Origin of the sequence: Nostoc sp. C057, from assembly GCF_013393925.1 — a bacterium.
Classification (GTDB): domain Bacteria; phylum Cyanobacteriota; class Cyanobacteriia; order Cyanobacteriales; family Nostocaceae; genus Nostoc; species Nostoc muscorum_A.
Window position 1 is genome coordinate 4,226,745 of record NZ_CP040281.1, and the last position, 461,373, is coordinate 4,688,117.

The following is a 461,373-nucleotide window of genomic DNA, read 5'->3' on the forward strand; positions in this document are numbered from 1 at the left end:
GACTGTGGCAGAGGCCCTTGCAAGTGGTTCCAAGGTAATACTTGTTCTGTAGACCAATCAGCGTGGACGTAGAAATCTAAGTCAGGGATTTGTCCTTTAAGTTGTTTGAAAGCACGTTTGTAGCTACCCAAGGAGTCGCCAAAGTCACGAGTCAGCTGAAGAAGTTGGGATAGTCTGCGATCGCCTCTTGATAACAAAGCTTGTATAATCGACCAATTATAGCTTTCTGGGCGAAACTCTATTCCCTGCGGTTTTAGCTGTTTTTGCAAAAACTGCAACCGCTTTTCTGCTTGACGATTTACCCCAAACCATTGAAATGGCGTGTGCGCTTTGGGTACAAAGGTGCTGCATCCAAATGTTAGGCGTAATCCTGGTGCAGCTTTTTTGATATTACGCATCATCGTCACTGTTTGGTCTAAATCCTCTGCTTCTTCACCAGGAATTCCTGCCATTCCGTAGAGTTTCAAGCTTTTTAATCCGCCAGCTTTGGCATTTATCGCCGCTTGGATAATTTCGTCGTTATGCAGCTTTTTGTTGACGATTTGCCGAATTTTCTCAGAACCACTTTCTACTGCAATGGTAAGCGATCGCGTGTCTCGTTTTGCCAAAGTTTCTGCTAACTGGACTGTTACAGTATTAGTTCGCACTGAGGCAATACTGAGACGGACATCATCATACTTTGGCTGACTTATATAATCTAGCAAAGCTTCAAACTCTGGATGCTGAGTTACAGAAGCCCCCAATAATCCTAGCCGATTTGTGACTTCTAAGCCTTTTGCGATCGCAGGAATTAAGGAATCTTCCAGACTGGCTGTTCTAAAAGGCAGTGTGAGATAACTCGCCAAACAAAAGCGGCACATTTCTGGACAACTTCTCACCACTTCCACCATGTAAATATTTTCCCATGCAGCTTTTTCGGTGACTACAGTCGAAGCCGATAGAGTATTTCCTCGATAAGTCTGCTTTTGCACCACTGCGGGAATTTCTGGAGAAATTGGTTTAATTGACTTTATTGCACCATCTTTTGTGTGGTATTCGACTTCATACAAACTGGGAATATAAATTCCTGGGATTTGTGCAAGTCTTTTGAGTTGAGTTTGTCTAGAAGCATTTCTTACTTCTTTGTACGCCTCAATGAAATTTCCCAGTAAATTTTCGCCATCTCCCAGTAAAATTACATCAAAAAAATCTGCAAAAGGTTCTGGGTTAGCTGTGAGAACGGGGCCACCACCAAAAATTATCGGATGAGAATCATCACGAGAATTTGCTTGAATAGGAATTTCTAAAGATTCCAGCAAATTTAAAATATTCACATAATCCAGTTCCCAGGAAATCGAAAATCCCACAATTTCTGGCGTTCTGGGGAGTTGTTCGTGACTATCTGTAAACAGGCGACTCACCTGCACATCATCACGCATTGCCAAGGTTGCCCAAACTACCTGATAGCCAAGGCTAGTGATACCTACGCTATATTCATTGGGAAAGGCGAAGATTATGGGGATAGCGTTGGTGTCTGGGGTAGTGGGGGTGAAAAGGAGGCGTTCAGAGTCAAATACAGATGATGTCACAGGCGTTTTTTAGGGGGTTTGAATAATGCAGTCTCATAGAATTCACGCCTACAGAAGCAAAACTCAGCTTTATGGGTTTCATTTGAGTCCGCACAGGCTGACGAGAGTTTGTGTAAGTAGGTTGGCGCAATTAAGGCTAACTGGCAAGGGCTGTCATTTGTCCTTTGTCATTTGTCCTTTGTCATTGGTCATTAGTAAGGACTTTAAGACTATTTACGTTTCATAACATAATTTGGTTTATTTCTACCAACTTACTTATCTAGGGGTTCTTTATCTATATTTAATTTTAAGCCATAGAATTATCAAGTTAAAAAGCAATGTCACGCTATTAGCAAGAATAATTGGTAAAGATTGTAGATATATTCCATAAATTAACCACAAAAAAATACCAGTTATGAATGTAATCAGCGTTAAAAAAGAAACATCTTTTGCTGATTTTGTTTGCCATGTTTTAAACATCTGTGGCAAAAAAGAAATTGTGGTTATTGTGGCAGCCGCTAATCCTAGAATTGTCAAAAAATCCATTGCGATACAAACCTATAAATTGAAGAATTCAGAAGTCAGAAGTCAGAAGTCAGAATGAAGACGCTTGATGACTCGCTTGCCGTCGTATCCACCAGTCGCACAAAATTCATTCTGTAGCTTGCTTCCCTGAAAGGGTATTCTGACTCCTGAATTCTGTTTCGATAAAGTTTTTAGTGTTTGAAAAATTTAGAAGCTGATTTTTGTAATTTTGTTGCATAGGTTATGTAGCAATCCGATTTGATTTTTGTTCGCACAGCGTGGCTTAATTGCCTGGGAAGGCAAGAGGCAAGAGGAAAGAAGGGTCTTTGAGCTATACTGAATTTTTTCAAGAATCAAATATGAGTCCTATATCCTTTTCTTAGATAACCCTAGTGTATGATCGATAAGGTTATTCGGTTCTGGTGGGGAGCAGCTACCAGAGGTAACGGGGAAAGTTCGGTGCAAATCCGGCGCTGTCCCGCAACTGTAAACCAATTTGAGATGTAATCTAAAATCTCAAATTGAGTGAGTCAGGATGCCCGCCGAAATAGATTTACTAGTTCCACATATCTGCGAGGTACAGATGACTACTACTGTGAATATTTCCCCAGCGAATCCCTTGGGAGTTGCTGACCATACTTTATTTGTTTGCAAAACTTGTGCTAGCGTTTGGCAAGAGGGAAAACGCTTAGGTGAAAGTGGTGGTGAAAAACTTCTACACCAACTTCAGCAACTTGCACAAGATTGGGAGTTACGAGATGAATTCCCAATTCAAGAAGTTGAATGCATGAGTGCTTGTAATCGTTCCTGTGTGGTTGCCTTTGCTGCCAAAGGTAAATTAACATATTTGTTTGGTGATTTAGCCATTGATAATAGTGCATCTGCGATACTAGAATGTGCTAGTCAATACTATGTCAAAGCAGATGGTTTGCTGCCTTGGTCAGAGCGTCCAGAAGCCCTGAAGAAGGGCATTTTAGCAAAGATTCCACCTTTATCTCACTAATGCGCGTTTTGATTCTGGGTGGTACAGGAGATGCCGCAGAACTAGCTGCTAGAGTCGCGACTATCCAAGGGGTAGATGCAATCACGTCTTTAGCCGGTCGTACCCGTGAACCATCAGTTCCGTTGGGCGATTTACGGGTTGGAGGCTTTGGTGGTGTGGCTGGATTGGCTAGCTATCTCCGAGCAATGCAAATCGACTTATTAATTGATGCAACCCATCCTTTTGCTAGTCAAATTTCTTTCAATGCGGCAAATGCTGCAAATGAAGTCGGAGTACCCCGTCTGATGTTAATACGCCCACCTTGGGAAAAAGGAAGTGGCGATCGCTGGATGGAAGTTGATAGCGTTGAAGCCGCCGCCGCATCTCTAGCAAACCAAGCACATCGGGTATTTTTGACGGTTGGCAGACAAGAACTCGCCGCCTTTGCTCACTTAGAGGAAATTTGGTTCTTGATGCGGATGATTGACCCTCCTGTTGATGATGCCTTAGTGCCACCGGGGATGGTATTGTGCGATCGCGGGCCCTTTACCCTCAATAATGAAAGGCAAATCCTGATTGATCACAAGATTGATACCATAGTGAGTAAAAATAGCGGTGGCGATGCCACAAAGCCCAAGATTATTGCAGCGCGAGAACTGGGCGTGAAAGTAGTGATGGTAAATCGTCCAGCCATACCGCCAGGAGAGCAAGTTAGTAATGTTGAAGGTGCTTTGGTATGGCTACTTGACAAATTACATGATTAGTAAATAATACCAATTTTCTATATAAGGGACTTCCAAATAAAAAACTGGCGAAAAAACTCTCTCCTCCTCATTCCTCCGTGTTCTCTGTGCCTCTGTGGTTCGTTTATTTGAGTAATTTATTTCTTTGAAGTCCCTAATACAAAAGAATTTTGTAGAAGAAACGCGATCGCATCAAGAAAACCCACCAAAATAATCCGCCCCAAAGAGAGAAATTATTTAAACTTTGGCATATTACAAAGGGAGCGATCGCCCTCTTCCACTGCGGTGTTAGTTTTCAAATAATCCTGCACCAGAGTGCAACCATAATTTAGTACATCTAGATTAAGAATTCGCTGTAAATTCCACAAAATGAGCGTGTTGTCATCACCCCCTGAAACAAGCAAAGTTCCATCAGGGCTGATCGCAACCACCCTAATCCCTGCGGTATGTCCAGTGAGGGTCGTTACTTCAGTACCATCTAGCTTCCAGAGTTTGATGCTAGCATCGACGCTGCCAGAAGCAACAATTTTTCCATCAGGAGTAAAGGCAATTCCCCAAATCCCAGCTTTATGACCTTTGAGTGTATTCAATAACTTGCCGTCTAACGTCCACAGCTTAACGGTGTTGTCGCCACTTCCAGTCGCTAGCATTTTACTATCTTGGCTAAAAACAACTCTCCATACTGCCGCCGAGTGTCCTACAAGGGTTCTAAACAAATTGCCGTCAAGCGTCCACAACTTAGCAGTAGTGTCACCGCTAGCTGAACCAACGAGCCGACTGTCTGGACTAAATACGACGTGCCAAACTTCCGCCTGATGTCCTTTGAGGATCTGCAAAGTCGCGGCGCGATGGGCTACGCCCTGCCAGAGGCGATCGCGTCTTGATATCTGAATATTTTTGTCAACACCTGCCATTGCAATTGTTTGCCCATCAGGACTCAACACCCCTGATGTCACTTTGCTGTGAACATTTTTGTAACTAGCAATTAAAGTGCCATCTCGCTTCTTGATTTTTACCTTATCATCGGAAGTGAAAAGCGCGATTAACTTGTCATCGCCACTGAATGAAACCTCGGAGACTTCACCCTTGGATTCAGTGATAGTTTTGAGCAATTTGCCTTGACGACTCCAAAATTTCACCATATTTTCGTGGCTGGTTGTAGCGATGGTTGAACTGTCAGATGCGATCGCTATTGACCAAATCCCCGCCTTATGAGCAATGATAGACTTTTGAAATGGATTTTGGCTTTGCCAGAGCCTAACCATGTTTTCTGCACCTGCTGAAGCAATAAAACTACCATCAGGACTAAAAGTTACACCCCAAACTGATGCACTGTGCCCTCTAAGCGTCCTCAGTTCTGTACCATCAATATTCCAAAGTTTAATTGTTTTGTCGAGACTCGCACTGGCAATAGTCTGACCATCGGGACTAAATGCTACTCCCGAAATTCCGGCATCATGCCCTTGCAGAGTTTTATCAAGGCGGTAGCTTTTACTTATGCTGTCTCGCCGCCAAAGTTTAACAGTTCTGTCTTCACTTGCTGAAACAATAATCTGTCCGTCAGGGCTGAAAGCTATTCCTACAACCCAAGCAGTGTGACCTTGGAGAGTTTGTACAGGCTTGGCGTTTTGCCAGCCTGAATCATCTCGTTTCCAGAGTTTTACTGTCCTGTCTAGACTGGTGGCAGCAATAGTCTGGCCATCAGGGCTAAAAGCGACTCCCCAAAACGCACCTTTAGAACCTTGGAATGTCTTGAGCAAAGTACCATCTCGCTTCCAGAGTTTCACTGTTGCATCCCAACTAGCAGAGGCGAGAAACTGGCCATCAGGACTAAATGCTACTCCCCAGACTGAAGCAGTGTGACCTTTAAAAGTTTTGAGTAGAGTACCATCTAGCTTCCAGAGTTTAATAGTGCCATCTTCACCTGCCGAGGCCAGTATTTGACCGTCAGAACTAAAATCTACTGCCCTAACTGCTCCCTTATGACCTTTGAGAGTTGCAACTTCCGTACCATCACGTCGCCAAAGCTTAACTGTATTATCTATACTGGCTGAGGCAATTAAAGAACTATCAGGACTAACATCTACCGCCATAACACTTGCTGTATGGTCGGAAAAACGATTGTATTCATCTGCTCCATAAACTGCTTGCCTGAGTGCATTTTCAACTTGAGGTGCAAGATTTGAGTTAGCTGTTCCTAGCTTATGCAGTCTGTCTTTGGCTTTGATTGCTTCTACAAGCGCATCCAATCTCCGTTGGGAGGCAAACAGTCCAACAGAAGAAGATACAAGCGCTCGAATTTCGCTGCTCTTAGCTTGACTTTCGCTTTTTTTGGTTTGACGATACATAATGAAACTTCCCACCCCCAAAATGCTAGAGACGAGCAAACCAATACACACTGCAACTAGCAAAAACCTTTGAAATTTAGCAGTTTTTTGTTCTTGTGCTAGTCGTGCTTCTACCTCTTTTGCCCGTGCTGCCTCCAATACTGTTTGCACTTCGCGCTGTTCGCATTCTTGACTTGCAGCTAAAAATTGATAATCCCAATTGCTTAGACTTTTGCCCTGTATCCAATTTTGAGTATCTTTGAGAGCCTGTCCTCGCAATAAACGCGATTCATCTTTATACCCTGATGCTACCCAAGCATTAAATGTCTGCGAATAAGGGCGGAGATTGTCTAATTGTTTTAACACCCATTCGGCATTGAAAACACTCCGATAGATGGGATTTTTAATTTTGAGATAGCCGTTGTGTTTCTCTACCAAACCAGATAACAAAAGTTCTGTTTGTTCTCGACTATCATCAATCGGAACAGGAAGATGAGGCAAAGTGAAAAACTCTTCTCCCCTACTCGATGACATTTCCTTCTCGGGAAAGCCTCCACTACTAGACTGCTCCTCTGCTTGCAACACCTTCTGATAAATACCTAATAACCGCCCTGCTCGTTGGTCGTTGAATAATAGGCGATCTCTTATAGTACGTAGATGTTCTGGTTCGTCTTGTGATTGCCAATTTTGAATAATATGCGTTTTCACTAATTGCTCAATCCAAAATGCTTCTGTACCTGGAATGAGGCTAATCATTCCTGTAGCATTTTCAGCAGCAAGTTGAATAACTAAGTTACAAAGTTTTTGTGTGAGAAACGGTTGTCCCTCTGTCCAATAAATAATTTCTTGCAGTATTGCTTGTGGTTGACTGACTACTCCCTTTACTCCTTGAAGCAGAGGAGTAGCTTCATGCAGTTGAAAGCCATGTAACTCAATAGCTTTACCAAGATTAAAGGGTGTGCGGCCTTTATCAGCGATGAGGTCGGAAGGACTAGCTACACCAAATAGTGCAAATCCCAAACGATTAAAGTTTGAATTCTCTGGTCGCTGGTTATAGCATTGACGAATCCAAGCAAAAAAGTCGTTAATTGGGAAACTTAAACTAAGCAGGCTATCAATCTCATCAATAAAGATGAAAATGCGTTCGGCTTTGGCGTTTGGTAGTAAAACTTCTTCAACAAAAGAGTGTAGTTTTTGTACTGAGGAAATACCTTTTTGCGTCTCCCACCAACGTTTAAAGTTGATCTGTTCTGCTAAATTTAAGCTGTAGAACAAGCTGATAATGATGCCTTTGTACCATTGTTCTGGTGTAGTATCCTCAATACCTAAGATGGTCATATCCAAATAAACACAGCTATAGCCTTCTTCTCTAAGACGATAACTGGTGCGCTGTAGTAAGGATGACTTACCCATCTGGCGAGAGTTGAAAACGTAACAAAAATCCCCAGCTTTCAGGCTAGTATAAAGTTTTTCGTCTGCGTCACGGATAACATACGTGGGATCGTCACTGCGGAGACTACCTCCTACTTGGTATCTCATATTGAAGTGTAATTATCAAATACAGAGCTTACGTAAACAATAGCCGAAAAGAAAGATTTTCAGGTAGGGGCAATTCATGAATTGTGCCTACATTTCGTGTATATCTTTGCCAGGTTAGGATTTTTTTACAGCTTGATCAAGCATTGCCATAAATGATAGTCACAGATGCCAACGTAGCGGGAGTTGGGAGGATATAAAAGCGTCTGGGATAACTCTACAAGACTCGTGTATAAGCCATCACTTACTAGGATAGAGGAATATAAGCGAGGTTTTCCAAATTCAATCAAAAGGAAATTTGTTTTATTCTCTGCATAAATTAATTAAAATGGGATGAAAGATAATTAAGCTGCTCGTGGAAGATAAGCACTCCACAAAACAAAAAATTTATCAGCCTCATTATGATTATGGGGTACGAGGTAATTAAGTATGATTCATCACATATCTATTTCTGTTAAAAACCCCCAGCACGTTGCCGAGGTTTTAGCTGAAGTCTTGAATGGCCAAGCTTTTCCCTTTTTCCCTCACCCAGGCAGCTATATGGTTTTTCCACTTGACGAATATGGAACAGGGATTGAAGTTTACCCGTTAAAAACTCAGCTAATGCCTGGTGAAGGAGATAAGCAGTGTACATTTGCAGAAAATCCTACTTCTTCTGGGTTCACAGCTACTCATGCAGCAATTTCAGTTTCTTCTAGTCAAGAAAAAATTGAGTTGATTGCGAAACGTGAAGGTTGGAGAGTGTTACGTTGTAACCGCGATTCTTTTTTTGATGTTATTGAGTTCTGGTTGGAAAATACAGTCATGATAGAACTACTCACACCGGAAATGTCGGCTCAATATTTGGCAGTAACGCAGCCAGAAAATTTGAAGAAAGCTTTTAATTCATAACTCTGCTACTGCTAATTTAATAAAACTATTAAGTAGGTTGGCGCTAAAGCTAACTAGCAAGGGCTGTCATTTGTCCTTTGTCATTGGTCATTAGTAAGGACTTTAAGACTATTTACGTTTCATAACATAATTTTGTTTATTTCTACCAACTTACTTAACTAATTTAAAACTGTTCGCGCAGCCTCTACTAGAGAGTTTCAGACTTTTATTTAGGGACATTCCAACAAAAAAACATCCCATTATAGGGGCAATTGGGCAATTCATCTAGACGCAAAGCGGCTACTCTACAAGTTCTCCAACGGAGTAGCCAGAAGGTATTCTCCCTATAGACATCTCCAGAAATTAAATATGCGTTAACCAGAACCCTTGTAGAGACGTAGCACTGCTACGTCTCTACATTCTTTTTCGGAGATGTCTTATGTAAATAAGGAATAATTGACGAGTAGATTCTCTGTAGAGACGGCAATTTATCGCATTTCTCTAACGTATCACTCTTTTAGACGCGATTTATCGCGTCTCTACATGAGGGCTTTCTGGCTTATTCGAAAGTCACAGAAAAACACTTTTCAAACAACCACTAACATCTCAGTAATTTTTTGGGTTTTTACTTGAGTGAATAGCTTTATTCAAATCTTGGAGCAAGTCTTCTTCCGCATCCCGCTCTTGCTTGAGTTCTCTAATCATTTCCTGACTAGAACCAATTAGCAAACCAGCAACTGCACCTACAAGGACGTATTTTTGCTCCAAATCTTGATACATTTGACTTGTGTAGGGGCAAGGAAGTAAATTAGCAGCAATAAAACCAATTCCTGCGCCCAAAAATACCGTCACAAAGCCAGAGAAAGCGATCAGTTTAGCATTCATTTGCTTTGCTCCAATGCTTATAACTTTGCTAAATTACTAGAAGATACTCTATATTGTCTTCGCAGTTGCCAAAGTTGCTACTTAATCTTTACCTCTTGTAATAGTAGACAGAGTGGGGGGATGAGTGAGATGAAAAGAATAACTCCCAACTCCTAACTTTTTACTCTTAACTTTCTATAGCGGTTTGCGATCGCACTGATCATAGATAATTCGTATGGTAGTATCTGAACTTATCTTATGATTGCCGTTTCTCTATAAGACGCTAGGTCAACGCTAACTGTAAAATTGCTTACTATAGTTTCCTCTGGGGAATTGACCCTTCAACTCCCTCAACATACCAATCCATCGCCAATTGTCCTCGATCTTCCAACACCTTACCATTTGGTACTCGCACTACCCCTTTTTGGTCTTTCACCGGGCCATCAAAAGGATGTGCAATACCCTGAATAAACTCATCGCGCTTCGCATTCACTAGTTGTTGTACCTCTACCGGAATCGCCTGATTCATCGGCGAAATATCCACTATTCCTTGACCAATGCCATCCCAAACGTTTTGAGATTTCCAAGTATTACTCATTACAGCCAAGGCTTTATCTGTATAGAACTTGCCCCATTTGTTAATAATTGATGTCAGGTGGGCTTTTTGAGCAAACTTGCTCATATCACTGTTGTAGCCAAAAGCATAAATGCCTTTTTCCTCAGCTAATTGGACAACAGCGCCAGAGTCGGTATGCTGGGTCAGTACATCTGCACCGGAATTGACCAAAGCAATAGCTGCTTCTCTTTCTTTAGCTGGATCGTACCAACTTTGTACCCAAAGTACCTTAACTTTTGCTTGGGGATTTGTTAAGCGCATTCCTTGTGTGAATGCACTGATTCCCCGAATTACTTCTGGAATTGGGTATGCGCCAATAAAACCAACTACATTTGATTTTGTCATTTTGCCAGCAATCATGCCGGTTAAGTAACGCGGTTCTTCAAAACGTCCTAGATAAGTGCCGACATTGGCAGCACGTTTGTATCCTGCACAGTGTTCAAAGATAACATCACCAAATTCTTTAGCGACTTTAATTGTTGGGTTCATGTACCCAAAGGAAGTGGTAAAAATTAACTTATTACCATCTAATGCTAGTTGGCGAATTATCCTTTCAGCGTCAGCACCTTCATTGACATTTTCAACAAAGGTAGTTTTTACTTTATCGTTAAGATTGGCTTCCATATCTCTGCGACCTAAATCATGGGCATAAGTCCAACCAAAATTACCCACAGGCCCCACATAAACAAATCCCACCTTGAGAGGTTCATTTACCGCCACAGGTGACGCTGAGGGAGACACCTCACCCGGTAATTTGGAATTTTTGCCTTGAACACAACTCGTTAAAGCAAAACTAGATCCTGCTAAAGTGACATACTTTAGAAAATTCCGACGATCCATATTTTATTGATGGGGTTTAGTTGCTGAAAAATATTTTTCTGATTACTAGTAACGACAGATACACTCTTGACTTAATTTTAGCTCTTGTTTTTTGCCGTTAACTTACTACCAAAAGAAATCAAATAATGGTTGATATTATACAAAAGCACAATACTTTTTAATAAAAATAAGGGAATGAGGTAGAAGCATTAATAACCAATGTCCAATGCCCAATTTTACTAATCTGGAGGTTTTTAATGAACTTATTTGAGCTTTTAGCAGGGGAAGATAATCATTCAGCCCTCGTTACACCTGGGGGGCGATCGCTAACCTATCAGCAATTGCGCGAGAATGTTGTTGAACTGGTATCCCAACTCAACAGCTTTGGATTGACACGGGGAGAACGTATAGCCATTGTCATGACTAACGGTTCACCAATGGCTATTACCTTTTTGGCTGCTGCTCTGTGTGGCACGGCTGCACCCTTAAATCCCAAATACAAAGAAGACGAATTTGCCTTTTACTACGAAGATACTCAAGCAAATGCACTGATTACCTTGTCTGAGGAACCAGAAGCAGCGATCGCCGCCGTCACACCCAATATGATGCTGATTAATGCCAAGGTAAACACTGACGGCACATTGAGCTTTGAATTAGTCAAAACAGGCTCAAAACCAAGAGAATCATTGAATCCCGCAGCCCCCAACGCCGACGATCTGGCGATGATTCTCCACACTAGCGGCACTACCAGCCGTCCGAAACGTGTGCCGATTCGTCATCGCAACTTAATCGCCTCAGCCAACAACATCATTGGTGCTTACTCACTCACAGCAGATGATACTACACTTTGCTTAATGCCCCTATTCCACGTTCACGGATTGGTGGGTTGTTTGCTGTCAACTTTAGCATCGGGCGGCACACTAATTTGTCCTAATGGTTTTAATGCCTTAGAGTTTTGGAAACTGGTAGATACCTACAAACCTACTTGGTACTCCGCAGCGCCAACTATGCACCAGACAATTTTGGCCCGCGCTAGCCGTAACACAGAAATTGTCAAGGCTAACCCCTTTCGTTTCATTCGCTCTAGTAGCGCCTCCTTGCCCCCAATTATTATTGAACAGTTGGAGGCAACTCTCAATGCTCCCGTGGTGGAATCTTACAGCATGACTGAAGCATCTCATTTAATGACCACCAATCCCTTACCGCCAAAAGTGCGGAAACCAGGTAGTGTAGGTTATGGCTTTGGTGTGGATGTCGGCATTATGGATTCTGAAGGCAACCTATCATCTCAGGGAAGCTTGGGTGAGGTGGTGGTAAAAGCACCTAATGTCATTGATGGTTACGAAAACAACCCAGAAGCCAACGCCACAGCTTTTGTCAACGGTTGGTTCCGTACAGGAGATCAGGGTACTGTGGATGCAGACGGCTATCTCCACTTAACTGGACGCATTAAAGAATTGATTAATCGGGGTGGGGAAAAAATTTCTCCCTTAGAAGTGGATGATGTTTTGCTTCGCCATCCCGCCGTCGCCGAAGCCTTAGCTTTTGCTGTCCCCCACAAATCTTTAGGTGAAGATATCCACGCTGCTGTTGTCCTCAAGGGAGAAGCTAGCGAAAAAGAACTTTTAGCTCACTGTTCAACAATGTTGGCAGACTTCAAAGTTCCGAAGCAAATTCACATTTTGGAACAACTACCTCGTGGTGCTACCGGGAAACTGCAACGGTTAGCTATGGCGAAATTGCTTAACATAAGCTAAATCAGCGATACACTAAGAAAAATTCCTTGAGGAAGCGTCAATGGCACGGTCAAACGGGGTTCAAACTGAAATGTCTGCACAGGAATTGCCTACAATCTCAGATGAAGATACAGTGACAGTTGAAGATTTACCGGAACAAGTAGAGGATGTGCAGGATATTGACGACATCTTGAACTCACTCAAAACCTTGCTGAGTAGCCTAGAAAAGCTCCAAAAAGTCCGGCAGGAAGTGGGCGACATCAAACCGTTAATTGGACGGATGCTGGATGGCGAATTAGTTGCTGGTGAAGAACTTGAGCAACTCAAGGCAGGTGTGAGCAGTCTTTCTCGCCTTGTGCGGGCTTATAATGACCATCAAATAGCGTTGGCTAAAGCCCAACCTGCAAGAAATTTGCTAGATCAAGTCCTCAAAGAGCGGAAAGCGAATTGAAACAAGAAGCGATCGCATTTTTTAATTTCAGGAAATGCGATCGCCTTCAGAACGCAGCAAAGCAAAAATTGATTCAGAAGAGTGTCATATTGTGTGTAGATATGCAGAATGTCGTGTTATGTGGGGAAGACAACATCACACGGTTAGGATCTGTACGAAAAGAACCAGCCAAAAATAGCGATCGCTTCCAACCATCTCAAACTACTCAAGCAGCAGAAGCTTCTCAACCAAAACTTTCTGCCCACGGTGAAAATGAGAACAGTCTAACTTAGTTTTCAGCCGGAAGTTCAACAAATCATAGCGAGGTTCACCATCTGGATGACTTGCCCTTGGTGGGATATCGAATGCTTCGATTGGACAACCGCCAATTGTGGAATCTGGAGTTACCTTAAAACTCAAGCCCGGTAACTCAAGCTTCTTAACTATAATGTTCCGCAAACGACGAGAATGCTGAATAACAAGCTCCACCTCAACTTCAATAGAAATTAGCAATTCCATTCTTTATTGTTTGAAAATTTTCAATAACTTTTAAAATGTGGTTCTTTAGTACTTAGTATGCTAAACTAACAAACAAAATGCTAACTTAATAGGCATCTAACTCGGAAATTATCAAAACTTCTAAATCCATAACCAGAACGCTTAATCAATTTAAGCTTGTTATTAAATTATGTTGACTATTATGTTTAAATAAATTGTGCTTCTACTAGAGCAGTATTAATCTAATGGAAGCTTTACCCGATAACTGGGCAGATATCCAACCTGATATTGCATATTTTTCTCCCACTGGTCTGCTAGTTTCATTTGCAGAGTCACAGATAAAGCTGGGATTAAAATATGATCATAAGGGCAAACATTTAAAAGCCATTGAGAAAGGGCAAGTTTAATCTCGCGGTAATGTTGGATTGGTGGCTTCCCAGGAATCCGGCTACGATTTGAAATCTAAAGTCTTAGGTAAAGGTGGCGACCGCCGATTTCATGCAAAATTCATTGATGGTGTCTTACATTTCCCTGGTTTGGTAACAGAACATTAAACCCACATAACTATGACAAGACTCAAGTTAAAAAATCATCAAGTTTGGCGAGATTTAACTGAAATATTAGAAAATTTAGATGCCAACATTCTTGTTCAAGAACATCTTAACCAATGTGATTATAAAGTATGCGGTTACTGGGATGAACAAGATGAATATTATGAAACAATTACGTTGCCTCGTCCCCTAGAAGCGGAATTAGTTAGCAGTTCTATTGGTGTTACTCATACTGAACGTTTTTTACAACTAAAGTTTTCACTTATAGCTGATGGTGCTGATGTTACACAAGCGCAAAGTAATCATACTCAAAAGATTGGTGAGTTAGTTCTTGTTTACAATGAAAGCTTGGAATTTATTGATGAAAATTGGCTTTTAGATATCGATAGTTTTAGTAAGTCAGGAACTGATTGAATTTTAGTTCTTTAATATTCCCCTCAAAAGATTTGAGCATACATATCTCAATCTGTGGTTTCATTTGAAGGATATCGAATTTTGCAAGATATCTACTTATGATCATGAACGTTGCACCCGCCATTGTAATACTAGGTCAAAATAGCGTGACAGTAGCACGCAAAATAATCAGCGTTCTACCAGGAGCGACGCTATACGGTCTAGCGGGTCGCACATCAGGAGTTGATGTCAGCTTTACTAACTTTGGCGACACGTTACGCGAGTTATTTGCTCAGGGAACGCCGCTAATTGGCATTTGTGCCGCCGGAATTTTAATTAGGACGCTAGCTCCCATACTCTCGGATAAACAACAGGAACCACCTGTGTTAGCTGTGGCTGAAGATGGTAGTGCTGTTGTCCCCCTCTTGGGCGGACTTGGTGGGGTAAACGATTTGGCCCGCCTTATTGCCGAAGCGCTTGATGTTAAACCTGCAATTACAACTACAGGTGATTTACGTTTGGGTACAACGCTGTTATCTCCTCCCCCCGGATACCATTTAGCAAACCCAGAGGATGCTAAGAAATTTATCTCAGATGTGCTAGCTGGGGCAGAAGTCAGACTAGAAGGCATAGCACCTTGGTTGAGCGATAGTAAATTACCCATAAATCCCAATGGAGATTTGACCATCCAAGTTACGGAACGTTTGGTAACTCCTACAGCCAACTGTCTTGTGTATCACCCAAAAACTATAGCGATCGCAATTAGTGCCCCCATTGATGATGCAATAGCTTTAGTAGAGCAGCTACTAGCTGATGCCAAACTAGAAAAAACATCAGTCGCCGGGATATTTGCACCCATCGCTGCCGCAGCCGATCCCGCAATCCGCGCTGTAGCTAGCGCCTTGGGAGTACCTGCCCGCTTTTTTACCCCAAATCAGCTAGAAAGTCTGTTATCACAAGGTTATAGCCCTGCCCAAGCAGCTGCGATCGCAGCCACAGGCACATCTCCATTATCTTCTTCATTTTCTGATGTTGCGATCGCCATTGCCCCCCAACCAATTGACCCCAATACCATCGGTCAACCACGCGGACGGTTAGCGATTATTGGCACGGGTCCTGGTGGATCGCAATGGATGTCTCCCGAAGTGAAAGAGATACTCAAGTCGGCAACTGACCTCGTGGGTTATAAAACTTATTTAGATTTAATCGGTTCTCTGGCTGACGGCAAGCAACGGCATGAGTCTGACAACCGTGAAGAAGAAGCACGGGCAAAAATGGCCCTTGATTTGGCAGCATCTGGGCGATATGTCGCTGTTGTTTCATCTGGCGACCCTGGTATCTATGCAATGGCAACAGCAGTTTTTGAAGTGTGCGATCGCTATGCTAAATCCGAATGGGATAGTATCGACATTCATGTAGCACCAGGTATTTCAGCTATGCAGGCAGCAGCAGCAGCCATTGGTGCGCCCCTTGGACATGACTTCTGTGCTATTTCCCTATCTGATATCTTGAAGCCTTGGTCTGCCATCGAACAACGAATTGCTGCTGCTGCCGAGGCTGATTTCGTAATCGCTTTCTACAATCCTGTTTCCAAAGAGCGTACTTGGCAACTAGCAGAAGCGAGAAATATTTTGCTGCGACATCGAACACCGGATACCCCAGTAGTATTGGCGCGGAATCTCGGCAGACCAGGACAGACGGTGAAAGTGATCGCACTTGACCAGTTAACACCAGCAAGCGCTGATATGCGAACAATTATTCTCGTTGGTTCCACAAAAACCCGAACCATCAAACGCAGCGATGGTAATCTCTGGGTTTATACGCCGCGCCGCTATACGGAATAATAAGCATGATAAGCGCTGTACAAACAAAGCAAACTTCTCCTTTGTTAGGGTTAAATCCATTTTTCTGTGCGATCGCATAATAAAACCCCAGGACTGGGAATTCACTCCTGGGGCTGTTATACCTGACCACCTTTACCTTTTTAATCTAAAAACCTTGTAAATATTTCACTTTCAAAAGACATATATATCTGTATTTTGTCCAAATATACTTTTATAATTAAGTCAATTTGTGTTATTATAAATTTGTTTTTTAGGACAATAAAATAAGAAAAAATTCATTTTATACAATTAGATATTTAATTATCTTGAGTACTTGTAAAAAGATATAATTCCAGTAAATATGTCCATTGTTTTAGCTGAAATATCTTGATTTTTTTTGGTCGATCATTAACAATAAAAGCATCATGATTCATACATGATTGTAGCCGAAAAAGTGACAGAAGCCCTTATTTAAGTCCGCGAAAGCGGACTTTTTTGTATCTATTGATTGCTATGTTTATAACCCAATACGGTTCATTTAAGGGCTACTGGCAAAAATTTTGGGGTTTTGAGACGCGATAAATCGCCGTCTCTACAAGTGTTTATTTCTAAATCACTATTAACAACCGATAAAAATTCAAATTTTTTGGAGATACTCAGGTGGTACACGATCCACTAACCAAACACCATTATCAGAACAATAGAAGATGTAACCCGCCTGATGCATTGCGGCAGCAGATATAGCAAAAACCACTGGTTTTCCATGTCTTGCACCAACAGTTTGTGCTGTTGCAATATCCTTGGATAAATGGACGTGATGCCGTGACATCTTGCAAAGTCCTGTTTCCATAATTGAATCTACAGATTTGTGTCCCGTGCCGTGATAAAGCTCATCTGGAGGAACAACAGGTTCTAATTGTAAATCGACTTCTACACTATGTCCTTGGTTAGCCCGAATCAAAGTACCTGTCGAATCAAAAGAAAAACGTTGTTTCTCGCTAGATTCTACTACTGCTTCTAATTCTTGACGGGTAATTGGAAACTTATTTTTAGCACAAGCGGTAATTAATTCATCAACAGCAATCCAACCACCAGGAGCAAGTTTAATTCCAATCGCATCCGGTGTGTGTCGCAGATATTTGCTGAGATATTTGCTGATTTTGACGAGGCGAGAATCACTCATTTGCTTGTAATTGATAGATTGATACTACAGTTATATATTTGTATGTTACATCACGATTTTCATTGATGATTTTACAAAAATTTTAAGCAAGCCAAAAATAGGTAAGCATCAAAGTGATAGCAGTTAGCGGTAGCCCAAATCGCAAATGTTCCCCAAAAGTGAGTCGATATCCCTGTTTGGCAACAGCCTCCGCGACAATCAAGTTTGCCACCGAACCCAGCAGGGTGAGATTTCCTGCCAGTGTTGAAGCCGCCGCGAGTAGTAGCCAAGTGCGGTTATCGGGGTGGGGAATTAAGTGATGTAGTAGCAGTACAGCCGGTACATTCGACACTAAATTTGATAGCAACGCTGTTATCCCTAAAATGCTCAAGGGATTGTCAACAAAACGAGAAAGCCATTCTAAAGAACCAAGTTTTTGCACACCCTCAGTAAGGATGAACAGTCCACAAAACATTAATAGCAAATCCCAGTCTACCTTTTGTAAAATTCGCTCAGGCTTGAGGCGGCGCGTTACTAGTAATAGTGCGGCGGCAATTAAGGTAACTTCAGCAGTAGGAATTCCGATTAAAAATGCTACTAGTAATCCGGTGGTAATCAATAGACTTTTAATTAACAGTGGCTTGAAGATGTGATAACGCGGAGGTTTTACTTTTAAGTAAGGACGAAGCGATCGCACCTCTGGATATAACCACCACAATAAACCTACCTGAATTGTCAAACAAATCAACGCAAGTGGTGTTAAGGCTTTCGCAAAATCTAGATAACTAATGCCAGAAAAGGAACCGATCAAGATATTTTGAGGATTACCGCTCAAGGTGGCAACAGAACCGAGATTAGTTGCACCTGCTAGCGCCAGCAAATAGGGGATAGGTTTAAGCTTGAGCAATTGGGTAATACCAACTACTAAAGGTGTCAAAATTAGAGCAATCGTATCATTGAGAAAAAGTGCTGAGAGGATGCCACTGCCAAAAGTTAACACCACCAGTAACCCAAATGGGCTGTGGATGCGGCGGATTGTATAATCAAGGGCAAGCTGAAAAAAACCAGAGGCGGCGAGATTGGCGCTGATTATCATCATGCCAAATAGAAAAATTAGTGTTTTGTAGTCGATCGCACCCCACGCCGCAGGCAAATCTAGCACTCCCAATGCCATTAAGAAGGCAGCACCAACAATGGCGATCGTCGCCCGATTCATCCGCAGTCCGGGCAAGTATCCTAATCCTAGCCCGATGTAGGTGATAAGAATCACAAGATATCGCAAAACTATCATTGCTCTATTCCCTAAACGTAGCAAGCCCCGATTTAGAGCTTACCGGATAGGCTGTAGATTTAGTTTCGCGCATGAAAAGCAGAAGAAAATTAAGGCAAGAGTTGCGATCGCAGCCATAGTCAAAAAGCTAGCGTTGTAATGATGGGATAGTAACGGTGGCAATTGAACTGATGGACATTAACACAGCAGCAATAATAATTAGCGATCGCTTCTGGGCTATGCAACTTTAAGTGCAAAAAGCGTACCAATTCAAAGGATCAATACTGGAAAAATGTTTAGCAATTTTTTGCTTCACATTTCACTGTTTGAGGTTTTTTAGGGGCGCATATCTGTACGCCCTTACCACGTAGTATCATCATCAATAGTTGAGAATAAGTGATCGCTCACCAAGACTTAAAACCACTTTTCTTTTTCCAGGTGTTTAGTTACTTACGCCGAACCTCTTCTAGAAAAGCAACTTGGTGTGACACATCGCTTAACTTTTGGAACGCCTTGCAAATAACATATGTTAGATTTATTTATCTCTACTTACTTAATTTTTGTAAAACCAGATACATTAAATGGTAGTTTAGTAGCAAAGGAATCGAAGAGCATGGCCATTAGTAGCCCTGAAGTAATCCGTCATATCTTGATCGGGCTGGGATATTTAGCACCTGAGATTGATCCGAAGCCGGATCTCACTAAATTCGCTCCCTGGAAGCGCAATAACAATTCATTGACAGACGATCTTACTGAAGAAGCAATTAAAAAGTTTCAGAAGCAGTACTCAAAAAAACTTGTGGAAAATGGTAACGCTGATGCTGAGACTCGAACTGTAATGGAAGAGACAGTCAAAGGGCTTCAAAATAGATTGAAGTTTCACGGTTTTGCAACCCCTGCCGAAATTCCTCCAGACAAGCCTTTTTATGGGCCAGCCACTTATACAGCAGTTAAGAAATTTCAGAAATCTCAAGGTTTAACTGAAAATGGCATTGCCACTTTTGAACAGCGTCAAATTCTACAGCAGCCTAACCTAACAGATAAGCCTCCAACCCCGCCACAATCACAACTCAAGCTGATAGATTTGTGCTTCCAATTCAAAAAGAATCCTCAAAATACTTCTTACATTGCAGCGTTAAATAACTTACAACAAAACCTACCCAAGGACGTTTTACACAAAGTTACTAACAAATGGAGAGGGACAAACGACCAAAATCCTGAGATTGTCAAGCTGACAAATTTGTTCACTTATTATGACGACAACAATCAAAACCATCGTGATGCACTAAATCACTTACAAAGTCAGATTACCCCAGCTATCTCTCAAGCATTTTTAAGTCTCTGGAATAAAAAGTAAACCAAGCGATCGCTCTTGGACAACTTCCAAAGCCCCTTACCCATATTCTCAATTTCAGGTCAAAATCTTACCCTCACATTGCTTGCAATGTAAGGTTTCAGAACGGATTTTGGTTTATGGTTATAATTTATACTAATCAACCAACCCTAAACCATTAACTAGAAAACATCAACTTAAAAACCAGATTTTTTACTTTGCTGAGTAAGAAACCTGGTTTTTTAATCGTCTTCTTTTTTCGTATCTCTAAGGAGACGGAAGGTATGAGGAAAACTATCCTCTGCCTCCTGCCTTCATTGATAGAATGATTTCTCCACCTAGCTTTGCCGCGATCGCGCCCTAGATTTAGACGCTGTTAATGCCTGGAGACAACATTTATTTTCCTTAAACAGTCGATAATGTAAATAAATGTAAAAAATTCTCAGGCAGGATAGAAGCATCTATGCGTGTAATTTTAATGACTGGTAAAGGCGGCGTGGGCAAAACTTCCGTCGCTGCTGCAACTGGACTCCGTTGTGCAGAACTAGGCTATCAGACATTGGTTTTAAGTACAGATCCGGCTCATTCCCTAGCTGATAGTTTTGACATAGAACTAGGACACGCACCCCAAAAAATTCGCCCAAATCTGTGGGGTGCAGAACTAGATGCGCTGCAAGAACTAGAGGGAAACTGGGGTGCTGTAAAACGCTACATTACCCAAGTTTTACAAGCCAGGGGTTTAGACGGCGTACAGGCGGAAGAATTGGCGATTTTGCCAGGGATGGATGAGATTTTTGGTTTGGTAAGGATGAAACGCCATTACGATGAAGGTGAGTTTGATGTATTAATTATCGACTCAGCTCCCACTGGTACTGCACTGCGCTTGCTGAGTCTACCTGAAGTTGGTGGTTGGTATATGCGCCGTTTTTACAAACCATTTCAAAACATCTCGGTAGCACTTCGCCCTCTGGTTGAACCTTTTTTTAGACCAATTGCTGGTTTTTCGCTACCCGATAAAGAGGTGATGGATGCACCCTATGAGTTTTATGAACAAATTGAAGCTCTAGAAAAAGTATTAACAGACAATACCCAAACCTCAGTGCGTCTAGTGACAAATCCTGAGAAGATGGTGATTAAAGAGTCTCTGCGTGCCCATGCTTATCTAAGTTTGTATAATGTTGCAACAGATTTAGTAGTGGCTAATCGGATTATTCCAAGCGTTGTCCAAGATCCCTTTTTCCAACGTTGGAAGGAAAGTCAGGAACAATATCGCCAGGAAATTCATGATAATTTCCACCCTCTACCAGTGAAAGAAGTTCCCTTATTTTCTGAAGAAATGTGTGGATTAGCTGCATTGGAACGCCTCAAGGAAACTCTTTATAAAGATGAAGATCCGACTCAGGTTTATTACAAAGAAACTACTCTTAGAGTCGTCCAAGAGGAAAACCAATACAGCTTAGAAATTTATCTACCTGGTATTCCTAAAGACCAAGTTCAACTAAGTAAAACTGGAGACGAATTAAATATTACTATTGGCAACCATCGTCGTAACTTAGTTTTGCCACAAGCCTTAGCAGCACTACAACCAGGAGGGGCAAAGATGGAAGATGACTATCTAAAAATCCGCTTTGCTGACAACACAAGAGTTTAATTTTGTTGAATATTTCTCTGTCAACAAAAAGTTGTAACTAACAAGCAAGAACTCTATCTTAATAGCTAGTACAGACGCAATTTTTTAGCGTCTTTTTTCATAATCTTTTGATGAATTTTTCCAAAAGCTAAATAAATATTTTCACTACTAATTAGACCGTAGTTTTACTGAAGACAAATTGATGAAATAAATTTCACAATGTTTTTAGATTTAATAATTTCAGTTTGCAAACTACTAATTGATTTTTCTATAAGCGATGACCTCCCATCCTGAACCAAATTTGCCTTTATATAGCCAGGAAGAAAGTTTACTACGCCGGATTACAAACCGTATCCGCCGAAGCTTGGAGTTAGAAGAAATTATCACAGTGACAACGGCAGAGGTGCGATCGCTATTAAAAACTGACCGAGTGATGATTTACAAATTTCATGCCGATGGTAGCGGTCAGGTCATTGCTGAGTCAATTTACAATAATCGTTTACCGTCATTACTGGGGCTGAATTTCCCGGCAGACGATATTCCCCTCAGCGCCCGTGAGCTATTTCTCAAATTACGGGTGCGTTCTGTTGTGAATGTTGATACTCAAGAAATTGGTCAAATTCACTTACGTGACTTGGATAATGGAGAAACTGTCTCAGAGGAGATCCGTTACCGCTCTGTAGACTCCTGCCATATTGAATATTTGACGGCAATGGGGGTAAAATCCTCTGTGGTAGCGCCTATTCTCTATCAAGATCAACTCTGGGGGCTACTGGTTTCTCATAATTCGGAAGCGCGTTTGATTTCAGAATATGAACTAGAAGCAGTGCAGATGGTGGTAGAACAACTCTCTGTAGCGATCGCTCAAAGTAGTCTGCTTACTCAAGTCCGCAAAACAGCCGAAAAAGAAACTATCATTAACCGCATTGCTACCCTGCTTCATTCACTACCGACCATTGTGTTACAACCAGCTTTAGAAGCGGCTGTTACTGCCTTTAATGGTGTTGGTGGCAGGCTTTGCATTAGAAATGAAGCTTTTGATTTCAACAATGGCAACATGACTAGCTTAACAGAATGCTTAATACCAGGAAATAATTGTATCAAGCTTTTTATCTGTGGACAGCAACCTGTGATGCCAGAACAAACTATATATCCACTAATAGAGCAGTATGGTATCTGGCAAGAACACTATAAGTCTGGTAACTACGATGTTTGGGCAATTTCAGATATATATAGTAGTCCTGAGTTGCGAAGTTTACAAGTTGCTTTTCAACCAACTAAAATTCGCGGCATATTAACAATCCCACTCCAGTATCGTCAGCAATTGCTGGGCTACTTAAGTATTTTCCGCAATGAAGTAGATACAGAGACTTTATGGGCAGGACAGTATGACAGCGATCAAAGGCAACTGTACCCCCGGCGATCGTTTGAAGTTTGGCGCGAATCTAAAAAAGCACAAGCTCAAAAATGGACGAATGAAGAGATTGAACTAGCTAGAAATCTAGGTAAACACTTTGCTTCAGCAATTCAGCAATATGAATTACAGCAACAAGTACAAGTCTTCAATGAAAATTTAGAAAAGCAAGTTAAAAGACGCACAGTTGAGTTAAAACGGTCATCGGAACAAGAACAGGCTGTGTTTAAGGTTATTGCCGAGATTCGAGAATCTCTGGACACAAATACTATTTTTCAAACCACTACTAAAGAAGTTTGTCAATTAATCAAAGCGGATCGCGTTTCTGTTTATCGTTTCGATGCTAATTGGGGTGGTGAATTTGTCGGTGATTTCGAGGCTGCTAGTCCATATTGGTCGAATGAGTCAGAACTAGGTATTAATACGGTTTGGAATGACACCTACTTACAAGATACACAGGGAGGACGCTACCGCAACAATGAAACATTTGCAGTCGATGACATCCACAAGATGGGATTTGCTAAGTGTCATATTGACAACCTAGAACAATTTCAAATTCACGCTTTTGTGCTTGCTCCGATCTTTGTTGGGCAAAAACTTTGGGGTTTGCTGGCAACTTATCAACACACTGGCCCCCGACAATGGAAAGCCTCTGAAGTTAACTTTCTCATTCAGATTGCTGCCCAAATGGGTGTAGCACTCCAGCAAGCTGAATTACTCACTCAGACACGACAACAGACGTTAAATTTGCAACAAGCAGCAGAACAACAACGGGTATTGTTTGAAGTTGTCGCCAAAGTTAGGGAATCTCTCGATCTAGATGCGATTTTTCAGACAACCACCCAAGAAATCTGTAAATCACTACAAGCGGATCGAGTTGCAGTTTACCGCTTCCAAGCTGATTGGAGTGGTGAATATATTGCCGAGTTTGTGAGCGATCGCTGGGTAAAACTAGTAGGTTATGATACTAAGACAGTTTGGCAAGATAGCTATTTGCAGGAAACCCAAGGTGGCCGATATCGTCACAATGAAACCTTTGCAGTGGATGATATTTATCAAGTTGGACATTCTCAATGCCATATTTCAGTTCTAGAGCAAATTCAAGCAAGAGCTTATGCGATCGCACCTATATTTATCGGGCAGCAGCTATGGGGCTTGTTAGCAGCTTATCAGAACTCTGCACCCCGCCATTGGGAACCCTCGGAAATTAAGTTTATCACTCAAATTGCCAATCAGCTTGGGGTTGCACTCAAACAAGCCCAATTACATAATCAAACCAAAGAGCAGACAGAAAAGCTGACTCAAGCTCTGCATGATTTAAAGCAAACTCAAACCCAACTGATCCAAACTGAGAAAATGTCCTCATTAGGTCAACTGGTAGCTGGTGTTGCTCACGAAATTAATAACCCCGTCAATTTCATTTATGGCAACATCAATCATGTCAACGATTACGCCCAAGATTTACTGAGTATACTAGACCTCTATTTACAAAATACCCCTAACCCCAGCCCTGAGATTCGCGATCGCACCTTCGAGATAGACTTAGAATTTCTCATCGAGGATTTGCCGAAAACTCTATCTTCCATGAAAATTGGGGTTGATCGCATCCGTCAGATTGTCTTGGGTTTACGGAATTTCTCTCGCCTTGATGAGGCAGAAATGAAACCGGTTGATATTCACGAGGGCATTGATAGCACTTTGCTAATTTTGCAACATCGTTTGAAAGCAAAACCAGAAAGCCCGGCTATTACATTAGTCAAAGAATACAGTGAGCTTCCCTTAGTAGAATGCTATGCCGGGCCACTGAATCAAGTATTTATGAATGTTTTAAGCAATGCGATCGATGCTCTTGAAGATTACAGGGAATCTCCATCAAAACTTCATAGCGGTCAAATTACTATTCGTACTGCTATCGGAGAGCTTGAAGGCAATATCAAAAGCGTAATAATTCGCATTGCAGATAATGGCTCAGGAATACCCGAAGCTTTGAAAGCAAGAATCTGTGACCCATTTTTCACTACTAAACCAGTGGGAAAAGGCACTGGTTTGGGGTTATCAATAAGTTATCAAATTGTCGTGGATAAACACGGTGGTGTGTTGAAATGTGATTCTCAGCCGGGGTTAGGTACAGAATTTTGGATTGAAATTCCGGTGAACCAAATTACCAAATCTTAGAGAAAATTAACTTCCATAGTAAAGCTGAAATCAGGTGAACGAACCAGAAGAAATCATTCTTTGATGAGAAATACAGCAGTACTGTAGGGGCAATTCATGTAGACACAAAGCGGCTACTCTTACGAGAATGCTTTCAGCGAACCCGCAGGGTATTGCCCCTACCGCGTGTAGTTTTGCGTAAGTCCGAAAAAAGCAACTTTTAATTTATTACCCCTGAAAGTGGGTGTAATATTGTTAAATGAAAACTATGCCTAGTTTCAACTTTCAAATACCGTTCTTGTAAGGGTTGCCACTGCTGCCACGACTGATAACGATTTTCAGTTAACAAACTAGCAAGGGTAGGCAACTCAGTTTTAATTTCTGATTTAAATACCTTGCCAAGCCAGTCTGTTAAGACCGCACTATCTTGCATCGTACCCAAAATTTCTTGGATATTTTTCACTTCTGTCATATAAGCTCCGTAAGACTCACCATATAAGTCTGTAAATAACTCCATCTGGTAGCGTATACGTTTAGCTTCTTTTCGCAAACTATGCAGAATTTCGCCTTGTGTTGTTAATTGTTTTTCTATCTTTTCTGGTTCCCAGTTCTTCTGAATTTTTATCTCTGCTTCTACAAGTTGAGTGCCAATTAGCCAACCTGCATGTAGTAAGAAGTTACTCACTTCTGGCAGAAGTAAATCTGGTAGTACTTGTTGGATAGTAATAGATGCTAATGGTTGATAACTTGGTTTATCTAACCACTTATCTAATGCCTCTTTTAAAGACTTGTAAGATTCATCTTTTAACGTTTTATGTACACTTGATAGTACATCTTCACGTTGTTTAGCTAAAGCGTTGAAAGCTGTTTGTAAAGATTCTTGTTCTTTGTGGGGTAAGTTTGGTTTGTAATTGGTTTCTAAACTTTCTTTAAGTACGTCTAAATCTCGCAGATTACCAAGACGACGGGCTATTTTACCAATATTTTTATCGCTGATTGGTTTTGGTACATCTATTGCTAGTCCAAACCTAGTTACAGCCGTGCGTAAACGACGCATTCCTACTCGCATTTGATGAAGCGCTTCTGGATCTTCATCTTTCTTTACTGATTTTTCCCACTTCAAGGTTTTCTTAAAGTGTTTTTGAATCGCTTGGTAGGCGTAGTCCCCTAGAGTTTTTACCGTGGTTTGTGTGGCTAATTTCATAATTGAGCTTAATTACTACCTCATGAGGTTATTGCATAATAACATTAGTTAAAAATTTATATCTAGTTTTAATATATTTTTTATTCAATGAAGTTGTTACGCTTTTTATTACTATTGATAGTTGCATAATATTAATAGTAATATACGCTATCTACCAAAGGTCTAAAAAGCCGATTCACTTTTGCGATTTAATATGAAGATAGCTTCTAAAAAATTTTATATGGTAATTTATTATGATAACACGATTAATCTTTTTGCAATCATCGGGATGATTTAGAATGTCAAACTCCCATTTACTGAATCAAGTTATCTTGACTTTTATAGATAATTTTAAAGAACATAGAGAAGATTTATCAGCATTGTTGCTAACACATCAGAAATATTTATGGTTAGGATCAGATGAAACTTCAACTATTGAGCGTCTGTCTTTAGTTGATACTGATAAATTTACAGACCATCAACAATTTCGGGTAGCAGAATTTATCAACCTACCAGCACCAGAAAATGAAGAAATAGATATCGAGGGACTTGCTTACACTGATGATTATCTATGGTTTGTTGGTTCTCATAGCTACAAACGTAAAAAGCCTAAACCTGATAAGACTGATGCACAAAACTTGAAACGGCTGGCAAAAATCGAATCAGAGCCTAACCGTTACGTCTTAGGAAAGATTCCTTTAATAAACGGTAGTTTATTCTCATCTTGTCCACATCCCCAAAATCCAGATGTGCAGTTGAATGCTGCTAAACTAGAGGTAACGGAACAGGGTAATTTGCTGATGACAGGTTTGGCAGACGACCCTCATTTAGGCTTGTTTATCAAGGCATCAATTCCAGGAAAAGATAATGGCTTTGATATTGAAGGAATAGGCGTTTATCAAAACCGGATTTTTTTGGGTTTGCGTGGCCCTGTATTGCGGGGTTGGGCTATGGTGCTAGAAATTGAGTTAGAAGATTCTAGCGCTGGAATTCTGAAACTGCGGCAAATTGGGGAAGCAAAGGAATTATATAAAAAGCATTTTGTCTGGTTGAATGGTTTAGGAATTCGGGATTTGTGTGTAGATGGCAAAGATTTGTTGATTTTAGCTGGCCCAACGATGGATTTAGATGGGCCTGTGCAAATTTATCGTTGGGTAAATGGCGTGAATCTGCGAGAAAATATCTTTAGCAATCCAGATTTTGTCCAGGATATTCCTTATGGAAATCGGGAAGATCATGCTGAGGGAATGGCGCTGTTTCAGGATGTGGCTGGTATACCTTCGCTATTAGTAGTTTATGACTCTCCAGCAAAAAGTAGGCTAGTGGGTGATGGTAGTGTAATAGCGGATGTGTTTAAGATGGAATAAAGATGAATTCAGAAGTCAGAAGTCAGAATTCAGGAGTCAGAATCAAGACGCTCGTTCCTCTCTACGAGACGCTGCGCTATCCGCTTTATCGAACAGAATTCATTCTGTTAGCGGATAGCTAAGGTTTAGCCCATTCTGACTCATGACTCCTGAATTCTGTTCGATAAAGATGAATTTTGGTTTTTGGATTGTTAAAGGTTAGTGGAGATTGCTTGTACGGGACAAGTGGGGATACATTGTTCGCAGACGATGCAACGCGATCGCGTGAATGTCAGTTTGTATGTCTCTGGGTGGAGAGTGAGGGCTTCGGTAGGACAAACCCCAGTACACAAGCCACAATGGACACAGACATCCTCATCGATCGCAATTTCGCCTAAAGTATAAGAAACGTTAACATGGCGCGATCGCATCCACTCGATGGCAGCATCTAGTTGATCGATATCCCCCGCTAGTTCCACTACTAGTTTGCCAATTTGATTTGGGGCAACTTGGGCACGGATAATATTAGCAGCGACGTTGAATTCTTTGGCCAGTACATAAGTGACTGGCATTTGCACGGCGCGTTTCGGGAAGGTTAGTGTTACTCGTTTTTTCACAGGTTTAGCAGAGGGTTTTTTCTGTTGTAGCGTATTGGAAGTTTTATGACTCGAAAGATTTAGACGATGTAGGTAGTAGGGAATGATGTGGTTTAATTATTTAAAAAGCACCATAAGAAGGAGTCAGAAGACAGAATTCAGAATTCAGAATATCCCAGCAGTCAAGTCAGGAGTTTCAGCAAGGAAAGAATTTTTTCTTCTCCACGATAGCGACGCGGAAAGCGAGTCTTGCCTATGGCACGCTCCGCGAACGATCGTCTTAAAATCGGGGGTTTTAAACCTCGATTCTCCATCCAGTCGTACAGAATACATTCTGGATTCTGGCTCCTGAATTCTGAATTCTTCTTCGATAATTTTTTCCCAATTTAAGTTGATTAGTTGTTATTTGTTGTATCCATTTTAACTTGGAAAGCTTTTAACATGAAAATATTAGTTGTAGAAGATGATGAGTTAAATGCACATACACTGACCAACCTTTTGACCAACCAAAACTATGCGGTTGAAGTTGCCACTGATGGCGATGCTGCTTGGGATTTTATTCAAACTTACGATTATGATTTAATTCTCCTGGATGTAGTTTTGCCCAAGCTGGATGGCATTAGTCTTTGTCGTAAAATCCGGTCTAATGGTCTGCAAATGCCGATCTTGTTGATGACAGGGCGCGATAGTAGTCATGAGAAAGCGATCGGCTTAGATGCAGGTGCAGACGATTATTTAGTTAAACCTTTTGATATAGAAGAGTTAGTTGCTCGTGTGAGGGCGCTGTTGCGTCGCCCAGCCGTAACCTCGCAACCTGTTCTGGTGTCTGGGAAGTTGCGGCTAGACCCTAGTAGCTGTGAAGCGATTTATGCTGGAAATCTGCTCCCGCTTACCCCAAAAGAGTTTGCTCTGTTAGAACTATTCTTGCGAAATAGTCGTCGGGTGTTTAGCTGTGGCATGATTTTAGAACATCTTTGGTCTTATGAAGATACTCCCCAAGAAGAAGCTGTTCGCACTCATATCAAAGGGTTACGACACAAACTTAAAGCTGTAGGAGCGCCCGGTGATTTGGTTGAAACAGTTTATGGTATTGGCTATCGTCTGAAACCACTGGAAGAGGATAAGCACAAGGATATAGGGGCAGAGGAGCAGGGGAGCAGGGGAGCAGAGGGGCAGGGGAGCAGGGGGGCAGAGGAGCAGGGGAGCAGAGGGGAAGTAGATAGGGTAAAATCGCCGGTACCCAATCTCAAATCACAGCAGCAAGCGCTAATGGCAGTTGCAGAAATTTGGCAACGATTTCAAGGGCGGGTGGAGCAGCAGGTGAGGGTGCTAGAGCAAGCGATCGCAACTTTAAATCAAAATAGTAGTTTAAATCCCGAATTGCTCTCCCTTGCAGTCAAAGAAGCCCATACTTTGGCAGGGTCTTTAGGGACTTTTGGCTTGCCTCTTGGCTCAAAATTGGCCCGCAATATCGAACTGCTGCTGAGTTCTGGCCAAACCTTGAATAAATCTGAGATTGGCAACCTCCAAAGTTGGGTAAATTTATTGCGTCGAGAAATAGAGGGAAACGATGCAGGGGGAATATCTGTATCACCAATCCCGCAATTAGAAACAGTGACGCAACCACTGCAAAATCATCCCGATGCAGAAACTAAAATATTGGTTGTGGACGACGATCCGCAAATTCAGGCATTGTTGCAAACCTTACTTAGCCCTTGGGGACTCAGAGCGATCGCTCTTGAAAATCCGCTTCAGTTTTGGGAAACTTTAGAAGCAGTTGCCCCAGATATGCTGATTTTAGATGTGGAATTGCCTTATATCAATGGGATAGAGCTTTGTCGATTGGTACGCAACGATTCACACTGGAGTGAGTTACCCATCTTATTCCTCACTGTTCATAGCGATGCCGAGATGGTAAATCAGGTGTTTAGCGTTGGTGCTGATGACTTTGTAAGCAAGCCCATTGTCGGGCCAGAACTTGTAACTAGGATCGTCAATCGCTTAGAACGAATGAAATTACGGCAGCGTGTGACGCAGGGGGGTAGAAGGGCAGGGGAGCAGGGGAGCAGGGGGGCAGGGGGAGCAGGGGGAGCAGGGGGAGCAGGGGGAGTAAATTTACCCTCATCTTTGCCATCTTCCTCTCACCAAGCTATCAATGAATTAGAGTTGAGGGTAGCAGAACGAACCGCCGAGTTAATAAGTGTGAATCAGCAGTTGCAGTCACAACTTGATGAACGTCAGCGAACGCAGGAAGAATTACGGTTTTCTCAAGCCCGATTTGCCCGAATTTTAGATATTGCTGATGATGCAATTATTTCTATCAACGGGTTTCACAGTATCACCTTGTTTAATCAAGGAGCAGAGAAGATTTTTGGTTACTCTGCCCAGGAAGTGATTGGCCAAGGTCTTGATTTACTCTTACCGCAGCGCTTTTTCCAAGCACATCGTCAACACGTAGCTGACTTTGGACAATCTCCCAATGTTGCCCGGCGGATGGGAGAACGTCGTGAAATTTATGGTCGCCGAAAGGATGGAAGTGAGTTTCCAGCAGAAGCTTCTATCTCTAAAATAGATATGGGTAATGAAATATTTTATACGGTCATCTTACGAGATGTCACAGAGCGCAAGCAAATCGAACGGATGAAGGATGAGTTTGTCTCTGTTGTGAGTCATGAACTCCGCACACCTTTAACTTCGATTTACGGCTCTCTCGGAATGCTAGCCAGTGGTTTGCTGCCGACAGACTCAGAGCAGGGAAAACGTCTGTTGCAAATTGCTGCTGATAGCACCGAACGCCTAGTACGTTTAATCAACGACATCCTAGACATTGAGCGGATTGAGTCGGGTAAGGCGAAAATGGAATCAGAAATCTGCAATATCGTTGATTTGATTACTCAAACGGTAAATGTTATCCAGCCTTTGGCTGACAAAGCCGGAGTGACACTATCCATTTCTGCTCTATCCGCTCAAGTATTGGCAGATTGCGATCGCATTGTCCAAACCTTAACTAACCTACTGAGTAACGCCATTAAATTTTCATCTGCTGGATCTACGGTTTGGTTGGGGGTGCAACAAGAAGGCGATGAAGTTTTGTTGACAGTCAAAGACACCGGACGCGGCATCCCAACTGACAAACTTGAGAGTATATTTGAGCGCTTTCAACAAGTTGACTCTTCAGATTCACGTAATCATGATGGTACTGGTTTAGGTTTGGCAATTTGTAAAAGCATTATGCAACAGCACGGCGGACGCATCTGGGCTGAAAGTACATTGGGGGAAGGTAGCACTTTTTACGTAGCTCTGCCGTTGTTTGGGACTTTACGACCCGTGAAGCGTAAAGCCCCCGTCATTCATGCGGGGGATATAAGCGAATAGCTGAATTTATTCAGCCGTCAAGAAAAGATACAAGATTTTCAACATCTCTAATATCTTATACCAGTCGTGATAGTATAAGACAGGAGGTAAAGAGATGCTAGTTTTTGAGTTCAAAGCTTATGGAAAGTCAGCGCAACTAGTCGCAATAGATGATGCAATGCGGACTGCAAAGTTCATCCGTAATAGTTGTATTCGGCTATGGATGGACGTTAAAGGCACTCTTAAAAACGACTTGCAAAAATATTGTGCTGTACTTGCAGCTAATTTTCCCTTTGCTAATGAACTTAATTCAATGGCTAGACAGGCTAGTGCTGAAAGGGCATGGTCTTCTATCTCTCGGTTTTATGAAAACTGCAAGAAAGGTATTCCAGATTTAAAGGGGTATCCCCAGTTCCAAAAAGATTGTCGCTCTGTTGAGTACAAATCATCAGGATGGAAGCTTGCAGATAATCGAAAATCAATAACTTTCACTGACAAAAAAGGTATTGGAAAGTTAAAACTCAAAGGTACTCGTGATTTGCACTTCTACCAAATTAACCAGATTAAACGGGTGAGATTGGTAAAACGCGCAGATGGCGTATATGCTCAATTTTGCATTGATGTAGAACGTTCTGAAAACATAGAACCAACTGGTAACACAGTTGGTTTAGACGTTGGACTTAAGGAATACTACACCGATTCAGATGGAACAATGGTTGAAAACCCAAAGTTTCTGCTAAGGAGTGAAAAAGTTCTCAAGCGTTCACAACGTCGAGTCTCCAGAAAAGTAAAAGGTTCAAAAAATAGAGGCAAGGCAAGACAGATTTTAGGCAAACGCCACCTCAAAATAAGTAGGCAACGTAAAGACCATGCTGTGAAGTTAGCACGGTGCGTAGTTCAGTCTAACGACTTGATAGCCTATGAAAATTTGAGTATTAAAAACATGGTGAAAAATCACTGTTTAGCCAAGTCTATTAATGACGCATCTTGGTATCAGTTTCGTGTCTGGATTGAGTACTTTGGAAAGGTATTTAAACGTGTCACGGTTGCGGTTAATCCGCAATATACAAGCCTTGAATGCTCTAGCTGCGGTGAAGTTGTCAAGAAAACACTATCTACTAGAACGCACGTTTGTAGGTGTGGTTGTGTGATGGATCGTGATGAAAATGCAGCTAGAAATATCCTTAGTCGAGGATTGGGTACGGTAGGGCATATCGGAACCTCTGCGCTAGACGCAGGCAACGCTTGCGGAGATGAAACCTCTACTCTTGTTGGTGAAAACCTGCAAGAGCAAGTTATGTCTTAGATTCAAGAATCCCCGTCGATTTATCGCGGGGAGTGTCAAAAAACTCTTCCAATATCCCTGTAATTTATCGAACAGAATTCAAGAGTCAGGAGTCAGAATTCAGAATGAATTCTGTACGACTGGCGGATGAATAATCGGCGTTTTTGCACCCTCACCAAATTGAAAATTTGGTGGGCAACAAGAGGATAGCAATGATGACAAAAAAGCAAATTCTAGTGATTGATAACGAGCAGTATATTCAAGAAGTTGCCAAGATTTGCTTGGAAACGGTTGCAGGCTGGAAAGTTGAAATAGCGAGTTCAGGTGAAGAGGGGATAATGAAAGCTGAGACTTACCAACCAGATGCGATTTTACTAGATGTAATGATGCCAGAGATGGATGGGATTGCCACCTTTGAAAAGTTACAAGCTAATCCGGTAACTAAAAAGATTCCCGTAATTTTGTTAACTGCCAAAATCCAGGCTTCCGATCGCCATCGTTATAATCAGATGGGAATGATTGGTGCGATCGCTAAACCATTTAATCCGCTAGAATTAGCTGCTGAGGTAGCTGAAGCACTGGGTTGGAGTCTGGAAAAGTAAGCTGAAGTGAAAATGGTAGAATGCGCCCAAATAACTAATTGATGCTGCGTTAACTTAACCTGATTGCCGCCAATCTGTCGGTGCTTCTATATAATCAGGTAGGCGAGTAGTGCGATCGCCAAGTGCCTTTCTAATCTGATGCAACTCTAAGTTTTTAGCCCCTGTTAAAATTGTCCCTTCCAGTTTGACATCACTGAGGTCAGCTTCTAAAAAGTTAGCTCCCATCAGGTTTGCCTGAGTCAGGTTAGCTTGATAAAAGGTTGCTCTATGCAGATTGGCTCCAATCAGGTTTGCCTGATGCAGGTCAGCTTCCGTTAAACTGGCTTCTGAGAGATTGGCAAAATAGACTTCTGTTTGGTGGAGTTTGGCTGCATTCAAGTTAGCCCCTGAAAGATTAGCTCCATTCAGGTTAGCCCCTGAAAGGTTAGCACCAATCAAACCCGTTAGATTTAGGTTGGCTTTACCTAGTTTTGCACCTTGCAAGTTAGCTAAAAACAGCTTTGCTCCAGATAGATTGGCGACTTTCAAAGTTGCTTGTTGCAAGTTGGCTTTATAGAGGTTTGCTCCTTGGAGATTCGCTACACGCAGACTTGCTCCAGAAAGGTTGGCTGAACGCAGGTTAGCCCCTGAGAGATTAGCACGATTAAGATTAGCCCAACATAGATTAGCTCCACAGAGGCTGGCTTTTAGTAATTTGGTTTCATAGAGAATAGACCTAATGAGTTTAGCGCCGTTTAAGTCAGCCTCACTCAAGTCTGCTCCACGCAGGTCAGACCCACTCAGGTCAGAACCACGTAAATCTGCTTGTTGCAGGTTAACTCCTAGCAGGTCTGCTCGTCTGATGTCGATATGACGTAAATCAAGTTTCTGATCTTTTGGGTCTTCGAGTGAATTACGCCTGCCGATAACAGTTAGGGCTGCTTGAATATCAGTGCGGATTGTTGGAAATTCTTCATGGAGGTTTTGCTCTAACTGCTGTGTCGGACGCGGCCCACCTCTACGCCTACCTGAATAAGCATCTGGTGAATATTCCGGCTTTTGTTGCTCAACCTTCACCTGCTGGATAGGTGCATTTTCTCGCACAAAGGCAGTGAGGATTTCCATGATTGTCCAGTGTTCTTTAGGAAAATCCTGAGCAACTCTTTCTAAGGCATAAATTGCACCTGTTCGGGTTTCAACTTTATCATGACCAAGCTGGGCAATTGCCCCCATAAACCGTTCTGAAATCAATCTATCTTGATTGAGTTTGGCATTTTGAAGGCCAATTTCTAGGTTTTTCTCAGCTGCGATCGCATTTTTCTGCATCGCTTGGGCCCGCTTTGCTGCGTAATAGGTATTAAACATTGCCGCCGATGCCAGAAAAACTATTGCAGTAGTTGTTAAAGCTTGGTTTCTATACTGAATTTTTTCCTGAATTGACAATTCTTTAATACTGGACAAAGCAAAGAAAATTACAATCAATGAGCAGCCAAATATAACTGTTATAGTTATCAACCAATTCAACAGAGTGTCTGTCTTTTTAGAAGACATGGTAAAGATTTTCCTTACAACCTAGAATTATTACTTAGATGCTTGGAAAAAATAGTATAGCATTTAGCAGAAAATTATAATAGGTGTCAGAAGGACTCTTTAACTAAGTAATAATATCGAATATATTAGTAGATTAGGGTGAAAATAGAACAATTACTGAAAATTGGTGAAAATCCTACCCTATAAACTTTTTAATTTTAACTTTCACCTTGCAGGACTGGTGTTTTACTCAGAAAATTTAGCTTCTCTAAGGTTTGCCCCATCAAGTATGGCATCATTGAGAATTGCTCCATGTAAATCAGCTAGATATAAGCTTGCACAATGCAGGTTAGCCCCTTTTAAGTTAGCTCCTTTTAGGTTTGCTGCACTAAGAATTGCCCCTTCTAAGTTAGCTAAATATAAGTTAGCACCTTCGAGGTTAGCCGCACTGAGAATTGCTCCTGCAAGATTAGCCTCTGTGAGGTTTGCCCCAGCAAGATTAGCTTGATAAAGGTTTGTCTGTTGTAGATTCGCCTTATTCAGGTTTGCTCCTCTCATATCGATATAACTCAAATCAAGCTGCTCATTTTCTGGGTCTTTATTTATATCTCTTTTAGCGATAACGGTAAGGGCTGCTTGAATATCTAGACGAATTTTTTCTAACAGATTAATTGTTACTTCTTCTTGAGGTAGATAAAGAGTATTTTTTCGGATAAAAGTAGTAAGAATGTTCATAATTATCCAGTGGTACTGTGGATGATTTTTGGCAATTTGCTCTAAATCATTAATTACAGCTAAACTGTTTTCTCTTGTGTTATTTTCTAGTTGTTCAATTGCGATTCTTAAATGCTCTTTTGGGGACTTATGCTGAGTTTGGTTAATTTTTTCTTGGAAAACCTGTATCCCCAGATATATTTTTGCTAATTGACTGTTATTGATTGATGAAATATCTTTTACGGCGTGAAAATAATTAATGATTACTGTCAACATACTATGGTTAAAAACTTAGTGCTAATTGGTGGCGGTCACAGCCATGCAATTGCCCTGAAAATGTTTGGAATAAAGCCGTTACCCGGAGTGCATTTGACGTTGATTACTGCAAATCAAAAGACAGCCTACTCTGGAATGTTACCAGGACACATTGCTGGATTTTACACCCATGATGAATGTCATATTGATTTGAAACCATTGGCTAACTTTGCTCAAGCAAATTTGTATATTGACAGAGTAGTTGCCCTAGACTTGGAAAACAACAAAGTTCTCTGTGCTAACGGATTGGCGGTAGATTTTGATGTGCTGTCTATTGATATTGGCAGCACTCCGGCCAGAGTGTCTGTATCAGGAGCAGCAGAATATACGATCGCAGCTAAACCAGTATCTCAGCTATTGAAACATTGGTATGAACTAATTGCCGCCGTAGGTAAAAATCCTCAAGAACCAATTCGGATCGCGATCGCAGGTGGAGGTGCTGGCGGTGTAGAATTGGCGTTGGCGATGCAATCTCATTTACATCAGATTTTCCATCAAAATCAACAACCAATTCAAAATCTGGAAATTCATTTATTTCAGCGTAACATACAACTGATGCCCAATTATCATCAATCAGTACGGCATCAACTTCAGCAAATTCTCACCGAGCGAGGTATTAAGCTACATCTTGGAGAAAATGTGTGTAATATCGCACCTAAAAACTCCGAGGGAACTAGAGAAACATTTGAGATTAAGTGCGACTCTGGTTTGAGAGTAGAGTGTAATAAAATTTTTTGGGTAACACAAGCTTCAGCACCCGAATGGTTAAAAATTGCGGGATTAGGAACTGATGAGCAAGGTTTTATTCTGGTAGAAGACACGTTACAATCTCAAACGCACCCGCAGGTATTTGCATCTGGTGACATCGCCACAATGGTAAATTATCCGCGCCCAAAAGCTGGGGTATTTGCTGTTAGACAAGGTAAACCTTTATTTAATAATTTGCAGCGAATTATATTAGGTAAGTCACTCAAACCCTATAAGCCGCAGAAACAATATTTAAGTCTAATTGGTACAGGAGATAGAAGAGCAATCGCAACCAAAGGCATTTTTACTTTACCACCTCATAAACTCTTGTGGCATTACAAAGATTGTATTGACCGCCGCTTCATGGAACGCTTTTACTTTGAATAAATAAGGCAGTAGGGAGTTAGGAGTTAGGAGAATTCTTTCCCCAATTCCCAATTCCCAATGCCCAATTCCCAATACCTTTATTGAAGCTGTTCAATTAGCTCTATAATTTGTTGATAATACTGAACATTTCCCTCTTGGTAATACAAATCTGCGGATTTCTGGAAATCCGCAATTGCTCCTTGAGAATCACCCAGATTTTGGTAGACATCTGCTCGCAGGATGTAAGCTGAAGCCCAATGAGGCTGAAGCTGTAAGGCTTGGTTTAAGTCTGTGAGCGCTCCCTGTAAATCTCCCAATAGAGAACGGCTACGACCCCGATTGTACCAGTCTTCAGCAAAGCTGGAGTCGATCGCGATCGCCCGACTGTAATCTTCGATTGCTCCTTGATAATCTTCTAGAGCATAGCGGGCATTAGCGCGATCGCTGTAAAATGCAGCAGATTGAGGATTTATTTGTAAAGCTTGGGTGTAATCTGCGATCGCATTTTCATAAGCTTCTAAAGCGTAATGCGTCGAACCGCGATTGTAATATGCTTCAATTAAATCAGGATTAATTTTTAATGCTTGATTATAATCTGCGATCGCTCCTTGTTCATCCCCCAAAAGACGACGAGTATTTCCTCGATTACAATACGCGTGCGAAAATTCAGGAACCAACTCTATCGCTTGGGTATTATCATCAATTGCTCCCTGTAAATCTTGCAGAGCTTCACGGGCAATCCCCCGACCATAATAAGCTGCGGCTAATTTATCATTAATCTGTAATGCCCGATCGTAATCTTTAATTGCTCCTTTATGATCTCCTAAAGAACGACGAGCCGCCGCGCGATCGCAATATCCTTCAGCTAAACTAGGATTAAGTTGTAATAAGCGATTGCTATCTTCAATTGCACCTTGATAGTCTCCCAGTCGACGGAGAGCATTCGCCCGAAAGCCATAGACTAAAGCTAGAGTCGGATTTTCTTGTAAGGCTTGGTCATAATCTGCGATCGCACCCTCATAATCCCCAAGGGTACTACGGACAAGACCCCGTTCACAATAAGCTTGCACATCATCAGGATTGAACTTTAGCGCTTGATTAAAATCCTCAATTGCTCGGTGATATTCTTTGAGATGAGCTAGAACCAAACCCCGGTTGTAATATGCTCCAGCAAACCTGGGATTGATTTCTAAAGCGCGGTTGTAATCTGCGATCGCACTTTGATAATTTTCTAAAGAGTAGTGGGCATTACCTCGATTATGATAAGCCTCCGCTAACTTTGGATCTAATTGTAATGCTCGGTCATGATCGGCGATCGCTTCCTTGAAATTTCCTAAGATATGGTGAATATTACCCCGATTGCTGTATGCTGCGGCAAAATTGGGATACCACTGTAAAGCTTGTTGAAAATCTGCGATTGCTCCTTGATGATCGCCCTGTTCAAAACAAACTACACCCCGATTATGATAAGCATTAGCAATATCAATATTGATATTATCAGCTAACTGGGTGCTAGTTTCTATTGTTTGGATATAGTCAGCGATCGCTTTGTCGTATTTTTCTAAGGCAAAGTAAGCATTACCCCGGCTGTGGTAAGATTGGGCGAGATTTGGATCGATTTCTAATGCTTGGTTATAATCTGCGATCGCTTCTTGATAATCGCCTAAAGAGTAACGTGCATTACCCCGGTGATAGTAGGCTGTAGCAAAATTGGGATTGATTTCTATAGCCTGGTTAAAATCTGCGATCGCACCACGATAATCTTTGAGTTGACCAGTGAGAATAATCCCTCGATTATGATAAGCTTCGGCAAAGTTAGGGTTGAGCTTGATTGCTTGGGTGTAAGCTGCAATCGCTTCTTGATAATCGCCTTGCAAACTGTGGTTCAGTCCTTGGCTTAAAAATTCTTCAGCATTCATATAATAATTTTCTTGGATTTCAACATTCCCTAGCTTAAAGGCAATGGGATTCTTAGCTATATATTTTGATAATCATTCTAGTTTAAGATCCCTCCAACCCCCTTAAAAAGAAGGAGGGCAATAATCTCTCAAAGTCCTCCTTTTTAAGGATGATTTAGGGAGGATCTACAACATTTTGGTTTTGTAGAGGATGTGTGTACACCGTAGCTCTACTTTGCAGAGGGACAGGTTTTGGGTAGTAAAACCAGGGAGAGGTCTTTTATGGACAAAAGCGAGAAACTTTTTTAGCTTTCCCCCAATTCTTCACAATAAATTATTGTGGAAATTCTATACAAAAATAATGTATGTATGCTGTAAACAAATCAGCTTTTTGAAGTTTGGCAAGCAAAGTTTAGACCCTAGTGTTCCTACTTGTAAAAAAAAATTGAAGCCAGATGATAAATATTATTCTATATACCCTATAATCTCTAATACGGTATCTGCTTAGAAATACCGTAGATTTAGGGGTGAATTCTGATGAGCGAGTCGCAACAAACGACACATTTCAGTAAATTGCTAACTGAGAGAATGCAGTCTTATGTCATGAAAGCATTACAGACCATACAACTCTCATATAAGGACACAATTAGAAATTGGTTAAATAGACACACCGTGCAAAGCTTTGTGAGTCTGTTTCTAGTAGGTGCTTTTTTGAGTATAACAGTTGCCTCCTGCTCTGGAAGCAGTTCAGCTAGCAAAAATGATGTCAAATTGAAACTCGTTTCTTTCTCTGTCACCAAAGCGGCTCATGACCAGATAATCCCCAAATTTGTCGAAAAATGGAAGCAAGAACATAACCAAAGCGTTACATTTGAGCAAAGTTATGGTGGTTCTGTAGCTCAAGCGGCGGCTGTGATTGCTGGTTCCCAAGAAGCAGATATAGTACATTTAGCACTTCCTTTGGATGTCAGCAAAATTCAGCAAGCAGGTTTGATAAAATCAGGTTGGGAAACCAAAGCTCCCAGAAGTGGTATTGTTAGCAGATCGGTTGCTGCGATCGTTACCCGTGAAGGTAATCCCAAAGGTATAAATACTTGGGCAGACTTAGCAAAAGATGGCGTGAAAGTGATTGCGGCTAACCCAAAAACTTCTGGTATTGCTATCTGGGAATTCTTAGCTTTTTGGGGTTCGGTAACTCTAAACGGAGGTGACGAAGCCACAGCATTAGATTTCGTCACTAAAGTTTATAAAAATACTCCCATTTTGACGAAAGATGCCCGTGAAGCTAGCGATTTATTTTTTCAAAAAAATCAGGGTGATGTCTTAATCAACTACGAGAATGAGGTAATTTTAGCAGGTAAAAATGGAAATAAGTTGCCTTATATTGTACCCAAAGTCAATATTTCCATTGATAATCCTGTAGCCATAGTTGATAAAAACGTTGAGAAACACGGTACAAGAGAAGTTGCACAAGCATTTGTTGATTTTCTTTACTCTACAGAAGCTCAACGAGAATTTGCTAAATTACAATATCGTCCTGTTAACCCCACTGTCACGCAAGAAGTAGCATCTCAATATCAGCCAATTGAAACTTTATTTACATCTCAGGATTTAGGCGGTTGGGATATTATCCAGAAAAAGTTTTTTGGCGATGGGGCAATTTTTGACAAAGTTCAAGCTGCCAGCAAAGCATAATATCTATATTTTTCTAGCAGCTAGCCAAATATAAATAATTCTCAATCACTTTACCTCAATTGATAATTTATGAGTTTTCATAGCCGATTGAAAGATGGCTTTTCACTCACCTTTTTAATGCTGATTATCAGCAGTATCACTGCTTGTAATAGCGGACAGGAATTAAAAAGTCAAGTGAGTATTGATGGTGCGGCTGTAGGTTTCCCTGTTTCTTTAGCGGTTGCAGAAGAATACGGCAAAGTTAAACCTGAAGCGAAAGTTAGCGTTGCTTCAAGTGGAACTGGTGGTGGTTTCAGTAAATTTTGTAATGGTGATATTGATATTGCCGGTGCTTCTCGTACCATTCGAGATGAAGAAATCAAAAAATGCAAAAGTAAGAATATTGATTTCGTCGAGTTGCCTATAGGTTTAGATGGCATAGCTGTGATTGCTAACCGTAAAAATAATTTCGCCAAATGTCTAACTATTAAAGAACTAGGCAAGATTTGGGGTGCTAAATCAGACGGTAAAATCTTAACGTGGAATCAAGTTAATCCCAAATTTCCTAACCAAAAGCTGAAGTTATATGCTCCAGCTTCCGATACTGGAACCTTTGATTATATGACTCAAGCTGTTACTGGCAAAGCCAAGAATGGCCGTACAGATTATACTCCCAGCCACAATCAAAACCTTTTAGTACAAGGAGTATCCGGGGATGTATCATCATTGGGTTATGTCGGGATATCTTACTACATTCAAAACCAAGAAAAACTCAATCTGGTTGCTGTAGAAAGTCCTACTGGAAAGTGCGAAAAACCAGTGCCAGTAGATAATGTCATCAAGAATATCTACACACCTTTATCTCGTCCCCTGTTTATCTATGTCAGCAAAAAGTCTTTAGATACCAAGCCAGCAGTCAAAGAATTTGTAGACTTTTATCTAGAAAATTCTTGGAAGTGGGTAGATAGTGTTGGTTATGTGGCACTACCTGATGAAGCTTATGTCAAAGTTAAACAAAAATTTGCTACGGGTGAAACTGGGACAAAGTTTAAAAAAGCAAAACCAGGTGAACCAATCACAAACTTTATCTAAATAAAGTCTTGTTTCTTGTAGTCTAATTGTAGTCAAAAATTAACTTTTTATGCAGAATACCAATTCTCAAGATGATCCTTATTTACTATCTAGACAGTCACTGGATAAAAACCCATCTGAAGATATCTCTGAAAAGATTGTTGCAGTAATTTTATTTGCTTGTGCTTTAGTTTCTGTTTTGACTACCTTTGGTATTGTCGTAATTATCTTTCAAGAGACATTTGGTTTTTTCCAAGAAGTTTCCTTTGCCGAATTTTTTCTTGATACTAAATGGACACCTCTATTTGCAGATAGACATTTTGGCGTTTGGCCCTTGATTAATGGCACTTTTTTGACTACAGCTATTGCAATGGCAGTTGCTATTCCTTTGGGTTTATCTTCGGCCATTTATTTAAGTGAATATGCTCAACCCAAAGTAGCAGCAGTTTTACGTCCAGCAGTAGAACTTTTAGCAGGAATACCGACAGTAGTCTATGGTTACTTTGCGCTGTTGTTTATCACACCATTGTTGCGGAATATTATCCCTCTGGAAATATTCAATGCTTTGAGTGCAGGGTTAATGATGGGCGTGATGATTACCCCGACTGTTGGTTCTATCAGCTTAGATGCTATTAAAGCAGTTCCCCGCTCTTTGCGAGAAGGATCTTATGCTTTAGGTATCACTAAACTAGAAACCATTTTTAAAGTAGTTCTACCAGCCGCGCTTTCTGGAATCATCGCTTCAATTATATTGGGTATTTCTCGCGCTGTGGGTGAAACAATGACTGTCCTAATCGCAGCTGGACTACAGCCAAAGCTGACTGTTAATTTTGCGGAATCAATAGAAACAATGACAGCTTACATGGCACAAATTTCTGGTGGAGATAGCCCACGTGGTAGTCTCAATTTTAAGACGTTATATGCTGTAGGTGCTGTTCTGTTTATAATTACCCTAGCTTTGAATATTGTTAGTTACTGGGTTGCAAATCGCTTTAAAGAAAAATACGATTAACTAAGTATGGCTACAAGTTACCAACAAGATGATTCTCTAGATTCGACGGCAGACTTTACCGATAATGTTGAAAGTAGGGAGACATTAGGTAAAGTATTTGAAGTACTTTTTTTGTTAGGATTGCTAATTGGTTTATTTGTCCTAGCATTGCTACTTTTTGATATTTTTAAAGACGGATTAGGCAGATTTTTAACACCCGGTTTTCTCACAGAAACTCCTTCTCGTTTTCCTGACCAAGGTGGTATTCGTCCTGCAATTATCAGCAGCGTTCTTTTAGGAACTGTTGTAATTTTGGTGACTGTACCAATTGGTGTAGGAGCAGCTTTATATCTAGAAGAGTATGCACCGAAAGCTTGGTGGACAGCAATTATTGAGATTAATATCAGTAATCTGGCGGGAGTGCCTTCTATTGTCTATGGATTGCTGGGTTTAGGAGTTTTCAATTATTTGCTTGGGTTTGGCCCCGCTTTGATTTCTGGTGCATTGACTTTATCTTTGTTGTCTTTACCAGTAATTATTGTCACCTCTAGAGAAGCAATTCGCGCTGTCCCAGATTCCCTGAGAAATGCTTCTTATGGATTAGGTGTTACAAAATGGCGCACTATCAGCAGTCATGTTTTACCTTATGCTATTCCCGGTATTTTGACAGGGGTGATTATCTCTGTATCCCGCGCTATTGGTGATGCAGCCTCTCTAATTGTTGTCGGTGCTGTGGGTTTTCTCACTTTTGATCCCGGTTTGTTTCAGAGATTTATGGCATTACCCATTCAAATTTACAGTTACATCACTCGTCCTGAACCGGGTTTTGCTGATGCAGCAGCAGCAACAATTATTGCGTTGTTACTCTTGATTTTAGTTTTAAATGGTGTGGCAATTTATATTAGACAACGCTTTTCAATACGTTAGGTAATTAAATATCTAATTGGATACATTCACGAATATTAGGAGAATCGAAAAATGACTTATAGCAATAATAGTAGAAGTCAATCAGATAGTGCCACCCTTGACTATGAAAAGAGCGTCTTCAATGTTGAAGGTGTGAAGGTTTTTTATGGGGGATTTCTGGCACTTTTAGATGTCTATCTCAAGATTCCTGAAAAACAAATTATTGCTTTTATTGGGCCTTCAGGATGTGGTAAAAGTACTTTACTGCGTTGCTTCAACCGGATGAATGATTTAATCCCTGGAGCTAGGGTTGAGGGTAGACTGAATTATCGCGATCGCAATATTTACGATCCTAAGATCAATTCTGTCAAATTACGCCGCCAAGTCGGAATGGTTTTTCAAAGACCAAATCCTTTCCCCAAGTCAATATACGAAAATATTTCTTTTGGGCCGCGTTCTAACGGTTACAAAGGTAACATTGATGAATTAGTGGAAGATTCTCTCAGACGCGCTGCTATCTGGGATGAAGTCAAAGATAAACTCAAAGAGAAGGGTACTGCATTATCTGGCGGACAACAGCAACGACTTTGCATAGCCCGTGCGATCGCTATGAAGCCAGATGTATTATTGATGGATGAACCATGTTCTGCTCTCGACCCGATTTCTAGCCGCCAAGTAGAAGAACTCTGCTTAGAACTGAAGCAGCAATACACCATCATCATGGTGACACACAATATGCAGCAAGCTTCCAGAGTGGCAGATTTCACGGCTTTCTTCAATACAGAAATTGACGAGTATGGCAAACGTCGCGGAAAATTAGTTGAGTTTAATCCAACAGCCCAGATGTTCAGTTCTCCTCAAACTAAAGAAGCTGAAGACTATATCAGTGGACGCTTCGGTTAAAAAGACATGACAACGCAAGGGGAAAGGCAAAAGCCAAGTTCAGTTGTGAGAGACTATAATTCCTTTACTCTTTAACCCTTTCCCTTTCATCTAAATCTAGTCAGCTCAACGCCCTGTTAAAAAATCCTTCTGTCTACTGAAATTTATATCGGTAAAACAATCTCCCAACTTTTGTAGTCGCTATTTTCGTACAAATTCCCGCTCCACTACAAGCCGAGACTAGGTAATATATATACATATATAACTATGAATAAAAGGCATACAGTGGAAATTCAAGAATTAAAAGCATTGATTAAAGAAACTATGCGTGAAGTTCTGCAAGAAGAAAGACTTCGCCTTTGCCAAATTTTGATTCCTTACATAAGTGATAATGAGCAACGCGAACTTGAAGCCGAATTTGGTGTACCTTCAGATGATACTGAGGATGAAGTAATTGATATGACCGATTGGGTAAGATATGGCAATAAAATTTCGCAAAAAAGCGATTAAATTTTTAGAAAAAGCAAATCCCGAAGATGTCGAAAATATTCGGGAGCAAATAAACCAAATTGTTATTGCTGTCGAAAACCAAGGCATTATCCCGTTTACAGAACTAGATATCAAAAAAATGAAAGGTGATTGGGAGGGATTTTAAAGACTACGTATAGGTAAAAACAGAATTATTTTTACAGTAGATATTGATTCCAAAGACATCGAGATTTACGCCATTGGTGCAAGAGGAGATGTTTATAATAAATAATTCGTAATTACTAATTTAATAACTGGAAATTAGCAAAGTAATTCTGCAAAATATACTGAGGCTTGACAGGACTAAACTGAAGTAATATTTCAGTTTAGTAGTTATACTGTGTATTATGTTTAAGCCTCTGTCATTTGCTTTAGTTGCAGCTACCGTTTTAGTAGCATCAATCAATAATCCCAGTGCTACCTTAGCTAAAACTTGTGCTTCTAAGTGTGGGTCGCATCCAATTCAGTTTACACCTGGGCAACACATCCGAGTTGAAGTGATAAATAGCACGCCTAACATCATCAAAATCCAAAAACCCTCTGGGACTGATGCAATTACCTTGAGTCCAGGGCAGAAACTAAGTTTAGAACAAATAGAAGGTACAGAGCCAAATACATCTCTGATATTTTGGAGCGAAAAGGGTTTATCACTACAAGCAATTGTCTCGAAACCTAACTTTGGCACATTGCGGCTCGAACTCCGTCCGACTTGGCGCTCTCCGGGCGATCGCTCTTTGTATATTATGGATGATGGTAGAATAAACGTGTTTTAGATAGCAAATTAATGTTATTAGTTATGAGTTAAGAAACAACTTTCAATTCAACACTCATAACTAAGTAAATTCTAACTTGTATTGTGCTAGACCGACCTGTATCTGAATTCTCAAAACCTACCAGGCGCTTACCGAATCAGCGCTGGCAAATTTATCCACAAAAACCAGAATTTGCCCAAAAACTGGCGGTTTTGATCAATGTTTCACCCATTATTAGCCAGTTGTTGATTAATCGGGGTATGGAAACACCAGAACAAGCACAAGCATTTTTAAATCCAGAGTCTTTAGTCTTACCTTCGCCGTTAGAAGATTTCCCCGATTTGGCAATTAGTTTGGAGTTGTTGCAAAATGCGATCGCTTCTCAAACAAAAATTGCTATTTGTGGTGACTACGATGCTGATGGAATGACCAGCACGGCTCTACTTTTGCGTAGTCTCCGCACTTTAGGCGCACAAGTAGATTATGCTATTCCCAGCCGGATGCACGAAGGCTACGGTATTAATAAACGCATAGTTGAAGAATTTCACAGCGAAGGTGTAGGGTTAATTTTGACTGTAGATAATGGTATCTCTGCATTTGAACCAGTTGCTAGAGCTAGAGAACTTGGTGTTGCAGTAATTATCACCGATCACCATGATATACCCCAAAAATTACCGCCAGCTAACGCTATCCTCAACCCTAAACTAATAGCCGAATCGTCACCTTATCGGGGTGTTGCTGGTGTTGGTGTTGCCTATATTTTGGCAGTGTCTTTAGCACAACAGTTAGGAGAGGCGAAGGGATTGATCCAGCCGATGCTAGCACTATTTACACTGGGAACGATCGCAGATTTAGCTCCCTTAACTGGCGTAAATCGCCGTTGGGTGAAACGTGGTTTACAGCATTTACCCAAATCCAACTTAGCTGGGGTACAGGCGTTGATTCAGGTAGGTGGCGTGCAAGCGAGGGGAGAGGAGAGAGCAGGGGAGCAGGGGAGCAGGGGAGCAGGGGAGGAGATTTCTAATCCAAAATCCAAAGTCCAAAATCCAAAATCGCTCAAGCCTGAAGATATCGGGTTTCGCCTGGGGCCGCGAATTAATGCTATCGGTCGGATTGGTAATCCCCAGACTGTGATTGAATTGCTAACTACAGATGATATGGGGGTGGCGCTGGAAAGAGCAATGCAGTGCGAACAAATCAACGCTTCTCGCCAGGAAATGTGTCAGCAAATTGAACAAGAAGCGATCGCTTATGTAGAAGCAGAATTTGTTACATCTCTACAACAAGACCGTGTATTAATTGTTGTTCAACCTAATTGGCATCATGGCGTTATTGGCATCGTCGCCTCTCGCTTGGTAGAACGCTACGGTGTTCCTGTATTTATCGGTACTTATGAGGATGGGGAACATATACGCGGTTCTGCACGCTCAATTCCAGAATTTAATGTGTTTGAAGCTTTGGAATATTCTCATGATTTACTAGGGAAATATGGCGGACACAAAGCCGCCGGGGGATTTTCTTTACCAGCAGAAAATTTACAGATGCTGCGATCGCGTTTGATTGAGTTTGCTAACCAGTGTCTTGAACCCCAGCATCTCAAGCCTCTGCTCAAAATTGATGCCGAGGTTAACCTCGATCAGATCAATCAGCAGCTTTACCAACAGCTTAATGCTCTACATCCCTGCGGTATGGACAACCCCGATCCAGTTTTTTGGACAGCTAATGTTCAAGTGGTTGAGCAAAAAATCGTTGGGAAGGGTCACATCAAACTAACAATTGCCCAAACTATTGATAATCAGGATTATAGAATTAAAGCGATCGCTTGGCGTTGGGGCGACTACTTCCGCTTACCGCCGCGAGTGGATGTAGCTTACAAACTGCGAGAAAATTATTTTAACGGTAACACCACTATCGAGCTAGAGTTAGTCGGTGCCAGACTGCCAATTCAGATTCAACAATTTTTTGCTTCTTCACCTATCCAGTCAAGCACCACCTTTGAGTTCAACCAGCGACAATATACTTGTGGTTTCTATAAAAACGGTATTGAAGCAGAATTAAGAATTAAAAATTCTGAAGGCAAAGTCTTGGCCATGCAGCCAGGACATATAATCGGTTTACTTGGTACTAATCGTCAAAACGCTAAAGAAGTTGATATTTCTCAGCCACAGTATGACAGTATTATTCAAGCTGCACTTCAAGCGTTGTCAGTTAAGAGTTAGAAGTTCTTTATTCACTTATTGCTTCTGACTGTGATACTGTGAGTGCTGATTTATGAGTTATGAGTTATGAGTTGAGAATAAAATTTAATTTCTCACTCCTAACTCCTCACCCCTAACTCTTAATCAGCACTCATAAATCTTATAGGTTGCCGTTGCGAAATGCCAACAAAAAGATTACTACTGGGCCAGCAATCACAATTAGCGCCACGGACAGCAATTGGAAAATAACTTCCCAATTGATACTGGTAAAAGCGTTAAACAAGTCAGATACAGCGTCAAACATTTTTCCCTTTCTCCTCCCAATTGTCTTAAAAAATTCAATAACTTAATTACAAAACCCGCAATCGATCATATCTGTCTATGGCCTGTTGGATTTAATTTACTTAACAAAATTATAAGAAAAGACATAAAAACGTAAAATAGGTGGATTGGGCAGAAGAGGCAGAGGGGCAGGGGGAAGGGAGTAGGGGGACAGGGAGGACAAGGGGATAATTAATTATTCAAGCTTCTCCCTTGTCTCCCCCCTCTTCCTTGTCTCCAATGCCCAATTCCCCATTCCCCATTCCCCACTCCCTAATTCAAAATGGCAACTTGGCAATGTGTAAAACAATGTGGAGCCTGCTGTAATCTTGATCCAGCAGATCGTCCCGATTTGGATGAGTATCTCTCTCCACCAGAACTAGAACTCTACCTCAGCATGGTAGGCGAAGGCGGTTGGTGCGTTAATTTTGACCATACCACGCGCGAATGTCGCATCTACTCGGATCGTCCTCGTTTCTGCCGCGTGGAATCAGAAGTTTTTCAAGATATGTATGGGGTCGAACCTGAAGAAGTCAACGATTTTGCTATAGACTGCTGTCGCCAGCAAATAGAAGGAGTATACGGCGATCGCAGCTTAGAAATACTACGCTTCGATAAAGCTATTGGGCTGTAAGGAGGATCTAAGGACACAAAAACACCCCATAATTTTTTTGTCTCCATTTATGTAGTTGCAATTTATTACAACAATCTGAGAATATGATAGAAATATGAAAATAATCTAGCAACCAAAACTACTGCTTGTGAAACTTGACTCTGCACCTTTGGAGATTTCTGGCATAGCTCAGACTGAGATCGAGCTAGAACTGAAAGACAGCACTGATTTTAACTTAACTCCTGCGATCGCCCAGCGAGTTCAGCCTGTAGTTGCCGATAGTCCTCCAAAGCAGCAATCAGTGTTAGTAGTTTTTGGCACAACTTTTGTAACCATTTTTCTAGCAGAAATTGGAGATAAGACTCAGCTATCCACCCTATTAATGAGTGCAGAATCTCATTCGCCTTGGGTGGTATTTATCGGATCGGCAGCGGCGCTGATAACCACCAGCTTATTAGGTGTACTTTTAGGTAGTTTCATGGCTAGCCGACTCAGCCCGAAAACTATAGAAAAATCAGCAGGTGTGATGTTGTTGGTAATTTCCCTAATGCTTTTTTGGGATGTATTTATTGGTCATTAGTCATTTGTCATTAGTCATTAGAAAAACTCCCCAATTCCCCATTCCCCATTCCCCATTCCCCATTCCCCATTCCCCTTAATAATATGGATTGGCATCTTTTAGGACTGAGCTTTATTACAGTTTTTTTATCAGAATTGGGTGACAAAAGTCAGCTAGCTGCGATCGCACTTTCAGGGCGTTCTAACTCTCCACGCGCGGTATTTTTTGGTGCAGCAGGCGCATTGCTGTTGACTAGCCTGTTGGGGGCATTAGCAGGGGGAGCAGTAGCCGAATTATTACCTACACGTTTGTTAAAAGCGATCGCTGCGATCGGATTTGCCATCCTTGCTGCACGCCTGCTGTTCTTTAACAACGAACCATCGGCGGATTCTGAAGAAACACCTTAGAGAAGAATTCAGAATTCAGAATCCAGGAATCAGAATTTATTCTTTGTGGGCTATTGGAACCCGCCAAAGCTTTAAGCTATATCACTCAGTACTTCTCTACGAGACGCTGACCGTAGCTTGCCTACGGCACGTTCGCGGAGCGTGCCGTAGGCAAGTGGTACGACAAACTCAGTAACCATCGTACTCCTGAATTCTGACTCCTGAATTCTGAATTCTTCTTTACAAAAGTTCCCAAGCTGTTCCTTTGTAGCCGTATTGGAAAATTTCGGGATGCAAAATTTCAGCCAAAATTTCGAGAGAATCTACCAGTCGTGGCCCTGGGCGATTAAAGTAAGAATTGCCATCAGTGATGTAAACCCTACCAGCTTGCGTAGCGTGTAGTTTTTCCCACTCTGGACGTTTAGTTAACAATTTTGCTTCTTGGCGAGTGCGATTTAAATCAAAGCCACAAGGCATAAAAACAATGACATCTGGATTAGTTGTTAATAGTGTTTCCCACGGCAAGATAGGAGAAGGCTGACCTGTATAACAAAATAGAGACTGTCCTCCTGCCAAGTTAACTAATTCAGGAATCCAATTGGCGGCAACCATTAAAGGATCAGTCCACTCAATACAGGCAACAGTAGGCTGTTCATTTAAAGAAAGTCCTTGGATTCTTTGCTGACAAATTTTGACGCGAGCTTCTAAATTTTCTAAGACTTTTACCGAATCTACCTCGAAGGCGTTACCGACTCGCTCAATATCAGCCCAAATATCTTGGAGAATATTGGGTTGTAAAGAAATAATCTGCGGTTTACTGTCAATGAGTGTGGCAACTGCCTTTTCAACTTCGTTTAAGCTGACAGCGCAAACATCACACTGGTTTTGAGTGAGAATGTGAGTAGGCTGCAACTGCTCTAAAACATCAGTTTTGATTTCATAAATACTGAGAGCAGATTGTAATAAATCGTTCACCTCATCGTTAATTTGGCTGCTGGAGGCATTGGAGTCTAAGCGTGCTTGGGTACAAATGGGGCGATCGAGGATTTCTGGAGGGTAATCGCATTCGTGCGATCGCCCCACAATAGCATTAACCAATCCTAGTGCCGCTAAAATCTCTGTTCCACCGGGAATTAGGGAAACAATTCTCACATTACTAACCGTCATAGCTCCACCTCCATAAAAGCTCGCATTACCTTAATATTCTCAAAATTTTAGTCATTAAGTATCTTTCTCTAGGGGAATCAACTGTGTTTTGGTAATCATATCGATTATCTGTGAAGTTGCTCCAGAACTTAGGGCTTATGCCCATTGCCTCAGCAAGCTTGATTTTGTACAGTTCCAAAAAAATGAATTAACATTAACACTAACCAACAAATTGGCTTACAGCCCTTTTCAAGTAATTAAACTACACCACTTCCTACTTCCCAAATCAAAACACTATACTACTTAATATTTGAGTGAAATTACTTGATAGTAGAATTCCTGTAAATGCTAATTATCCCCTGGCAAAAATTACTGGCATGAAGTAATAAAAGTGATTAGCAAAATATAGTTTGGAACTCGTTATCCAGAATCAGAAAAATTTGATTATAAAAAATATACTTTCCGGTTATGAAAAAGCATACCAAGTAATTGTAGTTATACAAAGACGGTTCTACTTTTTGCGTAGAACTGGAAAGCAAAATTATTTCTTCTTGAGGTCAAGTAATGCAGGTGGTGTCAGCTAGAGATATTACAGAGCAAAATCAGTCCCAAGAGGCTTTACAAATCAGAGAAAATAGTCGTCGAAAACAAAGTCAGACATTAGTACAACTGGCAAGAAGCAAGACATTTCAACAAGGCAATCTTAATGCAGTATTGAGAGAGATCACAGAAACTGCTGCTCAGACGCTCTTAGTCAAGCGAGTTGGGGTGTGGTTATATAATGAAGAACGCTCAAAAATTGAATGCATCGATTTATATGATGTAAAGACTAAAGAGCATAGCTTTGGTAACTCACTTTCACAAGAAAATTATCCAGCTTATTTCCAGGCATTAGAAGAAGAACGTACCATTGCCGCAAATGATGCCAGAAATGATATAAGAACCCAAGAATTATCCGAGCCTTATCTTTGTATTTTAGGCATCACATCCCTATTGGATGCACCCATTTGGCTAGAGGGTCGTTTGGTAGGCGTAGTATGCCACGAACATATAGGTGAACTTCGCCAATGGACTTTAGAAGAAGAAACTTTTGCTGGCTCGATTGCAGATTTCGTGACTTTGGCTATAGAAGCAAGCGAGCGAAACATGGTACAGGAAGCACTGCGACAGAGTGAGGCGAAATTTCGGGCAATTTTTGAACGTTCTTCTATTGGTATTGGACTTATAGATATGAAAGCGCAGATAGTCGATACTAATCCGGTACTGTGCGAGATTTTAGGATACAGCCAAGAAGAACTATACGGTAAGCGCTTTACAGATTACATTTCCACGCAAAAGGGGGATTTAAAACTTTACAAACAACTGGTGTCAGAAATTGGCAAAAACTCAGGGAAAACTTCAAGGTTCGGCTTCCAAGTCTCCGAACTTGAGGAACAGGCTGTCGATAAACATCGCATTGAGGTGGAAAGACGCTGCTTACATAAAGATGGTAGCCTAGTTTGGACTCATATCTCTGTTTCTGTTATACCAGACAGCAATGGTGAACCTGAGTTTTTTCTAGCGATGATTGAGGATATTACTGAACGCAAGGAAACAGAATTGAAACTACGTGCCTCTCAAGAAGCAGCAGAAGCTGCTAGTCGGGCAAAAAGTGAATTTTTAGCAACCATGAGCCACGAGTTGCGAACACCTCTTAATGCGATTATGGGCTTATCGCAGTTGCTGCAACAAGAAGTAGTTGGCTCTCTCAATGAAAAGCAGAACGAATATGTAAGTTGTATATATAGTAGTGGTGAGCATTTGCTGGCACTGATTAACGATATTCTTGATTTATCGAAGGTAGAAGCAGGCAAAGAAGAACTGTTACTGTCACCTTTACCAGTATCTGATTTATGTAATTATGCCATCTGGACAGTGCGCGATCGCGCCTCAGAAAAGGGGTTAAAACTCACCTACAAAATTGACCTACAAGAGGATATTTGTATTGCTGATGAGCGGCGCATCAAGCAAATGCTACTCAATCTGCTCACCAATGCCATTAAATTTACCCCAGCCGGTGATGTATCGCTGGTAGTGAAAAAAGTACCTCAAGGAATAACCTTTACAGTTTCAGATACTGGAATTGGTATAGACCCAAATCAGTTTCAATTTCTATTTGAACCATTTAAACAGCTTGATAGCCAATTAAATCGGCAGTATGAAGGCACTGGTTTAGGTTTAGCTTTAACACGCAAACTAGCACGTTTGCATGGTGGAGATTTAACTGTTACATCGACTTTAGGAGAAGGCAGTCAGTTCACTTTGTTTTTACCAAATCCAGTAATTTCGAAAGCAGTCGAGAATGAAAAGCATGAGGAAGATCAGGGAGATGAGGGAGAAGAGTTTACTTTATCCTCCTCCCCAGACATCTCCAAAAATAAAACTATTTTACTTATAGAAGAAGAGGAAAAAACTGCAACAGTTTTGCAAGACTATCTTCATTCAATTGGCTATAAAGTCAAGTGGATAGATAATGAAAACGATTTTTTGAACCAGGTGCAAAGCCTCCAAGCAGATTTAGTTTTTTTTGATTTACAGCTAACTAGAAAAACTAGGATCTTAAATTTGCTAAATCTTCTTAGACAAAAGCCTTCTTGGAAAGATACACCGATTGTAATAATGACTTTGAGCGAACCGATAGAAAAAGAAATTAACAAGTTACCAGGTAGTGCTAATGACTATCTTGTTAAGCCAATCCGCACAGTCCAGCTAGAGTCATTACTAATGCGATATTTGAGCTAATTTTACTATGAAATTTCTTGTTTATTGGTTAGGAAATTTCGTATTTAAAATCATTGTCAACTGCTGTGATTACCAGTTATTAAAATAAGCAGATTATTTAGACTATGAGATGTTTTTTCTCATTGTTACATGGCGAATGCTTGCTTCTTCAAATATTTCTCCCTCTTCTATAAAATCCAGTTTTTTGTATAAATTTATCACATATTCTTGAGCGTGAATCACAACTTGTGTAATATTTTTGTTAGCTATAATCTGTAGTGCCTTTTCCATAATTTTTGTACCAATACCCTGTCCTCTAGCTGTAGATAAAACTGCAAGCCTTTCTATCTTGGCAGTTTTATCTTCCAAGTATCTAATTCTGGCAGTACCAACAGCTTTTTCATTTAAATAAGCAATCAAATGCTCAGATATTGCATCTTTGCCATCAAATTCTAAAGCAGGATCTACATTTTGTTCATCCTGAAAAACTACTTGTCTAATTGCTTTAATTGTAGGAAAATCTTTAGACATTTCAGCAATTTTTATAGATAAATTACTCATCAAACTCTTTATGTTGTTAGATTATAAAATAATTAGGATATATGGCAATATGCTTAGAATAGTGATATTCCGCCTCAGAATCTCACCCGAACCCGCTTATAAAAAACAGGGTTATTTTTTCTATTATAGGATCATAATTTCAGGACTAATTTTAGCTTATTCGTAGCCAAATCAAGGCATTTATCTACTTTTTATGGGAAAATTTGAATTGAATTTTAGGGGTCTAAATGTAGATTTTACATCACTTGTCTCTGAAAAATCATGTTGGTTCTATATACTCAAAATTTTGCCATATCTCAATTTAATTGTAAACTCGCTTTACTCACCTTGATGACCCAAGTTGTTTTGGCAGAATCCTTATTTCTGTGGTTCTGATTAAATTCATTATTGAGACTTAATTGCAATCAATTTGGAATTAACAATTTCGAAAAAAGCCTTAACCTAAATTTGTACTAACTTTAACTCAATCTTTGCCTACGCTGTATGCCTTAGTAAGAAGATTGTGTAGTAACTCTGGTAAAATCCTGTATTTCTATCGGGTTTTAGATGTATTGCTACCATTAACCCAGAGCTAGAAGTCAAGGTGGAGGTTCTTAGGAGTTGCTGTTTACTGCATTTAAGGATTGGAGATTCATGAAACTGCAACTGATCCAATTACATATACTCTGAACCAAATTCACTGGAGCGTAGACCCATGATAAGCACAAATGCTGTTTGCACGGAGGAAACCAGGTGTCTACGCCGACAGCATGACATTTGCATATTTTCTGTGGAGTTTTCTTAACTATTCTTGAGGAGTACAAATGCTTGAGGCTATCGCTGTTGCTTGGTTATTACTGTTTTTTGGTGATTTTCTATCTACATTTATTTACCACGTACCCGAGCATGTTTTTGGTAGCCTTCATTTAAAAACGCACCACTCCTGGAAAAAAGATTTCCGCCACTACGCTATTCTGACTTTTAATCCTCAAGTTCTTTTAGATGGTATCTTAGGAGCTTTGCCTTATGTACTCATAGCAGTAGTCTTGTGGTCTTTCTCTCCCATTGGCGTTATTTCGGGATTACTGCTTGGTCAGTTTCATGTATGGTGGAGACACATAAGTGTACTTGGTTGGCAAACTCCAAAGCCTATAAATATTTTATGCCAAATTTTATTTGTTACTACTCCTGAGAGACACTGGTTACATCATCACAAAACTAATTTAGGTTTCGGTGATATTTTTACATTCTTTGAACAACCTGCACAAATGTGGTTACGCTGGCTTCGGTTACTCAGACTTCGCTTTCGCTACTCGCGGATCTAACTGAAGCTACTACTTATCTCAATACTTTTTAAACGTACCAAAAGAAGTTGCGATCGCAGCTTCTTTTGGTACGCTATTTATCTTTTCAGAAAAATATATTATCAGGTAGTGGCAATTCATGAATTGCCACTACTGTATGTGGCTTTGTGTAAGCCCTAAAAATAAGCGAGTTACACAAACAGAAGTATACCTTTGTAACGAAGTATAAAGGTATTTGCTAATGTTCAACTTCACTGTTATATCGCCAATATTTTTGGGAAAACTAGTCTTAATTAGTAAATTATTATATCTCTAGATTTTTATGATAATTTCTCTCTTTTCTAGAGAGGGCTGTTTTCCTTCTACCCTTCGGGTATCTCCTAAGCCCTTCGGGCACGCTTTGCGAACGGAGACGTTACGCGAACGCAGTCGCTCATGGGGAAAACCCCCAAGACCGACCTGTCTCACTTCTTGCCCTGTATTTCCTGTCTTCATTGATAAGATTAATCACCCAATTTGCTTGAATGGGGTTAATTTGCAACTTGCTGCTTATGAGGTGTTTTATGTCCCCAGTTAGCCTCAGAAAGATTCTCAACAAAAAAGAATTGCCATCTCTCCTTCATAATTTAGTCTACCAACTCAACATTGCGATTGATGTTGAACTCGTAGACGGCACAAAACTACTTAGCATTGGGGAGCAAACTACCGAAAACCGATATCCAATCGAGATGTCAGGAGAAATCATCGGTTGGGTTGTGGGAGGAGAACAGGCAACTCTAGTTGCAAATTTGCTCTCATTGTTGGCAAAGCAAGAAGCTGAGAAGAAAGTACTGGCCATAGAATTGCTAGAGCGATACCAAGAAATTGATTTGTTTGACGATATCTCGACTCAACTCGCAACAAGTTTGGATACGCGACAGATTGCTCAACTCGTGCTTCAAGAATTAAGTCGATTAATTGAATCGTCTGCGGGGATGATTCTGCTTTTGAGTCCAGATGCAACTGCATTTGAAATCATTGCCGAATTTGGAGATTTTTTTGACGATAGCCACCCGGAACCAGGTAAGGGGATTATTGGCAACATTGTGCAATCCAACCGGGCAGAACTGATCAATGATGTGCAAACCGATCTTCGATTACAGCTGAAAAAAAACGTTAGCGCCATGATTTGTGTACCGTTACGAGCCAAAGAGCGGGTACTGGGAGCGATCGCGATTGGGGCATCCAAAACCGATTCATACAAAGCCGAACACCTGAAACTTGTGAGTATCTTTGCCTCTCAAACAGCGATCGCCATTGACAAAGCTTTGCTTTACGAGCAAAGCACTCAAGCAGCAGTTCAGGCACAAGCTCAGACAAAAAAGCTTCAGCAAGCTCTTCATGAGCTGCAATTGGCCCAAACTCAGTTAATCCAAAGCGAAAAAATGTCCAGTCTCGGACAACTTATTGCCGGAGTTGCCCACGAAATCAACAACCCGCTTAACTTTATTTGCGGCAATTTAAAGTATGTTGCCGAATACGCCCAAAACTTATTACACCTATTGGAAAACTATCAGAAATTCCTACCTGTTATCCCTCCAGAGTTGGAATCAGAGTTAGACAATATAGACCTGGAATTTATCATGCAGGATTTCCCCAAACTGCTAGATTCGATGAAACTGGGCACCGGTCGCATCGTCGAAATTGTCCAATCGCTGAAAAACTTCTCCCGCCACGACGAAGCAGAAATGAAAGCCGTCAATATCCATGATGGTATCGACGGAACGCTAATGATTCTTCACCATCGCCTGAAAGCAGATGTTCACCGTCCGGCAATTGAAATCATCAAAGACTATGCAAAACTTCCCCTCATTGAATGCTATCCCGGACAGTTGAATCAGGTGTTTATGAACATCCTGGCAAATGCCATTGATGCTTTGGAGGAGACAATGAGTAATGGGGAATGGAAAAATTCTCATTCACCCCATCTCCTTGTCCCGCCATCTCCTCACTCTCCACTCCCCACTCCCCAAATCACTATTCGTACCAAAGTTCTCGATCGCCAGTGGGCTGTGATTCTGATTGCCGACAATGGCCCAGGCATGAAGGAGGACGTTATCCACCGCATTTACGATCCCTTTTTCACCACAAAAGATATTGGTAAGGGAACCGGGTTAGGTATGGCAATCAGCTATCAAATTGTTGTAGACAAACATGGAGGAATGCTCAAGTGTCGTTCTCAACCAGGTGAAGGCACAGAATTCTGGATTCAGATTCCCTTAAATTGTGCAGTGGTTGCCCCTACTGAAGAAGAGAATTACACCTCTGCCTCGCCAACTGTCACAACGATATTACCCCATATACCCGATGCCGACGGCTTCATTCCATCAACAATTCCAATGCTCAAACCGACGGATTTACTGACCCGCCATACTCACTTGATCCAGCGACTTTCACAGCAAAATCCAGGTGTGGAAACTGCATCACCCGATGAAATTTACCAGATGTTCCAACGCCACCCAATTTCATTAAAGCTTTACGCCACTTTGTTGTCTTGGTTCTGTTGTTCTAACCCTACTTAAAATACGCCACTAGAGAAACCTTAACCATGTTTAAGCAACTTGATGATTACAATAGTCAGCTATTTGAAAAATGTCCTGTTGGCCTAGCATTGTGCCGAACAGATGGGACGCTAATTAATACTAACCTTGCCTATGCTGCTATTTTGGGGCGCACTGTTCCAGAAACCCTGAATCTCAGCTATTGGCAAATTACTCCTGAAAGCTATGCTGCCTCTGACCGAGCTACCCTAGAAAACCTAGAACAAACTGGTCGCTATGGGCCTTACGAGAAGGAGCTAATTCACAAAGATGGGCATCTAGTCCCGGTCAGAATCTCCGGGCTGATAATTGAGAAAGATGGCGAACGAATGATTTGGTCTAGTGTGGAGGATATCAGCGATCTTCGACTCGCCCAGCAGGAACGCCAACATACTGAACAAATCTTGAAACAGAGTGAAGCTCGATATCGCTCTCTAGTAACCGCTACGACACAAATTGTTTGGGTAAGCACACCAGAAGGAATTTGCATTGAACTAGCAAGCTGGATAGCTTATACAGGTCAAAGTCTAGCGGAAGCGGCAAATGGAGGTTGGATTGATGCCGTTCATCCTGACGATCGCGATCGCACAGCCCAAGTCTGGTATACAGCCGTGGCCAGGTGCAGCATTTATGAAACAGAATACCGAATTCGTGGCAAAGACGGCAGCTATCGCCACTTTTCTGTCTGTGGTGCCCCAGTCTTAGAAGCAGACGGCGACGTTCGAGAGTGGGTTGGCACCTGCACAGATATTCACGATCGCAAACTAGGAGAACAAACTCTCCAACAAAACGAACAACGGTTTCGCTCTTTGGTGACAGCTAGCTCACAAATTGTCTGGGTGGCTACGCCTGAAGGACTGGCGGTAAGCCATGAAATGCCTACCTGGTTAGCGTACACAGGTCAGAGTGCAGATGAGGTTGAGGGTTTGGGCTGGCTCGATCCGATTCACCCCGATGACCGTAACCGCACAGCCTTAGCCTGGAGTGCTGCTGTGGCAAATAAGAGTCTCTTTCAAACCGAATATCGATTTCGTGCCAAAGACGGCAACTATCGGCACTTTTTTGTCTGTGGTGCCCCCGTCTTAGAAAAAGATGGCAGCGTTCGAGAATGGATTGGTACTTGCACCGATATTCACGATCGCAAACAAGCAGAAGCCGAAAATCAACGTTTGATGGATATGTTAAATCATTCCAGTGATGCCATCATTGTCCGTGACATGAGCGACAAAATCTCTCACTGGAATCAGGGTGCCGAGAGACTCTACGGTTGGACGCGTGAAGAAGTAAAAGGCCAATGTATTCAAGCATTTCTCAAAAAAATCTTTCCAAAACCAAAAGAAGAAATCATCGCAGAGTTATTAGAGCAAGGTAATTGGGAAGGAGAAGTCCAACACCTCACCCATTTTGGCAAATTGATTATTGTCCAGAGCCGATGGACATTGCAACGAGACATCGACGGTCAGCCCTGCGCGGTGCTAGAAATTAATACCGATATCACTGCACGCAAACAAGCAGAAATCGCTCTACGGCAATTGAATCAAGAACTGGAAGCCAGAGTTGCAGAGCGGACAGCTGCCCTGCAAAATACCTTAGCAGAAGCACACGGATTAAATGCCATTTTAGATAATTTAGCAGATGGTTTGTTAGTAGCAGACACAGCAGGACAAATTACCCACTTCAATCCTGCCTTTTTAGCTATGTATGAATTGACAGATACCGTCGTCAAGGGTCACTACCGAGAACTGCCGATATCTGGTTTAGCAGAACTGGTTGCCCGAACTCAATCTCATCCCGGAGAGGTGTTTTCTGCTGAAGTTGCGCTGACGAAAGAACGCATTGGTCAGGCAGTGGCAACCGCTATTTTCAAAAAGACGGTGGAGCAAGAACCCCCTACCTGCTTCGGTTCTGCACTGCTGATTCGGGATATAACAGCAGAAAAAGAGATTGACAAGATGAAGACCGACTTTATCTCAACGGTTTCCCACGAACTGCGAACACCACTAACCTCTGTTCTCGGTTTTGCATCGATTATTAAAGAAAAGCTAGAAACTGATGTGTTTCCAATAATTTCTACTGAAGACCGCAAGCTTCAAAAAACCATTAAGCGGGTGGCGGATAATCTCAACATTATTGTGTCGGAAGCAGAACGGCTCACGTCTTTGATTAACGATGTCTTAGACATCGCCAAGATGGAAGCAGGTAAGGTGGAATGGCAGATGCAGCCGCTCGATCCCAGCGAATTACTGGATTGGGCAACCAATTCTACCGCCGGGTTGTTTGAAACCAATGGCTTGCAGTTGGTCAGCGAGATTGAACCTGGACTGCCTCAGATAGTAGGCGATCGCAACCGTTTGCTGCAAGTTTTAATTAATCTGATTTCTAATGCCGTTAAATTTACCGAATCTGGTTGTGTTACCTGCCGCGTCAAACAAGGAGACGACGGTGTTTGCATCAGCGTCATCGACACAGGCATTGGAATTGCACCAGAAGATCAGCCAAAAGTGTTCGAGAAATTCCGCCAAGTTGGTGACACCCTCACCGACAAACCCAAAGGCACAGGGTTAGGGCTACCCATCTGTAAACAAATCATCGATCATCATGGCGGTAGAATATGGGTTGAAAGTGAACCAGGGAATGGCAGTATATTCTCATTTATCATTCCCACCTACACCAGCGATCAAAAAACCACTACTAATCTGAATCTGGATACGCTAGTCAAACAACTTAAAGAACACGTCATTACCACAAACCCAGTGGTGAACAAAAACCGTAAAACCATTTTAGTTGTGGATGATGACGCTAACATTCGGGAACTGCTTCGTCAACAACTAGAAAATGAAGGCTACAACGTTCAGGAAGGAAAGGACGGCGTGGATGCAATTCATCAAATTAAAATAGCCCGTCCCGATCTGATTCTCTTGGACGTGATGATGCCCCAAATCAACGGTTTTGATGTGGCAGCTGTTCTCAAGAATGATCCTCAGACCGCAGACATTCCGATCATTATTTTGTCAATTATTGAAAACAAAGAACGGGGCTACCATATTGGTATTGATCGCTATCTCACCAAGCCCATTAATACAGAGAAACTCCTCAACGAAATTGGCTCACTGCTTTACCAGGGTACTTCTAGTAAAAAGGTATTAGTTGTAGATAAAAATGCATCAGCTTTAAAAACCTTATCCGATGTACTACAAGCTCAGGGATACAACGTGATTGAAGCCTCTAATCCGCAAGAATGCATCAATAAAGCTCTGTCAGCCAAACCTGACATGATCATCATCGATTCTATCTTCTCTCAAGAAGGTGATTTGGTGAAAACCCTACGGTTTGAGAAAGAGTTAGAAAATGTATTTTTTATTATGCTGTCTGAGCAGTAATCGCTCCTACTGGGGAATGAGGAAGAGGCAAGGGAGAAACGAGCAGGGGGCAAGGGGGAGAATAAAAAATTATCTCTTTCTCCTCTGCTCCCTGCTCCTCTGTCTCTTCCCAATGCCAATTCCCAGTGCCCAATGCCCAATTCCCAATCCCTAATTACTATGACTCATAAAATTCTGATTGTTGACGATGAACCCAATATCTTGATTTTGATGGAACAAGCCTTAGAAGCATTAGAAGATGAGGGCGTAGAACTTCTAACTGCTAGAAATGGAGAAGAAGCTCTTGAAACTATTAAAACTGAAAAACCAAATCTAGTTTTTCTCGATGTGATGATGCCTAAAATGAACGGTTTGCAAGTCTGCCACATTGTTAAACATGATTTGGAAATGACTGACATCTACATTGTCATATTGACAGCTAAAGGACAGGAATTTGATAAACAAAAAGGGATTGAGGTTGGTGCAGATTTATATCTAACTAAACCATTTCGCCCCAAAGAAGTACTTGAAAAATCAAGGCAGGTGTTGGGATTTTGAGTAAAATTATGAACAATATTAAAGCTTACGTATTAACAAGAAATACCAAGTATAGATGATTTGAAAACCGTCTTCTTTCAGATGAAGAATCGTTGATACATACTCAAACACACATGGGCGGCACTAACAATATAATTTCTAACTCAGCCACTGCCTTATGGCTGAGTTAGAAGCACTTTCAATTGGCAATATTTACATGTAATAGCCCTTACGTGTAAATATTGGCTACGTGTGCTGTGATTGAAAGTAAAAAATAGTTTAGTAATTATAAATAATAATACTGTAAATTTTCGAAGTTTTTCCAGTTAAATATATCTAATATTCAATCTTTGTTTGTATAAACTTATATAAGCTTTATCGGCTATTGCATAACATAGATTTACACGCAATCAATGCAAGAATATGAAAAAATTCCTGGGTGTTTTAATGGTTTCTAGTCTATTAGGACTAGGAGCATTCTCTACCGTTAACAAAGCTCAAGCCGCATCCCTGACAATCGATCCTACAGACACCTTTTTGAGAACCTACGCTGACACAACTTATTACCAAGGTGTGAGTACTGTTGCTGGTAACACTAAAGCCATATCCCTAGCAGATTTGGGTTTGAAAGGTGGCGACTCCATCAGCCTGAATATTTCTGGTAAATTTAACACGAGTGTTTGGAGTCCAGGTCAAAGGAGCGACATGATAGGGGTATTCAGTACCTCAGATCAGCTCCTTAATACATCCTTTAAACAACGTGTGGTTGATGCTGTAGCCCTCAATCAGCAAGATGCCAATCAATATGACTACACTCAGAACACGTGGACTTCTAACACTTTGTTTGATTCTACCGCCTCCCCAGGCTCTACCTTTGACCCTGGCAAAAATGCTTATATGTGCAGTGATACAACCCTGAGTGACCCTAACAGAATGTGCGGTCAACAAACATTATTTGATAGTGTTTTTGGTATTTTCGGTGAGACAACACTTACAATTCCCACCACAGCGACTTTTTTGTTTCTAGCTGTGAACGATGTTTTCTATAGTGACAATACTGGAAGTATATTGATAGACATTGGCAAAACAGGAACTGTGGATAATCAGCTTTCAGTCCCAGAACCTAATACTGTTCTTGGTGTGCTGGCAACGATCGCACTAGCATTGAAAATGAAACGCAAGCAACAAATTGCTAAATAACCCTTTTCTGTCACTCTCCGAAAACTTTTGCCATACTGAAAAACCATATATGTCGTAGGGGCAATACCCAACGGTAAGCCGCTTTGCGTCTACATAAATTGCCCCTACAGCGCAGGTCTATTTACCATCCAAGAATGATTAATAAAAACCTGAAATGACATACTTACCTTGATTCACAACATAATTATTTTGTGTAGTCCTAGCTTTTCACCTGCGTAGGCGTAGCCCATCGTAGACATCGCACTAATGGGAACAATCGGCACAAATCTGGTTACATTTCGTTAATGGATCAACGGTTAACAGTACTCATGTCAGGGTAGCGCTCACCTGCTGCTACACCTTTTGGTGCAACTGCTTCCAGTCGATTCAACTCTTCTTCAGTCAGGGTAATATCGGTAGCTGCAACATTCTCCTCTAAATAGGTACGGCGTTTTGTACCAGGAATTGGCACAATATCTTCTCCTTGAGCCAATAGCCATGCTAGTGCAAGTTGACTAGCGGTTACTCCTTTTTCGGTGGCAATTGCCTTCACTTGCTCAACTAATTTCAAGTTCTTATCAAAATTCTCACCTTGAAAGCGAGGAGCATTTCTGCGATAGTCATCAGGTGCTAGATCGTCAAGTTTAGCGATCGCACCTGATAAAAACCCTCTTCCTAATGGGCTATAGGCAACAAACCCAATTCCTAATTCCCGCACGGTAGGTAAAATTTCATCCTCTGGCTCTCGACTCCAAAGCGAGTATTCTGTTTGGAGTGCCGCAATGGGGTGAACTGTCACAGCCCGCCGAATCGTGGCCGGAGCAGCCTCTGAAAGCCCTAAATAACGCACTTTTCCCAGCTTTACTAACTCCGCCATTGCTCCTACAGTATCCTCAATGGGTACGGTTGTATCTACCCGATGTTGATAATAGAGGTCAATCACTTCTACTCCTAGACGTTTGAGTGAAGCATCACAAGCTTGATGGACATATTCGGGTTTGCCATTAACTCCTTTAAAACCACCATCTTCAGTGCGGACATTACCAAATTTGGTTGCTAATACTACTCGATCGCGGCGATCTTTAATTGCTTTGCTTACTAATTGCTCATTAGTGAAAGGCCCATACATATCAGCAGTATCAAGAAAATTAACTCCAAGTTCTAATGCTCGATGAATTGTAGCGATCGCCTCATTTTCATCACGACCACTATAAAACTCAGACATTCCCATACAACCAAGTCCGATAGTTGAAACTTCTAACCCAAGTTTCCCTAGTTTTCTAGTTTTCATCACATAATCTCCTAGTCAGTAATTGGTGAGAGAAAATCAACTCCTTCAGCATTATCCCTTTCTCTCTCCCCCAGTCATCTACACTTAGAAGTATTTACCTTAGTGGTGCAGAAAAGTCCTGAAGGCTTGATATATGGGGAATTTTACTAAGACAAGGGTGACAGAGAGGGGGAAGACATGGGATGCTCAAGTTTCCACACAAAAACTACTCCATGTCAGTCCCCCATCTTTATCGTCAACTGCAAGTTCAACTAAGTCAATGGATTTGTCCCCAAGATCAACGACATCTGCAAGTCTTTTGTGAGAATGTCGCCGCCATTTTGCAAGCTCAAAGCGCCTGTCTGAGCCACTGGTTGCCCTATCTGAGTCATAGGGAGTGCAAAGCTCGCAGCCACATGGAGCGCTTAAACTACTTTGTCCATAATCCCAAAATCACTGCCGAAACCTTCTATTTTCCTATGTTGCAGCAGTTCTTGAACTCCTGGGAGGGCATGGCGATGACACTAACACTTGATACCAGTATGTTATGGGATCAATATTGCTTAATTGAGATCTGTTTAGTTTGGGGTGGACGCTCTATTCCACTTGGTCAAACGGTATTGGAGCATGGCAGTGCCACCGTGGGCTTTGAGGACTACTGCCCCGTGTTAGAAACGACGTTAAGGCTGCTGCTTAGGCAGAATGTCATGTGACGTTGTTAGCGGATCGAGGATTTGAACATGGTGCGTTGATCCGGTGGTTACGGGAGCATCAATGGTCGTGGTCTATTCGGGCGAAATCGGACTTGAACATTACCCTCTCCAATGGTCAAACGGCTGCGGTTGCAAACTTGCTTCCCCAAGAGGGCGAAGCTTATCTGTTTCGAAAAGTCAAAGTTTTGCAGGACATTGAGTGTCATCTCGCCACCGCTCATTTAGCTCTGGCAAGTGAGGCTTGGGCTGTCCTCTCCGATGTGCCGCCGTCCTTGCAGACTTTTGAGGTTTATGGTCAGCGATTTGGCGGCATTGAGCCACATTTTAAGGATTATAAGTCCGCCGCTTTTGAACTCATCCGCTCCCACTTGCGCGACCCTCAAGCGCTGAATTGTTTGTTGATGTTGCTAGCGCCTGCCACCTTAATTGCTATTGCTGTTGCGGTGGTGGTGGTCGGTGAAGGTCGGCGCAAAATGCTGGATTGGCACAGCCAGAGGGGATTGAGTTTCTTACAATTAGGATTACGCGAAATTGAACGGTTGTGTTATCAACGCCTCCCAATTCCTCTATTAGCTACCTTACCTCGGAAGAGTCCCCCATCTGCCACTGCTTCACTTAAAAAACGAACGCAGATAGAGCAACAAATTGAGTTCTCCCGTGTCACTGTGTTCTCAACTTGAGACTTCGGAAAGTTTTCTGCACCACTAAGCCTAACATTCTGTCGCCTGTTTCCAGAGCAATTAGGGAGTCGGGTGGCTGGCTTAATTCTTGTGGATACTACTTACACCAATCCGGTTAAAACTTGCATCTTTAGCAATCTGGTACGGAAATTGCAGAAACCGCTACTTGAACCTTTGTTATACCTGACTATCGTGCTGTGGCCGATTTTTTGGTTGATGACTTGGCTTTCGTATTTCAATGGTTCGCTGTACATCAGCGTAGAACTATCTGGATTTACGGGTACTGAAACACGCGGTCAACTAAATTTTGCCGCTTTCCTATCAGCATTGGGTTCGCCTGGTGTTCTGGCTCGTGGCACACTGGCAATGTTCAAGTTTGACGAAGCACAAACACTCGCAACTATTAACGTGCCTGTATTGGTCATGTGTGGGGCTTCAGATATAGCGACTAAACCTGTGGCCAGCGATCGCATGAAAGCAGAATTACCTTACTCTGAAAGAGTCACCCTCAAACCAGGTGGACACATGGCATTGATGGAACAAAACCAGCAGTTTGCTGAAGCAGTCAGTACGTTTAGCGCTGACTGTTCGCTCCGAAACAGTCATCTTAATTAGTGCTTTTTACTTCAACTCGGTAGATAATAGAACTCAGTATGAGCAACAATACAGAACTCATATTTAGGGAGCTTTAATGACTCGACGTATTACCAGTGCTGTAAATTCAGTAGTAGCAAACTTATCACGACGCAATGCACTTTTGTGGCTTGGAGGTAGCGGGATAACTACCGCCTTTATGGTGGGAACCCAAAAGGAAGTGGGGGCTCAAGAAAATAAAGATTTAAAATTGGTGAACCCACCAACATTATATGATGCAACCCGAAATGGCTATAGTCATATAGCTGTTACGCCACCAAGGACTAGAACCGTCTATATTTCTGGTCAATTTGGTTCCGACTTACAAGGAAATCTTGTCTCCGATGACTTTGAAAAGCAGTTAGTACAGGCTTTTAAAAACCTCCGTTTTGCCTTACAAGCGGTTGGTGCCCAACCAAAAGATGTAGCAAAAACTACTATTCTTATAGCAGATTACAACCAAAGTAAATTGATCCCATTAGGACGTGAAATTAGTAATTTGTGGGGATATAAGCCACCAGCAAATACTCTTATTCCCGTTCCCAGGCTTGCACTTGATGGGATGTTGTTTGAAATTGATGCTTATGCGGTAATTCCAGAAAAAGGGAATTGAGGGCTGGTTCCAACATAACCCTCTTTAAATATCAGATGATATAACTTTTTTCAATAACAGCAGGCGGGGTAACAAATTCCCGCTCCTGCTGATCAATCATAGTGGTCTGTTCCATTAATTTTGCTGGGTTGGATAAATACTTCAATTTCCCTTCTTGCTACGCTGCGCTAACGCGATTCGTTCTCTTCTCTCTCAAATTTAATCGGACACACCACTAGTCAGACTATGAAACTGTAATCTTTAGCAATTAACCTTAGTGTAACGTTACTAATTTGGGAACAATAAACTGAGAAATCACTATGATTTAGCAGTATGTTCAGCACTCAGGTTAGTATTCCCAAATATCAAGTCATTGGAGAAATCTACAATGGTTCGAGAACCATTGTTTATCGTGGGTATCGAGAAAGTGACTCATTACCTGTAGCGATCAAACTGCTGAAAAATTCATATCCCACCTTTAATGAACTGGTACAGTTTCGCAATCAGTACACCATTGGCAAAAATCTCAACTCATCCTTAATTGTCCAAACTTACAGCCTGGAAGCATATCAAAATGGCTATGTGTTGGTGATGGAAGATTTTGGTGGCATTTCTCTAAAAGATTATTTTACTCATAACCAGACGCGAAACTTGGGGTCTTTGCAAGAGTTTTTACAAATAGCGATCGCACTGTGTAATACCTTAGAGATACTCTATACTGAGCGCATCATTCATAAAGACATCAAACCGAGCAATATTTTAATTAATCCTCATTCCAAAGAAGTTAAATTAATTGACTTTAGTATTGCCTCTCTATTACCAAGGGAAACACTAACCCTAATTAGTCCCAATGTATTAGAAGGAACCCTAGCTTATATTTCTCCAGAACAAACAGGGAGAATGAATCGAGGCATTGACTACCGAACGGATTTTTATTCACTCGGTGTAACTTTCTACGAGTTACTCACAGGTGAGTTACCTTTTCAATCAAATGACCCAATGGAATTGGTGCATTCTCATATTGCTAAAATAGCCTCTTCAATACATAAAATTGACTTACAAATTCCGGCTGTCATCTCGGAGATAGTTAGCAAGTTGATGGCAAAAAATGCTGAAGACCGCTATCAAAGCGTATTAGGATTAAAGTATGATTTAGAAACGAGTTTGGCTCAACTCAATAAAACAGGTAAAATTGAAAGTTTCACAATTGCTCAAAGGGATGTGTGCGATAGATTTATTATCCCTGATAAACTCTATGGACGGGAATTAGAAATAAAAACCCTACTAAAAGCATTTGAAAATGTCAGCCTGGGTGCAACAGAAATAACATTGGTAGCTGGTTTTTCTGGAATTGGTAAAACTGCGGCTGTTAACGAAGTCCATAAACCTATTGTTCGTCAACGTGGTTATTTTATAAAAGGCAAATTTGACCAATTTAATCGGAATATTCCTTTCTCGGCATTTGTTCAAGCTTTCCGTAATTTTATGGAGCAGTTACTAGCAGAAAGCAGTATTAAAATACAAGAATGGAAAAATAAAATTGTTCAAGCATTAGGTGAAGATGGTCAAGTAATTATTGAAGTAATTCCTGAATTAGAAAGAATTATTGGCAAACAGCCCCCTGCACCAGAGTTATCAGGTAATGCTGCCCAAAACCGATTTAATTTATTATTTCAGAAATTTCTCCAAGTATTTACAACTAAAGACCATCCTTTAGTAATATTTTTAGATGACTTACAGTGGGTAGATTCAGCTTCATTAAAACTAATACAATTATTAACGAATGAAGCTAATCAGGGATATTTGTTGTTAATTGGTGCGTATCGATACAATGAAGTATTTCCAGCACATCCGTTGATAGTGATGTTGGATGAAATTCGCAAAACAAGTGTAACTGTAAATAGCCTTACCCTAAAACCACTAAACCAATTACAATTGAATCAACTTGTAGCAGATACGTTAAATTGTGCAGAGAATGTGGCATTATCTCTTTCGCAATTGGTCGATCGTAAAGCTCAAGGGAATCCATTTTTTGCAACTCAGATTCTCAAATCATTGCATCAAGACCGACTAATTCAATTCAATTTTTTAGAGGGATGCTGGCAATGCGATATTTCCCAAATAAATCAGCAAACTTTAGCAGATGATGTTGTTGAGTTTATGGTCTTCCAATTACGAAGACTACCAGAAGAAACTCAACAACAATTGAAGCTAGCTGCTTGTATTGGGAATCAATTCGATTTAAAAACATTAGCGATTGTTTCCAAACAATCGGAGGTAGAAACCGCAGATTGTTTGTGGAAGGCTTTGCAAGAAGGGTTGATTTTGCCGCAAAGTGAGGTTTATAAGTTTTTTGTTGGTTCAGAAAATCAAGCAGCTACTCAAGAACATTCTGAGATGGTTGTATATAAATTTTTACACGATCGCGTCCAGCAAGCTGCTTATTCACTTATTCCAGAAGCACAAAAACAGTCAACACACCTGCAAATTGGGCAATTGTTGTTGGAAAATACACCTTTGCATCAGCAAGAAGAAGGGATTTTTGCGATCGTTAACCAATTCAATTACGGATTGGAGTTGTTGGAAGAACCTGGCGAACGAGAACATCTGGCCCGGTTAAATCTAATAGCTGGTTGTAAAGCCAAAAACTCGACTGCTTATGCAACAGCAGTCGAATATTTAAAAGTTGCGATGCTTCTATTGCCGATAGATGCTTGGCAAAGTAACTACGATTTGGCCCTTGCTGTTTACGAATCTGCGGCTGAAGCAGAATATCTGAATACAAACTTTGAGTCATCAAAATCATTAGTAGAGATTATCCTTAAAAACGCCAAATCTCCATTAGAAAAAGTTCGTACTTATGAGATTCAAATCCAGTCTTATACGGCGCAAAATAAATTCATTGAAGCAATAGCCACAGGTAGAGAAGCACTCCAATTACTAGATTTGACCTTACCTGAAGACGGTAATACTCAAATGATTTTTGATGAATATGACCAGTTGCAACAAATGTTGGTTCATCAATCAATTGCAGCATTGGCAGATATGCCAGAAATAAACGATCCCAAAAAATTAGTTGGACTTCGCATTTTATCGGGTTTATTTGCCCCGGTTTATATAGCCAAACCGATGTTGCTGCCACTCAAGATTTTTACAATGATCAAAATTTGTATTCAATCTGGCAACTCACCACAGGCTGCTGTAGCTTACAGTCTCTATGGATTATTTTTGTGCAGTATTGGTGCAATTGAAGATGGATATAGCTTTGGTAAACTGGCAATACAACTTTTAGATAATTTTCAAACTAAAGAACTTAAAAGTAGAGTTTACCTCACATTCAGCCTATTTATTAAACACTGGAAAGATTCAATTAAATCTACATTAGGTTTATTTTTAGATGGTTTGCAAAGTGGGTTAGAAACTGGAAATTTAGAATATGTTGGTTATTGTGCTAATTGCTATAGTCAGTTTCTCTTTTGGAGTGGAGAAAATTTAGAAAATGCGGTGCTGGAGGCAGATAAATATTGCGATCTAATGCAGCAACTTAAACAAGAAGTATCTCTAGTTTGGGGAAATATCTGGCGGCAGACAGTTTTAAATTTACAAGGAGAAGCGGTTAATTCCTGCTGTTTAATTGGTAAACATTTTCACGAAGAAGAGATGTTACCAACTTTGATTGCAACTAACAATATTAATGGTATTTGTTATGTCTATCTAGCAAAAACTCTCCTAGCTTATCTTTTTGGAGAATATGAGTCTGCTTGGGAATATTCCCAAAAATTTGAGCAATATGAGCAGGGAGCAGCAGGCTTATTAATTGTTCCTTTGCGAAATTTCTATCAATCTTTGAGTTTGTTAGCTCTTTGTTCTCAGGCAAATGAAGCACAGCAACAGCTTTATCTCCAGAAAGTAGCTGAAAACCAAGCAAAAATGCAAGAATGGGCAAATCATGCGCCAGTCAATTATCAGCATAAGTACAATTTAGTTTTGGCTGAACAAGCTCGTGTAACTGGCGATCGCGTACAAGCCGCAGATTATTATGAAATCGCTATCCAAGAAGCGATCGCCAATGACTATGTTCAGGAAACAGCGATCGCTAACGAGCTTGCTGCCAAATTTTACCTAGAATGGGGTAAAGAAAAAGCCGCAGAAGGATATCTGCAACAGGCATATTACTGCTATGCCCGTTGGGGAGCAAAAGCCAAAACTGATGACTTGGAAAAACGCTATCCCAAATTACTCAAACCCATTTTGCAACAGCAAGAATTCAACTTTAATCCCTTAGAAAGCATAGCCACTATTGGCAGTATATCTACTTACGCTACCAGCAGTACTAATATTTCTGATACTCTAGATTTGACCTGCATTCTCAAAGCCGCTCAAACTATCTCTAGTTGTATCGAATTAGACGTACTAATCAGCAGCCTCACCCGCATTATCCTAGAAAATTCAGGTGCAAAAACATCTGTATTAATTCTTCCTCAAGAAGATATTTGGCAAGTGCGGGCAATTACCTTTATCGATCAACAGTCAAATTCTCAGATTGATGTCAAAACCATTCTTGATTCACAACTACTAGACGCTTGTCAAGAGATTCCGATAAAACTGATCAATTACGTTAAAAATACTCAAGAAACCGTCATCATAGATAATTGCAAAACAAATATTCCCGGTGTCATTGGGGAATATATGCTCCTACATCAACCTCAAAGTGTATTATGTACACCTATTATTAACCAAGGTCATTTGGTGGGGATTCTCTACCTAGAAAATCAACTGAATCAAGGGGTATTTACTACTAATCGGCTACAGGTGATTAACCTACTATCTTCCCAAGCAGCAATTGCCTTAGAAAATGCCCAACTTTATCAGCAAGCCGGCCAAGCTTTACAAGATTTGCAACAAGCTCAATTACAAATTGTCCAAAGCGAAAAAATGTCTGCATTGGGTAACTTAGTGGCTGGGGTGGCTCACGAAATGAATAATCCTTTAGGCTTTATTGCTGCCAGTCTCAAACAAGCAAAACCCATCTTTATTGATATTTATGAACACTTAAAACTGTATCAAGAAAAGTTTTCCGAGCCGGGTGAAGAAATCATCAACCATGCTGAAGAAATTGATTTGGATTATACATTAGAAGACTTACCCAAAATAATTGATTCGATGACTATGGCCTGTGAGAGGCTAGAAAATATTAGTACGAGCCTCCGAACTTTTTCTCGTGCCGATAGAGATTACAAAGTTCCATTTAACATTCATGAAGGGATTGATAGTACAATTCTAATTTTAAAACATCGTCTTAAAGCTAATGATAACCGTCCAGCAATTGAGGTAGTGACTAACTACAGTAACTTGCCGCCAGTTGAATGCTTTCCAGGACAATTAAATCAAGTATTTATGAATATCCTAGCGAATTCTATTGATGCTTTAGATGAATCAAATACAGGTCGGTCATTTGAGGATATTAAAGCTAATCCGAATCGAATTACAATTACCACCTCCTTAAAATCTCAACAGGTCGAAGTAAAGATTGCTGATAATGGGGTGGGGATGAGCGAGTCAGTCAAAGAAAAAATATTTGACCATCTGTTCACGACTAAAGGTGTTGGGAAAGGAACGGGATTAGGATTAGCGATCGCTCATTCTATTGTTGTAGAAAAACACAGTGGCACTCTAAATGTAAATTCTACCCCAGGTGAAGGAACAGAATTTGTCATTAGCTTACCAATTTTGGCTCAAACTCAAAGTTAACTTGTTGGAGATATGAACCAAGACGCTTTAGTTAAGCATAAAAACCTTAACCTGCGTAGAGGCAGGGTAAGCAAGTAATAGTATATGTTCAGCCATTATTTTCTCCCCCTGCCTCAACCAAGAAATTATTTACCACCATTATTAATTTGTGCTGCTATTACTCAAAACTGAAAAAAACTCACCATAATATTACACAGCTACCCAAATTGCTCAATTCATTTTGGGAAAACTAGACACAAGATAAATAATTACAAATTTGGCTGATGAAAATAACTTTTGCTAACTTAAGCTTAATTGGTGCAATCTACATATCTGCTATTGGTAACAGCAATGTTCAAGCGCAGATCACGCCTGATGGTACTCTCAACACCACTGTGTCTGGCAGTAATAGTTACAACATTACTGGCGGTACTGTTGTTAGCAATAATTTATTTCACAGCTTTAGCCAATTCTCTATTCCTACAGGTGGTTCTGCAACTTTCAGTCATAATTCCAACATTCAAAATATTTTTAGTCGCGTCACTGGTAATAGTATTTCTTATATTAATGGTTCTATCAACACTAATAGCGGTGTTAACCTTTTCTTACTCAACCCGGCGGGGATTATATTTGGTGCAAATGCTAGCTTAAACGTTGGTGGTTCTTTTGTCGGCACAACCGCTAATAGCATCCAATTTGCTGATGGCAACGAGTTTAGCACCAACATAACTAAATCCCCATTGTTAACTATGAGTGTACCTGTAGGGTTACAACTTGGGGGCAATCCGGGAACTATTTCCGTGCAAGGAGTGGGAAATAATAGTAGATTGAACCCCACAACTTCTGTTTCTGGATTAACTAGTACAAATGGCTTGCAGGTTTTACCTGAAAAAACACTAGCTTTGATAGGTGGTGATCTCGTTCTCGATAGTAGCTTTCTTTCTGCACCAGGAGGACGAATCGAACTTGGCAGCATTACCCAAGGCAGTGCAAATATCCATCTCACGCCGCAAGCATTAACGTTTAGCTATCCAAGTATTGGCTCTAGCTTTGGTAATATCCAAATGAGTCAACGTGCTGTTGCATCTGTACGCGGAACCAGCCCCGGTTCGATTCAACTTCAGGGTAAACAGATCGATCTTCGGGATGGTTCTTTGCTGGTAGTACAAAATTTAGGCAACAGTAAAGCAGGTGATATTACTGTTAATGCTACAGAATCGCTACAAGTAGTTGGTAGATCCTCAGATTTTCGCAGTTCCAGTGGCATAGTCAATGAAGCTTTACTATCAGGAACCGCAGGAAATATTGTGATTACAACTCCAACATTGACCATTGATCGCGGGGCAATTGTTATGGATCGTAGCTATAATTCGGCCCGTGGTGGTAACATCACAATCAATGCCAATGCAGTGTCTGTGGGTGGGGTCGATCCTAAAGATCCATCTACTGTTCCGATCTTTGGTGTGCTTGTTGCTGCTGCTTTTGGAACTAAGCAAGGTGGAGATTTATCGATTTCTACTGATAGCCTTTCAATTTTGGGCGGTGCTAATGTTGGTACTAGGAGCTTTTCTAGCGGTCAGGGTGGCAATGTTAAAGTTACTGCTGATAGTGTGAATGTCTCAAGTCTGGATTCTCCTCCTGGATCGCTTTTTATCAGCTTGCTATCAGCGAATACTTTTGGCCCAGGAGATGCAGGAGACTTACATTTAGATACCCGGAAATTGTCAATACAAGATGGGGGTTTAGTCTCAGTTTCGAGTGTGAGTAGTGGGAATGCTGGCAATCTTACCATTAATGCCACTGAGTCAATTGATGTTAGGGGCATGAAAGACGCAGACAATCCTAGTTATATTGGGGCGATTGCCCGTTTATTTCTAGTGAGAACTTCTACAAACATTAGTAACAATAGTACCTCCAAGGCAAATGCAGGCAGTGTCACAATTAATACTCCTAACTTAACCATTCGTGATGGGGCAAGAGTTTTTGTCGAAAATGAAGTTCAAGGTGATGCAGGTACCTTAAACGTTAATGCCAATACCTTATATCTCAACAATGGTAGTCTTTCCGCATCTACAAAAGCTGGTCAAGGAGGCAATATAAATCTCCAACTCCGCGATTATTTGCTCATACGTAATGGTAGCTTCATTAATGCTGAAGCTGGTGCTGCTGGCAATGGTGGTAACATTACTATTAATTCACCTATCATTCTCGGCTGGGAAAACAGCGATATCATTGCCAATGCTTTCCAAGGTAAAGGCGGAAATATTGAAATTACAACTCAGGGGATTTTTGGTTTAGAATATCGTCCGCAACTAACATTAGAAAATGATATCACCGCCAGTTCACAATTTGGAGTGAATGGTACAGTTAACGTTAATATTATTGGTTTTGACCCCAATTCTGGTCTAGTGGAATTACCTGTAAATGTTAGTGATCCTTCCCAAAAAATCGCTACAGGATGTGCAAATAACAGTGGTAGTACTTTTGTGGCCACAGGTAGAGGTGGGATACCGCAAAATCCGACACAGGAAATTAGCAGCGATCGCACTTGGTCAGACATCCGCGACATCTCTGCATTTCACACAACACAACTAGTCAAAGTACAAATACATAAATCCCCAGAAATACTTGTTCAAGCTACATCTTGGCGACGTAATGCCCAAGGTAAAATTGAATTAATTACAAATCAATCTCCAAATCAGGTACAAACAGCATTAACCTGTGCGGCTACACCTCAAAATTAATTAACCCCAAAGTAGAGGTCGCTTAATTCTTCCAAAGAAACATCAGTCTGCGATTCTGGATTACGAAAGTAGAGATGGATGGGCAGGAGTTCAGCGCGATCGCGGGTTTCCGGTAAAGACAGAATCTGCTCAAGCAAAGTCAGGTAGTTTTCAGCAGTAGATTCCCAACTGTACGTCTTCAGCACCCGTTGCTGACCAGCTTGGGCAAAATAGTCCCACTCTTGAGCATCACATAGCACCCGCTCCAAGCCTCGTGCAATATCAGCAGGATCTTCTGGGTCTACGAGTATGCCATATTCCTTATTTCCCTGTCGCAAGCTTTCGCTAGGGCCACCGTTCTTGGTTGCTATCACTGGTAAACCTGCAACTGCTGCTTCTAAAGGAGCAAGTCCAAAGGGTTCGTAAAGTGCTGTCAGCGCAAATACCGAGCGGCGTTTAACCATAAACCGATAGGCTGCTGCCAGTGACTCTTGAGACTGATCTGACAAGCCAAATGCACTAATCTTGCCCCATAAGTCGTTTTCCTTGACCACCTCTCGAATGGGGGCTAATACCTCTTCAGCTATGCTGTCACTAGCCTCTTCTCGTAAGGGATCGTCCAGTCCCCCTGTAAGTAACATCAAGTTAGCTCGTTCCTGAAGTGTTGGACTGATTGCGAATGCTTGCACTAGCCCTAATATGTTTTTTTTAAGCTCTAATCGACTGGATGCTACGATAACGGGTAAATCTCGACGGGCTTCTGCAATGTCCCGTGCCAATCGCTCCTGAATGAATTCTTCAGTTGCTTTCTCATTTTCGGAACGTGCCTTTGCACCGAAAATCGAGAAATCTGCTCCCGGTGGAATCACTGCAAAGCAGTTGTCGTTGTCTACATCCACTGCACTCGTATAGACTTGATGAGAATATTGTTGAAAGCGTTCTTGTCGTGTACTGGTGATATTAACGACCGAGCGATTCATGCTCAAGCGTTCGGCTAGGATGCGATATTTAAAATGGAATTGCTCATCTATTTCTAACAAGTTCTCTGAAGTGACTTCCAGCTTGTCCATCTTTTGGGCACCGAGAGAATGAGCAGTAAAGGTAAAAGGTATGCCTGTATCCTCTTCAATTAAAACGCCACACAGCCCTCCATCGGCGTAGTGAGCAGTCATAGCATCGGGTAAGCCACCTTGCTGTTGATAAAATTTCAAGATGTTGGGTACCCAATCACTAATCAGATGAGTCCATAACAACTCTTTGGGAAGAAATTCTTTTGGCCCAGCTGGTAAGCGGATAATGCGGATGTTATCGATTCCTGGATAAGTGTCAAACGCTTCGGCAAATTCTGGCCATTCCGGATCAATAATTTGACGGGTGAGAATATCTACTTTGTGTCCCTTTTCGGCTATCGCTATAGCGACTTGCTTAACGTAGATCAGTTGACCCCCAAAATCTGGGTGTTTGCTTATGTGACTATTGTTTGAATCAAAATTGCCTTGAGGGTTGAGAAATCCAATGTGCATCGCCCACTTCCTAATACAGGTTGATTTCTACTAGAGATTTTGCCTGAACACGGCAGCATAACAACTTAGTGAGCTTGTTAAAAACTCCCAAGGCTGAAAAACGCAGGCAGTGAGACTTTACGTAAATACCATTGCTCAAAAAGTAAGCCAAAGGGCTTTTATTGATTCCCTTTAGCTTAAACCCAGCCAATTCGCGCATTTTCCTAATATTTAAGTTAATCGCTATTGCGCTTCACGCACATATACCGAATGGCATAAATGGTAAGGTGATATTTCTCTTTAAAATTCAACGTATTCTTGCTTTTATCCCGTAGTTTAACTTTTATCTGTATCTTTTATCGCCAAAAATACATAAGCACACTTAGTAAATAGTAAATTTATTTCTTCCACAACAACGCATTAGCTAAAGGAAATCCATATTTATTGGGCAATTCTATCACTCAAGATGATGCTTGCTATCAGATAAAAATATTACAACAATAAGTAAAGTGCAAAAATCTATATGATGGTCTCATAAAAGATATTTTAAGTAAATCTACACGCTGATATAAATAGATTTATTCATTTTGATAGATGTCGGTATTTGCTATTTTTTGTAAATTTATAAAACTGAAAATATTTGCAAAAAAACTTGTTAGCATATTTTATGACTTCAAAAGTAACAAGGATGTTGCCAATATTATCAATTAACGATGAAAAATTCTATTTCCAAATGTAAATAGATCCTTGCCATCATCAGATTTTAAGACTTTTTAAGGATAGTAATTGCAATAAGATAGTAATTTTTGGTTAATTTAAACTTATTAAGTTTAACCTTAATATTAACTTGTATTAATTACTATTAAACACATCTACAAAGTTTTTATTAACAGTAAAATTAGTTCTTGGTAATTCGCTTATGTATGTAGCTGTATGGCCTGGGAATGTATATCCCTTGGGTGCTAGTTGGGATGGAAAAGGTACGAATTTTGCTTTGTTTTCGGAAAATGCAACAGGTGTAGAACTTTGTTTATTTGATGCTGATAATCATGAAAATCGCTTGCCTTTAACAGAAAAAAATAATTTTGTTTGGCACGCTTATCTACCAGGAGTAGGGCCTGGGCAACGCTATGGATTTAGAGTACATGGCCCTTGGGCCCCAGAACTTGGTCATCGCTTTAACCCTAATAAACTATTAATTGATCCTTATGCCAAGGCAATTGATGGGGAAATTAGCGATACCGCAGCCATTTTTGGCTACTCTTTAGATGCGCCAGAACAAGACCTAGCTTTTTCCGATTTAGATAATGCCGAAACTATGCCGAAGTGTATTGTTGTCGATCAGTCTTTTGATTGGGGAGATGACAAACTACTTTCTATACCGTGGCACGAAACTATTATTTATGAAACTCACGTTAGAGGTTTTACTAAACTACACCCAGAAATTCCAGAAGAATTACGTGGTACTTATGCAGGGCTGGCACATCCAGTTGCAATTCAATATCTCCAACAACTAGGAATCACATCTGTGGAATTGATGCCTGTGCATCACTTTTTATCTTCTCCAGGATTTCTGGTAAATAAAGGACTCAAAAACTATTGGGGTTACGATTCCATTAATTATTTCACCCCCTATTCCGGTTACAGTGCTAGTGGCTCAGTCGGACAACAAGTGACCGAGTTTAAGCAGATGGTCAAGGACTTACACTCTGCTGGCATTGAAGTAATTTTAGATGTAGTTTATAACCACACTGGCGAAGGCAATCATTTAGGGCCAACATTATCGCTACGAGGCATCGATAATGCTGTGTACTACCGCTTGGTCAAAGATAATTCCCGTTACTACATGGACTTCACAGGCTGCGGCAACTCCCTAAATGTGCGTCATGCCCAAGTTCTGAAGTTAATCATGGATAGTCTGCGCTATTGGGTAACAGAAATGCATATTGATGGCTTTCGCTTTGATTTAGCCTCAGCATTAGCGCGAGAACTATATGAAGTAGATAATCTCGCAGCTTTTTTTGATATTATTCATCAAGATCCAGTTCTGGCAGATGTAAAGCTGATTGCTGAACCTTGGAATTTAGGAGAAGGCGGTTATCAAGTTGGCAATTTTCCTTTACGTTGGTCTGAATGGAATGGCAGATATCGTGATACTGTGCGGGATTTTTGGCGTGGTGAGGATGATAGCCTCGGACAATTTGCTTATTGTTTTACTGGCAGCCCTGACCTTTACCAAGCAAACGGGCGTAATCCCAGTGCCAGTATTAATTTCGTCACTGCTCATGATGGCTTCACGCTCAATGATTTGGTCAGCTACAACGAAAAGCATAATCAGGCCAATGGTGAAGATAGTCGGGATGGGGAAAGCCATAATCGGTCTTGGAATTGCGGTGTAGAAGGAGAAACCAATGACCCAGATGTAATCCGCTTACGGCAACGTCAGCGACGCAACTTTTTAGCAACTCTAATGCTGTCTCAAGGCATACCCATGCTATTAGGAGGAGATGAAATTGGTTGCACTCAGAAGGGTAACAACAATGTATACTGCCAAGATAATGAAATTGCCTGGCGCGATTGGAGTTTACAAAAGTCTAATTCCGAACTACTAGATTTTGCCCGCGAACTGATTTATTTTCGTCATCAGCATCCAGTATTTCGGCGGCGTAAGTGGTTTCAAGGCCGTCCTATTCACGGTTTTGGGATCAGTGATATTGGTTGGTTTAATGACGATGGCAGCGAAATGACTGAAAAGCAGTGGCTAGTTAGTTATGCCAAAGCTATGGAAATTTTCTTGAATGGTGAGGGCATTGTTACTCCTGGCCGCCGTGGTGAACGGATTATTGATGAAAGCTTTCTGCTATTTTTTAATGCTCACTACGAGACGATTGAGTTTGCTTTACCCAATGTTTTCAAAGACAGGGAATGGGAAATAGTTATTGACACCAATGAATCTCGCTTCCTTAGCCCAGGAAAGTTGGTTATGGGTGAGCAAACTGTGCCAGTTACAGACCGCTCTCTCATGGTGTTACGTCGTCTTGCTTCATAAGACAAAAATCTTATGAGCGATCGCGCCTATGACAAAATAAAAAATTGAGTGATATAGGGTGAAGTGCGATCAGGAAAGCGATCGCACTTCACAACGGTCATTTGATTGAAGAAGAATTCAGAAGTCAGAATGGGCTAAACGCCCCGCTACCGCTAACAGGAGTCAGAATCAAGACGCGACGCTCGAATACTCGCTACCGCTCCGCTATCAGTCGGGGATTCAGTCCCACGACTTTCTTGTTGACCACCAAATCGTAGATTTGTTGGGGGTATTAAACCCGATTATTCAGACGCTCGCAGACTCGCTAACGCTGCGCTATCCGCCACTCATACAGAATTCATTCTGAATTCTGACTCCTGACTCCTGAATTCTATTTGATAAAGTAAACTCCGTTAAAACCTACTAACTATTTGAGGGAACCAATGTAGTTATTCAGCGTATTGATATTATTATCGTAGGCAGAGTAATCACCCAATGAAACACGTTGATTTTGCACAAAGAACTTGAATGGTAGCTCTCGTTCGCCAAAGAAATTAACAAATCCGTCTGGCTCACTGGTATCTCCATTGAGACCAATTGCCCACTTCCGGTCTTTGTATTCCTCTAGTTCAGCGATCTTATATTCGCAAGCATCGCTCTCTTGATCGATTACATCTGCGATGTAGCGATTTAGGGTTTTGATATTCTCATCGTAAGCCGAGTATTCACCCAATCCAACTCGATTTTGCAAATAAAACTTAAATGAGAGCTTTCGCTGGTTGAAGAAGGTGAGAAATCCGTCCGGCTCAACGGTATCTCCGTTTAGACCAATTGCCCAGTTCTTCTGCTTGTAATTCTGAAGTTCATTGATTATGCCTTGAGCCACTTCGATCTCTTTTTTAGGGACTCCGCGAAATTCTATATGGCGACTGGGTTCGGGAGCAAGCGACTTGAGGAAACTCATACAAGGGGTAAAGAAAAATTCTCCGCCTTTCATAGTTACCCAATGGCTAAAGTCGGCTTCAGTCTGCTCTTCATCACCCCATTTAGTTGGCCAACTGTATGTCTCCGTGACGGCTATGTTGTCGTCTCCTTTCTTTTCTACACCAATAACTACATCTGTTCCCACATCTCGCTTGATAAAGTTCCTTTCTTTAGCCCATGCCTTCTGCATGAAGTTGAACTGGTTCATTAAACTGGCTTGAAAGCTCATAAACAGCAGTCCAGCATCGTTTTCTGGCTCTTTGCTGGGGAGAGTGCCATAGTTAATTGCACGACGGGCAATCCGATGCATCTTCTCCTCTTCTAGAGGGATTGATACAAGGGCTAATGTATCCCCACGGGGATTGACCTTGCGAGTGTGGGCATGGAAGGGACACTTGAAACCTTGCGGATCATCTTGATAATTAAAGTTGTTAGTTTCAGGCTTTTTATCCTCGCTTGGTGCCTGAGCGATCGCTACTGGTGTTCCATTCTGGAAGCGTCCCATAGTGTATGCTCCTGCTAAAGGTGCATTTACTTCTCCTGAACCTTTCAGCTTCTCGGCCAGGTTTTTGACAACATCTTGATTCCAGGCTTTAACGTTCTGCTCCAGTTTACGGAACACCAAGAAGCTACCGTAACTTTCCTGTTTTTTACCCAAGGGATCTTTGAACAAAACCAAGCTTAGGGGTGCGCGGGGGTCCCATTTGGTAAAGTCGCTATGTTCTTTTTCTTTGTCAACATCGCGCTTCAGAAACAACGGTTGACTGACTCCATCTCGAAATCCGAAGTGTTCGATCTCTTCTCCAGAATTTTCATCTCTGAGGACATAACCTATTTGCTCGTGGACAATAGAGGCGATCGCATCCAACTCTCCTTTTATTGCCTCTACTTTGTATTTCAAGAGAGCAGGTTGCTGACACAGCTTACTCTGATCCCTCCGCTCCTCAAGCTTTGCTTCTTCGGTTCTGGGGCCAACTATCTTATCAGCTGCAAGCAAAACGAGAGCATGAATTTCATTATTTTTAAACCCATCCTCCCATTGATTGGAATCATCGCCGAGTTCATTCTGCATATTAGGATCTTTCATCCCTTGCCGAAATGCGTCTTCATTGGGCAGATTCTGGTAGCCATACCCTAAGTGCATATAACCAGCCCTTGTCAAGAAGAAGTTGGCAAATAGTTTACCTGGTACATCTTTCTTCTGGCGATACAGCTTTCCCTGCTCGGCTTGCTCCAGCGCTGAGGTGACATACCTGTGAGTAAAACTGCCAATCCATTGCTTGGCGGCTTCAATATCGTTCTCGAATTTTAAGAACAAATAAACAGCATGGTTTCGTCCGTGTGACTTGAGGATGTTGCCCTGTATCTCATCCAATAATGCTTCATGTTCAAAATCATCAAAAGGGGTAGCAATTTCGACGATTTTACTGATGTCAATTTCCTTGATTTCGCTTGTCATAAATAACTCCTGACTTCAGATTTATCTAAACTTGTCTGGTTGAGAGCCGGACTGGGAGATATTTGATAAGTAGTCAGTCTAAAAAACTACTACAAATATCTCCCTTCTGGAAGAATTAATGAGGAGAAAATTAGCTATTTACTAATTGCACAATCTTGGCGTGAGAAGGCTTTCCGGCACTATTGATGTAGAACAGCATGTAGTAGCCAGGTGGAGTAAAGTGGTCGTTGGTGGGAGCGGTGAAGGGAATGCTAGCGTTGTATTTCAAGCCACCTAGTTGTTGCTCTTGTGCGCTCAAGTATTTAATCTGTTTTTTGTCGATCTGGATATCTACCAATCGTTGACCATTGTCAAAGGAGTGGGTGACAGATCCCAATTTTACAAGCACTATAGAACCTGGTTGATCTGTAGAGGCATTGCTCACAGAGATAGTTTGAGACGCACCGTATTGGAGTTTTTCAGGAGCGATCGCAATTTCTGGGCGATCGCTCTCTCCGAAGAGATAGGGTGGGTAAAAGATGGCATGTTGCCATATTTCACCGCTATTGCCATCAGTGCCTTTATTAACAAAGGCAAAATCGTTCTTGGTATCCAGACGAACTGTTCCATCTTTATCAAATCTGGCAGCACGAGAGTTATTACCACCCATGACTAACACCCGTGCATCTGGCAACAGCAAAGCGGTATTGTGATAAAGTCTGGGTTCAACATCCGGGTTCATCAGCTTGGTACGGAAGCCTTGGTGTCCGGTTTTAGTCGCATCGGGAATCAACAGGGTGGGGTTGTAAGCCGGACGAGTTTCGGCGTAGTTACCTCCATTGACCACCAAAATTTCTTTGGTGGGTAGAATAACCGCCTGTTCCATAGCTCGTTTGCCATAGCGACCCAATTTTGAAGACTGTTTCACATACTTATAATTCAGTGGGAATTTCTTCACCTTGCCATCGACAATATCCTCAGTATTCAGCAGAATGTCTTCATCGATTTTGGCCAAGAAGTCATTATCGATCTCCCATGAACCTTTAGTACTAGCGTCTTGTGGTGCTTTCCAACGCTCTAGGCTAGCAGTGATGCTTGCTCCCTTGATAACATCTTTTCCAGGGCCAATGCCAATGTTATTGGTACCCATGATGCCACCCAATAACAAAACATCCCCGTTAGGAGAACTAGGGTCGAGAACAGCAGTGCCATAGACTTTGTTGATTGCTAGTCTATCGGGGCCTGGCTCGAAGCTAATGGAATACTTTCCATCCTGATCTTTATTGAACGTTACAAAATAGCTGTGGGTACTTGCGTGTGCAATCTTCGGTTCATTTTTACCACCGCCATCACCAGTGATGATGAATCGGTTTTTCTGTTTGGTGGGTAGTATGCGGGCATAGAGGTCTATGATGTCAGAGCCGAAGCTCTCGTCATTCATTTGAGTTAGAAACGGATTGTTGGGAAGATTCTTGACATCGATAGATTGCCAAGTCTTCAAGTTAGGATCGTAGATTTCTACCAGAGTGCTAACAATCTGAGAGGGATCGGCTGTGAATCCTGAGAAAGAAGCGATCGCTCCGTCCGCTAGAGGAATGAGGGTAGGATACCAGTGACCATCCTTGGTTAAACCCAGGTTTTCCCACCTCTTTATATTTTGGTCTTGTTTTTGCCAATCTTTTTCTTGCCAGTGATAAATATTGGCTTGTTTTGACCCGGCGAAGCGTACACCTGGGTAATATACTCGACTACCACCGATAAATAGTACATCTCCGTTGGGCAGCTGTAAATGACCGGAACAGAAAGGGTCATTGCTTTCACCGTTTATCTCTGCTAGGGGTGAGTCAATGCGCTGGAAAGGAGAGATGTTGAAATCTAGCTTTGCATTCTCGATTAACAAATCGGAAAGGGAGGGATCGAAGATAGAGGTATTATTGACGACATCATAATTTTTAGTATTAACACCGTCTTCGATCTTGCCTTCTGTTGTGACACGGTTGCGGTTGCTGCTGCCGTTGACAATAAGAACTTTATTGTTGGGTAATAGCGCTGCGTGAACAGCTTGCATCCGATCGCTTTCGTTTTTGGCCATCGGTAGCATATACCAAGCGCCCATTTCTTGCGGACAACCTTCGTATGTGAGCAGTTTATTGCCCAGTTTGCCTCGCAAGTTCTTTTCTAAAGTACTAGTTTCTGCACAGATAATTGAGGCATTGGGTGGCGGTTCATCAGCGATCGCATAACGACCCCCATAAAAGGTAACTGCCACTGCCAAAACAAAGATCGCCAAGATTTTCAGGAGTTTGTTCCGCGTCGTCATTGTCAATTGTTCTTGAGTCATAAATCCTTGTAACAGTGGTCTGAAGGTACAACAAAGACAGCAGAATTCTTTATCCCCAGATATCTCAAAAAATGGGTACTTGACCCACCAACACAGACTTTGGAGATTCGGTTACTCGACAGAATGAAGAATAACCTCTTGTTGGAAAAGGCTTTGAAGTGCAGTTAGGTAAGTTTTGGTTAAATCCCAAAACCAACAAATTGGTGCATTAGTACTTATTAGTTAATACCAATTCTGTTAATTCAAGAGGGTCGTCACCGCTTTTAGCTGTCAACTAACCATATTAAAGCTAGTTACTTGCTTAATGGATCAGTATTTTTACTGAAAAATACGTAATTACACATTACTTTATAAAGTATGGTGCGCTTTTTTGATGAAAAGCCAGAAAAACAAGTATAAACTCAATATTTTATCGATAAATATACTACTAGTAAAAATACTTAAACCCGACTTTACATAAGTTCGTAGCGAATTGACAAGGGAAAATTCTTGAGGGTAAGGCTGGAGATAGAAACATCTATCTAATGCGTGAGTGCTGCATTTGTGCCTCACTTACTTGCAAGTAAGCTGTTACGTATACAACTTGCATTATCAGGGCGGGCAAAATGCCCACCCCACAATCATATTGAAAAAATATTAGTGCAAATTAAAGGCGCAACAGCTTATCTTGTGACCCAAGGTGTAATAAAGTTGACTGGTTAATCTATCTGATTTTTCACGGTAAGTTCTCAAACAACCTGGCTTTTACACAGGCTGATTCTCAACAACTATAGATTAATGAAAATACCTAACCTAAAATCAGGGTTAGAGAAAAATGATTGACTTCATCAGCACTTCTTTTTGTATTTCTTTATGTCCAACAAAAAGAAGTACTGAATGTGGGTAGTAACATTAAAAAATTCTCGGTAAGTGTCACTCAATCTACAGGTTTTTAGATGATGAAACAGAGACAGGCAAGCATATACAAATGCACTCAGCTACTTTGGAGTGTTTTGTTAGTGTTAGTAATTTGGAATCAACCCCAATACGCTCTAGCAGATGTCAACCCACAGGAGATAAATGCAATTATTCGCACACGGGATATTGCCCTGCAAGCCCTAAACACGCGCGATTTTGCCAAAATACAGCCTTATTTACACCCAAATTTCACAATCACAACAGTTGATAACCAGATTTTTCACAAAGTTCCTGAGTTTGAAAAGTACTGGAATCAGCAGTTTTCCAGTTCCATTAAAGATATCCAAATGCAATTGAAGGGAGATACTCTTAGAACATTTCTTACTCCAGATATAGATGTTGCCTCTGGAGAAGCGATCGCATCCTTTTATTTCAAAGATGGCAAAGCGGCTGATATGGCGTTGCGATGGACAGCAGTGCTGCAAAAACTCCAAGATAAATGGACGATTCAATCGCTGCATTTTTCCTCAAATCTGCTGAATAACCCAGTGTTGAACGCTGCTCAACAATTGGGGCGTATTCTAGCAGTTGCAGCCGGCGTAGGTGGTTTCCTTCTAGGAGCAGTGACGATGCTATTATTACGTCGCAGGACTAAGCCACGAACTGAAAGGATATAGCAAATAAAGTGGGAAGAAGCATTTATCAACCCAATAAAAATATTAGCTTTCATCGCCGTCTCAAAGCAACCATAATAGTTTTGTTAGTCTGGGGTGGCGTGAGTTTGCTGCACTGGCTACCAGAAACACAATGGTTGATGCTGGGATTAACGGCAATCCTGACTGTGCAAACGTTACGGATGCTGTTAGCAAAACCAGTAGCGGCGGTGATGGAGAGTGAGATTTATTTACCGCCAGTCTCGATTTTAGTTCCAGCTAAAAATGAAAGTTTAGTCTTGGCTAATCTAGTTTACAGCTTATGCCAATTGAATTATCCCAGCGATTCGCTAGATATCTGGGTTGTTGATGACGGTAGTACCGATGAAACCCCCCAGAGTTTGAGGGAATTACAAACTCAATTTCCATCTTTACAAGTTCATCGACGGGAATCAAAAGGTGGTAAATCAGGGGCTTTGAATGCGGTGTTTCCCTTTACCCAAGGAGAGATTATCCTAGTCTGTGATGCAGATGCTCAGTTACCTGCCAATTTTCTCCGGCAAACTGTACCTCTATTTGAGAAGCAAACGATCGGTGCAGTGCAAGTACGAAAAGCGATTTCTAATGCTAATACCAATTTCTTAACCCGTTGCCAGCAGATGGAAATGAACTGTGATAGCTTTCTACAAACCCATCGCATTGCTATTGGTGGTATGTCTGAACTGCGGGGTAATGGGATGTTAGTTCGTCGGGAATTGTTAAAAAAGTGTCAAGGTTGGAATGAGAACACTGTCACCGATGATTTGGATCTTTGCTTCAAACTCTATTTAGCAGGTGCAGAAATTGAGTTTGTTACAGTTCCATCAATTCAGGAAGAAGGTGTAACTACTTGGGAAAAACTTTGGAATCAACGCTGTCGTTGGGCTGAAGGTGGCTATCAGCGTTACCTAGATTATTTTCCGCAAATTCTGACTTTAGGTTGGGCGAAAGAAATTGATTTACTATTATTTTTTATATTGCAATTTCTTCTACCAATTGGACTAATACCAGATTTACTTTGGACAATATTTTATAGCCATCATCCAGTTCTGTTTCCACTCCAGACACTACTCAGCATCATTTTGACAATTGCCTTTATTGCTGGACTTTACCAATTTCAAAATTTACGAGGATGGTCTTTGCTTTGGGCAACAATTCAAGGCTCATTCTACATGGTGCATTGGATTCCTGTGATGATTGTGACGACTTTAAAAATGTGTGTACAAAGGGAGCGATCGCACTGGGTTAAAACTGAGCATTGGAATCACGGTAGTTAACTGAATTACTGGTAAGCTAGTAGTTCAGATACGACTAATCAAGTAATAATTCTAAGTATCAGATCAAATATTGATTGCCAAAAACTCTATTGTAGATGTTCGCAGTGGGCAGAAATCTACTGTTAGAGTATGCTGGATAAAATTTAGTTATATATGAAGAAGATGGCACAGTACGCAATTGCATTTGATTTATACACTGCGGGGATGAAAAATGATGGGTTTACTAAATCTCAAATTACAAATGTTTATCAGGTGGAAATTCCCGCAGCTCTAGCTAAATGTGGATTCACAGCCCATCCACAAGGTTCTCTCTATCACACCGAAACAGAAAAAGACCCAATATCTGCTCTAATGCAACTTCAGGGTGCGCTGAAAACAAATGCGCCCACTTTCTGCCAATATGTTCGCAGAGTTCACGTATTTCGTATGGAAGAATGGAGCGACGTGACTCCATTAATTGCGGAACGCCCATCTGCTGGTCGTCCAACAGCAGAAGAAGAGGTGGAGGAGCAAGAAGTGCTTGAAGAGCTTCCGATAGCTGGCTAACACTTTATTAGAGAAGACAGCAAGTTTGAGCTTTGTCTCAAGTTTATAGCATTTGCTAAACAACTAAGGTAAACTCAATTTTTTTTGCAAGTTTAGTAGCTTTGAAAACGTAATTTACCAGGTCGGGAAACAATATATGAGCCATTGCTAACTTTTGTCCTTCGCTCTCACTCTGGCATCGGTTAATCTCCAAACTTCAAACAAAATATGTGGCCTGAAGATTTTTTTACATTTGCATTTGTCCCAGATATGTATGCTAGTCTTCAAAATCTAGCAAGAGATGCTGAAGCAGAAGATTGGGATTATCAAAATACATCTGCGGATCACCCTCTTCCAGTTCTTTACAATTACATTCGTTACACTTACCGAAAGGTTGCTGAAGAGGGAAAGATTGCCCTTTCTGAAGATGGTCAGTACAGTTGTTTTAACACAGGTCTTGTCACACCTAGCCAAGAAGCAATTTATGCTTCGTTTGAAGTTAATCGCAAAACAGATGTACAACCTTGGTTTTTTAAGAGTTGGTTTCGTCGGGGACGTTGGGAGTCAAATAGCTTTCCTGAACTTCCTGATATAGCCCATTATTTTGACGATCCAGCCTCACTTATCTTTGACACGCGAAGAGATTTAAGGGTAAATGTAGAACATATTATTGCAGAAAATAAAGAACGTTTTCCAGAGCCGTACCAATCTATGAATGATTACGATCTTCAAAATTTATTAAACGGAGCAATAGAAAACGCAAAACAAAGAGTTCGCAGGAATTACAAGACAGCTATTCCCCAATACTACAGAGGACAGATTCAATTACTTCTGCCTTTATCCTTTGGAAACCCTCCGCGAGCAGTTCTGGCTTTAGTTGCCGAGAGACATTCAAACTTTTACCGAGTCTCAACTTGTCTTACTCTTGATATGGCATACAACAATGCTCGTCAAATCACAAAACCAGATCGTGACTGGTTACAGCCGTGAGAGCTAACTGAGCCGTTAACTCTGGAGTATTTAGTTTGTATGTACTTGGGCAGTTATCGGCAAGTTGACTCAATCACAAGCGATCGCCATTTCCAATAAATTCCCAGCCTATAATTACCCTAAACAGATCCAATAACAACCAAAAGGCAACAAAGAATCATGTTGGATTTGCTGATTCAAAACGGATTAATTTTTGATGGCTTAGGCTCTCTGCCTGTTCGCGGAGATATTGGCATTCAAAACGGACAGATTGTCACCCTTGCACCCTCATTAACTACCCCAGCGCGTGAAGTGGTTGATGCTTCTGGGTTATGGGTAACACCTGGATTTATAGATATTCATACTCATTACGATTTAGAGTTAGAAATTGCACCAGGATTGAGTGAATCAGTTCGTCATGGTGTTACTAGCGTGGTTATTGGTAACTGTAGCTTGTCTGTTGCGATCGCAGAACCCCAAATCCTGGCTGATATTTTTCAGAGGGTAGAGACACTTTCCCATCGGCTGATTGCAAAATGGCTACAAAAGTCGGTTTCCTGGCAGACACCAGCAGAATATTTACAGCATTTGCAACAGTTACCCCTTGGCCCCAATGTTGCCCCAATGTTTGGACACAGTGCCTTACGCGCTCATGTGATGGGATTAGAACGTAGTTTAACCGTTCAGCCTACTAAATTTGAACTAAATCTTATGCAGCGCATAGCCAGAGATGCAATAGATGCTGGCTTTATTGGCATTTCTATTGATATGTTTCCCTGGCATCGGATGAGTGGAAAATGGCAAGGCTGTACAATTCCCTCTCAACACGCGAAATTTCAAGAATATGCAATGTTGTCAGATTTGTGTCGTCGGTGCGATCGCGTTTTTCAAGTCACACCCAATTTACAACGGCTCGCTTCCTTTGTAGATATTCTGCGGATGGGTTCAGGAATTGGACAAAAACCACTGCGGCTAACTGTCCTCTCAGCCTTAGATGCCGTACACGATCGCAAACTATGGCGAATATTTTCCCCCCTACTATTTATTTGGAATCGGCTTCTCAATGGTAATGTCCGCTTTCAAACCTTAACCGAACCCTTCACCATTTACTCTGATGGATCTGTGACTCCCTTATTTGAAGAATTCTCCACAGGCGCACAACTTAATGGCTGTCAGTCACGAGAAGAAAGACAACAACTATGGGCATCGGAAATATTTCGTCGTCAGTTTCGCCAAGAATGGCTGAGTAAACGGCGTAAATCATTCCATCGTCGATTAGATTTGATGGAAGTTATTCACTGTCCCGAAGCAAGTTGGCAAGGGTTAAGTTTTGCCCAAATTGCTCGTCAAAAGCAACAAGAACCAGTGGATTTATTTATCCACGCATTACAAAAGTACGATACAGATTTACGCTGGGTGGCAACAGGAGCAAACGATCGCCTAAAACCCCGTTTAGCGATGATGCAGCATCCTCATATTTTGCCTGGTTTTACCGATGCTGGCGCTCACGTGCGTAACCTGGGCTACTATGATGGAGCTTTATCTTTGCTCAAACAAGCAGTTGCAACGAAGTTTCTTTCACCTGAAGCTGCGATTTGCCGCGTTACCGGAGAACCTGCTGGTTGGTTTCGTCTGGATACGGGAGTTCTGAAAGTTGGTGCGAAAGCAGATATAGTTTTACTCGATCCCAATGCTTTAAATCAGCCAATTAGCCCGCAGATGCAGATATCAGATCCCGTTTTAGATGGTGAACCTCGGATGGTTAAGCGTGGTTCGGATGAGATTGTGCAAGCTGTTTATATTAATGGGGTTCAGGTTGTTTGTCGGGGGAAAGTGAGCGATCGCTTGGGGCGTGAAAAGTTGGGAAGTGTTTTGTTTTCTGTTTGAATTATCTCACGCAGAGACGCAAAGAGAAGTTTGAGAGTTTAGCATAGAATTGCTTTTACCCCACATCAGCAATCACCTGCCCAATATCTTGAGGAGTTGCACCTGTTGCTAACATTGCCCGAATCAACAATTCAATTGATACTGAAGCATCACCATTTTCAGCTTTAGCAATCCGAGGTTGGCTGGAACTAATCTTAGCAGCGAGTTCACTTTGAGTCATCAGTTTTTGCCGACGCTCCTTCAAGTTTTGGCTGAGAGCTAGCTTAATTTCAACAAACATAGTTTCTTCAGGTGTTAACTCCAAAAAATCTGAAACTGTGCCAATTTTCCAGCCTTTAGATTCCAAACGTTCTCTCTTTGCTTGATCCATCACATTACTCCTGCTGATCGGTATCATATTTGCTCAGACGCTTTTTGCAAACCTCAATTATCTTTTTGGATGTTGTCCTCGTTGTTTTATTAAAGACTTCAACAATCAAGATTGCATCGTCATCAATTCGATAAATGATTCTCCAGTTTTTATCTGCATCTCGAATACGTAATTCATGACAGTGAATTCCTATACTTGGCATAGGGCGTGAATGTGGCAACCCAAGGGATTCACCTTCCTGTAATTGTCTGAGCAGAACACCTGCTTCTATGCGTGCTTCTTGAGTGAAAGGTGGGGTTTTAACTTCACCATGTAACCAAACTAAAGGTTTACTTTGATCTCCCATACTGTATTTATATCATATCTGATATATTGATATAATATACCCATGAAAGGGAACTTTATCTGTAGAGCGATGTCTACAGCGATCGCACTCTTCTCACTAAATAGATATAGTTCTACTTGATACCAATGCTTTAAATCAGTCAATTAGCCCGCAATGTATCTATGAATTCAGCTTCAATACAATCACCTAAAATTCCAGTTCTTGGTCCTTATGAAGCACAATGCTTTTCAAAATACTTTAAGGGTATAGACTCACTCCTAGCAAAGAGGTTTTTATTTGGTTTTCTACCGAATGAAGAACATATAACTTCAATTTTATGTGAATTACTTGATGAACGTGGCTCACAGTTACATCAACTTCCTTATAGTCTGTTGGATTTGAATAATGATCTTAAGAAAAATGGGGGTCTTTTACATGCTGATGTTTCTATATCAACAACTGATTACAATAAGCGCCAGGAGCATGATCTAACTCAGTCAGATATTGGTATTGTTGTCGAGTATAGAGACAATATTGAACCTAATAATAGTTTTAGTAATGGTATCTTGCTTCAAGCTAAGAAATTATTTCCAGCTAGTAACTCTGACTATAATCTAACTTCAGCTTATAAGTCTTTCGATCGAGTACAGCATAATCGCCTTGAGGATTTGAATAAGTTATATATAGACAAAGGATGTGGCGATGAGTGCATAAAATACTTAATGTATAACCCCTCCCTAGAAGCAATTCCAAAGCATGAACAGCAAAAAATATTATACCGACAGATTAAGTTAGATGCAAAGTCAATCTTTGACTTTACTATTGGTTTGCAAAGATATAGAGAGCTTATTGAGGGAGAGCAATCTTCAATCCTTAATTTGGGATGTCTTTTTACGTCTATAGAGAATATACATGGGCTTGCTACAAAAGCAGCTAAAGCTAGTAGGACAGAGCAAACTCTGCATGAGTTCACGTTAGGCTCACTCGTTGATTCTATAAATGTTTATAAGAGTTCGCTGTCTTACTTCTTCGTCTTTGATCTCATGATGAGGGGAGTGGGTTGCTCATGTGAAGAGTTTATCAAATTCGTTTATTCTGGTACAAAAACAGACATTATAAATAAAATAAATGAACTAGAAGTTGCGCCACCGAAGTATTCGATAAAACTAAAGATTACTGCTGCTGGTGAACAGTAATTTTCACGCATTGCGCGATATAAAGCGCTAGTAGGTTGGGTTACGCAAAGCCTCCACCCAACCTTGTATCTTAGAAAGAGTAGTAGACCGTCCCAACCTTGGTCAAGAAAGACCGCTTTGTAGCATGGGTCACTACAATAATCTCTTTGACAGAACTCGAACAGTCGCCAGGGGCAAAAATTTAAATACTGATGTTTAGATTATACAGTCCGTATCGTGCAAGGATGAGTGTAATCAAGGGGATAAGAATCAACTATAACAAACACAATCCGTGAGAGTGAAATATGGAAAATATTGCTCAATGGGTAGGTATTGATGTGAGTAAAGCCACATTAGATGTTTATATCCGTCCTCTGGGTAAAGCTATGATTGTGGCAAATACAGAATCAGAAATATCAAATCTAGTGGAGCTACTCTTATCCTATAGTTTAAATCTGATTGTACTAGAAGCAACCGGAGGATTAGAAACTGAACTAGTAATCCAATTGCAAGCTGCACTTTTACCAGTAGCATTAATTAATCCCCGTCAAGGACGAGATTTTGCGAAAGCTACGGGTAAGCTTTGGCCAAAACTGATGCCATTGATGCACAAATATTGGCACATTTTGGCGAAGCGATGAAACCCCAAGTTTTAGCCATTCAATCCGAAATGGCGCGTCAATTATCGGAATTAATTAGTCGCAGACGACAATTAGTGGAGATGCAGACAGCCGAAAAGAATCGCCGCTCACGCACTCGTGGTCAAGCCTTGGCAGATATTGAGGCTCATATTGAATACCTGGAAGAACACCTCAAACAACTCAATCAAAAAATTGCCGAATTGACGCAAAACAATCTTCAATGGATTGATAAAGTTAATTTACTTAAAAGTACTCCTGGTATTGGTCAAGTAATTTCGACAACTCTGGTTTCGGATTTACCAGAACTGGGTCAACTCACTGCCAAACAAATTTCTCGCTTAGTTGGTGTTGCACCAATTAATCATGATAGTGGTCAACACAAAGGTAAGCGCATGATTAATGGCGGTCGCGCTCATGTTCGTGCCATTCTTTATATGGGTGCTGTTGTTGCTATGCGTCATAATCCGGTTATAAAGGCCTTTTATGAGCGCCTCGTCGAACGTGGTAAATCGAAAAAATTAGCTCTCACTGCTTGCGTTCATAAAATGTTAGTCATTCTAAATGCAATGGTTCGAGATAATTTGCCTTGGCGTGTAACTGACAACTTACAACCCATTGCCAACGCTTAATCACAACTCAACGTTTTTATACTTTGGAATAGTCCCCCCGATGATCCCATTGCGGCATTTGGGTCAACTTTTTATGCTCTTTTTTATCTCCACGGGAAATCCAGCAACTGGGGAAGATTCTGCGGCGAAGCGGAGTGGCTGGTGCGGGCTGCTACCATCTTAACCAAGAGCCACAAGTCTTTTTGCCCGTACCAGCCACCGCAGAATCTAGCGCTGCGTTCCCCAGTTGCGTCAATGTTAAGAGTCCCGGTTTTTTGTTAACGTTCGCTTGACTTTTAAGACAGTCGCTACAATACATTTTTTTGCAACATTTTAGCCTTGCTATGCCACTACGGCGGGTGGAGCGATCGCTTTATTCAGGACAGGTATGACTTTGCTATATTAGATAATGTCTAACCAATAATCATTCCTAAATAAATTGTAAAATTTAAACAGCAAAAAATCTCTCCATTCTTATGAGTGAAAAACTTCAGACGGAAAAAGACAAGCTACAGGCAAGCACTAGTATAGAAATAAATCAAGAAACAGAAAACGAAAAAGTTTTATGTTCTCATTGCCAGCGTACTGCTACAAACGGTATTAAATGTAAAGGTATTTGTGTGGCTGATAATGACTATTAAAGTACAACTTATATTGATTTATCATACACTCTATTATGATTAATATCAATTCTAATCCTAAACAAAGACTAAGAAATAGAATTAATAGTCAAATTACAGATCATCCTTTTACAGACTATTGGGATATTTTTCTTCTTAAACATCAACATCCAATTAATATTATTCTACACATTCTAGGAATATTCTTTTTTTACAGTTTACTCTTTTATACTTGGAAGTTGCAAAACTTTTGGTTGCTATTGGGCTTACCGTTAACTCAATTATTGGGATTAACCGGACATTTTTTATTTGAGCGTAGCCATATTGATTTACAAGATGCTGTATTTTCTTGGCGGGCTTCTTATTGTTTAGGTAAAATGTTATTTAGAATTTTGACGGGTAAATATCGAGATGATATTCGCCAACGACAAGAAATATTAAATAATTATCTATCAAACAATTATGCAAATATTCAATAATTGGAATGTAATTGCTCAGGGTTGGTATATTGCCTGTCCTAGTGATGAAATCCCTAAAAAAACAGCAAAATCTGTAGAAGTATGCGGTCATAAAATTGCCCTTTTTAGAGGTGAAGATGGTCAAGTACGGGCTTTGGATGCTTACTGCCCTCATTTGGGGACAGATTTAGGAATTGGGAAGGTTGATGGTAATTGGATTCGTTGTGCATTTCATCATTGGGCATTTGATGAAACAGGGCTTTGTCAAAATATTCCCTGTCAATCAGAAATTCCTAGTCAAGCTAAATTGCAAGTTTATGCAACAGAGGAAAAGTATGGATTCATCTGGATTTATCCAGATGCTAAAGCACCAGAGGGAGTGGCTGATTTTGATGAATTGAAGGGAAAAGAAATTGTTGCACAAGCTGATATTGCATTTGCAAGAAGTTGCCATCATCATATTTGTATGATGAATGGGATTGATGCTCAACATTTAAAAACAATTCATCATTTAGATATCAAAATGGATTTGTCGCTACATCGCAGCGAATTAGGGACGCAAATTGACTTTACAATGCGGGGACAATTCCCCAAAACTACATTTCGAGAAAAGTTAGGTCAAAGATTTCTTGGTTCTACATATCAATATTCAATGCGTTATGCTCATGGTTGCCTTGGCTTGTTAACAATGATGAAGGATGTTAGGCTTTTTCCGCCACTGTATATGATATATGCTTATACTCCAATTGCGCCTGAAAGAACGATAATTCAACCGATTTATGTAACTGAAAAACGTAAAGGTATTCTAGGGTATCTGCTTAGTCAGTTTTTGCTATTCTCTACTCGCTTGGCTTACTATATGCTCAGGGATGAAGATGGCAAAATTTACGACAATATTCGCTTTAATCCAAAATTACTGCTTAGTATCGATCGTCCATTAGCTGAATATATGGAGTATGTAAATCAGCTAAAACCGTCTCGATGGTCAAAAAATAGGGGTGTAGAATAGTAGATTGGATTAGCGATCGCGTAACCCAACAAAAGCTTTGGTAATGTTGCGTTTTGTTTCTCAATCTAAATACATCTTAATTATTTTGTGGAATAGGCGATTTCCATCAACCCTTATTGAGAAGGTGCAAGATGTGAATACGGAATTGTAGCCTAAATAACCATTCTGGAATCTGTCACATTACACCGTAAATTTACCATAATGGTCGATAAAGTTTTAATTAAATATAATACAAATCGAGTTTAGGTAATTTCCGCGCAATGAAGAGTTTGCTGATTCCTGTTGAAAATTTGCAACAAAGCGATCGCACCGCCATGTATGCGTTGCTGCAAAATCACTTCCAAGGCATAACCTGGGATGGGTTTCTAGCTGATTTAGAGCGCAAAAACTGGGCTTTGTTGTTGAGAGATGAGACATCCAACGCACTCAAAGGATTTTCAACTCTGATGTTATGCCAAACAACTTTTTTGGGAGAAAAAATTAGTGTGGTGTATTCTGGCGACACTATCGTTGATCCTAGTGCTTGGTCGAGTACAACACTACCACGTAGTTGGATTGCCGCTATCAATTTTCTGCGTCAACACTATGCAGAAAATAAACTTTACTGGCTGCTAATTTGCTCTGGTTTTCGCACTTATCGTTTTCTCCCTACTTTTTGGCAAGATTTCTACCCGCGTTATGATGTTACAACACCTGCGGATGTAACAAATCTGATGGCGAGTTTAGCACGGGAATACTATGCTAATTTATACCAAGAATCAACTGGTATAGTCAATTTTCCGCATCCCCAAATTCTCTGTGAGGCGTTAATTGAAATCCCCACAGGAAGACAGACTAACCCCCATATCCAGTTTTTTGAAGAAAAAAACCCCGGCTATCGATTAGGGGATGAATTGGTTTGTTTAACTGAAATTAACTATGGCAATCTCACTCGTGCTGGAAAACGGATGTGGAAATCAGAATCATCGTTACAACTTGTGCAAGATTGTGTTTTAATTTAACTTTTATGGCATCTACAAATCCACAATCAAACTTTAACAATCCGACACAATTTATAGAGGGATGGTACTGGACATTACCATCAAAAAAATTAAAAATTGGCAAGGTAAAAGCTATAACCTTGCTAGGTAGGAATCTGGCAATTTATCGGGGAGTTAGTGGTCAGGTAGTAGCTGTAGATGCTTATTGTCCACACATGGGCGCTCATTTAGCAGAAGGTAAGGTAGAAGGTGATGGAATTCGCTGCTTTTTTCATAATTGGAAGTATGACAGTCGCGGAATTTGTGTAGATATTCCTTCTTTAGGAAAACCGCTACCTGTGTGTATTAAAACTTGGCATACAGCAGAAAAATACGGCATGATTTGGGTTTGGGTGGGAGAAGAAAAGCCAAGTTCGCTGCTCTTTGTACCAGAATTAGAACAGGTAGATTGTGATTATATATTGGGAACTCACTTTGTCAAAAATTGCCATCCCAATGTCTTACTAATTAATGCGATTGATGCTCACCATTTCAATACAGTACACAATTTACCTTTAGAGATTATATTTGATTCTCAAAACCTCAACCCTAACGCTATTACCTTCAGCAACACTACACGGGGAGGGGATGATTCTTGGTTAATTCGCCTGATTCGTCCTCTATATCGCAACGAAGTTACTTATAGTATGTGTTACTGGTATGGCAGTACTGGCAGTGTGACGCTAGGGCCGGATTTTCTGCACTTCTACATTATATTTACACTGCGAATGATAGAAGGTGGTAAAACTGAAGGGCAAACAATTCTTGTGACTCCCAAGCGTCCGGGATTTTGGGGATGGGTTTTAAATCGTGGTTTGTTATGGTTAACCCAGCAAGTTGGTAATTACTTTGCAAAAGGGGATACACAGGTATTTCAGACAATTCAGTTTGATTTAAAGACTCCTACTAAAGCAGATCAATCTATTCTGGAATTTATTCAGCACGTTAATCACCAGAAAGCTTTAACTTGGGCAACTTGGGACACTGTTAATTATCCAAATATTCAAACCCTATCAACACCTAGCCCTGAACATGGATTCAAAATATAACATTGTCGGTTTTGACCTACCACACACAGATTGTAATGACCGTTTACTACGGATATTAACAGCAGCATTACCTAATCAGAATAATTATGCTAATTGCCCACAATTAAATTATTGGGATGCTGAATTTTTTAAATTACATCAAGTCAAAATTTTTCAACAATCTAATATTACTGAACAATCTGCTATTCTGGAACATGCCAACCACAGCCTGTTAGAAGAATCATATTTCATTGAGAAAGCAGGGGTTGGCTACATGGCAAAAATGGTACTGTTAGCCGAAACAGTTGAAGAACGAATGCTTTATGGATTGTTTACGGCTGATGAAGCTACCCACCTTCACAAAATTAGCCATTTTTTACCAGAAATGGAAGTAACTAATACGAACGATCCGTTTTTGCGCTTACTATCAGAAGTGGTTGAAAGTACAGATAAAATAGTTTTGTTGTTTGTGCTGCAAGTCGTTTTAGAAGGATGGGGTTTAAGCCATTATCGGCGTTTAGCGAAGGAATGCGGCTATCCAGTTTTAGCAGAACTTTTTGCCAGTTTTTTACAATCTGAATCCCGTCATCACGCTACAGGAACCACCTTATTTAATCAAATTACTGTTTCAGCATTCAGTCAAACAACAATTCTCGATGTATTGGCACAGTTTTTGTTTATGGTACAGGTGGGGCCACAAAGCGTAGTAGCAGCAGTTGAACAAGTCAAAGGACATCTGACGCGATCGCAAAAAATCCAAATCTTAGAAGAACTAGATACAGAGACTCATAGCGGAACGCGATTACAAATATTGCGATCGCTCATGGGAGGAAAATCAGCCCAGTCTATCCTGCAAAATTTAGAAGAACGCGGTGCCTTTGAACCACTCCCCGCCCATCAATGTGTGTAATAAATATTAATCTTATCTCTGCGTCAAATAAAAACGGATATGGAAAAAACTATTCATCGCAAATTACAAATTAACCACACCCGCAACAAACAGCAAGATCATACTGCTTTAATGGATGAAGCTGTCGGCAAGTTTCGCTATGAAGATTGTCAAAACGAGTATTGGAACCCAGAGGAGTTTTCCCTGCTATATGGCACACCTTTATGGGAACAGTCCAGCCAACATCAGCGTATAATTTTGAACCAACTTTACTGGGTAGCTTACTACTCACAAATTGTTTCTGCTGAAATTGCAACTATCTTTTTCAATCAAACCAGTGCAGCCGGACTTTATGCCCAAGAAGATTTTCGCTTAATCTGCGATACCTTAGACTTGGAATCCGCCCAAGAGCGATCGCACATTAACGCCTTCCGCACGATTGCCAAACAGGTTGAACAAGCGTTGTTTGGGGAACTTATTTTTACCTACCCCATGCGCGGCCCCTTTACAGAAACAATGGTTTATGCTGACACCAATGCTCTAAAAACTTGGTGGAAAAGAATTCAACTTCAATACTTTGGGCTAATTTCTGCGAATAATACTTTTTTAGCTTGTCAGTATTTTACAGTCCGGGGAGTGCGGACACTAAACGGCAAGTTAGTACAGCACAAACTCAGCAGTTATTATCAAAAACATCTCCATCCTGAAGCTGCTCCAATTCCTGCTAAAGTCTCCTATTATCACTTCATGGATGAAAGCTTTCACTTCAATAGTTCGACAATTATATCTCACGATGTTATTACCTGCCTTAAGCCACCGACTGCTTTTGAGCGACTGGTTGCTAATTTAGGATTGCTGGGATGTCAGCGCGATCATTTTCATTTTTCTGCGGCGATTAACGGGATATTCTGGTACGATCCGGCGCTATATAGCAATATTTATCGGGTGTTGCGATCGCCGATTTTTGAGATGAGTGATATGGATGCTAAAGAAATGATGCGGCGTTGCTTTACGCAGGAGTCGGAAGGATTGCAGCGCAGTTTTTTAACTCATCAGGAGGCAATGAAATCTTATCAAGTGTATGTTGAAAAGCTCGATTATCTTTGGCAACGTAATCGGGATATGTCACTGATGGCTACTAATTCAATTCCTCGATATTTGGCAACTCAAAAAAGGGCTTTTCAAGGTTTTGAAGATCAAGAGGATTTGTTTTTATCTCACGCAGAGACACAGAGGTGCAGAGAGGAATGGAAGAGTGTTGTTTAGGTAAAATTATTGCGTATTATGGCTGACTTCTGTAAGATATTGTTTCCAGAAAGTGATTTTGTTGCTATAACTCTGGAATGTCATCAAAGTTTGTCTGAACATCTCACGATTCAGAATTCACCTGTTTTATTTGGTTGTCGGACTGGTATTTGTGGCACTTGTTTGGTTGAGGTTATTGGTGATATTCCTCCACCTCAAGCTGATGAACAGGAAATGTTAGAAACATTAGCAGCTAATTATCCTCATGCACGGTTAGCTTGTCAGCTTGATGTTACAGGTAATGTTGAAATTCGTAGGCTGGAAGGTGAATTTGGTTAAACTTAGTTTAAAGACTTAGTTAAATAAAATCATGGAAACTGTAAATATCCATCAAGCTGAAACGAATCTCTCACAGCTTTTGTTGCGGGTAGAGCATGGAGAAGAAATCATTATTTCTAACAGAGGTATTCCTGTTGCCAAGTTGGTTCCGTTTCGCACCTCATCAAATCGCCGCGATAGTTTAGGACAGGATAAAGGGCGTTTTGTAGTGCCAGAGGACTTTAACGCCCCTTTACCAGATGAGATGTTGACAGCTTTTGAGGGCGGTGAGAAGTGAAACTTTTGCTAGATACGCAGTCTTGGTTATAGTGGATTTACTTGCCTCAACTCAACCTACTTGCTTTTTACAACAACCAATTAAATACTGTTTGGACGTGCATGGCGTTGTGTTCCATCCAGAATGACCTTAAATTTTCCGTCACACCTCTCAAATAACTTATTTCGCCATTCTACTCCCTCCCATTTTGCATCTTGATTTACAGGTAATCCAAAAAGATAACGCTCATTGTTGTAGATAACACCAAAAGATTTGGCTGAACCTTCGCGGTAAAAACCAACAAGTTGTGGAGAGCCACAACTTCTGCGATCTTCTCCACTTTTTAGAGCGTCGCAAAAAGCACTGAAGACATTGCGGCTTGTATTCCCTATCTCACTTCGATTCCACTTTTCATAAAATGTGTTTATAGTTTTCTGCCCTGATCCCAATGCTTGAACAAGACCAGATCGGATGGGAAGTGTTAACAAATTCGTATTCCATTTACCTGTTTTCCAAGTCAGATTCCATACATAAACTACTTGCTGTTTAAAGAAGTTTTGACGGGTACAGTAAATAATCGAGACTGTATCAGATGACAGGATGGGATACCCCAAAAAGGATTGTTTGATGATAGATAAAATATTCTGGAATTTGGCTAGGGGTGTATCATCAGGGTTAAAAAGAAGACCCGAATCAATATGTTCTATGACTTGCATCAAAATCTGAGAGGGAAATAATACATCACCGCAATAGCCTAGTATATCTGGATAGTTTTTTGAGGCAAATAATTTGCGTCCACAATCCCATACCAATGGAGTTGAGTTTCCACCCCAAGAAATACGGCTATCACTAGCAAGATAGAAGGAATTAAAACCACTCGTACCTATACCAATCCAAGCAATTAGAGATGTCATAGCTAGATATCTTCTGCTATAATTTGTTAGATTCGTCAAGTTTAGCGTTCAGAGTCAACCTGAACGACACAGCGCGATTCCCCTATCCTCCATCACTTCAAGGGGGATAAGTGTCTAGTGACCTACCCTCAAATGCGGCCGCATATTCTGAGGGTGGAGGGCAGGGCGAACGCACGGGATTTCTGAAACCCTTGCTGGGCAAGGATCTTGATGAAAAAATAGGCTAAATTAAAAAACGCCAAAACCCTTGCTATTAAAGGATTCTTATACTTTAGATGCGTTTGCCCTGGGGTGGAGGGGTCTTAAAATTACATCCCATAATTTCCACTTCTTCATAAAATAATTGCTATACAGCAGTTAGAGGGTATGATTTTACAAAATTTTGAACCGCATATACGTATCGTATTTTTGTACTTTTCCAATCCCTTTTTCAATCTCAATACTTTCCACCACACCATGCAATTTGCAGATTTCTGGTATATTGTCGCACTCAGCCAACAGTTACAACCTAACAAGGTATTACCACGCACCGTTTTAGGAGAATGGTTAGCGATATTTCGTGGTGAAGATGGACAACCCGTAGCTTTGCGCGATCGCTGTTTACACCGCAATAGCCGTCTATCATCAGGTAAAATCTGTAACGGTGCTTTACAATGTCCCTATCATGGTTGGGTATATGACGCGGTTGGTAATGTGATTGCTGTTCCAGCCGAAGGAGATGACTTCAAACCTTCCCCACAGCGTCGAGCCAAGTGTTACGCTACCAAAGAACAAGATGGCTATGTTTATGTGCAGTTAGCTGATACCCCAAAGGTTGATTTTGAACCCTTTTCTATGCCTCACTACGGACAGACAGGATGGGAGACGGTGCGGGTAATTAACCGTTTTGCTAATAATGTTACTAATTGTGCGGAGAACTTTATTGATATTCCCCATACGGCTTTTGTTCATCCTGGTGTTTTCCGTACTTCTCGCCAACAAAAGTTAGAGATGACTGTTGAACGTTGTCATGGTTCGGTTTTGGTGGAGTATCGCAACGAAAACAATAATTTGGGATGGTATAGCCGTTTTCTGAATTTGCAGGGTGCAGAGATTAAACATAGCGATCGCTTTTATATGCCAAACATTACCTCTGTAGAGTATAAGATGGCACATAATCGCCATTTGTTCATTACCAGTCAATCTATTCCAGAAACCGATAATTCAACTCTGGTTTACACCGATGTCACCTATAACTATGGTATTTGGAATAAATTAGCACGTCCTTTTGTGTGGTGGACTGCTCAACACATTATCCGCCAAGACGTGAAAATTTTGTGTATTCAGGGAGAAGCGATCGCTAAATACGGGACACAATTTTATAATACGCCTGCGGACACAATCCATATATTTGTAGAGTCAATTATGGCAGCTATATCTTGTGGAGAAGATCCGCGTTTATTGCCAAATCAATCAGTAAAAGTTACATTTTGGGTTTAAGAGGTTGTTTGAAAAGTATTTAGCTGTGATTTTAGGCATTTGTTGATCCCCCCTAACCCCCCTTAAAAAAGGGGGAAACTGGAATTAAAGTCCCCCTTTTTAAGGGGGATTTAGGGGGATCTAAAACGTTTTTCTACTAAGAAAAGGACTTTTTAAACATCCTCTAAGAATAATTCGTAATTAATCCAAATCACCGTGAGCAATCAAAAGTGGAAATACAAAACTTTTCACAACTACTAATTTTTGGCTCTTTTATCGGATTAGTTGGTTGGACTATTACCAATCAGGTTGGACGAACTCAATTTAAAGTGAAAAGTCGTGAAGATTGGCTAATAGATAGTACAGGGTTAACAATTCAAGGAATTTTGATTCCCTTACTACAAGCTACTTTAGTTTATTGGCTTTATCAATATTTACTACCCACTCAACAAGGATATTTAAAAGTATCAGTAGTTGCGGCTTTTCTTATCAGTTTTGTTGTAGTTGATTATTTATATTATTGGAATCATCGTTTATTACATACTAAATTGTTGTGGAAGGTTCATCAAGTCCATCATACTGTTACTCAGATGGATGTATTAGGAACTTCTCGCAACACACTTTGGACAAGTTTGTTAATTATTTATTTATGGATACACACTTTGTTTTTGTATCTGTTAACCGATCCTACAGGTTATTTACTTGGAATAAGTCTAACTTCTGCCTTAGATTTATGGCGACATAGCAGTTTGATAATTACTGAAAATAGCTGGTTTCATCAACTTTTATCTTCTTGGTTAATCTTACCACAGGATCATGCTTGGCATCATTGCCGCGAATTCCAAAATTATAACTACGGGGCTAATCTGAAAATTTGGGATAAGTTACATGGAACATATTATGAAAGCGAAAATTTGCCATCTATAATCGGAATTCCTAGCTCATTAAACTTGTTCCAAAAACTTTTCTTCCCATTTTAATGACAGTTCTAAGTAAAATTCTTTCGTTTTTTCCCACCTTTATATTATTGCTAACTGGGGCAGCAATAATCTACCTCGCCTATTCACCCAACATCTTCAGCATTCTGGCGGTGTTCCTCTCTATTTATGGGCTACCAGTGCTAGTTTACCGCTTGCATGAATGGGTTTATCCTGTGCGGGAGGGTGTTAGTTATCTACAAGGTAAAGAATATAGTCCCTGGTGGGGTAGTCATCAAATCCAGGTAATTTATATTGCAATTCCGGTATTGGAAGCGGTGCTGCGACTGATTCCGGGGGTATTTTCGTGTTGGTTGCGATTGTGGGGTGCTAAAGTGGGGCGAGATGTATACTGGACAACAAGATTGGAGATTGCCGATCGCAGTTTGTTAGAAATTGGCGATCGCGTTGTTATCGGGCATGGTATCGGTATTTATTCTCACATCATTAAACCCCGCAAGCAAAATTTAATGCTGTATGTCAAAAAAGTCAAGATTGGCAGCAATGTCTTTGTCGGTGCTGGATCTAATCTTGCTGCTGGTGTAGTCATTGCTGATGGTTCTTATGTACCAGCAGTCAGTAACCTTTATCCTAATCAAAAGGTGCAATAATGCGTCCGATTATTAAGCTTTTTGGGCAAATCCTCGCACCAACTGCGAGGCGATTTCATCAAGCTTTGGATAACCCAGAGTTAATGCAGACATCTGTACAGAAGGAAATTTGCGATCGCCTAATCAAAAGTGAGTATGGTAAAACTTTGGGGATTCATTCTGTAGATGATTGGCAGCGTGTGCCAATTGTAGATTATGATGCACTCGAATCCTACTTAAATCAAAAACAGCTGCAAATTTCCCTCACATCAGAACCCATTTTGTTCTACGAAAAAACCTCTGGTAGCAGTGGAGCAGTAAAATGGATTCCTTATACTCAATCTTTGCGGCGATCGTTTAATAAAATGTTCTGTGTATGGGCGCATGATTTGATTGTAAATGGCCCGAAATTTAATACAGGAAAAATTTATGCTTGTATCTCGCCGCAATTAAATGTAGCTGATAGCCAAGCTTTACAGGATGATTTAGATTATTTAGATGGCTGGTTGCGTTGGTTTTTACGTCCTTGGTTGGTGATGCCAAATAAACTTAATCGGCTGCATGACGCGAATTTGTTTAAACATCAACTGGCTTTGGCATTATTAGAGGCTGAAAAACTAGAAATTATTTCTATTTGGAGTCCTAGTTTTCTACAAGTACATTTAAAATATATTCAAGAAAATCAAGATTTATTGCGAAAAGAATTACACAATCTAATTTCACATCATCGCCTGCAACTTCTCAGCGAAAGTAATATTCCCTGGATGCAACTCTGGCCAAATTTAAAGCTAATTTCTTGCTGGGATAGCGCCAATGCAGCAGATCAAGCTCAGGGATTAAGATTAAAATTTCCAGGTGTATTAATTCAAGGTAAAGGACTACTAGCAACGGAAGCCCCAATGACGATTCCGTTGATTGTAGCTGGGGGATGTGTGCCAGTTCTGGATGAAGTTTTTTTCGAGTTCGAGGATGATGCTGGTTCACTGCATGGTTTACATGAACTCAACATTGGCAAGGAATACACGATTATTTTATCCCAGAAAGGCGGATTGTATCGTTATCGAATTGGCGATCGCATCCGGGTTACTCATTACTATCGCCACACTCCCTGTTTAGAGTTTCTCGGACGACATCAAGCTATTAGCGATTTGGTGGGCGAAAAGTTGCAAGAAACCTTTGTAAACAATGCTCTGACTCTGTTGAACTTGCAAGAAACTAATTTTAAAAGCTTGATGCCTATTGCCGATCCTCCACACTATATTCTACTACTAGATTCAGCCAAAGAAACCCCAGAAATTATTGCTGAAAAACTGGATCTGGCTCTATCAGAATCATATCATTACCAAAGAGCTAGAACCATCGGTCAACTTGCACCACCACAGGTTTTAATCTCTAATGAAATTCCTGAAGTGTTAGTTTCCCATCGTATCCGCACTGGAAGTATTTGGGGAGGTATTAAGCATCCAATTCTGGCAACTTCACCCATTAGCACTGAATTTTTACAAGAGTTGAAGTTGGAAATTGATCAGAAATAGCTAACCTCTGGATTTTGATGATTTCCCAATAGTCATCATCTGCGATTGCCTCTGTGGTAAGTTTATTTGGATAATTTATTTCTAGGAAATACTTAAGTCTTAAAAAGCACATTTATATTGACACACAGATGTGCATACCGGAGATAGAATATTTTTTACTATCAATAAATTAATCTAATTTCGTTCTGTAGATTTTGAAAAATGTAGAAGAATACTACAAGCAGTTCAATATTAAAGACGCGAAATGGCATTGGGCTGTACTTCGTCCTACAACGCTAACGCATCTCTAAGGGGATTATTGCGATAAGGCGATCGCTAGATGCCATATTGATATACACGGAGACAAAAAAGTGCAAATTACTAAGCGCAACGTTGAGTTAAGAGTCGATGGCAGTTTAATGCGTGTTTATGTTGCGGCTCCTAAAGCAGCAGGAAAATACCCTGGTATTGTCTTCTACAGTGATATTTATCAGCTAGGCGATGCAATGATTCGTCTAGCGAACTACTTAGCAGGATATGGCTATGTAGTAGCAGCACCAGAAATTTTTCACCGAATAGAGCCAGTTGGTTTAGTAATAGAGCCAGACGATCTGGGAAGGATGCGGGGTAATGACGATGCGCGTCGAACCTCCGTAGCTGATTATGATGCCGATTGCCTTGCTGTGATTGAATTTCTAAAAGGAGAGAGTGCAGTTTCTCCAAATCAAATAGGCACTCTCGGCTTTTGTATTGGTGGACATTTAGCATTCCGCGCAGCATTTCAAAGCGAAATTCGGGCTTGTGTCTGCTGTTACCCGACTGGTATTCCCAGTGGTAAGCTGGGTAAAGAGGTAGCCGATACAATCCAGAGAGTAAGTGAAATCAAAGGCGAGATGCTAATGGTGTTCGGTACTCTTGACCCTCATATACCAGATAGCGATCGCCAAATCATAATCAAAGCAATTGAGAATGCTAACATACCTCACCAAGTTTTCTTATATGAAGCAGAACATACATTCATGCGCGACGACGGTTATCGTTATGATTCTAGTGCTACCACCGCAGCTTGGTCTGAAATAGTAACTTTCTTGGGGCGCATATTTGCAAACTGAAAACTTCTATTATTGCTTTCTTCGCGTCAATTTTGAGTTGTCTGCAAAGCTAATAAACCAGCACCGTAAGCAGGCTCGTACCTCGGAAAAATTACCTTTACATTAGGAAACTTCTTAAGAAGAGACGCTGCAAATCTTTCATGGATATTGCATCTACCGCGCCACACGCTTCCCGTTGTGACTACTTCTAAAACTGAGTCAGCACTAAAAATCGCATCAATTACTGTAGATGTAGCTTTTACTAACTCTTTTACAGCATCATCAATTATGATATTTGCTACTATATCACCTGACGCTGCTGCAAAATCTACAACTGGTGCTAAAGCAGCTATCTGTTTGACTCCCCATTCTCGGCGATATACTACTTCTATTAAATCTTCTATACTTTCTAAATCAAGATGCTGTTTGAAACCCTCTATCAAACTCGTTGATATTTCTCGCCCATCATAAGATTTTAATGCTGCATTCATGCCTGCGATCGCAATTTTATAGGCGCTACCTTCATCTCCTAAAATATAACCCCAGCCACCGACCCGTTTCGTATGTCCTTCATGATTTCGTCCGAAAACTATCGAACCAGTACCTACTGCAACCACAATTCCTACAGGCTGGCCAATTCCACCAACTAAAGCAATTAAAGCATCATTACAAATTACAATATTCTCTGGTTGTAATGCCCAAATTACAGGCAGAGATTTGTGATTTTGTAACTCTTCAACTAAACCTTTTACTACTTCAATATCTGCTGCACGACCGACACCCGCTAAACCCAGACATATCGCGTCAATCTTCAGGGTATTTGTAATTTTTGCTGCCTCGACAGCATTCTTAATTGCTGATTTGATAGATTCTAAAGTTGCTTCAATACCTATACTTTGATAATTAGATGGGCCTGCTTCACCGCAGCCTAGTACTTGACGCAAATCATCCATCAAGACACAAACAGTCTTGCTACCACCGCCATCTATCCCCAAAACATAAGTCATATAGCAGTCCTAAATCATCTTGTAAAATCCCCATTTCTTATCTCTCTGTGTTCTCTGCGCCTCTGTGGTTCGATTAAAATTCTATTTTAGATTTGTAATAATGTTAATTATTTTGACGCTTCAATTCTTCCTTTAAAGGAATAAAAAAGATGGCAATCATCCCAGGAATAGTAAACAAACAAACCAAGAGAAAAAATAATGGATAGCCAAAAGACTTTTGGAGATAACCGCTAACTAATCCAGGTAGCATCATTCCTAAAGCCATAATGCCAGTGGATATGGCAAAATGAGAAGTTTTATATTCGCCTTGGGAAATATACATTAGATAAACACTAAAAGCCGTAAATCCAAAACCATAGCCAAATTGTTCTAATGAAACCAAAGGATATATTAATTTTAACGAAGGTTTAGCATAAGCCATATATACATAAAATATATCAGGCAAGTTTAATGCCAAAGCCATAGGAAATAGACACTTTTTTAATCCATATTTTGAAATTAGCAAGCCTCCTAAAATTCCTCCACAAATCAGGGATATTACCCCAAAAGTACCGTATACTAGCCCGACATCTGACGTTGAAAGCCCTAAGCCTCCTACTTCTGGTTTGTCCAATAAAAACAAAGAGGCTATCTTGACAAGCATCGCTTCGCCAAATCTGTAGAGCAAGATAAAGGCTAAAATACTGATAATTTTATCTTGAGCAAAATATGAGCTAATAATTGACCAAAATGGTATATTTTCTTTAACTTGTATTTGCCGTTGATTATCTGATTCGGGTAATGGTAAAAATAGCCGATGGGAAATAAACAGGATTGCTAAAATTAAAGCTGAGAACCCAATAGCAATAGTCCAGCTTAAAGGAATGTTGTTGAGAGATACTTCAAGCTGACCCGCTAAGACTACTAATATTCCAGAACCGAAGATAACAGCCATTCTATAAGATAGTGAGCGAATGCCGACAAAGAAGGCTTGTTGTTCTGGAGATAAGGCGAGGAGGTAGAAACCATCTGTGGCAATGTCATAAGTTGCAGAAATAAATGCTCCTATTGCTAATGTTGCGAGGGAGATGAAAAAGAAATTTGGCAGTTGTAAGGAGAAGGCTATCAAACCCAAGCAGCAGAACATGGCAAATTGGGTATAAAGTATCCATTTACGTTTGCTAGAGTAAGTATCAACAATTGGGCCCCAAAACATTTTGATGACCCAAGGTAGATAGAGGAAGCTTGTCCAAAGGGCAATTTGAGTGTTATCTATGCCGAGTTTTTTGTAAAAGATTACGGAAACAGTGTTGATGATAATGTAAGGGATGCCGGAGGTGAAATATAGGGTGGGGATGAATGTCCAAGGGGAGGTTGTTTGGTGTTTCATGGGTTTGGAGAACGAACCGCAGAGGCGCAGAGGGCGCAGAGAGATTAAGAGAGGATAATGCGTTTGATGCCGTCTTTGAGGAGGGGGACGTTAAAGTTGATGAGAAGGGCTAAGGGGTAATTAGTCATTTTAAGGTATGAGAGGACTTGAGCTTCGTGGATTGGGGCTAAATTTTGAACAGCTTTTAATTCCACAATTAAACAATTGGCAACCAGAAAATCTAATCTACCCTTGCCTACTTCATGTCCCTTGTAATTTACTGTTACCGACTTCTCAAGCAGATGGGGTATCCCGCACCTGAAAAATTCTATAATCAACGCTTCCTTATACACCTCCTCTAAAAACCCTGGCCCCAACACCCTATGCACCTCAATCGCCGCCCCAATCACCTCGCCCGTAAGCCGATTCATTTCCTCTCCTAACTCTCTTCCCTCCGCGTTCTCTGCGCCTCTGCGGTTCGTTTCCATCAATCCCTCTCCAACCCTGTGGCAAAATTTATTAGAGTCCTTCCTTAGTTTTCCCGCATGACCGCAACCATTCCCAATCTCCCCAGTCTCTACGACCCCTTTTCCACTGAAGCCAAGTGGCAAAAATTCTGGGAAGACAACCAAGTTTACAAAGCTGACCCCAACCAAGGCGGCGAACCCTACTGCATCGTCATTCCCCCCCCAAATGTCACCGGCAGCTTACACATGGGTCACGCCTTTGAAAGTGCCTTAATTGATACCCTCGTGCGCTACCACCGGATGCAGGGACGCAATACCCTATGGCTACCCGGAACTGACCACGCCAGCATTGCTGTGCATAGTATGCTGGAAAAGCAACTCAAAAAAGAGGGTAAGACTCGCTACGAATTGGGGCGCGAAAAATTCCTAGAACGCGCTTGGCAATGGAAGGCGGAGTCTGAGGGAACGATTCTGAATCAGCTACGACGCTTGGGTGTCTCGGTGGACTGGTCACGGGAAAGGTTTACCCTGGATGAGGGTTTATCTAAAGCTGTTGTCGAGGCGTTTACTCGCCTCTACGAAGAAGGCTTAATTTATCGTGGTGAATATTTAGTTAACTGGTGTCCCGCTTCTCAGTCGGCAGTGTCTGACGTGGAAGTAGAAAATCAAGAGGTGAATGGAAATCTCTGGCACTTCCGCTATCCCCTCACCGATGGTTCCGGTTTTGTAGAGGTGGCGACAACTCGACCAGAAACGATGCTGGGTGATACGGCTGTAGCAGTTAATCCCAATGACGATCGCTACAAACATCTCATTGGCAAAACTCTAACTCTGCCAATTCTACAACGAGAAATTCCCATCATTGGCGATGAATTTGTTGACCCGACTTTCGGCACGGGTTGCGTGAAGGTAACTCCCGCCCATGACCCGAACGATTTTGACATGGGTAAGCGTCACAATCTGCCGTTAATCAATATTATGAACAAAGACGGCACTCTCAACGCCAATGCTGGGGAGTTTCAAGGACAAGACCGCTTTGTTGCTAGAAAAAATGTGGTTTCTCGCCTAGAAGCAGATGGCTTTTTGGTGAAGATAGAAGATTATAAGCATACCGTTCCCTACAGCGATCGCGGTAAAGTACCTATTGAACCCCTCCTCTCAACTCAGTGGTTCGTCAAAATTCGCCCCCTAGCTGACAATACTCTCGAATTCCTCGACCAGCAAACTTCTCCAGAGTTTGTCCCCCAACGCTGGACTAAGGTCTATCGTGATTGGCTAGTAAAACTCAAAGATTGGTGTATTTCTCGCCAATTATGGTGGGGACACCAAATTCCGGCTTGGTACGCTATCAGTGAAACGGGTGGGCAAATTACTGATAATACGCCCTTTGTGGTAGCAAAATCGGAAGCTGAAGCTTGGGACAAAGCTAAATCACAATTTGGCGAAAATGTCAAGTTAGAACAAGACCCAGATGTATTAGATACTTGGTTTTCTTCTGGACTCTGGCCGTTTTCGACTTTGGGCTGGCCAGAACAAACTCAAGATTTAGCGACTTACTACCCGACTACTACTTTGGTGACAGGCTTTGACATCATCTTTTTCTGGGTGGCCAGAATGACCATGATGGCTGGGCATTTTACGCAGCAAATGCCTTTCCAAACGGTTTACATCCACGGCTTGGTGCTGGATGAAAAAGGTCAGAAGATGTCAAAGACCAAAGGTAATGGTATTGACCCATTGTTATTAATTGACAAATATGGTACTGATGCCCTGCGCTATACCTTAATTAGAGAAGTGGCTGGTGCTGGTCAAGATATCCGCTTAGAATACGATCGCAAAAAGGATGAATCGGCATCGGTTGAGGCATCGCGCAACTTTGCAAATAAGTTGTGGAATGCTGCCCGCTTTGTGATGATGAATTTGGATGGACAGACACCGCAACAATTGGGGAACCCAGTAGCCACAGAATTGAGCGATCGCTGGATTATCTCGCGGTATCATCAAGTTGTTAAACAAACCAGCAATTACATCGATAATTACGGGTTAGGGGAAGCAGCAAAAGGACTCTATGAGTTTATTTGGGGTGATTTCTGCGATCAGTATATTGAACTGGTGAAATCCAGATTGCAAGCAGATGCCGATCCAATATCGCGGCGGGTAGCACAGCAAACCCTCGGCTACATATTAGAAGGAATTTTAAAACTGCTTCATCCGTTGATGCCTCATATTACCGAAGAAATTTGGCAAACTCTCACCCAACAACCAGCAGATTCCCCGCAAACTTTACCATTGCAAATCTATCCCAAGGTAGATGCAAACTTGATTGATCCAGCTTTAGAAGAGCAATTTGAATTACTGATTGCTACTATCCGCACAATTCGGAATCTGCGCGCAGAAGCGGATATTAAGCCAGGGGTAAAAGTGACAGCGAATTTGCAAACTGAAAGCGAGAAGGAGCGGGAAATTCTCACTGCTGGACAGTCTTATATTAAAGATTTGGCGAAGGTTGAGACTTTAACCATTACCGACAAGGAAAAAAGCCAAACTGTTGCTGCTAAGAAGAAACCTCAGAGGGGTTTGAAGATAATTGGCTTAACTCTTGTGGCCATTGTCTTTGGTAGATTGGGTTTAGCTGCGGGAAATGCCATTGATGACATTCCCATCGTCGGAACTTTCTTTGAATTGGTTGGTTTTGGTTACACAGCTTGGTTTGTTAGCCAAAATTTACTCACTGCTCAAGCGAGAGTTAGGTTATGGGGACGCTTTTTCCCGCAGAGAGAATTAGAACAACCACAAGAACCAGAAAATGCGATCGCAGGTGTAATTGGTACAATACAAGTGCTAATTCCTCTAAGCGGTGTGGTAGATATTGAAGTTGTACGTGCCAAGCTAGAAAAAAGCTTGAGTAAAGCTGAAGCCGAAGTTCAATCCCTGAGTACCAGATTAAACAATCCTAGTTTCGTAGATAGAGCTAGACCTGACGTGGTACAAGGGGCGCGGGAAGCCTTAGCAGAAGCACAAAAGCAAGCTGAAATTTTGCGCGTACGCCTGAAGGCGTTGCCTTAAGGGGTTAATGTAGGCATAGCCTGCGTGGTCTAGGATAACTGTAATGGGTAATGGGAGTGTTAATAATTCCAATTACCCATTACCAATTAACAAGATCCAAATATCAATTCTGGGACTTATTATTTTATTAAATTTTTTTAATTTTTAATTTTTAATTTTTAATTGGAGCGAAGCGACCCTCATGCTATATCTAGCCCAGGTGCGTAAAAACGATTTTTTAGACCAGCACCAGTTACGCTTGTTGGCGCGTCAAGAAGCTGATAACTTGTGGGCGATAATTCCAGAAGAGGCTTTCATTCTGCTAGGGAAGGGAAAGAACATGAGTGAAAACTTGCTTGTTTTAGTAGAACTTTCCTCAACAGGCGACATTGAAAGAATAGAAGACGCTACCAACTGGGTACTCCATTTGGTACAAAACTACCTCACTATTGGCATTACCCCAGAGTTTTTGCAGCACGAAGCCGAGCGAGCAGAACATTGGCGACAATCCTTGACGTTGCAAAACCAAGATTTAGCGAGGCGTTCCTTAGAATTGGAAGCTCGTCGCGAACAAATTCAAGCCTTAGAAGAAAGCCTCAAACGCGAGAAAAACGGTTATCCCCAACAGGAAAGTTAAAAGCAATGCTTTGGGGAGCCTCCATACCCGGACAAATTATCCTCCGGGTAATATTGAACAAAAATTGAGAGATTCTTTCCTCAAAGGCAACTTGATAATTTCATTCACGGGTATTGGATTTAAGTCAATGTCAACATAAAAATTTTTACTTATGTGGCATAGGTGAATAAAGCGCAACATCATACAGAATTAGTACAAGTATGCTGTATTCTTAACTTCACCGATAAATTGCTTTTCTAATAAATGCTTAATTTTATTTCCTATTTGCTTTTGGCTCAAGCAGCACCTTCTCCAGCATCTGAACCCCAGGAAATCTTCATTCCGCAACAAACAAGACCTTTACCTGGCCATCTTGATGCAATACCAGTATTTAACAGTAATAACCCAGAAGTAGTTCAGAGTGAAGGTATTCTGCTGTCTACATTTCCTCCTCAAGGCAAAAAAGTGCCAAGCGCACACCTGAACTTTTTATGGAAGGGACGCTTTGATTTGTTTTCTCATCATATTGCTCGAGCCATTGAGACTCCAAATGATTTGCGGACTCTTTATTTGGGGGTGATTGTTTACAATCCAAGCGATCGCCCTGCAACTATAAACATATTGCAAGCAGCCAGTTATGTTAGTCAACCTGATGCACCTTTTCTCAAACTTCCCCCCATACAGTCAAATAATTCGGGAAACATTTATGCTGGCCCTGGCGATCGCGTCATGAATGATATGCTACGAGGAAAACGGCAGTCAGGATGGCCAGCCCAGTTGGTAATTCCACCAAAACAAAGCCGGATGTTAATGAATCATCCAATTCCTGTGCGTCCTTTAAAACCGCCATTAAATGGACGTTCTACTTTGTTGCGTTTGTACAGTGATAGTCCAGTTTATATGGCAAACCTAGCTATGTTTGCCAAACCCAATCCAGATGCTACTGAACGAGCGCCCACTTTAAAAGAATGGGAAAACTTGTTGGAAAATGGTGATTTTGCAGGGCCGCGTGAACCTGCCCCTAGTCCTCCAAATAATCTTACAGCGACAGCAGAAATTTACGGTCGGGTAGCAGCGGTAGCTGTCGGCTCTCGTTGGCAAGCACAAGTTACCGACTCCAATAGTTCATACCTGACAATTCCTGCTTCAGGACAAGCTTTTTCATACGGTTTAAGTACCCTTTTAGCAGGCAAAATGGGTACTGGACAAAACCAAACTGCCAAACTCGCGGTGCGTTATCCTGGTACTGCTTACGAAGCTCATGGCAATTACGGCATTGAATATAACATCTCGCTACCATTAATCAACAATACCGCTAAACCACAAACTGTAAATGTGCTTTTTCAAACACCTATTAAAGAAGACGACTTAAGTAAACCTGGACTTCGCTTTTTTTCACCACCCCAAGCATCCGTCTTTTTTCGTGGCACAGTTCGTATTCGCTACAATGACGATAATGGCTTACCCAGAACCCAATATTGGCATTTAGTTCAACAACGGGGACAGATGGGAGAACCGCTTGCTCAATTAAAAATGTCTCCAGGCCAGCTGCGAATGGTAAAAGTAGATTTTCTCTACCCACCAGATGCTACACCCCCTCAAATGCTGACAATTCAAACTGTAGACCAAAAATAAGGCAAACCAAAGAAAGCAGGACTTGCATTCCTTCCAATCCATCTTTATCAAAGTAGTCTACTCAACCTATGTTGTTGCTTTCTTCAAGCAGCGTGTATCCTTACCAGCCTCTTTGCAGTCTTCAAAAACGATTTTTTTATTAACAATTTCTTGCTTTGCATTCAATACCTTTTGCTTAATTGCTTCCGGTATGATTTCTCCAAATTTCCCTAAAAATAATATATCTGGTCTTTCTAAACCAATTGTATATATTTGTCCTTTGATTTGTTTTTGCTTGGCTAATTCTGCTATATAAGCTATGGCTAAATCTAAGCGTTTGACAGCACTGGTTAAAACAGCTTTTGGTGCAACGTCTAATTGATCCTTGGTGTTACCAAAAGCATATACTCCTTTTTCACCTGCTGTTTGTAAAACTGCGGCTGAAGCATTATCTAACCATTGATAGATGACATCAGCCCCAGAAGAAATTAATGCCAGAGTTGCTTCCTTCGCTTTAGAAACATCATCCCAATCACCTGTAAAAGTAGAGGTAATTTGGATATTTGGTTTAACAGACTTTGCTCCTAATTCAAATCCCCGCAGTTCTCCCTCGGTAGCAGGAAACTTCTCTCCAGCAATATAAGCTAGTTTATTAGATTTAGTGACATAAGCAGCGATAATGCCACACAAATAACTAGCTTGTAGATGATCTATTCGTAAAGAAGCAATATTCTCACCCTTGAGATTACCATTTATTCCCACAAAAAATGTGTTGGGGAACTGTGAGGCGACTTGTTCAATTGCGGCATCAAATTGTCCGCCATGCGCGAAGATGAGATTGTAGCCTTTACGAGCAAAATCTGTTAATACTTCTGTCTGATCTGCCTGTGCTACTTTTTCTACATAGGCGGTTTCTGCACCTAGCTTTTGTTTTGCTAGATTGATTCCTTCATAACCAGATTGATTCCAGCCTTTGTCAGTAATCATCCCAGGGAGAGCGATCGCTATTTTAAACCCTTCAGTATCACCTGTTGTTGTCGCTGTTGGTGTCGTTGGCTTATTACTGCAAGCTTGTACCACTAAGCTGGTAGCAAACGCGGCTGAACCAAACAAGATAAATTCACGCCGACTAAAGTTTGTTGTCATACCTCGCCTTCAGATAAATAGTTATTTGAGTTATTTCAACACTCTAAAGTCGTAGGTGGTATTTTGGAAACAATTTCTCCCAGATTTCTAAATTCAGCAAAATCATAGCATTACCTTGACTGTTTGAAGACAGCAGTAATTTATACAATAAATTGCTTTTTTCTGTTGCGTGCCGCTAATCCTCGCTGTAATTTAGTTATGCTAGTTACTTGTACAATATCTCTTGATAACACCATACGTTTCAGTTAAGCATTTCTTTATTCTCTTTGCGTCTTTCTCTAACGAGACGCTGCGCTTACCTTGCTTCGACCTAGGAGTATGCGGTTTGTTAAAAAATTGACTTTGGCAAATAGTTTTAGCCTTAACTGAACTGTATTGCTCGATAACAGGTAATTGACACAGTATTTTATTATTTACAAGACCACCAGCCAATCGTAAATAACTCATTTACAGCCATGAAGAGCCGGGATTACCATTCTGATTGATTGGCTGATAATCAGCGCGGAGAAGAATTTTTAGAATTCATTATCCGTAAAGGGAACTATGGATGGTAAAAACTTTTGAAGAGATGGAGAAAATTCCAATCTTGCTGCATAATCATCTGTTTGTGATACTTCTAATTCAATTGTTTGCTGATTCTCTTCATCAAAGAGTAATTGAATTTGATAATTTGTCCAGAATTTTTCGCCTAGTTCATCTTCTAAATCGATAAGGAGTTGTTCATCATCACTCCATATATTCGACCAAAGTACTATCCTATTAGCCCGAAAATGATTTTGACCTGTTGTATCTCCAATTACAAAATATGCTTCGACACTTAAATTAAATTCTAAGTCATCTACTTCTGCTTCTGTGATCTTACAGTTAACTATTATTAAAGTATCTGGGTTAACGTTTACTAGCTCCTCTTGGCGTTTTAATAATTCTTGAAATACGAAATTCGGCAACAATTGGGAACTCTCTTCAAGTGCTTGCTTTTGAATTTCTGGTGAATAACGAGTTGTTAATTCTTGTGTGATTATATTTAAAATATCTTTACTTGCTAAATTGATAACTATCTTTTTATTTGCAGGATTAAGGAAGCATCCTTGATTAAGCTCAATGCGCTTTTTTATTGTCATAGCTCTCTAAAGTACTTTTACTGCGATCGTATCATCTATAAATCAAACTAAAATTTGGTCGCATCATTTTAGCCTTAAGCTACGCCAACACAATCAAATGCGAACAAGCCTTTTTGATATACCCCAAAGACTTGACACACCCACTAAATATTAAAAGCGATCAAATTCGAGTCCGCAGCCTCACATTTTCCCTAGATGATAATCTCGATCGCACAGGTCAAACCTTCTTAAAAAAACTTTTTCTCTTAATCCCTCAGAACTCACACCGATAATTAATAAAGGGGATAGATGACATTCGCTTGTGGCGAAGCACCCATCCCCGAATAGCTGCCCAGATCATTAACCTGGAATCTATAGTCCGGTATCTAATCATCCCAGTATGGTCTGAGATATGTCGATTGTCACTGGGATAGATACTGATTTAGAAGATATCTACGAAAAGATAGTTACACATTAATCTTTTTCACGCCTTCCATACCCAACAGCGCCGTTCCGTAAGCAGCTTCTGTATACACTGACGGTACTACAGGAATCTGTAAATAACGCGCTCTAATCGTAGTCCAAGTATCATTAGCCGCACCACCGCCAGCAGTATAAACACGGCTTAACTTGTCTGCTCCCATTTGCTGTAATAATTCGTACCCTCGTGCTTCTATGCGGGTAATATTTTCTAACAACCCATGCAAAAATTCCACTGGGTTATCTGGGCGTGGTGACAAACGTGGGGCTAAATTGGGATCATTAATTGGAAAGCGATCGCCTACCTTCAACAACGGATAATAATCTAACTCGCTGGCAATTGATGGATCAATCTCGCGGCTAAGGCTTTCTAACTCAGCGTTGGTGAAAAATTGCTTAAGTACTGCACCTCCAGTATTAGAAGCACCCCCAGTCAGCCATAAATCACCCAACCGATGGCTGTAAATTCCATATCTGGCATCTTCTATACGGGTACGACTTAATAACTTTAGTACCAATGTTGAACCCAAGGAAGTCACGGCTTCACCAGGTAATTTTGCACCACTGGCGAGAAAAGCCGCGATACTATCAGTCGTACCAGCACATACCAGACAATCACGGCTAAAACCAAACTTATCCACAATTTCAGGACGTAATTCGGCAATGGGAGTACCAGGAGTTAAAACGTGGGGTAGCTGAATCGGTATTTGCAGTTTTTCTAGCCATTCTGCGTATTTCAACTCTTCCACGTCATAACCCAGCTTTAAAGCATTATGGTAATCGCTAATTCCCAACTGTCCATGTAGGAGAAACCCCAGCCAATCTGCCTGATGCAGAAAATATCTAGCTTCACTAAAAGAGGGTAATTGCCTCATCCACAAAAGTTTGGCTAGGCTGGAGGTGGCACTCAACACGGTATGATTGGGGGGTACTATACTCCTCAAATGCTCTAGCAGCAATGATCCCCGCGCATCGTTATACATCAGTGGTGCGTCTGTTGGATTGCCAGCAGCATCAACAAGCAAGACGGTCGAAGAAGTACCATTAATGGCGATCGCTTTAATTTTTCGCCGCAATTGGTCAGGTATTTGTTCCAGCAGTACAAACAAAGCCTCCTGCCAAATTCTTGGCGTAACGGTGGCTGTTGAGTCTTGGAAGGGATATCTCACCTCAGCCTGAATACAATAGGCTTCCTCGTCAATTACCACGCCGCGTGCGCCAGATGTACCGAAGTCGATACCCAAATACAAATTCATAATTTTTATAAATTTTTTTAATAGAGAATAAATAAGGACTACTGACTAATAACTGCTTTTGTTGCATCTTGTAACAAGATATTCCACAATTCTGGCAAAACAAGGAAAAGTAGTAAACGAACTGTTCAAAATCTATTCAGGTTAGGAGGTTTTCAGCCATGCCTATCTTAGATACTCTGTACATCGCTCAGATATCTTCCATCTCAGACACTCAAGTCTACATCGCTCTAGTTGTAGCGCTGATTCCAGGAGTTCTAGCTTGGCGATTAGCCACAGAACTTTACAAATAAGGCTACGATGTGACACAGTTGAAAAGCTAATAATCCTGGCAGTACGGGGTGCAATTTCCTTTCTTCTTTTGGCGTTATGCCATCAGTAGCGAAGAAACTAGCACTTACGTAAGCCAGGTTATTTTTTAACTGGTGCAACACTTGTAGCTATTTCAAAAAAATGAAGTAATATGACAGCTAAATCAAGCAGTAATTATCGCCAGAGGGCTTTTACAGTGCTTCCCTTCACTAAGCGAGGTTATCTTTTAGCATCATGAACGCGATTCAACCCTCCAGACCACCGTTACAACCTATACAAAAACGCCGGGTCATTCCTCGACCAAAGCGGCATCTTCGTCAACGTTCTTACCAGGTGATGGCACTAGAAAGCACAGCCAAGATAGCGGTTAATCTTGTAGTTACAGCCGTAGCAGCATCTGCTTTAGCACAACTTTTGCCCCATCATTGGTTACAGCAAGAAAAGTTGCGAGAAATTAATACTGAAGTCAAGTTGATGGAAGTACATGTCGATGGTTTACAGGTGGAATTTAGCCGTAACTTCGATCCTCAGCAAACTAGAAGAATTATGCAACAACAAGGATTCCGATTTGCTCCTAATCAGCGTCGGGTCGTGTTGATGAATAAGGATCTTAGAGAAGATGAACAAACAGAGTCATCACCTTAAGCTAAATGGCGAATTTGGCATTATTTAGGTTTCTTGTGATTTTGGCTACGTAAAAACCGGGTGCTAATTTATATTATTGCTAATAAATAATGGTTAATAGCTGATGTTTGAATAGCTATGTAATTATCATCTATTAGTAAAATCCTATTCAAAATTTAATCAATTATTTTGAATTTTGAATTCCCAGTAAGTCGGTCGGCGTAAATAATCATCCTTGAAATCAGGTAGGGGACAAGGAGCAGTAAAAAAAGGGCTTGAGCCTTGTTTACTTTTCTTCACGCAATTTGGTTTTATTGTGCCGACTTACTTAAGAATTAATCTACCAAATAGGCAGTAGGATGCTCAGGAGATAACAAATCGTTTAGCCAATTTTCGATTTGTAAACGCAAGTGAGAACCAGTAAAGTCCCTAGTTGTTTCGAGAGCAGGCAGTTGGGTGAGGGCACGACGATAATCAGCGATCGCACAATTCCAGTCACCCCAAAGATGGTAAGTTCTGCCGCGTTCAGCCCAGATATGACCTTCTAGTTGACCGAAAAGCTGTGCTAACTCAAAATTCTCAATTGCCTCCTCGTATCGCCCCAATTCACGCCAGGTAATGCCTCGGTTAATCCAAGCCCGAACATAGCCAGGATTCAAATCAATGGCTTGATCGTAGTCGGCAAGTGCTGTTGCTAATTCGCCACAAGCTGCATAGTAATTTGCCCGGTTATTATAAGCACTAGCCAAATGGGGATTAAGTTTCAGGGCGGTGTTATAGTCGTAAAGCGCTTTTTGCCTTTCACCACTTTGGAAATAAATTAGTCCCCGGTTGTTGTAATCAACGGCATTGTGCGGACGGCGGTAAATTAGTTGGCTTAAAAGTGCGATCGCCTCAGCATAGTCACCTTCTTGAGCCGACTTCAAAGCAAAAGAGCGTAAGTAGTTATTCCCTAAAGTAGATGCGCTGCGATCGTTTTTCCTGTCTTCTTGGACTTTACTTGTATTATTTAAAACACATTTATATTGCTTTCTTTGCTGGTCATCGTCAGCTAAAAATGAGTGAATATTCATCTTTCCCTGCCTGAAATCCCTGCTTTGTAAAATTAAATTCTAGTTTTTGCTCGGTAGTGCTTTTACCACTGTGTCTATTTGTAAGGTATTTAGGGTTACAAAAAAGCCATCTAAAGAGAGAACTTTACCTAGCCGCACAAGAAAAATATACGATACGTCCTAAATAAACAATTGCTCCTCAAACCTAATGATGGATACTTGATCCCAGAGGTCAATTCCAGAAATAGCAGATGTCAATCTCAAAGACTAGTCAGGTAGTGAGAGCGACAAATTGGTAGAATGCCAACAAGCCGTTCTTTTAGAGATGAGAAAGAGGGGAGAGGGGGACAAGGGAGATGAGGGAGCAGGGGAAGCAGGGGAAGCAGGGGGAGAAAGAATAAATAACTAATGCCCAATGCCCAATGCCCCATGCCCCATGCCCCATGCCCAATGCCCCAGCATCTAGATTTAATTTTTAAGTTTTGAGAAATTTTCTGATGACAACTGCAATTTCCTATCCCAATGCCCCTGATTTAGCAACCGATGACTACATTGTTCTCGGCTTGGCAACCTGCTTCGTCAAAGAAGATGGAGAAGTTTATCAAATCGAAGTCATAGAACCGATTCCTTCTGCGGCTTTGGAAGCGCTTTTAAAAGGCATTCCTACCTCCTATAAGCTGGCTCATGCAACGACTTTGGCATCTGTCTTGGATGGCGATTCACAATTCCTGCCGGATGGCTTCCCAGAGTCGGCTCAGTTTGGAGAGGAATTTGTGCCGCGAGTATTTGCAGCAGCTCGTACATACAAGCGCCGTGAATCTGCAAAATCCCTAATTCCATTAGGCACAAACTACAGTGAATTTAAGTATTCAATTGAGCGCAAACGGGTGCTAAATGCCGCTAGGGTTGTAACAAAAGAAGATAACGTTAAACAGCATTCTCACACTCACAAAGTTCTTTAAGTAATTATGCTCAAACTTTACGGTGGCGCTCGTAGTCGAGCCTCAATTGTTCAATGGTATTTAGAGGAAATACAAGTTCCTTACGAATTCGTCAAACTCGATATGCAGGCGGGTGAACACCTCAAGCCTGAATATTTGGCAATTAACCCAGTTGGTAAAGTTCCAGCAATTGTTGATGGGGATTTTCAGCTTTGGGAATCTGGGGCAATTTTGCTGTATCTTGCCGAGAAGTACAGTAAAAGTCCACTTTCATTAGAGGAACGTGCTGTATTTTCCCAGTGGGTGTTGTTTGGCAATTCTACCCTAGCTACAGGGATTTTTGTAGAAGCAAATCGGGAGCGAGAAATGCCTCGCTTGTTGAATGCGTTAAATGAAATTTTCAGTAAGCAGCCTTTTTTGCTGGGTAATGAGTTCACTGTTGCTGATGTGGGAGTGGGTTCTATTCTGAGTTATATTCCCATCATGCTGAAGCTAGACCTCAGCCCTTACCCAGAGGTGTTGAACTATATCAAGCAGTTATCTGAGCGTCCGGCATTTCAAAAAAGTATTGGCGGACAGGGTTAGAATAATTCGTAATTCGTAATTAAGAATGAAATTACGAATTACGAATCTTTTAACGATAATTTGTAAATTGCAAAGCAACTGGGTAGTCTTCTTGTTTCAGGCGCTGCATTACTACTTGTAAGTCATCTTTAGATTTGGCAGAAACCCGCACAGCATCACCTTGGATTGAGGCTTGTACTTTTTTGAATTCGTCTCGAATCAATTTGGAAATTTGTTTGGCGATTTCTTGACTTATGCCTTTTTTGAGTTTGATTTCTTGACGCACGCGATTACCGCTAGCTGATTCAACTTTGCCAAAATCAAAGATTTTCTGGGAGAGGTTACGCTTGGCGGCTTTTTCTCGCAGGATGGTATGTACAGAATCTAACGTAAACTCGCTGTCAGTACTAACGTTAATGCTTTCTTCGACCAACTCGACAGTAGTTTGAGTGTCTTTGAGGTCGTAACGACCTTTGATATCTCGTATCACTTGATCGACGGCGTTAACCAACTCTTGTCGGTCAAAGTCGCTAACAATGTCAAAGGAAAATGTAGAAGCCATAAAACATTTTAGATTTTAGATTTTGGATTTTGGATTGGATTTTGGAAAAATTTTTCCCATTCCCCATTCCCCATTCCCCGCTTAATTAGTAGCTTGGATAATACTCAAGAAGATGAGAGTGGTAGAGCCAAGCATACCAATGGCAAACATGAGCGATCGCAAAAGGGGTATATTCAAAATATAAAAAATCGAGTATAGGAAACGAGCCACCACAAAGGCGATCGCAGCCACTTGTGCTGTAGAGGAATTTACACCAGTTACATAAGCCATCAATGCGGCTGCGGCAAATACCATAAAGGCTTCAAAGGTATTCTGATGTGCCCAAGTAGCTCGTTGGGCATAAGGCGGCAATTTATCCAACATGGCGCGAGGAGTAGCAAGCATTTCCTTGCCAATACGCACACGGGCATAAGCTACTACCAAAAATGGCAGGTAAATCAGAACGACAGCAGCAGCAATCGAGTACAAAAAAATTATCATTACTTAATTGTTGTTGGTTATTAGTCATCAGTCATCAGTCATTGGTCATGAGTCAAATACAAATGACAAAAGACAAATGACAAATGACTAATCAAAGTAGAAAAGCGTTACCACTTTTCTTTGTTCTTCTGCATCTTGACAAGTTTGCAACAGGGTGCGGCTGTCGTGAAACGCAAAACAGATTAGTTGCTGGCAACGGGAGACAATCTCCTTGTTACACAGGTAACTAGCTTCAGCAAGGGACAGATTATCATTACTGGGATTTTCCACTAAATGCATTACCTGTTCTAGTTGCTGGCGCGATTCCAAAGGCTGGCGTTCCAGGCTTTGAGGTAAAATCACTGTCAACAAATTTGCATCAGCCCGCATTGCTCCCTTGATGGCCGCTGAGTTTGTACCTGTAGCACCAGAAGTAATGATGCGATTACCCGATAAAACTAGGGCATAAGTCATCATTTCAATAAGATTCTGGTGCGTAATCGGAACGTGACGAGAACCCAACAAGGCGATTCTTTTAGAACCCGTTTGCTGGATGGTCGCCAGTTCTTGCGCTAATGTGTCTAGGTTAATAAGGTCTGTTGATTGGCTCAAAGATAGACATAATCCGATTAAACGACCCAGATATTTTACCAAACAGCGTGTAGATGCGAGGAAAACTTGAGTTAGACATTGCTACAATTTTTCGACTGTTTGGTTCAATAATCGCTTGTGGATTTGGAGCGTTTTGCCAGAAATCCAGCTTATGCACATTTAAAAGCTTGGCAAAGGTTTAATCGAGCCATTGGTACTGATGGTAGTGTTGGTATTTGGCACGAAACTTATTTAATCGAGCCGGGAAGATATGAAGCGATTTACGGAAATATGCCTGTTTTTGGATTAGCTGCTGCAACTAAGCACGTCCCAGCTATGGGGCGGAGGAAAACAGCCCGTCGTCGCCTGGGAGGTGACAACGAGCCGGTTATGCCTTTACCAGTACTACAGCCTCCTAACTGATAACTGAGCATTGATGATCTCAATTATTTGAGTTGATGACGCTAAGACAATGCTGCTGCGGGAGTTAAACCCAGTTTCGATAACAAGCGGTCAATGTCAAAATGCTCAGACATTAACTGGCGAACACACTGAACCTTAATTGGCTCGTGGAGACGGACTTGCCCAAAAGTACGGTTAACAATTTCTACAGTGGTGAGAGTGTCTAAGTCAACAGATAAAATGGGGATTTCTAGTTCTTCAGCACGACTGAGAATGAATGGCGGCGGTGGTAGTTGCCCGGTGAGAATTAAACATTGGGTAGAAGTTTCCAAAGCGGCTTGCTGAATTTCTACGCGATCGCCTCCTGTCACCACTGCCATATTTCGGCGTTTACGGAAATACTTGACAGCAGAGTTGACATTCATTGCTCCAATTGCCAGACTTTCAACCAACAAATCCATGCGATCGTTGCGACAAAGAACATCAGCCTTTAACTGCTTCACCAGTTCGCCAACACTAATACTGCGGAGCAAATCGCTACTCGGCAGCATAGCTAACACGGGAATCCCTTGCTGTTCCAAAAACGGACGCAAGAGAGTGTTAACCGCTTCTAGTTGGGTGACAGGGATATCATTGATCACAACTCCCATCAAGCGATCGCCCACACGCCCTTTAGCAGCCAATAGCGCCTCAACCGAAAGCAACGATTTATAGCGGCTTACTAACAGCAGGCCAGCATCTAATACTTCAGCCATTTGCAGCAAAGACAAGTCAAACAAATTGCCTTCGGAAAAATCACCAGGCCCCTCCAGTAATACCAAATCTCCTTGGGACATTTGTAAATATTGCTGTATTAGGGACTGCTGATAATCGGTTTTGTCTTCCCCTCGTAAGCGCTTTTGCACATTGAGTTCATCCAAAGCCAGCATTGTAGGTGCAACACGGTTTTCCGGCAAATTGAGGCTAAGAGCGATGAATTGGACATCTTCCTCAATTACGGTTCCACTAGACGAATTTAGACACGTACCAAGCGGTTTACCGTAGGTAATATCCAGTCCTTTTTGCTGTAGCTGATGAGACAAACCCAGAACAGTTGCAGATTTACCGCTGTAAGTCTCGGTTGATCCAATCAGCAAATATTTAGGGGATTTTGGCACACATGCACTCCTAATTTCAAAATTCAGAAGAACCCAGCTAGGTGTTTCCTAATTCTAGTTCCTTCTGGCAAAAGCCTTTCGCTCTCACAAATTAAGGTTTCCCAGAATTAGCTTCTGAATAAGCAGGGGAGCCTTTTATGGGTAGGTTTTTCAGATTAGGGACTTGCGTAAAAATAAAGTACCAGTAAACCGAGTTTCGACTGCGCTCAACTCTCGATGGCTGAGGGTTGAGCGCAGTCGAAACCCGTCTAGTTGGGATACTATTAACCCGCAGATCCCTTAGACCAATTTTTTGGGTTTTAGAACCAAAAAGATTGTCTGAAACCTTAAAACTACGTTAAATATCTTCTAGGTTTCTAGCTGTTCCAGTTCCCGACTGTGGGAACTGGCGATGTGCTGTGCTACTAAATGGTGGCTTATCCCAAACGCTATGCTTTAAGTCGTTACGTTAAATTGATTGATTTACAGTAGTTTTTATTTACTAAAATTACGCTACAGATATCCATGCAAACCAAAAACAGTAATAAAAATCACCCATAATTAACGTAGAAAGTTTTTCTTTGCTAAGTAATATCTAGTTTAAAAAAAGTATTGACATGAACACCAACTTAGAAGAGTTTTCATATCTATGGAAGAATGGCTTGGGTTCTGATTGGGCACTCTTAAAATTCAATACTTCACTTTCAGAAAAAGAACCAAGATATTTAATTGTAAACACGAAAACTAAACAGGGTTTGCTAGTTCATGATGATGCAATCTATCAGCATCTAAAAGAAACTATGCGTGAAAAAGGAGTTCGTATTATTTCAAGTTTATGATGTGTGTATATATTTTTTTAAGTAAATACTCTTAGTGGTGCAGAAAACTTTCCGAAGTCTCAAGTTGAGAACACAGTGACACGGGAGAACTCAATTTGTTGCTCTATCTGCGTTCGTTTTTTAAGTGAAGCAGTGGCAGATGGGGGACTCTTCCGAGGTAAGGTAGCTAATAGAGGAATTGGGAGGCGTTGATAACACAACCGTTCAATTTCGCGTAATCCTAATTGTAAGAAACTCAATCCCCTCTGGCTGTGCCAATCCAGCATTTTGCGCCGACCTTCACCGACCACCACCACCGCAACAGCAATAGCAATTAAGGTGGCAGGCGCTAGCAACATCAACAAACAATTCAGCGCTTGAGGGTCGCGCAAGTGGGAGCGGATGAGTTCAAAAGCGGCGGACTTATAATCCTTAAAATGTGGCTCAATGCCGCCAAATCGCTGACCATAAACCTCAAAAGTCTGCAAGGACGGCGGCACATCGGAGAGGACAGCCCAAGCCTCACTTGCCAGAGCTAAATGAGCGGTGGCGAGATGACACTCAATGTCCTGCAAAACTTTGACTTTTCGAAACAGATAAGCTTCGCCCTCTTGGGGAAGCAAGTTTGCAACCGCAGCCGTTTGACCATTGGAGAGGGTAATGTTCAAGTCCGATTTCGCCCGAATAGACCACGACCATTGATGCTCCCGTAACCACCGGATCAACGCACCATGTTCAAATCCTCGATCCGCTAACAACGTCACATGACATTCTCTTAACAGCAGCCTTAACGTCGTTTCTAACACGGGGCAGTAGTCCTCAAAGCCCACGGTGGCACTGCCATGCTCCAATACCGTTTGACCAAGTGGAATAGAGCGTCCACCCCAAACTAAACAGATCTCAATTAAGCAATATTGATCCCATAACATACTGGTATCAAGTGTTAGTGTCATCGCCATGCCCTCCCAGGAGTTCAAGAACTGCTGCAACATAGGAAAATAGAAGGTTTCGGCAGTGATTTTGGGATTATGGACAAAGTAGTTTAAGCGCTCCATGTGGCTGCGAGCTTTGCACTCCCTATGACTCAGATAGGGCAACCAGTGGCTCAGACAGGCGCTTTGAGCTTGCAAAATGGCGGCGACATTCTCACAAAAGACTTGCAGATGTCGTTGATCTTGGGGACAAATCCATTGACTTAGTTGAACTTGCAGTTGACGATAAAGATGGGGGACTGACATGGAGTAGTTTTTGTGTGGAAACTTGAGCATCCCATGTCTTCCCCCTCTCTGTCACCCTTGTCTTAGTAAAATTCCCCATATATCAAGCCTTCAGGACTTTTCTGCACCACTAAGGAATGTTAGGTTAATCATCCCACCCATACTGTGCCCTAGCAGGATAACAGGTTTATTCCCTGCTATAGCAACAACAGCTTCTAAGTCACGGGCATATTTTTCTATAGAGTGGTCGTTATTTTTCGGTTTTGAGGATTTTCCTAACCCTGGTAGATCCCAAACAATTACTCGGAAGCGATCGCTTAATTGTCGTTTGGCATAATACCATATAGTACTATTTGGCCCCCAACCATGTGACAAGATAATTGGTTGACCATCTTCAGGGCCAAAAAACTCAACTTGTAACACGCTCCCATCAGGACGTGGCAACCGTTGCACGGTTTTACTACGCATAAACTTGGGTTCCTGATTTCCAGGACGACGCAGCAGTGGCAAACTGATAAAACGGCCGCCAAAAGTCCACAGAACCATTACTAGTCCAGCTACTAAATAAGAAGTTCCTATAAGTTCTTGTTCGCACCACTCATAGAGAATGTAGATTCCCCCACCAAGTATCCCAACGGATAGCAGTTGAAACAGCAATATAAGCAGAAAATTATGAGGCATGAATATCATGAGCCTAAACCTTGGGATACGTTGTTAACTGCATTGTCTTTTAGGTTCATACCATAGTTAGAATCATCCAACTTTCACTCCTAGGAATGATTTATACAGTGTTGTCAGGATGATAAAAATACTGAGTTAATAACTACTAAGTAACAATCGTAATGATGCTTAGAACAGATTAATTGTGAAGATAAAATATTTACTATAGAAATTCGTTTTGATTTTTGTTCGCGTAGCGTGGCGTAGCCATACTTACTTGCCTGGGAAGACAATAGGCAATAGGAAAGAAAGCTTTTTGAGTTGTACGCAGTTTTTTCACGCAAGTAAGCCGCGCTAGTAGGTTGGGTGAAGCGGAGCGCAACCCAACATATATCAGAATGTTGGGTTACGCAAAGCCTCCACCCAACCTACAAATTTTTTGCAACATTTTAGCCTTGCTGCTCCAATACGGTTTTTTTTACGCAAGTAAGTATGAGTCCTATATCATGCTATTTAAGAGAGTAATTGTAATCCCTTAGTCTGTAATTGCTGCTCGATATACTGCATTTGTTCGATAGTTTCTCCAGTAACGATCGCATAAAGTTCAGTGTAGATTTTTCCGTATTTAGCCTTCTCTAAAGCCGATAAAATAATCAAGTCTTTGCGATCTAATTCTGGTTTCAAGGTTATGAGAATTGATTCTAATGTCCCCTCCATTCGGTAGCTACTGGAGTATTTAGCTACTTCTTTTCCCAGTCGCAATAGAGTATGACGCTGCAAGCACAACGGAGTAGAACCATTAACTCGGAAATTGGCATCGATCGCGTAAAATTGTCCGTCTTGATTTTCCAGCACATCAAAGCCAATCACACCGAAATACCCCTGTTTGTGGGCATAATCACCAACGTTGGCAATCATTTCAAAGAACTTGCTCATGTCAGTTTTGCCGTAGTCAATAATTCCTCCTAAATAGTTGCCTTCTGGAGTGACGAGTTGTCCGGTAGTGCCAATGAGAGTTATCTCCCCGGCTTTGTTGATATAGAACTGTACGCAGTAATTCTGCACTTCATTCTTGACGAACTCTGAGACAATAATCGTATCAAGCAACTTAATATCAAGATATTTCTTAATTTCTTCAAGGCAGTAGTTTAGATCGCTGGGACTTTTGATGATATAAGTGCCTTCTCCTGAGAGTCCGTGGGACGTTTTAATTAAGTAGGGAAATTGTGGTAACTGAATGTCTGCGATATTGACTTGTTGCAGATTGTAGCTCTTATATTTTGGACATTGCACCCCTAGTTCTTCTAGCGTTACTTTGCTCAGTAAACGGTAATGGGTGTCTGAAGCAACAGCGTGTTTTTCAGGTTTTAGACAATCAAAAGGAAATAGAGTGATGAGTTTATCAAAGCGTTCGCCCTTGGCGTTGGCGCAGCCATCACTGTGGCTGAGATCGTCCAGATAAGTCGAGCAATCCATCATCTCAATATTGGAGTGCTTGAATCCCAAATGTTCTTGCCAGTATTCAAGCAGGGGCTTTGGTGGCGGAATAATCACAATTCCGGGAATGCGATCGCCTAAGACAGCCAGATTTTTCCAAGGTTCTTTCTGACAAATCTTGTCGAAGGAGGTTTTGCTGGCTTCACTACTACCATCTTGAATAAAATATTGTTTCCGGTTGGGATAAGCAGCCCAACTCGCAGTTGCAGGGTAATTTAAGATAAATCCATAAGATCCATCTGTGATATCTTGAGTAAACAAATCAGAAAGAGAACTGCCTTGAAAGTATTCAAAGTCGTGTTTTGAGTTCATCCACTCCTCCGATAAACCACATTTATAAAGGGATGCAGTTGTTTATAAAAAATGAGTCTCCTGCATTTCCAAGTAACACTAACTTGGAAAAATAAGCCTATATATTCAAACTTGAAAACTCAGATTGAATTTGGTTTTATTAAGTACGCATAAACTTAGCGTAGTGGGGCATAGACTATTACGAATTGGTATGAGTTATTTCTTGGTAAATGCAGCCACCTTGTCTTGTCCTGCCGTCATATAAGCACAAGCCATGTGTGATGAGTTATACGCCCAGCCAACACGTCCTTGACGGTCTATGAGGATGCACCCAGCTTCACCTTTAACCTTAGAAACCAGAGCGTCGATTGCCATCTGTGCTGCTTCATCTGGGTGTCTGTCTCCAGTCAAAAAATTGATCGCAGTTTTAGCCAAAACCACTGGGATAATCGACTCGCCATCACCTGTTGTTGAGCAACCGCCGAATTTATTATCAGCGTACAGGCCACAGCCAACGATCGCAGTGTCACCGACGCGACCTTGTTGCTGCTTCGTAGTGCCGCCAGTTGAAGTACCAGCAGCCAAGATACCGCTAGTATCCAAAGCTACGCAACCTATGGTGTTGGGGCGATCAATCACTTCTTGATCTTCCTTCCACTGCTGCCATTGCTCCTCAGCTATTAAGTCTTCTTTTTTACACATTTCGGCACCGCAATCTCTAGCGAAGCGTTCTCCACCCCGCGCTACTAGCAGCCTGGGTTTTTCATCCATAATTTTTCGGGCAACCGAGATTGGATGACGTACACCCTGAACTGCTGCGATCGCTCCCCAACTTAAAGAGCCTTCCATAATCGCCGCGTCTAACTCCACTTCTCCGTCACTGTTGAGAGTTGCGCCAAGACCAGCGTTAAATGTCGGGTCAGCTTCCAAAACACGGGTAGCTGCTTCAACAGCTTCTACGGCAGTACCTCCACTGATTAGCACTGCCCAACCAGCTTCTACTGCTGCTGTACAGCCTGCATTGTTAGCTGCAACTTTGTCGTCTGTGATGGTTTTTGCTCCACCGTGGACAATGATGGTCGGTGTCATATAATTTCTTCCTGTTAGTATGAATTTTGTGGGACTGCAATCGCCTTCACGGGTTCGTCAATTAGTTGCAGCGATCGCAGGTGGTTCTGATTTAACTTGAGTAGCAACACAACGGATTCCCTGAACATTGCCATAAACTTTTTCCATAAAACTAACAATTTACAGTTTAGTTTTCAGATATCTATATTGTTATTTTTGTATTTTTTAATTTTGATTGAATCTACCAAGAGAAATAAGCAACTTAGCTAGATAATTATCTCAAAAGGAAGCTTTTCTAAAATGATTTATAGACCAATGAAGTATCAACCATGAAATTCTAAACATATAATGTTGCGCTGTGTGACGTAAAGCGTCTTGCCGCAGACGTATAGAGAACGCAGAGAGAAGGAAAAAATAAAAATTGCTTAAGTGAACTGTATGGCTTTATAGAGCAAAGATGATGCAGTGAACTAAATAGCCTTTACGATAAAAAACGTAATATTCCATATTCTTCGTTTCACAAATAGGAAATAAACAGTGTTACCAAAAAAGACCACCGCTAGCAATCAAACTCAACGCTGGACATTTGCTCAACTTTTTGGACTGGTAAAACGTAATCCCCTGATGATTTCGCAGTGGGTGATCCTCTGGGTAGCTGTAGGTACAGCTGGTGGTCTATTCGCTGCATTTTACTGGAATGTTTTAGAATTTTTAACTCACCATCTGCAACGATTTGAAGGTTTTAGCCTCCTGATAGTGATGCCATTCGCCGGTTTAATTATCGGGCTGGTGATTCATTTTCTGGGAAATCCCGGTGAAATCGCCGTGATTGTTGATAATATTCATTTTCGTGGCGGACGTTTAGATGTTCGCAAAAATCCTTCAATGATTCTTGCTTCTTTAATCAGCATATCGGCAGGCGGTAGTGCTGGACCAGAAGCGCCACTAGTACAAGTAACAGGTTCTTTTGGTACTTGGGTTGCCGATCGCTTAAAACTCCAGGGTGAAGACCTCAGAACTTTGAGTTTAGCGGCGATGGCGGCTGGCTTCACAGCTTTGTTTGGCGCACCTCTTGGCGGTGCAATGTTCGCGTTGGAGATTTTGCACCATGAACATATTGTGGAATATTACGAAGCTTTGATGCCAGCCATTGTTTCAAGTTGCGCGAGTTATCTGGTATTTGCAGCAATTACACATTTGGGAATTGCACCCACTTGGCATTTTCCCCAGTACCACCTAGAAAAAATTGATGATTTTGCGATCGCGATCGTATTCGGAATCATTGGGGCGGTGGCGGGATGGATTTTTATGAGCATTTTTCGGGGCTGCGATTACTTGTTTGCTAGAATTCCAGGCCCCATTTATGTACGCACAACATTAGCAGGATTTGGGCTTGGCACTTTAGCAGCTTTATTACCCCTAACCCGTTATTTTGGACATGAAGAATTAGAGCCAGTCCTCACTACAAGCTTTGGTGCTATTTTTCTCTTAACTCTTGCTCTTGGTAAAATGGCAGCCATTAGCATTACGGTAACAGGTGGGTGGCGCGGTGGATTCATCATCCCCCTGTTTTTCACCGGTGCTTGTATTGGTAAAGCAGTAGCAGTGTTAATTCCGGGGCTTAATCCCGCCCTTGCCATGATTTGTACAATGGCGGCAGTCAATGCAGCCGTAACGCGTACACCTATAAGTACAACTCTGCTGCTGTCAAAACTGACTAACTTAAGTCCTTTTACACCAATCCTTTTTGCCAGTTTAATTGGATTTTTTCTCTCGCCCAAAGTTCCTCTGATTGCATCTCAACTGAAGTCCCGGAGAGAAGCTACTGAATGAAGGGCTAGCTAGGGTACTGTGTTAATTTACCAGCAAAAGTGCGATCGCCTTTTGATTTTCAGGAGAGCGATCGCTTCTTGCGTGTAACTTCGACTCTTTTGTTTACCAAAACGGTATTACTGATCCAGGAGTAATTTAGCCTAGTTTATACCTATTCCTCTTGCCATTATTGCTGCTAATAAAGGAATTAGGGTAAAACCAACCAATTCAATTCTAATGAGCCAGATGAGACGATTTAGTTTTAGTAATTCTAGCTTGGGTGCTTGCCCCTGTTGGAGACTTTTCACCCAACCAATGAAAGAAATAGTGGGATAGAGAGATAGTAAACCCACCACAATGAAAACCACAACTTTGGCGTAAAAAACTGGGTTGCTTAAATAGTAAACCGTACCTTTACCAAAGTAGATAACACGCAAAATGCCTGTGACAAGAACGACAGTTGCTGATATGCCATATACTGCATCAGCTATGACAATCTTCCAAGCCTCATTTAAACTCAATTCTTTTTTTAAATTCAATGCTTCTGATACCAGAGCGCCAAAACACAACATGAAGCTTAAATAATGTAAGTACGCAACTATGGCACTTATCCACATATTATTTTTAGTTTTTGCTAGTTTACTGTTTTGATATTGCTTTTGATGCGAAAACTTTCATCATCAAGCTCAAATTAGCACTAAGACAACTAGCTAAAAAGTGACCAATAATTCAGATTTTCATTGACTACGAACCCACAATCATTAACAGGGGTTGTTACTGCATTCCCTGGTGATTCCAGCTTTGACTTGCAAAAATTGGCTGGCATCGGCTTTGTTGTGGCCAACGTTAAAAAGTTTGATGGTGTAGATGAATATAGGAATAATCGAGTCTTACTGTAACGGGTTTTTAGAAATTGTACCAGAGAGCGATTATTGGCAGATTGTAGCTATACACATCAATGGCCACGCCTACTGCCCTACTCCTCGGCTTTATCGTTCAGAAAAAGTGGCGTTAGCAAAAGCTGCACAAATTTATGATTGGCTAGCTGATCGCGAAGGAGAAATTAGTGATGGGGCTTGTAATTGTTCTGAGTTGAAACTCATCTTGTGGAAGCAAACGAAAGTATCTTAATTACCCTTGCGATCCAGAATTTCACTTTACAGCAGTTTTGATGTATTTGAACCACATCCATCGTAGCGCAAGGCCTTGCGCCCCTAGCGTATGGTCTATTTACCTGAAAATTTCTGTAAATTAGTCTGGGTGGCGATTTTCTCCAAAGTAGGGAGTACCTAAAGCTTTAGGAGGTGTAGATTTTCCCGCTAATCCCACTAATGCCAATAAAGCGATCGCATAAGGTAGCATTACTAAAAATTGGTAAGGGATATTCGCCCCTAATGCCTGAATTCGCAGTTGTAAAGCTTCTGTAGCCCCAAACAGCAAACAAGCCAAAGCACTACCTACAGGATGCCATCTGCCAAAAATTAATGCTGCGATCGCAATAAATCCCTTACCAGCACTCATCCCTTCGGCAAAAAATCTTACTTGTACCAGAGTTAAATAAGCACCTCCTAAACTTGCAAGACAGCCACTAATCACCACAGCGATATAACGGATATTTCGTACCGAAATTCCAGCCGTGTCAGCAGCTTTCGGAGATTCACCCACTGCCCGCAATGTCAATCCAAAGCTAGTTTTAAATAAAAGGTATGTAGTTAAAATAACTAAGATAAATAATAGATATACTAAAAAATCTGATTGAAATAGTAGCGGCCCGATCAGGGGAATATTGGCTAAACCAGGAATAATAATTGTCCCAATTCCAGGTAACTGCTGTGTACTACTGTCACTAAACACTAACCGGGCTAAAAACGATGTTAATCCAGCTGCGACAAGATTAATTGCTAGCCCAGATACCAATTGATCGACACGCAAAGTTACACACAAAACAGCATGAAGTAGTCCGACTAATCCCCCAGCAATTAAGGATGCAAGGATACCTAGCCAGGGATTGCCTGTGTAGAAAGTAGCCGCAGCACTAGTAAAAGCACCAGTAAGCAACATTCCTTCTAAGGCGATATTTAACACGCCTGACCGTTCCGAGTACAATCCTCCAAGGGCTGCAAATGCTAGGGGTACGGCTAGACGTAAGGTAGCTATTAAGTAATCAGAGAAGAAGTTGAGATTATTCATGGAGTTATTTTTTAACGCAGAGGTTCGCAGAGGGAAGCGCAAAGTATCGCAGAGTTTTCTGAGTTAAACTTTTGCGTCCCTTTGCGTTTTTACTCTTATTTCTCTTTCGACTGCGAAACTGATAGCAATAAATAACACCATAAACCCCTGAATCGCGTAAACCACAGTTATCGGCACGCCTGCACTACGCTGCATCACATTTGCACCACTGCGAAGGGCTGCAAAAAACAAAGAAGTTAATACTACACCGACAACACTACCACGACTTAAAAAAGCGATCGCAATGGCATCAAATCCATAACCTGGGGAAACTTGTTCAAATAGCCGATATTTCAACCCCATCACCTCACAACTCCCAGCTAACCCAGCTAAACCACCCGCAGCAGCCATCACCAGCATAATGGTACGTTCAACAGAGATGTGAGCATAACGGGCGGCAATCGGGTTAAATCCTACTGCCGTAATTTGATAACCTAGAGGCGATCGCACTAACAATATCCATAAAATACCTGCGGCAATTAAACCGAATAAAATCCCAGCATGGGCAAGGCTTTGCGGTAATATAATCGGCAAGCGGGCTGTTTTGGCAATTAATGGCGAATAAGGGCTAGGCGCACCTGCTGCCATTAATGGATTTTGTACGAGGTAGCTAACTAAATTCACGGCGATATAGTTGAGCAACAATGTAGTAATTACCTCATTCACTCCGCGTATAGCTTTGAGATAACCAGGAATCCAACCCCAAACTGCACCAAAAACAAATCCTGCTAAAAGTGCTAAAGGGATATGAATCACCGCAGGTAATCCTTGCACGTATAACCCAATTAAAGTACTTCCCAACGCACCCAGATAAATTTGTCCTTCCCCACCGATATTAAATTGCCCAGCCCGCAACGCTACTAATACGCCTAAACTAGCGAACAATAACGGTGTCATTTTGGTGAGGGTGTTACCAAATCCAAAGTAGGTAGAGAGAGATTCTTGAAATAAAATGCTGTATGCAGTGATGGGATTTGCCCCAGCAATTAGTATGAGGATAGCACCGACGATAAGGGCGGAGGCAATGGCAATTAGCGGTGATAGGATTGGTAACAGGAATTTCATGCGATTAGTTGCGATCATTCATTAACCCCACCAGCCATCAACAAACCAATATCTTCCACCTTCGCCGTAGCTGCATCCAAAATAGCCACAAACTCACCTCTGTAGATTACGGCAATGCGATCGCTCATTGCCATCACTTCTTCTAACTCAGTAGAAATATACAAAATTGCCGCACCGCGATCGCGTTCTGTTAAGATTCGAGACTGGACGGCTACTGTCGCCCCGACATCTAACCCCCTGGTGGGTTGCATAGCGATAATTAAAGCTGGTGTTTGCGCCAGTTCTCGCGCTAACACCACTTTTTGTTGATTTCCTCCCGAAAGCTGACTTACCTTGATATCAATCCCATTCGCCCGAATGTCAAACTCTTGCATTGCAGCTTGGGCACGATTAGCGATCGCTTCTGGTTGTAACAAAAAACGGCGACAAAATGGCAGATATTTAAAAGCTTTTAAAATCAAGTTTTGGGCGATGCTAAATTGCAACACCAATCCCATTGTCTGCCTATCTTCTGGGATGTAGGCCACTGAGGAATGCTTGGGCGTAAACTCAATTTTACCCTGCTTAATAGTCCGCACAAGAGCGATGGCATCAGCTAATTCTCGCTGTCCATTGCCATCGACACCAGCAATTCCTAAAATTTCTCCCGCCCGCAGTTCAAAAGATACATTATTTACAGCAAGAATATTTCTTTCATCAGCAACTTGCAAATTTTGCACCGATAGAATGATTTCTCCTGATAATGTAGGACTTTTATTTAACTGTAAAGCTACTTCCCGTCCTACCATTAATGTTGCCAACTGCTGAGATGTCACCGCTTTAGTTGATGTTGTTGCTACTACCTTTCCCTGGCGCAAAACTGTTACTGAATCACAGAGATTCATTACCTCTTCTAATTTATGACTGATAAAAATGATTGTGTTGCCTGCGGCTGCCAATTGGCGCAGGATAGCAATTAGTGATTTTACTTCTGGCGGTGTCAAAACTGCTGTAGGTTCATCAAGAATCAACAACTTTGCTCGACGGTAGAGAACTTTGAGAATTTCTACCCGTTGTTGTGCCCCAACAGATAAATTTTCAACTTTGGCAGTTGGGTCAATTTCTAATCCATAAGTTTGGGATAAGGCGGCGATTTCTTGCTGTTTATCTTGAAGATTTAACCGCCAATTTTTCTCCATCCCTAAGATGATATTTTCTGTGACAGTAAGTTTCGGTACAAGCATGAAGTGTTGGTAAATCATGCCAATGCCTAATTTAATTGCCTCATTTGGTGAGGTAATTTTTATTGGTTGTTCTTGGAGATAAATTTCACCAGCATCAGGTTGATAAAGTCCACTAATAATATTCATTAAAGTACTCTTGCCTGCACCGTTTTCGCCGAGTATTGCATGAATAGTTCCAGATGCAACAGAGAGATTGATATTGTCGTTAGCAATAAAAGACCCAAAGCGTTTGGTAATATTTTGTAAGCGTAAATAGTTCATATTCGCAAAGCTGATAGCTTGTAGTGAGGACTTTAGTAGACCTGCCTTGAAAATAAAACGGTTGGTAGTGGTTAGGACAATGGCGCAATGTTTAGTCCTCTGTCGATCTTAATTCCAGGAGTCATGCAGCAGGCAACTACTGTTTTCTTGTGGACATCTAATCCCGCACAGTGAGTGTAGGTGACTTCCATCTTTCACCTCCATTAATGTTGTCACAGATGGCGTGATGTCCTTTCAAAAATGATTCTGCCTTACGTGTTTCCCACTCAGATTTGGGATATCACATTTCCTTGTGCCACTGGACATCTCGGTCTGTCTCTTGCTCAGGCTCGCAGCACTACTGTCATTCCGACCTTTGTACCAACTACTTGAGCAAAATCTATCACATTTTCATTGTTTCTTGTGAGCGCAGCTCATGGAGTCTATTGCAAAAGTTTTTTGTGATACAATCAGAAATTTACCAATTTGCGATTAAGACTTTAATTAGCAGTGAAATTTTGGAGAGCCAAATGACGAAAGTTACACTCTATATTGCAGCTAGTTTGGATGGTTATATTGCTCGCAGCGATGGCGGAATTGATTGGCTATCAATCCTTGATATAGAGGGAGAAGACTACGGTTATGCTGCTTTCTACGAATCCATTGATGCTATTGTTTTAGGCAGCAATACTTATGAAGTAGGGCTGGGTTTTGATGAATGGCCTTATCCGGGGAAGAAATCATTTGTTTTCACCAAACGCCATCTCCAATCTGACCGAGAGGACGTTGTGTTTGTTTCTGATACAGTCAAGAACGCCTTGGCAAATATAGAGGCTCAAGGTTTTAAAAATATCTGGCTAGTTGGTGGCGGAGCATTAATCAATTCATTTCTTCAGCACAGCTTGATTGATGAATATATTATTTCAACTATTCCAACTATCTTAGGTAGCGGTATACAGCTTTTCCCACCGCCAACCCCTGAAGAAAAATTGGAACTGATTAACTCAAAACAATATTCTAGTGGTTTACTGCAATCACATTATAGGCGAAAAGGGAAGCTTTAAAAATGTATAATTCATAATTATGCTTCAAGTGGTGATAAGGCCGATACTCAAAACTTCGGGAAATTTAAACACCACCTGAAGCGTCAATACCGTTATTAAATATCCGGTAAAAAGCCTTGTTAATTACGAATTAAGTTTAAACAACCTCAAGAAGCTTCTGAACAGCTTCGCTAAACTGCTCGTAAGGAGAAACTCCCACAATGGTTTCTGCTAAAATGCCATCTTTGAAAATTAAAACTGCTGGAATACTGCGAAGACCGAATTTTTTGAAAATCGGCTTATTCCTATCAACGTCTACCTTAACGACTTTGGCGCGGCCTTTGTATTCTTCAGCAAGTTGCTCCATCAAAGGACTGACCAGCCGACAGGGGCCACACCAAGTAGCAGTAAAATCAACAACAACAACTTTCTCTTCACTTCCATTTAAAACAACATCAAATTCACTTTCTTCAAGATAAGCAACTATCTGAGTATCAGCAGACATTTTTTAATTCCTTAGTATCAAACTAAAATTGCAGCAAAAATCTCACTATACAAACTATACCTTCTTCTGTCCGTTAGGTTCACCAGCCACCTGTATTGGCACCCTGCTACTGAGCAAAAGTCAGTGGCAGGGATTTAATAATCTTACATTTGGTGCGTAGGCGTAGCCCGTCGTAGAAATCGCACCTACCAACCTACCTAATCCAAAAACCTCACACCTTCAGGATGTAGAAGATGTAGAAGCATCATCTCGATCAAACAGTTCTAACAACCCAATGGTGCCTACAAAAAAAGTATAAGTGGCATATTGTATTGGCATCTTTTTTCTTGAAGGTGCATAAAAAGCTGCTATAATAGCTTCGATAAAATGGCACGTCATGGCAAAACGCTCAATCCAAAAAATTGGATTAAGGCTGCTGGGAATATTACTATTAGTTATTAATGCATAAATATGCCATGATTCTAATCCAATTGCGCTGGATATAAGAACTGTAGATATAATTTTTACCATTGCAAAAATTTTTCTTTTTATAAGTTTTAAGTTCATGCCATTCACAAAAAAATCGTTGAAAATTCTCTACAAGACTCAATGAAGTAACAGATAAGTTTATCTGTGATAACCTCCGCAAAAAATATCTCAAACTCTTATTTCTCAGTGTTCTCTGTGCCTAGCTTTTCTGTTACTCATGCATAAATCTTATGTGTGTCATCTAAAATTCACCTTAAGTCAACCAATCTCATATCATGATTTACATTTTTGTAAAAGCCCCTAAAAAAATGGACATGGTGTATTAAGTCTGCCATACCCATAAACACTATGAGTAATGAAAATTAATTTACCAGATATTTAAAAAATGATAAAAGTGTGGAATAATGCATTGGTGATAAATTTAGTCGAAATAAGAGTCATAAGTCAGGAGCCAGAATGGGCTAAACGTCTCCGCCTTGACTTCTGAATTCTTCTTCAATCCCCCTCTAGCTATTGATAAAAAATGTAAACCTATGATTGCTCAACATTACAACTCAATTCATGTTGAAAACGACTTGCTTCAACAAATCCAAATTAAAGAAAATCAGTTAAGAATTGCCCAAGAATCTAATATGAACCATGTAGTAGAAGCACTACAGAGTCAGTTATTAAAGTTGCAGTGTCAATTATCAGAGCCGCAAGACGTTGAAGTTCAAGCATTGATGAGTTTGCTAGACGATTAAAATTGTACCTTTTTGTTACAAAGTTTATTTGAAACACAAAAACTCTGTTTATGGAAAGCATAGCCTAGTTATTGTGATGCCTGAAAGTGCGATTTATGTGCTATGGCTCAAAGCTATCTAAGGTATCAGTATCATAAAATCACAATACTTCCGACTTAGATAACATACAGAACTCAGATTTGATTTTTACGAAGCTAGGTAGAACTCAAAGAAGCCTTTTTTCTGTTGCCTATTGCCTCTTGCCTACCCACGCCGTGCGAATAGAAATCAAAGCTGAATGCTATATTAGGGTTTTTGCTGCGTAGGTGGTCTTTTAATCTGCTGTACTGACTCAATCTTTAGAACAGGTTTAATTGAGCGCAGTTGCCTTTGCCTAAGAATTTGAATTTCTCTCTCAATCGAATCTTTTCCTTGTCTAAAAAAGTCTTGAGAATTATATGGAACTAAGTCACGGGATAAACTTTGAGCTTGTGCAGGAGTCAAACTAGGAAGGGGTTGTTCAGCATTGGCAGAAGTTTGTACAGCCAGCAAAAAAGCTGCTGAAATCAGCAAGAGTTGGCTTTTTATACATCTGGTTAATATTAGGTTTAACATGATTGATACATCTGTTGTGTAACTGCTACTTCAAACCATCTTCTGTTGGTCTTACTATAAGCAAGCTACACTTATTGGCTTGTTAATTACCTCCCGCAAATGGGTGAATTAATCAGTTAAACTACCTTATTAAATATCTGGAACTAGCTGATATAAGAATATACTTTAATTTTTATTCGCGCAGCGTGGTGTAGCTATACTTACTTGCGTGGCTAGGTAAGAGGCAATAGGAAAGAAGGCTTTTTGAGTTGTACGGAGTTTTTTCAAAAATCAAATATGAGTTCTATATCATCCAAGGTACTAAATAGGAAACAGTTCTGTTAGGTTGGGTCGCACTCTTGGGAATAATACTACTTGGGGGATAGTCTCAATATATCTCAGTGAGAGTACTGTATTATATACTTCTTTTCTGTAACAGCTAATACTAAATCATGAAATTGTATTTTATACAGGTATTGTTAGTCAAATTTAGACAATTATCAACTGAGATATTGGCTGGAACATAGTTATTCTAGGTTTTGTGCTTGCTAATCGTTAAATTATATAAATATAATTTACACTAAAACATATCAGTATTTTAACTGTTGTCTTACCTGTTAATACTTACTTAATATGTAGCACAATCTTTTTAATTATCTTAGCCATTGTGAAATCTCTTCTACAGACTTACTTAGAACAAGAAATTTGGATATTAGTACGAGAGAAGTGGTATTTCGCCACAATTATTGGAGTTTGGGATGATTTGTTGTGGTTTAAACATAGAACTTACAACAAAGATACAGAAGAGGATACTCTCTGGGAAATGGTTGTAAAAATAAGTGAAGTAGTTGCTATTGATAAAGTTAGGTCTGTTATTAGTAGAAAACCAGACGTGCTGATTTCACGGCTACTAGAAACTGAGCAAGGTACAAACGATCATCATCAAGATCATGAACATTAATTAGCTTAATAGTAAAAATACTTGCTTGTCTCCTAACATTAACTGATAAAACTTGAGACAAGCGGTATAAATAAGTAAGCTAAGAGAATAAAGATATTCGCACAACGGATCTTTAATAATAATCTGATAGACTATCTTAAATTTGAAATTATAAAAGCTGGTAGCTCAGGGCTGATAACTAAATATGAGTGAAGCCTTATTCTGTATCGAAAATCTGCGAGTTGCCTATCCTCAACGGAGTGGAGAAGAGGCAAGCTGGGCGGTTGATGATGTATCTTTCACCTTGCAACCAGGTGAAAGAATGGGATTGGTGGGAGAGTCAGGTTGTGGTAAGTCAACTATCGGGCGGGCAGTAATGCGTTTACTACCAGCCTCTAGTTGTGTTGAAGGAAAGGTGACATTTCAAGGACAGTCGGTGCTTGACTTGATGCCTAACCAGTTGCGGAAATTTCGAGGAGAGGCGATCGCATTAATTTTTCAAGATCCTATGACACGCCTCGATCCGTTGATGACGATTGGTAAGCATTGTATCGAAACCCTTCAGGCGCACTCACCAGAATTATCAACGCGGGAAGCCAAAGAAAAAGCACTTGCTACTTTGGCGAAGGTGAATATTCCCGCTAGTCGCTGGAATCAGTATCCCCACGAATTTAGCGGTGGAATGCGCCAACGGGTTGCGATCGCTTTAGCTTTACTTCTCAACCCCAAGTTAATTGTTGCCGATGAACCCACCACCAGTTTAGATGTCACCGTCTCCGCGCAGATATTGAAAGAATTAACTCGCCTGTGCGGTGAAGAAAACATGGGATTGTTGCTGATTTCTCACGATTTAGCAATGGTGGCTGAGTATTGCGATCGCATTGGCGTGATGTACCAGGGCAAAATGGTCGAAATGGGTTCTACAGAAACCGTCTTTAGACAACCTCAACATGAATACACGCGATCGCTCTTAAAAGCAGCTTTACACATTCAAGCAGTAAATGATGATGGAGAATTGATAATTGCCAACGACTCAGAAAAGCAATTACCGATTATTAATAAGCAATCTCCAATTTTGAGTATTACAGAACTCAAGCAATACTACACCATAGAACCTAACTTTATCGAACGACTGTTTAACACACAAGCGCAGACAATTAAAGCAGTAGATGGTATCAATCTGGATATTTATCCAGGAGAAATTCTCGGCTTAGTCGGTGAATCAGGTTGCGGTAAAAGCACACTATCACGAACAATCCTGCAACTAATTCGTCCCACCAGTGGCAAAGTTCAATTTTTAGGACAAGATTTAACTACACTGTCACCTCAAGAAATTCGCTCCTCACGGCGACAAATCCAAATGGTTTTTCAAGATCCCCATGCTTGTCTCAATCCAGCGATGACTGTGGGACAAAGTATCGCCGATCCTTTATTTATCCACAATTTAGCCAATCCTGTTAAGGCAAAAGAACAGGTTTTGTGGATGCTAGAGAAAGTTGGGTTAACACCCTCAGAATTATACTATGAGCGCTATCCATCAGATTTATCTGGGGGGCAACAGCAAAGAGTTGCGATCGCTCGTGCTTTGATTACTCATCCTAAACTTTTGATTTGCGATGAACCTGTGAGTATGTTAGATGCTAGCGTGCAGTCGCAAGTCCTAGATTTGATGCTGCAATTAAAGGAAGAATTTGAGTTAACTTATCTATTCATCACTCACGATCTCTGGTTAGCTAGATTTTTGTGCGATCGGATTGCCGTGATGAATGGTGGCAAAATTGTCGAACTCGGTCTGACAAAAACTATTTTTGCCAATCCTCAGCACCCTTATACCAAAACACTACTAGCTGCTGCACCTTTACTAGCACGCGCCTAACTCAACAAAGTGAGGAGTTATGAATTACTAACTCCCCACTACTAACTAATGTACAGACGCGATTAATCGCATCTCTCCTAACTCTCTTCACTACCCTTAAGTAATTTAGTTGCTTCTCCACTCGAAGCATATAGTTCAACGAATCTTTTAAATAGCAATGCAGTCTCGTGATTTGAAGCTCTGTTTAAGTGGAATAAACGCCCTATATTTTTATCCGCTAAAGCTCTTAAATAGGGCAAATCTTCAAATAGTGTCAAACAAGAAGCAAAATGCAATATTATTTGTAATAATGGCTTTGGCCACTCTAGGTCACTATATATATCTATAAAGAACTGATGTTCTGAGTCATTTAACGGAAAAGCATTAAATAAAACAATTATCTTTTTGTTATTGTAAACTGGAATACTCAATTCAACGGTATATGGAGTATGTAATATTAAATCTACCTCCACAATCGGTTGTCGCCAAATTCTCAAAGGATTCGCTGGCGAGTCTAATATTGTTTGGAATTTGATTATTCCACCAGTACTAGTGGGCTGAAAGTGGCTAATTTGAAAAATTTTCAGGTTATTAAGGCTAAAATTATGAACTGTTTCTAAATGCTTTAAGTTCAATAAATGATAAATTTGACAAAGATAAGGAAACGGTAAAATATACTCCTGGCTAATCATGTGGAGCTTTTTTACTTGAAGCTTATTAGCTTGAGTACGAGCAAGATATTCTTGATATTGGCTGGGGCCTAAATCGTTACTATTAAAGCTTTCGTTAGGTTTGAGATATAGCCAACTCACAAAGAAGAAAGAAGCTGTAAATAGCTGGAATATTTCTATATAAGATAAATAGCCATCAGCAAATGCAGCTATACTTCTATCGGTTATTCCAAAAAGCCAAGATGGAATACCAAATATCCAGATATTACTTTTAATTTGATCTATAAAAAGTGCTATTTCAACATTGTTTGAGGCATTTTTATCTTGATTTACACTTAATTTATCATTATTTTTTAGACAATTAGTAAACATAATATTTCTAATTCACTAATCCTATTAATCTATAAAATCTATTTATATTAATCTTAAATACCAATCCACAACTGTAACCTCTATCTTTAGCTGTATATACAAGTTGTATTTATTTCTATCCATTTAAAAGAAGTTCTTATGAGTATGGTTAAAAAATTCAATCCCTGATTAGATGTAATACTAAATTCTACGTATATCCAAATTCCTTGTAATTCTTGCTCTTAAAGGATTTAATGTTATATTCTCGAATTTATGTATAAATTACAAGGAACAAATTTGCCAAAATCTTTCTACTAGCTGAGTACAAAAAATTAAATTATCTCACTTTTTCAAAAGTGGTATACATATAGATAAAAAAGTTTTCTTTTCCTGACATGAGAAACTTATTTAAGTAGTGCAGTGTGAAAAATCAAACTATTTAAATATAAATAAATAGGATTTCTCTATCTATTGAGGTAATAGATATATAGGTACTTGTATATCAAAAGAGTATTTCTAACTAGTCAGAAATACAAAATTATGTAAAAGCCCAGAACTGTGGATCTGACTTTTCACAGTATCTGGAAAAGGTCATTTTCAGGGTTTCCCAAGCCTGATCTTTCCATAGGCTGATTATCAATAGCTCTGAGTTAATGATAATCAAGCTATGGAGAAAGTTACGCTTTTCCGGAGCTTGAGGACTTAGTATGAGAAGTTAGAATGGCAGAACCCCCGTGATATAAAGCAATACAGTTCAGTTAAGCATCTCTTTCTTCTCTCTGCGTTCTCTGCGCCAACTCTTGGAGACGCTGCGCGTTGGCGGAAGCCTCCCGTAGAGAAGGCGGTTCATTAAAAAAACGACTTTGGTAACAGAGTTTTAGCTTTAGCTGAACCGTATTGTGATATAAATCTCTCGCTGTTATGAAAAACCAGGGGATTTAAATGTAACTAGTAGTTAATATTTGATATTGAATTGGGCAAAATGATCTCAGGCTCTTTCTATGACAGTAGATTTGGCCAAATTTCCTAATGATAACTTCTTCACCAGTAAATTCATAGATATGAGCAACTATACCAAAACAAAATCTCTGCATGGCTATCGCATTTTCAAGTTACTTTACTCTGGTAATAGACAAATCAATTCATTGTATTGAGATATGCATAGCTTTCTCAATGTCTAAAACTAAAAAATAGTGAATCAATATGTCTATTGAAGAGTTAAATCAAGAGTTAACCAGATTACGTCAATGCCTTCAGCAACTAACAATAGATAATGCTGAACTAAGTCAGGCAGTTCTAGAATATACTACTCAATTACAGCAACATAAGAGCGAACAGCAAGCTGCACTAGATGAGCGCCAACGGATAGAAGAAGAACTGCAAACTGCTCAACAGTTTCTGTATTCTGTGATTCAAACCATGCCTGTAGCAGTTTTTGTCAAAGATGCGGCTGATCTGCGAATTGTCTTATGTAATCAAGCCGCAGAAAAGTTAGCTGGTGTCAGTGCTGATGAAATTTTAGGCAAGAACGACTACGATCTATTTCCTAAAGAAGAGGCCGATTTTTTTACCCAGCGAGATCACGAAGCACTTAATAGCAAAACATTATTAGAGATTCCTGAAGAAAGAATTCGGAAAAAAAGCGGCGAAACCCGTATTTTACAGATTAAAAAAGCTCCGATTCTTGATTCTCAAGGTCAGCCCAAATATTTACTAGTGGTTCGAGACGACATTACAGAAGATAAACAAGCAGAAGCTCAACTCAAACAGCAAGCAATAGAACTAGAGCAAACTCTCAAAGAATTACAAAGTACTCAAGCTCAACTTATTCAAAGTGAGAAAATGTCGTCTCTGGGTCAATTAGTTGCTGGAGTTGCCCATGAAATCAATAATCCAGTAAATTTTATCTCTGGCAATTTAACTTACGCTAACCAATATATCCAACAACTACTGAATCTACTTCATCTTTACCGCATAAACTATCCCAATCCTGCTCTTGAAATTCAAACGACAATTCAGGAGATGGAATTAGATTTTTTAGTCGAAGATTTGCTAAAATTACTCTCTTCAATGGAAGTCGGTGCTGAACGCATACAGCAAATTGTGCTTTCTCTTCGTACCTTTTCGCGGCTAGATGAAGCCGAGTTAAAAGCAGTGGATATTCATCAGGGTATTGACAGTACACTGAGTATTTTGGAGCATCGTTTGAAAACTAGAGCCAATCATGTCCAAATTCAGGTTCTTAAAGATTATGACAATTTACCTTTAGTTGAGTGCTATGCTGGCCAGCTAAATCAAGTATTTATGAATATTTTGTCCAATGCAATCGATGCTTTAGAAGAGCCATTAATTCAAGGGGAACTCTCGCATAAGCAGCCACAAATTCGCATTTGTACTCAACAACTTAATGCTCAAAAAATAGTTATTCGGATCATCGATAATGGCCCTGGTATTCCCGAACAAGTTAGACAAAAGTTATTTGATCCTTTTTTTACTACCAAAGATGTGGGTAAAGGTACTGGTTTAGGTTTATCGATTAGCTATCAGATTATTACCGAGCGGCATGGTGGTTCGTTAGAGTGTGTTTCTTCTCTTGAAGGGGGAGCAGAACTTATTATTACAATTCCAGTTGCACAACCCAAACAGTAATTTGGATTCAAAATGTGTGATTGCAGGTATCTGGAACATAGCCAGGATTTGGGGGATTGGTCAACTAAAATTCACAATTTGCAATGACCCTCTTTCATCGTTAACGCTGCGAAAATCGCAATTCGCAGTTAAAAAAATATAAAGTTGATAAATCGAATCAGGAATAGGAATTTATTCTGTGTTAGTTGGAACCAGTTTCGCCTGAGAACCTTTAATGCTGAGTATCTAAAAAATAAAATAATTTATCTATTTGATGCCAAGCTATCTGGGGGAATATAACGAAACTCCAGTGAGGTTAAGCAATGGTTAATCAGACATACACAGTTGATGTCTTAGTTGTCGGTGGAGGAACCGGAGGCACTGCGGCTGCTATCCAAGCGGCGCGACGGGGAGCTAAAACGATTTTGGTGAGTGAATTTTCTTGGTTGGGGGGAATGCTAACTTCGGCTGGAGTGTCTGTACCCGATGGCAACGAATTAGAAACCTTTCAAACGGGTTTATGGGGTGCGTTTTTGCAGGAATTGCGGCAACGACAGCCCGGAGGACTAGATAACAGCTGGGTAAGCTTTTTTAGCTACGATCCTCAAATTGGGGCAGAGATTTTTGCAGACTGGGTGCAAGAATTACCAAATCTGCACTGGATTTCTGGACAAGTACCAATAGAGGTATTTCGCCAAGGTGATTCTATTACTGGTGTGCGCTTTGCTGATTTTGCTGTCACAGCCAAAATTATTCTCGACGGTACAGAATTAGGAGATTTATTAGCTTTAGCTGAGATACCTTACCGTTGGGGCTGGGAATTGCAATCTGAGTGGGGAGAACCAAGCGCCCCTGTGGGTTTTAACTCTTTCACCCAGAAATATCCTGTGCAAGCGCCCACTTATGTAGTGATTATGCAAGACTTTGGTGATGCAATTGCACCAGAAATTCCATCTGCCCCTAACTATAATCCATCCCAGTTTACAGATGCTTGGGATGGCTATGGAGCAGAGACATTTTTGAATTATGGACGTTTGCCTGGTAATCGATTCATGATTAATTGGCCAATCTGTGGCAATGACTACGGCCAAGGAGTAGGGCGGCTGATAGAGTCAGATGTGTCCAGAGGTGAATTCATCCAAGAGTCTCGCTGGCATAGCCAAAATTTTGCCCATTTTATCCAAAGTCAGCTTGATCGTCGCTATGGTTTAGCAGAAAAAGTATTTCCTCACGCCCCTACAGCTTTTGCACTGCATCCCTATTACCGGGAAAGCCGCCGCTTATTAGGACTAACTACTGTCCGAGAACAGGATATTTTGCCGATTGCCGGGGGAAGAGTTGCATCTATATTTAATGATGCAATCGCAGTTGGTAACTACGCCAATGACCATCATTATCCTGGTGTTCAATTCCCACTGCAACCAAAATCTATCCGTTGGGGCGGGCGTTGGACTGGGACACCCTTTACAATTCCCTACAGTTCCCTAATTCCAGCCACAACAGATGGTTTCTTGGTTTGTGAAAAGAATATTTCTGTCTCTCACATTGCTAATGGCGCTACCAGATTACAACCTGTAGTTATGGGGATTGGTCAAGCAGCAGGTATGGCGGCGGCGATGTGTGTTGAGTTAAACTGTCAGCCGAGGCATTTACCTGTTAGATCACTGCAAACAGCTTTATTAGAGGATAATCGTTCAAAAACAGCAATTATTCCTTTATTTAATCTTCCACCCAATCGTTCGGATTGGCTGGACTGGCAACTGTATTACTTAAATAACCCACAAGCCTATCCAGTTAGTGGTTATTGCCCTTGCCCATCGGAGAATGAGTACCCTGACTCTGCTTTTGAAAAGGCATTAATTCGGGAAAGTAACTGTTTCAAAGGCATTTTCTCCCGCTTGGAACAGCAGGAATACAGATTTGCTGTCACAGCGCCAACCGCGTATCAAGGGCAAAATTGGCAGCTTGTGACTTTGCGATCGCATATCGACGAGCAATTACGCACTTACCCCCACGAACAATTAGTTACATTGTGGGGCCGTCAGAACCACTTTGGCAATTGGTTATTAGTCGAACATTTAAACGGAGGATAAGAAGAGTTTATTTTCAGTAAAACAGAATACTTTTTGATTAATTGTCCGGATATTAATCAAAAAGCTAAGTATCAGTGAAGTGGAGAGTTCCAAAATAGACATTTGCTATGCGTGCTGCCATTTCACTTTTAGTATCGAGTCTGGTGTTCGGCCCCTTAGCTTCTAACTGCCAAGCAATGGTCAATCACTTATCAACTGGGCTACTTTCCACGCCTACTTCGGAACAGTGGCTCTCGGCAGCATCTGAACAAAATCCAGATGATGCGCCACGTCATCGCGGTAGTGGGCGTAGGGAAGTGACACAAAAATTCAAAAATACCTATGTTGTGGTTTAACCACTGTAGGATAATGCCTGTTCTTCCAAAAGAACCAAAACTAAAGTTCCAGAAAACACGATGTTGTGCCAAAATATTTGACACAGCTTTTGTGACAGAGATATATACAGTTGACACACGAAAATCTTCAGCGATCGCTTAGTATTTCAACTGCAAGCTTTGTATATCATTAGTTGGTCTTTTAATCCTGGCGATCAAAACGCAAATAAAATTAAGTGTCTTGATCAGCAGCATTAACAACTCCCAAAAGCTACATAACTGTTGCTTATATTCGGTGGGAAGCTCTGCGTCTCAATCCTTAACGGCTCTAGAAATAGATGTTATTTAGACTATCAGTTAATCTAAAGCACGTCTAATTCAAACATTTTGCTTGCTAAGGAAATAGTCTTAAGGCAACTTCATTCACTTTATTCCCCAATATCTTTTCTTCTCATACATTGAGTAGCTGGTTTCTATATGAGCAACTAATGGATCTTCACTTCGACGCGTGTTTAGCGTCCTTTACCTAAGCATAAAATCCCTTTCGTTCCATTTGAGCTTATCTAGGACATGAATTCGCACAAGTAGTATAGATTTATTGCATTTGGCAACAAATATTACTATTTATGAGCTACTCTTGCACTCTAGTTTGTTCTCCTCGTAGATGGTGTTCAACGAAATAAATATTAAGAAGAATTTGCTAGATAATCTCACTCATCTTAATTATTCTACACCCAATGACAGATGCAAAATTTTGCATCTGTCCTTTTTAGGTAAAGTTTCCTTAAAGAAAAGGCAATGAAAAGGTATTGTTTCAAGCTGGCTTATGAGCAATGAAATACTTGCTCATAAAATGGGCTTGCATCTCAATATTCTCAAAGCCTACTCTCTGTAAACGCTCTACCAAGTTATCAGTGGTGTAATGCTTGTAATAGGGTTCATGGAAAGTTTCGGGAAAAGAATCCATTATATGTTCCAACTCAGGTGAATCACTCAACTGAATGGAGTCACAGATAATAAAGACTCCGCCTGGTTTTGTTACCCGAAAGCATTGCTCAATAACTGTCTGACGTACAGATGCTGGTAACTCATGAAAGAGAAAAACAGAAGTTACAGCATGAAAATAATCATCTATATAAGGTAACTCTTCGGCATTCCCTTGCAAAAGTTGCGGTAGTTCTCCTGGGATTTGCGATAGTAGTTCATTTGCTTTCCGCAAATAAGCTGGTGACAAATCTGTGCCAAACAGAGATGCTTGAGGCAAGGCTGCCCGAATTAACTTTAAAGTCCGCCCAGTTCCACAAGCTACATCCAAAATACGGACTTGCTTTGGTGCAATGGAATCAAAAGCTTTCAGCCCTTGCTTGAGAGGAGCGAGAATTCGCCGCCGCATCGCATCAGTTGCCCCACCAAAAAGAATTTCTACTTGTAAGTCATATAAATTGGCTGACAAGTCACTTAAATAGCCATCGCTTTGGTGATGAAAGTTCTGCACGTAGTAGCTGGGATAACCATCTGTGTCAATTTCGGGCGAAAAATCTTGATAATTCTGTTGTTTAACCCGCTCCCAGATTTGAGCAGAATCTAGCCACACCAGAGGATAGTAGGAAAAAAAGTCTTGCCAGGGGTTATCAAACAATAGACTTTCCGGGTAGACACCTTTTTGGGCATCTTGCCAGTCTGTTTCCAGCAGATGGTTCAATCTCTGTTGAAGCTTGATTAAAAGCTCATTTGGGATGGGTTTGGTCTTTTGTTCAAGTGTCGGATACACCAGGTTCCTCAACTGTGAACTTAATATCTTATGAGCCAGACCAAAGTAATTTTTGCCCAGCTGAAAGGTTTGATAAGTCAGCTTCGTTAAACTCTCAGGCATAAAAATAGCTTAAGTTTTGATTACTTCTATGTAAATAATTGTAACGAAAAAATTATTTACTGTTGGAAAAGTAAAACCTCCCAGGCAAGACAAACCTGAGTCCAGATGATTTTAGCCATCAGAGATAGATTGAGGAAGATTTTTCGAGCTTTGGGGACAAATGGCTAATATTGTCAGCAAAGCAAAACATAAACTTATATAAAAAGTAGCTTATGCTACAGATTTTTTGTTATATTAGTCTTGTGAGCAAACAAAAATTATATATTCACAAAATAAACAGGAGTATGGTTATGTCTATCGCAGATAAATCTCGTGCGTTGATGGTGCGTGAACATCAGCAAGTCAAGAATCGCCAACAATCAATGCTGATGCGGGCTGCACAAGAACTTGGTCTTCCTGAAGAAGTATCTCACTACTGGAACCCAATTCAAGGCAAGGTAGATGCTAGTAGTCGGATGATTTATGGCCCCAGCCACGCTTCCATGAGCTAAGTTTCAAGAGTTTGAAGCTAGATTTTTTGAGTGAATATCTCAACTGGCAACTCTGGAAAAAAAAAGCCACCCTAGAGTAGAGGGTGGCTAAACTTATTAATTTTAGTTAGATACGATACTTAATTTAATTAATTAAGCATCGTAGTAGAGGTAAAACTCATAGGGATGAGGACGTAGCTGTAACTGCTTGGCTTCGTTAAGCTTGTAGTCAATCCAATTTTCGATAAAGTCTTCCGTGAATACGCCTGATTCTGTCAAGAAAGCGTGATCGTTTTCTAGTGCTTGCAATGCCAGTTCTAAAGAACTTGGAGTTGAGGGAACCTTTGCAAGCTCTTCTGGAGAGAGTTCATAGATATTCTTATCTAAGGGTTCACCAGGATGTATTTTGTTCTTGATGCCATCGATACCAGCACAAAGCATTGCAGCAAATGCCAAGTAGGGGTTAGATGTAGCATCTGGACAACGGAATTCTAAACGCTTGGCTTTGGGGTTTTTACCAGATAGAGGAATACGGATAGAAGCAGAACGGTTCCCTTCGGAATAAGCCAAGTTTACAGGAGCTTCATAACCAGGTACTAGGCGCTTGTATGAGTTGGTGCTGGGGTTGGTAATTGCTAACAGTGCTGGTGCGTGTTTGAGAAGACCACCAATGTAGTACAACGCCATATCACTCAAACCAGCATACTTATCACCTGCAAACAGAGGTTGGCCGTCTCTCCAGATGGACTGGTGACAGTGCATTCCCGAACCGTTATCGCCAAAAATCGGTTTTGGCATGAAGGTGACAGTTTTACCGTATTTATTGGCAACGTTCTTGATGACATATTTGTAAATCATCAACCAGTCAGCCGCTTCGATCAACTTCCCAAACTTGAAACCTAGTTCGCACTGACCACCAGTAGCAACTTCGTGGTGATGCTTTTCAATAGGCACACCTAATTCTGCCATTGTCAACAGCATCTCTGTACGGATATCTTGGAAAGAATCCGTCGGTGCGACTGGGAAGTAACCTTCTTTGAAGCGTGGTTTGTAACCCAAGTTGGGTTTTTCATCTGTACCGGCTTTACCGGAATTCCAAGCACCTTCTTCGGAGTCTAAGAAGTAATAGCCTTCGTTAGCAGTTTGGGCAAACCTAGCACTATCAAAGATAAAGAACTCAGCTTCAGGGCCAAAGAAGGCTGTATCACCAATGCCACTGGCAACCAGGTAATCTATTGCTTTTTGGGCAATAACCCGTGGGCAACGGTTGTATGGTTCGCCCGTGCGGGGGTCTTTAATACTACAAATTATACTTAGTGTTGGCACTTCCATGAATGGGTCGATCCAAGCAGTGTTGGGGTCGAGTACCATCGTCATGTCCGATTCGTTGATCGCTTTCCAACCCCTGATGCTGGAACCGTCAAATGGTACGCCATCAGTGAACGCAGTCTCATCGATTTGGTTTTGGTACAGTGTGAGGTGCTGCCAAGTCCCTACTGTGTCGATGAATTTGAGATCAATCAGTTGAATTTTTTCATCTTGAATTCTCTTCAAGAGTTCTTGTGGTGTAGTCATTGTTACTCCTTCTCTACCAATTTCCTAAAGTCAACCAGAACCTTACATTGCATCCTAACCCTGCTGATCTCAATCAGACCGTGACACACCAGAAATATCTTAAATAGTAGACATTAGCTGATTTTGTAGTTTATGTTACAGATATCTGGATTATCAGGTTATATTAACCTTTCAGCGCTCATCTGTACAAAACTGGAAAGTTCATCATATAGGGGTCAACTTTGGCATAGAATCCTTAAATAGTGGATAGATTGTTTTTGTGCCGAATCTATTTTAAATAGCACAAAAATTTACTGGTGCGTAAGTGCAGCCAAATAAATATCAAACCATAAATAGCAAGGATTGGGAGAAAAAAGAATGCGCGATGCGGTAACAAGTTTAATTAAGAATTATGACTTAGCTGGTCGGTATTTTGACCGGAATGCGATCGATAGCCTAAAGTCTTACTTTGACAGTGGTACAGTTCGAGTCCAAGCGGCGGCAGCGATTAATTCTAATGCGGCTGCACTTGTCAAGCAGGCTGGTTTAAAGTTATATGAAGAACTGCCAGAATTGATTCGCCCTGGTGGAAATTCTTATACCACTCGTCGTTATGCAGCTTGTCTGCGTGATCTAGATTACTACTTGCGCTACGCTACCTATGCGCTAGTTGCTGGGAACACAAATGTATTAGATGAGCGTGTGCTGCAAGGACTGCGGGAAACTTACAATTCTCTAGGCGTGCCTATTGGGCCTACGGTTCGTGGTATCCAGATTCTTAAGGATCTGATTAAGGAGCAAGTAGCAGCAGCAGGTGTGGTTAATACTGCTTTTGTGGATGAACCATTTGATCACATCACACGTGAGTTGAGCGAACAGGATATTTAGCATCTAGCCTTGGTGACTAAAAATCGCGGAACTATACAAACAAAGTTTGTGTAAGCATACTTTACAGACATCGCACTTTGGCTTGATTGGCAAGGTGCGTTTACTTTTCTTAAAGCAAAAAACTATTTGTCGTCTCACAAATTAATTGCATTACAACGAAAGTAAGTACTGGAAATTTTTTATACCTGCTCGTATGATATTTATTATTGATATAAATAATTTTTGGCAACAGTTATATGAGTATTAATGATCTAGAATTTCTGCACGGTGCAGCTTTTCTTCGACTACTGAAAGGAACATCTGATATCTCTATTAGTTATTTATCTTATATTCATTCATCTCTTTATACTATAAAAAGCTTAAATCAAGAATCAGCGATTCTATTTAAAATATCAAAAAAACCGACTTCTTCATGGTCATTTAGCTTCAGTTCACAGGAAGAAAATGCGCTGACAGCATTTCGTGAAAATTATCCTGATGTCAAACTTTTTATAGCATTGATTTGTCATCGGGATGGCGTTTGTTGTCTATCAGAAAAACAACTATGGACAATTATTGATCCTAGTGAGGGTTTAGCCAAGCAGCGTGTTTCTGTAAAAAGAGAAGTAAGAGGGAGTTATTATGTTAAAGGTACGGGGAGAGTTCCCTTAGAACATACAGTCCCTCAAAACAATTGGCCTGACGTAATTTTATCAACATCAAATAACCTATGACACATACTCCTATTGAAATTAATGGCGACTGTATTGATAGATTAATTAAGAGGTTAGAGAAACAAATCGGAGCAAAAGAAGCGAATCAACTAAAAAAAACTGCTATTGAAATTGTCCAAAATTGTGTCAATGTTTATTCAGAAAATTTTGGTATTGGTGATGTAGGGAAAAATAGTACAGGTTTAGTGGGTCAACCTTATAAGGGAACAGACGCTATTCCTAATGGAACAACTGGACTTATTTATGGTCGAGTTCAAAGCGGTAAAACCAATACAACTATTGCAACTTTAGCACTGGCTCATGAAAATAACTTTCGTTGTTTTATTGTCTTAACATCTAACAATACATGGTTAGGCGAACAAACTGCCAACCGTTTTAATAATCAAATCCAAGGAGGTCCAGTTGTTTTTGATTGGAAAGCATGGAAAGACGACCCAGTTGATTTTGCAAAAACTAAATTTACACGCTACATAAAAGATACAGGTGTGGTATTGGTCTCTACAAAAAATGTTCAACACTTGGATAAGTTACTGAAAGTTTTAAAAGCATCTAAGGTTAAAGATGTCCCCACATTAATTTTTGATGATGAAGCAGATAACGCTAGTTTAAATACGAATGAAGCTAAACAAGCTAAACAAGGAAAAGAACAAATTTCTGATAGTACAACTTTTGAAAAGATAGGTAATCTTCGTCAAGAAGTTGCTAATCATATTTATATTCAAATTACAGCAACTCCCCAAAGTTTATTATTACAAAAACTCTCTCATCCTTGTAAACCTCAATTTTGTGCGGCACTACCAGAACCAGGAGATACTTATATGGGAGGAGAATTATTTTTCGCTGAAAAAAGTAACTACTGCTGTATTGTAGATTCTGAAGAAATCGACGAACTCAAGAAAAAAAAAGGTGAAAATCCAGGTAATCAATGGATAATTCCTGAAGGATTAAGACTTGCACTTTGTTGCTTCTTTCTAGGCTCAACTTATAAAATGCTATCTTCTGGTCAAGAAGATGCAACATATTCTTTTCTTGCTCATATTTGTTATAAACAAGATATTCATAGTGTTTTAGAAAAAGTTATTAGTCAATTTGTAATTAATTTAGATCAAGCAATTCGAGATAAGAGTTCAGCAACCAAAAATAAACAAGCCATAAAATGGTTAGAACAAGCTTATAACGAGTTAAATAAAACAGTTGATAATTTACCACTATTTACTGAATTAATAAATGAATTAATACCAATTTAATATGAAGCTGCATATAATAGAGGAAACAAACTCGATAAATTAAAAGAACCATGAGCCGCCCTTTTAAGATTGAAATCGCAGAGAGCGAAGAAGAACTTAAAAAACGTTTACAAACAGCGAATTTAGGAACCCAGAAAGAAAAGCTTATTATGCTGTGGTGGATAAAAAGCGGGCAGGTTAAAGAGCAGCAAGATATTGGAAAACGCTTGGCAAGAGATACTTCAACGGTCACGAGATGGTTGCAGAAGTACAAAACTGATGGGATATCAGGCTTATTAGAAATCAAAAAAGCACCAGGAGCAAAACGGAAAATCGATGATGCTGCGATCGCAGCACTTGAGGAGGAGTTAAAAACAGGAAAAGGCTTTAGTAGCTATGGTGCAATAGTTGAGTGGTTAAAAGAAGAACATGGACAAGATATAGAGTATGCAACGGTTTATGCGTGGGTTCGATATCGATTGGGGGCAAAACTAAAAGTGCCTCGCCCTCAAAGCCATAAGCAGGACGAAAAGTTGGTATCTGAGTTTAAAAAAAACTCGGTATCATACTCAATTGTCTAGAAGAACATTTAGCACCCGGCAAGTGTGTTCGCTACCTGTGCCAGGATGAAACTAGGGTTGGACTCAAAACTCTTACAGGAAAAGTGATTACAGCTTTTGGAGTCAAGCCCACTGTTAAGGTGATATGGCCGAGGGAAAACTTTTGGATTTATGGTGCAATTGAACCATTAACTGGAGACCACTTTCTTTATGAATATCCAAAACTAGATGGCGAGTGTTTTCAACAGTTTTTGGAGCTATCTTCGACTAATGCCTGCTAAAGATATCTATCATGCCGCAGTCATTAAAGCACTTATAGCAGATGGTTGGACAATAACCAACGATCCCTTATACCTTGCATACGGGGGTAGAGAACTTTACGTAGATATTGGAGCAGAAAGAATTACCATTGCTGCTGAGAGGGATAATCAAAAAATAGCTGTTGAAATCAAAAGTTTTCTGAGTCCTTCTCCCGTGAATGATCTCCAGGAAGCTGTAGGACAGTATGAAGTTTATCGCAGCGTGCTTAAAGAAGTACAACCAAAACGCCAACTTTATTTAGCAGTTCCCAAGCGAGTTTACGAAGGTATATTTTCCGAACGCTTTGGTCAGCTAATTCTTAATAGTATAGGAATAAACCTAATTGTCTTTGACGAGCAACTAGAAAGGATTCTCAGATGGATAAGCTAGCTCGGTATCGTGAAATTATTCGTCAGTTGATATTTAACTATGCTGGTCACAAACCTGCTAATGGTCAAATAGAGACTGAAGCTGTCATTGACTCGGAGCGAGACCACTACGAAGTGTTACATGTTGGTTGGGATGGAGTGCGCCGCGTACATGCTTCGGTGGTACATATAGATATTATTAATGGTAAAGTGTGGATTCAATATGATGGTACTTCTCAGCCAGTGGCGGAGGCATTATTAGAAGCGGGTATTTTGCGCGAAGATATTGTTTTGGGTTTTCATCCTGCTGAACTACGGCAATACACGGATTTTGCTGTATCTTAATTATCTTTAATTGTGTATTCTCAAAGAAGAAAGAAGCAATAAACTTGATCCTAGCGATCGCTTTAGATGGCGATCGCAGATGAAAGAATCGACTTTAGAAAGGCTAAGAATTTTAAACAAGCTCTAGCTGATTTGAAAGTGCTGTTAGCGGTAGCAGGGCGTTTAGCCCGTGCTGAGTAATAATCATTGAGTGGCGATCGCTCTAAAAGGAACAAGTGACAGCCGCAGGCCTGATTAATTCTAGCTTTGCGGATGAACCGTTTAATCACATCACACGCGAGTTGAGCCAACAGGATATTTAGTAATTCAACAAACAGTATAAAATATAGCGATCGCACTTTTGTCTTTGTTGGGAAAGAGCGATCGCTTTTTTAATTCAAGTTTTTGCCGCTAAAGGACAATATCACGCCTTTCTAATCTAGATCAAAAAAGTTATGTTAGCGTTGTCCACTTTGTATTTTGTCGAAGATTGCGCCGTCATCGAAAAACTTCTTCTGAACAGTATCCCAGCCTCCCAAACTCTGAACGTTGTAAAGCTTAGAAATCTTGGGAAATTTATTCTGTACTTCCTTGATTACAGTAGAGTTAACAGGTCGAAAACCAACTTTGGCAAATTCACGTTGAGCTTCCGGTGTAAAAAGAAACTTTACGAAACCTTCCGAAACCTTGCGGGTACCGTGCTTGTCAACATTCTTATCCACAACTGCTACTGGGCCATCTATAGAAATGTTCACCTGCGGAACCACATAAGAAGGTGAAGTTTTTCCTTGTTGTGCTGCTAAGATAATCTCGTTTTCGTAGTTAAGCAGAACATCCCCTTGACCTTTTTTGTAAAAGACATCGCTCGATTCTCGCGCATCTTTAGGTAACACAGGGACATTGCGAAAGACTTGGGTAACATAGTTAAGAGCTTGAGCTTCACTTCCACCATTTTTGGTGATTGCACCCCACAAAGCTAGGAAGTTCCACCGCGCACCTCCTGAAGTTTTGGGGTTTGCTGTAATCACTTTGACCCCTGGTTTAGTTAAATCACTCCAATTCTGGATCTTTTTAGGATTACCTTCACGAGTTTCTAGAGCGACTACTGAGTGGGTAACAATTGAGTTATTTGATGCTTCCTTCTCCCAACCTGGTTGAATCAGTCCGGCTTTTTCAATTTTTTTGGTATCTAATGCCAGTGCCAAGGCTACAACATCTGCTTCTAATCCGTCAATTACTGCACGGGTTTGAGAGCCAGAGCCGCCATAGCTTTCCCTAATCACTACATCTTGACCTTTTTCGCGTTTCCATTTCGCTACAAATTCAGGAATGATTTTCTGGTAAGCGGCTTTGGTGACTGCGTAGGAAACCAAAGTTATTTCAACTGTCTTACCACCTTGACTAATCAATTGAGGCTTCTGGTTAATAGAAATAGTTTTATTAGCAGTCCCCGCAGCATAAGCAGGAATAAGGACACTTAAGCTCAAGCCAGTTGCTAATAAGAATGCAGAGGTTTTAGTTGAGGCAGGCTTTAATTGCAGAAATAGTTGTCTGGCTGGGCGGAAAACTTGTAACTTTTTGGCTTGCAGATGTGTCATAGAAGATGGATGTTGTGTAGTTGCTTGACCAAACAACGGTAATCCGGTCAAATTACCGTTGTTTATCTTTAGGAAGAGATTATCAGATTAATTCTCAAAATTCAACTATTTTTTATACTAAAAATTTTGATTTTTCCTGGGGAAACTCGTAGTGAAGATACGTAAAATATCCGACTACTATTTCAAATGAGGGAGAAAAAATAACTAATGTCTAATTCTCAATTCCCTAGCAAATTGCTTGATACATCAGCCAACCAATGTATCAAGCAATTTGATACTTGAAAATAAAAGTATTGTAATTCCTTACATAATTGGTAGAATCACCATATTCTTGATGAAGAATGTGAGGTTTATTGGTGTTTGCAACTAGTTAGATGTAATCATCCGGTATGATAAACACTATATAACTGTATTCCCATCAGTTATCTGTAGATTTAGCGGAGGAAATGGAATGAGTTTGTGGCAACACCTACTGAAAAGATTACAAGCGAGCGCTGAACATGGAACATATCGGTTCAGACTAAATTCGCTTAAAGGTTTTGTATCACTCTTTTTAGTAGGGACTGTATTGAGTGTGGCGCTTGCCGCCTGCTCTGGTGGAGGAACTGGGAATACTTCTTCTTCTGAAACCCCTAATGCTAGTGCTACTCCTGTGGCTGCAAACAAAGATAGTGTTGAACTAACTCTGGTTTCCTTTGCTGTCACCAAAGCGGCTCACGAAGCAATTATTCCTAAATTTGTAGAACAGTGGAAGAAAGATCATAACCAAACTGTCGTCTTCAAGCAAAGCTATGGCGGCTCTGGTTCTCAAACTCGCGCTGTTATCGATGGCTTGGAAGCAGATGTCGTCCACTTGGCACTAGCTGGAGACACTTCAAAGATTGAGAAGGCTGGATTGATTCAGCCAGGATGGGAGAAAGAAGTTCCCAACAACGGTATTGTCTCCAAATCAGTTGCAGCATTAGTAACTCGTTCCGGCAATCCTAAAGGCATCAAGAACTGGGAAGATTTAGCCAAAGACGGTGTAAAATTGATTACTGCTAACCCCAAAACTTCCGGCGGTGCTAAGTGGAATTTCTTAGCGCTATGGAATTCTGTGATTAAAGCAGGTGGCGATGAGGCTAAAGCTACTGCATTTGTGACTAAAGTTTACAAAAATGTGCCAATCTTGCCTAAAGATGCGCGGGAAGCTACTGATACATTTGCCAAGCAAGGGCAGGGAGATGTCTTAATCAACTACGAAAACGAAGTGATTTTGGCACAGCAAAAGGGCGAGAAGGTTGAGTATGTCGTTCCCGATGTGAATATATCCATCGACAATCCGATCGCAGTAGTAGATAAGAACGTCGATAAGCACGGAACCCGCGAAGTTGCTGAAGGTTTTGTGAAATACCTCTATACTCCAGAAGCACAGCAAGAGTTTGTCAAATTAGGATTCCGTCCTGTGGATGAGACTTTAGCTCAAACTAAAGAAGTCACAGACAAATTTCCCAAGGTGAAAACTTTGGGTACAGTTGCAGACTTCGGCGGTTGGAGTGCAATCGATAAGAAGTTTTTCGCCGATGGGGGCGTGTTTGATAAGATTCAAGCCCAAAAATAAACGGTAATTAAATAATTCGTAATTCGTAGTTATGACTTCACAACATTATTTTATCGAAAATTAAAATTTGTTGGAATGTCTTTGAATTACGAATTAGCAATTACGAATACTGGTAAAAAACTTCTTGTGAAATTTAAATTTTGAATTCTTGACTATGACGACTGTATCTTCTTCTTTGGAAGTTGAGCGCAAAACACCATTCTGGAAGAAATTGCGGCGGGTTCCCTGGACTTGGCGAATCACCATAGCATACCTGACAGTGATGTTGTTTATCCCCATAATTGCCATGTTCCTGAAAGCGAGTACGGAACCTCCGGCGAGATTTTGGGCGATCGCAACTAGTGATATCGCATTAGCCACCTATAATGTAACTTTTGTCACAGCAATATTTGCAGCCTTACTCAATGGCGTATTTGGTACTCTCATTGCTTGGGTTCTGGTGCGCTACGACTTTCCCTTCAAACGCTTGATTGATGCCACAGTAGATTTACCTTTTGCACTACCAACTTCGGTAGCAGGGCTAACCCTGGCAACTGTTTACAGTGATAATGGCTGGATAGGTTCGCTACTAGCACCACTGGGAATTAAGGTAGCTTTTACTCGCACAGGAGTAGCGGTGGCAATGATATTTATCTCACTACCCTTTATTGTGAGAACTGTGCAACCCGTACTTCAGGAAATGGAACATGAAATTGAAGAAGCATCCTGGTGTCTGGGCGCTTCTCAATGGCAGACCTTCTGGAAAGTAATTTTGCCACCTTTATTTCCGACAATTTTAACTGGTGTTGCCTTGGGTTTCTCCCGTGCAGTTGGGGAATATGGGTCAACTGTAATTATCTCTTCTAATACGCCCTATCAAGATTTGATCGCACCTGTACTGATTTTCCAACGGTTAGAGCAGTATGACTATTCTGGTGCAACAGTAATTGGCATAGTTTTACTATCAATTTCGTTGGTATTGCTATTGGCAATTAATTTCTTACAAGCATGGGCAAGGAGATATGACACTAGATAAGCCAAGTTTTTCATCTGTATCTGATACACATACAGCCAAGCCGAAAGAACAGAAGAGTTGGGTGCCAATAGTTTTAATTGGTATAGCGATCGCTTATTTAGCTTTAGTTCAATACATCCCTGCAATCAACGTTTTTGTTCAAGCCTTCAGCAAGGGAGTTGGGCCATTTCTATCCAACCTGACACGACCAGCTTTTCTCCATGCAGCTTGGCTGACACTTTTGCTAGCTGTAATTTCTCTGCCCTTGAATACAATATTTGGGCTATGTGCAGCTTGGGCGATCGCTCGTCATAAATTTCCCGGACGAGCCATAGTTTTGAGCATTATTGACCTGCCCTTTTCCATCTCGCCCGTAGTCGCAGGATTGATGATTGTGCTACTTTACGGACGCAATGGGTGGTTTGGCCCTTGGCTCCAGGCACATGATATCAAAATAATCTTTGCCTTTCCAGGTATGGTGCTGGCTACAGCCTTCGTGAGTATGCCCTTTGTGGCGCGGGAAGTGATTCCCGTTTTAGAGGAATTTGGTAAGGATCAAGAAGAAGCTGCTAGAACTCTCGGTGCGAAAGATTGGCAAATATTTTGGCGTGTCACCTTACCTAGCATCCGTTGGGGCTTGCTCTATGGTTTAATTTTGACCAATGCCAGGGCAATGGGTGAATTCGGGGCAGTTTCGGTGGTATCTGGCAACATTGCTGATCAAACACAAAGCTTACCACTGTTTGTAGAAGATGCTTACAAACAGTATGAAACCGAAGCTGCCTTCTCTGCGGCTGTATTGTTAGCATTGCTAGCAGTAGTAACTTTGGTGCTGAAAGAGATTTTAGAACGGAAAACCAGCATCAAAGATGTTGAATAGTTAGGTTTTGGGCATGGGGCATTGGGCATTGGTTATTCATCCTTGTTTCCCTCCACCCCTTTGCCCCCACTCCCCTCTACGGCTATTAACTAATTATGTCTAATAACACACCTACCAATAAACGGATTCGACTCAGAATTCCTAAAGACTATCACCAGGAACCTGTGATTTCTCGCCTAGTGTCTGACTACAATCTGACTGTGAATATCACAGCAGCCATTCTGGGAGCCAATGCTGTCGGGGATGGTTGGTTTGACCTTGAATTACAAGGAACAGATGCACAAATTCAGAGCGGACTAACCTATCTTCAGGACTTGGAGTTACAAGTCTGGGATGATACTAAAGCAACCGATTGGTAAGGGTTATACACGTCCTCATACCTAAATATAAACCTCTCTCTAAATCTCTCTCCTAAAAGGAGAGAGACTCTGAATTTCCCCCCTTACCGGGTCGGGAAGGGAGTTAGGGGGTTAGGTTTTTCTTTAATAGGCGATAGAAATTAGTTTTTCAAAATCTTGTGAATCAAAACTTTGTTGCTTTTCGGAGTTTTTAGCACATACATCATAGTACACTTTCTTCCCTTGCATATTGAATAAATATCCTGCTATTTCGGATTTTTGTTGTTTAAGTTTAAAAATTACCGTATTAGTTGTATATTTACCATATTTATTAATCAGATAAGCAAAACTATCAAAATTTCCGTTTTGAGCTTTTTCAAATTCTAATAAACTATCATCATCATTATTATTGCTTTGTGAAATTAATGTCTGTATGTCTGTAAGACTTTTGAGATGATTAACTTCAAACCGATCATCTTTTCTAGCAAAGGCAATAATTTCATGATAATTATATAAAATTCCCATGTTACAACAAGAATTTTTTAGATATCTTTCAATCTGATTGTAATGGCTTTTTAAATTCACATCATCTCGTTTTACTTCCACAATTATTAAAGGATAATGATGTGGTTTAAAATAATCATTTTTTTGCTTTTTGTATATTTCTATACCATGATTATTAGCTTCAACTGCGATATTAATAATATCTGGAAATAGCCCACTTTCCTTAATAAGAAAATGAATAAATATTTGTCTAACTAACTCCTCTGGTCTTCCATTAATTGGAATTTGTATTCCCCTAATTAAACATTTTGTATATTCTTGATAATCTTTTTGATATCTGCTGAGTTTTGTAGTTATTTCTTGTTTTAAATCAGTCATATATATTTTGATAGCAACTAATAATGGATAAAATAGCTTTAGAGACACAATTATATTGCGCCCTAAACTATGTATTAAATGTTCAATTGAGAAATTAATTGTCTATTTATGACCAGAAAAGCCTAGTATTTTGGTAATTAATTCTTTCCAATGATATTCAGCTTTGCTTTTTAAGAATGTATTTAAGTTCGTCTCTTTTTCAAGTTCTCGCTTAAATATCTGACATACATTATCTGTAAAAGTTTCCCCTTTTTTGTTGGGCTTACCTTTTTCAGCAATTAGAGCTTTCCAAAACTCAGATTTTTCGCTTCGGGGTAATAGTTTTCTCGTGACTTCTTCTTCAATTTCTGTGCCTACTTCATATATAAATTCGTCATATAATCCGTAAAACTCTTTGACTAATTCAGGGATAAATGTTTTTAAAGATTCATTCGCAGATGTAAGCTCATTCAGGATATCTTCTAATTCCTGTTTTACTTCTTTGGTAAATTTTCTCAGCATTTTATTTTCATCTATTCCCTCAGCAACAACCCTCGCATCGTAATATATATCTATATCTCTTGCCTCATAGTAACCAAAATTTCTATGGATAGCGTGTTTCGTGTTCCATGCCGGATAAGAGACCATTTATAAAGTAAATCTTTAGACGGCTAGACGACGTAACATAATACGAGTCATAACGGCATATATGGCAGCTTCACTCATTTCAGTCAGGCGTTCGTAATCTTTACTCAAACGATGGTACTGGTTAAACCAACCGAATGTTCTTTCTACTACCCAACGCTTGGGTAAAACTTCAAATTCTTTATTAGTACGGCGCATGACCTCAACATGAGCTTGAATCATCAACCAAACAGCCAGCGCAAACTTATCGCCGTCATACCCCGAGTCAACCCACATGACTTCAACTTTTTCTAATAATTCTGGGCGTTCTTCCACCAGTTCCATCAAGGCATACGCTGCAAGCACTCTTTCAGGAGCATTGCCTTCGCTCACAATCACTTTGAGCAATAGCCCAAGGCTATCAACGATTGTTTGGCGTTTTCTTCCTTTGACTAACTTGCCACCATCAAAGCCGTACACATCCCCCTTTTTTCAGTCGTTTTTACCGACTGACTATCTGCTGCGATCGCACTTGGTTGTGTTGACCTACCTAATTTTATGCGAACTTGATCGCGCAGTGTATGGTTTAATTTTTCCCAAACTCCCTTGCGTTGCCATTTACGGTAATAGCTGTATACCGTTGAGCTTGGCGGGAAGTCCCCCGGAAGCATATTCCATTGACATCCAGTTTTCAAATGATAATAGATGGCATTGCATATTTCACGCATATCTGTTGTGCGTGGATGCCCTCCTTCTTTAGCTGGTGGAATCAAGGGAGCCAAGATTTCCCACTCTATATCAGTTAAATCTGTGGGGTAAGACTTTCGCGCCATACCGACTATCTATGTAAATACACTGCACATGAAGTATTTTATCGTTATCATAACTCCTTTCTCCTGGCTTTTAGATTTACTTTATAAATAGCCTCTAAACAGTGCGATAATATTTATTAATATATTCATCAATAAAATCTTCATAAACAAAACTAGGTAATCTTTTACTTAAATCCTGTAAATCCTTTATCTTCTTTATGGCATTTTCAATTGCCTTGACTTCTGATTCCGTTAAAGCATTACCATTTCTGATTTTTGCAGAGCTTTCTTTGATATCCTTGAGTTCATCTAATAAAATATTTCGCCTACGTTTTACTACACCCGCTATAGCTTCGATAAATTCATTTTTATCTGCCTGTACATCTTCTTGATCACAGTCTTCATGTAGCTTAACTATGTCATTACGATAGTATCTCAAGGAATCAAAGAACAAAATATTGTCTGTGAAAAAATCTAAATTCAAATTTTTGAATGTAGCTTGAACTTCTTCTTGTCTGATTTTAATTCCTAAATCTCTATCTTCATTAGATCCATGCACTTTTTCAGGCTCATTTTTGTGAGGTAATACCAAAGTCACAAATCTATGATGAAAGTCTTTGGATTTAGATGTAAGATGATAACCTATTAATTTCCTAATACAGCGCTTCCGGCTATTATGCAATACAATTTTCTTCTTACCTCTCTCCTATCATAGCTTTCAGCTTTGAGGCTGTACCTCATAGCCGCCGGAAGTGCTGTATTAGCTTCAGGAGCATCATTAAAGGGAGTTACAAAGAGACAGATGGTATCCTGACTATCAATATATTTTTGTAAGTCTTTACGAATTGGGTTCTCATCAAGTCCTTTGGTATCAACAACTGAATCGAACTGAGACAAGTTGGAACCAGATAATATATCATCGCTCAGATAAAGATATATTTTCCTTGGAATCGCAAACTCCTTTAACTGAACATTATTGATGGCAGCAAAGGTATCTTTTATCCATTCTTGCTCATTATTATGGTTGTCAAACTCAATATTAGTAGTAGTTCTAGCTTCGAGATTTGCATTATTTAATGCAGTCTTTTTAAGTAATTCTACTCCTGACTCATCAAGTAATTCCTTTGCTTGATCAGTTATTATAATATTCTTTTTATCACCATCATAGACTGTTTTAGAAGTTATTTTAAGTTCTGTAACATTTCTAATAGCTCTCTCAATTTCTGTGGAAATGATTATTTTATCTTCTGACTGGGTATTATCTTTATTAGCAATAGAGTCGCAGAATTCAAAAACAATATTTTCCATCTCATCAACTGTATAAGGCTCTATCTCTATATAAGTTTTTTCAGATGCCTTAATAATTACTTCACATATAGTAGTTCTGCCCGCTCCCGTTGAGAGTAACTCTTTAGTTTCGGTTACATTTTTAGTTTTGCCATGAATTGTCTTGGAAACCTTGAAGTCACTTATTAAGTTAAAAAGATGACAGATGGCTGTAGTTTTTCCTTTACCAATAGTACCTATAAAAACAATTTTATATTTATCTATACTAAGAATTTTCTCGATTTCTTCTAATCTCTCTAGCTTTGAATTCAGGTTATTGATGCAAATATACTTAGGTATATTATTCTCTGGAACACCTGAAAGTTTACTGATTTCACGTCTTAAATTTTGCTTCAATGATGTAATTTCTTCTAGCGGCTGTGTCGTCAACATACTGTTTTCCCTATCTTGATGCTATTTACTTGATATCTGACTTTTCACGTCATTTAAGCACACGAAAAACCTAACCCCCTAACCCGCTTCCCGATGTGGGAAGGGGAAAATTCAAAGTCTCTCTCCTTTTAGGAGAGAGATTTAGAGAGAGGTTTTCCAGATACCGTGAAAAGTTAGACTTGATATTTGCAGTATGCCCACTATGAGATAAAACCTAACAAAATTCTGACAACACCACCTAACCAACCTGACTTCGGGAACCCTGTAATCACTAGGTAATGAGTATTGCTTCTAGTTCTGATTCCAAGATAATGAGGATATCAGTGAACGAACATAAATTAAACCTGCTCTAAGTGAATTTACTTATTGTTTATTTGCGGTCTTTGTGATAAATTGCTTTACACAACAGTAAAATACACTAACCCTATCAATTTACAGTAGTTAAATAACAGCCAAAAAGATGAAAATTTCTATAAGGCTGACATCCGAACAGGCAAAGTTGAGTTTTAGGGGCGCGGCATCAGCAAGACTCTCTGTCGAACCAAAAAATTGCCTAGGCATCGCTATTGGGAATTAATCTGATGTCTCAGAGTAAATCTGTAGAACCTGCTTCAGTCCACAGCCGCATTCTCGTACCTCAGAGGTATAACAGGCAACCTGTAATTTCCCGGCTGGTGTCTCGTTATGGTTTAACCGTCAATATCAAAGCAGCATCACTGACATCCGATAGTGACAGCGATGGCTGGTTTGATTTGGAACTTTCGGGAAATCCCCAAAAACTGACAAATAGCCTATCTTACTTGCAAGGATTAGGAGTGAATTTACTCGAATTAGCGATCGCTAACCACATTCAATCTAACCAGCACTCTTTACCTTTCCCAAATCTAGCCAGCAAACTGAGTTCCAAAGACTCTGCATTCCTGAAAAATCAATGGCAAGAACAATTCCAGCAATGGATTTCTCTCGGTCAAACTAATCGATTGCGCTTGCAACTGTGTGTCTTAAAATCTTATTACAAAGAGCCAGTGATTTCTGAGCTAGTTTCTCGTTATGGATTAACTGTAAATATTACTAGTGCTACACTTCAACCCGATACAGAAGATGACGGCTGGTTTGACTTGGATTTGTGGGGGAGAACCAAACAACTTTACTCTAGCCTGAGTTATTTAGAAAAACTGGGGCTACCGATTTGGCTGGATTTATCTAGCGTTTATAGCGATGGCTAAGTAATAAAATCGTCACTATCCAATGGCAGCATTAAATAAACGTCAAACCAATTCCCAAACCAGATTATCACTGGTTTCTTCAGTCTCTAACAAAAGCCAAGTCACTCAGATTCGCCTGCGGATATATATTCCCAAATGCTATCTGCAAGCGCCTGTGATTTCACAGTTAATTTCTGCTTACAGCTTGGTAGTTAATATTACTAAGGCTATGCTACAACCAAATACAGACGAAGAAGGGTGCTTTGATATTGAACTACGGGGAACAGTACCACAAATCTCTAACGGTTTGGCTTATCTGGAATCCCTGAATCTTAGAATTGTGGGCAAGCCGAATGCAGATAGCGATAGCTGGTTTTGTTGAAATAATCTAAATTTCGTAGTACCAAATCTCTTCTTCTCGCACCACAATTCGATGGAGAGAAAGACGATCAATCAAGCCCTCATGCTCAAACTGTCCAAGAACACGAGTGATAGTCACACGAGTTGAACCTAGCATTTCCGCTAGGTCTTCGTGAGTTAGACGCATATCTATTAAACGTCCCTTCTCAACTTCCGAACCAAACTTTTTAGATAACCATGCCAACAGCTTGATTAGCATAGTATCAACTTTTTTATGGCTACGAATAACCATCAATTCTTGAGCCTGTTGGATATGGGCAAGTAGAGTTTCTGTTAGTTGAGTCCACTCCTCTACAGGTAAGATTGTCGCCTCTACTTTAGTTAGGCATTCCATCTGATAAGGTTCTAATTTTGACAAAGACTTACCAACAATATCTCCAGGGCCCCACAATCCCAGAGCGACGGTTGTGCCATCTTCCAAATAGGTAAAAGTCCTGACAAAACCCGTTTCAATCTTCCAAAGTCCGTTTGGATGCTCTGGTAAAAATGACCTCCGGGCAAAAATTTCTTTAGTATTATTACTGTTTAAGCTAGTTAAATTTGCATATAAAGATACCATAGCTATATCACTATTCTCCGATAAATTAACCGTAGTATTATATTTATATCAGGTTCTAAGAACCTATGGGTATTTTAAAAAAGGGAGTGGGGAGTGAAGAAGGGAATAGGGTACAGGTTACAGGGTACAGATAATTCCCTATCACCTGTCACCTCTCACCTCTCCCCTCCATTCCCTAAATTCCCGCACCATCAAGAAAATCTTCAATCATCCCATCAGACTTATTGTTCTTAGGATTGTATGTTTGTTCGTCGCCAAGCTCATTTGGGGGCAAACTTGATTGTTGCAACTCCTCGAACTGTTTCTCTAGAGCCTTGACACGTTCAAATAAAGCGCGGATAACTTCAGCTTCTACGTCGCGCACTTTATCATGATCCAGAACATTGGTAGACAAGTTGTTCTGACGAGTCACGCGCCCTGGAATCCCGACTACAGTTGTGTTACTGGGTACATCTCGCAGCACCACAGAACCGGCTCCAATACGGACGCGATCGCCAATTAGAATATTTCCCAAGACCTTTGCACCGGCTCCCACAACCACATGAGAGCCTAAAGTTGGATGGCGTTTGCCGCTCTCTTTCCCAGTCCCGCCTAAAGTCACACCTTGATAAATCAGGGCATAGTCGCCTACGATCGCAGTTTCACCAATCACAACTCCCATACCGTGGTCAATAAACACTCCCTGTCCAATTAATGCCCCAGGATGGATTTCAATCCCGGTTAAAAACCGACTAATATGAGAGATAAACCGAGGTATGAAGGGAATTCCAATTTTATAGAGCCAGTGTGCCAATCGATGGAATATTAGGGCTTGGAGTCCAGGATAACAGAACAATACTTCTAGCCAGTTACGGGCTGCTGGGTCACGCTCAAAAATGGTTCGCAAATCAGTTATTAGCATACTCTGTTGAGATTTTCGTTGGTAAGTGAGGCTCTGAAAACAGAAACTCAGGATAATTCCCACAAAAAGATCGAGTCATTTATGGGAATTATGTTAGATAATAATCTACGGTAAGTCGATAGAATATAGTGTTTTTGTGGTTAGTAAGTGGGATGCTATCACATTCCACACTTTGAAAAAATTAATTTCGGATAAACTGCGACAAGTCCCCCAATTCACCGTAGTATGTTGAGTACAGTCTTGAATAGCCAAAACTACGCTCTCTTGGATCTGTCTTCCAAAGTGGAATATGCATTGCTAGCACTCTTAGAACTGGCAAGCCACCACGGAAAAAAACTTCCTCTAACCATGAGCGAGATCACTACCAAACAACCCATACCTGAACGCTATTTGGAACAAATTTTGACCAACCTCCGGCGTTCTGGTGTGGTGCAGAGTCAACGCGGCTCTAAAGGAGGTTTTGTTTTAGCTCGTGAACCTTGGCAGATTACACTGCTGGAAATTGTGACTTTAGTCGAAGGTGAGCGGAAAGAGAAAGATACATCTGACTCTCCGACTCTAGAAAAGACTCTGGTTTATGAAGTTTGGGAGCAAGCTAACGCTGCTTCAATTGAAGTATTGGGTCGCTATACACTCCAAGACTTGTGCGAGGAAAGAGAGACTCGCGCCCAGCAAAGCCCGATGTATTATATTTAGACACGACGGAGTATTCACATGCGGATAGCGAAAGATATCACAGAGTTAATCGGACGAACTCCTCTAGTTCAATTAAACAAAATTCCCCAAGCTTCAGGAGCGGTTGCTCGGATTGTGGTGAAGCTAGAAAGCATGAATCCAGCATCTTCTGTGAAAGATCGGATTGGCGCGAGTATGGTGGAAACGGCGGAAGAAGCAGGCTTGATTCACCCCGGAAAAACTATTTTAGTAGAGCCGACCTCTGGGAATACAGGAATTGCGCTAGCGATGGTGGCGGCCGCTAAGGGGTACCATCTCATTCTAACGATGCCTGACACAATGAGCCACGAAAGACGATCGATGCTCAAAGCTTATGGCGCTCAATTAGAGTTAACGCCAGGTGTAGAAGGGATGCGAGGAGCGATCGGTCGTGCAGAGCAGATTTTAGCTCAAACGCCCAATGCTTATATGTTGCAGCAGTTCCGCAACCCCGCCAACCCGAAAGTTCACGCCGAAACCACAGCAGAAGAAATTTGGAATGATACCGATGGAGAGGTGGATATTCTAGTGGCGGGAGTGGGTACTGGTGGGACGATTACAGGAGTTGCAGAAGTTATTAAAGGACGGAAGCCAAGTTTTCAAGCGATCGCAGTTGAACCAAGCAGCAGTCCGGTATTAACGGGTGGGAAATCAGGGCCTCACAAAATCCAGGGTATCGGCGCGGGATTTGTCCCAGCAATTTACCGTCCAGAATTAGTGGATGAAGTGATTCAGGTAGCAGATGAGCAAGCGATCGCTTACAGCCGTCGCCTAGCAAAAGAAGAAGGATTGTTATCGGGCATTTCTACTGGCGCTGCTTTATATGCGGCTATTCAAGTAGCACAACGTCCAGAAAATGCAGGTCGTCTAATAGTCATGATTCAGCCTAGCTTCGGCGAACGCTACCTCAGCACCTCATTATTCAAAGATCCAGAGGAGAATGAGTGGTTGAGTAAAGTTTGATTCTGCATAACAATTTTAAGGAAGTAGGAAAGAATAAGTCAAACTATCTTACTAATAGAAAATTAATTAAATTGGCTCGTAGTGAGGGCTACCCTGTGGAAACGCTTCGCGAACAGCCCTTAAAATAGGGCTAAAGCCCTCACTACAAACCTTTTATTATTCACGCCCACTTACTTAGAATTTTCGCCAATTTCATCTACACTTTGATTATTTTTCACCAAAATCATCAAACATAAACTACTAGCAGCTAGCTTGATTAAGCTCAAAGCTTCACTTTTTAATACAATAAAAGCGCCTAATCCTATAAGAATAAAAGGCACAAAATTATTAATATAGCGAGTCAGTATATCAGCAATTACTCTGTAGTGAGTTAATTTGTATGCCCCATAGCACCAAATTCCTAATAATAGAAAAAATAATCCGATAATTACCACAAAACTCTTTAAGTTGCTGCTAGCAAATAAAGGTACATAGACACTAATATTATCGCTACCATTGGCAAGTGTAACGGCTGCCACACTATAAGCTTGAGGAGAAAAAAAACTCGTAATTGTTGATGCTTCAGCCTCTTCTGTCGTAGCAACAACTTCTTTTGATGAATCTTCTTCCCGATTCACCAAACTACTGATACCTATGGACATTGGTAATAAACCAAGTAATCCAATCCAGTTTTTGGATAATACTAACCCACCAAATAAACCAGGAAGGCTAAGGATTAGCAGAACTGTAAAACCTAGAAACTGACCAGCAACTATATGCCGAGGACGAAGGCTAGTATTTATTTGAGAAAAAAACAATAATAAAATGACAATATCATCAATATTAGTGGCAATGAACGCAATTGCCCCTGTAGTAATTGCAGTAACTAATTCGTTCATATTTTACAGCAGTTTCCAGGTCTTGAGACTGATAAGATAGGGAATGGGTATTAAAAAGTAGTGTAGTTCAATTACTTGAAAGGTTAATTTGGTATGGTGAGAAATCGTAGGTTCTAAAAATCCAGCATGAGTAAGTTAGGGACAGTCTTCAGTGAAGGGATTATTGCCTTCATCGCCACTAACATAGATGACATCATTATCTTGTTAATATTTTTTTCACAGATAGATGTTAATTTTCGGCGGCGGCATATCTTACTCGGTCAATATCTGGGTTTTTCAGCCATTATCATCGCTAGCTTACCAGGATTTTTTGGGGGATTGGTTGTACAGCGAGAATGGATAGGATTGCTAGGACTGCTACCAATAGCAATTGGTATTCAACAATTAATATATAGAAAAGAAGAAACTATAACAGTTCAGACAGTCAGTAGTGATTTTAATCAACCTACGCCTACTAACCCGGTATTGTCTTTTATTTTGAGTATTTTGCACCCCCAAACCTATAAAGTGGCAGCAGTAACGATCGCTAATGGTGGTGACAATATTAGTATATATATCCCTTTGTTCGCTGGTCATGACCTTGCCAGTTTGGGAATAATTTTAGGTATATTTTTTATCATGGTAGGGGTTTGGTGTGCGATCGCTTATTTTTTAAGTCGTCAACCTACCATTGCTTATATTTTAAGTCGCTACGGTAAAGCTGCTGTACCTTTTGTGTTAATCGGCTTGGGTCTGTTCATTATGTATGAGCGAGGTACATTCACTCTACTACCTTGGGTGAGAAGTTAATCAATGTTGGATGTTGGATGTTGAATGCTGGATTTGGGATCTAAAATCTCAATTTGCTTACACTTGATGAACTAATTTCCAACTCACCATCATCAAAATGGCGTAAATAATAAACCGTAGTGGGCGCTGGGGAGCTACTTGGCAGATTTTAGCACCTAGCAGGACTCCTGGTACAGAGCCTAGCCAGATAGGTATTACCAAATTCCAATCAACTGTTCCCAGGCTGAGATGACCAAGGGCTGTAAACAGCAGTAAAATTGCTGCGTGTGAAATATCAGTACCCACTAGCTTCCGTGCATCTAGGCGGAAAAACCCAATCAGCACTAGGGCAAACATTGAACCTGATGAGACGCTAGTTAGACCAACTAAACAGCCTAAAATGGCCCCCAAAGTGATTGTTAGGAAGCGGCCAAAGTTAGTTTCTAAGTCTAACTTTGGTAGTTCGGGTAAATTGAATTTGGGTAAAAAAGTCAATAACAATAATTGCACTAGTGCTAACGCTGTGACTAGCAAAATCATCACACCAAGCAAACGGAGCAAGATGTTATCCAGATTATACCCACCTGTACGTTTAAGAACGTGCAAAATTCCCACCCCAAACAGTGAGCCTGGAACACTTCCAAATGCCAGCCATTTGACAACTTCTGTATCCAGAGTTTTCTGTTCCCAATGCTTGACGCTACCAACAATCTTCATCAATGTGGCAGCTACAACATCAGAACTCACTGCGATGGAAGGCGGAACCTGAAAAACAAAAATCAACATTGGGGTAATGAGAGAGGCTCCGCCAATTCCCGTCAAACCAACTATGATGCCAACAAAGAAGCTTAAGAATGGTAGTGATAAATAGTGCATACTCTTTGGGGGTTTGAGAAAGTCAGCTAGAACTTCACTACTAGAGAGCAATAACTCAGCCGAACTACAGCCCAGTGATAGAGCTAGTCATGGCAAATTATTGTGTTTCTCAAAGGATGAGTGACACAAAGAAAGGTTTATCTAGCTAAAAATTAGGGCAGAGAATTACTGGACAACTTAAAACCTGTCTGAAAGTTTTTGGAAGTATGACAACTGACATTTAGCTGAAACAGACTTTTATAACTGCTTATGGGTCAGTTGTTTTACTAAATCAACTTCTTACTGGTTTTTCTGCGGTTTTACATGTAAAAGCCGGTAAAACTATGTACTTACCGTATTTTACTTGTAAACACGATCAAACGTCCAGCGTATTCGTTTTGTATATCGCTATATTTTCTGGATAATACACCGCAAGTCTAATGACTCATGAAAATTTTGTTTTTTACAACCCCGTCAAAATCCTGTTTGGCAAAGCTCAAATCGCCAATATTATTGCTGAAACTTCTGTTGATAACGCCGTGTGAAACTTTCTCTCAGACCTAACCCCCAACCCCTTCCCTGCAAGGGAAGGGGAGCAATAATCAAAGCCTATCGACCTTTCGGGGAGAGGGATGGAAGTGGGGTTTTAAGAATAAGTATCGCATGTTGATACCAAAACATCTCATTACTTAGAGTGGAGGTAGTATCAAAACTAACGGCGTTTATAACCGGGTGAAGTCTGCGTTATCTGGACGAAAAAAAATACTTGACTCACAAGTATGTATAATGATGAGAATAAACAGACCATTTAGTCTGTAATTTTTAATTCAATAAACTATACGACTCCCTACTCTAATAAATCGCTGTAATGTCCAAAGGCGAAGAAACAAAAAGTAGAATTCTCCATCAAGCAGCCGAACTGTTTAACCAACAGGGGTATGCAGGTTCATCAATGTCAGACATCATGCGTGTTACTGGATTGCAGAAAGGAGGAATTTACAACCACTTTCAAAGCAAAGACGATCTCGCATTACAGGCTTTTGATTTTGCGATCGCTCGCATTAAACAGCATACTAGATTAGCATTGCGAAGCAAACGCCATGCAGTAGAACGCCTGCAAGCAATCATTGGGATATTTAGTAGCTTCGCAGAAAATCCACCTATCAAAGGAGGGTGTCCACTGCTGAATACTGCTGTGGAAAGCGATGATGCTCATCCGGCGTTGCGGGAACGCGCTCAACAGGCGATGAACTCTTGGCTGCATCTAATTCGTCGAATTATTGAAACGGGAATTGCCAAGGGTGAAATTCGCTCTGAAGTAAATGCTGATGAAATTGCCACCGTCATAATTGCAACGCTGGAAGGGGCCATAATGATGAGTAAGCTTTATGGAGATTCAATTCACATGCACAGGATAATTAATCACCTGAATCAATATTTGGAAACTCACCTTTAAATGTATGGTACAAATCAAGGTATATTCTTTAGCATACAAATTAAATCCTATTAAAACGGAGCTATCAAATGTAATCCATACCTCCCTCATAGAGGTTTTACAGATTGCCCCTGACAAAAGATTTCACCGTTTTTTCCCACTGGATATATCAGATTTTTACTATCCATCTGATAGAACAAACAATTATCTGGTTATCGAAATTAGTATGTTTGAGGGGCGCTCAGTGGAAACAAAAAAAGATTTGATCCGCCTACTGATTAAAAATATCAATGAAAAATTCAATATTCCTATATACGATATTGAAATCACAATTTTTGAAACGTCCAAATCGAACTGGGGTATCAGAGGTTTGCCTGGCGACGAGTTAACCTTAAACTACAAAATAGAAGTTTGAAATTATTGTATTGTATTTAATGGGTTATTAGGCAATTAATAATTACCCATAGTTGAAAAAAGTAAAATTTTTTCTAATTCTACAGACCGATCGATTTCAAAATATCAAGAGAAATAATGCTAGTAAATAACAGTTTGCACAGACCATTAGAAGTAGTATTAGAAATTCCTGTAAGAACATACGACATTGACTTTATGGGAATCGTAAGCAATATTGTATATGTCAGATGGTTAGAGGATTTACGTTTAAAGTTTTTAGATGAACATTGGCACCTCAATCAACAAATTGATCAAGGATATGCACCTGTTCTAGCTGGAACTGAAATTGAATATAAACGCCCGATAAAAATTATTGACCAAGTAATTGGACGTTTATGGCTAAGTAATTTAGGACGATTGAAGTGGACTGTACAAGCTGAAATTTTATCTAATAATGAGTTAGCAGCAGTAGCTAGTCAAAAGGGTGCTTTTGTCAGTTTACAAAATAGTCGTCCTATTCCTATTCCAGAGGAATTAAAGAATAAATATTTAGAGCATCAAAAAGGAAATCTGAAAGACTATTCATCATAAAGTAATATCTTTGGGTTAAGACTTTATCCTCCCTAACCTTCCTTAAAAAGAAGGGAACTAGAGGAAGCCTTTTTAAGGTGAGTCTAGGCACAGCAGGTTTTCTGACTTCCCTAATCTTCAAGGAAGCTTTAAGTTACCATATCTTTAAGAACATGAGGAATGAAGAAAATTTCTTCTCATCACTCCTCATCAGCTACTCCTTACACTTGCCTCAAGTACATCACTAAACTGTTGTATGAAACCTCTAACTAAAGATGCACTTTATTGTTAAATAAAAAAGTATCTATCTAAACAAATACTATGGAGATACAATCCTTACACAGTATATATTAATCTGCTTTGATTTTTGTTCGCACAGCGTGGCGTAACTATACTTACGTGGGTAGGCAATAGGCAAGAAGGCAAGAGGAAAGAAGGCTTTTTGAGTTGTACGGGGTTTTTTCAAAAATCAAATATGAGTCTTATATCTTGATCAAGCTTATTGATATTTATCAGCATCATAATTAAAAATATAATAAAATCCTAGTTTGTAGTAAGCAATGAATCATTCATAGAAAGGTTTATCAGGACTACAGCCATTACTACAAACTTGAATTTATTTACACTTATTAGGACACAATAGTCAAAACCCTGATTCTCAGGTAGGGGCAATTCATGAATTGCCCCTACCGTGTGTAGTTTTGCGTAAGTCGTAACTTAGTTACTTAAACAGTGACAGGTTATTTTCAAACAAACTCATTTACTTAGTTGCATTAAACGTAGGTTGGGTGGAGGCTTTGCGTAACCCAACATTCTGATATATGTTGGGTTGCGCTCCGCTTCACCCAACCTACGTTTAATGCACTATTTTAGCCACTTAAACAGTGACAGGTTATTTTCAAACACACTCATTTACTTAGCACCAGTCAATATATTTTCGATATCCGCTAGCTGTGGAACTCCTGAAAAAGTTGGACTATTAATGATAAAGAAAGGTGTGCCAGAAACACCCAACTTCTCTGCTAATTGGATATCTTTTGTAATTGCGGGAGTAGCAAGAGTAAGATCGCGTTTAAATTTACCTAAATCTAGATTCAGTTTTTTAGCAATATCTAAATATAACGTCTCACCTAATTGCTTTTGATTAGTAAATAGCGCATCATGATATTCCCAAAATTTGCCCTGTTGATATGCTGCCCAAGCTGCTGTCGCAGATGGTAATGCTTCAGCATGAATTGAAATTAGGGGTAAATTCTTGTAAACTAATTTTACTTTATCTGGATACTTTGCTAACAATTGTTTCAATGTTTTATGCGCCTCGGCACAGTAGGGACATTGAAAATCGGAAAATTCTATCAGCACAGTTTTTGATTGAGTTGAACCTGTGGTGGGAGACTCACCAATTACTGTTTGAGGATTCGTCTTTAAATCTTGTAAAAATGTTTGCTGTGCTTGCTTGAGTTTTTGTTGTTGCTGCTGCTGATAAGCTTGAACAGATTCAATAATTGCCTGTGGATGTTCGCGGATAATTTGTAAGACTTGCTGCTCTAATTGCGGATCAATCCGGCTAGCAGCTTGTGCAGGAAATGACCAGGTGACAACGAAACAGAGCAGACTTATTGCTGCCCAAGTACGCATATACTCAATTAATGGACTAAACAAATCAAATAATTTACTCATAGAAAAACTCATAAATATTTTTGTCTAACTTTTATAGACGCGCAGTTGCTTCGGCTTCAAAGTACGCTTCAAGGAAAAATCCCATAATCAAAGTTATGAAAATTCCCTTTTTACTGATTAAAAAGATCCAGCGATCATCCCAACAAGTAAAATAAAACCAATCCACACGTTTTGCCGGAACATCTTACCATAAATAGAATTAGGTAAATCTCGCTGTCTTAATCGCAGAGATTGCCAAACCCATCCCATAGTAGCAACTGCAAGGCTAATCCAAAAGGGTAAGTGCAGATTTATGAGCAAACCTAACCAAGCCAATAACAAGATTGTGCCAGCAAAGAAAATTCCGATCGCTACAGGGGCATAATTCCCAAAGAATAGGGCGCTTGAATTAACACCAATGCGGCGATCGTCTTCCTTGTCGCTCATGGCATAAACTGTATCAAATCCCAATGTCCACAGTACAGTCGCGCCCCAAAGTAACCAAGTTGGTAAAGTGATGGTTTGAGTAACTGCACTCCAGCTAATCAACACCCCAAAACCCCAGGCAATGGAAAGTACCAGTTGCGGTACAGGAAACACTCGCTTTGCGCCTGGATAAAGGACAATTACGGGCACTGCTGCCACACATAACCAGAAACTTAGGGGGTTAAGGTAAAGGGCCAGGATAGCTGCACATGCTAGCGATACGATCGCAACTACAATCCCAACTTTCACAGACAAAGCGCGAGAAGCGAGGGGGCGATCGCGTGTTCTCTCCACTTCTGGATCGATATCCCGATCCCATAAATCATTGACAACACATCCCGCCGCACTCGTGGCCAGAGTACCCAATATAATTACACCAACCAGAGGTAAAGGCGGTTTCCCAGAGGCTGCTAAAAACACTGCCCAAAGAGCAGGAATCATTAAAATTAACCGTCCTTCTGGTTTATGCCAGCGTAAAAGCCGGATAATTACAAGCCAAACTGGTAACTGGGGGCGTTCTGGCATCGTTAACATAGAAATCAACAAATAACTTTAGATAGATGAGTTCACACATCTTTACATCTATAGAATAACGTTATTTGTTATTTGTAAAAACATCACCCAAAATGGCAACTTTAAATATCTTTTAATAGTCGCTAGCGTTAGACGCATTAGGGTGAATATACTTAGCTCAGTTGCCCTCGACGAAACTGAGTTGCGAGTGCTGAGTATTTTTTAATTTACTCAGCATTCAGTTTGAGTAAGTGCGTTGCAATAAATATCAGTGCCAGCTACCCCGACATACCACCGTTTGCCATCATTTCTTATAAAGAGAGAAAAGTAGATGCAGAATTTAGTTTCGGCTAGCTGGGAGAGTTCTGCAACTCAACCACCTAACCAACATCGGATTATTGCTGCCATTGACCTGGGAACAAATTCTCTACACATGGTAGTAGTCAAAATTGACCCGACGCTACCAGCCTTTAGCATTATCGCCAGAGAAAAAGAAACTGTGAGACTTGGCGATCGCAATCTTACCACTGGAGAACTCAAACCAGAGATCATTAAAAAGGCGATCGCTGCTTTAGGACGCTTTCAAGAAGTTGCCAAAACCATCAATGCTGAAACAATCATTGCTGTGGCGACTAGTGCCGTGCGCGAAGCCCCCAATGGTAAAGATTTTTTGCACAGAGTAGAAAAGGAATTGGGTTTAAGCGTTGACTTGATTTCTGGTCAAGAAGAAGCGCGACGAATCTACCTTGGCGTGCTTTCGGGCATGGAATTTCACAACCAACCCCATACCATTATTGATATTGGCGGTGGTTCCACAGAATTAATTTTGGGCGATAGTCACGAACCTCGCACTCTCACCAGTACCAAAGTTGGTGCAGTGCGACTCACTAGCGAGTTAATCACTACCGATCCCATCAGCAACGCAGAGTTTGTGTATTTGCAATCCTATACACGCGGTATGTTAGAACGTTCCGTGGATGAGGTATTAGCAAATTTTCAGTTTGGGGAATCTCCCCGTTTGGTGGGTACATCTGGCACGATTGAAACCCTGGCGATGATTCATGCACGAGAAAAGTCAGGTGTTATTCCTTCCACTCTCAATGGCTATCAGTTTAGTCTTAAAGACTTGCGAGAGTTGGTAAATCGCTTGCGGAAACTGAGTAATTCCGAAAAGTCTGCGATTCCGGGAATGCCAGATAAGCGGTCTGAAGTTATACTGGCTGGTGCAGTAATATTACAGGAAGCGATGACCCTTTTGGGCAGTGAATCGATCGCAATTTGTGAGCGTTCTCTGCGGGAAGGCGTAATCGTAGACTGGATGTTAGGCCACGGCTTAATTGAAGATAAGCTGCGTTACCAAAGTTCAGTTCGAGAACGGAATGTTTTAAAAATCGCTAATAAATACCACGTTAACTTAGAGTATAGCGATCGCGTCGCCAAATTTGCCAAGAGTTTATTTGATCAAACTCAAGGTACGTTACATCACTGGGGATCTGACGAGCGACAACTGCTATGGGCCGCTGCAATATTACACAATTGCGGTCATTATGTCAGTCATTCGTCTCACCACAAGCACTCTTACTATCTAATTCGCAATGGTGAATTACTTGGTTATACAGAAACTGAGATTGAAATCATAGCCAACTTAGCACGTTATCATCGCAAATCGCCGCCCAAGAAAAAACATGAGATTTACCAGAGTTTGCTGACTAAAGAGCAGTGCCAAATGGTTAGTCAATTGAGTGCAATTCTCCGATTAGCGGTGGCATTAGATAGACGACAAATTGGGGCGATATCTCAAGTACAATGTGAGTATTATCAACAACTTCGACAGGTAAACCTGCTGATTTTTCCATCTCAAGCTGATGATGACTGTGCTTTAGAACTTTGGAGTTTAGATTATAAAAAAGGAGTGTTTGAGGAAGAATTTGGAGTTAAATTAGTAGCAAGTTTAGAAAAACCTTTTAGAAAAATTTAAGGTTGCTCAATTCTTTGAGAAAGTAGGGTGCGTTAACGCAGTGTAACGCACCTGTTACAAAACAAGATTTTGCAGTTAAAGAAGAATTCAGCAGTCAGAATAAATATACTCTCGACAGGATGCTCCTCGTAGTTTGCTTCTTTGCAGGTTTTACTCAACGCTATCCGCTTTTTCGGTTAAAATCCTGAATGAACACTGACTCCTAACTCCTGAATTCTGTTTTGATAAAGATGATTTCAGAATTAAAATAAACCTTATTTCTAATTTTGGCATCCTACTTAAGGAGCAATTTATAAAGTGTCCTAAGAAGCATTTAAAAATTAAAATTAGTAATTAGAATATAGTTAACAATCTATTTAATAGGTTATGTTGCTATCGGATACCTAAGCCGGGAAAACTTAGGTATCCTTCTATAATATAAAATCTCAAGAAAGCAGTTGAGACTGCTTGTTTTTCTGCATTGAACCGCTTCACGCGCAGAGAAGCAAGTCCGTTGCTCATGTGGTCAAAGTTTGAGGAACTGGCTAGATACAGATATAAAAAAAGAAGTAAAAATGCTGAACTTTTTGCAAAAGTGCCTAATTTTAAGCATTTGCGTTTGTTAACTAATAAAGCTTTTTCAAACTATCCGTCTACTGAAAAACATATTCAACCTCCTGTAACTTGAGCTACACCTGAGTATTCTTCCCTGCTCATTGAGACGCTACACGATGTTGTCAAGCACCCGCCAGAAGCGATCGCAAAACTACATAATTCGGTAAAATTGGGTAAAGCAATTTTTGTGCTTGTTAAACAAAGGCATCAGCAAACCCATGCAACTGAAACTCAGTGCATCTCGACTTCCCTTCGCCCCTCTTTTGTTAATTGCGCCCTTTTTCCTATGGGGGACGGCAATGGTAGCCATGAAAGGAGTGATACCACACACCACACCGCTATTCATGGCGGGAGTGCGCCTGATACCAGCAGGGATGTTAATTTTGATTGCAGCAGCATTCATGGGTAAACCCCAGCCCAAGGGTTGGGCTGCATGGCTGTGGATTGCCTTATTTGCCCTCATAGATGGGACTTTATTTCAAGGCTTTTTGGCTGAGGGATTAGTCAGAACCAGTGCGGGGTTAGGGTCTGTGATGATTGACTCGCAACCCTTGGCAGTAGCATTAATGTCGTTGTGGCTATTCCAAGAACACATTGGTTTTTGGGGATGGCTGGGGTTAGGTTTGGGAGTCACAGGCATTAGTTTAATTGGCTTACCTGATGAGTGGATTTTACATATTCTCGACTCAGGCGCAAATATCACAATTGGCAACTGGCAAGACTTGTTTGCTAGCGGTGAATGGTTGATGCTATTGGCAGCCTTATCAATGGCTGTGGGAACAGTGTTGATTCGGTTTGTATGTCGGTATGCTGACCCAGTAACCGCTACGGGATGGCACATGATTTTAGGTGGATTGCCATTATGGGGAATTTCATCAGTTGTCGAATCTCAGCAGTGGGAAAATCTGGGAGGATCTGATTTAGTGGCTTTGAGTTATGCTACTGTCTTTGGCAGTGCGATCGCCTACGGGTTATTCTTCTACTTTGCCTCTAGTGGCAGTCTCACTAGTCTTAGTTCTCTTACCTTCCTTACGCCCGTCTTTGCCCTACTATTCGGCAATCTCTTTCTCTCAGAAGTCCTTAGTCCGGTGCAGTGGGTAGGTGTTTTCCTCACTTTAATTAGCATCTATCTCATTAACCAACGTGATGCTTTAGGAGCGCAAAACGACACACTTACTGTCGGCGAAATAGCTAATATACAGCAACCAGTTTTAGATTCATCTGTTAAAAAATTGAACCCTGTAAGCCTAGCAGTTAGAAAATCTGAACCAGAAATTTAACCCTAACTTGTTAAGTATAGGTGAGGGTGATTAGAGACAACACCCAATGCCCAATGACAGTTAACATTTTGTCATCTAGAAGGTATTGTGGTATCGAAGACTTCAAAAGCACGTTCAGGCTGAAACTTTCAATATGAGGCTATGCCGTTCCTCTATTCTGATATTTACCTGTTTTTCTTGCGTGGGTTTTTACCCAAATCGTGCAAGTACAGCCACTCCTAACCTAGCGCCTGAAATTTTAGAACTGGCACAAGCTAGTTCGACAGTTACCGCTAGTCCGGCTGTATTGAGATATGGTAGTCAAAAATCAGATGTGCAGAGATTACAAACCCAATTAAAACAGTTGGGATACTACAATGGCGTGGTAGATGGACAGTACAACGCTAGTACAGAAATCGCTGTAGCTAAATTCCAGAAAGCAAAGGGTTTAAAAGTAGATGGACTTGCTGGTCTAACAACTAGGAGGAGGCTGCTAGCAGCTTTAGTTGCCAAAAATCAGATTGTCACCTCTCCATCTCCAATAGTCACTTTTCCTAATCCAACTCCCAAACCGATTGCAAAACCCCAGCCACCGGAGAAAGGTTTCATCTGGTGGTTTATATTTGCCATTGGAGTTCTAGGAAGTATTGGCGCACTTATTTACCTGATGAGGTGGTTTCGTCAGATTAAACAAGTGCAAAAGTCCGAAATATTAGATACTAAAAGATTGAGTGAAGCTAACAAAAAAACGATGATACCACCCCCACCAGAGATTGTAACTAGTCCAGAAAAAGCTACGCCGCCGCTACCCACACAATTACTAGTACCAGAAAAAACTTCCCGGCTTGCTAAACTCAATATCGTTGACGAATTAATTCAAGACTTACGCAGTTCTGACCCAACGAAGCGACGCAAGGCTATTTGGGATTTGGGTCAGCAGGGAGATTCGCGGGCAATTCAGCCAATGGTTGACCTAATGATTGATGCTGATTCTCAAGAAAGCAGCTTAATTTTGGCAGCTTTGGCAGAAATTGGTATCCGCACACTCAAACCGATGAACCGGGGTTTAGCAATTTCAATGCAAGATGAAAGTCCCCAAGTACGGCAAAATGCGATCCGAGACTTGACGCGCATTTATGACATAATGGGTCAAATGAGTCAGATGTTGCGCCATGCATTAGAAGACCCAGATGCCGAAGTACAAGCAACAGCACGATATGCTTTAACTCAGATGAATCGAATGCGTGGCTTACCGGAACAACAAGGTTTACCAGAAGATTCACACAACGATGCACGAGAATAAGCCTAAAAATATTTCAACTGAATTTGGATATTAGTGTTTGGGCCTGCCACTAAAAATGCTGCTTCGCCAAATTTGGGCGCACCTGTGCGAATTTCTGGATTTCTGGAAAATCCAAAGCCTTCTTTTGGTATACCAAAAACATTACTGTTGAGAATGCGGTCATTATTTTGATCGTGGAAGACAGCAACGGCATAATTACCTGCTTTCAAGTTCTCAAAGGTAATGGATAAGGGAGTGTCAGTAATCTTGGTACACTGCTTTTGTAAGCCGCGATCGCGATCGCTAGGAAATCCTTCACTACTAGCAAATATACTGGTACAGACTTGTCCTTCTTTATTCTTTAAACCATCAATTTCTAGGGTAAGTTTACCGTTAAAATTTGCCTTGGCACTCAACGACCATGCCATATTTCCCACAATTGCCAATAGCAGCATACCAACTCTCAATTCTCTAACCATAAAATCTTCACAGAATAAAATAAGTTTTCAATCAGGCATTTCGTGAAATAGTATCGCTAAATTATTGAAGAAGGTAGAAAGCGGGAAAAGCACAAGGTATAAAACCCCTTACTTTTCCCCGCTTGGATACAGAATTTGACGGAATCAGTTTAATCTATAAGACTCATATTTGATTTTTGAAAAAACCCCGTGCAATTCGAAAAGCCTTTTTTCATGTTGCCTGTTGCCTATTAACTAGTATGTCTACGCTCCCGTGAGGGATACAAAAATCAAAGCTGGTTCCTAGACTAATGCTGTGTTGGTAGCTCGTATTAGGAATATAGCTGTTCTTGCTTGGGTGCAGTACAGTTTTTACCTCTCTCCAAACTAGGAGAGAGGCTTTGAATCTTACTCCCCTTCCCTTCAAGGGAAGGGGCTGGGGGTTAGGTCTGTATTCCATGCAATTGGGAACCGCTATATTCCAGAGGTTAAACCAAAGAAATAAATATTTCTCCTAAAGTCTCCCAACTGAACTTTCTTCTCCAGAAAATCCAGTTGCATCTCCTTCTTTGAGAAATCCACTATAGGCTTCCATACCGTGTTCACCGATATCCAAACCTTCTAATTCCTCTTCTTTGGATACTCTGATACCTAAAGTAGCTTTCAGTGCCAACCAAAAAATACTACTGAGTAAAACAGTGAAACCACCTACTGAGACAACGCCCAGCAACTGAACACCGAACTGTCCAAAGCCACCACCTGCAAATAAACCTTTTGCTGGGCCAAGTGTATCGCCATACCAGGAATAAACACCAGGACCAACAGACCATAGACCTACTGCGAGAGTTCCCCAGATACCACAAACTAGGTGAACGGAGGTAGCTCCCACTGGGTCATCAATGCCAAGTTTATCAAAGAATGTTACAGAGAAAACTACCAGTACCCCAGCAATCAAGCCAATGAGTAAAGAAGCAGGAATACTTACGTAAGCACAAGATGCTGTAATACCAACCAAGCCAGCCAAAATACCATTGATAATCATTGACAGGTCTGGTTTACCTAAGTAGAACCAAGCTGTAATGGTAGCAGCAATTCCACCAGCAGCACCAGCCATGTTAGTGGTGACAGCAATGTGACTGATTGCACTAGGATCGGCAGCCATCACGGAACCGGGGTTGAAACCAAACCAACCCAACCATAGAATCAGACAGCCCAAAGTGGCAATACTCATGTTGTGACCAGGCATAGCCACAACTTGCCTATCTTGATATCTACCAAGGCGGGGCCCAAGAAATGCTGCTCCCATCAAAGCTGCCCAACCACCTACGGAGTGAACCACTGTAGAACCGGCAAAATCCCAAAAGCCTCTGTCTGCTAGCCAACCAGTTCCCCAAATCCAGTGTCCGGTAATGGGGTAGAGAATACCTACAAGTAAGAGGCTAAAAATTAGGAAGTCAACAAACTTAATCCGTTCCGCTACTGCACCAGAAACGATTGTTGCTGCTGTCCCAGCAAACACTAGCTGGAATAAAAACTTGGCACTTAGGGGTACACCAGTCCAACTAATGGCACTGAAAACGCCTTTATAGGCTTCTCCTGTGGCGGGACTGTTATCTGTTCCTCCTAAGAAAAACCCATTCAATCCAATGAAGTCATTGCCATCACCGAACATTAAGCCAAAACCGATTACCCAAAAAGCAAGGCTGGACAAAGCAAATACAATCAAGTTTTTGGAAAGAACGTTGACAGCGTTTTTCTGACGACAGAAGCCGGTTTCTAACATACAAAAACCAGCATTCATGAAGAACACTAAAAAAGCTGCGATCGCAACCCACAGGGTATCAAGAGCAACTTTAAGTTCTGCTGTTGTTGGCCCTGCGGCTGGAGCTTGGGCAACTGCGGCATAACCCCAACCCAACACAATCAGACAAGCTATAGGTAAGCAGGCTTGCCAACTGGGAGAGAGCCGCTTAATGGCTTGATTAAATAGCTTGACTTTTGAGTTAGACTGTGAATTTACAGCATAATTTCTTGCAGACAAACGCCTATTTTTTGTTTTCGATTTTTGTTTGTACATAAACTTGAGCATTATCCTCTAAACCATCCTTAAAAACAGGAAAAAACTAACGGAAGAAGTAAAAGCCACTGGTTTTTTATATTTTCTCCTTAGACCATTTGTTTCCCAACCAGAAAATTAAATAACCTTAGTAGGAGTTTAGAAAACTATTGGCACATCTGTAAATCTTTTTTGGAAGTCTTCTTAAGAAATTATTATGTCCTTTCTCGAAAAGTCAAGTTTCCTTTACTTCAACTTTAAATATTGCCAAAAAAGTATTTGGCATGGCTATAGAAATCCCCTAAAATTATCAACATAATATCAATAAAAATAGGGTAGATAGTCGTAAATAATCTATGACAATTTACTTTAGCTACCGTACAATGATTATTTTTTTGAAAGCGTTATTCTTGGCTCTATTCGCTCTCGAAAGCTCCTATTTCCGAAGTCTTAGTATGATTTTTTTATTCGATCGTATAAACATCAGTCCATACTGATGTGGCGTGTTTATAAGCATCGATCCCAATGCGATCGGCTTCGGGATGGACAAAAAACTCTGATTAAAAAATATATAAGCATTCTTCCACAGAAATTATGAGACTACTTATTGTTTGACCTTGAGTAAATTTATGCCTAAATAGATAAATCTGAATGATTGTCTATTGACTGTAACCAAAAAACTGTATCACAAAATACATTTTCTGATTAAGTTGTGCAAAATAGCTTCTGATGCAACAAATAAAGCAACTATATCCTTTATAGTTAAGTATTTTCCGATGTTAGATCGGAAAATACTTAACTTAATTAATTTTTTATACAATACGTTAATTATCCGTTACTTCCTTGGAAGCTACGTTGAGGATTCAGTAATTCTCCTTTAAAGCGACTACTGGTTGTAATTGATAATTGATCTCTGCAATAAAAAATGTATTAAAAATAACGCATATTTCTGAGATAGCGGATTAGTCGAGCTATTTACAGGAGAAGTAAATCGGGTTACAAGTATAAACTTATAGGCGATCGCTACAGATAGCCCTTTTCAAGTAATGGAAGTACACTACTCCCTATTTCACGTGAGTTAAACAAAATTGTAGTGGTAAACAAGATTAACAAATCTAATTTCCTTCAACAAACTGGGTTTAGAGTACCTGTAATATGGGAAACTTGGCAATATTCCCTATAAATCAGATTCAAGATGAACAACACAATTTCGGACATTGCAGTTAAGACGAGCAACGGCAACGATAAGCAATTAAACGAGTATACCGGGAAGGTACTCTTAATTGTGAATGTGGCTTCCTACTGCGGTTATACTTCTCAATACGAGGGGTTAGAAAAGTTGAACCAGAAGTATGGCGAAGCAGGATTAAAGATTTTGGGGTTTCCCTGTAACGATTTTGGAGCGCAGGAACCAGGAAGCAATGAAGAAATTGTGCAATTCTGCACAAGTAAATATGGTGTTACCTTTGAACTATTCGATAAAGTCCATGCAAAAGGCTCACAGCAGCATCCACTTTATGAGCGACTTACCAAAGCCATTGAGCCAACAGGAACTATTGCTTGGAACTTTGAAAAATTTTTAGTTAATAAACAAGGTGAAGTGATAGCTAGATTTAATAGTAGTGTGCAACCCAATTCACCAGAAATAATTGCCATAATTGAAAAAGAACTAGCAAAATAGTCTTTAGTCACTAAGTTAAAATTTTTGTACTATTGACTGTTAGCTCTGGACGGTTAAATTTATTTACGCCCAGTTCCTTAATTTGAGAATAGTGTCTCAACTAGTAGTTTAATTTATTTGTGTTTAATTTGTCATGAATGTTGCAATTATTGGTTGTGGTTATGTTGGTTATCAAGTTGCTGAATATTGGCAGCAAACAATGAATTTTTTTGTTACTGCAACCACAACTTCCTCTGAGCGTGTCTCTAAACTACAATCAGTATCCCAAAGAGTTGTCGTTACATGCGGAAATGACCTAGATAGTCTAAAATCAGTTTTGCACAATCAAGATGTTGTACTTTTGAGTGTTGGTGCAAAAGGTGCAGATTTTTATGAAGAAACTTATCTAAAAACTGCCCAAAACTTAGTTTCATGCTTGCAGCAGATTCAGAGTGTGAAACAATTAATATATACAGGTAGTTATGCAGTATATGGTGACAGAAACGGTGTATGGGTAGATGAAGAAACACCACTTGCACCCGCTAATTTAAATGCCCAAATTCTCCGCAAAACAGAAGATATATTATTATCGGCATCTAGCGAAAATCTCCGCGTTTGTATCTTCCGCTTAGGAGGAATATATGGCCCCGGTAGAGAACTTTTGAAAATATTTAGTAGATATTCTGGTACAAACCGTCCTGGCGGCGAGGATATCACAAATTGGATTCATCTGGATGATATTGTTGCTGCAATAGAATTTGCCCGTCACCGTCGTTTGCAAGGGATTTATAATCTAGTAGATGATGCACATCTTACCAGCCGAGACTTGCTAGATAGTCTATTTGAAAAACATAATTTACCCAAAGTTATATGGGATACTTCTATTAAGAGTACTCGCCCATATAATGCTTGGGTATCGAATGAAAAGCTGAAAGAGGCTGGATACCAGTTAATTCATCCACAGATGATTCTTTAGCAAGTATTATAACTAGGAATTATGCAACCATCTGCTGTGACTAATACAACTAATTTGACAGCATCTCCTACCCAATTTTACACTTGGCAGAATTATCGTTGCGCCTACGAAATTCATCAACCAACTAACACAACATCTGAGGGTATTCCCTTACTGTTGATTCATCCTATTGGTGTCGGATTGTCGCGGCAATTTTGGCAGCGATTTTGTCATGGATGGTATAATTCAGGTCAGCGTAATTCCATTTACAACCCTGATTTACTAGGATGTGGCCAAAGTGATATGCCTCATCTGGCTTATACTCCTAGTAATTGGGCAGAACAGTTGCAGTACTTTTTACAAACAGTAGTACGGCAACCTGTCATTGTAGTTGTACAAGGGGCATTGTTACCAGTTGCACTCGCATTACTCCAAAAAGAATCAAACTTAATTTCCAGACTTGTACTTGCTGGGCCTCCAACGTGGGCTTTGATGACAAATAAACCACCAGAATGGCAGCAAAAATTTATTTGGAATGTGTTAGATTCCCCTTTTGGAATTCCTTTTTATCGCTATGCACGCACTCCTAAGTTTTTACGTTCTTTCTCAACTCGCCAACTATTTGCTTCTGAGAGTGCTGTTGATGCAGAGTGGTTGAATACATTAGTTGCAGGTGCAGAAAATCCTGCTAGTCGCCATGCAGTGTTTTCTTTTTTAGCAGGGTTTTGGCGACAGGATTATACTAATTTTATTGCCTCGATTCAGCAACCAACATTAGCGGTTGTCGGGGAAACTGCATCGAGTATTAGCCAAAATAATAGAAAAGAAACGCCAGACGAGCGCTTGGCTAACTACCTCGCCTGTTTTCCTCAAGCTAGAGGTATAAAAATAAATGGGCGTAATGTTTTGCCTTATGAATCCACTGCTGAATTTGTAGCAGCGATCGCACCATTCATCAACGAAGTCTCTTAGCTGATTGATAGTTACATTATACTAGTCCTCCCATGCTAGGTTATGACTGGAATTGATTACTTGAGGAAGCAAGACATGGTAACGAATCGCCGAGGACAAAGAGTTCCTAGTGTCACTTTTCATACTCGCAAGGACAACCAGTGGGTGGATGTGACAACCGATGAATTGTTTGCTAATAAAACAGTGGTTGTCTTCTCTTTACCAGGTGCTTATACTCCAACTTGTTCATCCACTCATCTTCCTGGTTACAACGAGTTGGCTGGGATTTTAAAAGAAAATGGTGTCGATGACATTATCTGTATTTCTGTTAATGATGCCTTTGTCATGAACGAATGGTCAAAGGATCAAGAAGCAGAAAATGTTACACTAATTCCTGATGGCAATGGTGAATTTACTGAAGGCATGGGAATGCTGGTAGATAAATCAGACTTGGGTTTTGGTAAGCGATCGTGGCGCTATTCTATGCTGGTAAGAGATGGTGTCATTAACCAAATGTTTATTGAGCCAGACGAGCCAGGAGATCCCTTTAAGGTATCCGATGCTGAAACAATGCTTAGATACATCAACCCCCAAGCAGTGAAGCCCGAAGTAGTTTCTCTGTTTGCGAAAGTGGGTTGTCCCTTCTGTGCCCGTGCTAAAGCAATGCTCAAGGAACATGGCATTAACTACGAAGAAATTACTTTGGGTAAGGATGTCACCACACGCTCGTTACGAGCTGTTACAGGGGCGACAACAGTTCCCCAAGTCTTTATCGATGGTAAATTAATTGGTGGTTCTGAGGCATTAGAAGCCTACTTCGCTGCTAAATAGTTTTCACTAGGGGCGTACAGATGTGCGTCCCTACAACGGATTCAAAGATTGCTCTTCTGTTTTGAGGTTTAGTAACGGCGATCGCGTTCCAAGTCATAAATCACTTTCTCCAAATACCATTTATCCGATTGACCTTGATGCCTCTGGCGCTGCTGTTTGAGTAGTCGTTCGGCTGTTGTCGCATCACCGTTAAGTAAAACAAGTAAACGTTTTTGCAGTTTTCTGTTTTTCGGGTCACTGAAGTATGGCTTAGAAACCTTGTTCCGTGGTTGAGATGACCACAGTTTGATTAAGGAAAGTGATAAGCCGACGATCAGAAGCACTGCAATCAATCCCATACTTATTAAAATTAAGTATTAGCCATCTTATATTCTGTAAAATATTTATCTAACTATCATCAGTGATTTTTGGGATATTTTCGTGAAAATCATTAATTAACAAATCTTCAGATGAATAGATGTATTTTTGTCCAGTTAATTACTACTTCTCATATAGAATTGACTCGAATTGAATTTCCATTTATTCACAACTAATATGCTTGCCAGAATCCGCCGAATTTTGAGTCAATTTTTTAATAAATCAAGAACAATCAACAACGAACCACTGAATAAAGTGAGTTTGATTGTGATTATTTTAATTGATATTTTTATCTTGATGAATGTTTTTACGGGACTAGATGATATTAGCAGATGGCATATCAGCCCGACCGAGGCTTATCCATGTTATTCAGAGTGGCAAAATTACCGGGCAAAAACCACTAAAGATAAAGACTATGAAATTGTGAGACTTTCATTGCCAGATTACCAGAATAATCAACTCAGTTTTCAGAAAAACTATCAACAGGCTGAAGCAGGACATCTGGGTAAGGTTTCTCAAACGTGTTTGCAATATGCCAGCTACAAGGATAAACTTAACAATCCTGAAAAGCAGCAAATCATCAGAACTATTGATCAGAAACAAGCGAAAATCAGTTCCCTTGCACAAGCCAATAGCACTATTGAAGCCCAATATGACTCAACGCTCTTAGAAAAAATTGCAGGTCAGAATCGTCAACAATCAATTAATCAAGTAAGTGCTGAAAAAGCTAAACAGACATTAGAACAAAATAATCGCCAAATTTCTCTTCTTAAACAAGAAATTTCTACTCTTAAAAATGAATTGCTTGCCAAACCAGAAAGCATTAGTTTTATCGCCTTTCTTAAAGATGACAATCAATTTCGTGAAGTTGACAAAGGTTATCAGCAGGCATCATTTTGGTATCCAAGTATCCAGCTTGCTTTTCAGTCGCTCTTTCTACTACCTCTAATTATCATTGCCTTATCAGTTTACAAATTTGCTCAAAGAAGAGGATATGGACTTGTATCGCTAATTAGCTGGCATTTGCTAGTTATATTTTTTATTCCACTAATTGTCAAAATATTTGAATTTCTGCAAATAGGTGCAATATTTCAATTTTTATTTAATATCATTAGCACCTTTTTTGGTGGGTTGCTTTTCTTGATAAATTATGCTTATATTTTGCTGATTCCAATTATTGGTTTTGGAATTATTCAGTTTTTCCAAAAAGTTGTCTTTAATACTAAAGTTCAGGCAGCTAGTAGAGTCCAAAAATCACGCTGTGTCAATTGCGCTAAGAAAATTCGACAGATTGATACTTACTGTCCGCACTGTGGCTATTATCAGTACATTGAATGCCAAAACTGTCATAATCTTACTTATAAACATTTGTCGTACTGTAAGCATTGTGGAACTTCTCAAAATTCCACCAGTAATTTGTAATCAGTGAGTAGTTAATCGGTATTTTTAACTTAGATTATGGAAAAAGCCAATAAGGAGAGTCAGTCACCGCTTTCTTTTCTCAAAAATCTGTTGATTGCTCGTTGGCGATCGCTCTTACTCCTCTTGATCGGAGTTTATTTACCTTTGCAGGTCTTTGAAATTCTGACAGTGAAGATATGGGAGAATCAAGCAGGTTTCCCGTGGGATGTGCCTATTCTGTTAGCAGTTCATTCTACAGCAAACCCACAGCTTGATGTTTTAGCAGTGACGCTGGCTATCATTGGGTTGCCTTGGATGGCGATACCGATTTTGGGTGCGATCGCACTTATATTACTAATACAAAAACGCTGGCGATCGCTAGCTTATTTGCTCACCGTCTCACTGGGAAGTGTGATTATCAACCGCACAGCCAAGGAATTAATGCATCGAGTGCGTCCACAATTGTGGCAGTCCATTGCGCCTGAGTCTAGTTTTGCATTTCCCAGTGGTCATGCTATGACGAGTATAACTCTGGTAGCAATTTTACTATCCTTAGCTTGGGCTAGCTCTTGGCGCTGGTTGGTTCTTATCTCCGGCAGCTTATACATAATAGCTATTGCCTGGTGTCGTCTCTATCTGGGGGTACATTTTCCCAGTGACATTCTCGCAGGTTGGATGGTTACATTAGGTTGGGCAATTGGTGTCAGTATAATTATCAAACCGTATACAAATAAAATCAAATCCGTAGATAGCGAACTCCCCAAGAATGAAACTACCTTACTCCCTGAAGAAGAAAAGTTGATAAATGAGGAGTGATATTATGTCTGCTTAAAGACATTTATATCCTCTTAAATATCCATTAAAAAGGGAGAACGTGATTCCGCTTTCTCCCTTTTTATTTTAAGAGCTAGAGTAGATTAATTAGTGCCTAAATTACAACTAAACCATTTTCAGACAAGCTTGTAACTAAAAAGTTTTTAAAATCCACCCATAAATAAATTTTCCGCACCTATTACGATCCTTGCAAAAGCTCATTGATATAACTTATACTCTGTTTAATTTGTTCTGTTAAAGAAGTTCTCAATAAGTCAATAGTTGCGCCTGAAAAATTAAGCAACCCCAAAGCATATAATAGGCTTGAAATACCGATAAAAAGAGCCAAGAGTCTACCAAAACAACCGGGATTAATTTCAATAAAACCTAATTTAGACTGCCCAATTACAGCAATCGTTACAAAAACAATTCCAGCTATTAAAAATGTGCTATTTGGAGTTATATCTGTCATATTACTATTAAGACGCTTCAGTATTTTTATTGTAGCTATTATTAGTCTAAATTTATGTCCTTACTATAACAATCCTAAATGATTTGTAAGAGAATTCATCGTCTGATAACGTCATCTCCCAAAGTATCGGGGAGATAGCAAGGGTTTTACAATTATCTCAAATTCTCACGCATGATTTGGGACTGCTATATGTGCAACAATTAAAATTAATTTACATCTGAGTTAAACGGAAATTTTATTTTTTACTATTTTGCTGAAACTATTTATCTGTAAAACTTTCAGCATCAGAAAGCCAAATTTTTCTCACTCCTATACTAGACTTGGGTTTAGTTTACATACTATAATACACTAAGTCGATAGGAATAGTGGGTTTTTATGGAAAGCATCCAAAACGTCAGTCAAGAGTTAAATGTAACAGGAGACAAAGCCCTAGAGGATTTGCAACAATCGACTCCAGAAGAGTTCAAAAAAGACATTTTCAAAAAACTCAGAGGTGGATTTTTTCTGGTACTAGGATATTTATTGTCACCACTATGTTGGTGGAATGACCTACTATTCAATCTGCCGATAGCTTATGGTTTTGGGTATATATGTAGTTTACTTTCCCCAAAATTACTTCTACCTTGTTCAATTATAGGATATTGGCTCTCTAATATTGTGGGAATACTCTTGATGCAATTTGGTTCTAAGGACATTTTTCAAAAAGAACCTCAAGAGCATAACCTCAAAAAAGAATTATTCACGGGTCTAATTTCTTCAACAGCTTATACCCTCTTGATTGTACTATTGATCCAGTTGAAGATTCTCGATTCTCCCATTTTATTTGCCAACGGTTAATTTAGCTAATCAAATTCCTACAGAACAAAGATATCCCTGATTTCTTCAATAAGTCGGGGATATAAGCCTCTCAGTGGAGAGCAACTCATTGAAAAAGAATATCAATTTTAATCAAATTTTAAAAATTCACTTAAATTCAATAGCTTTGGAGCCTCCTTGCTTACAATTAATGGCAGCTTACCATTCCATTTTTCTATTGCTTGCCTTTGTAGGATTTCTGGAGTTAAACCATCACGTAATAATCTATGTGCTTCAGCCTCTCCTTTGGCTAAATTAACTTTTGCTTCAGCCTCTTTTGTTGCTCTGAGTGCGATAAACTCTGCTCGTTTTGCTTCTTGTTCCGCAATCTGCTTCGCTTCTACCGCCTCACCAAATCGTTCTGAAAAATGGACATGAACTAGAGAAATATCATCAACTGCAACGTGATAGTTACCTAGCCGTGTAGACAACGCATCATCTACTGCACCTTTTACTTCTCCTCGCTTAGTAATAATTTCTTCAGCAGTATACTTTGCTATTACTGCTTTTAATACTTCTTCAACGGCTGGGTTAATAATTCGCATGACTACAGCTTGTTCATCTCCAATTTCTTGAAAAATGATATTTGCTTCTTGGGGGATAATATGCCAATTTAGAGCTACGTCGGCGAAAACATTTTGTAAATCTTTGGAAGAAGCTTCAGCCGAAATTTCCTGTTTTTGGACTCGAATACTCAACTTTTTCACAGTATTGACTACAGGAATAATTAAGTGAAGTCCTTCTCCTAATATCTGGTTTTGCACTTCGCCAAATTTCATTAATACACCCCGTTCTCCTGCATTTACGATCACACAAGGTGTGAGAAAGAGAGTTATCAGGAACAAAAGAGCAGTCAATTTACCTGCACTGTTAAAAGTTTTATTTTTTATCATCTGTGTGAAACATGTATGCGTCTGGCACAGAGACACATATTTAGGAGTTGTAAGCTTCTTGCCGTTATGCTCTTATAACTTTGGCTCTAAGTCAATTTTCATATCACTCTAGACATGTGAAAAATAAGTAGTAAATTCCTCAATGATAGGTTAGTTTTCAACATACAAGTATATAGGTAAGCAGCCAATGTGTACTTTACTACCCAAACTTGGAGATAGTGAAGGCTAATGTAGCTTTATTTTTACCTAAATCACTGTAATGATATCGAAAAACCGTAGTATTTGAAAAGGTAAGTTTGCCTCACAATCTTAAAAATTAGGAAACTTGCCCAAGGATGGAGAATATAATCATTGAGGAAATTTGACAGGAAGCAACGCAAACAGCAATGACAATTTTTGAAGGCTATAGGCGACAGCATCTTTACCAGAACTAGATGGAGACGCGATGCTTGCAACCGAGTATTACATTTAGCTAATATTTTTGTTTGCCAAACTCATCAATTGCTTATCCAAGTCTATTAGGTAATCTCTACCGTAAGTTCCATTCTCTAAGCCTGTGACAAGATGATTGGGAATGTCTTGTGTAATTTCTTCGCTACAAGAACCGGCAGCTAAAGCGATCGCAGCTACTGTATCCACATCCCCTGTAAAAGCGATACAATCTTGTAAAAGTTCGCTCATGCTGTCATTTCGCATCACGGCAGTAATCGCGGCTCTGACACTCATCCAACCTTTAGACTTCACTTTACCTTCCCAAGGTTTAGCCCATTCCCCAGATACATAACCTTGGAGAAACTCTCCTAATTTGCGTTTTGCTCCCAGTCGGTAGATAAAATAATGTGACATCAAAGCAGCGGCAACAGCAGCATTGATTCCATCGGTTGTATTGTGGGTAATTGCCGCTTGAATTGTTGCCGCCTCAATGACTTTTTCTGGTGTTGGATAGATGCCAATGGGTGCTGAACGCATTGCACCCCCGCTTTTATCACTATCAGGGTTAATTTTGGTTAAAAATTCTTCCCCATTCTGAATTTCTAGCAGAAAATGGTAGAAGTTTCGAGAATAACCTTCTCTATCATCGCGTTTAAAAGCTCTAACAAAACTATCGGCTAAAACTTCTGGTGTCCACGGTGCTTGAGCAACAATCACTTCCGCAATGGCAATGCTCATCTGGGTGTCATCGGTGTAGCTGCCAGGGATGAGTCGAAAACGGGGATGTTCGACGTATCGACTCAAATCGTTGTTAACGATCATCTCATCAGCATATTCAAAGCCTGCACCGTAGGCATCTGCAATTGCTAACTCTAGCAGCATAAGGGTATTAAATTAAAAACGGACGCGCCAGAAAAAAGCTAGCAATTGATTTAGCATCTACCGCCTCTCCTTCCAGAATAGCTTTCTCTAATTCTTCGGGAGTCAAAAACACAGTTTCGATATCCTCGTCTCCATCTTGTGCTGGTGGTGTCTCTAGCTTTTCCAAATCTCGCGCCAGAAAAGCATAGATAATCTCATCAGAATAACCAGGCGCTAGGAAAAATTCGCCTAATTTGTCCCATTTTTGGGCACTATAGCCTGTTTCTTCTTCGATTTCGCGCTGTATTGTCTCTAAAGGTTCTTCATTTGCTTCCACAGTTCCTGCCGGAAATTCTAATATCCGTCCCTGAATCGCAAAACGATACTGGCGCACCAGCACAAGTTTGCCCTCTGGTGTCACAGGCACTGCTAAAGCACCACCAGAGTGACGAATACATTCCCATTCTCCCTCCGCTTTATTAGGCAAACGCAAGCGATTGACTTCAAAATCAAACTTGCGTCCTTTATAAAACAAGCGTTGTTTTAGCAGTTGTGGTAATTCTCTACCTAATGGCATAGTAAAATCTGATTATCTGTTAAGTACAGAGGTGATATCAGCCTTTTCTGTGTTTTAAAGATGGTAATTTTAATTGCCCATCGATAAATGTACATCAGAACAGTCTACCTCTTTCAGCAGTTCTTTAATAACACACCCGGATACTGGTTCTATCCAATCGGGGGCAATTTCTGCCAGTGGTACTAACACAAAGGCCCGATCCCGCATTCGTGGATGAGGAATCTGGAGATTTGGTGTATCTACAATAAAGTCATCAAATAATAACAAATCTAAATCTAGAGTTCGTGGCCCCCAGCGTTCTTGACGCACACGCCCAAATTGTTGTTCAATTCCTAACAAAATTTCTAATAACTGCTGGGGTAGCATCTCTACCTGCAATGTCACACAGCCATTTAGATAATCTGGCTGTGGTGGCCCCACAGCTTTAGTTTTGTACCACCTGGATTTAGCTTCTAAGAGAATACCTGAGGTTTGGGCTAAACTTTTGATAGCTGCTTCTAAAATTGTTTGGGAATCGCCGATATTACTACCAAGGGCAACGGCGCTTCGTCTGGGCTTTATTGCTGCGTAACCAGCCGCAGCCATCGCAATCTCATTAATTAAGCCTTTTTCGGGCTGTCTGTATGGATACTTCGCTTTACTTGTTCCAAAAAATGCCAACAGTTTGCGTATTCCAATAGCTATCAAAAATGACCAGAAGTTTACAAAACTAAATTAACCAAATCTAAAAAACATTATTTTATGGTGAATTTAGTTAATTATTTATAGGATATTATACTAACACAATGGTGGTGTGCTAACCCCAAAGCTGATTGATGGTGGTTATTATAGTTACTACTTTGAGCGAGGAACTGACGTGGGGAAGCTTACCTCCTGGTTCAAGCGAAGACCAACTAACTTGAGTGACTCTGGACAAGGAGGAACAAATGAGAGCTTACCACGAGCATATATGGCACAGGCGAGGCAGTTACTGAGCAAATGAAAATTTTACCATCTAGGATGAAGACCAATCAGGCAACTGGCGGTAAACCACTCTATCGTCGCTTATGGTTTTGGGCAGGCTTGGGTGTAGGTGGTGGGATAGTTGCCTTGATCTATGGCATCAGTCTAATAGACCGCACTTTGCCAGATCAGGCCGAGTTAAATGCCGTGCTGAGAGAGCAAACGCTGACGATCAAAGCTGCTGATGGAACTATATTACAACAACAAGGTGAAGCAACTAGAGAACAGTTAAAACTGGAACAAATACCAGATAATTTAAAAAAAGCTTTCATCGCCTCAGAAGATAGAAGATTTAGGCAACACAACGGATTTGATCCACAAGGGATTGTCAGAGCGGGTTTGAATAATTTGCGATCGCAAGGTGTGGTAGAAGGTGGTAGCACCATCACCCAACAGTTAACGCGGATTCTCTTTTTGAAACAAGAACAGACAATCTGGCGCAAACTCAAGGAAGTCCGCCTAGCACAAAAAATGGAGCATGAATTAACCAAAGATCAGATTCTAGAGCGTTACCTGAATCTGGTTTATTTGGGAGGTGGAGCTTATGGTGTGGCAGATGCCGCCTGGGTATACTTTAGTAAATCCCCAGACCAGCTTACCCTTGCAGAAATGGCAACAATCGCAGGATTAGCCCCGGCTCCTAGCTTATATGCCCCAGACAAGAATCCCGAAGCGGCAATCCGGCGAAGAAATCTGGTATTGCAACGGATGCAAGAGGATGGAGTGATTACACCAGAGCAAAGGCAAGCAGCACTCCAAGAGTCATTAACTCTCAAAAGCAGTTTACCCAAGCGAGTACAAGTAGAATCACCATACTTTACCAGCTACATCCAAAAAGAATTGCCGAAGTATGTTCCTGCTAAAGTGCTGGCAAGTGAGGGATTAGTAGTGGAAACCACGCTGAACCCGGCTTGGCAGAAAGTGGCAGAAGAGGCGGTTGCCAAAACACTGCGAAATCAAGGGCGCTGGGAGAACTTTAAACAAGCAGCAATGGTTGCCATTGACCCCCGAAGCGGTGAAATTAAGGCAATGGTTGGGGGAAAAGACTTTGGTAAAAACCAGTTTAATCGAGTTACCCAGGCACAACGGCAGCCAGGATCGACATTTAAAGGGTTTGTATATGCCACTGCGATCGCTAGCGGTAAAAGTCCCTACGATAGTTACGAGGATGCACCCTTTGTAGTAGACGGCTACGAACCGAAAAACTATAGTGAAAGATTTCGGGGTTCAATGAATATCCGAGATGCTCTCACCCGCTCTATTAATATTATTGCGGTGAAGGTGTTGATTGATGTCGGATTTACGCCGACGATTAAACTTGCCCATGATATGGGCATAAAATCTGAACTCAAGCCCACCTATTCCTTGGCTCTCGGCTCAAATGAAGTAAATCTACTGGAGTTGACCAGCGCTTATGGCAGTTTTGCAACTCAGGGATTGCACACAGAACCTCATGGTATTACCCGCATCCTCAATCGCCAAGGTAAGGTAATCTGGTCAGCTAATTTCAAATCTAAACGCGCCCTTGACGCTGACAGTGCCGCCATCATGACTTGGATGCTACGTAACGTCGTAGAAGAGGGAACTGGTGCTGCTGCCCAATTAGGTGAAAGACCAGTAGCCGGCAAGACAGGTACTTCCGATGAAGCCCGCGATTTGTGGTTTATTGGCTACATTCCCCAAATGGTGACAGGAGTATGGCTAGGTAATGATGATAACCGCCCCACTTATGGCAGCAGTGGCAGCGCCGCTTACACCTGGCACGAATTTATGGAAAAAGCGGCAGAGGGAATGCCTGTCGAAAAGTTTCCCAAACGGCCAAAGTTAGAAGGTCGCAAAGGTACAATCAAAGCCCAGTCTATCAAGCCCAAACAAGTGCTGAATCGTTCTATTTCATCTAATGATGACTCAGAAGGGGAAAATGCTAGAAATTCTGATGATAGCGGTTCATCTAGGAGACGTAGGAGGAGGAGCTATTCTCAAGAAGAACAGCAATCAAGCGATTCTACCCCAAGACGGAGAAGGCGCGATCGCAGCGAAGAATCAAATTCTAGTAACTCTTCTTCAGAATCATCTACTCCCCGGCGGCGCTCTAGAAGAGTAGAATCTGATTCTCCCCCGCCTCCCAGAACTCGCCGTTCTTCCTCTCCTGACAATAATTCCGGTTCTTCATCGCCACAACCATCTTGGCGCGAAAGACTTAGACCTTCTAATTAATGAAGAGTGGGAATTGGGAATTCGGAATTGGGCATTGGGCATTGGGCAAAACAGTTCCGTTAGCGGATAGCTAAGGTTTAGCCCGTGAAGAGTTAGGAGTTACGAATTCTCCCCCTTGCCCCCTGCTCCCCTGCCTCCCCTGCCCCTCTGCCTTTTTTATGCAATATGAAGTTGCTCAAACTAAACTAGGGGAGGATGTTAAGTGATACGCTCATTCTATAGTGTGTCAAGTAGTGTTACTTAACATTGGAGAATATACTCATGCATATATTGATGCAGGCAGCCGATTCAGTTGCAACAGGTGGTGGTCATTTTCCCTTTGCTTTCACCTTGGTCTATGTCGTTGGTTTTATTGCTGCTGTAAGCATTGGTTCAATAGCTTGGTACAACTCGAAACGCCCCGCAGGTTGGGAAAGCAAAGAGCGTCCTGATTTTGTGCCTAAAGTTGATAAAGAAGAAACTCCGGGTGTGGGGAAACCGAAGTCATAATTTAGTCATTAGTCATTAGTCATTAGTCATTAGACTATGAACTTTTGACTATGATTAGGTTTGTACGTCAACCCAACGACGGTAAAGCTTTTGAATTTGTTTGAGAAGTTTAGTCTGAATCGGTTGAGTTGAATCATTTGGCTTCGCTATATCTTGCAATTGGGTCAAGAGTCTAGCTTCTTCGACGGCGACTTCGCCATCGCTATAAATTAAGCCACTGATGGCTTCAATCAGATTTTCACAATCTTCAAGGCTGGGGCGATCGCCTAAATACTCCCGCACCCAGTCATAACATTCTTTGGGCTGTACAGGAACTAATTCGTATAGCCAAGGCTTAATTTCTGGATCGTTAGCCAAACCTTTTGCTTGAGCTATTTCGCGGAGATATTGCCGTTCTTCTGGCTGGATTCTGCCATCAATCCAGGCTGCTCCAATCAGGATTTTAACTAAGTTTTTGACATTGGAAGGGGTAACCATTGCTGCCTCCTCTGGTAGATTCAGGCCACCATCAAATCGTACAATCCCAAACAGTATTCACTCGGAATTATTGGTTTTTCTTAAGCGAACCATAAAAAAGCCATCCATGTCCTGTCGGTGGGGCCAGACTTTAAACCAACCTTGAGGGGTGCTATATGCAGAAGCAGCCAACTCAATGCCCTTTGGAGGCTCAATTTGCCAATGAGGAGACTCAGCTAAAAATGCCGAAATCACTTCTTCGTTTTCTGCTGGATGCAATGTACAGGTGGCATAAACTAGTACACCACCAGCTTTGACAAAAGTTGATGTATGTGTTAACAATTCTTTTTGCAGCACCGAAAGTTCCAGGACAGATTCTGGTGTCTGTCGCCAACGAGCATCAGCATGACGGTGCATGGTTCCTAACCCGGAACATGGAGCATCTAATAATACGCGGTCTGCTGTGTTTTGAAATTGGTTGGAATGGCGGCTGTCGCCAGTATAAATTTGGATAGATTGTAAATTTAGGCGTTGAGAATTTTCTTGAAGTTTGCGAAGACGAGAAGCAGTGCGATCGCAAGCCCAAATTTTCCCGCTATCTGCCATCAATTCAGCAATGTGGGTTGTTTTACCCCCTGGTGCGGCACAGGCATCAATTACCACCTCACCTGGTTGGGGGTCGAGCAAATGACTTACCAATTGGGCGCTAGCATCTTGTACAGTCCACCAACCTTCTCTAAAACCAGGTAGTTTTTGAATTGATCCAGTATTACCCATGAATCTTAAAGCTTGGGGTAAATCAGGAATCCGTCTTACCAAAAGACCAACAGATTGCAAAGCCGCCTCAACTTCTTCGATTGAAGTGCAAAGTGGGTTGATACGCAAGTCAATTGTTGGTGATTGGTTCATCCATTCACACAGTTGTTCTGTCTCAGTCAAACCCAGTTGTTCTAACCAGATTTGAATAATCCAGTCAGGAAAACTATGTAAAATACCCAAGCGTTCCACTGGGTTTTCTGGAAGTTGTAACGGATCAAAATAGCGAACTGGGCATTGGGAACTGGGAATTGGGGACTGGGGATTGATTATTTGCCTTGTCCCCTTGTCCCCTTGTCCTCTTGTCCCCTTGTCCTCCCTGCTCCCCTGCCCCTCTTCCCCTCTGCCCCCTTGCCCCCCTGCTTTTCTAAGATACTGGCGTAATAGACCGTTAACAAAACCCGTAAGTCCAGAAAAACCGTTTTCTTTAGCGAGTTGGACGGTGGTATTAACAGCAGCAGAGGCGGGAATACGCTCTTGATAGCGCAGCTGGTAGAAACCCAAGTGTAAGATGGTGCGGAGGTCTGGGGGTTGTTGATGAGATTTCTTTTTGGCAAATTGATCTATGAGAGTATCAAGAGTGCGCTGCCTTCTGACGCTCCCATAAACCAATTCTGTCACCAAACGGCGATCGTGATCGGGCAAATTAACTTTTTGCAGTACTCTATCTAGGGCAACATCAGCATAAGCCCCCTTATGAACATCTCGCAGAGTGATAAAAGCTAGTTGACGGGGGTTTGTCATGGAAACATGAATCAGGAGTCAGGAGGCTTTTGTATTCTAACTCCCAACTCTTTACGAATTACGAATTATTGCATATACGGGTCTACACTAGCGATTTCAAACTCACATGCTCTAGAAACCTGTTCTGCTGGTAATTTACCAAAGCTGATTAATGGCAAATAAGTGGGGTTTGCCATCAGTTCTTTTGCCAATAAGAATCCAGTAATTGTCCAAGTTTGATATTTCCTAGCTTGTTTCCCAATCAGTCGCCCTTTCTTACCGTCGTAATATTCTGGCCATTGATCTGTACTGAGCCGTCCTTGAGCGGTTTCAATAGCCTTTTGTGCAAGACTTATTTTGTTAGTTTTCACAGCCGCGGCTGCCAACATCCACATTAAAACTGGCCAACTACCAGCATTGTGATACGACCAAGGGATATTTTTGGGGTCACATCCAGTTACAATTCTGTATTCTTCATGTTCTAAAGCTGGGAAACAAATTTTCATCGGCATATCTCCCACCAAATCATCCCATCGATCCTCAATGAGAGTCATAATTGCTTGTGACTGTTCTTCGGTGGCTAAGTCTGAAATAATCGCCATTAAGTTTCCGAGTGAAAAGAAGCGAGTATCTAGCTGCGACGGCCCGACATTACCCGCTAGATAGCCACCTTTTTTTGGCAACCACTTATCTAATTCATAATAGGGAACAGAATCTACATATATATTGAACAGATTCACAGCACCTTTACCATATTCTTCACTTTTGAAGCGATAAATTTCATTCAGGCGATTAATATCTATCCAATAATGCTGGCGAATATGAGCGCATAAAAGAGGCAACCTGTTATCAATGGCTGCCACAATATCGGAATTCCCTTGACAAATTAGCAGTTCACGAGATGCACGCAATGCCGTGTAAAAAAGAACTTGCAATTCTAAAGGATGCCCATAAATGCCCATACGACGGTCAATCATACAAGCACCATCTGGAACCAACAGCGTTGGGTACATATCAAAGCGATTCGCCAAGCAGATTTCCATAATTAACCTGATGCCATTTTGGAATTCAGGTTGATAAGCTAGAGAAAAATCTTCAGTGGCGATTACATAGGCACGTAACAAAATAATCCACCATAGGCAAGAATCAACAGGTGTAACTCTAGCGATCGCATGTTCGCCAAAGTCTGCTTCTAGATATTCTTGCCCATTGTCTGATACAACTTTGAAGCTAGCTGGTATTAATCCTCGTCCAGGCTTATAGGCATCTAATGCCTTTTCTTTAGGCTGTAACTTTAAGGTTTCTTCTAAGAAATTACGAACAATATCTGTTCTACCTTTGATCAGAAAAATTAGAGCTGAAGAGACAAAATCCCGAACAAAGCACTGGTCATAATTGAGAGCCTCTACAGATGCATCATAAGCGGCTACAGTACCAACGGGGCGGCCTTGATAATAGAGAATTGATTTTTCTAGTGTTAGCCACGCTTCTTCTACTTCTTTTAAATTTTCAGTAGTTTCCAATTCGTTTAGGTGCATCGCCAGAATAACTCCATTCGGGTTGTGAATTTGTGGTAGATGCGTCTTCATTCCTTATTTTTGCTATTCTCAGCATAACAAAAACGATTCTTTGAATAGCATAATTTGGAGAAATTTAATCAACTAACAACAAATAAATCTGCTGAAATTTTTACAGCCTTATTATTAGTTAATTGCCCTATAATCGATTACTGCATTGGTGAATTATAGTTGTTTTTATTCACCCATAGTAGTAATATAATTCTTCAAACAGTCACACAAGATATATTTTTAGATTATTTATTGTTCTGTTTCATGTCCAGAAGCTTTGCTTTACCAAACAAAAATATATTTTCAGTGCTGTTTAGGGTTTGTGTGAAGTTAAAACTGGTTGCAGTATATTTACTTGAGTAGGATTAGTTTTTGACACTAAGAGGTCAGATTATTCCCCTATAGAATAATAATTTATAACTTTTTTTCAGAATATGCAAGATGGATTCTTGAAAAATTTAAAATGTCAATACTTCTGAAGGGTTAAATTTTTTACCCTACTAGCAGATGACATGGGCTGTTTATAAAAGTAATTAAGTCTCATAGAGAGGTGTATAGACACGGAGTAGCTTGGCTCGTTAATTAAATAATCTCAGCATCTTTAGACCTGAAAGTATCAAAAGCTTGATTAATTGTTTGCATTAAAGCTTTTGCGATGCAGAACTGTTGACATCAGAATGATATTGTCTTGCTAATCGAAGATACGCAAGTTTAATAACGTTGGCATTATCACTCTGATTTACGCCTAATATTTCCCACCATTGTTCCCAAGTTTTTAAATCCCAAAGCCTAATAGTCTGATCGGCGCTACCACTTGCAAGGATTTTACCATCGGGACTTATGGTGACAGACAAAACTGCATCTGAGTGTCCATTCAAGGTGCGTTTTACTTTTCCCGTGTATTCCCGCCTACAGTTGCAGAAATGCCAGTACCTGCTAGGGTTCCGCCTGCGATAAACGCTGCGCCTGTTTTAGAGCTTAAATTTTGAATTAACTTCTTGTAAACTAAAAAAAGTCAAAATACTTAAATTTACCAAGCTTAAATTTACCAAGTTTATTTATATAAAATTCAAACTGTTATCATAAATCTTCAGGTGTTAAACCTGTCAGTTTAGCAATTCTTGCTAACATCCGAGGCCCAATCTCTTGACCATCATGAAAGGCAAACACAAAATCAGCCCAATCAGGACGTGTCAGAATTTTATGTGAACCTGACTGGCGTTTAATCTCCCAACCAATACGTAGCAAAGCAGCTAGGACACGCTTTGCCTTTGTGCTAGACCACTCACTCATGCTGCGGCAAATGAAACGCTGACTAGCTCTGGAGTTACTTCTCCATGTTCCAGCTTATCTGCTAACACACGTAGAGCTAATGCTTGAACTCTGGCAACTGCTTCTTCTGGTGTCTGACCGTAAGCCAGTACACCAGGAAAACCAATCACTTCAGCCAGAAAGCGTCCATCCTCTTCTTGTTCAATCTCTATCGTGAAGTTCATAGGTAAGCCAGTGATTGTAATAAAAGCGATTCCTGGATAAAACAAAAAATTTATATGACCTCAATTGATTCTAGCAGGCACAAAAAAGCCAGAGCCTTAAAACCTAGCAGCCACTGCCCTACGAAAGAACTCTGTAGCAAATGTGGACTATGCAATACATACTATATTCGCTATGTCAGGTAAGCTTACGCTTTTGTTAATAAGCAAATAGGCGAACTTGAAGAAGAAACTCACACGCGATCAAAAAAAGCTTACCAAGCAAATTCTTCCACAGAAATATCAATAATATTTTGGTGTGATGCCTACGGCGGTAAACTAAGCACTTTCCATAACACGAAGATTTTGTGGAATCAATGAGTATCAATCACTTACTTAATATCACATCAACTAGAAACCTTCCATGCCATTATCCAAACTCAAGATACTCAATAATAGTTCCATCAGGATGCATCGCTCGCATATTTGCTCCAGTGGTAACTTTGTTCGGTTCCGCCAGAATCACTGCACCCTGCTGAATAAGTGCTTCTTTAAAATCATTGAGTGAGTCCACAAGAAATGTTGCGTGTGTACTCTTGAATGGAGAGAGTGCTTCTGCTGAACCAGCAATTAAAAGAATAGAACCCACACTTGCGAGTTCCAACTCAGACTCGGAATATTGAAACCACAACCAACATTTTTCTGTAAAAAGGTTTTCATAGAAAGCGATCGCCTCATCCAAGTCTACTGGACTAAGATAGACTCTGGTTAATACTTTAAGAATTTGCATTGCAAACTGTCTATTAGGCAGCTAATGGATTTTGTTTTGCTTACTCAGCAATCATAGTTAACTAAGATTGATCAAGAAATAGTCTATCTTCAACTTGAAAAGGTCTTCAATTTTCTGTTCACCTAGCTCTTGATAATGTTGTTCGCAGTTAATCAAAATACATTTCATTTCTACTCCTTTAGCCCCACATAAGTCATCTGTATAGCTATAACCAATATATATACATAGATTTTGCAACAGTACCTAGTTTGAGGAGTATGTCAGAGAAAATAGCAGAAAGATGTTTTCTGATGCCATCTTGAATTAATATCTCTACAAGAAAAAATATGTCTGACGCTCCCATAGTATATAAGCGGTACTAAATTAGTAATACATCAGGTGTAGTTTAAATAATTACAGATTCCGAATTACGAATTGTTTCAAATTTTTTTCCCTGTGCGTAGATAAAATAATTATCTGTCACTTTTACCTCAGCCTGAAAGCCTGCTTTTTTTAGCTTATCCTTAAGTTCATCTGGCTGATAAAAAATTTTGACAATCTGAAATTCTTGACCATCATTTAATTTACGAGTTTTATATATGTTTCCGTCGTCTTCAAGGATATGATTGTTAGCTGTGGATGTCGGTTCAAAGGAAGAGTCAATGATAAATACTTCCCCACCAAGGCGAACAGATTGGTAGACTTTCGTCAAAAAAGAATCGAGTAATTTTGGTGGCACATGAGATAGCCAAAAGGCGAAGAAAACCAAATCATATTCAGTGTCAGGTTGCCAAGTAAATAAATCAATTAGGTGATATTCAACACTCAGTGAATTTAACTTCGAGCGATTAATTGCAATCATTTCTTCAGAGGCATCGATCGCAGTAATCTTTTTACCGATCCTTAAAAGCTCCTGCGTCCAGATCCCTGTTCCAGATGCTAACTCCAAAATATCATCCATTAAACCAATTTGGTGTAATGTATTTTTTATCACAGCTACTTCATTAAACCAGCGCTGGTTGATTTCGGGACTGCGATCGTAGCGTCCTTTCCTATAGAACCACTCATCATATTCATTGGCTCTAGCGCGATAGTACTCAATCTGTTGTTGAAGAATATTATCTGTCATCGCGTCCTTTCTGATCCGATTGAATTTATATTTGACACTGCTATGACTTTTAGTAAGATTTTTTTCTTCAACGAATAAACTTGCATTTCATCTGTAATTATGTGATATTTTTATCATCCCACAATAATACGGCGAATCAGTAAACTTATCGTAGATTTATCTTTGAGTCGCTAAAATCTGATATTTATTTACTCCTGAAAGCAGAATGAAGATGTTTACTAAGTTCTCTTCAAGTCGATTTTTGGGTATGGCTTTTGCCTTCCTCCAAAAGTTCAAACAGCAAAGAATCCACACCTTTTCTTTATTATTTGCATTGGGACTTAGCTTAACTTTGGCTATCTCTGCTTGCTCTCCAAGTGCAAGTAACAATGGAACAACTCAGACAGCTAGCCCCAACCCAGTAGCTAGCGGCACTACAATTCGTATAGGCTACCAGAAAGCGTCAACTGTCCTCTATGCACTGAAAGCGAGAGAAGAATTAGAAAAAGCCTTTGCAACTTCAGGATCTTCCGTAACTTGGTCAGAATTTCCGGCTGGGCCTCCAATGCTAGAAGCATTGAATGCAGGTAGCATTGATTTTGGCTATACCGGAGAATCACCACCAATATTTGCCCAAGCTGGGGGTATTCCTCTAGTTTATGTTGCCTACGATCCTTGGAGTCCAAAAGCCGAAGCCATCATAGTACCCAAGGATTCACCTATTAAAAGTGTGGCTGAACTCAAAGGCAAAAAAGTTACTTTTGCCAAAGGTTCTAATGCTAACTACCTATTGGTGAAAGCGCTCGAAAAAGCAGGGGTACAGTACAGTGACATCCAGCCAGCAACTCTCCCACCCGCCGATGCTCGTGCTGCCTTTGAAGGAAAAAAGGTTGATGCTTGGGCAATTTGGGACCCATATTTAGCCGCAGCAGAAGCAGCAACAGGCGCACGCATTTTAGCAGACGCAACGGAATTAGCTCCCAATCGTGGTTATTATCTAGCTGCAAAATCTTTTGTTGATGCCAAGCCTGATGCTTTGAAAATAGTTTTGGATAGAGTGAAGAAAGTTAGTGACTGGGCAAAAAATAATCCTAGTGAAGTTGCTAAACTTCTTGCCCCAGCTTTGGGTATAGATGCTCCTGTGTTGGAAATAGCAGAAAAGCGACGTGAATATGATGTACTTCCGCTCACAGATGAAGTGATTACTAAACAACAAGAGATTGCAGATACCTTCTACAAAATTAAGTTGATACCGAAAGAAATCAAAGTTAAGGAAATTGTTTGGCAAGGAAAAGTGAATAATTAATAAATAATTATTTTTGAATTCCGAATAATGTTACAAGTTAACATAACACGTTTAAAAGTTATTATGCCTTTGTTAAATTCCAAAAATAGATTTTTCGGTAAGCTTAATAGCCTAAATTTAAGTACTAACCAGTTAAGTTCGTTAGTTATATTTGGTATATTATTCTCTCTGGGAACTAGTATTGGTGTAGCGCAAGTCAGAACAACACCTAAACCGGGATTCACACTGCAACTTTTACATACTTCCGACCAAGAAGCAGGCGTTCCAGCACTGAAGGATGCACCAAACTTTTCCGCAGTGTTAAATGCACTCAAAAATCAGGATGCTAATCGTGACGGTAAGCCTGATTATCCTAATACCTTAATCCTTTCATCTGGAGATGCCTATATTCCCAGTCCCTTCTTATTTGCTAGTGATACAGTTTTTGGTGGACAGGGAAGAGGAGATATTTTAATTTTAAATGCTCTAGGGTTTAGTGCGATCGCCTTTGGTAATCACGAATTTGACTTAGGTACGGGTGTTGTTGCCGATTTACTCGGTGCTAAAAAAGATTACCCAGGTACAAATTTTCCTTATCTCAGCACAAATCTAGACTTCAGCACTGATAAAGACCTGGCAAAATTAGTTACTGCTGATGGACAAGAGGCAAATAAAATTCCTAATAAAATTGCCCGTAGTACCATCATTACCCTCAATGGTGAAAAAATTGGTGTAGTTGGGGCGACAACTCCCACTCTGCGGACTATTTCTTCTCCCGGTGGTGTGACTGTGTTGCCTAAAGAATTTAACGATCGTAATGCCGCAGACATCGCCGCCTTAGCTGCTGAAATTCAAACTTCTGTCGATGCACTGCTGACAAAAAACCCAGATATTAATAAAGTTATTCTGTTGGCGCACATGCAGCAAATTGCTATTGAGCAAAAGCTAGCAACATTACTCAAAGGCGTAGATATCGTTGTTGCTGGTGGTTCTAATACCTTACTAGCCGACAAAACAGACCGTCTACGAGTCGGTGATAAATCTGCTGGAAGTTATCCAATTCTCACAAAAGCAGCAGATGGTAATCCGATAGCCGTAGTTAATACCGATGGAAACTATCGTTATGTTGGTCGTCTAGTAGTTAACTTTGATGCCAATGGAGTGATTATTCCGTTTAGTATTGACTCCAAAATCAGTGGTGCTTATGCGACTGACTCTAAAGGTGTAGCAACTGTCGGCGGGAAACCCAATCCTAAAATTGTCGCCATTACAGAGGCACTTCAAAAAGTGATTATTGCCCAAGATGGTAAAATTTTTGGGAAAACCAACGTCTTCCTCAATGGCTGGCGCGGTGATGTCCGCACACAAGAAACCAATTTAGGGAATTTGACAGCCGAAGCTAATTTAGCGATCGCTAAACGATACGATCCTAAGACAGTCATTTCCATCAAAAATGGCGGTGGTATCCGTGACAATATCGGTATCTACACTTTTCCCCCAGGTTCGACTCGCTCACAAGATGTTATCAAACTACCACCTCAAGCAAATCCTGTAGCAGGTAAGAAAGCAAAAGAAATTTCCCAACTTGATATCACCAATGCGCTACGATTCAACAATAGCTTGACTTTAGTTACTCTGAGTGCAACAGAATTACTGGCAGTGATTGAACACAGTGTAGCAGCGATCGCACCCAGTGCTACCCCTGGCAGTTTTCCCCAAGTAGCGGGATTAACCTTTAGCTTTGATCCAGATTTGCCAGCAGGTAAGCGCGTCAAATCCCTTGCTATCAAGGATGATCAGGGCAAAATTATTGATGTAGTAGTTAAAAATGCAGAGTTAGTGGGTAATCCTAATCGGATCTTCCGCACTGTTACCCTCAACTTCCTCGCAACTGGTGGTGATGGCTATCCTTTTCCGAAAACAGAACGGGTTGATTTGACATCAAAAGATGCTGATAAGAGCAAACGCACAGGTTTAGCCACCTTTGCTGCTGATGGTTCCGAGCAAGATACATTAGCCGAATATCTGGCTGCTAACTTTAAGCAGATTCCCTTTTCTCAAGGGGATGTGCCACCCGCAGAAGATACTTGCATTCAAAATCTCAAATTGCGTAAAGATGTGGTGTTATCAGATTAATTATTTGTGCCTACCTACTTAAAGATGTATAAGTTTGCCCCGGCTTGGGAGAACGAGCAAATAGTATTTGGTGCTGCGCGGCCTGGATACACTAATAAGCAGGTTCACGATTGGATACAATTCATGAAGTGCCAAAATATTAAGCGAGTTTGTTGCCTTCTTCCCAATCAACAACTAGCTCATTACTCTAATCTTCTGGATAGCTACAAACAGGAATTTGGTAATCAGCTAGTATGTTGGGCACCAATTGTAGATTTCCATCTATCTGATTTAGAAACCCTCACACAGAAAATACTTCCTTTCTTAATAGAAGCAGACAAACAAAATCAGAAGGTAGTTGTACACTGCTCTGGTGGAATTGGACGTACTGGACATGTATTAGCAGCATGGCTAGTTAGTGTCCGAGGATTATCAAATCAAGCTGCGATCGCTGCTGTCAAGAAAACAGGTAGAAATCCTTATGAAGCTGCATTAGCTGCTGTGTTTAGAGGTAGAAATCCGTTGAAAGTTGTAAAAGAACTTGACTTGCTTCTAAATGATTGCCGTCTAGCAATACATAAAGTTTTTTGATTTTGCTATCATCCTGTTTAATCAGTCTCTTGGCAAGGTAAATTCTATGGCAATGGTTCTAGATAAAGTAGTTCCTTTTGGGAGATCAATGGATGAATATATAAAAATATTCAATTTAACAGACGTAGATTTAAATAAAAAAATCCTTGGAATTGGGGACGGCCCGGCAAGCTTTAATGCAGAAATGACACGTCAGGGTAAAAGTGTAGTTTCTGTTGACCCACTATACCAATTTTCTGGTGATGAGATATTGCAACGATTTAATGAAGTGGTAGATAACATCATTAACCAAGTCAAGGCTACATCGAAAGATTGGGTATGGGGCTATCATAAATCTCCAGATGATTTGCGACACAATCGAGTCAAAGTTATTAGAGAATTTTTGTCTGATTATGAAAATGGCAAAAAAAGCAATAGATACATAGTCGATGAGTTTCCAAAATTAGAATTTAAAGATCAAGAGTTTGACATAGCCCTGTGTTCACATTTATTGTTTTTATATTCAGACCATCTCGATTACAACTTTCACCTAAATTCTATAGGTGAAATGCTACGTATTGCTAAGGAAATCAGAATATTTCCCCTGATAACTTTAATGTGGAAACATTCTCAACATTTAGATGAAATAGTAAAACATTACACTTCAATGGGTTACAAAATCGATATTGAAAATGTTGAATATGAGCTACAGCCTGGTGGAAATAAAATGTTGAAGATAACCAGAGATGTTTAGAAAATTCATAATTAGTAATTTTCAGGAATTATATTCTGATTACTAAAAAGGATTTTGTCAACAAGCGCTCAATGATTCAATAATTTTTAATGCGATCGTACCGCTCACTACAATCAGCGTTATTATGTGGCATTTCTACCAGAAATGGACATCGGTGTCGCTGTTACCAAGTTGCATTTATGGTCAGTATACTTTGCTGCGATGAGCGATACTCTTGCAGAGTCACTTCATGAACATTACAAAAGATACCTGCACAAGTTGATCTTCTACTGAGTAGAATTTGCTGTTGGGAAGTGGCATGAGTTGAAAGTGCTTGTAAATGGTTGATGAACGCCAAGATTTAAAGGTGTTGGAATGCGGTGGAGTGAGTCCGGTTTTAATCATTTGTTATATTTACGACTAGCTTGGGTGAATGGACGTTTTTGATAACTTATTTCCAGATTCTACTTTGCCATCCCCTAACCGCTAGATGTGCCCTAATGCTTTGAGATGAAAAAATAAATGTATATATAGGTTTCAAAATTATTACTTTTGGATAATTTAATTTCAAATAAATATCCTTATAAATAATGATATAGGTATTGAATACCTATGTACGTAAGTGAGGTAATTATGTCAATTATAGCCAAACAACAAGAGTTATTTGTGGAGATACCTTCAGACCAACAGCAACTTCTGTCTGGAGGACAATTATTTTCAAGAAGGCGAATTGCTCGTGATATGCGAGGTAATCCTGATATTAGAATCACCGGGAATCTGACCACTGCTGATGGGAATCAAATTCCCATCCTAGTTTTAGGTTTTAGGCTTGACCAATAGTAAGCCATGACTATAAATACCATAGGTAAAGCTTTGGAATTCATATAGGAACAAGATTGATATAATTCACTCAATATCAATTAGTCTTGAGAGAATTGTATTAGTTTTTAATGTTTTCCAAAATCATGAAATTAATGAAATAAAAGCGATAAATGGATGTTATCATTAGCATCCATTTTTTGTTGATCATACAATTGTAAACGAGCAATTTCTTATAGATAGATATGAGTTTAATCTAGACTAAAAGTAGATATGCAACTCAATGTTGTTTAGGGATATGAGGATATTTAAGAATATAAATCAAATAATTAAATAAAATTCTGGCAAAGCGATCGCTCTCAAAACTACCAGATGCGATCGCTTTGCTGGTATATGTTTAATGCCCCGTGCGGTTGCTTTGCTAGTCTTTAGGTCGTCTGAGGTCATCCGGTGCTTCACCAAGGGTATGCTGTGCAGCATGACGGATATGAAGAATACGCACTGTCGATATTTCTTGTCCTGCCAAAATTGTGAAAATTATTCGGTATAAGTTGCGCCCTCGACCGTAAAGTATCTGACGAATTTCTTGGCTAAAATAATCATTTTCTCTAGCTAGAGAACATCGGCTTGGCATTTGCGATAAAGACTCAATGACTTGGAGTAATCCTGCATACCACTGACTTGCCCTTTCAGGAGAAGTAACTTGAGATAACTGCAAAAATGCGCTGTCTGCTTCTGCTTCAGCTACGCTAGAGATTTCAATGCGGTATTTCATGAATCGGCTGGCAGATTATACTTGCGACGCTGCTCGTCAGCAAAATCATCAAATGAACGGAATCTACCCGCTTCAAAGTCTTCTAATCCTTGCTGAATACCCTTAATAGCTGCTTCTGAGTCTTGCACCTCCCACTCTAGGACAGCCTCTAGCAATTGTGTTGCAACGAAACTAACATCTTGTCCTTGCTGTGCAGCTTTCTCGCGCAGTCGTACTTCTAATTCTGGGCTAAGGGAAACAACGATCGCCATAATCGGATATTTTGCGGAAGGTTTATAGATATAATTTTATTTCAGAATATCTGATAAAGCTGCGTAGGCGTAGCCAGCCGTAGGCATCGCTCTGGCCACAATCACTCATACTGTCACCATTGATCGTATTGAATCAGGGGATGCTGGCTCAAAATGTAACACCATAATTTGCTCTGGGCGTAAACCGACAGATTCATAAGTGCGGCCAGAGCGATCTCTAAATTCAACCTCAAATGCAGCGCCATCAGCTAATAATTCTACTACTGTGCCAACTTGACTACGGTACAGGTTGTATTCAGGTAAATTAACTGTAAGTGCTACGACATCCAGCAACTTGATTGTATTTTTAGTCATATTCCAAGCTGAAATCTAGAGTGTAGATTTGTAAAAATTTAATCTGCGATATCTACAAATGTATAGGCGTAGGCAACTGTAGCAACTTACTAAATTTCGGTGGCTCGCTTACGCCATTGATATAATTCCTTTGTACAAGTTATTCCAAGCGCATTACAAAATTTTATTTGATACCTTGGTTGAACAAAATTGTATGGAGCAGAGTATATTTCTACGATGTCTACATCTTCAGATTCTAAGGGCTTTTGCAAATTTCCCCCAATTAATTTTTGAAAGATTTCATTTTCTAAAGACAAGACAAGTACGCCAATATTGTAAAGTTCAGCATAATATCGAATATCTTGAGGAATTTTAGAAATCGTTTCTTCTGGATGTGCAAATGCGAAATATGACCTATTAGCAAATCTCCGATGTGAAACAGCTTCAAAAATCCATTGTTCCCAATTTTCCAAGGATATTTTTGCTTCTATAGTGACCACTTCTAATGAAAGTCCACTGAAGTTATCCAAGGCATTAACTCCAGCTAAATCAGGATTACCCCACTTACCTAAAGATCGGTTAGATGATACATTTGAAGACTGATACCCTTGGGCAATTAACCAGCTTTCTAATACAGGATATAAGCGTGTTTCTTTTTGCCTTCTAACTCCTGCTGTTGTTTCTTCGTTTTTATCTACTATGTTTTCATTTTCATTTAGTTTCTCTACTACTGCCTTTGCAGTAGAAGATATGTAATAACCCTTCTTTTTTCCTAAACAATTAATTAAACTTTCTGTATCTTTAACTGTATTTGAAAGATATTGTAAAAATGTATTTTTGGAAAAATCTCCAAGTTGCTCTGAAAATTCTTTTTGTGCTAGATTAAATAGGTCAATGCTTGATAATATGTTATTGCTATCTAGTTTCCCTTGAATCTTTAAGAGATATTCGCAAGCAACTTTAACTTTTTGGTAGGTTTTAAATCCATCTAATGATGGTTTTTCGATAGATTTATCAACCTGTATCTGTGGTGATTCTATGGATTCATCACCTAAATTATCTGTTAATTGCTCCATATCTATTCTCAGGTTTCCTCACTGTAATTAAAATACAACTGGTATAGGGAAAGCGTAGATTTTATTATTTATCTCTAGTTCATGGTAATGACCCCATCAATAACCTCGCCACTGTATCACCACTGATACCCTCTAGTGGAAATTTACCTGATTATCACTTTGCGATCGCCAAGCAGCTTAGAATAGTAGTGATAGAGAGGATTATAATTATGAACGTCGTCATTCCTAATGAAATATTAACCACAACTCGGATGACTGAAGGCGAAATGAAGCAGGAAATTGCAGTGATGCTCTTTCAAAAAGAAAAGTTAACCCTAGCTCAAGCCAGCCGATTTGCAGGTATGAATCGTATAGCATTTCAGCATCTACTTGCAAGCCGTCAAATCTCAGTGCATTATGGGGTCGAGGATTTTGACCAAGATATAGAAAACTTGCGGGCGATGGGTAGACTGTGATCATTGTCAGTGATACTTCACCCATTAATAACCTCGCCGCCATTAACCATCTTCATTTACTACAACAGCTTTACGGAACAGTCCTAATTCCTGAAGCTGTCTACCGAGAACTAACTGATCCCAACTTTCCAGTTGCAGGTGCAATTGAAGTTCAAACTTTTATCTGGATTCAAACTCGTCCAGTTCAAGATCGAACATTGGTTGAAGCACTCAGCAATGAACTGGATATTGGTGAAGCTGAAGCGATCGCTCTAGCGCTAGAAACGAAAGCAGATCAAGTTTTGATTGATGAACGTCGTGGTCGCTTGGTTGCAGGTAGGCTAAATCTTGGTTACATAGGGATTTTAGGGATCTTGGTTGAAGCTAAAAGTCAAAGGCTGATTTCTGCTGTGAAACCTTTGTTAGATGCTCTGATTAACCAAGCAGGATTCTGGGTAGCGGAACCTTTATACAAGAGGGTTTTGCAGCTTGTTGATGAAAATTAAATGTGGCATAGACTTTATAACTGAGCAGCAGTAGGCATTCTGAAAATTTTTCACCTATTAACCATCCTAGCAAGTGTTTGCGGTTAATTTGTCAGTGATACTTCGCCCATCAATAACTTCGCCGCCACTCTACTGAGTTTCTTTTTACTCTGATTCAACTTTATGCCAGAAGTCTATTGACTTCTGGTAAATCTATTGAGAAGCTAATAGTTAGATTTACTAATTAATAGAAGTGCATCAAACTTGTGACAATACTGACGGGAAAAATAAATCGATCGCAACCTGCTAGCGAACCAAAACCGTTGATTTTGCAAACTCAGGGACTCACACGCCGTTTTGGTAAGTTAACCGCAGTTAATAATCTGAGCATATCTGTAGAACAGGGCGAAGTATTTGGACTACTTGGCCCCAATGGTGCAGGGAAAAGTACAGTTCTTAAGATGTTGACAACCTTGCTGCCTATCAGTGCAGGGAAAGCAACCTTAGCTGGCTATGATGTGACTCGTCAACCCAATCCTGTGAGACGGGCTATCGGCTATGTACCCCAGGCGCTCTCTGCTGATGGTAGTCTCACGGGTTACGAAAATCTCTTAATCTTCGCCAAGCTGTATGGAATACCTGCCAAAGGACGCGATCGCCGAATCTATGAAATTTTAGAATACATGGGTTTGCAGGATGCGGCGAAACGCTTGGTACGAAACTACTCTGGTGGGATGATCCGCAAGCTGGAAATTGGCATATCAGTTCTACATCAACCCCAAATTTTGTTTCTTGATGAGCCGACTGTTGGATTAGATCCCATTGCTCGAACTCAAGTATGGCAACTTGTACTACAACTCTGTGCTGATTACGGCACAACTATATTTTTAACAACCCACTTTTTAGAAGAAGCGGATAGTTTATGTAACCGAGTGGCGATTATGCAGCAAGGTGAAGTCGTTACTATAGGTACACCAAACGACTTAAAAGCTTCTTTAGATAACCCAAATGCAACTTTGGATGATGTCTTTATTCACTATACAGGCGACCAGTTAACATCAGGAGTCAACTACCGTGACACAGCGAGAACCAGACGTACTGCTCAACGGTTGGGTTAAATCACCACCCACTGTCCGAGTAAATTTGATCTCTGCAATTAAAGAGCTAGTTACAAAAACCTTGGCGATCGCAGAATTAGAAATCCGTAAACTCCGCCACGATCCCACTGATTTAGTCGTTCGGGCTGTGCAACCAGCTTTATGGCTGCTAATTTTTGGGCAAGTTTTCTCCCGAACTCGCGCGATTCCTACAGGAAACTTACCCTATTTAGACTTCATTTCTGCTGGCATTTTGGCTCAGAGTATTTTGTTTGTGGCAATTTTCAGTGGTGGAATGACGCTAATCTGGGAGCGAGATTTAGGCATTGTCCATAAATTTTTAGCTAGTCCTACGCCTCGCGTGGCGATGGTGTTGGGCAAAGCCCTGGCGTGTGGGGTGAGGTGCTTATCTCAGGTAATATTCATTTACGGATTAGCATTTTTATTAGGTGTCAAACTAAATCTTCATCCCCTAGCTATTCTCCAAGTACTGCTGCTAGTCATACTGGGAGCGGGTTCTTTTTGTATTTTCTCATTAATTATTGGCTGTTTGGTGAAAAGCCGAGAAAGGATGACGGGTATTGGACAATTGTTAACGATGCCGTTATTTTTTGCTAGCAATGCCATCTATCCGATTTCTTTGATGCCCAGTTGGTTAAAGTTCATTTCCCATTTAAATCCGTTGACTTATCTGGTTGACGGGTTACGTAGCACCATGCTGTTGAATGGCACTAGCATCTATGGCTTTGGTCTGGATTGTACAATTCTCTTATTCACATTAATAATCTTGGCCATCCTTGGTGGAAAACTTTATCCACGGGTGGCCATGTAACTAGGAGAACAACAAGCCCATGACCTTGGATAAACCTAATCAAGGTGCAACTTCCGAAGAATGTGCCGCTAGAGTAATGGAGACAGTTCCATTAGTGATGCGGTTTATCCGAGCGGATATGCGTGCCCATAGTGCCGCTTTTTTATCTATACCTCAATTGCGATCGCTAGCATTTATTAACCGCAATCCTGGGGCTTCATTATCTGATCTGGCAGAGCATTTAGGTGTCACCTCTGCCACGGCATCAGCAACCATAGAACGCTTAGTACAACGCGACTTTGTGAAACGGATTGCCCATCCTCAAGAGCGGCGGCGGGTGCTGCTCAATTTAACTGAAGATGGAAAACACCATCTTAAGCAATCCCAAGATCAAACTCGCGCTCATATTACCGATTTACTGACAGGTCTTTCAGAAGACCAAATTTCCAACATTGAAGAAGGCTTAACTCTACTAAAAAATGTCTTCGAAAAAACAGAACTCAAAGCCCCATAACTTTGAGGTTGCAGAACACGATCCCTTTGCAGCCTTTAAGTTTCGAGACTATCGGCTATTTACCATTGGACGGCTGGTGCTGTTCGTGGGGTCGCAAATGCAAACTGTAGCGATTGGCTGGGAACTCTATGAGCGGACTAACTCAGCGATCGCTTTAGGTGGTGTGGGACTAGCGCAAGTCTTGCCGATGATTGCTCTCACCTTGATTGTCGGACATGTAGCCGATCGCCGCGATCGCAAACTCATCATGTTATTCTCGGTGATGTTGCTAGCCCTCTGCTCCCTGGCTTTGGCAGTGCTTTCCTATACTCAAGGTGCAATTTTTCTAATTTACGCTTGCTTGTTATTAACAGGTGTCGCTAGGGCATTCCTCAAACCAGCCAGTGATGCTCTCATGTGGCAGTTGATACCTATCAGTGCGTTTACCAATGCAGCAACTTGGAATAGTAGTAGTTTTCAGTTAGCCGCAGTCATTGGCCCAGCCTTCGGGGGATTCGGGATTGCGCTACTAGGAAGTGCTACAGGAGTTTATGTATTAGCAGCGATCGCAGCCTTACTGTGTTTTATTTTAACGCTGGCAATCAAAGAGCAAAAAGTCATCCGCTCAACCGAACCAATCTCACTCAAAGCGCTTGCTGCTGGCGCTAAATTTGTTTGGCAGAATCAGTTGATTTTAGCAGCGATTACATTAGATATGTTTGCTGTATTGTTGGGTGGTGCGATCGCATTGTTACCCATCTTTGCCAAAGATATTTTACACGTGGGGCCAGTGGAGTTGGGATATCTCCAAGCAGCACACTCCATCGGTGCTTTGACTATGGCCATTACCCTGGCGTATTTACCACCATTACGCAAAGCAGGCCCGGCATTATTGTGGTCAGTGGTTGGCTTTGGAGTTGTTACAATTATCTTTGGACTTTCTCGTTCATTTTGGCTGTCTATGTTGATGCTAATCCTTGGTGGCGCACTGGATAGCATTAGCGTTGTGATTCGCCATACATTGGTTCAAATCAGAACACCCGATCATTTGCGTGGTCGAGTTGCTGCTATTAATAGCGTGTTTATTAGTGCCTCCAATGAATTAGGGGGCTTTGAGTCAGGCTTGACTGCTGCTTTATTTGGCCCAGTTATTTCTGTCGTGGGTGGTGGAATTGGCACAATTGTGGTGGTGATTGCTACGGCAATGATTTGGCCAGGAATTCGCAAGTTAGGAGCTTTGCAAGAGTATAAATAGAAATACTTATCTATTTTCCATAGATAATATTTATCCCACCGCAGCAAGAGATAAGAATTACAATCTCGTAGCTTTTGCATAGAGTGGGATTTTTGTTTAGCGAAAGTTGCAGATTACGTAATTAAAAGGTAGACAAACTCAAAGTTTTGAGATTGTATCTGACTTCAATTCGCCCTAAAAGTTATAGAATTGGTACTAAATAATTGGGAAACCTCCTCCGCCCGCATTAGCACCAAAATTTGGGATACTGCCATCAGTTGGAATACCAAAACTACCCAAATTAAAGCTGCCATCAGTTGGAATACCAAAATTACCCAAATTAAAGCCGCCCTCACTTGGAATACCAAAGCTACCCAAATTAAAGTTGCCATCAGTTGGAATACCATACTTAGCAAGGTCGAAGTTGCTATCAGTTGGAATACCATATTTAGCAAGGTCGAAGTTAGCAGCAGTTGGTATGCCGAATGCTCCTCCAGGTGCAAACGGATCGCTGAGGTTGCCACGATAAAGACTATCCAAGGCGTTGGCAGGAAAAGAATTTACATCAAATGCCATGAGAGTCAATCCTCCTATTAGTAGATAAATTTTGTGTAATCAAGAAATACTAAGGAAGCATAATTAAGCTTTCTTAGTAACTTTTGTTTTGTTTTTTTAATTGCTAATCTTGATATTTTTGGAATGTATTGTATAGTGGTTTCATAAAATTTACTTTCCAAAAAACCTTTAATTAACGCTAGTTACTTGAAAAAATATATAAAAATTAAGTTATTTTTAAAATGAAAAATCTTTAGATGCTTATGTCAAATATTTAGATACTTTTTCTACTGCAATTTGCAGGTTAAACTTATTTAAATTGGTATGCACGAGACTTGACAAATTGTCCCTACACATCTTTTTAAACGAACCGTATACTAGGTTAACAAATCCCTCTAGATGGTCATATCCCAATACGCTTAGGTTGAACGTTCGCGTAGCGTTCCGTAGGGAAGTGAAACCCAACAATGAACGCTTGTCTTGGGTTACGTTCCTCAAACACCACTTGCTACCCTGCGGGAACGCTAAGAGCGTAGCTTCGGGAAACCCACCCAACGCAGTGGCTCCCCAACCTACACAGGTTAAGGTTTTTATGTTTTCAATTTCTCTTATTTTCCTTTTCCTTATCTTCTCTACGAGATGCTACGCGAATGCGTTCTTTGTGGTTCGTTCCTTTAACGGTCAAAACTAAGTTGACAAACCAGTTATTTTTCTTTAATTTTTAATTTTTTGACGGTGGTTAGCAGCTTGTAGTAAAAGAGATTCAGCAAAAGCGATCGCATCACTTGCAGATTTACCACCAGCTAACTGCGCTAATTCTTCCCGGCGAGTGGTTAAATTATCTAAGGTAGTAACTCTGACAACAGTACGCTGCTCGGAATTTTCATTGTTAGCTTTTTTACCTTTGCCTTGATTGATAGTTTGCTTATCGACGCGGAAATGGCGATCGGCCATTGCCGCAACTAAAGGCTGGTGGGTAACACACAATACTTGATTGCGTTGACTTAGCTGGTGTAATTTTTCCGCGATCGCTTGGGCGACTCTTCCCGAAACCCCGACATCAATTTCATCAAAAACCATTGTCCCAGCCACATCAACCTGAGAAAAACACGCTTTCAGCGCTAGTAAAAAGCGGCTCATTTCCCCGCCAGAGGCAACTTCTGTTAAAGGTTGCAGTGGTTCTCCAGGGTTAGAACTAAATGTAAAGGTTATTCTATCTGCTCCCATAACAGTGGGGAAAGCAGGCACTATCTCAACCAGAAACTTCACCTTTTCCATCGCTAAAGGCTTGAGTTCAGCTATCAAACGTGATTCTAAATTAGCAGCCGCCTTACTCCGCAATTGAGTTAACTGATTAGTTGCTTGGGTGAGTTTTTCAAAACACGCTTTTTCTTGCTGTTCTAATTTTTCAATAGATTGTTCGCTATCGTTAAGCTGGGCTAATTCCTCTTGGATACGTTGGTAATAAGCGATCGCTTCTGTAAGCGTTGGCCCATACTTGCGGCAAATTTGCTTTAATTCCTGAATCCGTTCTTCCACCTCTTCCAATCGCTGCGGATCGGCTTCCAAACTGTCCCCATAAGCATTAATCTGTCTTCCCACTTCCATTACCGCAGCTTGCGCGTCCCTCACCAATTCCAAAAGGTGTTGCAGCTGGGTATCGTACTCCACCATGTCATTTAATATCACCTCACTATCTCCCAGTAAATCTCCTGCGGCTGGGGTTTCATGATCGTTTTGATACAAAGCCTGATAGACCTTGTAACTCATCTGTTGCAAATCGACGACATGATTCAGACGTTCTCGTTCTTGTCCCAACTGTTCCAATTCATTAGGTTCATTGAGATTAGCTGCTCCCAATTCCTGCACTTGATAAGTGAGCAAATCTAGTTGTTGCAACCGTTCCCGTTCTGATGTCCGGCGTTTTTCTAATGCTAAATGTGCCTGTTGGTAAGTATTAAAACTCGTAGCGACTTTATGGCGCTGCTGCATTAAAGAGTCGCCGCCATACAAATCTAACCAGTCGCGGACTTGGGCAGATTGTCCCACTTGTACCGTTTGACCTTGGGCTGTGATTTCCACTAAGCGATCGCGCATTCCTCCCATAATCTGCCGATTTACTAACACACCATTCACCCGCGATCGACTGCGGATATTAGTAGCAGTGGCTGTGATTTCTCGGCTAATAACTACGGAATTTTCATCAAGCAAATCTATTTCTTGTTCAGTCAACCAAGCCGCTAGGGGAGCATTTGAGGTAAAAGTTGCTTCTACCATCGCTCGACTTGTCCCTGTGCGAATGACTCGACTAGAGACTTTACCGCCTAAAGCAGCATCAATGGCATCCAAAATAATCGATTTTCCAGCGCCGGTTTCACCTGTCAGCACATTTAGTCCCGCGCCAAATTCCAATTCCAGTTGGTCAATTAAGGCAAAGTTTTCAATTCGCAGGCAAAGCAACATCAAGCCAAATTCTCCATAAGGGCAGATGCCGGATACTTCTAATTTACAGGACAATAAGTATGATTTTTCAGCTAACTAGCAATACCTAATACTATTGAACTAGTATGCCCGTTTAAGTGTAGCAAACCTTTGAGTAATGGGTAATGGATAATGGGTAATAGAAAAATTAGTTGAACCCTGCTAATTTCTAATCCTCAATGCCCCATTTCTAATACCCAATTCGTAAAGATATTGTTACAATACTTAATGTGATCGTTCTGACTGGTGGCCTTTTTCATGATTGTTAAGACACTTCCCCCTAGTTCCCGACCGATTCAGGAGGACAGTAGCAACGGCACAAATAGCCGAGGTGAACTGGACATTATAGATATAGTGCCAGAAGAAAATGGTACATCGAGCTTAGTTGTGCGATCGCCAAGACTCTTAGCAGCCCAAAAGATCCGGACAACAGCCGAACCTGAGACGCTTTACGATCCCGCGAGCATAGCGGAGCATTATCAAAACAGACCCCTGCAAGTTTTACGGCGGATTTTCGCCGTGTTGGGGCCGACTTTATCCTTTGCTTTTGGGTTGTGGTCGGATAATAAACGGGGAATTGTCGTCAAAAATGACCGCCGCCGAGCTACTCAGCTTCGAGTATTGCTGACTCAACTGGGGCCTGCTTATATCAAAATTGGACAAGCTTTGTCCACTAGACCGGATCTCGTTCCTACCGTATATCTAGAAGAATTAACTAAGCTACAAGACCAATTACCACCTTTTCCTAACGAACTTGCTTACCAGTTTATCAAAGAAGAACTAGGCGCACCTCCAGAAGAGGTTTACGCCGAACTCTCGGCCCAGCCAATTGCTGCGGCTTCCTTGGGACAAGTATATAAAGGTAAGCTAAAAACTGGTGAAGAAGTTGCCGTAAAAGTCCAACGTCCCGACTTAAGAGAGCGGATCACCATCGACTTGTATATCTTGCGTAATATCGCCGCCTGGGTGCAGAAAACAGTCAAACGGGTAAGAAGTGATTTAGTTGGGATTCTCGATGAATTAGGCGATCGCATCTTTGAAGAGATGGACTATATTCACGAGGGTGAAAATGCCGAAAGATTTTTCGAGTTATACGGTCACATAAAAGATATCTACGTACCGAAAATTTACTGGGAATATACCAATCGTCGCGTTTTGACGATGGAATGGATTAACGGTATTAAATTAACCCAGACAGCAGAAATTAGCGCCCAAGGTATAGATGCTCGTTATCTCATTGAAGTGGGTGTCCAGTGTTCCTTGCGCCAGTTGCTAGAACATGGATTTTTCCACGCCGATCCCCACCCTGGTAATTTATTAGCAACACCAGATGGCAAATTGGCTTATCTCGACTTCGGAATGATGAGCGAAATTAAGCCACCACAGCGTTATGGTTTAATTGAAGCGATCGTCCACGTCGTCAACCGCGACTTTGAAGGATTAGCAAAAGACTACGTTAAATTAGACTTCCTATCGCCAGAAACCGATTTAACACCAATTATCCCAGCTTTTGCCAGAGTCTTTGCTGATGCCCAAGGAGCCAGCGTTGCCGACCTTAACATTAAAAGCATCACCGATGAACTATCGGCTTTGATGTATGAGTATCCTTTCCGCGTACCGCCCTACTACGCCTTAATTATTCGTTCCCTTGTTACTCTCGAAGGGATTGCAATATTTATAGATCCCACCTTTAAAGTCCTCAGCGAAGCTTATCCCTACGTTTCTAAACGCCTGTTAACAGACCAAGCACCGCAATTAAGAGCATCATTGCAAGACTTGCTATTTAAAGATGGCAGATTTCGCTGGAATCGCTTAGAGAACCTGTTACGTAATGCACGTAACAGTCAAGACTACGACTTCAATTTAGTGCTGAATCAGGGAATAGAATTTCTGTCATCAGAACGTGGTGCTTTCATCCTTGACAAGCTAGTAGATGAATCTGTTAATGGACTCGATGCTTTAAGTAAAAACGTTTTGCATAACTTCACCTCTCTCTTACGGGAACGAGTTGGATTGACAGCAGTTAATGAAACTCCAGCAGCGACAGTTGAGCAACAACAAACCTTAGAGCATATCAAACATATATTAGGTATTCTCCGAGAAACACGAGGCTTTGACCCACTGCAACTTGCGACTCAAATTTCTCAGTTATTGGTAAATTCCGATGTACAACGTTTAGGTCAACAAATTGCCAACCGCTTCACGCAAAAAGCTGTAGCTAGATTGATTCGGCAATTATTGGCATCGTAGTAAGAGTTATGAGTTAAAAAATTCCTTTAACTCATAACTCATCAACATTCATAACTATTTGACACTCCATAAGTATTGCTGCCCAAAACAATAGCATCAATGGATTCGTAGAAAGCACCATAACCGTAGTCTTCCTCTTCTATGTCAAGGATTGATAGCCAATCAATTCCGCCATCGCTGCGAGCAATGTAGCCATCCAAACTAGCTGCAATATAGAGCGTAACTTTCGTCATTTTACTTTCAATTAGTTACGTTTTTTGATTGTGCGATTTAAACCGACCTGCAATAAATTCTCGCTTAGATAAATGTTTTGTATTGCGTTTGGTAACTCGCTTTCGCCACATCTGAAAACTAGATTCTTTCATTTCACGCCTCATTAAGGCAATTACCTGTTTCTCCAGCAGTCCAAACTGAGCCTCAATCGCATCAAAAGATGTTCTATCTTCCCATGCCATCTCAATAATGCGATTTATAGTTTCTGAATCGAGGTTAGGTAGCTTCATTCCTTTTCTGACAATTGGTAAATTTGAGCTACATATATTTTACTTTTCGTTTTGAAGAACCGTTGTGTCTGCTGCTGTACCCAGTTGTAGACCATAGAGGTTGGCGTATACACCTTGCCGATTGATGAGTTCGGCGTGAGTACCTTGCTCTACAATTTGTCCCTGCTGAATTACTAATACCTGATCTGCCTGAGTAACTGTGCTGAGGCGGTGGGCAATTACAAAACTGGTACGACCTTGCAGCAAACGAGCGATCGCACTTTGTACTAGCGCTTCTGTGCGCGTGTCAATGCTGCTGGTGGCTTCATCAAGAATCAGAATTCGTGGGTTAATTAATACCGCACGAGCAATACTGATCAGTTGTCGTTGTCCCTGGCTCAGGGGCGCTCCTCGTTCACCCAATTGGGTTGTATAGCCTTGTGGTAGTGAGGTAATGAACTCATGTACATTTGCTAGTTGTGCAGCCGCTTCGATGTCAGCTTGGGTAGTATGAGGAGCGCCAAAGGCAATGTTTTCGGCGACAGTACCACTGAACAGAATATTATCTTGTAAAACTATGCCAATTTGACGGCGCAGACTTGCTTGGGTAACACTACGCACATCAATATCATCAATTTTTACTGCACCACCAGATACATCGTAGAAGCGCAAAATCAAGTTAATAATTGTACTTTTTCCCGAACCGGTCGGCCCGACTAATGCAATCATCTGCCCTGGATAGGCGTGCAAATTCACCCCTTTGAGAACCAATTGATCTGGGTTATAGCCAAACTTGACATTCTCAAATCTCACTTCCCCCTGAATCGGCGGCATTTCTGTCGCATCGGGTGCATCTTTGAGTTCTGACGGTTCATCTAGTAATAGAAAGATTCGCTCTAACCCGGCAAAGGCAGATTGAGCTTGGGTGTAAAACTGGCTGAGAATCTGGATAGGGCGGAAGAACTGCTGGACGTAAAGTAAAAAGGATGTCACCACGCCCACTGTTACAGCCCCAGTGACGGCAAGATAGCCACCATAAGCCAGTACACCTGCGGTTGCGAGTGTGTTGAGAAAATCGATGGAGGGCAAAAAGGCCGAAGTAATTGCTACAGCTTCAACGTTGGCATCACGATTTGCAGCGTTAAGAACGTCAAATTGAGCGATGTTTGTCTGTACCCGATTAAATGCCTGTGCTTCTCTGACACTGCCAATATCTTCTTCCAACTTGGCGGAAAGCTCGCCGATGGTCTGTCGGGTAACGCGAAACCTGGCTCTTGCCCAACGTGCAAACAAACTTGTGGTAAAAATCATCAGTGGCACAACCAGGTTGCTCAATAAGCCAAGTTGCAGGTTAATTGAGAGCATCGCAATGATGATACCGACCAAACTGAAAATGTTGCCCAGCATTTGGGCGATCGTCAGTCCAAATGCCTGATTCACAGTATTGACATCATTCAGCAGACGGCTCATTAAATCGCCCGCTTCGCTGCGATCGAAAAAGCTGAGGGGCAGACTTTGGATTTTGAGAAAAATATCTTGCCTCAGTTGAGCCAACAATCGCTGCATAATCCAGCCGACTCGAATAATTTGACCCCGGATTGCTAAAACGCCAAGTCCGTAGTTCAGCGCTAGTAGACCTAATAACAGTAGGAGTCCCTGTAAATTACCTTTTTCAATTAGGCGATCGATTGACCAACCAAGGAAAAATGGCCCAATTGCCTGGGTTACAGCACCAATAAATACTAACGTCAGGGCGATGGGAATTTCTTTGCGATAAAGTAGCAGGTATTGCAAAAAACGCCGCAGGGTAGAAAGTTGCTTACTCGCCTGCTCAGATGCAACAACGGGAATAGTGCTTCTCATAGCAATTTTAAATTTTGGATTTTGGACTTCGACTTCGCTCAGTCGAACGATTTTGGATTACAAGGTCTTTGCTTTTAATTAGTTGTTATAAAAGTCTCGAACAAGACTATTTATTAATACGGTTCAGTTAAGGCTTAACTCTTTGTCAAAGTCAATTTTTTTAACGAACCGCTAAGGACGCAAAGGACGCTAAGTAAAAGAAGGAAGAAATACTTAACTGAAGTGGATTAGTTATTTATCTTAGTTTTGTATCATTTTTTTCTTTCGCCTTTACCTGAGATTCCAAAATTGCACCGTAGAGGGGGCTGGTTTCCATCAATTCCTCATGAGTGCCTTGGGCGACTAATCGACCTTTATCCATCAGAAAAATCCGATCGGCATTCTTGACGGTGCTAATGCGTTGAGCTACTACAAAAGTTGTACAAGCTTTTTGGCGCATTAAGCCATCTAGTTCGGCTTGAATATGGGCAGCAGTTTTGGCATCTACGGCCGAGGTACTATCATCCAAAATCAGAATACTGTAATCGGTTAGTAAGGTTCGAGCGATCGCAATTCTTTGTTTTTGCCCACCAGATAAACCTACGCCCCGTTCACCCACAATCGTCTCGTAGCCATCGGGTAAACTGATAATAAAATCGTGCATTTGGGCGGTTTTTGCAACCTCAATCACTTGCTCTAGGGTTGCATCGGGTTTAGCGTAGGCAATATTTTCGCGGATTGTGCCAGAGAAAAGGGTGGTTTCCTGAAATACAATTCCAATCCGCGATCGCAGGCTTTTAAGTGTGAAATCTTTGACATCTCGTCCGTCAATGCGAACTGCTCCCCCTGTGACATCATAAAAACGGGCAAGCAGGTTCATAATTGTGCTTTTCCCGGAACCAGTCATTCCGAGAACGGCGATTAGCTCTTTGGGCTTTGTTTCAAAGGAAACTTCTTTGAGGGTTTCAGTGGTGGCTCCTGGATAGCGAAAGGAAACATTTTCAAAGGTGATTCTACCAACGCAGGTGTCGAATGGAACAGCACCGGGGCGATCGCGGATTTCTACTTCTGCATCGACAACTTCATAGACTCGTTCAGCAGAAGCGGCTGATTGAGCGATCGCAGGTGCAGCAAATCCAATCAACAAAATAGGTTGGAGAATCAACGCCAGGTAGGAGTTAAACGCCACCAGTTCGCCAATGGAAAATCTACGCCCAATTACCTGCGCTCCCCCATAGCCGAAAACTGCCAGTGTGACAAAGTTACTCAGTAAAAAGATAAAGGGGAAGGTATTATGGATGGCGCTAATGGTCTTCATGTTTGCCCTGACTAGACCATCATTTAGAGTCGTGTAACGCGACCTTTCGGCTGATTCTCGGACAAAGGCTTTCACTACCCGTATTCCTAACAAGTTCTCTTGCAATACAGCATTCAGGTCGCTTAATTGTTCTTGTACTTGGCGAAAAAGTTTATTATTCCGACCGACAAATCTTGCCATCAGCCATGCTGATATTGGCACTGCTGTTAGGGTAATCAGTGCTAGTTCCCAGTTCATCACCAGCAAAATTACTGCAATAGTTACCAGTGTGACAACTCCACCAATGACCTGAATTAAGCTAGTACCAACAAAGGTACGGATCTGCTCAATATCGCTGGTGACACGGGTTAAGAGTTGGGAAGTCTGCGCCTGGTCATGATAGCTGAAACTGAGATTTTGAATTTTGCTGAAAATCTTGTTTCGCAGGTCATAAGCTACACCCTGAGAGGCTGCTTCTGCTAAATAGCTTTGTCCAAAGTTAAATAAACCACGGGCGATCGCGGCGAGTACCATCCAGGCGGCGCTATACAGCACAACTTGGAGGTTTTTTTGGGTAATACCCTGATCGATTCCCCATCTAAATAGTTGTGGGGTAACGGCATTTGCGATCGTCAACAGTAACAGGCTGACCAATGCTCCTAACGAAGTCCATCGGTAAGTGCTTAAACTTTTCAGCACACGCTGCATTGACTGTATCGACGAAGTTTCCTGGAGTTTTGGTTGCTGAACCACTAGAATTCACCCCTCTATCTTTGGAAAATTATCTCGCACTTTGATTGTAAAAAAACAACTGGTCTATGGGGAATATGGAATCTATTTATGATGAAAAGTTTAAATTTCAGTTCAAATTTGGGGACAACGGCATGGGAAGATACATCTTTGGCAAGCAAATACCGAAGAAAAGCAAAGAACAAGAATAATGGCTCAAAATTTTCATGACAATTCCCAAGTTTCCTCAGAGATGTCAACTGCTATCAGTCGCACAGCAAAGCCAAGTTCTGAGTTCTACTCTATTTTTTCGGAAGAAGAAATTTTAGGAATCATCTTTGCTTTAGAAATCAGACGAGAAATCCCATTAAAGTATTCTTATAAAGGTAGAGGTGCAAAAATTTGGGATGATTTTTATCAAAAATATATCATTCCTAGATGGTATCGAACATCCAATGTAGAAATTGAGCTTTTAAAAAATAACTTTAAATACTTTAATGACAATATTAAAAGTGGTAATAAAATCAATATAGTAGATGTTGGCGCAGGAAATTCCTATCCAGTTAAAGACTTTATACAAAGACTTAATAAATTAAATAAGGTTAATAAATATATTGCCTTAGATATTAGTGAAGAATTGCTTCATTTATCAAAGAAGAATTTTAAAAAATGGTTTCCTAAAGTCGAATTTATCAGTTCTACAATTGATATAGAAAATAATTGTGTACCAAAAACCTTATTTCAAAATAAAGCTGATCTTGAAATTGACAATACAGCAAAAATATTTTTACACTTAGGTGTTACTATTGGAAACCATCAAAATAGGGATAAGGTATTCAAAAACTTTAGAGAGAGCATGGGCAGAAATGATTTCTTAGTGTTCACTAATGAAATTGGCTCTAACTCTAAATGGGATGGAAACGTCAGAGGTGGCTGTAAGTATCATGTAGAAGAAATATATGGATGGGTTAAAAATAAGGTTGGGATTGAATCTGAAGATTGCGAATTGGTGAGAAAGTATGATTTAAAAACCGATAGTATAGTTGCTAATATGAGATTTAATCATGATTACACTATAAATTTCAGCCGGATGGGGATAAATAAAAAGATTGAAATCTCTGAAGGTGAAGAAATTACTATTTGGCGACATCATAAATATGAAATGCCTAAGCTTTTGCAAGAACTAGAACATTCTGGACTGCAACTTATTCAATATAGTACTGACAAATACAAATCACATATCATGGTAATTTGTAAGGTTGCCAGTAGTAGCTAACTTTTTCAATTACATGATACCAGAATTTTTTGAGAAGTCGGGTATCTAACTTTTCATGAATGATTGAGAATTGCTCTAGATACAATTATGGTAGATGGTGTCAAATATTTCGATTTCAATACGATTTAGTTAGAGCCAAAACCCTTAAATTGCGTAGGTTGAGTTCAAGAACGAAATCAGCCCTTTCAAGGTAGGTAAAAAAATTCCTCTTTAATCTCTTTACTCTGTGTTCTCTGTGCCTCTGCGGTTTAAAAGTAATTTTCTAACCACAGAGGCGCAGAGAGCGCAGAGAGAGAAAAAAAGAGATTTTACCAGCTACCTTGAAATGGCTAGGAACGAAATCCAACATTTCTGGGGCTTTGTTGGTTTACGCTTTGCTTAACCAAACCTAGAACTTTTCTTAACTGAACCGGATTAAGTTTGACTTGGTTTTTGTATCAATTAAATATACATCAAACGTGGTCTAGGTTGAGGAACTGAACGCCCTAAATCTTTAGCCGTTTCTATCCATTGCTGTATAACTAATTCTACATTATGCAGGGCTTCTTGATAAGTATCACCATCAGCAGCACAGCCTGATAATTCTGGTACTTCAGCAATGAAGGCTTGATCTAATTCACTCCAGTAGAGAATAATTTCATACCGAAACATCATTTTTAATTCCTAGCTTATACTTGATCATTACTGCCCGAACTTGTTTAATTTGATAGCTTTTAGCTTTGCCTTTTTTATGTTGCAGGTTCAATATTTCTTCAACATCGGCTTTGAAAAAAATACGATGATCGCCACGAATACGTTCTTCAAAGCCTAGTTTATATAAGAGTTGCCACAGTTGGGCGAAAGGGATGTCTGTATCAGAAGTCCCAGAGAGAATTTTGTCTAAGATTTTGTCTTGCTGACTCACGTTTTTCTGACTGCTTTAATGTTTCTATAGTCTCATATTTATTTAAAATCGGGGAATACAAAAGCAAATCTTTCTTTTTGCCCCTTGACTTGTATACGGCTCCACTGATTTACTTTCTTAAAGGAAATCCTAACTATTTGGATGTCACAGATGCTTGATTTAAAGAGATGTTTTGCACTGAGTTTAGGGTTGTTACCTCATTTTTAACTATTGTGAAGGTACATCATTTTGCTTGATAGTCATAGCTTGGTTATTTTTCTACAATGCGATCGCTTGTTTATAAAATAGAGAAATGCGATCGTATGCCAGACGCAACAAAAGGTATACCTGGCAAACACGGTGTATTAAACCTAACTTATAACCCTTTTACCCAAATTTACAAGTGATATAGGTAACTACAGAGGTCAAATTGTAAAGATTGCTCATATCATAATGCTGAGGTATAAATCCATCTCAGTCAAGGTTGAATATTGAGTAAGAAATATTACGCGAATATGAAGAACCGAATTCTAGGTGTAGCCGCATTTTTAACCACGATTAGTTTGACAACAAGCGTACAAGCAGCAAATTCTGAACATATTAGCCAATTATTGGCAACCAAGCAATGTCAAAACTGTGATTTGACTAATGCAGGTTTAGTAATGGCTGACTTATCTGGAGCTAATTTGAGCGGGGCTAATCTCACAGGTGCTAACCTTAGCCGTGCAAACTTGAGTGGCGCAGATTTGCGGGGTGCAAACTTGAGTGGCGCTAGTTTATTTGGTGTTAACCTGAGCGAAGCTAAATTTAGCGGGGCAAATTTGGCGGGTGCTGATTTGAGAAATACTTATCTAGCAAATGCAGAAATGAAGGGTGCTTACTTGAATGGTGCTAACTTCCAAGGTGCAGTTGGTATACCATCACAAATTGCTTCACCAGAAGAATTTTATGCTTTGGGTGTAGCGGAAGGTCAAAAAGGCAACCAACAGCAAGCAATCAGTTATTTTAATCAAGCGATCGCTATTAAACCAGAATATGCTGGTGCTTATTTAGCTCGTGGTGTCGCCCGTTACCAAATACTAGATAGACAAGGTGCATTCCAAGATGCCCAAGTTGCTGAAAAATTGTTTACATCCCAAAACAATGGCCCTGGAACACAAACAGCCCAAGCCTTTATTAAAGAACTGCAAACACCTGTAAATGATAAGGTAAGCCCTGGTAAACCCAGTTTCGTTGACTTTTTGGGAAGCCTTGGCTCAGTCTTGCTCCAGTTCTTCCCTTTCTGAGTGCTTTCTTTTTGAGGAGGAGAGTTGAAAGAATTCATAGCCAGTAAAGGTATTGTAATAAAAGCGATTACTGGATAAAACAAAAAATTTATATGACCTCAGTTTCTCCTCACAAAAAAGCCAAAGCCTTAAAACCTACCAGCCGCCGCCCTGCTAAAGAACTTTGTAGCGAGTGCGGACTATGCGATACATACTATATTCACTATGTCAAGGAAGCCTGCGCTTTTATTAATCAGCAAATAGGCGAACTTGAAGAAGAAACGCACACGCGATCGCGCCATCTCGACAACCCTGATGAGCTATACTTTGGTGTCCACCAAGACATGATGGCGGCGCGAAAACAGCAGCCCATCGAAGGCGCACAATGGACGGGTATTGTTAGCAGCATTGCGATTGAAATGCTCAATCGCGGCTTAGTTGAAGGTGTCGTCTGTGTGCAAAATACCAAAGAAGACCGCTTTCAACCCATGCCCATCATCGCCCGGACTCCAGAAGAAATACTAGCAGCGCGGGTAAATAAACCAACGCTTTCCCCTAACCTTTCCGTATTGGAACAGATAGAAAAATCGGGGATGAAGCGGCTATTAGTAATTGGTGTTGGTTGCCAAATCCAGGCGCTACGAGCCGTAGAAAAACAACTGGGTTTAGAAAAGCTGTATGTTTTGGGTACACCCTGCGTAGATAATGTTAACCGCGCCGGACTACAAAAATTCTTAGAAACCACCAGCCGATCGCCAGAAACAGTTGTGCATTACGAATTCATGCAAGACTTCCGGGTTCACTTCAAACATGAGGATGGCTCATCAGAAACAGTGCCTTTCTTTGGTTTGAAGACTAACAAACTTAAAGATGTCTTTGCCCCATCCTGTATGAGTTGCTTTGATTACGTTAACTCCCTAGCCGATTTAGTTGTTGGCTATATGGGCGCACCCTTCGGCTGGCAATGGATTGTAGTTAGAAATGACACTGGTAAGGAAATGCTAGATTTGGTGCAAGACCAGTTAGACACCCAACCAGTTACGTCTAAAGGCAACCGCAAGGAAGCTGTACAGCAAAGTATTCCCGCTTACGATAAAGGGGTGACTCTCCCCATGTGGGCAGCGAAACTGATGGGTGTGGTTATCGAAAAAATCGGCCCAAAGGGTTTGGAATATGCGCGGTTTTCCATTGATTCTCACTTTACTCGGAATTATTTATATGTAAAGCGAAATCATCCAGAGAAATTAGAAGCGCACGTTCCAGAGTTTGCCAAGCGTATTGTGGGGCAATATAAGTTACCAGAATAAATTGGGGCATTGGGATTAGGGGAGAGGTGACAGGTGATAGGTAATAGGGAATAATCTGTACCCTCTAACCTGTACCCTATTCCCTTCTTTACTCCCCAATCAGTTGTAACTACTAGCTTGACGAGTAAACATCAGGTGATACTGTCCCCCTAGTGCGATGAGTTCGTCATGAGTGCCTACTTCGATAATTTGACCGTGTTCTAGGACTACTACTCGGTCTGCTAGTTTTGCTAAGGCGAGACGATGGCTGACTACAACGGCTATTCTCCCCATTGCTAGAGTACGCAAAATGTTGTAAATCTCATGTTCTGTTTTGGGGTCAAGGTTCGCTGTTGGCTCATCAAGTATGAGTAGTTCGGCTGGAGACAGTCGCAACAAAGCACGAGCGATCGCTAATCTCTGCCATTGTCCCCCTGACAGATCAATACCACCTTCTAGCTGTTTGCCTAAGAGGGTTTCTAAACCTTGATCTAGCTTCTCAATTACTCTAGCCAAACCAGCCTCAGCGATCGCTTCCCCAATCGCCTCATCATCCTGCATTTTAGGTAAATTCCCAAAGGCAACATTCTCTCGCACGGTAGTCGGAAAGCGGGCGTAATCTTGCATAACTACATCAATCCGCGATCGCAAATCTTCTAATGGGAGCGATCGCAAATCTTGTCCATTCCAAATAATCGCACCTTGGCTAGGGTCATAAAGGCGACACAATAGCTTGGCTAAAGTGGTCTTACCAGCACCATTTTCACCCACCAATACAATCATCTCGTTGGGGTGAATTTTCAGATTGATATTTTTCAGGATGGGGTGATTACTATTGGGATAGGTAAAAGATAGATTTTTGATGCAAATACCTGTCTGCAATGCTTCACTTGATAAAGCTTGCCGATTCCCATTTCTTTGAAAGTTCTGATTGTTAACAGCCGATTCCTTGACTTTTCCCCATGCCTTTGATTGAGAACGGATAATTGCGGTTCTAATTCCAAAAGTTGGAAAATGGGCGTTGTTGCCAGTGCAATATCATATAACTCTGACCCACCAGACATAAAATTATCCAAACTTCGACGCACTTCTAAAATTACCCCAGTGTAAAGCGCCAAATCCCCTAGAGTATGAGTTCCACCTAGTACTCCCTGAACTACGTACAGATAAGGTAACGCAAAGCCTAAACCACTGAGTAAAGACCAACTAATAACCGCCGTTGTCCCCCGACGGCGAATCTGTTCCATTGCTCTAAAAATGGTGCGGTAAAGTCCGTGCCAACGTTCTAGTAGTAAGGGTTGCAAGCTAAACAAGCGTATTTCTTTGGCGTATATTTCCCCAGTTAAAACCGTTTTATATAAGTTCATTTCCCGAAGAACACTCGCTTGGGTTTTTTCTACCCTCCAAACTTGCTTACGGTATTTCCTTTCTACATACATAGCAGGAGTAACGCAGCTAAACAAAATTAGGGGTATCCACCAAGCAAGCGATACCGAAAGCAGTATGGCTGGAATGAAGATAAAAATTCCCTCTAGCATCATCACAAGCCTGACACAAAGCTCTGGAAGTCGTTGCATTCCCTTTTCGGTCAACTGCAACAAATTGAGCAAATCGGGTGTTTCAAACAGGGCAATATCTTCAAAAGTGGCAACCTTCTCAATCACTTGTCCTTGGATAAAGCCTGTAATGCGATCACGCAGGGAAGTATATACAAAGCTATTGATGTTAGCGATCGCATCACTTACCAAATTCACCAGCAGTGAACCTGCAAGACTGGAGAGTAGCAGAGGTTGGGCAAGTATCAAGGCGATCGCATTCTGCGTTGTTCCCGTACTCAATAAACGGGTAATTTCATCAATGATAGTCTTGTTGAGCCAAATAGCGATCGCTGGGCCTGCACCACCCAACAATGTCAAAATTGCCACATAGCGTAGCTCCTTTGGAACTACTTGCATCACCGTCGTCACACTCCGGCGAAATGCTTGGAATGGAGAGATTTCAATTATTTGCATGTAGTTTAAAGAAGCAAATAATAGCAAAGTTCCCAGACAGAGGTTGTGATCTCAATTTCCATGAGTAGCACTGATATCAAGCTAATAGCAGACAAAGCAAAAGCTTCGGTTGTCAGCTTTTATTACTCAAATTCACTTCATAACTTTGCAAGTAATTTTATATAATTATTTAAGACAGTATTTATACTAGTGTAAAATATAAAGTCTAAATTGATACATATTCTGAAATCTAACATTCAAAATGGCTAAAAGCTCAAGTACTGAACAGCAGCAGCGATTACAGCAATTGAGGCAGGGACTTCAGGATGATTGGGAACAGCGAAGCGAAAAATTAAAGCGGTTGCGAAGAGATTGTGCTATTGAAGCAGGTACCGCAGTAAAATTTCAATTAGAAAAACAGATTCAAGATGAACTGGCTAAACTGAACGATATCGATCGGCAGTTAAATGATATTGAAGCACAATTGCAATTGCTTTCTCATACAACAATAATCCCAAATACTATATCCAAGGTAAAAGTACATCAAACTCCTGAACTCCTATCAAACACTGGAATTATCGAAGTTTTTATATCTTATCAAAAAGATGATGAAAAATTGTTAAAAGAGTTAGTAGATAAACATCTCAATCATGTGGAGGGAATTAAAATTTGGCATGAAGGTAAAACTATAGGAGGACAAAACAATAAAGTTGAGATTGAGAAACACCTGAATTCATCTCATATAATTATGTTATTGATTAGTCCTAATTATCTCAAAGAATATAATAATAAATTTGAGATAAAGCTAGCGATAGAGAGAGAACAAGCTATAAAAGCTACTTTTGTTATTCCTGTACTTCTCACCAAGATTTTTGGTTGGGAACGATTTACTTTTGCTAATTTTAAGCTTGGGGATCTTGAGCCTTTACCTCAAAAAAATAAATTTATCACTGATAGAAAGGCGTGGCAAACTAACAATGATGCTTTTTGTTTTATTGCTGAAGGTCTTGAAAAAGTCAAGACAAAAATAGTAGAAAAAACATAAAATAACAACTTTTATTTCCTGACGGTTATGTCTTTGTCTCCAGGCTATAGCAAAAATATCAAAATAGTATTTATATACTCATCATCTGGTCGTAAAGATGAAAATCTTCGACAAGATTTAGAGAAGCACCTGAGTACATTGAAAGACTCAGGTGTCTTTATAGAATGGTGCAAATACCCTATTGACATATCACATTTTTCTGATGACACAAACAATCATACTTTTAATATTTTAGAAACATCTGATGTGGTTGCATTACTTGTTAACCCACACTTGATTTCTCTAATTCAAAATACAACTTTATTTTCTACTGAAATTCAGCGTATATTACAGCGAGGTAAACAGGAAGAAATTATTGTTGTACCTTTGCTCATTCGTGAAATTTACGGCTGGGAGAAAGTATTGGGTGATTTAAATCCATTGCCGAAATCTAGAATAGCCGTAAAGAGATCGTCAGACACTGATGGAGCTTTTCATAATATAGCTAAAGGTCTGGAAGAAATAATCGAAAAAATTAAACAATACCATCAAAATTTACAGGAATATAGGCAGATTTTTTATACTGCGATTCAGAATGAGTATCCTTTTAGTACTCAAACACTAAATACCTTAATCCAATTCAAGCAAAATTGGGAATTAAAAAATAAAGATATAGAATTCATAGAGCAAGAAATAACTGCCCAAGCAAAGCAAGAACACAATCAAAAATTACAACGGTATAAACAAGAATTTTTTCAGATAGTTCGGCGAGGCAATAGTCTCAGTGAGCAAGAGCGCGAGAGATTGAAAACCCTACAAAATGACTTAAGTCTTAAAGATGAAGTTGTAGCTAGAATCGAGAATGAAGTTACTGAAAACATTTCTCTTCAACCTTTTCGGCGACTTATTGGCTATGATAATCAAGCGAATCCAAACGTCGTTATTACTGCTATTGTGATTGTTGTAGTTGCTGCGCTTTTAGGATTTTGTAAATCTTCTCCAGAGACACAACTAACTAATTTAGAAAATCAAGGAGAAAATAAGCTTAAGATTGCTACTAAAAAGATTGATTATATAAAACGTGCCAATGACCACTATTTGCAAAAAAATTATCAAGCAGCAATTAAGGATTATACCCAAGCTATTGAAATTGCGCCTAAAAATGTTAACGCATATATACAACGTGGTTATGCTCAACATTATATACAAAAATACCAGGCAGCAATTGACGACTATACCACAGCTATTCGCCTTTCTCCTGACTTAGCTGATGCTTATGCAAATCGTGGTCTTGTTTATGATAAAAACTTACCAAATAAACAACAAGCAATTAAAGATTATCAAAAGGCAGAGACTCTATACAAAAAACAAGGAGCAAAAGATAAACTTAAAGAAATGCGTTCTAGGCTCAAGAGGCTTCAGCAGACAAAGCCCTGATTTTCCCATTAAATATATCTTAACCTCTACCAAATCGGATAATGATAATAAACAAGGATCACCTCTTACTTGTCACAATATCAGTAATGCGATCGCCTTCCATTAATTTCTCAAGCTCATTGGTTATGACTTTGTACTGGTTGAGCAAATTAACAACAATCAGAAGCTGACTGTGAGTGAATCATTCACACCAAAATACTTAAGATTTGTTCTACTGGCGGAATTAAGTACTCAGTTAGATCAATACTTACAGTGCTGTCCCGCAACTTGAGGAATGTCCACAAATTGCCACTAGTAAAGTACGGCGGAAATAAAGCACCCATTCCAAATGAATAAAATACTTACGCTGTATTCATTTTTAATTTTTAATTTTTAATTCCGCCTTGCGGTACTAATAACACTACCGTAGATAGTACAATATCGTTGCCAAAATAAGAATATGAAGAGGCAAGGAACTTCGTAGTAGAGTTATTGTTTCTCACCACGACAACTCAAAAACTACTTAACTTATTACCGCAGATAAACGCTACAATGATGCGGCAATTTAACCAGAGGATTCTGGCCATGTTTTACAAAAAAATAAATCTATATGCATAGACGAGCGTCCTTATCTTTGTTTTTAGGAGTATTCACGAGTTCTAGCTGTTTCATCTTCAGTGTAGTAGCTCAAGTCCCATCTAATTCGCAGCAGTCCTCGACTCGGAGTGAAGTTGAAGCTGCTAGTTGGTTTGAAGCCCATCGCACCCAGCCAGCCGCTTTACGAGCATTTGTACAGCGAATGCCGAAGGGAGGAGATATCCACAGTCATCTAAGCGGGGCTGTGTACGCAGAACACTATCTTGAGTGGGCTGCCACCGATGGGTATTGTGTGAATCCAAAGGCAGAGACATTAGTTGAACCAAAGGCTTGTGGTCAGGACAGTAGCTATTTTGCAGCTTCAGAATTGTTAAACCGAACATCTGTTTATGATTCCCTAATAAATCGTTGGTCTACTCGTAACCTCCCATTTGCTGGAAAATCTGGACACGACCAATTTTTTGAGGCTTTTAGTGGTTTTGGGACAATATCAGACTCTATGAGCCGTCGGGATGATATGGTTGCGTCAGTAGCAAATCGGGCAGCTTCGCAGCATATTACCTATCTAGAGTTAATGCTTACCATTCAGGGCAGTGAGGTTCGACAGCTAGGGCGTGAAGTTGGTTGGAATAAAGATTTGCAAGAGATGCATAGTCAATTGCTCAAACGAGGATTAACCAAGCTAGTGACACTTGGCAGCCAGCAATTAGCACAGTTGGAGAGCGAAGTCTCGAAAACACTCGGTTGCGGCACTCCATTGGCACAGCCTGGATGTGCAGTGACAGTGCGCTATTTACAGCAAACGACAAGAACAAAGTCGCCTGTTGAAGTGTTTGCTCAGTTAGCTTATGCCTTTGAATTAGCTTCATCGGAAAAGCGGGTAGTTGGCATTAATCTTGTTGCCCCGGAAGATAACCAGATTGCACTGCGCGACTACACTCTGCAAATGCAAATGCTGCAATTTTTAAAACGCCAATTTCCCAATGTCAAGGTGGCGCTCCATTCTGGAGAGTTAACTCTGGGGTTGGTTCCAACCGAGGATTTACGTTTTCATATTCGGCAAGCTGTAGAAGTGGCACAGGCATCTCGCATCGGACATGGTGTAGATATTCTTTTTGAGGAGCGTCCCTTCGAGTTGATGGAGCAAATGCGGCGACTCGGCGTGTTGGTCGAAATCTGCCTGACCAGTAATGAGGTAATTTTGAATGTCCAGGGAGATCAGCATCCCTTTAGGGAATATTGGAAGGCTGGAGTACCAATGACCCTTGCTTCTGATGATGAAGGCATTTCCCGCATCGATTTGAGTCATGAGTATCTGTTAGCAGCAACGAGATATGGGCTGGGATATAAAGACCTCAAGCGACTGGCTCGCAATGGCTTAGAATATAGTTTCGCTCCGGGAAATAGTCTCTGGAAGTCGCCTGAGTTTAAGGCAATGGTTGCAGCTTGTGCAAGCGATAGCCCTGGTGAAACTTCTGTTTCTCAAGGGTGCAATGCTTTTTTGCAAAAGAGCGATCGCGCCCGGATACAATGGCAGCTAGAGTCAGAATTTGCTCGGTTTGAGTCATTGGAGAACTGGCTTTGATTGACTTTCACGAAAATGTAGAGCAACGAATAATTTGACTGCAAGGACAAATTATATCATGTTCGACAAATCACTTATTAATATGTCATTGCGTTCGCCCTTGGCGTTCCCGCAGGGTATGCAACGAAGTGGAATGTAGCAATCACAAAGGTTCGGGATTGCTGCGCTTCTCTACGAGACGCTGCGCGAACGCTCGCAATGACATAAGTATTAAGTCGAACATGATATTAGAAGTCAAGTTTTTCATACCTGCAAACTTTACTGGAAAAGCATCTAAGTTCCTTTACCCCTCTTCGCAGTGCGAAGAGGGGTTAGGGGTAGAAGTTACGCCGGATAAATCCGCAATCTTCTATTTGGTTCTTCGCCAAAACTATGCGACTTGAGGCGATAATGTTCTACCAACTCATGTTGCATTTTGCGGACTTGCGGAGAACGTGGTAATAACTCAACTGGCTGTCCTTTCGGAATCACAATTTGCTCAACAGCAAGTCTAGCTTCTTCCAAGGCATCCATCTCATCATCGCTACCACTGTGCAAAAACAGTTGCAGTTCGAGGTCATCGGTCATTTCTGGGTCGTCCATGTTCAGCAACCGCCGCAAGCCACGGGTAATTTGCGGAATGGTGCTGGACTTAATCATGTGGATGGGGACATGACGGGCTTTGGCCATTTGGCGTAATTTGGCGTGGTTTTTGACGTGCGATCGCAGTGCTAAAATTGCATCAGCACTATCTATATCTTTTGTCAATACCACGGGTAAAGTTAGCACGCTAATTACCTGTTCTAGTTGATGGCGGCTAACGCCATAAGGGTAAACGTGCAGTGGCAAATCTTCACCATTTGGCCCTGGGTGTCTAGTCGCAGCATCTAAATCAATGCTCTCTGAATAATTGAAGGATTCATCCAGCAATCGATCAAACTCACTACGTCCAGTCACCCGTTCTACAGGCAATTGTGGCAGTGCAACCATTTGTCCCGAAGAACGCCAGCCATTAGATGGTCGCGCCGGTGGGAAAGATTCTTCCACTGTCCCTAACTGTCCACCGCGACCGTTGACAACAGCTAACTGCCTTGTCACCGCAACTTTGCCGTGGTCATCAACGGTTCTCGTTTGTGGGGTAGCCTGACGACCTCGCAGCAGATTATCTACTGTGTCAGCAACGCTTTCATGTACTACCCAGCGTTGGCGTTCCAACATTTCCACAGCAATTTCAAAGGTAGGAGGGGCTTTCCGCTCCAAAACAGTCTTTTGAGAGCCTCGCCGTCTGGCTTCGTCGTCTCCCAGCGTCACAGCTTGGATACCCCCAACTAAATCAGCCAGGGTAGGGTTTTTAATCAGATTTTCGATCTGATTCCCGTGGGCAGTACCTACCAACTGTACGCCCCGTTCAGCAATAGTACGAGCCGCTAAAGCTTCCAGTTCCGTGCCAATTTCATCAATGACAATGACTTCTGGCATGTGGTTTTCCACTGCCTCAATCATCACCTGATGCTGTTGTTCTGGATGAGCCACTTGCATCCGCCGAGCGCGACCAATGGCGGGGTGGGCAACATCACCATCTCCAGCGATTTCGTTGGAGGTGTCAATAATCACCACTCGCTTATGCAGATCGTCTGCCAATACACGAGCAATTTCCCGTAAGGCGGTAGTTTTGCCTACACCTGGACGACCGAGCATGAGAATCGATTTACCAGTCTCTACCAAATCGCGGATCATGCCAATGGTTCCGAATACCGCCCGACCAACGCGACAGGTCAAGCCAATAATCTTACCAGTACGGTTGCGGATCGCACTGATCCGATGCAAAGTTTGCTCAATTCCTGCTCGATTATCTCCACCAAAAATTCCGACTCGTTGAATGCAATCATCTATCTGTTCTTGAGTAACGGGTATTTCGCTCAGATACTCAGCTTGATTAGGAAAGCGAGCCTCTGGGCGACGACCCAAATCCAAGACCACTTCTACTAAAATATCTCGTTTGGGATGACTCTCTAGTACTTGTTGCAGGTCTTGGGGCAAAATGTCTAATAACTTTTGGAGATCGTCTGTAATCGTCATGCTTTCTATGGTGACGGAAACAACAGTAAATCAGATACTTTCAGCTTTTAACTGTTCTCAATAGCTCGTTCAATGCTCAAACCTCCTACCTTGACTATACAAACATAAATTAAACATAAGTTACAGTATCTTCTGGTACCTAGTAATTATGCTTAATTAATGCTCACTCTCCCTTCTCTGAGATGACTTGATTTGGGAAACGAGAGAATGGGCAAGTTCTACAGCTTGCCAAAGTAATACTTCATCTTCTTCTAGGCAAACAGTCGCCTTCATATTGGTGTTACTTACCTCCTTATTCTCTAACTTTTCGAGAATTGGTGACAGCAGTACACGGGCGTAGCTACCGTAGGCGACCCCGGAAATAGAGGAGGGGGGGGACAAGGGAGAGGGGGGGGACAAGGGAGAGGGGGGGGACAAGGGGTAAATTCCCTCTTGTCCTCCTTGTCCCTCTCTCTTCAGCAGTCCCATTGCCTTTAACTTAGCAACGGTATAGCTATTTGTGCCGCCTGCTAACTGCACATATCCCGGTAATTTCGCTGCCAAAACTTTCTGCCCTAATTTCACTGCGGCTATTGTCGTACCATCGCCAATATCGCCACTCATTGAACGACCGTCGGTTTGCCAAATTAAAGCACTTTTGAGTGGGGCAATCAGGTCATACACTGCTCTTAGGTAATCAGTCATCCCCTCGCCATCGGGACAACTGATGGCTAGTAGCTTTAATTGATCGGCCCACGGTGAAATTGCCTGCCATAATCGCTGAAATTCTGCCAACCGCCCTACTTGTGTATGGATTTCTACGGCATCTACTCCTGTTGACATTACTAATGGCGCGATCGCTCCTGGCGTTGTCACGTATGAAGCTGTATAAATTATACCATAAGGACAAATTGGGATGCAACGACCGCAGCCATAACATTTTTCGGATACTACTCCTGAAAAATCTTCTTTGATATTGTCAAATACGATTGCTTGTGCCGGACAAATCCGTTCACAGGGTCTAGGGCAGTCTCTAGGACACTCAGTAGGATTAAATTCTGCTTTGCGAAAATGGGGGTCTTCTCCATCGTTTAGGCTGACCATTAAAAAGGGTAAGTTGCCTTTGTAGTCAAAGCCTCGCTGTTGGGCATCTTGAGCTAGAGTTTTAGCTACTTGTAGCCCTGCTTGCGCTGCTGCAATCACTGCTGGATCAGCTGCAACATCTATGCAGTCAGCGCCCGCCAAAGTATAGGCTAACGTTAAATTTCTGACTGCCGGCAAATGCTGGAAGCTAGCTCCGCAGATGAGCTTGAACCAGTCACCTTGTTTGAGAGATTGTAAAGGTACGAACAGATCAGTCACTATTCTATTATGCGTTTATGCGACTAAAAATAGTAGTCTGTAATCAAGAAAAAATCCGGATTTCCAAAATTAGAGATTGGGAATGGGGTATTGGGTATTGGCTATTATTGATTATTCATTCTTCTCTCCTACTGCCGTAGCTTTCTGAGGAGCTGAGATAAATGACAGTCAATGCAATAACTGTATTTTTTGTAGAAGACTCTGCTGAAGACAGAGCTTTGTATCGGCGCTTTCTAGAGCGGGACGATCGCTACACTTATAATATTTACGAATTTGAGTCTGGAAATAAGGCGCTACAAGCTTGCCAAGGGAAAATACCGGATGTGATTTTGTTGGACTATTTATTACCAGATTTAGATGGGCTGGAATTTCTTACTAAGCTACAGAGGCAAACTTCCAGCAGCCAAATTTCAGTAATTATGGTGACTGGACAGGGAGACGAAACGATCGCAGTCCAAGCTCTCAAGAGTGGAGCCCATGATTATCTAGTTAAGGGAAAACTGACCCGAGAAAATTTCTGCCGAACGATTCATGGGGCGATCAAGCACAAGCAGCTAATGCAGCAGCTAGAACAGCAGCAGGAACAACAACGCCTAGTAGGAGCGATCGCTCTGCATATCCGCAAATCTTTGCAGCTTCAAGACATTCTTACTACTAGTGTTCAACAAGTCCGCCAGTTATTGGGTGCCGATCGGGTACTGGTGTATCAATTCACTTCCCTTATGCAGGGTTGTATTGTATCAGAGTCGGTGTTACCTGAATGGCAATCAAGCTTGGGACTAGAGATTGAAGATACCTGTTTTCAAGAAAGCCAGGGTGAAAAATATCGCCAAGGAAAAATTTGGACAACTACGAACATCTACGAAGCGGGTTTAAGTGAATGCCATCTGCAATTATTAGAACAGTTTCAGGTAAAGGCGAATTTAATTGTCCCCATTCTGGTAGAAAACATAGCGACTTCAGCAGTTGAACTCTGGGGTCTATTTATTGTGCATCAATGTTCTGCTCCCCGGCAATGGCAGGCATTTGAGGTGGAATTGCTCAACCAACTGACTGTACAATTAGCGATCGCCATCCAACAAGCCCAACTTTACCGTAACCTCCAAACCCTCAACACCGAGTTAGAAGCCAAAGTACACGAACGCACTACCAAATTGCAAGAAAGCGATCGCCGATTCCGCGCTATCTTTAACAACACTTTCCAATTCACAGGACTGCTAACGCCATCTGGTATTTTACTGGAGGCTAACCAGACTGCACTTAGTTTTGGCGGACTTCAGTTGGAAGATGTGATCGATCGCCCTTTTTGGGAAGCACACTGGTGGACAATTTCACCACAAACTCAAGAAGAATTAAAACAAGCGATCACTCATGCTGCAAAGGGAAAGTTTGTCCGCTATGAAGTTGATGTTCTCGGTGCAAATGAGCGAGTAGCAACAATCGATTTTTCACTGCGTCCGCTTCAAGACGAGACAGGTAAAGTCGTTTTGTTGATTCCAGAAGGGCGAGATATCACTGAACGCAAACAAACTGAACTCGCTTTGCATGAGCGTAAAGTGATGTTGCACTTGATTGGAGATAATCTGTCCAATGGTGCAGTCTATCGGGTGATCCGCGAACGGAATGGGAGCGATCGCTTTTCTTATCTGAGTGGGGGCATTGAAAGACTAATGGAAGTCAAAGTAGAAGATGCACTCAGAGATTCATCTCTGCTTTATCGGCAGTTTATCCCAGAGGATATTCCCCGTCTACAGGAAGCCGTTGAAGAGTCCCGGCTAAATCTGTCTGTCTTTGATATTCAATTACGAATCCGAACGCCTAGTGGTCAACTCAAATGGTTCCATTTTCGTTCTACACCACGCCAGTTGCAGGATGGGCGTGTGGCTTGGGATGGACTAGTGGTGGATGTCACCGACCTCAAAAACAGTGAAGAAACCTTACGCAAAAGTCAAGCCCTGCTAGAAGAATCACAGCGAGTTGCTCGCCTTGGTAATTGGGAGTTTGAACTTGCCAGTGGCAAAATTACCTGGTCAAAGGGGCTTTTTGATCTCTTCAATCGAGAATTCGCACTTCTTGAACCAAGCTATGAAGAAAATCTGCAATTGTATCACCCTGAAGATTGGGAGAAATTGCACCAAGCAGTTGAGCGGGCGATCGCCACTGGTGAGTCCTACAAACAAATTCTTCGTGTCCCCCAGAATGGCTCTAATCGCTATTTTGAGGGCATTGGATATGTAGAATTCAACGCCGATGGAGAGGTAATTCGCCTTTATGGTACTGCCCAAGATGTCACCGAACGGGAAATTGCGCTACGCGATCGCCAAAAAGCGGAAGAAACCTTGCGCCAAAGTGAGGAACGACTACAATTAGCACTTGAAGCTTCTGGGGATGGTTTGTGGGACTGGAATATTATCACTGGAGAAGTGTATTACAGCCGCCGCTATTTAGAAATGCTCGGATACAGCTTTGATGAAGTTCCACAGGATTGGAGTACTTGGGAGCAATTAGTTCATCCAGATGATTTACCTTGGGTTGAAGAAATCTTGGCAGCCCACCTCAAGGATAGTTCAGTACGATACAAATTTGACTATAGACTCAGAACTAAGTCTGGCGAATGGAAATGGATTGCCAACTACGGTAAGGTTGTCATCCGAGATGAAAAGGGTAATCCTTTGCGGATGACTGGCACTCATCGGGATATCAGCGATGTCTACGATGAGCTTCGCTTACGCCAACAAACCGAAGCAGCCTTAGCTAGAAGTGAAGAACAACTAAGGCTAACCTTAGAATTTAACCACATCGGTCTTTGGGATTGGAATGTTGAAACAGGGGAAGTTCTCTGGAATAACAACCATTTTCGTTTGTTAGGTTTAAAGCCAGAAACGTCAGCAGCCTATCAACTATGGCGCGATTGTGTTCATCCAGAGGATGTTGAGCGAATTGAACAGGCTGTATTAAATGCGTTGGCAGAACATATTAATTTTAAAGGTGAATATCGAGTGATTTACCCCGATGGCAAAGTTCACTGGCTCACGGGGAAAGGGCGCGGCGTTTACAACGAAGCAGGCGACCCTGTACGGATGCTGGGCGTGATCATTGATATCAGCGATCGCAAGGTTCTGGAGCGAGAACTGGCTCACAAGCAAAAGTTATTGGATGCCTTCATCAATAGCGCACCTGTTGGTGTAAGCATTCTTGATCGAGAACTGCGTTTTTCATTTGTTAATGAAGCATTGGCAGAAATTAATGGCATTCCCGCAGCAGCGCATATTGGCAAAACACTGCGGGAGATTGTCCCCGATTTGACACCAAAGCTGGAGCAGGTGTTGCAATATGTTTCGACAACGGGTGAACCGATTCTGGATTTGGAAATCACTGGAGAAACCCCAAAACTCCCAGGTGTTATCAGAACTTGGCTAGCTTCCTATTTTCCGATTCAGTCTGAAGCTGATCAACCCATTAGTGTGGGCATTGTTGTAGTTGAAATCAGCGATCGCAAACGCGCTGAACAAATGTTAGAACTGCAAGCAGTAATTACCCGTAACATGGCAGAGGGAATTTGCCTAGTTCGTGCCACAGATGGCATATTTGTCTACACCAATCCTAAATTTGAGCAAATGTTTGGCTATGAACCTGGTGAATTAATCGGTCAGCATGTGTCGATTGTCAACTACGGGGACGAACATACTACACCTGAAGAAGTTAATCAGGCAATTAGCACTGCTATTATTCAAAACGGTGAAGCTACTTATGAAGTTCATAATATTAAGAAAGATGGCACTCCTTTCTGGTGTAGGGCAAACGCTTGCATTTTTGGGCATCTTGAGTATGGAAACGTCCTTGTAGCTGTCCAACAAGATATCACCGAGCATAAGCAAGCAGAGGAAAAAATCAAAGCCTCTCTTAAAGAAAAAGAAGTATTACTTAAAGAAATTCACCATCGGGTGAAAAACAATTTAGGAATTGTCAGCAGTTTGCTGCAAATGCAGTGCAGACGGACACAAGATCCTGTCGTGACATCTGTTTTGCGCGATAGCCAAAACCGCATTGCCTCCATTGCCCTAGTTCATGAAAAACTATACCGATCTGAAGACCTCGCTGATATTGATTTTGCTCAATACATCCCAGATTTAACAACTCATTTATTTGATTCTTATAACGTCAATTCCAGCCAGATTCACCTGAAGATTCAAGTTGATGATGTTAGCCTTGACATCGAAACGGCCATTCCTTGTGGCTTGATTATCAACGAACTGGTTTCTAATGCTTTGAAATATGCCTTTGTTGGTAATATTTGGGGGGAAATTGAGATTAAGTTTTATCAAGGATCAGAGTCTATTTTTACACTCATTATTCGAGATAACGGCATTGGTTTACCTGAAAATTTTGATAGTAAGAAAGCTAAAACATTAGGTATAACTCTTGTCCAAGGTTTGGTTAAACAGCTAAGAGGAAAACTCGAAATTGAATCTCACCAGGGAACAGAGTTCAAAATTACTTTCACAAACAGCCGGATATAAACATGATTGGCATTCAATCAAACATACCGAGAAAGGATGCAGTTAGAATCCTTGTGGTTGAAGATGAATATATTCTTGCCATCAATTTGCAAGAAAGTTTAGAGTCTCTGGGATACACTGTTTTAGGCATCGCCGATTCAGCAGAAGAGGCAATTGAAAAAGCAACTGAATCACGCCCAAACCTGATTTTAATGGATATCAGGTTACGGGGTGATATGGACGGCATTCAGGCATCTGAGCAAATTTGGCATAATTTGCAAATTCCTGTCATCTTTATTACAGGACACTCTGATAATAGCACTGTAGAGCGGGCAACGCTGACATCCCCCTTTGGGTATATTCTCAAACCCATCAAGGAACAAGAACTTTACGTTGCCATTCAAACAGCACTCAATCGCTACGATCGCGAGCAATTTTTGAGTTCTGTCCTTAGGGGAATGGGCGACGGTGTGATTGTGGTTGATCCTGAGTTGCGTGTAAAGTACCTAAATCAGGCAGGTGAAGCATTAACAGGCTGGCGATGGGATGAAGCCAAGGGACGGATGTTAACAGAGGTGTTCCGACTCGTTGACGAACAAACTCAGATCCCTGCCCAAAATCCAATTCTCGCAGCTCTCCAACAAGAAACTACTATCTATCTAGGCAGTCAAATTTTACTAATTACTAGAGACGGGACAACTATACCAGTCGCTGATAGTGCTACTCCCCTCAGAGACAACAGTGGCATGATTACAGGAGCAGTATTAGTTTTTCGAGATGACACACAACGACGGCTCACCGAAGAACGCAATCTCGCAACTGAACGTGCCCAACAACTAGAAATTCAAGTGGCAGAACTCCAACGCCTGAACAAGTTGAAAGAGGATTTTCTCGCAACCACTTCTCATGAAATGCGAACGCCCTTGTCAAACATCAAAATGGCAATCTCCGCTCTAGAAAATATTCTTGAGCGGCAGGATAGCTTAAATTCAAGCACACTTTCTCCATCGGAATCTGTAGCTCGCTACTTAACTATCCTGCGTGAGCAATGCGAACAAGAACTGAATCTAGTAGACAATTTGCTGCATATCCGAATGATTGATGCAGATGTCTATCCATTGGAATTAACTTCAATTCAACTTCAACATTGGCTACCTCACGTCGCCGAGTATTTTGAAGAAAGAGCGAAAGCTAAAGAGCAGACTTTGGAAGTTAGTATTTTGCCAAATTTACCACCTTTACTTTCAGACTTGGCTAGCCTGACCGAAATTGTCTCAGAGTTACTCAACAATGCTTGTAAATATACTCCGCCTGAAGGACAGATTACAATGGATGTTCGGATAATCGACACCACAAAAAGTCTCATCAATGAGGATGCAGAATCTGATCTATTAGATAACCTTCAAGCCCCCTACTTTCAAATTACAATTAGTAATTCTGGGGTAATAATCCCCACAACAGAACAATCTCGCATCTTTGAGCCATTTTACCGAATTCCTCAGAGCGATCGCTGGCAACATGGCGGCACAGGCTTAGGTTTAGCATTAGTGAAGAAGTTAGTAGAATATCTCCAAGGCAAAATTGAAGTTACCAGTTCTCAGGGCTGGGCAAGGTTCACAGTTCAACTGCCCTTAAGCCTGTGACTAGAGAGAGGTAGGGCGCGGGGAGGGTGGGAGGTGTGGGAAGGGTGGGAAGATGAAGAATGGAATGGTCGAAATTAAAGAAGATGGAAGAAAAAGGGAAGAAGTATTTTAGAACTCATGAGGATTTAGCCATTTATCAATTAGCATTTGAAACAGCAATGCAAATTTTTGAATATTCTAAAAAGTTCCCAGTTGAAGAAAAATATTCATTAACTGACCAAATTCGTCGCTCCTCTCGCTCTGTCTGTGCAAATATGGCAGAGGCTTGGAGAAAACGGCGATATAAAGCCGCTTTTGTCGCTAAACTGAATGATTGTGTTCGCGGAGCGTGTCGTAGACAGGCGGAAGCAGCAGAAACTCAAGTTTGGTTAAAGTTTGCTGTGAAATGTCAATATCTTACGGTCGAACAAGGAAGAGAACTCTACGCTCCTTACAATCAAGTCCTTAGCGGGTTAGTCAAGATGATTACCCATCCAGATGATTGGTTACTTGACTAAATTCCCACCCTTCCCACCCTTCCCACACCTCCCACCCTTCCCACCCCTCCCACACTCCCCACCCTATGAGTGAGAAATTCGGGTTATCCTCTTCATTAACCGAGCTTACTGTTGGCTAACGCTCAGGTTGCTCAATGGGAATTTCGATCGCAAACTCTGCTCCTTGCCCAACAGAAGAAGTGCAGGTAATATTTCCTCGGTGTTTTTGGACGATAATCTGATAGCTAATAGATAATCCTAGCCCACTACCTTTGCCCACAGGTTTTGTGGTAAAAAATGGGTCAAATAAACGCGATCGCAACGACTCTTCTATACCAGGGCCATTATCTGCGATCGCAATTTTGATCGTATTTAAGTCTGTCACCTCTGTGTGAATCCTAATTTGGGGAGTAGGGAAGAGCCACTGCGGGTTTGAGGTTTCTCCAAGTGCAGGAACTGGTGTGTCTCCCCAATTAGAGCGACTCCCGTCAAGTGGCATTTGAGAATAACGATTAAAAGATTGATTCCCCGCTCCCCACTCCCCATTACCCCTTATTCCCAGAGGCCCCACCTTCCCCATTCCCTCTTCTATTGCATCAATAGCATTATTCAATAAATGCATAAATACTTGGTTTAGTTCACTCGCATAGCAAGTAACTAGGGGCAAGTTACCATAATCTTTCACTAAAATAATTGCGGGACGGTCTGCTGCTTCTCTGAGTCGATGTTGTAACATCACCAAAGTGTTTTCGATGTCTTCATGGATATTTACCCGCTTCATCTCTGCTTCATCATGCCGAGAAAAGTGTTGTAGCGCCACGACAATTTCCCGAATGCGATCGGAGCCTCTATACATTGCACCTATGAGGTTTTGTAGATCGTTAATCACAAAATTCAGGTCTACATCTTGGGATATTTGCTGAATTTTTGGCGTGGGTTTAGGATATTCTTGTTGATAAACTTCAATTAGATTTACTAGGTCTTGCACATATTGACCAGCATATTGGAGATTACCATAAATAAAACTGATGGGATTGTTAATTTCATGAGCCAGCCCAGCCACTAGCTGCCCCAGCGCCACCATCTTTTCGTTCTGAATCTGTTGAACTTGAGCAGATTTTAAGTTATCAAGAGCCTCTTGTAATAAAAAGTTTTTTTCTTGCAGTCTAACTTGGAGCAAACGTAAATTAATCTGATTTTCAATTCGCAACACAACCTCTGCCCCATGAAAAGGTTTGGCAATATAATCTACACCACCAACATCAAAAGCTTTTACTTTATCCACAACATCATCCAGGGCACTGATAAAAATTACTGGGACTTCACAAGTTTTATCGTCAGCCTTCAGTTGTTGACAAACTTCATAGCCATCCATCCCTGGCATGTTGATATCCAGCAAAATCACATCCGGCAAAACCATTTGACATGCAGTTAGTGCCATTTTACCGTTTAAAGCTTTGCGAACTTCAAAACCTTGTGCAGTCAACATTGCCGATAAAAGCCTCAAATTATCTGGGGTATCATCGACCACCAAAATATTTTTTTTATGATGGTTAGTTTGATTGAAATGCATTATGTATTAAAAGCTATGCTTGTAATGATTGAGGATAGTAAATGCTTATTTAAAATTACCCTGATTTTTTTGCTCTATTTCACCAAAATACTTATATTTATAGTTTAACTCCCCCAGTAGCTAGAGAGTTTTATAAACTACCAAAACTATTGGCCAATTATGAGCTTGACAAATCTGATAGCCTGCTTATAGCAACTTATCTAGATAGCCGACATAGATAATCTAGCCGAACGCCAACAATTAAAATTTTTACAAATACTTAGTGGATAGCTACCATTGAGGTGATGCGGCAAGCAACTTAACAACCAATTGTTGTTCTATGGGTTCAGAAAACAGAAATCCTTGAGCAAAATTACAATTTAGACTTCTCAACTGGGCTAACTGTTCTTCTGTTTCGACACCTTCAGCGATCGCACTCATGCCCATTGAATTGGCAATGCCAATCATTGCTGGTACTAACCCCATATTTTCTTTGTTATCCTGCATACGTTTGACAAAAGATTTATCAATTTTGAGGGCATTTAAAGGAAAGCTGTGCAGGTAACTTAAAGAGGAATATCCTGTACCAAAGTCATCCATGATCAACTTTATGTTTCGCTGTTTTAGTTGTTGAAAAATTATCTTAATTGCATTAGTATTTTCCATAATTACACTTTCTGTTATTTCTAATTCTAAATATGTAGGATTTATTTTAGTTTCATAAATAATTCTGTCAATTTGTTCTACAAAATTGGGTTGTAAAAATAACCTAGCACTCAAATTGACACTAATAGTTAGAGGTTCTGGTGTCACTGGCTGATGTTGCCAGATGCTTAGTTGATGACAAGCTGACTGTAATACCCAAGTATTGATGGCATTAATCAAACCTGTTTCTTCTGCTACAGGAATAAATTCTGTAGGAGGAACTAGACCACGAATTGGATGTTGCCAGCGCACCAAGGCTTCAAATCCAGAAATTCTACCTGTAATTAGAGAAACAATTGGCTGATAATAAACGAGGAATTCTTGCCTTTCAACAGCCCTTCTTAGGTCATTTTCTAACTCTAAAAGCTGAATAGCTTCCTGATGCATCGCTGGATTAAAAACATGATATTTGGCTCTTCCTTGAGCCTTAGCCCGATACATTGCCGTATCAGCATCCCGCAGCAAATACTCTGGACGATCGTAATCTTTATTGCCCCAACTAATGCCAATACTGGCATTCATAAAGACTTCATATCTTGATAGTTTAAAAGCAAGTGATAGCTGTTTTAGAATCCTATCGGCAACTTGGATTGCTATATTGATATCCGTAATATTTTCTAAGAGAATTCCAAATTCATCACCACCCAGTCGGGCTAGAGTATCAATAGGTATGAGACACGCTTGCAGGCGACGAGCGATAGAAATCAGCAATTCATCTCCTACCAAATGACCAAGGGAATCATTGACAACTTTGAAGCGATCGCAGTCTAAAAAAAGTACTGCAAACTGATAACTAGATTCTTGTTTGGCTCGATTGAGAGCATTATCTAGTCTTCTCATAAACAACACTCGGTTTGGTAATCCAGTCAGCGAATCATGCAGCGCTATATCTAATAGTTTACTTTGTAATTTTTGACGGGAATTAATTTCTTTTTGAAGTTTTTGAAGAGCTTTTTCTAGCTCCTCAGTTCGCTGTGTTACCCGATGTTCCAATTCTACATTTAGTTTCAATATTTCTAATCGCGCTGACCTCAATGCCAGTTGATTTTTCACGCGCACTAAAACTTCTTGAAACTCAAAAGGTTTAGTGATGTAGTCTACACCACCTACCTTAAAGGCTTTAACTTTGTCAAAAACATCATCTAAAGCGCTAATAAAAATTACCGGAATATCGGCTGTTAGCTCCCAAGCTTTAAATGCCTGACAAATTTCATAGCCATCTACTTCTGGCATCATAATATCGAGCAAAATCAGATCCGGCAATACTGTTTGAGTTGCTGTCAGTGCCATTTGCCAGTTCAAGGCTTTACGAACGTTATACCCTTCCCTTGTCAATATTGAGGATAAAACCCGCAGGTTGTCCGCCATATCGTCAACGATCAAAATATCTTTTTTATTAGGGTCTAAATGCTCGTAATTCATTCTACGTTTGTTCTAGTCAATTCCATAATTTTCTCAAACTGGTAGTTATTTGCTAAATCCCTAAGAACTTGCGATACCTGAACATTATCTGAGGGAATTTGCTTGATTAACTCTAAAATCAATTCATCGCTACAGCTGGCTGCGGCATAGTGGATCTTTTGAAGCCACTCAGGTGACATTTGTGATAAATGACTCAGGAGTTCAGCAAAACTAACAAATATCTGTGTAGCTTGCTCGGCAACTGCTGTATTTGGGTTTTCTACTTGATTGGTATACTTTACACCCAGATGTTGGCTCAGTTTTTCCAATAATACTTCCTGTGTGAATGGCTTGCGAATAAAATCATCGCAGCCAATAGATAAAATCTTCTGGCGTTCTTCCTCAAAGGCGCTAGCGGTTAGGGCAATAACGATTGTGTGTTTATTCAAACAACCCTGCGCTGTCTCCAAAAAGTCGAAATAGGGAGCTAGGGCTTTTGGCGATCGCAAAATGGCCGCACCAGAAGCGTCATGATTGTGTTCCACGACACCAGCTATTTCTGGTGTGGGAGAGGCTTTGTATATAGTTTTTAGAACTTCACAGTCACCTGAATCGGTTAACCCTCCGTTAAGATACTGGCTCCCCGATGATGTCAGTTGTTTAAATTTTGGGAACCTCCGTAATCTATTGGCTGTCCCATACCCTACTTGTTTACCTTTAATTATTCTTGTAGCTTCGTAGCCGTCCATGATCGGCATTCGCATATCCATAAAAATCAAGTGTGGTTGCCAAGATTCCCAATTACTAACTGCTTCCACACCATCTGTAGCTTCCCTGACTTCAAAGCCCAGAGATGTCAGAATTTTAACTAGCAGTAGACGGCTTTCTTTGGCATCATCAACCACTAAGATGCGGTATGCTTTTTCAGTCGGCGCTAAAGATAGAATTTGAGATTTAATTTGGGTTATCGGCATTTCTCTAGGGCAAGCTAAAGCAATTTGAATATCAAAGGCAAATGTACTACCTATACCAGGAGTACTGCTGACTGTAATATCTCCCCCCATCAGTTGCACGTATTTACGGCTAATTGCTAAACCGAGTCCTGTTCCCTGTTGAGATTTTCTACCGATTTCGGTTTGCTCAAAAGCCTCAAACAGCAAGCCAATTTCTTGCGGATTAATACCGCAACCAGTGTCTTGTACCTCGAACAAGAGACGAGGGTTATAAGAAAGATTTTCCTCCCCCTGCTCCCATCTCAGCCGTAGCGTGACTCTGCCAATATCAGTAAATTTGATGGCATTCCCCAAGAGGTTGAGCAAGACTTGAAATAGTTTATTTTCATCGGTTTCTATGTACTGAGGAATGTCGTGTGCATACTCAAATACTATTTGTAAGCCCTTCGATGCAGCACGCAAATACAGCATCTCTTCTAAGTTATTCAATAAATGAATTAAGTCAAAGCTACTGCGATTTAATGTGATTCTCCCAGCTTCGATTTTAGACATTTCTAGAATGTCGTTAATTAAGTTAAGTAGATGTTCGCCAGCACGATTAATAATTGCCAAGTTTTCTTGGTGTTCGCTAGATAGCGAATAATCTCGGCTCATAACTTGGGTGAAACCAAGAATGGCGTTGAGTGGGGTACGCAGTTCGTGGCTCATGTTCGCCAGGAATTCGCTTTTGGCGAGGTTGGCGGCGGCACTTCGCGCTGCTTCCCGAACGGCTGCTTGCTGTTCTTGGGCAGCGATTTTTTGCGATTGAATTAGTTCTTCTTGGGTGGTTTGCAGTTGCTCAATCACTTGCTGGAACTCTTCAGTACGTTTTTTGACTTGAGCTTCTAAGGTGCGATTATATTCTGCTAATAAGTTTTCTGCTTGTTTGCGTTGGGTGATATCAAAAAAGGTAGCCATCGCAAAAGCCAAATTTCCCGATTCATCATAGATGGGCTTGCCCAAAACTTCAATGGGAATAATCTTGTCAAAATGGCGAACTTCCATATCATCAATCCTGGTACTTTCCCCAAGCAATGCTCTCAAAATTGGTAGGCGATCGCTGGGGTAAAGTCGATCTGTGCCGGCAAGGTAAGCTTGATATACCTCTGACAATTGTTCGCTGCTAACTTCTGCGATCGCTCCTTGACCAAGAATTTGCTGCCCAATATGATTTGTGTAATAAGGTTCACCTTCAGCATCTATGATAAATACACCTACTGGCATAGCTTCTAAAAATTGAGTTAGCCGACTCTGACTTTCAGATAGAGCTTCATTTAAAACTTGCATCTGAGCATTCTTTGCCTCCAAAACACTGAAGGATGCTTGCAGCTGCTTTGCCATAGTTTCAAATGACTTGGCTAGTTCCCCCAACTCATCGGAGCGCTGAATTTCTGGTGTTTGCTCCCATTCACCTTGAGCAATTTTCTTAGCTGATGTGTTTAATTGTAAAATCGGCTTAATTACCCAGCGAGCAGTTAAAATCCCGATTCTTGTAGCCACTAAAAAAGCAACTATGCACAGCAAAACGGTGATGCGGGTGTTCTCATTAATTTGCTTCATAAATTCGCCTTCAGGAATCACCGCCACGATTAGCCAATCTAAACCCAGTTCATCCTTCCAACTTTTTACTTGTACAAAATAACGCATTCCATCGGCGCTAAAAGTTAGCTGTTGCTTCCCCACCACAAACCCAAGACTACCAAAGCGTTTGATCAAAGACTGGGTTGTGAGCCTAATTAAAGAATTTCGACTTTCTAATGCTGTTCGACGTTTTATTTGACCATTAATGATGCTATATGGTGGTTCGGTAGAAGAAGCCACTATTAACCCAGAACGCTCTAAAATAAAAGCTTTACCCGATTGATCGGTGTTTAATTTGGTTAAAAAGTTGCTAATTTGTGACAAAATTAAATCAACACTAATCACCCCAACCAGCTTGCGGGTCTTATCGTAAACAGGATAGCTGGAAGATATAGATAAAACTTCTGGTTTATCTTCCCATTGATAAATTTGACTCCAAACGGGTTTGCCTGCCTTGACTGCATCTGTATACCACGCTTCTGTCCGAGGATCGTAATCTTTAACTTGCTGAAGCTGGCGACGATTTCCCTTCAAGTCTGAATCATAAATATAAAGTTTCCCAATACCATGCTTTTGACTAACTTCATTAATCAACAGCTTGCCATTATCTAAACGTTCAATACCGATAAATTCCCCTTTGGGGTTGGCAAAGCTGTTGTAGCCAACATTGAAAACCTGCATTTGTTTCCAAAAGTAATTTCCGGCAGTTTTAAAGTCAGAAAGGTTGAGCATACCTAGCTCAACCGCATCTAGGTTAATTTGATTTATTTGCTTCGGAGTTGTTAAATAGTTATTAAGATGCTGTTCAATGCGATCGCAGATTTCATTTTCTAATTGGCTAGCAAGCTCTCTTACCGCTTTTTGTCCGTTTTGATACGAAAGATAGCCCACAAGCCCCACCGCCCCGCAAATTTGCAATATAAAGGGGACAATCAGAACATACTTTAGGGGCATCCTGGCGTAAACTTTGCCAACCAAGCAATTAAGAGATTTGACGGACTGAAGTTTGGATAACATTGTTGTTTAATTTTTCCCCAGCATATATTTGGGGCATTTTTGCTATGCCAGCTACATTTAATACCAAAAAAATTACGGTATGTCATCACTTTGATCATGACATCTCTGAGAAAATTGAGTATAAAAAAAGCATTAAAAATTTTGTTTGGATACTTGTCTGACTGGTTAAGTTTCTCCAACCTCCAATTTTCAAATTTTGCGTAGGCATAGCCGATTTGTAACCATTACGGCTTAATTTGCTCAGTTTTATCTGACAACGTATCAGTACATTTACTCAGAACAACTGAAATGTAACCGATAAGCTACAGTATGCCATTCTAAAATTCAGGTTGCCATTAGCACCTAATCCTAAATTTAATTTCTAATTGCTGAGGTCTTGATTTTCCAGTCTCGAAACCTCTGGACTTGCACAAAAACCTATATCTAACTACAACAATTTTAAAATTTTCATGCAAATACATAGTAATAACAAAAAAAATCCAAGAAAATTTACTTAGTGTTTTTTATTGTAAATAAATGTTAATTTCCTTATAGAAGTATGTCAACTTTATCACCGATTTGTAAAATTTTTCCGGCTGAGGATATAGGCAATTGAGTATTAACACTCAATCTGTAAAAGTGATTAAAAGGCAATGAAGCAACCCAATTAGGCAGAGTTGCTTGCCTCTGGGTTGCAAATATTTTTTGAAAGCTTGGGTAAGCTTCCCCTGAGTAAGAATCGCGTGTTGGAACTATACAACGCTGGCATGGATTAACCCCAAAAAAATCTACATCTCCCACTCGAAAGGAGACTAAATTACCTTGTTCGCTAAATAGCCGATCTTCCCAAAATGCTGGTACACCATCAATCTCGATATTGGCACGCATCCGACGGCGTATTTCATCTACACTTAAACCGGGAAACCAAGAAGCTACTTCTGTCAACGTTGCTGTACTAATTACCGTTGGGCCTGGCGAGTGGGTATCGTCAGGAAAGCCCATCAGAGAGTTTTGCCTTAATGTAACAGCAAACTCAAAATAATTACTCAAAGTTGCTTCTAGGGCTTGCCGTTCGTCATCCAGATGAAAAACTTGTTGTGAGTCGCCGCCTGGGATTTGTAGCGAAATAGTTCTATTGAATAGTGCAAATTGCGCCCTTAGTAAATGGATTTTAGCATGATGCTTGCCATTGACAAATTTATCCCGCTCGTCAAAGATGGCAAACTCGCGGTCATGCTGTAGTGCGCCACTGGCAAGAACTCCAACCTTTTCAACTTCAACACCATCCAGTGATTTTACTGGATACAGTAAAATCTTGGCTAGGTAAGGCATCATAGTAATTTTAGATTTTAGATTTTAGATTAGAGACTGCTAAATCACCAATCTAAAATTATTTTATGATTTATCCACCTTACTAAATTCTTCTTGAGCAAAAGCATCAAGCTAAATTATCTGTTATCGGGTTGTTTGGGGATATGGTGGTACTTTATCTATTCCTCCAACATGATTTAGAGGCCAAAAACGAACTACAGCCCGGCCAATAATATTCTGGCGAGGGACAACACCCCAGCAGCGTCCATCATAACTATTGTTACGATTATCACCTAGTACTAAATATGAATCATCTGGTATAGTCTGGGGTTTTTCCAAAAAAGGTGGCTGTGGCCCTGATTGGCAAACATTAATAACTGTGCTTTGACCAGAACTGAGATAATTAGTTTCTGGAAGGGGTTTGTTATTAATATAGACCTTGCCATCTCTGAGTTGTACTTGTTCTCCAGGTAAGCCAATTACTCTTTTAATAAAAGCATCCTGGTATTGTTCTTTTTGTAACTCTTTCGTGGGTGAAAATACTACGATATCTCCACGCTGCGGGTCAGCAAATTTATATTTCAACTTATCGACAATGATTTTGTCTGCTTCCCACTGGTTTGGCGTACCATGCAGAGTGGGTTCCATTGACCCAGAAGGAATCCAGCGTGCTTCAGCAACAAAGGTACGAATTCCCAGAGCTAGAACAATACTCAATACAATTGTTCTACCTAGCTCTGCGATCCAGGAATTATCGGGTTGTTGACTAGAGTTGTTATCAGACACTTGATTTTGCATGAAATTACTTAACTGAAGGAAAGATGTAGGTAATTAACTCACCTAGTGAGACTTTATCTGTTAATCTTAACGGGAAAATTTTAATTTCCTGGTTATGTTCGCATCTTGACTACCAATTTTAGATTATTGATAAAGGGGGTTCTTCATAGATTAAAAATAAACTTTTTTTTAACGGTCAGCAAAAAAATTAACACTCAGAGCGCGACTAAGTTTAACCTAAAAGCATAGTTATCTGTAATATATAGCTCCCTGCCTAAAAAAGTTAGCCTTATGTCATCTCCACAAATTTTACTGATCCGTCGCGCTCGCATAGTCCTACCCAATGGTGAAATGATGATTGGGGATGTGTTGACCCGCGATCGCCAAATAGTCGAAGTTGCGCCAGAAATCTCCCAAACAGCAGTAGTCACTGAAATTGACGCAGAAGGGTTAACTTTGTTGCCGGGAGTGATTGATCCGCAGGTACATTTCCGGGAACCTGGTTTAGAACACAAGGAAGATTTATTCACCGCCAGTTGTGCCTGCGCTAAAGGTGGAGTCACTTCTTTTTTAGAAATGCCTAATACGCGCCCCCTAACAACGACACAGCAAGCTTTAGACGACAAGCTAGAACGGGCCTCACAAAAGTCCTTGGTTAATTATGGCTTTTTTATTGGGGCAACAGCAGAGAATCTTCCAGACTTGCTTTTGGCCAAACCCACACCGGGAATTAAGATTTTCATGGGGTCGATGCACGGTCAGTTGCTAGTTGATGGTGAAACAGCACTGGAGACGATATTTGCTAAAGGCGATCGCTTGATTGCTGTTCATGCCGAAGACCAAGCTAGAATCAACCAACGTCGCCAAGAATTTGCCAACATTCATGATCCAGCCGTTCACTCGCAAATTCAAGATAATCAAGCGGCTTTATTGGCAACCCAACTGGCATTAAAACTTTCTCAAAAATATCAACGTCGTTTGCATATTCTCCATCTGTCAACAGCCGAAGAAGCAGATTTGCTGCGTCAAGAGAAACCTAGCTGGGTGACAGCAGAGGTAACGCCACAGCATTTGGTGTTGAACACCAGTGCTTATGAAAAGATTGGTACTTTAGCACAGATGAATCCACCTTTGCGATCGCCCCACGATAACGAAGTCCTTTGGCAAGCTTTACGCGATGGCGTGATTGATTTTATCGCTACAGATCACGCACCCCACACCTTAGAAGAAAAAGCTCAAGAATACCCCAATACTCCTTCAGGAATGCCTGGGGTAGAAACTTCCCTAGCTGTGATGTTAACTGCGGCGATGGAGGGAAAGTGTACTGTTTCCCAAGTTGTCAACTGGATGTCTAAGAATGTAGCTGTGGCTTATGGTATTCCCAATAAAGGAGCGATCGCACCTGGTTATGATGCTGATTTAGTGCTTGTAGATTTAAATACATACCGTCCAGTCCGGCGTGAGGAACTTTTAACCAAATGCCATTGGAGTCCATTTGAAGGCTGGAACCTCACAGGCTGGGCTACAACTACCATTGTCGGCGGTGAGATAGTTTACGAGAAAGGTCAAGTAAATACCCAAGTGCGGGGTCAAGCTTTAACTTTCTTGTAGCAAATGTTTATTTAAGCTTATGTAGTAGACAGATATTTATACATCAAAGCCATACTTGAATAGGCAAGATTTTCATCTATCCAGAGTTAAGACTAGACCAATGCGGTTTGGTTAAAGCTAAAAGACGAAAATCTTTGTTTTTCCTTCTTTACCCTTTTAACCAAAGGGTATTGACTTATTGCTGTATCAAAAATTGCAACATGAAACTCTGAATTTATTTATAAGTGTTTGAAGTCAAATCTTCAATAACTCCCTCCTTACGGCTATAAGATTAGCTATTTAATCTTCGTTTTCCCTACTTGGTGTCCTTCTCTAAGAGGTTGTTTGAAAAGTGTTTCGCTCTGACTTTAGGCACTTTCAGATCCCCCTAAATCCCCCTTAAAAAGGGGGACTTTGATTCCGGTTCCCCCATTTTTAAGGGGGGTTAGGGGGGATCTAGAACTTTCGATACCGATAAGGAGACTTTTAAAACATTATCTAACGAGACGTTGCGCCTACCTTTATGGGAAAGCAAGCTACGCGTAGTGTCTCGTAGTGAAGGCGGTTCGTTAAATCTTACAGCTGGATAGGAGTAAACAAAATGAAACATATATGACCTTCATCCAGGTCATGTATTTACCAGAAACTATGCCCGAAAAGATAACCAGAGAAATAATCAAGGAGAATTGCTATGTCCTTCAAAATTTTAGCTTTAGATGGTGGCGGTATTCGGGGAGTTATTGCAGCCCGAATGCTTAAACAAGTAGAACAAGAAATTAGAAACCAGAGTAAAGGGAACTTTTTACACGAATACTTTGACCTCATTGCTGGCACTTCTACTGGTTCAATATTGACAGGAGGGATTGCTGTAGGAAAGACAAGTGATGAACTTATTCAAATGTATATAGATAAAGGTAAAGATATCTTTTCGCCGAATAGAAAAGAACTCTATAAAAATTTGCCGTCCGTCATCAAATCAATTCTTGATGTATTTTCAGCATCTAAATATTCTCATGATGGAATTATTAGTGTCCTCAAAGATGCTTATAAATACACAAGAATAAAAGATGTTGAAAAACCTATTATCTTGATTTTGGCTTACGATACGCTATATCGCAATACAACCTTTTTTACAAATTGTCATCCCGATCTAGGAGACAGATGGTACGATGACTGTTATTTATGGGAGATATGTACCGCTTCTGCCTCTGCACCTACTTTTTTTCCGCCATATAAATTAGAACCTGTAGATAAAGAAAAGTTTGGCGATTGGGAATTTCCACACATAGATGGAGGAGTTTCTGCTAACAATCCCTGTCTTGCAGCTTTGAGTTTAGTTATGAGGATCAGCCAGTCTTCAGTATCTCCAGAAATCAAGCAAAAATATAACCTAAATAATCTGCGATTGGAAGATATTTCTATCCTTTCTATTGGCACAGGTCAAACTGGTGAACCATATCAATATAAGCAAATAAGTAAATGGAAAGGCTTAGACTGGGTACAAAATCTGACTAATATCTTTATGGAACCTACATCTGAGATTGATAGCACAATTTGCCGTCAAATCATGGGTGGATACGAGTCTAAACGTTACTTGCGTCTTCAGTTTGAATTAAATGAGACATTTAAACCCAAGCCAAAAGAAACTTATAAAGATCCTCGTATTGTATTACCTACAGAAGAGCGAAAAAACCGATTTACAGGCAAAAAAGTTACTCAAGAAATAGATAATACTAGTCCAGAGATTATTCAGCAGTTAATAGATACTACCTCGGCATTTATCGATCAAGGCCTTACGTACTATACCAGGGATGACTCTGGATTACCGATAAAAAAAGCGATCGCTTCTTTCATTAGAGAAAACTAGTGCATCCACGTAGATATATTAATCTCAACTAACATAAGATAAAACATCTCGTATTTCTACGATAGTTATGTAGAAATACGAGATGTTTTATTTAAATCTGCTAAGAGTGATAATTACAGATGTCAATAGAAGAATTTATTGGTATTTACAATTACTTAAATGAATTTTTTAATTATTATATAAATCAGTATTATTGTGTATACATTGTGACTTTAGTTTGGGTATATTGAGTATAAGGAAAAGTTAGATAACTTCTAGATAGCTTGATGTTATTTAACTTTTTTCTACTAGATTTGACAGCTAAATAATCCAGATTTGTTCTCTTAATGAGAGTAGAGAACCAATCAGGTTAAATCAAGCTGACTAGGTGCTGCAAAACTCTCATTTAACCCAACAACAGTTTACCTTTTCTTAATTCATACACTATCTAAATCAGTTTTTTAACTGATAATTGCAGTAATAAAGCTGCTGTTACAAAAATTTTTCACTTATTTTGGGTTGAGATAACAATGTTAGTGATTTACAGTGGTGAGCGTGGTAGTGGCAGATAGAAGGAGTGTGAAGTTCTCCCTCAACTATTAGCAAAAATTTTTTAGTGTTGCGATCTAAAAAAGTGAAATCTCTTGTACTTCGGTCGGGATATGAGCTTAGATAGCAGCAATGGCTTCACTAAGGGCACAATTGAATGGTATAAGTTCGACTTGACGAGTACCCCCATCCCCATAAGTCAAACTCACACTTAGATAACTATCTGGTTTGTAGGGCAATCGTTCCGCCCATTCAACTGCCACAATTCCTGGTATGACCTCAATACCTTCCCAATAACTTTCTAAATTTAGGGCTGCAACTTCTTGTGGTTCTAAGCGATATAAATCTAGGTGGTAAAGGGGGAGCCGTCCTTCTGTGTACTCATTAATCAGGGTGAAAGTGGGACTGACAATAGATTCAGCAATTCCCAAACCCTTACCAATACCTTGAACTAAGGTAGTTTTACCAGCGCCTAAATCACCTTCAAGTAAAATTACACTGCCAGCAGTCAGGGATTGACCGAGAGTAATACCTAAGTGTAGCGTCGCCTCTGTATCTGCAAGAAAAATTTTCATAACCGAGTCAAGACGTGATGCTTCTCCTTTTTCCATAATGACCTCTACCGTACCACCGCAACAACACTTGTGCTAGTTTCTGCGGATTGTGACGGACAAAACCCGTTTCATCTTCATATAAAACATTAGCTGCAACAATCCTTCGCCCTAGTTGAGTTACGGCTTCTCTATCTAGGAAAACGGGATGAGAGTTTTGTTCGGCGTAGCGGATAAGTGATTGCTCTGATGGGGATTTTTTGTGGATTAGCACAGCATCAAATAGCCGTCTTTCCCCACAAGCAGCATCAATTGCTCTAATGTGATCTGCAACAGTGTAGCCTTCAGTTTCTCCTGGCTGAGTCATGATATTGCAGATATAAATACGAGGGGCATCTGTTTGAGCGATCGCATCGGCAATTTCTGGTACTAATAAATTAGGAATGAGACTTGTATAAAGACTACCTGGCCCAATAATGATGTAATCAGCTTCTTTAATTGCTTTAATCGCTGCTGGCACTGCCGGCGGATTAGCTGGAATGCAGCCAATTTTGACAATTTTCCCACCAGCTTTAGGAATGCTAGACTCGCCCTCAATGCGGCGACCATCGGTTAATTCTGCCCAGAGGCGAACATCACTGAGAGTTGCCGGTAGTACTTGTCCCCGTACCGCTAGCACCTTAGAACTGGCTGCAACTGCTTGTTCTAAATCTCCAGTAATATCACTCATTGCCGTTAAAAACAAATTGCCAAAACTGTGACCCGTTAACCCATCTCCAGCCCGAAAACGGTATTGAAACAATTCTGTTAACAACTTTTCTTCATCTGCTAGTGCAGCCAAACAATTGCGAATATCCCCTGGTGGTAACACTCCAAATTCTTGACGCAACCGCCCAGAAGATCCACCATCATCGGCAACAGTGACAATAGCAGTAATATTAGCGCTGTAGGTTTTTAGCCCCCTCAACAACGTAGAAAGCCCCGTACCACCACCAATTACTACTATTTTCGGGCCTCGGTACAATCGATGATGTGCCAGCAAAACATCGATGAGTTCTTCTCCGCCTTCTGCCCTTAGTACCTTAGTAATTGAGCCGACAGTGCGAGTTTGTCCCCAAAGCACTAACAGCAATCCCCCAAGCAGCACCAAAGGCCCACTGATATAGTTGGGTAAGATGTTGGTGATTACTCCAAGGAAACCCCTAAACAATTCGATCATCCAAAAAATTGGGGTCAGCTTAACCCAAATAGCTAACCCCAAACTCGCCAGCAGTACACCCCCAATACTTATCAACAACCAACGTTTTACCGATAGTCCAGGGGATAACCATTTGAACCACTGGTTAACCCGATAGGAAGTTCGAGAACGCGACTGCTTTTGCAGGGCGTTGAGGGCTTGTCTGAGAAAACCAATTGACATACCTGATTTACAGCAGTGCTACAAACAATAATTAACAGAAAATGTACACCACTTGGTTTTTAACACTAGGCGTGAAACTATTATATTTGTCAATTCCATTAGACTAAGAGCAAGTGGTCAAGATTGCCAGTATTCCTAGTTAAACAATACCCTGGTTTAGTAAAAGTGAATTGAATGGAAAAACGAATTTTAGGATTAGATCCAGGACTGGCAACTTTAGGGTTTGGGGTAATTACCTGCACACAAATTGCCAACAAGGTACCAGAAACTACAGTAAATATGCTGGATTTCGGGGTAATTAAAACGTCAGCAGATGTAGAAATGGGACTGAGGCTATGTACCTTGTTTGATGATTTACACACCGTGATGGAGGAATTTCAACCAGATTTGGTTGCGATCGAGAAACTATTCTTCTATCGCATGTCAAATACAATTCTGGTTGCACAGGCGCGGGGTGTATTAATTTTGGTGTTGGGCCAGCGTCGTCTTCCTTATGTAGAGTTTACTCCGGCTCAAATTAAGCAAGCTTTAACGGGATATGGCAATGCAGATAAATTAGATGTGCAAGAAGCGGTAGCACGGGAGTTAGATTTAGATGAGATTCCTAAGCCAGATGATGCTGCTGATGCTTTGGCAGTGGCTTTGACGGCTTCTTATCAGCTGTAAACTGAAGAATAATTAGTTGAACTGAGAAGTAATACCAATTCTGTATGAAGATGCGCTAAACCATAAGTAAAAGAAAGAAAAACGAACCGCAAAGGACGCAAAGGACACAAAGAAAGAAGTTAAAAGGGTTTGGGGAAGCCTCACAAAGAAATGGTATGAGCGTTCTATCTATATATTAATGGCTATGAGGGCGATCGCCTGAACTGATCAACTTTGATTGGCAATAAGCGATCGCTCATGGTATTCAATAACTTCACAAATTCTCACACTTGTATTAGACGGTATAATATTTCGCCAGCTTTCGGCACAAGTAAGATACCTTCATCCTCACGGTTAGCCCATTCTGTAGGTCTAATGGTAGCTGGATCGCGATAGTTTAAGTTATGGGCAGCACAGCGTTCAGCAGAAATACCAGTGGCTAAAGTGACACGAATCCGCGCTTGTTCCCCTTCTATAAAATCAAATGTACCCATACCTTTTAAGTGAGTGCTATGAGCCAGCACTCCACCGGGATAGGCTTGAAATTTATCCCACTGTTTGAGGAAATAATCCCGTACATGGTAGCCAATTTGAGACAGAATTTCACCGTGTGTGTAGCTAAACTCAGTAATGTGAGGAGCATATATAATTACTTCGCCTCCGTCAGCCACTACTGGCTCTAGCTTGTACATTCCTTTCGCGGCTGTCCAAATGTCATCATACATTTCGGGCATTACTGAAAGCACTTGTTTAAAAGACCGATCTACATAAGTAATATGCAGTTTGTCGGATAATTTTGCGGCGGCTTCCCAGGCTGACTCTGGTTCATCTATGTAAAGTCCTGCTAGCTGATTTGTTTTGGGTGCAACCACCATCGCCAAGCAAAGTTTCGGTGTAGAAATTAGGTTAGCAGCTCGGTTAATCAAGCGCCGAACTGGTGTTATTCCCGATGTCCCAATAATTTCGTAACTGGTTATTAAAGCACCTAACCAGTGGGATATATCAATTACTTCCTGACCACCAATACCAGGAAAAAAGTATTTATTTCCACCAGAAAAACCGACAACTTCGTGGGGAAACACAGGGCCGCAAATCATTATTAGATCGTACTGTGTTACAAGCTTGTTAACCCTGACTTCAACCGATTGATGTAGCATTCCCCGGCTAATTTCTGCTATCTCATCTGCCGAAATTACTCCACAGGAAATAAAGATATCTGGCTCATTCCACAGGTGGTTAAATATGCGAACTTTTTTAAAGGTTGTCTCTCGCTCTTTTGGTGTCACCCCCACTAAGTGATTAATCTGTTCTTCACTCATCGGATTATGTGTACCCAGAGCGATCAAAAAATCTAGAGCTGGAACTCTTTTACCCAACTCCTGATGCAGCAATCGAAATATTTGAGGGATGGGAGCAGTACGAGTGCCATCTGGAATTAATACTAAAATACGCTGTCCATCTAATTGACGATCTGCCAAAGCTTGATGAACTAGCCCAGAAATTTGCTCGTCGGAAAGTGTTCCGTTAGTTACAGCTAGTGAATACATGATTAAACTCCACTGTAGATACTGAACCCACCGTCTACCGATATAACTACCCCATTCACAAAACTAGAACCAGAACTGCATAACCAAATCAAAGTACTGAGTAATTCGTCCGGTGTTCCGAAGCGTCCGGCTGGGGTATGCTCGATGATTTTCTGTCCACGCACGGTCAAACTGCCATCTGGATTTAGGAGTAAATCTCGATTTTGTTCTCCAATAAAGAAACCTGGCGCGATCGCATTTACTCGCATTCCATCCCCATACTTCTGGGCAAGTTCGACGGCTAACCAGCGAGTAAAGTTATCTATCCCAGCTTTAGCGGCTGAGTAGCCAACCACGCGGCTAATCACTCGGATGGCTGACATAGAAGAAATATTGACAATACAACCGTGGGGCTGTTTTTTTTCGACCATTGCTTGACCAAAAACTTGGCTGGGGAGTAGAGTACCGAGTAAGTTTAGGCTAACGACTTCCTCAAAGGCAACGCGAGGCATATCAAAAATAGTCGCATCAGGGGTAATTGTGGCAGCCGGAATATTACCGCCAGCCGAGTTTACCAAGATGTCTATTTGACCCCAACGCTGTATTATTTTATCTCTGGCTATTTCTAATTGGGAGCGATCGCTAACATCTGCCAGTACAGCAATACTTTCTCCACCGTTAGCTGTAATATCACCTACTACTGCACTCGCCCGTGCTTCATTGCGACCTAAAACGACTACTCGCGCTCCAGCAAGGGCTAAACCCCGTGCCATAGTCCCACCAAGTACACCAGAACCGCCTGTGACTACGGCTACCTGATCTTTTAGGCTAAAAAGTTTATTTAAAATCAAATCTGACATCTTATTTCAATTCGTAATTAAAGAAATCAATATTAGGACTAGCTCTTTCAAGGTGGGTAAAAATTTTGGTTAATAAATTCCTGTTTAAAGTCTTTACTCTGTGCCCTCTGCGCCTCTGCGGTTCAATAAATTCCTTTTAAACCGCAGAGACACAGAGAGCGCTGATAAAAAACAATCTTATTTTACGAGTCACGTTGAGAAAGCTAATCCTAGTAGCTTGATTTGTATTAGTCTAATTTGTAAGCACTTTTAGCAAGGTCGTAAGCTAAAGCGCGTGCCATATCATACCCTTCCTCTTCGTCAACTAATCCCCGTGTTACTAATCCAGCTAACCAATTACAAGCTACCCGCCGCCAGACATTATGACGGGCTGGAATAGAAACGAAAGCGCGGGTATCATCATTAAACCCAGCAGTATTATAAATTCCGGCAGTTTCCATTACCTGATTGAAGTAGCGTTCCATGCCATTTACGCTGTCGTGAAACCACCAAGGCGGCCCGAGCAAAATAGTAGGATAATGACCAGCTAAAGGAGCCATCTCTCGGCTGTAAGTGCTTTCATCCATACCAAAAATAATTAAACGGAAGCGCTGATCGTTCCCATAAGCTGACAATAATGGGTGTAGATTTCGAGTCCATTCTATATTTAGCGGAATATCACCACCTTTATCAGATCCAAATCTCTCAAACACAGCTGGGTTATGGTTACGCATAACACCACAATGCATTTGCATCACCAAACCATCTTCTACACTCATCCGAGCCATTTCCATGAATATATGACCGGTAAACTGCTCCACATCTCCTGGATTCAGTTTGCCGATTAATGCTCTAGCAAAGATAGCTTCTGATTCTTGGTCGGAAAGACGTGTGGTATAAGGTGTAGCTGCACCTTGATCGGTAGCTGTTGCACCCATTTTTTTAAAGAAAGCCCGACGTTCTTCTAAAGCTTGCACAAAAGTAGCGTAACTGCTAATTTCTCTACCGATACTGCTTTCCAATTTGGTCAGATTTTCCCGCCAACCAGGAGCATCTAGGTTAACTACTGCATCTGGTCGAAAAGTCGGTCTAATTTGAGTGAAACCTTCTTCGTGGAGCGATCGCAGATTCTCTAGGTTATCACTGGCTGCATCGGTAGTACAAAGCACTTCGATGTTAAAGCGTTTGAATAAAGCACGAGGGGAAAACTCAGGTAAGGCTAATAAACTTTCCAGATAATCATAGATACGTCCAGCATTACGAGAATTTAAAGCTTCATCCACCCCAAAGACATTAGTTAGTTCGTCTTTGAGCCACAACCCAGATGGAGTACCCTGGAATAGATAAAAATGTTCGGCGAACAATTGCCAGATTTTCCGGTGGTCGGTTTCTGCTGGTGCATCATGAGCAGGTATCCCTAAAGCTTCCAAAGGAACGCCCCGACTATAAAGCATCCGCAAAATGTAGTGATCAGGGATAATAAATAATTCGGTTGGGGAACCAAAACGAACTGTTGGATTAGCTAACAGGGCTGGATCTACGTGGCCGTGTGGGCAGACCAAAGGTAATGCAGATATGCTGTCAAAGAATTGATGGGCTAGTCGTCTTTGAACTGGTTCTGGAGAAAAGCAGCGATCGGGAGATAAAGTCGGTTTTTTGGTTAACATATTTTTTGTTTGGTCAAAATTTTTAGTTTTACTGAGTGTTAATAAGGATTTGTCTTACGCAGAGTTGTCCATTTTGAAACATTTTCTCTTGTAGGTTTAGTCTAATTACACAAAAACTACAGTTTTCAAGATAGACACGATTTCAAATTACTTTATTAATCTTGCACTACTACCACGCTCTACTAGAAAAGGAGATAAAACGCGGTTTTCCACAGTTTTCTCTTCTAATAAATCGAGTAACATTTGCATGGCTATGCCACCAATTTCTAACATCGGCTGGCTGACTGTTGTAAGTGCCGGTGTAACATAACTACCTAAAGCAATACCATCAAATCCAACCAGGCTTAAATTTCGTGGTACTAAAATACCTAGTTCTTGACAGGCTAATAGAGCGCCAACTGCCACCATATCGTTGTAACAAAAGATGCCTGTTACCTCAGCAGTCAATAGTTTAGATAGCATATTTTGTCCGGTGGCGACATCGCTGATTCTGGTATCATACTCGTCACTAATTGCAACCCAATCAGGATTTTGTGGTAGACCAACTTCAGCAAGAGCCATTTGATATCCTTCTAGGCGATCGCGGTTTGACCTGCTGCGATCGCTTACACCCAAATAACCAATGCTGGTGTGTCCCAAACTTATTAAATGCTCTGTGGCTAATCTAGCACCTAAGCGATCGTCTATTGCCACTGAGTGAAATATTTCCGATTGATCTTCGGTCTGGCTGTTAATTAAAACTGTTGGTACAGCAATTTGGGTTAGCTGCTTTACATGCTGTTTACTAATTCGTGAGTCGGCTATTAAGATTCCGTCTACTCTCCGGCGATGAAAGGTATCAATAGCTGCCATTTCCTGCTCAAAATCTCGGTGTGAAGCACTTAACAAAACACTCAATCCGGCTGGTCTGGCTATCTGTTCAATGCCGTCTACTACTTCAGCAAAAAAGGGATCTGCAATGGAAGTTACTACTACACCAATGGTATTAGTACGTTTATTTTGCAAACTTTGAGCTATAGCATTTGGCACATAGTTCATCTCCTGCGCCAGCTGCTTAATTTCTTCTCGCACTTTTGGGCTAATGAGAGCATTATCTCGCAAAGCACGTGAAACTGTGGAATGAGAAACACCTGCTCTGCGAGCAATATCTTCAATTGAAATTCTTCGTTTATTCATTTTTTAGTTTAGATTTTAAAATAATGCACACGTGTGCATTTGTATGTATTATAGAAAATAATGGTTATTTGTCAAGAGATTTTAATACAACTCATATTTTGCATACAAAAATTCAATAGTCTTACTTCCTGCCTCCTGTCCCTTACCTCAATAACTTAACTTTTCTTCAAAAAATATGATTATTATCGTCATGGGTGTATCTGGTTCTGGTAAAACCACTATAGGAAAACTGCTAGCAGACTCTTTAGGCTGGGAGTTTAGTGATGCTGATAGTTTCCACTCACCAGAGAATGTTGAGAAAATGCGGCGCGGTATCCCGTTGACTGAAGCTGACAGGATGCCTTGGTTGAAAGATTTGCAAGCAGCCATCAAACATTGGCTGCAAGAAAATAAAAATGTCGTGCTGGCGTGTTCGGCTTTAAAAGACAGCTATCGGCAATTTTTGGTATCGGATAGCGATGGCTCCGCCAACGCCAAGGACGAACGCACTAAGTTAGTTTACCTCAAAGGCTCTTATGAGTTGATTCAAATACGGTTAAAAGAACGTAGCAATCATTACATGAGCGAAAAACTTCTCAATAGCCAGTTTGATACTCTCGAAGAACCATTAGATACGATATCTATGGATGTTGCACAACCACCCCAGATCATTGTCCAGAATATTAGAACGGCTTTGAGACTTTAGCTGATTGGTTAAAACCGTAAGGTTAAGATTAATCACGTCTCTACGAAAACACGAACTTTCGGCAACTAAATACGTCGGATGTAAGTCTAAAGAAGTTTTAAAAGCAACCACCTCACTGTAGTGGTAGGAGAAAACTAGTGTTTCTAAGATTAGCGCAACAACATCAAGAATTCGTTCAAGACTTGGTAATGAACCTACAAGCCTTGACAATTATTCTTGAGCGGCGTGGGTATTCTGCCTCATGTTATACGTGCGGCGACCAAATGAAGAGTGCTTCATTTATGGTTAGCCTACGAGAAAAGCATCTGATTCGTTTTGTAGTGTCTGATTACGGAATTACTTGGATGGAATTATGGGACGATCGCGAATTAATGAAGTTGGAGGGTGCAGAAGCAATAAAACAATTGCAAGAGTTGGCTAATATTATCAAGTATTCGCACACCATACAATTGACAACTTAACACTCCTCTAGGTAAAACCGACAAAAAACTTAATATAGATTTTACACAGGTGTGTATAAAGCTATTTATTCAAAAATCTATCCAACAGATGAATTATCTATTGGTATAAACTTATTCCTACACAGATCGCATAAGTACTTGATTTGAAGTCTGCGCTCTAAATTTCGTGTACTTTATCAATACTTTTGTCTAATCCCGATTGGATTGTAAAAAACGCTTGACGAAGTGTGTTGTACACAGTTTTGCAGATGGAAAAGAAACTTAACACACGTCTTTGCACACGTGTGCAAAAATAAATCAATTACAGCTTTTGCACACCTGTGCATAAATGGATTCCCAAAGTCCGATTTAGAAAATCAATACCGACAAGTAACAAGATATGTCTCCAATACTTGTCGGTTAAGGGGAAAAGGGGAAGGGAAAAACCTTTAACCTTTTCCCCAAGCCCAATTCCGAGTTAAAAATCCTTAACCGAGCAGTATTGGATATGTCTCAGATTTTAAAGAATTCCATCGAACAAGCTCAAAACAACCCCTTACATTCGCTAGAAGAGTGGGAAGAAGACTTACTCAATCGCTATCCCAATCCAGACAGCATAGTTAAAGAAGGTAAAACCACCGAAGATTATAGGAATTACCAAACGCCTACTAGAGATACGGTGAAAGAATTTTATCGGTTAAATCATATTAATCAAACATATAATTTTGTACTTGAGAAAGAAAAGAATTTTCTCAAGTTTGATAAGAAAGAAATGTCTGTTTGGGATGCAGTTGAATTTTTGAATCAATTAGTAGATGATTCAGATCCTGATACAGATATGGATCAGCTACAACACCTATTGCAAACATCAGAAGCCATTCGCGCTGATGGTCATCCCGATTGGATGGTACTTACTGGCTTCTTTCACGATCTGGGGAAGGTGCTTTGTCTATTTGGTGAGCCTCAATGGGCTACTGTAGGTGATACTTATCCAGTGGGTTGTGCATTCTCTGATAAAATTGTTTTCTCGGAATTTTTCAAAGACAACCCTGATTACAATAATCCCAATTACAACACTAAATATGGTATTTACGAGCCGAATTGTGGATTGAGTAATGTACATATTTCATGGGGGCATGATGAGTATTTATATCAGATAATGAAAAACTATTTGCCTGAATCGGCGTTGTATATGCTTCGCTATCACTCATTTTATCCTCAACACCGCGAAAACGCATATAACCATTTGATGGATAATCACGATCGCGAAATGTTTAAATGGGTGAATTTATTCAATCCTTATGATTTGTATTCAAAAAACCCTACTCCTCCCGATTGGCAAAACTTAAGACCATACTATGAAGATTTAGTGGCTAAATATCTACCCACGACGTTAAAGTTTTAAACTGCTGACACTCAATTACTAGCTATTGCTGTGCGCTAAAAAATCTCAATTTTTATAGGAGATGCTAGGAGCAGTTAATCAATTTCAGGTTTGGGATTTTAGATTAACCTATATCTATAGATTGGTGCTGAAAACTAGTTTGAAGCTTAGAATTTGAAATCTTTCAACTGCATTATTTAAAATCTAAAACTGTTTATCCTCCGAGCTGAATTATGATATTTCAATCTGAAAATGTTAAGTTTTTTGAATTTACTTAATCTTAAAAATACTTAACATTTTCCAGCACTAGAATTCCAAGAATTTTAACTAAAGATAGATTAAAAATCTTTCTTTGTTTTGTAACATTTAATAACTAAAACTCATTTTGGTACTAAGGAAGGATAAACTCATAAAAAGACAAGCAGACGTTTTCAAGTCGAATAATATCCTTTTCTAAAAATTTTGCGGAAAAGGTAGTTTCAATGCAGGCACATTAAAAAAGCATTTTCACCAAAAAATAGTGTGATTTTATGACGTGATGTAATCGTCAGAAGTTTGCTTTAAAAATAAAATTTTTTAGTGAATTGGAATGAATAGTAGCAACTCAAATCACATCAGTTTGCAAGATATTAAATAAGAGTTGAAAATGCCAAATCCTGTAGAAATATTAGGTAGTGCCTGATTATTTTAGACATATTTAATATTCTGCCGACCTTGATCAAATTTAAATTCGTTGTTAAAAATAAGACAAAGATGAAGACAATCGCGCTCATAGTTAGCATATTAGGTTTCACTTTTGTGAGCTGCACAAATAGCACTCCAAATGACAACTCTGCTGCTAATGTTACTAATACTGCTACCAACACTAGTTTAGAGACTAAAGTTAATAGTCCAAATAGAAAATTGCAAACAATTGGTGTAGCCTTGGGTGACTTAGGAAACCCTTTCTATAATGCAGTGCAGAAGGGTGCGGAGACAGAAGCTAAGAGAATTGGCGGTAATATTAGAGTTAATGCGGTTTCCAGTGGCTTTGATTTGAACCAACAAAGCAACCAAATCGAAAATTTTACTGCTGCAAATACTGATTTAATTATCCTCAGCGCTGTTGATAAAAAAGGAGTTAAACCGGTAATCGATCAAGCAAGGCTGGCAGGTAAGGTTGTCATTGCAGTAGATTCAGCCGTTGATGCAGACGTAGATGCGATGATTAGCTCTAACAATACCCAAGCTGGAGAGATTGCTTGTCAATATATTGCCGATCGCATCAAAGGTCAAGGTAGTGTAGTCATCCTCAACGGTACGCCGATGGATTCAATCAATCAGCGAGTCAGTGGTTGTGAAAAGTCATTATCCAAATATCCTGGTATCAAACTCATCTCTAAAGACCAAAACGCCGAAGGGACAAGGGATGGAGGATTGAGAGTGATGAGTGATTTGCTTACAACCTTTCCCAAAATAGATGCCGTTTTTGCCACGAACGATCAAAGCGGTGTGGGTGCAGACTTAGCCGCAAGACAAGCAAAACGCAAAGAATTTTTTATTGTTGGGGTTGACGGTTCGCCAGATGCAACCAAAGCAATGGAAGACAAAGATGGTGTATTTGCTGCAACTGCGGCGCAAAATCCCGCAGGGATGGCTGAAAAAGCGGTTCAGATTGGCAACGATATCATCCAGGGTAACAAACCTGAGTCACCTGACATTCTGATTCCAGTCAACTTGGTTACTAGAGATAACCTCAGCAGCTACAAAGGCTGGTAAGTAAGAAAAATTTAATTAACTTTAGGAAATAGATAAATATGAAAAGGATTGCGATCGCAGCTAGCATACTAGGTATCATCAGTGGTGGCGTTGTCGGCTGTACAAATGCTTCTCCCGATAACAACACTGCTACTAACCCTGAGACAAAACCTGCTACAAATACTAGTGCAGAGACAAAAACTACCACTGGGAATTCCAAATTACGATCAGTAGCCTTTACCGTTGGCGATTTAAGTAACCCTTTCTTTGTCCTCATGGGACAAGCAACTGAGGCAGAAGCCAAGAAAATTGGCGGTAAAGATGTCAATGTAACTGTAGTTTCCAGCGCTTACGATCTGAATCAACAATCCAATCAAATTGAAAATTTCACTGCTTCCAATACTGATATTATTATCGTCAATGCTGCTGATAAAAGTGGCATTAAACCAGCAATTGAAAAAGCGAAACAAGCAGGTAGAATTGTAATTGCTGTAGATACTGGTGCTGAAGGAGGCGTGGATGCCACCATCACTACTAATAATGTCCAAGCTGGAGAAGTTAGTTGCAAATATATTGCCGATCGCCTCAAAGGTAAAGGCAATGTAGTAATAGTTAATGGCCCGCCAGTAGACTCGGTGATTCAGCGAGTTAGTGGCTGCGAGAGTGTACTGTCTAAATATCCCGATATCAAAATTCTCTCCAAAAACCAGAATGCAGAAGGTAGTCGGGATGGAGGACTGAGAGTTATGACTGATTTGCTCACCACCTTCCCGAAAATTGATGCGGTTTTTGCCATCAACGATCCGAGTGGAGTTGGTGCAGAACTAGCAGCAAACCAAGCACAACGTAAAGATTTCTTTATTGTCGGGGTTGATGGTGCGCCAGAAGCAATCACTGCGATCGCAGCTAAAGATAGTATATATGCTGCAACCGCTACTCAAAATCCGCGAGGGATGGCTGAAAAAGCAGTTCAGGTTGGAAACGACATTTTAAATGGGAAAAAACCTACTAATCCCACCATTTTGATTCCAGTTAAGCTGATCACAAAAGATAATGTCAGCACAGAAAAAGGCTGGAAATAATAATAATTGTAAATTCGCAATTAAGAGTTATGTCTAAGCTGAATTGAGTCTTTTGATACATTGACATAGTTTTTGCACATACCCATGATGTATATATGTGCATTTGTAGAAAGTTCTGAATATTGCCTTTCAATATTCAGAGCTTTCCAAGATAGCAATCGCTTTTAAAACAGAATTTTGTGATGCTTTTAATTTCACATCAGATGTGAGTTGATTAATTTCTAACTCACAACTTGCGACTTTTAGATTCTTTTTACAGGAGATGTTCATGACAACAAGTATTGAAACCTCATTTCCTGATGCACCAACCACCACCCCTGTATTAGAAATGCAAGGGATTACCAAACGATTTCATGGTGTATCTGCGCTCCAAAATGTTAATCTCACGATTTATCCAGGAGAAGTTCACGCCCTCATGGGTGAAAACGGAGCAGGCAAAAGCACATTGATGAAAATCCTGGCAGGGGCTTACATTGCCGATGAAGGAGAAATTCGCATCAATGGTCAACCCCTGAAAATTACCGATCCGGCGACAGCACGCAAAGCGGGTATTAATCTTATTTATCAAGAACTGAACGTTGCACCTAATTTAACCGTTACCGAAAATATGTTTATGGGTAGCGAGTTGCGGCGAGGCCAGTTTTTAGACCGCAAAGCGATGCAACTGGAAGCAGAGCAAGTGTTAGATAGCTTGGGAGCGAATTTTACAGCCCAGACTATAGTTGGTACTTTATCGATCGCAGAACAGCAGCAAGTCGAAATTGCCAGGGCGCTGAAAGACAAAAGCCGCGTTTTGGTGATGGATGAGCCAACAGCAGCACTATCTGACCGCGAGAGCGACCATTTATTCGAAGTAATTCGCAAACTGCGGCGTGATGGCATTGCGATTATTTACATCAGTCATCGGATGGAAGAAATCTATGCTTTAGCTGACCGGATTAGCGTCCTGCGCGATGGTCAATATATTGGTAGTCTCACACGCAGCGAAATTTCTCCACAGCGATTAGTGCAGATGATGGTTGGTCGCTCCATGCAAGACTTTTACGAACATCAACGGCAAATGAATCCAGGCCCCGTGGTGCTAGAAGTCAGAAACATGAGCGATGCCCGCAAAAAGATTGAGCCGGCTAGCTTTGAACTTCATGCAGGGGAAATTCTCGGTTTAGCGGGGTTAGTTGGTGCAGGACGCACAGAACTATCGCGGCTGATTTTTGGTGCTGACCGCAAAGCCAGTGGTGAAGTATTTTTAAATGGCAAAAAACTGGAAATTAATACGCCCAGTGATGCGATCGCTGCCGGAATTGGCTACGTCCCGGAAGACCGCAAAGACCAAGGTTTATTTCTGGAGATGAGTGCCCGCAAGAATATTGCTATCAACACACTTAAGCAGGATGCCAAAGCTGGAATTGTTAACTGGCCTTCAGTGAATCGGCTGTCAACAGAAGCGGTGGAAAACTTTAATATCCGCCTGGCCAATTTGGAAATTAGAGCATTGGATCTTTCTGGTGGGAATCAACAGAAGCTACTGCTAGCGCGTTGGTTAGCCATTAAACCTAGAGTACTGATGTTAGATGAGCCGACACGCGGCGTAGACATTGGTGCCAAAAGTGAAATTTATCGAATTATGAGTGAATTGGCAGCACAAGGTGTTGCTATTTTAATGGTTTCCAGCGAACTATCGGAGATTGTCGGTATGAGCGATCGCGTCTTGGTGATGCGAGAGGGACAACTAGTAGGCGAACTGGACGGCAGCCTTGGTAAAGAAATCACCCAAGAAAAGATTATGCATTATGCAACTGGAGCATCGGAGGTATCAGCATTATGAGTCAGACAGTCAGACCGCCTATCAATAAATCAGCCAACAATCCTGCATCCCGCAACCGGAAATCAATCAGCACTCTGCTGGAAGTTGCGGGTATTCTGCCGATTTTAATAATTATCTGCATTTTATTTGCATTCCTTTCTCCCAACTTCCTCACTGGTGGTAATATCGTCAATATCTTGCGTCAAGCATCAATTAATATTGTGCTGGCGACAGGAATGACCTTTGTAATTCTCACCGGTGGTATTGACCTATCAGTTGGGTCAATATTGGCCGTTTCTGCCGTAGTTGGACTGCTGGTATCGCTACTGCCGGCTTTAAGTTGGGCGGCTGTACCTGCTGCATTGCTGGCAGGATTGCTTTTAGGCTTAGTCAACGGCGCTCTGATCACCTTCTTGGATGTGCCACCTTTTATTGTCACGTTGGGTTCACTTACAGCCTTGCGGGGTGTGGCCTTTTTGATTGCCAAAGGGACAACGCTGATTAACCGAGATATCAATTTTGCTTGGGTGGGTAATAGTTACGTCGGGCCTCTGCCGTGGTTAGTAATCATTGCCCTACTGACTGTAATCGCTAGCTGGTTTGTATTGCGGCAAACAGTTTTAGGAGTGCAGATATATGCCGTAGGTGGTAACGAACGGGCAGCCAGATTAACTGGGATTAAAGTTAATCGTGTCTTGCTATTTGTCTATGGTATTAGCGGATTACTGGCAGGCTTAGGAGGAATCATGAGCGCCAGCCGTCTATATAGTGCCAGTGGCATATTGGGTCAAGGTTACGAATTAGATGCGATCGCTGCTGTTATTCTAGGTGGAACCAGCTTCACAGGTGGTATTGGTACCATTGGCGGCACACTTCTCGGTGCATTAATTATTGCTATTCTCAACAACGGTTTAACTCTGTTGAACCTATCTTACTTCTGGCAACTAGTCGTCAAAGGACTAGTAATTATTTTGGCAGTCATGATTGACCGACTCCGCAGACGTTCTAGACGTTGAAAAAGAGGCAAGGGAGCAGGGGAGGCAGGAGAAGCATAACTATTGGTTATTAAGTAATTCCCCATACTTCGACTTCGACTGCGCTCAGTACAAGTTCCCCATTCCCAATTCCCAATTCCCAATGCCCAATGCCCAATATATAAACTATGACATCTACTACTACTCGTCGTAAATCCAGCACATTTTATGTGATTTTGATTGCTGGTGCTGCTGCCCTCGGCGGTTTTCTATTCGGTTTTGACACTGCTGTAATCAACGGTGCGGTTGGCGCTCTTGCCAAAGCCTTTAACGCCAACAGTGTGTTAACGGGTCTTGCCGTGTCCCTAGCATTGTTAGGGTCTGCGTTAGGAGCTTTCTATGCAGGGAAAATCGCAGACCGATATGGTCGAGTCAAAGCAATGGTAGCAGCTTCGGTGTTGTTTACCATCAGTGCTATTGGCTCTGGGATTGCCTTTGGAATCTGGGATTTCATCTTTTGGCGGGTATTGGGTGGCATTGCAGTTGGTGTTGCTAGTGTAATCGCGCCAGCTTATATTGCCGAATGTTCTCCTACCCATTTGCGAGGAAGATTGGGATCTCTGCAACAATTAGCGATCGTAGTTGGAATTTTCATTGCACTGCTATGCGACTACTTTATTGCTGTATCAGCAGGTTCAGCCGAGTCGCCGTTTTTGTTTGGTATAGCCGCTTGGCGCTGGATGTTTTGGACAGAAATTCCTCCAGCCATACTTTACGGAATGTCAGCTTTAATGATTCCCGAATCTCCCCGATACTTGGTTGCTCAAGGACGAGAGCCAGAAGCTGCTAACGTTCTGACCAAGATTTTGGGGGGCGATGTGCTGGCAAAAATCGAAGAAATTCGGCAGACAGTACTTCGAGAACGCGAACCGAGATTTTCTGATCTTTTAAGCAGAAATGGTGGACTCCTTCGCATTGTTTGGATAGGAATCGGTTTATCTGTATTCCAGCAATTCGTTGGGATTAATGTAATCTTCTACTACAGCAGCGTTTTATGGCGGGCTGTTGGATTTTCCGAACAAAGTTCCCTAACAATCACGGTGATTACAGGAGCCGTCAACATTATTACAACACTGATTGCGATCGCCTTCGTGGATAAATTTGGTCGTAAGCCGTTGCTAATAATAGGTTCAATTGGTATGACCGTGACCTTGGGGACGATGGCTTATGTTTTTGGCAATGCTCCCCTAGATGCTGCTGGAAACCCCGCCCTCACCGGAAGCGCCGGGACTGTGGCTCTTATCGCAGCTAACCTCTACGTGTTTTGCTTCGGTTTCTCCTGGGGGCCAGTGGTTTGGGTGCTATTGGGAGAAATGTTTAATAACAAGATTCGAGCGGCTGCACTTTCAGTTGCTGCTGCAATTCAATGGGTCGCGAATTTCCTTATTTCCACAACATTTCCTCCCATACTCCAATATTTCGGTCTAGGTTCTGCCTATGGACTTTATACAATTGCGGCGGCTACCTCATTCTTTTTCATTCTCTTTTTTATTAAAGAAACCAAAGGAATTGAGTTGGAAGATATGTAATTCGCATCTGCCTAATTTGTAATTCTGAACTCAATCATTCGTAAAAAACTTTATTTTCAACTTTTCAAATCAAATTCAGTAGTATCTGAATGATTAAAGAACCGCAGAGACGCTGAGGGTGCTGAGAAGAGGAAAGAAGAATAATTCCGATACAAATGGATTTGGTATCAAATCAAAAAAGATTGCTGTAAATTTTGTGGGGTGGGCATCTTGCCCGCCCTGATGCTGCAAACTTTATCTGGAACATCTAACAACAACTAAATACAAGCTTTCGCTTCAGTCAATCAGTAAAAAGATGGAAACTCTCAATACTGCTCTTTGTTCTTATGGTTTGTCTGGTAGGGTATTTCATGCGCCGTTCATTGATTTGCATCCCGGTTTTCAATTAGCAGGCTCTTGGGAAAGAAGCAAAAAGCTGATACAGGAAGATTATCCGAAACTAAAAAGCTATCCTTCTTTGGAAGCATTACTAGCCGACAATCGAGTAATATTGGTGGTGGTAAATACACCAACTTATACACATTACGATTATACAAAACAGGCTTTGCTGGCAGACAAGCATGTAGTGGTAGAAAAAGCATTTACCACAACAGTGAGAGAAGCAGAACAACTGAATGAATTGGCATTAAAACAGGGAAAGAAATTATCTGTATATCAAAACCGCAGGTGGGATAGTGATTTTAAAACAGTAAAAAGAGTGATAGAGGAAGGTTTGCTGGGTGATATTATTGAAGCAGAATTTCAATTTCAAAAATATAAACCAGCACTCAGCCATAAACAACATGTAGAAATTCCCAGTCCAGGTGCAGGAATATTAAACAATTTAGGCCCGCACCTAATAGACCAGGCTGTGCATTTATTTGGGATGCCTGATGCTATTTTTGCAGACATCCGAATCACGAGAGTGCGATCGCAGGTAGATGATTATTTCGAGTTGATACTCTACTACGACAAACTGCGCGTCAAATTAAAAGCAGGTTTCCTGGTACGTGAGCCTGTACCTGCCTACATCATACATGGCACTAAGGGTTCTTTTCTCAAAAGTAGAGCCGATGCCCAAGAAGAGTATTTAGTCGCGGGTATCAAGCCTAATACACTTGATTGGTATACAGAGCCAGAAAGTGAATATGGCTTGCTGCATACAGAAAAAGACACAAAAGTAATTCGGGAAAAAGTAAAAAGCTCACAGGGCAGTTATTTAGGCTATTACGACGCAGTATATAAATCTATTGTTGATAATCAGCCAGTTGCTGTTACTGCCGAAGACGGAATTAATGTAATGCGGATTATAGAAGCAGCTATTAAAAGCAGTAATGAGCAAAAAGTTATAGCGTTGCTTTAAGTAATCTAAAATTTCAACTCAAAATATCTAACTTTAATGCTGGCTAGCTTATAAGCCAGAAGCTTTTGTTCGACTGTAATTTATTTCTTTACAAAGTCAGAATTCAACCATTTTCACATAAATAAGTCCATGATTAAAATTCTTCTGCATAGCTTTTTTATCCTATTTTTTGCAGTTCCAGCAGTTTGGGCAGCACCTCCAGAAGATGATAGAAATTTGCAGGGACAAGTCAATTCTGTTTCCCAACTTTCCGACATTAAACCGAGCGATTGGGCATTCCAGGCACTGCAATCACTAGTCGAACGCTATGGCTGTATTGCAGGTTATCCTGATGCAACCTATCGCGGTAATCGTGCCTTGAGTCGTTATGAATTTGCAGCTGGTTTAAATGCTTGTTTAGACCGGGTGAATGAATTAATTGCTGTGGGTACTAATGATTTAGTCAAAAAAGAAGATTTGACAGTGCTGCAAAATTTGCAGACAGAGTTTGCGGCAGAATTGGCAACTCTGCGTGGCCGGGTGGATACCCTGGAAGCACATACAGCAATGCTGGAGGAGCAGCAATTTTCCACCACTACCAAGCTGAATGCTCAAATTATTACCGCCATTAGTGATACCTTTGGTAATAGGGTGGGTAGAGACAGCGATGACTCCCGTCCCTATTTTGCAAACCGGGGTCGTCTCAACTTAGAGAGTAGCTTCACCGGTAAAGATTTATTGCGAGTCCGGCTAGAGTTTGGCAACTTTACAAATTCTAATGGTGTAAGTGAAATTGCCGCAGCCACAGGCACAGGCATGACACGACTGAATTTCGATAATGACAGCAACAATACACTAATAATTCCCCACATCCGTTACTACTTCCCCGTTGGTGACTCCCTTTCTTTCGTTGTTGGCCCCACAGGTATTGGTTACAACGACATCACAAATAACATCACTCCTGCCACGATCGCTGATGATGGTAATGGGATTCCCTCACTCTTTGGTAAAAACAGTCCCCTCTTCGAGCGGGGTGGTGGGGGTGCAGCCGCTAACTGGAGTATCAGTAAAAACTTGATTCTCACCTTGGGCTATTTAGCAAATAGTCCAAACGTTCCATCAGCGCAAAATGGCTTATTTGATGGCGGCTACAATGCTCTAGCCCACTTAGCATATTACGGCGAACAAGGAGCTATTGGTGTCGCCTACTCTCATGGTTATAACCCTGCTGGCACTGTAGATATCAACGCCAGTAGAGGCAGCGCCCTTTCAAATGCTCCCTTCGGAAATAACATTGCTACTTCCAATAGCATTGTTGGCGTACAGGGATACTATCGCTTTTCCCCAAATTTCCAGGTTCACTCTTGGGGCGGATATGTTTGGGCAAATGCAAAAAACTCTGGTTTCAGCGATATTTCTAATGGTAGGGGTGGAACAGATTCTCTCTTCGTAAACAATGGTGATAATGCCAATGCTTGGTTTGGAGCGATTGGTATGTCGTTTCCCGATGTGGGCGGTAAAGGCAACCTGCCAGGAATTCTCTTTGGGATACCACCGCGTGTCTCTAACAGTGATATCCGTCAAGATCGAGACACCGCTTACCATATTGAAGCATTCTATCGCTACCGCCTGAACGATAATATCTCAGTAACTCCTGGTTTTTGGGTGATTCTCAACCCGGAAAATGATAGTAGGAATGATACGCAGTATGTGGGCGTGCTTCGTACAACCTTCGATTTTTAATGGTTTAGTTGGCTAACAGACTCTGTTAGCCAACTCGCAATCAATCGAAAATACTCGAATATTTAAACTGATACAATAAGTCTCTTTAATAAGGGGATTTTAGCCAAGTCTTGTTCACTGAGCTATTAGCTAAATTCCGCCGTAATCTAGTAGCATCTTCACCACTTTATTTCATCACTCTGTATAAAGATTAATCAAAGCTAAATATCAGTATTTGCTAGGACTTGCTTTATCTCTAGGGAGTGAGGAAGTCAAAACTTCAGATATTGTAAATTCTTTACTTATGCGGATTACGATTCCGTTTGTCCATGATGATACTAATAGGCTGAAAATCTTTTAATTTGCATTCGTAAAAAATAAATTACTTGTGAGGTGGGCAACATGAGCGCCAAAGTTGTGCAGATTAAAAGTTCTACAGCTTGCTTTAAATATCTTTATGACTGTTTAAGATTGAGCATTTATATCTTAAAACAAACCTAGGGGCAAAGTAACGAGAATTATTCTTAGGAAATAGGCATACAGACTGCCCGTAAAGACAAAGATGGGCATCTTCTCCATCCCGCAAATATGCAATACCAAAAATAGCTTTGGTACATATATTCTGAAGCAGAGCCTACACAACTTAAGTAGTTAAGAAATGAAGTAATTAAGACGAATATAAATCCTTGAATAAAACCTAATTCTAACCCATTTGGTAAACCTGTTATGAATTCTGAAAACATCGGTCAAGTGAGACAAAGTTTAGGATGGTTCATCGTTCTAGGCATTCTAATGATTGTGCTAGGCATGGCAGCGATCGCAGAACCATTCGTTGCCACGATTGCCATTACAATCGTCATCTCTTGGTTTTTATTGATCGCTGGTATTGTCCGAATTGTCCACGCATTGCAATCACGACGACAAAAAGGCTTCTGGCTAAAGCTAGTGGTTGGTATTCTATATGCACTTGCTGGGATTATGTTGATTGGCAACATCTTTGGTGCTGCGCTCTCCATCACATTCGCCTTGGGAATTGTCTTTTTGGCTGAGGGTGTATTTGAGGTAATTACAGCATTTCAAATACGTCCAGAGCCAAATTGGGGTTGGACACTGTTTAGTGGCATGATGGCCATTATTTTGGGAATTTTAATTTTGTATAAATGGCCTTTCAGTGCAGCTTGGGTGCTGGGATTATTTGCAGGGATTAATTTTTTGTTGACAGGTGTTTGGATGATCGCGCTCTCACTGCCTAGCCGTCGCATTCCTAACCAGAGAACAGGAATTTGAATTGGGTATAGGGGAGAGGTAACAGGTAATAAAGAATAATTTGTACCCTGTAACCTATACCCTATCGCTAAAGCCTAACATCACAGTTATGGAGCAGACTGGTAATAACTACAGCAAGCTTTCAGTGAGTAAACTACTGATTTGCAGGAGGTGCTGACCGATCGCCACCTGGAGGATGAGGCGGAACACCCAACGCATCTTTTAACTGTTGTTCGCTAACTCCTAACTTGGTCGCTGCCGCCTTAAAATCAGGGCGGGGTGGGCGCTGACTGCGATCGCCTGTGGGAGGATTGGCAGGGACACCCAACGCATCTTTTAACTGCTGCTCACTAACTCCTAACTTGGTTGCAGCAGCTTTAAAATCAGGACGAGGTGGGCGTTGATTGCGTAGGCGTAGCCCGTCGTAGACATCGCCACTTGGAGGATTGGCAGGGACACCCAACGCATCTTTTAACTGCTGCTCACTAACTCCTAACTTGGTTGCAGCAGCTTTAAAATCAGGACGAGGTGGGCGTTGATTGCGATCGCCTGTGGGAGGATTGGCAGGGACACCCAACGCATCTTTTAACTGTTGTTCACTAACTCCTAACTTGGTTGCAGCAGCTTTAAAATCAGGGCGGGGTGGGCGTTTTTCTCCTTCTGGTGGTTGATTGGGTGGTTGTTGCACCTGGGCAATTTGAGAAAATTTATTAGCGGCATAAGCCTGATTGAGTGAAATCAAACCAAATGTGCCAACCAGAACGGGAATCGCTGTTACAACTAGTATTCTACGAATATTCATGATCATTTTTCCAAAAATAGCTCGTTTACATTTCTGATTTAACTGAACCAAAATTACAGTTTGCCCTGCTTGTAAATTACAATTTTGTAATTTTGAGGAAAAAAGGGTGCTGCAATTAACGGTTATTGTGTTCTACACGATTTTGAACCGCACCCTGATGATGCTTTTGGAGATGTTGGGGAGGATGTTTTTTATGATTTAACAGGGGTTTAGAATGTCTAATCTGTGGTTTTTTATCAGATATTTGTGGTCTTTGAGCCTGTTGGGAAATCTGGGCATTTCGATTGGATGGATTAGCGGCATAAGCCTGATTTTGTAGGCTAAAACCGAATGTACCAATCAAAAAAGGAATTGTTGCTACGGCTAAGACTCGACGAATATTCATATAAATCAACCTGCAAAAGGTAAGGTGTTCATATTTCTGATTAAGCCACCTCAAAATTACAGTCCAAGTACTTTCTAAATTACAGTTTTGTAATTTAAGTAGAAAGGTAATGAACCTAGAATGGAACAATATATAAACTAATAAATACTTGTGAACGTTCTATTTGTCGAAGATGAAGCGAAAATTGCTAACTTCGTCCGGGCTGGACTGAAGGAGCAGGGATTTGTTGTAGACTACTGCGATAACGGTGATGAAGGATATCTGCGGGCATTAGAAAATGAATATGATGTTCTTATCCTCGATATTATGGTGCCGGGAAAGGATGGACTATCAATCTTAAAACTCTTGCGGGGGCAAGGTCGGAATGCGCCGGTAATTTTGTTGACGGCTCGAAATGAACTAGACGATCGCTTGGCAGGGCTAAATTTAGGAGCAGATGACTACATTGCTAAACCGTTTTTTGTAGAAGAGTTAGCAGCTCGAATTCATGCCGTTGTTCGCCGGAGTGTGAGCGATGTCTCCGACGGGCTACGCCTACGCCAAAATATCCTTAGTGTTGGGCCTATCAAACTCGATCGCATCACCAGGGAAGTTACTTGCGATCGCCAGGCGATAGAACTCACCAGCCGCGAGTTTAATCTTCTGGAGTATCTCATGCGCTCTCCTGGAAGGGTTTTCACCCGTACCCAAATTCTGGAGCATGTTTGGGGCTACGACTTTAACCCCAACACCAACGTCGTAGATGTTTGTATCCAGCGAATTCGTAAAAAAATTGACCACATTGATGAATTAGTCTGGATTGAAAGCATTCGAGGGGTTGGATATCGGTTTCGCAAACCAGAGTCTAGCTCATGAAACTCCCTTCATTTCGCCTCCGAATTGCCCTATTGTCTGCGGCTCTAGCTGGAACCACATTAGTCGGTTTTGGTGCAGTCTCCTGGTTTCAGATTTACAATGCTAAAATCAGCCGTCTTGATGCAGAACTGTTAAATCACTTGATGCGGGCAACTCCGAATTTGCCACCACGGGGGGAACCTCCTGAAAATCAGGGTAAAGAAAGCCGCCCCTCACGATGGCAATTTTACGAAGACTCATTAGCTGATGCCTTCGGAAGTAATACAAAAACCCCCATTGCCCTACTGGTGCTTGATGCAAACGGCAACATACTTTATCAATCTAACTCCCTACCTACCGACGTTGAGGTGAATCGCCTGCTGCTTAAGCGTCTTCAGTTGATACCTTTACCATCACCTCCGCAGAGAGAACCACCGCCACCAGGGCAAACGCATCTAAAGTATAAGAATCCTTTAATAGCAAGGGTTTTGGCGTTTTTTAATTTAGCCTATTTTTTCATCAAGATCCTTGCCCAGCAAGGGTTTCAGAAATCCCGTGCGTTCGCCCTGCCACCGCCACCCTCAAATAGAAATGTTGGGCCGCCACCGTTTCTTCGTCCACGTCCACCTAAATTTGTCACTGAAAAGACAGCAAAAGCAGCTTGGCGAATTGGAGCAACTAAATTTCCCAATGCTCAGGTTGGCATTGCTGTGAATCTGCAAGCTGTCGATCAAGAAATGGCTACCATTCGGAATATTTTCCTGGTTTCAATTCCGGGATCGCTACTGCTAGTTGCAGTTGGTGCATGGTTAGTTTCTGGTGGTGCTTTGCGTCCTATCCATCAATTAACAGGTGTTATTCAACAAGTAACTGTTAAAGGACTAGATCAACGAATTCCCATTGGAACAACTGATGTTGAATTTGTCGAGTTGATTCAGGTATTTAACTTGATGTTGGAACGGTTGGAACGCAGTTTTACCCAAGCTTCCCGCTTTAGTGGTGATGCGGCTCATGAACTGAAAACCCCACTGACGATTTTGCAAGGTGAACTAGAACGAACACTGCAACAGGTTGATCCTGGGAGTGAAGTGCAACAGCGCTTAAGTAACCTATTAGATGAGGTGCGCCGCCTGAGTGGAATTATGCGGAAACTCTTGCTGCTATCTCTAGCAGATGCCGGAAAAATGAGCTTGTATTTGGTTGAGGTGGATATGTCTGAGTTACTGATGGAGATGCTAGAAGATGTGGAAATGCTGGCTCCCCACTTGACTGTGCAAACAGACTTTACTGATGGACTACGCTTAAAGGGCGATCGCGATCTTCTGATTCAAGTTTTGCAAAACCTGTTCAGTAATGCTATAAAATACAATCTCGCCAACGGCTGGATAAAAATTCGCACTCATCAAACTCAAACAACTCTCCACGTCATCATTGCCAATGCATCCAAAGATATTCCAGCGAGCGATCGTTTACGCATTTTTGACCGCTTCTATCGCGGCGATCCGGCTCGAACCCGCAAAATAGAAGGCATCGGACTAGGACTCAGCCTAGCCCGTGAAATTGTCAGGGCACATCATGGCGACCTCACCCTTGACTCAACAGCTTTTGGTCAAACAGCTTTCACCCTCACTTTACCGATGAAGGAGGCAGGAGGAGAGCGACGCGAAAAAATGAGATTATTGTGAAAAGAGCAGGGGAGGCAGGGGAGAAAAACTGACCTCTGCAACAACTCCCTTCTTTGATGAAGTGACAAAATTTAGATAAGTTCGGTTTTGAGTTGCAATTCTCACAAATCAAATAGGATTGCTATATATGAAAGAGTAATTTTCAAATGACCATTTACTTTTATAAGGTTTGGCAGCCTTATGGCTGTTTTTCTAACTTTTCTCCCCACGGAATTCATATCCAGGACACTTACTGGGCAACTGTTGAGCATTATTATCAAGCACAAAAGTTTGTTGGCAGCAAAGATGCGGCAATTATACCCCTCATCCATGCCGCCGCCACCCCAGAAGAAGCTGCCGCTTTGGGAAGATGTAGCACTCGCCAACTCCGTCGAGACTGGGATTTGGTCAAAACACAAATTATGCGAGAAGCTGTACTCAAAAAGTTTCTCACTCATGTTGATATTAGAGAAGTTCTGCTGAAGACAGGCGATGAGCTTTTGGTTGAAAACTCCCCAACCGATTCTTTTTGGGGCTGTGGTGCTAATAAAGCAGGTCAAAACCATCTCGGTAAAACTCTTATGAGTGTGCGTGAAGAAATTCGTAACTTACTATCTTTAACAAGAATTTACGAATAATTTCATCAAGATATAGGAATCCGGTTTGATTCCTGTTCACGCAGCGTGGCGTAGCCATATTTACTTGTGTGGGCAGGGAATAGGGAATAGGAAAGAAGGGATAGATCCGTACTGAGTCTTGTTCAAAAATCAAATAGGAGTTTTATAGTTACATTTAATATAAAATCAGTAATTAGACGGGGAATATTAAAATTCTCCAGTCAAAATTTTTTGAAAAATTGCCAATAATTAAATCAAGTTCATTTAAAGCTTAAATCTCCCTAAAGCTACTTAATAAAGAGCAAGTTCAAGACCATTTAATTTATTATTGACATTTTGTATTAGCAATATTCAAACCATTGTTTTACATTGCTTGCAATGCTTGAATTTTCTTGCTAAATTGGCAAATTAGTCATTATTTCTGCTAAAAAAGCTTATTGCTATTGAGAATATACAATGTAGTTTAAGGCTTTGAGACTTGTAGGAGCGATCGCCCTTGTAAATATTAAGAAATATCTGACTAATACATAGCTTTTCAAGGGAAACTACTGTGGTCTTTAGGGAGCTTTCGGGGCAAAAATGGTCAAGAAAATAAGGTAATGATGAAGATATTATTTAAGTAAAAATACTGAAATATTTTAATGGTTAAGAATATAAAATCAATAAGTGTCAATGGTTAAATTTTTATTTACTTTAAAATTGAAAGGATGTTTGAAAAGTCACTAATGATACACCAAATAGTTTGATATCTCCCTAAATCAACTTTCTTAGGACTACGGGAATTAAGCAAAATATCCAATACTTTTCAAATACCCTTTAATCCATTTCTAAAAAAATTGCAACAGATGTACGGCCCTCGCAATGCCTTTGTCGCAGAAATTTATTGAAATGGAATAAAAATCAAGGCATTGTAAATTGAAATTTATCATTAGGGACAATTATAAGAAAAACTATACTTCAGTTATGGTGTACATAAGCAATGACATCTATCGATAAACCAAACGGCTTGCAGAAAAGCTTAGAGCAAGAAAGCTTACTGCACCGGATGATCAAACAAATCAGGCGATCGCTCGATCTTCAAGAAATATTAACAACTACCGTTACTGAAGTACGGTTATTCTTACGTGCAGATCGAGTCAAGGTATATCGTTTTGATACTAGTGGTAGTGGTGAAGTCATTGCTGAATCTATTTATAACGAGCGTCTGCCATCCTTGTTAGGGTTGCGCTTCCCAGTTCATGATATCCCCGAAGCAGCCAGAGAGATGTTTGTGTTGGCGGGGCAACGTTCGATTGTCGATGTAGCAAACGAGAAAATCGGGTTATCACCTCTACAATCAACAGAAACTGGCAAACGCCTACAAACTAATATCTACTATCGGCAAGTAGACCCGTGCCATATTCAATACTTAAAGGCAATGGGTGTGCAATCTTCCTTAGTAGTGCCAATTTTAGATCGTGATCCACAAGAACAATCGGCAAAGCCTAAATTGTGGGGATTGCTGGTAGCTCACCAGAGTGAACCGCGAAAGATTTTAAAGCGGGAAATCAAAGTATTGCAGCAAGTTGCCGATCAGGTTGCGATCGCGATCGCTCAAAGTAATCTACTCACCGCAGCGCTTACCCAGCAAAAGCAAGAAGCTACTATTAACCGAGTCACCAGACTATTGCATAAACTACCAACAATCCAGTTGCAAGGAGCTATTCAAGAAGTTATTACCGCATTCAGTGCAGTAGGTGGCAGGCTTTACATTGAAGAGAGCCGGGAACTATACACCTGGGGCGACCAACCCACACTACCCTACGAATTAGATAGCAGAATTATTGAACAGCATCCTACATGGCAAAACTGGATGACTGAGTGTAAACCAGGTAATATTTGGGCAACCTCTGACCTCTATAAAGAACCGCATTTGCGAGTTTTAGCTTTAGCATTTCGTTCTACTCAAATTCGCGGACTGATGGTGATTCCCCTGCATTACCGGGAACAATTTATCGGTGTATTAAGCATTTTTCGCGCTGAATTTGAAACGGAAATCTTGTGGGCGGGACGATGCGAACAAAATCGGCGGCAACTTCTACCCCAGCTTTCCTTTGAGGTTTGGCGAGAGCAAAAAAAGGGTCAAGCGCCTGAGTGGAAACCGGAAGACATGACATTGGCACAAGCCTTGTACGATCACTTTTCAATGGCAATTCAGCAGCAAAAGATATATAAAGAAGTACAAGCCCTGAATGCCAACTTGGAACTGCGGGTGCAAGAACAAACTGCTGAACTAGAACAATCATTACTTCTCACCAAGGTAATCAAGCAAATCACAGAGCAGATCCGCAGTACATTGGACTTGCAGACAACCCTGCAAACTATTGTCTCCGAAGTCCGCTCACTGCTAAATTCAGACCGGGTAGTAATTTTCCAACTGAACAGTAAATCGGTGATTGTGGAAGAGATTAATGGTAATTGGCAGTCAGTTTTGGGAGTGAATGCACCACTAGAATGCTTTCCTGATGAGCATACGTATTTATACGCTCAGGGTAGGGTACGAGCAATTAACGACGTTTCAACTAATTCTTTAAGTGATTGTCATCGAGAGTTTTTGCAAAGTCTACAAATTCAAGCAAACTTAATAGTTCCAATTAATATAGGTATAGAACTATGGGGTTTACTAATTGCCCATGAATGTAGCGCTCCCAGAAATTGGCAGGATACAGAAATTGATTTATTGCAACAACTAGGAGATCAGGCTGCGATCGCCATTCAACAAGCACAACTCTACGAACAAACCTGTAAAGCTGAAACTGAAGCCAGAAATAAAGCAGAACAGTTAGGAAAGACTTTACATAAACTCCAAGAAACACAGACAAGATTAATTCAAACCGAAAAAATGTCCGGCTTAGGACAGTTGGTGGCGGGTATCGCTCACGAAATCAACAACCCCGTTAACTTTATCTACGGTAATCTGTGCCACGCCAGTGACTACATCGAACAACTGCTAGAAATTTTACGCCTCTACCAGCTACACTATCCTGATCCTCATAATGAAATTAGCGCTGCGATCGAAGCAGTGGATTTTGAATTTTTGATAGAAGACCTCCCAAAAATCATCACCTCAATGCAAGTAGGAAGCGATCGCATCCGTTCAATAGTGCTGTCGTTACGCAATTTTTCTCGCTTGGATGAGGCTGAAAACAAGCGCGTTGACTTGCATGAAGGCATTGACAGCACCTTGTTAATTTTACAACATCAGCTGAAAGGAAATGATGAATTCCCAGGCATTCAGGTAATCAAAGACTATGGCAACATCCCAACGATAGAATGCTATGCCGGCCAAATGAATCAGGTATTCATGAATATTTTCAGCAATGCCATAGATGCTTTAGAAACGGGGAATGGAGAATGGGGAATGGGGAACTGGGAAATGGGGACTGGGGAGGAGGACAAAGAGGATAAGCCATCTTCAGTGCCTACTATCCACATTTCCACTAGAATCTCAGCAGATAACTCTCGTCTATTGATTCGTATTAGTGACAATGGGCCGGGAATGACTCCAGAGATAAAAAAGCGAATTTTTGACCCATTTTATACTACTAAACCTGTGGGTAGGGGTACAGGATTAGGATTGGCAATCAGTTATCAGATTATTGCCGAAAAACATGGCGGAATAATGGAGTGCATTTCCGAACCTGGGAAAGGTACAGAGTTCTGGATTGAAATTCCCGTCAAGCCTCCAGCTAAAATCGTTCACTCAAGGTAGAGAAATAGATTTTCTTCCTTATTTTCAGAATGTTTGTTTCAAAACTTAAAATTTGAATTAGTAATTACTTTATTCATCCAAAAGGTTGATGATATTTTTTAAAAATAGGCTAGGAAAAGAATTTAGAAGTTATTCCATTACTGCAATAAGCTGTTACGCATATAAGAAAGCATATCAACTGGTGAGGTTGTCCTTTGTCATTTGTCCTTGGTAACACACAAATGACTAATGACTAATGACGGTCTACACGGAAAATAGTGCAATATGTAGGCGCGTTCGCTTATATTGACTTTGATTACACAATACTTCAAAAGTAAAGTTTCGTTGCAAAAAAACTCCCTTCCATCTATGAGTGATAATCTAATAATTGAAGCTCATAAAGAAGCTTCCCTGGCAGATATAACAGCTGCATTTGGAGTCGTGAGTAAGAGGTAAAAGACGCTGTTTAACTTACATCTGTCTCGTCAAAACACAGCAACACCCAACGCGAAAACTGCTATTTCCTCAAATGTGGAAGATTAGGGGGCGCTGTTACTAGATTTCATAACTTGTTTAACACAAGCAATGAAAATTAGTACATCCCTGCATCTGATAAACAACGAGAGAAGATAGTTCAGCGAGTAGATGCTTGGGTGTTGTTGTGTTTAAAGAGAAGTCTAAGATATGGACTCCTCTTGGTGTAAGATTATACTAAGCTAAATAGTGAAAAATAATTTAAATAGCGCCTTATGTCAATTATTGCGCTCAGAGCGTGGTATCTACAGGATTACGAGCCGATTCCAGAACTAGAAAAACGTCCCCCAGACATTCGCTTAAGCAAAAAAAGCCTGCTGAGATCGGCATTGCGAGCAGACTTTTTAGAAGAGAGTGACGAAGTTAAGAAATCAACTTGGTTTGGGCGCTATCTAGAAGGGGAAAATATTGAATTTTATATTGAAGGAAGTGGTGGCTATTGCGTCGCCAACATTGACTTAATTAGTCATGAAATTTATTTTACCAAACAGGCACTGTTGGCTCAGTTAGAACCAACAATTTTTTTATCCTATCAAACTGAGTATGTCGCTGCGACGAATGCTCTCAGAGAAGAACTGCGAAAAAGTTTAGAAAGTTTAAACTTGCGATCGCGCCTTCCTCTAACATTAGTAGAATCCTCTCGCCCCAGTGGTGCTACTCTACGGATTAACCGCACCATCATGCGAAAAATCCGTAAGAGTTTGTTATTTATCGCTGACACCACACCCATCGCTAGTGTTGACGGTAAAGAAACCCCCCAACTAATTCCTAGTCCCAATGTCTGTATTGAGATTGGCTATGCTATCCAAAGTAAGCGATCTGAACAGATTGTACTAGCACAAATGCAACGTCCAGATATTGAAGGACAATTTCCCTTCGACTTACCCACACAGCAAATTTTGCAATTTCAAGACACTACAGAACTAAATAAAATCCTGACAGGAACAATTCAAAACCAGTTAGCACGATTCAAATTGTTTTTTTGAGCAATCAGTAAAAAGTAAAAAGTTAATATAGCGCTTACCGATCTGGTGAGGTACGTTTTCAAAGCTACTAACCTTACTAACCAAGATTTGGGTGTACCTCAGTTGCTTAGTAAACGCTATAATCATAAGGGACTTCCAAATAAAAAAATACCCAAACAACTGACAAAAAACTCTCTTCTCCTCATTCCTCTGTGTTCTCTGTGGTTCGTTTCATTTTGGTAATTTATTTCTTGAAAGTCCCTAAATAAATTCCTTTTGCCTTTTACCTTATCGCTGATGTAAATCAAAATAATTGGACAGGTTTCTTTTGCAGCTTAGAAGTAATTGAGCTTACCCGATCGACCACAGAAATCATGTATTTGTAATCTGGTACTTGTCCATTGGGTACATACCCCACTTCTTGAGCTAAACCAGAAGGCGCATCACTCATCACTTTGCGGATAAACTCTTGACGGTTACGTTCTACATTCGGGCCAATCAAGACCACGCCTAATGGTACATAGTGAGGGTCTTTAAATAGTATACGGAATTCCGTGGGGGCGGACTGTGAACCGTAGAGAGCCAATTCAGCCTCTGAAACAGCACAGGCGATCGCTTTTCCTTGAGCCACCAATTCCAGCGCGGCTTTAGGTGTGGGTGCAAATAGGATCTCAGCTAGTGTTGTACCATAAAGATTGTAAAGAGGAAAATAATATCCTGTTGCTGAACCTAACTGACCTAAAGCCAGTGTTTGACCTTGTAACTGTTTCAATTCGGTAATTGGACTCTCTTTGCGAACAACGAAAATTGAGCGCAAATTATTAATACCTATTAAAGGAAATAGGGGAGCATATTGGTGACGTGCGATCGCAATAGCCGCTAAACCCGGTGGAGCAAATACCAATGACCAAGCACGAGCTTCTAGGCGCTCAACCGCTCTATTTTCATTAAAAACCGGCTCTAGCTGAATATATGAGTTTGTTTTTTCACCCAAATAACTATTAAATTTAGCATATTGATTAATTATCTGTTCGCCTCCACCATAGTTGAGAACACCAACAGTTAACGTACCATTAATATCATTTGGTGATTGACAAGCAGCAAATGTCAAACCTAGCAGATTAAACAGAAATAAACGTCGGGGAAGTCGCAAAAACATCACTAATTATTGGTTAAGGAAGTAACTTGGTTTTCAGAACTAATTTAGATAAGTTTGACTGCTGCCTAAATAGGTTACATTGCGGCAAAAAGTTAATATTTATTTAAATATTGTTGAGATGCTTTCTAACAAGTATAAATAAATATTAGACAAACTCAGATACCACCTTCATTGGTTAGGTTATGTTAAACAACATTACATTAAAAAACTTAAAAATCGGTGCTAAATTTAACTTACTTTTAATATTAGTTTTCATAGTCAGTATTGTGGGAAGTGGGATTGCCTTATCCAGTGTACTTCAGGGGAGAGCGCAAAATGAAGTAACTTCTCAAGCGCAGATTCTCATTCAAATGGTGAACGCAGTTAGAGATTATACACAAAATCGGATAGATCCCTTATTAGAACCTAGACTAGATACTAACCCAACGTTCATGCCTGAAATTGTACCAACTTTTTCTTCTAAAGAAGTCTTTGAGAATTTTCGTAAAAAGCCTGAATATAAAAACTTTTTTCATAAAGATGCAACACTTAATCCAACAAATTTAGCGGATAAAGCTGATAATTTTGAAACTCAACTTGTAGAACGTTTTCGCAATGAATCCAAAACTCAAGAAATTACAGGCTTTCGGAAATTATCAGAAGGCGAAGTATTTTACATAGCGCAACCATTAAAGATTACACAACAGAAATGTCTGCGATGTCATTCTACACCAGATCAGGCTCCTAAGAGTCAGTTGGCAACTTATGGTTCGGAAAATGGTTTTGGCTGGCAACTTAATCAGATTGTTTCTGCTCAAATAATCTCTGTTCCTTCCCAAGAGATTTTTGCCAATGCCAAACGGACTTGGGTATTAATCATGGGGCTTTTAATAACTATCTTTGCGATCGTAGTTTTCTTAATTAACTTCTTAATCAAAAAATATGTTATTCAGCGCATCAGAAGAATTGAAAAAATAGCCCAAAAAGTTAGTGTTGGTGATATGAGCGCTAATTTTGAAGAAAGCTCTAATGATGAGATTGGTGGGTTAGCAGAAGCATTTAATCGCATGAAATCAAGCTTAAAAATAGCTATGGAGATGTTGAATAACCAAAGCTAACACAATTCTGGATTTTAGATTATGAATCTGTTAAAGCCAAAACCATACGCTTCCATTAAGGATTTCTTTATTCTCTCTGTGTCCTCTGCGCCTCTGCGTGCGGTTCATAAAAAAACTGACTTGGATAAAAAAGTACGAGAAATAAAGAACGAACCGCCATCTCTACGAGAGGCTTCCGCCAACGCAAAGCGTCTCGAAGAGAAGAAATAATAAATTAATAGATTTGGCCCAGCTTCACAAAGAAACGGTATAACTGAACAAGATTGCGCTATGAGTGAAAAATTTAAGAAAGTAAGCGTTGCTGAAATTTCAAAGCTTTTTGAGGTTCGGGAATTTGTGATGCTAAAAGTTGCACAAATTCTGCACGAGAAATTTGCCCAGATGACTTAACAGCTTTTTGGACTAGAAACTTAGCTATTGGGCCTATTAAATCAGCCAATTCCCGCTCACACTGATGCACAAAGCTATCGCTGATTAGTTGAGATTCTTGGCTTGGTAAATTATTGGACTGAATTTCAGATTTAACAGTAAATTCCTGTAGTAGAGTAGGCTTCTCTAGTAGAAACATTGTTTTCTTCTTAAAATCAATTTGTTGATTTCCTCGAAGATGAAGGGCTAATTGATTAATTAATTCTTCGCAGTTGGGTGCTGATGCCGCAACTTGTTGGAGTAATCTTGAGGCAACGGGGCCGACAAATTCCAAAAGAATCTTTTCTAAGCGGCTATAATTTTCCGTAGACAGGATGGAAGCAGACGGATACCCAATTGAGTTTTGTTGAGAAAGCGAAGCTTGAGATAATTGTCTAAAAGATGCTGATTGAAGTGATTGCGCTGCTACTTTACTATCAAGATGTTTAAGCACCTGTAAAACTTCAGCCGCAGATTGATAGCGCTGTTTAAAGTGATGTAGCACCATCTTAGATAGCACAGATGCCAACTCAGAACTGACATTAGCCTGATGTTGCCAAGAAATTTCACCAGTATCTGGATCTTCCTCAAAGTTGATAGGATGTAACCCCGTCAGCGATTGGATACCAATAATACCCAAAGAATAAATATCGCTGTTAGAACGGGGCTTACCTTGCCCCTGTTCTGTAGACATATATCCTGGGGTGCCAATGATAATAGTAGCCCCCGTGCCCCCTGAAACTGTAAGCAGTTGAGTTTGGACTTGTTTAACTGCACCAAAGTCAATCAGCACTAACTTACCGTCTTTTTGCCGCCTGATTATATTGTCTGGTTTGATATCTCGATGGATAACGTTGTGGCTGTGAATAAATTGCAGAATACCCAACATCTGTTGCAGAAGTTGAATTACTTGATCTTCTGTCCAAAGTTGATTCGGTAAGAGTTCTGCTTTTAGAGTATGTCCCTCAATAAACTCTTGCACCAAAAAGAACTCTTGGTTATCTTCAAAATAGGCTAAAAGCCGAGGAATTTGGTCATGGTTGCCCAGTTCTTCTAGTGTTTCTGCCTCACTGGTAAATAGCCGTCTAGCTGTTTCGAGAAATTCGGGGCTACGAGTGACAGGCTTAAGGTGTTTGACAACGCATTTCGGGAAACCTGGCCGATGGGTATCTTGAGCTATATAGGTTTGACCGAATCCACCTCCCCCTAAGACTTGGAGGACTTGGTAACGTCCGTCTAATAATTGTCCTAACATTGTCTCACTTGCCTTAAGTCCTAAAATTCATCTTGGCACAACTACCAGTTTTGGCAAGATGAATTTGAGGTAGATCATGCTAAAATTCAAAGGTTTTTTGAGGATTTTACTACACACAAATTCATGACTCCCTAGACTTCAGATGAGCTTGTAACCTAACCAATATTATTATTGAAGTTTTAATTGTTCAGAAATCGGCAGTGCCCCAACTTTTGAATTTATTGCTGGTTGAGAGACTACAGTCACTTCTCCCTGTGCAGTTTTATTTACAAAGTAGGTAATTCCCCTAAAGCTCAATTTATAAGCTACTGGTGATAAAGGAACTTCTGACGATTTTGAATTTGGATCAACACAATAATTAACGCTACGGTACATTAAATTATAAGCTGGCCCAAGTTGAGGAACTGGTTGAAAGGGCTGTTCTGTTTTTTTGCTGGCAACTTTGCTTGGGTTGTATTCGTAGCTCAGACCACGATAGTAAAGTTTCATAAATTTCGCCTCCTGAATAACTAACTGTTGTTCAACAATGCCAATGACTTATCAGAAGTTGATTGGAGAGTTATGCAGGAGCTAATGTAAACTTACACTGGGAGCTATGCGGTTTCGTCAGATCCAGTAAAAAACAAGCGATCGCTAAATCATTTTCCCAGTAGTATAAATAGATTTATACTTTTTAAGCAGTATTAACACTTAAAAAGGAAAGATGAGTTTGAGTCATAACTTGCAAGACTCTCTTTTTTGAGCCAAAAAAAGCTAGGATTCCCTTTGAGCAAGAATTTAGAGATAGGGATTATCTACGCTTAATGGAAAAAAATATATGTGCAACTTTAGATTTGAGTAAATCATTATCCGACTTTTCTTCGCAGGTAACAAAATATTTAGAATTGACGAACATCACGGAATGGAATGGGAAAATTCTTAAAGAAAGAGAAGAAAAAATTAGAGAAATTGCACTTATTTTAGCTGGACAGTGTATTGCAATTTTGTTGTATAACCTCTCCCAATCTCAGTCAGCTAATCAAACAGCTATGATTCAAACAAGAAGCTGGTGGGATACTACTATGCAAAAACATGGTTATAGAAAACGCCAAATCTTAACAGTTGGAAACGTTTTATTCACTCTAAAATTACCATATATGGTAATAAAAAGTCAACAAAGACCACAAATAAAATGTCTCCTCAGGGGTTTTATCCCCTGTTAAAGTGGTTGGGGATGTCAGAAGGATTAACCCCATTAGTATGGTCAATGGTTGCTCAATATGGTGCAATTACTAGCTCATTTGAAGCCGCCTGCACAACTTTAACTGGTTGGGGAATTGATCTTAGTTTAAAACGAATTGAGCGTTTGACATACAAATTTGGTCAAACTGGCATCAACTTACGGCAATCTAAAATATTAAATCGGCAAATGGGCATTTTACCTGAAGGTAATATTCTTAAAGACCAAAGAGTTGTTATAGCTGTAGATGGTGGTCGGAGTCGAATCCGAATTAATAAAAAGGGAAGAAAAAATTCCAAAACCAAGCGACACGGGTTTATCGGCAAATGGGTTGAGCCAAAGTTATTCACAATTTATGTTGTTGATGAGCAAGGTAAAAAATAAATAGTTCTGAAATTCCTATTACGAATGATGGCACTTATGAAGGATATAAAGCGCTTTTGGAGATTTTAGAAGCGTATTTAGTTGACTTGGGAATTAGTCAAGCAAAACAAGTCTTATTAATTGGGGATGGAGCGGAGTGGATCTGGATACATATCCCCCCACTTTTGACAAGATTAGGATGCCCAGCAGAAACTTATCAGCTATTCGATTTCTATCATGTTACGGAAAATATAAAAGTATTTGCAGACGCGGCTTTTAATGAAGAAGTACAGTCTAAAGAATGGTTTATAAAAGTTAGAAAAAGTTTAAAAAAAGGTAAAGCTAAATCCTTAATTAGCCAGATGGATGAGTTGATTGCTGTAGCTACTGGAGAGCGGTGTAAGATTATGGTAGTTAAGCGAAATTATATTTTAGATGCTTATCGTAAAGGGCGTTTAAATTACGATAAAGCAATAAATAAAAAACTACCTATTGGCAGTGGCGCGATTGAGAGTTTAATCCGCCAAGTTGTAAATTTAAGAATCAAAGGAAACAGTAAATTCTGGTTGAAAGAAAATGCAGAAATTATGTTACATCTGCGTTGTCAGTGGATAGCTAAAAGTTGGGATAATTTTTGTACTTCCATCTTTAATTCCTTTATCAAACCAGAAACCGCTTGATAAATTTTATACTTTACTTCTACTCTCAACTTATGATTTGGTTTAATTAACACTAAGTATAAAAGACTAATTGTAGATATTTTTGTTAACAATCGTCAAATAGCTTGCTATTAATCTTTTTGAGATATCTCATCAAGGTGAATTCTCGTGGCTATCAGCACATATTTAGTAAATAAAGTCACTTCTTACTTAGATTTTATTTTTGCGATCGCTTGTTTTCTACTGGATCTGACAAAACCGCATTGCTCCCATGCTGGGCAGGAACTTACACTTTTGAAGGAACTGATTAAAGGATTAGCCGTCTAAAGTGAGGAGTCATTGGGCATTGGGAATTGGGAATTGGGCATTGAGCATTAGTTATTCTTTCTTCCTCTGCTTCCCCTGCCTCCCCTGCTCCCTTACTTCTTCCCTCATCTCCACCTCCCGTATGCTTACCCTTTTCATTCAGGGGTTACGTGGTTAACAATGGGTTGAATGTTTTTTAAATGGTTCAATCTTATGGCTAGAACTCCAAATGAATATGCCGTATACCTCCTACTGGAAAGCGGCCACCGGGAAGAAGTACGTTTTCCTACTATTCAAGAGTTTCAGAAGTGGTATAGCGGCGAACTTGTGCCAAAATCTGCTTCCAATGACTTTATTAGTGTGCCGATCAAAAATATTCAAGGGGAATATATGGTAGTAAGACCTTCTCGGGTTGTGGCAATCCGGGTAGAACCTATTTTTAGTTCCAGTGTTGAAAGATTCAACTAAATGATGAGAAAAACCCTTGCTTTACTTTCCTTGAGTCTGGGAGTTGTCCTTATAAACCCTCTTTGGTCGGCTGTTGCTCAGGTTCCTAACTTACTGCCCTTGCCAATACCGACTACTCCCGATCTCTCTCCGGTGCCAATACCAATCACTCCAGAGATAACACCACCGCTAAAACCGATCGCCATAGGAAGCGATTGTACGCTCCAGCAGAGGTGCTTGGGTTGGGATGATCAAATTTGGGGTCAAACAGGTAAAACAGGTGTTGGCGCTTCGCCCACCGGAGGTGATCGCAATGCGTTGTTGGCTTCCATTGATAACAGTCTGATTTACCTAACAAAAGGTGAAGCGATCGCAGCATATCAAAATTATCCAATCAAGGAAATTACCCTCGATCGCGTCCGCCGGAGTTTGTTACGTTTCCGTCAACTGGTTGTCAGTTCTAAGTCACCTGCCCAATTACAATCTGCTGTCCGCCGTGAGTTTGTCTTTTACCAGTCTGTAGGCAACGATGGCAAGGGTACTGTTAAATTCACCGCTTACTACGAACCTGTTTACACCGCTAGCCGTGTCAAAACTGCAATATATAAGTATCCCCTTTATCGGCTACCACCTGATTTCAGCCAATGGCCGAAACCCCACCCCAAACGAATTGATTTGGAAGGGAAAGATGGTTTACAAGGGAATAAGAGCAAATTGCGCGGTTTAGAACTGCTTTGGTTCCGCGATCGCCTCGACGCATACATGGTACATATTCAAGGTTCTGCTCAAATTAAGTTAACTAATGGCAAAACAACGTCAGTTGGCTATGCGGGTGGAACAGATTACCCCTGGACTAGTATCGGCAAAGAACTAGCCAAAGATGGCAAACTGCCACTAAATGGATTGACAATGCCACGTCTAATTAGTTATTTCCGGCAAAAACCCCAGGAGTTGAATAATTATCTGCCCCGATGGGAACGATTTATTTTCTTCCAAGAAACAGGTGGTAGAGGAGCGACTGGTAGTATTCATGTGCCAGTGACAGCAGAACGTTCCATTGCTACAGATAAGTCTCTCATGCCACCGGGAGCGCTAGCTCTGATTTACAATTCATTTCCCTATCCCGCCAGTCGTGGCAAATTAGAGAGGCGTACTGTCAGCCGCTTTGTGCTTGATCAGGATACAGGAAGCGCCATCAAAGGCCCGGGCCGGGTGGATTATTTCATGGGGTCTGGTAAACTAGCAGGCGATCGCGCTGGCATCACAGGCGGTAATGGTTCACTATATTATTTGCTGCTCAAAGAATAAGTATTGGGCAGAAGAGGCAGAGGGCAGGGGGCAGGGAGCAGGGGAGCAGGGGAAGCAGAGGGAGAAGAGGAGTGTGGGGAGTGTGGGGAGTGTGGGGAGTGTGGGGGGTAAGACTTCTTCCCCATCCTCCCACACCCCTTGGATTTATTTCTCACTTGTGAGAAATCCAGGCTAATGCCCAATTACCAATTCCCCATTCCCCATTCCCCATTTCCCATTCCCCATTTCCCATTCCCCATTCCCACTTAATACGGCGGATAAGCAAAATCATCTTCATCGGCATAAACATAAGAGTTAGAAACTCCTGCCATTGCCAATTTAGGCGTTTCTGATTTTACAGGTTCCTTCCCAAAATCTTTGTATTCTTCAAAAGTCTTGCAAATCATTGCAGACTCTAGAGAATCCGAAGCTATTAAATATTGAGTTAAAGTCCCTACTGTAGGATGTTTGTAGTCTACAGTTGAAGCGACTAGAACTGTATTTGGTTCAATACCTCTTTCTTCACACTCAATTATCGGGCAAAAAATCCCGTGAGCATGGAACAAAGGGCCTTTTGGCGTTAAAGGTTGCTTGCGGTAAACAGCATAAGCTTTTTCTAGTTCAGCCACGAATCCACTAACTACTTTACCTTGTTGATATTCGCAGTAGGTTTTGCTGAAACTCGCTCCGGCAGCACCATTAAGAGTTAGTTGTAGTGGTGATTCGTGTAAAAACTTTTTATTCTCGCCCACTATAAAAATTAGATAGCGAGTAAAGGTTTTAAATTTAAGTTTATCTGCTAAAAAGGCATCATAATTCTCTTTAAGCGTACCCAATTTTAGACCACTTTCCCGATCCTTAACAGACAATGGCCCTCGACGCACTAAAACCAAGTTTGGAGTAGTGCTAATAAAGACCGTTTCGACTCCAGAGCTAAATTCATGCTCTACCTGCTGCCAATTATCATCTGGCACAAAGCCGACAGCATTGGCGTTATCTAGCTTAATCGCCAAACCGTGGGATTGCATACCATCTGTGCCATACCGAGGATTAATCATCTGACACCAAGGGATGACTTGAGAAGGCGGTGCATTAAATTTCTCGTCTTCAAAGTCGAAATTAGCAGATGCTTTCATCGTTTTAGGCTATCAAAGTGTTTTATTGAACAAGTTTATCGGCAGAGCGCTGAGGAAAGGAGAGCCAGAAAGAGAGCGTTGCTACGAGATTTACTCGTACCTTGCGTGTCGCCCTCAAAAGGAGGTCGAACATGCCGTCAAACTGGTGTAGTAATTTTTCCAGGGTAAAGCAAAATCAATCTATGTTGCAATCCCTGTTTCGTTTTTTGACTACTCCTTGGCGTGAAAGCTCTTTGAGTTCTAATCATTACAGATACAGATCCCCATCGAAACAGTGCTGGGTACTCAGCACTTATTGCTCAGTATCATTTCTCTGAACTCAAAGCAGCAAGAGTCTTTAAATCAGGTACTTCTAAGTCAGGTTGACTTAATGCTGATTCTGTAGTTTTTGATCCTTTTTTCTCTGCTCGACGGTTTACCCAGACTGTTGATAGTCCCAGAGATTTGGCTGTAACGATATCGTGATATACACTAGCAGCAACATGTAATATCTGCTCTAGCGGCAAATCAATTCTCTCAATAGCCAGTCTGAAGTTGTTTAAGGAGGGTTTGTAACTTTTTGCTTGTTCTGCTGTGATTATTTGGTCAAATTCTACCTCCAAGTGTTTTGCAGAAAAAGCAAATAGATCGTCATCTACATTGGAGATAATTACCAGTTGAAACTTTTGCTTGAGAGTTTTAAGTGCCTCAACTGTATCGGGGAAAGGTAGCCAATGCTGAATCGAATCAGCAATTGAATTTAGTTCCTTGACAGTTGGCTCAAAGCCAAATTGTTCACCAAATTTCTCGACTACTCTCTTCAAAACTTCCCGATATTTGATAAAATCATCCTTTTGCAGTTCTGCTTCAAATTCAGCAAAAAGTTCCAGAATTCGATCGTCATCTAAATCAGTGTTGTGTGCCAGCAAAAGTGGCTTGAGCGCTCCTAAGATGCCGTTCTCCCAATCAATCAAGGTTCCATAACAATCGAAAGTTAAAGCTTTATACTGATTGAAGTTAATCACCTTTTTATACTCCAGAGCTTGATTCTATAGTGTTCAGTTCTCATAAACTGGAAAACAGGTTAACCCATCTTCGTTGGCGCAGCCCGCCACAGGCATAGCTACATCCACATAATAATGTTGAATTCTCTAGACATTCCTTGTATCAGATTTTCAACTGCTAAAAGATTGGCAAGGCAAAGTGTGAGGGTCGTTTTAAGGTTTCTAAGTAACTGCTTTACAAAAGCAGTACTAAAAAATTTGTATGGTAGTTATCTAAAAAAAGTAATATTGCTGAGTTTAGCGTGTGGGATAATGTTACTTCACAGGGGAAATTATTCCTAATAAGTATAGTTTGTATGCATCTTAAATTTCAGGACACACAAGCGAATACCACTGAACAATTAAACTCCACTGAACAGCAATCTCACAGCAAGCCATCTAGATCTTCTTCGGTAGCAGAGGCAGTGGTTAAAATGCTAGGAGATATGGGAGTAGAGTATGCCTTTGGTGTTTCGGGAGGTGCGATCGCCCCAGTGTGGGCTGCATTACATCAAAGTTCCCTCCAGGTGCTGCACTTTCGCCACGAAGCTGGAGCAGCTTTTGCGGCCATTGAGGCGCACTTTGCTAGCGATCGCCCAGTTGTGGTATTCACTACTACAGGGCCGGGGATCACCAATGCTTTGACAGGGCTGTTGGCTGCCCGTTGGGAGGGTGCTAAGGTGATTTTCGTATCAGCTTCAACCTCAGCATCACAGCGTGGTCGGTGGGCTTGCCAAGAAACTAGCGCCTACACAATGCCTAGTGCAGATATTTTTACTTCGGGGACAATATTCCATTATGCAACAACCCTCGAATCCAGCGATGAACTTCCAGAGGTTTCTCGAAGGCTTGCCCTCGGTCTAGCACAACCGGGAGGATTTGTAGCTCATATCAGTATTCCGACAAATATCCAGACAAGTTCAGTAAAAACATCTTTGCCACAAGTAACTCTGTGTCATGCGATAGCAACGGCAAGTGAAGAAACAATCGGAGAATGTGTCCGGTTACTTTCTGAGGGAGCCTTTGCAATCTGGGTAGGCTTCGGGGCACGGGGTGCTGCAAAAGAGATTCGCCAGCTTGCTGAGAGAACAGGGGCTGCGGTAATGTGTTCACCACGGGCTAAGGGTATTTTTCCTGAAGATCATCCTCAGTTTGTAGGCGTTACCGGCTTCGGTGGACATGAGTCGGTTTTGAGGTATATGAAAGAGCAACGTCCAAAACGTGTGCTGGTTTTGGGAACACGTCTTGGTGAGTTTACCTCATTCTGGAACCCTGAGATGATTCCCAGACACGGCTTTTTGCATGTTGACATCGACACAAAGGTTCCAGGAACTGCATATCCATCCGCCGAGACTTTTGCCATCCAGTCCGACGTAGCAATATTCCTAAAGAACCTGCTGAAGAACTTCCCAGAAAGTACTGGTCTATCAAAGACAATAATGCTGCCTCGATTTAAACGCGATCTCATCAAGCCACGTGTGGACGGTCTAGTACGACCGGAACTGCTGATGAATGTAATTCAACAAGTGATTGTTGATGGAAGCGATGCATTAGTAATGGCAGAGTCAGGTAACTCATTTGCTTGGGTAATTCATCTGCTGCGATTTACCACACCAAGTCGTTATCGGATTAGCAACGGATTTGGTTCTATGGGGCATTTTGTCACAGGTGTAGTAGGTGGTGCTTTAGCACGGAATGGCAAAGCTGTTGCTATTGTCGGAGATGGTGCCATGCTGATGAATAGCGAAGTAAACACGGCTGTAAAATATCAAGTTCCTGCGGTCTGGATTATACTCAACGATGGGCGCTACAACATCTGCGAACAGGGAATAGCATATCTAGGATTCAAGAACGTAGATGCAACAATTCCGCAGGCAGATTTCGTCAAGATTGCTCAGGGGATGGGAGCAGATGGTATTCGGGTGGAAAGGGAAGCTGACGTTCAAGTAGCACTAGAAAAAGCGATCGCGGCGAAGGGCCCATTTGTGGTTGACGTAATCATCGACCCCACCCAAATAGCACCCACTCAAAGTCGTAATCTAAGCCTGATTTTACAGGGCGCTACGAATTATTAAAAGGTGATTAGATATGACGCATCTTCCAGTCGGTATTCGTTCGCTTGCTTTGAGCCTTCCAAGTATCAGACGCACAAATGATTATTACATAGAAAAATATCCTGAGTTAGTCGCTCAAGCCGAGCAAAAAGGTTTTGCAAAGTTATTTTCGCTTAGTGAGTCTATTTCCAGTAACGAGTTTGACCAAGAAATGTTGCGCTATCTGTCAGATCCATTTCGTGGCACTGTTGAGCGATGGATGCTTGGATCTGGTGAGTCTTCTTTAACGCTGGAGTATCAGGCTGCAATAGATGCTCTCCATGCCGCAAAGCTCTCTCCTGACGACGTTGAATTGATGATTGTTGCATCAGTGTGGCCTGAACAAATTGGATTTGGCAATGCTGCTTTCCTAGCCAGTCAACTAGGTCTCCAGGGTGCTGCTTGGAATCTTGATGCGACCTGTGGAAGTACTCCGGTTGCCCTTCAAACTGCCTGTGCCTTAGTTAAAGCAGGAGAGTACCGCAATGTACTGGTGGTTATTTCATGTACCTACTCTCGCTTTTTCGATGAGGATGATACATTTCCCTGGTTTACTAGCGACGGTGCTGGAGCTTTCGTAATTGGCTCATTAGAACCGAACCAGGGAATCCTTGGTACAAAGACTGTTCATACTGCTGCATTAAATGAAGTTCTCTTTGCTCAAATTATCAAGGACAAGCAAAATAATCCGCAAGTCCGTATGCAAGTGGGCAAGGGTGGGAATGCTCTTGGTGAAACAGCTGGGGAGTTTCTGCGTAAATGTTGTAAGGGTGCTGTTGCTGCTGCTGGTGTAACTCTTGAGCAAATTGACTTTTTTCTTTTCAATACACCTACAGCTTGGGTTGCAAGTTTCTGCACGCGCATATTAGGTATAGATCCAGAATGTACACTCAACCTCTACCCGCAGTATGCAAACCTTGGGCCAGTACTCACTGTGGCAAATTTGTACCACGCTGCACAGTTGGGCAAAATTCGCGAAAATGACCTAGTTCTCATTTATGGTTCCGGTTGTTCGGGTGCTGCTGCTGCAAATGTAATGCGTTGGGGCAATGTGGCACTAGGTTCTGAACCTATCAAGCAATCTAACTCAATAGAAAAAGATGCCGGAGATAGAAACCTAGTTTCTTGTTAAGGTCATATAGAAAGATTGAAATTATGTCTCAAAACTTGACAGTGCAAAGTAAAATTCTTACAGTAGGAATTTTTTTGTTGTCTATCATTTTTCCACTTAAAGTCTCGGCACAAAATTATGACGAGATTTATGTTTTTGGTGACAGTCTTTCTGATACAGGTAATGTATTCAATATAACGAAAGGAGCTATACCTCCAAGTCCAAACTACTTTAATGGACGTTTTTCTAATGGTCCAGTCTGGGTAGAATATCTCGCCTCTGATTTAGGGTTAACATTCAATCCGAAAACTAATTTTGCTTATGGTGGTGCAACCACAGGGTCTAAGAATATCGGTATTAGTGGTTTACCTGGATTGCAGCAACAGATTAATAGCTTTACATCAGCAAATCCGTCTGTAAACCCGAATGCTCTTTATATAATTTGGGCTGGTCTGAATGATTATGTAGATAACTTTTTTGTGAATATTCCCGATTCTACCCCATCAGTCACCCAAGTAATTAACCAAGCAGTCTACAACTTATCAGCATCATTGACATCGCTTGCTGCTGTTGGTGCTAAAAATATTATGGTGGTTAACCTGCCAGATTTAGGAAAGTTTCCAGTTGCAGGCAACAATAATCAAGTTACCGCATTACTTAGTACTTCTATCAATATACACAACTCCAGCTTGGCCACAAATCTTAACTTTTTAAGTCACCAACTCAGTCCTGATATCAATATTATTCCTCTTGATGTTAATTCTCTTGTTAATAGAATCATTGCAGATCCTGGAGAATTCAGTTTTACAAATGTGACCGAATCTTGCATTGGAAACTTATCGGTAATCCCTATAAATATTTCTCCGCAGCCAGTTGTCTGTACTCCTGATAAGTTTCTATTCTGGGATCAAGTTCATCCAACGACGGCGACTCATCAGATCATTGGAGAATTAGCATTTTCATCACTTAAACCAGCGTCTGTACCTGAACCTTCTGTTCTATTTGGGCTATTGACATTTGCTGACTTAGGTGCAGTTCTGCTACTGAAACGGAGATAGCAATATAAAAATAGCAGATAAGCTGTTCCACATTTCAAATTGCTGCTGAATTTTGATTTTTTAATTTATAACTCCACAGCGCCTAAAGTTTTCAGAGTGGAAATAGTCGCCTCAGTCATTCCTGCAACGCCAGTAATATTCATACCTTCATAAAGTCTAGGGTTCAGAATAGTTTTGAGGCAATCACCAGTCAAGGTATCCCAAAGCTTAATTGTCCCACCTTCACAAGCACTGCTCAGAGTTTGTCCGTCGCGACTAAAAGCGACCGACCATACTAAATTGCTATGTCCCAACAAAGTTCTGACACAGCTACCTGTATTAACATCCCACAACTTGACAGTTTGGTCACTGCTACCACTGGCTAGCGTGTTACCATCCATAAAAGCTATAGAGTATACGGAACTAGTATGTCCCTGCCAAGTTGAGATACATTGAGTAGTTTTAACATCCCACAACTTAACAGTTTGGTCGCTACTACAACTAGCTAGCGTTCTACCATCCGGACTAAAAGTGACCGACCATATAAAACCACTATGACCATGCAGAGTCTGAAGGCATTTACCAGTGTTGATATCCCACAACTTGATTGTTTGGTCTTGACCAGTACTGGCTAGAGTTTGACCATCCGGGCTGAAAGCAACTGACCATACCACCAAAGCGTGTTCTTGCAAACTATTGAGACACTTCCCAGTGTTAACATCCCACAACTTCACTGTTTTGTCTTCACTGCCACTTGCAAGGATACGACCATCGGGACTAAAAGTTACTGATGTTACTCTACTAGTATGTCCTTGCAAACTATTGAGACACTTTCCAGTGTTAGTATCCCACAACTTCACTGTTTTGTCTTCACTACCACTTGCAATGATACAACCATCGGGACTAAAAGTTACTGATGTTACTCTATTACTATGTCCTCTTAAGATTTTGAGACACTTTCCAGTGTTAACATCCCACAACTTTACCATTTGGTCGCCACTACCACTTGCAAGCATATTACCTTCATGGCTGAAGATAACTGACCATATTCCATAACAATAACCCTGCAAAGTCTTGAAGCATAAACCAGTGCTGACATCCCAAAGCCTCACTGTTTGATCGCTGCTACCACTTGCGATCGTTTGCCTATCTGGAGTAAAAGCAACTGACCATATCCTAGTACTATGTCCAGATAGAGTTGTAAGGCAACGAGTAGTACTAACATCCCATAACTTCACAGTTTGGTCATGTGAACCAGTTATAAGTGTATGGCCATCTAAATTGAAGGCTACTGAAGTTACCCAGTCAGTATGACCCTGTAAAGTCTGAATGCAGCGACCAGTACTAACATCCCATAGCCTCACAGTTTTATCACGGCAACCACTTGCTAGTGTTTGACCATCGGGGCTAAAAGCGACTGAACAGATACCGATATTGGGATGTAGAAGGATTTGAAAAGTTTTACCAGTGCTGACATTCCATAGCCTTACTATTTGGTCATCATCGCCACTAGCAAGAGTGCTACCATCGGGACTGAAGGCAACTGATGTAACCCGATTACGGTGCCCTGAAAGTGTTTTGAGGTATTGTCTGGTACTAGTATCCCAGAGCTTGACTTTCTGGTCTTGACCACCACTGGCAAGTATGTGACCGTTAGGACAGAAGGCAACTGACCAAATCCCACCCTCATGAGCATAAAGGGTGGTCAAGCATTCCCCAGTTTTAGTATCCCATAATTTTAGTGTTTGATCTTGACTGCCACTGGCAAGAATGTGACCATCGGAACTAAAGGCAACTGACCAAAGCCAATCTGTGTGCCCGACACAAACAAGCAATTGTTGTCCATCCGCAACTCGGTATAAGCGAATCTGATTATTAGTATCCCCAGTGGCTAAAAGTTTTCCATCTGGGCTGAATGTAACAGAATGGATGCCTCCTAATGTTTCAGCAAAAACACACTTACCTAATTCAGCCTGAGCAAAATTTGCATTATGCAAATTAACTGAACGCATATCTGCTTGCCAAACAGTTAGCTCGGAAAAATCATAGCTACTTAGATCGGTTTCTAGATAACAAAGCAGATTAAAAATATTGCCCGCCGTATATCCTGGTTCTAGCGGAGATTCTTCTCGCTGCTTTGCTAAAGTTTGAGTTAATAGATTTCTAATGTTTCTTTTACTTTTTAAAACATTCAGCAACCCATCGATAACTGGTTTGATGATGAGACGAACTTGAGTATCTTTAACATAATCTTTACCCGTTGCTTTCATCAGAGCATGACATCTCAATAAATCAATATCCTGAGTGACAATCTCTTCACAGACACTTTCTATCAAGCTACTAGTCACATACTCCATAACTACAGGCTGGAGGGTAAAAAGTGATCCAGTTTTTTCAATGAGCTTAGGCGTAGCTTTCTCGATTAGCGATCGCCTGCCTAAAGATTCTAGAGCCTCTAGTAATTTTGCTTGTGGTACTGGTGATACAATATCTTCTCGCAACTCTGAGAGTGTAATCGACTCCCGATTAATCGCTAGCCAGTACATAATATCCTTTTCTAAATCTGACAAGCGCTCAAACTGCTGCTCTAAAATATCGCGAATGTCGCCAAAAACAGCCGTGTTCTGTTGCAAAAATTCTGTGACATTACCATTAAAAATATCTTGAATAGTTGTGGCAACTATCTTCAAGGCTAGTGGATTACCTGCATAGCGCTCAATCATTACTTTCCATTCATCCTCTGCCGCAGATAGCCCTTTGAATTTTAAGATTTCTTGTCCTTCTGCTACCTTCAAGCCACTCAGTGGTAGCGAACGAACAGATAATGCTTCTCCTTCCAGTAATGCCACTTCTTTGGGTTTTTCACGACTAGTCAGCACTAAGCAGCTTTGGTGAGTTGCTTCTCCTATGCGTCTTAAAAGCTCACCGTATTCTTCATATCCTTCTCGATAAAGTCCGGCGCGGCTACCACTGCGGAGAATTGACTCTGCATTATCAAGGATCACCAAACAGCGATGATTTTGCAAATAGTAGAGGAGTCTTGATACCCGATCGCTAAAGCTTTCTGGTAAGTTATTTTCCGTTTCCTGTTCGTCAGATAAAAATTGGATCAGGTTACTTAGAATAATTTTAACAGGTGGGGCTTCTCGTAGCGATCGCCAGATCACATACTCAAAGTTTTCCTGAATCTGTTGAGCAAGCTTTATAGACAGCGTGGTTTTCCCAATACCTCCTATCCCTAATAGTGCAATCAATCGGCAGTGTTCATTGAGAATCCATTGCTCTAGGGTAGTAAGTTCTTCTGTACGTCCATAAAAAACTGAGTTAAAGATAGCTTCTCCCCAATCTAGACGATTAGTTGACCTTAAATAGTCACTTTTATCTATTTTTAAATTGAAAGCTGAAAAAAGCTTTTCAATAGTCTGTTTATCAACTCCTCCCTCTCGATTCAAGACTTTCGAGATGGTAGCAGAATATAACCCGGAGCGGGCACTCATTTCTTCGAGAGTATATCTGTTTCCAAAATTTTCTTTTGCTTCCGACTGATGCTTGGCTTCCTTAATTTTTTGTAAACCCTTGGTAGTAAGTGCAACGCCACGCTTTCGTCTCCAATTCTGTAAAGTCATTTATTAACTCACGTTTGGGTAATCGCCTTTAACTAAAAGGATTATCTACTAGGTTGCTATAGATATGAGGTGATAGCTATCACAAAGGAACAATTTCATCTTGCAGAAAATTTCAAATAGTTGTATGTCCAAAATGCTTACTAATGTCAGCCATCTTTAGCAATCTAATCGTTTCAGTAATTTAACATAACTTATTTAACATAAAATCTGGACTGTGGATCGTTGCTGATACAAGGTCTTCAGCCAAAAGCTTCTTGCACCAACCGCAATAGTTGATTTATTCCGTATGATACTAATAATTTAATACCTTGTATTTTCAGTAATGTGTTTGGGGCTTAACGCTTAAGTTCAATCTCAAAATCTTGATTTTCACTGGTAAAGACATTTCAAAATTGGCAAGCTTGATAAGGAAAGTTTGTATATATCTAGCCTATCAATCAATGAATAAAACTGCTGCACTTAAATTTCCCCATTTGGCAACCTCCAGCAAGAAAAAGGCGCTTAAGCGAATTACCTTAAACTTGACATTAGATGAAGCTCAGAACCTTGAAAAGTATTGTGAACAAACAGGCAAACCAGCAATAGACGTGATTCGTGAACTGATTGAAGCCTTACCTTGAGCTGTCAAGTCCCAGTCCAGAAAAATCATGACTATAGTAGAAGGTGTTGTAGATTTGGACAAAGGTTTTCAGTTTACTCTGACAAGAGTAATTCAAGAGCGGTAATCATAAAATTAAATACTTCCAACTGGATATTTGCTACTTTCTTTACTGTTGTTTGTTGCGAAAATACTAAAAAACAAGGATTAAAAATTATTCTTTGATGGAAGTGACAACAGACTAAAATAGTCGCCGAACCGTATAAACAGTTTCTCAGCCCTCATTTTGTAACTAAATATAGTAATCACGTCATCTTGTTTTCGGCGTGCTGCGATCGTTTACGGCGAGCGTAGCACGCCTTTACTCAGTTTTTACCTGCCTCTCCAAAAATTACCCAAATTCTAATATTTATATCTTGAGAATCAACCAAAGTGAAATGGTTCGCAAATCTACTTTTATTTCGTCTGTGGCAAGGCTCGAATGAGTTCTCTAATCACATCCGTCGCTGGTCTGCCTGTCTGTTCACAATACTTTTCGAGGTTCTTGGCTTCATTTGATGCCAGGTTTATAGTGATTCGCTTGACCGCCCATTTTTTGTTCATGCTAAAACAGATAAATCGTGTACTCATAGCTTCAACCCCTGATTTTACCTTTCCAGATGGAAAGTAACCTAAATTTGGGATGTGCTGGGATACCTTTTTAAGGATGTAGGACTTACGCAAAACTACATATTGTAGGGGCAATTCATGAATTGCCTCTACCTGGAAATCTTTCTGTTTGCGTAAGTTCTAGGATAGTTAGGGAAGATTAAGCTTTAACCCAAACCTATTGGAATATATGCCCTTACTACTTTTGTAGTTTAATCTGCACCTTCAATTGGTGCAAAACCTTGGCGCTGAATATTTTCTGTTACCGCGCGTGGTTCTAGGAATTGCAGTAGGTAATCAGGGCCGCCTGCTTTAGAACCGACTCCAGAAAGTTTGAATCCACCAAAGGGTTGCCGCCCAACGATCGCTCCGGTAATATTGCGGTTAATGTACAAATTCCCAACTTCAAATTCTGTCTGCGCCTGCTGAATGTGCGAAGGTGTTCGAGAATAAAGTCCGCCAGTTAAGGCGTAGTTTGTCCCGTTGGCGACTGCTAACGCTTCCTGGAAATCTTTTACCCGAATTACCGCCAGCACAGGGCCAAAAATTTCCTGCTGAGAAATTACCGCATTTGGCGATACTTCACTAAAAATCACAGGGCCAATAAAATATCCTTGTTCGGGTGCTGGTAATTCCAAAGCTAATTGTGCTTCTGCCTTACCCTTCTCAATATACTCACGAATGCGATCGCGGGCATTGGCATCAATCACTGGCCCAACTTGGGTACTAGGTAACTCTGCTTCCCCAATGTTCAAGGATTTTGTGGCTTCTACCAAGCGTTGCACAAAGGCTTCATAAATCGGTTCCAGCACAATCACCCTGGAAGCCGCAGAACATTTTTGTCCACTGTAACCAAATGCCGATTGCACTACTCCTACAACTGCTTGGTCTAAATCAGCACTTTCATCGACAATGATGGCATTTTTGCCACCCATTTCAGCAATCACCCGTTTCATGTGCTTTTGTCCAGGTTTCAATATTGCGGCTTCTGCGTAAATTCGACAGCCAACTTCTTGAGAACCCGTAAAAGCAATTACATGAGTATCAGGATGATTTACCAAGTAAGCACCAACTTGCGAACCTTTCCCTGGCACGTATTGAAAGACACCTTTGGGAAAACCAGCCTCTATTAAAATTTCGGTGAGTTTTGCGGTAATTACAGAAGATGTTTCCGCAGGTTTAAGAAGAGTACAATTCCCTGAAACCAAGGCTGCAACAGTCATTCCACATGCGATCGCTAGGGGAAAATTCCAGGGAGAAATTACTACAACAATCCCCCGTGGATGGTAGATATAACGGTTAGTTTCCCCAGCAAGGTCATAATTAACGCCTTTGTCTAGCCGTTCTATCTCATCAGCATAGTACCGACAAAAGTCTATCGCTTCCGAAACCTCTCCATCAGCTTCCTTAACTGGTTTGCCAACTTCCAAAACTATCCAAGCTGAAAGTTCGGCGCGGCGGAGTTCCATCAAATCACCCGCTTTCCGCAAAATATCAGCGCGTTGTTTCGCAGGTGTTTTCCTCCACCCAGGAAATGCGGCTTTGGCTGCTTGCATGGCTTGTTCAGCTTGTTCAACGCTAATTAAGCCTACTTTACCAACTACTTCACTGAAATTAGAAGGGTTGAGAGAATCAACAAATTCCGACGTATTCACATATTCCCCATTAATCAACGGCAAATAAGTTTTACCCAATTGTTGACGAACGCTTTGGAAAGCTTGCGCCGCTTTCGTTCTGATCTCTTCCACCGCATAATCGGTATCAGCTGCACCGAGGAAATGAGAGTTAGGAGTTAAAGATTTTTCTTCTTTGACAATTGGCGGCGCTAATAACTCTTCAATTGGTCGATTTTCGAGGTTTTGGCGTAAAAATGAACTATTAGCGGTATTTTCTAACAATCGGCGAATTAAATACGCCATCCCCGGCAATAATTCACCGTAGGGACAGTAAACTCTGACTCGATAACCCTTGTCAACCAAAGCTTTTGCAACTTTATCACCCATACCGTAGAGGACTTGTAATTCAAAGCGACGGCGGGGGACATTTAAACTTTCAGCGATAGCAATGGCGCGAGAGTGCGATCGCACATTATGGCTACCAATGGCAGAATACACATATTGATGATTTTCTAGCAATAACTGAGTGATGGTTTCAAAGTTAGCATCAGTTGCCGCCTTATCGTTGTAAACTGGCTGTTTCCAATGCTTTTGGGCTGCTTTGATAGTTTCTTGATCCCAATATGCGCCTTTCACCAAGCGGATTGTTAGGGGATAACCGCGTTCTTTTAACCAAGAAATCACGTTTTTGGCATCTTGCTCGCTATCACGCAGATATGCTTGAATTGTCATCCCAATATCTGTGCGTTGCCGAAATTCTTCTTCTAGTAAGAGTTTTTTCAGGATGCTGAGAGTTATGTCTTTATAAGCATACTGTTCCATATCAAAATGGACAGCCGCGCCCAACTCTTTAGCACGACGTAAGAGAATCCGAATGCGATCGCTAACTCGCTCCTCACTACCCTTAGCATCTAAAGGGTCAAATTGAGAATAAAACGCCGTTAATTTAACAGAAACCTGAACTTTGGGTATCGGTTCACCATCAGCCTCATCAATAGCCGGGATAGCTGCCCAATTCTTTGATGCTTCTACCAATTGTTGCATTAATTCTAGATAGCGTTCTAGATAAGACTGCGCTTCGGCTTCGGTAATCACCGCTTCACCAAGTAAATCAATGGTGAAAGCCATTTTTTCTTTTCGCAGTCGTTCAACTGTTTTGATGACTTGTTTAATATTTTCCCCAGAAATATATTTATGGGCAAGAGTCTCAACGGCTGTACCAACGGTTGTCGCAGCAACTTGTCCTGGCATCGAGTCAGGGTTAGCAAAATTTAGCATTCCCTTCAAAGCTGCCGGTAATTCTACAGATTCATCTCCTAAATATTCTTGTAAATGTGAAGCAATTTCTGATTTACTGTGTAAAGCAGGTAGCGTGTCTATAAAGCGAAATAGTTGCACCCGTAATCCAGGATTACTCATCGCCCAAGCTAATAATTTATCATCCCAGCGCATTTGATCCCGCAGGGAAGAAAAAAACGAACGATTTTCCTGCGTTGCGGCTAGAAGTTGTTTAGCAATTTCTTGGGTTTTAGCTTCGTAGGTGCTTGTTTGTACTTGTAATACCACTGATAATAAACTCCGTTAATCAAGGCAAGGCTTTTTGGACAAAGCCTGTGTCTTCTATTTTGACGCTTTCATTTAGCTGTCACCATATCTAATGGTTTACCAAGTTGCAATTTAAGTCTGACAGCAAGAGAATTCTAAGTAGTGGCTTTTAACGAGCAGAATTTTGAATAACATCGATAATTAGGCAGAAGGGAAGGATTTTCCAGCTTTCTCTCTGATTGCATCTTCCCTCTGTGGTTTGAACAGGATGTACTTGTTTTTTCCAATACTAAGAATGGGTATACTCACTCTATGCCTACAGAAAACTTTATGGATATTTTATTTTCTAACTGGCAACATACACTCCAATCTTTTGGTGTTGACCAGATAGCGGCTGAAAAAGCCTTTAATTTGTTGGTTGCAGCTTACTCTACTCCTAGTCGCTACTACCATACACTAAAACACATTGATCGCGTTCTCAGCACAATTCAGATATTACAAGGCTACACCAATAATCTAGCTGCTGTTCAACTAGCTGCCTGGTTTCACGATGTAGTATATGACACTGAAGCTAAAGATAATGAAGAACGAAGCGCAGACTATGCTTTTGAGTTGCTGAATACTTTAGATATTCCAGAAAGTACTATAACTACTGTTACGCGTCTTATTTTGAATACTAAAGACCACGAAGCTGCGGTGAATGACTGTGATAGCCAAGTTCTAATTGATGCAGATTTAGCGATTTTAGCGGCTCACTCAGTGGAATATGAAGAATATGCCCATGCTATTCGCCAGGAATATGGCTGGCTTCCAGAGAAGGACTATATCACAGGTCGTCAGAAAGTTTTAGAACGATTTTTGCAGCGATCGCGTATCTATTTTACGCCTTTAATGTTAGAATTCGCCGAACCCTCTGCCCGTGGCAATATCCAGGCAGAAATTCAGTCTTTATTGTCCAATTAATTTTACAGCACGGTCGCAGTGAATGGAATGATGCCTCCGGCACACCAAGGGCGAATGTGGCTACATAAAAAAAGACCAGCGACTTGAGCTAAGAAAAAATTAGCAACGGGTTAAGCCCTTTATTTTTAGCCCGCACAAGCGGGTAAAACCTCGTCTAAACGAGGTTTATAACCACCAAGTCGAATTCTCCTATTGCTAGAAATTTTGAATTGTTTACCGTCTACCACCACCACGATGAGGCACTTCAACTTCAGTGTCTTGTAACTTTCTTTTCGGTGCAAATACTTCTTGATGTTGTTGCTGCTGAATTTTTTGCTCTGCAAACTTGGCACGGGTGCGAACTCCAAGATCGGCATCGGTATCGAGCATTTGCTGAAGTTGATTTGTAATCCGCGACGCTTGATCGGGTAAAGTAACTGCGATCGCAATAGCTAATGTTTCTAAACTCGTTACTGCTGCATAACGGACTACCCATTCTGGATCTTGAGAAATTAATAATAGCGCCTCTAATACCTCAGTTTGAACAGATTCTACTTTCTCCGGTGGTACTTGATGCCAGCGCAAAGTACCTAATCCTCTAGCAGCTGCTCGCCTCACACTTAAAGAAAAATCGGTTTTTGCTGCCTCCAACAAGGTATCTAGTGCCCGAACATCGCCAATTCCCGCTAAGGCACGAAGTGCCCAGGCTCTAGCACCATAGTTATAGTCATCAATTAGTTCCAATAGTGGCGATACTGCGGCTTCTCCGATCGCAATCAATCCATCTACCGCCGCCACCGCCGCCCCTGGATTGTTGTAGCCCAAAGCTGCAATTAGAGTAGGAACAGATTCCTCTATACCGGCTGCTGCTAACTCTTGAACTGCATCTACTAAGCGCTCTGACGAATCTGCTTCTTGTACAGCACGGATCAATATTTGGGCAAGATCGCTGTTATTCATAACAATTTTTCATGAGTAATTAGCCGTCAGCCAATTGTAGCTTAAGTTATCCGTATTTGACATCACACATAAACCCCCTAACCCTGATTTTGCAGTTGGGTTGGGGGTTTATCACAGATAAACATTTTTGTGTAACGTATTAATAAGAACTTACTCTCTACAATTTATGACTACAATAGCGAGTCCATCAAATTAATCACTTTAATCGCATCTTCTGACAAAGTGGTTGGTGTTGTGTGATTGACTTGATGTTCTAGTAATCCTTTGAGAGAAATGAGTTTCAGGCTATTTTCAGCAAGAGTCTGTGCGATCGCATCTGCTGCGGGTAGATATCCAATAGCTCCCAAATCTGCTAACACTGCTCGGCGCAATTGCAATCTCTCACCTGTCAAAGCCTTTACCAACCGTTCTCCATAAGCTGGTTCTTCGGTTAATTGATACATAGCTCGCGCTGCGGCATATTGCACCAATTCAATTGGATGCTCTAAAAATGGCTTTACCAAAGAGGTGAATTCAGTCGCCCTCAAGGTTCCCAAGGCTTCTAAGATGGCTTCATAGGGTTGAGATAAATCAGGTTGCTGCGAGACAAGCTGTTCTCCATGTAAACCTGCTGCTAATAGCTTGATCAGGGCGGGAATACAAACCGGATCGCCTAGCATTTCTAAAGATTGTGCTGCTGCTTCCCGCACATAAAAATCTGAGCAGTCTAAACACGCAATTAAAGGTGATACTGCTTGGCGATCGCCTAGTTTTCCCAAGGCTCTAGCTGCGTTCCGTCTTAGAGGATATCCGCCTTCTGGTGTTCTGTCGGCTTCATCCTCTAAAGCTTTGATCAGTCTTGTAATCGCAGCTGGTTCACCTATACGAAACCTACCCAACCACCAAGCAGCATAAAACCGCAAACCTAAATCTTCACTTTCTAGATTAGCGATCGCTTGTTCTACTGTTAAAGATCCACCATCGGCATTATCACCTGTCGCGGATAAATCTTCAAATTTCTGTGGACTGGAATTCATTAGGAAGAAGGATGATCGCTTTGTTCGCTATTTGTCGTTTCAGCGTTTAATGGCTGAATACTAACTATTTTGCCACCTAAGCGAGTAATTCGCTGCATTTCTTGATTCATCCGGTTTTCAGGCACTGTGAAAAATACACTGGCACTAGAACGAATCGGATAGTTGTTTTTTTGGGTTTCTTCGCTTTGGCGCAAACCTACTACTTCATATCGGAAGGAGCGATTACTATTTCTACTACTAATTTGTCCAAGCATAAATCACTTCCAAATTTCAAATTTTAAGTTTTCAATAGTCATTAATCAATGACTAATGACTATTGACAAATGACACTAAAGTGGTTTCACACTAGCTATTTTACCACCTTGTTTTACCACTCTCTGGAAGTAACTAGATAGTTCTTCATAAGGTATTACTACCGCTTGATTGACACGGCGTGTGCTAGGATAACCGGCACCAAAAACACCTGCCACTTCAATCCGGTAGAGTCTGCCTTCTTTACCAAATGTTCCCGCACCACCAAAAGTACTGTTGGGGGTAACGCCTTTTTCGGAAGCAACGTATGAAAAACCTGAAGAAGCACCAGATGGAGGAACAACAACAGATGCACTATTGCGACCTAGTTCAGCAGCAAGGCGAGAGGATTTGCCTTTGAGTTGGGAAGTATCGCTACTGGCATAGCCGCGATAAAGTTGGAATATCCGGCTGAATCCTACAGTTTTCTGTCCTGTTTGGGTGTTAAAGCCGCGATAGTAAGGCACTATATTTTCACCAAAGCTAGATTGATACTCTGGCGAATCAATATAAGAATCGATGTCGGCTTCATATCCCTTGTTTTGGTACAAGTCCAAGTGATAAACCACTTCAGACTCATCATAAGGGGCACGACCTAACAAATGTTTATAGTTCAGTTCGATAACGCGAGTTTGGAAATTGTCGTAGAAAAACTTGGATTTGTACAGTTCTGATTTAGCGACTTGACGCACAAACTCTTGTACTGTATTTTTCCCATCGCGCAGGATAGATTCAGCACTTGTAAGGCGGTCAGATGTCAATATATAGTTGTTACCCAACACCTGACGATAGACGGCAGCGATTACTCTCTCTATATCTTCTTTAGTTGCATTGGGACGCAGTTCTACAGGAGATTGGTCGCTAAAAGGTTCCGTTCCTAGACGGGACGCTGCTGTTGTAATAGCCATTGGTAATTTTCCTTTTGTAATTAGTAGTTGGAAAAATTAGGAGTTAGGAGTTAAGAGTTAGGAGTTAAGGGTAGGGGTATAGTTAGGAATTTAAAACTCATAACTTCTAACTCCTCACTCCTCACTTCTAACTCCTCACTCCTAACTCCTCAGTTAATTCCCGATTCCCTATTTATACGGCAGTAATGCTAATAACTTTACTGCCCTTACGATTCAACTGCTGCAATTTACTAGACAGTTGCTCGTAGGGTACGATCAATTCCGCAGTACCACGGCGCACTACAGTTGAGTTGGGGGAAGCTGCTTGTAGCACTCTGATGCGATATGTTTCCCCACGACCACCTGTAGAGAGGCCGGTTAAGGCTCCAGCGGAGACTGGATAAATGGGTGAAGCTAGATTTTTAGCAACTTCCCAGGTTAGCCGTCCTTGTTTTTGTCCTTGGGCGCGATCGCTATTCGCATAACCCCGATACAGTTGGAACAGTCGGCTATATCCAACGTTCTTCTGTCCTACTTGACTTTTAAAGCCTCGATAGTAGGGCACAACATTTTCGCCAAAACTTTCTTGATATTCTAATGAGTCAATGTAAGAATTAATTTCAGCTTCGTAACCTTGTGAGTTGTAAAGCTCAACATGGTACGAAATCTCTGACTCATCTTCTGGGGCACGCCCCAATAAATGCTTATAATTTAACTCGATAAACCGAGTTTGCGAGTTGGAGTAAAAAAACTTGTCACGATAGAGTTCCGATTGAGCAATAGCTTGCACAAATCCCCGAACCGAGATTAAACCTTGCTGCAAAAGTGATTCTGCACTCTCCAGACGCTCTCCTTCTAGGAGGTATGCATTACCCAAAACCTGACGGTAAGCTGCCCGGATAACCACTGCCACATCTGCTTCAGTTCTATCGGGGCGTAGTTCTACAGGTGCTGAGTTTTCAAATGCTCCAATCCCTAGTCTTGCTGCTTGTCCCAAAGCTGCCATCTTTAAACCTCCTCAGTTTTAACTGCAAAACTGAAAACTTTTTAGAAAATTTTTTTCTAGTTTTTTAACAGTCTTTTGAAAATAAAACTGCCCGGAGAGGTAAGCAACTCATAGAACTCACTTGTCATAAGAGCTGATTTCCTCTCCGGGCTAAAGAAACACTCTAGCTTAGAGTATTGATTACATAGTCGATGTAGGAATTTGCTTCAACAGCTGGGTCGCCGCTTAGACCGTGGTTAGCTTTGATGTACTTGAGAGCTTCAATGTACCAGCTAGGAGACAGGTCAAAAGTCCGGTTGATTTCAGCCAAGCCGGAAATCAAGAAATCGTCCAAGGGGCCTGTACCACCAACAACTAAAGCGTATGTGATAATCCGCAAGTAGTAGCCAACATCACGAACACACTTGCCTTTACCGCGTGCATCAGACGCGAAGTTAGGGCCTTGTTGTTGAGTGGTGTAAGGGAACTTGTTATATACTGCTTGAGCAGCACCTTCGGTCAAGCGTTGAGCATTAGCGCTCAATGCTTTTGCTGCTTGTAAGCTAGCTGGAGCTTGACGGAAGCGACCAAAAGCAACTTGAATTTCGGTGCTGCTGAGGTAACGACCTTGAGAGTCAGCCGATGCAATTGCTTCAGTTAGAGGTGTTTTTGTCATTTTTGGTATTTCCCTTTTACAAAAATTTGGTTGAAATTTTGTTTTGTCCTAATGGACAACTATCTCAGTCAATAGCAGCAATATTTGCCTTAAGCTACTGCTGAAGCAGCACGATCAAAATAGCTAGCAATTTCAGCTGATAAAGCGCTGCAATCGCCTCTGGTGATGTTGTTTGTATCGTTGACAATTGCTAGGGAAGCAGCTTTTAGCTTTTGAATACCAACAGCAACTGAAGCTCCTGGGGTTCCCAATGCCAAGTAGGTTTCACGCAAGCCGTTGAGGGCACGATCATCTAACACGCTGGAATCGCCAGCGAAGATTGCGTATGTGATGTAGCGAAGAATGATGTCCAAGTCTCTGATGCAAGCAGCAGCGCGACGGCTGGTGTAAGCATTACCACCGGGAGTGATCAATTGGGGTTGTTCTGCCCACAAATCACGAGCCGCAGCAGCAACAAGAGCGGAAGCATTGCTGGTAATACGGTTAACAGCATCTGCACGCTTGTTACCATCTTTGACTAGTTCACTCAATGCATCCAATTGTGCATCGGAGAGGTATTCCCCACGTGTATCAGCTTGGGAAACTACTTTTGCAAATGCATCTAAAACCATTGCGTTAAATCTCCTACTTTGCTTGGTTAAGAATAATTGGACTCAAAACTGAATGGTTCAGCTTTTTTTGATGTCAGCACTGCCTGACGAGTTACGAAAGGTTTAAAACAGACATCCACGAAATAAGTTTACGATCTCCAGGCTTTCAGATTAAAACTTTTGTTAAAAAACTTCAAACTTCTATGAACGACTGGAAAACCTGATTAAGATGTTGTTTTTTACTTCCAAGTTCTCTTTATACAATGCTGCCGCGTCATTATTTATTACAAATTATTGTTATGTTTGTTAATTTCGTTTACATAACTTTACATTTAGGTTAACTTCTAGGCACTCCAATAAATACTGGAAATTTCTTTCAGGGAAATCCCTTAAAGAATGCGTAGGCGTAGTCCACCGCAGGTATCGCATGTTTAACTTTTGTAGTATTTGCTACTTGGCATCTTCTGCAAAGGGCACACAGCATATTTACGGCTGCATTGTATCGATACAAAGTAATAAGTGCAATTTCTTCGCGTCTCTGCTCTCAACTTTTATAAAGAAAAAAGACTTGATTTTGGAGAATTTTTCATGATACTCTGTGTTCAATACAAACTACGGTTTTTAGATAGTGTTGCCGTAGTTTTTTGAGTTATACAGGTATGTCTGTAATTTTGCAAACTTGTGGTTAATGGCAACGGAAATCATCTATATGGTAAAAGACTGGTTTGAATGGCACGACCTCTACAAGAACGAACCAAAATTGCAACAACGCTTGCAAATTGTTCAGGAATACATTTCCCATAGCTTAAATTTGTCCCAACCAGGGTTAATCCGTGTAGTTAGTGTTTGCGCGGGCGATGGACGAGATTTGCTAGGAACGCTATCAAATCACCCACGAGCAAAAGATGTTTATGCCCAGGGCGAACGCACGGGATTTCTGAAACCCTTGCTGGGCAAGGATCTTGATGAAAAAATAGGCTAAATTAAAAAACGCCAAAACCCTTGCTATTAAAGGATTCTTATACTTTAGATGCGTTTGCCCTGATGTTTATGCCCGACTCGTAGAGCTAAATCCACACCTAGTTGAACGTGGACAACAAACAATAGAATCCTTGGGTTTGACAAAACAAATTGAGTTTATCAATGGTGATGCAACACTCTCCTCTAACTATGTAGGAGCAGTGCCAGCAGACATTGTGATTGTCTGTGGTGTATTTGGCAATCTTGCAGATGAAGCTGAACTAAATCGCTTGCTAGCGAACCTGAGTTTTCTGAGCAAACAAGGTGCTTTTGTAATTTGGACTCGTGGACACTCTAAGGGTATTCCCCACTCTGAGACTGTGCGTAAATTTTTCCGTGAATATGGATTTGAAGAAGTGAACTTCAAACTCACCGCAACCGGAGACATGGGAGTAGGTATTCATCGTTACCTTGGTGAAAGTTTAGCTGCACCCAAAGAACAACAGTTTTTCGCCTTTACTGGTGTTCCAAGTAAAGCCAGGTAAATAAAGGGATAGTGATTGAAAAAATTTATAAAATCCAGCGCTGGGCTGTTTTTAAATATTTGTTATTAAACCTCATCTATGTTGAAACCTAGAGTTTTTTAAAAGATATAAAGATATATTGATGTAGGTTGGGTGGAGTGAAACGCAACCCAACATTACCACTTATTTATGTTGGGTTATGCTAAAGCTGCACCCAACCTACAAAACTACGGTTCTCAAGGTAGACGAGGTTTAATCACCATTCTGTAACAGTTAAAGTATTGTACTGGTCTACATCTTGTCCTAACACACAAACTCTAGTATGACTTCCGCAATAGTAAATGCAGTAGGGGAAATTCATGAATTGCCCCTACCGGAAAATCAGGGTTTTGTATTCTTTTTGTAAGTCCTATCTCAGAATCTACGTCATTAAAAGGAATTGAGCTATTAGCCTTGGAATAAATTCCAAGGCGGGTTGATAAGGAAGTGAGAGATAAAAAAGATAGGGTTGAAAACAAGGTTTTTAAATATGGTGTTCTTTTTCCCCTTTCCCCCTAATTATTAATTCCTCCCAAACACACTGCCAAGGGCACGCGCCATATTTTGCGGTTGCATTGCATCCATTGCGGCGGTGGGTTCGTAGCCGCAGTGAACCATGCAATCGGCACACTTGGGATTACCACTCTTCTGGCCGTATTGACTCCAGTCAGTTTGTGCCAGTAGTTCCTTGAAGGTAGAGTAATAACCTTCGTTCAGCAGATAACAAGGTTTTTGCCAACCGAGAACACTATAACTAGGGCTACCCCAAGGCGTGCATTCGTAGTCCTTCTCACCAGTAAGAAAATCTAAGAACAGTGGATTGTGATTGAAGTTCCAGTTTTTTTCACCAGCTTTGTAGGGAGCCAGAATTTGCCGGAAGAGGGTGCGGGTTTGTTCGCGGTGAAGAAAATGATCTTGATCTGGTGCCCACTCGTAACTGTAGCCGGGAGAAATCATCATCCCGTCAGTATTTAGTGTTTCCAGAAAGTCGAAGAACTCTTGCATATCTTGGGATTTAGTACCCTCAAAGATAGTTGTGTTAGTGGTGACACGAAAACCTTTAGCTTTAGCGGCGCGAATGGCTTTGACGGCAATATCAAAAACACCTTGGCGGTCTACACAATGATCGTGTAACTCGCGCATTCCATCTAAATGCACGCTAAAAGTCAGGTAAGGGGAAGGTTGAAACTTATCTAGGCTCTTTTCTAACAACAAACCATTGGTACACAAGTAAATATATTTCTTGCGCTCAATTAATCCTTGAACAATTTCATCAATCTGGGGGTGTAGCAGAGGTTCTCCGCCAGGAATTGAGACAACTGGTGCGCCGCACTCTTCCACTGCGGTAAAGCACTGTTCTGGGGTGAGATTTTGCTTTAATATTTCCTTGGGATGTTGGATTTTACCACAACCAGTACAAGCTAGATTACAACGAAAAAGAGGTTCCAACATCAATACTAAGGGGAAGCGTTTACGTCCTTTCAAACGCTGAGTAACCAGATACTTCCCGATATCCATAGCTTGTTGTATATTAACTGCCATTGTTGCGATCGCTCCTCTTTTATAAAAACACCACGGGAAAACATAAAACCTTCTTAGGGGCGCAAGGTTTTGCGCCTCTACTGTCTATTGCATCCACACATAAATCGCTATATTTTTCATTTGACATAGCCTTGAGCAACAAACCAATCCACAGCATCTTTGAGTGCTGCTTTTAGCGAGGATTGAGGTAGACCCAATTCTCGTACAGCCTTTGCAGCATTGTAATACATTGGCTGTTTTGCCATCCGAACGCCATCCAATGGCACTGAGGGCGATTTTCCCAAGGGTGCGAGAATATTTTCATCAACCCAGGCGGCAGTAAAGGGCAACCAAGCGGGTACTGTGCGTTGAGGTGCTATCAAACCTGTGATATCGGCAAGTTGTTCGAGTAGTTCTTTGAGACTTAGATTTTGATGACCTAAGATATAGCGATCGCCTGGCTTACCCCGTTGCAAGGCCAGTAAATGCCCCCACGCCACATCTCGCACATCGATAAAATTAAGACCAGTATCCAAGTAAAAGGGCATTTGCCGCCGTAAAAACCGTAAGATTATATCACCTGTTGGGGTAGGTTTGATATCTAACGATCCAATAGGGCTGCTGGGATTGACTATAACTACCTCTTGACCTGTAGCAACAGCTTGCATGGCTTCTTGTTCAGCCAGAAACTTAGACTTTTTGTAGTTACCCACCAACTTTTCTATGGGACTCTGATGTGTTTCATCGACCACTTGACCAAACGATCCTACCCCAATTGCCGCTACTGAACTGGTATAAACGGTACGTTCAATGCCAGCTTTATTAGCTGCTACCAAGACATTGCGCGTACCCAGAACATTATTATGGTGAAGTAAATCTCGGTCTGTTTGCCACAGAGAATAATGGGCTGCGACATGAAATAGATATTGACAACCTCTCATTTGTTGCCAGAGATTTGGATCGTTCAAATCGCCTTTGACAATTTCTACCTCCAAACCGCGTAGATTCTCCAAATTGCTACTTGAGCGTACCAGCGCTTTGACTGTGTAACCCTCTTTCAGTAACAACCGTACCAAGTGGGCACCAATAAAACCTGTACCCCCCGTGACAAAAACTTGCATCAACTTCTCTCTCTTGTCTGAAAGCGGGGAAACCAATCATCTAAAATAGTGTAGACTACCGGCACGACAATCAAGCTGAGGATAGTTGAAGTTACCAGTCCACCAGCGATCGCTACAGCCATAGGCGATCGCAATTCGGAACCTGCACCAAAACCCAATGCGATCGGTAGCATCCCCAAAATAGTGGAGGCAGTGGTCATCATAATTGGTCTGAGGCGCACTGATCCAGTGTTGAGGATTGCCTCTGTGCGTTCTGTGCCAGCATTGCGTAACTGGTTGATATAATCCACAAGCAAGATGGCATTTTTATTGGCCAGCCCCAGCAAAAAGACAAAACCAATCAGTGAGATCATACCAAAGTCGCTCTTGGTGATCAGTAGTGCCAACATTGCCCCCACCAGTGCTAAAGGCAAAGAGACACCAATCACTAGAGGGTCTACCCAGCTTTTGAATAGCAAAATTAGTACTACAACAATACACAAGGCAGATAAAGCCAAAGTACTGCCAAAACTGCTAAAAACCTCACCTTGGCTAGCCGAGTCTCCTCCTAAATTTAACGAAACATTAGAAGGTAACACTGCCTTAGCTTCAGCTACCACTTTATCAGTAGCATCACCCAAAGATAGACCCTTGCCAAGATTGGCACTGACATAAGCTACTCGCTGATTATTCAGACGCTCGATCTGAAAAACCTCACCTTGAGGATTTGTTTCACCTGTAACTGTGACATCGGCAAATCCTGGTAATCTCTGAATTCTCTCTTTAATTGCCTTGACTGCTTTACTTAAGGCTTGGAGATTGTCACCGCGCAAAGCTATTTGGAGAGGTTTTTGACCGCCAGAATCAACAAACTGAATATCTTCCACACTGGTAGTTACCCCAGAAAGGACAGGTAAAGTGGAGCGGAATTGGTCTTGTAGTTCTCCAGTTGTGATTGTGCGGTCTTCCTTTAACTTTATATATAGTGTGCCTTTATTCGGCTCACCCTCACGAGAACCAACAGTAGTAAATACCGTTTCAACTGCCGGTGATTTTCTGACTACATCTTCTAGTTTTTTAGCAACTTGAAGAGAATCGTTTAAGGGATTGGGAATTGGGAATTGGGAATTGGGGATTGGGGATTGGGGATTGGGGATATTGCTTCCTTGTCCTCCTTGTCCCCCTCTAGCAAAATCAGGAATACTCGGTAAAGGAGCAGTATAAGCAATATTGAATTCGCCGCGATCGAGTTTGGGAATAAACCCTTTGGGAATTAGTGGAATCAGCGCTATACCTGCAATAAAACTGAGTACAGCTAACCCGACAACTATCTTCCGATGATTCAAAGACCAACTCAGCAAATTTCTATAAGATTGGGCAAATGCCACCCAAATTCTTGCTTCTCGACGCGGAGAGAGCGAGGGTCTAGGTTTTAGCCAGTAAATAGCCAGAACTGGAGATAAAGTCCGAGCAACTAGCATAGAAGCAAGCATGGCTGCTGAAACAGTGATGCCAAAGGGCTTGAAAAACTGCCCAATTACACCACCCATCAAACCTATGGGCAGAAAAACCGCTACTGCTGTCAAGGTGGCGGCGGTGACTGTTAATCCAATCTCATTGGTTGCTAAAAGTGCCGCTTGGCGAGGAGTTTCTCCATCTTCAATGTGTCGCATGATGTTTTCTACATCCACGATCGCATCATCAACAATACTCCCAATCACCAAAGCTAAAGCTAACAGCGTAATTGTTTCTAAGTTGAAACCGAAAATTGCCATGACGATAAACGTCGCCAACAAGGACGTAGGAATCGCCAAAGCAGAAATTAGGGTGGCTCGCCAATTCCATAAAAAAGGAAAAATTACCACGATGGACAACAAGACGGCTTCCAGCAAAGCATCAATTGTTGACTGGGTGGCTTGGCGGATATATTTTGCTTGGGTAGCAGCTAAGGTGAGTTTGACATCCTTGAGGGTAGAACGTAGCCTTTGAACTTCTTTTTCAACTCGACTCACCACTTCTAAGGTGTTAGCGCTACCGCGTTTGATTACCTGAAATGCGAGTGCATCTTGCCCGTTAAATCTAACTAATGTTGCGCCTGCTTGGGGGATGGATGCTGCACTCAGATTCGATGGATTTAGGGGAGGAGTTGCAGTCGCACCGCCTAACAGTGAGACCTTCAGGACTCCTGGTAGTTTAGCGATCGCACTTACAATCTCGTCTTTCGCCAACTTTGTCAAATCTGTAAGATTCCGGGTGGGACTCTCAATGGCATAGCTAATGGCGGCTGACTCGTTCAGGTTCAGGGGAATAATTTTAGAAGTCGCTCCTTGAGGTAGAGTCAACTGCTTGAGGGCAGTTTCCACCTTTTTGGTTGATGTTTCTAAATTCGTACCAACGGCAAAAGAAAGGCTAACGGCTGTTTGACTGGGATAGGTGGATGAGCGGATATTCTCCAGTCCTTCTAGGGAACGGAGGCGTTCTTCGAGGGGTTTGGTGAGCTTCGCCTCTGTATCCAAGGCAGTTGTCAGGGGGGCTGTAGCATTTACAACCACCACTGGAAAGGTAATATCTGGAAACAAAGCGTACTTAAGAGAACTGAAAGCCAGAATCCCAGCTACCGTTACGGCAATCCAAAAACTCACCGTCAGCCACGAAAATTGAATCGCTAATTTGGAAATATTGAATACTTCTCGTGCAGATTTTGAGTTACGAAGCTTTACCATCTTGGAAAATTATCGTGTGGGTGACACAATTATTTAGTCATGCTACAGCAATCACCTTCGGTTTGCGAGTTTTGGTTACTACTAACGGCAATATTACTTATTGTCACTCAGATATGACCCAATCTTTAATACAAAAGGAAACTTCAAAGATGAAACTTGGTTCTGTCGAGCATAAGGAATTATTCTGCCGGAGCTTTACCGAAAGCTACAGGGAATACGAACCTGAGTCTCTCCCCTGGCCAGATTTGGACGATACAGCCTTGAGTTTCTTACGCAGTATTCCCTTTTGGGAGAAAGCTCTAAATACAGAACGACAAGCTGGAGCAATAGTTAGTGGCTACGCAGCAACGGTGAGCGATCCTATTTTACAAAGTGCGATCGCTCTCCAAGGTAAAGAAGAATTACGCCACGCCCGTCTACTTCAAACATTAATTGATCGTTACGGCATCGAAATACCAGAACGTCAACCAATTCAAGTTCCCCAAAATATTGAGCCAGTCTTTACGCGTTTTGGCTTTGAAGAGTGCCTGGATACTTTCTTTGCTTACGGGTTATTTGCGATCGCCCGTGAAGCTAATGTTTTTCCAGAGTCTATTTTCACTATCTTTGATCCCATCATAGATGAAGAAACACGTCATATTGTTTTTTTTGTCAACTGGTTTACCTATACACAAATTCATCGTGGTCAGGGATTCATCCCATTACGAAGCGCCAAAACCCTCTGGCAATACGGCAAGGCTCTCAGTAATTTGATTGCCGTCTTTGGCAATGATGATCCTAGTAAAACTGGCTTCGCTGTCACAGGTGCTGACATCTTTACCAAAAACCTCACACTAGAAAAATTTCTCAGCATTTGTCTAGTAGAAAATCAGCGCCGGATGAGCAAGTATGACCCCCGACTACTCCAACCACAATTACTACCCAGACTAGCCAACATCGCCCTCCGTACCCTTGAGTTAATACCCAAACGCAAACTTCAGAATATTGAGAGTGAGAGGGCTAGTGCCTAATTTTTTGCCCATCAACACTATTCTGGTACCTCAAGGAGCAGAATATAAAGCTGTTTGTCGCGGATTAAGCGGCGTTACTGGTTCCATCCCAACAGTAGTAGCTGTACCTGTTGGGATGAAACCCTTACTTAAGTATCTCCACCAAGGACAATTTTTAGTTCCCAAATCCAGGGTGCTGATTATGGGTATCTGTGGCAGCTTGAGCGATCGCTACAAAGTTGGTGATATTGTGCTGTATCAAGATTGTGTTTATCAGGGGAAGCTTCTAGAGTGCGATCGCACTTTCACAGCACAATTGCACTCTTATATATCGCAAAAAGTATCATTAGTCAAGTCATTAACTAGCGATCGCATGATTTGGTCTGCTGCCGAAAAACTTCATTTGGGTGAGACTTTGGCGGCTGATGTTGTTGATATGGAAGGATTTACTGCCCTAGAGTTTTTCAAGGTGGGTGGGGTAGCCGTGGCAATGCTGCGAGTAGTCAGTGACGATTGTCAGCACGATATCCCCGATCTCACATCAGCAATTAACTCTGATGGCTCCCTAAATCCTTTCCCTTTAGCGATGGCAATGCTTAGACAACCGCTTGCAGCTACTCGGCTAATTCGAGGTTCATTAACAGCATTAAAGGTGTTAGAGCAAGTTACAAATATGCTCTTTTCTGGCAATAGACTGAAATAATTGGTTGAATAATAGCACAGTTACAAGTATTTAAATCCCCTACTTATTAGATAAGTTGGGGATTTAAAGTTCTATGAGTATATCTTCATCTAATACCAATTTAATGTGAAGTTGTACATATCTTGATCCCCCTAAATCCCCCTTAAAAAGGGGGACTTTGATAGATGTTTTTCCGGTTCCCCCCTTATTAAGGGCAGGGCTGTTTCATTCGATCTCTTAGAGATTTTGTCAAGAGTAGGAGTCAGAAATTTGCTTGATTTGCTAATCGAAAAGCTACCACCTCAACGACTAAATTTCAGTGTGATCGCGATTTTCTTGCCCAATCAGATTTTTTAGTCACCTGACTTTTTTTCCTGAAACGCTTGTAAATCAGAGCCTTTTAGGGAATGAAACGGCCCTGCTTATTAAGGGGGGCTAGGGGCAGGGCAAACGCATCTAAAGTATAAGAATCCTTTAATAGCAAGGGTTTTGGCGTTTTTTAATTTAGCCTATTTTTTCATCAAGATCCTTGCCCAGCAAGGGTTTCAGAAATCCCGTGCGTTCGCCCTGGGGCTAGGGGGGATCGAATTCTATGCAGCTTCATAAAAAATTGGTATAAGGGACTTTCAAATAAAAAATATCCCAAAACTAAAGCAAATAATTCTCTCTATCTCTTCTCCCTCTGTGTTCTCTGTGTCTCTGTGGTAGCCTGCGGCAAGCCAAAGCGTCTACGTTTATTTGGATAATTTATTTCTTGGAAGTCCATAAATCGAAATTTGTAAAATCGAAATTTATAAAAATATCTGTGATGATATTTGCGTTGATATCACATTAATCACAAGAATAATTACTATCAGTGTAAGAATCAATACAATTTTATTTTGATGATGGAATTGCTTGTGCAATAAGTTTCACAGAAACTTTATCGTCATACATATTAACTATAAAAGAATATTGGGAAACATAATATATAACCTTATCAGGGTTGGGTTCCAGGAGAGCTAATTCTTTTTTATTTGAATCAAAAATACTCTTTTGCCAGAATAGCTCGGAACTAATTTACCAACTATCTAACAGAATTTATGAATTTCAATCAAAACTTATACTTGTACTCATTCCTAGCTAATTTTAAATGGCTCAAAAAAAGTTACACCGCTAAAATCATGTTGGTGGCTTTTTTGGGTACTCATGTACCACTTCTAACCTTACTTTTGAGCTTCGTCATCTCAAATTCCTATTCCTTTGAGATGGCGGCACGAGTTATGATTATTGCTCTATTGGCTACATTAGCGGGTACGGCTGCCACCCTCTATGCGCTAAACCATCTCCTCAAACCAGTCATTTTCACTTCTGCTGCATTACAAAATTATCTGAACACCAAAACACTACCTAAATTGCCCACAGAATTTGCTGATGAAGCGGGTACGTTGATGGCAGATACCTCACAAACTCTTCAAAAATTAGATGAGTTAATTCACCAAATCACTAATTATGATGACCTGACTGGATTACCCAATCGTGATTTATTCCGCGATCGCCTTCATCAGATTTTATCCCAACCTGAAAACAATCAGCGCCTTGTAGCTGTGTTTTTGCTCAGTATTGATGATTTCACTGGTATGAGTCATGGATTAGATCATCAAACAACAAATTTATTGTTAAGAGCAGTTGCCAAGAGATTATTAAACTGCACGGCACAAACAGATATTCTCGCCTATTTAAAAGGAGATGAATTTGTTCTTGCCCGAATGGATATTCATTCTTTGGAAAGTGTAATTAAGCTATCTCAGATGCTGTTGAGTAACCTGAGCAAACCCTTTTCTGTAGAAGGTAACTTGATTCATATTACCGTCAGTATCGGTATCACACTTAATAACCTAACCGATCCTAATAGCGTAGATCAACTTTTGCAACAGGCTCATATAGCACTTTACCAGTCCAAACAGCAAGGGCGTAGCCAATACCAATTCTATTCGCCAAAAATTAATGCTCAGTTGCAAGAGCGACTGACTTTAGAAAATGAATTGCATGGAGCGCTTGAGCGTGGCGAAATGCTGGTTTATTATCAACCTCTAATTGATTTACATAGCGGACAAGTTATAGCGATGGAAGCGTTGCTTCGCTGGCAGCATCCTACATTAGGTTTGGTTTCTCCAGTAAAGTTTATTCCCATTGCAGAAGCCAATGGTGCGATCGTACCAATTGGTGAATGGGTTTTGCGAACTGCTTGCGCCCAAACCCGTGCTTGGCAGCTTGCTGGATTTACCCCAATTCGGATATCTGTGAATCTGTCATCTCGACAGTTTGAACAACCCTATCTGGTTGAGATCGTCAACCAAATTCTTGAAGAAACTGGACTCCAAGCATCTTCCTTAGAACTAGAAGTGACGGAAAGCTTCTTGATGGCTGATATTGATCGTTCAGTTAAAACCTTAAAACAATTACGAGAACTGGGTATTTGCTTGGCTCTAGACGATTTCGGTACTGGTTATTCCTCCCTAAATTATTTGAAACGCTTTCCTGTAAATATGCTCAAAATTGATAAGTCATTTGTGCAGGATGTCATGTCTAATCCTGATAGCGCCGCCGTCACCGATGCGATTATTGCCCTAGCAAAGAGCCTCCGGTTGAAAATCACGGCAGAGGGTGTGGAAACCGAAGAACAGCTTGAATATCTAAAAATGCGTGGATGTGATGAAGGTCAAGGTTTCTACTTCAGTCGTCCTGTTCCTGCTGATATAATTGCCCCGATGTTGCAGAAAAATTCTCAGCAGTTAGAGATAATCCCAGCATAGGTTTTTATGCCTCAGCTAGAAAATAACCTCCCCTGCTTTTCACATCAAGAAAATGTAGGGGCAATTCATGAATTGCCCCTACCGCAACTCAAAGTCGCGTGAGGTTCAATCAGCAATACCTATTTTGAAATTGTGGAAAGCTTTGCAACCATCTGAGTCCGAGATGAAACCTCAAGTTTGCGAAACATCCTTTTTAAAGCTTGCTTGACAGAGTTTTCAGTAATCCAAAGTTCAGCACTAATTTCTGCATTGGTTTGTCCTTGAGCCACCAAGTTGGCAATTTGCTTTTCACGAGGCGTTAAACGCTCTGTCTGTAATAGTAGTGGATGTTGGGATTGCGCTATTGCCACCCAAGTAGAAATGTGCAGACAAAGCGCACTCAAATCTATGAGATTTTGTGAGTCGAATGTAGGCATTCCTTGCTGACGGGTAAAACCTACCACACCTACTAACTGCCCATTGCTGACAATTGGCCCTGCCATGACGTGCCAGTGATCGGCACGAGGACAAATCAACCTCCATGTCTTAGGCTCTACAACTAAACCTTCATGAACAGGGGCATGGTGTTCTAGCAAGTAGCGGGCAACTGGATTGTGTTGGGGTGATAATGCAATTTGCAGTGCTTTTTGGAACTTGCTGTCAAGTAGAGAAATTTGAGCAAAGAAAAACAGCCCACATCGTGTAGCTGAAAAATATTCACTCATTTCTGCGCGGATGTGCGATCGCAACGCCTCTTCATCTTTAGCTTGAGCAATTTCATGAAATAGAGCTTGTAAGGCAATCATGATTGGCAAATTGTACACTTTCGAGGTCTAGGCGCAGTATGGCAACCAGACCTATCCTAGCCTTTGTCACATCAAGTTTTTCCACTTTTTTGCTTTTTTTGGATTACTTAAGCATGACTCTAAATTCTGGCATTGATGATACACACATATCCGGGCGCTGGATTCAAATCAGTTTTTTTATTGCAGTAGTGTTTTTCAATCTCTGTTTAGCAACCCAGGTATTCAGTGTTGGACTGGCTTACTTTTACAACTCTGATTGGTGGAAACTACATATTTGGCTCGTGCGAGGATATAGCGGACTCTCACTAATTTTGTTGATTTGGGTGTTTTTGATGCCTTTTCCTCCAAGAGTCCAGAACCTTACAGCAAGTATCCCAGTGTTGCTGGGACTGCAATTTCTCACAATTCACTTGAAGACTTCTTTTCCTTTAGCTGTCTTTCATCCACTAATCGGCTTTTCTTTATTTTCTATTTCCACAACCCTAGTTCATCGGACATCGCAGATTGTATTTCCCAACCACAGCCAAGGCTAAATCAATTCTTTTAACGCTATTACAGGAGAAATAAAAATGTCTCAATATGCTTATCCATCCGTTCTTGTTGATACCCAATGGCTGGAAAATCATCTCAACGATCCAAATGTTCGCATTATTGAAGTGGATATCAGTCCAAAGCCGTACAAAAATGCTCACATACCTGGTGCTGTCTTCTGGAACATCTTTACAGACTTACTATTGCCCGATTTGAAACTGAATTTGGATGCGATCGCTTTTGAGAAGCTGATGGCACGTTCAGGCATCACAAATAACACAACAGTGATTGCTTATGGCAGTTATCCTGGAACTGGAGCCTGGATTTTCTGGCTTTTGCAAGTCTTTGGGCATGAAAATGTAAAAGTTCTCAATGGTGGCTACCAGAAATGGAAGTCAGAAGATGGTCCACTAGCAACTGAGTTATCCACGTTTCCTGCCACTGATTACCGTGCCAAAGCTACTGATGTTCATCTGCGAGTATTACATAATGAAGTTCAGGCATCGATTGGTAGAAGCGATTGCGTGTTGTTGGATGTCCGAACAATTCAAGAATACTGTGGTGAGTGGTTTTTCGATCAGCCACCAAAAGCAGGTCAACTTACTGGTCATATTCCAGGTGCAGTGCATCTTGAGCATACCTTAACTCTCAATGAGGATGGCACTTTTAAATCATTCAAGGAATTGAAAAATCTCTATCACAGTAAGGGCATTACGGCTGATAAGGAAGTTTTTCCCTACTGTACTATCGGTGCGCGTTCTGGATATATCTGGTTTGTCTTGAAGTATTTATTAGGTTATCCGAATGTTCGGAATTACGATGGCTCTTGGAATGAGTGGAGCCGTCTACCTAATGTAGCTATAGAGAAATAGTGAGCTATTATTCGCAAATATAGCCAATAACCGCACCTTTACGGACGGACACCACTACCATTACCAAGATTAAAATCTCTTAACCTTTCGTTACAATCAAGATATCGAGAAGGACGAAAACAAACCTCTCGAAGCTGAAATCAAAGGTGAACGACATGAATGGCACAATTCGCGTTGGTAATCTCTTCGGAATTCCCTTCTATATCCATCCGTCATGGTTTTTAGTTCTGGGTTTAGTAACTTGGAGCTATAGCAGTGGACTGGCGGCACAATTTCCCCAATTATCTGCGGGATTTGCTTTACTACTGGGATTGATGACAGCGCTAATGTTATTTGCCTCTGTCGTCGCCCATGAATTAGGCCACAGTTTTGTTGCGATTCGTCAGGGAATTGATGTCAAATCCATCACACTGTTTATATTTGGCGGTTTAGCTAGCTTAGAAAAAGAGTCAAAAACCCCAGGTGAAGCTTTCTGGGTAGCGATCGCAGGGCCTTTAGTTAGTTTTCTACTATGCGGTATCGTTACAGTAATTGGTATTACTACTACTGCATCAGGCCCGTTAGCAGCAATTCTTGGTGTTCTAGCTTCTGTTAACTTGGCATTAGCCCTATTTAACCTGATTCCTGGCTTGCCATTAGATGGTGGAAATATACTGAAAGCTATCGTTTGGAAAGTTACAGGTAATCCTTATAAAGGCGTAACCTTTGCTAGTCGAGTTGGACAAATCTTTGGTTGGGTAGCAATTCTTTCAGGTGTACTTCCCCTAATATTATTTGGCAGCGCTGGTAACTTCTGGAATTTGTTAGTTGGCTTCTTCTTGTTACAAAATGCTGGTAATTCGGCTCAATTTGCCAGAGTTCAAGAAAAGCTCACAGGTTTGACTGCTGAAGATGCTGTAACTCATGACAGCCCGATTGTATCTGGTAATCTTAGTCTGAGAGAGTTTGCCGATGAGCGAGTCATCAGTGGGCAAAACTGGCATCGGTTCTTAGTGACTGATGATGATGGACAATTAGTAGGTGCGATCGCAGTTGATAATTTACGAAATGTACCAACAGCATTGTGGTCAGAAACTCAAGTAAAAGAAGTCATGCGACCAATTACCGAATCTACCACAGTCCAATCAGATCAACCTCTGCTAGAAGTCATACAGTTACTCGAAGAACAAAAGCTATCTGTGCTTCCCGTAATTCGTGAGAACGGCGTTCTAGTTGGAATTTTGGAAAAAGCTGCAATTATCCAGCTACTTCAAAGCCGAACTCAACCAAACCCTGCGTAATAATTACTAATTCGTAATTAAAGCTTAGACTCCACTCAGATTAAAGGGAAAAGGATAATAAAACCTTTCCCTTTTTCGCTATTTGGGAATTATATGGAGTTGACAACAACAGATAAATTCCCATCTTCTGGCTTCTTGAGCATTTCTGTGGTGATGGCACGTCGCCAAGTTAATTCTTTTGTAGTCTCATCCCAATGCCAGCGTAATAAATTAGCGGATTGACTCTTAACAATCCCTGGTAAACCAATCGCTTTTCTAGGTGCATTAGTAGCTAAAGCGATCGCACTTTCTACGTCACAAATTCCCCACTTCACCAAATTTTGCACTCCCACCAATAAGGGTAAAGTCGTCCCTGACAAAGTGCCATCGGCCAATCGTGCCGTACCGTTTTTAACTTCAATTTGTCGGCTGTCCCAAGGATATACGCCATCGGGTAGCCCAAAAGGAGAAAGGGCATCGCTGACGAGGAACAATCCTTGTTCTTGATAGCTAGCGCGAAGCAAAATTTGTAGCATCATGGGTGAAACGTGTTCACCATCAGCAATAAAACCACACATCACATCAGGATGGGTAATTGCTGCCCCTAATAATCCTGGTTCTCGGTGATGTAATGCTGGCATGGCATTGAAAGCATGAGTTACCATCGTTGCACCTTGTTCAAAGGCACATTGTGCTTGAGCAGATGTAGCCTGAGAATGCCCTAAACTGACAGTAATCCCCAGAGAACGCAAATATGGAATTACTTCGCCAGTGAAATCTAACTCCGGTGCTAAGGTGATGACTTTCACGACATGGGCATAATCACCCAAAATGCGCTTTACCTGATCCATTGTTAGAGGTAACAGGTACTCTGCTGGGTGTGCGCCGCGCTTTTGAAAATTCAAAAATGGCCCTTCTAGATGTACTCCCAGAATCTTTGCACCTGCTGGCTGATTGGGGAGAACTTCAGCAATAATAGCAAGCGATCGCTGAATGTTTTCTACTGAAGTTGTCACAAGTGTCGGTAAAAATCCATCTACCCCAACATCCCATAAAAATAGTGAGATTTCCTGGAGCTTTTGACCATTTTCAGCCGTTAAATCAGGAAATGCCAATCCCAAAGCACCGTTAATTTGCAAATCAACGCCACCCAATGAAATCCAGTCGCCAGCAACGTTTATTAGAGATGCACGGCTGCGTGCTTCTACTGTACCCATTGGCAAGATTTGCTCAATTATGCCCTTTTCATCAACCAAGAGCATTTGCAAATCTTTGTAACCAGGCACTCTAGCATTGATAATATCTACAGGATTTTGTGTTGCTTGGGTCATCACACTGGCAAGAAGAAAGATAAATCTGATTTTAGATGCAACCAACATCAATCAATGAGATGATAAATCGGCATAACCTAGCTTTCATAAGCTAGCTCAAATAATTTTGAATTTTAAATTTTGAATTTTGAATTATTATGACTCCTCTAGTTGGTATTATCATGGGCAGCGATTCTGATTTGCCCACCATGAAAGACGCGATCGCAGTTTGTGAAGAATTTGGCGTTGAGAGCGAAGTCGCGATCGTTTCTGCTCACCGTACCCCAGAACGGATGGTACAATACGCTCAACTCGCACACCAACGCGGTATTAAGGTGATTATTGCCGGTGCCGGTGGTGCTGCCCATCTGCCTGGAATGGTAGCGTCTTTAACACCACTTCCTGTTATTGGTGTTCCTGTAGTCACCAGGAACTTACAAGGTGTAGATTCTTTGTATTCTATTTTACAAATGCCTGCGGGTATTCCTGTAGCAACAGTGGCGATCGGTAATGCCAAAAATGCCGGACTTTTAGCAGTACAAATACTGGCAACTCAACAACCAGAATTGCTAGAAAAAGTGCAACAATATCGCCAAACCCTCTGTGAATCAGTAATTGCAAAGCAATCAAAACTAGAACAACTAGGCTACGAGCAATATTTAAAGCAGATGTTTTAATAAATCTTAATAGCAGAGTGGTGGAGCAGGATAGCGACAAGTCTTTCCCCCATGCCCAATAACAAATGACAAATGACTAACCAAACTATTCGTGTTGTTGCCCATATTATTGCTTTGCCTAACAAAGTAGAAGATGTAAAAGCTGTACTGTTGGAACTCATTGAGCCAACCCGTCAGGAAGCAGGTGCGATAAAGTATGAACTTTTGCAAAACCAATACGACCCAACAGACTTTACTGTTGTAGAAGAGTGGACTTCTCATGAAGCCCTAAATGCTCATCTAGATTCGCCCCATTTCCAAGTGGGAGCAGCCAAACTAGAAGCTTTAGTGGCTGCCGCACCAGATATCCGCAAATACCATCTTTTGGCATAATGTCATATTGCTCACTTAAAGCAAATTCTTTATTTTTAGGGATCATTTGGAATATCTCAGCTTTCAATTCTAAGATGGAAGCGATCGCTCCAGAATCAAGTCAGCATTCTGAAGTATCTTGATCCTGAGGCCGTAGTCAAAAATTGAGAGCGACAACATCCATGTGTCAATTGCTCGGAATGAATTGCAATGTTCCAACGGATATTTGCTTTTCTTTTGAAGGGTTTTCTGCACGGGGAGGAAAAACGGATGATCATAGCGATGGTTGGGGCATTGCTTTCTTTGAAGGGAAGGGATGTCGGATGTTTTTAGATGCCCAACCTTCTGTTGCTTCTCCTGTCGCAGAGTTTGTGCGGAGTTATCCTATCCACTCAACCCATGTCATCGCCCATATCCGTAAAGCTACCCAGGGTGAAGTTGCCTTACACAACTGCCATCCTTTCCGCAGAGAATTGTGGGGTCAATATTGGGTGTTTGCCCACAATGGTAATTTGCCAGATTTTGATCCAGAAAATTTGGGATTTTATCAAGCCGTAGGTGATACAGATAGTGAAAAAGCATTCTGTATGATGCTAGAAACATTGCGATCGCGCTTTCCTGATGGTAAACCTGACATCAAGAAACTGTACCCTGTACTCAAACAAATTAGTGATGCAATTGCAGAAAGAGGTATATTTAATTACTTATTATCTGATGGAGAACACTTTTTTGCTCATTGTTCAACTAACCTCAGCTACATTGTCCGTCAAGCGCCCTTTGCAGCTGCCCATTTAATCGATCAAGACATGACTGTAGATTTTCGGGAAGTGACTACCGAACGCGATCGCGTTGCCGTCATTGCAACTACTCCCCTGACTGACAACGAAGTTTGGACAAAAATTCAACCGGGAGAATTACTAGTTTTTCAGGATGGGCTACCACTGAAAATATGTATTTAGCTAAAAATGCGTCCTGTTGGCGAATTCAAAAATTCACCAAAAATTTTCCCATTTAGATAGTTTCTAGATGGGTTTTGTTTTTCATAGTAATATACGGGATGCGGGATCAGTCTCTCTAATACCAATTTAATGTGAAGTTGCATATATCTTGATCCCCCTAAATCCCCCTTAAAAAGGGGGACTTTGATAGATGTTTTTCCGGTTCCCCCCCTTTTTAAGGGGGGCTAGGCAGGGTGGATTAATTGTGCGGAGAGAAAATTTGTAATCCCCGTAACCTCGTCAGCCTGCTAACAGGGGAACTGGATTTATGAACGCAAGAATGAGGGTTTTAATTTTTCTCTCTAGACAATTAATCCACCCTGCTTTTTAAGGGGGGCTAGGGGGGATCGAATTCTATGCAGCTTCATAAAAAATTGGTGTAAGGCTGAAAGTGTTAACTGCTCAAGCGTCGTAAAGGTTTTGGTATTGACTACCGTATCCAATCCTTGCAGTAAGATGTTTCTAGCTGTATTTTCAAGTGCTTTGGTTTTAATCTCACCAGGAGAGTCTAGTTAATTGGCTAAACAGCGACTCGACACACTATTAGTAGAGCTAAATTTATGTTCTTCTCGCGCCTTGGCACAAAGGTTAATTCAGGCGGGGGAAGTGACTGTTAATCAGCAGCTAGTTGATAAGCCTGGTACTGAAGTTGATATTTCGGCTCAAATAAATATTAAAGAGCGATCGCCTTTTGTTTCTAGAGGCGGTGAAAAACTCTCCAAAGCTTTGTCAGTATTTGCCATCCCTGTAACAGATCGCATTTGTTTAGATGGTGGGATTTCTACAGGTGGTTTTACTGATTGTCTCTTGCAAGCTGGAGCAAAACAAGTTTACGGCATTGATGTTGGTTACGGACAAGTTGACTGGCGGTTGCGAAATGATTCGCGGGTGATTTTGCGAGAACGTACCAATTTACGGCAACTACGACCAGAGGAGTTATATAGGGAAAACGATCCGATTCCTGATTTGGCGGTGGTTGATGTATCGTTTATTTCTTTAACTAAGATTCTGCCTGCTTTGTGGCAACTAACTCAAGCTAACCGAGAAGCTGTGTTGTTAGTCAAGCCACAGTTTGAAGTTGGCAGATCCCGTGTGGGTAAAAAAGGTGTTGTGCGAGATCCAAACGACCAAGCTGATGCTATTTTCCAGGTGTTGCAAGCAGCCCACGGATTAGGATGGAAATACAAAGGCTTAACTTGGTCGCCGATCACTGGCCCGGCTGGGAATATTGAATATCTTTTGTGGTTGGGAATGGAAAGTGAAATACCATCACCTGATTTAGAGGCAATTAAGCAATTAACGCAATCAGCAACAACTGATTTACGGAAAAGTTAAACGTCGTAGATTAGACACTCTACGGAAGCAGGATGGCGATCGCAATAGTTTTCTAAAGAGTTTTTCTTGGCTTTTGCTTGCTGCTGATCCGCTTTCTCAGCTTGCAATTCTTCCACAATGTCCCAGGCTACGGCACAACCCGCAGAATCGCTGCCATTTAGCTCACAAGTTGTACGAGCTTCAGTAATGGCTTCAGTAATCGCTTCTTCAAGATTTCCTGCACCAGCAGTTTCAAATGAATTTAGGGTAGTTGTCATGATCCTTTCACCTTTAATTTACGCAGATAGATATTAGGGGATGAGGATAGTTTTTTCTATAACCTTCTCCCTGTAACCTGTTTCCTCAATCTTGCATACCAAATTCGAAATGTCAGTCAATTGTCAGAAGAGCTTGATAGAAGTTCATAAACACTTGTAAACAGTAACAAATGCTTAACAAAATTTAATTATTCTCAATATTTTATGCCTAACTCTTGTCGCAAACGATACAGAATTGTATTTTGATCGACTTGAGAGAGAATTTCTTGAATTACGCTGCTAGCACCCAACTGTCCCCAAGTGCAGCCTTTTTCGAGATACACCTGAGCAGCTTTACCAACGGAGTATGCACCATAACCAGCAATACCAGCTTGAGCGATCGCACTGCCAGCAAAAGCACTAATATTGCTGGGATTGTCAGGACTGGTTATTGCAGCAGTAGTTTTACCTAAGCCCAAAATAAAACTACTACCTAGTTCCCCCAGTAGCAAGCCACCAGAACTAAATAAAATCGTTTTTAAAATTTTTCCGGCTTCATAGCTAGTCATCGGCAAACCATATAATCTAGCTAGAGCGCGAATTAAAGCTAAATCGGCAACAGTTCCGCCCAGGATATCTAAGAAAGCAATGGGATTGAGCATTACTGCCAAAGCTTTGTATTTGGTAAATTGCCAAATGATATTTTCAGCTTCTTGTTCGCGTAAGTCGATGGTTTTTTGAGCGATCGCGGCTTCTGCATCCCGTGCTTGGATGAGGGCATTTAATGCCAGAAGCGATCGCCCTTCCCGATTCAGAATGTTCAGAATTGTTTCTTTGAGTTCGTCTACTTGCGGTGGTGGTGTCTCCCATTCATAACTGACACGCCCATCAGGCCATTCAACCCGCACTTCCATTGCTGCTGGTTCCGCCGCCACCATGACAATTTCATCAGGTAGTAAAGGCTTTGCTTCAGGATGCCCAGCCCCTAGTTGTTGCAAATTTTGGTAAATCGCTCCCCGGTCTGTATCTGGGTAAAGGTCGATTTTGTTAAATACTAAAATTAGGGGTTTTTGCGATCGCCGCAATTCTAGCAATGCCTCATACTCAGTGCGCGTGATATCACCAGACACGACAAACAAAATCAAATCCGCCTGATGCACAACTTCTCGTGCCATATCCGCCCGTGACTCACCCTCAATTTCATCTAATCCTGGGGTATCAATTAACTCTACTAATACCTTACCTCCTGGCTGCCAACGCACCGAACGGGGCCATTGAGTGACACCGTTTAGGGGCCCAGTTTGCAAAATTTTGTCTCCCAGTAAAGCATTTAAAACTGCTGACTTACCACGACTCACCAAACCAAAAGCGGCAATTCTAATCACGTTAGAGTCCAGCTTGTTGAGTGTAGAGTTCAAAGCTTCCAATTCCGGTTTTAACAAACCTGCCAATTCCGGGTTAGATGACAACTGTCCTGATTTGCGGAGATATCCATACCAAGACAGTGCTTGTCTGAGACTAGCGCGGGCACGATTTAAATGAGTTTCTTGCAGATTTCGCACAAAGTTAGGTTGATTCAAGATTTGACAAACAACAGGCTACATATCCATTTTGATCTAATTTCAAGACTGATAGCCTGTTTTGCCAAATTACGCAATTGTTCTAATTATTTACACACCTCTTTGTGCAATGTTCATTTAGAACATGGGATCGTGTTGATTATCCCAACACTTGCGATCGCGCCAGCTTCTCCCAGTATATTCACATTCAGAGGCATCATCTATCCAAGGAATCGATGTAGAGTAGTGCGAGGTTCCAATGGAAGCGAATAAACTAGCAGTGAATAAGGGCAATAATAAGGATAAAGTTGTCAATGTACAAATTGGTAAAATTATTAAATATCCAGTGAGTATCAGAACGTTAGTAGGAGTCCAAAAAACTCTGCCTATTTTATTATTTTGGCGAGTTTTTAAGGTAGTTTTTGAATTCGAAAAAAGCATAATGCAACCCTATTAATGCCGGTTTATATAGCAATCTCATTTGATTTGTCAAAGCAAAGCTGACTGAGAGCTAGCCAGATTGGGTTTTAGTTCTCAATATATTTAGCAAAAATCAAATAAGAATCCTATATGACTACGGATTTTTACGTAAGAACATTATTGAAGTTATATACTCTGATGTCAAAGGTGCAAGTGACGACTTGTTAGAAGTTTTAATGTTTGGGCGCTAAAAAATATTTTTGATGAAAATATGTTGAAGTTAGGGCAATCGCTCTTGCGTAAATTTTAGTAGGGGCGCAAGGTCTTGCGCCCCTACCGCGTGGCCTATTTACCTGAAAATAGCTATCATTTAGAGATGTATTAAAATGCAGAAAAAAATATCTTTAATCTACAGTCGGCTGTCTCCGATGCTGCAAAAACCACTCATACAACTCTGGATTATTGTATGTCTGCGTCCATGAGTCGTGATCGGCTTCTGGATAAACTGTAAATTTCACATTCCCATCGTGGGCTTTGAGTGCAGAAACCATAATTTCGGACTCCCTTGGGGGAACGACATTATCTTTTGCTCCGTGAAATGCCCACACAGGAAGGCTTTTCAGCTTATGTGCTTGGGCTGGATTACCACCGCCACAGATAGGCGCGATCGCAGCAAATCGTTCTGGCTGCGCTGCTGCTAAATGCCAGGTTCCGTAACCACCCATGCTTAAACCGGTTAGGTAAACCCGATCTGGATCAACAGGATAGGATGCAATAACCTCATCCAGAAGGGTGCTTAATCGCTCTATATTCCAATATTCACCACGCGGACATTGGGGAGAAATGACAATGAAAGGAAAATCTGGCTGTTGTTCTACAACCTTGGCGACACCGTGCTTTTTCACATGATTTAAGTAAGAGCCTCGCTCACCCGAACCGTGTAAACATAAGATTGTTGGTAAAAGTGGCTCTTGTGTTTCGTTGCGACTTCCGTCTGGGTGCAGTCCACTGGGCAAGAATAGCAGGTAGTTATAACTGTCGGTAGAAGTAATTTGTTGTTGTAGTGGCTGCATAAAATTAAAAAATTTTGTTAGTTTAACGTCTACGAATAGCTATTGTATAACTTGGTCGTTGTGTTGCTTCTCGTTGACTCTTAACTAACCGAAAATCATTATCTATATATAGATGCTCTAAAAAAGAAGTAGCTAGGTAAACTTTTTTAAATTTTTTGACAGTATTTCTGTCGATATCTTTTACTATAAGTTCTTGCTGTAAATCTATATTTGGTGCTGCTTCCTGAAATTTAGATTCGACTATTGTCGTAAACCACTCATCTGCATCATCAATTGTCAACGGGATTTCTCTATTTTTCAATGCTTGGAATATCCCAACATTTTTAATATCCCACTTTTCATCTATAACTGAATATTTTTGCAACAACATTAAGTCATAAGCTGGTAGTTTTGATGCAATTTTTTGCCAAAAACCAGACTGATGTCCTGGTGCATAACGGGCAATATTTGCATAGTAACCATCAGTATGAAAAATTTGATAAGACTGCTCGTGTATCCTACCAGGTAAAATATCTTGAAAAGGTATAGTAGACCATATTGGGACCCATACTCCCGTCACGATCGCTACTTGATCTGCAACCTTCCCAAAAGGATTACGTCGGCTCAATTCTGCAAAGTATGGTGCTAATTCATTTTTATAAAAATCTACTTTGGCTTTTAATGGCTCTAGATTGCGATCTTTAACAAGTTCTAAAATTTGATTTTTAATTTCTGGTGTAGTCCAATATGTCAATTCTTTGGTACTTGTGACATCTAGCATTATCGTTCATCCTGGGAAAAGTTCCAGATGTGTAATTATATAAACTAACTTGATCCAAGAAAACAGATACGGGGACGCAAAGAAAGAACTCTCCGTGTCCCCGCGTCTCTTTAATGAATGACTACCACCAAACTCGATTTCCATTTTCGTCAACTCGTGCTTGCCGGATTACATCGGAAATCTCTTCAGCATCTTTAACGTGGTGGAGCGCTTTCTTTTCGCCGTCGGGTTCATCCACAACGAAGTAAGTCGGGACTGTGATTTTGTCGCCTGTAATGTCTGGTACATCATCCACAGCTACCTGTTGAGCCTTTTCTTCAATAGATTCAGACTTATCAGAAATTCTATCTCCAGGATTCGCTGTTAAGTTTCTTTCCTTGACATTTGGTTCTTCGCGTAAATGTGTATCTTCACTTACTGGTTGATTAATTTGATTTTCTTGAGTTTTATCAGTCATGGCTTTTCAGGTATTAAAAAATCTAGCTTTGCTAATAACACTCTAAAAAATCAAAGATACAAAAAGTTCTTTCTCTGGAGAGACTTTGAAAAGAACACGTCTTAGGTTAGATATTTACTCGGATAAATTTACTTCTTTAGTTGAAATGGCGTGTATTTTCCCCCCAATGCTTCTACAATGCTACGGGTATTCGCCTCCATCATTTTGATGTAAGAATCTCCATTACTTCCTTTTGCACCAATTGAATCAGAGTAAAGTTGATTTGGTGCTAATTTCACTCCTGCTTCTTGAGCAACAGTTTTAATTAAAGCTGGGTTAATTGTAGTTTCAGAAAAAATTGCGGGAACGCCGATCTTTTTAATAGACTCAACTAATCTCTGGACTGTTTGAGCGCTTGGTTGTTCTTCGGTACTAATGCCAATTAAAGTACCTGCGATCGCAATCCCATAAGCACGTCCATAATATTGGAAGGCATCATGGGTTGTCACCAGTTTGCGCTTATCTGCGGGGATAGTTTGAATTTGTTGATTAATCCAGCTATGCAACTGTTTTAATTCATTAGTAAGTTGCGATGCCTTTTGAGTAAATTTGTCTTTATCTTCAGGTGATAACTCAATCAACGCATCTCGTATTGCATTCGTCATTGCGATCGCATTTTCTGCACTACCCCAAACGTGGGGATCTGGCACTATTTCGCCTTTGCCTTTATCAAGCTGCAAGGATTTGACAGCTTCCCCCACTGGGATCTTCCGCGCCTTACCACCAGAAGCATTCATTAATTTAATCAGTCCCGGTTCCAGATTGTAGCCGTTATACAAAATCAAGTTAGCTTCTTCCAAAACCCTGCTGTCTGCTGGTACTGGTTCGTAAACATGAGGATCAGTACCCGGTTTGAGGATTCCACTTAGTTGAATTTCGTCTCCTGCAACCTCTTGTGCCAAATTAGCAATAACAGTGCTAGTTGCAACCACTCGCGGCTTATCTCCCTTGGCAGTGTTGAGGTTAGATTCTTTCTGTGTACAACTTAATAAAGCCAAAGGCAAAAGCATTCCCAAACAAAGCCGGAAAAGAATTTTTCCCTTCATCCTGCCGATTATTCCCTTGCCGTAAGGATTACTGTCGTCTATCTCTGGTATTAGTTTCATTTATCTTGGATATTACATCTAATTATAGATTTTTTCATATTTCTCTCATTTTTATAGTAAGCTCAAGAAATAAATATTGAAACCCGAATATGAAAAATGTCTCTTTTCCTGCAAAAACTATCAAATTCGATATGAGTTCCACAGCAGCAATTAGTATTGCCCATTTAGGCGTATACTACCGGACACAAGAAGCCTTAAAAGACGTTAGCTGTATCGTCAAACCAGGAAAACTGACCGGTATTTTTGGCCCCAACGGTGCTGGCAAAAGTACGTTGATGAAAGCAATGTTAGGCTTGGTTCCTGTCAGTAGTGGTACGGTGCTATGCCAAGGCAAACCCTTGATGCAACAATTAGAGAAAGTTGCCTACGTACCACAACGTAGCCAAATTGATTGGACTTATCCCGCAACAGTCTGGGATGTAGTCATGATGGGACGGGTAAAGAAAACAGGCTGGTTGCGTAGCTTCTCAGCAGTTAGTCGCCAAGTAGCAAAAAACGCCATAGAAAGAGTTGGAATGAGCGAATATTGCGATCGCCCCATTGGACAATTATCAGGAGGACAACAACAACGGGTATTTTTAGCCCGTGCTTTAACACAGCAAGCAGAAATTTTCTGCTTTGATGAACCTCTAGTAGGCATCGATCAAAAAACCCAGTCGGTGATTTTTGAAGTCTTCCATGAACTTGCTGCCGAAAACAAAATCGTGCTAGTAGTCAACCACGACTTAGGGGAATCAATCACTCACTTTGATGATTTAATATTACTAAACCGTGAAGTAATCGCCACAGGTTCACGGCAACAAGTACTTACCGAAGAAAATCTGCATCGTGCTTATAGCGGTAAAGTAATGTACTTTTCTGATGCTGCCTAAAATGTCATTGGGTATAGGGGATTAGTTAATGACAAATGACCAATGACAAATGACAAAATATGTTACAAGCATTAATTGAGCCATTGCAATACGGCTTTATGCAGCGATCGCTCGTGATTGCTATTTTAGTTGGGATGTTGTGTGCAGTTGTAGGCAGCTACCTAATGGTACAGCGCCTAGCCTTGTTGGGTGATGCCATCAGTCACTCAGTTTTACCCGGACTAGCGATCGCTTTTATGGTGGGAGCAAATATATATGTTGGCGCATTCATTGCGGGTGTTCTGAGTACAATGGCGATCGCCTGGATTAGAGTGCGATCGCCAATCAAAGAAGATGCGGCAATGGGTATAGTTTTTTCAGCATTCTTTGCCCTTGGTATCACCCTAATTACTGTTATTCAAAAAAATAATAAAATCGACTTAAATCACTTCCTTTTTGGCAATATTCTTGGCGTTACCATTGATGAAGTGCGAGACACTGCGATCATTGCCACTATTGTTTTAATAGTTGTTGTTTTATTATATAAAGAGCTTTTATTTTACACATTTGATCCTTTAGGCGCTCAAGCTGCGGGTTTGCCGGTTAATCGGCTAAACTTTGGATTGATGGTACTAATAGCTTTGACAATTGTCGCCAGCATGAAAGCTGTGGGTGTGATTTTAGTATTATCGCTTTTAATTACACCAGGAGCCACCGCTTATTTATTAGTTAAGCGTCTCAACCAAGTCATGATTTTGGGTGCGGTAATTGGCGTAATTTCCAGTATTAGTGGGATGTATCTCAGCTACTTTTATAACTTGCCCTCTGGTCCTGCGATCGTTTTAGTCGTATCGGGGTTATTTTTGCTGGCATTACTATTTAGTCCTAAATACGGTATTTTTACGAGTAAAACAACTTAAAGGCAAGGAATAATTTTCTGCGATCGCGCCGTACTATATTAGTAGACCTTTCTTGGTATATCGGGTCATGAAAGATAATTATTCTACTAACGGCAAAATTCCAGCTAGGATAAAAACGCGCCGGGATTTTTTAACTTATACGCTAGGTGGTACAGTTGCATCAGTAGCGATCGCATATCTATTTCCCAAAGTCAGCCAAAGTCGTGAGATCAGCCTAGAAACCCTTTGTTCCCTTTATCCAAAGAATTCGCGCTGTGAAAATTATCTTCCCGGATCAGTGGCACTAGACAAAGACGGCAAGCAAATTGAGACTAATGCACTATTGACAACTGCAAAGTCTGGAATTCCAGTTCTCGTCAAAGGCTTGCCAGACAATAGCGTTGATTATCTCATCATTCAAGACGGGCCAAAGATTGCTGAGTACGCTATCAATCCAACTTGTACCCATTTAGGATGTACAGTTGAGTGGGATCTTGAGAAGAATCATTTTATTTGTCCTTGTCATGGATCTCAATATGATTCTCAGGGTCGAGTCGTTCATGGCCCAGCAAAGCGTTCTTTACCACTAATCACTGTAGTAGTCAAGCAAAACCAAGTTCGTTTAGTTGATCATAAACCTGCCGTAGATCCTCGTTAAGCTACCAATATCAAATTAGATTAGACAATGCCACCATACTTTTTGAGCAAGTTAGAAATTCTAAAAGACTAACAAAAATTACTGCATAATTTAAATTTGTCGGGTAAGCTGACAAAAGCAGTTTTAATCCTCAAAACAATGACCGCAAGTAGTCCCACGATTTTAGCCCTGGACTTTGATGGAGTGATTTGCGACGGACTAATTGAATATTTTGAGGTAGCATGGCGTACCTACTGTGAAATTTGGTCGCCAGCTAATGACACACCAGCAGATGATTTAGCTTTGAGATTCTATCGTTTACGGCCTGTAATTGAGACGGGTTGGGAAATGCCCGTTTTAATCAAAGCGCTAGTAGATGGAATTCCTGATGAGAAAATTCTTCATGAATGGTTAAGCATCGCCCCACAACTTTTGTTAAATGACAAGCTACAAGCAAGAGAAATTGCTACGAAACTAGATAACCAACGGGATGAATGGATTACCACAGATTTAGATGGTTGGCTAAGTCTGCATAGATTTTATCCGGGTGTAATAGAAAAAATCAAATTAACTCTTGATAGTGGAGTTAAGCTATACATTGTAACCACTAAAGAGGGACGTTTTGTACAGCAGTTGCTCCAACAAGAAGGAGTTAATTTACCAGCAGCAGCAATTTTTGGGAAAGAAGTCAAGCGCCCCAAATATGAAATTTTGCGAGAATTAAAACAACAAGCAGAAAACAAGCCAGTTAGTCTCTGGTTTGTAGAAGATAGACTCAAGACGTTGCAGTTAGTTAAACAGCAAACAGACCTTGGAGACGTGAAACTGTTCCTTGCCGACTGGGGCTATAATACTCAAGCAGAAAGAGAAGCGGCTCAAAATGATCCGCAAATTCATTTGTTATCACTGTCTCAGTTTGCCAGAGATTTCCGTGCTTGGCTTTAACTAATTCGTAATGGGCTTTGCCTGCTACTTTAAAGTAATTCGTAATTTGTAAATGGTCTAAATCCCCAACTTACTTTTATTACGAATTACGTTAGCAATCATTAAAGTCTAATTATCAATTACGAATTATTTTAATTTTCTAGCAAAATGGCAACGAAGCGAGATATTTAAAAGATGTAACGCAATGTGCAACTTATTTTTAGAACCTCTCTCCCACAGGGCTACGGTGTACACACAAGTCTTTTAAAGTTGTCCCACAAGCTTTTGATCCCCCCAACCCCCCTTAAAAAGTCGGGCAAAAAGCTATCAAAGTCCCCCTTCTTAAGGGGGATTTAGGGGGATCTACGACGATTTTGGTTTTCTAGAAAGATGTGTGTACACCGTAGCCTTTTTAAGGGGGGCAAAAACCTCTCTCAAAGTCCTCCAATTTATCGGAGGATTCAGGGTTTTGACTATTGTTTGCGTAAGTCCTATAAAACTCCTAATTTATCACTTACCTTTATGCTTGATTTAACAAAACTGGCGCGACAAATGCAGGGCTTAAGTCAGCATCTTACCTTAGAAGCTGCTGCCAGTCGCCAGCGTTTAGAATTGGCACAACAACATCTAAAAAATGCTTATGAATCTCAACAAGATTTAATTGATCGCCAGGAAAAATGGCGCGATCGCATTCTATTTGCTAATGCTACCCCAATTGAGCCGCTAGAAACCTGCATCGATATCTCAGTTCCGCCAAAAATTCATACTGTAATTGCCACCGATGGTTCCCAAATTGCCCCCAACCATCACGAAATTGCTTACTGTTATCTACTCAATATTGGCAGAGTCGTTTTACACTACGGACAAAACCGCCATCCGCTACTCGATAGTTTGCCAGAAGTATTTTACCGCCCAGAAGATTTATATATGTCTCGGCAGTGGGGAATTAGAACCGAGGAATGGATGAGTTTCCGCCGCACTGCATCAGAAACAACGGTTTTAGCAGAACTTGCATGTGCGGCTAAAGGGGAAGCACCAGCATTAGCGATGGTAGATGGTTCGTTAATTTACTGGTTTTTAGAACAGTTACCGATGGATGCACGCGATCGCATTTTACCCCCCATCCTGGAAGCTTGGCAGCAAATGCGTGATGCTCAAATTCCCCTGATGGGTTATCTTAGCGCCTCTCGCAGCATCGAAACAATGAACTTTTTACGATTGTTGGCTTGTCCTCATCCAGTACCAGACTGTAAAAGTCATTGCCCAAATCAGTTAGAAAAAGTACCTTGTAAAATTTTTGAACAGTTGCGAGATACTTCTGTTTGGGCAACCAGACTCAAACCAGGACAACGCAGCACCCTTTGGCGGAGTAATTCTCCGATTCTCGAACTCTACGGCGATCAAACCATTTATTTTTGCTATGTCCACGTTGGCACCGAAATCGCCAGAATCGAAGTTCCGGCATGGGTAGCGGAGAATGCAACCATGTTAGATCAAGCATTGGGGCTAATGCTGGCACAAGTACAAAAAGGATATGGCTACCCAGTTGCGATCGCCGAAGCGCATAATCAAGCAGTGGTAAAAGGTGGCGATAGAGCGCGTTTCTTTGCCCTCCTAGAACAACAAATGATTAAAGCTGGTTTAAAAAATGTCGGAACTTCCTACAAAGAAGCCAGAAAGCGTGGGAGTATTGCTTAATAATTCATCCCGTAGAGTCTCGTCTTTGTGAGAGTAAGAAAAGAAAAGCTGTAACGATACCTCTGGAATTTTTGGTTAGGACTTACGCAAGAACTCTCTGAAACTCTTATTTCTCCGTGTCCTCTGCGCCCTCTGTGGTTCGTTTTTTCATGATTTTGCGTAAGTCCTGTTGGTTTAATACCATTTCTTTGTGAGGCTGCGCCAAACCTTTTTAAGTTCTTTCTTTGTGTCCTTCTCTAACGAGACGCTGCGCGTAGCTTGCTTTTCCGTAGGAGTATGCGTCCTTTGCGGTAGACTGCGGCAAGCCTCTGACGCTCCTTTGTCGCTACCGCTTCGCTAATGCGTCCACGTTTTTCTTTCTTTTAGTTATGGTTTAGCGCATCTTCATACAGAATTGGTATAAGGAGTAGGTAAGCAAATTATAGTTTTTTCTTACTGATTCAAATTCTAACAGGGCTGCTTGCTGCTGAGTAGTAACCTGGCTGTTACCCTTTCCGATTAGAATTTTCCGCAGATTTGGTCAATGTATGCCCCACGTCTTAGGTCTATCTTTGTAGTATGTAAAGAAGCACTTCAACCTAAGATTATGCCTTCATCTAAAAAATCTATCACCTACCCATCCAGTCAGAAAAGCAATCAAGTCGATAACTACCACGGTACTTTAGTCGCAGATTCTTATCGTTGGTTAGAAGATCCTGACTCTGAAGAAACAAGGGCTTGGATTGAGGCACAAAATCAAATTACCTTTGGCTATTTGAGTGAAATTCCTGCCAGGGAAAATATTAAACAGCGCCTCACTAAACTTTGGGATTATGAAAAATATGGTATCCCTTTTAAAGAAGGCGAATCTCTAGGAGACGGTTCCACCGATCGCTACTTTTATTTTAAAAATGATGGACTGCAAAACCAAAGTGTCCTCTACACTCTCAAAACCCTCGAAGATCAACCCAAAGTTTTACTCGATCCCAATCAACTCTCAGAAGATGGTACTGTTGCTCTTTCAGGATTTTCTATTAGCGAGAATGGTAAACTTTTAGCTTATGGTCTATCAACCTCTGGTTCTGATTGGCAAGAGTGGAAAGTACGCGATGTTGAAACTGGTGAAGACCTACAAGACCATCTGAAATGGATTAAATTTTCTGGTGCATCGTGGACACATAATAATCAAGGTTTCTTCTACAGTCGCTACGACGAGCCGAATGAAAAAACTCAATTAGAAGATGTTAACTATTATCAAAAGCTCTACTATCATCAACTAGGCAACCCTCAATCAGAAGATGTACTAATTTATCATCGTCCTGACCAAAAAGAATGGGGTTTTGGTGGTGGTGTTACTGAAGATGGACATTATCTAATAATTTCTATTTGGCTGGGTACTGACTCCAAAAATTTGGTTTTCTTCAAAGATTTAACTAACCCTAATGCTGAAGTCGTAGAATTAATTAACCAATTCGAGGCAGATTACAGCTTTATCGACAATGATGATCGCGTCTTTTATTTCCGCACAGATTTAAATGCACCACGGGGAAGAGTTATTGCAATTGACACTCAAAGCCCTGCGCCGGAAAACTGGCGCGAAATCATTCCTCAATCAGCAGAAACCTTAGAAAGTGTAGGCATACTCAATAACCAATTTGTTGCTGATTACCTCAAAGATGCTCATAGCCAAATTAAAATCTTTGACCTCAAAGGCGGGTTTATTCGTGAGGTAGAATTACCTGGGCTTGGTTCAGCCGGAGGTTTTGGAGGAAAACGTCATGATACCGAAACTTTTTATAGTTACACCAGTTTTACCACACCAGGAACCATCTATCGCTACGATATGATAACTGGTAAAAGCACTGTTTTTCGTCAGCCAGAGGTAGATTTTAATCCTAACGATTATGAGACAAAACAGGTTTTTTATCATAGTAAAGATGGTACTAGAGTACCCATGTTTATTACGCACAAAAAGGGTATTAAATTAGATGGAAATAACCCCACTTATCTCTATGCCTATGGTGGTTTTAATGCCTCAATGACACCTAGCTTTTCTGTGAGTCTGTTGGTGTGGATGGAGATGGGTGGTATCTATGCTATGCCCAATATACGCGGCGGTGGAGAATACGGTGAAGAATGGCATCAAGCAGGAATGAAGGATAAAAAGCAGAATGTCTTTGATGACTTTATTGGTGCAGCTGAGTGGTTGATTGCTAATAAATATACTAAGACACAGAAGCTAGCGATCGCAGGTGGTAGTAATGGTGGCTTATTGGTAGGTGCTTGCATGACACAGCGCCCCGGTTTGTTTGGTGCAGCAATACCCGCCGTCGGCGTGATGGATATGTTGCGGTTCCACAAATTTACCATCGGTTGGGCTTGGACTTCCGAATATGGTTCAGCAGATAATTCCGAAGAGTTTCCAGCGCTGTATGCTTATTCGCCACTCCACAACATCAAACCAGATACAGCTTACCCAGCAACCTTAATTACCACAGCCGATCATGACGATCGCGTTGTTCCTGCTCATAGTTTCAAATTTGCCGCCGCTTTGCAAGAAGCTCACGCAGGTGATGCGCCAGTCTTAATTAGAATTGAGACTAAGGCAGGACATGGTGCAGGTAAACCCACTGCTAAAATTATCGAGGAAGCCGCAGATAAATGGGCTTTTTTGGTGCGGACTTTGAATGTTGAAGTTTAAGGGTTAATTTATTTGTATAGTGCGTTACACTGCGTTGACGCACTACATTATTTCCATAAGCTCAATTATTTCAGTGCATCTAAATTCAGAGCAATTGAGGGAGCATATTCCCAAGGGTCTTGTGCAACCCAAACTATTAGGGATGGAAACGAGCAATACAGACAAATTAAATTGCAGCAGTATTATCGCAATAAAACAAAATCCCTATTAGGGAGCGAAGCTTTCTTCTAAGAAAAAGCTACAGCGTTCGCCTTAGTTCTATCTCACTTCTTTGCCTGTATAACTTGTAAACTACCACCTGCATATAAAATTGGCTTACTAACATCAAACCCAGTCTCAGTTAACAATCCAGCCAAATCAGTTTTTAACAATTGCCAAGCTGTTTCTGTCTCAAACAACAACAAAAACAGTGATATCCCAGGCCACAATATCGGATTTGTTGGAGCGTGAAAATCCACCAGCGTAAATACCCCTCCTGGCTTCAGCACCCGATAAACTTCATTAATAATTTTTCGTAATTGCTGAGGCTGCATTTCATGTAAGGCAACGCTGATATGCACCATATCAAACTGATTATCTGCAAATGGCATCTCCTCGGCAAAAGCTTCGACATAAGACGCTTCCGGGACATTTAGCCGCGCCCGTTGCAAAGACTTAGGTGAAGCATCTAATCCTGTTACATTTTGTGAAAGTTTTACTAAAAATTGTGTTGTTTGACCACTACCGCAACATAAATCTAAGACCTGAGTATCTGAGTGAATTGTTAAGGCTTGCAAAGCAAGTTGCCGAAAACGGGCTTCACCACCTACACTTAAGGCTGCTAAACGAGAGATACTATCATAAAGCCACTGATAGCGGTAACTCCAATCCCTTAAAATTGTTGCCATTGCATATTTCCTTGCTATTAAGCTTTATTATTTAATAAAGATATATTGTTAACATTAGTAAAAAATCTGAAAAGATTGGGGGAAAGTAACAGCTATGGGTCGTGTAGGCGTATTATTACTCAATCTCGGTGGCCCTGATAAGCTAGAAGATGTCGGGCCGTTTTTGTATAACCTATTTTCCGATCCAGAAATTATTCGCCTACCGTTTCGCTGGTTGCAAAAACCCCTAGCCTGGTTTATTGCCTCGCGGCGAACCAGAACATCTCAAGAAAATTATAAGCAAATCGGTGGTGGTTCACCATTGCGGCGGATCACAGAAGCGCAAGGGGAAGCTTTAAAAGAACAGTTGGGTTATTTAGGGCAAGAAGCCAATATCTACGTCGGAATGCGTTATTGGCATCCCTATACAGAAGAAGCGATCGCACAGATTACCCAAGACAATATAGAACACCTGGTGATATTACCACTATATCCCCAGTTTTCTATCAGTACTAGTGGTTCCAGCTTTCGACTTTTAGATAAACTTTGGCAAGAAGACCCAAAACTTCAGCCCATTGAATACACCGTTATTCCTTCTTGGTACAAACAACCAGGCTATCTCCAAGCAATGGCGGAACTGATAGCCCAAGAACTTGAGCAGTTTCCTAATCCAGACGAGGTTCATATATTCTTCAGCGCTCACGGCGTTCCGAAAAGCTACGTTGAAGAGGCTGGCGACCCTTACCAACAAGAAATTGAGGAATGTACTGCCCTGATTATGCAGACTCTCAATCGTCCCAATGCCCATACTTTAGCTTACCAAAGTCGTGTCGGCCCAGTAGAATGGCTCCAACCCTATACTGAAGATGCGCTCAAAGAACTAGGCGCACAAGGCGTAAAAGATTTGGTTGTCGTGCCTATCAGTTTTGTCTCAGAGCATATTGAGACACTGCAAGAAATTGATATTGAGTATCGGGAAGTCGCAGAAGAATCAGGAATTCACAACTTCCGCCGCGTTCCTGCTCCTAATACTCATCCAGTATTTATTAATGCACTTGCAGACTTAGTAATTGATGCGCTGAAAAACCCCAGTTTTAAGCTTTCGCAAGCTGCCCAAATGAAAAAAATGGTGAAAATGTACCCCCAAGAGCGTTGGGAATGGGGTCTAACAACTAGTGCTGAAGTCTGGAATGGTCGAATTGCCATGTTGGGCTTTATTGCCTTAATCATCGAGCTAATTACCGGTCACGGCTTCTTGCACATGATTGGGCTTTTGCAGTAAGGGGAATGGGGAATGGGGAATTGGGCATTGGGCATTGGGCATTGGGCATTGGGCAGAGGCGAAAAGCTTAGTGCAAATCTCCCCTTAGTTCTCCTACTTCCCATATTTCCTCATCTCAATTGTTAGCCATGCCCTATGCCCTATGCCCCATGCCCTCTTCTGCCCTTGTGATACCAGTCATACCACTGCTTGGCGCTACGAACTGCAAACCAGAGCAGTATTAAAGCAATTAATCCTCCTTGCCAAGGAGCATCAAAGGCAAAAAGTACTAGAGCAATGCACAAGGTATCTTGAAGAAAGACTACCCACAAGGGTAAGCCACGTAACCGATAGAACCAACCAACTTGAACTAGCTGGAGTACTAAAGCTAAGGAACCTCCAATACAGGCAATCAGCCAGTTTGGTGTTGCTGTGGCATTAGCGACTGCTAACCCCATAATTGCCCCTACGATAGGAGACATGAATAACTGAATTAGTTGTAGTAATCTTTGCCCCCATAGCTTTTTTGAGGCTAATAATTCAACTAAAGACCAAAAGGTGAGGCAGCCTAACAATAGTGGTGGGGAAATGTGAGATAAAATTGGAACTTGTGACCATAAGTTACTACCCTGCAATAGTCCAATAATTAGCAAAGGTATGCCTATTCTCATTCCTGCTGCGGCAGAGGCAGAAAGTGTGGCTAGGATTTCAATCATTAAGGCACTCGTAGGACTAACAAATACTTACTTATTTGTTATGTATACTACCCAGTTATAGGAATAATTCCAGCATCAAACATCCAGCCTTCAGCAATGCAAGACTAAATATTTTTGATATTTTTATATTCTTTTTTAACGTGGGTTCAATGGTTTATACAGCGTATTTCAGGTAAATTAAGACCTGAAAACGAGGGTTTCGGCTATTGTTTATTTTTTGAGTCTAAAAGTTTGTAGTAAGCGCTTAAGCGCTCACTACAAGTCAATTAATCCTAAATTCCCAGTCGTTGGTAAACTTCTTCTAAATGCTGGAGATGCTGTTGAGGATCGAAACAGACTTCTAGTTCTGCTGGGGACAACTTTTGAGTAACGCGAGGGTCTTTGCTAATTAAGTCCTGGAAATTGCCTCCTGGCTTGTTCCAAGCGACGTGAGCGCTTTCTTGAACGATCGCATAAGCTTCTTCACGGCTACTTCCCTTGTCTATCAAGGCAAGTAGCACTTTTTGGCTGAACACAACGCCGCCGTAGCAGTTGAGATTTCGTTCCATATTTTCAGGATAAACCAACAGGTTTTTCACCAAGTCGGTTATTTCTGACAGCATAAAATGTGTCAAAGTGCAAGCATCTGGCAAAATCACCCGTTCTACAGAACTGTGGGAAATATCCCTCTCATGCCAGAGAGCTATGTTTTCCAAGGCTGCACCAGCATGACTTCTCACCAGTCGGGCCATTCCCGTTAGCCGTTCCGAACGGATGGGATTACGTTTGTGTGGCATGGCTGAGGAGCCTTTTTGACCTTTGGCAAAGAATTCTTCAACTTCCAAAACGTCTGTTTTTTGCAGATTGCGAATTTCTACAGCAAAACGTTCGATGGATGCCGCTACCAAAGCTAACTGTTGCACGTAGTCGGCGTGGCGATCGCGGGAAATAACTTGTGTTGAGGCCGTATCGGGTTTGAGTCCGAGTTTCTGGCAAGCGATCGCTTCTACACGCGGTTCAACATTGGCATAAGTTCCCACTGCACCAGAAATCTTACCCACAGCAATGGTTTGGCGGAGAATTCTCAAGCGTTCTTGGTGTCGCAACACCTCTGCTAACCAGCCAGCTAGCTTGAAACCAAAAGTAATCGGTTCAGCGTGAATACCATGCGATCGGCCAGCCATCACTGTATGACGGTGTTCCCGTGCTTTTTCACGAATTACCTGAATCAAATCTTCCAAACGTTGCAATAATAGATCCAGGCTGGCAACCAATTGCAGTGCTAAAGCTGTATCCAAAACATCCGAACTGGTTAAACCCAGGTGAATGTAGCGTCCGGCTTCCCCAACATATTCATTGACATTTGTCAAAAAAGCGATGACATCGTGGCGGACTACAGCCTCAATTTCTAACACCCGCTTGGGGTCAAAATCTGCCTTGGCCTTAATTTCCTCAACCGCCTGAGATGGAATGTAACCTAGTTCAGCTTGAGCCTCACAAACAGCAATCTCGACTTGCAGCCAAGTTTTTAGTTTGTAGGTTTCACTCCACAGATTAGCCATTTCGGGCAAAGTATAACGCTCAATCACAGTTCGGCACAGAATACAACCGTCATATTTTACAGTCTAATTAATGTAGATCAATTTTTAATGGTGTTTTTGGCTCAGGGACGGAATTAGTTTTTGAGTCAAAGGTGATAATGCTAATCCTACCGTCAGCCTCCATATATGCAAACTTTACATCGGCTAAAAATTCCACACCTTGCTGACGTAACTTGCTCATCAACTCATCGTCTGTAATTAACTCTCGTTGCAAATGACGCTGAATCATCCGACCATTTTTTACCAGTAGTAGCGGTGGCTGATTCATAAAACGTTGGAACTGAGGTATTTTGTAGCCTAACCAGTTCAATAAATAACTCCAAAAAATCACAGTTCCTACCAGGATAGCGCCTTCAGTAATCGATGTATAATTACTTGCCATCGCATTTTGGGCAGCTTCAGCAAATAGTACAACTACAAGTAAATCAGTAATTCCTAGTGTTCCTAGCTGTCGGCTAGGAAGGAAACGTAATACCGTGAACAGTGCTAAGTAGACTAGTGAGCCACGGATAATCAACTCAACTACGCTGATGCTAGGAACAAAGATTGCTTGCCAATCGATAAAAAACCATTTTTCCATTAGCACTGATTTTCTTCCTTTTTCATATAGACTTCTGGAAAAAATCCAGTATTACTTTATTTATGTGGGATCTGATTTCATAAAACTGATTTTTATTAGAGGTTAAATTCTTCAATATTTATCAGAGTTACAAATATATAAGCCCTGCATAGTGGGGTTAAAATCGCGGATTTTTCCTCCTTTGTTTTAATCGTTTGGGCTTCTTAAAAGAATGGAATAAGCGATTAATCAAGTTAGAAGATGACTTTTTATTAGTGGACGATTGCCTCGTTTGAGCCTTGCCATTATATTCAGTGTTATCAGATAAAGGAATGGCATGTTTTGTTGGGGTTATGCCGCTTCCATACCTTCTAGCATAAACTTGGGTAAATTCAGCACCGAAGAAAAGAATCTGTGCGGCATAGTTAACCCAAGCTAAAATCACTACCAATGAACCAGCAGCACCATAAGCTGAACCAAAACTGCCATTACCTAAATACTGTCCTAATAAAAATCTCCCAATCGAGAACAAAAAGGAGGTGAGCATAGCTCCAATTAAAACATCACTCCAACCAATTTTGACATCTGGTAGGACTTTAAAAATGAGTCCAAACAGAAACGTAGTGATGGCAAAAGATAGAAGGAAATTGAGAATCTGCCAAAGGAAATCTACACCGGGTAGCAAGTTGCTAAAATATGTTACTAATGCTGCTAAAGCCGTACTAATTACCAGAGAAACTAACAGTAAAAAGCCAATACCTATGACCATTGCAAAGGACAAAAAGCGTAGGCGAATCATGTTATTTACACCGCGTCCAGGTTTCGGTTTGACTTCCCAAATAGTGTTGAGTGAATCTTGCAACTCAGTAAATAAACCAGTAGCACCCAATAGCAGAACTACAACACTAATAATCGAAGCGATCGCTCCTGTCTGTGGTTTGTTCGCATTCTGAATAGCTGTTTGGATAAATTCTGCCCCATCTGGGCCGACTAAACCTTGAATTTGTCCGACAATTTGACCTCTTGCTGCTTCTTCTCCAAATACTGCCCCTGCGATCGCAATTACAATAATTAATAACGGTGCAATAGAAAAAATCGTGTAATAAGCTAAAGCCGCCGCTAACCGTGAGGCTTTATCCTCACTCCATTCTTTGAATGTCTCTTGGAATAACTTCAAAATCGCCTGCAAATTCATCCAACCAGTCTCCTTCTAAGAGGATATCGCTTACTTCCTGATATATTTGATACTTATTCTCTGGGTAGTGACATCCTCCCAAGGGAGTTTGTAAAGCGTTCTTGAGGAGGAATTTAGTAGAGTCGATAATTTGCTGACGGCAATATCTATAATTTGCTTTATGGTAGGAAATAGGTACTGCGATCGCCTCAGCATATAAAATGCAGTAGCATAACAAAGCAACTGTTATCTAAAAGCAATGACACAGACGGCAGCAATTACAGAAGCGATTACCACTCTTCAGGATGCAGAAAATCGATTCGGTTTTGTCCGTGTTGAAGACGAGCAATTTTTCCCAGAGTGGTATGAGGGATTGTCTGAAATTACAGAAGCTGAAAAAGCCTCTGTGGATGTCGTGCGGCGTAGGTATCTTTATCACCGTACCGGAGGTGATTTACTAGAAGGGACAGTCATATTGTTATTGGTGTCACCAATACTTGCACTCTCTGGATTTTACGATCCTCCTTTCAGAATTAAGGCTGAATCATCTGTGGAATTAGTGCTGGATGATGGCGAGGAAATACTGCGCGGACGAATTGACGTTTTAGTGTTACAAGATCAGTTGTGGTTGATGGTGTTAGAGTCGAAAAAAACCACGCTGTCAGTTTGGGCGGCTGTACCGCAAGCCTTAGCTTATATGATGGCTAACCCCAACCCCAGTAAACCTGTATTTGGGATGGTGACGAATGGAGACGATATTTTATTTGTCAAAGTGACGCAAACAACTACACCACAGTACGATTTGTCAAGAGTCTTCGCTCCGTTTACATCCGCGAGAGAACTATACGCCGTTTTGCAAATTCTCAAGCGTATTGGTCAGTTAATTTCTCCTGCGTCTTAAGTGGCTGTTCTAGCTGCTGGTAGCACGAACTATCTGCGTTAACCTTTAACAGAGTTAAGCTATCATCACAAGATTTTACTGCATTCTGTCGATTGTGCGATATTGAATTGCTTCCGCCACATGATTAGTTTTTAGCTCATCGTCTCCTGCTAAATCTGCAATAGTTCGTGCTACTTTGAGAATGCGATCGCTAGCTCTTGCCGATAAACCTAATTTTCTAATGGCTACTTCTAATAAATTACGACTAGCATCATCTAGCTTGCACCATTTCTGGAGATGACGACTTTGCATCTGAGCATTGCAACGCAGATTTGCTTCTTCTTGGAAGCGGGTAATGGCGCGATAGCTTGCTTGTTGCACTCGTTGTAGCACTGATTTTGATGTTTCTCCCGTAGGTTGTTGGGTAATTTCTTCTGGTTTCAAGCGATTTACCGCAACTTGTAAATCAATCCGATCCATCAACGGGCCAGAAAGTTTTGCCCAATATTGCTCGCGTTGGCGGGGAGAACAAGTACATTGTTGGATGGTATCGCCATAGTAACCGCATGGACAGGGATTGGTACTCGCCACCAAAGTAAACTGTGCGGGAAACGTTACCGATAGTCTGGTACGAGAAATTGTAACGTAGCCATCTTCTAAAGGCTGACGGAGAAATTCCAGCACATCACGTTTAAACTCAGTTAATTCGTCTAGGAACAGGACACCCCTGTGAGATAATGAGATTTCGCCAGGACGAGGAAAACTACCGCCACCAACCAGAGAAGGCCCGGATGCTGAGTGGTGGGGACTGCGAAAAGGGCGATCGCGTACCAACGAACCGCGATTTTTCAATAAACCAGCCACCGAATGGATGCGAGTCACTTCTAAAGATTCGGCAAAACTCAGAGGCGGTAAAATTCCTGGTAAGCGCCTTGCCAACATGGTTTTCCCACTACCAGGCGGCCCGACAAAGATTAAATTATGCCCACCAGCAGCAGCAATTTCCAAAGCTCGACGCGCATGAGCTTGTCCTTTCACATCATGCAAATCTGCGCTAGGGTAAGATACTGTTGCTGTGTCTACTATACTATCCATCTGCACTGGTTTGTAACGCCCTGGATGATTTAAAAGATTCACCACATCAGACAGATGTTTGCAGCCGTAAACAGCCAAGCCTTGAACCACTGCGGCTTCTTGGGCATTATCAGCAGGGATAACTAAACCTGCAATTCCCATTTTTTGGGCTGCTGCTGCGATCGGTAAAACACCAGCCACCGGACGCAAGCTGCCATCTAGAGACACTTCACCTAAGAATAGATAATCCCCCAACAAATCAGCGCTAACTTGCTCAGAAGCCGCCAAAATTCCCACGCTAATAGGCAAATCGAAACAGGGGCCTTCTTTGCGTAAATCTGCCGGAGTTAAATTGATCACAATTTTCCGCATAGGAAAGGCGAAACCTGCATTTTTCAGCGTTGCTTTGACTCTTTCTCTCGATTCTTGAATCGCTGAATCTGGCAGTCCCAAGACAACAATTCCCGGTAATCCCCCTGAGACATCGACTTCTACGCCTACTTTGACGGCATCGATGCCCACAATTGATGCACTCCAGACTCTGGCAAGCATTTCTTATATAACAGTAAACCTTTCAAATCTCTAGCAGATGCGTGGGTCGATTGGCATTAGTGAAACTACATAGACTATTTTACCGTTCCAATATAGTTATACCATTTCTTTTTCGACTGCACTATTTTAGCTGTCCCACGCCACTACAGTAATTTTATTTTTACACTTTATAAATAACTTTTAACACCTTAGTTACTAAGTGTAAAAACCATAACTAGTTATCCTAAGTTGATATCATGAATTAATAATTATGAATTATATAGAAGCAATTGCTTTTTTATCCAGAGCGCTATGTATGTATAAATCATTGCTAGCAGAATTAAAACTGCAATTATAATCTCTTACTATTTGTATAAAAATATAATCAATTGATGTGATAAAAGCATATTCTCCATATTCTACCTTGTGTTTTTTTACCATACATTTTATTTTAAATTTTCCAATAAATCTGTTTTTCATATCTATTGACATGGGATACCTTAGTGATTACTATGTCAATCAATCCGGATTTCGTTAACTTCTTGAGAAAATCTCTGTAAATAAATCCAACACTATCCTTACAGCACTACATGAAACTACGCTGGTTATTACTCAGCCTTACAAGTATTTTTTTATTTTCGTCTCCAGTAAAAGCGAATCCTAACACCAATCAACTTGGCAACGTAAATGACTGGAGTGCAAATCAATCTGATTTACAATTACCAAAACTTAAATTTATTCCTCCGGTTCCTCTAGGCGATCCTGCCAACCCAATAAATAGTTCTAAATTTACTGGTGTAGTTCCTCTAGGACGCGAGATATCAGAACTAAAAACTCCTATTAAAGCATTAATGGCTCGCTATAGATTCCTCACTCCCGGAATCTTTTTTATGGACTTAAAAACAGGTGATTATTTTAGTTTTAATGGTGATAAAGCATTTTCTGCTGCTAGCACAATTAAGTATCCGATTTTGATTGCATTGTTTCAAGAAGTAGATGCAGGGAGAATCAAACTTGGTGAAACTTTGGTAATGCGACGCAAACATGTCACTGGCGGTTCTGGAGATTTGCAGTATCAACGAGTGGGAACTAAGCTGAGTCTCTTGCAAACTGCAACCAAGATGATGACTATTAGCGATAACACTGCTACAAATATGGTTATCGATCGTTTAGGTGGTGTATCTAAATTAAATCAAAAGTTTCGCCGTTGGGGATTGCAAAGCACTGTGATTCACAATATGTTAGGAGACTTTAAAGGAACAAATAAAACTAGTGCCAAAGACTTGGTAAGACTGTCAGCTTTGGTTACAAATAATCAGTTAATTTCTGATAGAAGTCAATCCCAAGTTTTAGGTATTATGATTCGTTGTCATAATAGAGCATTGCTTCCATCTGGCTTAGGTTCTGGTGCAAATATTGCTCATAAAACAGGTACTCTGCGATTTGTACTGGGTGATGCAGGTATTATTGAAACACCATCAGGTAAGCGTTATTTAGCAGGAATTTTTGTGCGTAGACCAAATAATGACATTAGAGCTAGAGATTTTATTCGTCAAGTTTCGCGGGTGATGTATGGCTACTTCGAGCAGCCAAAAGTTAGTAATCTACCTTAATTATTTATTCTGAATTCTAGATTTTTGCTTTAGTTTCGGACTTACGCAGAAGATATATCTCAACCCCCTTAAAAAAGGGGGTTTTTAGCTAAATTTTTTATTTAAATAAGGCTAGAGAGGACTGTGGGAAAAAGGTTTCAGGTTTTTAGTGCATAAATCCTATAGTTATTAAACTGTTTACACAAACATCAATTCTGAAAGCTGGCAATATTCAAAAATACGATAGCGAATAGCCCGTCTTAGACATCGCTTTTCTAACTGCCAAGGTATTATGTAGTCGGATACCGTGCAGCATAAAGCTTGAGGTTTTGCATGAAAGTAGCAGTCTTCAGTACAAAAGTCTACGATCGACAGTTTTTGTCAACTGTAAATTCTCCCACACAACACGAATTAGCGTTTTTTGAACCCCGTTTAAATCGGGATACTGCTATCCTCGCCGCCGGATTTCCGGCGGTTTGCGTATTTGTACACGATCAGGTTGATGCCCCAACTTTAAAACTTCTCGCCTCACGGGGTACTAAGCTGGTTGTCCTTCGGTGTGCTGGGTTTAACAATGTAGACTTACAAGCCGCAGCAGATTTAGGAATTACTGTTGTGCGTGTTCCCGCTTACTCACCTTATGGAGTAGCAGAACATGCCGTAGGATTGATTTTAAGCCTGAATCGCAAAATTCATCGGGCTTATAACCGTGTCCGAGAAAGCAATTTTTCCCTAGATGGACTGTTGGGATTTAACTTGCATAAGCGTACAGTGGGGATTGTCGGCACAGGTAAAATTGGTCTGATTTTAGGACAGATTATGAAGGGGTTTGGCTGTAACCTACTCGCCTATGACGTTTATCGCAATCCAGAATTGGAGGCGCTAGGTGGAAAGTATGTAGAACTACCTGAGCTATTTGCCAACTCTGATATTATTTCCTTACATTGCCCCCTGACTCCCGAAACGCATCACTTAATTAACGCTGAGGCTATAGAACAGATTAAGCCAGGCGTAATGCTAATTAATACTAGCCGGGGAGCGCTGATTGATACCCAAGCAGTGATTGAGGGATTGAAGTCTGGTAAGATTGGCTATCTCGGTGTGGATGTCTACGAACAAGAATCGGAATTGTTTTTTGAGGATTTATCTGGCGAAATTATTCAAGATGATATTTTCCAACGTCTGACAATGTTCCCCAATGTACTAATTACCGGACATCAAGCCTTTTTTACAGCAGAGGCTCTCCACAATATTGCAGAAACAACTTTTGCTAATATTGCTGATATTGAAAATGGTCGTCCTTGCGCCAATGAAATTCGCGCTCAACCGTCAGCTTAGGTAAGGATTGGCGATCGCTAATTTGTATATTCATTCTGAACGATAGGCAACGCGGAGACTTTGGACTAAAATCACCAGAGATGCGATCGCCATCAACCCGCCCCAAAACCAATAAGGTAAAAGCAAATATCGCTGCATTTGCGCCGTATCAGAGAGTCCAAGGGGGCCAGCAGAACTACTAAATAGATAATCAAGTTGATGGTACGTACTCACACAAGCTTGTACACCCAGAAATTGAATGGCAAACCCTTGCGCCCAACGAGGTGTTTTCAGGGCGATACCCAAAATTATTAAACCCAACAAGGGAATTGCCACTAATCCAAACCAGGAACGTATCCAAATTAATGTGGAAAATAGCAAAAAACTCCCTAATATTTTCAAACTTAGGGAAGCTGCTTTAAAACTGCGGGAAGCCAGAATCAAAGCTGCGCCCGCAAGAGGCGGCCCCATTGGTCCTGCGGCGGCGACCAGTGCCGGGCCAATTGGCCCCAATGACGACCGGATGCCATAAGTCGCAACACCGGAACCATTGCTAAAAATCTGTAATTTTTGAAACTGTCCCCCTAATAGGAGTGCCATTAAACCGTGACCCATTTCATGGAACCAGGTTGCCAGGATTGTAAATGGGTATAAAATATAATCACCTCCTGGTACTTGCCACAGTAAAGCAGTTGCGATCGCTGCTGCAATTAGCCAGGTTAGCCCCATACGCTCAACAACTGACGGGGCTTCTTGGGTGAGCAAGGGTTCAGAATTTTTACTTGGTTCCCTCATAGGTCACTCTATTTTGGATTTTAGATTTTCTGGAAAATTCAAAATTTTAAATTGGCAGTGTATTTTATCCATCCTAGTGTAATTATTGAGGTAGTGGAGTTGCTGGACAATGCAACAATTCGCACATCAAAGCGACGGCTATAAACTATGGCGCTATCAAAAACAACATAGTTATCCGTCGCTTGTCTGATGCGGTGCATTCGTTTCTCCTCCAAAAAGGATGCCGGAGGATGGGCAGAACATGCTTAGACTGATGTCACAATTGATGGAAAATCAGTTAAGCAAGTTGAAACAGGAATGTCATTAAGTCTCCTTTACCCAAACTGATGCGATCGCCTGGTCGCAATCGATGACGATTCCCTGGTAAAAGGGGCAAGTTATTAATGTAAGTGCCATTAGAACTTCCCACATCTTCTACATAGTGAGCGTCTCCCTCAACACGAATATCTGCATGAATCCGTGAGACAACTTCTGAATTGGGAAATCCTGAAACGTCTATATCTGGAGGAATCCGGTCATTAGGCTTGCCGATATGAATCACAGAGAGATTTTGCGGCAATTCAATTAGCCGATCGGTTTGAACGTGAATTAACCGCGCCATAACCTGCTGCAATTGCGTTCTGGCAACGGTTACAGTTGGTGCTGGTGCAGCTGGTGGAGGTAGTTCCGCTTCAGAGGGTGGCGCTGGTTCCAACGGTGGTGGAGTAGGAATACTTTGTCCAGAAACTACGGGTACTGCGACGCTTGGCTCTGCTTCTGGGGGGCTGTTTTCTATAACAGCTGCCTCTGGGGGAGCTACTGGGGGAGCTGCCACCTCTGTTGCTGGTAAAGATGAACTGGGTGGATGAGAGTTAGTAGAACCGCTCATTCCCAAAGCATCTGGTTGTAAAAGTTCTAACAGTGGATCGGGTGGAACTAACGGCGGTACTTCCACAGGAACATCGGGAGTAACTGTTGTAGCTACCGCACTATGAACATGTGGAACTCCTGCGGAGTGAAGGTTACAGCCACACTGGCCACAGAATGCAGCATCTGCTTGCACACTTGCCCCACAACTAGGACAGTTAGTAGTCGCAGGCAACGGTGTATAGCAAGCTTCACATTGGACAGCACCATCAGGGTTGGGATGATTGCAATTAGGGCAGACGATCATCGATATTTAGCCTTTGTTCAAGATCATCATAAATATAGGTAGGACTGGCAAGCAGAGGGCGGCCCTAGCTTTAGATTCTAGCAATTACTGCCGATTTGATACGGAAAAGGGAGCAGGGGGCAGGGGAGCAGGGGACAAGGGGATAAGGGGACAAAAAGTGAGAACTTGAAACAAGTCTTTCCCCTTGTCCCCAAGTCCTCTTCCCAATTCCCAATTCCCAAATTTAATGTTGAAGTTCCGAACCTGCTGCCGCATCCAGGAGCCACCAAAGTTCACCTTGGGGCCGAATTAAGCGGGATGGGTAAGCTAAGTCATCGGCTACAGGTGCAAAGACTTGCGCCAAAGCTGGGCGTTTATTAGCACCAGCAACCAGAAAAATCACATTGAGAGCAGAGTTGATGAAGGGGTATGTGAAACTTATTCTGGGGTTTCCGTCTTTGTTACCCACAGTCACTAGGCGATCGCGTACTTTGAGTGCCTCTGTGTGGGGAAACAAAGATGCAGTATGTGCATCATCACCCATTCCTAGTAATACTACATCCAATGCGGGAAACTCTACCCCAGAAGAATTGAAAAATTCTTTGAGATGTTGTTCATACTTTGCAGCCGCGAGTTCTGGATTGGCTTCTAAAGTTGGTACGGGGTGAATGTTAGCTGCTGGGATATCAACACGATCTAGCCATGCACGACGAGTCATCAGTTCATTGCTATCGGGGTGATCTGGTGGTACGTAACGCTCATCCCCCCAGAATACATGAATTTTATCCCAAGGCAGTTTTTGAGTAGCGATCGCTTCGTATAACGGTTTAGGTGTACTGCCGCCAGATAAGGCGATGGTAAAACGCCCTCGCTGCTCAATAGCAGTTTCTAACTTAGACAGAATTAATTCTAGCGCTCGTGCAACCAGCGTCGGCTGATCCGGTAAAACTTCAACGGTTTTGCTCATGGCTTCATCATCATATTGCTGGCTTCCAGCAATACCATACCGAACTTATTACAATCCTCCTTTTTAACTTTTGAAACATTTAACATCATGGATTAAGTAGGCTGGAAAATGTAGATGCTTATTATCACCATTGATGATAAGTTGTCAGTAGTCAGTTGTACTAACTACTAACTCTTCTCATAATTATTTTTATTTACACCCAGTTACTTGATACTTTGTTGATTAACACCACAGAGGATAAATTTATTAATTCTTATTAAAAATTAATAAAACTAATTAATCACAACCAATGATTCCCAATCAGCGATCGCTTCGCGTTGAAGGATTAACAATTCCTGAATTCCTTTTTGGGCGACATCGAGAAGTTGATCCAACTGAGTGCGGCTAAAGCTCCCTTCTTCGGCTGTTCCTTGGACTTCAATGATTCCCAGGTGTTGATTCATCACCACGTTAAAATCTACTGTTGCCGCCACATCTTCGATGTAATTAAGATCCAAAAATGGTTCTCCCTCCAGTAATCCTACGGAAATTGCTGCAACCTGTCCACACAGAGGCGATCGCTCTAACACGCCCTCCTGCAACAATTTAGAAATCGCATGAGCCAGCGCCACAAAGGAGCCTGTAATAGCTGTTGTTCTAGTTCCAGCATCTGCTTGCAAGACATCAGCATCTACAGTTAGCGTGCGTTCTCCCAATACCTCAAAATCCACTGCTGCACGTAAGCTGCGCCCAATTAAACGTTGAATTTCTTGCGTCCGTCCAGATAATTTCAATAATTCCCTTTCTTGGCGTTTTTGAGTGGCGGATGGTAACATTCGGTACTCAGCAGTTAACCAGCCTTTACCAGTTCCTTCGAGAAACTTCGGGACTCCCTTATTAACGCTAACAGTACAAAGTACCTGAGTATCACCGCATCTTGCGAGAACAGAACCGGGGGCAAAGTGTGTGAAACTGGGGTAAAAGCTGATCGGACGTAGTTCGTAAGGAAGACGGCCGTCTGGACGCTGCCAAGCCATTAGAATTGCCTCAAATTTTACAATACTGCCTTAAGATTACCTTAGTGTTGTAAATCATCTTTTTGGACATTGGGCATTGCCAAGAATTTTTCCTAACTCTAACTCTCCCACTCCGCACTAAGTCCTCAGCACTCATCAAGGAACTGAAAGTAGAGTTAAAATATTTTGCTGCACCATTTCTGGTGATTGGTCGCCGTTGATAGTCAATAGGCAGCGACGACGGTCGTAATATTCTAGGATTGGAATGGTGCGATCGTAGAATAATTCTACACGGCGCTGCACGATTTCGGGTTGGTCATCTGGTAGCGATCGCCCCAAGGATCGACTAACCATCACTGCTTCTGGAACTTGGAGATAAATTGCCCAATCTAGCTTTTGCCCTAAATCATCCAATAAAAAATCTAATTCCTCAGCTTGGAAGGCAGTACGAGGATAACCCTCTAAGACCCAATGGCAGTTAATATCTGGTTGTCTGAGGCGAACTCTGATCAAATCAACGATCATTTCGTCTGGAACTAACTCCCCTTTTTGTATGTAGGGCAGTGCATGATAACCTAGTTCATTTAGACTAGCGTAAACCGAAAGAGAAGTCCGGGGATCGGCTTCCGACCATCGAAATTCCGGCAGGGGCTGATTGCCAGATATTGCTTCCCGTAAAATCTCACCTGTAGAAATCAGAGGAATATCAAAGTATCTGCCAAGCCTTTGTGCTTGAGTGCTTTTCCCCGATCCTGAACCTCCCAGAATCACCAATCTCACAACAATTCACTCCTCATGCTGTCAAATTCACTACTTGCTAAGTCTGTTTTGCCCAAACAACCGACAAATCTAACATCTAGGGATTTTCCGACGTTATACCCAGCCTTTTTAAATAATTGGAACTGTAACTCTTATGTTTTAACTTTTACAACTATTTTCAGGGAAAAGACGTAAATTTAAATCCAAACAACTCTTGACTTATACACAAACGTAGTGTTTGACTAAGAATGCAATTTGTCAAATCCACCATACCTGTGAAAAACAGATTGATTATACAGGCAGATTTGTACTAATTACTGACAGAAAAGAAACTTAATTATTGTATCTTTTTGAACTTAACCCTATGGTTGCCCAGCTAGAAACTCAAAACATCAATTCAACCCTTACCTTGCCATATCCAGTTGAAGGACTAGTGCAAGTTTTCACTAGCTCACATCGTAATTTTTTTACGAGCGTTATAGCTCAATCACTGAGAATAGCTGGACAAGGAACGTCAGTATTAATCGTGCAGTTCCTCAAAGGAGGTATTCGTCAAGGACACGATCGACCCATACAATTAGGACAAAATTTAGATTGGATTCGCTGTGATTTGCCTCGTTGTATCGATACACCACATTTAGACGATACGGAAAATCAAGCCTTACAAAAACTGTGGCAATATACACAACAAGTAGTGTGTGAGAGCAAGTATTCTCTCGTGGTCTTAGATGAGTTAAGTTTGGCGATTAACTTTGGTTTAATTCCTGAAACGGAGGTTTTAGCGTTTCTGGCAAAACGTCCTCCCCACGTCGATATCATTCTCACAGGGCCAGAGATGCCAAAATCTCTCTTGGATGTAGCAGATCAAATTACAGAAATCCGTCGGAGTTATCGACCCTAAACAAAGTAAGTACTCGGTTCGTGCTACTATATCAAGTCTGTTTAAATTAACGTTAGCAACGAACTTGTGATTAAGAACGATATCTGGATTACTGAAATGGCTCAACAGGGCTTGATTTCGCCCTTTGAGCCAAGCCTAATCCGAAAAGTGCAAAAAGATAAGTCTGTAGCGGTTCAACCTGTAATTAGCTACGGTTTGTCTTCTTATGGTTACGATATACGCCTTTCCCCGGCTGAGTTCCGCATTTTTCGACACATTCCCGGAACTGTAGTTGATCCCAAAAACTTTAATCCCGATAATTTAGAGCCAACAGCATTGCATACTGATACTAGTGGCAGTTACTTTATTTTACCTGCTCATTCCTATGGACTTGGGGTTGCTCTAGAAAAGCTAGAGGTTCCTGAAAATATTACAGTAATTTGCATAGGGAAATCTACGTATGCAAGATGTGGCATAATTGCAAATTTAACGCCTGCTGAAGCGGCATGGCGAGGTCATTTAACTTTAGAATTTTCTAATTCTTCTAGTGCTGACTGTCGCATTTACGCTAATGAAGGCGTGGTGCAATTACTATTTTTAGAAGGTGAACCCTGCGCTATTAGTTACGAAGCACGCCAGGGTAAATATCAGGATCAGCAAGAAATTGTGACTTTGGCTCGTATTTAGACTGAATGATATCTAAAAAAAGTTTACACAAAATATAGAACTTAAATCTATTCACCTATTACAGTGCTGGTAATAATTTGATTGCAGATGCATCTAGTAGGCAGTTGCGTTTACTGTTGGGCTTGGCTTAGGGCCATTTTTTCATTGCGCTTCTAGCCAAACCTGTAAATCAGCTAAACTAGCAAAATCTAACAGTGCTTCACTCAAATCTTCCAGAACAGGCAAAGGTAAACCAGAAATTGAGGAGCGTATTTCCTCAGAAAGCTCCCCAAATCGCTTAGTTAATTGCCGGAGAATGAGATTAGCTGTTGCTTCTTCCCGTCCTTCCTCACGTCCTTCTTCCTTAATTTCTCGGTAAACTCGCGTTTCCTTAAGCGTGATTCCTAGCATAGACTCTACCTCCGCTTGAGTTAATTGTTCAAATCTGTACACCATAATCGTCGTTATTAATTCAATTATGGCGCGACTTGATGGTGATAGCACTTCTTGAGTGGTTCTTGTTAACAAATACCTTGCTTCTTCTGGTGCTTGTTCTTCATCCACTGTAGTTAAAACCATCAATGCTACCCATATAGGTAATTGACGAATATCACCTAACTCATCTAAATACACCCGATGTATTTGTTCACCGTTCAGCAATGAACGATGAGGATGAATATCGCTTTGTTCGATATTGCGCGACGGGTAAATTATCACTACTTGCCAGTCGCTAAATCTGACACGGTTGCGGTAGAAATATAACGAAGATTCAGCCCATACTCTTTCATAAAGTTGTTCATCTTTCTGGAACTGAACCTCACAAAAATATACAACTCCAGCACCATCGCTTTCAGGTGGTAGAAATACTCCGTCAATTTCAAATTTTGGTTCTTTGACGGCGACTGAATCAAAACGATAACTACTTGCATTAGTTGGAGGATTTGTCAACAGTTCAAATAGCAAAGTTGGAGACTGTTGAAACAGTTTGTAAAATATTGAGTCTCGACGCATGAAAACATTTTACTAATTTTTTATTTATGATTTTCTGGTGGCTGTTTGGACAATCCCCTTGAGCCAGAACGTGGTAGCTCAAAAAATCCAACTGGGACATTCTCAATCCAGCCCCAAAATATGATTATGGTGCAAGTCTGGCCTTACCAAGACGCTGTTTTTCATACCATTGTGCGATCGCAGGTGCCCAATCTTCAAAGTGAGGCCACATCATTTCACACAATTTCTGAATTTCAAGTTGAGCATCTTTCTTATTTCTCAGATCACAAAAATGCAAGAAAGACCTTAAATTGAAACTCACCACAAAATGCTGGCGATAGTCAAAAGGCACTTTACCTCTTGCGTGTTCTTCAGACATTCCACCCTCAAAATCAGCTTGATATCGTTTAGCTGCTTCCAGACACCACTCCAAATCTGCTGCTCGTTGCTCTGGTGAATAATGGTATTTTTTGCCTTGTCTATCAGTGTAATAACCAACAGGACGCAGGTAAAAAACATCTTCTATGTCTTTCTTACCTTCTAGTACATCAATAAATTGGTTGCCTGTGTACCTAAAAGACTGAACATCAAATGATACTCCTACACGATGAGTACGAGCCTGCTGCATAACACTGTGGGGAAAGTAACCACAGTTGAAAACAATCTGAGGATGCTCTAGAGGACCATAGTGTCCCCTCTCACCTGCTAAAAGTCGCTTAACAATAACTTCGCCGCTTTGTGACTCTGACGGCCAGGAGTCGCGCTCATCAAACACGAACCCATCAGTATAGTCCTGGTGCATCGCGGCATAAATCACCTGCTGCGGGTTTGGCGTTTTGGCAATAACCTCTACTCGAAATCGATGCATTAGTTTTTAGGAATGGATTTGTGACTGAAAGTGCTTATGCAGAAGAAGCGGAGCCTGTTGGTTAGACATGGCTTTGAACTCGATCCATTATCATATCTCTGCCTTGGACTTCTACTTGAGGAGATTAAGATACTTTACAAATATTAATAACTTTGTTACAGTTGTTTACATAAAGAGAAAACAGGGAAAAATCCATGCGTACAAGCACTGCTATAATTGACGACCAAGGCAAACTGAACAACTTTGCGATCGAGCCAAAGGTTTATATAGACGAGCAAGGCGATCGCACTGGTTTCACTCCCTATGCAGAAATGCTCAACGGTCGTTTAGCAATGATTGGTTTTGTTTCTCTAATAGCATTAGAAGTATTCACAGGACACGGTATTGTTGGTGTTTTGGCAAATCTGTAAAAACTAATTTTTTATAACGTAATTCTCAATAAATAATTAAGAGACGGTAAATTTACCGTCTCTTCTTTTATGGAAAGCTTAGTGCTAGAGTGAAAATATACTGATAGCAAAAGCCCTTATTAGCGTAAAAATATTAGGTGAACTATGGCTTTAACTGCTTCAACTATGTTGCCGCTAGGCACAAAAGCACCAGATTTTAATCTACCTGAAGTGGTATCTGGAAAGGCAACTTCACTTTCTACCTTTGCAGATAAAAAAGCGTTGTTGGTAATGTTTATTTGTCGCCATTGCCCATTTGTAAAGCACATCCAACAAGAATTAGTGCAGTTAGGAAAAGATTATTTTACAAGTGATTTAGCGATCGTTGCTATAAGTGCTAACGATGCCAAGAATTATTCAGATGATGCGCCAGAGTCGTTACAAGCATTTGCCACAGAACAAGGATTTAATTTTACCTTATGCTACGACGAGAGTCAGGAGACGGCAAAAGCTTACACAGCAGCTTGCACACCTGATTTTTTTGTATTTGATGAGCAACGCAAACTTGTTTATCGGGGACAATTAGATGATAGCCGTCCCAGTAATGGTAAACCTGTAACAGGCGCAGATTTACGCGCAGCCATTGAAGCAGTGCTGGTAGGCAAACCTGTTACAAGCGACCAAAAGCCGAGTGTTGGTTGCAATATTAAATGGAAACCCGGAAACCAACCCAGTTATTTTGGTTGAAAGTGGCTATATCAGCTTACTCGTATCCGATCGTGCAACACCCGATTAAGATTGTATAGCGATCGCTCTGTTGTTTTCTGAGAGTGACAAAAAAGGGCTATTCTTTCAAGCTAATTGTCTTCTTTTTCTTCAGCCATATTCCCAACAAGCCAGCAATTGCTATTCCTCCAATACTTGATGGCTCAGGCACAGCCAGAGGTTCTACACTCACATTATCCAAGTATAAAAAACCATAGCTAGCTCTACCACCCAACTTTAACTCTGTAGATGATTTTGTTGCCAAAAAATTCAAGTCATATTGTGTGAAAGGAGATCCAGCAACATTTATAGTATTTATTTTATCAAAGACTTTATTTCCATCGACAAATGCCTGAAATATATTATCAACTTGACTGCTATCTTCGTCTGTTCCTAAAAAGAAACTGAGATTATAGTTACTACCGATAGTTGTAGCCAAATTCTGAGATATATAAGCAGGATTTACAAACGAACCAATCGATAAACCTTGATTACCACTCTCATACTGAGGAAAATTGTTAATTCTAATCCCTGATGTATCGATCGGATCGCCAGATTTAATCCAGTCTGTAACATTAGGATTTGTAACGTTGGGATTATTAGGATCTACGAGAGGATCGATTTCAAAGCTTCCATTTCTAACAAGTTCTGCCGCTTGTGCTGCTGTATTACAAGTATTGGTAATCACAGCAGTGCTAATTAAGGTAGTGGTAAAACTAAAAACAATAATTGAGAGTTTTTGAGTTAACTTCATGAAACTTGACTCCAAATAATTACAATTTACGACAGTTAAAACAAGTTGATAGTTACATCTATGCTGGCTCTAATTGGTGTCAATAAAAATAAACACTTTATTCAGGTTGATAAGAGTTAACTATTCACCATAGATAATCTTTCCATAAACCAATTATGGAGTTTTTTAATCAGATGAATTTAAGTGGTATTCTCAACACTATAGAGCCAGATATCGCTTGGAATTTTAAGAGAATCAGGGTTGGCTTGCGAGCTGTGGTTTATTCATCCCCATCATCTATCTGATCGCACTGAGAGTTTTCCCCTTGTTGATCTGTAGATTTGACACTCACATCATCCAAATATAAAAATGCATACTTGGCTTTGGAACCAAACTTGATCTCGGTGGATGTTGCTTTGGCTTTAAAATAAAAGGTGTATTGTGTGTAGGGTTGGTAAGAAGTATCCTTTTTCTTACAAACCTTATTTCCACCTACAAAAACCTTAAATTTATTCTTTAGGTCAGGTGCCTCTTCAGTGGATGCAAAATAGTAAGTAAGTTTGTAGTATTGATCGACAACTGTAGGGATAGTCTGTGATATGTAGCTAATGGCTGAAAATCCACCAAGCGATAAACCTTGGTTCCCAGTTTTAGAAAAATTGTCAATCCTAGTACCTGATGTATCTATCGGATCGCCAGTTTTAATCCATCCTGTAAGATTAGGATTTGTAGCATTGGGATTATTAGGATCTACAAGTGCATCGTTTTCAAATCCCCCGTTGGTAATCAGTTCTGCTCCTTCTGCTTGTGCTGCTGACTTATAAGTATTGGTAATCACAGCAGTATGAAGGAGAGCAGTGGTCAAACTACAAAAAATAATTGAGAGTTTTTTAGTGAACTTCACGAGACATAACTCCAAATAGTTTAAAATTCACGACAGCGAGTACTTGATTGATTTACTTTGTAGTGATTAAGGCAAGATAAACCCGTAAGTATTTTTGAAAATATTCTGGGCAGTAGTACCACTTAAGTAGGTAGAAAAACTCTGTGCTGTCGATAAAACTGTAGTGTTGGCCAGTATCCCCAGTGGATAGACAATCGGATCGCTTTCTGTTGTTAGAGCAGTTTCTACGACTCTTACCTTGGTAGAAATTGCAGCATCGGTTTTGTAAACTGCACCTGCATCAATAGTTTTACTTACGCCACCAACTACAAGAGTTTTATTTTCAACAGCAGTTAAGACATTACGCACATTGCTAGCGAGGTATGTTTTAGGACTAACAGTAGTGAAAATACCTCGGCTAGTAAGAACTTGTTTGGCATAATTTCCTGCTGGTACAACTGGCGGAGTACCTGTGTAGTCACCTATAGCGATGCCAGTAATGTTGGCGTTGGTCAAACCATTGAAGCTAGTCAGAGCAGCACTACCAGCACTAACAGGAGGTGTCGTAGGAGCAATCAAAACTAGACGGTTTTTAACAATGTTCTTACGGCTACCTGCAACTAATTTACTTGGGGTTGCATTTTGCAAGACATCTATTTGATCGGTGGCCGCAGAAATGAAAATATCTGCTGCTGCTCCTGCTTGTATTTGGCTAAGTAAGGTGCCAGAAGCACCAAAAGTATAGACAACATTAACACTTGGGTTAGCACTTTGGTACTGAGTCTTAATATCATTAAGCGCATTCGTTAAGCTGACAGCTGCAAATACTCTAAGTGTGGTTGTGGAGTTTGCTGGCGATAAATTGATAAACTGGGAGCCTATTACCAGCATCATGCTAGTAACTGCTGTAGCAATCCAAGCGATAAGTCTTCTTCTGTTCATGAAATTTATAGTTTGGGGAAAATATTACCTAAAAGTCTCATTGTTGACGTACCTGAATTACGTACAGGCAACAGAAAATAAACTGCATAGAATGCAGAGGATATGGATAAATCTCATTTAGAGAGTTTTGATGTAATTGCTACGCACGAAAAATTCTGGAAATAAACAAACGGACTCACAATTCCTAAAAGCATTAGTTATGATTAGCCGTTATTATTTCCAAGTAGAATTACACAAACAAAAAGTGAAATGTATTTAGTGATGAAATAATATCAGTTAAACACGCATATTACCAACATTTTTGGTTATAGAATCCTGACAAAAAACTTAGGCAACAGAAGTCAAACTTTGAAAATCCCCTAAATTGCTTGTAGAGCATAGGTTTATTGTAAAATTTTCATAAATTACTAAAATAGATTTTTACCAATAAAGTAGTTTTAAACGAGCTATTGCCTAATTTAGTTGGTAATAAAGCAGGTGTACTAACACTAGTGAAAAGCGATCGCACTTACCGATGTGTAAAAAAGGAGCGATATCTGCGGCGGTAAACTACGAATCCAGGAGTGCTTGTAACTCATCCATACAGATCAACTACATATAATTCTCTCTTTGTATAAAAATATATACAAACTTTTATGTTATCAATAAAAAAATTGATTTGACATACGCCTAACGATAGATAGCTTTTATGGAGAAATAGTTTAGATTTGTAACAGGTTACACAGAACTAGGTAAAACACATGGCCAACATAATTGACACTGCCACTAACAATGGTTCTTTCAAGACACTAGTTGCAGCAATCCAAGCCGCTGGTCTGGTAGATACACTGAAAGGTGATGGCCCATTCACCGTCTTCGCACCCACAGATGAAGCATTTAACAAGCTTCCAGCAGGTACAGTAGACGCATTACTGAAAGATATTCCAAAGCTCAAGAAAATCTTGACCTATCATGTAGTCTCAGGTAAAGTACTGGCTGCTGATGTAGCTAAACTGAAGACAGCTAAAACAGTTGAAGGTTCAGATGTAAAAATTGACGCTTCTAATGGCGTTAAAATCAATGATGCAAAAGTTGCAACAGCAGATGTTGCTGCTGATAACGGTGTCATCCACGTAATTGACACAGTTTTGATTCCTGCATAAGCAAACTTCAGAATAGTGAATGCTATTTCTGGGGTGACGACTACCTGTAGTCGTTTCTTGATTAAAATCTGGTTGAATGTTTTTTAGTAAACACCAACTACCAACAAACCCATCTAGATCCTGTCTAGATGGGTTTATTGTTTAATTAAGTGTAATCAAATTTTGAGTTTTGCTAAACCCAAATAACGGATACCTTCGGGGGAAATGTCAAAACGGCAAGGTAAGACTTCTAAACCGAGAGCGATCGCATCCCGCAATAATTTACCATATACAGGATCTGTGCGATCGCCAGGGGAAAACTCTGTACAATCACCACGATTGATAAAGTAAAGCATCACCGCACGAGTTAAAGGTAGCAACGCCATCAGTTCTCGCAAGTGCTTTTGTCCTCTTGTAGTCTCTGTGTCAGGAAATAGGGCTAATCTCCCTTCAGACAAAGTTGTATTTTTCACTTCTAAATAAATCGGGCGTTCCTCATCACTCCCCGTCAAGAAGAAATCCACTCGACTTTTTTTATCTAGCCCATAAACCACCTCACCCTTAATTAGGCTATAGTCGCCCAATTCTGGAAAAAGGTGTTTCGCCAAAGCTAGCTTTACCACCCGATTGGGTAAAAAAGTATTTATGCCTACCCAAGTCGGCTCATTGTCATGTACCTGAATTAGTTCTAAGGTGTAAGCCAATTTGCGGTTAAGATTATCACTTTTGGAAAGCTGTACAGCACTTTGGGGAGTTGATACTCCAGTCATTGGCCCTGTATTAGGACAGTGTGCTGTCACTATTTCGCCAGAAGTAAGTTGAACGTCAGCAAAAAATCGCTTGTAACGCTTGAGTAAAATACCCGGATACAAAGGTGGGTAACGGTAAAGCCAATCCATCATTATAAAACCTTGTTGCTGCTAGTAAATATACGTCGATTCCTTACCCACCTAACTCTCAACAGTAAATCTTTGCAGCCGCGACTCCACCCTGTGACAGAAATCAAACAACTTTACATATCATAGATTGTCAACTTTTGTAGTTAAATTGACAACATAGTAATAAAAAGTAGCATATACTAAGCATTATAAGCCTCCCATAAAAAATCCGGGAGATTTCAACGTGCAAGGAGGTAAATCCTATGCAAAAATTGGAGACAGCAACGGAATTAGAATATGCTTTTCTGTTTACTCTAAGAAAAGTAAATTCAATCAATCCAGAAGGTTTTAAGCCATTTTTTAGTAATATGCCTATTGATCCTTACATCAAAGGCAACTATCGTTCCAGAAGATTATCTCGGTTCACAGTTTCTGGAAATCAGTTAATCAAATTACCTCATGGCTATCTCTTTCAAAGTAAAAAGTATAATCCATTAGTGGGTGATATAAAAAGAGAGTTCGCAGAATTAGATGATGGACTCATAGAACTTGATATTTTTAGAAATCTAGTCTTAGCATTTAGTGATTCTTGTAAACTTCATCCTGAAGCGGAAATTGGGGTTCATCAAATTAGAACTATTTGTTCGTTAGATAATTTGGGTAATCCAGCACCTGAAGGTATCCATCAAGATGGTACTGATTTTATTGGCATATTTTCAGTAGATAGAGATAATATTCAAGGTGGAGAAACACATCTATATGCTGCCAAAAAAGAAAATCCTGTATTTAGCAAAGTTCTAAATCCGGGAGAACTTTTATTAGTTAACGATCATGATTTTTTCCACTTCACCACTCCCATAAAACCACAGCATGACGCTCAAGGAAGTAGGGATGTTTTTGTACTAACTTCTCCTAGCTTGCTTTCGGAATAATTTTAGTCAAATGTAAATATTTTGCAATCTACGAGATATGGGGAATTGAATGTAGTCATTTCCCCAGCTTTTTTGTTTGGAATTGGAAATAATCTAGCTGAGAGTGGTTTATCTAACTTGATGGCTAAAGTTGCCAAATCAATTAATAAAGCTGCAATTTTTTCTATTGTTATATCACCCGGAATCGGAACTGTATCCAGTCCACAACCACAAACTGCTGAATATAATAATAAATTTGTAATATCATAAGTTTGCTCATTAGCTCTGGTAGCCAGTCCCACATCTTCACAAACTGGAAGCATCAGCCCAGAGTAACCACAGATTTTTACTGATACATTTTTCAGTACACGAGTCAGCATACCAGAAATGCTGAGAGTTCCAGAATGCCCAAACTTACCATTAATCAATTTTTCATAAGCAAAAGCAATACTGTTTTTCTTATCCAAGGATGGGGCTAGAGAGGTATCGATTCCTGCATAAGTAACGGCGAATCTATCAGATATTTTTTCGGAAATAACCGCGACTTGATTTAATTCAGATTCTAAAAGTAATTGCAGGTTTTGCTCTCCTGTTATCATATTGTTAGCTTGTGAAAATGCTTGCATTACCAAGTCACCTAACTCTAAACCTATAGCGAAAGATGTATTGCCTCTATGGTAGGCTGTAGGAAAAAATGGGATACCTGGCTGACAGTTTGCCCATGCACAAAAACGAAAATTACCATAACCATTTTCACTTTCTTGGGAAATACGTTTAATAGCTTTGGCAGATTCCCTAGCATTTTCAAAGTTGATACCAGTTTCCCTATCGCCAATTGTGCTTGAGCAGTAAATAATCGATGTACTTTTGTTGATATCTGGAATAATATCTATTGTTTCAGGTTTGCTGGCATAACCAATATTGAAAAAGCTGATATTCAGACTTTGGCAAAGTTGTTCTAGAGTTTGAATTTCATTGATAATTTCGATTTTTGATAAATCTTTTAGATATTCTTCCCAGGTATTAGTGGCGATTCTAGTTGTTTGTACTTCGTATCCTTGTTTTTCAAAGAGAATCTTTGCTTGCTGATTAAAGTCAGCAGCTTGCTTAATTGTTTCCTGATCTTGTAAAGATTGAAGTGATATACCTGTTGTGATAGTTCTGATTTTCATTGGTATAACTCATTATTGATAAGATTAATCAAAGTTTTAGCCAAGATTTGTACTAAATCTAACTGCAAAACCTGGAGTGTACAATATTCAATTGCATGAATATCGCCAATAAAATTTACGGGGTTTGTTCGTTTTAATTCACTGCAAATCCGAAATGAAGCAAAGCTACGCTGAATACTTAGAATATTAAGAGTGAGTGGATAGGTTAGGCTACGAAGCAAGCTTGCTGGAATTCAACTAACTGAATCAACCAAAGAAATGTTATGAATGACGAATTTTACAATAGAGGATTGGAAAAGGCTAGGCGAAAAGACTACGCCGGAGCAATTGAGGAATTTAGCCATGCTTTACAACTGACACCTTACTTTACCGAAGCTTACTTGCAAAGGGGTTTAGCATATTATGACTCAGGAGCAATCCTTAAGGCTGTTTCAGATTATACTGAAGCTCTGAAACTTAATCCTGAGAGTGTAGAGGCATATTATTGTCGTGGATTGGCTAGGGTGGCGCTGAAAAATTTACCAGGGGCGCTGGAAGATGTTGAACGCGCTATTCGTCTCAATCTCAATTATGCTGCGGCTTATAATCTGCGAGGGATGGTGCGGCGCAAACAGGGTTATCTTCAAGATGCGATCGCTAACTTTAAAAAAGCAGCACAATTATATCTAGAACAACAGGATAAAGAAAACTGTCGCCTGTGTCTGGAACGAATTAAACAGCTACAACCCCAAGAATTACCTGTTGTACAGCAATCGCATTCGCCAAATGCGCCGATTTTATCCACCAATGATTATTTCACCCAGTTATTAGAAAAAGCTGAAAAGGGAGATATTCAAGAGGCACTGGCCGATTTAAACTGGGTATTGAAAGCCGATTCACAAGATGCCCAAGCTTACTGCTGTCGTGGGGTTGTGCGTTGTAAGATGGGAAATTATCGAGAAGCGATCGCAGATTTTAATCAAGCATTGCGACTAAATTTTCAAGATGCCATTGTCTATCGCAACCGAGGTAAAGCCCGTTCTATATTGGGAGATCATCAAGGTGCGATCGCGGATCTTAATCAAGCACTCCAAATACAACCACAAGATCCTCTAGTTTATATTGCCAGAGGTAATGCCTATCGTACAACGGGCAACTATCTGGGTGCAATTCAAGATTACACCCAAGCACTGCAAATAAATCCTGATGATGCTCAAGCTTACTACAATCGTGGCATTGCCTTTACTTGTTTAGAAGAAATGCAAAATGCCGTGGAAGATTATCAACGGGCGGCGAGTATTTTTTGTGAACAAGAAGACTGGGGAAATTATCAACAAGTTTTAAGTAGCCTAGAAAAAATCCAGAAATTTAGTCCACAGTCAAAAAAGCAAAAATATAACCTGCTACATCAGCGACTTTTGGGTATGGTTGGGGGATATTGGGAAATTGCCGAAAGATTAATTCAGCAAAAACAGGATTATCATCCTGGAATGTCAGACGAATGGTATTTGCAAAGAGTGATTGATGATTTAGAACGCGATCGCGGTAGATAAAATATGAAGAAGGCAGGAGGAAAACTGGCCTCTGCAATAACTATTTTCATTTATAAATGCCACTAGCTATAAACGCAAATTCACCCGTACAAGTGTACGGGTGAAGATGCGGATTTGCTTATCTGTTACCGCGCTTAACTAACTACCGCTTCAGCTTTTTCCTCTGCTTTTTCCTTCACTAGCACATAAGGCGTTTCTGCACCTTGTGCGAGATATTCAGCTAGCTGACTTTCAATTTGATCGCGCACAATTTGCCGATACTCTAGAAAATGCTCGTTGTGGGCGCAAGCAGAGATGTAATGCTCAATCACTCCAGGGTTACGCTTGAGAATGCTAAACAAATGGTGCCAGAACTTCCAACGGGTTTCCCGTTTGATTCCTTGTCGCCAAATTACAATCAGCAACGCTTTGACAACTATCCACTCTGGCATTTTTGCTGGCGCTTTCCAACTCGGTAAACCCATCATTAAGAAACAACGATAGGTACGATCCAAGTAATTTACTGGGTCGTATAAAGTACAAAATGCTTCAACATATTCTCTAGCAAGTTCTTCTAACGGACGGGTGGGCAAGAAGTTCATCAATGTTGTCTGGTTGATGTTGCCATCTTGATTTTCCCGCAGTCGTCCTTCTTTTTTCAGACGATGCCAAAGTGCGGTGTTAGGTAACGCTTGTAACATGGCAAAGGTAGTAGAGGGAATAGCTGCTTGTTCCGCAAAGCGGACAATGCGATCGCCTGCGCCTGCTTTTTCGCCATCAAAGCCGATAATAAACCCAGCCATTGGGCGCAATCCCGCTTTGATGATGGTTTCCACCGCCTCAGTTAAAGAACTGCGAGTATTTTGAAACTTCTTGGTCATTTGCAAACTATCCTCATCCGGCGTTTCAATTCCCAAAAACACCGCCGAGAAACCAGACTCAACCATCAACTCCAACATTTCAGCGTCTTGTGCCAAGTCAATTGAAGCTTCAGTGTCAAATCGGAAGGGATATTTGTGTTCTGCCATCCAGACTTTTAACTCTTTCAGCAACAATTTTACATTTCGTTTGTTGCCAATAAAGTTGTCATCCACCATGAACACACCCCGCCGCCAACCTAATTCATAGAGGCAATCTAACTCTGCTAAAAGTTGGGCTGGGGTTTTAGTGCGTGGTTTGCGTCCGTAGAGAACAATAATGTCACAAAATTCGCACTGGAAGGGACACCCGCGCGAAAACTGCACCGACATCATGTCATAAGCATTCAATTCCAATAAATCAAAGCGGGGTATTGGCGTGCTTGTGACATCAGGTTTTTCTGTGGCGCGGAAAGTGCCAGATGTATCTCCGCGTTGAACTGCCTCAATAAACATGGGGAGAGTGATTTCCCCTTCATCCAGAATCAGAAAATCTGCGCCAACATTTTCAACTTCGTGAGGTACAGAGGTGGGGTAGGGGCCGCCAACTGCAACTAACTTGCCACGTTTTTTAGCTTCCTGGATTTGTTCAAGTAAATCTTGCTTCTGGACAATCATCGCAGACAGAATTACTATATCTGCCCATGCCCACTCTTCTTCTGTTGCTGCGCGGATGTTGCGATCTACCAGCTTGAATTCCCATTCTTGGGGCAGAATCGCCGCTACTGTGACTAAACCCAGAGGTGGTAATAAAACTTTGCGATCGACTAACTCTAAGATTTTTTCATAAGACCAAAAAGTTTTAGGAAATATTGGATACACTAACAAGATTCGCATGTAGTATCAATCCTCACACTTTGATTGTTATCCCACTCTAACGAAAATAAAGAGTTATTGACTTTTTATTAAAGTTGTTTTATCTTACCACCGATATTTTTTCCTTTAATGGGCGGCTAGCGACTGGAATTATTGCAGCTAATCGGCAAAAAGAAAAGTATGTTAAAGCAGGAATCAGGAGATTTCTGGTTTCTCTAACTACGACCAGGCTACAAACTAAATTCATATCAGTAGGACTTAGGCAGAAGAACTGGCAGCTTGTGTCGGCTGATCTTTGCCAGAAATGACCGTTATCATTAGCAAATAATAGATATTTTCTCAATCAGCACGTTCAACGCCACTAATTTTTAAAACATCACTCATGGTTACACAATAATTTGGCAAGCCAAAACTATTGGGATTTATGAATTTTTCATAAGTGAAATGCCGATAGTTCATGCAAAATCTATCCCAAGCAGCCATTTGAATACGAAACAGAACAATAATCAAATTAGCCAATGCTATAGAGATGGGAATGCGAAAGTAAATCTTTTTCCCCAGATAAGCACAAACTTGTTCTACTGCTTGATTAGCAGTTGACGGTGCTTGACCCAAAACAAGCCGACGTGGTTGATCGTTTTTGGCAGGATGATCGATTAAATATCGCACTACAGTGGCAATATCTTGTGCGTGGATAAAGTGAAAACTGCCATCTGCTTCCAAAAAACGAATCACATTAATATATTTCGTCACTTCTGTAATACCAGATGTTACAGCAGAATAGGGTTTATTCGCATCACCGCCCAATACTATAGTCGGAAAAACTGTGGTAATTTTGGATGCGATCGCTAATTTTTCTTTTTTCTCTAAGCACTCATATTTAGAACGGATATAATCTGTCCCAATTTCCCCGGCTTCTTTTAATGGTTGATTGTAGCGATCCAAAACGCTAGCTGTCGAAAAATAAATCACCTGCTGACAACGTTCTGGATCTAGTAATTCGAGCAATTCTATAGTCTTGACGACATTAATATCAAATGTCTCATCACCACCCCAAGCTGTGGCGGTGAGTACCGCCGTATCAATTGTGGATAGTAAATCGGCAAACTGGCGAATATTTTGCATATCACCTTGTAAAACGTTGATACCTGAACGGGCTTTAGTATCAACTTGCAGTTTGCTTGGGTTCCTAACTAGCAGATACAGTTCGTGATCTGTTTCTTTAATTAAGGCTTCTGTTAAATAATGACCTACACAACCACTTGCACCAGTCACTAAGATGCGTTTCTGGCTCATAAAAAATTTATCAAACGTTAGGAGTTAAAACTAAAGAGTTAAGAATAAAGTTAAAAGTTCCAATTGCAACTGATAACTTATAACTCTGGAAATTTTAGATTTTGAATTTTGGATTTTGGATTGAAAGAAAAATCTAAAATCTAAAATCTAAAATCTAAAATTGTATGACTCCTAATTCTTAACTCCTGCAAGATTCAATTCCTTTGCGGTTTCAAAGAAGAAAGCGACATTTTCTTCGGGAGTTTCTGGAAGGACACCATGACCGAGATTGAGAATATGACCCCAGTTACCAGCTTTGCGAACGGTATCGAGAATGCGATCGCGGATAAACTGTTTAGAGCCAAATAGCACGCCTGGGTCAAGATTTCCTTGAACTTTGACTTGCTTGCCCAATCTTGCCCGTGCGTCTGCCATATCCACTGCCCAGTCTACACTGACAATATCAGCGCCAGATTGTGCCATTCTTTCCAACACACCCGCACTACCACTAACTAGCAAAATCAAAGGTGTATCGGGGTGGGTTTGCTTAATCTGCTGGAAAACTCTCTGCTGATAGGGGAGAGCAAAGGTGTCATAATCTTGAGGACTCAATTGACCCGCCCAAGAATCGAACATTTGCACAACTTGAGCGCCAGAGTCAATTTGGTAGCGGGCATAGATGGCGATCGCATCTGCTAATTTAGTTAACAGTTGATGCAGTATCGTCGGATCTGAGAATGCCATGTTTTTGATGATGGAGTAGGTTTTAGAACCTTTTCCCTCAACTGCATAAGCTGCTAATGTCCACGGCGCACCCACAAAGCCTAACACCGTTGATTTATCGCCTACTTCAGAACGCAACGCTTGCAAAATTGTCTTGATAAATGGTAGAGCTGCTTCTGGTTCTAAAGGATGCAGAGCATCGATTTGTTCTTGAGTGCGGAGGGGGGAGTGAATGATTGGCCCTTTACCTTCCGCAATATCCATGTCAATGCCCAAACCAGGTAATGGGGTGACAATATCAGAAAATAAAATTACTCCATCTGGTTGGAAGGCTTTCCACGGTTGCAAGGAAACTTCAATTGCTACATCTGGAATTTCCGAGCGATCGCGAAACGAAGGATACTTCTCTCTTAAGTCTCGATATGCTTTCATATATCGTCCCGCTTGTCGCATCATCCATACAGGGGGACGATCTACTACTTCACCGCGAGCAGCCCGTAAGAGATGAGGAGTTGTTGAAGGAACGCCCATTTATCACTTCATCCTAAGTCACAATTTTTATGCCACTGTTTAGCTTATCATTCTAGGATTACGCTTTTTCAACAGGTTGGCAGCAAAAGGGTAATGGTAAGGCAAACGCATCTAAATTGATTACTCTCGATCGCAACTAAGGTTAAGAAACAACGAAAAAATAAGCATTTCTCGTTTGGTTTAGTTTCCAAGTCTCAAAGCGATGTCTACGATGGAATACACCTAAACCTTTAGCAACAAGCATCGGCTAATAAGATTCTATTTGCAATATAATACTCTTATTGACATAATGCGACCGCCCTGCACAAACTATTGAACACTCATTAATAGAGCTTCTACTACTAAATATATTTCAATTGTCTAACTAAGTAGAAATAATAAATGTTTTCAAAGTTTTATATATAAATATGAATTTAAATATTAAAAAATAATGAAATTAAAAATACGCTTTTCAGGGATTTTCTCTTTCATGAATGATTTAGGATTGTTATAGTAGTCTTTTATCTTTTAATACTCTAGAAACGATTCGTACTGTATAAAGAATGCCGTGATATCGCCAAGCTGTAAAAAGTAAAAGATGTGTATCGAGGCTGTGCTTCGATACACATTATTAAGGATTTTATACGGCTATCCTGATAAATTTATCTTTACATTGTCACTTTACGTTGTGAGCGTTTGAAGAGTGAAGTCATACCACAAGCACCAATTGCTAACACACCTAACATCGCATTAGATTCGGGAACGCTCTTGGCTAGTCTATAGGCATGGTTATCTGTTTCAAAAGCAACACCATTTGAGCGCATCACAACTCGATCAAATGTTTCTCCTGTGTCAGCTACAAGATTGATAAACATATTAGCTTGAGTGCTAGTCCAACTACCATTAGCTATAGCAGTTGGCACATCTGCACCACTAAAAGTCTTTACCAACTGATTACCCTTGTAAATGTCAACAAAGTTGTAATCATCCAATGAACCTGCATAAAAACCGAAGTAATTAACAGCTTCTTTGAAGTTAATATTGACAAAACCACTGTTGCCTGCAACATTAGTATTTTTTGGAGCAATTGTTAGAAATTTGGTGTTATCCCCATAAGGTGAGGCGTATTGACCAGATACGCTACCTTGAACAATGTTACTAGTAATATTAGAGTAAGTAACAAATCCATTAGGATCATTTGCGGTGCCATCGTCAAAGGTGACAGTTTTAGCATCAGCATAGCTAGAGAACGGGCCAGTATTGACTTGCAGAGTTACGGCACTAGCTGGATTTGCACTGACGATCACAGCAGTTGTTCCGAGTAAAGCCAAGGAGATTTTTTGCAGCATTCGAATAATAAACCTTGAAGAACACAAAGATAATTAAGACTGAACTTTTCTTGAAACCTAGCTATATAAAACTAGTTTCATTACTCGAACAACCTAGAAGAAAATCAAGAAGTATTATTTCTTTCTATATGACTGTTGTCGAGTAAAACAAGCTCGAAGATGTAAGTTTATCTTGATGCTTTGTAATACTATTGTGATTTTTTCAACTCGCAAAAGATACGGTATATACACCAAAATTTCTTTAAAGATTAAGTGAAGGGTCTTGTGCAATTTTAGTGAGCAGGACAAACGCATCTAAGATTACTCTTGATCGCAACTAAGGTTAAAAGATTAGACCTCTTGCAAAAATATTTTATGGTATGATGTAAAGTTTTGTCGCTTGAATCAATACTACTTATGCGATACGAGCAAACAAAAAAGTTATCGAATCGGCAGTTCAAACGTTTGGTCGGGGTACAACGACGTACTTTCGATGAGATGGTTAAGGTATTAGAACATACAACCAGTTTTAAGCAAACACGAGGTTATCCGAACAAGCTAGGCTTGGAAGACCAAGCTTTAGTTTGCCTACAGTATTGGAGAGAATATCGGACTTACTTCCACATTGCTAGTGACTGGCAAGTATCAGAATCAACGGTTTGCCGGATAGTACATTGGGTTGAAAGCACATTAATCAGTTCTGGAAAATTCCGTTTAGGAGGAAAAAAGTCCTTGTTGATCTCATCACAGAAACCGAAAACAGCTTGTGATGGATGTAACAGAGAGTCAAATTGAACGTCCGAAACACGGGCAAAAACGCTTTTATAGTGGTAAACAAAAACGGCATACTCTCAAATCTCAATTGATAATTGACCTAACAACCCAAGAAATTCGTTGTATTGTAAACGGTTCTGGCCGCAAACATGACTACAAACTATTTGTAGAGAGTAAGGTTCGTTTTCACTCCGAAACCGAAAGCTTAGAAGACAGTGGCTACCAAGGAATTTCTAAATTACACACTAATAGTCACTTACCTCAGAAGAAACCTAAAGGAGGTAAGTTAACCAAGGAACAAAAGCAATCCAACCGCGCTTTAGCGAGTCGCCGAGTAGTGATTGAACATGTTAATCGGCGTTTAAAAGTTTTTCGGATTTTAAGTCAGCGCTACCGCAATCGTAGGAAACGTTTTGGATTGCGCTGTCATTTAATTGCTGGGATTTATAATTATGAAGTTCAAAAAGAAGCCTAAATTTCTCTTGGATTTAGTCAGCCCTCAATCATACCACAAAACTTTTTTGCAAGAGGTCTATTATTTATAAAGTAAAAATAAAATTTCTGTAGGGAAGCCACTGCGTTGGGTGATACCGACTTGTACCCCTACGGAGAAGCAAGCTACGCTCTTAGCATTCCCACATGGTAGCAACTGGCGTTGTGTTAGGCATATATCTATGACGGGCGACTCTTAACCTTTTAGCAATAAGCTTAATTTAATGAGATTAGCTCACAGTTTATTGAGAATCAACTGCCATTATTGACATAATAGACTCGCTTTTGGAGAGTGGCAAATAATAGAAAATAGGGACTGACGAGTAAGAAATAGGATAAAACAAGAATCAATATTTAACTGAGGAGTGGGCATTAGTCATTCTCCCTGCTTCCCTATCTTCCTAATCTCCCTATTCCCTCGCTACCCTAATTTCTTATGGAAACTGACTCTAATAGTCCCGATCGTGTTGGATCTGCTAAAAACGAGCTTAATTCAGGAAACTTTTTGATTCCGCGATCGCAGCGACAGAGGTTCTTTATTCAGTTTACCTTAATGACCCTGATTGGATGGGTTGTGGGTGGCGTTGCCAGTATCGCCTTAGAAAAAATTATTCTCCAAAGCTCACCGAGTATTGCTCTCCAGGCACAAACATGGAGTATTTTGGTCAGAAGTCTCAGTAACGTTGTATTTGCCGTAATTTTTGCTGCTGACCAAGCCCTGATTGTTTACCGATATTTACCGGGTTTACAATGGCTATTTGCGACTAGCGTCGGTTGGCTGATTGCCAACGGTGTTTCTACAGCCTGGATTAACTACATTTCATCCATAGCCTCATCATCACCTGAAGAAACTTTTATTTTCGGATTCTTATCTGCGATCGCATATATAATTTCGGGTGTTTGGCTAGGGCTTTGCCAATGGCTGGTACTGAGGCGATATACAGCAGGTATTTGGTGGTGGAATTTTTTACCCTCAATTGCTTTCTTATTAATTACTATTTTGGTTTGGTTGCTTTTTCTGGTGCAAAATCTGATTCCAGAAGCAAGCCGTAATTTTATATTGTATTGGAGTGGACAAGGGCTTACGGCAGTCATACTGGGAGCTATACCAGCAATTGGTTTGTGTACATTAAAAAGAAATCCACATCGCTAAACTAGAGTTTCTTCAGGATTTTCATTTGTCATCCCAAATAAGTTCTAAACGTTCTTGTGCCGCCTTGAGTGCTTTTTCGGCAGACTCACCTAGTAATGTCGCCTCGATCGCTCGACCAAGACTGTCAGAAAGACGACTATATCCAGCAATAATTGGTCGAGGAAGTGCTACAGATATCTGCTCCATAAATACTTTTAAAACTGGTTTTTTGCTAATAAATTCCTTAAAAGCTTCACTTTGACCAGCTTTGATATTAACTGGTAAAAAACCCGTTCCGACACTCCATTCTTTTTGAAAGTCTTCACTCAAAACATACTCCAAAAATTTGAGTGCTGCTTTCTCTCTTGCTGGCGTGGTCTTCATTAGATACAATATTCCCGTCGCTGTCACCGTAGCAGGCTCAACACTTACAGGTATAGGGAAAACTTGATAATCAACATTAGACTTCATGATGTAAGTCCAAGGCCCTGTGATTTGCATCGCAACCCGGCCAGCGATAAAAGCATCCTCTTCATAACCACGTTCTGGAGGCGAAAGCATTACTGATCCATCTTTCATGAGGTTTTGCCAGAATTGCAAGGCACTAATAGCTGCTTGATTCGTTAAATTCGGACGGTTATTTGTCACTACCTCGCCGCCAGCACCCAATAAAAAAGGAAACCAACTAAATACAGTCCATTCTCCCTTTCCTAAAGGCAGCAACATTCCGTACTGTTCAGGTTTATTATCACCATTCCGATCTATGGTCAGTTTTTTGGCGACTTCCCTTAACTCTTCCCAAGTTTTGGGAATTTGCGTAATTCCCGCAGCTTGAAAAAGTTTAGGTCGGTAAAAAATCCCTAGATTGCTCGTGTAAAGTGGAATTGACCAAAGATGACCGTCTAATTTTAATTCCTCCAATAGGTTGGGGCTAATTTCCGACTTCAATGGCAATTTGTCCAGCCATTCTTCTAAAGGTCGAATTGCCCCTAGTTCCATAAACTGACCTGTCAATTGAGGATCGAATGACAGAATATCTGGAGGTGTATTGCCCACAACTGCTGTTAATATTTTTGGCAATTGGGGTTGACCTATGAAGATAGATTCTACTTGGATACCAGTATGAGTTTGATTAAATTTATTTACTAGTTTGTTAAACACATCCCGATTAGCAGGAGGATTTATTGATTGCCATAAACTCAGATTAATTACTCTATCATTATTCTGGAATGTCCCCTGACAACCATATAAGAACATTAAAAATATACTCAGAATAATTCCTACCAGCGAAAGCCGCCAAGCAGAATTGGTCATCTGGCGGAAAGTTTTTTGAATTTGGGATTTAAAAAGAGTAAAGTTCATGCCAAGTAGTTAATCAATTGCATTATCTGAAGGATGAAAAGTAAAATATAAAATCATGAATAATAAAGGATGATGTAAGACTTTATAGATAAATTTATAGACTGATAATCATGAAACTAAAAACTCCGTATGTAAGTATTTATGTTTATATCTTGAATCTATTTTTATATGTGTTTAGTATCTATCAATTTACTCTTTTTAAAATACACCATAGTGTAGGCAATTTGATGAAGGTTAAATTGCTTACCTCTCAAATGTTCAAACTCATGTAAAGCTTTCTGATCCCGATTACCTGTGAGGTTTGTCAGACTTTGTGACTAAAACCCAAGTGTGACCAACCTTGATTTTGTGCAGTTTCAGAAATAATTGGTATAATAATTTTTCCAATAACCGTAGTTACTCATCAGCATTATAATTATACCATTAGCGAGAACGCTGTCATAGAGAGTATTTGGGTTGTTTTATCCAAAATATTGAATCTCTAGCTGATGTATGGTAATTTTACACGTAAGAGTTGAGGTCAGTTTTGTAACTAAACTCTGAGGTAAGAGAACTATTAAGCATCGACCTCTATCACAGTATCTGCTTGGTAGCTTATAGAAGAACTATTCATAGACTCTTCTGTATTCAGCTTTTATTTATAAGTGACTTATGACTCTTCATTTATAGACTAGCTGGGCAACTAAGTTGAATAAATAGTTATGCCTAAATAAGGAAATTAGAAAGCATGAACTCCCAAGATAAGGTTTTACAAACCAGCCTGACTGACAATATTGACTATCCTGAATTCTGTTTAAAAGCTAGCTTGGATTCTTCCATATTTAAAGATTTTCGTCGCAATGAAATATACAAGATCGCATTAGAACACGACGACTTTGGTCAAGGATTAGAGTATCTGGAAGCAACCAAAAATTCTTCCTCTAAGGTATTGAGTAAGATTAATGAATTTCTTAAAAATGATCGGATTGGCAATCCTATAGTTTTTGATTACGAAGGCATTGGTACAATCGCACCACCTACCCTGCGATACATAAAAATTTTGTCAGATTTAGAATCTGAATTTGGCACTCTAGACAACTTAAATATATGTGAAATCGGAGTTGGTTATGGAGGGCTATGTAGAATTGTCAGTAGTTATTTTAAGGTAAAAACCTATACGTTGGTTGATCTAAAACCAGTGCTAATGCTAGCTCAAAGATATTTAGATCATTACCCATTAAACACGACGCTAGTCTATAAGACAATGAATGAATTACCTAAAGAAAATTATGATCTTGTAATTAGCAATTATGCCTTCACGGAACTGAGGCGAGAAATACAAGATATTTATCTAGAAAAGGTGTTTCTTTCTGCCACTAAAGGTTATATTACATACAATGAAATCAATCCAGAAGATTTTAATTCATATACAAAAGAAGAGTTAATTAAAATCATTCCCACAATCAGAGTCAATAAAGAAGTTGGCATATTAGATCCTGAAGATTGTACTTTAGTCTGGTAAAAAAATACCGGATTTATCCAAATTGAATAAAACTTAGGCAGATATTTAACAGACCAATACATAACTCAAAAATTTAAGTGACACCCTTCTAAAAGTATTGGGCTGTTAAATATTATTTAACCCTTCTTAAACCACACCGCAGTGTAGTCAATTCGATGCAAATTAAATTTCTCCCCTTTCAAACGCTCAAAGTCATGTAAGGCTTTTTGACAACCATCCCAATGTCCGTAGTCATCCACCTGAATCATCCCATTAATAACAACGCTATCATAGAGCGTATTGAAGATATCCATTGTTGATTCATACCAGTCTCCATCAGCGTGCATAAAAGCAATATTGCCTATCTCTGATTTATACTGAGGCAATGTATTAGCAAACAAACCCTTAACAGGTACAACAATATCTTGGACTGTTAACAATTGACAAATCGCTTGTATATTTTCTCCAATTGGAGCTTTTAAAGTGCCAACTCCAAACCCAGTTTCATTTGCAGGTATTCCATTATATATATCTATCTCCGTCGGTTCGGGCATTCCTTCAAAAGTATCACATGCATAAAGTAGACGTGGGCGCAAGCTGTATCGCTTAATTACAGATGCTAAAAGTGCTGCTGCTCCCCCTTTATAACTTCCACATTCAACAAAATTTCCGGGAATATCTTCTATACAAATTTGTTTTGCTAGAGAGTAAAGTGAAAATAAGCGTATTTCGCCCAATAAGGTATAAGGTCGGATAGCAGTAATAATTTCCATAAATTCATTTACTGAATCTGATGATAATTCACTTACATGATAGTTTTGCAAATGCTCCGGTACACTCCAATTAACATTTGGATCTGGCTGATGTTGGACTGGCTCAATATTGCCACGCCAAGCAACTCCCATAATCTGTCTTGTTTGATAAATCATTGTGTTCCACCCTTTTTGCTTTAAGTAATCTAAGCCTTGGGTAACATCGGGAGAATTTAAGTTATTAAATAGAATAAAAGCTTCTGTCTCTGCTAATTGTTCGCAGATAATTGCATAATTGAGCGGATTTATAGCTTCATTAGTTCCGTCAATAAAAATCAACGACCACTTGCGTTGTAATTGTTCGGCTAACTCCTCTATTTTTTGGGGAATATTACTACTTACTAGATTAACTGAGTCCAGGACACCTGCACATCGCAAAGAGTTAGTTACACTTTCATAAATATCTTTTCTGGCTAATAGAGCATCAATTACATCTAATTTTACTCCTGCTAATGCCAGATGACAGACAGACCAACCATACCAACAGCCAATAGCTAATACTTTTTTATCCCTAAACTTATGAGCGGTATTATAAAGAATATGTGCTTCATCCCGACTAAGAAATCCTATATCTGTCTCTCTTTTATCTACATACAGGTTATGAGGAATTTCACGTTTTAGAGAATGCAAATCAGAAGTATTTATATCTTCTACAATCATATTGGGAAAACATTTATCTGGTTTGATAATTTCAAGCCCAACTGAAACATAATCTCCATCTGCTAACAATGCTCTGTCAATAAATTCTATCGTTTCTTTATTCATGATTAATTTTTCCTTAAATATCCTAATTTTTGCTGCTAACCTCATGCCTATTCCTGTGATGCAGTCTTAGGCATACACAGTTACTGATTGATGGCTTACTAATAATCAAACTTGCTAAAATCGTCAATTATGTGAATATAGTTTTTGATGATGTGACTAAAATCAAAATTTTCCCTGACATATTCTACAATTTCTTGGCGAAAAGATTTATTTTTATCAATTAAATCAATAATTGTGTCACAAACAATTTTTTTATTTTCGGCGGTAGCATTAGTTAATATATCATCTGGCAAAACTTTAATAAACTCTTTGGAGTGTAAGTTAGCACTAGCCGATTCTGAAACAACGACACATAAACCTGCTGCCATTGCTTCTAATACTACAAGCGGTGCAATTTCTCCATTACTAATTAAAACTAAACAATTATAATCTGTGAGATTATTATAAACTTGTTTTAAACTCCAGATACCTAAATATTTTGTCGTGGTTCCTTCTTTAAAATTAGGGTCATCTAAAGGCCCAACAAAATCTAATCCTAACTTACCATCAATCGTTTCTGCTAGCAATCTCTGCTGCTTTCTCGGTTGAATCCAACCCAAACAAATAGCTTTATTATTTCCTTCTTCTTTGAAATTCAATTTTTGAGTATCAATACCGTTTATTTGCACTGATATATATCCAGAATAGCCTGCTTTAATAAAAGTATTTTTTGTTGGATTAGAAAGGGCAATTATACCAGGTGCATTTAGGTAATGTTGAAATCCTTCTTTAAAATCTTCTTCCCATTTATCTTGTTTAAAAAAATAGCCATTATGACAACTAAAACAATATTTTTGTTCTAGGCTTTTATTGAATTGACTAACAAATTTATAAGCGTGTAAATGTACAAAATTATAATTTCCATTATTGATTTTATCTATAACTTCATTGACATCTTTATTATTAAAAATATCTACTTGATGTCCAAGCTTATCTAAAAAATATTTATACTCTTGGATGAGAGTCAAAATAGAACTTGATAAGGGAGGTGCAGGAATATAGCCTCCAGCAACTAAGGCAATCTTCATGAAAATCCCTATTTTTTAGAAACTATTGCTCAAATATACTACACTTTTTATCGATGTTTACAAGTGTTAATAAGTTAAAGCGGTATATATCTATTCTATAATAGAATACGTTGATTTCGTTGTGATATAAATTTTATGGTTAACTCTACTGCGCCTTCTTTCTTAAGTAGCTTTTTAGAAAATTCATTTGACTTAAAAGATCATTTACAAGGTTTTTTACATTTAGATCCAGGAACCATAGAGACAAAGTTAGCAGCAGGACAAGAGGAAATAAAAAACTTAGGGCGCAAAGATTTTAATTGGGAAGAAGCAACTGCTTTCTATCGTGAGAAAGTAGGAGAACTTTACTTGTTTGAATTGGGGGCTTGGCATCTATCAAGTTATGCTTATATTGGGGATATGTTGCAGTTGATTGCAGATTGTGCCCAAGGAAGAGTGTTAGATTTTGGTGGAGGGATAGGAACTCATACCCTTGGTGCTGCTCTTTGTCCACAAGTGGAGCAAGTTATTTATTATGATATTAATCCGATTAATCGTGATTTTGTTCAGTATCGAGCAGAGAAAATGGGACTGGGGGAAAAAATAATTTGTAGTCTTGAAATGCCTACAAAAGAAAAATTTGATACTATTTTGTGTTTTGATGTTTTAGAACATTTGTCAGACCCTAGCCAGCAGTTATTAGAATTTTATCAATCTTTGAATTCTGAGGGTAAAATGATAGTGAATTGGTATTTTTTTAAAGGTTTCAATCAAGAATTTCCTTTTCATTTAGACGATCATAAAGTAGTAGAAACATTTTTTCATACACTTCAGAGTCAATTTTTAGAGGTTTTTCACCCTTACTTAATTACAACTCGCTGCTACCGTAAGCAGAGTTGAATTTAATTACATATTTTTTGGGTGGAGCCATAGCGAAACTTGCTAAACAAGTTATTTAGCTGAAAAAAGGATGTTGATAAAAATAGATTAACGACGGAAATGTACCATAAATTATTATTTATGTCTACTCCAATGGGCCCGCTAGGTTCAGGATTGGGAGGCGGAGTAGAGTTGACTTTATCTAATATTGCTACAGAGATGCTGCGGCGAGGACATAAATTAGAAATTGTTGCACCGCAGGGATCTATCAGCAATTCATTACCGATTAGAGAAATTCCCGGTGAACTAATACAGATACCAGCGCAAAATCAGAGTCGTAGCGATCCAATTTTGCTGCATAAAAATTCTGTTTTAGCGAATATGTGGGATCATGCTCGTCAAGTCCAAACTGATTATGATTTGATTGTGAATTTTGCTTATGATTGGTTGCCACTCTATTTAACACCATTTTTTAATTGTCCGATCGCACATCTGATCAGTATGGGTTCTTTGACAGATGTAATGGATGAGATTATTGAACAAGTAGCAATCAATTTTCCTGATAGTATTGGTGTTCACAGCCAAACACAGGCAGCTACTTTCACATTTGCAGAACGGTGTATTTGTCTGTTAAATGGCATGGATTTATCTATTTATCAATTTTGCCAGAAACCAACTCAGAGCTTGGCGTGGGTAGGTAGGATAGCTCCTGAGAAAGGGCTAGAAGATGCAGTAGCAGCAGCAGAAATCACTGGCATTAAATTGAAAATATTCGGATTAAAACAGGATGTATCTTATTGGGAAAAAATTTGTCAAGAATACCCAAATGCTCCTATAGAATATGTAGGATTTTTACCAACGCTTGAGCTACAAAAGGAGCTAGGTAAATGTCAAGTACTTTTAGTAACTCCTCGTTGGATAGAAGCATTTGGAAATGTAGCAATAGAAGCGCTTGCTTGTGGAGTACCTTTAATTGCTTATCGTCGCGGTGGTTTAACAGAAATTGTCCAGGAAGGAAAAACTGGTTTTTTGGTGGAACCTGATAGTGTTCAAGGTTTAGTAGAAGCTATTAAGCATTTGGATAAAATTGACCGACAAACTTGTCGCCAGCAAGCAGAAACTCTATATTCTTTAGAAGCTATGGGCGATCGCATTGAAGAGTGGTTTCAAGAAATTCTGAGAAAAAAATTCTGAAAAGCTGAGATAGTACTAATCTTGTTCAATTTAGATATTACCGCTACGACTAACGGGATTTACCAATGCAGCCATCCAACGTTGAAATTAATAAATAATTCTGGAACAATTACGCCAAAATATGGGATAAATCTCAAGTTATTCTAGGTAATCAAAAAGTTACAGATGATGAAAGAGATAATTACGTCAATTATTTAGGTGATGAATGCGCGACACTATAAGATGCAGTCAATATTGTGACCAAGTATATTACACCGTTTATTTCCCAAGACAGTACAACCTCTTCTTTCTTTTTCAGAAACCCCTACCTATGATGGATTATCTCAGCTAAAGTAATCACACTTTGCCAGCCAAGTTTATCAACTGCTTGAGATTCACAAGATAAGTAATGTTATTGGCGCTATCAATTTTGATCCACCCTTTTTCATGCAGCTTTTCCATGATTTTGGTGGTTTCTTCAACACCGATTTCTGTTACCTCTGCTAAATCTTTAAAAGGAATGTTAAAAACTTCTCTTCCTAAGTCTGATTCCTGACCATAACTTTCACCTAAAGTTACTAGGGTATGAGCGAGTTTGACTGCTGGTGGTGAAGACCGCATTTGTAATCGCTGGTTAATTTGCCGCAATCGCCGCACCATCAGTTGCAGCATCCGGTGATGTAACTGTGGGTCTTTAAACAATATTTGAATAAAACGCTCTCTGGAGATACTAAGCAACTTCACGGGTGAAAGGGCAATGACATCAGTTGAGCGTGGAGATTCATCTAAAATTGCCATTTCTCCAAAAAAATCGCCACGACCAAAAATTGCCAAAGCCACTGAATCGTCCCCGACAGTACGCCGGACTTTGACCCACCCAGAAACCACGAAGTAAACGGCATTACCCCAGGCATCTTCCATCACAACGGCTCGCCCCGATGGATATTCATGTTCAATTGCAACGTTGAGCAGCCATTCTAAGGTCTGTGGGTTGGCTGTACTCATCAAGGGGAAAAGTTCACTAAAAACCTCAGTTAGCATGAAATATTTGCAACAAATGGATTCAAGAGCGGGAAACTAACTTTGATACTATAAGTTTGTTTAAATCGTAATCTTACTCAGAGTACGATCGCAAAATTTGTATTTATTTGAGATGAACCTTGTAAGGTTGATCGGTCTAAAGTCTCATTACAACATAACAATTATGTACGCGATCGAAATCAGCGCTTTCACTGACAGACCTATAATTTGCTGTCTGTTGGTGGATTGCTATGTATTGCCAGTATTTTGATCTGTTGGTCTAAATTTTTCACTAATTGATTCAGTGTAGCTAAAGCCTCTGATTGCTGAGAGTCAAGGATAGGATTCAACAAAAGCCGTTCTTGTAGTTCATGTAATTTGAAACTTAGTTGCTGAGAAATTCCTAAAGCATCACGTCCCAGACGCATCAATTGTTGTTGCTGATAGAATTTTAATGCTGCTCCCCGCAAGACTTGGAGTGTTGCCTCTTCACCGTAGGTTCCCGGCATAACTCGCAAGCGTAATAACAAGCGGTTTTTTTGATATACATATTCCTTCTCTACCTGTTTTGGTTCTGCAAGCGTGATGAGAGGTAGGGAGGCAAACCGCTTTAATTCATTCAGTACTCCTTGGAAAACATAGAGCGGCAACTTGTCTAATACAGACTGCAATATTCCATTATCACTCCAAAGTATCCTGCCTTCGTAAGCTTGTCTTTCTAAATACAGCCGGCCGATTCCCCCACCCAGAATTCGCCCTAGTAATTCCTCTAGTAATTTTTTGGGTGGCAGTGTTGGTAGCAACTCAATGGGAGTAAGTAATTCAGGAACTTGTGTAGGTAAAATAGGTAGATTGTTTGCTACTGCAACAGATGTCTCGCCCTCTTGACTCCTTAGAGTTTGAGATGATTGATCTAGCTCTGGGATAGGAGGCAAGTCTACACGCTGTCCAGAATGTTGACGCTTTTGTGTCTGAAACGGCATCAATAGGGGGTGCTGATTTGATTCTGAGTCGGCATTTAGGGAGGGAATAGGTTTGTCAGTATTTTGTTGGAGAAAGTCCTCTGTTGACTCATGCACAAGTTTTGCATCTAGTTGAGATGTATTCTTATGGTTGAGGTAGGCTGATAATATTCTGCGGTGAGAGTCGCTTGCGATCGCCTCAATCACCATCGTGCAATTGATATAAGACAAAATGCGACCTACATAATCTAGTGCCTCACTGTCTTGTGGATAAACCATACCTAGCAAGAGGTTTTTGTCTTCTAATCCCAAGGGCAAAATCTGATGGTAGAGGCAAGCTTCAAAGGATAAAAGATTATCAATCAGTTGGAACATTTGCTCGCGTTCCCCTCCTTCCTCCCATCTAGTTTGAGTGGCAGTTAGGATTTGCTGTGCATTTGCTGCGGTATCATTTAGTTCGCCCTCGGAAGACAACATAGGTTTGATTGCGTGGTGTTTATTTATATTTTGCCTCTAATTGAGTAAGTAGTTAATAAAGATACTTTGTTTGATTGTTAAAATTTCAATTATATATACTTAAGTAGACGTAAGTAGAAGATGAATTTTAGATGATAGATTGGGGATAATACTGAGAAGTGGGCATTGGGCATTGGGCAAATAATTAATACTTCTTCTTACCCTAATCCCCTACTTTCCCTACTCCTCCACTTCGCCACTCCCCATTTGCCTTGTCTCCCGCCGCCTGAATTGGCTACTCTTGGGTTCTTAAAGCTTGGGCTGCAAGATAAATTTTTGTCCATTCGCCTAATACTTGATGGGTTTTGAGTTTTAACTGTTGAGCTATTGCTTCTATTGAGTTACCTACTTTCCGCAAATCTAGGATTTGCCGCCCCAGAGGAGTCAATTTTTCATCAAGTTGTTGCCATTGGTTTTGCGTTAACCCTAAATTATGTTCTTGTAAGGAAATTGAGAGCCAGCTGTCTACTAGCTCTGGTTTATTTTTGAGGGCAAAAACACGCACAGCATGGTAACTAATTTTTTCTCGCAGACGGTAGACTTCTTTAGTCTGCTTATCCAGTTTTTGGGCGATCTCTTCTTGGGACTTACCTTGCAGATACAGTCTTAGCCATTCTACTGCGTCTTTTCCGAGATTTTCTTGTAAATAATTTTCAAATTCTTTTTGGACGGACTGACGTAGGGACTGTTGTTCTTCTAGTTGTTGTGTTTCTTGATATTCTGCGATCGCCTGACTATCTACTAAGTTAACTCGATTGTCACTGTCGTCGGTGAGGACTTCTTCTGACACCAGTCTAATCATGTCACGACCAGGCACTTGGGTTAAGCCACCGCGCTGAGTGCGACGCAAGTAATTTACAAACCGGTAAGCTAATAGGGGTTGATTGCGTACTGGCCGCAAACAATATTCTTCTACACTGGCAAATAGCAGAGCATCCGCCAATCGCCTATCGCTTGTATATTTGGCAAGATCAGCCATTTGTTGCTGCATGTAGGCATCAGTTTGCAGTAATTCTTGGAGTACTTCTTGCAATACATCCATCACACTGCGCTGGCGATCGCGGCTGAGGGAAACCCAAGTCTGAATCTTATTCCGTAATGTCACTAAACTCCCTAGTCGCGTTATCAAGTTGCGATAAGCACGTTCTCGCCCAAACCCCAAATAACGTTGACGTAAAATCCTCCAGCGATATTCCATCGCTTGTTTGGCGATCTCAAGTTCCTTCGGGTTTAACAGATCAAACCGTTTTGAGTCAGATCCAAATAGCCAGAGAATAATACTTTGCCTAGCAGCTTCATTTTGCTCTGGACATTCAGTAGCCAAGCGCTTTTGCCAATCTAAAGCCAGTTTTTCCATATCTGTTGTCATACTGAGATTGCATTCCTCGAAACTCAATTTTGAAGTTTGCATCACAACCCCCATTTATCCCACCTAATTGTTAACTGGCAGCTGCCCCAGATTTCATGAGTTTCATGAAAATAGCTCAGTGTTTCTACTCTTATTACGTCTTAATTCACTAGAATTATGCAGAAATTTCTACATTGATGTTTTCCTTTCAATTCCAAAATACCCAAAACCCTTGTAAATGAAGCATTTAGAGCAAGTTTGTTAATTTAAGCTTTTTGTAAAGTTATGTTTTTTAACTAAGAACAGAAATCTGCCTAGAGTGGTGAGGATACACCTTTGCATGAGATGGGTCGGGGAAATCTGATATTTTGTAACAGATACCAGGAACGAATCTAATTTAACTCAATGTCAGACGTTATTTCACCCGTATAAGTTTCAACCCCCTACAATCCTTTACGTAGGAAAATACTTAGTTAAATCTTAATACGCTTGGTGTTCATAAGATTTTGCTCTATAAAAGCCCTCCGACCCTCTTAAAATGAGCTTAATTCCGTCCTTTCTAAGGGTAATTAGGGAGGAGGAGCGAGCCTTAACTGAATAGTATTAAGTTAAATTTCTTAATATATTTTTATTTTATCTAAATGTAAACCTCGTCTACCTTAAGAACCGTAGTTTTGTAGGTTGCGTGCAGCGATAGTGTAACCCAACATAAATAAGGTGGTAATGTTGGGTTGCGTTTCACTTCACCCAACCTACATAAATATATCTTTTAAAAAACTCTAGGTTTCAACATAGATGAGGTTTATATACGTAAATTAGTGTTTAAAAGGATATTTAGTAAGACGTTATATAAAACGTTTAAATTAGTAAAAATGAATAGTCAACAGTCAATATTGATTGATTTTGACTATTGACTGTGATTGTTGCTTTCCCTCTGCTTCAAAATTCAACTTCTGCAAAATCTAATAACAGAAAGAATGCAACCCTCAAAAGCTTTAATGGTCAGAAGCCTTAAAATAGACTTCTCAATAAATTCATTTGTAGAGATTCTTCGTTTTGAATTTCCCCGCAGAGGGTTGAATCTATCGATTGTTCGATCTAACAATCGGATTTTCTACAGATTCTCGATACCCTTGGACTTGTTCTGTGTAACCAATTGGCAGAACAGCTTCAACGTTTTCATGGGGACGAGCAATAATTACCCAGGATTCAAGTGTACCGCCAAAAACATTTTCTGCGGCTTCAACACCAGCAGCCATAGCAGCTTTTACTTCAGAAACATCGCCACGAATATTAACTGTAAAACGGGCGCTACCCACTCTAATATATCCAACAAGAGTGACTCGACCAGCTTTTACCATTGCATCTGCTGCTGCTAGCACCGCAGGAAAACCTTTCGTTTCAAGTGCTCCAACTGCCTGTAATGACATTATTAATCTCCTGTATGAATAAACGATATGGGGGCTATAAGCTAATTGTACGAAGCTTCGCTACAGATTTTGATAGCAAAATTGCTTAGAACATGCGGAAAGGTTCTGATTCTTCGGTGAAATGGATTGGTAATATGGTTTCCACATTTTCCGGGGGATTAGGAACAACGTAGTAGGTAATTACTGTACCAACCTTGACTTGCTCTCCAGCTACGATTCCGGCTTCAACAGCTCTATTGACTTCAGAAACGTGTCCCCGGACGGCGACTAACAAACGTGCGCTTTCAGCTTGACCATAATACACAATCGTAACTGCGGCAGCTTTGACCATTGCATCTGCTGCGGCTAAAACACTAGGAAAACCTAAAGTTTCAATTACGCCAACCGCCATTGGCATGGCATTAGCTCCTGGAATAAGGGATAGGCGATATCAATTGTACGTGGCTTTAGTCCCAATTTTGACATTTTGCAAAATTTTCTTTGGTGGTGGGAATTAGGAGAGACGCGATTAATAGCGTCTGTACAAGAGTTAGAATATTTTGATTAGCTGCTAAACTATATTTTATATATTACAAATAATACTTGAGCAGATTAGTTTGTGTAATTTTGTTGTTTAACAAAATCAGCGATGCGCCAAAGCAAGCTAATACGATAAACTGAAATTTATGTTTCCGAATTTTCTTCCTCAAGCAGTTGGGCAACTGACAGAATCTGCCTCGATCGCACTAGCTCAGAGTATTCAAACTGCTGCGATCGCTACTCCTTTAATTAATCAACCAGTTACCACAACTTATGTCAAGCAGGGGAGTGGTGGAACTCCTATTTTATTAATTCATGGCTTTGACAGTTCTGTATTAGAATTTCGGCGGCTTTTGCCACTACTCTCTAGAGATAATGAAACGTGGGCTGTAGATTTGTTGGGTTTTGGGTTTACAGATAGACTCTCAGGAATTGCTTATAGCCCAACTGCGATTAAAACCCATCTTTATTATTTTTGGAAAAGCTTAATTAAGCAACCTGTAATTTTAGTGGGCGCTTCGATGGGGGGTGCGACGGCGATTGATTTTACGCTGACTTACCCGGAAGTTGTAAAAAAGCTAGTGTTAATTGATAGTGCGGGGTTGGCTGGTGGTTCACCGTTAAGTAAATTCATGTTCCCCCCATTAGATTATTTCGCAACTCAATTTTTGAGTAATCTAAAGGTGCGCGATCGCGTTTCTCGCATTGGATATAAAAATCAAAGTCTTGCTTCTGTCGATGCTTTATGTTGTGGCGCGTTACATCTCCAAATGCCCAGTTGGAATCAAGCTTTGATTGCTTTTACTAAAAGTGGTGGTTATAGTGCTTTTAGATTTGATATTTTATCAAAAATTGTGCAACCAACACTAATTTTGTGGGGCGATTCCGATAAGATTTTGGGTACTAAGGATGCCACAAAGTTTAAAAGTGCAATTCCACACAGCAATCTCATCTGGATTCAAGATTGTGGTCATCTCCCGCACTTGGAACAACCACAAATCACCGCGCAGCATATTTTAAACTTTCGAGTTTAAAGCAGTTTTTTATTTACTAAGTATAATATCGATTACCTGTGGAGTTGCATAGAACAAGGAGCTTAAGCCCCTTGTTTTACAAAACCTGATTTTGTACAGTTTCACAAAGAACTGATATCAACTCTAGTCAAGTAACCACATCTCATTAGAACTATCAGGATACTCATTTGGTTGATTTTGTGGTTGATTTTGAGCTAGCGTTTCCGATGAACGATGTGATTTTTTGTAGTTAAGTGGATTGTAATGGTCTTTGACTGGTTTGATAGCAGTACTTTCTTTGACCACAAGTTTTTTAGAATTATCTTCTGCTGTTTGTTTTAAAGCATTAATTTCTTCTATCAGCTTGGAATTCGCTTCTGCAAGTTGCAGTGCTGTTTTTTTGGTTTCTTCAAGTTCTTTTGTTAGTTGTTCTAGTAATGATTTCTGTTCTGATGCAAATGTTTTTTGTTTAGATAATTTTGATTGCAAATCAGCAACTTCTTGTCCAAGAGATGCTTCTTTTTTGTGGCTTGCTTCTAAATTACTTGTCAACTCTTTAACAGTTGCTTCTAAATCAGCTTTAGTTGGGCTTGTGCGCTTAGTAGAATTTGACTCAGATGTTTGTGCTGAGGATTCTTCATCAGATGAAGCCTGTTCTTCGGTAATTGCTTGTGCTGTAACTTCGATCGCAGATTCACCTTCTGGGGGTGTAAATTTTTGTGCCTCTTCTTGTAGTAAGTCAGAGAGACTTTGTTTCCTAGCCATTATTATTTTCTCCAATCACGCTGTAATTCATCAGCTGCACGACGGTAGTCTAACTCCGCCTCTCGTGCATTACTTCCTCGCCATTGAGCGATCGCTACACCCTCAAGCGCCGCTCGTTCATGAGCCTTATAAGCACGGATAAAGGTATTAAAAGCAGGAATACCTAATCTAGTGAGAGTGTTTTTTGCTTCTAGCGCTTCCCCAATGCTGCGCGTATCGACTTTAGTTAGCAGTACCCGATGGGGGGTTCCCACGGGGATGACGGCTTCCTTGACTGTTTCCACGAGGATAGCTAAATCCATTGCGGATGGGGGTGTAGGCAAAACTAGATAATCTGCGATCGCAACTACCGCCACTAATGCTTCAGAGCGCAGCGCGGGAGGCGTATCCACCACTACTAAATCGTAACCTGTTATCTTTCCTAAATCACTTAAAAGCTTGGGATCTGTTTCTTGAGATAAATCAAATCCCATTCCCTGCTGACTGCGCCCAAACCACCAGCTGGCAGAACCTTGAATATCTGCATCAATCAGCAACACCTTTTTTTTCTTCGCAAAGTTTGCAGCCAGATTGACTGCGGTAGTCGTTTTGCCGACTCCTCCTTTACCGTTGAGAATAGCGATGATTTTTGGCACTGCTTGCTTCCGATGCTGCCTCTTGTTAGCGCTAGCGGGGCGTTTAGCCCGTGCTGAGTTAGGAGTGCTGAGTTAGGAGTAAAGACGCAATTAATCGCATCTGTACAAGAGTTTTTATTATTCTCTTTTCAGTTCTCAGTCTCCAGTCTCTAGTCCCCAATCATGAATATACCGCTTTCTGTAACCTTAAATAACATGAAAAGTCGTAACAATAAAATTCAGAAGCCATCAAATTTACAAACTTCTATGACAGTAACTTACAATCTGCCTGATGGGCCTCAAATGCCGCGCTGGTTGCGGATGATCAAGTTTATTACTCAGCCAGTGAAATATGTCGATGATTTTGCCAAAACCTATGGTGACACTTTCACCATCAGGAGTAGTAGCTCTGATAACCATCTTGTGTATTTTAGTCAACCCCAAGCACTTGAGCAGATTTTTACTGCTGATTCGAGGCATTTTGAGGTTGGGAGGGGAAACACAGGACTAAGATTTTTACTTGGCGATCGCTCCTTTATGTTATCAGATGGCGATCGCCACCAGCGCCAACGGCAACTATTAGCTCCCCCCTTTCATGGCGAAAGGATGCGGGCTTATGGTGAGGATATTCGGAAAATAACCCAACAGGTGAGTCATGAATGGCAAATTGGTAAGCCTTTTAAGATCCGTGAGTCGATGCAAGAAATTACCTTGCGTGTTATTCTGCGGGTTGTCTTTGGTTTGAATGAGGGAGAGCTTTTTGAAGAACTAAGGCGATCGCTAAGTGACTTATTAGACTTCATCACTTCGCCCCTAATGTCCAGCGCCTTCTTTTTCCAGTTCATGCAAAAAGATTTCGGTGCGTGGAGTCCCTGGGGTTGGGTTCTGCAACAACGGCAAAAAATTGATCGACTGATTTATGCTTTACTTCGAGAACGTCGCGCCCAAACCGATCAAAATCGCCAAGATATCCTAAGTTTGATGATGGCGGCTCGTTACGACGATGGTCAAGGGATGTCAGATGAAGAATTACACGACGAGTTAATGACACTGCTAGTAGCGGGACATGAAACTACCGCTTCTTCATTAACGTGGGCTTTTTACTGGATTGATCGTTTACCAGAGGTGCGTGAGAAGTTGCTAAAGGAACTCAACACCATTGGAGTTAACCACGATTTGAGTAGTGTAGGTAAATTGCCCTATTTGACAGCAGTTTGCCAAGAAACACTACGAATTTACCCAATTGTCATGGCTGCTTTCCCCCGGATTGTGAAAACCCCAATTACAATTATGGGCTACGAACTGCGAGAGGGAACGGTAATAATCCCCAGTATTTATTTAGCGCATCATCGAGAAGAAGTTTATCCACAATCCAAGCAGTTCAAACCAGAACGTTTTTTAGAAAGACAATATTCACCTTATGAATATTTACCCTTTGGTGGCGGTAATCGTCGCTGTATTGGGATGGCATTTGCCCAGTATGAAATGAAAATTGTCTTAGCAACTGTTCTATCTGACTTTCAAGTATCGCTAGTTAATAAACGTCCTGTGCGTCCTGTACGCCGTGGATTAACTGTCGCTACACCAGCCGGAATGCGGATGGTTGCTACACCTCAAGTCAAGCCTGCAAATACGCCAGCCTTAGTTTAGGTAAGTAGGGTGGGCATTAAACCTGGATTTCTCACAAGTAAGAAATCAAGGAGTGTGGGAGGTGTGGGAGGTTGGGGAAGAAATCTGACCCCGCACACTCCCCTGCCTACAGTATCGTGAGAAATCTGGGTAAAATGCCCACCCTACTATTTTGTAATAATTACGAGATATCCTGATTTTCTTGCTTGTTAGCGAGTTGTTCATAATGTTCTTTATCGCGGTATTTAATTATTCTCATCGGTTGATTCCCAACAATTGCTAAAGGTTCAACATTAGCAGTTACAACCGTACCAGCCGCCACAATTGCACCATCTCCAATAGTAACTCCCGGAATAATTAAGACATTTCCGCCAATCCAAACATTGCGGCCGATGACAACAGGTTTATGGATGTAGACATTATGTTCATAAGGCAAATCATTACTTTGATAGTCGTGATTTGCAGAGAGGATAATAACGTTAAATCCAAGCGTGGTGTTGTCGCCAATTGTGATTCCCCCACGACCATCTAATAAGACATCCGGGCCGATGTAGACTTTATTTCCCAGAGATACATTTTGTGGATGGTCAATTGTAATATCTCGCTTAAATCGTAAACCTGAGCCACAAAATTTTAATTGACTCTTCAATTCTTGATGCTTGTAGCGCCTGATTTTGGTTTCTAGATATTCTCCCCACCGTACCAGACGAGGTACTAGCCATTGTTCTAATAGTCGTTCTAACTTATTCGTAATTTTATTTTTTATCTCTTTCATAAAACCTCACAGGAGTTTGACTAACCTCTGGTTTTAGCCCAGAAAGGCAAAATAAAGCGGGTATCCTAGCACACGTCACACTTGTTGTTAGGTTTCCCTAATTAGAATATTTTCTCTCACGTGAAAGTTATAATAATTTAAAATCTCTATTAGGGATTGAAACTATCAGATATCTGGCAAAATGATCCCTGAAACACGTGTTACTAAAACGTATATTAAATTACTCAAATCTTTTCCTCCTCGTTCCATAACTTCCGAGGAAGAATTGCTGGCTACGCAAGAAGTTATTGATTCCTTGATTGATAAATTATCTTCCTTTGTGTTCCTCTGCGCTTCCCTCCGCGTACCTTTGCGTTAAAAACATAAAATTAGATATTCATCGCGGTATTATAGCGTAGCCTCAAAAAGGTTTCCTAAAGTTGTAATCCATCTAAAAAAAACACTTAAAACTAAAGAATAAGTAATCAGTTTTAAAGTTTTACAATTTTAAGTATCTCATCCCGTGTTTCTTCAGGTGATTTACCCTTTGTGTAAACAACAAACTTTGCTAAATCATAATTTGAATGATGCTTAACAAAATATTCGTTCAAATCAAACCCATTACTAACAATCTCACCATTACGTTCGTTAAGTATTTGGATAGATTCTTCTAAATCTGGAGAAGGAAGAATCAACACAACATTTATATATGGCTCTAAAACTTGTTGCACCCGTCTGAAAAGATCGTCATCTTCATAAACAGAATGGCCTGCACCAAAATCAATAACACAACTGCTATATTCCGAAAGTACTCTTTCAACCGCGTAAGCTTCAAAGGGTTTCCAATAACGATAAATACCTGGAAATCCTTCTTTTTCTCTTATTTGCTTTGCCAGTTCCTCATCATAATTTATTTCCTTATAATAATTCAATCGTACATCGTCCATAGAACACTGCGGAATCCCTAACTTATGAGCAAGGAGTTTTCCAAGTGTGCTTTTACCTGTACTAATTGGCCCAATGAGAATAATATCTGAAATATTACGACTCATTTTAAAAAGCCTGAAGATTAGAAACGACTCTGCTATACAAATAAATAAGCCTTAGTTAGTTATAACTTCAACTCCTCCTTCATCCTCTCTTCCAGCACATCCAATAACCCATCTACATCCTTCCCAGATTGCTCAAAACAAATCGGTGGTGCTGGTTCCGGTGCAAACTGAATTAACTTAATTTCCCCCTTCCCAATCCCAATCATCACAACTTCTATTTCCGGTTTGTGATTTTCAACAATTCCCAAAATTTCTTGCAGCCGATTCTCAACTTTAATATTTAAATTCTCTATCTGTTCTTTCGGACAATAAACAAAATGCGGCGTTGGTTGCAAATCAATACCAACAGTACCCTGAGTGTCACCATTAGCTAACCACAATCCCCAAAAAAGCGCCGCTAATTCCTGCTGATTTGCTTTGACAAACCTATCCAACTGGACACGCCACTTGTTATCACCTGATTCTGGTTGATTATTGCCAAAAAACATAAATAATTCGTAATGAAGACACAAAACAATGGGCGAAACTTATCTCAAACCTGACTGTACACGCCAGAGGCTAGAATAAATTCCATCTTTCTCCAGCAATTGCTCATGAGTGCCCGACTCTACTAATTTCCCATGTTCCATGACATAAATGCAATCGGCGTTGCGGATAGTGGAAAGACGATGAGCGATCGCAATTGTAGTTCTATCTACTGTAATCCGTTCTAGCGATCGCTGGATTGCTGCTTCTGTCTCATTATCCACCGCCGAGGTAGCTTCGTCTAAAATCAGAATGGGCGGATTCTTTAAGACTGCGCGTGCGATCGCAATCCGTTGTCTTTGTCCACCAGATAACTTTTGTCCTCTTTCCCCCACAATTGTCTCATAACCTTGGGGCAAGTTAATAATAAATTCGTGCGCTTCGGCTATCTTCGCCGCCGTGATAATTTCTTGCTCTGTAGTCTCAAAGCTACCATAGGCAATATTCTCTGCTACAGTGCCATGAAATAGAAAGACATCTTGACTCACTAAACCAATACAACGGCGTAAATCTTGCAAATTCAAACTTTGCAAATCAATGCCATCAATAGTAATGCTTCCTGTTTGCACTTCGTATAACCGCAACAAAAGTTTGACTAAAGTGCTTTTACCAGAACCAGTTGAACCGACAATTGCAATGGTTTTCCCCGCCGGAATATCCAAAGACAGATTTTTAATTACTGGAAATCTATCTTTATAAGCAAAATAAACATTTTTAAATTGCACTTCACCGCGCACTTCATTCACAGGTAACGCCACATCACCTGTATGAATGGCGATAGGAGTATCTAACAAATTCATGACTCGATTAGTAGAAGCCATTGCCCGTTGATATTGGTCAAAAGTTTCGCCTAATCTTGTTAAAGGCCACAGCAAGCGCTGGATTAAAAATACTAATACGCTGTAAGTACCTACAGACATGGCTCCAGAAACTGCTGCCATCCCACCATATAAGAGTAATGCCGTGAAACCTACCAAAATCAGCATCCGAATTAACGGTACAAAAGCAGCAGAAAGAGTAATTGCTTTGGCATTACTGCGGCGATAAGCGTCACTATCTAATTCCAAACGAGAGGCTTCATAAGTTTCGGCAGTGAAACTTTTAATGGTAGTTATTCCACTAATATTGTTTGACAAACGCGAATTTAGGAAACCAACCTTTTCCCGGACATCAGCGTAGCGAGGCGCAAGCAGTCGTTGATAAGCAAAAGAACCCCAGAGGATAAATGGCATTGGTGACAAAGCCATCCACGCGACACTAGGAGCCAAAATAAAGAAAGCAGCGCCAATAATTAGAACAGTTGCAGAAACTTGGATAATATCATTTGCTCCTCCATCCAAAAAACGCTCTAATTGGTTAATATCATCACTGAGGATAGACATTAAACCACCAGTGCTACGTTCTTCAAAATAAGCTAATTCCAACTCTTGCAAATGTTTGTAGGCATCCAAACGCAAGTCATGCTGAATATTCTGAGCTAAATTTCGCCAAAGTCGAGCGTAGGCGTATTCAAAAACAGATTCTAGTATCCAAATGATGACAGTGAGGAAGGAAATAATCAAAAATTGTTGAAAGACATCGCGTACCCCTAACTGGGCAATTATAGAATCCTGCTGTTTAACGACTACATCCACTGCCACGCCAATTAAGCCTGGTGGTGCCAAGTCGAAAAATTTATTGAGGGTAGAATAAGTAGTCGCCAGCCAAATTTGTTTACGATACTGGTGTCCATACTCAAGCAAGCGCTGGAGAGGATGCGTTGAATGTTTACGCCTTCTTGATGCCCGATGAGATTTTAATACAGTAGCCACGGCTTTTTGCGGTTTCGTGCAGTTGATATTACCACAGAACAAAGTCTTGAGTCCTGAATCTGAAGATTGAAGACTTAATTCAGACAGACTGATGAGAGGATGTTTTAAAAGTCATGATTGATGTATCAAATATTTTTTACCCCACCCTAACCCTCCCCTTATAAAGGTGAGGGAACTAGATTTTCTTGTTTCCCACCTTTATAAGGGGGGATTAAGGGGGGTAATAATTCGATTAAAATCACAACATACCACTTTTAAAACATCCTCTGAGGCACTTAAACCCAGTCCTTTATGAAGGAATAGAATTGATCGAAATCTTATCCACCTCTGAGTTAGCTTCATCTAAAACCAAATTGGGTGGATTCTTCAAGACTGCACCCTACAAACTAATGACAATATAATTTTGACTTTTTTTCGAGATGTCTATAATAAAGGGGCTTTTACCCGTGGCTTTTTAAGATTTTGGGTATTATGCTTAATTTGCCGCATATCATATCACATCTATATGTGCAGCAAAAAATTGTCTATAAGAGTTAAAACTGAATATGGCAATCTCTAATATCCTCGAAGAACCACAGCTTTTACGTCTGAATCGCTGGTTTAGTGGACTGCGTGGCGATTTAACGGGTGGACTAACAGCAGCAGTGGTAGCATTGCCTTTGGCTTTAGCCTTTGCAGTAGCGAGTGGTGTGGAACCAAAGGCGGGACTTTATACCGCTATTGTGGCGGGAATTGTCGCGGCAATTTTTGGCGGTTCGCCAGTACAGATTACAGGGCCGACAGGTGCAATGGCTGTGGTTCTGGTGGGAATTGTCGCCAAGTACGGCCTTGAGAAAGTTTGGATTGCTGGGGTAATGGCTGGAATTATCCAGATTGCCTTGGGAGTTGCCAAACTTGGACAGCTAGTGAAGTTTATTCCCTATCCAGTGACGGCAGGCTTTACCAATGGTATTGCCGTGATTATATTTTGCGGTCAATTAAATAATTTCTTTGGTTTACAAATACCACGTAGTGAACACTTTTTGCCAGGGCTTTGGCAAAGTTTAACTCATGTAGAAGCTCTAAATTGGGCTGCTGTTGGGTTAGCAATTGTGGTAATGGCAGCCAACATTTTATGGCCCAGGATTAATAGGACAATACCAGGTTCTTTAGTGGGGTTGGTGTTGGCAACGGGGATAGCAACTTATTTTCATCTGGATGTACCCACAATTGGCAGTATTCCACAATCTTTACCAATGCCTCAAGGTATTCCCCACTGGAATGATTTTAGTGTGATTCGAGAACTGATTAATCCGGCTTTGGCTTTGGCTGCACTGGGAAGTATTGAATCGTTACTATCGGCGGTAGTGGCTGATGGGATGACAGTGAGCGAAAAACACAATAGCGATCGCGAATTAATTGGCCAAGGATTGGCAAATATTATTATCCCATTTTTTGGTGGTATTCCCGCAACAGGTGCGATCGCTCGGACTGCTGTCAATGTCCGTTCGGGCGGCAAAACCCGACTATCTGGGGTAATTCACGGCGTTGCTTTAGCCATTATTGTTTTGACTTTAGCACCCCTAGCAGCACAGATTCCCTTAGCAGCACTTGCTGGCATCTTAATGGTAGTTAGTGTGCGGATGATTGAGTGGGAAGCCATTGGTTTATTGATGCGTGCTACCTACTCCGACTTTGCGGTGATGATTCTCACCTGGCTAGTAACAATCTTGTTTGATTTAGTTCTCGCTGTAGAAGTAGGATTGATTGCAGCCGGAGCATTGTTTATCAAACGGATGAGCGATTTAAGCCTAGTTAAAATACCTGAAACCGAAGTATTTCCCCCTGGTACTCCTCTGGAATTAGGTAAGGAAATTGCGGTTTATCGCGTAGATGGCCCTGTATTTTTTGGTGCTGCTGAACGCTTTGCTACCTTCCTCCGCGATGAACCGGAAGTGAAGTATTTAATTCTCCGGTTGCGCTTTGTACCAAATATGGACACAACTGGGTTAGTAGCTTTAGAAGATATTTACCATGACTTGGAACGGCACAATTGCCGCTTAATTCTCACAGGCTTACAACCCGAAGTCAAACAACTATTAGAACGAACAGGGTTGTTAAAAACAATTGGCTTATCAAATTGTTTTGAAACAACAACAGATGCGATTTGCTCTATCTCTCCTCAGATTCGAGAATGTTCTCAGCCTGTAGCAGCTGATTTGAAAACAAAAGAATTGATGGAATTAAATGACTGATATTATTTGTGTTTGAAGATGACTCTATAAGCTTGTAGAGGCAATTCATGTAGACGCGGAGCATACTCTACGAGTTCTTCAACGGATTACCCGCAGAGTATTGCCCCTACATGAATAAGGCGCAGGATCGCATGGAATGGATATAACCCAAATCTATTGATCCATACTCACCTAAAGGTTGATGTTTATTCTATATTTCATGAGATTATGAAAACAATATGAGAATATTTAACGACAAAGTAAATGACTCCCCCAGAAAACAAACCTAGCTTACCAGAGGTTCACCGTAGTATTGGAGTTCCTAACAGCAGCAGCTTTTGGCGCAAGATGATGGCTTATACAGGGCCAGGATATTTGGTTTCAGTGGGATATATTGATCCTGGAAATTGGGCAACAGACATCGCTGGGGGGTCAAAGTTTGGCTACACTCTGTTAACAGTGATTTTGCTGTCGAACCTGATGGCGGTATTACTCCAATCATTATGTGTACGTTTGGGAGTTGCTACAGGGCGAGATTTGGCACAGGCTTGTCGGGACTATTTCAGCCGAAGGGTAAGCTTTTGTTTATGGGTACTGTGTGAAATTGCGATCGCAGCTTGTGATTTAGCAGAACTACTCGGAAGCGCGATCGCACTGCAACTTTTATTCGGTATTCCCTTAGTATGGGGTGTTTGCATCACAGCATTGGATGTACTGCTATTGTTATTTTTGCAACATAAAGGCTTTCGCTATACAGAAGCCCTGGTAATAATGCTGGTAGGAACAGTAGGCATCTGTTTTACAGCTGAAATTCTATTTTCTCGCCCTGATATGGGGGGTATTTTATTGGGATATGTGCCCAAGAAAGAGATTTTATACAATCCAGAAATGCTCTATATTGCTATTGGTATTTTAGGGGCGACAGTGATGCCTCACAACTTATATTTACACTCCTCAATTGTACAAACCCGTAGTTGGCAGCCTAATACCGAAAAAAGATGGGAAGCAATTAAGTTTGGCACAATTGATTCAACTTTTGCTTTATCCTTAGCACTATTTATCAACTCAGCAATTTTAATTGTGTCTGCTGCAACATTTCATTTTTCTGGTAATCAAGATGTGGCAGAAATTCAAGATGCTTATAAATTACTTTCACCATTATTAGGAGTTAGTGCTGCCAGTGCTATTTTTGGCATTGCTTTACTTGCTTCTGGACAAAGTTCAACGCTAACTGCAACTCTGGCAGGACAAATTGTTATGGAAGGCTTTTTGCAATTTCGCTTTCCATCTTGGTTACGCCGTTTAATAACTCGTCTACTTGCAATCATTCCAGCGTTAATCACTATCATTATTTTTGGTGAGAATAGTACAAGCAGTTTGATAGTTTTTAGCCAAGTTATCCTCAGCTTACAGTTACCATTTGCAGTGATTCCATTGGTGATGTTTACGAGTAATCGCCGCTTGATGGGTGAGTTTGTAAATCCCTTATGGTTGAAATCGTTAGCCTGGTTAGTTGCTATTGTTATCGTAGGTTTAAATGTTTGGTTGCTATTACAAAGTATTTTGAGATGATTGTTATCAGGTAACAGTTAAGATGAAATAACAGATGCGTAGCGATTCAATGTCATGCTGCAATTGGAAAAAGTTAGACCTATAAACCGTAGCAATCGCTTGCTGTACTATTAAGCTAAATGACTTTAAAGATCAACAAAAATGAGCATTATCGTCTTCGGCAGCATAAATATAGACTTGGTAGCAACAACACCCCGATTGCCAGTCCCAGGAGAAACGTTGCTAGGAGAAAAATTTTTTAAAGTTTCGGGAGGTAAAGGAGCGAATCAAGCTGTAGCATTAGCAAAACTGGGAATTCCTACCCAAATGGTGGGGCGTGTCGGTGCAGATGATTTTGGTGTGGAACTTGTCAATAATTTGCAATCATCTGGTGTGCAGATTTGCAATATTTTCGTCGATAATACTGTTAGTTCTGGAGTCGCCATTATCGCCGTAAATCATGCTGGGGAAAATCAAATTATTGTAATTCCTGGTGCAAATGGGTGTGTTAATCAAGAAGATGTAGAGCGATTGTCCCAGTTATTACCAGAAGCGACAGCACTGCTTTTACAATTAGAAATCCCGATTGCTGCGGTGATTGCAGCCGCTAAAGCAGCAAGAAAAAGCAAAATCAGGGTAATTCTCGATCCAGCACCCGCACAATCTGATTTCCCAGATGAACTTTACCCATTAGTGGACATTATTACACCGAATGAAGTTGAAGCCTCACAGTTAGTAGGTTTTCCTGTGGATGGAGAGGAACAAGCGGCAAAAGCAGCCGAAGTTTTATTACAACGGGGTGTGAAATGTGCGATCGTTAAACTGGGTGCTAAAGGTGTTTTTTGTGCAACTGCTGAGGAAAAGTTTTTTGTCCCCGCGTTTCTGGTTCATGCGGTTGATACAGTAGCTGCTGGTGATGCTTTTAATGGTGGATTAACGGCGGCACTTTTTGCAGGACTTTCTTTACATCAAGCAGTTTTTTGGGGTGCAGCAGCAGGTGCTTTAGCGACGACAAAATCAGGCGCACAAACTTCACTGCCCGATAGGTTTACATTTGATACGTTTCTTAGGGAAAAGGCATCTATCAGAGATTAAGTAAGCGTAAATAATTGTCGTTGAAACTAAATCCTCATTAAGCCTTTTAGTAAATTAATTGGCAATTTATTACAGCAGATACAGATATTAAAGTCTGGAAAGTAAGCAGTTTTTTATAAAAGCAATACCTCCTTGGTTATAGATGTAGCAAAGCGATCGCAAGTTTGATACCATTAGCTTGTAAGAATTCCCAATGCAAGATTGTCACCATGAGCAACTCGACTCCGATGGATGACGAAAAAAATCTCCCCAAGAAAAAGGGGAGGACACTCCCTCCGAAGCTCATCATCTGGCTGGGAAAGTTTGTCTGGACGACTATGTGGCAGATAATGATGTCAAAGCTTGCTCCTAGCAATCAATCGGGAGCATATATTCGTCCTAATAGCCAGTTTCGCAAGTTCATTGGTACAGAAGAAGGAAATCCACACCCACCAGCAGCAGGGCGCTACAAACTCTATGTTGGGTTGGGTTGTCCTTGGGCGCATCGAACCCTGGTTGTGCGATCGCTCAAAAAACTCGAAGCGGTAATATCAGTATGTATTGTCTCTCCTTCTCCCATTGAAGGCGGTTGGATATTCAACGAAGAAGAAGAAGGTTGTCGTACACTAGCTGAATTTTATCAACTGGCAGAACCTGGTTACAGTGGACGCTCAACAGTTCCAATTTTATGGGACAACCAAACAAAAACTATCGTTAATAATGAGAGTTCAGAGATTATCGTCATGCTGAACTCGGAATTTAACGAGTTCGCCAACAATCCCACACTGAATCTTTACCCAGAAGCACTTAAAGAGAAAATTGACTGGTGGAATGAGAAAATTTATCACGCGGTAAATAACGGTGTGTATCGCTGCGGTTTTGCCCAAACCCAAGAAGCATACAATCAAGCCTGTAATGAACTGTTTGCGACTCTCGATGAGATTGACATTGCATTGCAAACTAGTCGATATCTGTGTGGAGATAATCTCACGCTTGCAGATGTCCGTTTATTCACGACGTTGTTTAGGTTTGATAGTGCCTACTACGGGTTGTTTAAGTGCAATAGACAGCGAATTCGAGACTATCAAAACTTGGGAGCTTACTTAAGGGATGTATATCAGCTTCCCGGTGTAGCTGACACCTGCGATGTCGAGAGTGTGAAGCGAGACTACTACGGGAACCTCTTCCCACTCAACCCCGGTGGGATTATTCCTGATGGGCCTGATATGTCTTATCTTTATGAACCATCGGGGCGCGATCGCATCGGCATACTGAATGCTTCATAATGTACATTGAAAAAGAGGCAAGGGAGCAGGGAGCAGAGGAGCAGGGGGAGAGAAACAAACAAGTGTATTTCGAGCTATTTTAGTAGTAAAAATTACTAAACATTTCTCTTTGCTCCCCTGCCCCCTGCTCCCTGCCTATTGATTGAGAGGCTGCATTCTAGAGTTGGTGTAATTGTGAACCAGATTAATCGAGTTGCAATTGTTGGTGGAACTCATGGCAATGAGTTTACTGGGGCCTATTTAATCCAAAAATTTGCTCAATTTCCCGACTTGATTACTAGACAAAGTTTTGAGACAGTTACTTTGCTAGCAAATCCTAACGCTTTTGCCGCCGGGAGGCGATATGTAGAGAAGGATTTAAATCGCTGTTTTCTCCAGCAAGATTTACAAGATTCAACTCTTAATAGTTACGAAGAATTGCAAGCTAAATCAATTCAGGACACTCTAGGATCAAACAGAAATAAACAAGCAGATTTTATCTTAGACTTACACAGCAGTACTGCTAACATGGGTCTGACAATTATTTTGGTAAACAGTCATCCATTAAACTTGCAATTGGCTGCTTATCTCAGTCAGATTAGCCCTTTAGTGAGGATTTATCGCTGTTCTTTTAAATCAATTGCAGAAAATCCATTTGTAAATTCCCTGTGCGAATTAGGCTTTGCGATCGAGGTTGGCCCTATTGCCCAGGGTATATTAAAAGCGACGTTGTTCCAACAAACAGAAGAACTTGTTTATGCGGTTCTCGACTATCTAGAACAGTTTAATCAAGGTAAAATTTCATCAACTAATGAAACGTTGATTCTCTATGACCATTTATCAGTTGTGGACTATCCAAAACAACAGGATGGGAAAATCTTTGCGATGATTCATCCAGAGCTTCAGGACAAGGATTACCAAGCCTTGAACCCAGGAGATCCAATATTTATAACCTTTGATGATAAAACAATTGTTTATGAGAATGAATCTACCGTTTGGCCGATTTTTATTAATGAGGCAGCTTACTACGAAAAGGGAATTGCAATGTGTTTGACTCAAAGGCAGCAAATCAATATCTAGTAGGATGTTTAAAATTTTTTGTATAATCGCTTTTTATTGAAACTAATGATATAAATTGAGCATCATAATCTAGAAAATATGCTGATTTAATTTATAATCTCTGTAGCTGGTGCGATGTCTAAAAGCGCGTCGTAGTAACTTCTAATGAATAAAGTTGCAGGTTATTAAATCTGTCTTCCTAAAACTTAATTTACGCTTAAAATTATCCAAATACTTAAACTCATAATGAAAACGAAGCAACGAGGAAACAAACCAATAGCCAGTCTTTCTTTAGACTTGGATAATGTTTGGTCTTTTCTAAAAAATCAGGGCGCTCCTGGTTGGGAGACTTTTCCCTCTTACTTAGATATTGCAGTCCCTCGTTTCTTAGATATTTTTCAGCAGTGGAATGTGACAATCACGGTCTTCATTGTGGGTCAGGATGCCGCCCTGGAAAAGAACACTAAGGCTTTACAAGCGATCGCTAACGCTGGTCACGAAATAGGTAATCATTCATTTTACCACGATCCTTGGCTACACCTATATTCAGAGGATGAAATTGAACAAGAAGTGGCGTTAGCCGAACAACATATCAAGCGCGTTACCCATCAACATCCTATCGGCTTCCGGGGACCTGGATACAGTTTTTCGCCTGCGGTATTGAAAGTCCTAGCACGACGGGGATACGAATATGATGCTTCAACTTTTCCCACATTTTTGGGGCCCATAGCACGAGCTTATTATTTAATGACCTGTAAACTGAGCAAGGAAGAACGCAAAAAACGCGAAGCGTTGTTTGGCGGTTTCAAAGACGGTTTGCAGCCTTTAAAACCTTACCAGTGGAAGATGGGTAAGGATAAATTGACTGAAATTCCCGTTACCACCATGCCAATTTTCAAGGTACCAATTCACTTCAGTTACATAATGTATATAAGTACATTTTCTTCGGAAGCTGCGTTACTATATCTCCGAATTGCCCTATGGTTGTGTAAACTTACACGTGTCCAGCCTTCTTTGCTATTCCATCCTACAGACTTTGTAAGTCAAGAGGATGTGCCAGAGTTATCATTCTTCCCTGGAATGAGTCTCCCCACCTACAAGAAGCTGGCAATAGTGAATAAAAGTTTGGAAATTATATCCAGTCAGTTCAATGTTGTGACTGTTGGACAACACGCCAAATCCGTAGCTGATGCCCATAAAATACCAGTATTAGTGCCTCAGAAGAGGTAAAAATATCATTTATGCGATTTGTATCCTTAATACAGGCAAAATTAACTTTGACCTGTTTCAATTTTGAAACCAGCTGACATTTGCTAGCAAGAATGTGTAAAGTAATTGAAAGTAAATTACTATCTCTAATCTTTAGCACATCTATCTATGGTTAGAAAAACTCAACGCCTTTTGCTGCTAGTTATTTCCTGTAGTATAACTGGTGTAATTTTAGGAGGTACTGCTGCTTGGGCAGAAAGTAATCTCTGCTTAGAAGACAGTAAGGTTACAAGCGACTGTCTAACTCAAGATCCGATCCAAAAAACTATCCAAGGAATGAGTACCGGATTGTTAGCTGGGGCTGGGGCCGCTTGTGGTGCAGCATGGCAGTTAAGGCATGAAGATTGAGTTAGGAGTAGAGACGCGATTAATCGCATCTGTACAATAGTTAGGTCGTGAAAGTGGTTGTAGCTACGCAAAAAATGATTTGTTATATACCAAATTATTTTTTGCGTAGCTTACTGCCGCAGGCATCGTCTCATTAATTTCTCAAACGGCCGTTGGATTATCAATTGCATTGTTGATGGCTTATAGAGAATAATCACAGATAAAGCAGCTTTAGCCTCTTCGTGCGAGATAATAAATATAAAATATGGTGATCGCAATCGATTTTGGTACTAGCAACACAGTCATTGCTCGTTGGAACCCTGTAACCCAGCAGCCAGAAACCCTGACTCTACAAGGTTTATCAATTAAACAAAGTCTCAATCCGCCACTAATTCCCAGCTTGGTTTATGTTGAAGACGCAACCCAAAATAAAGTATTAGTCGGGCAACAAGTACGCGATCGCGGTCTTGACCTCAAAGGTGAAACTAGATTTTTCCGCAGCTTCAAGCGGGGTATTGGTGCAGATATCCAAGGTTTCTTACCCGAACTAGATGGGCAAATTGTCACCTTTGAACAAGTAGGGCAATGGTTCCTCACCAAAGTAATTGAAGAACTAGCACCCCTACAAGGTGGGTTAGATTCTCTCGTGTTAACTGTACCCGTAGACAGTTTTGAAGCTTATCGTCACTGGTTGGGGAAAGTTTGCCAATCCCTTCCCGTCGAACAGGTGCGAATGCTGGATGAACCCACAGCAGCCGCCTTGGGTTATGGCTTGGCAGATCAAGAAATTCTTTTGGTAATTGACTTCGGCGGCGGTACTTTAGATTTGTCCCTTGTCCGATTGGATCAAGGCGTGCAAGCAACTACAAAGCCGTTGGGATTTCTCCTCAAGTGGGGTAATAAGTCTCTGGCTGAAGATTCAAAACAAAAAGTTAAAACTGCCCGTGTCCTGGCGAAAGCTGGACAAAATCTAGGCGGTACTGATATTGATAATTGGTTGGTAGATTACTTTGCCAAAACTCAAGAGTTGGCGGTAAGTCCCTTGACAACACGATTGGCAGAACGAGTAAAAATTCAGCTATCAACCCAAAACCAAGCTAGTGAAGTTTATTTTGATGATGAAACATTTGAAAGTTATGAATTGGAATTAAACCGCGACACTTTTGATAATATCCTCAAAGAACACGCATTTTTTGAGTTATTGGATGAGTCGATGACGACACTGTTGCAGCAAGCAAAGCGCCAAGGGATAGAACTTCCTGATATTAATGCCGTTTTGTTAGTTGGGGGAACAGTGCAATTACCAGCAGTGCAGACATGGATAAAACAGTATTTTGAGCCAGAAAAAATCCGTTGCGAACGTCCCTTTGAAGCGATCGCTCAAGGTGCTTTACAGTTAGCTCAAGGGATACAAATCAAAGACTTTCTTTACCATAGTTATGGTATCCGCTACTGGGATCGCCGCAATCAGCGCCACAAATGGCATTCTTTAATTAAAGCTGGACAAGCATATCCAATGAGTCAGCCAGTGGAATTAGTTCTAGGTGCTTCTTTGGAAAATCAGCCCAGCATTGAATTGATTATGGGAGAATTGGGAGCAGATACGGGTAGTACCGAAGTTTATTTTGATGGCGATCGCTTAATTACTCGCCGTATGGAAAATACTGAAACCAGCGTCAAGCCTCTCAACGATCAAGAAGGTGCGAGGACAATTGCTCAACTGACACCAGCCGGATATCCTGGAAGCGATCGCATCAAAATTCTCTTTCAAGTTGATGAGCAACGCTTTTTGCGAATCACCGTTGAAGATTTATTAACGAATGACACGCTTTTGGAAAATCAACTTGTGGCACAGTTGAGTTAGATATAATGCACATCATCAGTCGTAAAAAGCTGCGCGAATTTTGCCAAAATTATGCTGATTCCTGTGATGCACTTAAAAACGGTTATTAAAACAGATGAGGAAAATGAGCAAGCTATTACACTAGCTGAGTAACTATCTCATCGAGTTAACCGAACTTTGGAAGAGTCGGCATTATTAGACCTCTTGATCGCCCTGATAGAAAAATATGAGGATGAGCATTATCCAATAGGAGAATCAACGGCGCACTCAATGTTCCTCCATCTAAGTAGGTAGGTGGGAAAATTTACAACTATGTAACGAAAGTTTAACCAGAGCCATTAGAGCCAAATTTAATACGTTTTGTACTGTGGTTGCCTTTTTCTCCCCTAGCTTTAACGCCATCAATCACCGCGTAAGCAAGGTCTAACTCATCATCAAATATTTGCCCACATAATTCATCTTTTTTCAGGTGCTGCCACTCCAATTCAATTGGATTCATCTCGGAGCAGTATGCAGGCAAAAAGAAGATGTACAAACCCATCTGTTCCCACTTTAACCATAGTTTTTGCACTTCAAGACATCGGTGTATCGGTCCGTTATCCTGCACAATTACCCTAGTGCGCCCGGTTTTTTGAGCTTCCGTCGCTTCAATTTCCATCATTTGAATGTAAGATTTACGACTAACACCACCAATAACTAGACCGTAAATAAAGCTGATTAAAGGTTGAAGAAACCCGATAATACTTAATCTCCGACCACGACGCTTGGTTTGCTCTAAGCGTTTTTGCTCACCTCTAAAGTAATAGGTGTAACCTGGTTCACTCCACACACAGAATCCTGATTCATCTAGATACTTTAGGTCTATTTCTCCGGTAGCTGCGGATAATTCCAACATATCTAGGTCTGCTTGTTTCTTCGCTCTGACTACGGGGTCTTGTTTTCTCTTGTGGCTCTTCTTGGCTCGCTTCCAATAGACCCCCTTTTTTTGAGTACCCGTCTTAATCTGTCGGGACTCAATTTTATGTGGCGCTCGCTTTCTAATTTCCGGGAGAGTTGAAAACTATTGTATGTACGTGGTTCTTCTCTGAGGCATTTTTCCAACAATACTATGTCCTCCTCCTTCCACTTCGGTTTTCCTCCTCGACCTGGTAATTCCCAAAGCCCTTCTATACCTAACTTCTGCCATTTATGTAAGACTTCTCTTACTGTTTGAACACTCCAGTCAAAGTGAGCAGCTATTTTTTCTACGTACCAACCATGCGCGTTTAATCTGATTGCCTCTGCTCGATCTTTAACTTTCTGTGGTACATCCACAGTTCTCAGGTTTAACAGGGTTTGGTCTTGCTCACGCGTGAGGAATACCCTTAAGCGAGCGCCCATAACATTTGTTACCTCTGTAAGTACATTTTCCGTATTTATTTATCTTAATATAGTTGGGTTTTTTCCCACCCACCTACTTAATCGATGCTCAGAATGTTAAGGAAGCTGAGTTAGTAGCAATTCTTGGTTCAAGAGAGGTTGTTTCTCAAGTTATGAGTGGAAAACAAGAAATTACCCAGGAGATGGCTAAGGTCTTAGGGAGCTTTTTTCACGTTGATACTAGTTTGTTTGAGAATTAAAGCGATGTCTACGATGGGCTAAGTCTACGCAACTTATTTTTAACCACCCATCTTTAACCATCCAAAAACTTGATTGACGGTTAGTGTAAGTTCAATTTCCGGTAATACAGGCAAAAAATCTTCTCCCTGGAGTAGTACTGGCTGTTGCTCTGGTAGAAATACCAAAATACTCAGGTCATCAGGATCAAGAAACCATCCCAGGCGGCTACCATACTTTAGACAGTAGAGAATATTTCCAATTACTTTGTTGGGTTTTTGTTCTGGCGAAAGAATCTCAATCGTCCAGTCTGGTGGAAGTTCAAAATTATCAGGTACTTCATTCTCAACGGTAAACGGTATACGTCCCCACTGAAATACAGCTACATCAGGTACAATTGAGCGATCGCCAAAACTACACCGTAATTCTGGAAAAGCATAGGCAATCTTCTGATTTTCTGCAACTCCATTAACAACAGCACCAAGTTTGCCTTGCAAGCGGCTGTGTCTCCCTTTCGGCATTGGCTTAGGAATAATCTTACCGTTAATATATTCGCTCGCAGGCTTTGTTTCTGGAAGCTTCAGAAACTCTTCCAGGGTAAGTAGTTGAGTAGTTGAGTAGCTCATGACTCCTGAATCCCTCGAAGATGTGTTTTTAGTCTAGCAGTATCTATGGACAGGTGCATTCACAGAGTTAAATCACCTATCCATACATTGAGGAAAAAATTGCACCATTGATTAATTCATCATCACGATAATTCGTAATTAAAACTCTTAACTACGAATTACGAATTACGAATTACGAATTATTTATGCACCACTACTGAAGTCCCATAGCTAGCCCAATTGTAAATATTGCGTGCTTGCTTAACAGGTAAATTTACGCAACCGTGGCTGACTGGAGTGCCAAAACGATTATGCCAGTAAGCACCGTGGATGGCGTAGCCTCTGTAAAAATACATTGTGTAAGGAACATCAGGAATATTGTAGCCCCTGCCTCGCATCCGGTGAGTGCGATACTTAGAATTAATCCGAAATCTACCTATGGGTGTGGGAGTCGATCGCTTCCCTCCAGAAATACGGTATGAATAAACAAGTTTTTTACCTTCCCATGCACGTAACCGTTGTTCTGACAGGTCAATTTCAATCAAGCGAGGTTGGGATGTTTGCCTAATATTAAACTCAGTGATGCCATTTTCATCTACTGACGCAGCGATCGCTGTATCAGAGTGGCGATCGCCTGCTAACGGTGCTGACCAAGAAAATAAAGCCACCACCATCAGCGCTACGCCTGTACAAAAAGTTTTGGAAGAACGAATCCCACCACTACGAATCCAGGATTGCATTATGCCTTACCTTCTAAAGTACGCAAAAATTATGAAGTGAAGTAATTTTCTGGAAACTACAATTTTCCAGGGTGATTACTAATTTGCTGTGAAGGATTTACGCAATTCATCCGCTAATGCTTTTCCAAACCAGTCCTAAACTAATCCGCATTTAATTAGTCATTGGTCAGTTGTCATTCATTAATGACTAATAACAACTTTTACAAAAAAAATCTGTAATTTAAATGCGTCAATGCAAATTTTCCCGGAACTAATATTTGCATTTGGAGTTTCACACAGTAATTGTCAGGATTTACGCTTATTTCTTTGGGGCAAACTGGATAATACCAAATTTAGGAAAGGACTTTTAGTCCTAAATAGCAAATCTAAAATCCAAAATTGGTCTGAATCCCCTTTTATATATTTTATTTCAAATTCAGTAATTCCGACTCCGAAGATTCCCAGCATAAAATCTTGCTGGGAATCACTTAATTGTCTTGATTTTTTGTTATTTATGATTTTACCTAAATTGCCTTCTGACTGCTTCACCTACTATTTCTGGATGACTATCGGTGTCCCTACTGATGCCCACTGAAATAGCCATTTTGCATGTTTGGGTGCGATATTCACACAGCCGTGGCTGACTGGAGTGCCAAATCTCTTATGCCAATAAGCTCCGTGAATAGCATAATTACCTTCGTAAAACATCGCATAAGGAACGTTGGGAACATTATAGTTTTCTCCCTGCATTCGCGTAGTTTTGAACTTAGATTGAACCTTAAAAGTCCCAACAAGAGTGGGAGTAGCTTTTTTACCAGAGGAAATAGCACTTCCATAAACTACTCTGTCACCTTCCCAAGCTATTAATCGTTGCTTTGAAAGGTCAATTTGAATCCAGCGCTGCTCTGATTGTTGTAATGTCTGGATTTTTTGGGCAATTACTTGATCTTTGGAATTTGCCCAAACTTCACTCGTTCCAGTAGTAGTAAAAACACTTAAAGACAGTGCTGTACCAGTAAGTAGTATTTTTAAGCGATGCACCCAGTCAGGATAAATCAGTTTTTTCATTTTAGATACACTCACACTCAAATCATGAAGTCTTGAGAAACTTATCAGGTTTCACTTTTATTCCCTATCTATTACTTTAATAGACGTGAATTTTTAATGATTTGATTCTAATTTAACCTAACTGTTGTAGGAGGTTTTTTGCCCTAGATGCGATCGCTTGCCAATTTGCCTCTGTGACAAGCTTTTTGGGAAATAATTCACCGCTCAAACCGACAGCGATCGCTCCGGCTTGCAAAAATTCTTTAGCATTTTCCAGAGTGACACCGCCTGTAGGAATTAAGGGAATCTGACTTAGTGGCCCTTGCAAACTTTTAATGTAATCAGCTCCTCCCACTGCTTGTACGGGAAACACTTTTACACAACTAGCGCCCTGACTCCAAGCGGTAACAATTTCTGTAGGAGTCAAGGCTCCTGGGATGATAGGTATATCTTTTTCTTGTGCTGCTTGAATCATTGCTGAGTCAACGTGGGGTGTGAAGAGGAATTGCGCCCCAGATGCGATCGCTTCTTGTAGCTGTTGCACATTGAATAACGTACCAGTGCCAATAGTACAAGCGGGTAATTTTGAGCGTAGTTGACTGATTAATTCTCCAGCGCGATCGCTATTCCAGGTAATCTCAATCAGTTGCATTCCCCCAGATGCTACAGCCATTGCCATTTCCTGTCCCACTTCAAGTTTAGGGGCGCGGATAACTGCGATCGCACGATGTTTTTGCAATTGTGATAACCAAATTTCATTAGGCATTTTGACTGGGAATTAGGAATTAAGGACATTCCAGTAAGGTGTTTTAGCGCGACAGCGTAACGCACCTGTTATCTGTAGGCGGCGCATTAGGCTTAACTCCGTAACTACTGGATAATTTATTTTCTGGAAGTCCCATAATTCCAATACAGACCTAACCCTATCTGCAAGAGCAAGTACTCTCTATTCTGAAGATATGCAAGATGGGTTAATAGTAGCTAGCTAATTAAGAATTGTGAATCGTTTAAAAAAGGCTAGAAACTGCATCTAAGCTGTTTCTAGCCTTTATTTAATTAATGGGCAGTACCAGACTCGAACTGATGACATCCTGCTTGTAAGGCAGGCGCTCTACCAACTGAGCTAACCGCCCGCTTGACCAATCCTTAACTAATATAGCAGAGGATTTTGCATTGCGCTAGTAGTTTTGGGAAAATCTTTTTTTCTCTTATACTGGCTCAGTATTAAGTTACTCAGCACGGGCTAAACGCCCCGCTATCGCTAACAGGATTCAGGATGCCCTCTGGTCGGACGCATGATCGCATTACTATGTATGCTCTGCCGTTGGTGGCGGGCATTACTTTCTGGCAGACTCGCAGTAGCAATGCGACTTTGTTGGTTGCAGGCGGGTTTCTATTTGGAGGGCTGATGTTTGGCCCCGATTTGGATATTTACTCTGTGCAATTTCAACGCTGGGGTTTCTTGCGCTGGATTTGGCTACCTTATCAAAAAAGTCTACGGCATCGTTCTTTTTTATCCCACGGGCCAATTATTGGCACGATTCTGCGAATACTTTATCTAGGGTGTTTGCTAGCTATCTTGGCAATTTTGGTTTTGGCAATTGCCGAAAAATTATGGAATCTGAGTTTTACTTGGCAAGATTTGGGACAAACTGTGGGGCGATCGCTCCTGCAATATGATACTGAATATATCGCCCTGTTTTTAGGGTTGGAACTTGGTGCAATGAGCCATTCTCTGAGCGATTGGAGTGGTTCGGCATACAAGCGCGTGCGAAAGCAGGGGGTTCGGGGGTTGCTTCCTAGTGGCAAAATGAAGAAGCGGAAAGTTACAAGTCGCGGTACTCGTCGAGCTACAGTTACCAGAAAGAGCAACGGCAGAACGACAAAGGACAAATGACAAATGACAAATGACAAAGTTGAGACTTTGGCAGCTTTGCAGGAATTGATTGAGGTAGTGGCGAAATTGCGATCGCCTGATGGTGGTTGTCCGTGGGATTTGGCGCAAACTGCTGAAACGCTTACGCCTTATGTGATTGAAGAAGCTTATGAGGTGGTGGATGCAATTAAGAGTGGGGATCAGAAGGCGATCGCAGAAGAATTAGGCGATTTATTATTACAGGTGGTATTGCAAGCCCAAATCGCTAGCGAATCTGGACAATTTTCTCTCAAAGAAATAACTCAGGGGATTTCCCAAAAGTTGATTCGCCGTCATCCTCATGTGTTTGGTGATGTGTCAGTAGCCAGTGTGGATGAGGTGCGGCAAAATTGGGAACAAATCAAAGCGCAGGAAAAAGGCGAATCATCCCCAGACGCGCAAAAACTTAGTGCTAAACTCGGTCGTTATGGGCGCACCCTTCCCCCGTTGACAGCAGCGATGAAGATTTCTCAAAAAGCTGCTGCTATTGGGTTTGAATGGGAAAATATTCAGGGCGTTTGGGATAAGTTTCATGAAGAATTGGGTGAATTTCAACAGGCTTTAGCTGAAGAAACACCAGCGCGACAACAAGCAGAATTAGGCGATTTACTCTTTGCAGTTATTCAGCTAGCCCGTTGGCATAATCTTGACCCTAGTGCTGGTTTGCAAGGTACAAATCAGCGATTTGTCCAGCGATTAGAAAAAATGGAGGCAGTTGTCGCTCGCCCCCTTTCTGATTACAGTTTGGATGAATTAGAAAATTTGTGGCAACAGGCAAAAGCTCAACTTGCCAAAGAAGGCTCATAAATTAATTTCTAATTATCGAACAGAATTCAGGAGTCAGAATTCAGGAGTCAGAATTCAGGAGTCAGAATGAATTTTGTACGAAAAAGCAGATAGCGTACCACTCCGTGGAAGCAAGCTACGCGCAGCGTCTCAAGCCTTAATTTTCAGGTAGGGGCAATTTATAAATTTCCCCTACCGCCAAATAGTAAATTAAGTACAAGTGACATCATAGCCAAGCTCGATCGTATTGAACAGGCCAGAGTTTATCGTGTCCTAACTGTTTAGCTGCCAGATGCGGCCAATAAGGATTGCGGAGTAGTTCACGTCCTAACAACACTATATCGGCTACTTCTGTGCGAATAATCTCGTCAGCGTGTTCAGGGGCTGTAATTAACCCTACGGCTCCTGTATGGATATTGGCTTCGCGGCGGATGCGTTCGGCAAACTGAGTCTGATAACCAGGTTGAATTGGGATCTTGACACCCGGTATAATCCCCCCTGATGAAGTATCAATGAGATCAACCCCTAGAGACTTAAGTTTGTCACTTAAAGCGATACTTTGCTCAATGTCCCAACCCCCATCTACCCAATCGGTAGCAGAAATACGTACCCAGAGTGGATTTGTCTGGGGCCAAACCTCTCGAACTGCTTGAACAACTTCTATGAGCAGACGAATCCGGTTTTCAAAGCTACCACCATAATCATCTTGCCGTTGGTTAGCAAGGGGTGAGAGAAACTGGTGGAGTAGATAACCGTGAGCAGCATGGATTTCCACTATCTTAAAACCAGCTTGCAGAGAACGTTTAGTACTTTGGACAAAGGCATCAATAACTTCCTGAATTCCCTCAAGACTTAGGGCTTCTGGAACTGGACTATCTTGGCTAAAAGCGATCGCACTACTCGAAACTAAGGGCCGCCAACCTTCCTGAGATTCATCCAGCGTTTTCCCTCCCTTACTGGGTTTGGCAGTGCTGGCCTTTCTACCTGCATGAGCAAGTTGAATCCCTGCAACAGCTCCAAAGTTATGAATCAATGCCACAGTTTTGGCTAAAGTTTCTATATGTGCATCTGACCAGATTCCCAAATCTTGCGGGCTAATGCGCCCACGCGGTTCTATAGCTGCTGCTTCTGTGAACACTATACCCGCACCGCCTACTGCACGAGAAGCTAAATGAATAACGTGCCAATCATTAGCATATCCATTTGTACTGGAATATTGACACATGGGTGAAACAGCAATGCGGTTGCGGAAGGTAACTTCACGAATCTTGAATGGTTCAAACAGATGTGCCATTAATTATTGATTCCTTCTCTTGCTAGGTAAAACAAATTGCGGAGATTTACAGGATGAACTCAATTTTGCATGAAATAGCTGGAGATATTATATGGAGGAGATTCTAGTAGAAAAAGTAGAGTAACCCAGGTAGCATGAAAGGCTGCAAATATTAGTGCAATGTTCAACACTGTTTCTCGTAATACAGGCGGTTCACGAAGGAGTTGCACAAGACTTAATAAATCCCACCTGCTTAAGCTACGCTCCATATCAGCCAGTAGCGGCTGATTGTAGTAGACATTAGCCACCGCTAATCTTACGACAAGCCGCTTCTCTTCGAGATGCTTCTCTTGGAGAGGCTGCGGAAATGCGATCGCGTCTTTGCTAAAGTTACAACGGTACTTCGTTGCGTCAGCGAATTCCTATCAGTGGTCAGAGCAGTATGCTCTTTAGAACTCATTATGATGCACCAAAATATAGAATAGTCGCTTAATTACTTCTTGAATAACGATCTATGAGACGCGCAAAGAAGGCGGAATTTTTATATCGGAAGTGTTTCGTTGATGTTGAATTGGTGGTTTATTTACGCCGTAGTGCAGCAGAAGCCTGATTAAGATTTGGATAAATCGGCTTATCATCAGACTCTTGCCTCTGCAATTCCCAGATATCACATCCTACTTCTTCTTGATCCACTAATAACTGTAGATTATCTGGTAATTTAGTTTTTTGCGAAATTGTCCAATTTTCTCCATATAAACATTCTCTTTCAATTTGTCCAGAAAACATAAGTTTACTCTCCAGTAATGTTACAGCTTAAGTTTAGTAAGTCCTAATTTGTGAAAGACGAAGCAATAAATTCTCATCTTTCATTTGCATTTAAAATACACGTACTATTTGTCCCTAATATTGTTTTTTAATAAAGTTTTTCACTTGTGGATAGTTAAGTAGCTTGTTTAGCTTCTGAGTTTTGGGTTCCTTTTCTCCACCTAATTGGACTCCTTCACCGATTTAAGATTTTCCAGAAAAGACCGAGTGTGCTTAATAAAACTATATTTAATGCCACTAAATTGATTGTGAGTTCCTTGACAGTTTTATTCATAAAAGACCTTTTTTAAGATTGGAAACCCCAACCTCAAAAAAAATTAATTTAGGGTAATTAACTCATTAACACTCCTGACTTTTCAGGGCATCTGGAAAACCTCTCTCCTTTTAGGATAGAGATTTTGAATTTTCCTGCTTCCCGCGTCGGGAAGAGGGTTCGGTTTTTGGTGGACTTTTCACGTTATGTGGAAAAGTCAGGTAATAGAGGCTAAAAGTTTATTTGGCACTAAATTTTGAGTTTATTGGCTAACTCAGATAATTTACTGAATATACTACTGTAATTCGACCAGTTTAACGTAGTATACACTTATGAGACTTACATAAATTGCGCTAAAAAACAAGAGTCTATTAAAATTTATTAATATTACTCATTCAGAGAGTTAAGTCTGTGGCGAAAACTTTCTAAAAAAAATAAAGAACAAGTATAATTTTTGTCCTCAATGGTTAAAACAACAGATTCTGCGTCGAATGCGTTATGGGATGTTTTAAAAGTCTCATTGTGGGTATCAAAAGTTCTAGATGCCTCTAAATCCATGCCACCTGCTCATGGTGGAGACTCCCTTGGCGCTCAGTACTGTTCGCTAAAAGGGAAAAGGACTGAAAGGCTTGATATATAAGGTTTTTCTCCTTTAACATGAGTCTCTTTCCCCCAAAAACCGACAAGTATTGCCTTCAATACGGTTCAGTTAAGGCTAAAACTCTTTGCCAAAGTCAATTTTTTTATGAACCACAGAGACGCAGAGGGCACTGAGAGAATAAAGAAATGCTTAACTGAACTGTATTGCCTTAAAAAGGGTGACTTTGACTGTAGTCGATGCCGAAAATTTGACCAGCAGTTTGCTGTCCAAATTAGGATGTTCCCAATATTTTCGCCATTACCATTGTGAAAAAGGGTGTTTTACTAAATTGCTGTTGAAATATCTGGAATCATCAGAAACTTCTTGTCCAATCCAACTTGGTAGTTCAATTTCTTGATTTTCATTAGTCAGTTCAACTTCTGCCAAAATTAATCCTTTATTAACACCATCAAACTCATCTATTTCCCAAATCAAACCACCCAATTGAATTTTATATCTGATTTTTTCTATAAAAGGACGTTCACATAATGCCTCAAGCATTTCTTGAGCATCTTCAACAGGAATAGGATACTCAAACTCTAATCTAGAATATTTTATACTGGGGCCTTTAATAGTCAAATAACTCTTTTCCCCTACTATACGTATGCGTACAGCCACTTTGTCTTGTGTGGCAATGTATCCTTGACGATATACACTACCTTCAACTAATCCTCTCCAGCTATCTCCTTTCACTAAAAATTTCCGCTCTATTTCTTTCGCCATTTTAGTTACCTGATTATTTGTTTTTGTCTAGAAACAAGCTAAGTTATTGTCAAAAAAATCCATGCGATCGCTTATTTGCACAATGACTATCTCTTAATTCAGTGTCTCCCCATTAGTCAACTGCTGTCAGGATTTAGGTCTGTCAAATTTTTCAACCGCATACTCTGACTCTAATACACCCTTACCTAACTTTAAAATATGTTGGTAATAACAAGCTCTACTAGGGGTGGAGAATAAGTACTTCATAAGGGTTCAAAGTACGTCAAAATTTAGATAAACGCGATCGCACTTACCGACAATGCAGATTACCCAAAGTCTCCATACAGCAATTCTTGTGACTGATTTAGAACGCTCTGAACACTTTTATGGCAAAGTATTGGGATTATCCAAAATAGATCGTTCGCTGAAATACCCTGGTGCATGGTATCAAGTCGGTAACTATCAGATTCACCTAATAGTTGCACCTACTGTCCCTACCGAAAACCCCAACGAAAAATGGGGACGCAACCCCCACGTCGCTTTCTCAGTGGCTAACTTGGACGCTGCAAAACAAGAGTTGCTCGATCATAATTATCCCATTCAACCCAGCGCTTCCGGTCGCCCTGCCCTATTCACTCAAGATCCTGATGGAAATATTATTGAATTGAGTCAGCAGTGAGGAGGGGCAAGGGGCAGGGGAGCAGGGGGCAAGGGAGCAGGGGAAGAAGAACTATTTATTGATTATTGACCAATGACCAATGACAAATGACAAATGACAAATGAAAATAATTGCTTACTCTTACACCAATCCACTATTAGAATCTTCTCCCGATCAAGCTGATTGGGGATGGGAGGTGGATCGGGTTTATGAAGATTTGGGTAAGCCAGAGTCTTATGTACAGACTACGCGAGAGTCCTACGGACACGCTACGCGATCGCAATTACAACAATTATTTACCGATTGCGAAACTGAACCAGCAGATTATCTCTTGATTCGGCGACTGGAAGAATTAGGGGATACTGTAGAGGAAATTAGCGATCGCTTACATAAACTCGAAGCGATGGGAGTAGCGATAATCGCTACAGAACAACCCTATACTTCCGAAAATTATCCTTTGGGTGCTGACTTGCTGAATTTGCTAAATGCAATCCAACGCCAACAACGTAGTCGTCGCATCCGTCAAGGACACGCCCGTAATCGGCTTGAGGTTGCACCGCCACCTGGCAAAGTTCCCTACGGCTATCGCAGAGGTAAGGGAAAATATACTGTTGATCGCAGTACTTCACCAGTAGTCAAAGATTTTTTTGAACACTTTTTACTCTATGGTTCCCTGCGGGGTTCGGTTCGTTACTTGGCGAAAAAATACGGCAAAAAAATCTCTGTCACAACTGGGCGACGCTGGTTGACTAATCCAGTTTATCGCGGCAATACAGCTTACCAAAATGGTGAAATTATCTCTAATACACATATTCCGATAATTTCTAAAGAAGAAGCAGCCCAAGTTGACCGACTTTTACGCCGTAATAGCCGTTTACCATCCCGAACTGCTAGTGCTAAACGTTCTTTAGCTGGATTGGTTGTCTGTGCTGAGTGTCAGTCACATTTGACAGTTACTCGTGTCACCCAACGCAACCAAGATAAGGAGTATCTTTATTTGCGTTCTACTAGCTGTCCTCAACGCCCCAAATGTAAGGCTATTTCCTACCAAGAAGTGTTGGAACATACAATTGAAAACGTTTGCCGTGACTTACCCTTAGCTGTCGCGGGGGTGAATTTTCCCCAATTGGATGCAGTCAAGAATAATTTAGGGCAAGCGATCGCTCGTCAGCAAGAAATACTTGCTCAATTACCTGCTTTAATCGAAACTGGAATTTTAGATGTTGAAACAGCAAAGCTAAGGGCTTACAAACTCCGCACAGAAATTTCTGCACTTGAAGCAAAGTTGGCGACTCTTCCCCCAGTTAATTTGCGTTCTGTTGCTCAAGCTGTTTCAATACCCCAATTTTGGTTAGATTTGTCGGAAACAGAGCGACGATTTTACTTTCGAGAATTTATCAGACAAATTAAGATTACTATTCAGAATAAAGAGTTGCAATTACAAGTTATTTTTATTTTTTAATGCCAGTGTTAAAAATAAATAATATATCCCTAGCAATACCTAAATTATTCACTATTTAACCACGAAGTAATTCTAAAATTTACCAAATTGTGATTAATAAAACCTTTCTAATATTTAATTCTATTGCTCATTAGTGTGTATCATTATCTCGTTCTCTGTCTTCGGATGGGAATGCCTAAAATGAGGCTTTGTCTGTTAACTTTCGGCAGAGGCAATGACGTGCATTTCAAGCCTCTGGCTAGAAACGAGGCTATTAGCCTTAGAATAAATTCCAAGGTAAAATGCTAAAGAACCGGAAGATTTAAAAAATATTGGTAATTACTTAAGTATTCACCCAAAAGTATATGCACTAGGGGTAATACTCTGCGGTAAGCCTCTTCTGTACGTTCGCGCAGCGTGTCGCAGTAGCTTGCCCTTACCGAATTATCAGGGTTTTGGCTATTGTTTGCGTAAGTCATATTATTATCCAAATCAATTAAAACTAATTTATTTAAGTATTCAGCACGTTCTTAAACCACTGCAACAAATGTTCCATATATTTCTGAATTTAGCTAGATAAAAACTAAGGAGATAAAAATTAAACTAAGCATCATGCTCAAAACAAAATAAATACAAGTTAATTTACGGACGAAGGAACAGGTGATAAATAATTTTTTGACTGTATTATTTTTATCATTTTCCGATTTATATGTTGTTTCAATAGTTAAGATAAATTTTTCAAAAAATAGCGCTAATTAGATAAAGTTGAGTTAATCTTGGAAACTAGCAATTGTTAAGAATATACGTTGCTACTGGGTGGCAACATTGGAGATTCACTTTGGTCTCTATGTAATCAAACCAGCAAGTAAAATGATTAACATAGAATATGCAAGAAGGAAGCTTTATTTGGAGTCATCTAGAAAAACAGCATCGCACGGTTGGCAGATGGATTGATTGGGTATGGCTAATAGTATTGCTGTTGGCAGCAGTATTACTGTTTAGCATCAATCTGGGAGGATTGCCCCTGCGAGATTGGGATGAAGGGACTGTGGCACAGGTTGCTCGTGAAATTTGGCACGCCCCAGCAGGTTCAATGCGTTGGCTTTTCCCAACGCTAGGAGGCGAACCATATCATAACAAGCCGCCTTTGATACATTTGCTAATTGCCTGGGCTTATTCTCTAGGAGGCGAAAATGAGTTCACAACTCGCCTACCTGGAGCAATTTTAACAGCCACATCTGTACCTTTACTGTATTGCATTGCCCGAGAGATATTTCGCCAACGTTGGGCTGCTATTTATAGCGCCTTAATTTATCTAACAATGCTACCTGTGGTGCGTCATGGGCGGCTGGCAATGTTGGATGGGGCGATGGTAAGTTTTTTGATGGTGATGATGTTGTGCGTGTTGCGATCGCGCCGAGATTTACGTTATTGCCTTGGTGTTGGTGTCAGTTTTGGGTTGATTTGCCTAACTCAAGGACTGCTAGGTGTGTTGCTAGGTGCGATCGCGATCGTATTTCTGTTTTGGGATACGCCACGGCTGCTCACCTGCTACTATCTGTGGATAGCAATCTTCATTGGCATTTTGCCTGTAGCTGGTTGGTATAGTGCCCAACTAATTCATTATGGTTACACTTTCGCCCAAGTTGGGCTTGTAAACCCATCACTAGGTCGAATTGGCTCATTTGTAGAGGGTAATTCTGAACCACCTTGGTACTATGTGGTTGAACTTCTCAAATACACATGGCCGTGGTTATTATTCTTACCGCAAACTGTCCGCTTAACCTGGGAAAATCGCAACCTTAGCTGGGCAAAACTAGTAATGGCGTGGAGTGGTGTTTATCTATTGGTAATTTCTTTCATGATTACCAAAGTCCCCTGGTATTTATTCCCGATTTACCCCAGTTTAGCTTTAGCTTTTGGTATCCAGTTATCAGAGACAGAAAATTCGCCTTTACTTTCATCCTATCCCCGCGCTTGGGTTGCTGGTTTGGCGATACTTGCTGTAGTTGCTTCTGCTGGTAGCATTTATTTCAGTTGGGGTACAACATCACAAACAGACTTACAACTGATTTTTGCCGCAGTCGCTTTAACTATGACCTTAGCAGCTATTTTGGCAGAACGAGGCGACGGGCAATTTCTGAAGATTTTGTTTTGGGGAAGTTATCTTTCGCTACTGTTGTTAATGAAATCTAACTACTGGGTTTGGGAATTATCTGAAGCCTATCCAGTTAAACCAGTCGCCGCTATGATTGCGCGGGCAAATCCGGCTACGAGGAAGATTTACACATCTTTTCCCTACCATCGTCCCTCGTTGGATTATTATAGCGATCGCACCATTATTCCCGCTTCTGTTGGCGAACTGGAATATTATTGGCACTACAACGGGCAACCCTACTTCCTACTTCATGCATCTGCTTTGAACAATCTCCAACTAGATTCGATGAAGTTAATTGACCAAGCTGAAGGCTGGAAGTTAGTTACAAAAGAAATTAATCGTCTTTAAGTAGGGCATCGGGCATTGGGTATTGGTTATTAAATTCTTGCTCACACTGTAATTAACATGATCTAAGGAATCATCGCTACCTTAATTACTTGTCGCGCCTTCATCTCACAAAACACCTGTTCTAAATCTTTTAATGGCCGCTGTTCACTAATAAGTAACTCAAAGGGTATTTTGCGACTAGCGATTAGTGCCAACGCCTCCCGCACATATTCTGGTGTATTGTGAAACACGCCTTTGATTGTCAGTTCGCTGTAGTGTAGCTGTTCTGTATTGACGGTAATGCTGGTATCTCGTGGACATCCACCGAATAAGTTAACTGTTGCACCAGGACGGGCGCAGGCGATCGCAGTTTCCCAAACAGTTGGTACACCTGTGGCTTCAATCACTACATCTGCGCCCCGTCCTTGGGTGAGTTCTTTCACCACATTGGGAATATCCGGGATTTGATGATAATTAAAAGTCTGGGTTGCACCCAATTTCTGACCAATTTCTAGCCGATGGTGATTACCTCCCCATAGCAACACCTCAGCTTTCTCACTCAACGCCGCCACAAACATCAGCCCAATCGCCCCATCTCCTAAGACGACTACTTGATCTTTGGGCTTGATATTAGAACGGGCTACACCATGTAAAACACAAGCTAACGGTTCCGTCATCGCTGCTAATTCCCACGGCAACTCATCGGGAATCTGCAATAAATTATGCTCTACTATCGGTGCGGGAATTTTCAAGTATTCCGCAAAAGTCCCGTTATTCCATGTCAGATTCGGGCATAAAGAATACTCTTTACGTTGACAAAAAAAGCACTTCATGCAGGGGGCAGAATTATTAGCAACGATGCGATCGCCCACTTGCCAATTTGTAACGCCTGCACCCAAGGCAACAATTCGCCCAGCAGCTTCGTGACCAAATAGCGTCGGCGGTTTCAACATCTTGGCATGACCACCACGCCGCCAAACCTTCAAATCTGTACCACAAGTTGTTGCTACCCCCACTTGGATCACAACTTCGCCAGCCGCCGGAGTGGGGTCAGCAACTTGCTCTAACCGTAAATCTTCTTGCCCATAAAGTAACGCTGCTAACAAAGCTTTAAACCTATCAATTAGCTCCATCCGATTTTACCAGTTGAAGCTAATTTATAGGTCTAAAAAAATCAGTATTGATTTCTAGTCAAGTTTTATCTATTTAAAAATTGCAAGAACTAGGTATTTACCACTGGCTGAGGAACAACTCCGGTGTTCCGGGTATCCACATTAGGTAAGCGAATAACAGTTAATAACGGTACTTCTTGTCGGCACGACAGGCAAAACCAATATAGTTCACCATGACGGGCATGACGCAGGAGGGAACCACCGCAACATGGGCAAGTGTTGGCTCTCGTACTCATACCAATGTCCTCCTTAAAAAAATTTGTTGTTTAAACTCAGCAAGAAAAAGCAGTTGATTAAAAATGTATTTTCGTAGCATAAATGCGACCATTCGATTCTATGCGGTCTTTAATAATTTGTCTGTAAATAGCTTCATATTCGTTAACCATTTGGTTAACACTAAAGTTGCTTTCTACATGTTTTCGACAGGTTTGACGATTGAGTTCCAAAGCTAGGGGAATCATTGCCGTCATTTCTGCATAGCTTTTGCAGATAAAGCCTGTTTTACCGTGGGAAATCACTTCAGGTACTGAGCCGAAATTCATGGCAATTACTGGTGTACCAGTTGCCATTGATTCAGTCATTACTAATCCAAAAGGTTCTTGCCAGTTAATGGGGAAAAGAGTTATGGCAGCATTGCCCAGAAGTTCAGTTTTTTCGGCGTGGTTAATTTCGCCAAGATATTCAATTTGCTGACCATCAATGTGGGGGGCAATCTCTTGTTCAAAAAACTTAGAGTCGCCGACATCAACCTTTCCTGCCATCTTCAAGCGCCAACCACTGTTCTTTGCAATAGCGATCGCATGGTGTGGCCCTTTTTCTGGCGAAAAACGACCTAAAAATGCCAAATATGGAGGTTCTGACGGTTGGGCTACGAAAGGATAATCTGCTAGCTCAATTCCGTTATAAACAGTGCCAACATAATTTAGATCGACTTGACGCTGCGAGTTACTAATGCTGATGTATGGTTGCTTCTGGTAGTAGCTAAATGCGTGCCGGGTGTCGTTAGTAAAATTATTGTGCAGGGTATGCACTGTAGAAGTTGCTGTTATGAAACTCGCTAAAGGTAATGCCGAAATCCCTACATGAGAATGGATAAGATCGAATTCTTTAGCACGTTGGTAAACTTGGCTCAGTTCTAGCATTTCGTACACTGCATACTCTTTAACATTCGGGTCTAAGCGCAATGCACGCGGATAAACTGCTTCTAAATAAGCCAAAGTTTGAGAATCGCCAGAGGCAAATAATGTTACCTCATGACCGCGACGAACAAGTTCATCAGTCAAGCGACTCACTACCAGTTCTATTCCTCCATAACTAGGAGGTGGAACCCTTTCCCATAAGGGGGCAACTTGAGCGATTTTCATAAGTTTTTTTGGTTCAGTCTATGAAATTGTCCTCAATATAATGAGTTGCATCATTATTGTATGAGAACAAAGCATTTGTACTTACTATTTTGACATTTAAATTAACCTAACAGGCTACCAAAAACGCAATACCGATTAACCGTCCCGCAAATTTTCTGTCTACAAATTTAAAGGACTATTCGGCAAAAGTCAGCCCTGAGTTACATTTCTAACGTATAACTAATCAATTAGTTGTTGCATCTGTCTTGGGGATCATAATGAAGTAGAATATTTTGTAGCAGAACTTACAAAATTGAATATTTGGTAGCTGACAATACTAAAATATTCAATGGGATCAAATGATTAAAGGTTTGTTTAAACGTAATTGGGAAATGGAAAAGAAATTATAAATATTAAGTAATTGTACAATAATTACACAATTTGTAATTATTAAGTTTCAAAAAATTCTGATAACTAATGAAAATCGCTACTTGGAACGTCAACTCAATTCGCACTCGCCTCGAACAGGTTACTGATTGGTTAACTAACAATCCCGTTGATGTTCTCTGCTTACAAGAAACCAAAGTTGCGGATGCCGAGTTTCCGCGATCGCCTTTTGAGCAGTTGGGCTATAACCTTTATATATCAGGACAAAAATCTTATAATGGCGTAGCCCTGATTAGCCGCCAGCCACTTTTAAACGTAAGTAGCGGGTTTAGGGCGATTTTGCCAGATTTACACCACGAATGGGATGAGCAAAAACGGGTCATTACAGGTGTAATTGATGGTGTTCGGATTGTTAACTTATACGTTCCCAACGGTGCAGCAGTAGGAACTGAAAAATATGAATACAAACTGCGCTGGTTGACCGCGCTACACGAGTATTTGCGAGTGCTTGCGCTGTCGGAACCTGCAATTTGTGTGTGCGGTGACTTCAACATCGCCCTAGAAGACAAGGATATTCACGAACAAGTGAGTACAGAAAATCACATTATGGCAACAGAAACCGAGCGTCAAGCCTTGCGCGAGATTCTGCAACTAGGGTTTGCCGATGCTTTTCGCAAATTCACCACAGAAGGCGGAAATTATAGCTGGTGGGATTATCGCGCCGCCGCCTTCCGTCGCAACTTAGGTTGGCGGATTGACCATCACTATCTCACACCCGTGCTTTATGAACGTGCTACAAGTTGTATTATTGATGCCGAACCCAGAAAATTAACCCAACCCAGCGACCATACGCCGGTGATTGTGGAATTTTGAATTTTGAATTTGGGAATTGGGCATGGGGAAGAGGACAAGGGGACAAGGAGAATTGGGGACAAGGGGAAAGACTTGTTTCAAGTTCTCATCTCTTGTCCCCTTGTCCCCTGCTCCCCTGCTCCATTCCCCATTTCCTATCAATTTAACGGCTTATATATATCCTCAGAACTGGGATTGAGATAAGGGCGCTGCAAATCTATTAGGTGTCGCGCAAAGTGTTGGTCAATAACCCCCATCCGTTCCTCCATCGCATTCTTACCTTTCTGCCAAGCTTCCAACAAAGCATTAGCGACAATTTGGCAACGGTTCATCCCAAAACTTTCTTGTGCGGCAAATTTTTGGGTTGGTTCTTCAGCTAAACCTAAACCTGGGGCTAAAAATTTGGTAAACAAGGGGATTTCGGGCTGGAAATGGGATTGATTTTCTGGATAAATAGCCTGAAGGATTGTGCGGATTGCTGGATAGTCGGGGAGTTCAAAGTAGAGTAGCCCCGAATCATAGCGTCCGTATGCAGAAGGGTTGTGAAGAACCTGAAAGCTAAAGGGAATGGAGGCTGCATTCAATTGTAGTGTCAGACTTTCCATAAGAGCGATCGCACCAGATGGCGTAAAGTTAAAGTAAATTCGCCCTGCTCCCAAATCAGCATCGGGGTTGCTTTGCCGTTCCTGTCCGACATTACTAACTGCCAAGTAAGAGCCATTTTGCAATCGATTTTTGGGCATCCAGATTGCTACTATGTCACCCACTTTGGTAGATTTCTTGCTGGATTTGAGATGGCAGTCTGGCTCAACATAAAGTGTTAAACCGCCTTTAGTCACAGCCATAGTCCCATCAGGTTCTTTTCGCAATACCTGCCATTGAGGGTCAAAGTAACCTATGCCGTGATTACTGGCGTGTAGATGCTCGTAAAAGTTCCAATCAATTTCTAAGATGGAATTATCTGCTAAATTATGCTTTGATGGGCAATTACTACTATCAGTATTGACTGCTAAAGTACTTTGTAGAGAGCCATTGTAATAGATCCCATAAAGAAAGTTCCGCAGCAGTAGAGTTAGATATTTCTGTTGTAAATCTACAGAATTTTGCTGAAATCTATCGGCTACTTTAGTTGGCAGAGCAAAAGGTTGATAATTGGGATGATAAATACAAAAATTTGGTTCAATCTGAATATTCTTAGCAATATCGAATAGAGAATTTAGCGGTTGAGTGATAGAGTAATTTAGCATTAATCCATTTAGAATTCAAACTTTAAAACAGAATTCAGGAGTCAGGAGTCAGAATTTATAATTGTTCTGTTCCCTGCTATTAACAACCACGAAGCCGAGTTTTTTCGTAATAAAGACGAAGTAGCTGTGGCTCTTTTACAGGCTGAGGAAGTTTATGAACTGTCCCTACAGGATTAAGGATTTCTGACTCTGATATTCCGAAAATAGTCAGTACACCTTGCTGCGGCATAGTGAGTAAACTTTTAGCCACTTGCAGCATACAAATATCAGCATTATTAAAAGATTTGCGGCAGGTAATCATATCCTGAATTTGATGAATTAGTGCCAGTCCTGCAAACTGGATAACGCGCACAATAAAGTCACTGCGGTATTCCAAAATCATTGGGAAAGCATTTAGATAACCCCTAATGAGGGCAATAATTGAAGGTTGTAAACTCTGCAACGGTGTCAAAGCCAGATGTAGAGATTCTTGTAACTCAATGGTGGGATCTACGACGAGGCTATTTAGCCAAATTCGTAAATAGCTTGCTAGTAAAGTCCCTAAATCAAAAGCTGGATCTCCCCAAGAACAAGCTTCCCAATTAATTAGTCTGACTAGGCAATTGTCTAGTTTTTCCCACCTGGAATGAACCAAGATGTTGTTCAATTTCAGGTCGTTGTGAGTCAAGCAGCAGGGATTCCAGTCATACGCCAAATCTGCGATCGCAGATTCCAAACTCTCCGATTGCTGGTAGAGTAAATAAAATTTCAGCGCATCCGTGGGAACCGTCCCAAAAATCTCCGGCCCAATTGACTCTAACCCTTGCGCCGGATTGTAAAAGCCATAGCGAAACTCTCCTTGGGGAGCAGTTGCCATAAAATCCCGATATTCTCGGCGGTTGTAGGTTGCGCGATGGAGTCCCGCTAAAGTAGTGCCGATCGCAGTGGCAATCTCTTGTGGAAAAATATCATTGTTGTGGTACAATGTCGCAAGTTCCCGATATTCACTTGAGTAATTGCGGACAAGGATGGAATTTTCTTCGTCAAAATGAACTACCAACGGTGCGATCGGGGAAATATTGCCGAGAACTGGAAACTGTTGGAGCAACTGATGAAATAGCCACTCCTGAAACAATTCATGAGGAGCGCCGTCATTGCTTTTAACGTTACGTTCTTGTTTAATGAGCAGTTTACGATTATCTGCTAGAGTCACGAGTAAATCGAAACTGTTCTTACTACTTCCTGGCAACTCAGATTTATCTGATGCGTCATCTTCTGAGCTACACAGCCCCGCTTCTTGCAGATACTGGATAACGTTATGAGAAGACAGTGATAATACCATGTATTATTTCCTACTTCATTAAATTACTTTAACTTATCTATGTCGGTATTTGCTTGTACTTAGCAGTTGTCGGTAGATAGTGAATAAAAATAAAGATTTGTACAATCTACTAATATCCCATTTTTCCGATAAAAACCTGCCAAAATGGTACAAAATCCTTTACGATTGCTTTAAAATTCACTCCTAGATACGGTGACATCTTTACACTTTATCAGCATAGTTACTTAGATACATCTAGAGCAAGTTTTGTGGTAGAGCCTTTTGATGTATAAGCATCTTCAGCAAAAAACTGATTGGCGGCAGATGTTATTTGATGCTCAGTAGTCATCCTGAAAGCAGCGAAGAATTTCAGTAATCCTTCGCAGTAGGAAGCATGACATTCAACGCTATTATTTTTATTTATCATCCCAAAGCCAAAAAAACCGGAATTTTTAGGCAATTAGTAATTATTTTTTTCTTTAATTTTCAGAATTGATGCCTATAAGCCTTGTTATTACGTCATTTGTCTCACTTACGTATTGTAAATGGCTATAGGCGATCGCAGACAACGGTTACATGAGTGCATCTTATGGAAATGTACTTTTGTCAAGGATGTTGAGCGAATCAGAAACCTCTACAAGTAACTCGTGAGTTAGGCAAAAGACCACTTGCCGCTTATGACCGAGGCTACGGCAACGCCAAATTCGTCCAAACTCAACGTCCAAGCTACCAAAACAAAACTCTGACAATGCACAACGACCATTGCGAGATAGTGTTAAATTGCTACTCCATAATTTTGAACGAGATTGGATAGATAATAGGTATAAAGTAGAAGCTTTGTTCCGTATTTTTTTTTGTTTGTACTCTTGTGACAGTTGTGGTTGGCAAAAGAGCTTAATTTTTTCACTATATCTATCGGTTAACGCCTAATTAAGCCGTTGTGAATTGTTAGATTTTCTGGCAGGTGTAACCATTTGCTCTTTGAGCAGATAATTATATGCGTCCGCTTTCATGACCGGAACTGCAATGATACTGTTGCATAAATACTAGAAAATAGCGAAGAATTCTACAAAAAGCAAAGACAAACTTTTGAAGAACTCTAGGTAGAATACATAAGCCTCACCTTTTTCCTCAAAATCATGGGCAATATTTTTGGTCATTTATTTCGCATTAGTACTTTTGGCGAGTCTCACGGCGGCGGTGTGGGAGTTGTGATTGATGGTTGTCCTCCCCAACTAGAAATTTCGGCAGAAGAAATTCAGGTAGAACTAGATAGAAGGCGGCCGGGACAAAGTAAAATTACGACTCCTCGCAAAGAAGCTGATACCTGCGAGATTCTGTCAGGAGTATTTGAAGGCAAAACGCTGGGAACGCCCATAACAATTTTGGTACGTAATCAAGATACTCGTCCCCAAGATTATGACGAGATGGCACAGAAGTATCGGCCTTCTCATGCTGATGCAACCTATGATGCAAAATATGGCATTCGCAATTGGCAAGGTGGGGGTAGGTCGTCAGCGCGTGAGACAATCGGGAGAGTAGCAGCAGGTGCGATCGCTAAAAAAATTCTTCGTCAAGTTGCCAATGTCGAAATTATTGCTTACGTTAAGCGCATCCAAGACTTGGAAGGTGTAGTTGATCCAAATACTGTCACCTTAGAGCAAGTAGAAAGTAATATCGTTCGCTGTCCCGATGCTGAATGTGGCGATCGCATGATTGAATTAATTGAGCAAATAGGTAGACAAGGCGATTCTATCGGCGGTGTCGTAGAATGTGTGGCGCGAAATGTGCCGAAAGGTTTGGGCGAACCAGTATTTGATAAATTAGAAGCTGATATTGCTAAGGGTGTCATGTCTCTCCCTGCTAGCAAAGGCTTTGAAATTGGTTCCGGTTTTGCGGGAACGCTACTAACGGGAATTGAGCATAACGATGAATTTTATATCGATCAAAATGGGGAAATCCGTACAGTAACAAACCGTTCTGGCGGTATTCAAGGCGGGATTTCCAACGGCGAAAATATCATTTTGCGAGTTGCATTTAAGCCGACAGCAACAATCAGAAAAGAGCAGAAGACTGTAACTCGTGAGGGCGAAGAAACCCTATTAGCAGCAAAAGGAAGACACGATCCTTGTGTATTACCGCGTGCAGTGCCAATGGTTGAGGCAATGGTGGCGTTGGTATTATGTGACCATTTGTTACGGCATCATGGTCAGTGCAAAGTCTTGTAGTCTATATATCGACTTAGGAGAGACGTGATTAATCGCTGAATTAGAAGAGACGCGATGAATCGCGTCTGTACAAGAGTTGGAAGTATGAGGGAATAATTAATTCCCAATGCCCAATGCCCAATTCCCAATTCCCATTTCTAATTCCAATCCTGTTCGTCTTTTTTACCGCGACTTTTGTAAATACCGCCCAAATCGTGAATTTTGCGAGTTTTCTCAAAAAGCTCAGTTTCGGTCAAACCCCACTGCTGCAAGACTTTATTTAGGTCTTTTTGGATGTCTCTTGCGCCTGGAAAGCCTTGATAACGCATTCGTAGCCTAGCTAATTCTGCTAAGTTATAGTCTGTCGCCTCTTGAGCGAGTAAGATATCAATAAGGGGGCGATCGCGATTATAAAGAGGGTGTTGTTGGTCTTTACCAACCGTTGGTTCAATCATCGTCAGTCCTGAGTGTTGTTAGCGGATAGTTAGGGTTTAGCCCGTTCTGAGTCCTGAGTTCTAAGTTTAGCCGAGAGCAGAGGAGCAGAAAAGGCAAAAAAAATCATCTTCTCCACGGAAAAATTAATTGTAAAATTGAGAACTCCTTACTTACTCCTAACCTCTAACTCACAACTCTTAAATCCTCTTAGACGGCTAGTACACCTGATGTCTTACGGCTCTCACCACTGCCACTTAACTTTAAATAAAGTTACATTAGTCCTTAAGAAAATACAAAAAACTTTAGATGAGGGTGAATTTTATATCACCCAAAGTCCAAGCAGCGAGGGAGCAAGAACCCATTATGTTTGAACACTTCACTTCCGAAGCCATTAGAGTAATTATGCTAGCTCAGGAAGAAGCACGTCGCCTGGGACACAATTTCGTAGGAACTGAACAAATTCTCCTGGGTCTGATGGGAGAAGGAACTGGGGTTGCTGCTAAAGTGCTGGCCGAATTAGGCGTTACCCTCAAAGACGCACGTCGTGAGGTAGAAAAAATTATTGGTAGGGGTTCTGGCTTTGTACCACCAGAAATTCCTTTCACTCCCAAGGTGAAAAGCCTCTTCGAGCAATCTTTTAAAGAAGCTCATAGTCTGGGACAGAATTACATCAACACAGAACACTTACTCTTAGGATTAACTGAGGCTGGTGAAGGTGTCGCCGCCAAAGTCCTGCAAAATCTGGGAGTTGACTTCAAGAGTGTCCGTAGTGCCATAGTTCGCCGTTTGGGTGAAAATGCACCTGCTTTCGCTGGTAGTGGTAATCAAAAGCGCACCCAACCGCTAACGATGGAAGAATATGGCAGAAATTTGACCAAATTAGCGCAAGAAGGCAGACTCGACCCTGTAGTTGGTCGTGAGAAGGAAATTGAGCGGGCTATCCAAATTCTCGGTCGCCGCACTAAGAATAATCCCGTGTTGATTGGAGAACCAGGAGTTGGTAAAACTGCGATCGCAGAAGGTCTAGCTCAACGAATTATCAACCAAGATGTTCCCGAAACCTTACAGGATAAGCAAGTTATCAGCCTCGATATGGGGTCATTGGTAGCTGGAACTCGCTTCCGTGGCGATTTTGAAGAACGCATCAAAAAAGTTGTGGAAGAAGTTCGCACTGTCGGCAACATCATTCTGGTAATTGACGAAATTCACACCTTGGTTGGCGCTGGTGGTACAGAAGGTGGTTTGGATGCAGCCAACATCCTCAAGCCTGCCTTAGCACGGGGTGAACTCCAGTGCATCGGCGCAACTACCCTGGATGAGTATCGCAAGCACATCGAGCGCGATGCCGCCCTAGAGCGTCGTTTCCAACCAATTATGGTTGGTGAACCATCGGTAGAAGAAACCGTACAAATTCTTTACGGCTTGCGCGGCGCTTATGAACAGCACCACAAAGTCACAATTTTGGATTCGGCACTTGTCGCAGCCGCAGAATTATCAGACCGCTATATTAGCGATCGCTTCTTGCCAGATAAGGCAATAGACTTAATTGATGAAGCTGGTTCTCGCGTTCGTCTGCGGAACTCCCAAAGTTCTCCCAATAAAGAACTCAAGCGTGAACTCGCTGGCGTTACCAAAGAAAAAGAAGCAGCAGTCAGAGTCCAAGATTTTGACAAAGCTGTAACTCTACGCGACCAAGAGTTAAAACTCGCAGAACAACTGCAAGCAACATTTACACCAAACGAGCAATCTGTCAACTGCACTGTCGTTGACGAAGAAGACATTGCTCAAATCGTTGCCTCTTGGACTGGCGTACCAGTCAACAAACTGACTGAATCTGAGTCAGAGTTGCTTCTGCACCTAGAAGACACTCTGCATCAACGCCTCATCGGTCAAGAACAAGCAGTCTCGGCTGTATCTCGCGGTATCCGTCGCGCCCGCGTTGGCTTGAAAAATCCCAATCGTCCCATTGCAAGCTTTATCTTCTCTGGCCCTACCGGAGTCGGTAAAACAGAATTGGCGAAGGCACTAGCTTCCTACTTCTTCGGTGCGGAAGACTCGATGATTCGGCTAGATATGTCCGAATACATGGAAAGTCATACTGTCGCCAAGCTCATTGGTTCGCCTCCTGGTTACGTCGGATACGACGAAGGCGGACAACTTACAGAAGCCGTGCGGCGGAAACCTTACACAGTGTTGCTATTCGACGAAATCGAAAAAGCACACCCCGATGTATTCAATATGCTGCTGCAAATCTTGGATGACGGTCATCTTACCGATGCCAAAGGTCGGAAAGTTGACTTCAAGAACACGCTGATCATTTTGACTTCCAACATCGGTTCCAAGGTAATTGAAAAAGGTGGTAGTGGTTTAGGCTTTGACTTCGACACTCAAGCCGACGCTAGTTATAACCGCATCCGCACCTTGGTAAATGAGGAATTGAAAGCTTACTTCCGTCCTGAGTTCCTAAACCGTCTTGATGAAATTATCGTCTTCACCCAGCTTTCTAGGGATGAAGTGAAGCAAATTGCTGAAATTATGCTTCGTGAAGTTTCTAAACGCTTGACAGAAAAGGGAATTATTCTTGAAGTTAGCGATCGCTTCAAAGAACTTGTAGTACAAGAAGGCTATAACCCTAGCTATGGCGCTAGGCCATTACGTCGGGCAATTATGCGCCTCCTTGAAGATTCTCTCGCTGAAGCAATGCTGTCTGGTCAAATTACAGATGGAGACACAGCGCTTATCGATGTTGATGATGACTCTCAGGTGAGAGTACAAAAATTAGAAAAACGAGAATTGCTGTTGGCAAATGTTGGCTAATTTTATACCCGATCACTTTTTGCTGTAATATTTGAGAAATAATTAGCCTCTCATCTAAGTAGAGGCGATCGCAGGGTCATCTTCGACAAACATAAAGTGAAATGGTATTATTTCTCACCCCTAGTAGATATACTGGGGGCTTTTTTTATGCAATTTTCTTGGAAGTGGGCAATACCCACTTACCCACAGATGTTTATAATGAGTTTAGGATATAGCAGCATAGCAGCAATATGATTGAAAATCAGGACTTCCAAATAGTTAAAGATAGTGTCAAAACTGATGGCAAAGGACGATTAACCTTGGGTACTGTTGCCAAAGCAAAGAGCTATCGAGTGCTGATTAATGAGTTAGGACAAATTCTGCTAGATCCAATTGTAAGCATTCCACAAAGAGAACTTTGGATATGGCAAAATTCTATAGCTCGTAGCTCATTAGAAGTTGGTATAAAACAAGCAAGTTCTGGTGAACTTCACGACTTAGGTTCATTTGCCCAGTATGCGGATCTAGAAATTGATGAATAGAGGATGTCACCAGGACACTAGCCCTGAACACTGATTTCAAAACATAATCCTTGTCACAAGGGTTAATCTACCAAACTGAGCAATAGTGAATTTTAAGATAATATTTTCAAGCGAGGCTAGTACAGCACTAGCTAAACTACGACAAACTGACTCTAAGAAGTACCAAAAAGTTTTAAAAACGCTGGGTTTAATGGAAACAAACCTACGACACCCTAGTTTGAATACTCACAAATATGAATCTTTATCAGGGCCCAATGGAGAAGAAATTTTTGAAGCCTATGTAGAAAACAAAACACCTGCTGCTTTTCGAGTTTTTTGGTATTACGGATCTGAACAAGGAGTTATAACTATCCTGACTATTACACTTCATCCTTAATGATACCGTTGCAACTTAGTGTTAGCGGTAATATACCATCTTATTTTTTTTTTTAAACAACTCATTTCTATATTGATTCCTCTGGCAACAATTCTGATGCTAATTTACTCTTAACTACATTCTCAGAATCACCAGATTTAGAAAAACCATCTGCTGCATCCTTGATAAAACCAGCTACAGGTACCGCGATTAGCAAACCTAAGACTCCACCGACATTGGTTCCTACAAGTAAAGCAATTAACACCCATATTGGTCTAAGCCCAGTAAATCTGCCTAAAAGCCGTGGTGCGATCGCCTGATCGATTAACTGGTCAATAACAACAGCTACCGCAAAAACCTTCACTGCTAGCCAAAAGTCATGTGTGGCTATTATGAAAGTTATTACAACCACGCTGACGACATCGCCAAAAGGAATTAAGCTCAAAAGCCCGACTCCCAAACCAAAGAGTAAAGCAAACTGGACTTGAAAAGCTAAAAACATTAATGTTTCTGAAACTCCCATCAGCAAAGCCAAAGTTCCTTGCCCAATCAAGTAATTTTGAAAGTTTTGCTGAATAGACTGGCTTACTTGTTGGGCAAAATTACCCGGTAACTTCTTAAATATCTCCTCCCAAATTCTTGGGCCATCTAACAAGAGGTAAAAAGTTATTACTACTATGATTAAGGCATCAGAAACACTATCAATCGTATCTACAATAATGCTTAAAAGTTTATCCGTAACGAACTCTAATTCATTAGGTAATTGGTCAGTTACTTGTGTTAATAGGTGGCTTAAATTCACATTTAATTTGTGCTTAAAAAACCAATCATTTAAAATTTGAAGTTTTTCTTCGCTAGAATCAATCCATTGAGGAAGAACTTTCACCATCTCATTAAATTGCTCTAACACAATAGGAACTAAAGTGATACCCAGAGCAACGATAATTATCAATGCTGATATAAAAACTAATGATACTGCATAGCCACGTTTCACTCCTTGCTTTTGAAGAATGGCAACAGGATAGTTTAAAACGAATGCAAGCAAAGTAGCTAAGACAAGAATTGTTACGACAGGTTGAAAATTGTTAACAAGCAAAAATGCTAGCCAACCATTGAGAAACACTAGGGGAAATAACAGCGTAAAAATTAACCATCTAAGTAGTTGATTGAGTGGAAAATTCATAATTAATTTAAAACTAAAATTATTCTAGTTACTAGATTTAACTGGTGAAATATACTCAACGGTAAGAACATGAAAAAAATCTTCCCAATACTTCTCTACGAGAGGCTGCGCCCTAAGCGTAGCTATGCCGCAGGCTTTACGACTACGCTCAGTAGAAGTTCCCAATTCCCCATTCCCAATTATTAACTTTCAGCAAAAGCTAAAAATTGCTCCTCATTTATTCGTCCTGCTTGATAAAGAGTATTGGTAATTTCTGAAATAGTTAAAACTGAATGGCTACGATAACCATTTTGCTGTAACCTATCTTTCACACCTTGTTCATGATCGATAAGTACCACAATATCATTAACATTTAATCCTGCTGATTCTAACTTTCCTGCGCCTTCCATAACACTTTTGCCACTGATGAGAATATCGTCAACTACCACAACTGTTTCGCCAGGATGAAAGTGACCCTCAATAACTCTGCGCGTTCCGTGGGCCTTTACCTCTTTACGGGGGAAAATCATTGGACAATGAAGGCGCAAAGCTAAACCAGTCGCGGTAGGCAAAGAACCATAGGGAATACCTGCTAATCTATCAAAATTGAGATTCTTCAAAATATCCTCATAGGCTGTGAGAACTTGATTAAAAACTTGAGGATTAGAAATAATTTTGCGTAAGTCGATGTAATAAGGGAATATCGCTCCTGATGCTTGGACAAAGCTGCCAAACATAATACAGTCAATGTCATAAAGTTGTAAAATCAAATCCTGGTAGGGGTGCTGATTTAGGAAACAAACATCAGGAAACCATACAGTACATGTAGAATTTTCGTGAATAATTTCAGTTTTTAGTTGATTAATTTCTGCGCGTAAAGACTCGACTTCCTGAGATAATTGTGTGTTTCCCAACATATCTTGAGGAACAGGAATCAGCAAACCATCACCGTTAGCATTCAACCCTGCTTCTAAAATTTGTCTTAGATTTCCACCCTTCGCCCAGATGCTACGCGCCATAATAATCCGTTCCGGTGCGATCGCTCGAATATGTGCCAAAACTTCAGCATTTGTAGTTCCTACTTCCAAACCCAATTGTTCTGGAGTTCCCCAGGTTTTTGATTCTTTTACTACCTGTAAATAAAGGGGTGACTCGTTTGTGGGATATTGCTGTAAAGCTTCTGCACCTGGATTAGAAGTACAGCATAAGATAAATACCGCTTTTTCAGGATAGACCAAAAAAGGTGCTACATGATCTTGTCCTGTATAGGGACTAAGAGTGATTGCATCCACCTGCCATTCTGTAAACACAGTTTGGGCAAAAATGGTACTAGTATTTAAGTCACCGTGTTTGGCATCTAAAATTACTGGGATGTGCGCTGGAATCGCTACTAAAGTTTTGTACAGCAATTCTAAACCGGGAATACCTAACGCTTCGTAGAAGCCAAGTGTCGGTTTATAAGCACAAACGTAACCAGCAGTTTCCGCAATAATGAATTGTAACCACTTTTCCAAACCAGCGATGAGTTCTTCAGATTCATAACGCACAGGCATCATCTCTGGATTTGGATCAAGTCCTACAAATAGTAAGCTTTGATTTTGCAAGATACTACGATTCAATTTATCAAAAAAGTTCATTTTTTTTAAAGAGTCATTTGTCATTGGTCATTTGTCATTGGTCATTGGTCATTATTATTACCTGTGTCTCTCTATCTGCATGACCATAGTTTTTTAAGTAAGTTGGCGCGAAAAAACAAAAGTATGTTGCGAAACGTAAATAGGCTTAAAACCTTTACTAATGACCAATGACAAAGGACAAACTAAAACATTGATTCTGTTAAATCAGTACCACCAGCTTTTTGCCCTAATTGATAGTGAATCACTGCAAATAAGATAACCATCGGCACTGAAGCAAAGTGAACAATTCGCAATGCTTGCCAATTGCCAAACAAATCCACAATCCAGGGAAATTGAGCAGGTTTATACATTCCTATCCCTGTAAATAACGCCAGCAGCAAGATCGGAATAATTGCTGTATACGCAATCCGATGCCAAGCATAAATTAGGCGCTTGGAATTATGACTTTTTTGTAATGCTTTGAAGTCATTCGCACCGACAAACCGATGTCGCCAGCGTCGGGTAATTAAAATGTAAATTCCATACCACAAGAGATTGAGTGAGAATAGCCACATTGCAGCAAAATGCCAGTGTCTACCTCCTGCAAGCCAACCTCCTAACGTAAAGATGGGAGGAATGTGCAAACCTGCACGTCCACCAAAAACAGGGTTGGCGTTGTAAATTTGTAGTCCACTGGTGAGCATGATAAACAGGCTAATGATGTTACACCAGTGGAAAATTTTGGCTGCGATCGCTTGAGTCGGTCGCTTTCGAGTTTGAGAGGGGGTCAAAGTCATAGATTTTGACTGATAAAATTTGCTGTTTATCTGTCCTAAAAATTGGGCATGGGGCACTGGGAATTGGGCACAGGAAGAATCAACCAAGCATAAGCGTCTGTCTTGAGTAAATAGCCCTGCAAATTTGGGGGTGGTATTGCTTACCCTTATTTTCCCATTTTATGATTCAGTATTTTGGCAAAGATGTTCGCTACTGTTTTAACTTTAAGTATAAGTGTGACTAGTGTTGTTTCGATACAAAAATACTGGGGCGTGTCATCAATTAAACCAGATAACAGAAGCAGCTAAATAAATCGCACCCAAACATAGTCAGCTTATGTTACAAGTACAGCCTGCTGCTTGAAATCATATTTAAGCGAACGTTTGCATAGCGTATAAGTTGTATAGATTGTACTAAATATTTTTATTTTTAAGTATTTTAATGGTTATTGATATAGGACTCATCTTTGATTTTTGAAATATACGTAGAGTGCGTTACGCTACGCGATAACGTACCCTACACATACTTAGATTTTTTCAGAAATCAAATCGGATTCCTATACTAAAAATAAAAATATTTCTTTCCAAAAAATAGATCCAACGTTTTGAGAATAACTAGATAAAAAATCTGTCTTTGGAAATATATCTTTTGGAATTATTTATTTTTAAATAACAACTGAAGTAATGTATATGCCGATAAATAAACATTTGAACTACATTTAATGATATAGATATTCTTGTATGATACTTACAATCAAGTTTAGCGATAAAAACACCAATAAATAAGATAAAAAATGCCTAGACTCGTAGGACAGCGCTCTAATACTGGAGCTAATATCACCGTTTTGATTATCCTGATCGCCATCTTTGGGGTACTTCTCGAATACTTTGGCATGATTGATATCGTTCCCGGTTTTGGCCGAGAAGGACGATATTTTCAAATAAAAGGTCAGGCAACCAATGAACAAGTAATTGAACAACAAAATTAATAAGAATCTGAAGGATAGATAAATGCGTAAAGGTAGTGATGTTATCGATAAAGTGGTCGTTGCCTACGACACAGGTAAGAAAATTGTGCGAATTATAGATTTAATCTTTGATCAGAAACACAATCAACTTTTGGGTTTTTTAGTTGCAGAAAAGGGACTGTTTAGAGACGCAAAAGTGATTTCTTGGGAAGAAGTGCAAGCGATT

Annotated in this window: 404 protein-coding genes, 1 tRNA gene, 9 pseudogenes and 1 riboswitch (2 of these 415 running past the window's edge); of the genes and pseudogenes, 223 read left to right on the forward strand and 191 right to left on the reverse strand. The window is 40.9% G+C overall.

Annotated elements, in window-relative coordinates; all coding sequences use genetic code 11:
- On the reverse strand, positions 1-1,568 hold the 5' portion of the coding sequence (locus tag FD724_RS18105) for a radical SAM protein (RefSeq protein ID WP_179073569.1). The gene continues 88 nt to the left of window position 1, outside the view; only the first 1,568 of its 1,656 coding nucleotides appear in the window; it begins with the start codon at positions 1,566-1,568; its stop codon lies off the left edge, out of view.
- Between the two features lie 270 nt (positions 1,569-1,838).
- Complete coding sequence (locus FD724_RS18110) at positions 1,839-2,036, reverse strand: SemiSWEET transporter (RefSeq protein WP_234711156.1); 198 nt, start codon at positions 2,034-2,036, stop codon at positions 1,839-1,841.
- Here FD724_RS18110 and FD724_RS40975 point away from each other — a divergent pair.
- The 3 genes from FD724_RS40975 to FD724_RS18120 all read left to right on the forward strand — a co-directional run bounded on the left by FD724_RS40975 (position 1,963) and on the right by FD724_RS18120 (position 3,818).
- Positions 1,963-2,151, forward strand: a complete 189-nt coding sequence (locus FD724_RS40975) for a hypothetical protein (protein ID WP_242060708.1) — start codon at positions 1,963-1,965, stop codon at positions 2,149-2,151. The two genes, FD724_RS18110 and FD724_RS40975, sit on opposite strands and share 74 nt — an antisense overlap.
- Before the next feature lie 318 nt (positions 2,152-2,469).
- A riboswitch (cobalamin riboswitch) is annotated at positions 2,470-2,634 on the forward strand.
- Between the two features lie 21 nt (positions 2,635-2,655).
- Entirely contained in the window at positions 2,656-3,075 is a 420-nt protein-coding gene (locus FD724_RS18115) for a DUF1636 family protein (RefSeq protein WP_179073570.1), read from the forward strand.
- Positions 3,075-3,818, forward strand: coding sequence for a cobalt-precorrin-6A reductase (locus FD724_RS18120; RefSeq protein ID WP_179073571.1), 744 nt, complete (start codon positions 3,075-3,077; stop codon positions 3,816-3,818). Before FD724_RS18115 ends, FD724_RS18120 begins: the two co-directional genes overlap by 1 nt.
- A gap of 212 nt (positions 3,819-4,030) precedes the next feature.
- On the opposite strand, the gene FD724_RS18125 is transcribed toward FD724_RS18120, so the two are convergent.
- Complete coding sequence (locus tag FD724_RS18125; protein WP_179073572.1) at positions 4,031-7,663, reverse strand: AAA-like domain-containing protein; 3,633 nt, start codon at positions 7,661-7,663, stop codon at positions 4,031-4,033.
- A gap of 426 nt (positions 7,664-8,089) precedes the next feature.
- On the opposite strand from FD724_RS18125, the gene FD724_RS18130 reads away from it, so the two are divergent.
- The gene (locus FD724_RS18130) at positions 8,090-8,551 is read left to right on the forward strand and encodes a hypothetical protein (RefSeq protein ID WP_179073573.1); all 462 of its coding nucleotides are present in this window, start codon (positions 8,090-8,092) and stop codon (positions 8,549-8,551) included.
- A gap of 585 nt (positions 8,552-9,136) precedes the next feature.
- Here FD724_RS18130 and FD724_RS18135 read toward each other — a convergent pair.
- Entirely contained in the window at positions 9,137-9,415 is a 279-nt protein-coding gene (locus FD724_RS18135; RefSeq protein ID WP_012411093.1) for a hypothetical protein, read from the reverse strand.
- Between the two features lie 292 nt (positions 9,416-9,707).
- Positions 9,708-10,850 (reverse strand): BMP family ABC transporter substrate-binding protein, encoded by a 1,143-nt coding sequence (locus FD724_RS18140; RefSeq protein WP_179073574.1) that lies wholly within the window; start codon positions 10,848-10,850, stop codon positions 9,708-9,710.
- A gap of 236 nt (positions 10,851-11,086) precedes the next feature.
- On the opposite strand from FD724_RS18140, the gene FD724_RS18145 reads away from it, so the two are divergent.
- Genes FD724_RS18145 through FD724_RS18155 form a run of 3 tightly spaced genes read left to right on the forward strand, consistent with a single transcriptional unit; the run spans position 11,087 to position 13,288 of the window.
- Positions 11,087-12,586 carry an acyl--CoA ligase gene (locus FD724_RS18145; RefSeq protein WP_179073575.1) on the forward strand — a complete coding sequence of 500 codons (1,500 nt, stop codon included), beginning with the start codon at positions 11,087-11,089 and terminating at the stop codon, positions 12,584-12,586.
- A 40-nt stretch (positions 12,587-12,626) separates the two neighbouring features.
- On the forward strand, positions 12,627-13,016 hold the full coding sequence (locus FD724_RS18150; protein WP_174712835.1) for a hypothetical protein: 390 nt from the start codon (positions 12,627-12,629) through the stop codon (positions 13,014-13,016).
- Positions 13,013-13,288 carry a hypothetical protein gene (locus FD724_RS18155; RefSeq protein ID WP_179073576.1) on the forward strand — a complete coding sequence of 92 codons (276 nt, stop codon included), beginning with the start codon at positions 13,013-13,015 and terminating at the stop codon, positions 13,286-13,288. Before FD724_RS18150 ends, FD724_RS18155 begins: the two co-directional genes overlap by 4 nt.
- A 306-nt stretch (positions 13,289-13,594) precedes the next feature.
- Here FD724_RS18155 and FD724_RS18160 read toward each other — a convergent pair.
- Positions 13,595-13,678, reverse strand: a pseudogene (locus FD724_RS18160) (transposase); the annotation flags it as partial.
- A gap of 60 nt (positions 13,679-13,738) precedes the next feature.
- Here FD724_RS18160 and FD724_RS40980 point away from each other — a divergent pair.
- The 4 genes from FD724_RS40980 to cobJ all read left to right on the forward strand — a co-directional run bounded on the left by FD724_RS40980 (position 13,739) and on the right by cobJ (position 16,281).
- Positions 13,739-13,900, forward strand: coding sequence for a hypothetical protein (locus tag FD724_RS40980; protein ID WP_256874300.1), 162 nt, complete (start codon positions 13,739-13,741; stop codon positions 13,898-13,900).
- A gap of 21 nt (positions 13,901-13,921) precedes the next feature.
- Complete coding sequence (locus FD724_RS40985; RefSeq protein WP_256874301.1) at positions 13,922-14,047, forward strand: hypothetical protein; 126 nt, start codon at positions 13,922-13,924, stop codon at positions 14,045-14,047.
- Between the two features lie 12 nt (positions 14,048-14,059).
- Positions 14,060-14,458 carry a hypothetical protein gene (locus FD724_RS18170; RefSeq protein WP_179073577.1) on the forward strand — a complete coding sequence of 133 codons (399 nt, stop codon included), beginning with the start codon at positions 14,060-14,062 and terminating at the stop codon, positions 14,456-14,458.
- A gap of 98 nt (positions 14,459-14,556) precedes the next feature.
- A complete protein-coding gene (gene cobJ / locus FD724_RS18175) occupies positions 14,557-16,281 on the forward strand; it encodes a precorrin-3B C(17)-methyltransferase (protein ID WP_179073578.1) in 1,725 nt (574 codons plus the stop codon).
- 616 nt (positions 16,282-16,897) lie between these two features.
- On the opposite strand, the gene FD724_RS18180 is transcribed toward cobJ, so the two are convergent.
- Together FD724_RS18180 and FD724_RS18185 are read right to left on the reverse strand one after the other, a co-directional pair.
- Complete coding sequence (locus tag FD724_RS18180) at positions 16,898-17,443, reverse strand: RNA 2'-phosphotransferase (RefSeq protein ID WP_179073579.1); 546 nt, start codon at positions 17,441-17,443, stop codon at positions 16,898-16,900.
- An 82-nt stretch (positions 17,444-17,525) separates the two neighbouring features.
- Positions 17,526-18,713 (reverse strand): anion transporter, encoded by a 1,188-nt coding sequence (locus FD724_RS18185; RefSeq protein WP_179073580.1) that lies wholly within the window; start codon positions 18,711-18,713, stop codon positions 17,526-17,528.
- A 592-nt stretch (positions 18,714-19,305) separates the two neighbouring features.
- Here FD724_RS18185 and FD724_RS18190 point away from each other — a divergent pair.
- The 3 genes from FD724_RS18190 to FD724_RS18200 all read left to right on the forward strand — a co-directional run bounded on the left by FD724_RS18190 (position 19,306) and on the right by FD724_RS18200 (position 25,244).
- A complete protein-coding gene (locus tag FD724_RS18190; RefSeq protein WP_179073581.1) occupies positions 19,306-20,049 on the forward strand; it encodes a peptidoglycan-binding domain-containing protein in 744 nt (247 codons plus the stop codon).
- A 439-nt stretch (positions 20,050-20,488) separates the two neighbouring features.
- Positions 20,489-21,676 (forward strand): TRC40/GET3/ArsA family transport-energizing ATPase, encoded by a 1,188-nt coding sequence (locus tag FD724_RS18195; protein WP_012411082.1) that lies wholly within the window; start codon positions 20,489-20,491, stop codon positions 21,674-21,676.
- A gap of 256 nt (positions 21,677-21,932) precedes the next feature.
- Positions 21,933-25,244 carry a GAF domain-containing protein gene (locus FD724_RS18200; RefSeq protein WP_179073582.1) on the forward strand — a complete coding sequence of 1,104 codons (3,312 nt, stop codon included), beginning with the start codon at positions 21,933-21,935 and terminating at the stop codon, positions 25,242-25,244.
- Between the two features lie 199 nt (positions 25,245-25,443).
- Here FD724_RS18200 and FD724_RS18205 read toward each other — a convergent pair whose 3' ends face one another.
- Entirely contained in the window at positions 25,444-26,427 is a 984-nt protein-coding gene (locus FD724_RS18205; protein ID WP_179073583.1) for a CHAD domain-containing protein, read from the reverse strand.
- Positions 26,428-26,705: 278 nt separating this feature from the next.
- On the opposite strand from FD724_RS18205, the gene FD724_RS18210 reads away from it, so the two are divergent.
- On the forward strand, positions 26,706-27,773 hold the full coding sequence (locus FD724_RS18210) for a DUF3616 domain-containing protein (protein WP_179073584.1): 1,068 nt from the start codon (positions 26,706-26,708) through the stop codon (positions 27,771-27,773).
- A gap of 191 nt (positions 27,774-27,964) precedes the next feature.
- On the opposite strand, the gene FD724_RS18215 is transcribed toward FD724_RS18210, so the two are convergent.
- Positions 27,965-28,369 (reverse strand): NIL domain-containing protein, encoded by a 405-nt coding sequence (locus tag FD724_RS18215; RefSeq protein WP_012411079.1) that lies wholly within the window; start codon positions 28,367-28,369, stop codon positions 27,965-27,967.
- 420 nt (positions 28,370-28,789) lie between these two features.
- Between FD724_RS18215 and FD724_RS18220 the strand changes: the two genes are divergently transcribed.
- The 3 genes from FD724_RS18220 (at position 28,790) to FD724_RS18230 (ending at position 33,589) form a co-directional block, all read left to right on the forward strand.
- On the forward strand, positions 28,790-31,723 hold the full coding sequence (locus FD724_RS18220; protein ID WP_256874302.1) for a response regulator: 2,934 nt from the start codon (positions 28,790-28,792) through the stop codon (positions 31,721-31,723).
- 94 nt (positions 31,724-31,817) lie between these two features.
- The gene (locus FD724_RS18225; protein ID WP_179073585.1) at positions 31,818-33,008 is read left to right on the forward strand and encodes an RNA-guided endonuclease TnpB family protein; all 1,191 of its coding nucleotides are present in this window, start codon (positions 31,818-31,820) and stop codon (positions 33,006-33,008) included.
- A gap of 194 nt (positions 33,009-33,202) precedes the next feature.
- Entirely contained in the window at positions 33,203-33,589 is a 387-nt protein-coding gene (locus FD724_RS18230) for a response regulator (RefSeq protein WP_179075544.1), read from the forward strand.
- A gap of 54 nt (positions 33,590-33,643) precedes the next feature.
- Here FD724_RS18230 and FD724_RS18235 read toward each other — a convergent pair whose 3' ends face one another.
- Together FD724_RS18235 and FD724_RS18240 are read right to left on the reverse strand one after the other, a co-directional pair.
- Positions 33,644-35,119, reverse strand: a complete 1,476-nt coding sequence (locus tag FD724_RS18235) for a pentapeptide repeat-containing protein (RefSeq protein WP_179073586.1) — start codon at positions 35,117-35,119, stop codon at positions 33,644-33,646.
- 225 nt (positions 35,120-35,344) lie between these two features.
- Positions 35,345-36,088 (reverse strand): pentapeptide repeat-containing protein, encoded by a 744-nt coding sequence (locus tag FD724_RS18240; protein WP_179073587.1) that lies wholly within the window; start codon positions 36,086-36,088, stop codon positions 35,345-35,347.
- Between the two features lie 3 nt (positions 36,089-36,091).
- Between FD724_RS18240 and FD724_RS18245 the strand changes: the two genes are divergently transcribed.
- Positions 36,092-37,261, forward strand: coding sequence for an FAD-dependent oxidoreductase (locus tag FD724_RS18245; RefSeq protein WP_179073588.1), 1,170 nt, complete (start codon positions 36,092-36,094; stop codon positions 37,259-37,261).
- Positions 37,262-37,338: 77 nt separating this feature from the next.
- Here the strand turns inward: FD724_RS18245 and FD724_RS18250 are convergent, their stop codons facing one another.
- Positions 37,339-39,159: a tetratricopeptide repeat protein gene (locus FD724_RS18250; RefSeq protein WP_179073589.1), complete on the reverse strand. Its 1,821-nt coding sequence runs from the start codon at positions 39,157-39,159 to the stop codon at positions 37,339-37,341.
- Positions 39,160-39,675: 516 nt separating this feature from the next.
- On the opposite strand from FD724_RS18250, the gene FD724_RS18255 reads away from it, so the two are divergent.
- From FD724_RS18255 to FD724_RS18295, 9 genes are all read left to right on the forward strand, one after another.
- Positions 39,676-40,833 (forward strand): sulfate ABC transporter substrate-binding protein, encoded by a 1,158-nt coding sequence (locus tag FD724_RS18255; RefSeq protein WP_179073590.1) that lies wholly within the window; start codon positions 39,676-39,678, stop codon positions 40,831-40,833.
- 69 nt (positions 40,834-40,902) lie between these two features.
- A complete protein-coding gene (locus tag FD724_RS18260; RefSeq protein WP_179073591.1) occupies positions 40,903-41,904 on the forward strand; it encodes a PstS family phosphate ABC transporter substrate-binding protein in 1,002 nt (333 codons plus the stop codon).
- A gap of 49 nt (positions 41,905-41,953) precedes the next feature.
- On the forward strand, positions 41,954-42,895 hold the full coding sequence (pstC, locus tag FD724_RS18265; RefSeq protein WP_114086070.1) for a phosphate ABC transporter permease subunit PstC: 942 nt from the start codon (positions 41,954-41,956) through the stop codon (positions 42,893-42,895).
- A 6-nt stretch (positions 42,896-42,901) separates the two neighbouring features.
- Positions 42,902-43,801, forward strand: a complete 900-nt coding sequence (gene pstA, locus FD724_RS18270) for a phosphate ABC transporter permease PstA (RefSeq protein WP_179073592.1) — start codon at positions 42,902-42,904, stop codon at positions 43,799-43,801.
- 51 nt (positions 43,802-43,852) lie between these two features.
- The gene (gene pstB / locus FD724_RS18275) at positions 43,853-44,683 is read left to right on the forward strand and encodes a phosphate ABC transporter ATP-binding protein PstB (RefSeq protein WP_114086068.1); all 831 of its coding nucleotides are present in this window, start codon (positions 43,853-43,855) and stop codon (positions 44,681-44,683) included.
- Between the two features lie 264 nt (positions 44,684-44,947).
- Positions 44,948-45,172 (forward strand): hypothetical protein, encoded by a 225-nt coding sequence (locus tag FD724_RS18280; RefSeq protein ID WP_114086158.1) that lies wholly within the window; start codon positions 44,948-44,950, stop codon positions 45,170-45,172.
- On the forward strand, positions 45,141-45,317 hold the full coding sequence (locus tag FD724_RS40990; protein WP_256874303.1) for a type II toxin-antitoxin system RelE/ParE family toxin: 177 nt from the start codon (positions 45,141-45,143) through the stop codon (positions 45,315-45,317). The genes FD724_RS18280 and FD724_RS40990 overlap by 32 nt, the downstream gene beginning before the upstream one ends.
- 220 nt (positions 45,318-45,537) lie before the next feature.
- Positions 45,538-45,963, forward strand: a complete 426-nt coding sequence (locus tag FD724_RS18290) for a hypothetical protein (protein ID WP_114086067.1) — start codon at positions 45,538-45,540, stop codon at positions 45,961-45,963.
- A gap of 83 nt (positions 45,964-46,046) precedes the next feature.
- A complete protein-coding gene (locus FD724_RS18295) occupies positions 46,047-48,161 on the forward strand; it encodes a DHH family phosphoesterase (protein WP_179073593.1) in 2,115 nt (704 codons plus the stop codon).
- A gap of 139 nt (positions 48,162-48,300) precedes the next feature.
- Here FD724_RS18295 and psb30 read toward each other — a convergent pair whose 3' ends face one another.
- On the reverse strand, positions 48,301-48,444 hold the full coding sequence (gene psb30, locus FD724_RS18300; RefSeq protein WP_114086065.1) for a photosystem II reaction center protein Ycf12/Psb30: 144 nt from the start codon (positions 48,442-48,444) through the stop codon (positions 48,301-48,303).
- 300 nt (positions 48,445-48,744) lie between these two features.
- Between psb30 and FD724_RS18305 the strand changes: the two genes are divergently transcribed.
- The 3 genes from FD724_RS18305 to FD724_RS18315 all read left to right on the forward strand — a co-directional run bounded on the left by FD724_RS18305 (position 48,745) and on the right by FD724_RS18315 (position 50,040).
- Positions 48,745-49,095 (forward strand): YkgJ family cysteine cluster protein, encoded by a 351-nt coding sequence (locus FD724_RS18305; RefSeq protein ID WP_012411062.1) that lies wholly within the window; start codon positions 48,745-48,747, stop codon positions 49,093-49,095.
- 127 nt (positions 49,096-49,222) lie between these two features.
- Positions 49,223-49,654, forward strand: coding sequence for a TMEM165/GDT1 family protein (locus FD724_RS18310; RefSeq protein ID WP_179073594.1), 432 nt, complete (start codon positions 49,223-49,225; stop codon positions 49,652-49,654).
- 83 nt (positions 49,655-49,737) lie between these two features.
- Entirely contained in the window at positions 49,738-50,040 is a 303-nt protein-coding gene (locus FD724_RS18315) for a TMEM165/GDT1 family protein (protein WP_179073595.1), read from the forward strand.
- Positions 50,041-50,259: 219 nt separating this feature from the next.
- Here FD724_RS18315 and FD724_RS18320 read toward each other — a convergent pair whose 3' ends face one another.
- Positions 50,260-51,186 (reverse strand): cobalamin-binding protein, encoded by a 927-nt coding sequence (locus FD724_RS18320; protein ID WP_179073596.1) that lies wholly within the window; start codon positions 51,184-51,186, stop codon positions 50,260-50,262.
- A 543-nt stretch (positions 51,187-51,729) separates the two neighbouring features.
- Here FD724_RS18320 and FD724_RS18325 point away from each other — a divergent pair.
- A complete protein-coding gene (locus FD724_RS18325) occupies positions 51,730-53,946 on the forward strand; it encodes an ATP-binding protein (protein ID WP_179073597.1) in 2,217 nt (738 codons plus the stop codon).
- 102 nt (positions 53,947-54,048) lie between these two features.
- Here FD724_RS18325 and FD724_RS18330 read toward each other — a convergent pair whose 3' ends face one another.
- The gene (locus FD724_RS18330; protein ID WP_114086061.1) at positions 54,049-54,486 is read right to left on the reverse strand and encodes a GNAT family N-acetyltransferase; all 438 of its coding nucleotides are present in this window, start codon (positions 54,484-54,486) and stop codon (positions 54,049-54,051) included.
- Between the two features lie 803 nt (positions 54,487-55,289).
- On the opposite strand from FD724_RS18330, the gene FD724_RS18335 reads away from it, so the two are divergent.
- From FD724_RS18335 to FD724_RS18355, 5 genes are all read left to right on the forward strand, one after another.
- Entirely contained in the window at positions 55,290-55,790 is a 501-nt protein-coding gene (locus FD724_RS18335; RefSeq protein ID WP_114086060.1) for a fatty acid hydroxylase, read from the forward strand.
- Between the two features lie 542 nt (positions 55,791-56,332).
- A complete protein-coding gene (locus FD724_RS18340) occupies positions 56,333-58,330 on the forward strand; it encodes an ATP-binding protein (RefSeq protein WP_179073598.1) in 1,998 nt (665 codons plus the stop codon).
- 26 nt (positions 58,331-58,356) lie between these two features.
- Entirely contained in the window at positions 58,357-61,728 is a 3,372-nt protein-coding gene (locus FD724_RS18345) for a PAS domain S-box protein (protein ID WP_179073599.1), read from the forward strand.
- Positions 61,729-61,887: 159 nt separating this feature from the next.
- Positions 61,888-62,265: a response regulator transcription factor gene (locus tag FD724_RS18350; protein ID WP_114086157.1), complete on the forward strand. Its 378-nt coding sequence runs from the start codon at positions 61,888-61,890 to the stop codon at positions 62,263-62,265.
- Positions 62,266-62,667: 402 nt separating this feature from the next.
- Entirely contained in the window at positions 62,668-63,444 is a 777-nt protein-coding gene (locus tag FD724_RS18355; RefSeq protein WP_179073600.1) for a PEP-CTERM sorting domain-containing protein, read from the forward strand.
- Between the two features lie 289 nt (positions 63,445-63,733).
- Here FD724_RS18355 and FD724_RS18360 read toward each other — a convergent pair whose 3' ends face one another.
- The gene (locus FD724_RS18360) at positions 63,734-64,714 is read right to left on the reverse strand and encodes an aldo/keto reductase (protein ID WP_179073601.1); all 981 of its coding nucleotides are present in this window, start codon (positions 64,712-64,714) and stop codon (positions 63,734-63,736) included.
- A gap of 212 nt (positions 64,715-64,926) precedes the next feature.
- On the opposite strand from FD724_RS18360, the pseudogene FD724_RS18365 reads away from it, so the two are divergent.
- The 5 genes and pseudogenes from FD724_RS18365 (at position 64,927) to FD724_RS18385 (ending at position 75,785) form a co-directional block, all read left to right on the forward strand.
- Positions 64,927-66,086, forward strand: a pseudogene (locus FD724_RS18365) (transposase).
- A gap of 72 nt (positions 66,087-66,158) precedes the next feature.
- The gene (locus FD724_RS18370) at positions 66,159-66,701 is read left to right on the forward strand and encodes an alpha/beta fold hydrolase (RefSeq protein ID WP_256874304.1); all 543 of its coding nucleotides are present in this window, start codon (positions 66,159-66,161) and stop codon (positions 66,699-66,701) included.
- 76 nt (positions 66,702-66,777) lie between these two features.
- Positions 66,778-67,332, forward strand: a complete 555-nt coding sequence (locus tag FD724_RS18375) for a RidA family protein (protein WP_179073602.1) — start codon at positions 66,778-66,780, stop codon at positions 67,330-67,332.
- Between the two features lie 312 nt (positions 67,333-67,644).
- The gene (locus FD724_RS18380) at positions 67,645-73,062 is read left to right on the forward strand and encodes an AAA family ATPase (RefSeq protein WP_179073603.1); all 5,418 of its coding nucleotides are present in this window, start codon (positions 67,645-67,647) and stop codon (positions 73,060-73,062) included.
- 263 nt (positions 73,063-73,325) lie between these two features.
- The gene (locus tag FD724_RS18385; RefSeq protein WP_179073604.1) at positions 73,326-75,785 is read left to right on the forward strand and encodes an S-layer family protein; all 2,460 of its coding nucleotides are present in this window, start codon (positions 73,326-73,328) and stop codon (positions 75,783-75,785) included.
- Here FD724_RS18385 and FD724_RS18390 read toward each other — a convergent pair.
- Entirely contained in the window at positions 75,782-77,287 is a 1,506-nt protein-coding gene (locus FD724_RS18390) for a glycosyltransferase (protein ID WP_179073605.1), read from the reverse strand. The genes FD724_RS18385 and FD724_RS18390 overlap by 4 nt on opposite strands.
- A gap of 898 nt (positions 77,288-78,185) precedes the next feature.
- Here FD724_RS18390 and glgX point away from each other — a divergent pair.
- The gene (glgX, locus tag FD724_RS18395; RefSeq protein ID WP_179073606.1) at positions 78,186-80,315 is read left to right on the forward strand and encodes a glycogen debranching protein GlgX; all 2,130 of its coding nucleotides are present in this window, start codon (positions 78,186-78,188) and stop codon (positions 80,313-80,315) included.
- A 406-nt stretch (positions 80,316-80,721) separates the two neighbouring features.
- Here glgX and FD724_RS18405 read toward each other — a convergent pair whose 3' ends face one another.
- Both FD724_RS18405 and FD724_RS18410 read right to left on the reverse strand, forming a co-directional pair.
- Positions 80,722-82,737: a Dyp-type peroxidase domain-containing protein gene (locus FD724_RS18405; RefSeq protein ID WP_256874305.1), complete on the reverse strand. Its 2,016-nt coding sequence runs from the start codon at positions 82,735-82,737 to the stop codon at positions 80,722-80,724.
- A 130-nt stretch (positions 82,738-82,867) separates the two neighbouring features.
- Complete coding sequence (locus FD724_RS18410) at positions 82,868-85,057, reverse strand: galactose oxidase early set domain-containing protein (protein WP_179073607.1); 2,190 nt, start codon at positions 85,055-85,057, stop codon at positions 82,868-82,870.
- A 998-nt stretch (positions 85,058-86,055) separates the two neighbouring features.
- Between FD724_RS18410 and FD724_RS18415 the strand changes: the two genes are divergently transcribed.
- The 5 genes from FD724_RS18415 to FD724_RS18435 all read left to right on the forward strand — a co-directional run bounded on the left by FD724_RS18415 (position 86,056) and on the right by FD724_RS18435 (position 91,304).
- The gene (locus FD724_RS18415) at positions 86,056-86,631 is read left to right on the forward strand and encodes a nuclear transport factor 2 family protein (RefSeq protein WP_256874306.1); all 576 of its coding nucleotides are present in this window, start codon (positions 86,056-86,058) and stop codon (positions 86,629-86,631) included.
- 8 nt (positions 86,632-86,639) lie between these two features.
- Positions 86,640-87,923, forward strand: coding sequence for a glycosyltransferase family 2 protein (locus tag FD724_RS18420; RefSeq protein WP_179073609.1), 1,284 nt, complete (start codon positions 86,640-86,642; stop codon positions 87,921-87,923).
- Positions 87,924-88,085: 162 nt separating this feature from the next.
- Positions 88,086-88,469 (forward strand): hypothetical protein, encoded by a 384-nt coding sequence (locus FD724_RS18425; RefSeq protein ID WP_179073610.1) that lies wholly within the window; start codon positions 88,086-88,088, stop codon positions 88,467-88,469.
- 207 nt (positions 88,470-88,676) lie between these two features.
- Positions 88,677-89,438 carry a DUF3825 domain-containing protein gene (locus FD724_RS18430; RefSeq protein ID WP_179073611.1) on the forward strand — a complete coding sequence of 254 codons (762 nt, stop codon included), beginning with the start codon at positions 88,677-88,679 and terminating at the stop codon, positions 89,436-89,438.
- 159 nt (positions 89,439-89,597) lie between these two features.
- Complete coding sequence (locus FD724_RS18435) at positions 89,598-91,304, forward strand: amidohydrolase family protein (RefSeq protein WP_179073612.1); 1,707 nt, start codon at positions 89,598-89,600, stop codon at positions 91,302-91,304.
- Positions 91,305-91,359: 55 nt separating this feature from the next.
- On the opposite strand, the gene FD724_RS18440 is transcribed toward FD724_RS18435, so the two are convergent.
- Positions 91,360-91,674: a helix-turn-helix transcriptional regulator gene (locus tag FD724_RS18440; protein ID WP_179073613.1), complete on the reverse strand. Its 315-nt coding sequence runs from the start codon at positions 91,672-91,674 to the stop codon at positions 91,360-91,362.
- Positions 91,675-91,678: 4 nt separating this feature from the next.
- Positions 91,679-92,020: a type II toxin-antitoxin system RelE/ParE family toxin gene (locus FD724_RS18445; RefSeq protein ID WP_179073614.1), complete on the reverse strand. Its 342-nt coding sequence runs from the start codon at positions 92,018-92,020 to the stop codon at positions 91,679-91,681.
- A gap of 161 nt (positions 92,021-92,181) precedes the next feature.
- Here FD724_RS18445 and FD724_RS18450 point away from each other — a divergent pair, with 161 nt between their 5' ends.
- From FD724_RS18450 to FD724_RS18495, 11 genes and pseudogenes are all read left to right on the forward strand, one after another.
- On the forward strand, positions 92,182-93,195 hold the full coding sequence (locus FD724_RS18450) for a hypothetical protein (protein WP_179073615.1): 1,014 nt from the start codon (positions 92,182-92,184) through the stop codon (positions 93,193-93,195).
- Between the two features lie 284 nt (positions 93,196-93,479).
- Positions 93,480-94,444, forward strand: a pseudogene (locus FD724_RS40350) (IS110 family transposase).
- 455 nt (positions 94,445-94,899) lie between these two features.
- On the forward strand, positions 94,900-95,064 hold the full coding sequence (locus FD724_RS18455) for a hypothetical protein (RefSeq protein ID WP_179073616.1): 165 nt from the start codon (positions 94,900-94,902) through the stop codon (positions 95,062-95,064).
- Positions 95,065-95,099: 35 nt separating this feature from the next.
- Complete coding sequence (locus tag FD724_RS18460; RefSeq protein WP_179073617.1) at positions 95,100-95,522, forward strand: Mpo1-like protein; 423 nt, start codon at positions 95,100-95,102, stop codon at positions 95,520-95,522.
- Positions 95,506-96,510 carry an aromatic ring-hydroxylating dioxygenase subunit alpha gene (locus tag FD724_RS18465; RefSeq protein WP_179073618.1) on the forward strand — a complete coding sequence of 335 codons (1,005 nt, stop codon included), beginning with the start codon at positions 95,506-95,508 and terminating at the stop codon, positions 96,508-96,510. Before FD724_RS18460 ends, FD724_RS18465 begins: the two co-directional genes overlap by 17 nt.
- A 260-nt stretch (positions 96,511-96,770) precedes the next feature.
- Complete coding sequence (locus tag FD724_RS18470) at positions 96,771-97,511, forward strand: hypothetical protein (RefSeq protein WP_179073619.1); 741 nt, start codon at positions 96,771-96,773, stop codon at positions 97,509-97,511.
- A 5-nt stretch (positions 97,512-97,516) separates the two neighbouring features.
- On the forward strand, positions 97,517-98,578 hold the full coding sequence (locus tag FD724_RS18475) for an aromatic ring-hydroxylating dioxygenase subunit alpha (RefSeq protein ID WP_179073620.1): 1,062 nt from the start codon (positions 97,517-97,519) through the stop codon (positions 98,576-98,578).
- Entirely contained in the window at positions 98,562-99,467 is a 906-nt protein-coding gene (locus FD724_RS18480) for a ferritin-like domain-containing protein (RefSeq protein WP_179073621.1), read from the forward strand. The genes FD724_RS18475 and FD724_RS18480 overlap by 17 nt, the downstream gene beginning before the upstream one ends.
- A 39-nt stretch (positions 99,468-99,506) precedes the next feature.
- Complete coding sequence (locus FD724_RS18485) at positions 99,507-100,712, forward strand: P-aminobenzoate N-oxygenase AurF (protein ID WP_179073622.1); 1,206 nt, start codon at positions 99,507-99,509, stop codon at positions 100,710-100,712.
- An 18-nt stretch (positions 100,713-100,730) separates the two neighbouring features.
- Positions 100,731-101,030 carry a 2Fe-2S iron-sulfur cluster-binding protein gene (locus FD724_RS18490; RefSeq protein WP_179073623.1) on the forward strand — a complete coding sequence of 100 codons (300 nt, stop codon included), beginning with the start codon at positions 100,731-100,733 and terminating at the stop codon, positions 101,028-101,030.
- Positions 101,031-101,061: 31 nt separating this feature from the next.
- Positions 101,062-101,307 carry a type II toxin-antitoxin system Phd/YefM family antitoxin gene (locus tag FD724_RS18495; RefSeq protein WP_179073624.1) on the forward strand — a complete coding sequence of 82 codons (246 nt, stop codon included), beginning with the start codon at positions 101,062-101,064 and terminating at the stop codon, positions 101,305-101,307.
- 80 nt (positions 101,308-101,387) lie between these two features.
- Here FD724_RS18495 and FD724_RS18500 read toward each other — a convergent pair whose 3' ends face one another.
- A complete protein-coding gene (locus tag FD724_RS18500) occupies positions 101,388-102,200 on the reverse strand; it encodes a hypothetical protein (RefSeq protein WP_179073625.1) in 813 nt (270 codons plus the stop codon).
- A 456-nt stretch (positions 102,201-102,656) separates the two neighbouring features.
- Here FD724_RS18500 and FD724_RS18505 point away from each other — a divergent pair, with 456 nt between their 5' ends.
- From FD724_RS18505 to FD724_RS18525, 5 genes are all read left to right on the forward strand, one after another.
- Positions 102,657-103,679, forward strand: coding sequence for an aromatic ring-hydroxylating dioxygenase subunit alpha (locus tag FD724_RS18505; RefSeq protein ID WP_179075546.1), 1,023 nt, complete (start codon positions 102,657-102,659; stop codon positions 103,677-103,679).
- A 209-nt stretch (positions 103,680-103,888) separates the two neighbouring features.
- Positions 103,889-104,638: a sterol desaturase family protein gene (locus FD724_RS18510; protein ID WP_179073626.1), complete on the forward strand. Its 750-nt coding sequence runs from the start codon at positions 103,889-103,891 to the stop codon at positions 104,636-104,638.
- Positions 104,638-105,246, forward strand: a complete 609-nt coding sequence (locus tag FD724_RS18515; RefSeq protein WP_179073627.1) for an acyl transferase — start codon at positions 104,638-104,640, stop codon at positions 105,244-105,246. Before FD724_RS18510 ends, FD724_RS18515 begins: the two co-directional genes overlap by 1 nt.
- Complete coding sequence (locus tag FD724_RS18520; RefSeq protein ID WP_179073628.1) at positions 105,246-106,760, forward strand: GH3 auxin-responsive promoter family protein; 1,515 nt, start codon at positions 105,246-105,248, stop codon at positions 106,758-106,760. Before FD724_RS18515 ends, FD724_RS18520 begins: the two co-directional genes overlap by 1 nt.
- A 350-nt stretch (positions 106,761-107,110) precedes the next feature.
- Positions 107,111-107,851: a dienelactone hydrolase family protein gene (locus tag FD724_RS18525; protein ID WP_179073629.1), complete on the forward strand. Its 741-nt coding sequence runs from the start codon at positions 107,111-107,113 to the stop codon at positions 107,849-107,851.
- A 26-nt stretch (positions 107,852-107,877) separates the two neighbouring features.
- Here FD724_RS18525 and FD724_RS18530 read toward each other — a convergent pair whose 3' ends face one another.
- From FD724_RS18530 to FD724_RS18540, 3 genes are all read right to left on the reverse strand, one after another.
- Positions 107,878-108,837, reverse strand: coding sequence for an N-acetylglucosamine kinase (locus FD724_RS18530; protein ID WP_179073630.1), 960 nt, complete (start codon positions 108,835-108,837; stop codon positions 107,878-107,880).
- Between the two features lie 103 nt (positions 108,838-108,940).
- Positions 108,941-110,206 carry an MFS transporter gene (locus FD724_RS18535; protein WP_179073631.1) on the reverse strand — a complete coding sequence of 422 codons (1,266 nt, stop codon included), beginning with the start codon at positions 110,204-110,206 and terminating at the stop codon, positions 108,941-108,943.
- 44 nt (positions 110,207-110,250) lie between these two features.
- Positions 110,251-110,673, reverse strand: coding sequence for a GxxExxY protein (locus FD724_RS18540; protein ID WP_179073632.1), 423 nt, complete (start codon positions 110,671-110,673; stop codon positions 110,251-110,253).
- A gap of 57 nt (positions 110,674-110,730) precedes the next feature.
- Here FD724_RS18540 and FD724_RS18545 point away from each other — a divergent pair, with 57 nt between their 5' ends.
- From FD724_RS18545 to FD724_RS18555, 3 genes are all read left to right on the forward strand, one after another.
- Complete coding sequence (locus FD724_RS18545) at positions 110,731-113,718, forward strand: valine--tRNA ligase (RefSeq protein ID WP_179073633.1); 2,988 nt, start codon at positions 110,731-110,733, stop codon at positions 113,716-113,718.
- 181 nt (positions 113,719-113,899) lie between these two features.
- On the forward strand, positions 113,900-114,334 hold the full coding sequence (locus FD724_RS18550) for a hypothetical protein (RefSeq protein WP_012410997.1): 435 nt from the start codon (positions 113,900-113,902) through the stop codon (positions 114,332-114,334).
- Between the two features lie 243 nt (positions 114,335-114,577).
- Positions 114,578-115,948, forward strand: a complete 1,371-nt coding sequence (locus tag FD724_RS18555) for a DUF3370 domain-containing protein (protein WP_179073634.1) — start codon at positions 114,578-114,580, stop codon at positions 115,946-115,948.
- A gap of 66 nt (positions 115,949-116,014) precedes the next feature.
- Here FD724_RS18555 and FD724_RS18560 read toward each other — a convergent pair whose 3' ends face one another.
- The 3 genes from FD724_RS18560 to FD724_RS18570 form a co-directional block, all read right to left on the reverse strand.
- Complete coding sequence (locus FD724_RS18560; RefSeq protein WP_179073635.1) at positions 116,015-117,073, reverse strand: BMP family protein; 1,059 nt, start codon at positions 117,071-117,073, stop codon at positions 116,015-116,017.
- Between the two features lie 515 nt (positions 117,074-117,588).
- Positions 117,589-118,194 carry a hypothetical protein gene (locus tag FD724_RS18565; protein WP_256874308.1) on the reverse strand — a complete coding sequence of 202 codons (606 nt, stop codon included), beginning with the start codon at positions 118,192-118,194 and terminating at the stop codon, positions 117,589-117,591.
- 446 nt (positions 118,195-118,640) lie between these two features.
- Positions 118,641-119,909: an FGGY-family carbohydrate kinase gene (locus FD724_RS18570; protein ID WP_179073636.1), complete on the reverse strand. Its 1,269-nt coding sequence runs from the start codon at positions 119,907-119,909 to the stop codon at positions 118,641-118,643.
- A gap of 200 nt (positions 119,910-120,109) precedes the next feature.
- Between FD724_RS18570 and psaM the strand changes: the two genes are divergently transcribed.
- Together psaM and FD724_RS18580 are read left to right on the forward strand one after the other, a co-directional pair.
- Entirely contained in the window at positions 120,110-120,199 is a 90-nt protein-coding gene (psaM, locus tag FD724_RS18575) for a photosystem I reaction center subunit XII (RefSeq protein ID WP_040630342.1), read from the forward strand.
- A 253-nt stretch (positions 120,200-120,452) separates the two neighbouring features.
- On the forward strand, positions 120,453-120,863 hold the full coding sequence (locus FD724_RS18580) for a hypothetical protein (protein ID WP_179073637.1): 411 nt from the start codon (positions 120,453-120,455) through the stop codon (positions 120,861-120,863).
- 314 nt (positions 120,864-121,177) lie between these two features.
- Here FD724_RS18580 and FD724_RS18585 read toward each other — a convergent pair whose 3' ends face one another.
- Complete coding sequence (locus tag FD724_RS18585) at positions 121,178-121,915, reverse strand: tetratricopeptide repeat protein (RefSeq protein ID WP_179073638.1); 738 nt, start codon at positions 121,913-121,915, stop codon at positions 121,178-121,180.
- Positions 121,916-122,391: 476 nt separating this feature from the next.
- Here FD724_RS18585 and FD724_RS18590 point away from each other — a divergent pair, with 476 nt between their 5' ends.
- Both FD724_RS18590 and FD724_RS18595 read left to right on the forward strand, forming a co-directional pair.
- Positions 122,392-122,856, forward strand: coding sequence for a hypothetical protein (locus tag FD724_RS18590; protein ID WP_114086050.1), 465 nt, complete (start codon positions 122,392-122,394; stop codon positions 122,854-122,856).
- A 6-nt stretch (positions 122,857-122,862) separates the two neighbouring features.
- Positions 122,863-123,420 (forward strand): glutathione S-transferase family protein, encoded by a 558-nt coding sequence (locus FD724_RS18595; RefSeq protein WP_114086051.1) that lies wholly within the window; start codon positions 122,863-122,865, stop codon positions 123,418-123,420.
- Positions 123,421-123,469: 49 nt separating this feature from the next.
- Here FD724_RS18595 and FD724_RS18600 read toward each other — a convergent pair whose 3' ends face one another.
- The 3 genes from FD724_RS18600 to FD724_RS18610 form a co-directional block, all read right to left on the reverse strand.
- Complete coding sequence (locus tag FD724_RS18600; RefSeq protein WP_114086052.1) at positions 123,470-123,961, reverse strand: YajQ family cyclic di-GMP-binding protein; 492 nt, start codon at positions 123,959-123,961, stop codon at positions 123,470-123,472.
- Between the two features lie 81 nt (positions 123,962-124,042).
- Positions 124,043-124,441, reverse strand: coding sequence for an MAPEG family protein (locus tag FD724_RS18605; RefSeq protein WP_114086053.1), 399 nt, complete (start codon positions 124,439-124,441; stop codon positions 124,043-124,045).
- Positions 124,442-124,528: 87 nt separating this feature from the next.
- Complete coding sequence (locus FD724_RS18610; RefSeq protein WP_179073639.1) at positions 124,529-125,032, reverse strand: DNA recombination-mediator protein A; 504 nt, start codon at positions 125,030-125,032, stop codon at positions 124,529-124,531.
- Positions 125,033-125,149: 117 nt separating this feature from the next.
- Between FD724_RS18610 and FD724_RS18615 the strand changes: the two genes are divergently transcribed.
- Complete coding sequence (locus FD724_RS18615) at positions 125,150-125,434, forward strand: monooxygenase family protein (protein WP_256874309.1); 285 nt, start codon at positions 125,150-125,152, stop codon at positions 125,432-125,434.
- 41 nt (positions 125,435-125,475) lie between these two features.
- Here FD724_RS18615 and FD724_RS18620 read toward each other — a convergent pair whose 3' ends face one another.
- Positions 125,476-126,570 (reverse strand): phosphotransacetylase family protein, encoded by a 1,095-nt coding sequence (locus tag FD724_RS18620; RefSeq protein WP_179073640.1) that lies wholly within the window; start codon positions 126,568-126,570, stop codon positions 125,476-125,478.
- Positions 126,571-127,166: 596 nt separating this feature from the next.
- Between FD724_RS18620 and FD724_RS18625 the strand changes: the two genes are divergently transcribed.
- On the forward strand, positions 127,167-127,388 hold the full coding sequence (locus tag FD724_RS18625) for a hypothetical protein (protein ID WP_179073641.1): 222 nt from the start codon (positions 127,167-127,169) through the stop codon (positions 127,386-127,388).
- 59 nt (positions 127,389-127,447) lie between these two features.
- On the opposite strand, the gene FD724_RS18630 is transcribed toward FD724_RS18625, so the two are convergent.
- From FD724_RS18630 to FD724_RS18645, 4 genes are all read right to left on the reverse strand, one after another.
- Positions 127,448-128,605: a transposase gene (locus tag FD724_RS18630; protein ID WP_179075548.1), complete on the reverse strand. Its 1,158-nt coding sequence runs from the start codon at positions 128,603-128,605 to the stop codon at positions 127,448-127,450.
- A gap of 90 nt (positions 128,606-128,695) precedes the next feature.
- Positions 128,696-129,265: an alpha/beta fold hydrolase gene (locus FD724_RS18635; protein WP_256874310.1), complete on the reverse strand. Its 570-nt coding sequence runs from the start codon at positions 129,263-129,265 to the stop codon at positions 128,696-128,698.
- Between the two features lie 492 nt (positions 129,266-129,757).
- Entirely contained in the window at positions 129,758-131,053 is a 1,296-nt protein-coding gene (locus FD724_RS18640) for a carbamoylphosphate synthase large subunit (RefSeq protein WP_179073642.1), read from the reverse strand.
- A 195-nt stretch (positions 131,054-131,248) separates the two neighbouring features.
- Positions 131,249-132,121, reverse strand: coding sequence for an isoaspartyl peptidase/L-asparaginase family protein (locus FD724_RS18645; RefSeq protein ID WP_179073643.1), 873 nt, complete (start codon positions 132,119-132,121; stop codon positions 131,249-131,251).
- Positions 132,122-132,637: 516 nt separating this feature from the next.
- Here FD724_RS18645 and FD724_RS18650 point away from each other — a divergent pair.
- Complete coding sequence (locus FD724_RS18650) at positions 132,638-133,933, forward strand: chloride channel protein (protein ID WP_179073644.1); 1,296 nt, start codon at positions 132,638-132,640, stop codon at positions 133,931-133,933.
- Between the two features lie 140 nt (positions 133,934-134,073).
- Here the strand turns inward: FD724_RS18650 and FD724_RS18655 are convergent, their stop codons facing one another.
- Positions 134,074-134,529 (reverse strand): DUF2214 family protein, encoded by a 456-nt coding sequence (locus FD724_RS18655; RefSeq protein WP_179073645.1) that lies wholly within the window; start codon positions 134,527-134,529, stop codon positions 134,074-134,076.
- Between the two features lie 123 nt (positions 134,530-134,652).
- Between FD724_RS18655 and FD724_RS18660 the strand changes: the two genes are divergently transcribed.
- On the forward strand, positions 134,653-134,811 hold the full coding sequence (locus FD724_RS18660; protein WP_159402519.1) for a hypothetical protein: 159 nt from the start codon (positions 134,653-134,655) through the stop codon (positions 134,809-134,811).
- Positions 134,780-135,043 carry a hypothetical protein gene (locus tag FD724_RS18665; RefSeq protein WP_179073646.1) on the forward strand — a complete coding sequence of 88 codons (264 nt, stop codon included), beginning with the start codon at positions 134,780-134,782 and terminating at the stop codon, positions 135,041-135,043. The genes FD724_RS18660 and FD724_RS18665 overlap by 32 nt, the downstream gene beginning before the upstream one ends.
- Before the next feature lie 120 nt (positions 135,044-135,163).
- Here the strand turns inward: FD724_RS18665 and FD724_RS18670 are convergent, their stop codons facing one another.
- From FD724_RS18670 to FD724_RS18680, 3 genes are all read right to left on the reverse strand, one after another.
- The gene (locus FD724_RS18670; RefSeq protein WP_179073647.1) at positions 135,164-136,102 is read right to left on the reverse strand and encodes an ABC transporter permease; all 939 of its coding nucleotides are present in this window, start codon (positions 136,100-136,102) and stop codon (positions 135,164-135,166) included.
- A gap of 63 nt (positions 136,103-136,165) precedes the next feature.
- Positions 136,166-137,224, reverse strand: coding sequence for an ABC transporter permease (locus FD724_RS18675; protein WP_179073648.1), 1,059 nt, complete (start codon positions 137,222-137,224; stop codon positions 136,166-136,168).
- Positions 137,221-138,690 carry an ABC transporter ATP-binding protein gene (locus tag FD724_RS18680; protein WP_179073649.1) on the reverse strand — a complete coding sequence of 490 codons (1,470 nt, stop codon included), beginning with the start codon at positions 138,688-138,690 and terminating at the stop codon, positions 137,221-137,223. The genes FD724_RS18675 and FD724_RS18680 overlap by 4 nt, the downstream gene beginning before the upstream one ends.
- Positions 138,691-139,199: 509 nt before the next feature.
- Here FD724_RS18680 and FD724_RS18685 point away from each other — a divergent pair.
- Positions 139,200-139,733: a dihydrofolate reductase family protein gene (locus FD724_RS18685; RefSeq protein ID WP_179073650.1), complete on the forward strand. Its 534-nt coding sequence runs from the start codon at positions 139,200-139,202 to the stop codon at positions 139,731-139,733.
- A 136-nt stretch (positions 139,734-139,869) separates the two neighbouring features.
- On the opposite strand, the gene trxA is transcribed toward FD724_RS18685, so the two are convergent.
- Entirely contained in the window at positions 139,870-140,217 is a 348-nt protein-coding gene (gene trxA, locus FD724_RS18690; RefSeq protein WP_012411639.1) for a thioredoxin, read from the reverse strand.
- 219 nt (positions 140,218-140,436) lie between these two features.
- Entirely contained in the window at positions 140,437-140,763 is a 327-nt protein-coding gene (locus FD724_RS18695) for a hypothetical protein (RefSeq protein ID WP_179073651.1), read from the reverse strand.
- A 455-nt stretch (positions 140,764-141,218) separates the two neighbouring features.
- On the opposite strand from FD724_RS18695, the gene FD724_RS18700 reads away from it, so the two are divergent.
- Positions 141,219-141,428 (forward strand): hypothetical protein, encoded by a 210-nt coding sequence (locus tag FD724_RS18700; RefSeq protein WP_179073652.1) that lies wholly within the window; start codon positions 141,219-141,221, stop codon positions 141,426-141,428.
- 285 nt (positions 141,429-141,713) lie between these two features.
- Here FD724_RS18700 and FD724_RS18705 read toward each other — a convergent pair whose 3' ends face one another.
- A complete protein-coding gene (locus FD724_RS18705) occupies positions 141,714-142,022 on the reverse strand; it encodes a hypothetical protein (protein ID WP_114080570.1) in 309 nt (102 codons plus the stop codon).
- 646 nt (positions 142,023-142,668) lie between these two features.
- Here FD724_RS18705 and FD724_RS18710 point away from each other — a divergent pair.
- The gene (locus FD724_RS18710; protein ID WP_114080534.1) at positions 142,669-142,962 is read left to right on the forward strand and encodes a hypothetical protein; all 294 of its coding nucleotides are present in this window, start codon (positions 142,669-142,671) and stop codon (positions 142,960-142,962) included.
- Between the two features lie 184 nt (positions 142,963-143,146).
- The gene (locus tag FD724_RS18715) at positions 143,147-144,817 is read left to right on the forward strand and encodes an ABC transporter ATP-binding protein (protein WP_179073653.1); all 1,671 of its coding nucleotides are present in this window, start codon (positions 143,147-143,149) and stop codon (positions 144,815-144,817) included.
- A gap of 77 nt (positions 144,818-144,894) precedes the next feature.
- Here the strand turns inward: FD724_RS18715 and FD724_RS18720 are convergent, their stop codons facing one another.
- Positions 144,895-145,839 (reverse strand): hypothetical protein, encoded by a 945-nt coding sequence (locus FD724_RS18720; protein WP_179073654.1) that lies wholly within the window; start codon positions 145,837-145,839, stop codon positions 144,895-144,897.
- 1,182 nt (positions 145,840-147,021) lie between these two features.
- Here FD724_RS18720 and FD724_RS18725 point away from each other — a divergent pair.
- The 3 genes from FD724_RS18725 (at position 147,022) to patX (ending at position 150,874) form a co-directional block, all read left to right on the forward strand.
- A complete protein-coding gene (locus FD724_RS18725; RefSeq protein ID WP_179073655.1) occupies positions 147,022-148,467 on the forward strand; it encodes a sensor histidine kinase in 1,446 nt (481 codons plus the stop codon).
- A gap of 302 nt (positions 148,468-148,769) precedes the next feature.
- Positions 148,770-150,539, forward strand: coding sequence for an FAD-dependent oxidoreductase (locus FD724_RS18730; RefSeq protein WP_179073656.1), 1,770 nt, complete (start codon positions 148,770-148,772; stop codon positions 150,537-150,539).
- A gap of 107 nt (positions 150,540-150,646) precedes the next feature.
- Positions 150,647-150,874 carry a heterocyst-inhibiting protein PatX gene (gene patX / locus FD724_RS18735; RefSeq protein WP_179073657.1) on the forward strand — a complete coding sequence of 76 codons (228 nt, stop codon included), beginning with the start codon at positions 150,647-150,649 and terminating at the stop codon, positions 150,872-150,874.
- A 793-nt stretch (positions 150,875-151,667) separates the two neighbouring features.
- On the opposite strand, the gene FD724_RS18740 is transcribed toward patX, so the two are convergent.
- Positions 151,668-152,726 carry a class I SAM-dependent methyltransferase gene (locus FD724_RS18740; RefSeq protein ID WP_179073658.1) on the reverse strand — a complete coding sequence of 353 codons (1,059 nt, stop codon included), beginning with the start codon at positions 152,724-152,726 and terminating at the stop codon, positions 151,668-151,670.
- 290 nt (positions 152,727-153,016) lie between these two features.
- On the opposite strand from FD724_RS18740, the gene FD724_RS18745 reads away from it, so the two are divergent.
- Entirely contained in the window at positions 153,017-153,217 is a 201-nt protein-coding gene (locus tag FD724_RS18745; RefSeq protein ID WP_012411649.1) for a hypothetical protein, read from the forward strand.
- A 132-nt stretch (positions 153,218-153,349) separates the two neighbouring features.
- Here FD724_RS18745 and glnA read toward each other — a convergent pair whose 3' ends face one another.
- Positions 153,350-154,771, reverse strand: a complete 1,422-nt coding sequence (glnA, locus tag FD724_RS18750; RefSeq protein WP_179073659.1) for a type I glutamate--ammonia ligase — start codon at positions 154,769-154,771, stop codon at positions 153,350-153,352.
- A 357-nt stretch (positions 154,772-155,128) separates the two neighbouring features.
- On the opposite strand from glnA, the gene apcB reads away from it, so the two are divergent.
- The 8 genes and pseudogenes from apcB to FD724_RS42100 form a co-directional block, all read left to right on the forward strand.
- Complete coding sequence (apcB, locus tag FD724_RS18755; protein ID WP_012411651.1) at positions 155,129-155,638, forward strand: allophycocyanin subunit beta; 510 nt, start codon at positions 155,129-155,131, stop codon at positions 155,636-155,638.
- A gap of 236 nt (positions 155,639-155,874) precedes the next feature.
- On the forward strand, positions 155,875-156,351 hold the full coding sequence (locus tag FD724_RS18760; protein WP_179073660.1) for a hypothetical protein: 477 nt from the start codon (positions 155,875-155,877) through the stop codon (positions 156,349-156,351).
- A complete protein-coding gene (locus FD724_RS18765; RefSeq protein WP_256874311.1) occupies positions 156,348-157,598 on the forward strand; it encodes a Z1 domain-containing protein in 1,251 nt (416 codons plus the stop codon). The genes FD724_RS18760 and FD724_RS18765 overlap by 4 nt, the downstream gene beginning before the upstream one ends.
- Positions 157,599-157,648: 50 nt before the next feature.
- A complete protein-coding gene (locus FD724_RS18770) occupies positions 157,649-158,158 on the forward strand; it encodes a helix-turn-helix domain-containing protein (protein WP_179071244.1) in 510 nt (169 codons plus the stop codon).
- A gap of 83 nt (positions 158,159-158,241) precedes the next feature.
- Positions 158,242-158,418: a hypothetical protein gene (locus tag FD724_RS18775; protein ID WP_179073661.1), complete on the forward strand. Its 177-nt coding sequence runs from the start codon at positions 158,242-158,244 to the stop codon at positions 158,416-158,418.
- Positions 158,408-158,827 (forward strand): XisH family protein, encoded by a 420-nt coding sequence (locus tag FD724_RS18780; RefSeq protein ID WP_179073662.1) that lies wholly within the window; start codon positions 158,408-158,410, stop codon positions 158,825-158,827. The genes FD724_RS18775 and FD724_RS18780 overlap by 11 nt, the downstream gene beginning before the upstream one ends.
- A complete protein-coding gene (locus FD724_RS18785; protein ID WP_179073663.1) occupies positions 158,815-159,150 on the forward strand; it encodes a XisI protein in 336 nt (111 codons plus the stop codon). The genes FD724_RS18780 and FD724_RS18785 overlap by 13 nt, the downstream gene beginning before the upstream one ends.
- Before the next feature lie 206 nt (positions 159,151-159,356).
- A pseudogene (locus FD724_RS42100) lies at positions 159,357-159,452 on the forward strand (allophycocyanin subunit beta); the annotation flags it as partial.
- Between the two features lie 135 nt (positions 159,453-159,587).
- On the opposite strand, the gene FD724_RS18795 reads toward FD724_RS42100, so the two are convergent.
- A complete protein-coding gene (locus FD724_RS18795) occupies positions 159,588-160,727 on the reverse strand; it encodes a sulfate ABC transporter substrate-binding protein (RefSeq protein ID WP_179075549.1) in 1,140 nt (379 codons plus the stop codon).
- 451 nt (positions 160,728-161,178) lie between these two features.
- Here FD724_RS18795 and FD724_RS18800 point away from each other — a divergent pair, with 451 nt between their 5' ends.
- From FD724_RS18800 to FD724_RS18815, 4 genes are all read left to right on the forward strand, one after another.
- Positions 161,179-162,327: a sulfate ABC transporter substrate-binding protein gene (locus tag FD724_RS18800; protein WP_179073665.1), complete on the forward strand. Its 1,149-nt coding sequence runs from the start codon at positions 161,179-161,181 to the stop codon at positions 162,325-162,327.
- Positions 162,328-162,481: 154 nt separating this feature from the next.
- Complete coding sequence (cysT, locus tag FD724_RS18805) at positions 162,482-163,342, forward strand: sulfate ABC transporter permease subunit CysT (protein ID WP_179073666.1); 861 nt, start codon at positions 162,482-162,484, stop codon at positions 163,340-163,342.
- The gene (cysW, locus tag FD724_RS18810; protein ID WP_179073667.1) at positions 163,329-164,201 is read left to right on the forward strand and encodes a sulfate ABC transporter permease subunit CysW; all 873 of its coding nucleotides are present in this window, start codon (positions 163,329-163,331) and stop codon (positions 164,199-164,201) included. Before cysT ends, cysW begins: the two co-directional genes overlap by 14 nt.
- Before the next feature lie 92 nt (positions 164,202-164,293).
- Complete coding sequence (locus tag FD724_RS18815; RefSeq protein WP_179075550.1) at positions 164,294-164,560, forward strand: NIL domain-containing protein; 267 nt, start codon at positions 164,294-164,296, stop codon at positions 164,558-164,560.
- Positions 164,561-164,683: 123 nt separating this feature from the next.
- Here the strand turns inward: FD724_RS18815 and FD724_RS18820 are convergent, their stop codons facing one another.
- The 5 genes from FD724_RS18820 to FD724_RS18840 all read right to left on the reverse strand — a co-directional run bounded on the left by FD724_RS18820 (position 164,684) and on the right by FD724_RS18840 (position 168,555).
- Complete coding sequence (locus FD724_RS18820) at positions 164,684-165,421, reverse strand: type I restriction enzyme HsdR N-terminal domain-containing protein (protein ID WP_256874312.1); 738 nt, start codon at positions 165,419-165,421, stop codon at positions 164,684-164,686.
- A gap of 102 nt (positions 165,422-165,523) precedes the next feature.
- A complete protein-coding gene (locus FD724_RS18825) occupies positions 165,524-166,048 on the reverse strand; it encodes a hypothetical protein (RefSeq protein WP_179073669.1) in 525 nt (174 codons plus the stop codon).
- 15 nt (positions 166,049-166,063) lie between these two features.
- Positions 166,064-166,857 (reverse strand): IS5 family transposase gene (locus FD724_RS18830; RefSeq protein ID WP_179072334.1). Its coding sequence is split into 2 segments (ribosomal slippage): positions 166,064-166,518 and positions 166,518-166,857, totalling 795 coding nucleotides; the frame shifts between segments, so codons are not numbered across the junction.
- Between the two features lie 94 nt (positions 166,858-166,951).
- Positions 166,952-167,434: a hypothetical protein gene (locus FD724_RS18835; RefSeq protein WP_179073670.1), complete on the reverse strand. Its 483-nt coding sequence runs from the start codon at positions 167,432-167,434 to the stop codon at positions 166,952-166,954.
- A 47-nt stretch (positions 167,435-167,481) separates the two neighbouring features.
- Positions 167,482-168,555 carry a hypothetical protein gene (locus tag FD724_RS18840; protein ID WP_179073671.1) on the reverse strand — a complete coding sequence of 358 codons (1,074 nt, stop codon included), beginning with the start codon at positions 168,553-168,555 and terminating at the stop codon, positions 167,482-167,484.
- Between the two features lie 581 nt (positions 168,556-169,136).
- Between FD724_RS18840 and FD724_RS18845 the strand changes: the two genes are divergently transcribed.
- Entirely contained in the window at positions 169,137-169,781 is a 645-nt protein-coding gene (locus FD724_RS18845; protein ID WP_179073672.1) for an NIL domain-containing protein, read from the forward strand.
- Between the two features lie 22 nt (positions 169,782-169,803).
- Complete coding sequence (locus FD724_RS18850) at positions 169,804-170,142, forward strand: NIL domain-containing protein (RefSeq protein WP_179073673.1); 339 nt, start codon at positions 169,804-169,806, stop codon at positions 170,140-170,142.
- 6 nt (positions 170,143-170,148) lie between these two features.
- Here FD724_RS18850 and FD724_RS18855 read toward each other — a convergent pair whose 3' ends face one another.
- Positions 170,149-170,739 (reverse strand): Crp/Fnr family transcriptional regulator, encoded by a 591-nt coding sequence (locus tag FD724_RS18855; protein WP_179073674.1) that lies wholly within the window; start codon positions 170,737-170,739, stop codon positions 170,149-170,151.
- A 175-nt stretch (positions 170,740-170,914) separates the two neighbouring features.
- Positions 170,915-171,640 carry a serine O-acetyltransferase gene (gene cysE, locus FD724_RS18860; protein ID WP_256874313.1) on the reverse strand — a complete coding sequence of 242 codons (726 nt, stop codon included), beginning with the start codon at positions 171,638-171,640 and terminating at the stop codon, positions 170,915-170,917.
- Positions 171,641-171,865: 225 nt separating this feature from the next.
- On the opposite strand from cysE, the gene FD724_RS18865 reads away from it, so the two are divergent.
- Both FD724_RS18865 and cysK read left to right on the forward strand, forming a co-directional pair.
- Positions 171,866-172,336 (forward strand): Rrf2 family transcriptional regulator, encoded by a 471-nt coding sequence (locus FD724_RS18865; RefSeq protein WP_174713315.1) that lies wholly within the window; start codon positions 171,866-171,868, stop codon positions 172,334-172,336.
- 18 nt (positions 172,337-172,354) lie between these two features.
- On the forward strand, positions 172,355-173,317 hold the full coding sequence (gene cysK / locus FD724_RS18870; protein WP_114080548.1) for a cysteine synthase A: 963 nt from the start codon (positions 172,355-172,357) through the stop codon (positions 173,315-173,317).
- 170 nt (positions 173,318-173,487) lie between these two features.
- Here the strand turns inward: cysK and FD724_RS18875 are convergent, their stop codons facing one another.
- Positions 173,488-174,195 (reverse strand): cadmium resistance transporter, encoded by a 708-nt coding sequence (locus FD724_RS18875; protein WP_179073676.1) that lies wholly within the window; start codon positions 174,193-174,195, stop codon positions 173,488-173,490.
- Between the two features lie 126 nt (positions 174,196-174,321).
- On the opposite strand from FD724_RS18875, the gene FD724_RS18880 reads away from it, so the two are divergent.
- Positions 174,322-174,984: a cadmium resistance transporter gene (locus tag FD724_RS18880; protein WP_179073677.1), complete on the forward strand. Its 663-nt coding sequence runs from the start codon at positions 174,322-174,324 to the stop codon at positions 174,982-174,984.
- Between the two features lie 57 nt (positions 174,985-175,041).
- Here FD724_RS18880 and FD724_RS18885 read toward each other — a convergent pair whose 3' ends face one another.
- Positions 175,042-175,839, reverse strand: coding sequence for a sulfite exporter TauE/SafE family protein (locus FD724_RS18885; RefSeq protein ID WP_179073678.1), 798 nt, complete (start codon positions 175,837-175,839; stop codon positions 175,042-175,044).
- 847 nt (positions 175,840-176,686) lie between these two features.
- Here FD724_RS18885 and FD724_RS18890 point away from each other — a divergent pair.
- The 3 genes from FD724_RS18890 (at position 176,687) to FD724_RS18900 (ending at position 178,237) form a co-directional block, all read left to right on the forward strand.
- The gene (locus FD724_RS18890) at positions 176,687-177,274 is read left to right on the forward strand and encodes a TetR/AcrR family transcriptional regulator (protein WP_179073679.1); all 588 of its coding nucleotides are present in this window, start codon (positions 176,687-176,689) and stop codon (positions 177,272-177,274) included.
- 4 nt (positions 177,275-177,278) lie between these two features.
- Positions 177,279-177,668 (forward strand): tautomerase family protein, encoded by a 390-nt coding sequence (locus tag FD724_RS18895; RefSeq protein ID WP_179073680.1) that lies wholly within the window; start codon positions 177,279-177,281, stop codon positions 177,666-177,668.
- 116 nt (positions 177,669-177,784) lie between these two features.
- A complete protein-coding gene (locus FD724_RS18900; protein ID WP_179073681.1) occupies positions 177,785-178,237 on the forward strand; it encodes a thioesterase family protein in 453 nt (150 codons plus the stop codon).
- An 891-nt stretch (positions 178,238-179,128) separates the two neighbouring features.
- Here FD724_RS18900 and FD724_RS18905 read toward each other — a convergent pair.
- Positions 179,129-179,896, reverse strand: coding sequence for a DsbA family protein (locus FD724_RS18905; RefSeq protein ID WP_179073682.1), 768 nt, complete (start codon positions 179,894-179,896; stop codon positions 179,129-179,131).
- Between the two features lie 117 nt (positions 179,897-180,013).
- Entirely contained in the window at positions 180,014-180,895 is an 882-nt protein-coding gene (locus FD724_RS18910) for a 4-hydroxybenzoate solanesyltransferase (protein WP_179073683.1), read from the reverse strand.
- 310 nt (positions 180,896-181,205) lie between these two features.
- On the opposite strand from FD724_RS18910, the gene FD724_RS18915 reads away from it, so the two are divergent.
- The 3 genes from FD724_RS18915 to FD724_RS18925 all read left to right on the forward strand — a co-directional run bounded on the left by FD724_RS18915 (position 181,206) and on the right by FD724_RS18925 (position 186,008).
- The gene (locus tag FD724_RS18915) at positions 181,206-182,852 is read left to right on the forward strand and encodes a Ppx/GppA phosphatase family protein (RefSeq protein ID WP_179073684.1); all 1,647 of its coding nucleotides are present in this window, start codon (positions 181,206-181,208) and stop codon (positions 182,850-182,852) included.
- Positions 182,853-183,664: 812 nt separating this feature from the next.
- A complete protein-coding gene (locus FD724_RS18920; protein WP_179073685.1) occupies positions 183,665-184,726 on the forward strand; it encodes a DMT family transporter in 1,062 nt (353 codons plus the stop codon).
- Positions 184,727-184,859: 133 nt separating this feature from the next.
- Positions 184,860-186,008: a peptidoglycan-binding protein gene (locus FD724_RS18925; RefSeq protein WP_179073686.1), complete on the forward strand. Its 1,149-nt coding sequence runs from the start codon at positions 184,860-184,862 to the stop codon at positions 186,006-186,008.
- Positions 186,009-186,010: 2 nt separating this feature from the next.
- On the opposite strand, the gene FD724_RS18930 is transcribed toward FD724_RS18925, so the two are convergent.
- Positions 186,011-186,466, reverse strand: coding sequence for a DUF2141 domain-containing protein (locus tag FD724_RS18930; protein ID WP_114085241.1), 456 nt, complete (start codon positions 186,464-186,466; stop codon positions 186,011-186,013).
- Between the two features lie 493 nt (positions 186,467-186,959).
- The gene (locus FD724_RS18935) at positions 186,960-188,522 is read right to left on the reverse strand and encodes an ammonium transporter (RefSeq protein ID WP_179073687.1); all 1,563 of its coding nucleotides are present in this window, start codon (positions 188,520-188,522) and stop codon (positions 186,960-186,962) included.
- 1,174 nt (positions 188,523-189,696) lie between these two features.
- Between FD724_RS18935 and FD724_RS18940 the strand changes: the two genes are divergently transcribed.
- From FD724_RS18940 to FD724_RS18955, 4 genes are all read left to right on the forward strand, one after another.
- Positions 189,697-190,182 (forward strand): glutathione peroxidase, encoded by a 486-nt coding sequence (locus FD724_RS18940; RefSeq protein WP_179073688.1) that lies wholly within the window; start codon positions 189,697-189,699, stop codon positions 190,180-190,182.
- Positions 190,183-190,315: 133 nt separating this feature from the next.
- Positions 190,316-191,137 carry an SDR family oxidoreductase gene (locus FD724_RS18945; RefSeq protein WP_179073689.1) on the forward strand — a complete coding sequence of 274 codons (822 nt, stop codon included), beginning with the start codon at positions 190,316-190,318 and terminating at the stop codon, positions 191,135-191,137.
- A 21-nt stretch (positions 191,138-191,158) separates the two neighbouring features.
- The gene (locus FD724_RS18950) at positions 191,159-192,088 is read left to right on the forward strand and encodes an alpha/beta fold hydrolase (RefSeq protein WP_179073690.1); all 930 of its coding nucleotides are present in this window, start codon (positions 191,159-191,161) and stop codon (positions 192,086-192,088) included.
- A gap of 75 nt (positions 192,089-192,163) precedes the next feature.
- The gene (locus FD724_RS18955) at positions 192,164-192,898 is read left to right on the forward strand and encodes a redoxin family protein (protein ID WP_179073691.1); all 735 of its coding nucleotides are present in this window, start codon (positions 192,164-192,166) and stop codon (positions 192,896-192,898) included.
- A 68-nt stretch (positions 192,899-192,966) separates the two neighbouring features.
- On the opposite strand, the gene FD724_RS18960 is transcribed toward FD724_RS18955, so the two are convergent.
- Complete coding sequence (locus tag FD724_RS18960; protein WP_256874314.1) at positions 192,967-193,221, reverse strand: hypothetical protein; 255 nt, start codon at positions 193,219-193,221, stop codon at positions 192,967-192,969.
- Positions 193,222-193,432: 211 nt separating this feature from the next.
- Between FD724_RS18960 and FD724_RS18965 the strand changes: the two genes are divergently transcribed.
- Positions 193,433-194,677, forward strand: coding sequence for a hypothetical protein (locus tag FD724_RS18965; RefSeq protein ID WP_179073693.1), 1,245 nt, complete (start codon positions 193,433-193,435; stop codon positions 194,675-194,677).
- A 36-nt stretch (positions 194,678-194,713) separates the two neighbouring features.
- Entirely contained in the window at positions 194,714-195,472 is a 759-nt protein-coding gene (locus tag FD724_RS18970) for a phosphatase PAP2 family protein (RefSeq protein ID WP_179073694.1), read from the forward strand.
- Positions 195,473-195,668: 196 nt separating this feature from the next.
- Here FD724_RS18970 and FD724_RS18975 read toward each other — a convergent pair whose 3' ends face one another.
- Entirely contained in the window at positions 195,669-195,941 is a 273-nt protein-coding gene (locus FD724_RS18975) for a hypothetical protein (protein ID WP_245245939.1), read from the reverse strand.
- A gap of 375 nt (positions 195,942-196,316) precedes the next feature.
- Between FD724_RS18975 and FD724_RS18980 the strand changes: the two genes are divergently transcribed.
- On the forward strand, positions 196,317-196,778 hold the full coding sequence (locus FD724_RS18980; protein ID WP_179073695.1) for a hypothetical protein: 462 nt from the start codon (positions 196,317-196,319) through the stop codon (positions 196,776-196,778).
- A gap of 107 nt (positions 196,779-196,885) precedes the next feature.
- On the opposite strand, the gene FD724_RS18985 is transcribed toward FD724_RS18980, so the two are convergent.
- The 4 genes from FD724_RS18985 to folK form a co-directional block, all read right to left on the reverse strand.
- Positions 196,886-197,689, reverse strand: a complete 804-nt coding sequence (locus FD724_RS18985; RefSeq protein ID WP_179073696.1) for a prohibitin family protein — start codon at positions 197,687-197,689, stop codon at positions 196,886-196,888.
- Between the two features lie 468 nt (positions 197,690-198,157).
- Positions 198,158-199,003, reverse strand: a complete 846-nt coding sequence (locus FD724_RS18990) for an ADP-ribosylglycohydrolase family protein (RefSeq protein ID WP_179073697.1) — start codon at positions 199,001-199,003, stop codon at positions 198,158-198,160.
- A gap of 7 nt (positions 199,004-199,010) precedes the next feature.
- Complete coding sequence (locus tag FD724_RS18995) at positions 199,011-199,559, reverse strand: NUDIX hydrolase (protein WP_179073698.1); 549 nt, start codon at positions 199,557-199,559, stop codon at positions 199,011-199,013.
- A 69-nt stretch (positions 199,560-199,628) separates the two neighbouring features.
- Entirely contained in the window at positions 199,629-200,144 is a 516-nt protein-coding gene (gene folK / locus FD724_RS19000; RefSeq protein WP_179075551.1) for a 2-amino-4-hydroxy-6-hydroxymethyldihydropteridine diphosphokinase, read from the reverse strand.
- Positions 200,145-200,508: 364 nt separating this feature from the next.
- Between folK and FD724_RS19010 the strand changes: the two are divergent.
- Positions 200,509-202,778, forward strand: a pseudogene (locus tag FD724_RS19010) (transglycosylase domain-containing protein).
- Positions 202,779-203,039: 261 nt separating this feature from the next.
- Positions 203,040-203,267 (forward strand): photosystem II assembly protein Psb35, encoded by a 228-nt coding sequence (gene psb35 / locus FD724_RS19015; protein ID WP_114085228.1) that lies wholly within the window; start codon positions 203,040-203,042, stop codon positions 203,265-203,267.
- A gap of 54 nt (positions 203,268-203,321) precedes the next feature.
- On the opposite strand, the gene FD724_RS19020 is transcribed toward psb35, so the two are convergent.
- From FD724_RS19020 to FD724_RS19045, 6 genes are all read right to left on the reverse strand, one after another.
- Positions 203,322-203,744 (reverse strand): TerB family tellurite resistance protein, encoded by a 423-nt coding sequence (locus tag FD724_RS19020; protein ID WP_114085227.1) that lies wholly within the window; start codon positions 203,742-203,744, stop codon positions 203,322-203,324.
- Positions 203,745-203,801: 57 nt separating this feature from the next.
- Positions 203,802-205,283: a 16S rRNA (cytosine(967)-C(5))-methyltransferase gene (locus FD724_RS19025; protein WP_179073699.1), complete on the reverse strand. Its 1,482-nt coding sequence runs from the start codon at positions 205,281-205,283 to the stop codon at positions 203,802-203,804.
- Between the two features lie 65 nt (positions 205,284-205,348).
- A complete protein-coding gene (locus FD724_RS19030; protein WP_179075553.1) occupies positions 205,349-206,800 on the reverse strand; it encodes a glycoside hydrolase 100 family protein in 1,452 nt (483 codons plus the stop codon).
- Positions 206,801-207,471: 671 nt separating this feature from the next.
- Entirely contained in the window at positions 207,472-207,708 is a 237-nt protein-coding gene (locus FD724_RS19035; protein WP_114085225.1) for a WD40 repeat domain-containing protein, read from the reverse strand.
- A gap of 202 nt (positions 207,709-207,910) precedes the next feature.
- Positions 207,911-208,123, reverse strand: coding sequence for a type II toxin-antitoxin system HicA family toxin (locus FD724_RS19040; RefSeq protein WP_179073700.1), 213 nt, complete (start codon positions 208,121-208,123; stop codon positions 207,911-207,913).
- Positions 208,120-208,326, reverse strand: coding sequence for a type II toxin-antitoxin system HicB family antitoxin (locus tag FD724_RS19045; RefSeq protein WP_114085253.1), 207 nt, complete (start codon positions 208,324-208,326; stop codon positions 208,120-208,122). The genes FD724_RS19040 and FD724_RS19045 overlap by 4 nt, the downstream gene beginning before the upstream one ends.
- Before the next feature lie 54 nt (positions 208,327-208,380).
- Here FD724_RS19045 and FD724_RS40995 point away from each other — a divergent pair.
- Positions 208,381-208,572: pseudogene (locus FD724_RS40995) on the forward strand (hypothetical protein); the annotation flags it as partial.
- Between the two features lie 160 nt (positions 208,573-208,732).
- Here FD724_RS40995 and FD724_RS19050 read toward each other — a convergent pair.
- The gene (locus FD724_RS19050) at positions 208,733-209,092 is read right to left on the reverse strand and encodes a VOC family protein (RefSeq protein WP_114085223.1); all 360 of its coding nucleotides are present in this window, start codon (positions 209,090-209,092) and stop codon (positions 208,733-208,735) included.
- A 385-nt stretch (positions 209,093-209,477) separates the two neighbouring features.
- Complete coding sequence (locus FD724_RS19055; RefSeq protein ID WP_179073701.1) at positions 209,478-210,200, reverse strand: class I SAM-dependent methyltransferase; 723 nt, start codon at positions 210,198-210,200, stop codon at positions 209,478-209,480.
- 211 nt (positions 210,201-210,411) lie between these two features.
- Here FD724_RS19055 and FD724_RS19060 point away from each other — a divergent pair, with 211 nt between their 5' ends.
- The 6 genes and pseudogenes from FD724_RS19060 to FD724_RS19085 all read left to right on the forward strand — a co-directional run bounded on the left by FD724_RS19060 (position 210,412) and on the right by FD724_RS19085 (position 215,722).
- A complete protein-coding gene (locus FD724_RS19060; RefSeq protein ID WP_179073702.1) occupies positions 210,412-211,485 on the forward strand; it encodes a sulfonate ABC transporter substrate-binding protein in 1,074 nt (357 codons plus the stop codon).
- A 27-nt stretch (positions 211,486-211,512) separates the two neighbouring features.
- Positions 211,513-213,600 (forward strand): 5'-nucleotidase C-terminal domain-containing protein, encoded by a 2,088-nt coding sequence (locus FD724_RS19065; protein WP_179073703.1) that lies wholly within the window; start codon positions 211,513-211,515, stop codon positions 213,598-213,600.
- A 24-nt stretch (positions 213,601-213,624) separates the two neighbouring features.
- Positions 213,625-214,170 (forward strand): dual specificity protein phosphatase family protein, encoded by a 546-nt coding sequence (locus tag FD724_RS19070; protein ID WP_179075554.1) that lies wholly within the window; start codon positions 213,625-213,627, stop codon positions 214,168-214,170.
- A gap of 46 nt (positions 214,171-214,216) precedes the next feature.
- On the forward strand, positions 214,217-214,903 hold the full coding sequence (locus tag FD724_RS19075) for an SAM-dependent methyltransferase (protein WP_179073704.1): 687 nt from the start codon (positions 214,217-214,219) through the stop codon (positions 214,901-214,903).
- Between the two features lie 302 nt (positions 214,904-215,205).
- Positions 215,206-215,372 (forward strand): annotated as a pseudogene (locus FD724_RS19080) (ISKra4 family transposase); the annotation flags it as partial.
- Between the two features lie 143 nt (positions 215,373-215,515).
- Positions 215,516-215,722, forward strand: a complete 207-nt coding sequence (locus tag FD724_RS19085) for a hypothetical protein (RefSeq protein WP_114083086.1) — start codon at positions 215,516-215,518, stop codon at positions 215,720-215,722.
- Between the two features lie 300 nt (positions 215,723-216,022).
- On the opposite strand, the gene FD724_RS41000 is transcribed toward FD724_RS19085, so the two are convergent.
- The 5 genes from FD724_RS41000 to FD724_RS19105 form a co-directional block, all read right to left on the reverse strand.
- Entirely contained in the window at positions 216,023-216,148 is a 126-nt protein-coding gene (locus FD724_RS41000; RefSeq protein WP_256874316.1) for a hypothetical protein, read from the reverse strand.
- Positions 216,123-216,476 carry a type II toxin-antitoxin system RelE/ParE family toxin gene (locus FD724_RS19090; RefSeq protein ID WP_179073705.1) on the reverse strand — a complete coding sequence of 118 codons (354 nt, stop codon included), beginning with the start codon at positions 216,474-216,476 and terminating at the stop codon, positions 216,123-216,125. The genes FD724_RS41000 and FD724_RS19090 overlap by 26 nt, the downstream gene beginning before the upstream one ends.
- Entirely contained in the window at positions 216,473-216,727 is a 255-nt protein-coding gene (locus FD724_RS19095) for a hypothetical protein (RefSeq protein ID WP_179073706.1), read from the reverse strand. Before FD724_RS19095 ends, FD724_RS19090 begins: the two co-directional genes overlap by 4 nt.
- 105 nt (positions 216,728-216,832) lie before the next feature.
- Positions 216,833-217,081, reverse strand: coding sequence for a DUF4926 domain-containing protein (locus FD724_RS19100; RefSeq protein WP_179073707.1), 249 nt, complete (start codon positions 217,079-217,081; stop codon positions 216,833-216,835).
- A gap of 89 nt (positions 217,082-217,170) precedes the next feature.
- Positions 217,171-218,136 carry a hypothetical protein gene (locus tag FD724_RS19105; RefSeq protein WP_179073708.1) on the reverse strand — a complete coding sequence of 322 codons (966 nt, stop codon included), beginning with the start codon at positions 218,134-218,136 and terminating at the stop codon, positions 217,171-217,173.
- Positions 218,137-218,345: 209 nt separating this feature from the next.
- Here FD724_RS19105 and FD724_RS19110 point away from each other — a divergent pair, with 209 nt between their 5' ends.
- The 6 genes from FD724_RS19110 (at position 218,346) to FD724_RS19135 (ending at position 222,711) form a co-directional block, all read left to right on the forward strand.
- Positions 218,346-218,591 (forward strand): UPF0175 family protein, encoded by a 246-nt coding sequence (locus FD724_RS19110; protein WP_179073709.1) that lies wholly within the window; start codon positions 218,346-218,348, stop codon positions 218,589-218,591.
- Positions 218,588-219,076: a DUF3368 domain-containing protein gene (locus FD724_RS19115; RefSeq protein ID WP_179073710.1), complete on the forward strand. Its 489-nt coding sequence runs from the start codon at positions 218,588-218,590 to the stop codon at positions 219,074-219,076. Before FD724_RS19110 ends, FD724_RS19115 begins: the two co-directional genes overlap by 4 nt.
- Positions 219,077-219,321: 245 nt before the next feature.
- Positions 219,322-220,173 (forward strand): ABC transporter ATP-binding protein, encoded by an 852-nt coding sequence (locus FD724_RS19120; protein WP_179073711.1) that lies wholly within the window; start codon positions 219,322-219,324, stop codon positions 220,171-220,173.
- A complete protein-coding gene (locus FD724_RS19125; protein ID WP_179073712.1) occupies positions 220,130-220,984 on the forward strand; it encodes an ABC transporter permease in 855 nt (284 codons plus the stop codon). Before FD724_RS19120 ends, FD724_RS19125 begins: the two co-directional genes overlap by 44 nt.
- Before the next feature lie 19 nt (positions 220,985-221,003).
- Positions 221,004-221,477 carry a MarR family winged helix-turn-helix transcriptional regulator gene (locus FD724_RS19130; protein WP_114083091.1) on the forward strand — a complete coding sequence of 158 codons (474 nt, stop codon included), beginning with the start codon at positions 221,004-221,006 and terminating at the stop codon, positions 221,475-221,477.
- Positions 221,443-222,711: an MFS transporter gene (locus FD724_RS19135; RefSeq protein ID WP_179073713.1), complete on the forward strand. Its 1,269-nt coding sequence runs from the start codon at positions 221,443-221,445 to the stop codon at positions 222,709-222,711. Before FD724_RS19130 ends, FD724_RS19135 begins: the two co-directional genes overlap by 35 nt.
- A gap of 195 nt (positions 222,712-222,906) precedes the next feature.
- On the opposite strand, the gene FD724_RS19140 is transcribed toward FD724_RS19135, so the two are convergent.
- Positions 222,907-223,266, reverse strand: coding sequence for a hypothetical protein (locus FD724_RS19140; RefSeq protein ID WP_179073714.1), 360 nt, complete (start codon positions 223,264-223,266; stop codon positions 222,907-222,909).
- Between the two features lie 693 nt (positions 223,267-223,959).
- Complete coding sequence (gene recN, locus FD724_RS19145; protein ID WP_179075555.1) at positions 223,960-225,708, reverse strand: DNA repair protein RecN; 1,749 nt, start codon at positions 225,706-225,708, stop codon at positions 223,960-223,962.
- 276 nt (positions 225,709-225,984) lie between these two features.
- On the opposite strand from recN, the gene FD724_RS19150 reads away from it, so the two are divergent.
- A complete protein-coding gene (locus tag FD724_RS19150) occupies positions 225,985-227,976 on the forward strand; it encodes an AarF/ABC1/UbiB kinase family protein (protein WP_179073715.1) in 1,992 nt (663 codons plus the stop codon).
- A gap of 41 nt (positions 227,977-228,017) precedes the next feature.
- On the opposite strand, the gene FD724_RS19155 is transcribed toward FD724_RS19150, so the two are convergent.
- The 4 genes from FD724_RS19155 to FD724_RS19170 all read right to left on the reverse strand — a co-directional run bounded on the left by FD724_RS19155 (position 228,018) and on the right by FD724_RS19170 (position 232,350).
- A complete protein-coding gene (locus FD724_RS19155; protein WP_245245946.1) occupies positions 228,018-228,209 on the reverse strand; it encodes a dihydrofolate reductase family protein in 192 nt (63 codons plus the stop codon).
- 15 nt (positions 228,210-228,224) lie between these two features.
- Positions 228,225-228,479: a TIGR03643 family protein gene (locus tag FD724_RS19160; protein WP_114083097.1), complete on the reverse strand. Its 255-nt coding sequence runs from the start codon at positions 228,477-228,479 to the stop codon at positions 228,225-228,227.
- Positions 228,480-228,518: 39 nt separating this feature from the next.
- On the reverse strand, positions 228,519-230,321 hold the full coding sequence (locus tag FD724_RS19165) for an ABC transporter ATP-binding protein (RefSeq protein WP_179073716.1): 1,803 nt from the start codon (positions 230,319-230,321) through the stop codon (positions 228,519-228,521).
- A 235-nt stretch (positions 230,322-230,556) separates the two neighbouring features.
- Complete coding sequence (locus FD724_RS19170) at positions 230,557-232,350, reverse strand: ABC transporter ATP-binding protein (RefSeq protein ID WP_179073717.1); 1,794 nt, start codon at positions 232,348-232,350, stop codon at positions 230,557-230,559.
- Positions 232,351-232,537: 187 nt separating this feature from the next.
- Between FD724_RS19170 and FD724_RS19175 the strand changes: the two genes are divergently transcribed.
- Positions 232,538-233,602: an L-histidine N(alpha)-methyltransferase gene (locus FD724_RS19175; protein WP_179073718.1), complete on the forward strand. Its 1,065-nt coding sequence runs from the start codon at positions 232,538-232,540 to the stop codon at positions 233,600-233,602.
- 441 nt (positions 233,603-234,043) lie between these two features.
- Here FD724_RS19175 and FD724_RS19180 read toward each other — a convergent pair whose 3' ends face one another.
- The gene (locus FD724_RS19180; RefSeq protein WP_114083101.1) at positions 234,044-234,256 is read right to left on the reverse strand and encodes a type II toxin-antitoxin system HicB family antitoxin; all 213 of its coding nucleotides are present in this window, start codon (positions 234,254-234,256) and stop codon (positions 234,044-234,046) included.
- Positions 234,240-234,506: a type II toxin-antitoxin system HicA family toxin gene (locus FD724_RS19185; RefSeq protein ID WP_179073719.1), complete on the reverse strand. Its 267-nt coding sequence runs from the start codon at positions 234,504-234,506 to the stop codon at positions 234,240-234,242. The genes FD724_RS19180 and FD724_RS19185 overlap by 17 nt, the downstream gene beginning before the upstream one ends.
- A gap of 494 nt (positions 234,507-235,000) precedes the next feature.
- On the opposite strand from FD724_RS19185, the gene FD724_RS19190 reads away from it, so the two are divergent.
- Positions 235,001-235,771: a pentapeptide repeat-containing protein gene (locus FD724_RS19190; protein ID WP_114083103.1), complete on the forward strand. Its 771-nt coding sequence runs from the start codon at positions 235,001-235,003 to the stop codon at positions 235,769-235,771.
- A 92-nt stretch (positions 235,772-235,863) separates the two neighbouring features.
- Positions 235,864-237,057: a Coenzyme F420 hydrogenase/dehydrogenase, beta subunit C-terminal domain gene (locus tag FD724_RS19195; RefSeq protein ID WP_179073720.1), complete on the forward strand. Its 1,194-nt coding sequence runs from the start codon at positions 235,864-235,866 to the stop codon at positions 237,055-237,057.
- A gap of 99 nt (positions 237,058-237,156) precedes the next feature.
- Here FD724_RS19195 and FD724_RS40355 read toward each other — a convergent pair whose 3' ends face one another.
- Together FD724_RS40355 and FD724_RS40360 are read right to left on the reverse strand one after the other, a co-directional pair.
- Positions 237,157-237,918: an ABC transporter ATP-binding protein gene (locus FD724_RS40355; RefSeq protein WP_218651468.1), complete on the reverse strand. Its 762-nt coding sequence runs from the start codon at positions 237,916-237,918 to the stop codon at positions 237,157-237,159.
- Positions 237,852-239,048: a hypothetical protein gene (locus FD724_RS40360; RefSeq protein ID WP_218651469.1), complete on the reverse strand. Its 1,197-nt coding sequence runs from the start codon at positions 239,046-239,048 to the stop codon at positions 237,852-237,854. The genes FD724_RS40355 and FD724_RS40360 overlap by 67 nt, the downstream gene beginning before the upstream one ends.
- A 241-nt stretch (positions 239,049-239,289) precedes the next feature.
- Here FD724_RS40360 and FD724_RS19205 point away from each other — a divergent pair, with 241 nt between their 5' ends.
- The 3 genes from FD724_RS19205 to FD724_RS19215 all read left to right on the forward strand — a co-directional run bounded on the left by FD724_RS19205 (position 239,290) and on the right by FD724_RS19215 (position 243,649).
- Positions 239,290-240,072, forward strand: a complete 783-nt coding sequence (locus FD724_RS19205) for a toll/interleukin-1 receptor domain-containing protein (protein WP_179073721.1) — start codon at positions 239,290-239,292, stop codon at positions 240,070-240,072.
- A gap of 27 nt (positions 240,073-240,099) precedes the next feature.
- Complete coding sequence (locus FD724_RS19210; RefSeq protein ID WP_179073722.1) at positions 240,100-241,488, forward strand: tetratricopeptide repeat protein; 1,389 nt, start codon at positions 240,100-240,102, stop codon at positions 241,486-241,488.
- Between the two features lie 589 nt (positions 241,489-242,077).
- Positions 242,078-243,649: an adenosine deaminase gene (locus FD724_RS19215; RefSeq protein ID WP_179073723.1), complete on the forward strand. Its 1,572-nt coding sequence runs from the start codon at positions 242,078-242,080 to the stop codon at positions 243,647-243,649.
- Between the two features lie 324 nt (positions 243,650-243,973).
- On the opposite strand, the gene FD724_RS19220 is transcribed toward FD724_RS19215, so the two are convergent.
- Together FD724_RS19220 and ldpA are read right to left on the reverse strand one after the other, a co-directional pair.
- A complete protein-coding gene (locus tag FD724_RS19220) occupies positions 243,974-245,707 on the reverse strand; it encodes a R3H domain-containing nucleic acid-binding protein (protein ID WP_179073724.1) in 1,734 nt (577 codons plus the stop codon).
- 156 nt (positions 245,708-245,863) lie between these two features.
- On the reverse strand, positions 245,864-247,048 hold the full coding sequence (ldpA, locus tag FD724_RS19225) for a circadian clock protein LdpA (protein WP_179073725.1): 1,185 nt from the start codon (positions 247,046-247,048) through the stop codon (positions 245,864-245,866).
- Between the two features lie 161 nt (positions 247,049-247,209).
- Here ldpA and FD724_RS19240 point away from each other — a divergent pair, with 161 nt between their 5' ends.
- The 3 genes from FD724_RS19240 to FD724_RS19250 are packed head-to-tail and all read left to right on the forward strand — an operon-like array spanning position 247,210 to position 253,687.
- Positions 247,210-251,568 (forward strand): PAS domain-containing protein, encoded by a 4,359-nt coding sequence (locus tag FD724_RS19240; RefSeq protein WP_256874317.1) that lies wholly within the window; start codon positions 247,210-247,212, stop codon positions 251,566-251,568.
- A 2-nt stretch (positions 251,569-251,570) separates the two neighbouring features.
- Complete coding sequence (locus FD724_RS19245; RefSeq protein WP_179073726.1) at positions 251,571-253,190, forward strand: response regulator; 1,620 nt, start codon at positions 251,571-251,573, stop codon at positions 253,188-253,190.
- A gap of 59 nt (positions 253,191-253,249) precedes the next feature.
- Complete coding sequence (locus tag FD724_RS19250; protein WP_256874318.1) at positions 253,250-253,687, forward strand: four helix bundle protein; 438 nt, start codon at positions 253,250-253,252, stop codon at positions 253,685-253,687.
- Positions 253,688-253,802: 115 nt separating this feature from the next.
- On the opposite strand, the gene FD724_RS19255 is transcribed toward FD724_RS19250, so the two are convergent.
- The 5 genes from FD724_RS19255 to lepB form a co-directional block, all read right to left on the reverse strand.
- Positions 253,803-255,239: a response regulator gene (locus FD724_RS19255; protein ID WP_179073727.1), complete on the reverse strand. Its 1,437-nt coding sequence runs from the start codon at positions 255,237-255,239 to the stop codon at positions 253,803-253,805.
- Positions 255,240-255,509: 270 nt separating this feature from the next.
- Positions 255,510-257,345, reverse strand: a complete 1,836-nt coding sequence (locus FD724_RS19260; protein ID WP_179073728.1) for a GGDEF domain-containing response regulator — start codon at positions 257,343-257,345, stop codon at positions 255,510-255,512.
- Positions 257,342-260,914 carry an ATP-binding protein gene (locus FD724_RS19265; protein ID WP_179073729.1) on the reverse strand — a complete coding sequence of 1,191 codons (3,573 nt, stop codon included), beginning with the start codon at positions 260,912-260,914 and terminating at the stop codon, positions 257,342-257,344. The genes FD724_RS19260 and FD724_RS19265 overlap by 4 nt, the downstream gene beginning before the upstream one ends.
- 528 nt (positions 260,915-261,442) lie before the next feature.
- The gene (locus FD724_RS19270) at positions 261,443-262,225 is read right to left on the reverse strand and encodes an MOSC domain-containing protein (RefSeq protein WP_179075558.1); all 783 of its coding nucleotides are present in this window, start codon (positions 262,223-262,225) and stop codon (positions 261,443-261,445) included.
- Between the two features lie 123 nt (positions 262,226-262,348).
- Positions 262,349-263,002 (reverse strand): signal peptidase I, encoded by a 654-nt coding sequence (lepB, locus tag FD724_RS19275; protein ID WP_114083116.1) that lies wholly within the window; start codon positions 263,000-263,002, stop codon positions 262,349-262,351.
- A gap of 270 nt (positions 263,003-263,272) precedes the next feature.
- Here lepB and FD724_RS19280 point away from each other — a divergent pair, with 270 nt between their 5' ends.
- Both FD724_RS19280 and FD724_RS19285 read left to right on the forward strand, forming a co-directional pair.
- Entirely contained in the window at positions 263,273-264,592 is a 1,320-nt protein-coding gene (locus tag FD724_RS19280) for a dihydroorotase (protein ID WP_179073730.1), read from the forward strand.
- Positions 264,593-265,262: 670 nt separating this feature from the next.
- The gene (locus FD724_RS19285; RefSeq protein WP_179073731.1) at positions 265,263-266,438 is read left to right on the forward strand and encodes a patatin-like phospholipase family protein; all 1,176 of its coding nucleotides are present in this window, start codon (positions 265,263-265,265) and stop codon (positions 266,436-266,438) included.
- Positions 266,439-267,085: 647 nt separating this feature from the next.
- Here FD724_RS19285 and tsaE read toward each other — a convergent pair.
- Together tsaE and yvcK are read right to left on the reverse strand one after the other, a co-directional pair.
- Positions 267,086-267,541 (reverse strand): tRNA (adenosine(37)-N6)-threonylcarbamoyltransferase complex ATPase subunit type 1 TsaE, encoded by a 456-nt coding sequence (tsaE, locus tag FD724_RS19290; RefSeq protein WP_114083119.1) that lies wholly within the window; start codon positions 267,539-267,541, stop codon positions 267,086-267,088.
- Between the two features lie 7 nt (positions 267,542-267,548).
- Entirely contained in the window at positions 267,549-268,937 is a 1,389-nt protein-coding gene (yvcK, locus tag FD724_RS19295) for a gluconeogenesis factor YvcK family protein (protein ID WP_114083120.1), read from the reverse strand.
- Between the two features lie 174 nt (positions 268,938-269,111).
- Between yvcK and ruvC the strand changes: the two genes are divergently transcribed.
- Positions 269,112-269,603: a crossover junction endodeoxyribonuclease RuvC gene (gene ruvC, locus FD724_RS19300; RefSeq protein WP_179073732.1), complete on the forward strand. Its 492-nt coding sequence runs from the start codon at positions 269,112-269,114 to the stop codon at positions 269,601-269,603.
- Positions 269,604-269,866: 263 nt separating this feature from the next.
- On the opposite strand, the gene FD724_RS19305 is transcribed toward ruvC, so the two are convergent.
- The 4 genes from FD724_RS19305 to FD724_RS19320 all read right to left on the reverse strand — a co-directional run bounded on the left by FD724_RS19305 (position 269,867) and on the right by FD724_RS19320 (position 274,790).
- Positions 269,867-271,129: a lactate racemase domain-containing protein gene (locus FD724_RS19305; protein ID WP_179073733.1), complete on the reverse strand. Its 1,263-nt coding sequence runs from the start codon at positions 271,127-271,129 to the stop codon at positions 269,867-269,869.
- A gap of 2 nt (positions 271,130-271,131) precedes the next feature.
- The gene (locus FD724_RS19310; protein WP_179073734.1) at positions 271,132-271,968 is read right to left on the reverse strand and encodes an SDR family oxidoreductase; all 837 of its coding nucleotides are present in this window, start codon (positions 271,966-271,968) and stop codon (positions 271,132-271,134) included.
- A gap of 227 nt (positions 271,969-272,195) precedes the next feature.
- Positions 272,196-273,614, reverse strand: coding sequence for a glucuronate isomerase (gene uxaC / locus FD724_RS19315; protein ID WP_179073735.1), 1,419 nt, complete (start codon positions 273,612-273,614; stop codon positions 272,196-272,198).
- A gap of 147 nt (positions 273,615-273,761) precedes the next feature.
- A complete protein-coding gene (locus FD724_RS19320; RefSeq protein WP_179073736.1) occupies positions 273,762-274,790 on the reverse strand; it encodes a LacI family DNA-binding transcriptional regulator in 1,029 nt (342 codons plus the stop codon).
- A 175-nt stretch (positions 274,791-274,965) separates the two neighbouring features.
- On the opposite strand from FD724_RS19320, the gene FD724_RS19325 reads away from it, so the two are divergent.
- The 11 genes from FD724_RS19325 (at position 274,966) to FD724_RS19375 (ending at position 288,815) form a co-directional block, all read left to right on the forward strand.
- Entirely contained in the window at positions 274,966-275,475 is a 510-nt protein-coding gene (locus tag FD724_RS19325; protein WP_179073737.1) for a gluconokinase, read from the forward strand.
- 137 nt (positions 275,476-275,612) lie between these two features.
- Complete coding sequence (locus FD724_RS19330) at positions 275,613-275,936, forward strand: DUF1815 family protein (protein ID WP_114083127.1); 324 nt, start codon at positions 275,613-275,615, stop codon at positions 275,934-275,936.
- Between the two features lie 487 nt (positions 275,937-276,423).
- Positions 276,424-277,320 carry an inositol oxygenase family protein gene (locus FD724_RS19335; RefSeq protein ID WP_179073738.1) on the forward strand — a complete coding sequence of 299 codons (897 nt, stop codon included), beginning with the start codon at positions 276,424-276,426 and terminating at the stop codon, positions 277,318-277,320.
- Between the two features lie 732 nt (positions 277,321-278,052).
- A complete protein-coding gene (locus FD724_RS19340) occupies positions 278,053-279,057 on the forward strand; it encodes an ABC transporter substrate-binding protein (protein WP_179073739.1) in 1,005 nt (334 codons plus the stop codon).
- 38 nt (positions 279,058-279,095) lie between these two features.
- Entirely contained in the window at positions 279,096-280,118 is a 1,023-nt protein-coding gene (locus tag FD724_RS19345) for an ABC transporter substrate-binding protein (RefSeq protein ID WP_179073740.1), read from the forward strand.
- Positions 280,119-280,386: 268 nt separating this feature from the next.
- A complete protein-coding gene (locus FD724_RS19350; protein ID WP_179073741.1) occupies positions 280,387-281,943 on the forward strand; it encodes a sugar ABC transporter ATP-binding protein in 1,557 nt (518 codons plus the stop codon).
- The gene (locus FD724_RS19355; RefSeq protein WP_179073742.1) at positions 281,940-282,938 is read left to right on the forward strand and encodes a ribose ABC transporter permease; all 999 of its coding nucleotides are present in this window, start codon (positions 281,940-281,942) and stop codon (positions 282,936-282,938) included. Before FD724_RS19350 ends, FD724_RS19355 begins: the two co-directional genes overlap by 4 nt.
- Positions 282,939-283,084: 146 nt before the next feature.
- Positions 283,085-284,485, forward strand: a complete 1,401-nt coding sequence (locus FD724_RS19360; protein WP_179073743.1) for a sugar porter family MFS transporter — start codon at positions 283,085-283,087, stop codon at positions 284,483-284,485.
- Between the two features lie 295 nt (positions 284,486-284,780).
- Positions 284,781-285,827 carry a Gfo/Idh/MocA family oxidoreductase gene (locus FD724_RS19365; RefSeq protein ID WP_179073744.1) on the forward strand — a complete coding sequence of 349 codons (1,047 nt, stop codon included), beginning with the start codon at positions 284,781-284,783 and terminating at the stop codon, positions 285,825-285,827.
- Between the two features lie 129 nt (positions 285,828-285,956).
- On the forward strand, positions 285,957-287,549 hold the full coding sequence (locus FD724_RS19370) for an iron uptake porin (RefSeq protein WP_179073745.1): 1,593 nt from the start codon (positions 285,957-285,959) through the stop codon (positions 287,547-287,549).
- A 705-nt stretch (positions 287,550-288,254) separates the two neighbouring features.
- A complete protein-coding gene (locus FD724_RS19375; protein WP_179073746.1) occupies positions 288,255-288,815 on the forward strand; it encodes an HdeD family acid-resistance protein in 561 nt (186 codons plus the stop codon).
- A gap of 133 nt (positions 288,816-288,948) precedes the next feature.
- Here FD724_RS19375 and FD724_RS19380 read toward each other — a convergent pair whose 3' ends face one another.
- Together FD724_RS19380 and FD724_RS19385 are read right to left on the reverse strand one after the other, a co-directional pair.
- Entirely contained in the window at positions 288,949-289,596 is a 648-nt protein-coding gene (locus tag FD724_RS19380; RefSeq protein WP_179073747.1) for a hypothetical protein, read from the reverse strand.
- 115 nt (positions 289,597-289,711) lie between these two features.
- Entirely contained in the window at positions 289,712-289,981 is a 270-nt protein-coding gene (locus FD724_RS19385) for a hypothetical protein (protein WP_179073748.1), read from the reverse strand.
- 150 nt (positions 289,982-290,131) lie between these two features.
- On the opposite strand from FD724_RS19385, the gene FD724_RS19390 reads away from it, so the two are divergent.
- The 5 genes from FD724_RS19390 to FD724_RS19410 all read left to right on the forward strand — a co-directional run bounded on the left by FD724_RS19390 (position 290,132) and on the right by FD724_RS19410 (position 298,346).
- On the forward strand, positions 290,132-290,836 hold the full coding sequence (locus FD724_RS19390; protein ID WP_179073749.1) for a response regulator transcription factor: 705 nt from the start codon (positions 290,132-290,134) through the stop codon (positions 290,834-290,836).
- Positions 290,833-292,500, forward strand: a complete 1,668-nt coding sequence (locus FD724_RS19395) for an ATP-binding protein (protein WP_179073750.1) — start codon at positions 290,833-290,835, stop codon at positions 292,498-292,500. The genes FD724_RS19390 and FD724_RS19395 overlap by 4 nt, the downstream gene beginning before the upstream one ends.
- A 146-nt stretch (positions 292,501-292,646) precedes the next feature.
- On the forward strand, positions 292,647-293,117 hold the full coding sequence (locus tag FD724_RS19400) for an N-glycosidase (protein WP_114083141.1): 471 nt from the start codon (positions 292,647-292,649) through the stop codon (positions 293,115-293,117).
- Positions 293,118-294,075: 958 nt separating this feature from the next.
- Positions 294,076-296,847, forward strand: a complete 2,772-nt coding sequence (locus FD724_RS19405) for a GAF domain-containing protein (protein WP_179073751.1) — start codon at positions 294,076-294,078, stop codon at positions 296,845-296,847.
- 728 nt (positions 296,848-297,575) lie between these two features.
- Positions 297,576-298,346, forward strand: a complete 771-nt coding sequence (locus tag FD724_RS19410) for a hypothetical protein (protein WP_114083143.1) — start codon at positions 297,576-297,578, stop codon at positions 298,344-298,346.
- Between the two features lie 283 nt (positions 298,347-298,629).
- Here FD724_RS19410 and FD724_RS19415 read toward each other — a convergent pair whose 3' ends face one another.
- Positions 298,630-299,484 carry a phosphate/phosphite/phosphonate ABC transporter substrate-binding protein gene (locus FD724_RS19415; RefSeq protein WP_114083144.1) on the reverse strand — a complete coding sequence of 285 codons (855 nt, stop codon included), beginning with the start codon at positions 299,482-299,484 and terminating at the stop codon, positions 298,630-298,632.
- Between the two features lie 182 nt (positions 299,485-299,666).
- Here FD724_RS19415 and FD724_RS19420 point away from each other — a divergent pair, with 182 nt between their 5' ends.
- The gene (locus FD724_RS19420) at positions 299,667-300,581 is read left to right on the forward strand and encodes a DUF3365 domain-containing protein (RefSeq protein WP_179073752.1); all 915 of its coding nucleotides are present in this window, start codon (positions 299,667-299,669) and stop codon (positions 300,579-300,581) included.
- Positions 300,582-300,864: 283 nt separating this feature from the next.
- On the opposite strand, the gene FD724_RS19425 is transcribed toward FD724_RS19420, so the two are convergent.
- The gene (locus FD724_RS19425) at positions 300,865-302,244 is read right to left on the reverse strand and encodes a serine/threonine-protein kinase (RefSeq protein WP_179073753.1); all 1,380 of its coding nucleotides are present in this window, start codon (positions 302,242-302,244) and stop codon (positions 300,865-300,867) included.
- Positions 302,245-302,412: 168 nt separating this feature from the next.
- Positions 302,413-302,733: a DUF4278 domain-containing protein gene (locus FD724_RS19430; RefSeq protein ID WP_179073754.1), complete on the reverse strand. Its 321-nt coding sequence runs from the start codon at positions 302,731-302,733 to the stop codon at positions 302,413-302,415.
- Positions 302,734-303,047: 314 nt separating this feature from the next.
- Here FD724_RS19430 and FD724_RS19435 point away from each other — a divergent pair.
- The 4 genes and pseudogenes from FD724_RS19435 (at position 303,048) to FD724_RS19450 (ending at position 306,546) form a co-directional block, all read left to right on the forward strand.
- Positions 303,048-304,506: pseudogene (locus FD724_RS19435) on the forward strand (ISLre2 family transposase).
- Positions 304,507-304,653: 147 nt separating this feature from the next.
- On the forward strand, positions 304,654-304,812 hold the full coding sequence (locus tag FD724_RS19440; RefSeq protein ID WP_179073755.1) for a hypothetical protein: 159 nt from the start codon (positions 304,654-304,656) through the stop codon (positions 304,810-304,812).
- 192 nt (positions 304,813-305,004) lie between these two features.
- Positions 305,005-305,259 (forward strand): hypothetical protein, encoded by a 255-nt coding sequence (locus FD724_RS19445; protein WP_012411579.1) that lies wholly within the window; start codon positions 305,005-305,007, stop codon positions 305,257-305,259.
- A 3-nt stretch (positions 305,260-305,262) separates the two neighbouring features.
- A complete protein-coding gene (locus tag FD724_RS19450; RefSeq protein WP_179075559.1) occupies positions 305,263-306,546 on the forward strand; it encodes a murein transglycosylase A in 1,284 nt (427 codons plus the stop codon).
- Positions 306,547-306,791: 245 nt separating this feature from the next.
- On the opposite strand, the gene FD724_RS19455 is transcribed toward FD724_RS19450, so the two are convergent.
- Both FD724_RS19455 and FD724_RS19460 read right to left on the reverse strand, forming a co-directional pair.
- Positions 306,792-307,661 carry a DUF5895 domain-containing protein gene (locus FD724_RS19455; RefSeq protein ID WP_114083075.1) on the reverse strand — a complete coding sequence of 290 codons (870 nt, stop codon included), beginning with the start codon at positions 307,659-307,661 and terminating at the stop codon, positions 306,792-306,794.
- A 305-nt stretch (positions 307,662-307,966) separates the two neighbouring features.
- Positions 307,967-308,665, reverse strand: coding sequence for a haloacid dehalogenase type II (locus tag FD724_RS19460; RefSeq protein ID WP_179073756.1), 699 nt, complete (start codon positions 308,663-308,665; stop codon positions 307,967-307,969).
- A 335-nt stretch (positions 308,666-309,000) separates the two neighbouring features.
- Here FD724_RS19460 and FD724_RS19465 point away from each other — a divergent pair, with 335 nt between their 5' ends.
- The 3 genes from FD724_RS19465 to FD724_RS19475 are packed head-to-tail and all read left to right on the forward strand — an operon-like array spanning position 309,001 to position 312,945.
- Positions 309,001-310,758: a ScyA-related TPP-binding enzyme gene (locus FD724_RS19465; protein WP_179073757.1), complete on the forward strand. Its 1,758-nt coding sequence runs from the start codon at positions 309,001-309,003 to the stop codon at positions 310,756-310,758.
- Positions 310,759-310,771: 13 nt separating this feature from the next.
- Positions 310,772-311,908, forward strand: a complete 1,137-nt coding sequence (locus tag FD724_RS19470) for a 3-oxoacyl-ACP synthase III family protein (RefSeq protein WP_179073758.1) — start codon at positions 310,772-310,774, stop codon at positions 311,906-311,908.
- 23 nt (positions 311,909-311,931) lie between these two features.
- Positions 311,932-312,945 carry an SGNH/GDSL hydrolase family protein gene (locus FD724_RS19475; protein ID WP_256874319.1) on the forward strand — a complete coding sequence of 338 codons (1,014 nt, stop codon included), beginning with the start codon at positions 311,932-311,934 and terminating at the stop codon, positions 312,943-312,945.
- Positions 312,946-313,010: 65 nt separating this feature from the next.
- On the opposite strand, the gene FD724_RS19480 is transcribed toward FD724_RS19475, so the two are convergent.
- Positions 313,011-316,550, reverse strand: a complete 3,540-nt coding sequence (locus tag FD724_RS19480; protein ID WP_179073759.1) for an NB-ARC domain-containing protein — start codon at positions 316,548-316,550, stop codon at positions 313,011-313,013.
- A gap of 440 nt (positions 316,551-316,990) precedes the next feature.
- Between FD724_RS19480 and FD724_RS19485 the strand changes: the two genes are divergently transcribed.
- Positions 316,991-317,170: a CopG family transcriptional regulator gene (locus tag FD724_RS19485; RefSeq protein ID WP_179073760.1), complete on the forward strand. Its 180-nt coding sequence runs from the start codon at positions 316,991-316,993 to the stop codon at positions 317,168-317,170.
- 434 nt (positions 317,171-317,604) lie between these two features.
- Here FD724_RS19485 and FD724_RS19490 read toward each other — a convergent pair whose 3' ends face one another.
- Both FD724_RS19490 and pruA read right to left on the reverse strand, forming a co-directional pair.
- Positions 317,605-317,751: a ribbon-helix-helix protein, CopG family gene (locus FD724_RS19490; RefSeq protein ID WP_114083081.1), complete on the reverse strand. Its 147-nt coding sequence runs from the start codon at positions 317,749-317,751 to the stop codon at positions 317,605-317,607.
- A 257-nt stretch (positions 317,752-318,008) separates the two neighbouring features.
- On the reverse strand, positions 318,009-320,978 hold the full coding sequence (pruA, locus tag FD724_RS19495; RefSeq protein ID WP_179073761.1) for an L-glutamate gamma-semialdehyde dehydrogenase: 2,970 nt from the start codon (positions 320,976-320,978) through the stop codon (positions 318,009-318,011).
- A gap of 291 nt (positions 320,979-321,269) precedes the next feature.
- Between pruA and FD724_RS19500 the strand changes: the two genes are divergently transcribed.
- A complete protein-coding gene (locus FD724_RS19500; protein ID WP_179073762.1) occupies positions 321,270-321,920 on the forward strand; it encodes a hypothetical protein in 651 nt (216 codons plus the stop codon).
- Between the two features lie 213 nt (positions 321,921-322,133).
- On the opposite strand, the gene FD724_RS19505 is transcribed toward FD724_RS19500, so the two are convergent.
- The 7 genes from FD724_RS19505 to FD724_RS19535 all read right to left on the reverse strand — a co-directional run bounded on the left by FD724_RS19505 (position 322,134) and on the right by FD724_RS19535 (position 327,325).
- On the reverse strand, positions 322,134-322,859 hold the full coding sequence (locus tag FD724_RS19505) for a HEAT repeat domain-containing protein (protein WP_179073763.1): 726 nt from the start codon (positions 322,857-322,859) through the stop codon (positions 322,134-322,136).
- Positions 322,860-323,029: 170 nt separating this feature from the next.
- Positions 323,030-323,875, reverse strand: a complete 846-nt coding sequence (locus FD724_RS19510; protein WP_179073764.1) for a HEAT repeat domain-containing protein — start codon at positions 323,873-323,875, stop codon at positions 323,030-323,032.
- Positions 323,875-324,129, reverse strand: coding sequence for a phycobilisome linker polypeptide (locus tag FD724_RS19515; RefSeq protein ID WP_114083064.1), 255 nt, complete (start codon positions 324,127-324,129; stop codon positions 323,875-323,877). The genes FD724_RS19510 and FD724_RS19515 overlap by 1 nt, the downstream gene beginning before the upstream one ends.
- Before the next feature lie 75 nt (positions 324,130-324,204).
- Positions 324,205-325,074: a phycobilisome linker polypeptide gene (locus FD724_RS19520; RefSeq protein ID WP_114083063.1), complete on the reverse strand. Its 870-nt coding sequence runs from the start codon at positions 325,072-325,074 to the stop codon at positions 324,205-324,207.
- Positions 325,075-325,246: 172 nt separating this feature from the next.
- Positions 325,247-326,059: a phycobilisome linker polypeptide gene (locus FD724_RS19525; RefSeq protein WP_114083062.1), complete on the reverse strand. Its 813-nt coding sequence runs from the start codon at positions 326,057-326,059 to the stop codon at positions 325,247-325,249.
- A 163-nt stretch (positions 326,060-326,222) separates the two neighbouring features.
- Positions 326,223-326,714, reverse strand: a complete 492-nt coding sequence (gene cpcA, locus FD724_RS19530; RefSeq protein WP_012411562.1) for a phycocyanin subunit alpha — start codon at positions 326,712-326,714, stop codon at positions 326,223-326,225.
- Positions 326,715-326,803: 89 nt separating this feature from the next.
- Positions 326,804-327,325: a phycocyanin subunit beta gene (locus FD724_RS19535; RefSeq protein ID WP_012411561.1), complete on the reverse strand. Its 522-nt coding sequence runs from the start codon at positions 327,323-327,325 to the stop codon at positions 326,804-326,806.
- A 688-nt stretch (positions 327,326-328,013) separates the two neighbouring features.
- Here FD724_RS19535 and FD724_RS42105 point away from each other — a divergent pair.
- Positions 328,014-328,809 (forward strand): annotated as a pseudogene (locus tag FD724_RS42105) (SAM-dependent methyltransferase).
- A 540-nt stretch (positions 328,810-329,349) separates the two neighbouring features.
- Here the strand turns inward: FD724_RS42105 and hpnH are convergent.
- The 3 genes from hpnH to FD724_RS19560 all read right to left on the reverse strand — a co-directional run bounded on the left by hpnH (position 329,350) and on the right by FD724_RS19560 (position 334,171).
- Positions 329,350-330,369, reverse strand: coding sequence for an adenosyl-hopene transferase HpnH (hpnH, locus tag FD724_RS19550; protein ID WP_179073765.1), 1,020 nt, complete (start codon positions 330,367-330,369; stop codon positions 329,350-329,352).
- Positions 330,370-330,485: 116 nt separating this feature from the next.
- Positions 330,486-331,469, reverse strand: coding sequence for a hopanoid-associated sugar epimerase (gene hpnA / locus FD724_RS19555; protein WP_179073766.1), 984 nt, complete (start codon positions 331,467-331,469; stop codon positions 330,486-330,488).
- On the reverse strand, positions 331,469-334,171 hold the full coding sequence (locus FD724_RS19560; RefSeq protein ID WP_179073767.1) for an efflux RND transporter permease subunit: 2,703 nt from the start codon (positions 334,169-334,171) through the stop codon (positions 331,469-331,471). Before FD724_RS19560 ends, hpnA begins: the two co-directional genes overlap by 1 nt.
- Between FD724_RS19560 and FD724_RS19565 the strand changes: the two genes are divergently transcribed.
- The 3 genes from FD724_RS19565 to FD724_RS19575 all read left to right on the forward strand — a co-directional run bounded on the left by FD724_RS19565 (position 334,141) and on the right by FD724_RS19575 (position 338,637).
- Positions 334,141-335,181 carry a ferritin-like domain-containing protein gene (locus tag FD724_RS19565; RefSeq protein ID WP_256874322.1) on the forward strand — a complete coding sequence of 347 codons (1,041 nt, stop codon included), beginning with the start codon at positions 334,141-334,143 and terminating at the stop codon, positions 335,179-335,181. The two genes, FD724_RS19560 and FD724_RS19565, sit on opposite strands and share 31 nt — an antisense overlap.
- Entirely contained in the window at positions 335,174-335,863 is a 690-nt protein-coding gene (locus FD724_RS19570; RefSeq protein ID WP_179073768.1) for a phosphorylase, read from the forward strand. The genes FD724_RS19565 and FD724_RS19570 overlap by 8 nt, the downstream gene beginning before the upstream one ends.
- Positions 335,864-336,924: 1,061 nt before the next feature.
- Positions 336,925-338,637: a bifunctional diguanylate cyclase/phosphodiesterase gene (locus FD724_RS19575; protein ID WP_179073769.1), complete on the forward strand. Its 1,713-nt coding sequence runs from the start codon at positions 336,925-336,927 to the stop codon at positions 338,635-338,637.
- 119 nt (positions 338,638-338,756) lie between these two features.
- On the opposite strand, the gene FD724_RS19580 is transcribed toward FD724_RS19575, so the two are convergent.
- Complete coding sequence (locus tag FD724_RS19580; protein ID WP_179073770.1) at positions 338,757-339,422, reverse strand: LuxR C-terminal-related transcriptional regulator; 666 nt, start codon at positions 339,420-339,422, stop codon at positions 338,757-338,759.
- A gap of 113 nt (positions 339,423-339,535) precedes the next feature.
- On the opposite strand from FD724_RS19580, the gene FD724_RS19585 reads away from it, so the two are divergent.
- The 3 genes from FD724_RS19585 (at position 339,536) to FD724_RS19595 (ending at position 342,105) form a co-directional block, all read left to right on the forward strand.
- Positions 339,536-339,955 carry a DUF6220 domain-containing protein gene (locus FD724_RS19585; protein ID WP_179073771.1) on the forward strand — a complete coding sequence of 140 codons (420 nt, stop codon included), beginning with the start codon at positions 339,536-339,538 and terminating at the stop codon, positions 339,953-339,955.
- Positions 339,956-339,991: 36 nt separating this feature from the next.
- The gene (locus FD724_RS19590; RefSeq protein ID WP_179073772.1) at positions 339,992-340,825 is read left to right on the forward strand and encodes a sulfurtransferase; all 834 of its coding nucleotides are present in this window, start codon (positions 339,992-339,994) and stop codon (positions 340,823-340,825) included.
- A 155-nt stretch (positions 340,826-340,980) separates the two neighbouring features.
- Complete coding sequence (locus tag FD724_RS19595; RefSeq protein ID WP_179075562.1) at positions 340,981-342,105, forward strand: site-2 protease family protein; 1,125 nt, start codon at positions 340,981-340,983, stop codon at positions 342,103-342,105.
- Positions 342,106-342,194: 89 nt separating this feature from the next.
- On the opposite strand, the gene nagA is transcribed toward FD724_RS19595, so the two are convergent.
- Positions 342,195-343,415 carry an N-acetylglucosamine-6-phosphate deacetylase gene (gene nagA, locus FD724_RS19600; RefSeq protein WP_179073773.1) on the reverse strand — a complete coding sequence of 407 codons (1,221 nt, stop codon included), beginning with the start codon at positions 343,413-343,415 and terminating at the stop codon, positions 342,195-342,197.
- A gap of 137 nt (positions 343,416-343,552) precedes the next feature.
- Between nagA and purE the strand changes: the two genes are divergently transcribed.
- The 4 genes from purE (at position 343,553) to FD724_RS19620 (ending at position 346,755) form a co-directional block, all read left to right on the forward strand.
- Positions 343,553-344,071, forward strand: coding sequence for a 5-(carboxyamino)imidazole ribonucleotide mutase (purE, locus tag FD724_RS19605; RefSeq protein ID WP_179073774.1), 519 nt, complete (start codon positions 343,553-343,555; stop codon positions 344,069-344,071).
- Positions 344,072-344,143: 72 nt separating this feature from the next.
- A complete protein-coding gene (locus FD724_RS19610; protein WP_114083049.1) occupies positions 344,144-344,443 on the forward strand; it encodes a putative quinol monooxygenase in 300 nt (99 codons plus the stop codon).
- Positions 344,444-344,604: 161 nt separating this feature from the next.
- A complete protein-coding gene (locus tag FD724_RS19615; RefSeq protein ID WP_179073775.1) occupies positions 344,605-345,381 on the forward strand; it encodes a class II glutamine amidotransferase in 777 nt (258 codons plus the stop codon).
- 555 nt (positions 345,382-345,936) lie between these two features.
- Positions 345,937-346,755 carry a TlyA family RNA methyltransferase gene (locus tag FD724_RS19620; RefSeq protein WP_179073776.1) on the forward strand — a complete coding sequence of 273 codons (819 nt, stop codon included), beginning with the start codon at positions 345,937-345,939 and terminating at the stop codon, positions 346,753-346,755.
- Here the strand turns inward: FD724_RS19620 and FD724_RS19625 are convergent.
- The 7 genes from FD724_RS19625 to FD724_RS19655 all read right to left on the reverse strand — a co-directional run bounded on the left by FD724_RS19625 (position 346,752) and on the right by FD724_RS19655 (position 352,345).
- Positions 346,752-347,012 (reverse strand): Calvin cycle protein CP12, encoded by a 261-nt coding sequence (locus FD724_RS19625; RefSeq protein WP_179073777.1) that lies wholly within the window; start codon positions 347,010-347,012, stop codon positions 346,752-346,754. The genes FD724_RS19620 and FD724_RS19625 overlap by 4 nt on opposite strands.
- A gap of 194 nt (positions 347,013-347,206) precedes the next feature.
- Complete coding sequence (locus FD724_RS19630) at positions 347,207-348,553, reverse strand: GTP-binding protein (protein WP_179075563.1); 1,347 nt, start codon at positions 348,551-348,553, stop codon at positions 347,207-347,209.
- Between the two features lie 135 nt (positions 348,554-348,688).
- A complete protein-coding gene (locus tag FD724_RS19635; protein WP_179073778.1) occupies positions 348,689-348,991 on the reverse strand; it encodes a hypothetical protein in 303 nt (100 codons plus the stop codon).
- Positions 348,992-349,374: 383 nt separating this feature from the next.
- Positions 349,375-350,043, reverse strand: a complete 669-nt coding sequence (locus tag FD724_RS19640; protein ID WP_179073779.1) for a prolyl oligopeptidase family serine peptidase — start codon at positions 350,041-350,043, stop codon at positions 349,375-349,377.
- A gap of 22 nt (positions 350,044-350,065) precedes the next feature.
- The gene (locus tag FD724_RS19645; RefSeq protein ID WP_179073780.1) at positions 350,066-350,803 is read right to left on the reverse strand and encodes a hypothetical protein; all 738 of its coding nucleotides are present in this window, start codon (positions 350,801-350,803) and stop codon (positions 350,066-350,068) included.
- A 121-nt stretch (positions 350,804-350,924) separates the two neighbouring features.
- Positions 350,925-351,260 (reverse strand): hypothetical protein, encoded by a 336-nt coding sequence (locus FD724_RS19650; RefSeq protein WP_179073781.1) that lies wholly within the window; start codon positions 351,258-351,260, stop codon positions 350,925-350,927.
- A gap of 128 nt (positions 351,261-351,388) precedes the next feature.
- Positions 351,389-352,345 (reverse strand): metal ABC transporter substrate-binding protein, encoded by a 957-nt coding sequence (locus FD724_RS19655; protein ID WP_256874601.1) that lies wholly within the window; start codon positions 352,343-352,345, stop codon positions 351,389-351,391.
- A gap of 149 nt (positions 352,346-352,494) precedes the next feature.
- Here FD724_RS19655 and FD724_RS19660 point away from each other — a divergent pair, with 149 nt between their 5' ends.
- From FD724_RS19660 to FD724_RS19685, 6 genes are all read left to right on the forward strand, one after another.
- Positions 352,495-353,277: a metal ABC transporter ATP-binding protein gene (locus FD724_RS19660; RefSeq protein WP_179073783.1), complete on the forward strand. Its 783-nt coding sequence runs from the start codon at positions 352,495-352,497 to the stop codon at positions 353,275-353,277.
- Between the two features lie 59 nt (positions 353,278-353,336).
- The gene (locus FD724_RS19665; RefSeq protein ID WP_179073784.1) at positions 353,337-354,176 is read left to right on the forward strand and encodes a metal ABC transporter permease; all 840 of its coding nucleotides are present in this window, start codon (positions 353,337-353,339) and stop codon (positions 354,174-354,176) included.
- A 67-nt stretch (positions 354,177-354,243) separates the two neighbouring features.
- Positions 354,244-354,813, forward strand: coding sequence for a Rieske 2Fe-2S domain-containing protein (locus tag FD724_RS19670; RefSeq protein ID WP_179073785.1), 570 nt, complete (start codon positions 354,244-354,246; stop codon positions 354,811-354,813).
- A gap of 138 nt (positions 354,814-354,951) precedes the next feature.
- Positions 354,952-355,737: an HAD family hydrolase gene (locus FD724_RS19675; RefSeq protein ID WP_179073786.1), complete on the forward strand. Its 786-nt coding sequence runs from the start codon at positions 354,952-354,954 to the stop codon at positions 355,735-355,737.
- A 501-nt stretch (positions 355,738-356,238) separates the two neighbouring features.
- The gene (locus tag FD724_RS19680; protein ID WP_163932431.1) at positions 356,239-357,414 is read left to right on the forward strand and encodes a DNA double-strand break repair nuclease NurA; all 1,176 of its coding nucleotides are present in this window, start codon (positions 356,239-356,241) and stop codon (positions 357,412-357,414) included.
- A 586-nt stretch (positions 357,415-358,000) separates the two neighbouring features.
- Complete coding sequence (locus tag FD724_RS19685; protein ID WP_179073787.1) at positions 358,001-360,094, forward strand: prolyl oligopeptidase family protein; 2,094 nt, start codon at positions 358,001-358,003, stop codon at positions 360,092-360,094.
- 263 nt (positions 360,095-360,357) lie between these two features.
- On the opposite strand, the gene FD724_RS19690 is transcribed toward FD724_RS19685, so the two are convergent.
- Entirely contained in the window at positions 360,358-360,981 is a 624-nt protein-coding gene (locus FD724_RS19690) for a class I SAM-dependent methyltransferase (protein ID WP_179073788.1), read from the reverse strand.
- A 94-nt stretch (positions 360,982-361,075) separates the two neighbouring features.
- On the opposite strand from FD724_RS19690, the gene hemH reads away from it, so the two are divergent.
- Positions 361,076-362,242, forward strand: a complete 1,167-nt coding sequence (gene hemH, locus FD724_RS19695) for a ferrochelatase (RefSeq protein ID WP_114083034.1) — start codon at positions 361,076-361,078, stop codon at positions 362,240-362,242.
- Positions 362,243-362,382: 140 nt separating this feature from the next.
- Here the strand turns inward: hemH and FD724_RS19700 are convergent, their stop codons facing one another.
- The 5 genes from FD724_RS19700 to FD724_RS19720 form a co-directional block, all read right to left on the reverse strand.
- Positions 362,383-362,937: a DUF4126 domain-containing protein gene (locus tag FD724_RS19700; RefSeq protein WP_114083033.1), complete on the reverse strand. Its 555-nt coding sequence runs from the start codon at positions 362,935-362,937 to the stop codon at positions 362,383-362,385.
- Between the two features lie 272 nt (positions 362,938-363,209).
- Positions 363,210-364,505 carry an adenylosuccinate lyase gene (gene purB, locus FD724_RS19705; RefSeq protein WP_179073789.1) on the reverse strand — a complete coding sequence of 432 codons (1,296 nt, stop codon included), beginning with the start codon at positions 364,503-364,505 and terminating at the stop codon, positions 363,210-363,212.
- A 40-nt stretch (positions 364,506-364,545) separates the two neighbouring features.
- Entirely contained in the window at positions 364,546-365,097 is a 552-nt protein-coding gene (locus FD724_RS19710; RefSeq protein ID WP_114083031.1) for a DUF421 domain-containing protein, read from the reverse strand.
- A gap of 157 nt (positions 365,098-365,254) precedes the next feature.
- Complete coding sequence (locus FD724_RS19715; protein WP_179073790.1) at positions 365,255-366,271, reverse strand: YihY/virulence factor BrkB family protein; 1,017 nt, start codon at positions 366,269-366,271, stop codon at positions 365,255-365,257.
- A complete protein-coding gene (locus FD724_RS19720; RefSeq protein WP_179073791.1) occupies positions 366,216-366,488 on the reverse strand; it encodes a hypothetical protein in 273 nt (90 codons plus the stop codon). The genes FD724_RS19715 and FD724_RS19720 overlap by 56 nt, the downstream gene beginning before the upstream one ends.
- A gap of 21 nt (positions 366,489-366,509) precedes the next feature.
- Here FD724_RS19720 and FD724_RS19725 point away from each other — a divergent pair, with 21 nt between their 5' ends.
- Entirely contained in the window at positions 366,510-367,151 is a 642-nt protein-coding gene (locus tag FD724_RS19725; RefSeq protein WP_179073792.1) for a type I restriction endonuclease, read from the forward strand.
- Positions 367,152-367,226: 75 nt separating this feature from the next.
- Here the strand turns inward: FD724_RS19725 and FD724_RS19730 are convergent, their stop codons facing one another.
- The gene (locus tag FD724_RS19730; protein ID WP_179073793.1) at positions 367,227-368,756 is read right to left on the reverse strand and encodes a YifB family Mg chelatase-like AAA ATPase; all 1,530 of its coding nucleotides are present in this window, start codon (positions 368,754-368,756) and stop codon (positions 367,227-367,229) included.
- Positions 368,757-369,325: 569 nt separating this feature from the next.
- Between FD724_RS19730 and FD724_RS19735 the strand changes: the two genes are divergently transcribed.
- Both FD724_RS19735 and FD724_RS19740 read left to right on the forward strand, forming a co-directional pair.
- Positions 369,326-370,348, forward strand: a complete 1,023-nt coding sequence (locus FD724_RS19735; RefSeq protein ID WP_179073794.1) for a serine hydrolase — start codon at positions 369,326-369,328, stop codon at positions 370,346-370,348.
- A 312-nt stretch (positions 370,349-370,660) separates the two neighbouring features.
- Complete coding sequence (locus FD724_RS19740; RefSeq protein WP_179073795.1) at positions 370,661-371,665, forward strand: 2-hydroxyacid dehydrogenase; 1,005 nt, start codon at positions 370,661-370,663, stop codon at positions 371,663-371,665.
- A 30-nt stretch (positions 371,666-371,695) separates the two neighbouring features.
- Here the strand turns inward: FD724_RS19740 and FD724_RS19745 are convergent, their stop codons facing one another.
- From FD724_RS19745 to FD724_RS19770, 6 genes are all read right to left on the reverse strand, one after another.
- Complete coding sequence (locus FD724_RS19745; protein WP_179073796.1) at positions 371,696-372,439, reverse strand: M50 family metallopeptidase; 744 nt, start codon at positions 372,437-372,439, stop codon at positions 371,696-371,698.
- Between the two features lie 38 nt (positions 372,440-372,477).
- Positions 372,478-372,639, reverse strand: coding sequence for a hypothetical protein (locus tag FD724_RS19750; protein WP_159402523.1), 162 nt, complete (start codon positions 372,637-372,639; stop codon positions 372,478-372,480).
- A gap of 77 nt (positions 372,640-372,716) precedes the next feature.
- A complete protein-coding gene (locus FD724_RS19755) occupies positions 372,717-373,592 on the reverse strand; it encodes an FHA domain-containing protein (RefSeq protein WP_114083023.1) in 876 nt (291 codons plus the stop codon).
- Positions 373,593-373,815: 223 nt separating this feature from the next.
- On the reverse strand, positions 373,816-374,538 hold the full coding sequence (gene pgl / locus FD724_RS19760; protein WP_179073797.1) for a 6-phosphogluconolactonase: 723 nt from the start codon (positions 374,536-374,538) through the stop codon (positions 373,816-373,818).
- 272 nt (positions 374,539-374,810) lie between these two features.
- Positions 374,811-375,554 carry a ribonuclease PH gene (gene rph / locus FD724_RS19765; protein ID WP_114083020.1) on the reverse strand — a complete coding sequence of 248 codons (744 nt, stop codon included), beginning with the start codon at positions 375,552-375,554 and terminating at the stop codon, positions 374,811-374,813.
- 135 nt (positions 375,555-375,689) lie between these two features.
- Entirely contained in the window at positions 375,690-376,313 is a 624-nt protein-coding gene (locus FD724_RS19770) for a nucleoside monophosphate kinase (protein ID WP_179073798.1), read from the reverse strand.
- Between the two features lie 343 nt (positions 376,314-376,656).
- On the opposite strand from FD724_RS19770, the gene FD724_RS19775 reads away from it, so the two are divergent.
- Positions 376,657-377,193, forward strand: a complete 537-nt coding sequence (locus tag FD724_RS19775; RefSeq protein WP_179073799.1) for a P-loop NTPase family protein — start codon at positions 376,657-376,659, stop codon at positions 377,191-377,193.
- Positions 377,194-377,289: 96 nt separating this feature from the next.
- Positions 377,290-377,859 (forward strand): dCTP deaminase, encoded by a 570-nt coding sequence (gene dcd, locus FD724_RS19780; protein ID WP_199346307.1) that lies wholly within the window; start codon positions 377,290-377,292, stop codon positions 377,857-377,859.
- 141 nt (positions 377,860-378,000) lie between these two features.
- Here the strand turns inward: dcd and FD724_RS19785 are convergent, their stop codons facing one another.
- Positions 378,001-378,849 (reverse strand): Rpn family recombination-promoting nuclease/putative transposase, encoded by an 849-nt coding sequence (locus tag FD724_RS19785; RefSeq protein WP_179073801.1) that lies wholly within the window; start codon positions 378,847-378,849, stop codon positions 378,001-378,003.
- A gap of 124 nt (positions 378,850-378,973) precedes the next feature.
- Positions 378,974-379,696, reverse strand: coding sequence for an FAD-dependent thymidylate synthase (gene thyX / locus FD724_RS19790; RefSeq protein ID WP_012409077.1), 723 nt, complete (start codon positions 379,694-379,696; stop codon positions 378,974-378,976).
- 194 nt (positions 379,697-379,890) lie between these two features.
- Here thyX and FD724_RS19795 point away from each other — a divergent pair, with 194 nt between their 5' ends.
- Together FD724_RS19795 and FD724_RS19800 are read left to right on the forward strand one after the other, a co-directional pair.
- Complete coding sequence (locus FD724_RS19795) at positions 379,891-380,106, forward strand: chlorophyll a/b-binding protein (RefSeq protein ID WP_114083012.1); 216 nt, start codon at positions 379,891-379,893, stop codon at positions 380,104-380,106.
- Between the two features lie 144 nt (positions 380,107-380,250).
- Entirely contained in the window at positions 380,251-380,832 is a 582-nt protein-coding gene (locus tag FD724_RS19800; RefSeq protein ID WP_179073802.1) for a thioredoxin family protein, read from the forward strand.
- A gap of 97 nt (positions 380,833-380,929) precedes the next feature.
- On the opposite strand, the gene FD724_RS19805 is transcribed toward FD724_RS19800, so the two are convergent.
- From FD724_RS19805 to modA, 3 genes are all read right to left on the reverse strand, one after another.
- Positions 380,930-381,604 carry a PEP-CTERM sorting domain-containing protein gene (locus FD724_RS19805; protein ID WP_114083010.1) on the reverse strand — a complete coding sequence of 225 codons (675 nt, stop codon included), beginning with the start codon at positions 381,602-381,604 and terminating at the stop codon, positions 380,930-380,932.
- Between the two features lie 259 nt (positions 381,605-381,863).
- Complete coding sequence (locus FD724_RS19810) at positions 381,864-382,487, reverse strand: DUF642 domain-containing protein (RefSeq protein ID WP_179073803.1); 624 nt, start codon at positions 382,485-382,487, stop codon at positions 381,864-381,866.
- 66 nt (positions 382,488-382,553) lie between these two features.
- Entirely contained in the window at positions 382,554-383,408 is an 855-nt protein-coding gene (gene modA, locus FD724_RS19815) for a molybdate ABC transporter substrate-binding protein (protein WP_114083008.1), read from the reverse strand.
- Positions 383,409-384,148: 740 nt separating this feature from the next.
- On the opposite strand from modA, the gene FD724_RS19820 reads away from it, so the two are divergent.
- Positions 384,149-384,550, forward strand: coding sequence for a fasciclin domain-containing protein (locus tag FD724_RS19820; RefSeq protein WP_114083007.1), 402 nt, complete (start codon positions 384,149-384,151; stop codon positions 384,548-384,550).
- 155 nt (positions 384,551-384,705) lie between these two features.
- On the opposite strand, the gene sfsA is transcribed toward FD724_RS19820, so the two are convergent.
- Positions 384,706-385,431: a DNA/RNA nuclease SfsA gene (gene sfsA, locus FD724_RS19825; protein WP_179073804.1), complete on the reverse strand. Its 726-nt coding sequence runs from the start codon at positions 385,429-385,431 to the stop codon at positions 384,706-384,708.
- Positions 385,432-385,670: 239 nt separating this feature from the next.
- Between sfsA and FD724_RS19830 the strand changes: the two genes are divergently transcribed.
- On the forward strand, positions 385,671-386,339 hold the full coding sequence (locus FD724_RS19830; RefSeq protein WP_179073805.1) for a 2OG-Fe dioxygenase family protein: 669 nt from the start codon (positions 385,671-385,673) through the stop codon (positions 386,337-386,339).
- Positions 386,340-386,341: 2 nt separating this feature from the next.
- Here the strand turns inward: FD724_RS19830 and FD724_RS19835 are convergent, their stop codons facing one another.
- Positions 386,342-387,490, reverse strand: coding sequence for a DUF711 family protein (locus FD724_RS19835; RefSeq protein WP_179073806.1), 1,149 nt, complete (start codon positions 387,488-387,490; stop codon positions 386,342-386,344).
- 263 nt (positions 387,491-387,753) lie between these two features.
- Here FD724_RS19835 and FD724_RS19840 point away from each other — a divergent pair, with 263 nt between their 5' ends.
- Positions 387,754-389,022, forward strand: coding sequence for a tetratricopeptide repeat protein (locus FD724_RS19840; protein ID WP_179073807.1), 1,269 nt, complete (start codon positions 387,754-387,756; stop codon positions 389,020-389,022).
- Positions 389,023-389,156: 134 nt separating this feature from the next.
- Here the strand turns inward: FD724_RS19840 and FD724_RS19845 are convergent, their stop codons facing one another.
- The 4 genes from FD724_RS19845 to FD724_RS19860 form a co-directional block, all read right to left on the reverse strand.
- The gene (locus tag FD724_RS19845; protein WP_114081376.1) at positions 389,157-390,755 is read right to left on the reverse strand and encodes a B12-binding domain-containing radical SAM protein; all 1,599 of its coding nucleotides are present in this window, start codon (positions 390,753-390,755) and stop codon (positions 389,157-389,159) included.
- 318 nt (positions 390,756-391,073) lie between these two features.
- Positions 391,074-392,030 carry an NAD(P)-dependent oxidoreductase gene (locus tag FD724_RS19850; protein WP_179073808.1) on the reverse strand — a complete coding sequence of 319 codons (957 nt, stop codon included), beginning with the start codon at positions 392,028-392,030 and terminating at the stop codon, positions 391,074-391,076.
- Positions 392,031-392,201: 171 nt separating this feature from the next.
- Positions 392,202-393,263, reverse strand: coding sequence for a uroporphyrinogen decarboxylase (hemE, locus tag FD724_RS19855; RefSeq protein WP_179073809.1), 1,062 nt, complete (start codon positions 393,261-393,263; stop codon positions 392,202-392,204).
- A 647-nt stretch (positions 393,264-393,910) separates the two neighbouring features.
- Positions 393,911-394,591 (reverse strand): PEP-CTERM sorting domain-containing protein, encoded by a 681-nt coding sequence (locus FD724_RS19860; protein WP_179073810.1) that lies wholly within the window; start codon positions 394,589-394,591, stop codon positions 393,911-393,913.
- 396 nt (positions 394,592-394,987) lie between these two features.
- Here FD724_RS19860 and FD724_RS19865 point away from each other — a divergent pair.
- Both FD724_RS19865 and FD724_RS19870 read left to right on the forward strand, forming a co-directional pair.
- Positions 394,988-395,819, forward strand: a protein-coding gene (locus FD724_RS19865) for an IS5 family transposase (RefSeq protein ID WP_372726494.1) whose coding sequence is annotated in 2 segments (ribosomal slippage) — positions 394,988-395,323 and positions 395,325-395,819 — 831 coding nt in all. Because the reading frame shifts where the segments join, the coding sequence is not laid out codon by codon here.
- Positions 395,820-396,272: 453 nt separating this feature from the next.
- The gene (locus FD724_RS19870; protein WP_179073811.1) at positions 396,273-396,989 is read left to right on the forward strand and encodes a hypothetical protein; all 717 of its coding nucleotides are present in this window, start codon (positions 396,273-396,275) and stop codon (positions 396,987-396,989) included.
- Positions 396,990-397,010: 21 nt separating this feature from the next.
- Here the strand turns inward: FD724_RS19870 and FD724_RS19875 are convergent, their stop codons facing one another.
- On the reverse strand, positions 397,011-398,330 hold the full coding sequence (locus FD724_RS19875; RefSeq protein WP_179073812.1) for an ABC transporter substrate-binding protein: 1,320 nt from the start codon (positions 398,328-398,330) through the stop codon (positions 397,011-397,013).
- A 727-nt stretch (positions 398,331-399,057) separates the two neighbouring features.
- Here FD724_RS19875 and FD724_RS19880 point away from each other — a divergent pair.
- Positions 399,058-399,831 (forward strand): putative sugar O-methyltransferase, encoded by a 774-nt coding sequence (locus tag FD724_RS19880; protein ID WP_179073813.1) that lies wholly within the window; start codon positions 399,058-399,060, stop codon positions 399,829-399,831.
- A gap of 116 nt (positions 399,832-399,947) precedes the next feature.
- Here the strand turns inward: FD724_RS19880 and FD724_RS19885 are convergent, their stop codons facing one another.
- Entirely contained in the window at positions 399,948-401,387 is a 1,440-nt protein-coding gene (locus tag FD724_RS19885) for a TylF/MycF/NovP-related O-methyltransferase (protein WP_179073814.1), read from the reverse strand.
- Between the two features lie 98 nt (positions 401,388-401,485).
- Positions 401,486-402,454: a glycosyltransferase family 4 protein gene (locus tag FD724_RS19890; protein ID WP_179073815.1), complete on the reverse strand. Its 969-nt coding sequence runs from the start codon at positions 402,452-402,454 to the stop codon at positions 401,486-401,488.
- A 135-nt stretch (positions 402,455-402,589) separates the two neighbouring features.
- On the opposite strand from FD724_RS19890, the gene FD724_RS19895 reads away from it, so the two are divergent.
- Together FD724_RS19895 and FD724_RS19900 are read left to right on the forward strand one after the other, a co-directional pair.
- On the forward strand, positions 402,590-403,333 hold the full coding sequence (locus FD724_RS19895) for a bifunctional 2-polyprenyl-6-hydroxyphenol methylase/3-demethylubiquinol 3-O-methyltransferase UbiG (RefSeq protein ID WP_179073816.1): 744 nt from the start codon (positions 402,590-402,592) through the stop codon (positions 403,331-403,333).
- Between the two features lie 99 nt (positions 403,334-403,432).
- On the forward strand, positions 403,433-404,506 hold the full coding sequence (locus FD724_RS19900) for a glycosyltransferase family 4 protein (RefSeq protein ID WP_179073817.1): 1,074 nt from the start codon (positions 403,433-403,435) through the stop codon (positions 404,504-404,506).
- A gap of 336 nt (positions 404,507-404,842) precedes the next feature.
- On the opposite strand, the gene FD724_RS19905 is transcribed toward FD724_RS19900, so the two are convergent.
- The 5 genes from FD724_RS19905 to FD724_RS19925 form a co-directional block, all read right to left on the reverse strand.
- Positions 404,843-405,526 (reverse strand): Crp/Fnr family transcriptional regulator, encoded by a 684-nt coding sequence (locus FD724_RS19905; protein ID WP_012409279.1) that lies wholly within the window; start codon positions 405,524-405,526, stop codon positions 404,843-404,845.
- Positions 405,527-405,726: 200 nt separating this feature from the next.
- A complete protein-coding gene (locus tag FD724_RS19910) occupies positions 405,727-406,944 on the reverse strand; it encodes a pilus assembly protein PilB (RefSeq protein ID WP_179073818.1) in 1,218 nt (405 codons plus the stop codon).
- Positions 406,945-407,218: 274 nt separating this feature from the next.
- Positions 407,219-408,406, reverse strand: coding sequence for a HetZ-related protein 2 (locus FD724_RS19915; RefSeq protein WP_114081363.1), 1,188 nt, complete (start codon positions 408,404-408,406; stop codon positions 407,219-407,221).
- A gap of 1,007 nt (positions 408,407-409,413) precedes the next feature.
- A complete protein-coding gene (locus tag FD724_RS19920; RefSeq protein ID WP_069069149.1) occupies positions 409,414-409,761 on the reverse strand; it encodes a carbon dioxide-concentrating mechanism protein CcmK in 348 nt (115 codons plus the stop codon).
- Between the two features lie 85 nt (positions 409,762-409,846).
- The gene (locus FD724_RS19925; RefSeq protein WP_069069150.1) at positions 409,847-410,158 is read right to left on the reverse strand and encodes a BMC domain-containing protein; all 312 of its coding nucleotides are present in this window, start codon (positions 410,156-410,158) and stop codon (positions 409,847-409,849) included.
- Between the two features lie 268 nt (positions 410,159-410,426).
- Here FD724_RS19925 and FD724_RS19930 point away from each other — a divergent pair, with 268 nt between their 5' ends.
- Positions 410,427-411,314, forward strand: coding sequence for an alpha/beta fold hydrolase (locus FD724_RS19930; protein ID WP_114081362.1), 888 nt, complete (start codon positions 410,427-410,429; stop codon positions 411,312-411,314).
- A gap of 123 nt (positions 411,315-411,437) precedes the next feature.
- Here FD724_RS19930 and FD724_RS19935 read toward each other — a convergent pair whose 3' ends face one another.
- Positions 411,438-412,058: a hypothetical protein gene (locus tag FD724_RS19935; protein ID WP_114081361.1), complete on the reverse strand. Its 621-nt coding sequence runs from the start codon at positions 412,056-412,058 to the stop codon at positions 411,438-411,440.
- Positions 412,059-412,060: 2 nt separating this feature from the next.
- A complete protein-coding gene (locus FD724_RS19940) occupies positions 412,061-412,693 on the reverse strand; it encodes a ParA family protein (protein WP_012409272.1) in 633 nt (210 codons plus the stop codon).
- Positions 412,694-412,939: 246 nt separating this feature from the next.
- Here FD724_RS19940 and FD724_RS19945 point away from each other — a divergent pair, with 246 nt between their 5' ends.
- Positions 412,940-414,322, forward strand: a complete 1,383-nt coding sequence (locus FD724_RS19945; RefSeq protein ID WP_179073819.1) for a cytochrome P450 — start codon at positions 412,940-412,942, stop codon at positions 414,320-414,322.
- A gap of 160 nt (positions 414,323-414,482) precedes the next feature.
- Here FD724_RS19945 and FD724_RS19950 read toward each other — a convergent pair whose 3' ends face one another.
- From FD724_RS19950 to FD724_RS19965, 4 genes are all read right to left on the reverse strand, one after another.
- On the reverse strand, positions 414,483-415,076 hold the full coding sequence (locus FD724_RS19950; RefSeq protein WP_179073820.1) for a DapH/DapD/GlmU-related protein: 594 nt from the start codon (positions 415,074-415,076) through the stop codon (positions 414,483-414,485).
- Between the two features lie 470 nt (positions 415,077-415,546).
- Positions 415,547-416,107 carry a shikimate kinase gene (locus FD724_RS19955; RefSeq protein WP_179073821.1) on the reverse strand — a complete coding sequence of 187 codons (561 nt, stop codon included), beginning with the start codon at positions 416,105-416,107 and terminating at the stop codon, positions 415,547-415,549.
- A 59-nt stretch (positions 416,108-416,166) separates the two neighbouring features.
- Positions 416,167-416,595: a hypothetical protein gene (locus FD724_RS19960; protein WP_179073822.1), complete on the reverse strand. Its 429-nt coding sequence runs from the start codon at positions 416,593-416,595 to the stop codon at positions 416,167-416,169.
- A gap of 39 nt (positions 416,596-416,634) precedes the next feature.
- Positions 416,635-418,443, reverse strand: coding sequence for an ABC transporter ATP-binding protein (locus FD724_RS19965; RefSeq protein WP_179073823.1), 1,809 nt, complete (start codon positions 418,441-418,443; stop codon positions 416,635-416,637).
- Between the two features lie 545 nt (positions 418,444-418,988).
- Between FD724_RS19965 and FD724_RS19970 the strand changes: the two genes are divergently transcribed.
- From FD724_RS19970 to FD724_RS20005, 8 genes are all read left to right on the forward strand, one after another.
- Positions 418,989-420,677 carry a SulP family inorganic anion transporter gene (locus tag FD724_RS19970; protein ID WP_114081356.1) on the forward strand — a complete coding sequence of 563 codons (1,689 nt, stop codon included), beginning with the start codon at positions 418,989-418,991 and terminating at the stop codon, positions 420,675-420,677.
- Positions 420,678-420,920: 243 nt separating this feature from the next.
- Positions 420,921-422,228, forward strand: coding sequence for an Nramp family divalent metal transporter (locus tag FD724_RS19975; RefSeq protein ID WP_179073824.1), 1,308 nt, complete (start codon positions 420,921-420,923; stop codon positions 422,226-422,228).
- Between the two features lie 141 nt (positions 422,229-422,369).
- Positions 422,370-423,302 (forward strand): ribokinase, encoded by a 933-nt coding sequence (gene rbsK / locus FD724_RS19980; protein WP_179073825.1) that lies wholly within the window; start codon positions 422,370-422,372, stop codon positions 423,300-423,302.
- A gap of 209 nt (positions 423,303-423,511) precedes the next feature.
- Positions 423,512-424,567 carry a glutathione S-transferase family protein gene (locus tag FD724_RS19985; protein ID WP_179073826.1) on the forward strand — a complete coding sequence of 352 codons (1,056 nt, stop codon included), beginning with the start codon at positions 423,512-423,514 and terminating at the stop codon, positions 424,565-424,567.
- Between the two features lie 174 nt (positions 424,568-424,741).
- Positions 424,742-425,626: an aspartoacylase gene (locus tag FD724_RS19990; protein ID WP_179073827.1), complete on the forward strand. Its 885-nt coding sequence runs from the start codon at positions 424,742-424,744 to the stop codon at positions 425,624-425,626.
- A 225-nt stretch (positions 425,627-425,851) separates the two neighbouring features.
- Positions 425,852-426,835 (forward strand): polysaccharide deacetylase family protein, encoded by a 984-nt coding sequence (locus FD724_RS19995; RefSeq protein ID WP_179073828.1) that lies wholly within the window; start codon positions 425,852-425,854, stop codon positions 426,833-426,835.
- 147 nt (positions 426,836-426,982) lie between these two features.
- Entirely contained in the window at positions 426,983-427,222 is a 240-nt protein-coding gene (locus FD724_RS20000; protein ID WP_012409257.1) for a hypothetical protein, read from the forward strand.
- Positions 427,223-427,466: 244 nt separating this feature from the next.
- Positions 427,467-429,065 (forward strand): Hsp70 family protein, encoded by a 1,599-nt coding sequence (locus tag FD724_RS20005; protein WP_179073829.1) that lies wholly within the window; start codon positions 427,467-427,469, stop codon positions 429,063-429,065.
- 304 nt (positions 429,066-429,369) lie between these two features.
- Here the strand turns inward: FD724_RS20005 and FD724_RS20010 are convergent.
- The 7 genes from FD724_RS20010 to FD724_RS20040 all read right to left on the reverse strand — a co-directional run bounded on the left by FD724_RS20010 (position 429,370) and on the right by FD724_RS20040 (position 434,144).
- A protein-coding gene (locus tag FD724_RS20010) for an IS630 family transposase (RefSeq protein ID WP_256874324.1) occupies positions 429,370-430,424 on the reverse strand; the annotation gives its coding sequence in 2 pieces (ribosomal slippage) (positions 429,370-430,029 and positions 430,032-430,424; 1,053 coding nt in all).
- 278 nt (positions 430,425-430,702) lie between these two features.
- Positions 430,703-431,266 (reverse strand): Uma2 family endonuclease, encoded by a 564-nt coding sequence (locus FD724_RS20015; RefSeq protein ID WP_179073830.1) that lies wholly within the window; start codon positions 431,264-431,266, stop codon positions 430,703-430,705.
- A 179-nt stretch (positions 431,267-431,445) separates the two neighbouring features.
- A complete protein-coding gene (locus FD724_RS20020; protein WP_179073831.1) occupies positions 431,446-431,985 on the reverse strand; it encodes a L,D-transpeptidase in 540 nt (179 codons plus the stop codon).
- 285 nt (positions 431,986-432,270) lie between these two features.
- Positions 432,271-432,513, reverse strand: coding sequence for a hypothetical protein (locus tag FD724_RS20025; RefSeq protein ID WP_179073832.1), 243 nt, complete (start codon positions 432,511-432,513; stop codon positions 432,271-432,273).
- A gap of 3 nt (positions 432,514-432,516) precedes the next feature.
- The gene (locus tag FD724_RS20030) at positions 432,517-433,032 is read right to left on the reverse strand and encodes a L,D-transpeptidase (protein ID WP_179073833.1); all 516 of its coding nucleotides are present in this window, start codon (positions 433,030-433,032) and stop codon (positions 432,517-432,519) included.
- Positions 433,033-433,144: 112 nt separating this feature from the next.
- On the reverse strand, positions 433,145-433,777 hold the full coding sequence (locus FD724_RS20035; protein ID WP_179073834.1) for a bifunctional 4-hydroxy-2-oxoglutarate aldolase/2-dehydro-3-deoxy-phosphogluconate aldolase: 633 nt from the start codon (positions 433,775-433,777) through the stop codon (positions 433,145-433,147).
- A 294-nt stretch (positions 433,778-434,071) separates the two neighbouring features.
- Positions 434,072-434,144: transfer RNA gene (locus FD724_RS20040), tRNA-Val, on the reverse strand.
- Between the two features lie 143 nt (positions 434,145-434,287).
- On the opposite strand from FD724_RS20040, the gene FD724_RS20045 reads away from it, so the two are divergent.
- Complete coding sequence (locus tag FD724_RS20045; RefSeq protein ID WP_179073835.1) at positions 434,288-434,908, forward strand: metal-binding protein; 621 nt, start codon at positions 434,288-434,290, stop codon at positions 434,906-434,908.
- Between the two features lie 3 nt (positions 434,909-434,911).
- Positions 434,912-435,733, forward strand: coding sequence for a nucleoside triphosphate pyrophosphohydrolase (gene mazG, locus FD724_RS20050; RefSeq protein WP_179073836.1), 822 nt, complete (start codon positions 434,912-434,914; stop codon positions 435,731-435,733).
- Positions 435,734-435,938: 205 nt separating this feature from the next.
- Here the strand turns inward: mazG and FD724_RS20055 are convergent, their stop codons facing one another.
- The 3 genes from FD724_RS20055 to FD724_RS20065 form a co-directional block, all read right to left on the reverse strand.
- Positions 435,939-437,006 carry an NADH:flavin oxidoreductase/NADH oxidase gene (locus FD724_RS20055; protein ID WP_179073837.1) on the reverse strand — a complete coding sequence of 356 codons (1,068 nt, stop codon included), beginning with the start codon at positions 437,004-437,006 and terminating at the stop codon, positions 435,939-435,941.
- A gap of 558 nt (positions 437,007-437,564) precedes the next feature.
- The gene (locus tag FD724_RS20060; RefSeq protein ID WP_179073838.1) at positions 437,565-437,771 is read right to left on the reverse strand and encodes a hypothetical protein; all 207 of its coding nucleotides are present in this window, start codon (positions 437,769-437,771) and stop codon (positions 437,565-437,567) included.
- Between the two features lie 1,190 nt (positions 437,772-438,961).
- Positions 438,962-439,426, reverse strand: a complete 465-nt coding sequence (locus FD724_RS20065; RefSeq protein WP_179073839.1) for a CYTH domain-containing protein — start codon at positions 439,424-439,426, stop codon at positions 438,962-438,964.
- A gap of 298 nt (positions 439,427-439,724) precedes the next feature.
- On the opposite strand from FD724_RS20065, the gene FD724_RS20070 reads away from it, so the two are divergent.
- From FD724_RS20070 to FD724_RS20080, 3 genes are all read left to right on the forward strand, one after another.
- A complete protein-coding gene (locus FD724_RS20070; protein ID WP_179073840.1) occupies positions 439,725-440,084 on the forward strand; it encodes a VOC family protein in 360 nt (119 codons plus the stop codon).
- A gap of 100 nt (positions 440,085-440,184) precedes the next feature.
- On the forward strand, positions 440,185-441,525 hold the full coding sequence (locus FD724_RS20075) for a recombinase family protein (protein WP_179073841.1): 1,341 nt from the start codon (positions 440,185-440,187) through the stop codon (positions 441,523-441,525).
- 865 nt (positions 441,526-442,390) lie between these two features.
- Positions 442,391-444,010 carry a glycosyltransferase family 39 protein gene (locus tag FD724_RS20080; RefSeq protein ID WP_179073842.1) on the forward strand — a complete coding sequence of 540 codons (1,620 nt, stop codon included), beginning with the start codon at positions 442,391-442,393 and terminating at the stop codon, positions 444,008-444,010.
- Between the two features lie 62 nt (positions 444,011-444,072).
- Here the strand turns inward: FD724_RS20080 and FD724_RS20085 are convergent, their stop codons facing one another.
- From FD724_RS20085 to FD724_RS20095, 3 genes are all read right to left on the reverse strand, one after another.
- Positions 444,073-445,095 (reverse strand): zinc-binding dehydrogenase, encoded by a 1,023-nt coding sequence (locus tag FD724_RS20085; protein WP_179075564.1) that lies wholly within the window; start codon positions 445,093-445,095, stop codon positions 444,073-444,075.
- 116 nt (positions 445,096-445,211) lie between these two features.
- Positions 445,212-445,397, reverse strand: coding sequence for a hypothetical protein (locus FD724_RS20090; protein WP_083782393.1), 186 nt, complete (start codon positions 445,395-445,397; stop codon positions 445,212-445,214).
- A gap of 57 nt (positions 445,398-445,454) precedes the next feature.
- Complete coding sequence (locus FD724_RS20095) at positions 445,455-446,525, reverse strand: glycosyltransferase family 4 protein (RefSeq protein WP_179073843.1); 1,071 nt, start codon at positions 446,523-446,525, stop codon at positions 445,455-445,457.
- A 456-nt stretch (positions 446,526-446,981) separates the two neighbouring features.
- On the opposite strand from FD724_RS20095, the gene xth reads away from it, so the two are divergent.
- Entirely contained in the window at positions 446,982-447,764 is a 783-nt protein-coding gene (gene xth, locus FD724_RS20100) for an exodeoxyribonuclease III (RefSeq protein WP_114081333.1), read from the forward strand.
- Positions 447,765-447,901: 137 nt separating this feature from the next.
- Here xth and FD724_RS20105 read toward each other — a convergent pair whose 3' ends face one another.
- From FD724_RS20105 to FD724_RS20115, 3 genes are all read right to left on the reverse strand, one after another.
- On the reverse strand, positions 447,902-448,990 hold the full coding sequence (locus tag FD724_RS20105; protein ID WP_179073844.1) for a T3SS effector HopA1 family protein: 1,089 nt from the start codon (positions 448,988-448,990) through the stop codon (positions 447,902-447,904).
- A 79-nt stretch (positions 448,991-449,069) separates the two neighbouring features.
- Positions 449,070-450,311, reverse strand: a complete 1,242-nt coding sequence (locus FD724_RS20110; protein ID WP_179073845.1) for a phosphotransferase family protein — start codon at positions 450,309-450,311, stop codon at positions 449,070-449,072.
- A gap of 220 nt (positions 450,312-450,531) precedes the next feature.
- Positions 450,532-450,750, reverse strand: a complete 219-nt coding sequence (locus FD724_RS20115) for a hypothetical protein (protein ID WP_179073846.1) — start codon at positions 450,748-450,750, stop codon at positions 450,532-450,534.
- A 679-nt stretch (positions 450,751-451,429) separates the two neighbouring features.
- Between FD724_RS20115 and aroC the strand changes: the two genes are divergently transcribed.
- Entirely contained in the window at positions 451,430-452,518 is a 1,089-nt protein-coding gene (aroC, locus tag FD724_RS20120) for a chorismate synthase (RefSeq protein WP_179073847.1), read from the forward strand.
- 137 nt (positions 452,519-452,655) lie between these two features.
- On the opposite strand, the gene FD724_RS20125 is transcribed toward aroC, so the two are convergent.
- The gene (locus FD724_RS20125; RefSeq protein ID WP_114081327.1) at positions 452,656-452,952 is read right to left on the reverse strand and encodes a DUF3288 family protein; all 297 of its coding nucleotides are present in this window, start codon (positions 452,950-452,952) and stop codon (positions 452,656-452,658) included.
- A gap of 343 nt (positions 452,953-453,295) precedes the next feature.
- Here FD724_RS20125 and FD724_RS20130 point away from each other — a divergent pair, with 343 nt between their 5' ends.
- From FD724_RS20130 to FD724_RS20140, 3 genes are all read left to right on the forward strand, one after another.
- Positions 453,296-455,749, forward strand: coding sequence for an ATP-dependent Clp protease ATP-binding subunit (locus FD724_RS20130; protein WP_179075565.1), 2,454 nt, complete (start codon positions 453,296-453,298; stop codon positions 455,747-455,749).
- A 230-nt stretch (positions 455,750-455,979) separates the two neighbouring features.
- Positions 455,980-456,270 carry a hypothetical protein gene (locus FD724_RS20135; protein WP_114081326.1) on the forward strand — a complete coding sequence of 97 codons (291 nt, stop codon included), beginning with the start codon at positions 455,980-455,982 and terminating at the stop codon, positions 456,268-456,270.
- Between the two features lie 85 nt (positions 456,271-456,355).
- Positions 456,356-456,646 (forward strand): hypothetical protein, encoded by a 291-nt coding sequence (locus FD724_RS20140; RefSeq protein WP_179073848.1) that lies wholly within the window; start codon positions 456,356-456,358, stop codon positions 456,644-456,646.
- A 67-nt stretch (positions 456,647-456,713) separates the two neighbouring features.
- On the opposite strand, the gene FD724_RS20145 is transcribed toward FD724_RS20140, so the two are convergent.
- From FD724_RS20145 to FD724_RS20155, 3 genes are all read right to left on the reverse strand, one after another.
- A complete protein-coding gene (locus FD724_RS20145) occupies positions 456,714-457,808 on the reverse strand; it encodes an AI-2E family transporter (RefSeq protein WP_179073849.1) in 1,095 nt (364 codons plus the stop codon).
- Positions 457,809-457,990: 182 nt separating this feature from the next.
- Entirely contained in the window at positions 457,991-459,424 is a 1,434-nt protein-coding gene (locus tag FD724_RS20150; protein ID WP_179075566.1) for a bifunctional orotidine-5'-phosphate decarboxylase/orotate phosphoribosyltransferase, read from the reverse strand.
- Positions 459,425-459,606: 182 nt separating this feature from the next.
- On the reverse strand, positions 459,607-460,200 hold the full coding sequence (locus tag FD724_RS20155) for a cytochrome b/b6 domain-containing protein (protein WP_179073850.1): 594 nt from the start codon (positions 460,198-460,200) through the stop codon (positions 459,607-459,609).
- Positions 460,201-460,973: 773 nt separating this feature from the next.
- Between FD724_RS20155 and FD724_RS20160 the strand changes: the two genes are divergently transcribed.
- Positions 460,974-461,168: a hypothetical protein gene (locus FD724_RS20160; protein WP_179073851.1), complete on the forward strand. Its 195-nt coding sequence runs from the start codon at positions 460,974-460,976 to the stop codon at positions 461,166-461,168.
- A 22-nt stretch (positions 461,169-461,190) separates the two neighbouring features.
- Positions 461,191-461,373 carry the start of a PRC-barrel domain-containing protein gene (locus tag FD724_RS20165; RefSeq protein WP_179073852.1) on the forward strand. 1,443 nt of this gene lie beyond the right edge of the window, so 183 of the gene's 1,626 nt are visible here — the first part of the coding sequence; it begins with the start codon at positions 461,191-461,193; its stop codon lies off the right edge, out of view.

Excerpts from the sequence above, each read along its gene's own strand:
- FD724_RS18225 (WP_179073585.1), top strand. The coding sequence starts at position 31,818 with ATGCTAGTTTTTGAGTTCAAAGCTTATGGAAAGTCAGCGCAACTAGTC.
- FD724_RS19280 (WP_179073730.1), top strand. The coding sequence starts at position 263,273 with ATGTCATCTCCACAAATTTTACTGATCCGTCGCGCTCGCATAGTCCTA.
- FD724_RS20095 (WP_179073843.1), bottom strand. The coding sequence starts at position 446,525 with ATGAAAATCGCTCAAGTTGCCCCCTTATGGGAAAGGGTTCCACCTCCT.
- FD724_RS18880 (WP_179073677.1), top strand. The coding sequence starts at position 174,322 with ATGAGTAAGTTAGGGACAGTCTTCAGTGAAGGGATTATTGCCTTCATC.
- FD724_RS18930 (WP_114085241.1), bottom strand. The coding sequence starts at position 186,466 with ATGGTTAGAGAATTGAGAGTTGGTATGCTGCTATTGGCAATTGTGGGA.
- FD724_RS19700 (WP_114083033.1), bottom strand. The coding sequence starts at position 362,937 with ATGATTGAAATCCTAGCCACACTTTCTGCCTCTGCCGCAGCAGGAATG.
- FD724_RS19535 (WP_012411561.1), bottom strand. The coding sequence starts at position 327,325 with ATGGTTTTAGATGCATTTGCAAAAGTAGTTTCCCAAGCTGATACACGT.
- FD724_RS19840 (WP_179073807.1), top strand. The coding sequence starts at position 387,754 with ATGAATGACGAATTTTACAATAGAGGATTGGAAAAGGCTAGGCGAAAA.
- FD724_RS20035 (WP_179073834.1), bottom strand. The coding sequence starts at position 433,777 with ATGCCTAATGAAATTTGGTTATCACAATTGCAAAAACATCGTGCGATC.
- FD724_RS19930 (WP_114081362.1), top strand. The coding sequence starts at position 410,427 with ATGTTTCCGAATTTTCTTCCTCAAGCAGTTGGGCAACTGACAGAATCT.
- FD724_RS19425 (WP_179073753.1), bottom strand. The coding sequence starts at position 302,244 with ATGTTAGGACAATTATTAGACGGACGTTACCAAGTCCTCCAAGTCTTA.
- mazG (WP_179073836.1), top strand. The coding sequence starts at position 434,912 with ATGACAAATGACAAAGTTGAGACTTTGGCAGCTTTGCAGGAATTGATT.
- FD724_RS19040 (WP_179073700.1), bottom strand. The coding sequence starts at position 208,123 with ATGAGTGAGTGGTCTAGCACAAAGGCAAAGCGTGTCCTAGCTGCTTTG.
- FD724_RS19370 (WP_179073745.1), top strand. The coding sequence starts at position 285,957 with ATGATTAAAATTCTTCTGCATAGCTTTTTTATCCTATTTTTTGCAGTT.
- FD724_RS19880 (WP_179073813.1), top strand. The coding sequence starts at position 399,058 with ATGAACTCCCAAGATAAGGTTTTACAAACCAGCCTGACTGACAATATT.
- FD724_RS19575 (WP_179073769.1), top strand. The coding sequence starts at position 336,925 with ATGAATTTCAATCAAAACTTATACTTGTACTCATTCCTAGCTAATTTT.
- FD724_RS20020 (WP_179073831.1), bottom strand. The coding sequence starts at position 431,985 with ATGCAATCCTGGATTCGTAGTGGTGGGATTCGTTCTTCCAAAACTTTT.
- sfsA (WP_179073804.1), bottom strand. The coding sequence starts at position 385,431 with ATGATGGATTGGCTTTACCGTTACCCACCTTTGTATCCGGGTATTTTA.
- FD724_RS18360 (WP_179073601.1), bottom strand. The coding sequence starts at position 64,714 with ATGAAAACTAGAAAACTAGGGAAACTTGGGTTAGAAGTTTCAACTATC.
- FD724_RS20030 (WP_179073833.1), bottom strand. The coding sequence starts at position 433,032 with ATGAAAAAACTGATTTATCCTGACTGGGTGCATCGCTTAAAAATACTA.
- rph (WP_114083020.1), bottom strand. The coding sequence starts at position 375,554 with ATGGCTTGGCAGCGTCCAGACGGCCGTCTTCCTTACGAACTACGTCCG.
- FD724_RS19850 (WP_179073808.1), bottom strand. The coding sequence starts at position 392,030 with ATGAGCCAGAAACGCATCTTAGTGACTGGTGCAAGTGGTTGTGTAGGT.
- FD724_RS20070 (WP_179073840.1), top strand. The coding sequence starts at position 439,725 with ATGCAGATTACCCAAAGTCTCCATACAGCAATTCTTGTGACTGATTTA.
- FD724_RS19360 (WP_179073743.1), top strand. The coding sequence starts at position 283,085 with ATGACATCTACTACTACTCGTCGTAAATCCAGCACATTTTATGTGATT.
- apcB (WP_012411651.1), top strand. The coding sequence starts at position 155,129 with ATGCGCGATGCGGTAACAAGTTTAATTAAGAATTATGACTTAGCTGGT.
- FD724_RS18350 (WP_114086157.1), top strand. The coding sequence starts at position 61,888 with ATGACTCATAAAATTCTGATTGTTGACGATGAACCCAATATCTTGATT.
- FD724_RS18770 (WP_179071244.1), top strand. The coding sequence starts at position 157,649 with ATGAGCCGCCCTTTTAAGATTGAAATCGCAGAGAGCGAAGAAGAACTT.
- FD724_RS20065 (WP_179073839.1), bottom strand. The coding sequence starts at position 439,426 with ATGGCGAAAGAAATAGAGCGGAAATTTTTAGTGAAAGGAGATAGCTGG.
- FD724_RS19560 (WP_179073767.1), bottom strand. The coding sequence starts at position 334,171 with ATGGTAAAGCTTCGTAACTCAAAATCTGCACGAGAAGTATTCAATATT.
- FD724_RS20015 (WP_179073830.1), bottom strand. The coding sequence starts at position 431,266 with ATGAGCTACTCAACTACTCAACTACTTACCCTGGAAGAGTTTCTGAAG.
- FD724_RS18135 (WP_012411093.1), bottom strand. The coding sequence starts at position 9,415 with ATGAATGCTAAACTGATCGCTTTCTCTGGCTTTGTGACGGTATTTTTG.
- FD724_RS19130 (WP_114083091.1), top strand. The coding sequence starts at position 221,004 with ATGACCTTGGATAAACCTAATCAAGGTGCAACTTCCGAAGAATGTGCC.
- cysW (WP_179073667.1), top strand. The coding sequence starts at position 163,329 with ATGACACTAGATAAGCCAAGTTTTTCATCTGTATCTGATACACATACA.
- FD724_RS19025 (WP_179073699.1), bottom strand. The coding sequence starts at position 205,283 with ATGACAAACCCCCGTCAACTAGCTTTTATCACTCTGCGAGATGTTCAT.
- FD724_RS19190 (WP_114083103.1), top strand. The coding sequence starts at position 235,001 with ATGAAGAACCGAATTCTAGGTGTAGCCGCATTTTTAACCACGATTAGT.
- FD724_RS19590 (WP_179073772.1), top strand. The coding sequence starts at position 339,992 with ATGTCTCAATATGCTTATCCATCCGTTCTTGTTGATACCCAATGGCTG.
- FD724_RS18635 (WP_256874310.1), bottom strand. The coding sequence starts at position 129,265 with ATGCCTCATAATTTTCTGCTTATATTGCTGTTTCAACTGCTATCCGTT.
- FD724_RS18700 (WP_179073652.1), top strand. The coding sequence starts at position 141,219 with ATGATTGCTCAACATTACAACTCAATTCATGTTGAAAACGACTTGCTT.
- FD724_RS19395 (WP_179073750.1), top strand. The coding sequence starts at position 290,833 with ATGAAACTCCCTTCATTTCGCCTCCGAATTGCCCTATTGTCTGCGGCT.
- FD724_RS18200 (WP_179073582.1), top strand. The coding sequence starts at position 21,933 with ATGACCTCCCATCCTGAACCAAATTTGCCTTTATATAGCCAGGAAGAA.
- FD724_RS18440 (WP_179073613.1), bottom strand. The coding sequence starts at position 91,674 with ATGGATCAAGCAAAGAGAGAACGTTTGGAATCTAAAGGCTGGAAAATT.
- FD724_RS20105 (WP_179073844.1), bottom strand. The coding sequence starts at position 448,990 with ATGCTAAATTACTCTATCACTCAACCGCTAAATTCTCTATTCGATATT.
- FD724_RS20155 (WP_179073850.1), bottom strand. The coding sequence starts at position 460,200 with ATGACTTTGACCCCCTCTCAAACTCGAAAGCGACCGACTCAAGCGATC.
- FD724_RS19355 (WP_179073742.1), top strand. The coding sequence starts at position 281,940 with ATGAGTCAGACAGTCAGACCGCCTATCAATAAATCAGCCAACAATCCT.
- FD724_RS18780 (WP_179073662.1), top strand. The coding sequence starts at position 158,408 with ATGCCTGCTAAAGATATCTATCATGCCGCAGTCATTAAAGCACTTATA.
- pstA (WP_179073592.1), top strand. The coding sequence starts at position 42,902 with ATGGCTACAAGTTACCAACAAGATGATTCTCTAGATTCGACGGCAGAC.
- FD724_RS19520 (WP_114083063.1), bottom strand. The coding sequence starts at position 325,074 with ATGGCTATTACAACAGCAGCGTCCCGTCTAGGAACGGAACCTTTTAGC.
- FD724_RS18695 (WP_179073651.1), bottom strand. The coding sequence starts at position 140,763 with ATGAACTTAAAACTTATAAAAAGAAAAATTTTTGCAATGGTAAAAATT.
- FD724_RS18715 (WP_179073653.1), top strand. The coding sequence starts at position 143,147 with ATGAGTGAAGCCTTATTCTGTATCGAAAATCTGCGAGTTGCCTATCCT.
- FD724_RS19175 (WP_179073718.1), top strand. The coding sequence starts at position 232,538 with ATGGCTCAAAATTTTCATGACAATTCCCAAGTTTCCTCAGAGATGTCA.
- FD724_RS18115 (WP_179073570.1), top strand. The coding sequence starts at position 2,656 with ATGACTACTACTGTGAATATTTCCCCAGCGAATCCCTTGGGAGTTGCT.
- FD724_RS18235 (WP_179073586.1), bottom strand. The coding sequence starts at position 35,119 with ATGTCTTCTAAAAAGACAGACACTCTGTTGAATTGGTTGATAACTATA.
- FD724_RS40980 (WP_256874300.1), top strand. The coding sequence starts at position 13,739 with ATGGAAGCTTTACCCGATAACTGGGCAGATATCCAACCTGATATTGCA.
- FD724_RS18125 (WP_179073572.1), bottom strand. The coding sequence starts at position 7,663 with ATGAGATACCAAGTAGGAGGTAGTCTCCGCAGTGACGATCCCACGTAT.
- FD724_RS19775 (WP_179073799.1), top strand. The coding sequence starts at position 376,657 with ATGGTTGCCCAGCTAGAAACTCAAAACATCAATTCAACCCTTACCTTG.
- FD724_RS19890 (WP_179073815.1), bottom strand. The coding sequence starts at position 402,454 with ATGAAGATTGCCTTAGTTGCTGGAGGCTATATTCCTGCACCTCCCTTA.
- FD724_RS19660 (WP_179073783.1), top strand. The coding sequence starts at position 352,495 with ATGAAAAATGTCTCTTTTCCTGCAAAAACTATCAAATTCGATATGAGT.
- psb30 (WP_114086065.1), bottom strand. The coding sequence starts at position 48,444 with ATGTTTGACGCTGTATCTGACTTGTTTAACGCTTTTACCAGTATCAAT.
- FD724_RS19655 (WP_256874601.1), bottom strand. The coding sequence starts at position 352,345 with ATGAAGGGAAAAATTCTTTTCCGGCTTTGTTTGGGAATGCTTTTGCCT.
- FD724_RS18130 (WP_179073573.1), top strand. The coding sequence starts at position 8,090 with ATGATTCATCACATATCTATTTCTGTTAAAAACCCCCAGCACGTTGCC.
- FD724_RS18955 (WP_179073691.1), top strand. The coding sequence starts at position 192,164 with ATGGTAACGAATCGCCGAGGACAAAGAGTTCCTAGTGTCACTTTTCAT.
- pgl (WP_179073797.1), bottom strand. The coding sequence starts at position 374,538 with ATGAGCAAAACCGTTGAAGTTTTACCGGATCAGCCGACGCTGGTTGCA.
- pstC (WP_114086070.1), top strand. The coding sequence starts at position 41,954 with ATGCAGAATACCAATTCTCAAGATGATCCTTATTTACTATCTAGACAG.
- FD724_RS18580 (WP_179073637.1), top strand. The coding sequence starts at position 120,453 with ATGAACGCGATTCAACCCTCCAGACCACCGTTACAACCTATACAAAAA.
- FD724_RS20000 (WP_012409257.1), top strand. The coding sequence starts at position 426,983 with ATGGTTAGAAAAACTCAACGCCTTTTGCTGCTAGTTATTTCCTGTAGT.
- FD724_RS18410 (WP_179073607.1), bottom strand. The coding sequence starts at position 85,057 with ATGACTCAAGAACAATTGACAATGACGACGCGGAACAAACTCCTGAAA.
- FD724_RS18945 (WP_179073689.1), top strand. The coding sequence starts at position 190,316 with ATGAATGTTGCAATTATTGGTTGTGGTTATGTTGGTTATCAAGTTGCT.
- FD724_RS19135 (WP_179073713.1), top strand. The coding sequence starts at position 221,443 with ATGTCTTCGAAAAAACAGAACTCAAAGCCCCATAACTTTGAGGTTGCA.
- glgX (WP_179073606.1), top strand. The coding sequence starts at position 78,186 with ATGTATGTAGCTGTATGGCCTGGGAATGTATATCCCTTGGGTGCTAGT.
- FD724_RS18995 (WP_179073698.1), bottom strand. The coding sequence starts at position 199,559 with ATGCCATTAGGTAGAGAATTACCACAACTGCTAAAACAACGCTTGTTT.
- FD724_RS19240 (WP_256874317.1), top strand. The coding sequence starts at position 247,210 with ATGACAGTCAATGCAATAACTGTATTTTTTGTAGAAGACTCTGCTGAA.
- FD724_RS18405 (WP_256874305.1), bottom strand. The coding sequence starts at position 82,737 with ATGACAAGCGAAATCAAGGAAATTGACATCAGTAAAATCGTCGAAATT.
- FD724_RS20125 (WP_114081327.1), bottom strand. The coding sequence starts at position 452,952 with ATGATTGAACCAACGGTTGGTAAAGACCAACAACACCCTCTTTATAAT.
- FD724_RS18980 (WP_179073695.1), top strand. The coding sequence starts at position 196,317 with ATGGAAAGCATCCAAAACGTCAGTCAAGAGTTAAATGTAACAGGAGAC.
- FD724_RS18430 (WP_179073611.1), top strand. The coding sequence starts at position 88,677 with ATGTGGCCTGAAGATTTTTTTACATTTGCATTTGTCCCAGATATGTAT.
- FD724_RS20060 (WP_179073838.1), bottom strand. The coding sequence starts at position 437,771 with ATGTTTTCTGGACAAATTGAAAGAGAATGTTTATATGGAGAAAATTGG.
- FD724_RS18230 (WP_179075544.1), top strand. The coding sequence starts at position 33,203 with ATGACAAAAAAGCAAATTCTAGTGATTGATAACGAGCAGTATATTCAA.
- FD724_RS18425 (WP_179073610.1), top strand. The coding sequence starts at position 88,086 with ATGGCACAGTACGCAATTGCATTTGATTTATACACTGCGGGGATGAAA.
- FD724_RS18820 (WP_256874312.1), bottom strand. The coding sequence starts at position 165,421 with ATGACTGATTTAAAACAAGAAATAACTACAAAACTCAGCAGATATCAA.
- FD724_RS18465 (WP_179073618.1), top strand. The coding sequence starts at position 95,506 with ATGCAAATATTCAATAATTGGAATGTAATTGCTCAGGGTTGGTATATT.
- FD724_RS19860 (WP_179073810.1), bottom strand. The coding sequence starts at position 394,591 with ATGCTGCAAAAAATCTCCTTGGCTTTACTCGGAACAACTGCTGTGATC.
- FD724_RS19020 (WP_114085227.1), bottom strand. The coding sequence starts at position 203,744 with ATGGTTACCCCTTCCAATGTCAAAAACTTAGTTAAAATCCTGATTGGA.
- FD724_RS18550 (WP_012410997.1), top strand. The coding sequence starts at position 113,900 with ATGCTATATCTAGCCCAGGTGCGTAAAAACGATTTTTTAGACCAGCAC.
- tsaE (WP_114083119.1), bottom strand. The coding sequence starts at position 267,541 with ATGAAAATTTTTCTTGCAGATACAGAGGCGACGCTACACTTAGGTATT.
- FD724_RS20055 (WP_179073837.1), bottom strand. The coding sequence starts at position 437,006 with ATGGCACATCTGTTTGAACCATTCAAGATTCGTGAAGTTACCTTCCGC.
- FD724_RS19710 (WP_114083031.1), bottom strand. The coding sequence starts at position 365,097 with ATGGAAAAATGGTTTTTTATCGATTGGCAAGCAATCTTTGTTCCTAGC.
- FD724_RS18185 (WP_179073580.1), bottom strand. The coding sequence starts at position 18,713 with ATGATAGTTTTGCGATATCTTGTGATTCTTATCACCTACATCGGGCTA.
- FD724_RS18970 (WP_179073694.1), top strand. The coding sequence starts at position 194,714 with ATGGAAAAAGCCAATAAGGAGAGTCAGTCACCGCTTTCTTTTCTCAAA.
- FD724_RS19870 (WP_179073811.1), top strand. The coding sequence starts at position 396,273 with ATGGAAACTGACTCTAATAGTCCCGATCGTGTTGGATCTGCTAAAAAC.
- FD724_RS19525 (WP_114083062.1), bottom strand. The coding sequence starts at position 326,059 with ATGGCAGCTTTGGGACAAGCAGCAAGACTAGGGATTGGAGCATTTGAA.
- FD724_RS19320 (WP_179073736.1), bottom strand. The coding sequence starts at position 274,790 with ATGAATAAACGAAGAATTTCAATTGAAGATATTGCTCGCAGAGCAGGT.
- FD724_RS18785 (WP_179073663.1), top strand. The coding sequence starts at position 158,815 with ATGGATAAGCTAGCTCGGTATCGTGAAATTATTCGTCAGTTGATATTT.
- FD724_RS18495 (WP_179073624.1), top strand. The coding sequence starts at position 101,062 with ATGGAAACTGTAAATATCCATCAAGCTGAAACGAATCTCTCACAGCTT.
- FD724_RS18505 (WP_179075546.1), top strand. The coding sequence starts at position 102,657 with ATGCAATTTGCAGATTTCTGGTATATTGTCGCACTCAGCCAACAGTTA.
- FD724_RS18385 (WP_179073604.1), top strand. The coding sequence starts at position 73,326 with ATGAAAATAACTTTTGCTAACTTAAGCTTAATTGGTGCAATCTACATA.
- FD724_RS18210 (WP_179073584.1), top strand. The coding sequence starts at position 26,706 with ATGTCAAACTCCCATTTACTGAATCAAGTTATCTTGACTTTTATAGAT.
- FD724_RS18145 (WP_179073575.1), top strand. The coding sequence starts at position 11,087 with ATGAACTTATTTGAGCTTTTAGCAGGGGAAGATAATCATTCAGCCCTC.
- FD724_RS18665 (WP_179073646.1), top strand. The coding sequence starts at position 134,780 with ATGAATATAGGAATAATCGAGTCTTACTGTAACGGGTTTTTAGAAATT.
- FD724_RS19730 (WP_179073793.1), bottom strand. The coding sequence starts at position 368,756 with ATGCTTGCCAGAGTCTGGAGTGCATCAATTGTGGGCATCGATGCCGTC.
- FD724_RS20090 (WP_083782393.1), bottom strand. The coding sequence starts at position 445,397 with ATGAGTACGAGAGCCAACACTTGCCCATGTTGCGGTGGTTCCCTCCTG.
- FD724_RS18340 (WP_179073598.1), top strand. The coding sequence starts at position 56,333 with ATGTCCCCAGTTAGCCTCAGAAAGATTCTCAACAAAAAAGAATTGCCA.
- FD724_RS19615 (WP_179073775.1), top strand. The coding sequence starts at position 344,605 with ATGTGTCAATTGCTCGGAATGAATTGCAATGTTCCAACGGATATTTGC.
- FD724_RS18320 (WP_179073596.1), bottom strand. The coding sequence starts at position 51,186 with ATGACGGTTAGTAATGTGAGAATTGTTTCCCTAATTCCCGGTGGAACA.
- FD724_RS19075 (WP_179073704.1), top strand. The coding sequence starts at position 214,217 with ATGGCAATGGTTCTAGATAAAGTAGTTCCTTTTGGGAGATCAATGGAT.
- FD724_RS19490 (WP_114083081.1), bottom strand. The coding sequence starts at position 317,751 with ATGAACAAAAAATGGGCGGTCAAGCGAATCACTATAAACCTGGCATCA.
- FD724_RS18600 (WP_114086052.1), bottom strand. The coding sequence starts at position 123,961 with ATGGCTTCTACATTTTCCTTTGACATTGTTAGCGACTTTGACCGACAA.
- hpnA (WP_179073766.1), bottom strand. The coding sequence starts at position 331,469 with ATGCAAGTTTTTGTCACGGGGGGTACAGGTTTTATTGGTGCCCACTTG.
- FD724_RS18290 (WP_114086067.1), top strand. The coding sequence starts at position 45,538 with ATGTTTAAGCCTCTGTCATTTGCTTTAGTTGCAGCTACCGTTTTAGTA.
- FD724_RS19110 (WP_179073709.1), top strand. The coding sequence starts at position 218,346 with ATGAACGTCGTCATTCCTAATGAAATATTAACCACAACTCGGATGACT.
- FD724_RS19340 (WP_179073739.1), top strand. The coding sequence starts at position 278,053 with ATGAAGACAATCGCGCTCATAGTTAGCATATTAGGTTTCACTTTTGTG.
- FD724_RS19270 (WP_179075558.1), bottom strand. The coding sequence starts at position 262,225 with ATGCCTTACCTAGCCAAGATTTTACTGTATCCAGTAAAATCACTGGAT.
- FD724_RS19950 (WP_179073820.1), bottom strand. The coding sequence starts at position 415,076 with ATGAAAGAGATAAAAAATAAAATTACGAATAAGTTAGAACGACTATTA.
- FD724_RS18355 (WP_179073600.1), top strand. The coding sequence starts at position 62,668 with ATGAAAAAATTCCTGGGTGTTTTAATGGTTTCTAGTCTATTAGGACTA.
- FD724_RS19305 (WP_179073733.1), bottom strand. The coding sequence starts at position 271,129 with ATGTATTCACTAGCTGTAACTAACGGAACACTTTCCGACGAGCAAATT.
- FD724_RS19105 (WP_179073708.1), bottom strand. The coding sequence starts at position 218,136 with ATGGAGCAATTAACAGATAATTTAGGTGATGAATCCATAGAATCACCA.
- FD724_RS19505 (WP_179073763.1), bottom strand. The coding sequence starts at position 322,859 with ATGAATAACAGCGATCTTGCCCAAATATTGATCCGTGCTGTACAAGAA.
- aroC (WP_179073847.1), top strand. The coding sequence starts at position 451,430 with ATGGGCAATATTTTTGGTCATTTATTTCGCATTAGTACTTTTGGCGAG.
- FD724_RS19140 (WP_179073714.1), bottom strand. The coding sequence starts at position 223,266 with ATGGCATTTGATGTAAATTCTTTTCCTGCCAACGCCTTGGATAGTCTT.
- FD724_RS19250 (WP_256874318.1), top strand. The coding sequence starts at position 253,250 with ATGGAATGGTCGAAATTAAAGAAGATGGAAGAAAAAGGGAAGAAGTAT.
- FD724_RS19220 (WP_179073724.1), bottom strand. The coding sequence starts at position 245,707 with ATGACGATTACAGACGATCTCCAAAAGTTATTAGACATTTTGCCCCAA.
- FD724_RS19875 (WP_179073812.1), bottom strand. The coding sequence starts at position 398,330 with ATGAACTTTACTCTTTTTAAATCCCAAATTCAAAAAACTTTCCGCCAG.
- FD724_RS18170 (WP_179073577.1), top strand. The coding sequence starts at position 14,060 with ATGACAAGACTCAAGTTAAAAAATCATCAAGTTTGGCGAGATTTAACT.
- FD724_RS19205 (WP_179073721.1), top strand. The coding sequence starts at position 239,290 with ATGGCTAAAAGCTCAAGTACTGAACAGCAGCAGCGATTACAGCAATTG.
- FD724_RS19995 (WP_179073828.1), top strand. The coding sequence starts at position 425,852 with ATGAAAACGAAGCAACGAGGAAACAAACCAATAGCCAGTCTTTCTTTA.
- hemE (WP_179073809.1), bottom strand. The coding sequence starts at position 393,263 with ATGGGCGTTCCTTCAACAACTCCTCATCTCTTACGGGCTGCTCGCGGT.
- FD724_RS18990 (WP_179073697.1), bottom strand. The coding sequence starts at position 199,003 with ATGCTGCTAGAGTTAGCAATTGCAGATGCCTACGGTGCAGGCTTTGAA.
- FD724_RS18305 (WP_012411062.1), top strand. The coding sequence starts at position 48,745 with ATGGCAACTTGGCAATGTGTAAAACAATGTGGAGCCTGCTGTAATCTT.
- FD724_RS18720 (WP_179073654.1), bottom strand. The coding sequence starts at position 145,839 with ATGTTTACTAATTGTCTAAAAAATAATGATAAATTAAGTGTAAATCAA.
- FD724_RS20130 (WP_179075565.1), top strand. The coding sequence starts at position 453,296 with ATGTTTGAACACTTCACTTCCGAAGCCATTAGAGTAATTATGCTAGCT.
- FD724_RS18625 (WP_179073641.1), top strand. The coding sequence starts at position 127,167 with ATGAACACCAACTTAGAAGAGTTTTCATATCTATGGAAGAATGGCTTG.
- FD724_RS18800 (WP_179073665.1), top strand. The coding sequence starts at position 161,179 with ATGAGTTTGTGGCAACACCTACTGAAAAGATTACAAGCGAGCGCTGAA.
- FD724_RS18730 (WP_179073656.1), top strand. The coding sequence starts at position 148,770 with ATGGTTAATCAGACATACACAGTTGATGTCTTAGTTGTCGGTGGAGGA.
- purE (WP_179073774.1), top strand. The coding sequence starts at position 343,553 with ATGACTCCTCTAGTTGGTATTATCATGGGCAGCGATTCTGATTTGCCC.
- cobJ (WP_179073578.1), top strand. The coding sequence starts at position 14,557 with ATGATCATGAACGTTGCACCCGCCATTGTAATACTAGGTCAAAATAGC.
- FD724_RS18205 (WP_179073583.1), bottom strand. The coding sequence starts at position 26,427 with ATGAAATTAGCCACACAAACCACGGTAAAAACTCTAGGGGACTACGCC.
- FD724_RS18925 (WP_179073686.1), top strand. The coding sequence starts at position 184,860 with ATGAGGCTATGCCGTTCCTCTATTCTGATATTTACCTGTTTTTCTTGC.
- FD724_RS18535 (WP_179073631.1), bottom strand. The coding sequence starts at position 110,206 with ATGAAACACCAAACAACCTCCCCTTGGACATTCATCCCCACCCTATAT.
- FD724_RS19210 (WP_179073722.1), top strand. The coding sequence starts at position 240,100 with ATGTCTTTGTCTCCAGGCTATAGCAAAAATATCAAAATAGTATTTATA.
- FD724_RS18655 (WP_179073645.1), bottom strand. The coding sequence starts at position 134,529 with ATGTGGATAAGTGCCATAGTTGCGTACTTACATTATTTAAGCTTCATG.
- FD724_RS18850 (WP_179073673.1), top strand. The coding sequence starts at position 169,804 with ATGGCAGCATTAAATAAACGTCAAACCAATTCCCAAACCAGATTATCA.
- FD724_RS18325 (WP_179073597.1), top strand. The coding sequence starts at position 51,730 with ATGCAGGTGGTGTCAGCTAGAGATATTACAGAGCAAAATCAGTCCCAA.
- FD724_RS18195 (WP_012411082.1), top strand. The coding sequence starts at position 20,489 with ATGCGTGTAATTTTAATGACTGGTAAAGGCGGCGTGGGCAAAACTTCC.
- FD724_RS19335 (WP_179073738.1), top strand. The coding sequence starts at position 276,424 with ATGTCTCAGATTTTAAAGAATTCCATCGAACAAGCTCAAAACAACCCC.
- FD724_RS19410 (WP_114083143.1), top strand. The coding sequence starts at position 297,576 with ATGTCAATTATTGCGCTCAGAGCGTGGTATCTACAGGATTACGAGCCG.
- FD724_RS19665 (WP_179073784.1), top strand. The coding sequence starts at position 353,337 with ATGTTACAAGCATTAATTGAGCCATTGCAATACGGCTTTATGCAGCGA.
- xth (WP_114081333.1), top strand. The coding sequence starts at position 446,982 with ATGAAAATCGCTACTTGGAACGTCAACTCAATTCGCACTCGCCTCGAA.
- FD724_RS19755 (WP_114083023.1), bottom strand. The coding sequence starts at position 373,592 with ATGATCGTCTGCCCTAATTGCAATCATCCCAACCCTGATGGTGCTGTC.
- FD724_RS19100 (WP_179073707.1), bottom strand. The coding sequence starts at position 217,081 with ATGACTAAAAATACAATCAAGTTGCTGGATGTCGTAGCACTTACAGTT.
- patX (WP_179073657.1), top strand. The coding sequence starts at position 150,647 with ATGCGTGCTGCCATTTCACTTTTAGTATCGAGTCTGGTGTTCGGCCCC.
- FD724_RS19795 (WP_114083012.1), top strand. The coding sequence starts at position 379,891 with ATGCGTACAAGCACTGCTATAATTGACGACCAAGGCAAACTGAACAAC.
- FD724_RS19610 (WP_114083049.1), top strand. The coding sequence starts at position 344,144 with ATGACTAACCAAACTATTCGTGTTGTTGCCCATATTATTGCTTTGCCT.
- FD724_RS18315 (WP_179073595.1), top strand. The coding sequence starts at position 49,738 with ATGGATTGGCATCTTTTAGGACTGAGCTTTATTACAGTTTTTTTATCA.
- FD724_RS19845 (WP_114081376.1), bottom strand. The coding sequence starts at position 390,755 with ATGCGAATCTTGTTAGTGTATCCAATATTTCCTAAAACTTTTTGGTCT.
- modA (WP_114083008.1), bottom strand. The coding sequence starts at position 383,408 with ATGAACAGAAGAAGACTTATCGCTTGGATTGCTACAGCAGTTACTAGC.
- FD724_RS19420 (WP_179073752.1), top strand. The coding sequence starts at position 299,667 with ATGTTAAACAACATTACATTAAAAAACTTAAAAATCGGTGCTAAATTT.
- FD724_RS20075 (WP_179073841.1), top strand. The coding sequence starts at position 440,185 with ATGAAAATAATTGCTTACTCTTACACCAATCCACTATTAGAATCTTCT.
- FD724_RS19325 (WP_179073737.1), top strand. The coding sequence starts at position 274,966 with ATGATTATTATCGTCATGGGTGTATCTGGTTCTGGTAAAACCACTATA.
- FD724_RS19925 (WP_069069150.1), bottom strand. The coding sequence starts at position 410,158 with ATGCCAATGGCGGTTGGCGTAATTGAAACTTTAGGTTTTCCTAGTGTT.
- FD724_RS18740 (WP_179073658.1), bottom strand. The coding sequence starts at position 152,726 with ATGCCTGAGAGTTTAACGAAGCTGACTTATCAAACCTTTCAGCTGGGC.
- FD724_RS19900 (WP_179073817.1), top strand. The coding sequence starts at position 403,433 with ATGTACCATAAATTATTATTTATGTCTACTCCAATGGGCCCGCTAGGT.
- FD724_RS18250 (WP_179073589.1), bottom strand. The coding sequence starts at position 39,159 with ATGAATGCTGAAGAATTTTTAAGCCAAGGACTGAACCACAGTTTGCAA.
- FD724_RS19480 (WP_179073759.1), bottom strand. The coding sequence starts at position 316,550 with ATGACTTTACAGAATTGGAGACGAAAGCGTGGCGTTGCACTTACTACC.
- FD724_RS18585 (WP_179073638.1), bottom strand. The coding sequence starts at position 121,915 with ATGAATATTCACTCATTTTTAGCTGACGATGACCAGCAAAGAAAGCAA.
- FD724_RS19805 (WP_114083010.1), bottom strand. The coding sequence starts at position 381,604 with ATGAAGTTAACTCAAAAACTCTCAATTATTGTTTTTAGTTTTACCACT.
- FD724_RS18875 (WP_179073676.1), bottom strand. The coding sequence starts at position 174,195 with ATGAACGAATTAGTTACTGCAATTACTACAGGGGCAATTGCGTTCATT.
- cpcA (WP_012411562.1), bottom strand. The coding sequence starts at position 326,714 with ATGACAAAAACACCTCTAACTGAAGCAATTGCATCGGCTGACTCTCAA.
- FD724_RS19675 (WP_179073786.1), top strand. The coding sequence starts at position 354,952 with ATGACCGCAAGTAGTCCCACGATTTTAGCCCTGGACTTTGATGGAGTG.
- FD724_RS20145 (WP_179073849.1), bottom strand. The coding sequence starts at position 457,808 with ATGAATTTTCCACTCAATCAACTACTTAGATGGTTAATTTTTACGCTG.
- FD724_RS18390 (WP_179073605.1), bottom strand. The coding sequence starts at position 77,287 with ATGCACATTGGATTTCTCAACCCTCAAGGCAATTTTGATTCAAACAAT.
- FD724_RS19745 (WP_179073796.1), bottom strand. The coding sequence starts at position 372,439 with ATGAGGGAACCAAGTAAAAATTCTGAACCCTTGCTCACCCAAGAAGCC.
- FD724_RS18935 (WP_179073687.1), bottom strand. The coding sequence starts at position 188,522 with ATGTACAAACAAAAATCGAAAACAAAAAATAGGCGTTTGTCTGCAAGA.
- FD724_RS18560 (WP_179073635.1), bottom strand. The coding sequence starts at position 117,073 with ATGACAACAAACTTTAGTCGGCGTGAATTTATCTTGTTTGGTTCAGCC.
- FD724_RS19640 (WP_179073779.1), bottom strand. The coding sequence starts at position 350,043 with ATGCAGCCACTACAACAACAAATTACTTCTACCGACAGTTATAACTAC.
- folK (WP_179075551.1), bottom strand. The coding sequence starts at position 200,144 with ATGGCTGCGGCTGGTTACGCAGCAATAAAGCCCAGACGAAGCGCCGTT.
- FD724_RS18485 (WP_179073622.1), top strand. The coding sequence starts at position 99,507 with ATGGAAAAAACTATTCATCGCAAATTACAAATTAACCACACCCGCAAC.
- FD724_RS18555 (WP_179073634.1), top strand. The coding sequence starts at position 114,578 with ATGCTTAATTTTATTTCCTATTTGCTTTTGGCTCAAGCAGCACCTTCT.
- FD724_RS19735 (WP_179073794.1), top strand. The coding sequence starts at position 369,326 with ATGAAACTACGCTGGTTATTACTCAGCCTTACAAGTATTTTTTTATTT.
- FD724_RS18920 (WP_179073685.1), top strand. The coding sequence starts at position 183,665 with ATGCAACTGAAACTCAGTGCATCTCGACTTCCCTTCGCCCCTCTTTTG.
- FD724_RS18910 (WP_179073683.1), bottom strand. The coding sequence starts at position 180,895 with ATGTTAACGATGCCAGAACGCCCCCAGTTACCAGTTTGGCTTGTAATT.
- FD724_RS19580 (WP_179073770.1), bottom strand. The coding sequence starts at position 339,422 with ATGATTGCCTTACAAGCTCTATTTCATGAAATTGCTCAAGCTAAAGAT.
- FD724_RS19470 (WP_179073758.1), top strand. The coding sequence starts at position 310,772 with ATGACGCATCTTCCAGTCGGTATTCGTTCGCTTGCTTTGAGCCTTCCA.
- FD724_RS20160 (WP_179073851.1), top strand. The coding sequence starts at position 460,974 with ATGCCTAGACTCGTAGGACAGCGCTCTAATACTGGAGCTAATATCACC.
- FD724_RS19985 (WP_179073826.1), top strand. The coding sequence starts at position 423,512 with ATGAGCAACTCGACTCCGATGGATGACGAAAAAAATCTCCCCAAGAAA.
- FD724_RS19905 (WP_012409279.1), bottom strand. The coding sequence starts at position 405,526 with ATGCTAACTGAGGTTTTTAGTGAACTTTTCCCCTTGATGAGTACAGCC.
- FD724_RS18745 (WP_012411649.1), top strand. The coding sequence starts at position 153,017 with ATGTCTATCGCAGATAAATCTCGTGCGTTGATGGTGCGTGAACATCAG.
- FD724_RS41000 (WP_256874316.1), bottom strand. The coding sequence starts at position 216,148 with ATGACCTCAGACGACCTAAAGACTAGCAAAGCAACCGCACGGGGCATT.
- psb35 (WP_114085228.1), top strand. The coding sequence starts at position 203,040 with ATGCATATATTGATGCAGGCAGCCGATTCAGTTGCAACAGGTGGTGGT.
- yvcK (WP_114083120.1), bottom strand. The coding sequence starts at position 268,937 with ATGTCAATTGGTTTTCTCAGACAAGCCCTCAACGCCCTGCAAAAGCAG.
- FD724_RS19310 (WP_179073734.1), bottom strand. The coding sequence starts at position 271,968 with ATGTCAGATTTGATTTTAAATAAACTTTTTAGCCTAAAAGATCAGGTA.
- FD724_RS19085 (WP_114083086.1), top strand. The coding sequence starts at position 215,516 with ATGTCAATTATAGCCAAACAACAAGAGTTATTTGTGGAGATACCTTCA.
- FD724_RS19650 (WP_179073781.1), bottom strand. The coding sequence starts at position 351,260 with ATGACTGATAAAACTCAAGAAAATCAAATTAATCAACCAGTAAGTGAA.
- FD724_RS18845 (WP_179073672.1), top strand. The coding sequence starts at position 169,137 with ATGTCTCAGAGTAAATCTGTAGAACCTGCTTCAGTCCACAGCCGCATT.
- FD724_RS19970 (WP_114081356.1), top strand. The coding sequence starts at position 418,989 with ATGGCAATCTCTAATATCCTCGAAGAACCACAGCTTTTACGTCTGAAT.
- FD724_RS18435 (WP_179073612.1), top strand. The coding sequence starts at position 89,598 with ATGTTGGATTTGCTGATTCAAAACGGATTAATTTTTGATGGCTTAGGC.
- FD724_RS19070 (WP_179075554.1), top strand. The coding sequence starts at position 213,625 with ATGTATAAGTTTGCCCCGGCTTGGGAGAACGAGCAAATAGTATTTGGT.
- FD724_RS19345 (WP_179073740.1), top strand. The coding sequence starts at position 279,096 with ATGAAAAGGATTGCGATCGCAGCTAGCATACTAGGTATCATCAGTGGT.
- lepB (WP_114083116.1), bottom strand. The coding sequence starts at position 263,002 with ATGCAAAATCAAGTGTCTGATAACAACTCTAGTCAACAACCCGATAAT.
- FD724_RS19835 (WP_179073806.1), bottom strand. The coding sequence starts at position 387,490 with ATGAAAATCAGAACTATCACAACAGGTATATCACTTCAATCTTTACAA.
- FD724_RS18705 (WP_114080570.1), bottom strand. The coding sequence starts at position 142,022 with ATGTTAAACCTAATATTAACCAGATGTATAAAAAGCCAACTCTTGCTG.
- FD724_RS19365 (WP_179073744.1), top strand. The coding sequence starts at position 284,781 with ATGGAAACTCTCAATACTGCTCTTTGTTCTTATGGTTTGTCTGGTAGG.
- FD724_RS19935 (WP_114081361.1), bottom strand. The coding sequence starts at position 412,058 with ATGGCTAGGAAACAAAGTCTCTCTGACTTACTACAAGAAGAGGCACAA.
- FD724_RS18645 (WP_179073643.1), bottom strand. The coding sequence starts at position 132,121 with ATGACACCGACCATCATTGTCCACGGTGGAGCAAAAACCATCACAGAC.
- FD724_RS19800 (WP_179073802.1), top strand. The coding sequence starts at position 380,251 with ATGGCTTTAACTGCTTCAACTATGTTGCCGCTAGGCACAAAAGCACCA.
- FD724_RS40990 (WP_256874303.1), top strand. The coding sequence starts at position 45,141 with ATGGCAATAAAATTTCGCAAAAAAGCGATTAAATTTTTAGAAAAAGCA.
- FD724_RS19060 (WP_179073702.1), top strand. The coding sequence starts at position 210,412 with ATGTTTACTAAGTTCTCTTCAAGTCGATTTTTGGGTATGGCTTTTGCC.
- FD724_RS18545 (WP_179073633.1), top strand. The coding sequence starts at position 110,731 with ATGACCGCAACCATTCCCAATCTCCCCAGTCTCTACGACCCCTTTTCC.
- FD724_RS18180 (WP_179073579.1), bottom strand. The coding sequence starts at position 17,443 with ATGAGTGATTCTCGCCTCGTCAAAATCAGCAAATATCTCAGCAAATAT.
- FD724_RS18375 (WP_179073602.1), top strand. The coding sequence starts at position 66,778 with ATGACTCGACGTATTACCAGTGCTGTAAATTCAGTAGTAGCAAACTTA.
- FD724_RS19585 (WP_179073771.1), top strand. The coding sequence starts at position 339,536 with ATGACTCTAAATTCTGGCATTGATGATACACACATATCCGGGCGCTGG.
- FD724_RS19285 (WP_179073731.1), top strand. The coding sequence starts at position 265,263 with ATGTCCTTCAAAATTTTAGCTTTAGATGGTGGCGGTATTCGGGGAGTT.
- FD724_RS19050 (WP_114085223.1), bottom strand. The coding sequence starts at position 209,092 with ATGCAAATTCTTAAAGTATTAACCAGAGTCTATCTTAGTCCAGTAGAC.
- FD724_RS20135 (WP_114081326.1), top strand. The coding sequence starts at position 455,980 with ATGATTGAAAATCAGGACTTCCAAATAGTTAAAGATAGTGTCAAAACT.
- FD724_RS18895 (WP_179073680.1), top strand. The coding sequence starts at position 177,279 with ATGGTACAAATCAAGGTATATTCTTTAGCATACAAATTAAATCCTATT.
- FD724_RS18570 (WP_179073636.1), bottom strand. The coding sequence starts at position 119,909 with ATGAATTTGTATTTGGGTATCGACTTCGGTACATCTGGCGCACGCGGC.
- FD724_RS19715 (WP_179073790.1), bottom strand. The coding sequence starts at position 366,271 with ATGAATTTGCAGGCGATTTTGAAGTTATTCCAAGAGACATTCAAAGAA.
- FD724_RS19820 (WP_114083007.1), top strand. The coding sequence starts at position 384,149 with ATGGCCAACATAATTGACACTGCCACTAACAATGGTTCTTTCAAGACA.
- hemH (WP_114083034.1), top strand. The coding sequence starts at position 361,076 with ATGGGTCGTGTAGGCGTATTATTACTCAATCTCGGTGGCCCTGATAAG.
- FD724_RS20080 (WP_179073842.1), top strand. The coding sequence starts at position 442,391 with ATGCAAGAAGGAAGCTTTATTTGGAGTCATCTAGAAAAACAGCATCGC.
- FD724_RS18840 (WP_179073671.1), bottom strand. The coding sequence starts at position 168,555 with ATGTTGACGACACAGCCGCTAGAAGAAATTACATCATTGAAGCAAAAT.
- FD724_RS19195 (WP_179073720.1), top strand. The coding sequence starts at position 235,864 with ATGACCTCAGTTTCTCCTCACAAAAAAGCCAAAGCCTTAAAACCTACC.
- FD724_RS18150 (WP_174712835.1), top strand. The coding sequence starts at position 12,627 with ATGGCACGGTCAAACGGGGTTCAAACTGAAATGTCTGCACAGGAATTG.
- FD724_RS18190 (WP_179073581.1), top strand. The coding sequence starts at position 19,306 with ATGGCCATTAGTAGCCCTGAAGTAATCCGTCATATCTTGATCGGGCTG.
- FD724_RS18760 (WP_179073660.1), top strand. The coding sequence starts at position 155,875 with ATGAGTATTAATGATCTAGAATTTCTGCACGGTGCAGCTTTTCTTCGA.
- FD724_RS19405 (WP_179073751.1), top strand. The coding sequence starts at position 294,076 with ATGACATCTATCGATAAACCAAACGGCTTGCAGAAAAGCTTAGAGCAA.
- ruvC (WP_179073732.1), top strand. The coding sequence starts at position 269,112 with ATGGAAAAACGAATTTTAGGATTAGATCCAGGACTGGCAACTTTAGGG.
- FD724_RS18480 (WP_179073621.1), top strand. The coding sequence starts at position 98,562 with ATGGATTCAAAATATAACATTGTCGGTTTTGACCTACCACACACAGAT.
- FD724_RS19945 (WP_179073819.1), top strand. The coding sequence starts at position 412,940 with ATGACAGTAACTTACAATCTGCCTGATGGGCCTCAAATGCCGCGCTGG.
- FD724_RS18595 (WP_114086051.1), top strand. The coding sequence starts at position 122,863 with ATGCTCAAACTTTACGGTGGCGCTCGTAGTCGAGCCTCAATTGTTCAA.
- FD724_RS19915 (WP_114081363.1), bottom strand. The coding sequence starts at position 408,406 with ATGGGGGTTGTGATGCAAACTTCAAAATTGAGTTTCGAGGAATGCAAT.
- FD724_RS19265 (WP_179073729.1), bottom strand. The coding sequence starts at position 260,914 with ATGTTATCCAAACTTCAGTCCGTCAAATCTCTTAATTGCTTGGTTGGC.
- FD724_RS19450 (WP_179075559.1), top strand. The coding sequence starts at position 305,263 with ATGAGAAAAACCCTTGCTTTACTTTCCTTGAGTCTGGGAGTTGTCCTT.
- recN (WP_179075555.1), bottom strand. The coding sequence starts at position 225,708 with ATGTTGCTTTGCCTGCGAATTGAAAACTTTGCCTTAATTGACCAACTG.
- FD724_RS18500 (WP_179073625.1), bottom strand. The coding sequence starts at position 102,200 with ATGACATCTCTAATTGCTTGGATTGGTATAGGTACGAGTGGTTTTAAT.
- FD724_RS18345 (WP_179073599.1), top strand. The coding sequence starts at position 58,357 with ATGTTTAAGCAACTTGATGATTACAATAGTCAGCTATTTGAAAAATGT.
- FD724_RS19350 (WP_179073741.1), top strand. The coding sequence starts at position 280,387 with ATGACAACAAGTATTGAAACCTCATTTCCTGATGCACCAACCACCACC.
- FD724_RS18520 (WP_179073628.1), top strand. The coding sequence starts at position 105,246 with ATGCGTCCGATTATTAAGCTTTTTGGGCAAATCCTCGCACCAACTGCG.
- FD724_RS18965 (WP_179073693.1), top strand. The coding sequence starts at position 193,433 with ATGCTTGCCAGAATCCGCCGAATTTTGAGTCAATTTTTTAATAAATCA.
- FD724_RS19160 (WP_114083097.1), bottom strand. The coding sequence starts at position 228,479 with ATGAAGCTACCTAACCTCGATTCAGAAACTATAAATCGCATTATTGAG.
- FD724_RS18900 (WP_179073681.1), top strand. The coding sequence starts at position 177,785 with ATGCTAGTAAATAACAGTTTGCACAGACCATTAGAAGTAGTATTAGAA.
- trxA (WP_012411639.1), bottom strand. The coding sequence starts at position 140,217 with ATGTCTGCTGATACTCAGATAGTTGCTTATCTTGAAGAAAGTGAATTT.
- FD724_RS19960 (WP_179073822.1), bottom strand. The coding sequence starts at position 416,595 with ATGTTTTTTGGCAATAATCAACCAGAATCAGGTGATAACAAGTGGCGT.
- FD724_RS18590 (WP_114086050.1), top strand. The coding sequence starts at position 122,392 with ATGACAACTGCAATTTCCTATCCCAATGCCCCTGATTTAGCAACCGAT.
- FD724_RS18335 (WP_114086060.1), top strand. The coding sequence starts at position 55,290 with ATGCTTGAGGCTATCGCTGTTGCTTGGTTATTACTGTTTTTTGGTGAT.
- FD724_RS20005 (WP_179073829.1), top strand. The coding sequence starts at position 427,467 with ATGGTGATCGCAATCGATTTTGGTACTAGCAACACAGTCATTGCTCGT.
- FD724_RS19680 (WP_163932431.1), top strand. The coding sequence starts at position 356,239 with ATGCTTGATTTAACAAAACTGGCGCGACAAATGCAGGGCTTAAGTCAG.
- FD724_RS18885 (WP_179073678.1), bottom strand. The coding sequence starts at position 175,839 with ATGCACTATTTATCACTACCATTCTTAAGCTTCTTTGTTGGCATCATA.
- FD724_RS18515 (WP_179073627.1), top strand. The coding sequence starts at position 104,638 with ATGACAGTTCTAAGTAAAATTCTTTCGTTTTTTCCCACCTTTATATTA.
- FD724_RS18565 (WP_256874308.1), bottom strand. The coding sequence starts at position 118,194 with ATGACAATAAAAAAGCGCATTGAGCTTAATCAAGGATGCTTCCTTAAT.
- FD724_RS19725 (WP_179073792.1), top strand. The coding sequence starts at position 366,510 with ATGACACAGACGGCAGCAATTACAGAAGCGATTACCACTCTTCAGGAT.
- pstB (WP_114086068.1), top strand. The coding sequence starts at position 43,853 with ATGACTTATAGCAATAATAGTAGAAGTCAATCAGATAGTGCCACCCTT.
- FD724_RS18455 (WP_179073616.1), top strand. The coding sequence starts at position 94,900 with ATGAGTGAAAAACTTCAGACGGAAAAAGACAAGCTACAGGCAAGCACT.
- FD724_RS18605 (WP_114086053.1), bottom strand. The coding sequence starts at position 124,441 with ATGATAATTTTTTTGTACTCGATTGCTGCTGCTGTCGTTCTGATTTAC.
- FD724_RS18725 (WP_179073655.1), top strand. The coding sequence starts at position 147,022 with ATGTCTATTGAAGAGTTAAATCAAGAGTTAACCAGATTACGTCAATGC.
- FD724_RS19475 (WP_256874319.1), top strand. The coding sequence starts at position 311,932 with ATGTCTCAAAACTTGACAGTGCAAAGTAAAATTCTTACAGTAGGAATT.
- FD724_RS18825 (WP_179073669.1), bottom strand. The coding sequence starts at position 166,048 with ATGGTCTCTTATCCGGCATGGAACACGAAACACGCTATCCATAGAAAT.
- FD724_RS18255 (WP_179073590.1), top strand. The coding sequence starts at position 39,676 with ATGAGCGAGTCGCAACAAACGACACATTTCAGTAAATTGCTAACTGAG.
- FD724_RS18670 (WP_179073647.1), bottom strand. The coding sequence starts at position 136,102 with ATGAATAATCTCAACTTCTTCTCTGATTACTTAATAGCTACCTTACGT.
- FD724_RS19030 (WP_179075553.1), bottom strand. The coding sequence starts at position 206,800 with ATGCACCTAAACGAATTGGAAACTACTGAAAATTTAAAAGAAGTAGAA.
- FD724_RS18470 (WP_179073619.1), top strand. The coding sequence starts at position 96,771 with ATGAAGAGTTTGCTGATTCCTGTTGAAAATTTGCAACAAAGCGATCGC.
- FD724_RS19500 (WP_179073762.1), top strand. The coding sequence starts at position 321,270 with ATGCCTACAGAAAACTTTATGGATATTTTATTTTCTAACTGGCAACAT.
- FD724_RS19375 (WP_179073746.1), top strand. The coding sequence starts at position 288,255 with ATGAATTCTGAAAACATCGGTCAAGTGAGACAAAGTTTAGGATGGTTC.
- FD724_RS20150 (WP_179075566.1), bottom strand. The coding sequence starts at position 459,424 with ATGAACTTTTTTGATAAATTGAATCGTAGTATCTTGCAAAATCAAAGC.
- FD724_RS19090 (WP_179073705.1), bottom strand. The coding sequence starts at position 216,476 with ATGAAATACCGCATTGAAATCTCTAGCGTAGCTGAAGCAGAAGCAGAC.
- FD724_RS18240 (WP_179073587.1), bottom strand. The coding sequence starts at position 36,088 with ATGTTGACAGTAATCATTAATTATTTTCACGCCGTAAAAGATATTTCA.
- FD724_RS19635 (WP_179073778.1), bottom strand. The coding sequence starts at position 348,991 with ATGCTTTTTTCGAATTCAAAAACTACCTTAAAAACTCGCCAAAATAAT.
- FD724_RS19750 (WP_159402523.1), bottom strand. The coding sequence starts at position 372,639 with ATGCACCGCATCAGACAAGCGACGGATAACTATGTTGTTTTTGATAGC.
- FD724_RS40975 (WP_242060708.1), top strand. The coding sequence starts at position 1,963 with ATGAATGTAATCAGCGTTAAAAAAGAAACATCTTTTGCTGATTTTGTT.
- FD724_RS19255 (WP_179073727.1), bottom strand. The coding sequence starts at position 255,239 with ATGCATTTCAATCAAACTAACCATCATAAAAAAAATATTTTGGTGGTC.
- FD724_RS18865 (WP_174713315.1), top strand. The coding sequence starts at position 171,866 with ATGTTGAGTACAGTCTTGAATAGCCAAAACTACGCTCTCTTGGATCTG.
- glnA (WP_179073659.1), bottom strand. The coding sequence starts at position 154,771 with ATGACTACACCACAAGAACTCTTGAAGAGAATTCAAGATGAAAAAATT.
- FD724_RS18915 (WP_179073684.1), top strand. The coding sequence starts at position 181,206 with ATGCAGAATTTAGTTTCGGCTAGCTGGGAGAGTTCTGCAACTCAACCA.
- FD724_RS18475 (WP_179073620.1), top strand. The coding sequence starts at position 97,517 with ATGGCATCTACAAATCCACAATCAAACTTTAACAATCCGACACAATTT.
- FD724_RS18140 (WP_179073574.1), bottom strand. The coding sequence starts at position 10,850 with ATGGATCGTCGGAATTTTCTAAAGTATGTCACTTTAGCAGGATCTAGT.
- uxaC (WP_179073735.1), bottom strand. The coding sequence starts at position 273,614 with ATGTTAACCAAAAAACCGACTTTATCTCCCGATCGCTGCTTTTCTCCA.
- FD724_RS18975 (WP_245245939.1), bottom strand. The coding sequence starts at position 195,941 with ATGACAGATATAACTCCAAATAGCACATTTTTAATAGCTGGAATTGTT.
- hpnH (WP_179073765.1), bottom strand. The coding sequence starts at position 330,369 with ATGGCAGTTAATATACAACAAGCTATGGATATCGGGAAGTATCTGGTT.
- FD724_RS18530 (WP_179073630.1), bottom strand. The coding sequence starts at position 108,837 with ATGACTTATGTTTTGGGGATAGATGGCGGTGGTAGCAAGACTGTTTGT.
- FD724_RS19685 (WP_179073787.1), top strand. The coding sequence starts at position 358,001 with ATGCCTTCATCTAAAAAATCTATCACCTACCCATCCAGTCAGAAAAGC.
- FD724_RS19955 (WP_179073821.1), bottom strand. The coding sequence starts at position 416,107 with ATGAGTCGTAATATTTCAGATATTATTCTCATTGGGCCAATTAGTACA.
- nagA (WP_179073773.1), bottom strand. The coding sequence starts at position 343,415 with ATGACCCAAGCAACACAAAATCCTGTAGATATTATCAATGCTAGAGTG.
- FD724_RS19625 (WP_179073777.1), bottom strand. The coding sequence starts at position 347,012 with ATGACAACTACCCTAAATTCATTTGAAACTGCTGGTGCAGGAAATCTT.
- FD724_RS18260 (WP_179073591.1), top strand. The coding sequence starts at position 40,903 with ATGAGTTTTCATAGCCGATTGAAAGATGGCTTTTCACTCACCTTTTTA.
- FD724_RS19155 (WP_245245946.1), bottom strand. The coding sequence starts at position 228,209 with ATGACGAAAGTTACGCTCTATATTGCAGCTAGTTTGGATGGCTACATT.
- FD724_RS18640 (WP_179073642.1), bottom strand. The coding sequence starts at position 131,053 with ATGAACTCAAAACACGACTTTGAATACTTTCAAGGCAGTTCTCTTTCT.
- cysE (WP_256874313.1), bottom strand. The coding sequence starts at position 171,640 with ATGCTAATAACTGATTTGCGAACCATTTTTGAGCGTGACCCAGCAGCC.
- FD724_RS19165 (WP_179073716.1), bottom strand. The coding sequence starts at position 230,321 with ATGAGAAGCACTATTCCCGTTGTTGCATCTGAGCAGGCGAGTAAGCAA.
- FD724_RS19445 (WP_012411579.1), top strand. The coding sequence starts at position 305,005 with ATGGCTAGAACTCCAAATGAATATGCCGTATACCTCCTACTGGAAAGC.
- FD724_RS18675 (WP_179073648.1), bottom strand. The coding sequence starts at position 137,224 with ATGATCGCAACTAATCGCATGAAATTCCTGTTACCAATCCTATCACCG.
- FD724_RS18380 (WP_179073603.1), top strand. The coding sequence starts at position 67,645 with ATGTTCAGCACTCAGGTTAGTATTCCCAAATATCAAGTCATTGGAGAA.
- FD724_RS19385 (WP_179073748.1), bottom strand. The coding sequence starts at position 289,981 with ATGAATATTCGTCGAGTCTTAGCCGTAGCAACAATTCCTTTTTTGATT.
- FD724_RS19515 (WP_114083064.1), bottom strand. The coding sequence starts at position 324,129 with ATGCTTGGACAAATTAGTAGTAGAAATAGTAATCGCTCCTTCCGATAT.
- FD724_RS18460 (WP_179073617.1), top strand. The coding sequence starts at position 95,100 with ATGATTAATATCAATTCTAATCCTAAACAAAGACTAAGAAATAGAATT.
- FD724_RS18445 (WP_179073614.1), bottom strand. The coding sequence starts at position 92,020 with ATGGGAGATCAAAGTAAACCTTTAGTTTGGTTACATGGTGAAGTTAAA.
- FD724_RS20110 (WP_179073845.1), bottom strand. The coding sequence starts at position 450,311 with ATGGTATTATCACTGTCTTCTCATAACGTTATCCAGTATCTGCAAGAA.
- FD724_RS20045 (WP_179073835.1), top strand. The coding sequence starts at position 434,288 with ATGCCCTCTGGTCGGACGCATGATCGCATTACTATGTATGCTCTGCCG.
- FD724_RS19180 (WP_114083101.1), bottom strand. The coding sequence starts at position 234,256 with ATGATGTTTCGGTATGAAATTATTCTCTACTGGAGTGAATTAGATCAA.
- FD724_RS18330 (WP_114086061.1), bottom strand. The coding sequence starts at position 54,486 with ATGAGTAATTTATCTATAAAAATTGCTGAAATGTCTAAAGATTTTCCT.
- dcd (WP_199346307.1), top strand. The coding sequence starts at position 377,290 with ATGGCTCAACAGGGCTTGATTTCGCCCTTTGAGCCAAGCCTAATCCGA.
- FD724_RS40360 (WP_218651469.1), bottom strand. The coding sequence starts at position 239,048 with ATGCAAATAATTGAAATCTCTCCATTCCAAGCATTTCGCCGGAGTGTG.
- FD724_RS19690 (WP_179073788.1), bottom strand. The coding sequence starts at position 360,981 with ATGGCAACAATTTTAAGGGATTGGAGTTACCGCTATCAGTGGCTTTAT.
- FD724_RS19400 (WP_114083141.1), top strand. The coding sequence starts at position 292,647 with ATGACCATTTACTTTTATAAGGTTTGGCAGCCTTATGGCTGTTTTTCT.
- FD724_RS19485 (WP_179073760.1), top strand. The coding sequence starts at position 316,991 with ATGAATAAAACTGCTGCACTTAAATTTCCCCATTTGGCAACCTCCAGC.
- FD724_RS19740 (WP_179073795.1), top strand. The coding sequence starts at position 370,661 with ATGAAAGTAGCAGTCTTCAGTACAAAAGTCTACGATCGACAGTTTTTG.
- FD724_RS18450 (WP_179073615.1), top strand. The coding sequence starts at position 92,182 with ATGAATTCAGCTTCAATACAATCACCTAAAATTCCAGTTCTTGGTCCT.
- FD724_RS19095 (WP_179073706.1), bottom strand. The coding sequence starts at position 216,727 with ATGGCGATCGTTGTTTCCCTTAGCCCAGAATTAGAAGTACGACTGCGC.
- FD724_RS19885 (WP_179073814.1), bottom strand. The coding sequence starts at position 401,387 with ATGAATAAAGAAACGATAGAATTTATTGACAGAGCATTGTTAGCAGAT.
- FD724_RS19910 (WP_179073818.1), bottom strand. The coding sequence starts at position 406,944 with ATGTTGTCTTCCGAGGGCGAACTAAATGATACCGCAGCAAATGCACAG.
- FD724_RS19595 (WP_179075562.1), top strand. The coding sequence starts at position 340,981 with ATGAATGGCACAATTCGCGTTGGTAATCTCTTCGGAATTCCCTTCTAT.
- FD724_RS18540 (WP_179073632.1), bottom strand. The coding sequence starts at position 110,673 with ATGGAAACGAACCGCAGAGGCGCAGAGAACGCGGAGGGAAGAGAGTTA.
- FD724_RS18680 (WP_179073649.1), bottom strand. The coding sequence starts at position 138,690 with ATGAACTATTTACGCTTACAAAATATTACCAAACGCTTTGGGTCTTTT.
- FD724_RS19380 (WP_179073747.1), bottom strand. The coding sequence starts at position 289,596 with ATGAATATTCGTAGAATACTAGTTGTAACAGCGATTCCCGTTCTGGTT.
- FD724_RS18940 (WP_179073688.1), top strand. The coding sequence starts at position 189,697 with ATGAACAACACAATTTCGGACATTGCAGTTAAGACGAGCAACGGCAAC.
- FD724_RS19430 (WP_179073754.1), bottom strand. The coding sequence starts at position 302,733 with ATGAAACTTTACTATCGTGGTCTGAGCTACGAATACAACCCAAGCAAA.
- FD724_RS18220 (WP_256874302.1), top strand. The coding sequence starts at position 28,790 with ATGAAAATATTAGTTGTAGAAGATGATGAGTTAAATGCACATACACTG.
- FD724_RS19670 (WP_179073785.1), top strand. The coding sequence starts at position 354,244 with ATGAAAGATAATTATTCTACTAACGGCAAAATTCCAGCTAGGATAAAA.
- FD724_RS19215 (WP_179073723.1), top strand. The coding sequence starts at position 242,078 with ATGCATAGACGAGCGTCCTTATCTTTGTTTTTAGGAGTATTCACGAGT.
- cysK (WP_114080548.1), top strand. The coding sequence starts at position 172,355 with ATGCGGATAGCGAAAGATATCACAGAGTTAATCGGACGAACTCCTCTA.
- FD724_RS19510 (WP_179073764.1), bottom strand. The coding sequence starts at position 323,875 with ATGAATTCCAGTCCACAGAAATTTGAAGATTTATCCGCGACAGGTGAT.
- FD724_RS19150 (WP_179073715.1), top strand. The coding sequence starts at position 225,985 with ATGATTGTTAAGACACTTCCCCCTAGTTCCCGACCGATTCAGGAGGAC.
- FD724_RS18985 (WP_179073696.1), bottom strand. The coding sequence starts at position 197,689 with ATGATAAAAAATAAAACTTTTAACAGTGCAGGTAAATTGACTGCTCTT.
- FD724_RS18490 (WP_179073623.1), top strand. The coding sequence starts at position 100,731 with ATGGCTGACTTCTGTAAGATATTGTTTCCAGAAAGTGATTTTGTTGCT.
- FD724_RS18950 (WP_179073690.1), top strand. The coding sequence starts at position 191,159 with ATGCAACCATCTGCTGTGACTAATACAACTAATTTGACAGCATCTCCT.
- FD724_RS19045 (WP_114085253.1), bottom strand. The coding sequence starts at position 208,326 with ATGAACTTCACGATAGAGATTGAACAAGAAGAGGATGGACGCTTTCTG.
- FD724_RS19245 (WP_179073726.1), top strand. The coding sequence starts at position 251,571 with ATGATTGGCATTCAATCAAACATACCGAGAAAGGATGCAGTTAGAATC.
- FD724_RS18890 (WP_179073679.1), top strand. The coding sequence starts at position 176,687 with ATGTCCAAAGGCGAAGAAACAAAAAGTAGAATTCTCCATCAAGCAGCC.
- FD724_RS18855 (WP_179073674.1), bottom strand. The coding sequence starts at position 170,739 with ATGGTATCTTTATATGCAAATTTAACTAGCTTAAACAGTAATAATACT.
- FD724_RS19055 (WP_179073701.1), bottom strand. The coding sequence starts at position 210,200 with ATGACAGATAATATTCTTCAACAACAGATTGAGTACTATCGCGCTAGA.
- FD724_RS19465 (WP_179073757.1), top strand. The coding sequence starts at position 309,001 with ATGCATCTTAAATTTCAGGACACACAAGCGAATACCACTGAACAATTA.
- FD724_RS18905 (WP_179073682.1), bottom strand. The coding sequence starts at position 179,896 with ATGAGTAAATTATTTGATTTGTTTAGTCCATTAATTGAGTATATGCGT.
- FD724_RS19785 (WP_179073801.1), bottom strand. The coding sequence starts at position 378,849 with ATGCGTCGAGACTCAATATTTTACAAACTGTTTCAACAGTCTCCAACT.
- FD724_RS18120 (WP_179073571.1), top strand. The coding sequence starts at position 3,075 with ATGCGCGTTTTGATTCTGGGTGGTACAGGAGATGCCGCAGAACTAGCT.
- FD724_RS19895 (WP_179073816.1), top strand. The coding sequence starts at position 402,590 with ATGGTTAACTCTACTGCGCCTTCTTTCTTAAGTAGCTTTTTAGAAAAT.
- FD724_RS18630 (WP_179075548.1), bottom strand. The coding sequence starts at position 128,605 with ATGTCAGTCCCCCATCTTTATCGTCAACTGCAAGTTCAACTAAGTCAA.
- FD724_RS18685 (WP_179073650.1), top strand. The coding sequence starts at position 139,200 with ATGACGAAAGTTACACTCTATATTGCAGCTAGTTTGGATGGTTATATT.
- FD724_RS19260 (WP_179073728.1), bottom strand. The coding sequence starts at position 257,345 with ATGAATTACGAGCATTTAGACCCTAATAAAAAAGATATTTTGATCGTT.
- cysT (WP_179073666.1), top strand. The coding sequence starts at position 162,482 with ATGACGACTGTATCTTCTTCTTTGGAAGTTGAGCGCAAAACACCATTC.
- FD724_RS19975 (WP_179073824.1), top strand. The coding sequence starts at position 420,921 with ATGACTCCCCCAGAAAACAAACCTAGCTTACCAGAGGTTCACCGTAGT.
- FD724_RS18765 (WP_256874311.1), top strand. The coding sequence starts at position 156,348 with ATGACACATACTCCTATTGAAATTAATGGCGACTGTATTGATAGATTA.
- FD724_RS19065 (WP_179073703.1), top strand. The coding sequence starts at position 211,513 with ATGTTACAAGTTAACATAACACGTTTAAAAGTTATTATGCCTTTGTTA.
- thyX (WP_012409077.1), bottom strand. The coding sequence starts at position 379,696 with ATGCATCGATTTCGAGTAGAGGTTATTGCCAAAACGCCAAACCCGCAG.
- FD724_RS19415 (WP_114083144.1), bottom strand. The coding sequence starts at position 299,484 with ATGTTTTTGCGACTTCCCCGACGTTTATTTCTGTTTAATCTGCTAGGT.
- FD724_RS18795 (WP_179075549.1), bottom strand. The coding sequence starts at position 160,727 with ATGACACATCTGCAAGCCAAAAAGTTACAAGTTTTCCGCCCAGCCAGA.
- rbsK (WP_179073825.1), top strand. The coding sequence starts at position 422,370 with ATGAGCATTATCGTCTTCGGCAGCATAAATATAGACTTGGTAGCAACA.
- FD724_RS19645 (WP_179073780.1), bottom strand. The coding sequence starts at position 350,803 with ATGCTAGATGTCACAAGTACCAAAGAATTGACATATTGGACTACACCA.
- FD724_RS19455 (WP_114083075.1), bottom strand. The coding sequence starts at position 307,661 with ATGAAAGCATCTGCTAATTTCGACTTTGAAGACGAGAAATTTAATGCA.
- FD724_RS18245 (WP_179073588.1), top strand. The coding sequence starts at position 36,092 with ATGGTTAAAAACTTAGTGCTAATTGGTGGCGGTCACAGCCATGCAATT.
- FD724_RS19830 (WP_179073805.1), top strand. The coding sequence starts at position 385,671 with ATGCAAAAATTGGAGACAGCAACGGAATTAGAATATGCTTTTCTGTTT.
- FD724_RS19920 (WP_069069149.1), bottom strand. The coding sequence starts at position 409,761 with ATGTCATTACAGGCAGTTGGAGCACTTGAAACGAAAGGTTTTCCTGCG.